This window comes from Pseudomonas sp. HOU2, from assembly GCF_040729435.1.
In the GTDB taxonomy this organism is placed as follows: Bacteria; Pseudomonadota; Gammaproteobacteria; order Pseudomonadales; family Pseudomonadaceae; genus Aquipseudomonas.
Map to the genome: position 1 here is coordinate 3,384,390 of NZ_CP160398.1, position 461,373 is coordinate 3,845,762.

General features: G+C 60.6%; 416 protein-coding genes, 5 tRNA genes, 4 rRNA genes and 2 pseudogenes (2 of these 427 running past the window's edge). 232 read left to right on the plus strand and 195 right to left on the minus strand.

Annotated elements, in window-relative coordinates; translation table 11 throughout:
* Positions 1-943 carry the 5' portion of a PA0069 family radical SAM protein gene (locus ABV589_RS15290; protein ID WP_007962795.1) on the minus strand. The gene continues 116 nt to the left of window position 1, outside the view, so the window shows 943 of its 1,059 coding nt (coding positions 1-943); the start codon lies at positions 941-943; its stop codon lies off the left edge, out of view.
* 222 nt (positions 944-1,165) lie between these two features.
* On the opposite strand from ABV589_RS15290, the gene ABV589_RS15295 reads away from it, so the two are divergent.
* Together ABV589_RS15295 and ABV589_RS15300 are read left to right on the plus strand one after the other, a co-directional pair.
* A complete protein-coding gene (locus tag ABV589_RS15295) occupies positions 1,166-1,468 on the plus strand; it encodes a hypothetical protein (protein ID WP_367082286.1) in 303 nt (100 codons plus the stop codon).
* A gap of 462 nt (positions 1,469-1,930) precedes the next feature.
* A complete protein-coding gene (locus ABV589_RS15300) occupies positions 1,931-2,206 on the plus strand; it encodes a hypothetical protein (RefSeq protein WP_367082288.1) in 276 nt (91 codons plus the stop codon).
* Between the two features lie 54 nt (positions 2,207-2,260).
* Here ABV589_RS15300 and ABV589_RS15305 read toward each other — a convergent pair whose 3' ends face one another.
* Genes ABV589_RS15305 through ABV589_RS15315 form a run of 3 tightly spaced genes read right to left on the minus strand, consistent with a single transcriptional unit; the run spans position 2,261 to position 6,105 of the window.
* Positions 2,261-3,559 carry a cytochrome c gene (locus ABV589_RS15305; protein WP_367082290.1) on the minus strand — a complete coding sequence of 433 codons (1,299 nt, stop codon included), beginning with the start codon at positions 3,557-3,559 and terminating at the stop codon, positions 2,261-2,263.
* Positions 3,560-3,571: 12 nt separating this feature from the next.
* Positions 3,572-5,356 carry a GMC family oxidoreductase gene (locus ABV589_RS15310; RefSeq protein WP_086794117.1) on the minus strand — a complete coding sequence of 595 codons (1,785 nt, stop codon included), beginning with the start codon at positions 5,354-5,356 and terminating at the stop codon, positions 3,572-3,574.
* Between the two features lie 2 nt (positions 5,357-5,358).
* Positions 5,359-6,105, minus strand: a complete 747-nt coding sequence (locus ABV589_RS15315) for a gluconate 2-dehydrogenase subunit 3 family protein (RefSeq protein ID WP_367082291.1) — start codon at positions 6,103-6,105, stop codon at positions 5,359-5,361.
* Between the two features lie 310 nt (positions 6,106-6,415).
* On the opposite strand from ABV589_RS15315, the gene ABV589_RS15320 reads away from it, so the two are divergent.
* Positions 6,416-7,060: a dual specificity protein phosphatase family protein gene (locus ABV589_RS15320; protein ID WP_367082292.1), complete on the plus strand. Its 645-nt coding sequence runs from the start codon at positions 6,416-6,418 to the stop codon at positions 7,058-7,060.
* 45 nt (positions 7,061-7,105) lie between these two features.
* Here the strand turns inward: ABV589_RS15320 and ABV589_RS15325 are convergent, their stop codons facing one another.
* Complete coding sequence (locus ABV589_RS15325; protein WP_007962808.1) at positions 7,106-7,390, minus strand: YheV family putative zinc ribbon protein; 285 nt, start codon at positions 7,388-7,390, stop codon at positions 7,106-7,108.
* A complete protein-coding gene (gene prlC, locus ABV589_RS15330; RefSeq protein ID WP_367082293.1) occupies positions 7,387-9,465 on the minus strand; it encodes an oligopeptidase A in 2,079 nt (692 codons plus the stop codon). The genes ABV589_RS15325 and prlC overlap by 4 nt, the downstream gene beginning before the upstream one ends.
* Before the next feature lie 62 nt (positions 9,466-9,527).
* Between prlC and ABV589_RS15335 the strand changes: the two genes are divergently transcribed.
* Positions 9,528-10,073, plus strand: a complete 546-nt coding sequence (locus tag ABV589_RS15335) for a gamma carbonic anhydrase family protein (protein WP_367082295.1) — start codon at positions 9,528-9,530, stop codon at positions 10,071-10,073.
* Between the two features lie 28 nt (positions 10,074-10,101).
* Positions 10,102-10,752, plus strand: coding sequence for an HAD family hydrolase (locus ABV589_RS15340; protein ID WP_367082297.1), 651 nt, complete (start codon positions 10,102-10,104; stop codon positions 10,750-10,752).
* Positions 10,753-10,867: 115 nt separating this feature from the next.
* Here ABV589_RS15340 and ABV589_RS15345 read toward each other — a convergent pair whose 3' ends face one another.
* Positions 10,868-11,944 carry an aminopeptidase gene (locus ABV589_RS15345; protein ID WP_367082298.1) on the minus strand — a complete coding sequence of 359 codons (1,077 nt, stop codon included), beginning with the start codon at positions 11,942-11,944 and terminating at the stop codon, positions 10,868-10,870.
* Between the two features lie 58 nt (positions 11,945-12,002).
* Between ABV589_RS15345 and ABV589_RS15350 the strand changes: the two genes are divergently transcribed.
* Entirely contained in the window at positions 12,003-12,425 is a 423-nt protein-coding gene (locus ABV589_RS15350) for a hypothetical protein (RefSeq protein WP_367082300.1), read from the plus strand.
* A 40-nt stretch (positions 12,426-12,465) separates the two neighbouring features.
* Positions 12,466-12,885 (plus strand): hypothetical protein, encoded by a 420-nt coding sequence (locus tag ABV589_RS15355; RefSeq protein ID WP_007962816.1) that lies wholly within the window; start codon positions 12,466-12,468, stop codon positions 12,883-12,885.
* Between the two features lie 6 nt (positions 12,886-12,891).
* Here ABV589_RS15355 and ABV589_RS15360 read toward each other — a convergent pair whose 3' ends face one another.
* Positions 12,892-13,131 (minus strand): DUF1161 domain-containing protein, encoded by a 240-nt coding sequence (locus ABV589_RS15360; protein WP_367082301.1) that lies wholly within the window; start codon positions 13,129-13,131, stop codon positions 12,892-12,894.
* A 249-nt stretch (positions 13,132-13,380) separates the two neighbouring features.
* Entirely contained in the window at positions 13,381-13,812 is a 432-nt protein-coding gene (locus tag ABV589_RS15365) for an OsmC family protein (protein WP_007962818.1), read from the minus strand.
* A 240-nt stretch (positions 13,813-14,052) separates the two neighbouring features.
* On the opposite strand from ABV589_RS15365, the gene ABV589_RS15370 reads away from it, so the two are divergent.
* On the plus strand, positions 14,053-15,054 hold the full coding sequence (locus ABV589_RS15370) for an LLM class flavin-dependent oxidoreductase (protein ID WP_007962819.1): 1,002 nt from the start codon (positions 14,053-14,055) through the stop codon (positions 15,052-15,054).
* A 165-nt stretch (positions 15,055-15,219) separates the two neighbouring features.
* On the opposite strand, the gene ABV589_RS15375 is transcribed toward ABV589_RS15370, so the two are convergent.
* Positions 15,220-15,444 carry a DUF1161 domain-containing protein gene (locus tag ABV589_RS15375; protein WP_258677659.1) on the minus strand — a complete coding sequence of 75 codons (225 nt, stop codon included), beginning with the start codon at positions 15,442-15,444 and terminating at the stop codon, positions 15,220-15,222.
* Between the two features lie 124 nt (positions 15,445-15,568).
* Positions 15,569-15,784 (minus strand): dodecin, encoded by a 216-nt coding sequence (locus ABV589_RS15380; RefSeq protein ID WP_003220389.1) that lies wholly within the window; start codon positions 15,782-15,784, stop codon positions 15,569-15,571.
* Between the two features lie 170 nt (positions 15,785-15,954).
* Between ABV589_RS15380 and ABV589_RS15385 the strand changes: the two genes are divergently transcribed.
* A complete protein-coding gene (locus ABV589_RS15385) occupies positions 15,955-16,281 on the plus strand; it encodes a YqjD family protein (protein WP_003220391.1) in 327 nt (108 codons plus the stop codon).
* Here ABV589_RS15385 and ABV589_RS15390 read toward each other — a convergent pair.
* Positions 16,254-17,171 carry a LysR family transcriptional regulator gene (locus ABV589_RS15390; protein WP_367082303.1) on the minus strand — a complete coding sequence of 306 codons (918 nt, stop codon included), beginning with the start codon at positions 17,169-17,171 and terminating at the stop codon, positions 16,254-16,256. The genes ABV589_RS15385 and ABV589_RS15390 overlap by 28 nt on opposite strands.
* A gap of 114 nt (positions 17,172-17,285) precedes the next feature.
* On the opposite strand from ABV589_RS15390, the gene trpB reads away from it, so the two are divergent.
* The 3 genes from trpB to ABV589_RS15405 all read left to right on the plus strand — a co-directional run bounded on the left by trpB (position 17,286) and on the right by ABV589_RS15405 (position 19,905).
* Positions 17,286-18,518, plus strand: a complete 1,233-nt coding sequence (gene trpB, locus ABV589_RS15395) for a tryptophan synthase subunit beta (RefSeq protein ID WP_115986503.1) — start codon at positions 17,286-17,288, stop codon at positions 18,516-18,518.
* Positions 18,518-19,330, plus strand: coding sequence for a tryptophan synthase subunit alpha (gene trpA / locus ABV589_RS15400; protein WP_367082305.1), 813 nt, complete (start codon positions 18,518-18,520; stop codon positions 19,328-19,330). Before trpB ends, trpA begins: the two co-directional genes overlap by 1 nt.
* 122 nt (positions 19,331-19,452) lie before the next feature.
* Positions 19,453-19,905 carry an anti-virulence regulator CigR family protein gene (locus ABV589_RS15405; protein WP_367082306.1) on the plus strand — a complete coding sequence of 151 codons (453 nt, stop codon included), beginning with the start codon at positions 19,453-19,455 and terminating at the stop codon, positions 19,903-19,905.
* Between the two features lie 133 nt (positions 19,906-20,038).
* Here the strand turns inward: ABV589_RS15405 and ABV589_RS15410 are convergent, their stop codons facing one another.
* From ABV589_RS15410 to ABV589_RS15460, 11 genes are all read right to left on the minus strand, one after another.
* Entirely contained in the window at positions 20,039-22,000 is a 1,962-nt protein-coding gene (locus ABV589_RS15410) for a DUF4105 domain-containing protein (RefSeq protein ID WP_367082308.1), read from the minus strand.
* On the minus strand, positions 21,997-22,317 hold the full coding sequence (locus ABV589_RS15415; RefSeq protein ID WP_007911662.1) for a DUF2388 domain-containing protein: 321 nt from the start codon (positions 22,315-22,317) through the stop codon (positions 21,997-21,999). The genes ABV589_RS15410 and ABV589_RS15415 overlap by 4 nt, the downstream gene beginning before the upstream one ends.
* Positions 22,318-22,359: 42 nt before the next feature.
* A complete protein-coding gene (locus tag ABV589_RS15420; RefSeq protein ID WP_367082309.1) occupies positions 22,360-22,665 on the minus strand; it encodes a DUF2388 domain-containing protein in 306 nt (101 codons plus the stop codon).
* Between the two features lie 107 nt (positions 22,666-22,772).
* Positions 22,773-23,090 (minus strand): DUF2388 domain-containing protein, encoded by a 318-nt coding sequence (locus tag ABV589_RS15425; RefSeq protein WP_007962831.1) that lies wholly within the window; start codon positions 23,088-23,090, stop codon positions 22,773-22,775.
* Positions 23,091-23,224: 134 nt separating this feature from the next.
* Positions 23,225-23,434: a DUF1127 domain-containing protein gene (locus ABV589_RS15430; RefSeq protein WP_367082311.1), complete on the minus strand. Its 210-nt coding sequence runs from the start codon at positions 23,432-23,434 to the stop codon at positions 23,225-23,227.
* 256 nt (positions 23,435-23,690) lie between these two features.
* Positions 23,691-23,906 (minus strand): DUF1127 domain-containing protein, encoded by a 216-nt coding sequence (locus tag ABV589_RS15435; protein ID WP_007962833.1) that lies wholly within the window; start codon positions 23,904-23,906, stop codon positions 23,691-23,693.
* Between the two features lie 320 nt (positions 23,907-24,226).
* Positions 24,227-25,720 (minus strand): acetyl-CoA hydrolase/transferase family protein, encoded by a 1,494-nt coding sequence (locus ABV589_RS15440; RefSeq protein WP_367082312.1) that lies wholly within the window; start codon positions 25,718-25,720, stop codon positions 24,227-24,229.
* Between the two features lie 214 nt (positions 25,721-25,934).
* Positions 25,935-27,368 (minus strand): NAD(P)(+) transhydrogenase (Re/Si-specific) subunit beta, encoded by a 1,434-nt coding sequence (locus ABV589_RS15445; protein ID WP_007962843.1) that lies wholly within the window; start codon positions 27,366-27,368, stop codon positions 25,935-25,937.
* Positions 27,368-27,688: an NAD(P) transhydrogenase subunit alpha gene (locus ABV589_RS15450; RefSeq protein ID WP_003220416.1), complete on the minus strand. Its 321-nt coding sequence runs from the start codon at positions 27,686-27,688 to the stop codon at positions 27,368-27,370. The genes ABV589_RS15445 and ABV589_RS15450 overlap by 1 nt, the downstream gene beginning before the upstream one ends.
* A 15-nt stretch (positions 27,689-27,703) precedes the next feature.
* Positions 27,704-28,825, minus strand: coding sequence for a Re/Si-specific NAD(P)(+) transhydrogenase subunit alpha (locus tag ABV589_RS15455; protein WP_367082315.1), 1,122 nt, complete (start codon positions 28,823-28,825; stop codon positions 27,704-27,706).
* A 434-nt stretch (positions 28,826-29,259) separates the two neighbouring features.
* Positions 29,260-30,159 carry a LysR family transcriptional regulator gene (locus ABV589_RS15460; RefSeq protein WP_367082316.1) on the minus strand — a complete coding sequence of 300 codons (900 nt, stop codon included), beginning with the start codon at positions 30,157-30,159 and terminating at the stop codon, positions 29,260-29,262.
* A 157-nt stretch (positions 30,160-30,316) separates the two neighbouring features.
* On the opposite strand from ABV589_RS15460, the gene ABV589_RS15465 reads away from it, so the two are divergent.
* The 8 genes from ABV589_RS15465 to rrf (ABV589_RS15500) all read left to right on the plus strand — a co-directional run bounded on the left by ABV589_RS15465 (position 30,317) and on the right by rrf (ABV589_RS15500) (position 38,806).
* Positions 30,317-31,498, plus strand: coding sequence for an acyl-CoA dehydrogenase (locus tag ABV589_RS15465; RefSeq protein ID WP_003220420.1), 1,182 nt, complete (start codon positions 30,317-30,319; stop codon positions 31,496-31,498).
* Between the two features lie 13 nt (positions 31,499-31,511).
* Positions 31,512-32,732 (plus strand): CaiB/BaiF CoA-transferase family protein, encoded by a 1,221-nt coding sequence (locus tag ABV589_RS15470; protein ID WP_367082318.1) that lies wholly within the window; start codon positions 31,512-31,514, stop codon positions 32,730-32,732.
* A gap of 643 nt (positions 32,733-33,375) precedes the next feature.
* Positions 33,376-34,912: ribosomal RNA gene (locus ABV589_RS15475) — 16S ribosomal RNA — on the plus strand.
* Positions 34,913-34,993: 81 nt separating this feature from the next.
* Positions 34,994-35,070, plus strand: a tRNA-Ile gene (locus ABV589_RS15480).
* A gap of 29 nt (positions 35,071-35,099) precedes the next feature.
* Positions 35,100-35,175, plus strand: a tRNA-Ala gene (locus tag ABV589_RS15485).
* 247 nt (positions 35,176-35,422) lie between these two features.
* Positions 35,423-38,314, plus strand: a 23S ribosomal RNA gene (locus tag ABV589_RS15490).
* Between the two features lie 154 nt (positions 38,315-38,468).
* Positions 38,469-38,584 (plus strand): 5S ribosomal RNA (gene rrf / locus ABV589_RS15495).
* A 106-nt stretch (positions 38,585-38,690) separates the two neighbouring features.
* A 5S ribosomal RNA gene (gene rrf / locus ABV589_RS15500) occupies positions 38,691-38,806 on the plus strand.
* The 16S, 23S and 5S rRNA genes sit together here with 2 tRNA genes alongside, the layout of an rRNA operon.
* 65 nt (positions 38,807-38,871) lie before the next feature.
* Here the strand turns inward: rrf (ABV589_RS15500) and ABV589_RS15505 are convergent.
* The 4 genes from ABV589_RS15505 to ABV589_RS15520 all read right to left on the minus strand — a co-directional run bounded on the left by ABV589_RS15505 (position 38,872) and on the right by ABV589_RS15520 (position 44,214).
* Positions 38,872-40,050: a PepSY domain-containing protein gene (locus tag ABV589_RS15505; protein WP_367082320.1), complete on the minus strand. Its 1,179-nt coding sequence runs from the start codon at positions 40,048-40,050 to the stop codon at positions 38,872-38,874.
* Between the two features lie 75 nt (positions 40,051-40,125).
* A complete protein-coding gene (locus tag ABV589_RS15510) occupies positions 40,126-42,627 on the minus strand; it encodes a TonB-dependent siderophore receptor (protein ID WP_367082321.1) in 2,502 nt (833 codons plus the stop codon).
* 85 nt (positions 42,628-42,712) lie between these two features.
* A complete protein-coding gene (locus ABV589_RS15515; protein WP_367082323.1) occupies positions 42,713-43,714 on the minus strand; it encodes a FecR family protein in 1,002 nt (333 codons plus the stop codon).
* On the minus strand, positions 43,714-44,214 hold the full coding sequence (locus ABV589_RS15520; RefSeq protein WP_367082325.1) for a sigma-70 family RNA polymerase sigma factor: 501 nt from the start codon (positions 44,212-44,214) through the stop codon (positions 43,714-43,716). The genes ABV589_RS15515 and ABV589_RS15520 overlap by 1 nt, the downstream gene beginning before the upstream one ends.
* Before the next feature lie 311 nt (positions 44,215-44,525).
* Between ABV589_RS15520 and ABV589_RS15525 the strand changes: the two genes are divergently transcribed.
* Positions 44,526-46,406, plus strand: coding sequence for a methyl-accepting chemotaxis protein (locus ABV589_RS15525; protein ID WP_367082326.1), 1,881 nt, complete (start codon positions 44,526-44,528; stop codon positions 46,404-46,406).
* Between the two features lie 146 nt (positions 46,407-46,552).
* Here ABV589_RS15525 and ABV589_RS15530 read toward each other — a convergent pair whose 3' ends face one another.
* The 5 genes from ABV589_RS15530 to ABV589_RS15550 form a co-directional block, all read right to left on the minus strand.
* Positions 46,553-47,020: an SRPBCC family protein gene (locus tag ABV589_RS15530; protein WP_367082328.1), complete on the minus strand. Its 468-nt coding sequence runs from the start codon at positions 47,018-47,020 to the stop codon at positions 46,553-46,555.
* Between the two features lie 22 nt (positions 47,021-47,042).
* A complete protein-coding gene (locus ABV589_RS15535; protein WP_367082330.1) occupies positions 47,043-50,435 on the minus strand; it encodes a non-ribosomal peptide synthetase in 3,393 nt (1,130 codons plus the stop codon).
* Positions 50,436-50,448: 13 nt separating this feature from the next.
* Complete coding sequence (locus ABV589_RS15540) at positions 50,449-51,378, minus strand: diiron oxygenase (protein WP_367082332.1); 930 nt, start codon at positions 51,376-51,378, stop codon at positions 50,449-50,451.
* Positions 51,375-52,151, minus strand: coding sequence for a DUF3050 domain-containing protein (locus ABV589_RS15545; protein WP_367082334.1), 777 nt, complete (start codon positions 52,149-52,151; stop codon positions 51,375-51,377). The genes ABV589_RS15540 and ABV589_RS15545 overlap by 4 nt, the downstream gene beginning before the upstream one ends.
* A 769-nt stretch (positions 52,152-52,920) precedes the next feature.
* Positions 52,921-53,631, minus strand: coding sequence for a GntR family transcriptional regulator (locus tag ABV589_RS15550; protein WP_367082336.1), 711 nt, complete (start codon positions 53,629-53,631; stop codon positions 52,921-52,923).
* 196 nt (positions 53,632-53,827) lie between these two features.
* Here ABV589_RS15550 and lapG point away from each other — a divergent pair, with 196 nt between their 5' ends.
* Together lapG and lapD are read left to right on the plus strand one after the other, a co-directional pair.
* Positions 53,828-54,520 carry a cysteine protease LapG gene (gene lapG / locus ABV589_RS15555; RefSeq protein ID WP_367082338.1) on the plus strand — a complete coding sequence of 231 codons (693 nt, stop codon included), beginning with the start codon at positions 53,828-53,830 and terminating at the stop codon, positions 54,518-54,520.
* 14 nt (positions 54,521-54,534) lie between these two features.
* Positions 54,535-56,481, plus strand: coding sequence for a cyclic di-GMP receptor LapD (gene lapD / locus ABV589_RS15560; protein WP_367082340.1), 1,947 nt, complete (start codon positions 54,535-54,537; stop codon positions 56,479-56,481).
* Positions 56,482-56,631: 150 nt separating this feature from the next.
* Here the strand turns inward: lapD and ABV589_RS15565 are convergent, their stop codons facing one another.
* Both ABV589_RS15565 and ABV589_RS15570 read right to left on the minus strand, forming a co-directional pair.
* Positions 56,632-56,970, minus strand: a complete 339-nt coding sequence (locus ABV589_RS15565; RefSeq protein ID WP_007962018.1) for a hypothetical protein — start codon at positions 56,968-56,970, stop codon at positions 56,632-56,634.
* A gap of 148 nt (positions 56,971-57,118) precedes the next feature.
* Positions 57,119-73,354, minus strand: coding sequence for a LapA family giant adhesin (locus ABV589_RS15570; RefSeq protein ID WP_367082342.1), 16,236 nt, complete (start codon positions 73,352-73,354; stop codon positions 57,119-57,121).
* Between the two features lie 357 nt (positions 73,355-73,711).
* Here ABV589_RS15570 and ABV589_RS15575 point away from each other — a divergent pair, with 357 nt between their 5' ends.
* From ABV589_RS15575 to ABV589_RS15625, 11 genes are all read left to right on the plus strand, one after another.
* On the plus strand, positions 73,712-75,064 hold the full coding sequence (locus tag ABV589_RS15575) for a TolC family outer membrane protein (protein WP_007961502.1): 1,353 nt from the start codon (positions 73,712-73,714) through the stop codon (positions 75,062-75,064).
* A gap of 42 nt (positions 75,065-75,106) precedes the next feature.
* Positions 75,107-77,263, plus strand: coding sequence for a type I secretion system permease/ATPase (locus tag ABV589_RS15580; protein ID WP_027611114.1), 2,157 nt, complete (start codon positions 75,107-75,109; stop codon positions 77,261-77,263).
* On the plus strand, positions 77,253-78,620 hold the full coding sequence (locus tag ABV589_RS15585) for an HlyD family type I secretion periplasmic adaptor subunit (protein WP_007961500.1): 1,368 nt from the start codon (positions 77,253-77,255) through the stop codon (positions 78,618-78,620). Before ABV589_RS15580 ends, ABV589_RS15585 begins: the two co-directional genes overlap by 11 nt.
* Positions 78,621-78,990: 370 nt before the next feature.
* Positions 78,991-79,887, plus strand: coding sequence for a TauD/TfdA family dioxygenase (locus tag ABV589_RS15590; protein ID WP_041070923.1), 897 nt, complete (start codon positions 78,991-78,993; stop codon positions 79,885-79,887).
* A gap of 18 nt (positions 79,888-79,905) precedes the next feature.
* Positions 79,906-80,931, plus strand: coding sequence for an ABC transporter substrate-binding protein (locus ABV589_RS15595; protein ID WP_367082344.1), 1,026 nt, complete (start codon positions 79,906-79,908; stop codon positions 80,929-80,931).
* A gap of 5 nt (positions 80,932-80,936) precedes the next feature.
* On the plus strand, positions 80,937-81,797 hold the full coding sequence (locus tag ABV589_RS15600; RefSeq protein WP_367082346.1) for an ABC transporter ATP-binding protein: 861 nt from the start codon (positions 80,937-80,939) through the stop codon (positions 81,795-81,797).
* A gap of 20 nt (positions 81,798-81,817) precedes the next feature.
* Positions 81,818-82,684 (plus strand): ABC transporter permease, encoded by an 867-nt coding sequence (locus ABV589_RS15605; RefSeq protein ID WP_003220459.1) that lies wholly within the window; start codon positions 81,818-81,820, stop codon positions 82,682-82,684.
* Positions 82,685-82,886: 202 nt separating this feature from the next.
* Positions 82,887-83,804, plus strand: a complete 918-nt coding sequence (locus ABV589_RS15610) for a LysR family transcriptional regulator (protein WP_367082348.1) — start codon at positions 82,887-82,889, stop codon at positions 83,802-83,804.
* 220 nt (positions 83,805-84,024) lie between these two features.
* Positions 84,025-85,563 carry an MFS transporter gene (locus ABV589_RS15615; RefSeq protein WP_367082350.1) on the plus strand — a complete coding sequence of 513 codons (1,539 nt, stop codon included), beginning with the start codon at positions 84,025-84,027 and terminating at the stop codon, positions 85,561-85,563.
* 26 nt (positions 85,564-85,589) lie between these two features.
* Positions 85,590-86,660, plus strand: a complete 1,071-nt coding sequence (locus ABV589_RS15620; RefSeq protein WP_367082352.1) for an HlyD family secretion protein — start codon at positions 85,590-85,592, stop codon at positions 86,658-86,660.
* Positions 86,657-88,231 (plus strand): efflux transporter outer membrane subunit, encoded by a 1,575-nt coding sequence (locus ABV589_RS15625; protein ID WP_367082354.1) that lies wholly within the window; start codon positions 86,657-86,659, stop codon positions 88,229-88,231. The genes ABV589_RS15620 and ABV589_RS15625 overlap by 4 nt, the downstream gene beginning before the upstream one ends.
* Positions 88,232-88,328: 97 nt before the next feature.
* Here the strand turns inward: ABV589_RS15625 and ABV589_RS15630 are convergent, their stop codons facing one another.
* Together ABV589_RS15630 and ABV589_RS15635 are read right to left on the minus strand one after the other, a co-directional pair.
* Complete coding sequence (locus ABV589_RS15630; RefSeq protein ID WP_098966556.1) at positions 88,329-88,634, minus strand: XRE family transcriptional regulator; 306 nt, start codon at positions 88,632-88,634, stop codon at positions 88,329-88,331.
* Complete coding sequence (locus tag ABV589_RS15635; protein WP_367082356.1) at positions 88,627-88,992, minus strand: type II toxin-antitoxin system RelE/ParE family toxin; 366 nt, start codon at positions 88,990-88,992, stop codon at positions 88,627-88,629. The genes ABV589_RS15630 and ABV589_RS15635 overlap by 8 nt, the downstream gene beginning before the upstream one ends.
* A gap of 168 nt (positions 88,993-89,160) precedes the next feature.
* Here ABV589_RS15635 and ABV589_RS15640 point away from each other — a divergent pair, with 168 nt between their 5' ends.
* From ABV589_RS15640 to ABV589_RS15655, 4 genes are read left to right on the plus strand one after another with little or no spacing between them, the layout of a single operon-like run.
* Positions 89,161-89,940 (plus strand): efflux RND transporter periplasmic adaptor subunit, encoded by a 780-nt coding sequence (locus ABV589_RS15640; protein WP_367082358.1) that lies wholly within the window; start codon positions 89,161-89,163, stop codon positions 89,938-89,940.
* Positions 89,937-91,256 (plus strand): HlyD family efflux transporter periplasmic adaptor subunit, encoded by a 1,320-nt coding sequence (locus ABV589_RS15645; protein WP_367082360.1) that lies wholly within the window; start codon positions 89,937-89,939, stop codon positions 91,254-91,256. The genes ABV589_RS15640 and ABV589_RS15645 overlap by 4 nt, the downstream gene beginning before the upstream one ends.
* Entirely contained in the window at positions 91,257-93,353 is a 2,097-nt protein-coding gene (locus tag ABV589_RS15650; RefSeq protein ID WP_367082362.1) for a biotin/lipoyl-binding protein, read from the plus strand.
* Between the two features lie 11 nt (positions 93,354-93,364).
* Positions 93,365-93,859: a GNAT family N-acetyltransferase gene (locus ABV589_RS15655; protein ID WP_367082364.1), complete on the plus strand. Its 495-nt coding sequence runs from the start codon at positions 93,365-93,367 to the stop codon at positions 93,857-93,859.
* A gap of 9 nt (positions 93,860-93,868) precedes the next feature.
* On the opposite strand, the gene ABV589_RS15660 is transcribed toward ABV589_RS15655, so the two are convergent.
* Together ABV589_RS15660 and ABV589_RS15665 are read right to left on the minus strand one after the other, a co-directional pair.
* Positions 93,869-94,180 (minus strand): hypothetical protein, encoded by a 312-nt coding sequence (locus ABV589_RS15660; protein ID WP_329699101.1) that lies wholly within the window; start codon positions 94,178-94,180, stop codon positions 93,869-93,871.
* Positions 94,181-94,236: 56 nt separating this feature from the next.
* Complete coding sequence (locus tag ABV589_RS15665) at positions 94,237-94,824, minus strand: tail fiber protein (RefSeq protein WP_367082366.1); 588 nt, start codon at positions 94,822-94,824, stop codon at positions 94,237-94,239.
* Between the two features lie 239 nt (positions 94,825-95,063).
* Between ABV589_RS15665 and ABV589_RS15670 the strand changes: the two genes are divergently transcribed.
* The 7 genes from ABV589_RS15670 (at position 95,064) to ABV589_RS15700 (ending at position 108,876) form a co-directional block, all read left to right on the plus strand.
* Positions 95,064-96,659 (plus strand): glycosyltransferase family 39 protein, encoded by a 1,596-nt coding sequence (locus ABV589_RS15670; protein ID WP_367082368.1) that lies wholly within the window; start codon positions 95,064-95,066, stop codon positions 96,657-96,659.
* Positions 96,660-96,797: 138 nt separating this feature from the next.
* Positions 96,798-97,643 carry a sulfotransferase gene (locus ABV589_RS15675; protein WP_367082370.1) on the plus strand — a complete coding sequence of 282 codons (846 nt, stop codon included), beginning with the start codon at positions 96,798-96,800 and terminating at the stop codon, positions 97,641-97,643.
* Between the two features lie 55 nt (positions 97,644-97,698).
* Positions 97,699-105,009, plus strand: coding sequence for an Ig-like domain-containing protein (locus ABV589_RS15680; RefSeq protein WP_367082371.1), 7,311 nt, complete (start codon positions 97,699-97,701; stop codon positions 105,007-105,009).
* Between the two features lie 46 nt (positions 105,010-105,055).
* On the plus strand, positions 105,056-106,573 hold the full coding sequence (locus ABV589_RS15685) for a TolC family protein (RefSeq protein WP_139053652.1): 1,518 nt from the start codon (positions 105,056-105,058) through the stop codon (positions 106,571-106,573).
* A complete protein-coding gene (cysC, locus tag ABV589_RS15690) occupies positions 106,557-107,162 on the plus strand; it encodes an adenylyl-sulfate kinase (RefSeq protein WP_367082373.1) in 606 nt (201 codons plus the stop codon). Before ABV589_RS15685 ends, cysC begins: the two co-directional genes overlap by 17 nt.
* Positions 107,159-107,944 (plus strand): aspartyl/asparaginyl beta-hydroxylase domain-containing protein, encoded by a 786-nt coding sequence (locus tag ABV589_RS15695; protein ID WP_367086205.1) that lies wholly within the window; start codon positions 107,159-107,161, stop codon positions 107,942-107,944. The genes cysC and ABV589_RS15695 overlap by 4 nt, the downstream gene beginning before the upstream one ends.
* On the plus strand, positions 107,932-108,876 hold the full coding sequence (locus tag ABV589_RS15700) for a sulfotransferase family protein (RefSeq protein ID WP_367082375.1): 945 nt from the start codon (positions 107,932-107,934) through the stop codon (positions 108,874-108,876). The genes ABV589_RS15695 and ABV589_RS15700 overlap by 13 nt, the downstream gene beginning before the upstream one ends.
* Positions 108,877-108,956: 80 nt before the next feature.
* Here the strand turns inward: ABV589_RS15700 and ABV589_RS15705 are convergent, their stop codons facing one another.
* A complete protein-coding gene (locus tag ABV589_RS15705; protein WP_003220464.1) occupies positions 108,957-109,715 on the minus strand; it encodes a slipin family protein in 759 nt (252 codons plus the stop codon).
* Positions 109,716-109,717: 2 nt separating this feature from the next.
* Complete coding sequence (locus ABV589_RS15710; protein ID WP_367082377.1) at positions 109,718-110,248, minus strand: NfeD family protein; 531 nt, start codon at positions 110,246-110,248, stop codon at positions 109,718-109,720.
* 174 nt (positions 110,249-110,422) lie between these two features.
* Here ABV589_RS15710 and ABV589_RS15715 point away from each other — a divergent pair, with 174 nt between their 5' ends.
* The 14 genes from ABV589_RS15715 to pgaD all read left to right on the plus strand — a co-directional run bounded on the left by ABV589_RS15715 (position 110,423) and on the right by pgaD (position 125,923).
* The gene (locus tag ABV589_RS15715) at positions 110,423-110,884 is read left to right on the plus strand and encodes a YbaK/EbsC family protein (RefSeq protein WP_367082379.1); all 462 of its coding nucleotides are present in this window, start codon (positions 110,423-110,425) and stop codon (positions 110,882-110,884) included.
* A gap of 127 nt (positions 110,885-111,011) precedes the next feature.
* Complete coding sequence (locus ABV589_RS15720) at positions 111,012-111,263, plus strand: DUF2789 domain-containing protein (protein WP_367082381.1); 252 nt, start codon at positions 111,012-111,014, stop codon at positions 111,261-111,263.
* A gap of 81 nt (positions 111,264-111,344) precedes the next feature.
* On the plus strand, positions 111,345-111,590 hold the full coding sequence (locus ABV589_RS15725) for a hypothetical protein (RefSeq protein ID WP_367082383.1): 246 nt from the start codon (positions 111,345-111,347) through the stop codon (positions 111,588-111,590).
* Positions 111,591-111,712: 122 nt separating this feature from the next.
* Complete coding sequence (locus ABV589_RS15730) at positions 111,713-112,141, plus strand: MarR family transcriptional regulator (RefSeq protein WP_047290742.1); 429 nt, start codon at positions 111,713-111,715, stop codon at positions 112,139-112,141.
* Complete coding sequence (locus tag ABV589_RS15735) at positions 112,138-114,201, plus strand: FUSC family protein (RefSeq protein ID WP_367082385.1); 2,064 nt, start codon at positions 112,138-112,140, stop codon at positions 114,199-114,201. The genes ABV589_RS15730 and ABV589_RS15735 overlap by 4 nt, the downstream gene beginning before the upstream one ends.
* Complete coding sequence (locus ABV589_RS15740; RefSeq protein WP_007957657.1) at positions 114,198-114,407, plus strand: DUF1656 domain-containing protein; 210 nt, start codon at positions 114,198-114,200, stop codon at positions 114,405-114,407. Before ABV589_RS15735 ends, ABV589_RS15740 begins: the two co-directional genes overlap by 4 nt.
* Positions 114,404-115,306, plus strand: a complete 903-nt coding sequence (locus tag ABV589_RS15745; RefSeq protein WP_367082386.1) for an HlyD family secretion protein — start codon at positions 114,404-114,406, stop codon at positions 115,304-115,306. The genes ABV589_RS15740 and ABV589_RS15745 overlap by 4 nt, the downstream gene beginning before the upstream one ends.
* Complete coding sequence (locus tag ABV589_RS15750) at positions 115,303-116,745, plus strand: efflux transporter outer membrane subunit (RefSeq protein WP_367082388.1); 1,443 nt, start codon at positions 115,303-115,305, stop codon at positions 116,743-116,745. Before ABV589_RS15745 ends, ABV589_RS15750 begins: the two co-directional genes overlap by 4 nt.
* A gap of 93 nt (positions 116,746-116,838) precedes the next feature.
* Positions 116,839-117,474: a hypothetical protein gene (locus ABV589_RS15755; protein WP_025113416.1), complete on the plus strand. Its 636-nt coding sequence runs from the start codon at positions 116,839-116,841 to the stop codon at positions 117,472-117,474.
* Positions 117,475-117,789: 315 nt separating this feature from the next.
* On the plus strand, positions 117,790-119,295 hold the full coding sequence (locus ABV589_RS15760) for a YdgA family protein (RefSeq protein WP_367082389.1): 1,506 nt from the start codon (positions 117,790-117,792) through the stop codon (positions 119,293-119,295).
* A 247-nt stretch (positions 119,296-119,542) separates the two neighbouring features.
* Complete coding sequence (gene pgaA, locus ABV589_RS15765; protein ID WP_367082391.1) at positions 119,543-122,026, plus strand: poly-beta-1,6 N-acetyl-D-glucosamine export porin PgaA; 2,484 nt, start codon at positions 119,543-119,545, stop codon at positions 122,024-122,026.
* Between the two features lie 12 nt (positions 122,027-122,038).
* Positions 122,039-124,036: a poly-beta-1,6-N-acetyl-D-glucosamine N-deacetylase PgaB gene (gene pgaB / locus ABV589_RS15770; RefSeq protein ID WP_367082393.1), complete on the plus strand. Its 1,998-nt coding sequence runs from the start codon at positions 122,039-122,041 to the stop codon at positions 124,034-124,036.
* 1 nt (position 124,037) lies between these two features.
* On the plus strand, positions 124,038-125,393 hold the full coding sequence (gene pgaC, locus ABV589_RS15775; protein WP_007961454.1) for a poly-beta-1,6-N-acetyl-D-glucosamine synthase: 1,356 nt from the start codon (positions 124,038-124,040) through the stop codon (positions 125,391-125,393).
* Positions 125,390-125,923 carry a poly-beta-1,6-N-acetyl-D-glucosamine biosynthesis protein PgaD gene (pgaD, locus tag ABV589_RS15780; protein ID WP_367082394.1) on the plus strand — a complete coding sequence of 178 codons (534 nt, stop codon included), beginning with the start codon at positions 125,390-125,392 and terminating at the stop codon, positions 125,921-125,923. Before pgaC ends, pgaD begins: the two co-directional genes overlap by 4 nt.
* 124 nt (positions 125,924-126,047) lie before the next feature.
* Here pgaD and ABV589_RS15785 read toward each other — a convergent pair whose 3' ends face one another.
* The gene (locus ABV589_RS15785; protein WP_367082395.1) at positions 126,048-127,571 is read right to left on the minus strand and encodes an FAD-dependent oxidoreductase; all 1,524 of its coding nucleotides are present in this window, start codon (positions 127,569-127,571) and stop codon (positions 126,048-126,050) included.
* A 139-nt stretch (positions 127,572-127,710) separates the two neighbouring features.
* Between ABV589_RS15785 and ABV589_RS15790 the strand changes: the two genes are divergently transcribed.
* From ABV589_RS15790 to ABV589_RS15810, 5 genes are all read left to right on the plus strand, one after another.
* Complete coding sequence (locus tag ABV589_RS15790) at positions 127,711-128,271, plus strand: YbhB/YbcL family Raf kinase inhibitor-like protein (protein WP_103367783.1); 561 nt, start codon at positions 127,711-127,713, stop codon at positions 128,269-128,271.
* Positions 128,272-128,360: 89 nt separating this feature from the next.
* Positions 128,361-130,046, plus strand: coding sequence for a VWA domain-containing protein (locus ABV589_RS15795; protein ID WP_367082396.1), 1,686 nt, complete (start codon positions 128,361-128,363; stop codon positions 130,044-130,046).
* A 29-nt stretch (positions 130,047-130,075) separates the two neighbouring features.
* Positions 130,076-130,657 carry an RNA polymerase sigma factor gene (locus tag ABV589_RS15800; RefSeq protein WP_367086206.1) on the plus strand — a complete coding sequence of 194 codons (582 nt, stop codon included), beginning with the start codon at positions 130,076-130,078 and terminating at the stop codon, positions 130,655-130,657.
* Entirely contained in the window at positions 130,654-131,253 is a 600-nt protein-coding gene (locus tag ABV589_RS15805) for a hypothetical protein (RefSeq protein WP_367082398.1), read from the plus strand. Before ABV589_RS15800 ends, ABV589_RS15805 begins: the two co-directional genes overlap by 4 nt.
* Before the next feature lie 56 nt (positions 131,254-131,309).
* Positions 131,310-131,540 carry a hypothetical protein gene (locus tag ABV589_RS15810; RefSeq protein ID WP_367082399.1) on the plus strand — a complete coding sequence of 77 codons (231 nt, stop codon included), beginning with the start codon at positions 131,310-131,312 and terminating at the stop codon, positions 131,538-131,540.
* 76 nt (positions 131,541-131,616) lie between these two features.
* Here the strand turns inward: ABV589_RS15810 and ABV589_RS15815 are convergent.
* A tRNA-Arg gene (locus ABV589_RS15815) sits at positions 131,617-131,693 on the minus strand.
* A 198-nt stretch (positions 131,694-131,891) separates the two neighbouring features.
* Here ABV589_RS15815 and ABV589_RS15820 point away from each other — a divergent pair.
* The 6 genes from ABV589_RS15820 to ABV589_RS15845 all read left to right on the plus strand — a co-directional run bounded on the left by ABV589_RS15820 (position 131,892) and on the right by ABV589_RS15845 (position 137,563).
* Entirely contained in the window at positions 131,892-132,119 is a 228-nt protein-coding gene (locus ABV589_RS15820; RefSeq protein ID WP_145595719.1) for a RebB family R body protein, read from the plus strand.
* Entirely contained in the window at positions 132,116-132,658 is a 543-nt protein-coding gene (locus tag ABV589_RS15825) for a hypothetical protein (RefSeq protein WP_367082401.1), read from the plus strand. Before ABV589_RS15820 ends, ABV589_RS15825 begins: the two co-directional genes overlap by 4 nt.
* Positions 132,659-132,701: 43 nt before the next feature.
* Positions 132,702-132,986: a RebB family R body protein gene (locus tag ABV589_RS15830; RefSeq protein ID WP_367082402.1), complete on the plus strand. Its 285-nt coding sequence runs from the start codon at positions 132,702-132,704 to the stop codon at positions 132,984-132,986.
* A gap of 317 nt (positions 132,987-133,303) precedes the next feature.
* A complete protein-coding gene (gabD, locus tag ABV589_RS15835; RefSeq protein ID WP_007963502.1) occupies positions 133,304-134,746 on the plus strand; it encodes an NADP-dependent succinate-semialdehyde dehydrogenase in 1,443 nt (480 codons plus the stop codon).
* 186 nt (positions 134,747-134,932) lie between these two features.
* Positions 134,933-136,210 carry a 4-aminobutyrate--2-oxoglutarate transaminase gene (gabT, locus tag ABV589_RS15840; protein ID WP_367082403.1) on the plus strand — a complete coding sequence of 426 codons (1,278 nt, stop codon included), beginning with the start codon at positions 134,933-134,935 and terminating at the stop codon, positions 136,208-136,210.
* A gap of 141 nt (positions 136,211-136,351) precedes the next feature.
* Positions 136,352-137,563, plus strand: coding sequence for a response regulator (locus ABV589_RS15845; RefSeq protein ID WP_007963497.1), 1,212 nt, complete (start codon positions 136,352-136,354; stop codon positions 137,561-137,563).
* Positions 137,564-137,693: 130 nt separating this feature from the next.
* Here the strand turns inward: ABV589_RS15845 and ABV589_RS15850 are convergent, their stop codons facing one another.
* Together ABV589_RS15850 and desA are read right to left on the minus strand one after the other, a co-directional pair.
* On the minus strand, positions 137,694-138,683 hold the full coding sequence (locus tag ABV589_RS15850) for a sensor domain-containing diguanylate cyclase (protein WP_367086207.1): 990 nt from the start codon (positions 138,681-138,683) through the stop codon (positions 137,694-137,696).
* A 246-nt stretch (positions 138,684-138,929) separates the two neighbouring features.
* A complete protein-coding gene (desA, locus tag ABV589_RS15855) occupies positions 138,930-140,114 on the minus strand; it encodes a delta-9 fatty acid desaturase DesA (RefSeq protein WP_367082404.1) in 1,185 nt (394 codons plus the stop codon).
* A 147-nt stretch (positions 140,115-140,261) separates the two neighbouring features.
* Here desA and dibA point away from each other — a divergent pair, with 147 nt between their 5' ends.
* The 6 genes from dibA to ABV589_RS15885 all read left to right on the plus strand — a co-directional run bounded on the left by dibA (position 140,262) and on the right by ABV589_RS15885 (position 146,644).
* Positions 140,262-142,181 carry a phosphodiesterase DibA gene (gene dibA / locus ABV589_RS15860; protein WP_367082405.1) on the plus strand — a complete coding sequence of 640 codons (1,920 nt, stop codon included), beginning with the start codon at positions 140,262-140,264 and terminating at the stop codon, positions 142,179-142,181.
* Between the two features lie 290 nt (positions 142,182-142,471).
* Positions 142,472-142,654: a sulfur starvation response protein OscA gene (gene oscA / locus ABV589_RS15865; RefSeq protein WP_003220508.1), complete on the plus strand. Its 183-nt coding sequence runs from the start codon at positions 142,472-142,474 to the stop codon at positions 142,652-142,654.
* Positions 142,655-142,802: 148 nt separating this feature from the next.
* Positions 142,803-143,816 carry a sulfate ABC transporter substrate-binding protein gene (locus tag ABV589_RS15870; RefSeq protein WP_027611146.1) on the plus strand — a complete coding sequence of 338 codons (1,014 nt, stop codon included), beginning with the start codon at positions 142,803-142,805 and terminating at the stop codon, positions 143,814-143,816.
* 131 nt (positions 143,817-143,947) lie between these two features.
* On the plus strand, positions 143,948-144,766 hold the full coding sequence (cysT, locus tag ABV589_RS15875; RefSeq protein WP_027611147.1) for a sulfate ABC transporter permease subunit CysT: 819 nt from the start codon (positions 143,948-143,950) through the stop codon (positions 144,764-144,766).
* Between the two features lie 12 nt (positions 144,767-144,778).
* Positions 144,779-145,651, plus strand: coding sequence for a sulfate ABC transporter permease subunit CysW (cysW, locus tag ABV589_RS15880; protein WP_007952817.1), 873 nt, complete (start codon positions 144,779-144,781; stop codon positions 145,649-145,651).
* 3 nt (positions 145,652-145,654) lie between these two features.
* Positions 145,655-146,644, plus strand: a complete 990-nt coding sequence (locus ABV589_RS15885) for a sulfate ABC transporter ATP-binding protein (protein WP_367082408.1) — start codon at positions 145,655-145,657, stop codon at positions 146,642-146,644.
* An 86-nt stretch (positions 146,645-146,730) separates the two neighbouring features.
* Here the strand turns inward: ABV589_RS15885 and ABV589_RS15890 are convergent, their stop codons facing one another.
* Positions 146,731-147,258: an Mpo1-like protein gene (locus ABV589_RS15890; RefSeq protein ID WP_367082410.1), complete on the minus strand. Its 528-nt coding sequence runs from the start codon at positions 147,256-147,258 to the stop codon at positions 146,731-146,733.
* A gap of 82 nt (positions 147,259-147,340) precedes the next feature.
* Between ABV589_RS15890 and ABV589_RS15895 the strand changes: the two genes are divergently transcribed.
* Positions 147,341-148,018, plus strand: coding sequence for a Crp/Fnr family transcriptional regulator (locus tag ABV589_RS15895; RefSeq protein ID WP_367082412.1), 678 nt, complete (start codon positions 147,341-147,343; stop codon positions 148,016-148,018).
* A 171-nt stretch (positions 148,019-148,189) separates the two neighbouring features.
* Here the strand turns inward: ABV589_RS15895 and uraH are convergent, their stop codons facing one another.
* Positions 148,190-148,600, minus strand: coding sequence for a hydroxyisourate hydrolase (uraH, locus tag ABV589_RS15900; protein WP_367082413.1), 411 nt, complete (start codon positions 148,598-148,600; stop codon positions 148,190-148,192).
* 11 nt (positions 148,601-148,611) lie between these two features.
* Positions 148,612-149,097 (minus strand): heme-binding protein, encoded by a 486-nt coding sequence (locus ABV589_RS15905; RefSeq protein WP_367082415.1) that lies wholly within the window; start codon positions 149,095-149,097, stop codon positions 148,612-148,614.
* A gap of 136 nt (positions 149,098-149,233) precedes the next feature.
* Here ABV589_RS15905 and ABV589_RS15910 point away from each other — a divergent pair, with 136 nt between their 5' ends.
* From ABV589_RS15910 to ABV589_RS15925, 4 genes are all read left to right on the plus strand, one after another.
* A complete protein-coding gene (locus tag ABV589_RS15910; RefSeq protein ID WP_367082417.1) occupies positions 149,234-149,914 on the plus strand; it encodes a heavy metal response regulator transcription factor in 681 nt (226 codons plus the stop codon).
* On the plus strand, positions 149,904-151,292 hold the full coding sequence (locus tag ABV589_RS15915) for a heavy metal sensor histidine kinase (protein ID WP_367082419.1): 1,389 nt from the start codon (positions 149,904-149,906) through the stop codon (positions 151,290-151,292). The genes ABV589_RS15910 and ABV589_RS15915 overlap by 11 nt, the downstream gene beginning before the upstream one ends.
* Positions 151,293-151,405: 113 nt before the next feature.
* Positions 151,406-151,654: a helix-turn-helix transcriptional regulator gene (locus ABV589_RS15920; RefSeq protein WP_007963482.1), complete on the plus strand. Its 249-nt coding sequence runs from the start codon at positions 151,406-151,408 to the stop codon at positions 151,652-151,654.
* Positions 151,647-152,870 (plus strand): type II toxin-antitoxin system HipA family toxin, encoded by a 1,224-nt coding sequence (locus ABV589_RS15925; protein WP_367082421.1) that lies wholly within the window; start codon positions 151,647-151,649, stop codon positions 152,868-152,870. Before ABV589_RS15920 ends, ABV589_RS15925 begins: the two co-directional genes overlap by 8 nt.
* 3 nt (positions 152,871-152,873) lie before the next feature.
* On the opposite strand, the gene ABV589_RS15930 is transcribed toward ABV589_RS15925, so the two are convergent.
* Positions 152,874-153,878 (minus strand): AraC family transcriptional regulator, encoded by a 1,005-nt coding sequence (locus tag ABV589_RS15930; RefSeq protein ID WP_115988474.1) that lies wholly within the window; start codon positions 153,876-153,878, stop codon positions 152,874-152,876.
* 100 nt (positions 153,879-153,978) lie between these two features.
* On the opposite strand from ABV589_RS15930, the gene ABV589_RS15935 reads away from it, so the two are divergent.
* Positions 153,979-155,052, plus strand: a complete 1,074-nt coding sequence (locus ABV589_RS15935) for a fatty acid desaturase (protein ID WP_367082423.1) — start codon at positions 153,979-153,981, stop codon at positions 155,050-155,052.
* 130 nt (positions 155,053-155,182) lie between these two features.
* Here the strand turns inward: ABV589_RS15935 and ABV589_RS15940 are convergent, their stop codons facing one another.
* Genes ABV589_RS15940 through ABV589_RS15950 form a run of 3 tightly spaced genes read right to left on the minus strand, consistent with a single transcriptional unit; the run spans position 155,183 to position 159,218 of the window.
* Entirely contained in the window at positions 155,183-156,793 is a 1,611-nt protein-coding gene (locus tag ABV589_RS15940) for an arylsulfatase (protein ID WP_367082425.1), read from the minus strand.
* Between the two features lie 14 nt (positions 156,794-156,807).
* The gene (locus ABV589_RS15945; RefSeq protein ID WP_007963466.1) at positions 156,808-157,623 is read right to left on the minus strand and encodes an ABC transporter ATP-binding protein; all 816 of its coding nucleotides are present in this window, start codon (positions 157,621-157,623) and stop codon (positions 156,808-156,810) included.
* Entirely contained in the window at positions 157,620-159,218 is a 1,599-nt protein-coding gene (locus tag ABV589_RS15950) for an ABC transporter permease (RefSeq protein WP_367082427.1), read from the minus strand. Before ABV589_RS15950 ends, ABV589_RS15945 begins: the two co-directional genes overlap by 4 nt.
* 397 nt (positions 159,219-159,615) lie before the next feature.
* Between ABV589_RS15950 and ABV589_RS15955 the strand changes: the two genes are divergently transcribed.
* Positions 159,616-160,629, plus strand: a complete 1,014-nt coding sequence (locus ABV589_RS15955) for an ABC transporter substrate-binding protein (protein ID WP_367082429.1) — start codon at positions 159,616-159,618, stop codon at positions 160,627-160,629.
* Positions 160,630-160,714: 85 nt separating this feature from the next.
* On the opposite strand, the gene ABV589_RS15960 is transcribed toward ABV589_RS15955, so the two are convergent.
* On the minus strand, positions 160,715-161,635 hold the full coding sequence (locus ABV589_RS15960) for a LysR family transcriptional regulator (RefSeq protein WP_367082431.1): 921 nt from the start codon (positions 161,633-161,635) through the stop codon (positions 160,715-160,717).
* A gap of 181 nt (positions 161,636-161,816) precedes the next feature.
* Here ABV589_RS15960 and ABV589_RS15965 point away from each other — a divergent pair, with 181 nt between their 5' ends.
* Positions 161,817-162,737: a TauD/TfdA family dioxygenase gene (locus ABV589_RS15965; protein ID WP_367082433.1), complete on the plus strand. Its 921-nt coding sequence runs from the start codon at positions 161,817-161,819 to the stop codon at positions 162,735-162,737.
* Positions 162,738-162,844: 107 nt separating this feature from the next.
* Here ABV589_RS15965 and ABV589_RS15970 read toward each other — a convergent pair whose 3' ends face one another.
* Positions 162,845-164,461 carry an alkaline phosphatase family protein gene (locus ABV589_RS15970; protein ID WP_367082435.1) on the minus strand — a complete coding sequence of 539 codons (1,617 nt, stop codon included), beginning with the start codon at positions 164,459-164,461 and terminating at the stop codon, positions 162,845-162,847.
* A gap of 213 nt (positions 164,462-164,674) precedes the next feature.
* Positions 164,675-165,619: a LysR family transcriptional regulator gene (locus tag ABV589_RS15975; protein ID WP_367082437.1), complete on the minus strand. Its 945-nt coding sequence runs from the start codon at positions 165,617-165,619 to the stop codon at positions 164,675-164,677.
* A 165-nt stretch (positions 165,620-165,784) separates the two neighbouring features.
* Between ABV589_RS15975 and ABV589_RS15980 the strand changes: the two genes are divergently transcribed.
* From ABV589_RS15980 to ABV589_RS16050, 15 genes are all read left to right on the plus strand, one after another.
* Complete coding sequence (locus tag ABV589_RS15980; RefSeq protein ID WP_367082439.1) at positions 165,785-168,145, plus strand: TonB-dependent receptor; 2,361 nt, start codon at positions 165,785-165,787, stop codon at positions 168,143-168,145.
* 23 nt (positions 168,146-168,168) lie between these two features.
* Entirely contained in the window at positions 168,169-169,512 is a 1,344-nt protein-coding gene (locus ABV589_RS15985; protein ID WP_367082441.1) for an aryl-sulfate sulfotransferase, read from the plus strand.
* A 189-nt stretch (positions 169,513-169,701) separates the two neighbouring features.
* Positions 169,702-170,028, plus strand: a complete 327-nt coding sequence (locus tag ABV589_RS15990) for a hypothetical protein (RefSeq protein ID WP_007952780.1) — start codon at positions 169,702-169,704, stop codon at positions 170,026-170,028.
* 162 nt (positions 170,029-170,190) lie between these two features.
* A complete protein-coding gene (locus tag ABV589_RS15995; RefSeq protein ID WP_007963450.1) occupies positions 170,191-170,514 on the plus strand; it encodes a hypothetical protein in 324 nt (107 codons plus the stop codon).
* 53 nt (positions 170,515-170,567) lie between these two features.
* Complete coding sequence (locus ABV589_RS16000) at positions 170,568-170,903, plus strand: hypothetical protein (protein WP_007963449.1); 336 nt, start codon at positions 170,568-170,570, stop codon at positions 170,901-170,903.
* A 274-nt stretch (positions 170,904-171,177) separates the two neighbouring features.
* The gene (locus ABV589_RS16005) at positions 171,178-171,993 is read left to right on the plus strand and encodes an energy transducer TonB (protein WP_367082443.1); all 816 of its coding nucleotides are present in this window, start codon (positions 171,178-171,180) and stop codon (positions 171,991-171,993) included.
* 44 nt (positions 171,994-172,037) lie between these two features.
* Positions 172,038-172,763, plus strand: a complete 726-nt coding sequence (locus ABV589_RS16010; RefSeq protein ID WP_166221402.1) for a MotA/TolQ/ExbB proton channel family protein — start codon at positions 172,038-172,040, stop codon at positions 172,761-172,763.
* Position 172,764: 1 nt separating this feature from the next.
* Entirely contained in the window at positions 172,765-173,166 is a 402-nt protein-coding gene (locus tag ABV589_RS16015; protein ID WP_096797443.1) for a biopolymer transporter ExbD, read from the plus strand.
* A gap of 273 nt (positions 173,167-173,439) precedes the next feature.
* Positions 173,440-174,021, plus strand: coding sequence for an alpha/beta hydrolase (locus ABV589_RS16020; RefSeq protein WP_367082445.1), 582 nt, complete (start codon positions 173,440-173,442; stop codon positions 174,019-174,021).
* A gap of 56 nt (positions 174,022-174,077) precedes the next feature.
* Positions 174,078-174,998 carry a sigma 54-interacting transcriptional regulator gene (locus tag ABV589_RS16025; RefSeq protein WP_367082447.1) on the plus strand — a complete coding sequence of 307 codons (921 nt, stop codon included), beginning with the start codon at positions 174,078-174,080 and terminating at the stop codon, positions 174,996-174,998.
* A 261-nt stretch (positions 174,999-175,259) separates the two neighbouring features.
* The gene (locus ABV589_RS16030; protein ID WP_367082449.1) at positions 175,260-176,057 is read left to right on the plus strand and encodes a MetQ/NlpA family ABC transporter substrate-binding protein; all 798 of its coding nucleotides are present in this window, start codon (positions 175,260-175,262) and stop codon (positions 176,055-176,057) included.
* 687 nt (positions 176,058-176,744) lie between these two features.
* Complete coding sequence (locus ABV589_RS16035) at positions 176,745-177,410, plus strand: amino acid ABC transporter permease (RefSeq protein ID WP_367082451.1); 666 nt, start codon at positions 176,745-176,747, stop codon at positions 177,408-177,410.
* The gene (locus ABV589_RS16040) at positions 177,391-178,050 is read left to right on the plus strand and encodes an amino acid ABC transporter permease (protein ID WP_367082453.1); all 660 of its coding nucleotides are present in this window, start codon (positions 177,391-177,393) and stop codon (positions 178,048-178,050) included. Before ABV589_RS16035 ends, ABV589_RS16040 begins: the two co-directional genes overlap by 20 nt.
* Complete coding sequence (locus ABV589_RS16045; protein ID WP_367082455.1) at positions 178,047-178,829, plus strand: amino acid ABC transporter ATP-binding protein; 783 nt, start codon at positions 178,047-178,049, stop codon at positions 178,827-178,829. Before ABV589_RS16040 ends, ABV589_RS16045 begins: the two co-directional genes overlap by 4 nt.
* Positions 178,826-179,698, plus strand: coding sequence for a transporter substrate-binding domain-containing protein (locus ABV589_RS16050; protein WP_367082457.1), 873 nt, complete (start codon positions 178,826-178,828; stop codon positions 179,696-179,698). Before ABV589_RS16045 ends, ABV589_RS16050 begins: the two co-directional genes overlap by 4 nt.
* A gap of 120 nt (positions 179,699-179,818) precedes the next feature.
* Here the strand turns inward: ABV589_RS16050 and ABV589_RS16055 are convergent, their stop codons facing one another.
* Entirely contained in the window at positions 179,819-181,015 is a 1,197-nt protein-coding gene (locus ABV589_RS16055; RefSeq protein ID WP_367082459.1) for an AAA family ATPase, read from the minus strand.
* Positions 181,016-181,274: 259 nt separating this feature from the next.
* Between ABV589_RS16055 and ABV589_RS16060 the strand changes: the two genes are divergently transcribed.
* From ABV589_RS16060 to ABV589_RS16070, 3 genes are read left to right on the plus strand one after another with little or no spacing between them, the layout of a single operon-like run.
* Complete coding sequence (locus tag ABV589_RS16060) at positions 181,275-182,378, plus strand: efflux RND transporter periplasmic adaptor subunit (protein WP_367082461.1); 1,104 nt, start codon at positions 181,275-181,277, stop codon at positions 182,376-182,378.
* On the plus strand, positions 182,375-183,439 hold the full coding sequence (locus tag ABV589_RS16065) for an efflux RND transporter periplasmic adaptor subunit (protein WP_367082463.1): 1,065 nt from the start codon (positions 182,375-182,377) through the stop codon (positions 183,437-183,439). The genes ABV589_RS16060 and ABV589_RS16065 overlap by 4 nt, the downstream gene beginning before the upstream one ends.
* A complete protein-coding gene (locus tag ABV589_RS16070; RefSeq protein WP_367082465.1) occupies positions 183,436-186,489 on the plus strand; it encodes an efflux RND transporter permease subunit in 3,054 nt (1,017 codons plus the stop codon). Before ABV589_RS16065 ends, ABV589_RS16070 begins: the two co-directional genes overlap by 4 nt.
* Positions 186,490-186,573: 84 nt before the next feature.
* Here ABV589_RS16070 and ABV589_RS16075 read toward each other — a convergent pair whose 3' ends face one another.
* The 12 genes from ABV589_RS16075 to ABV589_RS16130 all read right to left on the minus strand — a co-directional run bounded on the left by ABV589_RS16075 (position 186,574) and on the right by ABV589_RS16130 (position 199,087).
* On the minus strand, positions 186,574-187,203 hold the full coding sequence (locus tag ABV589_RS16075) for a methyltransferase domain-containing protein (protein WP_367082467.1): 630 nt from the start codon (positions 187,201-187,203) through the stop codon (positions 186,574-186,576).
* A 158-nt stretch (positions 187,204-187,361) separates the two neighbouring features.
* On the minus strand, positions 187,362-188,006 hold the full coding sequence (locus ABV589_RS16080; RefSeq protein ID WP_027611182.1) for a methionine ABC transporter permease: 645 nt from the start codon (positions 188,004-188,006) through the stop codon (positions 187,362-187,364).
* On the minus strand, positions 187,996-189,117 hold the full coding sequence (locus ABV589_RS16085; RefSeq protein WP_367082469.1) for an ATP-binding cassette domain-containing protein: 1,122 nt from the start codon (positions 189,115-189,117) through the stop codon (positions 187,996-187,998). The genes ABV589_RS16080 and ABV589_RS16085 overlap by 11 nt, the downstream gene beginning before the upstream one ends.
* Positions 189,118-189,119: 2 nt before the next feature.
* A complete protein-coding gene (locus tag ABV589_RS16090; RefSeq protein WP_367082471.1) occupies positions 189,120-189,929 on the minus strand; it encodes a MetQ/NlpA family ABC transporter substrate-binding protein in 810 nt (269 codons plus the stop codon).
* 125 nt (positions 189,930-190,054) lie between these two features.
* The gene (locus tag ABV589_RS16095) at positions 190,055-191,413 is read right to left on the minus strand and encodes an LLM class flavin-dependent oxidoreductase (RefSeq protein WP_367082473.1); all 1,359 of its coding nucleotides are present in this window, start codon (positions 191,411-191,413) and stop codon (positions 190,055-190,057) included.
* On the minus strand, positions 191,413-192,606 hold the full coding sequence (locus ABV589_RS16100) for an SfnB family sulfur acquisition oxidoreductase (RefSeq protein WP_367082475.1): 1,194 nt from the start codon (positions 192,604-192,606) through the stop codon (positions 191,413-191,415). Before ABV589_RS16100 ends, ABV589_RS16095 begins: the two co-directional genes overlap by 1 nt.
* 36 nt (positions 192,607-192,642) lie before the next feature.
* Positions 192,643-193,884: an SfnB family sulfur acquisition oxidoreductase gene (locus ABV589_RS16105; RefSeq protein ID WP_367082477.1), complete on the minus strand. Its 1,242-nt coding sequence runs from the start codon at positions 193,882-193,884 to the stop codon at positions 192,643-192,645.
* Positions 193,885-194,284: 400 nt separating this feature from the next.
* Positions 194,285-195,055, minus strand: coding sequence for a hypothetical protein (locus ABV589_RS16110; RefSeq protein ID WP_367082479.1), 771 nt, complete (start codon positions 195,053-195,055; stop codon positions 194,285-194,287).
* Between the two features lie 470 nt (positions 195,056-195,525).
* Positions 195,526-196,275, minus strand: a complete 750-nt coding sequence (tcyN, locus tag ABV589_RS16115; RefSeq protein WP_003220606.1) for an L-cystine ABC transporter ATP-binding protein TcyN — start codon at positions 196,273-196,275, stop codon at positions 195,526-195,528.
* Between the two features lie 4 nt (positions 196,276-196,279).
* A complete protein-coding gene (tcyL, locus tag ABV589_RS16120; protein WP_003220607.1) occupies positions 196,280-196,945 on the minus strand; it encodes a cystine ABC transporter permease in 666 nt (221 codons plus the stop codon).
* Entirely contained in the window at positions 196,945-197,745 is an 801-nt protein-coding gene (gene tcyJ, locus ABV589_RS16125) for a cystine ABC transporter substrate-binding protein (RefSeq protein ID WP_202370864.1), read from the minus strand. The genes tcyL and tcyJ overlap by 1 nt, the downstream gene beginning before the upstream one ends.
* A 343-nt stretch (positions 197,746-198,088) precedes the next feature.
* Positions 198,089-199,087, minus strand: a complete 999-nt coding sequence (locus ABV589_RS16130) for a D-cysteine desulfhydrase (RefSeq protein ID WP_367082482.1) — start codon at positions 199,085-199,087, stop codon at positions 198,089-198,091.
* 190 nt (positions 199,088-199,277) lie between these two features.
* On the opposite strand from ABV589_RS16130, the gene epsC reads away from it, so the two are divergent.
* Both epsC and betT read left to right on the plus strand, forming a co-directional pair.
* Positions 199,278-200,204 carry a serine O-acetyltransferase EpsC gene (gene epsC / locus ABV589_RS16135; RefSeq protein ID WP_095137901.1) on the plus strand — a complete coding sequence of 309 codons (927 nt, stop codon included), beginning with the start codon at positions 199,278-199,280 and terminating at the stop codon, positions 200,202-200,204.
* A gap of 423 nt (positions 200,205-200,627) precedes the next feature.
* Positions 200,628-202,589, plus strand: a complete 1,962-nt coding sequence (gene betT, locus ABV589_RS16140) for a choline transporter BetT (protein ID WP_167734187.1) — start codon at positions 200,628-200,630, stop codon at positions 202,587-202,589.
* Between the two features lie 24 nt (positions 202,590-202,613).
* Here betT and ABV589_RS16145 read toward each other — a convergent pair whose 3' ends face one another.
* Positions 202,614-202,874, minus strand: coding sequence for a hypothetical protein (locus ABV589_RS16145; RefSeq protein ID WP_003220613.1), 261 nt, complete (start codon positions 202,872-202,874; stop codon positions 202,614-202,616).
* Between the two features lie 341 nt (positions 202,875-203,215).
* Here ABV589_RS16145 and ABV589_RS16150 point away from each other — a divergent pair, with 341 nt between their 5' ends.
* The gene (locus ABV589_RS16150; protein WP_367082484.1) at positions 203,216-203,617 is read left to right on the plus strand and encodes a type II toxin-antitoxin system HicB family antitoxin; all 402 of its coding nucleotides are present in this window, start codon (positions 203,216-203,218) and stop codon (positions 203,615-203,617) included.
* 93 nt (positions 203,618-203,710) lie between these two features.
* On the opposite strand, the gene ABV589_RS16155 is transcribed toward ABV589_RS16150, so the two are convergent.
* Positions 203,711-204,748 carry a LacI family DNA-binding transcriptional regulator gene (locus ABV589_RS16155; RefSeq protein WP_367082486.1) on the minus strand — a complete coding sequence of 346 codons (1,038 nt, stop codon included), beginning with the start codon at positions 204,746-204,748 and terminating at the stop codon, positions 203,711-203,713.
* A gap of 205 nt (positions 204,749-204,953) precedes the next feature.
* Between ABV589_RS16155 and ABV589_RS16160 the strand changes: the two genes are divergently transcribed.
* The 3 genes from ABV589_RS16160 to mgrA all read left to right on the plus strand — a co-directional run bounded on the left by ABV589_RS16160 (position 204,954) and on the right by mgrA (position 209,709).
* The gene (locus ABV589_RS16160; RefSeq protein ID WP_367082488.1) at positions 204,954-207,179 is read left to right on the plus strand and encodes a TonB-dependent receptor; all 2,226 of its coding nucleotides are present in this window, start codon (positions 204,954-204,956) and stop codon (positions 207,177-207,179) included.
* Position 207,180: 1 nt separating this feature from the next.
* Positions 207,181-208,500, plus strand: coding sequence for an LLM class flavin-dependent oxidoreductase (locus ABV589_RS16165; protein ID WP_367082490.1), 1,320 nt, complete (start codon positions 207,181-207,183; stop codon positions 208,498-208,500).
* Between the two features lie 171 nt (positions 208,501-208,671).
* The gene (gene mgrA / locus ABV589_RS16170) at positions 208,672-209,709 is read left to right on the plus strand and encodes an L-glyceraldehyde 3-phosphate reductase (protein ID WP_367082492.1); all 1,038 of its coding nucleotides are present in this window, start codon (positions 208,672-208,674) and stop codon (positions 209,707-209,709) included.
* A gap of 160 nt (positions 209,710-209,869) precedes the next feature.
* On the opposite strand, the gene tauD is transcribed toward mgrA, so the two are convergent.
* From tauD to ABV589_RS16205, 7 genes are all read right to left on the minus strand, one after another.
* A complete protein-coding gene (gene tauD / locus ABV589_RS16175; RefSeq protein ID WP_367082494.1) occupies positions 209,870-210,712 on the minus strand; it encodes a taurine dioxygenase in 843 nt (280 codons plus the stop codon).
* 135 nt (positions 210,713-210,847) lie between these two features.
* Positions 210,848-211,681: a taurine ABC transporter permease TauC gene (tauC, locus tag ABV589_RS16180; protein WP_367082496.1), complete on the minus strand. Its 834-nt coding sequence runs from the start codon at positions 211,679-211,681 to the stop codon at positions 210,848-210,850.
* Positions 211,678-212,472: a taurine ABC transporter ATP-binding subunit gene (gene tauB, locus ABV589_RS16185; RefSeq protein ID WP_367082498.1), complete on the minus strand. Its 795-nt coding sequence runs from the start codon at positions 212,470-212,472 to the stop codon at positions 211,678-211,680. Before tauB ends, tauC begins: the two co-directional genes overlap by 4 nt.
* A gap of 16 nt (positions 212,473-212,488) precedes the next feature.
* Entirely contained in the window at positions 212,489-213,466 is a 978-nt protein-coding gene (gene tauA, locus ABV589_RS16190; RefSeq protein ID WP_329699012.1) for a taurine ABC transporter substrate-binding protein, read from the minus strand.
* Positions 213,467-213,749: 283 nt separating this feature from the next.
* A complete protein-coding gene (gene gshA / locus ABV589_RS16195) occupies positions 213,750-215,333 on the minus strand; it encodes a glutamate--cysteine ligase (RefSeq protein WP_367082500.1) in 1,584 nt (527 codons plus the stop codon).
* A 245-nt stretch (positions 215,334-215,578) separates the two neighbouring features.
* A complete protein-coding gene (locus ABV589_RS16200) occupies positions 215,579-215,962 on the minus strand; it encodes a PaaI family thioesterase (RefSeq protein WP_135294745.1) in 384 nt (127 codons plus the stop codon).
* Entirely contained in the window at positions 215,962-218,286 is a 2,325-nt protein-coding gene (locus tag ABV589_RS16205) for a Tex family protein (protein WP_367082502.1), read from the minus strand. The genes ABV589_RS16200 and ABV589_RS16205 overlap by 1 nt, the downstream gene beginning before the upstream one ends.
* Before the next feature lie 358 nt (positions 218,287-218,644).
* Between ABV589_RS16205 and ompR the strand changes: the two genes are divergently transcribed.
* A complete protein-coding gene (gene ompR, locus ABV589_RS16210) occupies positions 218,645-219,385 on the plus strand; it encodes a two-component system response regulator OmpR (RefSeq protein ID WP_003220637.1) in 741 nt (246 codons plus the stop codon).
* A gap of 112 nt (positions 219,386-219,497) precedes the next feature.
* Positions 219,498-220,811: an ATP-binding protein gene (locus ABV589_RS16215; RefSeq protein ID WP_003220639.1), complete on the plus strand. Its 1,314-nt coding sequence runs from the start codon at positions 219,498-219,500 to the stop codon at positions 220,809-220,811.
* Positions 220,812-221,012: 201 nt separating this feature from the next.
* Here ABV589_RS16215 and rimK read toward each other — a convergent pair whose 3' ends face one another.
* Both rimK and ABV589_RS16225 read right to left on the minus strand, forming a co-directional pair.
* On the minus strand, positions 221,013-221,918 hold the full coding sequence (gene rimK, locus ABV589_RS16220) for a 30S ribosomal protein S6--L-glutamate ligase (protein ID WP_007949201.1): 906 nt from the start codon (positions 221,916-221,918) through the stop codon (positions 221,013-221,015).
* Entirely contained in the window at positions 221,915-222,376 is a 462-nt protein-coding gene (locus ABV589_RS16225) for an ATP-dependent zinc protease (RefSeq protein ID WP_007964698.1), read from the minus strand. Before ABV589_RS16225 ends, rimK begins: the two co-directional genes overlap by 4 nt.
* Positions 222,377-222,609: 233 nt before the next feature.
* Between ABV589_RS16225 and ABV589_RS16230 the strand changes: the two genes are divergently transcribed.
* Positions 222,610-223,017, plus strand: a complete 408-nt coding sequence (locus ABV589_RS16230) for an RNA-binding S4 domain-containing protein (RefSeq protein ID WP_007964694.1) — start codon at positions 222,610-222,612, stop codon at positions 223,015-223,017.
* A 166-nt stretch (positions 223,018-223,183) separates the two neighbouring features.
* On the opposite strand, the gene ABV589_RS16235 is transcribed toward ABV589_RS16230, so the two are convergent.
* Positions 223,184-223,987 (minus strand): phosphatase PAP2 family protein, encoded by an 804-nt coding sequence (locus ABV589_RS16235; RefSeq protein ID WP_367082506.1) that lies wholly within the window; start codon positions 223,985-223,987, stop codon positions 223,184-223,186.
* Positions 223,988-224,091: 104 nt separating this feature from the next.
* Between ABV589_RS16235 and hslO the strand changes: the two genes are divergently transcribed.
* Both hslO and ABV589_RS16245 read left to right on the plus strand, forming a co-directional pair.
* Entirely contained in the window at positions 224,092-224,994 is a 903-nt protein-coding gene (gene hslO / locus ABV589_RS16240) for an Hsp33 family molecular chaperone HslO (RefSeq protein WP_367082508.1), read from the plus strand.
* Between the two features lie 181 nt (positions 224,995-225,175).
* Positions 225,176-226,717, plus strand: coding sequence for a phosphoenolpyruvate carboxykinase (locus ABV589_RS16245; protein ID WP_007964688.1), 1,542 nt, complete (start codon positions 225,176-225,178; stop codon positions 226,715-226,717).
* Positions 226,718-226,882: 165 nt separating this feature from the next.
* Here ABV589_RS16245 and ABV589_RS16250 read toward each other — a convergent pair whose 3' ends face one another.
* The 5 genes and pseudogenes from ABV589_RS16250 to ABV589_RS16270 all read right to left on the minus strand — a co-directional run bounded on the left by ABV589_RS16250 (position 226,883) and on the right by ABV589_RS16270 (position 229,911).
* Positions 226,883-227,155 (minus strand): type II toxin-antitoxin system RelE/ParE family toxin, encoded by a 273-nt coding sequence (locus tag ABV589_RS16250; protein WP_367082510.1) that lies wholly within the window; start codon positions 227,153-227,155, stop codon positions 226,883-226,885.
* On the minus strand, positions 227,155-227,598 hold the full coding sequence (locus tag ABV589_RS16255; RefSeq protein ID WP_367082512.1) for a hypothetical protein: 444 nt from the start codon (positions 227,596-227,598) through the stop codon (positions 227,155-227,157). The genes ABV589_RS16250 and ABV589_RS16255 overlap by 1 nt, the downstream gene beginning before the upstream one ends.
* A gap of 155 nt (positions 227,599-227,753) precedes the next feature.
* Positions 227,754-228,053, minus strand: a pseudogene (locus tag ABV589_RS16260) (hypothetical protein).
* A gap of 347 nt (positions 228,054-228,400) precedes the next feature.
* A complete protein-coding gene (locus tag ABV589_RS16265) occupies positions 228,401-229,543 on the minus strand; it encodes a hypothetical protein (protein ID WP_367082514.1) in 1,143 nt (380 codons plus the stop codon).
* Between the two features lie 92 nt (positions 229,544-229,635).
* A complete protein-coding gene (locus ABV589_RS16270; RefSeq protein WP_003220660.1) occupies positions 229,636-229,911 on the minus strand; it encodes a hypothetical protein in 276 nt (91 codons plus the stop codon).
* A 302-nt stretch (positions 229,912-230,213) separates the two neighbouring features.
* On the opposite strand from ABV589_RS16270, the gene ABV589_RS16275 reads away from it, so the two are divergent.
* The 4 genes from ABV589_RS16275 (at position 230,214) to ABV589_RS16290 (ending at position 234,721) form a co-directional block, all read left to right on the plus strand.
* Positions 230,214-230,717: a polysaccharide deacetylase gene (locus ABV589_RS16275; RefSeq protein ID WP_367082515.1), complete on the plus strand. Its 504-nt coding sequence runs from the start codon at positions 230,214-230,216 to the stop codon at positions 230,715-230,717.
* A gap of 182 nt (positions 230,718-230,899) precedes the next feature.
* The gene (locus tag ABV589_RS16280; RefSeq protein ID WP_367082517.1) at positions 230,900-232,828 is read left to right on the plus strand and encodes an ATP-dependent DNA helicase RecQ; all 1,929 of its coding nucleotides are present in this window, start codon (positions 230,900-230,902) and stop codon (positions 232,826-232,828) included.
* A gap of 207 nt (positions 232,829-233,035) precedes the next feature.
* Entirely contained in the window at positions 233,036-234,259 is a 1,224-nt protein-coding gene (locus ABV589_RS16285) for a 3-hydroxyacyl-CoA dehydrogenase NAD-binding domain-containing protein (RefSeq protein WP_367082518.1), read from the plus strand.
* Between the two features lie 30 nt (positions 234,260-234,289).
* On the plus strand, positions 234,290-234,721 hold the full coding sequence (locus ABV589_RS16290; RefSeq protein ID WP_367082520.1) for a thioesterase family protein: 432 nt from the start codon (positions 234,290-234,292) through the stop codon (positions 234,719-234,721).
* A 103-nt stretch (positions 234,722-234,824) separates the two neighbouring features.
* Here the strand turns inward: ABV589_RS16290 and ABV589_RS16295 are convergent, their stop codons facing one another.
* From ABV589_RS16295 to fdhD, 3 genes are all read right to left on the minus strand, one after another.
* The gene (locus ABV589_RS16295; protein ID WP_367082522.1) at positions 234,825-235,307 is read right to left on the minus strand and encodes a glycine zipper domain-containing protein; all 483 of its coding nucleotides are present in this window, start codon (positions 235,305-235,307) and stop codon (positions 234,825-234,827) included.
* A gap of 346 nt (positions 235,308-235,653) precedes the next feature.
* Positions 235,654-238,002 carry an FdhF/YdeP family oxidoreductase gene (locus ABV589_RS16300; RefSeq protein ID WP_367082523.1) on the minus strand — a complete coding sequence of 783 codons (2,349 nt, stop codon included), beginning with the start codon at positions 238,000-238,002 and terminating at the stop codon, positions 235,654-235,656.
* Complete coding sequence (fdhD, locus tag ABV589_RS16305) at positions 237,999-238,838, minus strand: formate dehydrogenase accessory sulfurtransferase FdhD (protein WP_027611220.1); 840 nt, start codon at positions 238,836-238,838, stop codon at positions 237,999-238,001. The genes ABV589_RS16300 and fdhD overlap by 4 nt, the downstream gene beginning before the upstream one ends.
* Positions 238,839-239,026: 188 nt before the next feature.
* Between fdhD and lysM the strand changes: the two genes are divergently transcribed.
* The gene (gene lysM, locus ABV589_RS16310) at positions 239,027-239,467 is read left to right on the plus strand and encodes a peptidoglycan-binding protein LysM (RefSeq protein WP_027611221.1); all 441 of its coding nucleotides are present in this window, start codon (positions 239,027-239,029) and stop codon (positions 239,465-239,467) included.
* Positions 239,468-239,569: 102 nt separating this feature from the next.
* Here the strand turns inward: lysM and yrfG are convergent, their stop codons facing one another.
* Positions 239,570-240,232, minus strand: coding sequence for a GMP/IMP nucleotidase (gene yrfG, locus ABV589_RS16315; RefSeq protein ID WP_367082524.1), 663 nt, complete (start codon positions 240,230-240,232; stop codon positions 239,570-239,572).
* 88 nt (positions 240,233-240,320) lie between these two features.
* On the opposite strand from yrfG, the gene nudE reads away from it, so the two are divergent.
* Both nudE and cysQ read left to right on the plus strand, forming a co-directional pair.
* Complete coding sequence (gene nudE / locus ABV589_RS16320; RefSeq protein ID WP_367082526.1) at positions 240,321-240,887, plus strand: ADP compounds hydrolase NudE; 567 nt, start codon at positions 240,321-240,323, stop codon at positions 240,885-240,887.
* An 11-nt stretch (positions 240,888-240,898) separates the two neighbouring features.
* Entirely contained in the window at positions 240,899-241,726 is an 828-nt protein-coding gene (gene cysQ / locus ABV589_RS16325) for a 3'(2'),5'-bisphosphate nucleotidase CysQ (RefSeq protein WP_367082527.1), read from the plus strand.
* 84 nt (positions 241,727-241,810) lie between these two features.
* On the opposite strand, the gene ABV589_RS16330 is transcribed toward cysQ, so the two are convergent.
* The 4 genes from ABV589_RS16330 to rfbC are packed head-to-tail and all read right to left on the minus strand — an operon-like array spanning position 241,811 to position 246,041.
* A complete protein-coding gene (locus ABV589_RS16330; protein ID WP_367082528.1) occupies positions 241,811-242,266 on the minus strand; it encodes a YiiD C-terminal domain-containing protein in 456 nt (151 codons plus the stop codon).
* The gene (locus ABV589_RS16335; RefSeq protein WP_367082529.1) at positions 242,263-243,648 is read right to left on the minus strand and encodes a sigma-54 dependent transcriptional regulator; all 1,386 of its coding nucleotides are present in this window, start codon (positions 243,646-243,648) and stop codon (positions 242,263-242,265) included. Before ABV589_RS16335 ends, ABV589_RS16330 begins: the two co-directional genes overlap by 4 nt.
* On the minus strand, positions 243,645-245,453 hold the full coding sequence (locus tag ABV589_RS16340; RefSeq protein ID WP_285373146.1) for an ATP-binding protein: 1,809 nt from the start codon (positions 245,451-245,453) through the stop codon (positions 243,645-243,647). Before ABV589_RS16340 ends, ABV589_RS16335 begins: the two co-directional genes overlap by 4 nt.
* Positions 245,454-245,495: 42 nt before the next feature.
* Positions 245,496-246,041, minus strand: a complete 546-nt coding sequence (rfbC, locus tag ABV589_RS16345; protein WP_007961846.1) for a dTDP-4-dehydrorhamnose 3,5-epimerase — start codon at positions 246,039-246,041, stop codon at positions 245,496-245,498.
* A 147-nt stretch (positions 246,042-246,188) separates the two neighbouring features.
* Here rfbC and ABV589_RS16350 point away from each other — a divergent pair, with 147 nt between their 5' ends.
* The 5 genes from ABV589_RS16350 to ABV589_RS16370 all read left to right on the plus strand — a co-directional run bounded on the left by ABV589_RS16350 (position 246,189) and on the right by ABV589_RS16370 (position 252,209).
* Positions 246,189-249,101 (plus strand): aminotransferase, encoded by a 2,913-nt coding sequence (locus tag ABV589_RS16350; RefSeq protein ID WP_367082530.1) that lies wholly within the window; start codon positions 246,189-246,191, stop codon positions 249,099-249,101.
* Positions 249,102-249,336: 235 nt separating this feature from the next.
* Positions 249,337-250,443, plus strand: a complete 1,107-nt coding sequence (gene aguA, locus ABV589_RS16355) for an agmatine deiminase (protein ID WP_367082531.1) — start codon at positions 249,337-249,339, stop codon at positions 250,441-250,443.
* Between the two features lie 245 nt (positions 250,444-250,688).
* Complete coding sequence (locus ABV589_RS16360) at positions 250,689-250,901, plus strand: hypothetical protein (protein WP_367082532.1); 213 nt, start codon at positions 250,689-250,691, stop codon at positions 250,899-250,901.
* A 181-nt stretch (positions 250,902-251,082) separates the two neighbouring features.
* Positions 251,083-251,379, plus strand: a complete 297-nt coding sequence (locus ABV589_RS16365) for a transposase (protein WP_367082534.1) — start codon at positions 251,083-251,085, stop codon at positions 251,377-251,379.
* Positions 251,380-251,399: 20 nt separating this feature from the next.
* Positions 251,400-252,209, plus strand: a complete 810-nt coding sequence (locus tag ABV589_RS16370) for an IS3 family transposase (RefSeq protein ID WP_367082536.1) — start codon at positions 251,400-251,402, stop codon at positions 252,207-252,209.
* Between the two features lie 68 nt (positions 252,210-252,277).
* On the opposite strand, the gene ABV589_RS16375 is transcribed toward ABV589_RS16370, so the two are convergent.
* The gene (locus tag ABV589_RS16375; protein WP_367082537.1) at positions 252,278-254,371 is read right to left on the minus strand and encodes a TonB-dependent siderophore receptor; all 2,094 of its coding nucleotides are present in this window, start codon (positions 254,369-254,371) and stop codon (positions 252,278-252,280) included.
* Positions 254,372-254,627: 256 nt separating this feature from the next.
* Between ABV589_RS16375 and ABV589_RS16380 the strand changes: the two genes are divergently transcribed.
* The 6 genes from ABV589_RS16380 (at position 254,628) to ABV589_RS16405 (ending at position 259,324) form a co-directional block, all read left to right on the plus strand.
* Entirely contained in the window at positions 254,628-255,296 is a 669-nt protein-coding gene (locus ABV589_RS16380) for a DsbA family protein (RefSeq protein WP_367082539.1), read from the plus strand.
* A 296-nt stretch (positions 255,297-255,592) separates the two neighbouring features.
* Entirely contained in the window at positions 255,593-256,879 is a 1,287-nt protein-coding gene (locus ABV589_RS16385; RefSeq protein ID WP_108590810.1) for an OprD family porin, read from the plus strand.
* A 232-nt stretch (positions 256,880-257,111) separates the two neighbouring features.
* Positions 257,112-257,858 carry a 2OG-Fe dioxygenase family protein gene (locus ABV589_RS16390; RefSeq protein WP_007961854.1) on the plus strand — a complete coding sequence of 249 codons (747 nt, stop codon included), beginning with the start codon at positions 257,112-257,114 and terminating at the stop codon, positions 257,856-257,858.
* 79 nt (positions 257,859-257,937) lie between these two features.
* Entirely contained in the window at positions 257,938-258,315 is a 378-nt protein-coding gene (locus ABV589_RS16395) for a GNAT family N-acetyltransferase (protein WP_003220700.1), read from the plus strand.
* Positions 258,312-259,028, plus strand: coding sequence for an AzlC family ABC transporter permease (locus ABV589_RS16400; RefSeq protein ID WP_003220701.1), 717 nt, complete (start codon positions 258,312-258,314; stop codon positions 259,026-259,028). The genes ABV589_RS16395 and ABV589_RS16400 overlap by 4 nt, the downstream gene beginning before the upstream one ends.
* A complete protein-coding gene (locus ABV589_RS16405; RefSeq protein WP_007952614.1) occupies positions 259,007-259,324 on the plus strand; it encodes an AzlD domain-containing protein in 318 nt (105 codons plus the stop codon). The genes ABV589_RS16400 and ABV589_RS16405 overlap by 22 nt, the downstream gene beginning before the upstream one ends.
* Here the strand turns inward: ABV589_RS16405 and ABV589_RS16410 are convergent.
* Complete coding sequence (locus ABV589_RS16410; protein ID WP_007961685.1) at positions 259,241-260,167, minus strand: LysR family transcriptional regulator; 927 nt, start codon at positions 260,165-260,167, stop codon at positions 259,241-259,243. The two genes, ABV589_RS16405 and ABV589_RS16410, sit on opposite strands and share 84 nt — an antisense overlap.
* Positions 260,168-260,636: 469 nt before the next feature.
* Here ABV589_RS16410 and ABV589_RS16415 point away from each other — a divergent pair, with 469 nt between their 5' ends.
* The 4 genes from ABV589_RS16415 (at position 260,637) to ABV589_RS16430 (ending at position 262,431) form a co-directional block, all read left to right on the plus strand.
* Positions 260,637-260,927, plus strand: coding sequence for a type II toxin-antitoxin system RelB/DinJ family antitoxin (locus ABV589_RS16415; RefSeq protein ID WP_003220704.1), 291 nt, complete (start codon positions 260,637-260,639; stop codon positions 260,925-260,927).
* Entirely contained in the window at positions 260,893-261,207 is a 315-nt protein-coding gene (locus ABV589_RS16420; RefSeq protein ID WP_003220705.1) for a type II toxin-antitoxin system YafQ family toxin, read from the plus strand. Before ABV589_RS16415 ends, ABV589_RS16420 begins: the two co-directional genes overlap by 35 nt.
* A 136-nt stretch (positions 261,208-261,343) precedes the next feature.
* Positions 261,344-261,754: an MbcA/ParS/Xre antitoxin family protein gene (locus ABV589_RS16425; RefSeq protein WP_007961687.1), complete on the plus strand. Its 411-nt coding sequence runs from the start codon at positions 261,344-261,346 to the stop codon at positions 261,752-261,754.
* Positions 261,751-262,431 carry an RES family NAD+ phosphorylase gene (locus tag ABV589_RS16430; protein ID WP_367082542.1) on the plus strand — a complete coding sequence of 227 codons (681 nt, stop codon included), beginning with the start codon at positions 261,751-261,753 and terminating at the stop codon, positions 262,429-262,431. Before ABV589_RS16425 ends, ABV589_RS16430 begins: the two co-directional genes overlap by 4 nt.
* A 51-nt stretch (positions 262,432-262,482) precedes the next feature.
* Here the strand turns inward: ABV589_RS16430 and ABV589_RS16435 are convergent, their stop codons facing one another.
* Complete coding sequence (locus ABV589_RS16435; protein ID WP_367086208.1) at positions 262,483-262,758, minus strand: DUF3077 domain-containing protein; 276 nt, start codon at positions 262,756-262,758, stop codon at positions 262,483-262,485.
* Positions 262,759-263,227: 469 nt separating this feature from the next.
* On the opposite strand from ABV589_RS16435, the gene ABV589_RS16440 reads away from it, so the two are divergent.
* The 3 genes and pseudogenes from ABV589_RS16440 to ABV589_RS16450 all read left to right on the plus strand — a co-directional run.
* On the plus strand, positions 263,228-263,410 hold the full coding sequence (locus ABV589_RS16440) for a type II toxin-antitoxin system HicA family toxin (RefSeq protein WP_367082544.1): 183 nt from the start codon (positions 263,228-263,230) through the stop codon (positions 263,408-263,410).
* A gap of 31 nt (positions 263,411-263,441) precedes the next feature.
* Positions 263,442-263,867: a type II toxin-antitoxin system HicB family antitoxin gene (locus ABV589_RS16445; RefSeq protein WP_367082545.1), complete on the plus strand. Its 426-nt coding sequence runs from the start codon at positions 263,442-263,444 to the stop codon at positions 263,865-263,867.
* A 48-nt stretch (positions 263,868-263,915) separates the two neighbouring features.
* Positions 263,916-264,071: pseudogene (locus tag ABV589_RS16450) on the plus strand (transcriptional regulator); the annotation flags it as partial.
* Positions 264,072-264,236: 165 nt separating this feature from the next.
* Here the strand turns inward: ABV589_RS16450 and ABV589_RS16455 are convergent.
* The 11 genes from ABV589_RS16455 to ABV589_RS16505 form a co-directional block, all read right to left on the minus strand.
* A complete protein-coding gene (locus ABV589_RS16455) occupies positions 264,237-265,046 on the minus strand; it encodes a hypothetical protein (RefSeq protein WP_367082547.1) in 810 nt (269 codons plus the stop codon).
* 282 nt (positions 265,047-265,328) lie between these two features.
* Positions 265,329-266,081: an MltR family transcriptional regulator gene (locus ABV589_RS16460; RefSeq protein ID WP_367082548.1), complete on the minus strand. Its 753-nt coding sequence runs from the start codon at positions 266,079-266,081 to the stop codon at positions 265,329-265,331.
* Between the two features lie 69 nt (positions 266,082-266,150).
* Positions 266,151-267,299 (minus strand): integrase, encoded by a 1,149-nt coding sequence (locus ABV589_RS16465; RefSeq protein WP_367082550.1) that lies wholly within the window; start codon positions 267,297-267,299, stop codon positions 266,151-266,153.
* Complete coding sequence (locus tag ABV589_RS16470; protein WP_367082552.1) at positions 267,296-267,508, minus strand: hypothetical protein; 213 nt, start codon at positions 267,506-267,508, stop codon at positions 267,296-267,298. The genes ABV589_RS16465 and ABV589_RS16470 overlap by 4 nt, the downstream gene beginning before the upstream one ends.
* A gap of 120 nt (positions 267,509-267,628) precedes the next feature.
* A complete protein-coding gene (locus ABV589_RS16475; RefSeq protein WP_367082553.1) occupies positions 267,629-267,841 on the minus strand; it encodes a hypothetical protein in 213 nt (70 codons plus the stop codon).
* Positions 267,838-268,101 carry a hypothetical protein gene (locus ABV589_RS16480; protein ID WP_367082555.1) on the minus strand — a complete coding sequence of 88 codons (264 nt, stop codon included), beginning with the start codon at positions 268,099-268,101 and terminating at the stop codon, positions 267,838-267,840. The genes ABV589_RS16475 and ABV589_RS16480 overlap by 4 nt, the downstream gene beginning before the upstream one ends.
* A 58-nt stretch (positions 268,102-268,159) precedes the next feature.
* On the minus strand, positions 268,160-270,853 hold the full coding sequence (locus tag ABV589_RS16485; protein ID WP_367082557.1) for a toprim domain-containing protein: 2,694 nt from the start codon (positions 270,851-270,853) through the stop codon (positions 268,160-268,162).
* Entirely contained in the window at positions 270,850-271,101 is a 252-nt protein-coding gene (locus ABV589_RS16490) for a hypothetical protein (protein WP_367082559.1), read from the minus strand. The genes ABV589_RS16485 and ABV589_RS16490 overlap by 4 nt, the downstream gene beginning before the upstream one ends.
* A 75-nt stretch (positions 271,102-271,176) precedes the next feature.
* On the minus strand, positions 271,177-271,542 hold the full coding sequence (locus tag ABV589_RS16495) for a hypothetical protein (protein WP_367082561.1): 366 nt from the start codon (positions 271,540-271,542) through the stop codon (positions 271,177-271,179).
* On the minus strand, positions 271,539-272,012 hold the full coding sequence (locus ABV589_RS16500) for a YmfL family putative regulatory protein (protein ID WP_197869389.1): 474 nt from the start codon (positions 272,010-272,012) through the stop codon (positions 271,539-271,541). The genes ABV589_RS16495 and ABV589_RS16500 overlap by 4 nt, the downstream gene beginning before the upstream one ends.
* A gap of 29 nt (positions 272,013-272,041) precedes the next feature.
* Entirely contained in the window at positions 272,042-272,254 is a 213-nt protein-coding gene (locus ABV589_RS16505; protein ID WP_197869388.1) for a DNA-binding protein, read from the minus strand.
* 141 nt (positions 272,255-272,395) lie between these two features.
* On the opposite strand from ABV589_RS16505, the gene ABV589_RS16510 reads away from it, so the two are divergent.
* Together ABV589_RS16510 and ABV589_RS16515 are read left to right on the plus strand one after the other, a co-directional pair.
* Positions 272,396-272,689, plus strand: a complete 294-nt coding sequence (locus ABV589_RS16510; protein WP_367086209.1) for a helix-turn-helix transcriptional regulator — start codon at positions 272,396-272,398, stop codon at positions 272,687-272,689.
* A gap of 102 nt (positions 272,690-272,791) precedes the next feature.
* Positions 272,792-272,977: a hypothetical protein gene (locus ABV589_RS16515; protein ID WP_121183161.1), complete on the plus strand. Its 186-nt coding sequence runs from the start codon at positions 272,792-272,794 to the stop codon at positions 272,975-272,977.
* A 55-nt stretch (positions 272,978-273,032) separates the two neighbouring features.
* Here the strand turns inward: ABV589_RS16515 and ABV589_RS16520 are convergent, their stop codons facing one another.
* From ABV589_RS16520 to ABV589_RS16530, 3 genes are all read right to left on the minus strand, one after another.
* On the minus strand, positions 273,033-273,290 hold the full coding sequence (locus ABV589_RS16520; RefSeq protein ID WP_047293252.1) for an ogr/Delta-like zinc finger family protein: 258 nt from the start codon (positions 273,288-273,290) through the stop codon (positions 273,033-273,035).
* Between the two features lie 75 nt (positions 273,291-273,365).
* Positions 273,366-274,235, minus strand: coding sequence for a phage portal protein (locus ABV589_RS16525; RefSeq protein WP_367086210.1), 870 nt, complete (start codon positions 274,233-274,235; stop codon positions 273,366-273,368).
* Entirely contained in the window at positions 274,147-276,189 is a 2,043-nt protein-coding gene (locus tag ABV589_RS16530; protein ID WP_367086211.1) for a terminase family protein, read from the minus strand. The genes ABV589_RS16525 and ABV589_RS16530 overlap by 89 nt, the downstream gene beginning before the upstream one ends.
* A 162-nt stretch (positions 276,190-276,351) precedes the next feature.
* Here ABV589_RS16530 and ABV589_RS16535 point away from each other — a divergent pair, with 162 nt between their 5' ends.
* The 25 genes from ABV589_RS16535 to ABV589_RS16655 all read left to right on the plus strand — a co-directional run bounded on the left by ABV589_RS16535 (position 276,352) and on the right by ABV589_RS16655 (position 294,913).
* Complete coding sequence (locus ABV589_RS16535; protein WP_367082564.1) at positions 276,352-277,275, plus strand: GPO family capsid scaffolding protein; 924 nt, start codon at positions 276,352-276,354, stop codon at positions 277,273-277,275.
* Position 277,276: 1 nt separating this feature from the next.
* Positions 277,277-278,296 carry a phage major capsid protein, P2 family gene (locus ABV589_RS16540; RefSeq protein WP_085649268.1) on the plus strand — a complete coding sequence of 340 codons (1,020 nt, stop codon included), beginning with the start codon at positions 277,277-277,279 and terminating at the stop codon, positions 278,294-278,296.
* On the plus strand, positions 278,293-279,012 hold the full coding sequence (gene gpM / locus ABV589_RS16545; protein WP_367082566.1) for a phage terminase small subunit: 720 nt from the start codon (positions 278,293-278,295) through the stop codon (positions 279,010-279,012). The genes ABV589_RS16540 and gpM overlap by 4 nt, the downstream gene beginning before the upstream one ends.
* A gap of 98 nt (positions 279,013-279,110) precedes the next feature.
* Positions 279,111-279,572, plus strand: a complete 462-nt coding sequence (locus tag ABV589_RS16550; RefSeq protein WP_221397784.1) for a head completion/stabilization protein — start codon at positions 279,111-279,113, stop codon at positions 279,570-279,572.
* The gene (locus ABV589_RS16555) at positions 279,569-280,021 is read left to right on the plus strand and encodes a phage tail protein (RefSeq protein ID WP_367082568.1); all 453 of its coding nucleotides are present in this window, start codon (positions 279,569-279,571) and stop codon (positions 280,019-280,021) included. The genes ABV589_RS16550 and ABV589_RS16555 overlap by 4 nt, the downstream gene beginning before the upstream one ends.
* Complete coding sequence (locus ABV589_RS16560) at positions 280,008-280,691, plus strand: virion morphogenesis protein (protein ID WP_367082569.1); 684 nt, start codon at positions 280,008-280,010, stop codon at positions 280,689-280,691. Before ABV589_RS16555 ends, ABV589_RS16560 begins: the two co-directional genes overlap by 14 nt.
* A gap of 11 nt (positions 280,692-280,702) precedes the next feature.
* Positions 280,703-281,818 (plus strand): DUF2586 domain-containing protein, encoded by a 1,116-nt coding sequence (locus tag ABV589_RS16565; protein WP_367082570.1) that lies wholly within the window; start codon positions 280,703-280,705, stop codon positions 281,816-281,818.
* A 6-nt stretch (positions 281,819-281,824) separates the two neighbouring features.
* Entirely contained in the window at positions 281,825-282,277 is a 453-nt protein-coding gene (locus tag ABV589_RS16570) for a phage protein (RefSeq protein ID WP_085649262.1), read from the plus strand.
* Positions 282,277-282,489, plus strand: a complete 213-nt coding sequence (locus ABV589_RS16575; protein WP_085649261.1) for a TraR/DksA C4-type zinc finger protein — start codon at positions 282,277-282,279, stop codon at positions 282,487-282,489. Before ABV589_RS16570 ends, ABV589_RS16575 begins: the two co-directional genes overlap by 1 nt.
* Positions 282,486-282,782: a hypothetical protein gene (locus ABV589_RS16580; protein WP_367082571.1), complete on the plus strand. Its 297-nt coding sequence runs from the start codon at positions 282,486-282,488 to the stop codon at positions 282,780-282,782. The genes ABV589_RS16575 and ABV589_RS16580 overlap by 4 nt, the downstream gene beginning before the upstream one ends.
* Positions 282,779-283,312, plus strand: a complete 534-nt coding sequence (locus ABV589_RS16585; RefSeq protein WP_367082572.1) for a lysozyme — start codon at positions 282,779-282,781, stop codon at positions 283,310-283,312. Before ABV589_RS16580 ends, ABV589_RS16585 begins: the two co-directional genes overlap by 4 nt.
* The gene (locus tag ABV589_RS16590; RefSeq protein WP_367082573.1) at positions 283,312-283,827 is read left to right on the plus strand and encodes a lysis system i-spanin subunit Rz; all 516 of its coding nucleotides are present in this window, start codon (positions 283,312-283,314) and stop codon (positions 283,825-283,827) included. The genes ABV589_RS16585 and ABV589_RS16590 overlap by 1 nt, the downstream gene beginning before the upstream one ends.
* The gene (locus ABV589_RS16595; protein ID WP_221397778.1) at positions 283,824-284,114 is read left to right on the plus strand and encodes a putative phage tail assembly chaperone; all 291 of its coding nucleotides are present in this window, start codon (positions 283,824-283,826) and stop codon (positions 284,112-284,114) included. Before ABV589_RS16590 ends, ABV589_RS16595 begins: the two co-directional genes overlap by 4 nt.
* A gap of 169 nt (positions 284,115-284,283) precedes the next feature.
* Entirely contained in the window at positions 284,284-286,269 is a 1,986-nt protein-coding gene (locus tag ABV589_RS16600; protein WP_367082574.1) for a phage tail tape measure protein, read from the plus strand.
* Positions 286,266-286,583, plus strand: coding sequence for a DUF2590 family protein (locus tag ABV589_RS16605; protein ID WP_367082575.1), 318 nt, complete (start codon positions 286,266-286,268; stop codon positions 286,581-286,583). The genes ABV589_RS16600 and ABV589_RS16605 overlap by 4 nt, the downstream gene beginning before the upstream one ends.
* Positions 286,580-287,752, plus strand: coding sequence for a baseplate J/gp47 family protein (locus ABV589_RS16610; protein WP_367082576.1), 1,173 nt, complete (start codon positions 286,580-286,582; stop codon positions 287,750-287,752). The genes ABV589_RS16605 and ABV589_RS16610 overlap by 4 nt, the downstream gene beginning before the upstream one ends.
* Entirely contained in the window at positions 287,749-288,273 is a 525-nt protein-coding gene (locus ABV589_RS16615) for a phage tail protein (protein ID WP_085649253.1), read from the plus strand. The genes ABV589_RS16610 and ABV589_RS16615 overlap by 4 nt, the downstream gene beginning before the upstream one ends.
* A gap of 9 nt (positions 288,274-288,282) precedes the next feature.
* Positions 288,283-289,941, plus strand: a complete 1,659-nt coding sequence (locus tag ABV589_RS16620) for a phage tail protein (protein WP_367082577.1) — start codon at positions 288,283-288,285, stop codon at positions 289,939-289,941.
* Between the two features lie 8 nt (positions 289,942-289,949).
* A complete protein-coding gene (locus tag ABV589_RS16625) occupies positions 289,950-290,657 on the plus strand; it encodes a hypothetical protein (RefSeq protein ID WP_367082579.1) in 708 nt (235 codons plus the stop codon).
* On the plus strand, positions 290,654-291,577 hold the full coding sequence (locus ABV589_RS16630; protein ID WP_197869369.1) for a hypothetical protein: 924 nt from the start codon (positions 290,654-290,656) through the stop codon (positions 291,575-291,577). The genes ABV589_RS16625 and ABV589_RS16630 overlap by 4 nt, the downstream gene beginning before the upstream one ends.
* A complete protein-coding gene (locus ABV589_RS16635; RefSeq protein WP_367082580.1) occupies positions 291,574-292,119 on the plus strand; it encodes a DNA-binding protein in 546 nt (181 codons plus the stop codon). Before ABV589_RS16630 ends, ABV589_RS16635 begins: the two co-directional genes overlap by 4 nt.
* Entirely contained in the window at positions 292,116-292,820 is a 705-nt protein-coding gene (locus ABV589_RS16640; protein WP_367082582.1) for a hypothetical protein, read from the plus strand. The genes ABV589_RS16635 and ABV589_RS16640 overlap by 4 nt, the downstream gene beginning before the upstream one ends.
* Positions 292,793-293,764, plus strand: a complete 972-nt coding sequence (locus tag ABV589_RS16645) for a hypothetical protein (protein WP_367082583.1) — start codon at positions 292,793-292,795, stop codon at positions 293,762-293,764. Before ABV589_RS16640 ends, ABV589_RS16645 begins: the two co-directional genes overlap by 28 nt.
* Positions 293,765-294,047: 283 nt before the next feature.
* Entirely contained in the window at positions 294,048-294,545 is a 498-nt protein-coding gene (locus ABV589_RS16650; RefSeq protein WP_367082585.1) for a type II toxin-antitoxin system antitoxin SocA domain-containing protein, read from the plus strand.
* Complete coding sequence (locus ABV589_RS16655) at positions 294,542-294,913, plus strand: hypothetical protein (RefSeq protein WP_367082587.1); 372 nt, start codon at positions 294,542-294,544, stop codon at positions 294,911-294,913. The genes ABV589_RS16650 and ABV589_RS16655 overlap by 4 nt, the downstream gene beginning before the upstream one ends.
* Positions 294,914-294,967: 54 nt before the next feature.
* Here ABV589_RS16655 and ABV589_RS16660 read toward each other — a convergent pair whose 3' ends face one another.
* Both ABV589_RS16660 and ABV589_RS16665 read right to left on the minus strand, forming a co-directional pair.
* Positions 294,968-295,264: a hypothetical protein gene (locus tag ABV589_RS16660; protein ID WP_367082588.1), complete on the minus strand. Its 297-nt coding sequence runs from the start codon at positions 295,262-295,264 to the stop codon at positions 294,968-294,970.
* Between the two features lie 9 nt (positions 295,265-295,273).
* Positions 295,274-295,462, minus strand: coding sequence for a hypothetical protein (locus ABV589_RS16665; RefSeq protein WP_367082590.1), 189 nt, complete (start codon positions 295,460-295,462; stop codon positions 295,274-295,276).
* Positions 295,463-295,578: 116 nt separating this feature from the next.
* Here ABV589_RS16665 and ABV589_RS16670 point away from each other — a divergent pair, with 116 nt between their 5' ends.
* Positions 295,579-295,821: a hypothetical protein gene (locus ABV589_RS16670; RefSeq protein WP_367082591.1), complete on the plus strand. Its 243-nt coding sequence runs from the start codon at positions 295,579-295,581 to the stop codon at positions 295,819-295,821.
* 333 nt (positions 295,822-296,154) lie between these two features.
* Here ABV589_RS16670 and ABV589_RS16675 read toward each other — a convergent pair whose 3' ends face one another.
* The 8 genes from ABV589_RS16675 to ABV589_RS16710 form a co-directional block, all read right to left on the minus strand.
* Positions 296,155-296,577, minus strand: coding sequence for a response regulator (locus ABV589_RS16675; RefSeq protein ID WP_367082593.1), 423 nt, complete (start codon positions 296,575-296,577; stop codon positions 296,155-296,157).
* A gap of 47 nt (positions 296,578-296,624) precedes the next feature.
* Entirely contained in the window at positions 296,625-297,029 is a 405-nt protein-coding gene (locus tag ABV589_RS16680) for a hypothetical protein (protein WP_367082594.1), read from the minus strand.
* Positions 297,030-297,622: 593 nt separating this feature from the next.
* Positions 297,623-297,698 (minus strand) — tRNA-Thr (locus ABV589_RS16685).
* A gap of 419 nt (positions 297,699-298,117) precedes the next feature.
* Entirely contained in the window at positions 298,118-299,353 is a 1,236-nt protein-coding gene (locus ABV589_RS16690; protein WP_367082596.1) for a methyltransferase, read from the minus strand.
* Positions 299,334-300,023, minus strand: coding sequence for an ABC transporter permease (locus ABV589_RS16695; protein ID WP_007961692.1), 690 nt, complete (start codon positions 300,021-300,023; stop codon positions 299,334-299,336). The genes ABV589_RS16690 and ABV589_RS16695 overlap by 20 nt, the downstream gene beginning before the upstream one ends.
* Positions 300,020-300,715 carry an ABC transporter permease gene (locus tag ABV589_RS16700; RefSeq protein WP_007961693.1) on the minus strand — a complete coding sequence of 232 codons (696 nt, stop codon included), beginning with the start codon at positions 300,713-300,715 and terminating at the stop codon, positions 300,020-300,022. The genes ABV589_RS16695 and ABV589_RS16700 overlap by 4 nt, the downstream gene beginning before the upstream one ends.
* 77 nt (positions 300,716-300,792) lie before the next feature.
* Positions 300,793-301,542, minus strand: a complete 750-nt coding sequence (locus ABV589_RS16705; protein WP_007961694.1) for an ABC transporter substrate-binding protein — start codon at positions 301,540-301,542, stop codon at positions 300,793-300,795.
* Between the two features lie 13 nt (positions 301,543-301,555).
* A complete protein-coding gene (locus ABV589_RS16710; RefSeq protein ID WP_007961695.1) occupies positions 301,556-302,329 on the minus strand; it encodes an ABC transporter ATP-binding protein in 774 nt (257 codons plus the stop codon).
* Between the two features lie 552 nt (positions 302,330-302,881).
* Between ABV589_RS16710 and gabP the strand changes: the two genes are divergently transcribed.
* Positions 302,882-304,273 (plus strand): GABA permease, encoded by a 1,392-nt coding sequence (gene gabP, locus ABV589_RS16715; protein WP_007961696.1) that lies wholly within the window; start codon positions 302,882-302,884, stop codon positions 304,271-304,273.
* A 96-nt stretch (positions 304,274-304,369) separates the two neighbouring features.
* Here gabP and ABV589_RS16720 read toward each other — a convergent pair whose 3' ends face one another.
* From ABV589_RS16720 to ABV589_RS16740, 5 genes are all read right to left on the minus strand, one after another.
* Positions 304,370-304,537 (minus strand): hypothetical protein, encoded by a 168-nt coding sequence (locus ABV589_RS16720; RefSeq protein WP_179294949.1) that lies wholly within the window; start codon positions 304,535-304,537, stop codon positions 304,370-304,372.
* Positions 304,538-304,581: 44 nt separating this feature from the next.
* A complete protein-coding gene (locus ABV589_RS16725; protein ID WP_003220723.1) occupies positions 304,582-305,034 on the minus strand; it encodes a hypothetical protein in 453 nt (150 codons plus the stop codon).
* A gap of 6 nt (positions 305,035-305,040) precedes the next feature.
* Positions 305,041-305,454 (minus strand): hypothetical protein, encoded by a 414-nt coding sequence (locus ABV589_RS16730; protein WP_367082598.1) that lies wholly within the window; start codon positions 305,452-305,454, stop codon positions 305,041-305,043.
* Positions 305,455-305,482: 28 nt separating this feature from the next.
* Positions 305,483-306,457, minus strand: coding sequence for an alpha/beta fold hydrolase (locus ABV589_RS16735; protein ID WP_367082600.1), 975 nt, complete (start codon positions 306,455-306,457; stop codon positions 305,483-305,485).
* Between the two features lie 67 nt (positions 306,458-306,524).
* The gene (locus ABV589_RS16740) at positions 306,525-307,583 is read right to left on the minus strand and encodes a PDDEXK nuclease domain-containing protein (protein WP_367082602.1); all 1,059 of its coding nucleotides are present in this window, start codon (positions 307,581-307,583) and stop codon (positions 306,525-306,527) included.
* A gap of 258 nt (positions 307,584-307,841) precedes the next feature.
* On the opposite strand from ABV589_RS16740, the gene ABV589_RS16745 reads away from it, so the two are divergent.
* Positions 307,842-308,291: a carboxypeptidase regulatory-like domain-containing protein gene (locus ABV589_RS16745; RefSeq protein ID WP_367082604.1), complete on the plus strand. Its 450-nt coding sequence runs from the start codon at positions 307,842-307,844 to the stop codon at positions 308,289-308,291.
* Positions 308,292-308,340: 49 nt separating this feature from the next.
* On the opposite strand, the gene ABV589_RS16750 is transcribed toward ABV589_RS16745, so the two are convergent.
* From ABV589_RS16750 to ABV589_RS16775, 6 genes are all read right to left on the minus strand, one after another.
* Positions 308,341-308,691, minus strand: a complete 351-nt coding sequence (locus ABV589_RS16750) for a hypothetical protein (protein WP_007961703.1) — start codon at positions 308,689-308,691, stop codon at positions 308,341-308,343.
* Positions 308,692-308,857: 166 nt separating this feature from the next.
* A tRNA-Phe gene (locus tag ABV589_RS16755) sits at positions 308,858-308,933 on the minus strand.
* 103 nt (positions 308,934-309,036) lie between these two features.
* The gene (locus tag ABV589_RS16760; protein ID WP_007961706.1) at positions 309,037-309,309 is read right to left on the minus strand and encodes an oxidative damage protection protein; all 273 of its coding nucleotides are present in this window, start codon (positions 309,307-309,309) and stop codon (positions 309,037-309,039) included.
* Positions 309,306-310,373 carry an A/G-specific adenine glycosylase gene (gene mutY / locus ABV589_RS16765; protein ID WP_367082605.1) on the minus strand — a complete coding sequence of 356 codons (1,068 nt, stop codon included), beginning with the start codon at positions 310,371-310,373 and terminating at the stop codon, positions 309,306-309,308. Before mutY ends, ABV589_RS16760 begins: the two co-directional genes overlap by 4 nt.
* Complete coding sequence (locus ABV589_RS16770) at positions 310,370-312,592, minus strand: AsmA family protein (RefSeq protein ID WP_367082606.1); 2,223 nt, start codon at positions 312,590-312,592, stop codon at positions 310,370-310,372. The genes mutY and ABV589_RS16770 overlap by 4 nt, the downstream gene beginning before the upstream one ends.
* Positions 312,593-312,670: 78 nt before the next feature.
* On the minus strand, positions 312,671-313,075 hold the full coding sequence (locus tag ABV589_RS16775) for an acetyl-CoA sensor PanZ family protein (protein ID WP_367082607.1): 405 nt from the start codon (positions 313,073-313,075) through the stop codon (positions 312,671-312,673).
* Positions 313,076-313,298: 223 nt separating this feature from the next.
* Here ABV589_RS16775 and ABV589_RS16780 point away from each other — a divergent pair, with 223 nt between their 5' ends.
* The 7 genes from ABV589_RS16780 (at position 313,299) to ABV589_RS16810 (ending at position 319,119) form a co-directional block, all read left to right on the plus strand.
* A complete protein-coding gene (locus tag ABV589_RS16780; protein ID WP_007961711.1) occupies positions 313,299-314,963 on the plus strand; it encodes an OFA family MFS transporter in 1,665 nt (554 codons plus the stop codon).
* Between the two features lie 274 nt (positions 314,964-315,237).
* The gene (gene hisB / locus ABV589_RS16785) at positions 315,238-315,831 is read left to right on the plus strand and encodes an imidazoleglycerol-phosphate dehydratase HisB (RefSeq protein ID WP_007909204.1); all 594 of its coding nucleotides are present in this window, start codon (positions 315,238-315,240) and stop codon (positions 315,829-315,831) included.
* A complete protein-coding gene (hisH, locus tag ABV589_RS16790) occupies positions 315,831-316,469 on the plus strand; it encodes an imidazole glycerol phosphate synthase subunit HisH (protein WP_367082608.1) in 639 nt (212 codons plus the stop codon). The genes hisB and hisH overlap by 1 nt, the downstream gene beginning before the upstream one ends.
* A complete protein-coding gene (locus tag ABV589_RS16795) occupies positions 316,470-316,730 on the plus strand; it encodes a DUF2164 domain-containing protein (protein WP_007952545.1) in 261 nt (86 codons plus the stop codon).
* 42 nt (positions 316,731-316,772) lie between these two features.
* Entirely contained in the window at positions 316,773-317,510 is a 738-nt protein-coding gene (gene hisA, locus ABV589_RS16800; RefSeq protein WP_329698980.1) for a 1-(5-phosphoribosyl)-5-[(5-phosphoribosylamino)methylideneamino]imidazole-4-carboxamide isomerase, read from the plus strand.
* Positions 317,511-317,519: 9 nt separating this feature from the next.
* Complete coding sequence (gene hisF / locus ABV589_RS16805; protein ID WP_007909211.1) at positions 317,520-318,290, plus strand: imidazole glycerol phosphate synthase subunit HisF; 771 nt, start codon at positions 317,520-317,522, stop codon at positions 318,288-318,290.
* Positions 318,291-318,363: 73 nt separating this feature from the next.
* The gene (locus ABV589_RS16810; RefSeq protein ID WP_346650711.1) at positions 318,364-319,119 is read left to right on the plus strand and encodes an ABC transporter substrate-binding protein; all 756 of its coding nucleotides are present in this window, start codon (positions 318,364-318,366) and stop codon (positions 319,117-319,119) included.
* On the opposite strand, the gene ABV589_RS16815 is transcribed toward ABV589_RS16810, so the two are convergent.
* From ABV589_RS16815 to gpmI, 6 genes are all read right to left on the minus strand, one after another.
* On the minus strand, positions 319,100-320,404 hold the full coding sequence (locus ABV589_RS16815; RefSeq protein ID WP_367082609.1) for a Vps62-related protein: 1,305 nt from the start codon (positions 320,402-320,404) through the stop codon (positions 319,100-319,102). The two genes, ABV589_RS16810 and ABV589_RS16815, sit on opposite strands and share 20 nt — an antisense overlap.
* 207 nt (positions 320,405-320,611) lie before the next feature.
* Complete coding sequence (locus ABV589_RS16820; RefSeq protein WP_367082610.1) at positions 320,612-322,090, minus strand: serine protease; 1,479 nt, start codon at positions 322,088-322,090, stop codon at positions 320,612-320,614.
* Positions 322,091-322,218: 128 nt separating this feature from the next.
* Positions 322,219-322,995: a divergent polysaccharide deacetylase family protein gene (locus ABV589_RS16825; protein ID WP_367082612.1), complete on the minus strand. Its 777-nt coding sequence runs from the start codon at positions 322,993-322,995 to the stop codon at positions 322,219-322,221.
* Positions 322,996-322,997: 2 nt separating this feature from the next.
* Positions 322,998-324,317 carry a S41 family peptidase gene (locus tag ABV589_RS16830; RefSeq protein ID WP_041071409.1) on the minus strand — a complete coding sequence of 440 codons (1,320 nt, stop codon included), beginning with the start codon at positions 324,315-324,317 and terminating at the stop codon, positions 322,998-323,000.
* Positions 324,318-324,348: 31 nt separating this feature from the next.
* Positions 324,349-325,635 carry a murein hydrolase activator EnvC gene (locus tag ABV589_RS16835; RefSeq protein ID WP_367082613.1) on the minus strand — a complete coding sequence of 429 codons (1,287 nt, stop codon included), beginning with the start codon at positions 325,633-325,635 and terminating at the stop codon, positions 324,349-324,351.
* 252 nt (positions 325,636-325,887) lie between these two features.
* Positions 325,888-327,414 (minus strand): 2,3-bisphosphoglycerate-independent phosphoglycerate mutase, encoded by a 1,527-nt coding sequence (gpmI, locus tag ABV589_RS16840; RefSeq protein WP_367082615.1) that lies wholly within the window; start codon positions 327,412-327,414, stop codon positions 325,888-325,890.
* A gap of 154 nt (positions 327,415-327,568) precedes the next feature.
* Here gpmI and ABV589_RS16845 point away from each other — a divergent pair, with 154 nt between their 5' ends.
* Genes ABV589_RS16845 through secB form a run of 3 tightly spaced genes read left to right on the plus strand, consistent with a single transcriptional unit; the run spans position 327,569 to position 328,781 of the window.
* Complete coding sequence (locus ABV589_RS16845) at positions 327,569-327,982, plus strand: rhodanese-like domain-containing protein (protein WP_007961724.1); 414 nt, start codon at positions 327,569-327,571, stop codon at positions 327,980-327,982.
* Between the two features lies 1 nt (position 327,983).
* Positions 327,984-328,238: a glutaredoxin 3 gene (gene grxC, locus ABV589_RS16850; protein ID WP_003220774.1), complete on the plus strand. Its 255-nt coding sequence runs from the start codon at positions 327,984-327,986 to the stop codon at positions 328,236-328,238.
* A gap of 57 nt (positions 328,239-328,295) precedes the next feature.
* On the plus strand, positions 328,296-328,781 hold the full coding sequence (secB, locus tag ABV589_RS16855; protein WP_027611264.1) for a protein-export chaperone SecB: 486 nt from the start codon (positions 328,296-328,298) through the stop codon (positions 328,779-328,781).
* 175 nt (positions 328,782-328,956) lie between these two features.
* Here the strand turns inward: secB and ABV589_RS16860 are convergent, their stop codons facing one another.
* Positions 328,957-329,412 carry a tRNA (cytidine(34)-2'-O)-methyltransferase gene (locus ABV589_RS16860; protein WP_003220777.1) on the minus strand — a complete coding sequence of 152 codons (456 nt, stop codon included), beginning with the start codon at positions 329,410-329,412 and terminating at the stop codon, positions 328,957-328,959.
* Here ABV589_RS16860 and ABV589_RS16865 point away from each other — a divergent pair.
* Positions 329,411-329,851 carry a hypothetical protein gene (locus ABV589_RS16865; RefSeq protein WP_367082617.1) on the plus strand — a complete coding sequence of 147 codons (441 nt, stop codon included), beginning with the start codon at positions 329,411-329,413 and terminating at the stop codon, positions 329,849-329,851. The genes ABV589_RS16860 and ABV589_RS16865 overlap by 2 nt on opposite strands.
* A 613-nt stretch (positions 329,852-330,464) precedes the next feature.
* Here the strand turns inward: ABV589_RS16865 and ntrC are convergent.
* The 6 genes from ntrC to glnA form a co-directional block, all read right to left on the minus strand.
* Positions 330,465-331,901, minus strand: a complete 1,437-nt coding sequence (ntrC, locus tag ABV589_RS16870) for a nitrogen regulation protein NR(I) (RefSeq protein WP_007961729.1) — start codon at positions 331,899-331,901, stop codon at positions 330,465-330,467.
* Complete coding sequence (gene glnL, locus ABV589_RS16875) at positions 331,898-332,983, minus strand: nitrogen regulation protein NR(II) (protein ID WP_007961730.1); 1,086 nt, start codon at positions 332,981-332,983, stop codon at positions 331,898-331,900. Before glnL ends, ntrC begins: the two co-directional genes overlap by 4 nt.
* A gap of 231 nt (positions 332,984-333,214) precedes the next feature.
* Positions 333,215-333,832 (minus strand): DUF4124 domain-containing protein, encoded by a 618-nt coding sequence (locus tag ABV589_RS16880; protein ID WP_367082619.1) that lies wholly within the window; start codon positions 333,830-333,832, stop codon positions 333,215-333,217.
* A complete protein-coding gene (locus ABV589_RS16885) occupies positions 333,829-334,338 on the minus strand; it encodes a DUF4124 domain-containing protein (protein ID WP_367082621.1) in 510 nt (169 codons plus the stop codon). The genes ABV589_RS16880 and ABV589_RS16885 overlap by 4 nt, the downstream gene beginning before the upstream one ends.
* A 25-nt stretch (positions 334,339-334,363) precedes the next feature.
* Complete coding sequence (locus ABV589_RS16890; RefSeq protein WP_367082623.1) at positions 334,364-334,786, minus strand: cupin domain-containing protein; 423 nt, start codon at positions 334,784-334,786, stop codon at positions 334,364-334,366.
* 181 nt (positions 334,787-334,967) lie between these two features.
* On the minus strand, positions 334,968-336,374 hold the full coding sequence (gene glnA / locus ABV589_RS16895) for a glutamate--ammonia ligase (protein ID WP_003220788.1): 1,407 nt from the start codon (positions 336,372-336,374) through the stop codon (positions 334,968-334,970).
* Between the two features lie 328 nt (positions 336,375-336,702).
* Here glnA and thiI point away from each other — a divergent pair, with 328 nt between their 5' ends.
* Both thiI and typA read left to right on the plus strand, forming a co-directional pair.
* The gene (gene thiI / locus ABV589_RS16900; protein ID WP_007961738.1) at positions 336,703-338,157 is read left to right on the plus strand and encodes a tRNA uracil 4-sulfurtransferase ThiI; all 1,455 of its coding nucleotides are present in this window, start codon (positions 336,703-336,705) and stop codon (positions 338,155-338,157) included.
* 139 nt (positions 338,158-338,296) lie between these two features.
* Complete coding sequence (gene typA, locus ABV589_RS16905) at positions 338,297-340,117, plus strand: translational GTPase TypA (RefSeq protein WP_007961739.1); 1,821 nt, start codon at positions 338,297-338,299, stop codon at positions 340,115-340,117.
* Between the two features lie 218 nt (positions 340,118-340,335).
* On the opposite strand, the gene ABV589_RS16910 is transcribed toward typA, so the two are convergent.
* Complete coding sequence (locus ABV589_RS16910) at positions 340,336-340,773, minus strand: YkgJ family cysteine cluster protein (RefSeq protein ID WP_007961740.1); 438 nt, start codon at positions 340,771-340,773, stop codon at positions 340,336-340,338.
* A gap of 259 nt (positions 340,774-341,032) precedes the next feature.
* Between ABV589_RS16910 and ABV589_RS16915 the strand changes: the two genes are divergently transcribed.
* From ABV589_RS16915 to ABV589_RS16935, 5 genes are all read left to right on the plus strand, one after another.
* Positions 341,033-343,483 (plus strand): glycogen/starch/alpha-glucan phosphorylase, encoded by a 2,451-nt coding sequence (locus ABV589_RS16915; protein ID WP_367082625.1) that lies wholly within the window; start codon positions 341,033-341,035, stop codon positions 343,481-343,483.
* A 168-nt stretch (positions 343,484-343,651) separates the two neighbouring features.
* Positions 343,652-347,239 (plus strand): DUF2339 domain-containing protein, encoded by a 3,588-nt coding sequence (locus tag ABV589_RS16920; RefSeq protein ID WP_367082627.1) that lies wholly within the window; start codon positions 343,652-343,654, stop codon positions 347,237-347,239.
* Positions 347,236-348,600: a DUF3999 domain-containing protein gene (locus tag ABV589_RS16925; protein ID WP_367082629.1), complete on the plus strand. Its 1,365-nt coding sequence runs from the start codon at positions 347,236-347,238 to the stop codon at positions 348,598-348,600. Before ABV589_RS16920 ends, ABV589_RS16925 begins: the two co-directional genes overlap by 4 nt.
* Before the next feature lie 340 nt (positions 348,601-348,940).
* Positions 348,941-349,951, plus strand: a complete 1,011-nt coding sequence (locus ABV589_RS16930) for a class 1 fructose-bisphosphatase (protein WP_007961744.1) — start codon at positions 348,941-348,943, stop codon at positions 349,949-349,951.
* A 3-nt stretch (positions 349,952-349,954) separates the two neighbouring features.
* Complete coding sequence (locus ABV589_RS16935; RefSeq protein ID WP_367082632.1) at positions 349,955-350,557, plus strand: DUF924 family protein; 603 nt, start codon at positions 349,955-349,957, stop codon at positions 350,555-350,557.
* A 199-nt stretch (positions 350,558-350,756) separates the two neighbouring features.
* On the opposite strand, the gene ABV589_RS16940 is transcribed toward ABV589_RS16935, so the two are convergent.
* Positions 350,757-352,649 carry a methyl-accepting chemotaxis protein gene (locus ABV589_RS16940; RefSeq protein WP_202369891.1) on the minus strand — a complete coding sequence of 631 codons (1,893 nt, stop codon included), beginning with the start codon at positions 352,647-352,649 and terminating at the stop codon, positions 350,757-350,759.
* A gap of 281 nt (positions 352,650-352,930) precedes the next feature.
* Between ABV589_RS16940 and ABV589_RS16945 the strand changes: the two genes are divergently transcribed.
* Positions 352,931-353,185, plus strand: a complete 255-nt coding sequence (locus ABV589_RS16945) for a hypothetical protein (protein ID WP_367082634.1) — start codon at positions 352,931-352,933, stop codon at positions 353,183-353,185.
* Positions 353,186-353,216: 31 nt separating this feature from the next.
* Positions 353,217-353,786, plus strand: coding sequence for a lipocalin family protein (locus ABV589_RS16950; protein ID WP_367082635.1), 570 nt, complete (start codon positions 353,217-353,219; stop codon positions 353,784-353,786).
* 90 nt (positions 353,787-353,876) lie between these two features.
* Here ABV589_RS16950 and ABV589_RS16955 read toward each other — a convergent pair whose 3' ends face one another.
* On the minus strand, positions 353,877-355,241 hold the full coding sequence (locus ABV589_RS16955; RefSeq protein ID WP_367082636.1) for a formimidoylglutamate deiminase: 1,365 nt from the start codon (positions 355,239-355,241) through the stop codon (positions 353,877-353,879).
* 146 nt (positions 355,242-355,387) lie between these two features.
* On the opposite strand from ABV589_RS16955, the gene hutC reads away from it, so the two are divergent.
* From hutC to ABV589_RS17050, 19 genes are all read left to right on the plus strand, one after another.
* Entirely contained in the window at positions 355,388-356,098 is a 711-nt protein-coding gene (gene hutC / locus ABV589_RS16960) for a histidine utilization repressor (protein ID WP_162803449.1), read from the plus strand.
* The gene (locus ABV589_RS16965) at positions 356,095-356,664 is read left to right on the plus strand and encodes a HutD family protein (protein WP_367082638.1); all 570 of its coding nucleotides are present in this window, start codon (positions 356,095-356,097) and stop codon (positions 356,662-356,664) included. Before hutC ends, ABV589_RS16965 begins: the two co-directional genes overlap by 4 nt.
* 479 nt (positions 356,665-357,143) lie before the next feature.
* Positions 357,144-358,844, plus strand: coding sequence for a urocanate hydratase (gene hutU / locus ABV589_RS16970; RefSeq protein ID WP_367082639.1), 1,701 nt, complete (start codon positions 357,144-357,146; stop codon positions 358,842-358,844).
* A gap of 153 nt (positions 358,845-358,997) precedes the next feature.
* Positions 358,998-360,470 (plus strand): cytosine permease, encoded by a 1,473-nt coding sequence (locus ABV589_RS16975; RefSeq protein WP_367082641.1) that lies wholly within the window; start codon positions 358,998-359,000, stop codon positions 360,468-360,470.
* A 69-nt stretch (positions 360,471-360,539) separates the two neighbouring features.
* Complete coding sequence (locus ABV589_RS16980; RefSeq protein WP_027611283.1) at positions 360,540-361,508, plus strand: ABC transporter substrate-binding protein; 969 nt, start codon at positions 360,540-360,542, stop codon at positions 361,506-361,508.
* 84 nt (positions 361,509-361,592) lie between these two features.
* Positions 361,593-362,444, plus strand: coding sequence for a proline/glycine betaine ABC transporter permease (locus ABV589_RS16985; RefSeq protein ID WP_027611284.1), 852 nt, complete (start codon positions 361,593-361,595; stop codon positions 362,442-362,444).
* Positions 362,441-363,271 carry a glycine betaine/L-proline ABC transporter ATP-binding protein gene (locus ABV589_RS16990; protein ID WP_047601084.1) on the plus strand — a complete coding sequence of 277 codons (831 nt, stop codon included), beginning with the start codon at positions 362,441-362,443 and terminating at the stop codon, positions 363,269-363,271. Before ABV589_RS16985 ends, ABV589_RS16990 begins: the two co-directional genes overlap by 4 nt.
* A 154-nt stretch (positions 363,272-363,425) precedes the next feature.
* On the plus strand, positions 363,426-364,949 hold the full coding sequence (gene hutH / locus ABV589_RS16995; protein WP_367082643.1) for a histidine ammonia-lyase: 1,524 nt from the start codon (positions 363,426-363,428) through the stop codon (positions 364,947-364,949).
* Between the two features lie 116 nt (positions 364,950-365,065).
* Positions 365,066-366,598 (plus strand): histidine ammonia-lyase, encoded by a 1,533-nt coding sequence (hutH, locus tag ABV589_RS17000; protein WP_367082644.1) that lies wholly within the window; start codon positions 365,066-365,068, stop codon positions 366,596-366,598.
* A 245-nt stretch (positions 366,599-366,843) separates the two neighbouring features.
* On the plus strand, positions 366,844-368,049 hold the full coding sequence (gene hutI / locus ABV589_RS17005) for an imidazolonepropionase (protein ID WP_367082646.1): 1,206 nt from the start codon (positions 366,844-366,846) through the stop codon (positions 368,047-368,049).
* Between the two features lie 10 nt (positions 368,050-368,059).
* Positions 368,060-368,863: an N-formylglutamate deformylase gene (hutG, locus tag ABV589_RS17010; protein WP_367082648.1), complete on the plus strand. Its 804-nt coding sequence runs from the start codon at positions 368,060-368,062 to the stop codon at positions 368,861-368,863.
* Positions 368,864-369,124: 261 nt separating this feature from the next.
* Positions 369,125-370,096, plus strand: a complete 972-nt coding sequence (gene pip, locus ABV589_RS17015) for a prolyl aminopeptidase (protein WP_367082649.1) — start codon at positions 369,125-369,127, stop codon at positions 370,094-370,096.
* Positions 370,093-370,530, plus strand: a complete 438-nt coding sequence (dtd, locus tag ABV589_RS17020) for a D-aminoacyl-tRNA deacylase (RefSeq protein ID WP_108590854.1) — start codon at positions 370,093-370,095, stop codon at positions 370,528-370,530. The genes pip and dtd overlap by 4 nt, the downstream gene beginning before the upstream one ends.
* Before the next feature lie 352 nt (positions 370,531-370,882).
* The gene (locus ABV589_RS17025; protein WP_167734086.1) at positions 370,883-372,667 is read left to right on the plus strand and encodes a glucan biosynthesis protein G; all 1,785 of its coding nucleotides are present in this window, start codon (positions 370,883-370,885) and stop codon (positions 372,665-372,667) included.
* Positions 372,660-375,230, plus strand: a complete 2,571-nt coding sequence (gene mdoH, locus ABV589_RS17030) for a glucans biosynthesis glucosyltransferase MdoH (protein ID WP_247269357.1) — start codon at positions 372,660-372,662, stop codon at positions 375,228-375,230. Before ABV589_RS17025 ends, mdoH begins: the two co-directional genes overlap by 8 nt.
* Before the next feature lie 358 nt (positions 375,231-375,588).
* Positions 375,589-376,386, plus strand: a complete 798-nt coding sequence (locus ABV589_RS17035; RefSeq protein ID WP_367082651.1) for a transporter substrate-binding domain-containing protein — start codon at positions 375,589-375,591, stop codon at positions 376,384-376,386.
* A gap of 180 nt (positions 376,387-376,566) precedes the next feature.
* The gene (locus tag ABV589_RS17040; protein WP_367082653.1) at positions 376,567-377,526 is read left to right on the plus strand and encodes an amino acid ABC transporter permease; all 960 of its coding nucleotides are present in this window, start codon (positions 376,567-376,569) and stop codon (positions 377,524-377,526) included.
* Positions 377,519-378,253, plus strand: coding sequence for an amino acid ABC transporter ATP-binding protein (locus ABV589_RS17045; protein WP_367082654.1), 735 nt, complete (start codon positions 377,519-377,521; stop codon positions 378,251-378,253). The genes ABV589_RS17040 and ABV589_RS17045 overlap by 8 nt, the downstream gene beginning before the upstream one ends.
* A gap of 244 nt (positions 378,254-378,497) precedes the next feature.
* Positions 378,498-379,445, plus strand: a complete 948-nt coding sequence (locus tag ABV589_RS17050) for an IS110 family transposase (RefSeq protein WP_367082655.1) — start codon at positions 378,498-378,500, stop codon at positions 379,443-379,445.
* A 139-nt stretch (positions 379,446-379,584) separates the two neighbouring features.
* Here the strand turns inward: ABV589_RS17050 and ABV589_RS17055 are convergent, their stop codons facing one another.
* The 10 genes from ABV589_RS17055 to ubiE form a co-directional block, all read right to left on the minus strand.
* Positions 379,585-381,501 (minus strand): methyl-accepting chemotaxis protein, encoded by a 1,917-nt coding sequence (locus ABV589_RS17055; RefSeq protein WP_367082657.1) that lies wholly within the window; start codon positions 381,499-381,501, stop codon positions 379,585-379,587.
* Between the two features lie 193 nt (positions 381,502-381,694).
* A complete protein-coding gene (locus ABV589_RS17060) occupies positions 381,695-382,402 on the minus strand; it encodes a 16S rRNA (uracil(1498)-N(3))-methyltransferase (RefSeq protein ID WP_367082659.1) in 708 nt (235 codons plus the stop codon).
* Positions 382,399-383,208 carry a twin-arginine translocase subunit TatC gene (tatC, locus tag ABV589_RS17065; protein WP_177325611.1) on the minus strand — a complete coding sequence of 270 codons (810 nt, stop codon included), beginning with the start codon at positions 383,206-383,208 and terminating at the stop codon, positions 382,399-382,401. The genes ABV589_RS17060 and tatC overlap by 4 nt, the downstream gene beginning before the upstream one ends.
* The gene (gene tatB, locus ABV589_RS17070; RefSeq protein WP_367082660.1) at positions 383,187-383,642 is read right to left on the minus strand and encodes a Sec-independent protein translocase protein TatB; all 456 of its coding nucleotides are present in this window, start codon (positions 383,640-383,642) and stop codon (positions 383,187-383,189) included. Before tatB ends, tatC begins: the two co-directional genes overlap by 22 nt.
* Before the next feature lie 10 nt (positions 383,643-383,652).
* Complete coding sequence (locus ABV589_RS17075; protein WP_003220847.1) at positions 383,653-383,934, minus strand: twin-arginine translocase TatA/TatE family subunit; 282 nt, start codon at positions 383,932-383,934, stop codon at positions 383,653-383,655.
* Between the two features lie 25 nt (positions 383,935-383,959).
* Positions 383,960-384,292: a phosphoribosyl-ATP diphosphatase gene (locus ABV589_RS17080; protein WP_003220849.1), complete on the minus strand. Its 333-nt coding sequence runs from the start codon at positions 384,290-384,292 to the stop codon at positions 383,960-383,962.
* 269 nt (positions 384,293-384,561) lie between these two features.
* Positions 384,562-384,954 (minus strand): phosphoribosyl-AMP cyclohydrolase, encoded by a 393-nt coding sequence (gene hisI, locus ABV589_RS17085; protein ID WP_095667753.1) that lies wholly within the window; start codon positions 384,952-384,954, stop codon positions 384,562-384,564.
* A gap of 80 nt (positions 384,955-385,034) precedes the next feature.
* Entirely contained in the window at positions 385,035-386,639 is a 1,605-nt protein-coding gene (gene ubiB / locus ABV589_RS17090) for a ubiquinone biosynthesis regulatory protein kinase UbiB (RefSeq protein WP_007961777.1), read from the minus strand.
* Complete coding sequence (locus ABV589_RS17095; RefSeq protein ID WP_367082662.1) at positions 386,636-387,259, minus strand: SCP2 domain-containing protein; 624 nt, start codon at positions 387,257-387,259, stop codon at positions 386,636-386,638. Before ABV589_RS17095 ends, ubiB begins: the two co-directional genes overlap by 4 nt.
* The gene (gene ubiE / locus ABV589_RS17100; protein ID WP_007961779.1) at positions 387,259-388,029 is read right to left on the minus strand and encodes a bifunctional demethylmenaquinone methyltransferase/2-methoxy-6-polyprenyl-1,4-benzoquinol methylase UbiE; all 771 of its coding nucleotides are present in this window, start codon (positions 388,027-388,029) and stop codon (positions 387,259-387,261) included. The genes ABV589_RS17095 and ubiE overlap by 1 nt, the downstream gene beginning before the upstream one ends.
* A 154-nt stretch (positions 388,030-388,183) precedes the next feature.
* Between ubiE and ABV589_RS17105 the strand changes: the two genes are divergently transcribed.
* The 3 genes from ABV589_RS17105 (at position 388,184) to ABV589_RS17115 (ending at position 390,061) form a co-directional block, all read left to right on the plus strand.
* Positions 388,184-388,459 carry a polyhydroxyalkanoic acid system family protein gene (locus ABV589_RS17105; RefSeq protein WP_003220859.1) on the plus strand — a complete coding sequence of 92 codons (276 nt, stop codon included), beginning with the start codon at positions 388,184-388,186 and terminating at the stop codon, positions 388,457-388,459.
* A gap of 248 nt (positions 388,460-388,707) precedes the next feature.
* Positions 388,708-389,130 (plus strand): phasin family protein, encoded by a 423-nt coding sequence (locus tag ABV589_RS17110; RefSeq protein ID WP_367082664.1) that lies wholly within the window; start codon positions 388,708-388,710, stop codon positions 389,128-389,130.
* A gap of 10 nt (positions 389,131-389,140) precedes the next feature.
* A complete protein-coding gene (locus ABV589_RS17115) occupies positions 389,141-390,061 on the plus strand; it encodes a phasin family protein (RefSeq protein ID WP_367082666.1) in 921 nt (306 codons plus the stop codon).
* A gap of 256 nt (positions 390,062-390,317) precedes the next feature.
* Here the strand turns inward: ABV589_RS17115 and ABV589_RS17120 are convergent, their stop codons facing one another.
* The 10 genes from ABV589_RS17120 to ABV589_RS17165 form a co-directional block, all read right to left on the minus strand.
* Positions 390,318-390,938: a TetR/AcrR family transcriptional regulator gene (locus tag ABV589_RS17120; RefSeq protein WP_007961782.1), complete on the minus strand. Its 621-nt coding sequence runs from the start codon at positions 390,936-390,938 to the stop codon at positions 390,318-390,320.
* A 30-nt stretch (positions 390,939-390,968) separates the two neighbouring features.
* On the minus strand, positions 390,969-392,651 hold the full coding sequence (gene phaC, locus ABV589_RS17125; RefSeq protein ID WP_367082668.1) for a class II poly(R)-hydroxyalkanoic acid synthase: 1,683 nt from the start codon (positions 392,649-392,651) through the stop codon (positions 390,969-390,971).
* A 139-nt stretch (positions 392,652-392,790) separates the two neighbouring features.
* Positions 392,791-393,645, minus strand: a complete 855-nt coding sequence (gene phaZ / locus ABV589_RS17130; RefSeq protein ID WP_102359147.1) for a poly(3-hydroxyalkanoate) depolymerase — start codon at positions 393,643-393,645, stop codon at positions 392,791-392,793.
* Between the two features lie 221 nt (positions 393,646-393,866).
* On the minus strand, positions 393,867-395,546 hold the full coding sequence (gene phaC, locus ABV589_RS17135; RefSeq protein ID WP_367082669.1) for a class II poly(R)-hydroxyalkanoic acid synthase: 1,680 nt from the start codon (positions 395,544-395,546) through the stop codon (positions 393,867-393,869).
* Between the two features lie 257 nt (positions 395,547-395,803).
* The gene (locus tag ABV589_RS17140; protein ID WP_367082670.1) at positions 395,804-396,181 is read right to left on the minus strand and encodes a DUF971 domain-containing protein; all 378 of its coding nucleotides are present in this window, start codon (positions 396,179-396,181) and stop codon (positions 395,804-395,806) included.
* 125 nt (positions 396,182-396,306) lie between these two features.
* Entirely contained in the window at positions 396,307-397,644 is a 1,338-nt protein-coding gene (gene hslU / locus ABV589_RS17145; RefSeq protein WP_007968354.1) for an ATP-dependent protease ATPase subunit HslU, read from the minus strand.
* 55 nt (positions 397,645-397,699) lie between these two features.
* A complete protein-coding gene (gene hslV, locus ABV589_RS17150) occupies positions 397,700-398,230 on the minus strand; it encodes an ATP-dependent protease subunit HslV (protein ID WP_007968352.1) in 531 nt (176 codons plus the stop codon).
* A gap of 305 nt (positions 398,231-398,535) precedes the next feature.
* Positions 398,536-399,243, minus strand: coding sequence for an SPOR domain-containing protein (locus ABV589_RS17155; RefSeq protein ID WP_007968349.1), 708 nt, complete (start codon positions 399,241-399,243; stop codon positions 398,536-398,538).
* 1 nt (position 399,244) lies between these two features.
* Positions 399,245-400,981, minus strand: a complete 1,737-nt coding sequence (gene argS, locus ABV589_RS17160) for an arginine--tRNA ligase (RefSeq protein WP_367082672.1) — start codon at positions 400,979-400,981, stop codon at positions 399,245-399,247.
* Positions 400,982-401,242: 261 nt separating this feature from the next.
* Positions 401,243-403,462 carry a primosomal protein N' gene (locus ABV589_RS17165; RefSeq protein ID WP_367082674.1) on the minus strand — a complete coding sequence of 740 codons (2,220 nt, stop codon included), beginning with the start codon at positions 403,460-403,462 and terminating at the stop codon, positions 401,243-401,245.
* Between the two features lie 284 nt (positions 403,463-403,746).
* Between ABV589_RS17165 and rpmE the strand changes: the two genes are divergently transcribed.
* From rpmE to ABV589_RS17180, 3 genes are all read left to right on the plus strand, one after another.
* Positions 403,747-403,962, plus strand: coding sequence for a 50S ribosomal protein L31 (rpmE, locus tag ABV589_RS17170; protein WP_007968345.1), 216 nt, complete (start codon positions 403,747-403,749; stop codon positions 403,960-403,962).
* 41 nt (positions 403,963-404,003) lie between these two features.
* Complete coding sequence (locus ABV589_RS17175; protein ID WP_367082676.1) at positions 404,004-404,786, plus strand: thermonuclease family protein; 783 nt, start codon at positions 404,004-404,006, stop codon at positions 404,784-404,786.
* A 183-nt stretch (positions 404,787-404,969) separates the two neighbouring features.
* Positions 404,970-406,238 (plus strand): malic enzyme-like NAD(P)-binding protein, encoded by a 1,269-nt coding sequence (locus tag ABV589_RS17180; RefSeq protein ID WP_007968342.1) that lies wholly within the window; start codon positions 404,970-404,972, stop codon positions 406,236-406,238.
* Positions 406,239-406,500: 262 nt separating this feature from the next.
* On the opposite strand, the gene ABV589_RS17185 is transcribed toward ABV589_RS17180, so the two are convergent.
* A complete protein-coding gene (locus tag ABV589_RS17185) occupies positions 406,501-408,948 on the minus strand; it encodes a penicillin-binding protein 1A (protein ID WP_367082678.1) in 2,448 nt (815 codons plus the stop codon).
* 216 nt (positions 408,949-409,164) lie between these two features.
* Here ABV589_RS17185 and ABV589_RS17190 point away from each other — a divergent pair, with 216 nt between their 5' ends.
* From ABV589_RS17190 to hemE, 11 genes are all read left to right on the plus strand, one after another.
* The gene (locus tag ABV589_RS17190) at positions 409,165-410,229 is read left to right on the plus strand and encodes a pilus assembly protein PilM (RefSeq protein WP_108590281.1); all 1,065 of its coding nucleotides are present in this window, start codon (positions 409,165-409,167) and stop codon (positions 410,227-410,229) included.
* The gene (locus tag ABV589_RS17195; RefSeq protein ID WP_367082680.1) at positions 410,229-410,795 is read left to right on the plus strand and encodes a PilN domain-containing protein; all 567 of its coding nucleotides are present in this window, start codon (positions 410,229-410,231) and stop codon (positions 410,793-410,795) included. Before ABV589_RS17190 ends, ABV589_RS17195 begins: the two co-directional genes overlap by 1 nt.
* Positions 410,792-411,415, plus strand: a complete 624-nt coding sequence (gene pilO / locus ABV589_RS17200; RefSeq protein WP_027611313.1) for a type 4a pilus biogenesis protein PilO — start codon at positions 410,792-410,794, stop codon at positions 411,413-411,415. The genes ABV589_RS17195 and pilO overlap by 4 nt, the downstream gene beginning before the upstream one ends.
* Positions 411,412-411,939, plus strand: a complete 528-nt coding sequence (locus tag ABV589_RS17205; RefSeq protein WP_367082682.1) for a pilus assembly protein PilP — start codon at positions 411,412-411,414, stop codon at positions 411,937-411,939. The genes pilO and ABV589_RS17205 overlap by 4 nt, the downstream gene beginning before the upstream one ends.
* A 13-nt stretch (positions 411,940-411,952) precedes the next feature.
* Complete coding sequence (pilQ, locus tag ABV589_RS17210) at positions 411,953-414,025, plus strand: type IV pilus secretin PilQ (protein WP_367082683.1); 2,073 nt, start codon at positions 411,953-411,955, stop codon at positions 414,023-414,025.
* Between the two features lie 4 nt (positions 414,026-414,029).
* Complete coding sequence (gene aroK, locus ABV589_RS17215) at positions 414,030-414,548, plus strand: shikimate kinase AroK (RefSeq protein WP_027611316.1); 519 nt, start codon at positions 414,030-414,032, stop codon at positions 414,546-414,548.
* Positions 414,549-414,699: 151 nt separating this feature from the next.
* Positions 414,700-415,800: a 3-dehydroquinate synthase gene (gene aroB / locus ABV589_RS17220; RefSeq protein WP_367082684.1), complete on the plus strand. Its 1,101-nt coding sequence runs from the start codon at positions 414,700-414,702 to the stop codon at positions 415,798-415,800.
* Between the two features lie 10 nt (positions 415,801-415,810).
* The gene (locus ABV589_RS17225) at positions 415,811-417,400 is read left to right on the plus strand and encodes an AAA family ATPase (RefSeq protein WP_367082686.1); all 1,590 of its coding nucleotides are present in this window, start codon (positions 415,811-415,813) and stop codon (positions 417,398-417,400) included.
* A 349-nt stretch (positions 417,401-417,749) separates the two neighbouring features.
* Complete coding sequence (gltB, locus tag ABV589_RS17230; RefSeq protein ID WP_367082687.1) at positions 417,750-422,195, plus strand: glutamate synthase large subunit; 4,446 nt, start codon at positions 417,750-417,752, stop codon at positions 422,193-422,195.
* 33 nt (positions 422,196-422,228) lie between these two features.
* Positions 422,229-423,647, plus strand: a complete 1,419-nt coding sequence (locus tag ABV589_RS17235) for an FAD-dependent oxidoreductase (protein ID WP_007909438.1) — start codon at positions 422,229-422,231, stop codon at positions 423,645-423,647.
* Positions 423,648-423,894: 247 nt separating this feature from the next.
* Positions 423,895-424,962 carry a uroporphyrinogen decarboxylase gene (gene hemE, locus ABV589_RS17240; protein WP_007968321.1) on the plus strand — a complete coding sequence of 356 codons (1,068 nt, stop codon included), beginning with the start codon at positions 423,895-423,897 and terminating at the stop codon, positions 424,960-424,962.
* 176 nt (positions 424,963-425,138) lie between these two features.
* On the opposite strand, the gene ABV589_RS17245 is transcribed toward hemE, so the two are convergent.
* Positions 425,139-426,413, minus strand: a complete 1,275-nt coding sequence (locus ABV589_RS17245) for an MFS transporter (protein ID WP_367082689.1) — start codon at positions 426,411-426,413, stop codon at positions 425,139-425,141.
* Between the two features lie 118 nt (positions 426,414-426,531).
* Between ABV589_RS17245 and ABV589_RS17250 the strand changes: the two genes are divergently transcribed.
* Positions 426,532-427,428 carry a LysR substrate-binding domain-containing protein gene (locus ABV589_RS17250; RefSeq protein ID WP_367082690.1) on the plus strand — a complete coding sequence of 299 codons (897 nt, stop codon included), beginning with the start codon at positions 426,532-426,534 and terminating at the stop codon, positions 427,426-427,428.
* An 82-nt stretch (positions 427,429-427,510) separates the two neighbouring features.
* Here the strand turns inward: ABV589_RS17250 and ABV589_RS17255 are convergent, their stop codons facing one another.
* Complete coding sequence (locus tag ABV589_RS17255; RefSeq protein WP_367082692.1) at positions 427,511-427,948, minus strand: excinuclease; 438 nt, start codon at positions 427,946-427,948, stop codon at positions 427,511-427,513.
* 297 nt (positions 427,949-428,245) lie between these two features.
* Here ABV589_RS17255 and ABV589_RS17260 point away from each other — a divergent pair, with 297 nt between their 5' ends.
* Positions 428,246-428,449, plus strand: coding sequence for a transcriptional regulator (locus ABV589_RS17260; protein WP_367082694.1), 204 nt, complete (start codon positions 428,246-428,248; stop codon positions 428,447-428,449).
* Positions 428,450-428,558: 109 nt separating this feature from the next.
* On the opposite strand, the gene ABV589_RS17265 is transcribed toward ABV589_RS17260, so the two are convergent.
* The 21 genes from ABV589_RS17265 to ABV589_RS17365 form a co-directional block, all read right to left on the minus strand.
* Positions 428,559-429,362, minus strand: coding sequence for a hypothetical protein (locus ABV589_RS17265; RefSeq protein WP_367082695.1), 804 nt, complete (start codon positions 429,360-429,362; stop codon positions 428,559-428,561).
* Between the two features lie 25 nt (positions 429,363-429,387).
* Positions 429,388-430,614 (minus strand): beta-ketoacyl-ACP synthase, encoded by a 1,227-nt coding sequence (locus ABV589_RS17270; RefSeq protein WP_150369486.1) that lies wholly within the window; start codon positions 430,612-430,614, stop codon positions 429,388-429,390.
* Complete coding sequence (gene fabG, locus ABV589_RS17275; protein ID WP_367082697.1) at positions 430,614-431,342, minus strand: 3-oxoacyl-ACP reductase FabG; 729 nt, start codon at positions 431,340-431,342, stop codon at positions 430,614-430,616. The genes ABV589_RS17270 and fabG overlap by 1 nt, the downstream gene beginning before the upstream one ends.
* Positions 431,335-431,799, minus strand: a complete 465-nt coding sequence (locus ABV589_RS17280) for a hotdog family protein (RefSeq protein ID WP_367082699.1) — start codon at positions 431,797-431,799, stop codon at positions 431,335-431,337. Before ABV589_RS17280 ends, fabG begins: the two co-directional genes overlap by 8 nt.
* Positions 431,796-432,992 (minus strand): beta-ketoacyl-[acyl-carrier-protein] synthase family protein, encoded by a 1,197-nt coding sequence (locus tag ABV589_RS17285; RefSeq protein WP_367082701.1) that lies wholly within the window; start codon positions 432,990-432,992, stop codon positions 431,796-431,798. Before ABV589_RS17285 ends, ABV589_RS17280 begins: the two co-directional genes overlap by 4 nt.
* A complete protein-coding gene (locus tag ABV589_RS17290) occupies positions 432,989-433,474 on the minus strand; it encodes a hypothetical protein (RefSeq protein WP_367086212.1) in 486 nt (161 codons plus the stop codon). The genes ABV589_RS17285 and ABV589_RS17290 overlap by 4 nt, the downstream gene beginning before the upstream one ends.
* Positions 433,475-433,599: 125 nt before the next feature.
* Positions 433,600-434,325, minus strand: a complete 726-nt coding sequence (locus tag ABV589_RS17295; RefSeq protein ID WP_367082702.1) for a methyltransferase domain-containing protein — start codon at positions 434,323-434,325, stop codon at positions 433,600-433,602.
* Positions 434,322-435,569 (minus strand): NAD(P)/FAD-dependent oxidoreductase, encoded by a 1,248-nt coding sequence (locus ABV589_RS17300; protein ID WP_367082703.1) that lies wholly within the window; start codon positions 435,567-435,569, stop codon positions 434,322-434,324. Before ABV589_RS17300 ends, ABV589_RS17295 begins: the two co-directional genes overlap by 4 nt.
* A complete protein-coding gene (locus ABV589_RS17305) occupies positions 435,556-436,719 on the minus strand; it encodes a sodium:proton antiporter (protein ID WP_367082704.1) in 1,164 nt (387 codons plus the stop codon). The genes ABV589_RS17300 and ABV589_RS17305 overlap by 14 nt, the downstream gene beginning before the upstream one ends.
* A complete protein-coding gene (locus ABV589_RS17310; protein WP_367082706.1) occupies positions 436,716-439,055 on the minus strand; it encodes a hypothetical protein in 2,340 nt (779 codons plus the stop codon). The genes ABV589_RS17305 and ABV589_RS17310 overlap by 4 nt, the downstream gene beginning before the upstream one ends.
* Entirely contained in the window at positions 439,039-439,641 is a 603-nt protein-coding gene (locus ABV589_RS17315; protein ID WP_367082708.1) for an outer membrane lipoprotein carrier protein LolA, read from the minus strand. The genes ABV589_RS17310 and ABV589_RS17315 overlap by 17 nt, the downstream gene beginning before the upstream one ends.
* Positions 439,638-440,063, minus strand: coding sequence for a thioesterase family protein (locus ABV589_RS17320; protein WP_003220936.1), 426 nt, complete (start codon positions 440,061-440,063; stop codon positions 439,638-439,640). Before ABV589_RS17320 ends, ABV589_RS17315 begins: the two co-directional genes overlap by 4 nt.
* Complete coding sequence (locus ABV589_RS17325) at positions 440,056-441,600, minus strand: aromatic amino acid ammonia-lyase (RefSeq protein ID WP_367082709.1); 1,545 nt, start codon at positions 441,598-441,600, stop codon at positions 440,056-440,058. The genes ABV589_RS17320 and ABV589_RS17325 overlap by 8 nt, the downstream gene beginning before the upstream one ends.
* Positions 441,581-442,528, minus strand: a complete 948-nt coding sequence (locus tag ABV589_RS17330) for a glycosyl transferase (RefSeq protein WP_367082711.1) — start codon at positions 442,526-442,528, stop codon at positions 441,581-441,583. Before ABV589_RS17330 ends, ABV589_RS17325 begins: the two co-directional genes overlap by 20 nt.
* Positions 442,525-443,259, minus strand: a complete 735-nt coding sequence (locus tag ABV589_RS17335) for a glycosyltransferase family 2 protein (protein WP_367082713.1) — start codon at positions 443,257-443,259, stop codon at positions 442,525-442,527. Before ABV589_RS17335 ends, ABV589_RS17330 begins: the two co-directional genes overlap by 4 nt.
* Positions 443,260-443,387: 128 nt before the next feature.
* Positions 443,388-445,067, minus strand: coding sequence for an AMP-binding protein (locus ABV589_RS17340; RefSeq protein WP_367082714.1), 1,680 nt, complete (start codon positions 445,065-445,067; stop codon positions 443,388-443,390).
* Positions 445,064-445,609: a hypothetical protein gene (locus ABV589_RS17345; RefSeq protein WP_367082715.1), complete on the minus strand. Its 546-nt coding sequence runs from the start codon at positions 445,607-445,609 to the stop codon at positions 445,064-445,066. Before ABV589_RS17345 ends, ABV589_RS17340 begins: the two co-directional genes overlap by 4 nt.
* Positions 445,606-445,860 carry an acyl carrier protein gene (locus ABV589_RS17350; protein ID WP_003220947.1) on the minus strand — a complete coding sequence of 85 codons (255 nt, stop codon included), beginning with the start codon at positions 445,858-445,860 and terminating at the stop codon, positions 445,606-445,608. The genes ABV589_RS17345 and ABV589_RS17350 overlap by 4 nt, the downstream gene beginning before the upstream one ends.
* A gap of 9 nt (positions 445,861-445,869) precedes the next feature.
* Complete coding sequence (locus ABV589_RS17355; protein WP_007967290.1) at positions 445,870-446,130, minus strand: phosphopantetheine-binding protein; 261 nt, start codon at positions 446,128-446,130, stop codon at positions 445,870-445,872.
* Entirely contained in the window at positions 446,111-446,920 is an 810-nt protein-coding gene (locus ABV589_RS17360; RefSeq protein ID WP_367082716.1) for a lysophospholipid acyltransferase family protein, read from the minus strand. The genes ABV589_RS17355 and ABV589_RS17360 overlap by 20 nt, the downstream gene beginning before the upstream one ends.
* Complete coding sequence (locus ABV589_RS17365) at positions 446,896-447,615, minus strand: beta-ketoacyl synthase chain length factor (RefSeq protein ID WP_367082717.1); 720 nt, start codon at positions 447,613-447,615, stop codon at positions 446,896-446,898. Before ABV589_RS17365 ends, ABV589_RS17360 begins: the two co-directional genes overlap by 25 nt.
* Positions 447,616-447,976: 361 nt before the next feature.
* Between ABV589_RS17365 and ABV589_RS17370 the strand changes: the two genes are divergently transcribed.
* Positions 447,977-448,747, plus strand: a complete 771-nt coding sequence (locus ABV589_RS17370; RefSeq protein ID WP_367082718.1) for a ParA family protein — start codon at positions 447,977-447,979, stop codon at positions 448,745-448,747.
* A 129-nt stretch (positions 448,748-448,876) separates the two neighbouring features.
* Here the strand turns inward: ABV589_RS17370 and trxC are convergent, their stop codons facing one another.
* The gene (gene trxC / locus ABV589_RS17375; RefSeq protein ID WP_367082720.1) at positions 448,877-449,311 is read right to left on the minus strand and encodes a thioredoxin TrxC; all 435 of its coding nucleotides are present in this window, start codon (positions 449,309-449,311) and stop codon (positions 448,877-448,879) included.
* Positions 449,312-449,504: 193 nt separating this feature from the next.
* Between trxC and ABV589_RS17380 the strand changes: the two genes are divergently transcribed.
* Positions 449,505-449,801: a type II toxin-antitoxin system HigB family toxin gene (locus tag ABV589_RS17380; protein WP_367082721.1), complete on the plus strand. Its 297-nt coding sequence runs from the start codon at positions 449,505-449,507 to the stop codon at positions 449,799-449,801.
* Complete coding sequence (locus ABV589_RS17385; RefSeq protein ID WP_108592757.1) at positions 449,798-450,199, plus strand: type II toxin-antitoxin system HigA family antitoxin; 402 nt, start codon at positions 449,798-449,800, stop codon at positions 450,197-450,199. The genes ABV589_RS17380 and ABV589_RS17385 overlap by 4 nt, the downstream gene beginning before the upstream one ends.
* A gap of 6 nt (positions 450,200-450,205) precedes the next feature.
* On the opposite strand, the gene selO is transcribed toward ABV589_RS17385, so the two are convergent.
* The 4 genes from selO to ABV589_RS17405 form a co-directional block, all read right to left on the minus strand.
* The gene (gene selO / locus ABV589_RS17390; RefSeq protein ID WP_367082723.1) at positions 450,206-451,669 is read right to left on the minus strand and encodes a protein adenylyltransferase SelO; all 1,464 of its coding nucleotides are present in this window, start codon (positions 451,667-451,669) and stop codon (positions 450,206-450,208) included.
* 48 nt (positions 451,670-451,717) lie between these two features.
* Positions 451,718-455,071, minus strand: coding sequence for a mechanosensitive channel MscK (gene mscK / locus ABV589_RS17395; RefSeq protein WP_367082725.1), 3,354 nt, complete (start codon positions 455,069-455,071; stop codon positions 451,718-451,720).
* 34 nt (positions 455,072-455,105) lie between these two features.
* Positions 455,106-456,848 (minus strand): potassium/proton antiporter, encoded by a 1,743-nt coding sequence (locus ABV589_RS17400; RefSeq protein WP_367082727.1) that lies wholly within the window; start codon positions 456,846-456,848, stop codon positions 455,106-455,108.
* A 318-nt stretch (positions 456,849-457,166) separates the two neighbouring features.
* Positions 457,167-458,792: a methyl-accepting chemotaxis protein gene (locus tag ABV589_RS17405; RefSeq protein ID WP_367082729.1), complete on the minus strand. Its 1,626-nt coding sequence runs from the start codon at positions 458,790-458,792 to the stop codon at positions 457,167-457,169.
* Positions 458,793-459,070: 278 nt separating this feature from the next.
* Here ABV589_RS17405 and ABV589_RS17410 point away from each other — a divergent pair, with 278 nt between their 5' ends.
* From ABV589_RS17410 to ABV589_RS17420, 3 genes are all read left to right on the plus strand, one after another.
* Positions 459,071-459,301 carry a hypothetical protein gene (locus ABV589_RS17410; protein ID WP_007967306.1) on the plus strand — a complete coding sequence of 77 codons (231 nt, stop codon included), beginning with the start codon at positions 459,071-459,073 and terminating at the stop codon, positions 459,299-459,301.
* On the plus strand, positions 459,298-459,600 hold the full coding sequence (locus tag ABV589_RS17415; protein ID WP_095138056.1) for a cell division protein ZapA: 303 nt from the start codon (positions 459,298-459,300) through the stop codon (positions 459,598-459,600). The genes ABV589_RS17410 and ABV589_RS17415 overlap by 4 nt, the downstream gene beginning before the upstream one ends.
* A 99-nt stretch (positions 459,601-459,699) precedes the next feature.
* Positions 459,700-461,373, plus strand: partial view of a methyl-accepting chemotaxis protein gene (locus ABV589_RS17420; protein ID WP_367082731.1) — the 5' portion only. Its footprint extends 264 nt past the window's final position; 1,674 of the gene's 1,938 nt are visible here — the first part of the coding sequence; it begins with the start codon at positions 459,700-459,702; the stop codon falls past the right edge of the window.

The window sequence follows — 461,373 nt, forward strand, 5'->3', positions numbered from 1 at the left end:
GGTCGGCGAATGGCCCTTCGCCGCGCATCCGCGCACCGAAACGGCTGTCGTAAAGCTCGCCGCCACGGCTCTGGCGGATCAGGCTCAGGACATGGGCCGCGCGCTGCGGATAGTGCGCTTGCAGCCACTCTTCGAACAGCGGCGCCACCTCCAGTGGCAGGCGCAGCATCATGTACGCGGCACTCTGTGCTCCAGCCGCGTGGGCCTCGTTCAGCAGGCTCTCGATTTCACTGTCGTTGATCATCGGAATCATCGGCGAACACAGCACCCCCACGGGAATGCCTGCTTCGCGCATCACCCGGATCGCCCGCAGCCGTGCTTTCGGGGCAGCGGCTCGCGGTTCGAGGATGCGTTTGAGTTCATCGTCCAGCGTGGTCAGGCTGATCATCACCGCCACCAGCCGTTGCTGTGCCAGTTCGGTGAGCAGGTCAAGGTCGCGCAAAATCAGCGAGCCTTTCGTGACGATGGTCACCGGGTGCCGATAGCGCAGCAATACTTCAAGGGTCTGGCGGGTGATCCGGTGTTCACGTTCGATGGGCTGGTACGGGTCAGTGTTGGAGCCAAGGTTGATCGGCGCGCACTGATAACCTTTTTTCCCAAGCTGTTCTTCCAGTACCTGGGCGGCGTTGGTCTTGGCGATCAGCCGGGTTTCGAAATCCAGCCCCGGCGACATGTCCCAATAAGCGTGGCTCGGTCGCGCATAGCAATAGATGCAGCCGTGCTCGCAGCCGCGATAGGGATTGATCGAGCGATCGAAGGGCAGATCCGGCGAGGTGTTGCGGGTGATGATGGTTTTTGCGGTCTCGATCATCACTTCAGTGTTCTGCGTCTCGGGCACTTCCTGATACCAGCCGTCGTCCTCGGCCACCGAACGGTTCGGCGCGAAACGGTTGTGCGGGTTGGTCGCAGTGCCGCGACCGCGAGGAGGCAAGGGCGTGTGCATCGCAAAGGTCCTGATGACTGTATGTGCGTACAGTATCGCTGGCGCGAGCAAACAGCCAGTGCCGTTCGGCGATTCGGGATATGTGAAAAGGGTATCCGGTTTATTGACTACTCCTTTTATTGCAACCCGGAGACACATGTTTCAAGTAGCAGTACAACTTGCAATGTCGCTAGTATTCGCCGTGTTGCACTTCTGCTAATCAATGTTTAAAAGGAATTAAATGTGTCTAACTTTAACCATCGCGGCATCTTTCTACAGAAACTTGGTCCGACTCCGGTTGACCCGGATGAAGTACTGGTGTCCATGCAGTTCGCGCTGAAGCAATCCGGATGGGATGCAGAGAACGCTGTGCCTACCGACTCCCTGCTGGATTCGCGGATTATCATTGCGTCGTCCTATGACGGGGGCAAAACCTTCGACGTGCGCAATGACAATGATGTCGATGGTGACGGTGATATCGATGCAGATGACAAGGCCAAGTTGCTGGCGCTGGCCAAGGCTTATGTAAGTATCGTTAATCCATAAGCTTACGACTATAAATGCAAAAAGCCCTGCATGATTCACGCATGCAGGGTTTTTTTCGGACAGTGTTTCGTCGATACCGTAGTCAGCATGTCAGCATGTCAGCATGTCAGCATTTAACTCAGAATTTAAAATCTCTCATTAAGGCAATGTTGACGTCGGCAAGTTTGCTCCCTGGCGCGTTGTCTGCAAACGATAAAAGTATGCATCTGTAAAGACGGCCGGCACCGACGGTACTCAAACCGACCAAAGCAGAGGCGAGGTCGTCTGCCTGGGTGTAATAGGAGCGAGCGACTACTGTCAGAGTTGACAGGTATATGCATTTACAGCGCTCAAGTTTACTGCTGGATGGTTGTACACCCTGTCAGGTCTGACAGTAGACCGGATTTCCCCCACTCGTTAACTTCCGGAAAACTGCGACAGATTGCCGATTGGCGCAGTGCAATCAACTGAAGGATTGACTGCATGACTATCAGGATATTGCTGGAAATTGCGGATATGGACCAAGACGGAAATCCGGAAGTCGCGATTTATCACTTCAATGAAGACGCCACCGAAATGATGGATTACGATTACTCGTTGTTCGCTTCTTCGTCGGAAGCTAACGGTCGTTATGACTTGATTTCCGAAGAGGTCCTCGATGGTGATGGCGATGGCGACGTCGATAAATACGACAAGAAGCTGTACTTGCAGTTGGCCGACGCTTTTGCGCAGTTCAAGGGCTTTCAGTCCAGGCGTTGAATTGCCCGCTGACACAACAAAGCATTAATGCCATGTCAGCGGTATCCAATCTCGTTAATGCGAAGTGACTTGCCCCAGATCATCCCCGGAAGTGGTCTGCATATCATTCTTGCGCAGGCTTTCGACGTCGGCAGCGTTCACCGGCGCCCCTTTGTTGCCCCAACTGCCACGGATAAAGCTCACCACATCCGCCACTTCCTGATCCGACAAGCGCCAGGCGAAACCCGGCATGGTAAAGGTCGATGGTGCCGTGTGCGTGGCCGGCAGGGTGCCGCCCTTGAGTACGATGTGGATCAGCGAGGTCGGGTCCTCCGATTGCAGCACCGGATTGCCCGCCAGCGCCGGGAACACCCGAGTGTAGCCATGGCCGTCTGTACGGTGGCAGGCCGCGCAGTTATCGATGTACACCGCCGCGCCGCGCTGGCTGTCGTCGCCGTTCCACAGGGCTTTGGCCGCTTTCTCGTCGTACTGGTGCGGCTGATCGGCAGGGTCATTGGCCGGCAGCGACTTGAGGTAACGGGCAATCGCGGTCAGGTCGGCGTCGGTCATGTACTGCATGCTGTGGGTGACCACATCGCTCATGCCACCGAACACTGCGCTGCGGTCGCTGCGCCCGGTCTTGAGGAATTGCACCAGCTGCGCTTCGCTCCAACTGCCCAGACCATCCTTGTGATCACCGCGCAGGCTCTTGGCGATCCAGCCTTCCAGCGGTGCACTGCCGGCAAGAAAATTCTTGCCGTCTGCCGCGCTCAGGGATTTTTCTTGCATGGTCAGGGCTCGTGGGGTATGGCAGGCGCCGCAGTGGCCGAGGCCCTCGACCAGATAGGCGCCGCGATCGATCACCGGATCATCCGAGGTGGCCTTGTAGTCCTCGACCTTCGGCGCAAACAGCCAGCGCCAGCCCATCAATGGCCAGCGCATGCTCAGCGGCCATGGAATGTCGCTGGCCTTGTTCTCCTGCGCTACCGGCTCGACGCCGTGCATGAAGTAGGCGTACAGCGCTTTCATGTCGCTTTCGCTGACACGGGCGTAGGACGGATACGGCATTGCCGGGTACAACGTACTACCGTTTTTGGCGACGCCGTGACGTACTGCCTGGTCGAAGTCCTCGAAGCTGTAATCACCAACGCCGGCTTTGTCCGGGGTGATGTTGGTCGAGTAGATCGTGCCGATCGGCGTTTCCATTGGCAGGCCGCCGGCGAACGGTTTGCCGCCCTTGGCGGTGTGGCAGGCCACGCAGTCACCCGCGCGGGCGAGGTATTCGCCTTGTTTGATCAACGCTTGATCGACGTCGGCGGCTTGTACAGCCGTGCTGCCGAGCAGGGCCAAAGTGGCGATAACGAGATTTTTCATGGTCATCGCTCCTTATGCCTGAACCAGCGGGCCGGGGTTTTTCAGGTACTGCTCGCGGATCGCCTTGGCCGACCAGTAGGTCAGAGCGGCAACCAGTCCGGTCGGGTTGTAACCCAGGCCCTGCGGGAACGCCGACGCGCCCGGTACGAACACGTTGTGCACATCCCAGCTCTGCAGATAGCGGTTCAGCGCGCTCTTCTTCGGATCGGTGCCCATGATCGCGCCACCGTTGAGGTGGGTGGTCTGGTAGGCCGCCGTGTTGAAGTGATCACCAACCTGCTTGCCGATCACCGCGATGGCTTTCGGACCCATGGCCTGGGCGACCTTGCCCATTTTCTCGACCATGAAACGGTTCATCTTGATGTCGTTTTCCTGCCAGTCGAAGGTCATCCGCAGCAGCGGCAAACCGTAGGCATCGCGGTACACCGGATCCAGATCGAGGTAGTTGCCACGGTAGGACTGATGCGCGCCGTGGGCGTCCATCGACACCTGATGGGTGTAGTAATCGGCGGTCGCGCGCTTCCACTGGCTGCCCCAGGCCGGGGTGCCGGGCGGGTTCGAAGTGCCGGCAATCGGACGGCTGCCCGCCTGGTTGACCCACATTGGCGAGCCGCCGACGAAGCCATGCGGGCCGTGGTCGAAGTTGTCGGCGTTGAAATCGTCCAGCGCTACGCCGTTGCCGCCGGCGCCGATGAAATTGTTGGTGTGGGTGTCCTTGTCGAAGAACGCCTTGATGGTCGCCATGTTCTGGTAGGCGAAGTTACGCCCGACCACGCCTTCGCCACTGATCGGGTCGTAAGGCTTGCCGATGCCCGATAGCAGCATCAACCGCACGTTGTGCAGCTGGAAGGCGCCGAGGATCACCAGATCCGCCGGTTGCTCGATCTCGCGGCCCTGGCCGTCGATGTAAGTCACGCCGGTGGCCTTGGACTTGGTGCTGTCGAGATTGACCCGCAGCACATGGGAGTTGGGCCGCAGTTCGAAATTCGGCAACGGCTTGAGCGCTGGCAGAATGTTCACGTTCGGCGACGCCTTGGAATACATGTAGCACACGTAACCGCTGCAGAACCCGCAGAAGTTGCATGGGCCCATCTGTGCGCCGTAGGGATTGGTGTACGGCCCCGAGGTATTAGCGGACGGCAGGTTGTAGGGTTTGTAACCGACCTCTGCCGCCGCTTTGCCGAACAGTTGTGCGGAAACCGTATTCTTCTGCGCTTCCAGCGGGAACGGGTTGGAGCGATCCGGTGCGTAAGGGTTGCCGCCCTTGCCTTGCCCGACCAGCTGGCCCTTCACGGTCCAGGCCTGGCCGGAGGTGCCGAAGACTTTTTCGGCGAAATCGAAAAACGGCTCCAGCTCTTCATAGCTGACGCCGAAATCCTGGATGGTCATGTCCTTGGGGATGAAGCTTTTGCCGTAGCGCTCTTCGTAATGGCTGCGCATACGCAGTTCGATCGGATCGACGCGAAAATGTACGCCCGACCAGTGCAGGCCCGCGCCGCCGACGCCATTGCCCGGCAGGAACGCACCCAACTGGCGGTTCGGCAGGGCGATGTCGTTGACGCTGTGGCGGATGGTGACGGTCTCTTTCGAGATGTCCTGAAAGAGTTTTTTGCGCACGCTGTAGGTGAGTTCGTCGATCACCTGCGGATAGTTGCCGTCGGGGTAAGTGTCCTGCATCGGCCCGCGCTCCAGCGCCAGCACATTGAGCCCGGCTTCGGTCAGCTCCTTGGCCATGATCGCGCCAGTCCAGCCGAAACCGACGATCACTGCGTCGACCTTCTTCATTACGGTTGCCATGCTCAAGCCCTCTCGCCGCGAATCGAAACTGCCGGGAAGGGGTATTGCTCGTTGCGTTCCACCCAATCCATGAAATCGGCGCGGGCGCCGGGGAAGCCGATCATGGTCCAGCCGACCATGCCTTTATTGCCACCGTGGATCGGGTCGCAGAAGAACCCTTCCTTGGTGTTTTGCAGCAACAGGCTGAAGAAAATCTTCGCGGGGACTGCAGCGAACTGCGGTTTTCCGGCTTCGAGTTGCTTGAGCAAATCTTCTCGGGTAGCGCTGTCTTGCTCGGCAAATGTTTTACCGTTGAGCGATTTTGCCCACTGATCCGTGGCAGCGATGCCCAGGCGATAGATCTCTTTGGGCACCAGCTTGCTCTGCCAGCCCATCTCCGGCGCAGCGTCGGCGTTGAACGGACCTTGCATGTACCACAGGGCACCGGCGGCGTACGGGGTGTTCATCTGGCGGTCGATGTATTCCGGCACGCCGGCTTCCAGGGCACCCGGGCCTTGCTCGTCGTTGGGGATCAGGTGCGCCACGGCGGCGTTGATGAAGGCCCATTCCTCGGCGGTGAAATAGCTCGGCTGGTAAGCGCTGGCGTCAGCCTTGGCCGGTGTGGCTGCGGGCGCCGCCGGGGCCGCTTCAGGCGCAGCTTGCAAGACGCTGCTGCCCAGACCGCTACCGGCGAGGGTGACCACGGGAATCAGGGTCAGGGATTTGCGCAAGAACTCACGCCGCGGGTTGTCTCGATCTGCATCAGACATGGGGGTGCACCTCATCAGGCATTGATGGTTTTCCGCCGTTTCTGCGAACGGCGTGAGCATTTTTTCGTTGCGGCGTGGCCCGGTGATTGACCGGGAAAAGGGGGACGCCTGCAACATCGTGTGACAAATGGTAGCAGGCTACACATCGGGATGAACCGATTCAGCGGAAAAAGCTGCGGTTTTTTTAGCGGGCGCTCAATGAAATCGCCCGGATTCACGATTCTTTGACAAGTGCCTCACAGGGCTTTGACCGGCAGACGTGGAAGCTGCGAGGCCTTTCATTGATGAATTCCGATACGGTCAGCCCAGCATGTCTCGAGTGCGCCTTTTTCCTGCTTTGTGTTTGTCGCTTGTTGCCCTGTTGCACTTGATGCCGGCCCAGGCTGACGCCGCTGTCACATCGCGCCCGCCGGAGTGGGCGCAACCGGTTGAAGTGCAATACAACCTGTTCCAGATGTCACCAACGCTTTACCGCAGCGCCTTGCCCGACGGTGGCGTGGTTCCATTGCTGAAGAATCTCAAAGTGGCGACGGTGATCAACTTCTTGCCGGAAGCTGACAGCAGTTGGCTGTCCGAGCCGGGCATCAATCAAGTGCAACTGCCCTATCGCACCAACCACGTCGATGACGCCGATGTGCTCAAGACCTTGCGCGCGATTCAGGCTGCCGAAGCCAATGGCCCGGTGCTGATGCACTGCAAACACGGTTCCGACCGCACCGGCCTGATGGCGGCGATGTATCGGATTGTGGTGCAAGGCTGGAGCAAGGAAGACGCGCTGAATGAAATGACGCAGGGCGGTTTTGGTGAAAGCGGCCATTTCAAGGATGGCGTGCGTTACGTGATGCAAGCCGATGTCGACAAACTGCGCACCGCGTTGGCCAACGGCGATTGCAGCACCAGTGCCTTTGCCACCTGCTCGATGAAGAGCTGGTTCCAGTCGGTCAACCTCAAGTAAGCCGCACCCTCCACGGCATTGCACCGTGGAGGGTCATTCGCCGGCTCAGTCCTCGGACTTTTTCTTCAGCTTCGGATTCGGAAAGAACTGCACGGCCTGGACGGTTTTGTCCGGCGCTGGCTTGAGCGCGCTGGTATTGACCCGCGTGCCCAGTTCCTTGGGAACCGACAGCCCCTGCTCGTTCAGCGTATCCGAGTAACCGCAGGCCACGCACTCACGGTGCGGCACGCTGTCCTCGTTCCACATCATCAGTTTATCCGGCTCGCTGCACGCCGGGCAGACAGCCCCGGCGATAAAGCGCTTCTTGGTAATCACAGGTGCCTCACTCATGCTGCCGCGTCCTCACTCAGGCCGCTATGGCGCAAGAGTGCGTCAATCGAAGGCTCGCGACCACGGAAGTCGACGAACAGCACCATCGGTGCCTGCGAGCCGCCACGGGCCAGAATCGCTTCGCGGAAGGCGCGACCGGTTTCGGCGTTGAGCACGCCGTCTTCTTCGAACCTGGAGAAGGCATCTGCCGACAGCACTTCCGCCCACTTGTAGCTGTAGTAGCCCGCCGCGTAACCGCCGGCGAAGATGTGCGCGAAGCTGTTGGGAAAGCGGTTGTACACCGGTGGGCGCATTACCGACACCTCGTCGCGCACGCCTTCCAGCACTTGCGCCACGCTGCGGCCGTCACCGTGAGTGGCGTGCAGTTCGAAGTCGAACAGCGAGAATTCCAGCTGACGGACCATCATCAACCCGGACTGGAAGTTTTTCGCCGCGAGCATTTTTTCCAGCAGGTCTTGCGGCAGCGGCTCGCCGGTTTCGTAGTGACCGGAGATCAGCGCCAGGCCTTCCGGCTCCCAGCACCAGTTTTCCATGAACTGGCTCGGCAGCTCGACCGCATCCCACGCCACGCCGTTGATCCCCGAGACACCGGCGTGATCAACGCGGGTCAGCAGGTGATGCAGGCCGTGACCGAATTCGTGGAACAGGGTGGTCACTTCATCGTGGGTCAGCAGGGCAGGCTTGCCGCTGTCCGCCGGGGTGAAGTTGCACACCAGGTTGGCGACCGGACTTTGCAACACGCCGTCAACGGTGCGGCGACGGTCGCGGGCGCCGTCCATCCACGCCCCGCCACGCTTGTTGGCGCGGGCGTAGAGGTCGAAGAAGAAGCGGCCGACGTGCTGGCCGTTCTCCTTGATTTCGAACAGACGCACGTCCGGGTGCCAGGTGTCGAAGCCTTTCAGTTCGGCGATTTCGATGCCGTACAGGCGCTGGACGATAGCGAACAGACCGCTGAGGACTTTATCGATCGGGAAGTACGCGCGCAGGGTTTCCTGAGCGACGCTGTAGCGCTGCTCGCGGAGTTTTTCTCCGTAGAAACCGCTGTCCCAGCTTTGCAGATCGGCGCAGCCCTGTTCGGCGGCGTAAGCGCGCAGCTGCTGCAGATCCTGCGCGGCGAACGGTTTGCTGCGCTTGGCCAAGTCGCGCAGGAAGCTCAGCACCTGATCGCTGGACTCGGCCATTTTGGTTGCCAGGCTCAGCTCGGAGAAGCTGGCGAAACCCAAGAGTTTTGCCAGTTCCTGACGCAGGTCGAGGATATCTTCCATGACCGGACCGTTATCGTTCTGCCCGGCGTTCGGGCCTTGGTCCGAGGCACGGGTGCAGTAGGCGGCGTAGACTTCTTCACGCAGCTTGCGGTCCTGGGCGTAGGTCATCACCGCGTAGTAGCTCGGGAATTCCAGGGTGATCAGCCAGCCGTCGAGGCCTTTGGCCTGCGCAGCGGCGGCCATTTGCGCCTTGGCCGAATCGGTCAGGCCGGCGAGGGCGGCTTCGTCGGTGACGTGCTTGGTCCAGGCTTGCGTGGCATCGAGCAACTGGTTGGAGAAGCGGCTGCCCAGCTCGGACAGTTTGCTTTGCACTTCGGCGTAGCGTTTCTGTTCCGCTTCCGGCAGGTCGATACCCGACAGACGGAAATCGCGCAGGGCGTGTTCCAGAATGGTTTTTTGCGCCACGTCGAAACCGGCGGCTTCCGGGCTGTTGGCCAGCGCCTCATAGGCCTGGAACAGCTCGCGGTTCTGGCCCATCTCGGTGGAGTAGGCGCTGAGGGCCGGCAGGCACGACTCGTACGCTTCGCGCAGTTCGGCGCTGTTGCACACGGCGTTGAGGTGGCTGACCGGGCTCCAGGCAGCGCCGAGGCGATCGTTGAGTTCGTCCATCGCCAGTACCAGGCCGGCCCACGTAGGGTTCTGACCCTGGGTCTTGAGAATTTCGGCGATGGCGGCGCGGTTGTCGGCCAGAATGGTTTCGATGGCTGGCAGCACGTGTTCGGCACGGATCGTGGAGAACGGCGGCAGGTCGTAGGACTGCAGAAGAGGGTTGTTCACGCTCACGGTTGGCACCTTGGCTGGAAGAAACATGTGCCCATCTTAATTACAATCGACACTCACCGCAGCTATCGGCGACAGAGAGAGAACTTATCGTGCCCGTTCGCAAGTACCAGAATCACACCCCGCAACTCGGTCAAGGCGCGTTTGTCGACGCCTCCGCGGTGGTGATCGGCGACGTCGAAATCGGCGAAGACAGCTCCGTGTGGCCGCTGACCGTGATCCGTGGCGACATGCACCGCATCCGCATCGGTGCGCGCACCAGCGTGCAGGACGGCTGCGTGCTGCACATCACCCACGCCGGGCCGTTCAACCCGGAGGGCTTTCCGCTGCTGATCGGCGATGACGTGACCATCGCCCACAAGGTCATGCTGCATGGCTGCAGCGTCGGCAGTCGCGTGTTGATCGGTATGGGCAGCATCGTCATGGACGGCACGGTGGTCGAGGACGATGTGATCATCGGCGCCGGCAGCCTGGTACCGCCGGGCAAGCGCCTGGAAAGCGGTTTTCTGTACGTGGGCAGCCCGGTGAAACAGATCCGTCCGTTGACCGACAAGGAACGCGCCTTCTTCACCTACAGCGCCGCCAACTACGTGAAGCTCAAGGACCTGCATCTGGCCGAGGGCTACGATCAGCGCTGAATCGCCTTACACCTGCACAGGATTTCTCATGCATTACCAGACTGTACTTTTCGACCTCGATGGCACCCTGACCGACCCGCGTGAGGGCATTACCCGTTCCATACAGTTCGCCCTCGGCAAGCTCGGCATCGATGAGCCGGACCTGACTAGACTCGAACACTTCATCGGCCCGCCGCTGTTGCAGGCGTTCATGCAGTTTTATGGCTTCGATGAGGCCAAGGCCTGGGAGGCGGTGAATTTCTATCGCGAGCGCTTCAAGGTCACCGGCCTGTACGAGAACCGTGTGTTCGACGGCGTCACACCGTTGCTCGAGACCCTGAGTGGCCAAGGGCGACAGCTGTATATCGCGACGTCCAAGCCGTGGGAGTTCGCCCGGGAGATCGCCCGGCACTTCGACTTCGCCAAGCATTTCAAGGTTATCTATGGCAGTGAACTGGATGGCACGCGAACCAACAAGGTCGAGCTGATCGCGCACCTGATCGCCGAAGAAGGGCTGGACCCGGCTAATACGCTGATGATCGGTGATCGCAAGCATGATTTGATCGGCGCGCGCAGCAACGGTGTGGATGCGGCGGCGGTGGGATATGGGTTTGGCAGTTTTGAAGAGCTGAATGCCGAGGCGCCGGCTTATCATTTTGAGACTTTGGCTGAGTTGCATCAGGCGTTTCTGCGGCGCTGATGAGTCGGCCATCGCTGGCAAGCCAGCTCCCACAGGTGAGCAGTGGGCGCACTTTCACCTGAATCCATGTGGGAGCTGGCTTGCCAGCGATGAAGCCGGATCAGCCGACATCAATTCAAGATCCGGCCAAAGCTTTCAAGGCCGCTTTACGCTCCGCGACAGCTAAACCACCCAACTTCTCGACCTCAGCATAAAACCGCACCCAATCCCCCCCAACCTGCCTGAACAGTGCCGCAAACGCCGGCACCCACTGGTCATACAGCCCGAACGGCAACAGCCGCGCATTGTTCAGCGGCATATTCACCCACGCGTCATAGCGCTTGTCCCCGGCCCACTGACTGTCACGCATCACCCGGTAATCGCGCCGAAACCGCTCGAATTGCGCCGCCTTTCGCTCGCGCATCTGCTCGGCCGGCAGCGGCTGTGCGTAAAGCGCTTCAAGCCGCGACCGCGTTTCCAGTACCAGCTCGATGAACTGATCCCGCTGCTTGAGCCGCGAGTCGGTATCCGCAGGCAGACCACGAAACGCCCGCCACTGCCGGGTACCTTCCTGCTCGACAAACGTGGCGAAGGACTCGTTGAACTCGGTGTCGTCCTTCACATAAAAGCGCTGATGCGCCAGTTCATGAAAGATCAGCGTGGCCAGACGCTCATCGCCCCAGCCCATCATCGAATTGAGGATCGGGTCATTGAACCAGCCGAGGGTCGAATAGGCCTCGACGCCGCCAATCGACACGTCCATGCCTTGCAGACGCTGGATCGCCGCTTCGCCGCGCGCGGCGCTCTGGCTGTAGTAGCCGCGATAGGCCACGCAACCGGCGATCGGGAAACAATGGTTCTGCGGGGTCAGGGAAAACTCCGGGGTGGCGAACACGTTCCACACCACATACGGCCGGCCGATGTCGGCGTACAGCCGATAGCTCTGGTTGTCGGGCAGGTGCAGGTGTTCGCTGGCGAATGCGCGGGCTTTCTGCGACTGGATCAGGTGCGTGCGCAGCTTGGCGTCGCGGCTTGGGTCGGCGATCACCATGGCTACCGGCTCGCGCGCCCGCAGCAACTGCAACTGACCGCTGGCCAATTGGCTGTAATAGCTGACGCTGGAACAACCGTTGAGCAACAAAAACATCACACCCGGAAACAAAATCCGAAAAACGCGATCAAGTACCCCATGGCTTGGAAGCGGCCTGCTCAAAATAAAAATCCTTTGGAAAGTCTGCCCGCAAGACTATCCCGCCATCTGGAGCTTCGCTATGCGCATGTTGTTGCTGACTGGAGGCCTGCTGACGCTGGCCGGTTGTGCCGGATTCGGAATGCCCGATCCTGACCCCTCGCAAGCCTGGATCGATCTCGATGCCCGGCAACAGGACACAGCGCTGCAAGCGCTGAAGGTCGATGACAAGACGACCGTCGACAAACGTTATTTTGAAGTCGAGCCCGGCAGTCACCAATTGCAGGTGCGTTATCAGTTCCCGGTCGAAGCCACCAACATCGGCCCCGATGCCGAACCGCTGTGGCGCGACTGCCAGTTGAAGGTGAAATTCAAGGACTTCAATGCCGGCCAGCGTTATCAGCTGCAAGCTGGCAGCATCGGTTTCCGGCCATGGGCCAAGCTCTATGACGAGCAGCACAATGTGGTCGGTCAGGGCACGCCCGCAGGCTGTCAGCGCACCTGATCAGCGCTATGCTGGAGGTCTGAATCCCTGGACATCCATCATGCGCAAGTTGATGTTGTTGCTCGCGGTCGGCGCTGTCGCTGGCTGTCAGACCCCATTGCCGCCGATTGATCCGCAAATGGCCTGGGTCGATTTCTCGACCCCGACCCCCGGCGGAAAACTGCTCATGGCCGAGCGCCTGGATAATCAGCGCCTGAGCGACGGGCGTTTCTTCCAGGTCACCCCCGGTAGCCATGAGCTGCGGGTGCGATTTGATTTCGAGGTGTTTGGTGGCGGCGGCAGTCTGATGACCGGTCCCGTGGAGCGACTGTGCTATTTGTATATTCGCTACGACCATTTCGAGGCCGGGCAGCGTTATCTGCTGGAGGGGCGTTCGCTAGGGTTCACGCCGAGCGCCCGTCTGTACAACGCCAAGCGTGAGATCGTTGCCGAGGATCACGACATGGATTGCCTCAGCTGAGACGGTTCAGTTGTCGTTCTTCTGGTAAATGATTGCCTTGGTGCCGTTTTCACAGGTGCCGACGACCATGGCTACGTCGTGTTTGTCGGCCTCTTCCTTGCTGACGATTTCCAGCGTGTAGGACGGCACGGCGTTCGCCTGGATCTTTACTTCGATTTCTTTCCTGAGTTCTTCACAGTCTTTCGGTGCGGCCAGAACCGTTGTGGCCAATGCACTGCAGAGGATCGCCAAGCCAATACGTTTCATAATCTTGAAGCTCCATGGGGCAGCGCGCACGGGCGTGCGCTGAAGCTGCTGTCACTTATTCGACCATATTTTTGCAGCGCGGGTTCTGACTTCGCTCACATCTTCAGGCTCTACGGTGCTTTTAGGATCGCCATCGCGAGCAGGCTCACTCCTACATTCGATCTCCAGCGGACACTACAATTGTGAACAACCGAGATTCCTGTAGGAGTGAGCCTGCTCGCGATGGCATCAGATCCTGTCAGCGATGACTCAACTGACTAATGATGCCTCAAGGGTAATCTTCGCATTCAATACCTTGGACACCGGGCACCCTTCCTTGGCCTTGTTGCTCAGTTCTTCAAACTGCGCCTGAGTAGCGCCAGGGATTTTCGCCTTGAGGATCAACTTGATCGCAGTGATGGCAAAGCCACCCTCGACCTGATCCAGCGTAACCTCTGCCTGAGTGTCGATGCTCTCGGCCTTCAGGCCCGCATCGCCCAAAATCATCGAAAACGCCATGGAAAAACAGCCGGCATGTGCGGCGCCGATCAGTTCTTCCGGGTTGGTGCCCTTGCCGCCTTCGAAGCGGGCCTTGAAGCCGTAAGGCGCTTCTCTGAGGACGCCGGTCTCGGTAGAGATCGAGCCGATGCCGGTTTTCAGATCGCCTGCCCAATGCGCGGATGCTTTCTTCACGATAGCCATATCTGCCTCCTCAAGATCTGGCGCGGAACGCCGCGCCGTCGTGGTTTTTGCTTGCAAGGCTTCTGAGGATAGACGCCGGAACAAAGTTCAGCCCGAGTGAATCGTTGACTTTTTTAGTAGGATTTTTCTCTCAGCTATTGAAACTCGGGTATATGCCCTCATTGCACAGAACACGCTTATGAATTCGGCAGGTTTTCGTTCGCAAGAAAAAACCTGCAGACCACTCGGAGACGCAGGTTTATGAAGCAACTGTCCGATGTAAAATTTTCCACCCTCGATCTGGTGCCGGTGCGCGAGAACGGCAGCCCGGCACAATCGCTGCGCAATTCGCTGGATCTGGCGCAGCACGTCGAGAAATTCGGCTACACCCGCTTCTGGGTCGCCGAACACCACAACATGGACGGCATCGCCAGTTCCGCCACCTCGGTGCTGCTGGGATATCTGGCCGGCGGCACCTCGACGATTCGTGTCGGCTCCGGCGGGGTGATGTTGCCCAACCACGCGCCGCTGGTGATCGCCGAGCAGTTCGGCACTCTCGAAAGCCTCTATCCGGGGCGCATCGACCTCGGTTTGGGCCGCGCGCCGGGTTCCGACCAGATGACCGCCCGCGCTCTGCGCCGCGAACGCTCCGGCAGCGCCGATGATTTCCCGGAAGACGTCGCCGAGCTGGTGCGTTTTCTCGGCCCGCGCACCCCGGACCAACGGGTGATCGCCATGCCCGGCACCGGTACCAACGTGCCGATCTGGTTGCTTGGTTCCAGCCTGTTCAGCGCGCAACTGGCCGGTGAGCGCGGTTTGCCTTACGCCTTCGCCTCGCACTTCGCTCCGCGCTTCATGCACGAGGCGATCCGCGTCTATCGCAACCACTTCAAGCCATCGGCGGTGCTCGACAAGCCGTACGTGATGCTCGGTGTGCCGCTGGTGGCGGCGGATACCGATGAGCAGGCCGATTACCTGGCGACTTCGGTGTACCAGCGCATTCTTGCGCTGATGCGTGGGCAGAGCCTGGTGCAGCGTCCACCGGTGAAAACCATGGACGGCCTGTGGCTGCCCCATGAGCGCGAGGCGGTTGGAGATTTCCTCGGTCTGGCGATGGTCGGCAGCCCACAGAAAATCCGCGCGAAGCTGGAGGTGCTGGTCGAGCAGACCCAGGCCGACGAGCTGATTTTCACCTGCGACCTGTATGAACACGCCGATCGCGTGCATTCCTACGAACTGCTGGCGCAGGTCATGAAAGGATAACGCGGCCCCCGTGTAGGAGCTGTCGAGTGAAACGAGGCTGCGATCTTTTGATCTGATTCTTTTAACCAAGATCAAAAGATCGCAGCGTGCTGCAGCGCCTACAGGTAAATCATCGCCCACAAAAAAGCCGACGCCTTCGCGTCGGCTTTTGCATTTCAGGCGCGATCAACCACGTTTGTAGACGATTTCCTTGGTGCCACCTTCGCAACTGCCAACGACCTTGCCGCCAGCGGCTGCACCCTTGTCGACAATCTCCAGCGAATAACTGGAGGCACCCTTGGCATCAATCTTCGCCGCAATCTCGCTTTTCAACTCTTCACAAGGCTTGCCAGCAGCCAACGCGCCACCCGCAAGGCTCAACAAACCTACTGCCAATATGAACTTCTTCATCGGTCGCACTCCCTGGTCGGATTAAAAGAGGTGGGCATCAGGTCTCCCGATGCACTCACCTTGTAGCGCTTTGCCATTCCTATGGCACTCGGCCAGCGCGCAAGTTCAGAAGCGTAGCCCAAAGTCAGCTGCTGGCAATGCGAAAGCCCACTTTGAGTGTTACCTGAAAATGCGCAGCCTTGCCGTCCTTGATGTGGCCACGGGTATCGACCACTTCAAACCATTCCAGATGCTTGATGCTCTTGTTCGCTTCAGCCAGCGCGTTGTTGATGGCGTCTTCGATGCTGCTGGTGGACGAGCCGACCAGCTCGACTTTCTTGTACGTGTGATGGTCACTCATGGCGATCTCCTTGGCGTTTGGAATTGATGTGTGGATTTGAGACTAGCAGTGAATCTGCACTGTTGATTTCGGCGGCCCGGCGCAAGCGAAGTTCAGATTTTCTGCACTTTCTCAAACCGCTGAAGTCCCAACCAACACACGCCACTCATCACCAATGCAGGAGAGCCACCATGGCCAACACCTCTTTACGTAAAGCCTCGTTGCAAAGCATGGAAGCCGAGATCGAGAGTCTGCTCAAATCGTTGGAAAGCTTGAAAGACGACGCTTCGGACGAGTCGCGCAAGACCCTCAAGGCGCTCAAAAGCAACGCCGAAAGCGCACTGAAGCACTCGCGCAGCCTGCTCAGCGATGCCTATGAAGAAGTCAAAGTGAAAACCCGCGAGACCGGCATCGCCACCCGCGATTACGCTCAGGAACACCCTTGGACCACCGCCGGTGTGGCGGTCGGTGCAATCGGTCTGCTCGCCGCTTATTTGCTGTTCAAGCGCGGCGAGTGATCGCTCTGGCGCAGCTCGTTCTTGAGCCATTGCGCCAGTTGCCGGGCGCGCCCGTCTGCGGCGCGCTTGGGTAGCCACAACGCCAGTTGCGCCGGGGTTTCGCAGAAGCCCCATGGCGCAACCAGGCGACCGGCCTTCAAATCCTCTGTCACCAACGGCTCCGGCGCGATTGCCACGCCAAGCCCGGCCACTGCGGCTTCCAGTAGATAATACAAATGCTCAAAACCTTGCCCGAGCTTCAGCGCCTTGGCGTCGAGGTGGTTTTGCTGTGCCCAGCTCGGCCACGCTTGTGGGCGGGAAGTGGTGTGCAGCAGCGGTTCACTGAGCAAGGCTGCGGCCGGCGCGGATTGCAGGCGTTGATAACCGCTGAACAGCGGACTCATCACCGGGCCGATGCGTTCTGCGGCCAGTTCGTAGACCTGCATGTCGGCCGGCCATGGCGGCTCGGCGAACAGCAACAAGGCATCGAGACCTGGGCGCCGTGGATCGAGATCACCTTCACCCGCTGACAAGTGCAGACGCAAGTCCGGCAGATCGGCGTTGAGCCGCCCCAGGCGTGGGATGAACCATCGCGCCAACAGACTGCCGGAGCAGCCAAGAACGAACGGCGCATCAGCGGTGCTTTGCGTCAGCTCGGCACACACACTGCGCAACCGATCAAAGGCTTCACCGCTGGCATCTCGCAGTCGAACACCGGCATCTGTGAGTTTCAAGCCGCGACCATCCTTGACGAACAGGCTCACGCCCAGATGCTCTTCGAGCACCTTGAGCTGACGGCTAACCGCGCCATGCGTGACGTGCAACTGTTCGGCCGCCTGGCTGACGCTGTTCAGCCGGGCGGTGGCTTCAAATGCGCGCAAGGCGTTCAGCGGGGGAAGGTCGTGGCTCATGGTATCTGTGAGATTTCCTGACAGGTTGTGGCGATCTTATCGGTTTTCAGCCTGGAAGGTCAGGGGTAGAGTGAACGCCATTGTCTTCTCTCCCGAATTCACCTGGAGCACATCATGACCCAGACTTCGAACACCTCCAATCTGCGCAACGGCCCGGACGATAACGGCCTGTTCGGTGCGTTCGGTGGCCGTTACGTGGCGGAAACCCTGATGCCGCTGATCCTCGATCTGGCCCGCGAATACGAAGCGGCCAAGGAAGATCCTGCATTCAAGGAAGAACTGGCCTACTTCCAGCGTGACTATGTCGGACGTCCAAGCCCGCTGTATTTCGCCGAGCGTCTGACCGAGTTTTGCGGTGGCGCGAAGATCTACCTCAAGCGCGAAGAGCTGAACCACACTGGCGCGCACAAGATCAACAATTGCATCGGCCAGATCCTGCTGGCGCGGCGCATGGGCAAGAAACGCATCATCGCCGAAACCGGCGCCGGCATGCACGGCGTGGCAACGGCCACCGTGGCCGCGCGTTTTGGTCTGGACTGCGTGATCTACATGGGCACCACTGACATCGAGCGTCAGCAGGCCAACGTGTTCCGCATGAAGCTGCTGGGCGCCGAAGTGATTCCGGTGGTGGCCGGCACCGGCACCCTGAAAGACGCGATGAACGAAGCGCTGCGTGACTGGGTAACCAACGTCGACAGCACCTTCTACCTGATCGGCACCGTGGCCGGCCCGCACCCTTACCCGGCAATGGTGCGCGACTTCCAGGCGGTGATCGGCAAGGAAACCCGTGAGCAGCTGCAAGCCCAGGAAGGTCGTCTGCCGGACAGTCTGGTGGCGTGCATCGGTGGCGGTTCCAATGCCATGGGCCTGTTCCACCCGTTCCTCGATGATCAGAGCGTCGAAATCATCGGCGTCGAAGCGGCCGGTTACGGCATCGAAACCGGCAAGCACGCCGCCAGCCTCAACGGTGGCGTACCCGGTGTGCTGCACGGCAACCGTACTTTCCTGCTGCAGGACGACGACGGCCAGATCATCGACGCTCACTCGATTTCCGCCGGCCTCGACTATCCGGGCATCGGCCCTGAGCACGCCTGGTTGCATGACATCGGCCGCGTCCAGTACACCTCGGTGACCGACGACGAAGCCCTCGCTGCGTTCCACCAGTGCTGCCGCCTCGAAGGCATCATCCCGGCACTGGAAAGCGCTCATGCGTTGGCTGAAGTGTTCAAACGTGCGCCGAAACTGCCGAAGGATCACCTGATGGTGGTCAACCTGTCGGGCCGTGGCGACAAAGACATGCAGACCGTCATGCACCATATGGAACAGTCGAAGCAGGAGAAACACTGATGAGCCGCCTGCAAACCCGTTTTGCCGACCTCAAGCAACAGAACCGCGCTGCGTTGGTCACGTTCGTCACCGCCGGTGACCCGGACTACGACACCTCGCTGGCAATCCTCAAAGGTCTGCCGGGCGCTGGCGCCGATGTGATCGAGTTGGGTATGCCGTTCACCGATCCGATGGCCGATGGTCCGGCGATTCAACTGGCGAATATCCGTGCCTTGGGCGCCAGGCAGAATCTGGCGAAAACCCTGCAGATGGTTCGCGAGTTCCGCGAAGGCAACAGCGACACGCCGCTGGTGCTGATGGGCTACTTCAACCCGATCCACATGTACGGCGTTGAGCGTTTCATCGCTGATGCCAAAGCGGCGGGCGTTGATGGTCTGATCGTGGTCGACATGCCGCCGGAGCACAACGCCGAGCTGTGCGACCCGGCACAGGCTGCCGGTCTGGACTTCATCCGCCTGACCACCCCGACCACTGACGATGCGCGCCTGCCGAAAGTGCTCAATGGCAGTTCGGGCTTCGTTTACTACGTGTCGGTGGCCGGGGTGACCGGCGCCGGTGCGGCGACGCTGGAGCACGTCGAAGAGGCGGTGACCCGTCTGCGTCGCCACACTGATCTGCCGATCAGCATCGGTTTCGGCATCCGAACTCCGGAGCAGGCGGCGTCCATCGCTCGTTTGGCGGACGGGGTGGTGGTGGGTTCGGCGCTGATCGACCATATCGCCAATGCGACCACGCCAGCCCAGGCTGTCGATGGCGTGCTGGGTCTGTGCAAGGCACTGTCCGAAGGCGTGCGTCAGGCCCGCGTCAACTGAAGGTAAAATTCCTGATACAGAGGAATTAGCGCCTCACAACGCAGCCTAATCCAGCAAGACCGAGGGATTCAGAACCACGTTCTGAATCCCTTTTTGCTGTTGGTGCAGTGAGGAAAGACCCGATGAAAATGCCGAAACGTCTGATTGCCGGACTGGGTGTGCTGATGCTCAGCGCGACGCCGCTGCTGGCCAGCGCCGATCCACGCGATGATCATGACCACGGCGGCCCGCAGCAGGGCCAGTACAACAACCATGGCAACGACCATCGCGACGATCACCGTGGCCCGCAGAACGACCACCGTGGCGGCCCGCCGCGCGACTTCGGGCCGATCCGTCAGACCATTCGCGACAATCACGGCTACTTCGTGCGCGGCGCACCGCCACCTCCGGGTATCCATCTGGAACGCGGCCGGCCGTTGCCGCACGGGTATTACGGCGAGCGACTGGATGGTCGGGCGCTGAGTCGTCTGCCGGTGTATCCGGGCTATGAGTGGCGCCGCGCCGGTGGTGACATTGTGTTGATCGCAGTGGGTACCGGGATCGTTTACGAAATTCTGGATGGTGTTTTGTACTGATTTGGCACGATCATCTGTGGCGAGGGAGCTTGCTCCCGCCGGGGCGCGGAGCAGCCCTGAAAATTCGGCATTCAACCGATTTACGACTGCTGCGCAGCCGAGCGGGAGCAAGATTCAGTTCCAGTCTTCTGTCTCAGGGTAGCTCCAGTCCGCCGGACGCCTTGTGCAGTCTGCGCAGATGCTCGCCGATCTGCTTCACGTTGGCTTCGCTGGCGGCAATTTCGGCCGCTCGCTTGGGTTCCAGCAACTTGCGCACTTCCTTGTCCAGATCGCCGCTCAGCGCCAGCAGTTGTTTCTGGCGTTGGGCGCTTTCGTCCTGCAGGCGCTTGAACTCACTTGGTTGCGGCAGCCCGTAGCCACGGCTGTCGAGCAGTTCTGCCGGACGACTGAGGAAGCCGCTGTTGGCGAGAATTTCCTGCAGGGTCGCGTTGGCCTTGTCCATGCCGCCGTTTTCCAGCTCCCGGGCGCCGAGGTAGCGCTGCTTGACCTCGTCCTGGGCCAGCAACAACTGGCGGCGATAACTCGCCTGTTCCAGCAGGAGCAATGCGGCGCTGGTACGCAGGTCTGCACGTTCGAACCACTGGCGACGCTCTTCGGCGGAAAGTGAGAGCCAATCTTCGACGCTGGTCTGTTTGATCGGCAACTGCTTCTTCAACACATCGAACATCGCCTGATAGCGATCGCGGAACGAATCGAAGCGATAGCCCAGGCGCAGCGCTTCCTTGGGATTGTCGAGCACGCTGGTGTCGGCCAGGCCACGGCCTTTGAGTACTTCAAGCAAACCGTTGGGCATGATGCTGTCGAGGCCGACGAGTTGCTTGTTGTTACTGCCGCTGCGCAGCAGTTTCAGGCCTTCCACCGCGCAGTTGTTGGAGAGGAAGAAGTAGTTGCCGTCATAGCTCCAGTGCATCTCGGCGGCGTGTTCGACCACGCCTTCGATCTCGTCGCGCGACAGGTTCAGCGGCACTGAAGCGAGGCTGCGCAGTTCGGTCTTGGTGTATTCGTCGATCACCTGCGCCAGCGGCAGCACGAATAGTCGTGACGGGTATTTGCCGACCAGACCGTCCCAGCTCGACAACTGCACGTCACCGACAAAGGCGCGGTACGACAGCACAAGATGCTGGTCGAGGTCGAGCCGGCAATCCGGGCCCCGTGGTCGACCCGGCGCGCAGATCACCAGGCGCAGCATGCTGTGGCCCCAGCGGCTGACCCAGTTCTGGTTAGCTTCGGCCAGCAGATAATCGACGGCATACACCCGCTCCGGGTCGACCTGGCCCAAGGGCTGTTTGGCGAAGTCGTTGCCGGCGTTGAGAAAGGCGAAGGTATTGCTGCAGGTGTCCTTGGCCGGTGGTGCCCAGCCGAAGCGCTCCTTGTAGTAGCGATAGAGTGCCGGGCGGCGGCAGGCGTAGCTCGGGTCGAGGAGGAAATACTCCATGTTGACCGCGACAAACTCTTTCGGGCTGGAGATCTCGTACAGGTCCGGGCTGCGGGCCACCTGACGGTTGTGTTGTTCACGCTCGCCGCGGCGCCCGACGTACTGTTGCCAACCGGCGAGGTCGAGCAGGCGCGGGTCATCGCTGAGGGTGAAGCGTCGTTCAGTCTGGCCGCGACACTCATCGGGAATGCCGACCAGTCCGGCGCTGTTGCTGCGGCGGGTGCAGCGCTGAATCAGCGTGCGCTCGGCGGCGGGCCACAGGCGCGCGCGGTCATAAATGTGGGTGAGTTCGTGCAGCACCGTTGCCAGCAGTTCCTGGCGCACGGTGCCGTGGGGGCGATTGGTTTTTTCCTTGGCCGCGCTGCCGTCGGTGAGGCCGGCGAGCAGTTTGCGATTCAGGTCGAGTTCGGCAACCAGGGTCGCCTCGCCATAGGCATTGCCGGGCATGTTGTCGGTCCAGCCGACATCGATGCGCCGGTCCAGCTGTTCGACGAAGCTGGGTGGCAATTTCTGCATCGCTTCATCGAGCAGCGCCTGGCTGGCCTGCTGCTGGGCAGGGCTCAGGCCGTCGGTCTTGAGCCGCAATTGCAGGCTGGCGTGGGCGCTGTTGCCAAGCAGCAACACCGCCCCGGCCAGTAGCCAGGCGCCGAGTGACTTCACAGGGCGAGGATGGCTTCGGCGAGCACCTGATCACTGGCGTCGCGGGCTTCGGGTACACGCGTGCGCAAGGTATTGAGGGCGGCCTCCAGGTGCGCACCACGGATATCGCCGTTGGTGGCAACGAAGCTGGCCGCATCGTCATGGGCTTCGCGGATGATTTTCGAGTCGCGAATCGACGTAGTGGTATCGGAGGTGAAATCGATGGTGCGCTGGGAGGCACGAACGATGATGTTACTGGTGGCTACCAGGGTGTGCGCCTGGGCCACGTCGGCCAACAAAAACAGGCCAAGGGCGGCAGCAATCAGCGGGCTACGCATGGAACGACTCCGGAGGGCAATGATAACGAGGGATCAGGATAACTATTGGACGAGAATTGCCTGTGCCAGTTCAAGGTCGCTGACATGAAGTTTTGGTCGTGATTTGCGCAGGTAATGCAGTGCGGATTCGAGCTGCGCGCCGCGCAATTCACCGTCACTGGCAACAAACGCCGCCGCGTCATCGTGAGCGGCGATGATCAGTTTACGGTCGAATGGCGCCGAAGACACCATTCCGGTCGCCCAAACGCTGACCACGGTGTTTTGTGTGGAGACATCAAAGGCATCGACCGAGGTTGCCCAGAAGGCGCTGATCAACACAGAAGGGAAAAGCAGTTTGAATAAACGCATGAGACTCGGTAACGGTTAACGAGCCTCAAGGCTAGCGCAAATGCCCGAGCCAGAGCCAGCGGCGAAACATCGGGACACGACTGGCGTGTCCCTTCGGCAACGGCGAATCAGATCGCCAGAATGGCTTGCGCCAGTTGGAAGTCGGTCGCGTTCAATTGCGGTGCTTGATGGCGGATCAGGTCCAGCGCGCTTTCCAGCTTCACGCCGCGAATCTGGCCTTCGCTGGCGACGAAGCTGGCGGCGTCGTCGCGGGCGGCGATCACGACTTTGTTGTCACGCAGCGAAGAGCTGACATCGGAAGTGGCGTCTGACGAGGACTTCAGCGCGCCAACCACGGCGTCTGTGGTGACGATGAAACTGGAGGCACTGGCGTTGGCAGCCACGGCGAGCAAGGCGGCAGCGCTGAGCAGGCGAAGACGGGACATGGTGGATCTCCTGAAAGTAAACCGTATTGAGAGGTGGCTTGTGTCTGATGAGTCAGACGCGGGTTACAGAAGATTCGCCACGTTCTGGCGTGGATATTAGGCCTGCGCGCGGGGTTCGGACAGTGGGCAGAATGCTAGCGCCAGATGGGCTTTTCCAGTTCATTGAGCCGATCGGCTTGGCTTAAGCCCAGATCCGCGAGATCGCGTTGATCAAGCTGAGCCAGCAAGCGCCGCGTTCTAGCGCGCTCCAGCCCTTGGCACAAACTTCGAAACAGACGCCGCAGCGGGTGCGCGTGAACGAGGGGTTGAATCGAAAGCGTCGAAACATCCTGTAAGTCTTTCATGGCGTTTTCCTTAAACCGAAGAGGGGTTAAGGACATGCTGCGCCCGATGCAGTTTGGCGAGCAGATACACTCATGAAAAATTGTACTTGTTCAGATTTTTGTTATTGAGAACTGTACCTGTGCTTTGAATATTCTCCTGTACGGGCATTTTCAAACCCTGAAACGACAAAACCCGTCGCGGTTTCCCGCGACGGGTTTTGTGTGTTCAATTCGGGTTGCTGGCGGTGGGTCTAACGACCAGAGCCAGCGACGCTACTTAGCGCCAGAACGGCTTGCTCAGCTCTTCGTAGCGTTGTGCTTCGCTGATACCGGCGTCAGCCAGCAGACGCGAATCCAGACGAGCCAGTTGGTGGCGGCTGGAGATGCGGCGCTGCCACAACATCAGGTTGGCGATAACGCGCAGAGGCAGGGAAGCCTGGTTTTTTGCAGCTTTGTCTTCGAAGAACAGTTCGGAACTGAGTGTACGTTCCATGGTTGACATCCTTCCGCTTGTGGCGGGATCAGGTAGTGGTTTAACTGGTGCCCATGATCCTCTCGTTTGCCTAGTCTCTCTAGATACAGTTCAACTGTATTGTGAGTGACCAGTTAACTGTTTATAGGGGGTGTACGGGTCAAAATCGAGCAAACTGTACCTGTCTGCACTTAAGTGGTGCGTTTTTGCACAATCTTGGGGTTGGAGTAGGCAAAAGCTGTAGGAAATCACCGGTACAGCAGTACAGTTTTTGCCAGATAGGGGCAATGAAAAAACCGCTGACACAAACAGTGTTTGCATCAGCGGTTCGATTGTGCGGATTACACCGCGAGCATGCGACCGGTTTCTTCCAGGTTCATGTGCCAGCTCAGGGCTTCGCGCAGGATGTGCGGGGTGTGCCCGCCGATGGCGCAGGCGGCGGTGAAGTAGTCATTCAACGCCTGGCGGTAAGCGGGGTGTACGCAGTTGTCGATGATCGCCCGGGCGCGCTCGCGCGGGGCCAGGCCGCGCAGGTCGGCCAGACCGATTTCGGTGACCAGGATGTCGACGTCATGCTCGGTGTGGTCAACGTGGCTGACCATCGGCACCACGCTGGAAATCGCCCCGCCCTTGGCAATCGACTTGGTCACGAACACCGCGAGGTGTGCGTTGCGCGCGAAGTCGCCCGAGCCACCGATGCCGTTCATCATCCGCGTGCCGCAGACGTGGGTGGAGTTGACGTTGCCGTAGATGTCGAACTCCAGCGCAGTGTTGATGCCGATGATGCCCAGACGACGCACCACTTCCGGGTGGTTGGAAATCTCTTGCGGGCGCAGCACCAGTTTGTCCTTGTACTTCTCCAGGTTGCCGAACACATCGCTGTTGCGCCGCTCCGACAATGTGATCGAGCTGCCCGAAGCGAAGCTCAGCTTGCCGGCGTCGATCAGGTCGAAGGTCGAATCCTGCAGCACTTCGGAGTACATGGTCAGGTCTTCGAACGGCGAATCGATCAGACCGCACATCACCGCGTTGGCGATGTTGCCGATTCCGGCCTGCAACGGGCCGAGCTTGTTGGTCATGCGCCCGGCGTCGACTTCCTGCTTGAAGAAGGTGATCAGGTGCTCGGCGATGGCATTGGTGTCGACATCCGGGGTAGACACCGTGGACGGCGAATCCGCCTGCTGGGTGATGACGATGGCGACAATCTTTTCCGGTGGGATCGGGATCGCGGTGCTGCCGATGCGATCGTCGACCTTCACCAACGGGATCGGCGTGCGCGTCGGGCGATAGGTCGGGATATAGATGTCATGCAGGCCTTCGAGGTTGGCGTTGTGCGCCAGGTTGATCTCGACGATCACCTGTTTGGCGAAAATCGCGAAGCTTGCCGAGTTGCCCACCGAGGTGGTCGGCACGATGTGGCCTTGCTCGGTGATGGCCACGGCTTCGATCACTGCGATGTCCGGCAGCTTCAATTGCTGGTTGCGCAATTGCTCGACGGTTTCCGACAAGTGCTGGTCGATGAACATCACTTCGCCGGCGTTGATCGCCTTGCGCAAGGTGCTGTCGACCTGAAACGGCATGCGCCGCGACAGCACACCGGCCTCGGTCAGTTGCTTGTCGAGGTCGTTGCCCAGGCTGGCGCCGGTCATCAGGCTGATCTTCAGCGGCGTGACCTTGGCTCGCTCGGCCAGTGCGTGAGGGACGGCTTTGGCTTCGCCGGCGCGGGTGAAGCCGCTCATTCCGACGGTCATGCCGTCTTCAATCAGCGCGGAGGCGTCGGCGGCGCTCATCACTTTATCCAACAACGAAGGCAGGCGAATACGGTCACGGTACATGGATTATTTTCTCGGGAAGCGAGTAGCAGGATGCGCAGTCTAGTGAATTTCGCGGGCGCCTGTCCCGCTACCAAGGTCGCAAACGAGGCGTCTATTTAGCGGGTTTGAAGTAAAACACCGTTACTGGATCTGCAACAACGTGGCAAATTGTCCGACGCTTTGCGCAAGCAAAAACGCCCCGACAAGTCGGGGCGTCCGGTGCAGCAGCGAGGGATTACTCGACCGCTTTGACCATGTCTTCGATGACTTTTTTCGCGTCGCCGAACACCATCATGGTCTTGTCCAGGTAGAACAGTTCGTTGTCCAGACCGGCATAACCGCTGGCCATCGAGCGCTTGTTGACGATGATGGTCTTGGCCTTGAACGCTTCAAGAATCGGCATGCCGGCAATCGGCGATTTCGGATCGTTCTTGGCGGCCGGGTTGACCACGTCGTTGGCGCCGAGTACCAGCACCACGTCGGCCTGGCCGAACTCGGAGTTGATGTCTTCCATCTCGAACACCTGGTCGTAAGGCACTTCGGCCTCGGCCAGCAGCACGTTCATGTGCCCCGGCATACGACCGGCCACGGGGTGGATCGCGTACTTCACGGTCACGCCACGGTGGGTCAGCTTCTCGGTCAGCTCTTTCAAGGCATGCTGTGCGCGGGCCACCGCCAGGCCGTAACCCGGGACGATGATCACGGTGTCGGCGTTGGTCAGCAGGAAGGTTGCGTCGTCAGCCGAACCGGATTTCACCGGACGGGCTTCTTTCGCACCGGCAGGTCCTGCGTCGGCCGTGTTGCCGAAACCGCCAAGCAGTACATTAAAGAAGGAACGGTTCATCGCCTTGCACATGATGTACGAGAGGATCGCGCCGCTCGAACCCACCAGTGAGCCGGCGATGATCAGCATCGAGTTGTTCAGCGAGAAGCCGATACCTGCTGCCGCCCAACCCGAATAGCTGTTGAGCATCGACACCACCACCGGCATGTCGGCGCCGCCGATCGGGATGATGATCAGCACACCCATCACAAATGCCAGAGCCAGCATCAGCGCGAACGCGGCGAGGTTGCCGGTGAGCATGAAGGTCACGCCCAGCACCAGTGTCGCCAGACCAAGTACCGCGTTCAGCTTGTGCTGACCGGCAAACTGTACCGGCGCGCCCTGGAACAGGCGGAACTTGTACTTGCCCGACAGCTTGCCGAAGGCAATCACCGAACCGGAGAAGGTGATTGCACCAATCGCCGCGCCGAGGAACAGCTCCAGACGATTGCCCGCCGGGATCGAGTCGCCCAGTTGCTTGACGATACCCAGCGATTGCGGCTCGACCACCGCAGCAATGGCGATGAACACGGCGGCCAGACCGATCATGCTGTGCATGAACGCGACCAGCTCTGGCATCTTGGTCATTTCGACGCGCTTGGCCATGATCGAACCGGCGGTGCCGCCGATCAGCAGGCCGACGATCACGTAACCGATACCGGCAGTCGCCAGTTCCGCACCGAGCTTATAGATGAGGCCGATGGTGGTGAGGATGGCCAGCGCCATGCCGAGCATGCCGAACAGGTTGCCGCGCCGCGACGTGGTCGGGTGCGACAGGCCTTTAAGGGCCTGGATAAAGCAGATCGACGCGATCAGGTAGAGCGTCGTGACGAGATTCATGCTCATTACTTCGGCGCCTCTTCTTTTGCTTTCGGGGCTTTCTTCTTGAACATCTCAAGCATGCGGCGGGTGACCAGGAAGCCACCAAACACGTTGACCGCAGCCAGTGCCACGGCGAGGGTGCCCATGGTCTTGCCCAGCGGCGTGACGGTCAGCGCAGCAGCGAGCATGGCGCCGACGATCACGATTGCCGAAATGGCATTGGTCACCGCCATCAACGGCGTGTGCAGCGCAGGTGTAACGTTCCAGACCACGTGGTAACCGACATAAATCGCCAGCACGAAGATGATCAGGTTGTAGATACCGGGGGAGATAAGCTCTTCCATCGTCTGAATCCCTGCTTAGGCGTTTTTGCGGATGACTTGGCCGTCGCGGCACATCAGGCACGCGGCGACGATGTCGTCTTCGAGGTTGACGTCGAACTGGCCTTCTTTGGTGAACACCAGCTTGAGGAAGCCCAGCAGGTTGCGGGCGTACAGCGCCGAAGCATCTGCGGCGACTTCACCGGCGAGGTTGGTCGGGCCGACGATGGTCACACCGTTCTCGACCACCACCTGATCGGCCACGGTCAACGGACAGTTGCCGCCCTGAGCTGCCGCGAGGTCGATGACCACCGAGCCTGGCTTCATCTGCGCCACGGTGTCCGCGCTCAACAGTGTCGGCGCCTTGCGGCCCGGGATCAGCGCAGTGGTGATGACGATGTCGGCCTGCCTGGCGCGTTCGTGCACGGCCTGGGCCTGACGCTGCATCCAGCTCGCCGGCATCGGGCGCGCGTAACCGCCGACACCGACCGCGCATTCACGCTCTTCGTCAGTTTCGTACGGCACGTCGACGAACTTCGCGCCGAGGGATTCGATCTGTTCCTTCACCGCCGGACGCACGTCAGACGCTTCGATCACCGCACCCAGACGTTTCGCCGTGGCAATCGCCTGCAACCCGGCCACACCGGCGCCGAGAATCAGCACGCGCGCCGCTTTCACGGTGCCCGCAGCGGTCATCAGCATCGGCATGAAGCGCGGATAGTAGTGCGCAGCCAGCAACACCGCCTTGTAGCCGGCGATGTTCGCCTGCGACGACAACACATCGAGACTCTGCGCCCGAGAGGTGCGCGGCGCCGCTTCCAGGGCGAACGCGGTAATCCCGCACTCGGCCATTTTGGCGATGGTGTCGTTATTGAAGGGGTTGAGCATGCCCACCAGCACCGTGCCGCGCTTGATCAGCGCCAGTTCGGCATCGCTGGGAGCGACCACTTTGAGAATCAGCTCGGCACCGAACGCATCGTTGGCACTGCCAATGGTTGCGCCCGCCGCTTCATAGGCACTGTCAACAACACTGGCTTTGACGCCGGCGCCGGTTTGCACAGTGACCTTATGACCTTGGCTGATCAGCTTTTTAATGGTTTCCGGGGTTGCAGCAACCCGTGTTTCACCGGTCTGGGTTTCGAGAGGAACACCAATGTGCACGTCAAATCTCCTGCGTGATCTTATTGAGTAAACCCAGGCACTGCGGATGGTGCGACTGGGGCGGCCGATCAGCACGATCCCGCCAAATCAGGGCGGGGCGCGGCATTTTGCAGGCGAACTTTATGCCCTTCAAGGGATTATGACGGGTGACGGAAAATTAACTACAAGTCATCCCGTGACCGAATGTCGCAGATGGCCAGTTGAATCCCTTGCAGGCCGTGCCTTGTAAGGATTCTGGCTGAATTTGAAAAAATTTCTCATCGGCGGCGTGAATAGGCCGCAATGAGTCGCGGATGGAGGCTCAAAGCCACGTCGGCAGGCGCTTGTGGGACGTCTGTACGACTTTCGGATACAGTCTGTGATTTTGCGACAAATACTTATATCTGTAGGGCTTTTATTTTCCTGACTACCGAGTTAGTAATCGCTGTAAGCCTTTATCCTTCTAGGCTGTAGCTGTTTGCTTGGTTGACCAGCCAATCGCGAAAAGCCTTGAGTGAGGCCGATTCGACCTTTCGCTCCGGAATCATCAGGTAATAGGCCTTGATGCTGGAGAGTGCATTCGGGTTGGCGATCACCAGCCGTTGCTCGGCCAGTTCACGCTGGATCAGGAACGGTGGAATCAGTGCAATCCCCATGTCATGCATGGCCGCCTGGGCCAGCATGGAGAATAGCTCGTAGCGTGGGCCTGTCATGTCGCGGGGGATGTTTAGGTGCCGGGCGTTGAACCACTGGCGCCAGGCGTAGGGGCGGGTGGTTTGCTGCAGCAGAGGCAGCTCGGCGATTTCGTCGGGCGTCAGCTGAGTTCTGTTGCCGAGCAGGGCAGGGCTGCATACCGGCATCGGATTTTCGCCCATCAACCTGTGGGATTCGGTACCCGACCAATCGGCATCGCCAAAGTAGATCGCCGCGTCGAAATCAGTGTCGGCAAACAGAAACGGGCGGGTGCGGTTGGTCAGGTTGACCGTCACTTCCGGGTGTTTGAGCTGAAAGTCCTTGAGGCGTGGCAGCAGCCATTGAGTACCGAAGGTGGGTACCACCGCCAGTTCGATCACGTTGGTGCCCTGTTGGCCCATGACCGAGAGTGTGTCGCGCTCGACGGCGTCCAGTTGCGTAGCCACCCGACGGCTGTAGGAAAGGCCGGCTTCGGTCAGCTTAACTCCACGTCGCGAGCGTCGGAACAACTCCACACTGAGGAACTCCTCAAGGCTGGCGATCTGTCGGCAAATGGCACCCTGAGTGAGGGAAAGTTCTTCGGCGGCCTTGGTAAAGCTCTCATGACGAGCGGCGGCCTCGAAGCTGATCAGGGCCGTGGTGCTGGGTATCTTCCTGCGCATGTACGTCAACCTCACTAATGCGCCGCGTAAAAGGCATTCAGCGACGTTTCGGAGTGAGAAATTAGCACAACAGGATGCGAAATCCTCGTTTGCCGCGCTGGCGAACCGGGCCTAGGATCAATGCCACGTTAATTCACCGATTTGCGAGGACATACTCATGGGCGGTAAAGCTAGCTTCAACTGGATCGATCCCCTGCTGCTGGATCAACAGCTCACCGAAGAGGAGCGCATGATCCGCGACACCGCGGCCCAGTTCGCTCAGCAGAGCCTGGCGCCACGTGTTCTCGAAGCTTTCCGCCATGAGAAAACCGATCCGGCGATCTTCCGCGAAATGGGCGAAGTCGGCCTGCTCGGTGCGACCATCCCTGAGCAGTACGGCGGCAGCGGCCTGAACTACGTCAGCTACGGGCTGATTGCTCGCGAAGTCGAGCGTGTCGACTCCGGTTATCGCTCGATGATGAGCGTGCAGTCGTCGCTGGTGATGGTGCCGATCAACGAATTCGGTACTGAAGCCCAGAAACAGAAATATCTGCCGAAACTGGCATCTGGCGAATGGATCGGCTGCTTCGGTCTGACCGAGCCAAACCACGGCTCCGACCCGGGCGCGATGATCACCCGTGCGCGCAAAGTCGACGGCGGCTACAGCCTGACCGGCGCCAAGATGTGGATCACCAACAGCCCGATCGCCGATGTGTTCGTGGTCTGGGCCAAGGACGATGCGGGCGACATCCGTGGCTTCGTACTGGAAAAAGGCTGGAAGGGCCTGAGCGCTCCGGCGATTCACGGCAAGGTCGGCCTGCGCGCATCGATCACCGGCGAAATTGTCATGGACAACGTGTTTGTGCCGGAAGAGAACATCTTCCCTGATGTGCGCGGTCTGAAAGGCCCGTTCACCTGCCTTAACTCCGCACGCTACGGCATCTCCTGGGGTGCGTTGGGCGCTGCCGAGTTCTGCTGGCACACCGCTCGCCAGTACACCCTTGATCGTCAGCAGTTCGGGCGTCCATTGGCCGCTACCCAACTGATCCAGAAGAAACTGGCCGACATGCAGACCGAGATCACCCTGGCGCTGCAAGGCTGCCTGCGCCTGGGTCGCATGAAGGACGAAGGCACTGCAGCGGTCGAAATCACCTCGATCATGAAGCGCAATTCCTGTGGCAAGTCGCTGGATATCGCCCGTATGGCCCGTGACATGTTGGGTGGCAACGGTATCTCTGACGAGTTCGGCGTGGCTCGTCACCTGGTCAATCTGGAAGTGGTGAATACCTATGAAGGTACTCACGACGTTCATGCGCTGATCCTTGGTCGCGCGCAAACCGGTCTGCAGGCGTTCTATTAACAGGAGAGCGACCATGGGCGCGCTGTCGCATCTGCGGGTACTGGATTTATCGCGAGTATTGGCCGGGCCGTGGGCCGGGCAGATACTTGCCGACCTTGGCGCCGAAGTGATCAAGGTCGAGCGCCCGGGCAATGGCGATGACACGCGTGCCTGGGGGCCGCCGTTCCTTAAGGACGCTTACGGGGAAAACACCAGCGAGGCGGCTTACTATTTGTCGGCCAACCGCAACAAGCAATCGGTGACCATCGACTTCACTCGGCCTGAAGGTCAGAACCTCGTGCGGGAGCTGGCGGCGAAGTCGGACATTCTCATCGAGAACTTCAAGGTCGGTGGGCTGGCTGCCTATGGGCTGGACTACGAATCGCTGAAGGCGATCAATCCGGATCTGATCTATTGCTCGATCACCGGCTTCGGTCAAACCGGGCCGTATGCCAAGCGCGCGGGTTATGACTTCATGATCCAGGGGCTCGGCGGGCTGATGAGCCTGACCGGTCGCCCCGAAGGTGATGAAGGTGCCGGGCCGGTGAAGGTGGGGGTGGCGCTGACGGACATCCTTACCGGGCTCTATTCGACTGTGGCGATTCTGGCGGCGCTGGCGCATCGTGATCACGACGGTGGTGGACAGCATATTGATATGGCGTTGCTGGATGTGCAGGTTGCGTGTCTGGCAAACCAGGCGATGAACTATCTGACTACTGGCAATGCGCCGAAGCGTCTGGGTAATGCACATCCGAACATCGTGCCCTATCAGGACTTCCCGACGGCCGATGGTGATTTCATTCTTACCGTTGGTAATGACGGGCAGTTCCGCAAGTTTGCCGAGGTGGCGGGCCAGCCGCAGTGGGCGGACGATCCGCGTTTCTCGACTAACAAGCTGCGGGTCGCGAATCGCGCGGTACTGATTCCTCTGATCCGTCAGGCGACTGTGTTCAAAACCACCGCCGAATGGGTGGCGCAGTTGGAGCAGGCGGGCGTGCCGTGTGGGCCGATCAATGATCTGTCCCAGGTGTTTGACGATCCGCAGGTGAAAGCACGTGGGTTAGCGATAGAGCTTCCGCATGCACTGGCCGGGATGGTGCCGCAGGTAGCGAGTCCGATCCGACTGTCACAGACGCCGGTCGAGTACCGTCGTGCGCCTCCTTTATTGGGCGAGCATACGTTGGAGGTGTTGCAGCGGGTGCTGGGTCTGGGCGCTGGTACGGTGGATGCGCTCAGGGCTGATGGAGTGCTTTGAGTAGCGCTTCTATATAGAAGGAGTCGTTTTCCTCCCTCTATATAGAGAGGTTTGTATGTTTTTTAATCGATCTGTAAGTTGTTGAAAGAAAAGTGAAAAAAGCGGTTGACGGCAGATTCAGGAAGTCTATAATTCGCCCCACTTCCGGCGCAGTCGAAACGGAAAACTCCTTGAGATTCAATGAGTTATGCGGTTTTCGACAGCGGCTTGCTTCAGTTCATCGAGGCCTGGAAGGAGTTGAAAGGGCGGTGATGTTTGGCTCTTTTGACGGTTCGATCTTCTCGGTCGAAAGCGGAGAAAAAGAGGTGTTGACAGCAGCGTGTAACGCTGTAGAATTCGCCTCCCGCTAACGAGAGATCGTAAGCGCAAGTGGTTGAAGTTGTTGAAGAAATCTTCGAAAACTTCTGAAAATAATCACTTGACAGCGAATGAGGCTGCTGTAGAATGCGCGCCTCGGTTGAGACGAAAGATCTTAACCAACCGCTCTTTAACAACTGAATCAAGCAATTCGTGTGGGTGCTTGTGGAGTCAGACTGATAGTCAACAAGATTATCAGCATCACAAGTTACTCCGCGAGAAATCAAAGATGTAACCAACGATTGCTGAGCCAAGTTTAGGGTTTCTTAAAAACCCAAAGATGTTTGAACTGAAGAGTTTGATCATGGCTCAGATTGAACGCTGGCGGCAGGCCTAACACATGCAAGTCGAGCGGATGAAAGGAGCTTGCTCCTGGATTCAGCGGCGGACGGGTGAGTAATGCCTAGGAATCTGCCTGGTAGTGGGGGACAACGTTTCGAAAGGAACGCTAATACCGCATACGTCCTACGGGAGAAAGCAGGGGACCTTCGGGCCTTGCGCTATCAGATGAGCCTAGGTCGGATTAGCTAGTTGGTGAGGTAATGGCTCACCAAGGCGACGATCCGTAACTGGTCTGAGAGGATGATCAGTCACACTGGAACTGAGACACGGTCCAGACTCCTACGGGAGGCAGCAGTGGGGAATATTGGACAATGGGCGAAAGCCTGATCCAGCCATGCCGCGTGTGTGAAGAAGGTCTTCGGATTGTAAAGCACTTTAAGTTGGGAGGAAGGGTTGTAGATTAATACTCTGCAATTTTGACGTTACCGACAGAATAAGCACCGGCTAACTCTGTGCCAGCAGCCGCGGTAATACAGAGGGTGCAAGCGTTAATCGGAATTACTGGGCGTAAAGCGCGCGTAGGTGGTTTGTTAAGTTGGATGTGAAATCCCCGGGCTCAACCTGGGAACTGCATCCAAAACTGGCAAGCTAGAGTATGGTAGAGGGTGGTGGAATTTCCTGTGTAGCGGTGAAATGCGTAGATATAGGAAGGAACACCAGTGGCGAAGGCGACCACCTGGACTGATACTGACACTGAGGTGCGAAAGCGTGGGGAGCAAACAGGATTAGATACCCTGGTAGTCCACGCCGTAAACGATGTCAACTAGCCGTTGGGAGCCTTGAGCTCTTAGTGGCGCAGCTAACGCATTAAGTTGACCGCCTGGGGAGTACGGCCGCAAGGTTAAAACTCAAATGAATTGACGGGGGCCCGCACAAGCGGTGGAGCATGTGGTTTAATTCGAAGCAACGCGAAGAACCTTACCAGGCCTTGACATCCAATGAACTTTCCAGAGATGGATTGGTGCCTTCGGGAACATTGAGACAGGTGCTGCATGGCTGTCGTCAGCTCGTGTCGTGAGATGTTGGGTTAAGTCCCGTAACGAGCGCAACCCTTGTCCTTAGTTACCAGCACGTAATGGTGGGCACTCTAAGGAGACTGCCGGTGACAAACCGGAGGAAGGTGGGGATGACGTCAAGTCATCATGGCCCTTACGGCCTGGGCTACACACGTGCTACAATGGTCGGTACAGAGGGTTGCCAAGCCGCGAGGTGGAGCTAATCCCACAAAACCGATCGTAGTCCGGATCGCAGTCTGCAACTCGACTGCGTGAAGTCGGAATCGCTAGTAATCGCGAATCAGAATGTCGCGGTGAATACGTTCCCGGGCCTTGTACACACCGCCCGTCACACCATGGGAGTGGGTTGCACCAGAAGTAGCTAGTCTAACCTTCGGGAGGACGGTTACCACGGTGTGATTCATGACTGGGGTGAAGTCGTAACAAGGTAGCCGTAGGGGAACCTGCGGCTGGATCACCTCCTTAATCGACGACATCAGCTGCTCCATAAGTTCCCACACGAATTGCTTGATTCATTGAAGAAGACGATAGAAGCAGCCCGAAATTGGGTCTGTAGCTCAGTTGGTTAGAGCGCACCCCTGATAAGGGTGAGGTCGGCAGTTCGAATCTGCCCAGACCCACCAATTTTTGTGTGGGAAACCTGTAGAAATACGGGGCCATAGCTCAGCTGGGAGAGCGCCTGCCTTGCACGCAGGAGGTCAGCGGTTCGATCCCGCTTGGCTCCACCACCACTGCTTCTGAAGTTTGAAAGCTTAGAAATGAGCATTCCATCGCTGTGATGGTGAATGCTGATTTCTAGTCTTTTGATTAGATCGTTCTTTAAAAATTTGGGTATGTGATAGAAAGATAGACTGAACGTTACTTTCACTGGTAACGGATCAGGCTAAGGTAAAATTTGTGAGTGACTCTTAAGAGTTTTGCGAATTTTCGGCGAATGTCGTCTTCACAGTATAACCAGATTGCTTGGGGTTATATGGTCAAGTGAAGAAGCGCATACGGTGGATGCCTTGGCAGTCAGAGGCGATGAAAGACGTGGTAGCCTGCGAAAAGCTTCGGGGAGTCGGCAAACAGACTTTGATCCGGAGATGTCTGAATGGGGGAACCCAGCCATCATAAGATGGTTATCTTGTACTGAATACATAGGTGCAAGAGGCGAACCAGGGGAACTGAAACATCTAAGTACCCTGAGGAAAAGAAATCAACCGAGATTCCCTTAGTAGTGGCGAGCGAACGGGGACTAGCCCTTAAGTGGCTTTGAGATTAGCGGAACGCTCTGGAAAGTGCGGCCATAGTGGGTGATAGCCCTGTACGCGAAAGTCTCTTAGTCATGAAATCGAGTAGGACGGAGCACGAGAAACTTTGTCTGAATATGGGGGGACCATCCTCCAAGGCTAAATACTACTGACTGACCGATAGTGAACTAGTACCGTGAGGGAAAGGCGAAAAGAACCCCGGAGAGGGGAGTGAAATAGATCCTGAAACCGTATGCGTACAAGCAGTGGGAGCCCACTTTGTTGGGTGACTGCGTACCTTTTGTATAATGGGTCAGCGACTTATTTTCAGTGGCGAGCTTAACCGAATAGGGGAGGCGTAGCGAAAGCGAGTCTTAATAGGGCGTCTAGTCGCTGGGAATAGACCCGAAACCGGGCGATCTATCCATGGGCAGGTTGAAGGTTAGGTAACACTGACTGGAGGACCGAACCGACTACCGTTGAAAAGTTAGCGGATGACCTGTGGATCGGAGTGAAAGGCTAATCAAGCTCGGAGATAGCTGGTTCTCCTCGAAAGCTATTTAGGTAGCGCCTCATGTATCACTGTAGGGGGTAGAGCACTGTTTCGGCTAGGGGGTCATCCCGACTTACCAAACCGATGCAAACTCCGAATACCTACAAGTGCCGAGCATGGGAGACACACGGCGGGTGCTAACGTCCGTCGTGAAAAGGGAAACAACCCAGACCGTCAGCTAAGGTCCCAAAGTTATGGTTAAGTGGGAAACGATGTGGGAAGGCTTAGACAGCTAGGAGGTTGGCTTAGAAGCAGCCACCCTTTAAAGAAAGCGTAATAGCTCACTAGTCGAGTCGGCCTGCGCGGAAGATGTAACGGGGCTCAAACCATACACCGAAGCTACGGGTATCACGCAAGTGATGCGGTAGAGGAGCGTTCTGTAAGCCTGTGAAGGTGAGTTGAGAAGCTTGCTGGAGGTATCAGAAGTGCGAATGCTGACATGAGTAACGACAATGGGTGTGAAAAACACCCACGCCGAAAGACCAAGGTTTCCTGCGCAACGTTAATCGACGCAGGGTTAGTCGGTCCCTAAGGCGAGGCTGAAAAGCGTAGTCGATGGAAAACAGGTTAATATTCCTGTACTTCTGGTTATTGCGATGGAGGGACGGAGAAGGCTAGGCCAGCTTGGCGTTGGTTGTCCAAGTTTAAGGTGGTAGGCTGAGATCTTAGGTAAATCCGGGATCTTAAGGCCGAGAGCTGATGACGAGTTACCCTTTGGGTGACGAAGTGGTTGATGCCATGCTTCCAAGAAAAGCTTCTAAGCTTCAGATAACCAGGAACCGTACCCCAAACCGACACAGGTGGTTGGGTAGAGAATACCAAGGCGCTTGAGAGAACTCGGGTGAAGGAACTAGGCAAAATGGCACCGTAACTTCGGGAGAAGGTGCGCCGGTGAGGGTGAAGGACTTGCTCCGTAAGCTCATGCCGGTCGAAGATACCAGGCCGCTGCGACTGTTTATTAAAAACACAGCACTCTGCAAACACGAAAGTGGACGTATAGGGTGTGACGCCTGCCCGGTGCCGGAAGGTTAATTGATGGGGTTAGCTAACGCGAAGCTCTTGATCGAAGCCCCGGTAAACGGCGGCCGTAACTATAACGGTCCTAAGGTAGCGAAATTCCTTGTCGGGTAAGTTCCGACCTGCACGAATGGCGTAACGATGGCGGCGCTGTCTCCACCCGAGACTCAGTGAAATTGAAATCGCTGTGAAGATGCAGTGTATCCGCGGCTAGACGGAAAGACCCCGTGAACCTTTACTATAGCTTTGCACTGGACTTTGAATTTGCTTGTGTAGGATAGGTGGGAGGCTTTGAAGCGTGGACGCCAGTTCGCGTGGAGCCATCCTTGAAATACCACCCTGGCAACTTTGAGGTTCTAACTCAGGTCCGTTATCCGGATCGAGGACAGTGTATGGTGGGTAGTTTGACTGGGGCGGTCTCCTCCTAAAGAGTAACGGAGGAGTACGAAGGTGCGCTCAGACCGGTCGGAAATCGGTCGTAGAGTATAAAGGCAAAAGCGCGCTTGACTGCGAGACAGACACGTCGAGCAGGTACGAAAGTAGGTCTTAGTGATCCGGTGGTTCTGTATGGAAGGGCCATCGCTCAACGGATAAAAGGTACTCCGGGGATAACAGGCTGATACCGCCCAAGAGTTCATATCGACGGCGGTGTTTGGCACCTCGATGTCGGCTCATCACATCCTGGGGCTGAAGCCGGTCCCAAGGGTATGGCTGTTCGCCATTTAAAGTGGTACGCGAGCTGGGTTTAGAACGTCGTGAGACAGTTCGGTCCCTATCTGCCGTGGACGTTTGAGATTTGAGAGGGGCTGCTCCTAGTACGAGAGGACCGGAGTGGACGAACCTCTGGTGTTCCGGTTGTCACGCCAGTGGCATTGCCGGGTAGCTATGTTCGGGAAAGATAACCGCTGAAAGCATCTAAGCGGGAAACTTGCCTCAAGATGAGATCTCACTGGAACCTTGAGTTCCCTGAAGGGCCGTCGAAGACTACGACGTTGATAGGTTGGGTGTGTAAGCGCTGTGAGGCGTTGAGCTAACCAATACTAATTGCCCGTGAGGCTTGACCATATAACACCCAAGCAATCTGACTACTCGAGAGAGCATCAGATTGCGGTGTGTGAAGACGCAATGAACCGAAAGTTCGCGATGCTCACAAACACCTGTATCACATACCCGATTTGCTGAAGCGAGGCCAGCCGGTCACGAGTCAGTACCCGAATTTCTTGACGACCATAGAGCGTTGGAACCACCTGATCCCATCCCGAACTCAGAAGTGAAACGATGCATCGCCGATGGTAGTGTGGGGTTTCCCCATGTGAGAGTAGGTCATCGTCAAGATTAAATTCCGAAACCCCAATTGCGAAAGCAGTTGGGGTTTTGTTTTTAGTAGAAGTCACCGATTTTGCTGGCACGTTACCGTGTTGACGGGCCAGATACAGAATTTCTTGACGACCATAGAGCGTTGGAACCACCTGATCCCATCCCGAACTCAGAAGTGAAACGATGCATCGCCGATGGTAGTGTGGGGTTTCCCCATGTGAGAGTAGGTCATCGTCAAGATTAAATTCCAGAACCCCTGTCTGCTAACGCAGACAGGGGTTTTGTCGTTTCAGGACTCCCAAAACTCAGACCGCTTTGCGAGTCCTGCTGATGCGCCGGGCTTGCCATTTACGCCACCAGATATACACGCCAGTCCCTGACAGGCCCGCGATCATTACACCTAACACCGCGATGATCACTTGCCCGGTGAAGCCGATGATCCGGCCGCCATGTATCGGTAACTGCAATCGGTAAAACCGCTCCCCCAATGTCCCTTGTCCGGCAATTTCCTGACCTAATAATCGCCCGTCAGTGCCGTGGAAGAACAACCAGGATTTGCCATGCGCTTGAGTGTCGTGTTGCCCGAATCCTGCACCGTAAAAGTTGTACTCAAAGCTGTAATACAACTCCCCGATCGCCGCCGTCAGCCCCAACCTCTTTCCCTCCTGCAATGCCCTTTCGTACGCCTGTTGATAACTCAATTGCGTCACCCCCAACTCGGAAGGAGGCATTCGTCCTCGGGCTTCATAAACGCTCGGCTCAATCGGCGAAAACAGCGACACTGTTGGTTTGAATACCTGACTTGGCAGGTTCATCGCGATACTGCTGACCGCAATCGGTAGCAACAACAACCACAGCCACAATCCCCCGGCTCGATGCAGATCGAAGTTGAGTCGATAAGCGTGCCCACCCTTGATTTTCCAGGCCGTCGACCATTTCTTCCAGAACGGCTTGCCACGAGGAAACGTCAGCCACAGCGCGATGAAGCAATCGATCACCCAAGCGATGGCAACCAAACCCATCAACCACAATCCCCAATTTCCGGGCAACGTCAGGTTGTAGTGAAACTCGAGAATGAACGGAATGAAGTTCTCCCGCGCAAAGCAGCACTCGCCCCAGTAACGTTGGCCTTTCTGCTCGGCATTGACCGGATCCAGATAGAACACCTGATTGCGCTCATCAAACGGTTTGCCTGTCGCCGGGTCGTTACGCGGAACAGCTGCCAATAGCGCGGTATGCCCCAACTCGTCCGGGTACTCCATGTACCAGACCTGCAGCCTCGGATGCGTGGTTTGCACAGCCTCGACCAACGCCCCGGGAGGCAATCGCTGCCCCTCTGCGGAGGCTGCATAAAACTGCGGATTCAGCCACTCATCCAACTCATGATTGAACGCCAGAATGCTCCCGGTGATCCCGGCCAGCAGCAAAAACACCGCCGTCGCCAGCCCGATATAGCGGTGCAACAACACCAATAATACGCGCATGAAATTCCCCACAAAGACGACAAAGCCAGCCCCTGAACAATCAGGGGCTGGCTTTTTTATGCACAAGGCAAAGGCTTAGAACTGGTAGCTGACCGTGGCGGCGACGTTGCGCTCTTCGCCCATGTAGCAGAAGTTCAGACTCGCGCAGGAGGCGACGTAGGATTCATTGGTCAGGTTGTTTGCGTTCAGGCGCACGTCGACACCCTTCAAACCAACCTTGCCCAGGTCATAACCGATGGATGCGTCGAACAAGGTGTAGGCCGGCACCTTCAGCGTGTTTTCCGCATCCGCCCAACTGTAGCCGACATAGCGCACACCACCGCCCAGACGCAGGCCATCGAGTGCCGCGCTGTCGAATTTGTAGTCCGCCCACAGCGACGCCATGTGCCGCGGTGCCTGAGTCGGCGAATTGCCTTTGTTCTCGATCACATCGGTCGGTGTGCTCAAGGTGCTGACCATCGATTTCGAATACTCGATATCGGTGAAGGTGTAGCTGCCGAGTACTTTCAGGTTGTCGGTCACCTGCATGTGCGCTTCCAGTTCCAGGCCTTGCGAACGGACAGCGCCTACAGCGCGATAGAAGTTTTCCTGCGGCAGTTTGGTCGCCAGGTTTTCCTGATCGATGCGGAACAGCGAGGCGGTGAACAGGTTGTCGGTGCCCGGCGGCTGGTACTTCAGGCCGACTTCCCATTGCGTACCATCGGTCGGCGGCAGCGGATTGCCGGCGCTGTCGGCATACGAGTTCGGGTTAAACGACTCGGAATAGCTGATGTACGGCGCCAGGCCGTTATCGAAAAGGTACAGCGCACCAGCGCGGCCGGTCAGTTTGGTGCGGCGATCGTTGATTTCCGTGCCGACCGGACGGCCCGCTTCGGCGATACGGTTCTCATCCGAGGTCTCGACCCAGTCCTGCCGCAAACCCAGCGAGAAGCGCCATTGGTCCAGCTCGATCAGATCCTGCAGGTACACGCCGGTTTGCTCCAGGCGTCGCAGGTAACTGGTCTCGCCGTACAGGTCGATCGCCGAGTTGCCGTAGACCGGATTGAACGCATTGATCGGCGCCAGACCGCCGCTGGTCCAGTCAACCACCGTTTTGCGCCGCTGATAGTCCGCACCCATCAATACGGTGTGCTTGGTAGCCCCGGTGAAGAATTCGGCCTGCAGCATGTTGTCGACGATGAACGCATGCAGACGTTCATCGCCGCCGGTGTAGTAGCGGTTAAGTTCGTTGCTGGTTGGCGTCGTCCAGCCATAGGCGTAAACCTGATCCATGTTCACTTTGGAGTCGAGGTAACGGAAATTCTGCCTAGCCGTGAAGACATCGTTGAAGCGATGTTCGAACTGATAGCCGAACGACTGCTGATCCCGCGAGTAACCATCAACCCCCGGCTCGCCCTCGAAGAAGTGCGGCGAGATACGATTGCCGTTGCGCTGATGAATCGTCCCGTCTGCCGGCACGCCGCCGTGGTAGCCGCCATCCGGATCATGTTGCAGATACGCCTGCAGCGTCAGCGAGGTGTCTTCAGTGAAATCGATGCTCAGGGTCGGGGCGAGGGCGAAGCGTTTTTCCTTGTTGTGGTCGAATTGCGTGTCGGACTGATCGGTCAAACCGGTCAGACGATAGGCAATGCGCTTGTCGTCATCGACCGGACCGCTGAAGTCAAAACCGATCCCGCGTTGACCTTGTGTACCGACCGTGGCCTGAACCTGATGATAGGCCTCGTACAACGGCTTTTTGCTGGTCAGCGCCACCAGCCCACCGGGCGAACTGCGGCCGTACAACACCGACGAGGGGCCTTTGAGAATATCCACGCGCTCAAGGAAATACGGATCGACCTGCATCGTGCTGTAGGTCCCGCTGTCGCCCATCGACTTGAGGCCGTCGAGATAGATGTTGTCCACCGAGCCGTCGTTGAAACCGCGCATCGCCACATAGTCGTAACGATGGGTCGCGCCGTAAGGGTTGGTCAGCACGCCGGGGGTATAACGCATCGCCTGGGAGACAGTCTGTGAGCCCTGATCGTCCATTTGCTCGCGAGTGACCACGGACACGCTTTGCGAAGTTTCCAGCAGCGCGGTGCTGGTCTTGGTGGCGATCTGGCTGTGGGTGGCGTTGTAGCCTTCCATGCTGCCCAGCGCGTTGCCGAGGGCGAAGCCTTTGATGTCGGTGGTCGGCAGCGCCAGTGCGGCGCTATCGCTGACTGAGTGCAGGATGTAGCTGCTGCCGTCCTGGCTGAGCGCTTCCAGCCCCGAGCCGCTGAGCAAATGGCTCAGCGCCTGATCGGTTGAGTATTCGCCCTTTACGCCCGGAGACTGCCGCCCCTGCGTTTGCTGCGGGGTCATCGACAAGGTGATGCCCGCCTGGCGCGCAAACTGGTTCAGCGCTTCGCCCAGCGGGCCGGCGGCGATGTTGTAGCGATGACTGCTCGCTTCACTGGTGTTGGCGGCGAGGCTAATGCCGGGCAATGCACCGGCACCCAGAACGGTGGAGAGCAGGGCGGCGCGAATGGCGTGGCGCAGCAGGCCCGATTCGGCAGCGAAATTCAGAGAGTTCTTACAGGTGATGCGGACAGTCATTGTAGGTTTCCGTGGCAAGTCGCAAAGGCTGTTGAAGTGCTTACTGACCAAGCCGGACTCGTTGCGAAAACCCGCCAAAATAAATTCAGGCCACTGCTTCCAGCGTGACCCACCAACGGGTGCGATAACGCAATTGCACCGGCAACGTCTGCGGCAGGATGGCCAGCAACTTGTCGGTGTCCTCCAGGCGGAACACTCCGGACAGGCGCAAGTCCGCCACCTGCGGCGCGCACGTCACAAAACCCTGACGATAACGCCCGACTTCATTGAGGAAATCGCCCAGGCGCATGTTGCGAGTGACGATCAAACCGTCGACCCACGCACCCGCCTCCATATTCAGTGAAAGTGCCGGGCGCACCTGATGGTGATCGATCAGATAGGTCTGCCCGGCGAGTGCCTCGACCGAGGTTGCGCCGCTGCGGATGGCGACGCTCCCGGAGCTGACGGTGAGTCGCGTGCAATCGTTGTCCTGACGCAGGATGAAGCGGGCTTTTATCGGCTCATAACTTCCGTGACGACTTTGCACGCGAAGTGGCCGGTTGAACGCCGCGCCTTCATCGTTACCGCCGCATGTGACGATGATTTCACCACGGGTGAGTTTGATCAGCCGCTGCTGCGCGGTGTAATCCAGATCCACTGCGCTGGCAGTGTTCAGCTCGATCCGCGTGCCATCGGGCAACTGGAAGCTGCGGCGCTCGCCGGTCGCCGTCGCGTAATCAGCGCGCCACTGCTGCCAGACGGAGGAGTCCTTGGCCAGCCATGCCGCGGAGCTCATCAGCACCGCGCCAGACAGCAGCTTCAAGGCTTGTCGCCGGCCCAGCCCTTGCGCACTGTTTTCCAGCGTATTGAACGCCACCTGGGCGCCGGGCACGGCGCGCAGGTTATGGCTCAATTCCGCCTGCAGCGACTGCACGCGCTGCCAGGCCAGTTCATGCTCATGATGTTCGGCGCGCCACGCGTCGCATTGATGAGTCAGGCGCGCATTGCCATGGTTGTTGCGCAGCCGCAGCAGCCAGTGAATGGCTTGTTTGACCACCTGTTGCGGCGGTTCGGCGCGTCGCCCGGTCGAGAGGTTATCCACAGGCATCAGCTGTCGTACCGCAACACGTAGCAGTGATACAGCGCATCGGCGACGTAACGTTCGACTGAGCGCAGCGACAAGCCCATCTGCGCGGCGATCTGCTTGTGGGTCAAACCTTCGCACTGCGCCAGCAGAAACGCCTGACGCACTTTCGGCCGCAAGCCTTCAAGCATGCGCGCGATGCTCTCGAGCAACTCGATTACCAAGGCGCGGGTTTCGGCGCTCGGGGTTTCGGCTTCGGGCAAATGCGCGATGGTTTCGAGATAGGCGCGTTCGATTTCTTCACGACGCCAATGATCGATCACCAAGCCACGGGCGATGGTGCGTAAAAATGCGCGAGGCGCCTTGAGTTCCAGGCGTTCGCTGCGCTGCAACAGGCGCACGAAAGTGTCCTGGGCCAGATCTGCGGCATCCGCGGCATTGCCCAGCCGCGCCCGCAGCCAGGCGTTGAGCCAGCCGTGATGACTCCTGTAAAGCGCCTGCACTGCAAACTCAGGTGAGGACATGAACGCGACAGCCCGAACGTCACAAATGATAATTAGTCGCATTTTTATCAGGGGCTGCGAATTTTGCAACCTCTGCTCGGAGATCCAGCAAAAAAACTTCGTGGCGGACGCTCTGGCACGCCGTTCGGCGGGAATCTGACAGAAATGCAGGCCATTTCCCACGCAGCCCTAAGATTTCCGCGAACGGTGCCGACAGACTGGTGAGACATGCGTGCACCAAAGTAGAGCGGCCGTCAGAACGCCGCCTGCGCTGTACATGGAATGTTGCATCCCGGAACGCATCCCCACTTTTGCATAAGAAGTCCCATGAAATGAATCTCAAGTTCAGCCATAAAATCCTGTTGGCCGCCTCGGGCGTCGTGGTCCTGGCTTTCGCTTTGTTCACCCTCTACAACGACTATCTGCAACGCAACACCATTCGCCAGAACCTTCAGTCGTCCGTGCAGCAGGCTGGCGATCTGACCGCCAGCAGCGTGCAGAACTGGATGAGCGGGCGGATTCTGGTGCTGGAAAACCTCGCGCAGAACGTTGCCCATCAGGGCAAGGACGCCGACTTCCCGGGGCTGGTCGATCAACCGGCTTTCACCTCGAACTTCCAGTTCACCTACGTCGGTCAGGCCAACGGGGTGTTCACCCAGCGCCCTGACGCAAAGATGCCCGACGGCTACGACCCGCGTCAGCGCCCTTGGTACAAGCAAGCAGTCGTTGCTGACAAAACCATGCTGACCCCGCCGTACATGGCGGCGGTCGGTGGTCTGGTGGTGACCATCGCCATGCCGGTAAAAAAGAATGGCGAACTGCTGGGTGTGGTCGGTGGCGACCTGAGCCTGGAAACCCTGGTGAAGATCATCAATTCGGTGGACTTCGGTGGCCTCGGCCACGCGTTCCTGGTCAGCGGCGACGGTCAGGTGATCGTCAGCCCGGACAAAGACCAGGTGATGAAGAACCTCAAGGACATCTACCCGAACGCCGGCGTGCGCATCGAGAAAGGCAACCAGAACGTGGTGCTCAACGGCCAGGAACGCATCCTGTCGTTCACCCCGGTCAGCGACTTGCCGAATGCCGACTGGTACATCGGTCTGTCGATCGATCGCGACAAGGCCTACGCCGCCCTCAGCCAGTTCCGTACTTCGGCGCTGATCGCGATGTTCGTCGCGGTCGCTGCGATTGCGCTGCTGCTGAGCCTGCTGATCAACGTGCTGATGCGTCCGCTGACCACCATGGGCCGCGCGATGCAGGACATCGCTCAAGGCGAAGGCGACCTGACCCGGCGTCTGGTGGTGGAAGGCAAGGATGAGTTCGCCGAACTGGGCAGCGCGTTCAACCAGTTCGTCGAGCGCATTCATGCGTCGATTTCCGAAGTGTCGTCGGCCACCCGTCACGTGCACGACCTGTCGCAACGCGTGATGGCCTCGTCCAACGCCTCGATCGTCGGTTCCGACGAGCAAAGCGCGCGCACCAACAGTGTCGCCGCAGCGATCAACCAATTGGGCGCCGCCACCCAGGAAATCGCCCGCAACGCCGCCGATGCCTCGCAGCACGCCAGCGGCGCGAGCGAGCAGGCCGATGACGGTCGTCAGGTGGTCGAGCAGACCATTCAGGCGATGACCGAGCTGTCGCAGAAGATCAGCCTGTCGTGCACCCAGATCGAAACCCTGAATGCCAGCACCGACAACATCGGCCACATCCTCGATGTGATCAAAGGCATTTCGCAGCAGACCAACCTGCTGGCACTCAACGCGGCGATTGAAGCGGCCCGTGCCGGTGAAGCCGGACGCGGTTTTGCGGTGGTGGCGGACGAAGTGCGCAACCTCGCCCACCGCACCCAGGAATCGGCGGAAGAGATCCACAAAATGATCACCTCCTTGCAGGTCGGCTCCCGTGAAGCGGTGACCACCATGAACGCCAGTCAGGCGTCCAGCGAAGAGAGCGTGGAAGTAGCCAATCAGGCCGGTCTGCGCCTGGTCAGCGTGACCCAGCGCATCGGCGAAATCGACGGCATGAACCAGTCGGTGGCCGCTGCAACCGAAGAGCAGACCGCGGTGGTGGAAACCCTCAACGTCGACGTCAACCAGATCAACCTGCTGAACCAGCAGAGCGTGGCCAACCTCAATGAAACATTGAAGGATTGTGATGCGTTGTCGCAGCAGGCCAATCGCCTGAAGCAGTTGGTGGACAGCTTCAAGATCTGACGTCTAGCAGACCGCGTTATCGTTCATCGCGGGCAAGCCCGCTCCCACAGGATTTCTGGCGAACACAACATCTGTGACCGACCTGGAACCTGTGGGAGCTGGCTTGCCAGCGATAGCGGCGGTGCAATCACCGCAAATCCGAAGCCTTAGACAAACAGCTTCAGCACATTCCCCATCGCATCATCGGCAAACCCCTGCACGAAATCCTTGAATCCCGGCAGCGCCTCGGCACCTCCGTTGGCCGGCTCGGCAATGATCGTCCAGGTCGCCCGCGACTTACCCGCCCCCAGCGATTCCACGTTCATCGCCGCCCACAAATTCGCCACGCCCAGCGTGTTGTAGATCGTGGTCCAGGTCATCGCGCGCGCCTGCTCATCGCGGGAGTTGAGTTGTTCGACCACCACGTTGCCGTCCTTGAAGAATTTCTTGCGCAGCGAAGACACGCCGTCGCCGGTCATCTCGATGTGTGACAGCGCCGGAATGAAGCGGTCGAAGCCTGCGAAATTGCCGACCACCGCCCAGACCTGCGCTGCGTCCGCCGGCACTTCCACCGACGACACAACGTGGCAGCCGTGCGGGTTTTTGATCAGGGTGTCGGGTTGCAGATTGCTCATGGTGTTGCTCCTTCTTGATGAGTTAGATGAAGTTGATCTGTTTCAGGTAATCGCAGCCGCGACGCAGCAGCGCCGGAGATTTTTCCGGATACCGCGCGCCCATCTGCTGCACACCGGCTTCGGCGTTGGCGTGGCCGATCAGGGAGATGTCGCCGATGTCCTCCTCGAAGCCGTTGAGGTAGAAACCGAGCACGCCGAACAGCGCGTTGTCGGCATCGACCCGGCCCAGTTGCTGTTGCCAGTCGGCGACGCTGACCAGCGAGAACTCGCTGCCGGTTTCGCGGAACGAGGCGACGTAGGCATCCCAACTCAGCGGCTCGGGGTTGTGCAGGTTGAACACCGCTCTTTCGCTCGAGTAACGGCTGGCGTGGAAGGCGATGAAGCGGGCGAGAAAGTCCACCGGCATCAGGTCGAAATTCAGCGCGAAGGCCGGCACCTGTCCGAGCTGGATTGAACCCTTGAGCATCAGCATCAAACGGTTTTTGTGCGGCTGGCAGACGCCGCTCAGGCTGTTGAAACTGATGTTGCCGGGGCGATACAGGTTGACCCACACCCCGCGCTCGCGGGCCCGTTCGAGGATGCGTTCGCCGACCCATTTCGACAGGTTGTAGCCGTTGCGGATGTAGATCGGCGGGGTCGGCGCGGCGGGCAATTCGAGCACGCGGCCTTCGTCATCGACAGTGCTGGAAGCGGACAGCGTCGAGACAAAGTTGAAGACTTTTTTGCTGCGCCCTTCACACAGGCGCAGCAGCTCGAAAATCGGCTCGACGTTATCCGCAGCCAGCGACTCGTAATCGAGCACGTGATTGACGTTGGCGGCGTTGTGCACCAGCGCGCCGAACTCGCGATCGAGGCGCTGATAATCGTCATCGGCCAGACCCAGTTGCGGACGGGTGAGGTCTGCCGAATAGATCCGCACCCGACTCAAATCCAGATGCTCCAGACGGTTCTCGCGCAACGCTTGGGCAAAGCGCTGCGCCGCGGTTTGCCCGCTCCCGTCACGCACCAGACACGCCACCTCGCTGGCGCCCCATCCAAGCAGCGCTTCGACGATGTGCACGCCGACAAAGCTGTTGGCGCCAGTGACGATCACCTTGTGCACATCGCCCAGGCGACTGATCGGCAGCGGCTCGATGTTCAGCGCACGCTCGGCGTCGGCCATGGCCTGGGCGCTGAGCACCGCGCTGTCATCGGTACCGCGCACCAGCGTCGCGAGCTTGATGATGGTCGGCAGTTCGATGAAGCGGTTGATCGAGATGCTGCGCCCGAATTCCTCACGCAAGCGCAGTAACATCCGCGACAGCAGAATCGAATGCCCACCGAGATTGAAGAAGCTTTCGTCGGTGGAAATATCGCTGCTCGGCAGCTCCAGCAGTTCCGCCCAGATCTCCAGCAGCAACGCCTCGTCAGCGTTTGCCGGCAGGCATTTCGGACCGCTGTCCTGCACGCTCACCGGCAGCTCCAGCAACGCCTTGCGGTCGACCTTGCCGTTGCTGGCGAACGGCATCTGCGCCAGTTCAGTCCACGCCACCGGTTGCATGTAGTCCGGCAGAAACTGCTGGGCATGCGCCTTCAATGCATCGCGAGCGGCGTCCGATTGCGGCTGCGCAAGGAACGCCAGAATTCGCCGCTGACTGTCGATCACCACCGACACCTGACGGTACAACTGGCTCTCGCGCAGGCAGCGCTCAATCTCTTCCGGCTCGACCCGGAAACCACGGATCTTTACCTGATTATCGCGCCGTCCACACAGCTCGATGCCGAGTTCGCCCCACTTGGCCATGTCGCCACTGCGGTAGGCGCGCAAGCTCTCACCGTGCGGCAGTTGCAGGGTCAGATAACGCTCTGCGGTCTGCTGCGGATTGTTCAAGTAACCGAGGCAGACGCCGGGACCGACGATGAACAATTCGCCGACGTTGTTCTCCGTCACCGGTTGCAAGTCGTCATCGAGAATCAGCACCTGACTGTTGGCAATCGGTGCGCCAAGAGTGCGGTTGCTGTCACCCGGTTTGAGCTGGCGAGCGGTAATCAGCACCGTCGCTTCGGTGGGGCCGTAGAGGTTGTGCAGCTTGCCCTGACGGGTCAGTTGCTCGATGACGAAGGGCTCGCAGACGTCGCCGCCGGTCATCACCTCCACGCCTTGCAGTTGCTCCAATGGCAAGATGCTCAGCAGCGCTGGCGGCAGGAACGCGTGGGTCAGTTGCCGGCGGCGGATCAGCGCCACCAGTTGCAATGGATCGCGGCGTTGCGTGTCATCCGGCACCACCAGTTCCGCGCCTTGCAGCAGACTCGGAAAGATATCGATCAGCGAAGAATCGAAACTCAGCGAAGAGAACTGCAACACCCGGCTCTCGGCGCGCAGCTGCACGTAATCGGCGTACCACGCGGTGAAGTGCGCAAGGTTCGCCTGGCTCAAGAGCACGCACTTCGGATGCCCGGTGGTGCCGGAGGTGTAGAGCGCCATGCACGGTGCGTCGAGCGACGGCCGCTGACGCATCAACGGTTGGCTGAGATCCGCGTCCGCGCTGTCGATACGACTGACATCCAGCCCGGGCATCGACTCACCGAGCGGATGCTCGCCGTCGTGTAGCAACAACACCGCGCCGGCGTTTTGCAGGATGTATTGCTGGCGCTGCAACGGATGGCTCGGCTCCAGCGGCAGATACACGGCGCCACTGCCGAGCACCGCCAGAATCGAGGCGAACAGCGCCGGGCTTTTCGGCTGGCAAATGCCCACGATCCACGGCTGCGGATGTTGTTCGAGCAACGGTTGCAGACGTTGCTGGATCGCCCGGCTGTGAGCATGTAACTGACGATAGCTGAGCGACTGCTCGGCCAGGTGCAGCGCCGGCCGTTCGGCGTGTTCGATCAGACTCTCTTGCAGGCGCTTGATCAGCGGGATCTGCGCCTGCTTCAGCAGCACCGAGCTGGCCGTGTCGTTGAGGCGATGGACGTAGGCCAGGCTGTCGAGAAACCGCAGGTCCTCCACCTGTTCGAAGTCCGGTGCCGTGGCGGGCATCGCCTGCTGGAAATACTCCGCATCGCGGGAGAAGCGGCTGACCAGCAGCGCGACTTCGTCGATCACCTGCGTCAGCACCCGTTGACGCAGAGCCTGACCATTGCCGGACGGCTCATCGCCAATCGGCACACGGCTGATCAGTGATGAGCCGAGGAAGCACAGCAGGTCGAGTGTCGGCAAACCGCCAAGGCCCGGCGCCCCGATACCCAGACGCAGATGCAAGTGCGGGATGGCGCAGAAATCGCCAGCGCCGATGAAGCCATCGTCGATGATCAGATCCACCGGCGATTGCGCCGTACCGCTGCGTCGTAAGGAATGACCGTGCTGTTCGAGTTCCTGCGCCAGGTCGGTCATGGCTTGGCTGGCGCCAATCAATAAAATGTCGAGACGTCTCATGTCGGCCTCCTCATCAAACCAGATAGTCACGCAGGGCGTGCTGCACGCAGGGCGTTTCGAGCAGCGAGCTGCTGTGGAAAAAGCGCACGATGTTGCCCACCAGCGGATGGTGGCGATTGATCGGAAACGCCAGCCCGGCCATTTCGTCCTTGAGCGAGCGGCGCACTGCCTCGCTGACCGGCAAGGCGTCGATCAGGCGCAGATCGAAGGACTTCTGGATGTCGTTGGTCAGGTAATGGCCGATGAACACCGGCAGGATCTGCGCGATGGTTTCCCGATCCGCGTCATTGGCGGTGTGCCAATAGATGCGCACCATCCGGGCCCAGAAGCTGGAATGCCGGCCCTCGTCGAGCAAGTGATCGGCCATCAACCCTTTGATCGATGGCTTGACCGTATCGTCCCGGGCGAACGCGGCGACGTCGCCGGTCACGGTGTTCTCGGCGATGGCCACGCAGATCAGTTCCACCGCGCTGCGCAGGTGCTCGGGCGCCAACGCCACAGCGGCAGGAATTGCCCGGCTCAGTTCGATTTCTGCGGGCAATTCGATCGGCTCGATGCCGGTCATGGCCACGGTCTGCTGCATGAAATCCATCGCCACCAGTGCGTGGTAATCCTCGTCCACCACCACGGTCATCGCGTCGTAGCGACAGGCGAACGGGAACGGCACGGCGAAGCGATTCTTGGCGATGGCGCGGGCGGTCTGGTCGACGATCTCGGTCTCGAAAATCACTACGTCGTTGATGAACTTGTACAGCGTCTGCACCAGGGCGAAATCACGCTGCTGCGGGCACTCACGCAGGAAGGTTTCGCTGAGCACCAGCGGCTGGCGGCTCAGCGGATAGATCAGGCGCTCATCGTCTTCGAGCTCGCGCCGTGGCCGGGTGCGGATGGTGGCGCGGGTTTCCCAGGCGTCGGCGAAGGATTGATAGTCGGCGGCGTTCATTGGGCCACCTCCGCCAAAGGTTCACGCATGCTCAGACGCAGGCCGTCCCACAGGGCGATGCGGCTATCCACCGCCGCGATGGCGCTGGCATAGACCTCGGCTTCGCGCTGCGGATCGCCATCGATCAGACGCTCAAGCAGTTGCTCCGCCGCCGGGCCGTGATCTTCCGAGTCGACCTCGATGTGGCGCTCCAGGTAATAGCGAAAGGTCGGCGCCTGTTCGATGCCGATCCCCCAGTCATCGAGGATGCGCTGGAACATCGTCGGGATCACGCTCTCGCGACCATGCAGGAACGCGGCAGCAACGCTGTGGCCTGGCGCATGCAGTGCGGTGTTCAGCGTCTCGCGAACAAATTTTGCTGCTGCCGGATCCACTTCGACGCTTTGCAAGGCGACGTCGTAACTCACGCCCTCCTGTTGCAGCGCAACAAACCGTTCGACCGCCGTGGTGCTCGCCCCGACTTCGCGCATCGCGTCCAGGTACAGTTCGAAATGGCTGTAATGCCCATGGGCGGGACGGTCGTCGGACTCTTCGCCAAGCACGATCTCGTTGATCAGCCGCGCAGCATGCGGATCGCGTGGCGGCAGCCATGGCAGGCGGGTGCAGGTCAGCTCCTGCTGCAGGCGTTTGGTCAGCGACATGAAGTCCCACACGGCGAAGACGTGGGATTCCATGAACCTGCGCAGTACCGATAACGAATCGATTTCGGTAAAGATCGGGTGAACGCTCAATTGCGCTTTTTTCAGGGCGAGTTGTTCTTTAGTTGGCATCATGGCGAACCTCGGTGTTATTGGAATAGAGGGAGTTGCTCGTTCAGTGCATCAACGCGGACTTTATAAGTTTGAAATATTTTCTATTGGCGAACGCGGCCCTCATTCGGATTAATGAAAGTTTGCAAAGTGCATGAAAGGCTCTCGGCCATGCGTTGGCGACTATTTGCCAAAGCTGTTGGCTGGCTGCAGAGCTGCGCCGTATTTGCGGGGCGAACCTGCTCGGCGAGGAAAAGCTAATACATCGTCAAATAACTTAACAAGTTTATTTTTAATTATTTTTAGTTGTGCCTTTTTCAAGTGTGAGTCGGCCCGGTAAAACTTTTAGTTTAAGTTTTACTTGGGCGTAGTTGCTCCTTTCGGCAAATAATGGCCAAAATTGAATACAAGAGTGAATGCCTCACTCAAAGCAACTTTAAGAAGCGAAAAATTGATGTGATGTATAGGAATGAAAGTGGGCCGGAAACGGCGCCGTAACTTCCTTTTATCCCGTGGCAAGGCTCCTTCCGTAGGTTCCTGGTGCGGGGACTGCGCCGGCGGTGCGGTGCGTCGCCCGTTCTTCATGGGTTGGCCGTTTAAGAGTGCGGGTAAATTGGCGGGACGGCTATGACCGATTCGTCCGCAGCGAACTGCAATGCCAGGCTTATGGGCGCAGGGAGGTTAGAGCGAACAGGCGGATCCGCCACCGGGGTTTGCGGCAGACCGTAGAGGGGATTTGTAAGCGGGTTATTCGCCGGTCAGCTGCGAGGGCCTGAGACCGGCGTGGAGAACATCAGCGAGCGGCCTTGCGGTTTTGTCCGGCAGGGCTGGCGAGAAAGCGGGTAATGACCTCGACGCCACGGTTGAGGTGATGCGTGAGCAACTTCACCGACAGCTCGACGTCGCGCGCAATCACGGCCTGGAGCATCGCGCGGTGATCTTCCTGGGACAGTTTGCCCAGGCCCATGGCTTCGAGGTTGAAACGCAGAAAGCGCTCCTCCTCGTTGAGGCCGTCTTCGACCAGCCGCAGCAGACGCTTATTCGGTGCCTTGCTGTACAGGGCCATGTGGAACAGGCGATTGAGCCGACCGATTTCGCTGTAGTCGTGCTGGGTTTCGAGTTCTTCGATATAGCCGGCGGCGTGTGCATGATCGGCGCTGGTCAGCAACGGGATCGACTGGCGCATGGCCTCGGATTCGAGGAGGATCCGCAACTCGTAGGTTTCGGTGGCGTCGCCCTGAATCAGCGGCGCTACAACGGCGCCCTTGTGGGTGGTGACGCTCAGCAGTTCCTGCGCTTCGAGCTGGCGCAGAGCCTCGCGCACCGGCATGCGGCTGACCCCGAACAGGTCGGCCAGGTCCTGCTGGCGCAGGGCGGTGCCGCACGGCAAGCGACCGTCAAGGATCGCCGAGCGCAGGGTTTCTTCGATGATCGAGCGGGCAAGGTGTGCGGGAATCGGCCCATCGACTTTGATGCTGTGCAGCGGTTTGGGCTTCTGTGTCACAACTACTCACCCTGAATGACCACGGAATTTGGATCCAAAGACACTAGTGATTGCTCTACAGGTTGTCAAACCATGTAAAGGATTGCGGTCCTGAATGAAGTTTAGCGCGATGGCGATGATCTCATGGTGCCATTGTTTTTTGCCGGGCTAAGCTTCACCATCAAACGCTTTCCTTCCTGCCCCCTGGAAACCTGCTGTGGCGGTACGTTTCGCGATCCCCCGGACTCTGCGCTGGCTAGGCTGCGCACTGTTGCTGGCCGGCTTCATGCTGGGCGGCCTGCATGCCGATTGGGATTTTTCCGCGATCAGCCGCAAGGCTACGGCGCTCTACGGCCCGTTGGGTGCCGGACAGCAGCGGATCGATGCCTGGCAGAACCTGCTGGCCACGCAGAAACAGGTCAGCGAGATGGAAAAGCTCAAAGTGGTGAACCTGTTTTTCAATAAGCAGGTGCGTTATGTAGAAGATATCGATCTGTGGGGGCAGGTCGATTATTGGGAGACGCCCATCGAAGCGTTGTGGAAAGGCGCCGGCGATTGCGAAGACTATGCGATCGCCAAGTATTTCAGCCTGCGTCATCTCGGGGTCTCCAGTGACAAGCTGCGCATCACCTACGTCAAGGCACTGCGCCAGAATCGCGCACACATGGTACTGACTTACTACGCCACCCCCGATGCCATGCCGCTGGTGCTCGACAGCCTGATCGATCCGATTCAGCCTGCGTCCCAGCGAACCGACTTGCTGCCCGTCTACTCTTTCAATGCTGAAGGTCTGTACCTGCCGGGAGCCAAGGGCAACAAGAAGGTCGGTGACACCAAACGCCTGTCGCGCTGGCAGGATGTGCTGAAGAAAATGCAGGCCGAAGGTTTTCCGGTCGAAACGACTAACTAGGAGCACGCGCTCAGATGTCTTTGTTCAAACAGCTGTTGATCGCTATCTGTCTGTTCCTGGTGGTCGCCTTCACCGGCAGCTTCATGGTCAGTCTGGAGAGCTCGCGCACCCAGTACGTCAACCAGCTGCGCTCCCATGCCCAGGACGCCGCCACGGCGCTGGCGTTGTCGCTGACGCCGAATATCGACGACCCGGCGATGGTCGAGCTGCTGGTCAGCTCGATTTTCGACAGCGGCTATTACGCGAGCATTCGCGTGGTCGATCTCAAGACTGACAAGACCATTGTCGAGCGCAGCGGGATTCCGGCGGTGAGCAATGTGCCCGACTGGTTCGTCAACCTGATCGGCCTGGAACCGGCCGGTGGCGATGCGCTGGTCAGCCGTGGCTGGGAGCAGGCGGCGCGGGTCGAGGTGGTCAGCCACCCGATGTTTGCCGTGGCCAAACTGTGGCAGAGCGCGTTGGGCAGCCTCGGCTGGCTGCTGCTGTGCGGCGCGGTCAGTGCAGTGCTCGGCGCGCTGCTGCTGCGCCGACAATTGCGCCCGCTGGATTACATGGTCAAACAGTCCCACGCCATCGCCCGCCGCGAATTCCTCAGCCTGCCGGAGTTGCCGCGTACCCCTGAACTGCGGCGCGTGGTGCAGGCGATGAACCAGATGGTGGAGAAGCTCAAGGCGTTGTTCCAGGAGCAGGCCGAGCGCAGCGAAAAACTGCGCGCCGAGTCTTATCAGGACAACCTCACCGGGCTGGCCAACCGGCGCTATTTCGAGATGCAACTGCACAACCGCGTGAGCAATCCGGAGCAGGCCAGTTCCGGTTACCTGCTGCTGTTGCGGGTCAAGGATCTGGCCGGGCTCAACCAGCGCCTGGGCGGGCAGCGCACCGATGAACTGCTCAAAGCCGTGGGCCAGCAGTTGTCCCGCGAGTGCGCCAAATACCCGGAAACCCAGAACCTCGTCACCCGGATTCGCGGCGGTGAGTTCGCCGTGCTGGCGCCAGGGCTGGTGCGCGAAGAAGCGCTGCAACTCGCGCAGAGCCTCGACAGCGCATTGAGCAGCCTGCACGCCACCGGCGCCACCGATGTGCCGGCCGTGGCCTCCATCGGCCTCGCCCCGTTTGCCCACGGTGATTCGCCGCAAACGGTCCTCACGTTGGGCGATCAGGCGCTGGCGCAGGCCGAGGGGCAGGGCGAGCAGAACTGGGCGTGCATCGATCAGAGCCTGGTGGCGGACGTCGGTGACGATCACCACGCCTGGCATCGCTTGCTCGATCAGGCGCTCAATCAACAACGTTTCGAGCTGTACTTCCAACCGGTGGTGGCCGCCCAGGACACGCAACTGGTGCTGCATTACAAAGTGCTCTCGCGCTTGCTCGATGATCAAGGCCAGACCATCCCGGCCGGGCGTTTCCTGCCGTGGCTCGAGCGTTTTGGCTGGACCGCGCGGCTGGACCGTCTGATGCTCGAGCGCGTGCTGGAGCAAATGAAGGCGCATGAAGATTCGCTGGCGCTGAACCTGTCGTCGGCGACCCTGGCCGATCCACAGGCGTTGAACAAAGTGTTCGAGATTCTGCGAGCGCACTCCGACCTCGGCGAGCGCCTGACGCTGGAGATCGGCGAGGAGCAATTGCCGGAGCAAGCGGTGCTGGAGCAGTTGACCCGGCGTCTGCGTGAACTCGGTTTCTCCCTGAGCCTGCAGCGCTTTGGTGGACGCTTCAGCATGATCGGCAACCTGGCACGGCTGGGGCTGGCATATCTGAAGATCGATGGTAGTTACATTCGCGCCATCGATCAGGAGAGCGACAAGCGCCTGTTCATCGAGGCGATCCAGCGTGCGGCGCACAGCATCGACCTGCCATTGATTGCCGAGCGGGTGGAGACCGAAGGCGAGTTGTCGGTGATTCGCGAGATGGGTCTGTATGGGGTGCAGGGGCAGTTGTTTGGTGAGCCCAAGCCCTGGAGCTAAGACTTTATCCTTGTGGCGTCAGTGATGCCGCCATCGCGGGCAAGCCCGCTCCCACAGGATTTGTGTCGTTCACATAACTGCGGTGACCCACCCCATTGTGGGAGCGGGCTTGCCCGCGATGAGGCCAGCTCAGTCAACGAAGATTCGGGATTAGATCAACCCGGTCTCTTCATCGTCGATCAACTGGCTCAACCCGCCCAGCGCTTCCCGTGCCTGTGTCCGATCCATCAACTTGGCCTGCGCCGCCGGCGGCAGGTCGGTGACGCGGATCACGCCCTTCTGGGTCAGCACCTGAATCAGGTCGTCGAGTACCCGAATCATTTCCAGGTCGCTCTGCTTGAGCTGTTTCAGGCTGGTTTCCACCACTTCATTGGCGAACCAGGCCTGGATTTCATGGCTGTCGGCCGGCAGCGTTTCCGTGGCCTCGGCGTAGGCCGCGGCTTCCACGCGAATCAACAGACCTTGCGCATCGCGTTGCACGTAAAACATTGAGCATCCCTCAGAAAGAAACCAGCGTCATGCTGTCAGCAGCATAGGCCAACTGCGCGCGAGTATGCGGGGTGGCGACGAAATCGTCACCGCCGAGTTAGCCGCAAACGTGACGGCCGCCCCAAGGGGCGGCCGTTTGGTTTACGTATCAGCTGTTGTTGTGGTCGACCTTGATGGTCGGGTCGCTGCCGGCAATCAGGTTGTGAATGTTGGCGGTTGACCAGTTGTTGCCTTCCAGTTTGATCGTCACGTCCGGCGTGGCGGCTGCCGCATCGCCGGAGTTGAACTTGCCCGCCGAGCTGACTTGCAGCGACGACGTGCCATCAACCGTGGTGATCTTCAGGAAGTTGTCGATGGTGCTGCCGGTTTCACCCTGCAACAGATCGCGCAGGTCGATGCGGTCGCCTTCGTTGGCATTGAAATCCTTGATCACGTCGTTGCCGGTGTCGCCTGCTTTCCAGACGAAAGTGTCGGCACCGGAACCACCGATCAGGATGTCGTTGCCCTGGCCGCCGATCAGCGTGTCGTTGCCGGTACCGCCGAGCAGGATGTCATTGCCCTTGCCGCCGTCGAGCAGGTCGTTGCCGCCCGAGCCGAACAGGATGTCATTGCCCGCGCCACCCAGCAGCGTGTCGTTGCCGTCATGTGCGCCGGACACATCGAACGCCTGATAGTGCTCGGTGATGTACTGGTGCACATTGCTGGTGGTGACTTTGCTGACGTCGACGCCGGTCTGCTGGGCCACGAACGCCTGCATCGCCTGATAACCCTCGCCGGCAATGCCGTTGAAGCTCACCAGATCGCCGAACAGGATGTCGTTGCCGTCGCCACCGCTGACGGTGTCGTTGCCCGGCATCGTCGCTTCGGTATGGCCGATGATCGAGTTGGCCAGATCCTTCGGATCGATGTTGGTCTGTGGCGAGTGATCCGAGTCATACGGTTTCAGGTCGTTGAGGCTGACACCGCTGTTGATACCGATGGCTTCGACATTCGACAGGCCGCTGAGCAAGGCGAAGCTGCTGGTCGAGTTGTCTGTGGTGGCCGAGCTGGTGCTGCTGCCGCTGCCCGCCAGGCTCGACAGCTCATAAGTGCCGTCGCCCTGGGCGTGAACGGTGCCCAGGTCGCTCCATTTCCAGCTGCCGTTTTTATACGTTTGCAGAACAGCAGCACCGGCGGCACTGATGCTCAGGTAATGCGTGCTGTCGATGTAAGTGCTGAAGGTATCGCCCAGCTTGTAGTTGCTGGTCGTCACCACACTGTCGAACTTCACGCTGCCATACAGCGTCGGGTTGGTCTGCTCGCCGCTCTGGTAGTAGGTCGGCTGGCCGTCGGTAATGAAGTACGTGAGGTTCTTCGCCCCGGTGTTGGCCAGCGCTTCCGTGCTCTGGAAGAAGTTGGCCGTGGTCTTGAACACGTCCTCGTAGTTGGTGCCGCCGCCAGAGGTCATCGAGTCGAGCACGGCTTTGAGCTTGGTCAGCGCGTTCGAGTCGTTGAGGTTCACCGACACCGACTTGTTGACCTGGGTATCGAAGTCCACCAGGAAGATGTTCACCGTGCCCGAGTTGCTGCCGCCCAGGCTCTGCTTGAGGGTGTTGAACACCGAGGTCAGCGAGTCCTTGGCCGCGTTGATCGACGAGGTGCTCATGCTGCCCGAGCTGTCGACCATGAACGCGATGTTGTAGTTGGTGCCCGGCACCACGGTCAGACCGCCGATGTCGGCGACCATGATGTCGTTGCCATCGGTGCCGTTGAAGGTGTCATCGCCCGAGGTACCGACCACCGCGTTGTACACCGCCGGCACCACGGTGACCGGAATCGTCGCGGTGCTGCTGGCCGAGCCGCCGACCATCTCGGTGGAGGTCGAGGTCACGGTCAGGTTGAACTGGCCGTTGTAGTAGGTCGGCGGGGTCACGGTCAGGCTGCCGAGGTTCCAGCCGGTGACGTTGGCTTCGCCGTTGCTTGCGGTGACTGTGAAGGTGTGGCCATGGCCGTCGGAGAGAACCGAGCCGACCGGCGCACCGCTGATCTTCACGCTCAGGGTTTCCGAACCGTCGGTGTCGGTCAGCGCAGTGTTGATCGCCGACAGTTTCACCGTGGTGCCTTCGGCGCCGGTGTTGAGTTTGTAGCCGTCGTAATAGCCTTCGCCGTTAGTGCCGTGCAGATCGGAGACGGTCACACCGGCGTTCACCAGATCCTGCACGCCGGTGTAGATCGGCACGCCGGCGCTGCTCAGGTCGATCGGCGTGCTGCCGTTGACCGACAGGTTGACGTCGTAGCTGCCCGGGCCGCTCTGATTGTGGTGGTAGATGTCCAGGGTGTAGTAACCGCTGGTGGTCGGGGTGAACGAACCACTGATCGCACCGCCCGCGCCCCAGGTACCCGACGCCACGCTCTTGCCGCCAATGGTGATCAGCAGGCTGTCGTCAGCCACGCCGCTGAAGCTGTAGGTCTTGCCGGCTTCCAGATAGATCAGGCCCGAGGTTTTCGACGCGGTGCCGGCGGTCACACTGCCGTCGGACTGCACGTTGGTCACGTTGGTGCTGGAGTTCGGGGTGCCGGCGCCGTCGATCACGTTTTTCAACGTAGTCGAGTCAGCGCCGTTGCCGCTGGTGCCCAGGCCCGACAGGCCGGTCCAGACTTCCTTGACCAGTCCGGTGGACTTCACGCTGTTATCGGCCACGCTCACGGTCGGTGCATCCGCCACTGGCGTGATGTCGATCTTCACGGTGCCGGTGTTGCCCAGCAATTGGCCGTCGGTTGGCTGGAACTTGATCTGCGCGTAATCGGCCTGGTTGTTGCCCATGCCGGTGCCGCCGTAACCGTTGACGCCCGACTCGTTGGCATCCGGCATGAAGCGCAGCTTGCCGGCGTCGATGTCAGCCTTGCTGAAGGTCTGGTTGTTGGCGACGTCTTTCCAGGTCGAACCGTCCAGATACTGCAGTTTGCCTTCGCCCGGCAGCTGGGTGATTTTGATCCCCAGGCTGCTGGCCGGGCTGTCGACGTCGGTCACACCGAAGGTCGACCAGCCGAGGATCAGCGGGGTGTCTTCGGTGCCGGTGACGTTGACTGGCGCTGCAACCGGCGCATCGTTGACCGCCACCACGTTGACCGTGGTGGTCGCGGTGTTGGAGTAGTTGCCGCCATCGGTCACGGTCACGGTGATGATCCGCGGCACGGTGCTCGGGTCTTCACTGCTGTTGGTGAAGGTGATGTTTTTGATGGCCTGCATGTAGTCGGCCAGCGTCGCGTTGCCCGACAGGGTCAGGGTCACGGTGCCGTTGGTGCTGTTGGCATTGATGGTGATGCCGTTGACGCTGTTGCCGAGGTTCAGCGCATCGCCGTCCTGACGGTTGGTCAGGACGATGGTCGCGCCGGTCAGCATGGTGCTATCCGGATCGGTGATCGTCAGGTCAGTGTCGGCAATCGACACGCCGGCGCCCGGGGTGTTTTCGGTGAACGTCACCTTGTAGTCGGCACCGGTGGCGCCGCTGGAGTTGTTGGCATCCAGGTCGATGACCGGTGGCGCATCGTTGTCGATGATCGAGGTGCTGACGCTGCCGTTGGTGCTGCTGACGGCCAGATTCTCGAAGTTGCCGCCGGTCGCCGAGTCGATCTTGACCACGAAGTTCTCGGTACCTTCGGTGATCTTGTCATCGATGGTCGCGACGTTGAACTGCGCGCTGCTGGCGCCCGCCGGGATCTTCACGGTGTACACGCCAGTGAAGTCCGAACCGTCGGCGGCGGTGCCGCTGTAGACGATTTTCAGGGTCACGTCGGTTTGTGCCGGGTGGGTCAGGCTGACGGTGTAGCTGGCGGTCTGGCCTTCGGTCACCGAGGTGCTGCCGGTGATGCTGACGGTGGTGGTGTCGATGGTATCGGCGACGTTGGTCACGGCCGGTGTCGTGCTCGGTACCAAGTTCTCGAAGTTGCCACCGCTGGCGTTGGTAATGGTCGCCTGCACGCTGCCGGCGTCTTTGTAGACGTCGTCAGCTGGCGCTGGAACGGTCACGGTGCCGGTGGTTTTGCCGGCGTCGATGGTGATCACCGAACCGTTGCTCAGGGTCACGGTCACCGGCGAGCCGGCGGCGTTGCTCAGGGTTGCGGTGTAAGTGATCTGGCCACCCTCGTTCACCGCCGGGGTCGCGGACAGCGACAGGTTGGTGGTGTCGATGGTGTCGGTCACGGTGGTGCTGACCGGGGTTTTGTCGGCCACGAGGTTTTCGTAATTGCCGCCAGTCACGTTGCTGATCGAGTTGGTCAGCGGTGCGTGGCCGGTCAGTGCATCGTTCGGGGCGATGCTGGTCACGGTGCCGGTGGTTTTACCGATGTCGATGGTGATGGTCTGGCCGTTGGCCAGAGTCACCACGACTGGCGAACCAGTGACCGGTGCGCCGACGGTGGCGGTGTAGGTGACGGTGCCACCCTCGGCGACAGTACCCGTGGCGGTGAGTTTCACGCCAGTGGTGTCGATGGTGTCGGTGACGCTGGTCACGGCTGGCGTGGTGCTTGGCACCAGATTTTCGAAGTTGCCACCGGTGGCGGACTTGATCGTTGCCTGCACGGTGCCGGCGTCCTTATAGACGTCGTCGGCTGGGGCAGGGACGGTCACGGTACCGGTGGTTTTACCGGCGTCGATGGTGATCACGGCGCCGTTCGACAGAGTCACGGTGACTGGCGAACCAGCGGCGTTGGTCAGCGTTGCGGTGTAAACGATCGATCCACCTTCGGCCACGGTGCCGGTCGCGGACAGCGACAGGTTGGTGGTGTCGATGGTGTCGGTGACCGTGGTGCTGACCGGGGTCTTGTCGGCCACCAGGTTTTCGTAATTGCCGCCGCTGACGTTGGTGATGGCGTTGGTCAACGGTGCATGGCCGGTCAGTGCATCGTTCGGTGCGGTGGTGGTTACCGTGCCGGTGGTTTTGCCGATGTCGATGGTGATGGTCTGACCGTTGGCCAGAGTTACTACGACTGGCGAACCTGTGACTGGCGCACCGACGGTGGCGGTGTAGACGACGTTGCCGCCTTCAGCCGCTGTACCGGTGGCAGACAACTTCACGGTAGTGGTGTCGATGGTGTCGGTGACACTGGTCACGGCCGGCACGGTACTCGGCACCAGATTTTCGAAGTTGCCACCGCTGGCGTTGGTGATCGTAGCCTGCACGGTGCCGGCGTCCTTGTAGACGTCATCAGCCGGAGCAGGGACGGTCACCGTGCCAGTGGTTTTGCCGGCTTCGATAGTGATCACCGCGCCGTTCGACAGGGTCACGGTCACTGGCGAGCCAGCCGCGTTGGTCAAGGTCGCGGTGTAGATGATCGAACCGCCCTCGGCGACCGTGTTGGTGGCGCTCAGGGTCAGGTTGGTGGTGTCGACGGTATCGGTCACGGTGGTGCTGACCGGAGTCTTGTCGGCCACCAGATTTTCGTAGTTGCCGCCGGTCACGTTAGTGATCGAGTTAGTCAGCGGCGCGTGGCCGGTCAGCGCATCGTTCGGCGCGATGCTGGTCACGGTGCCGGTGGTTTTACCGATGTCGATGGTGATGGTCTGGCCGTTGGCCAGGGTCACGACGACAGGCGAGCCGGTCACAGGTGCACCGACAGTCGCGGTGTAGGTGACGGTGCCACCTTCGGCCACGGTGCCCGTGGCGGTGAGTTTCACGCCAGTGGTGTCGATGGTGTCGGTGACGCTGGTCACGGCTGGTGTGGTGCTTGGCACAAGGTTTTCGAAACTGCCACCGGTTGCGGACTTGATCGTTGCCTGTACGGTGCCGGCGTCTTTGTAGACGTCGTCAGCCGGAGCCGGAACGGTCACGGTGCCGGTGGTTTTACCGGCGTCGATGGTGATGACTGCACCGTTGCTCAGCGTCACGGTCACTGGCGAGCCAGCGGCGTTGGTCAGCGTTGCGGTGTAAATAATCGAGCCACCTTCGGCCACGGTGCCGGTCGCGGACAGCGACAGGTTGGTGGTGTCGATGGTGTCAGTAACAGTGGTCGAAACCGGGGTCTTGTCGGCCACCAGGTTTTCGTAGTTGCCGCCGCTGACGTTGGTGATGGCGTTGGTCAGTGGCGCATGACCGGTCAACACGTCGTTCGGTGCGGTGGTGGTCACGGTGCCGGTGTTTTTGCCCACTTCGATGGTGATGTTCTGGCCGTTGGCCAGAGTCACGGTCACTGGCGAACCGGTTACCGGAGCACCAACGGTCGCGGTGTAGGTGACGGTACCGCCTTCAGCAGCAGACTCGGTCGCGGTCAGTTTGACCGTGGTGGTGTCGATGGTGTCGGTGACGCTGGTCACGGCTGGCGTGGTGCTTGGCACCAGATTTTCGAAGTTGCCACCGGTGGCGGATTTGATCGTGGCCTGCACGGTGCCGGCGTCTTTGTAAACGTCATCAGCCGGTGCCGGAACGGTCACGGTGCCGGTGGTTTTACCGGCGTCGATGGTGATCACGGCGCCGTTGCTCAACGTCACGGTAACCGGCGAGCCGGCAGCGTTGGTCAGCGTCGCGGTGTAAACGATCGAGCCGCCTTCAGCCACAGTACCGGTCGCGGACAGCGACAGGTTGGTGGTGTCGACGGTATCGGTGACCGTGGTATTGACCGGGGTCTTGTCGGCAACGAGGTTTTCGTAGTTGCCACCGCTGACGTTGGTGATGGCGTTGGTCAAAGGCGCATGACCGGTCAGCGCATCGTTCGGTGCGGTGGTAGTGACGGTGCCGGTGGTTTTGCCGACTTCGATGGTGATGTTCTGACCATTAGCCAGAGTTACCACGACTGGCGAGCCAGTCACTGGCGCACCAACGGTCGCGGTGTAGGTGACGGTGCCACCTTCGGCAGCAGACTCGGTCGCGGTCAGCTTGACCGTGGTGGTATCGATGGTGTCGGTGACCTGAGTCACAGCCGGCACGGTGCTCGGTACCAGGTTTTCGAAGTTGCCACCGGTAGCGTTGGTGATCGTTGCCTGAACGGTGCCGGCGTCTTTGTACACGTCATCGGCAGGTGCCGGAACGGTCACCGTGCCAGTGGTTTTGCCCGCTTCGATGGTGATCACGGCGCCGTTGCTCAACGTCACGGTAACTGGCGAGCCAGCGGCGTTGGTCAAGGTCGCGGTGTAGATGATCGAACCACCCTCGGCGACCGAGTTGGTAGCGCTAAGGGACAGGTTGGTGGTGTCGACTGTATCGGTAACGGTGGTCGAAACCGGGGTTTTGTCGGCAACGAGGTTTTCGTAGTTGCCACCGCTGACGTTGGTGATCGCGTTGGTCAACGGCGCATGGCCGGTCAGCGCATCGTTCGGTGCGGTGGTGGTCACGGTACCGGTGGTTTTACCCACTTCGATGGTGATGTTCTGACCATTGGCCAGAGTCACGGTCACTGACGAACCGGTTACCGGTGCACCGACGGTTGCGGTGTAGGTGACGGAGCCACCTTCAGCAGCAGACTCGGTCGCGGTCAGTTTGACCGTGGTGGTGTCGATGGTGTCGGTGACGTTGGTGACGGCCGGAACGGTACTCGGCACCAGGTTTTCGAAGTTGCCACCAGTAGCGGTGGAAATGGTTGCTTCGACTTTACCGGCGTCTTTGTAAACGTCGTCCGCCGGCGCAGGAACGGTTACGGTGCCAGTGGTTTTACCGGCTTCGATGGTGATCACTGCGCCGTTCGAAAGAGTCACGGTGACTGGCGAGCCAGCGGCATTGGTCAAGGTCGCGGTGTAAACGATCGAGCCACCCTCCGCCACGGTGCCGGTCGCACTGAGCGACAGGTTGGTGGTGTCGACGGTGTCAGTAACGGTGGTCGAAACCGGCGTTTTGTCGGCGACCAGATTCTCGTAATTGCCACCGGTCACGCCGGTAATCGAGTTGGTCAGTGGTGCATGCCCGGTCAGCGCATCGTTCGGTGCTGTGGTGGTCACGGTGCCAGTGGTCTTGCCGACTTCGATGGTGATGTTCTGCCCGTTGGCCAAGGTCACGACAACCGGCGAACCGGTGACCGGCGCACCGACAGTCGCGGTGTAAGTCACGGTGCCGCCTTCAGCCACCGAAGTATCGGCGCTGAGCTTCACGGTGGAGGTGTCGATGGTGTCGGTGACTTCGGTCGCTGCAGGAACAGTGCTTGGGACGAGGTTCTCGAAGTTGCCACCGGTGGCGCTGGAAATGGTTGCTTCGACTTTGCCAGCGTCCTTGTACACGTCATCGGCAGGCGCCGGAACGGTCACGGTGCCGGTGGTTTTACCGGCGTCGATGGTGATCACTGCGCCGTTGCTCAACGTCACGGTAACCGGCGAGCCGGCAGCGTTGGTCAGCGTCGCGGTGTAGACGATCGAGCCACCCTCGGCCACGGTGCCGGTCGCACTCAGCGACAGATTGGTGGTGTCGACGGTGTCGGTGACATTGGTCGAAACCGGCGTTTTATCCGCGACCAGATTCTCGTAATTGCCACCAGTCACGTTAGTGATCGCGTTGGTCAGAGGAGCATGACCGGTCAACGCATCGTTCGGCGCAGTGGTAGTCACGGTGCCGCTGGTCTTACCCACCTCGATGGTGATGTTCTGACCGTTGGCCAAGGTCACGACTACAGGCGAACCGGTTACCGGAGCACCGACAGTCGCGGTGTAAGTGACGGTGCCACCTTCCGCAGCGGATTCAGTCGCCGTCAGTTTGACCGTGGTGGTGTCGATGGTATCGGTGACGTTGGTGACGGCCGGCACAGTGCTCGGTACCAGATTTTCGAAGTTGCCACCGGTAGCGCTGGAAATGGTCGCTTCGACTTTGCCGGCATCTTTGTACACGTCATCGGCTGGCGCCGGCACGGTCACGGTGCCAGTGGTTTTACCCGCTTCAATAGTGATCACCGCGCCGTTGGACAGGGTCACGGTGACGGGTGAGCCTGCAGCGTTGGTCAGGGTTGCGGTGTAAACGATCGAGCCACCCTCGGCCACGGTGCCGGTCGCGCTCAGCGACAGGTTGGTGGTGTCGACGGTATCGGTGACATTGGTCGAAACCGGCGTTTTATCCGCCACGAGGTTTTCGTAGTTGCCGCCAGTGACACCGGTGATCGCGTTGGTCAGCGGAGCATGGCCGGTCAGCGCATCGTTTGGTGCAGTGGTGGTCACGGTGCCAGTGGTTTTACCCACTTCGATGGTGATGTTCTGACCGTTCGCCAAAGTCACTACGACCGGCGAACCGGTCACTGGCGCGCCGACAGTTGCGGTGTAGGTGACGGTGCCACCTTCAGCAGCAGACTCGGTCGCGGTCAGTTTCACCGTGGTGGTGTCGATGGTGTCGGTCACGTTGGTGACGGCCGGAACAGTGCTCGGCACCAGGTTTTCGAAGTTGCCACCGGTAGCGGTGGAAATGGTCGCTTCGACTTTACCGGCGTCTTTGTACACGTCGTCAGCCGGAGCTGGAACGGTCACGGTGCCCGAGGTTTTACCGGCTTCGATGGTGATCACCGCGCCGTTGGACAGAGTCACGGTTACCGGAGTGCCGGCCGGGTTGGTCAGGGTCGCGGTGTAAACAATCGAACCACCTTCCGCCACCGAGTCGCTGGCGGTCAGGTTCAGGTTGGTAGTGTCGACAGTGTCCGACACCGAGGTGTTCGCCGGTGTCTTGTCGGCCACCAGGTTTTCATAATTGCCGCCGGCAACCTTGTCGATGGCGACGCTCAGCGAGCTGCCGCCCGCCAATGGGCTGTTCGGCGCAACGAAATTCACGCTGCCGGTGGTCTCACCGACGGCGATGGTGATGGTCTGGCCGTTGGACAGGGTGACCACAACAGGCGAGCCGGTTACTGGCGCGGTCACGCTTGCGGTGTAAACCACGGTTTCGCCTTCGGCGACGTTGGCGGTGGCGGTCAGCGACACGGTGGAGGTGTCGATGGTGTCGTTGACGGTGGTCACCGCCGGAGTGTTGCTGGTCACCAGGTTTTCGAAGTCGCCACCGGTCGCGCCCTTGATGGTCGCTTCAACGGTGCCGGCGTCCTTGTAGACGTCATCCTTCGGCGCATCGACGGTCACGGTGCCGGTGGTCTTGCCGGCGTCGATGGTGATCACCGCGCCATTGCTCAACGTCACGGTCACCGGAGTGCCGGCGGCGTTGGTCAGGGAGGCGGTGTAGGTGATCTGGCCACCTTCGTTTACCGCCGGCGTCGCGCTCAGCGACAGGTTGGTGGTGTCGACAGTATCGGTCACGGTGGTGCTGACCGGCGTCTTGTCGGCGACGAGGTTTTCGTAGTTGCCGCCGCTGACATTGGTGATCGAGTTGTTCAGCGGCTCGTGACCGTTCAACGCATCGTTCGGTGCGGTGGTCGTCACGGTGCCGGTGGTCTTGCCGATGTCGATGGTGATGGTCTGGCCGTTCGCCAGAGTCACGACCACAGGCGAACCGGTTACCGGAGCGCCGACGGTGGCGGTGTAAGTGACGGTGCCGCCCTCGGCGACCGAAGTATCGGCGCTCAATTTGACGGTCGAGGTGTCGATAGTGTCAGTCACTTCAGTGACCGCAGGAACAGTGCTCGGAACGAGGTTCTCGAAGTTGCCGCCCGCTGCGTCCTTGATCGTGACTTCGACTTTTCCGGCGTCTTTGTAGACGTCATCGGCAGGGGCCGGAACGGTCACCGTGCCAGTGGTCTTGCCCGCTTCGATGGTGATCACCGAACCGTTGGACAGGGTCACGGTGACTGGCGAGCCAGCAGCATTGGTCAGTGTCGCGGTGTAGGTGATCGAACCGCCCTCGGCCACAGTGCCAGTGGCGCTCAGCGACAGGTTGGTGGTGTCGACGGTATCGGTCACGGTGGTGCTGACCGGGGTTTTGTCGGCAACCAGATTCTCGTAATTGCCGCCGCTCACGTCGGTGATGGCGTTAGTCAACGGCGCATGACCGTTCAACGCGTCGTTCGGAGCGGTGGTGGTCACGGTGCCGGTGGTCTTGCCGACTTCGATGGTGATGTTCTGACCGTTAGCCAGGGTCACGACCACAGGCGAACCGGTCACTGGTGCACCGACAGTGGCGGTGTAGGTAACGGTGCCACCTTCAGCAGCAGACTCGGTTGCGGTCAGTTTCACCGACGTGGTGTCGATGGTGTCGGTGACTTCAGTCACTGCCGGAACAGTGCTCGGAACGAGGTTCTCGAAGTTGCCGCCGGTTGCACCGTTGATGGTGACTTCAACCTTGCCGGCGTCTTTGTAGACGTCATCGGCAGGCGCTGGAACAGTCACGGTGCCGGTGGTCTTGCCCGCTTCGATGGTAATCACCGAACCGTTGGACAGAGTCACGGTGACTGGCGAGCCAGCGGCATTGGTGAGGGTCGCGGTGTAGGTGATCGAACCACCCTCGGCGACCGAATTGGTGGCGCTGAGCGACAGATTCGTCGTGTCCACGGTGTCAGTGACGGTGGTGCTGACCGGGGTTTTGTCAGCGACCAGATTTTCGTAGTTGCCACCGGTGACGCCGGTAATCGAGTTGGTCAGCGGTTCGTGACCGTTCAGCGCATCGTTTGGCGCAGTGGTGGTCACGGTGCCGGTGGTTTTGCTGACTTCGATGGTGATGTTCTGACCATTGGCCAGGGTCACCACGACTGGCGAACCGGTAACAGGTGCGCCAACGGTGGCGGTGTAGGTGACCGTGCCACCTTCAGCAGCGGACTCGGTCGCGGTCAGTTTCACCGACGTTGTGTCGATGGTGTCGGTGACTTCGGTCACGGCTGGAACGGTGCTCGGCACCAGGTTCTCGAAGTTGCCACCGGTGGTTCCGGTAATGCTGACTTCAACCTTGCCGGCATCTTTGTAGACGTCATCGGCTGGCGCAGGAACGGTCACGGTGCCGGTGGTTTTGCCCGCTTCGATGGTGATGACGGAGCCGTTGCTCAACGTCACGGTCACCGGGGTGCCGGCCGGGTTGGTCAGAGTCGCGGTGTAGACGATCGAACCACCCTCGGCCACGGTACCGGTGGCGCTCAGGGTCAGGTTGGTGATGTCGACGGTATCGGTGACGGTGGTCGAAACCGGGGTATTGTCGGCGACGAGGTTTTCGTAGTTGCCGCCCGTTACGCCGGTAATCGAGTTGCTCAGCGGCTCGTGACCATTCAGCGCATCGTTCGGTGCGGTGGTGGAGACGGTGCCGGTGGTCTTGCCGACTTCGATAGTGATGGTCTGGCCGTTCGCCAGGGTCACAACAACCGGCGAGCCGGTGACCGGTGCACCGACGGTGGCGGTGTAAGTGACAGTCCCGCCTTCAGCGACCGAGGTATCGGCCGTGAGTTTCACGGTCGACGTGTCGATGGTGTCGGTCACTTCGGTGACGGCTGGAATGGTGCTTGGCACCAGGTTCTCGAAATTGCCGCCTGCGGCGTCTTTGATCGTGACTTCAACCTTGCCAGCGTCTTTGTAAACGTCATCGGCTGGTGCTGGAACGGTCACGGTGCCGGTAGTTTTACCAGCTTCGATAGTGATCACCGAGCCGTTGCTCAGGGTCACGGTGACTGGTGTACCCGCTGGATTGGTCAAGGTCGCGGTATAGACGATCGAACCACCTTCAGCGACGGAACCGGTGGCGCTCAACGTCAGGTTGGTGGTGTCGACGGTGTCGGTGACGGTGGTCGAAACCGGGGTTTTGTCGGCCACGAGGTTTTCGTAGTTGCCGCCCGTTACGCCGGTAATCGCGTTGCTCAACGGCTCGTGACCGTTCAACGCATCGTTTGGCGCGGTGGTGGTCACGGTACCGGTGGTTTTACCCACTTCGATGGTGATGGTCTGGCCGTTCGCCAAAGTGACAGTCACTGGCGAGCCGGTGACAGGCGCGCCGACGGTGGCGGTGTAAGTAACAGTGCCGCCTTCAGCCACCGAAGTATCGGCCGTGAGTTTCACGGTCGAGGTGTCGATGGTGTCAGTGACTTCGGTGACGGCTGGAACGGTACTTGGTACCAGATTTTCGAAGTTGCCGCCGGACGCATCCTTGATCGTGACTTCGACCTTGCCGGCGTCTTTGTAGACGTCATCGGCAGGCGCCGGAACGGTCACGGTGCCGGTGGTTTTACCGGCTTCGATGGTGATGACGGAGCCGTTGCTCAGGGTCACGGTCACCGGGGTGCCGGCAGGATTGGTCAGGGTCGCGGTGTAGACGATCGAACCGCCTTCCGCCACGGTGCCGGTCGCAGTCAGCGACAGGTTGGTGGTGTCGACGGTGTCGGTGACGTTGGTCGAAACCGGGGTTTTGTCGGCAACCAGATTCTCGTAATTGCCACCGCTCACGTCGGTGATGGCGTTAGTCAACGGCGCATGACCATTCAATGCATCGTTCGGTGCGGTGGTGGTCACGGTGCCGGTGGTTTTACCCACTTCGATGGTGATGGTCTGGCCGTTGGCCAGGGTCACAACAACCGGCGAGCCAGTCACCGGCGCACCGACGGTGGCGGTGTAAGTGACGGTGCCACCTTCAGCCACCGAGGTATCGGCGGTCAGTTTGACGGTCGAGGTGTCGATGGTGTCAGTCACTTCAGTGACCGCAGGAACGGTGCTCGGCACCAGGTTCTCGAAATTGCCACCCGTGGTGCCGGTAATGCTGACTTCCACTTTGCCGGCGTCTTTATAGACGTCATCGGCAGGCGCCGGAACGGTCACGGTACCGGTGGTCTTACCGGCTTCGATGGTGATAACGGAGCCATTGCTCAGGGTCACAGTCACCGGGGTGCCGGCCGGGTTGGTCAGGGTCGCGGTGTAGACGATCGAACCGCCCTCGGCCACGGTACCGGTCGCGCTCAGCGACAGGTTGGTGGTGTCGACGGTGTCGGTCACGGTGGTGCTGACCGGCGTCTTGTCGGCGACCAGATTTTCGTAATTGCCACCGCTCACGCCAGTGATCGAGTTGCTCAGCGGCGCCTGGCCGTTCAGCACGTCGTTCGGTGCGGTGGTGGTCACGGTGCCAGTGGTCTTGCCGACTTCGATGGTGATGGTCTGGCCGTTGGCCAGAGTCACGACAACCGGCGAGCCAGTCACAGGCGCACCAACGGTCGCGGTGTAAGTGACGGTGCCGCCCTCGGCGACCGAGGTGTCAGCGGACAGTTTGACTGTCGAGGTGTCGATGGTATCGGTGACTTGGGTAACTGCAGGAACAGTACTTGGCACCAGATTTTCGAAATTGCCGCCGGTTGCACCGTTGATGGTGACTTCGACTTTGCCGGCGTCCTTGTAGACGTCATCGGCAGGCGCTGGAACCGTCACGGTACCGGTGGTTTTACCGGCCTCGATGGTGATCACTGCGCCGTTGCTCAGGGTCACAGTCACCGGCGTGCCGGCCGGGTTGGTCAGGGTCGCGGTGTAGACGATCGAGCCGCCCTCGGCCACGGTGCCGGTCGCAGTCAGCGACAGGTTGGTGGTGTCGACGGTATCGGTGACGGTGGTCGAAACCGGGGTTTTGTCGGCGACGAGGTTCTCGTAGTTACCGCCACTGACGTTGGTGATGGCGTTGGTCAGCGGTGGGTTGCCGGTCAACGCATCGTTCGGCGCGGTGGTGGTCACGGTGCCGGTGGTTTTGCCGACTTCGATGGTGATGGACTGACCGTTGGCCAGAGTCACGACAACTGGCGAACCGGTCACAGGTGCGCCGACGGTGGCGGTGTAAGTGACGGTGCCGCCCTCAGCGACCGAAGTATCAGCGGTCAGTTTGACGGTCGAGGTATCGATGGTGTCGGTGACTTCAGTGACCGCCGGAACGGTGCTCGGAACGAGGTTCTCGAAATTGCCACCGCTGGTCCCGGTAATGCTGACTTCGACTTTGCCGGCATCTTTGTAGACGTCATCCGCAGGCGCTGGAACGGTCACAGTGCCGGTGGTTTTGCCAGCCTCGATGGTGATGACCGAGCCATTGCTCAACGTCACGGTCACCGGGGTACCGGCCGGGTTGGTCAGGGTTGCGGTGTAAACGATCGAGCCGCCTTCAGCGACGGTACCGGTGGCACTCAGCGACAGGTTGGTGGTGTCGATGGAGTCGGTAACGGTGGTGGTCGCCGGCGTCGTGTTCGGCACCAGATTCTCGAAGTTGCCGCCGGTCGCGCCGGTAATTGTGGTGCTGACGGTGCCGCCGTTGTTGTAGACGTCGTTCGGCGCAGTTGGCACGTTGACCGTGCCAGTGGTCTGGCCGGCTTCGATGGTGATGGTCGAGCCGTTGGACAGAGTGACGGTGACCGGCGTCTGTGCCGGGTTGGTCAGGGTCGCGGTGTAGGTGATCTGGCCACCTTCGACCACGGTGCCGGTGGCGGTCAGGGTCAGGCCGGTTGTGTCGCGGGAATCGACGATGTTCGTTACGGCTGGCGTCGTGTTCGGCACCAGGTTCTCGAAGTTGCCACCGCTGGCGCCGGTAATCGTAGTGGTGACGGTGCTGCCGTTGTTGTAGACGTCATTCGGCGCGGTCGGCACGTTGACGGTGCCGGTGGTCTGGCCGGCTTCGATGGTGATGGTCGAGCCGTTGGACAGGGTGACGGTGACCGGCGTCTGCGCCGGGTTGGTCAGGGTCGCGGTGTAGGTGATCTGGCCACCTTCGGTGACGCTGTTGCCAGCGGTCAGGGTGACGGTTGTGGTGTCGATGGTGTCGGTGACCTGGGTCGTGGCCGGGGTGGTCGGCGGGGTCACGGTAATGCCGTTGCCGCCGGTGGTACCGGTGACGGTCACATCGATCTGGGTCGGGTCGTTGTAGACGGTGTCGTTCGGTGCCAGCGGCACGTTGACGGTGCCGGTGGTGGAGCCGGCCGGAATCACGATCACCGAGCCGTTGGACAGGGTGATGGTCAGGTCGGTCAACGGCGCCTGGGTCAGGGTCGCGGTGTACACCAGCACGCCGCCGGCTTCGGTGATGGTCGGCGTGGCGCTGAGGCTCAGGGTCGATTCACGCAGGGCGTTGGTGGTGGTGTCGGTGGTCTGGCCACCGGTGATGTTCTGTGCCGCTTGCGCACCGGAGTTGATGCCTGCGGTCGGGAAACCGATGGTCGGGTCGACGCGGCCGGCGGTGGCGTCGAGCATCACGAAACTATGACCGCCGCCTGCCGCGCCGCCAGTCCCTGCGGCGGTAGCGCCGGCAGCGGTGGCTTCAAGGGCGGTGGTCGGGTCGGCACCGGCGGCGATGGCCTGCTGCAGCTCGGCTACAGAAGGCGCGGCCTGCGCGGTGGCTTCGGCCAGGTCAGTGCTGGAGTCGGGCGCGTTGGCGCTCCACTGGGTTTCGCGGCCCAGGTCCAGGGTGCGGCCATCCGCCAGTTCCAGCGACACGGCGCCGGAGAGGCCGGTGTCGATCTGATCGCCGACATACAGGCGATCGCCTTCAACGAGCACGCGGCGTACACCCTCGGGGGAGACCACGAATACCTGACCGACAATGCTTTTGACGATGGCAACAACACTGCTCATTGAAGACTCTCCGGGTGTCACGTTCAGTTGACTTCCATAGCCTGATGGCTTCGGCGCCGATTCAGTCTGGACGTACTTTTAAAATTTGCGAATCAAGATTGACGCTGTTCTTCGTCAATAATTTGGCTAGATTCTTTCGCTATTAACTTTATGCCAAACTATTGACCTTCTGGGTGCCATCCTAAACAATCGCCCCACTAATGTCACATTGATATTTCCGCGGCGACCTGTCCCTCAGCGTGTGATCCAGTTCCTAATTTGAACTTTCCGACATACGGTCATTCCGGTTGCCAATCATCCGACGCAGCAGCACGTTTTGCTGTGATTCAAGACAAGAAGTCCTGGGAAATCTTTACCATGCGTTTGCACTTGTTCAAGGCTCTACCGTTCGCCCTCGCCGCCTCTTTCGTCCAAGCACAATCCTTACCAGAAGCCATGCAGCAGGCACTGGATGTCCATCCGGAAATCCAGGCGGGGGTCAACAGTCGTTTGGCCGCGGATTATCAATTAAAGGCAGCCAAAGGTGGATACCTGCCCAAGGTCGATCTGCTAGGCGGTTATGGCCGTGAGGGCACCGACAGCGTGACCACTCGCGCCAACGGTGGTGGCAACCACTGGGAAACTTTGAACCGTAGCGAGTCAAGTTTACGTCTCTCGCAAATGGTTTTTGACGGTTTTGCCACGTCCAGCGAAGTCGGGCGTCAACAAGCCACCGTCAACTCCCGCGCCTATTCGCTGCTCGGCACTTCCGAGCGCACCGCACTGACCGTCGCCCAGGTCTATCTGGACGTTCTGACCCGCCGCGAATTCGTGCGTCTGGCCGAAGAGAACCTCAAGAGTCACCAACGCATTTACGATCAGATCCAGCTACGCACCCAGCGTGGCGTTGGTAGCGGCGCTGACCTTGATCAGGCTGAAGCGCGGATGGCTCAGGCCCGCAACAACCTGATCACCGAACAGACCAACCTCGCCGACTCCGAGACCAACTTCCTCAGTGCCGTCGGCCAGATGCCTGACCAGTTGGAGCGCCCGGCGCCGTTCATGGCGATGATGCCGGCCAACCTCAATGAAGCCCGTACGCAGATGCTGGAAAACAGCCCGATCCTGCGCTCGGCCGAGTCCGATATCGCCGCTGCCGAAAAGCAGTACGAAACCGCCAAGTCGACCTTTTACCCACGTTTCGACGCCGAGCTGGGTCGCACTGCCGACAACGATCTCGACGGTCAGAACGGCCACAACAACGAATGGCAGGCCATGCTGCGCATGCGCTTCAACCTGTACTCCGGTGGCAGCAACAAGGCTGATCTGGAATCCAAGTCGTACCTGTCGAACCAGGCGCTGGACATCCGCAACAACGCCCTGCGTCAGTTGAACGAAGAGCTTGGTCTGGCCTGGAACGCCCTGAACAACGCCAATGCGCAGGTGCCGATTGCTCAGCAGTACGTTGATCACAGCACCGCCGTGCGTACCGCCTACCAGCGTCAGTTCAGCCTCGGCGAGCGCACCCTGCTCGATTTGCTCGACAGCGAAAACGAGTTGTTCACCGCTTCGCGCCGTTTGGCCGAGATCAAGAACATTCAGTTATTTACTCAATACCGAATCAAGGCGACCATGGGCGAATTGCTCAAAAGCCAGGGAGTGGTCGCACCGTTGGCATCCGTCGTGCAGAACGATGTGAAGCCGAAGGTCCAACTGCCGGGTATGAATTGAGCAGAACCTTCATTGTTCAATTGTTAGCCAAGAGTGCCGAGCGTGGAATCAGAAGTCAGTCGAGTTCAACTCATTCATGATCCGCGCGCGATGCACGACGATCCGTTACTGGATGGTCTGCTCGCTCTATGCATGTTGCACCAGAAGCCGGCCAGTGCCGCGATGTTGACCACTGGCCTGCCGCTGCCCAAGCAGCGCCTGAGTGTCGAGTTGCTGCCCCGCGCAGCGGCTCGCGCCGGGCTGCAGGGCCGGGTGCTGCAACGCAAGCTGGAAGAGATTCCGGCGATTGCCATGCCGGCGCTGTTGCTGCTCAAGGATGGCCGCAGTGCTGTTCTGCTCGGCTGGCAAGGTGACAACGAAGCCCGGGTGCTGCTCAGCGAAAGCGATGGCGGCGAATCGGTGGTCAGCCGCGAACTGTTGGCCGACGACTACACCGGCAAAGTGTTCTTCGCTCAGCCGCAGCACAAATTCGACGTCAACCACGGCACGCTGATCCCGCGCGCTCGCTCGTGGTTCCGCGATACCCTCAAGCGTTCGCGCTGGCTGTATGCCGATGCGATCGCCGCGAGTTTCCTGATCAACATCATCGCCATGGCCGCGCCGCTGTTCGTAATGAACGTCTACGACCGCGTGGTGCCGAACCAGGCCGAAGCGACCCTGTGGGTGCTGGCGCTGGGCATCACCGGTGCCTATATCTTCGACCTGATCCTCAAAAGCCTGCGCAGCCTGTGCCTGGATCTGGCCGGCAAGAAAACCGACCTGATCATCTCCGCGACGCTGTTCGAGCGCATCGTCGGCATGGCCATGAAGTACCGCCCGGCGCGGGTCGGCAGCTTCGCGCAGAACATCCATGAGTTTCAGAGCCTGCGCGACTTCCTCGCCTCGTTGACCCTGACCAGCCTGATCGACCTGCCGTTCACCATTCTGATCTTCATCGTCATCGCGATTCTCGGCGGGCATCTGGTGTGGATTCCGGTGCTGGCGTTCCCGATTGCGCTGTTGATCGGCTACGCGTTGCAGAAGCCGTTGGTCGCGACCATGGAACGCACCATGGCCCTCGGCGCCGAGCGGCAGTCGAGCCTGATCGAAACCCTTGCCGGCCTCGATGCGGTCAAGGTCAACAACGCCGAAAGCGAACGTCAGTACCAGTGGGAACAGACCATCGGCACCCTCAGCCGCCTCGAACTGCGGGTGAAAATGCTCTCCGGTCTGGCGATGAACATCACCTTGCTGATCCAGCAACTGGCCGGGGTGATCATGATCGTCTTCGGCGTGTACCAGATCATCGCCGGCAACCTGAGCATGGGCGGCCTGATCGCCTGCTACATGCTCAGCGGTCGTGCGCTGAGTCCGCTGGCGTCGCTGTCCGGGCTGCTGACCCGCTACCAGCAGGCGCGGGTGACCATGACGTCGGTCGATCAGATGATGGAACTGCCGCAGGAGCGCAATTTCGAAGAGCGTCCGCTGAGCCGCAAGGTGTTGCAGGGCGCGATCGAGTGCCGTCAGTTGAACTTCACCTACCCGGAACAGCAGAACCCGGCGCTGAAGAACATTAATCTGGTGATCCGTCCCGGCGAGAAGATCGGCATCATCGGTCGCAGTGGTTCGGGCAAGAGTTCGCTGGCGAAACTGTTGGTGGGCCTGTATCAGCCGGACGACGGCGCGTTGCTGGTGGACGGTGTGGATATCCGCCAGATCGACGTCAGCGAGCTGCGCTACAACATCGGCTACGTGCCGCAGGACATCCAGCTGCTGGCCGGTACCCTGCGTGACAATCTGGTCTCCGGCGCGCGCTATGTCGAAGACGAGCTGGTACTGCAAGCTGCCGAACTGGCCGGCGTCCACGAATTCGCCCGCCTTCACCCGCAAGGTTATGAACTGCAAGTCGGCGAGCGTGGACAGAACCTGTCCGGTGGCCAACGACAGAACGTTGCACTGGCGCGGGCGCTGCTGCTCAATCCGCCGATCCTGCTGCTCGACGAACCGACCAGCGCCATGGACAACACCGGCGAAGAACGCCTCAAGCAACGCCTGGCCGCCGTGGTTGAAAACAAGACCGTGGTGCTGGTGACGCACCGGGCCTCGCTGCTGTCGTTGGTCGACCGCCTGCTGGTGGTCGACCGTGGACAGATTCTCGCCGATGGCCCGAAAGCCGCCGTGATGGAAGCGTTGAAGAAGGGGCAGATCAGTGTTGCTTAAGTCGGGTGTCAAAGAGTCGATCCGTCGCTACTTCAAGGGTTCTGCCTCGCTGCAGGGCCAGCCGCTGCCGGAGGTCAACAAGGCGCTGATCGAGGACGCCCCGCGCGTCGTGCGCCTGACCATCTGGGCAATCATCGGCTTCTTCCTGTTCCTGCTGCTGTGGGCCAACTTCGCCGTGATCGACGAAGTGACCAAGGGTGACGGCAAGGCGATTCCGTCGTCGAAAATCCAGAAAATCCAGAACCTTGAGGGCGGGATCGTCTCGGAAATGTTCGTCAAGGAAGGACAGATCGTCGAGGCCGGTGCACCGCTGATTCGTCTGGACGACACGCGATTTGCCTCCAACGTCGGCGAAACCGAGGCCGATCGGCTGTCGATGCTGTTGCGTGTCGAACGCCTGAGCGCCGAGGTCGATGACCGTCCGCTGAACTTCCCGGAAGACGTGCTCAAAGCCGTGCCGGGTCAGGCGAAAAGCGAAGAATCGTTGTACATCAGCCGGCGTCAGCAACTGCACGACGAGATCGGTGGTTTGCAGGAGCAGTTGATCCAGCGTCAGCAAGAGCTGCGCGAGTTCAGCTCCAAGCAGGCGCAATACCGCCAGCAACTGGGCCTGCAACGCCAGGAAATCAACATGTCCGAGCCGCTGGTGGCGCAGGGCGCGGTATCGCCGGTAGAAGTGCTGCGGCTCAAGCGTGCCGAGGTGGAAACCCGTGGTCAGCTCGACGCAACCACGCTGGCAATCCCGCGCGCTGAATCAGCGATCAAGGAAGTCCAGCGCAAGATCGACGAGACGCGCGGCAAATTCCGTAGCGAAGCGCTGACTCAGCTCAATGAAGCCCGTACCGACCTGAACAAGGCCCAGGCCACTGGCAAGGCGTTGGAAGATCGGGTCAGCCGGACGCTGGTCACCTCGCCGGTACGCGGCATCGTCAACAAGTTGCTGGTCAACACCATCGGTGGGGTGATCCAGCCGGGCAGCGACATGGTGGAAATCGTGCCGCTGGATGACACCTTACTGGTCGAAGCCAAGATCCGTCCGCAGGACATTGCCTTCCTGCATCCGGGGCAGGAAGCGATCGTCAAATTCACCGCGTACGACTACACCATTTACGGCGGGCTGAAGGCCAAACTGGAGCAGATCGGTGCCGACACCATCACCGACGAAGACAAGAAAACCACCTACTACATCATCAAGGTGCGCACCGAGCGCAGCCACCTGGGCACAGATGACAAGCCGTTGCTGATCATCCCGGGGATGGTCGCGTCGGTGGATATCATCACCGGCAAGAAATCGGTGTTGAGTTACCTGCTCAAACCGATCATCCGGGCGCGGGCCGAGGCGTTGCACGAGCGTTGATTCTCTAGCGGTCATCAGGGCCTCATCGCTGGCAAGCCAGCTCCCACAGAGTTTCCGGTTGGAACACGATTGTGTGCTCGACATCGGAAACTGTGGGAGCTGGCTTGCCAGCGAAGGCGCCAGTGAAGTTGCCACATTACGCATAGAAGTGACACAAATCGTCACTCACCATCCAGTCCATTCCTCACCATCCGCCATATCGTTATTCATTAACGGTATTTAATTTCCTTTTCTTATAGCTTTAAAGTCATCCCCCTGCGTACCTGCCGACCAATCGGCGCGCCGCACGACCTGAACCGACACGCAATCCAGCGTGAGTGTCTGATCGACGTGCGCGCCCGTGAGCGCGCCGTGCGTGGGAGATTGAGAGATGTCCGCAGCTACTGCCACCCCAAGCGCCGCGACTGCCGCGCCGCAAAGCTTTGAAATTCGCCCGTTCAGCGGTGCCGTCGGTGCCGAGATCATCGGCCTGGACCTGACCCGGCCGGTCAACGATCAGGACTTCGCGCGCATACATCGTGCGCACCTGGATCACCACGTCGTGGTCTTCCGCGATCAGCGCATCACTCCGCAACAGCAAATCGATTTCAGCCGCCGTTTCGGCGTGTTGCAGATCCACGTGCTCAAGCAGTTCCTGCTGGCCAATCACCCGGAAATCCTCATCGTTTCCAACATCGTCGAGAACGGCCAGAACATCGGCCTCGGCGATGCCGGCAAGTTCTGGCACTCCGACCTTTCCTATAAGGAGCTGCCGAGCCTTGGCTCGATGCTGCATGCCCAGGAGTTGCCGTCCGAGGGCGGCGACACCTTGTTTGCCGACATGCACAAAGCCTGGGACAACCTGCCTGAGGCGCTGCGTAAAGCCGTGGAAGGCCGCTCGGCCGCGCATTCCTACACCGCGCGTTACAGCGAGACCAAATTCGAAGGCAACTGGCGCCCGACCCTGACCCCGGAGCAACTGGCGCAGGTCGCCGAAGTGGTGCACCCGATCGTCCGCACTCATCCAGAAAACGGCCGCAAGGCGTTGTTCGTCAGCGAAGGTTTCACCACGCGCATCGTCGGCCTGCCGGAAGACGAGAGCAAACAACTGCTCGCCGAACTCTATGCCCACAGCGTGCTGCCGCAAAACATCTACCGCCATCAGTGGCAGCCCCACGACATGGTGTTCTGGGACAACCGTTCGCTGATCCACCTAGCCGCCGGCTGCCCTGCGCACCTGCGCCGCAAGCTGTATCGCACGACCATTCAGGGCGACGCGCCTTTCTGATTTGCCGGAGATCCGATCATGTCCAAACGTCTTCCATTTGCACCGCTGGCGGCGGCCATCGGCCTGGGTTTCAGCCTGCTTGCCGGCAGCCTGGTGGCGCCAACCGTGGCCCACGCCGAAGGTGAAATCCGCATCGCCGAACAGTTCGGGATCGTCTATTTATTGCTCAATGTGGTGCGCGATCAGGGCCTGATCGAGAAGTACGGCAAGCAGCAAGGCCTCGACATCAAGGTCGACTGGACGCAGCTCTCGGGCGGCGCGGCGGTCAACGATGCGCTGTTGTCCGGTTCCATCGACATTGCCGGCGCCGGGGTCGGCCCGTTGCTGACCATCTGGGATCGCACCCACGGCAAGCAGAACGTCAAGGCCGTGGCCTCGCTCGGCAATTTCCCTTACTACCTGGTGAGCAATAATCCCAAGGTCAAAACCATTGCCGATTTCACCGAGAAGGACCGCATTGCGGTGCCGGCGGTGGGCGTGTCGGTGCAGTCGCGCTTCCTCCAATACGCGGCGGCCAAGCAGTGGGGTGACAAGGAATTCAATCGCCTCGACAAGTACACCATCGCCGTGCCGCACCCGGATGCGACCGCTGCGCTGATTGCCGGCGGCACCGAGCTGACCGGGCATTTCTCCAACCCGCCGTTCCAGGATCAGGCGCTGCAGAACCCGAACGTGCACGTGGTGCTCAACTCCTACGACATCCTCGGCCCGAACTCGCCAACCGTGCTGTTCGCCACCGAGAAATTCCGTAACGAGAATCCGAAAACCTACAAAGCCTTCGTCGAAGCGCTGACCGAGGCCGCGCAATTTGCCCAGAACGATAAGGGCGCGGCGGCGGACACCTACATCCGCATGACCAAGGCCAAGATCGACCGCGCCGAGCTGCTGAAAATCATCGACAACCCGCAATTCGAATTCAGCGTCACGCCGAAAAATACCTACCCACTGGCCGAATTCCTCTACCGCGTCGGTGCGATCAAGAACAAACCGGAATCGTGGAAGGACTATTTCTTCCAGGACGCCAAACCGCTGCAGGGGAGCTGATCGAGATGAACGCCCCTTTGCAAGGCCACGCGGCCAGCAACCCGATCGCCAGTACGCAAGCGCTGCTGGCGGTGGATAACGTCAGCCTCGAATACCGCACCCCGCAACGGGTGGTGCGCGCCACGCATCAGGTCAGTTTCGAAATCGATCCGGCGGATCGCTTCGTGCTGCTCGGCCCGTCTGGCTGCGGCAAGTCGACTTTGCTCAAGGCGGCCGCTGGTTTCATTGCACCGAGTGAAGGCGAGATTCGCCTGCAAGGTCAGCGGGTCGATGGACCCGGTCCGGACCGGATCGTGGTGTTCCAGGAATTCGATCAACTGCCGCCGTGGAAAACCGTGAAACAGAACGTGATGTTTCCGCTGCTGGCCTCGCGAACCTTGAACAAAAAAGACGCCGAAGCACGTGCACTGCACTATCTGGACAAGGTCGGTCTGGCGGCGTTCGCCGATGCTTATCCCCACACTTTGTCCGGCGGCATGAAGGCGCGGGTGGCGATTGCCCGCGCGCTGGCGATGCAGCCGAAAATCCTCTTGATGGACGAGCCGTTCGCCGCACTGGACGCACTGACCCGGCGCAAGATGCAGGAAGAGTTGCTGCTGCTTTGGGAAGAGGTGCGCTTTACCTTGCTGTTCGTCACCCACTCGATCGAAGAGGCGCTGGTGGTCGGCAACCGCATCCTGCTGCTGTCGCCACATCCGGGGCGGGTGCGTGCTGAAGTGCACAGCCATCAATACGATCTGCAAAGCCTCGGCGGCGTGGCGTTTCAGGAATCGGCGCGGCGCATTCACCGTTTGCTGTTCGATGAAGGGCAGTCGCCGGAAACCGAGCGTGACCATGACTTCAACGACATTCGTATCGCTTATTGAGCGTTCTGGAGGATTGCCCGATGAGCCAGCCATCGTCTGTACGTCAAGAGTTTGAAACCGTCCTTGAACCACTGACCAGCGTGCCGCTTGAGCGCGAACTGCCGCTGGGCCAACGCCTGTGGCAACAGGGCTGGTTGCGTAAGAGTGTGATCCTGATTCTGCTGGCGATTCTCTGGGAAGTGATCGCCCGGGTGCAGAACAACGACCTGCTGCTGCCAAGTTTTCTGCAGACGAGTCATGCGCTGTACGACGGTCTGCTCAGTGGTGAGTTGCTGGGCAAGGTGTGGATATCGTTGGTGGTGCTGATCAAGGGTTACCTGATCGGCATCGTGCTGGCGTTCGCCCTGACCACGCTGGCGGTGTCGACGCAGTTTGGCCGGGATCTGCTGAGTACCCTGACCTCGATGTTCAACCCGCTGCCGGCGATTGCCTTGCTGCCGCTGGCCTTGCTCTGGTTCGGGCTGGGGCAGAACAGCCTGATTTTCGTGCTGGTGCATTCGGTGCTGTGGGCGCTGGCGTTGAACACCTACGCCGGTTTTCTCGGTGTCTCGGAAACCCTGCGCATGGCCGGGCGTAACTATGGGCTGAAGGGCATGCGTTTTGTGCTGTTCATCCTGATCCCGGCAGCGCTGCCGTCGATCCTCGCCGGGCTGAAAATCGGCTGGGCGTTTGCCTGGCGCACGCTGATCGCCGCCGAACTGGTGTTCGGTGCGACCAGTGGCAAGGGTGGGTTGGGCTGGTACATCTTCCAGAACCGCAATGAGCTGTACACCGACAAGGTGTTTGCCGGGTTGGCGGTGGTGATCCTGATTGGATTGCTGGTGGAGAATCTGGTGTTCGATACGCTGGAGCGGGTGACGGTGAAGCGTTGGGGCATGCAGCGGTAATTTGTGCTGTTCCCACCGGCACCATCGCGAGCAGGCTCGCTCCTACAAGGGGTCTGCGTCGAACACAAAATTTGTGATCACCGAAGATCAAATGTAGGAGTGAGCCTGCTCGCGATAGCGTCTCTAATTGGCGCCGCTTAACTTGAGAGATGTTTGCTAGCATTGCACCTGGATCAATCCATATCAGCCACGAGTGCTCTGCATGCAACTCCCGGACATGAACCTCCTGGTCGCCCTCGACGCCCTGCTCGACGAAGGCAGTGTGGTCGGCGCCGCGCGGCGGATGAACCTCAGCCCCGCCGCCATGAGCCGCACCCTGACGCGCATTCGCGAAGCCATCGGCGACCCGATCCTGGTGCGCGCTGGCCGTGGCCTGGTACCAACCCCCAAAGCCCTCGAATTGCGCGAGCAGGTGCGCGATGTGGTCGAGCAGGCGGCGCTGCTGTTTCGCTCGGCCGACAGTGTGGAACTCGGCACCCTGCGCCGGCGCTTCAGCATCCGCGCCAACGACTTTTTCATCGGCGTGTACGGCGGCAAGCTGTTCGATACCCTCGACCAGCAGGCGCCACACTGCGAGTTGCGCTTCGTCCCCGAGGGCGATGGCGACGACGAAGCGCTGCGCGAAGGACGGATCGATCTGAGTGTCAGCAACACCCGTCCGGTAACCCCGGAAGTCAAAGTGCAGAACCTGTTCTCCACGCATTTCGTCGGTCTGGTGCGTGAGGATCATCCACTGCTCGACGGCGAAATCACTGCCGAGCGCTATGCCGGTTTCTCCCATATCAGCATGTCGCGCCGTGGTATTGCTCGTGGCCCCATCGACACTGCGCTGAATGCACTGGGCCTGGAGCGGCGGGTGGCGGTGATCGCCCCGAGTTTCCACGCGGCGATGTTTGCCTTGCCGGATTCCGACCTGATCCTGCCGGTGCCCAAGGAAGCGTTGCTCAGCGTGCGCCGACTGGGCCTGAAGCTGCGCTCGTTCAATCTGCCGATCCCGTTGCCGACACTGATGCTGACCCAGGCCTGGCACCCGCGCTTCGACAAAGACCCGGCGCACCGCTGGCTGCGCGAAACGCTCAAGGCCTGTTGTGACGAGACGTGGCTGGCCGCGCAACCCTGATCCCACAAACCACGCAAAACTCTGTAGGAGTGAGCCTGCTCGCGATAGCGGTGTATCAGTCGCCAAAAGTATCGACTGAAATGGCGCCATCGCGAGCAGGCTCACTCCTACAGGAAAATCGTTGTGTCTGACGCACTTATAACCTGCCAATAAGTCAATTTTCGTCAGCAGTAAGCCTTACTAAAATGCTCCGGTATTTTTCCTTCCGGAGTGTGTATCCATGACATCCCTGACGGCCTCGGCGCCCATCGCTGCGGCCAGTCCGGCGACGGCGGCCACGCCACCGGTGTTCGGCGCGCGGATCATCACCGGCCTGGTTGGCGTACTGCTGGCGGTGCTGGTCTCGGGCCTCAACGAAATGGTGACCAAAGTTGCGCTGGCCGACATTCGTGGCGCGCTGAACATCGGTTACGACGAAGGCACCTGGCTGGTGTCCTGCTACGCCGCGACTTCGGTGGCGGCGATGGCGTTTGCACCGTGGTGCTCGGTGACCTTTTCGCTGCGCCGTTTCACCCTCTGCGCGATCAGCCTGTTTACCCTGCTCGGCGTGTTGTGCCCGTTCGCCCCGAATTACGAAAGCCTGCTGCTGATGCGCACCCTGCAAGGGCTGGCGGGCGGTGCGTTGCCGCCGATGCTGATGACGGTCGCCCTGCGCTTTCTGCCAGCCAATTTCAAACTCTATGGCCTGGCCGGTTACGCGTTGACGGCGACGTTCGGCCCCGGGCTCGGCACGCCACTGGCGGGTTTGTGGAGTGAATACGTCGGTTGGCAATGGACGTTCTGGCAAATCATCGTGCCGTGCCTGATCGCCATGGCGATGGTCGCCTGGGGCATTCCGCAGGATCCGCTGCGCCTGGAACGTCTAAAGACATTCAACTGGAAAGGCCTGCTGCTGGGTTTTCCGGCGATCTGCATGCTGGTGATCGGCTTGCTCCAGGGCAATCGGCTGGACTGGTTCGAATCGAACCTGATCTGCGCATTGCTTGGTGCCGGCTCGCTGCTGCTGGTGGCGTTTCTGATCAATGAATGGTCGCAGCCGATTCCGTTTTTCAAGTTGCAGATGCTCGGCATCCGCAACCTGTCGTTTGCCCTGATGACCCTGGCCGGGGTGCTGGTGGTATTGCAGGCGGTGGTGCTGATTCCGTCGAGCTATCTGGCGCAGGTGCAGGGTTATCGCCCGGTGCAGACCGCGCCGATCATGCTGATCGCCGCGCTGCCGCAGTTGATTGCACTGCCGCTGGTGGCGGCGTTGTGCAACCTGCGCTGGGTCGATTGCCGCTGGGTGCTCGGCATCGGTTTGAGCATGTTGACCCTGTCCTGCCTGGGCGGCTCGCTGCTGACCTCGGAGTGGATTCGCGACAATTTCTACGTCCTGCAATGGCTGCAGATTTTCGGTCAGCCGATGTCGGTGCTGCCGTTGTTGATGCTCTCGACCGGCAGCATCCAGCCGCAGGACGGGCCGTTCGCCTCCGCTTGGTTCAACACGGTGAAAGGCCTGGCGGCGGTGATCGCCACCGGCGTCATCGAAGCGCTGACCACCGCGCGCCTGCATTTCCACTCGACCATGTTGATCGACAACCTCGGCAATTCACCGCTGGCCGATCGCAGCGATCCGGGCCTCGCCCATCGCCTGCACGAACAGGCGGTGGTGCTGACTTCTTCTGATCTCTATGTGTGCATGGCTGGCGTCGCAGTGGCGCTGATCCTGCTGATTTTCTGGCTGCCGACGCGGATCTTTCCGCCGCGCGCGCCGACCTGATGGCTGTACTGAAACAGAAGGTTTTTATGACGACTCAAGCAAAGCAAAAACTCGCGGTGGCCGTGGCCGCCGCACTGGCGGTCGGCGTGCTGGTGTACCTGGCGATGCCCGGTCTGTTCGGCAAGCGTACTCAGCAAAACACCAACGATGCGTTCGTTTCCGCCGATTACACCTTGGTGGTGCCGCGCGTGGCCGGGTTCATCAAGGAAGTGCTGGTGGAAGACAACCAGCAAGTCAAGGCCGGGCAATTGCTGGCGTTGATCGATGATCGCGATTTGCGCGCCGCCGCTGAAGCGGCCGATGCGCAAACCCTGGTCGCCCGTGCCCAGCTGCAAAACGCCCGTGCCACGCTGGAACGGCAGACCTCGGTGATCGCTCAGGCGCAGGCCTCGGTGGTCTCGGCCAAGGCGGAAATGGCCTTCGCCCAGCAGGAACTCAATCGCTACAACCACCTCGCTGGCGTCGGCGCCGGCACGGTGCAGAACGCGCAACAGGCCCGCACGCGCATCGATCAGGCGAGCGCTCGGCTCGATACCGCCAGCGCGAAACTGGCGGCCGAGCGCAAGCAGGTGGAGATTCTCACGGCGCAGCGCGATGCTGCCGAAGGCAATCTGAAGCACGCGCAGGCGGCGCTGGAAATCGCCAGTTTCGAGCTGTCCTACACGCGCATCACCGCGCCGCAGGACGGCATGGTCGGCGAGCGCGCAGTGCGTGTCGGCGCTTATGTCACGCCGGGCAGCAAGCTGCTGGCGGTGGTGCCGTTGCGTCAGGCGTATGTGGTCGCCAACTTTCAGGAAACCCAACTCACCGACGTGCAGGCGGGGCAAGACGTGCAGGTACGCGTCGACAGTCTCGGCGGCGAAGCGTTGAGCGGCCGCGTCGAGAGTATCGCCCCGGCGACCGGCGTGACCTTCGCCGCTGTGAAGCCGGACAACGCCACCGGTAATTTCACCAAGGTCGTGCAGCGGATTCCGGTGAAGATCCTGCTCGAACCGGGTCAGCCGTTGGCCGAGCGATTGCGTGTGGGCATGTCGGTGGAGGCGAGCATCGATACCCGCAGTCCGGCGGCGTCGGAGCGTGAGGTAACTCAGCGATGATTCTGCATAAAAACCTGTGGCGAGGGAGCGTGCTCCCGCTGGGTTGCGAAGCGACCGCAAAAATCGCGAGTGCTACGCACTCGAGCGGGACGGTGCGACGATTCGACAAGCTCCCTCGCCACAAAAGTCTGTTTCAGTCACTTGTTGTGGTGAGCTTGTTTGGCCTCAGCGCCTGCACCGTCGGCCCGGACTTCCACAAGCCCGAAGCCACACAGATCGCCGACTGGGCCAAACCCGTGAAGGCCGCCGCTAGTCGGGTGGTCAGCGAACCGCTGAACGAACGCTGGTGGGAAGTGTTCCATGATGCGCAACTCTCGGCCCTCACTCAGCGGGCGATGAGCAGCAACCTCGACCTGCAATTGGCCAGCAGCCGTTTGCAACAAAGCCGTGCCGCGCGCCAGGTGATCACCGCTGATCGTTATCCATCGACGGCAGCCACCGGCAGTTATGCACGCGAACGCAACAGCGGCAAAGGCTTGAGCGACCCGTCCGGGCACAATGGGGATTCCGCCTTCAACCTGTGGGACGCAGGTTTCTCCGCCTCCTGGGAACTGGATTTCTGGGGCCGTGTTCGCCGCGAAACCGAAGCCGCCGACGCCAACCTCGAAGTCGCCGAAAATGATCGTCGCGGCGTGCTGCTCGCGGTCCTCGCCGACACCGCGCAGAACTACATCCAGCTCCGCGGTGTGCAGAACACCCGCGCGGTCACCGAGCAGAACCTCGACGTCGCCCGGCACAGCCTCAAGCTGTCGCAACTGCGCCTCAACGACGGTGTAGCGACCGATCTCGACGTCGCCGAAGCCGCCGCGCAGGTCGCGGCCATCGAATCGCGCCTGCCGGCCCTTGAGCAGCGTCAGTCGCAACTGATCAACGCGATCAGCCTGTTGATGGGCGAAGCGCCCCAAGCGCTGGCCAAGGAGTTATCCACAGACGGTGCGGTGCCGCAGTCACCGTTGCAAGTCGCCATCGGCCTGCCGTCGCAACTGGCCGAACGCCGTCCGGACATCCGTCAGGCCGAGGCGCGCCTGCACGCCGCCACCGCCAACATCGGCGTGGCCAAGGGCGATTTCTATCCGCGCATCACCCTGTCTGGCAACCTCGGCTCGCAAGCAATGCAACTGAGCGATTTCGGCTCCTGGGGTTCGCGCGCTTTCGGTATCGGCCCGCAATTGAGCCTGCCGCTGTTCGACGGCGGACGTCTGCGCGGCATGCTGCAACTGCGTGAAGCTCAGCAACAGGAAGCGGCCATCGCCTACCAGCAGACCGTGCTGCGCGCCTGGCATGAAATCGACGACCAGTTGACGGCCTACAACGCCAGCCAACGCCGCCGCGACAGCCTCGCCGAAGCCGTACGCCAGAACCAGATCGCCCTGCGCACCGCGCAACAGCAATACGTCGAAGGCGTGGTCGATTTCGTCAACGTGCTCACCGTGCAAGGCGCGTTGCTGGCAACTCAGGAGCAGTGGGTGGAGAGTTCGACCGGGGTGTCGCTGGCGATGGTCGGGTTGTACAAGGCGTTGGGTGGGGGATGGGAGGCGGTTTACCCGGCGGGGGGTATGGCTCAGCGCTGAGATTGCACCAGAGGGAGCAAATCGGCGAATTCGATTTGCTGCGGTACGGCTATTCGCACAGTTGGACGATTCACAGGTTGAAACAGGTTACGGATGCTCAGCCTGCGAAGTTTTCGATTTTGATTTGTCCGTCAGGAAAGGTTGCGATGATTTCAAGTTCGCCACCCATTGCCCGGATGTAGTTGCGCAACGTGCTGATGTACATATCGGTACGGCGCTCCATTTTTGAGATCGCCGCTTGATTGACGTGCAGCATTTCAGCCAGCGTGGCCTGGCTCAGGGCCTTGGCTTGTCGCAGTTCGTTAAGCGGCATTTCCTTGATGTGTTGTTCGTAGATCGAATCGGCAAGCGCCCGGGCTTCGGGTGTCATGCGTGCTTCGAGGTCGGCGAATTTCTTAGCCATTGTTGCAACCCTCTTTGCGCAATGTTTCGAGATGCTCATCGTACAGTCGATCGGCGAGCGGGACGTTGAGTTCATACCAGCGATCCTGACCGGTTTTATCTCCACCGATCAAAAGCAGCGCGCAGCGTCTTGGATCAAACGCGTAGAGCACGCGATACGGTCGCCCGCCATGCTGGACGCGCAATTCCCGTAAATGACCATGCCGCGCTCCATTGATTGCACTGCTATGCGGAAAACGCAGGCCTGGGCCGAATTGCCCAAGCAGTTTGACGCTTGCCGCCACAGAGCTCTGCTCGCTCTCAGACAGTTCTTCCCACCAGTTGCCGAACTCGTCGGTGTATTCGATATCCCAATTCATGGGCACTAATATGATCGTTATGGAATATTCCATCAAAGTCATATTTTCGATGGGTGACCATAGCGCTTCGCTCGGATTACAGCAAGCGTAACGGCACAGTGATGGCCTTTCGCTTGACGCTATTCCCCGCTGTCGTAGACTCCGCTCATCCGTCAGGGAGTAGCGGTTATGCAGCGTTTGCGCGGTTGGGTTATCGGATTGACCTTTGTCACGTGTGCAGTTCAGGCGCAAACGCCCGGGCCAGACGATCCGCTGCTGGATAACGCAGCGCCTGCGGCAACCACGGCGAGCAGTGAGGCGCGGGGGGTGTTGCGCGCTCGGGATCAGGCGGTGCTGGCCAGCGAGCTGTCGGGGCGGATTGTCGAGTTGCCGTTCAGCGAGGGCGAGTCGTTCAAGAAAGGCGATGTGCTGGCGCGCTTCGACTGCTCGGCGTATCAGGCTCAGCTCAATGCTGCGCAGGCGGCCAATCGCGGTGCCGGTGAAGAGCTGGCGCACAACAGGCAGTTGGCCGCGCTCAATTCCGTCGGGCGTTTCGAAGTGGCGCGGGCCGAGGCCAAGGTCAGCGAAACCCAGGCGCAATCTCAGGTTTATCAGGTTCAGGTCAAACGCTGCAGCGTGGTCGCGCCATTCGACGGGCAAGTGGTGGAGCGCAAGGTCCAGCGTTTCGAAAGCGTGGCGGCCGGCGCGCCGCTGCTGGACGTGGTGGATAACCGCACCCTGGAGATCCACCTGCTGGTGCCGTCGCGCTGGATGGCCAGACTCAAACCCGGCCAGACCTTCAGCTTTATCCCCGACGAAACCGGCCAGTCGATCGATGCCACGGTCAAACGCCTCGGCGCGCGCATCGACGAAGGCAGCCAGACACTGTTGCTGGTCGCCACGCTTCCCGAAGCCAAGGGCTTGCTTGCCGGCATGAGCGGCACGGCGCACTTTGCGGAGCTTAAATGAACGCCCCGGTCGCCGGCGGTGCCGAGCAGGTATTCGCGCGATTCCTTGACCTCGAACGCCAGACCCGCGCCGCCCGCGATGCCTCGCAACTGGCCTACAGTCTGGTCAATGACGGCCAGTCGCTGTTCGGCTTTCGTCATGCAGCGTTGCTGATTGCTGGCAAGGTGCAGGCGGTGACCGGCGTCAGCGCGGTGGAGCCGAATGCGCCGTTCGTGGCGTTTGTCGAGCAGGCCGTGGCGCAGTTGTTCCAGCAGGATGTGCTGAAGCAGGCACGGGTGATTGCGCCGCAACTGCTTGCCGAGTCGATTCAGGCCGACTGGCGCTCGCTGTCGGCGGCGCAGGTGTTCTGGCTGCCCTTGATCGACCGCCAGGGCGAAGTGTTCGGCGGTCTGTGGCTGGCCCGCGATGTGCCGTGGAACCCTTCCGAACAAGTGCTGCTGTCGCAACTGGGCGACACCTACAGTCACGCCTGGCTGGCGCTGCAGCCGCGCAAACCGTGGCGTCTGCGCTGGACGCGCAAGCGTCAGGTGGCGCTGGTGGCGGTGCTGTTGCTCGGGTTGCTGATCCCGGTGCGCCAGTCGGTATTGGCTCCGGCGGAAGTGGTGCCGCAGGGCGGGCGCGTGGTCGCGGCGCCGCTGGACGGGGTGATCGCCGAGTTTCTGGTCAAGCCCAATCAACCGGTGAAAACCGGCGACCTGCTGCTGCGGTTTGAAAGCACCACCCTCAAGGCCCAGGCCGATGTCGCCGAGCGTGCCTTAGGCGTCGCGGAAGCAGAGCTGAAATCCAACTCGCAACGTTCGTTTGCCGATGCCGAATCCAGTGCCAGGGTCGATTTGCTCGCCGCCCGCGCCGAGCAAAAACGCGCCGAGCGCGATTACGCCCGCGAACTGCTGGCGCGCAGCGAAGTGCGCGCGGAGCGTGACGGAATCGCAGTGTTCGCCGATGCCGAGCGCCTGACCGGCAAACCGGTGCAGACCGGCGAGCGGTTGATGGAAATCGCTGACCCGAATCAGGCCGAACTGCGCATCGAACTGGCGGTGGGCGACGCGATTGCGCTGGCGCCGGGTGCCGAAGTCGCGCTGTTTCTCGACAGCGATCCGTTGCAGCGCCACCTCGCCACGCTTGAGCGCTCGGCCTACGAGGCGCAACCGACGGCGGGCGGGCAGCTTGCATATCGCCTCGATGCCAATTTTGCTGATGCGCCACCGCGTATCGGCCTGCGCGGCACGGCAAAAATTTTCGGTGATCGCGCCCCGCTGGCCTTGTACCTGCTGCGTCGGCCACTGGCCGGTCTGCGCCAGAGCGTGGGCCTGTAAATGAATCTGCCGAGCCTGCGTGCCGACCTGCAACTGTCGCCCGCGGCGCCGGCACTGGACGGTTCACCGCGCTGGACCCTGGCCGATCCGGTGCGCGGTCGCTATTTCAAACTCGGCACGGCGGCGATGCGTCTGTTGCGGCACTGGTCGCTGGGTGATGCCGAACAGGTGTTGCGCGCCGCCAATCGTGAACCGGGCCTGCCGCTGGACGGCGTCGAGTTGGAGCAACTGCTGACGTTTCTACGCGGGCATGACCTGATCAGCGCCCTCGACGATCAGCAGCGTGCCAGTTACTCGCTCAAGGCCCTCGCGCAACGGCAGAGCCTGTGGAAAATCCTGCTGCATCAATACCTGTTTTTCCGCATTCCGTTGTGGCGCCCGGACGCCTTTCTCAACCGCGCTTGGCCCTGGCTGGAGCGCTTCGGCCCGCGCGTGCTGCGTTACGGTTTACCGCTGACGCTGGGGCTGGGGGTGTTTCTGGTGTCGCGGGACTGGCAACGATTTGTCGGCACGTTCCCGCACCTGTTCAGCCTCGGTGGCGCGTTGGCGTTCGGCGTTGCGTTGTTCTTTGCCAAGCTGTGCCACGAGTTCGGCCATGCGTTCATGGCCAAGCGCGCCGGGTGTCGGGTGCAGAGCATGGGCGTGGCGTTCATGGTCTTGCTGCCGATGTTCTACACCGATGTCAGCGATGCCTGGCGGGTCAATGATCGGCGCGCGCGATTGCTGATCGGTGCGGGTGGGGTGCTCGCGGAACTGCTGCTGGCGTGCATCGCGCTGCTGGCCTGGTCGCTGTTGCCCGATGGTCCAGGGCGCACGGCGGCGTTCATGCTCGCCAGCGCCACGTGGATCACCACGCTGGTGGTCAATCTCAACCCGTTCATGCGTTTTGATGGCTATTTTCTGCTCAGTGACCTGTGGGAGGTCGACAACCTTCAGGGGCGAGCCTTTGCCCTGTGTCGCTGGCGGTTGCGCGAGTTTTTGTTCGGCTATGGCGCTGCGGCGCCGGAGCCTTGGTCGCCGAAGATGCAACGGCGTTTGCTGATCTGGGGGTATGGCTCGTGGTTGTGGCGTGCGGCATTGTTTTTCGGGATCGCGCTGGCGGTCTATCACCTGTTTTTCAAGGTGTTGGGGATTTTCCTGATGCTGGTGGAACTGGTGTGGTTCATCTTTCTGCCGATCATGAATGAGTGGCGCCAGTGGTGGAGCCGCCGCGAACAGGCCCACGGTGCGCGCGTGCTGCTGAGCAGTCTCGCTGTGCTTGGTCTGCTGCTGGTGCTGAGCGTGCCGTGGCGCAGCGCGGTGGAACTGCCGACGATGCTTGAGGGCGGTCGGGCCAGTGCGTTGCATGCGCCGGTGGCGGCGCGGGTCAAAACAGTCAAGGTCACGGACGGGCAGACAGTCGCTCAGGGTGATGTGTTGATCGAACTGGAGTCACCGGATCTCGATTCGCAGCAGGCCATCGTCCGCCGGGAAATCCAGATCCAGCAATTGCTGATGCGCCGACAGGCCGGTCGCAGTGAAACCGCGGCCGACGCCAGTATCATCGAGCAACGCCTCGCCGAAGCCGTGGCGCAATACCGTGGTCTGAGCGCTCGACGCGAGCGCCTGCTGTTGCGCGCGCCCCATGCCGGCACTGTGCGTGACGTGCTGCCAAACCTGACGCCGGGGCGCTGGCTGTCGAGCAAGGATGCGCTGGCGCGGGTGGTCGAGGACGGTTCGCGCCTGCGCGGCTATATCGCTGAAGCCGAGTTGTGGCGGGTCAAACCGGGTGCGACCGGGCGGTTCATCGCCGATGATCCGATGCACCCGGCGATCAGCGTAAAACTGGATGAAATCGATACCAATGGCGTGGCCTATGTCGATCAGGAAGCGCTGACCTCCGATCATCACGGGCCGATAGCCGTGCGCCGCGATCAACAGCAACGAGCCGAACCTGTACAGGCGCAATATGGCGCGCGATTGACTACGCTGGATCAGCCACCTGCCCCGGTTCAGCCGTTGCGCGGTGTGGTGGTGCTGCAGGGCAGCGGCGAGTCGGTACTCGGCGTGGCCTGGCGCCGGTTGGCGGCGCTGGGGGTCAGGGAAAGCGGTTTCTAGGGAGCGTGAACATGGCGAGCAACGCGGATGTGACGGCAGACGGATTGGTGGTGCGACCTGCGCGGGCCACCGACGAGCCGTTTTTGCACCGCCTCTATCAGTCGGCGCGCCCGGATCTGCAATGGATCGACGGCGAGCAGGAAGTGGTGCAGCAAGTGCTCGCCCAGCAATTTCAGGTGCAGGAACAGGGCGTGGGTGAAAACCATCCCAACGCCATGCACTACGTCGTGGAAAAACTCGGCACGGCCATCGGAGCGCTCAGCACCGACTTCGGCCCCAATGAAATCCGCGTGCTGTACATCGCCTTCATCCCGCAGGCGCGGGGCCAGGGTTACGGACGCGCGGTTTTGCAAGGCGTGCAAAAGGCCGCGCAGCAGGTCCGTTGCCCGGTGGCAACGGTGGTCTGGGCCAACAACCCCCACGCGCGGCAACACTACCTGGCGTTGGGCTTTGCGGTGGAGGAGCGTAATCCGGCGGCGGAGCGGCTGGTGTGGTATCCGCAATGAGGCGGGATTTCAGTTGAAGGAAATACAGAAATAACCCAGTTGCGGATCCCGCCCCATCGCCGGCACTCGTGACACGAAGATATCCTCCACTCGCCCGAGTTCCGGCAGTTCCAGTGCGCACAGGCCGTCGACGAACCCGGTCGGCACCAGGCTGTTGAATTCGAGGCAGAAGGGCATGCGCTCGCTGTAGCGCGTCTTCGCGGCGGGGACTTCGTCGAGGTACTCGATGTGGATCGGCAGCGCTGTGCCATCCGGCAGGTACAGCGTGTGTTGCTGGCCCAGCAATGCCTGGACGTGTTGGATCTGAACCGCTTGCAACATGGTCTGACTCCAGTGAAGAGAGAAACGGCCGGGGGCCGGAAGCCCCCGGCAGTGGTTCAATTGCGCGAAGGGAACAGCCCGTTCAGGGCAATGCTGAAGTTGACGACCAGAGAGGGGTTGACGATGGATAACGGCTGACTGCCGCCCGTGGAGGAAATGTCTCCGGTGACAGTCGTGGTCAGGCCTTTGATGGGAACCGGCGTGGCACCCTGGGCATCTGAATAGATGTTTGCCGAGCCAGGGCCGCCGCCGGACGCGCCGATGTACGAGTTGGTGGCGGTCGGTACGGTCGCCGGATTGCTTGCCGGTACCGCCAGTTGCAGGGCGGTGTTGGCGGAAAGGCCGGTCATCGCGTGGGTGTGGTTAGGCATGTTGGCGATCGTGGCCGTGACGTTTTCCGTGCCATACACCTGACCGATGAGACGCGGCGTCAGTCCCTGTCCGCTGCCCTGTGCCACGGGTACGCGACCTTGCAGGTTAGGCAACTGAAAATTGGTCGTGCCATTGCCGCCATAGTAGGTGCCAAGCAAGGCGAACAATGCCTGGTATTGCGAGAGACTCAGGATTTGTCCGTTGCACAAGGCCCAGCCACTGGGGGCGAAGTTGAAGGCGAACGGTTGAATCGTACCCATAAAGACTTCCATGGTTCCTCATCCTTCTGTTATGTGGTCGGCGCGCCGCGCGTTAGCCTTGGCAGGGTAGGCACAGATGCTGTGCTGACGTCTTGCGTTTGCGCGGGCAGGTCACGCCAAGCCGTAGCGTAGACCCGGATCGGCGGACTTGCCGGACGTCGTCGTGGCCGCGCATCGACTTCGACTCTGGCCTACAGTGTGCGCAACGAGTGGCGCTGGTTTTTACTCGGTAAATCTGTAAGGGAAGGTTGATGGAAGCGCGTCGCGAGACTCCGCTGGGGGATACCCAGGACCCGTTTGCCGCACCGAATGCCGGTGTCCGGCGTTTATGGCGCTGGGCTCGCCAGCAGTGGCTGATCCCCATTCTGTTGTTGGCGACGGTGGTGCGTTTTTATGACCTGACCGCCGCCGCGATCTGGGGCGACGAAGGCTCAAGCCTGTTGCTGGCGAACTATTCGCTCAGTGGTATCTGGGAGCACGCGGCGTTCGACGTGCATCCGCCGTTTTACTTTATGTTGCTGCACGGCTGGATCGGGTTGTTCGGTGACACGATTCTGTCGATCCGCAGCCTCAGCGCGCTGGCCGGCATTGCCACGGTCGGGCTGGGGGTGTGCCTGGTCGATCGGCTGGCCACCCGCCGCGCCGCGATCATTGCCGGGGTGCTGCTGGCGTTGCTGCCGACGGCGGTGCGCTACAGCCAGGAAGTGCGCATGTATTCGCTGCTCGGCCTGCTCCTGATCGGTACGACACTGGCGCTGATCTGTTGGGTCAGGCGCCCGCAGCGCCGCCGGTATCTGCTGATCTATGCATTGCTGATGAGCGCCGCGTTGTACACCCACTACTTCGCCGTGCTGGCGGCGCTGAGCCATTGGCTGTACCTGGGACTGATTCGCCTGCTGCCGGGCTATCGCCTGCGGCATATCCAGCGCAAGGACTGGTGGCTGGCCAATCTGGCCATCGTCGTGCTCTACCTGCCGTGGTTGCCGAATCTGCTTGATCTGACGCAACACATGGAAGAACTCAAGGTCGGTGGCGATGTGGGCTGGGAAGATCCGGTGACCCTGTCCTCGCTGCCGTCGATGATCTGGCTCTGGCTGATCCAGGACGAAGGCGAGCATCTGCCGTTGCTGCTGTTCTGCGGCGTACCGCTGGCCCTGCTGGCGCTGGCGGGCGTGGCCGTGGCCCGCGACCGCAGCGTGAACCATGGCAGCGTCCTGCTGGCGCTTTACACCGGTATGCCATTGTTGCTGGTGTTCGCGGTGTCCTTCATCAGCCCGGTGTTCATCGAGCGTTACCTGACAGCCTACGCGCTGGGATTGCCGATGCTGGCAGCGCTGGCCATCGACCGCTTGTACCACCGCGCTCGTGTGCTGGCAGTGGCGATCCTGGTGTCATTGGTCGGGGTTGAACTGGTGGGCGTAAACACCAACGCCACGGTCGATCCGCACGATCAGTTCAACGTCATGGTCGATTACATCAACCGGCATTTCGTCAGCGGTGACCGCATCGTCACCAGCGACATGCTCTGGTATCTCAGTTATGTCTACTACAACCGCACTGACGCTCAGGTGCGGCTGTTTACCCCGCCCGCCGCCGATGGCCGTTCGACGCGTCCCAATCACTACGGTTTCGGCACCCTGGTGTCCGAGGAGGTCTATCTGGATCGACTCGATGACCTGCCCAAGGGCAGTGCTCGCGTCTGGTTGATCGGCGATCTGGACGTGGACGTGCCCGATCCGTTCCGACCCTTGCCGACCACCTGGCAGTTGCGTGATCAGACCCACGCCGGCGGCGCGAATGCGCGACTTTTTTCGTTGACGACGGCTAACGGGACGGCGGCGAAATGACTAAAACGGTTCACCTGTTATTTCGCGATTAAAAATGGTTTTAATAGTCCGTTTTGCTCTATTTTGATATCAAAACACTACTAGTCGAAAGGGTATTGTTGGACTACGCTCGTCGGACAAAAGGACTTACAAAGTAGGGTGAAGGGATTGCAGCAGTTCCACTTTATCTCCGGCTTGCCGCGCTCAGGTTCTACCCTTCTTTCTGCGATTCTTCTGCAGAACCCGCGCTTTCATGCCGGCATGACCAGCCCGGTCGGCGCGCTGTTCTCCGGTGTCCTTGAACAATGCAGCGCCGGCAGCGAATTCGGCGCGGTGATCGACACCGACATGCGCCGGCGTCTGCTGCGCGGGCTGTTCGATGCCTACTACGCCGACAAGGCTGACAAACCGGTGGTGTTCGACACCAACCGGCAGTGGAGTTCGCGCCTGCCGGCGATCAGCGATCTGTTTCCCAAAGCCAAAGTCATTGCCTGCGTGCGCAATGTCGCCTGGGTGATGGACAGCCTGGAACGGTTGTACCGCGCCAATCCTTACGAAAACACCAAGCTGTTCGGCGATGCCGTCGAGCGCAACACCGTCTACAGCCGTTGCGAAACCCTGGCCCAGCGCAATCGTCTGGTGGGTTTTGCCTGGGCGGCGCTCAAGGAAGCCTATTACGGCGAACACGCCGATTCGCTGCTGATCGTCGATTACGACTTGTTGACCCAGGCCCCGGAGCGCGTGCTGCGGCTGGTCTACGATTTCATTGGCGAGTCCTGGTTCGAGCACGATTTCGAACACCTGGCCTATGACGCGCCGGAGTTCGACCAGGCCTTGGGCGTGGCCGGCCTGCACAAGGTCAAACCCAAGGTCGCCCTGCAGTCCCGGCGCACGATTCTGCCGCCGGATCTGTTCAAGCAATACGCCGATCTGTCCTTTTGGCTCGATGGCTCAGCCAGTGCTGCCAATGTGATTCGTATGAAGTCCGACGCCGCGATCAGTTGATCGCGGCGTTTTTCATTGATGCGTCAACAACTGTGTTCGAGTCCGGGTGAGCAGCATGTGGTGGAACAAGCAAAAGTCGCGGGTAACCGAGGGCCAACGGACGCTGGCTGCGCCGCTGATCATGTCGCTGGAACCGCGCATGCTGTTCGACGGCGCCGTCGCGGCGACTGTCGCTGACACCGCCGCCCAGGCCGACAGCCATCCCGCTGCCGATGCGGCCAAGGCACCTGCGGCCGATCATCCGTCGGTCAGCAAGGACACCCACGGCCAGGCCGATGCCACGCCGGCTGCCAGCCCTGTCGCCGTACCGGGCCAGAGCGTGGTGTTCGTCGATTCCCGGGTCAAGGATGCCGACAGCCTGCTCAAAGGCGTTGCTCCCGGCGCGCAAGTGGTCAAGCTCGATGCAAGCAAGGACGGCTTGCAGCAGATCGCCGATTATCTCGACCAGCACTCGGGTGTCAGCTCGGTGCAGATCATCGCTCACGGCAACGCCGGTGACCTGTGGCTCGGCAACAGCTATCTGTCGGCGGACAACGTCGCGCAACGCAGTGCAGTGCTGGCGGACATCGGCAAGGACATGAACGTCGGCGGCGACATCCTCATTTACGGCTGCTACACCGCCGAGGGCGACCGCGGCCTGAGTTTCGTCGACTCGCTGGCACAACTGACCGGCCGCGATGTGGCTGCCTCGAACAATCGCACTGGCGTGGGCGGCGACTGGGATCTGGAGATCGCCACCGGCAAAATCGAGAGCGCCAACGTGCTGTCGACCCTGTCGATGAGCGAATACCAGTGGGGCCTCGCCACCTGGACCGCCACCAACAACGCAAACACCGGGGTCGGCTCGTTGCGCGCAGCGCTGGCGTCGGCGCAGAACGGCGACATCGTGACCTTCAGCAGCGGCATGACGGTGCAGCTCACCTCGGAACTGCTGATCAACAAGAACATCACTGTCGATGGCGACCTGAACAACGACGGGGTGGCGGACGTCACCCTCGATGGCCAGTACCGGACGCGGGTGGTGGAAATCACCTCCAGCAGCACGGTGACTCTCGATGGTCTGGTGATTACCCGGGGCCTGGTCTCTGGCAACGGCGGCAATGGTGGCTATGGCGCGACCGGGGCCATGGGCGGCGGGATTTTCAACGCCGGCATCCTCACGCTGAACAACGTTTCGGTCACCGGTAACGCGGCGGCCGGCGGTGGTGGGGGTGGCGGTGTCACGGGCGCCAACTACGGCGGCGGTGGTGGCGGCGGCGGTGGTATTGGTGGTCAGGGCGGCGGCCATGGCGGTACGGCCGGGCCGGGCACCGGAACGTTGGGCGGCCAGGCCGGCAGCGGTGGCGTCGGTGGCTACGGCGGTGGCTACGACGCCACGCACATGGGTGGACGCGGCGGTTCCACGGTCGGCGGCGCCGGCGGTGTGGGCGTGTCCTATTACAGCAACGGCGGCAATGGCGGCACGGCCAACAACGGCACGATTTCCATTGGTGGCGGCGGTGGCGGCTCCGGCTGGGACAAGGTTGGCGGCGTCGGCGGCAATGCGGCCGGCGGCATTTACAACGCCTCGACTGGTACTTTGAAAATCGTCGGCACCTCGGTCATCAGCAACAACATCGGTGCGGGCGGCGGTGGCGGTGGCGGCAGCGGCCAGGGCAGCAACAACCTCAATGGCGGCGACGGCGGACGAGGTGTCGGTGCGATCTGGAACCAGGGCGGCACGGTGCTGATCACGGCCTCCAACTTCAGCGCCATCAGCGGTAACGCAGCGGGCAGCGGCGCCGGCGGCGCAGAACTGGGCGGCGGCGTGTCGGGCTCTGTACCGTTGGCCTTCGCGGCAATCTACAACAATGGCGGCACACTCAATACTGCTTATGTGGAACCGCCCACCGCAACCATCGTGATGTCGGACACGGCCCTGAAAATCGGCGAAACCTCGCTGGTGACCATCACCTTCAGCCGCGCGGTCACCGGGTTTACCAACGCCGACCTGACCATCGCCAACGGCACGCTGACTGCGGTCAGCAGCAGCGACGGCGGCCTGACCTGGACCGCGACGTTCACCCCGACCAACAACCTCACCGACGCCACCAACCTGATCACCCTCGACAACACCGGGGTGACCGCGATCAGCGACGGCGTAGCGGGCGTCGGCACGACCAGCTCCGTCAACTATGCGATCGACACCGCGCGGCCGACCGTGACCATCGTCATGGCCGACACGGCGTTGAAGATCGGCGACACGTCGCTGGTGACCTTTACCTTCAGCGAAGCGGTGAGCGGTTTCACCAACGCCGACCTGACCATCGCCAACGGCACATTGTCGGCAGTCAGCAGCAGCGACGGTGGCATCACCTGGACCGGAACGTTCACCCCGACCGCCAGCATCTCCGACACCACCAACCTGATCACTCTGGACAACACCGGGATCGCCGACCTGGCCGGCAACGCCGGCAGCGGCACGACGGATTCGGCCAACTACGTGATCGATACCGTGCGGCCAACCGCGACCATTGTCGTCGCCGACAGCAATCTGGCAGCGGGTGAAACCTCGCTGGTGACCATTACCTTCAGCGAAGCGGTCAGCGGCTTCACCACCGCCGACCTGACAGTGGCCAACGGCACTCTGAGCGGTCTGAGCAGCAGCGACGGCGGCATCACCTGGACCGCCACGCTCACGCCGACCAACAGCATCACCGACACCACCAACCTGGTCACCCTGGACAACACCGGGGTCGTCGATCTGGCCGGCAACGCCGGCAGCGGCACCACCAACTCCAACAACTACGCGATCGACACCGCGCGGCCGACCGCGACCATCGTGGTGGCCGACAACAACCTGCGGATCGGCGAAACCTCGCTGGTGACCATCACCTTCAGCGAAGCCGTGACCGGCTTCACCAACGCTGACCTGACCATCGCCAGCGGCACGCTGAGCGCGGTCAGCAGCAGCGACGGCGGCATTACCTGGACGGCGACCTTTACACCGACCGCCAGCATCACCGACGCAACCAACCTGATCACGCTGAACAATACCGGTATCGCTGATCTGAACGGCAACGCCGGCAGCGGCACCACCGACTCCAACAACTACGCCATCGATACCGTGCGCCCGACCGCAACCATCGTGGTGGCTGACAACGCTCTGAAAATCGGCGAAACCTCGCTGGTGACCATCACCTTCAGCGAAGCGGTGACCGGTTTCACCAACGCCGATCTGACCATTGCCAACGGCACGCTGAGCGCAGTCAGCAGCAGCGACGGCGGTATCACCTGGACCGCGACGTTCACCCCGAGCGCCAGCGTCACCGATACCACCAACCTGATTACCCTGGACAACACCGGCATCGCCGACCTGGCGGGCAATGCCGGCAGCGGCACCACCGATTCCAACAACTACGCCATCGACACCCAGCGCCCGACCGCGACCATCGTGGTAGCCGACAGCACCCTCACGGCCGGTGAAACGACGCTGGTGACTTTCACCTTCAGTGAAGCGGTGACCGGCTTCAACAATGCGGACATCGTGGTTGCCAACGGCACCCTCACGGCGGTGAGCAGCAGCGACGGCGGCATCACCTGGACCGCGACCTTCACGCCGAACGTGGGCGTCAACGACGCGAGCAACCTGATCACGCTGGCCAATACCGGCATCGCCGACCTCGCGGGCAACGCCGGCAGCGGCACGACCAACTCCAACAACTACACCATCGACACCGTGGTGCCGACTGCAACCATTATCGTGTCCGACCCCAGCCTGAAAATCGGCGAGTCCTCGCTGGTGACCATCACCTTCAGCGAAGCGGTCACCGGTTTCACCAACGCCGACCTGACCATCGCCAACGGCACGTTGAGCGCGGTCAGCAGCAGCGATGGCGGCATCACCTGGACGGCCACGTTCACCCCGACCAGCAACATTACCGACGCGACTAACCTGATCACCCTGGACAATTCCGGTGTTCAAAACCTGTCGGGCAACGCCGGCAGCGGCACCACTGACTCGAACAATTATTCGATCGATACTCAGCGCCCGACCGCCACCATCGTGGTGGCTGACACCGCGCTCGGCGTCGGCCAGACCAGCCTGGTGACCATCACCTTCAGCGAAGCGGTGACTGGTTTCACCAACGCCGATCTGACCATCGCCAACGGCACGCTGAGTGCGGTGAGCAGCAGCGACGGCGGCCTCACCTGGACAGCGACGTTCACGCCGGCGGCGGGGATCACCGACACCACGAACATCATCACCCTGGACAACACCGGCATCGCTGACCTCGCGGGCAACGCCGGTAGCGGCACCACCGATTCCAACAACTATGCGGTCGACAGCCAGCGCCCGACGGCGACCATCGTGCTCTCCGACAGCACTCTCAGTGCTGGCGAAACCTCGCTGGTCACCATCACTTTCAGCGAGGCGGTGACCGGCTTCACCAACGCCGACCTGAGCGTCGCCAACGGAACGCTGAGCAACGTCTCATCGAGTGACGGCGGCATCACCTGGACGGCCACGTTCACGCCGAACGTGGGCGTCAACGATGCGACCAACCTGATTGTCCTGAACAACACCGGCATCGCCGACCTGGCCGGCAACAGCGGGACCGGCACCACCAGCTCGCCGAACTACACCATCGACACCGTGCTGCCGACTGCGACCATCATCATTGCCGACAACGCGCTGAAAGTCGGTGATACCTCGCTGGTGACTATCACCTTCAGCGAAGCGGTGAGCGGTTTCACCAACGCCGACCTGACGATTGCCAACGGCACGTTGTCGGCAGTCAGCAGCAGCGACGGCGGCATCACCTGGACGGCCACGTTCACGCCGACCAGCAACATCACCGACGCGACCAACCTGATCACCCTGGACAATTCCGGTGTTCAAAATCTGTCGGGCAACGCCGGCAGCGGCACCACCGATTCCAACAATTACTCGATTGACACTCAGCGCCCGACCGCCACCATCGTGGTGGCTGACACCGCACTCGGCGTCGGCCAGACCAGCCTGGTGACCATCACCTTCAGCGAAGCGGTGAGCGGTTTTACCAACGCCGACCTGACCATCGCCAACGGCACGTTGTCGGCAGTCAGCAGCAGCGACGGCGGCATCACCTGGACAGCGACCTTCACCCCGGCGGCAGGGATTACCGACACCAGCAATGTGATCACCCTGGACAACACCGGTATCGCCGATCTGGCGGGCAACGCCGGCAGCGGTACCACCGACTCCAACAACTATGCGGTCGACAGTCAGCGCCCGACGGCGACCATCATCCTTTCCGACACGGATCTGCGCCCCGGAGAAACTGCGCAGGTGACCATCACCTTCAGCGAGGCAGTAACCGGATTCGACAATGCCGACCTGAGCGTCGCCAACGGCACCTTGAGCAATGTTTCGTCGAGCGACGGTGGCGTTACCTGGACGGCCACGTTCACGCCGACCCTCGGCGTCAGTGACGCCACCAACCTGATCGTGCTGAACAACAGTGGAGTGAGCGATCTGGCCGGCAACGCCGGCACCGGCATCACCAATTCGGCCAACTATGCGGTGCAGACCGAAGTGCCGACGGCGACCATTGTGGTCGCCGATAACGCGCTCAAGGCTGGTGAAACCTCGGCGGTGACCATCACCTTCAGCGAGGCCGTCAGCGGTTTCAGCAACGCTGACCTGAGCATCGCCAACGGCACGTTGAGCAACGTGACATCCAGCGACGGTGGCATCACCTGGACGGCGACATTTACCCCGACCGCCAACATCACCGACACCAGCAACCTGATCACCCTCGACAACAGCGGTGTGGTCAACGCGTCGGGCAACAGCGGCGTCGGTACTACCGATTCGAACAACTTCGCCATCGACACCGCGCTGCCAACTGCAAGCATCGTGGTCGCCGACAATCGCCTGGGCATCGGTGAAACCACCACGGTGACTATTACCTTCAGCGAAGCGGTGAGCGGTTTTGACCTGTCGGACATCAGCGTCGCCAACGGTGCGCTGTCGAACCTGAGCAGCAGCGACGGTGGCGTGACCTGGACCGCGACTTTCACCCCGACAGCCGGCGTCAACGACGCGACCAACCTGATTCTGATCGATACCGCCGGCGTTCAGGATCTGGCCGGCAACCTTGGCGCGAGTATCGCCATCTCCAACAACTACATCCTTGATGCAACCCGGCCGACGGTGGACATCGTGGTTGCCAACCCGCACCTGGGCATCGGCCAGACCACCACGGTGACCTTCACCTTCAGCGAGGCGGTGAGCAATTTCGACCTGTCCGACCTGAGCGTGACCAATGGCGACCTGAGCAATCTGACCAGCGGCGATGGCGGCAAGACCTGGACCGCAAGCTTCACGCCGACCGCCAACGTTACCGACCCGAGCAACTTCATCGCGCTGGACACCAGCAACGTCACTGATCTGGCGGGCAACGCCGGCAGCACCGTGGCGGTGTCGAACAACTACGCCCTCGACAGCGAACGGCCGACCGCCACGGTGGTGGTTGCCAATCCGAATCTGGGCGTGGGCCAGACTTCACAGGTGACCATCAGCTTCAATGAGGCGGTGACCGGGTTTGATCTCGGTGACATCAATGTCGGCAATGGCACCTTGTCGAACCTGAGCAGCAGCGACGGCGGCAAGACCTGGACCGCGACGTTGACCCCGGGCGCCAACATCAACAGCACCAGTAATGCGATCAGCGTCAACAGCGCTGGGGTCAGTGATTTGTCCGGCAACAGCGGCAGTGGTGTCAGCAGCTCCAATAACTACGTGATCAATACCGTGCCACCGGTTATTCCGCCAACGGTGCCGACCACGCCGACCAATGGGGTGATTCCCGACCCGCTGTTCCGCAGCAGCGATCCGGTCGCACCGCCGCCGGCCCCGGACGTGCCGTTGCAACCGTTCGTGTTCACGCCACCGACCGGCAATCTCGGCTCGCCGCTGACTTTCCCGCCGCTGTTCGAGCAGCGTGTACTGGGCGACGGCATCCGGCCGCTGGGGGACATATTCATCAACCACGGTGCCTTGAGCCCGAGCTTCATCGCCCAGGTGTTCAGCAGCAGCGACGGAAGCGGTGACGGCAGCGGGCACGGCTTCCTCGGTTTCGGCGGCGGTGACGGCGGAGTCTTCGCCAGCAGTACGCTGTCGAGCCTGTTCCACCAGAACGACGGCGCCGAGCGGGAGGCGCTGAACGCCTTCGGCAGTCACTCGCTCAAGGCCGGTGACATTTCCCAGGGGCTGCGCGGGGTATTTGGCGCGCCGACCCTCGGGCAGCAATTGCAGCAACTCAAGGACAGCGAGCAGCACCGGGTCGACGACCTGGCAGCGGCATTGCGCCAGGTCGGCATCAGCGAAATGCAGGCCTGAACACACAACTACTCAACACGGTGCGGCACCTAGGGGCGATCCAGGGATGAAGAAAAGTCAGAAGTTGTTCGGCGCCAGCCTGCTGGCGCTGGCGATCAGCGGATGTGCAGTGACCAGTGAACCGATCGAACGCAGCGTCAGTGAGCAGCGGGCCAAAACCGACCTGCAGAGCATGTACAAGGATCAGGAGCCGCTGCGTGGCCCGCTGACCCTGCATCAGGCCATGGCCCGCGCGGTGAAATACAACCTCGAAGGCCGTTTGAAGATCATGGAGGAAGCGCTGGCCAAGCGGCAGCTCGACCTCGCCAGTTTCGACATGCTGCCGCGCATGGCGCTGGACGCCGGTTACGTCGGGCGCAACAACGTCAACGCCTCCAGCAGCCAGAGCGTGCGCACCGGCACCCAGTCCCTGGAACCCTCGACCTCGCAGGACCGTGACCGCGATGTCGCCGACCTGACCATGGTCTGGAACGTCCTCGACTTCGGCGTCAGCTACATCAGCGCCAAGCAGCAGGGCGACCAGCGCCTGATCGTGCAGGAGCGCCGGCGCAAGGTGATCAACACCATCGTGCAGGACGTACGCTCGGCCTATTGGCGCGCGATGGCTGCAGAACGTCTGCTCAAGCAGATCGACAGCCTGATGGCCCGCGTCGACACCGCCCGGCGTGACAGCCAGAGCCTGAGCGATCAACGCATCGGCGACCCGGTACAGGCACTCGGTTACCAGCGCTCGCTGATCGAAGCCACGCGACAACTGGAAGAACAGCGCCGCGCCTTGTCGCTGGCGAAAACCGAATTGGCAACGCTGATCAACCTGCCGCTGGGGACCAACCTGACGCTGGCGACCGATGACGGTTATCAGATTCCCGAACTCAAGGTCGCCATGGCCAAGCTTGAGCAGGAAGCCCTGACCAGCCGCCCGGAACTGCGCGAACAGGATTACCAGAGCCGCATCAGCGCCGCCGAAACCCGCAAGGCGATGTTGCGCCTGCTGCCGGGCCTGGAGTTCTCCGCCGGCGGGCATTACGACAGCAACTCGTTCCTCGTCGAACAGGGTTGGGCCGACTACGGGGTGAAAGTCACCTGGAACCTGTTCAACGTAATTTCCGCCCCGGCGGCCATCGATGTGGCCAAGGCCGGCGAAGAAGTCGCCACCGCCCGGCGGCAGGCGATGTCGATCGCGGTACTGGCGCAGCTGTATGTGGCGAACGCCAACTATCAGGAGGCGCTGCGCCAGTTCAAGACCAATCAGCAGTTGTCGGACATCGACGGGCAGATCGTCGGCCAGTTGCGCAATCGGCATCAGGCCGCCGGCATCGGTGAACTTGAACTGATTCAGGGTGAACTGAACAACCTGCAAGCCGACCTGCGCCGTGACTTGTCGTATGCCGATCTGCGTAACGCCTACGGGCAGATCTTCGCCAGCGCCGGCCTCGATCCGCTGCCGGATCAGGTGCAGTCCACCGAAGTGCAGTCGATCGCTACGGCGTTGGCCAACCGCGAATCGGCGTGGGCGTCGGGGGATATTTCGGTGCCTGTGGTGGCGCATGCCGCTGCCCGATAATCTGCTGGCGCCCGTCGCCAGCATCAGCCGCTCGCAACGCGAGGCCCGCAACGGCCATCGCGGTGCGGTGATTTTGCTTACCGGTCTGCCGGCGGCGGGCAAATCGACGCTGGCCCAGGCGCTGCACGCCGAGCTATTCGCCCGTGGATTGCACAGCGTGGTGCTCGATGGCGACGGCTTGCGGGTCGGGCTCAACCGCGATCTGGGGTTCAGCGACGCCGATCGCCTGGAGAACATCCGCCGTGCCAGCGAGCTGGCAGCGCTGCTGGTGGAAAACGGCCAGATCGTGATTCTGGCGATGATCGCGCCGTTGCTGGAGCTGCGCGAGGTGTTCGCCCAGCGTTTGGGTGAGGACTATCGCGAAGTCTGGTGCAGCGCATCGCTGGCGGTGTGCGAGCAGCGCGATCCGAAGGGTCATTACGCCCGCGCACGGCGTGGCGAAATGGCCGGTTTCACCGGGGTTTCGGCACCGTACGAGCCGCCCGCTCACGCCTCGCTGGTGCTCGACACCGGCGTACAGACCGTGGAGGCCTGTCTGGATCGGCTGCTGACCTGGCTTGGCGAATGCGCGGTGTTGCCCAAGGCATGAGCCGCCCGACCTGCTCGCGTCTTCCTGTGACGGTGGACTTGCCGCTGCTGTTGCAGGCGCTGCAGACGATTGCCGAAGAGGCATGGCGCGGCCATTTCAACACGGATTACTTCACCGGCGACTGGAGCGGCGTGGCACTGATTTCCGCCGCCGATGCGCTGACCGAGTTATCGCCCGGGCGCGGCGAAACGCTGCAGCGCACGCCTTGGCTGCGCGATGAACGCTGGCGGTTGGGGCTGCGCGCACTGACGCTGGATATCGTCAGTGCGCGCCTGTTGCGTCTGGGGCCGGGCGGGCGCATTCACGAGCATCGTGATTACGACCTGGATGGGCCGGATGCCGATCTGCGTCTGCATATTCCGTTGCTCAGCCCACCTGCGGTGGATTTCTGGCTCGAGGGTCAACGCGTGCCGATGGCGGCGGGGGAGTGCTGGTTTCTCGATCTTGCTCGTGCGCATCGGGTGGATAACTTCGATACCTGCGCGCGGATTCATCTGGTGCTCGATTGCCGGCCCGGGGCGTGGCTCACGCAGAAGATCGCCGAAGGTTTGCGCGACACTCCTGCAACGCAACCGGCCGATTCGGCGTTACAGCAATTCCAGCGACGGGTTGCAGGTGATGCAGGGTTGGCGGCGACTCTGCAGCACATGACGGACCCCGAAATATTCATCGAGCGCACTCTGGAGCTGGCCGCCGGACACGGCTTGCCATTCTCCCGGGAAGAACTGCGCGCTGCGATGCGCAACGGTCGTCGGCAATGGAACGAACAATGGAAAGGCTGAACTTCGACGGCTGGCTGCCGATCCGGATCTGGTCGGTGGCGGGGCAGTGGCAAGTGGACTGGTGCTGGTTTGCTGACACGCCGCTGCATCAGCCTTTTTTTCGTGACGCCGTCGAAGAGGCGCTGCGGTTGCCGTTCAATCAGGCTTTTCGCCGGCAGACACCGCTGTCGGTGCTGACCGAGTGGCAAGCGCAAAGTCCGGGGTTGGCCCCGAGTGCCTTTATCCTGCACGCCTCGCGTTGCGGTTCGACATTGATCAGCCAGATGCTCGCGCGGCTCGATGACCACATCGTAGTCTCGGAGCCTCCGCCGCTTGATGCACTTTTGCGCGGTGAGCTGCCCGAAGCGGAGCGGCGGGCAGCGATCAGTGGACTGCTCTCGGCCTACGGTCAACGACGACGCGGTGTCGAGCAGCGACTGGTGATCAAGCTCGATGCCTGGAACATCGGCGAATGGCCGCTGTTGCAGGCATGCTTTCCCGGTACGCCGTGGTTGTTCGTGTATCGCGATCCGCTGGAAATTGCCGTGTCGCACGTGCGCCGTCCGGGGGTGCACATGGTGCCGGGGCTGCTTGGTGACTGTGTGCTCGACGATGGGTTGCCGTTTACCGGCAGTGAAGACTTCATCGCACGACGGTTGGGACGTTTGCTGGCGTCGGCTTATCTGCATTGCCGTGAGGGTGATGGACAGCTGGTGAACTACAGCGAATTGCCCGAGGCCATGGCCGGGCGATTGGCGAAGTTTTTCCGCTTGAATACCGAGCAGCGGCAGCAGGTGCTGACGGCGACGATGCAGCATGCCAAGCAGCCGTCCCAGCGTTTTGTCGCCGATGGCGAAGACAAGCGTCGCGAGGCTTCGCCTTGGTTGCGCGAACGGGTTCGGCAATGTGCCCAGGATGCCTTTGTGAATCTTGAGTTGCTGCGCAACGCATGAAAGATCGCAGCCTTCGGCAGCTCCTACAGGGTGTACGCATAACCGATGCAGGAGCTGCCGCAGGCTGCGATCTTTTGCTGTCAGGATTTTCCCGACAGATCCGCCATCCCCTTGAGCAATTCGATGGGCAACGGAAAGACAATCGTCGAGCTCTTGTCCCCGGCAATCGAACTCAGCGTCTGCATGTAGCGCAACTGCATCGCACCGGGCTGACGGCCAAGCATTTCGGCGGCCTGCATGAGTTTTTCCGAGGCCTGCAGTTCGCCTTCGGCGTGAATCACCTTGGCCCGCCGCTCGCGTTCGGCTTCGGCCTGTTTGGCGATGGCGCGCACCATCGACTCGTTGAGATCGACGTGCTTGATCTCGACGTTGGCCACCTTGATGCCCCAGGCGTCGGTCTGGGCGTCGAGCACCTGCTGGATGTCGATGTTCAATTGCTCGCGCTCGGCCAGCAGTTCATCCAGCTCATGTTTGCCGAGCACCGCGCGCAGGGTGGTCTGCGCCAGTTGGCTGGTGGCCGAGAGAAAGTCTTCGACCTGAATGATCGCCTTCTGCGGGTCGAGCACGCGGAAGTACAGCACCGCGTTGACCTTCACCGAGACGTTGTCGCGGGTGATCACATCCTGCGGCGGCACATCGAGGACCACGGTGCGCAGGTCGACCCGAACCATCTGCTGCACCACCGGAATCAGCAGGATCAGCCCCGGCCCCTTGACCTGCCAGAAGCGTCCGAGCTGGAACACCACGCCGCGCTCGTATTCACGCAGGATGCGGAACGTCGACCCGGCGAGGGCGATCACCAACAGCAGCAGTGCAACAAAACCGATTTGCAGACCCATGATCACTCTCCGTGTCGCACCGCGTCAGTCGCGGCGACTTTCAGCAATAAGCCATTTCGCCCGACCACGCGCACCGATTGCCCGGTGTGCAGCGGTGTCGCACTGTGCACTTGCCACTGTTCACCCTGCAATTGCACAAAGCCGCTGTGGGCGTTTTGCGCTTGCACGGTGGTCACCGCCGTCACGCTGCCGACCAGCCCGGCATCGCCGCTGACGGCGTGGCGCGGGCGGGTTTTCAGGGCGCGGACGATCAGCGCGATCAGCAGCAGGGCGCTGATCAGGCCAAGGCCGATGATCATCGGCACAGGCAATTCGGCGTTGCCCAGGATCAGCGCGCCAATGACGAACATGATGATCCCGCCCAGGCCAATCACGCCGTAGTTGGGCAGCGCGGCTTCGGCGATCAGAAAGGCAATGCCGAGGGTGATCAGCCACAGGCCGATCGGATTGACCGCCGTCAGCGGGACGTCAGCCGCAAGGACCGAGGCGCTGGCCAGCAGTATCAGGAAAAACAAACAACATCGGCTGTTCACGTGACCCTCCGGGAGAGTCATGGGTTGGTTCATTAAGTCTAGTTGAGCCTGACGCTGGATGAATTTTGATCAATGAGCGGATGTGTCCAGTGAGCGGATTTCCCTTCGCCAGCGGCTTGCCGAACTAGACTCAGCAGAACAGGCACAACGTTCCGCGTAACACCGAGGTGCAGCATGCGTATGGCAAAAAAAGTGCAGAGCAGCCTGAGTCGGGCGCACTGCGAATATGACGTCGTGGCCCACCGACATTCGGCCAGCAGCCTGGAAACCGCTCGGGTTAGCGGGGTGCCCGCCGAGCGCGTGGCCAAATCGGTGATTCTCGACGACCATCACGGGCATTACCTGATGGCCGTGCTGCCGGCCAGCCGGCACCTGGACTTGAGCAAGGTGCGCAACAGCGGCGAATGGCAGATCACCCGGGAAAGCAACCTGGCGCATATTTTCGATGACTGCGAACGTGGCGCGGTGCCGCCGCTGGGTGGTTCCTACGGGCTGGACATGGTCATCGATCCGTTGCTGACCCGGCAGAAAGACATTTACCTGGAAGCCGGCAACCACAACTACCTGCTGCACATGAGCATGCCCGAGTTTCTGAAAATGGTGCCGCATGCCGAGGTGCGGGAGTTGAGTCATTAGGTTTTGTAGCGCTTTCGCGGACGCCTTCGCGAGCAAGCTCGCTCCCACAGGTTGAACGCGTTCCCCTGTGGGAGCGAGCCTGCTCGCGAATAATCTCTCACCCACCGAATTCTTGAAGGAGTCCTCCATGGAGCAGCCAACCCACAGCCTGCCGTCCCTGTTCAAACAACTGGGAATGGACAACGACCCGACCAGCATCGACCAATTCATCGCCACCCATTCACCACTCAAACCCGAGTTGCACCTGGCGGACGCGTTTTTCTGGAGTAAAAGTCAGGCGGATTTCTTGCGTGGTGAAATTCTTGATGATGCGGATTGGGCGGAGGTGGTGGATCAGTTGAATGTGTTGTTGCGCAAGGGGCGGGTTTTGGAGGACTGAAGTAAAACCTTATTACAGAATGTCCACAGGATCCCTATCGATGTTGGAGTAGCTTGCCAATTCAACAATCCGGAGCCGTCGATGCAATCATTTTTGCCAGTCAGAACTATTGATGTTGACGCGCTTGGAGACTGTATTGAGGCAGTGATCGAAAGCATCTCCAACGGGCCTGTCGAGTTTCGGGAGCACGACACAACAGTGGCTGTGCTGATTTCGCCAGAAATTTATGAAGCGATCCTGAATAGGCTGGATGATTTCGATTTGGTGTCAATCACACATTCGCGCAGGAACGAAGTAGGGGTAGCCATCGAGCTGGATGAACTATAGAAATTCTCTGCCGAGAAGATTTGTTTCAAAACTTGACTGAAATTCCCCGCCAATGCGATATTGATAGTTAGCAAACTAACAGTGTGCATTTTCCCGTGCCCGATTCCCTCGACGCTCTCCAGATGAACATCAGCAGTGCCATGGTGGTGGCCGCCAGGCATTGGCGGAAGATCTGCCAGACCACGCTGGTCAACTACGGCATCTCCGAAGCCTGCGCCGTGCCGTTGTTGATGATCGGGCGGCTGGGCGAGGGTGTGCGTCAGGTGCAAGTGGCGCAGGCGGCGGGGATGGAGAGTCCGTCGCTGGTGCGTCTGCTCGATCAGTTGTGCCACGCCGGCTACGTCTGCCGCACCGAAGATGCGCAGGATCGCCGGGCCAAGTGCCTGAGCCTGACCGACACCGGCCGTGAACTGGTGCAAGCGGTGGAAAGTGAACTGGTACGTCTGCGTCATGAAGTGCTCGAAGGCATCGACCAGAGTGATCTGGAAGCTACGCTTCGGGTACTGCGAGCTTTTGAGGCGGCCAATCCGCCTGTGGTGATCAATTCTTGAACGGTTTTTTCTCCGGCATTCCTCCGGCCCGGGACTGGTTCTACGGGGTCCGTACCTTTGCAGCGTCGATGATCGCGCTGTACATCGCCTTGCTCATGCAAATGCCGCGTCCGTATTGGGCGATGGCCACGGTGTATATCGTCTCCAGTCCGTTTCTCGGCCCGACCAGTTCCAAGGCTTTGTACCGCGCCATCGGCACCTTCCTCGGCGCGGCGGCGGCGGTGCTGTTCGTGCCGATGTTCGTGCAGAGTCCGTATGTGTTGGTGGTGGTGATTGCCTTGTGGACGGGGATTCTGCTGTTCCTGTCGCTGCACCTGCGCACCGCCAATAATTACGCGCTGATGCTGGCCGGCTACACATTGCCGCTGATTGCCTTGCCGACCGTGGATAATCCGCTGGCGGTGTGGGACGTGGCGGAGGCGCGTACCGAAGAGATTTTTCTCGGTATCGCCGTGGCGGCGGTGATCGGTGCGATGTTCTGGCCACGGCGTCTGGCGCCGGTGTTCAACGACGCGGTGGGCAAGTGGTTCGCTGACGCCACCACCTACAGCCTGAAGTTTCTCAGTCGCGACGTGCAGCCTGAACAGATCACCGCGCTGCGCATGGCCATGGTCGCCAATTTCAACAGCCTTGAATTGATGATCGGCCAGTTGCCCCACGAAGGCGCCCGGCCGCAAACCGTGCGCAACACCAAGGAGCTGCGCGGGCGGATGATCCACCTGTTGCCGGTGATCGACGCTCTGGAAGACTCGCTCTACGCCCTTGAGCGACGCACGCCGGAACTGGTGGAAAAGTTTGCCCCGCTGCTGACCGCGACCCAGCAATGGCTCGGCCATAACGACGCCGATCTTGATCGGTGGCAGGCGCTCAAGGATCAACTACAGGCCTTGCAGCCGAGCTGCGAGGCGCTGGAAGATCGCAAGCAATTGCTGTTCTCCAACGCGATTTATCGCCTCGGTGAATTCATCGATTTGTGGCAGGACTGCCGCAGCCTGCAGGACGCGATTCTCTGCGAGCGTCAGGACAGCTGGCGCGCGGTGTACCGGCACTGGCGCCTCGGGCGGCTGACGCCATTCCTTGATCGCGGGATGATGCTGTATTCGGTGGCCTCGACCATTCTGGCGATCATCGTCGCTTCGGTGCTGTGGATTCTGCTCGGCTGGCCGGACGGCGGCAGCGCGGTGATTCTGGCGGCGGTAGCGTGCAGTTTCTTCGCCTCGATGGACGACCCGGCGCCGCAGATCTACCGGTTCTTTTTCTGGACCGGAATGTCGGTGCTGTTCGCCAGTCTCTACCTGTTTCTGATTCTGCCGAACCTGCACGATTTTCCGATGCTGGTGCTGGCCTTTGCGATACCGTTCATCTGCGTCGGCACCCTGACGGTACAGCCGCGATTCTACCTCGGCATGCTCCTGACGCTGGTCAACACCTCGTCGTTCATCAGCATTCAGGGCGCCTACGACGCGGACTTCTTCGCCTTTGTGAACTCCAACCTGGCCGGCCCGATGGGTTTGCTGTTCGCGTTCATCTGGACCCTGATCGCCCGCCCGTTCGGCGTCGAGCTGGCGGCCAAGCGCCTGACCCGCTTCAGCTGGAAAGACATCGTGCGCATGACCGAGCCGGCCAACCTCGCCGAGCACCGGCAACTGGGCGTGCAATTGCTTGACCGTCTGATGCAGCACCTGCCGCGTCTGGCTATGACCGGCCAGGACACCGGCATTGCCATGCGTGAAGTGCGTGTCGGCCTCAACCTGCTCGATCTGCTGGCCTACACCCCGCGGGTGGAAGGCGCGCCGAATGCCCTGCTGCAGCAGGTGGTGGCTGAGGTCGGCGAGTATTTCCGCGCCTGCCTCAAGGCCGGCGAACGCTTGCCGGCACCGAGCCCGCTACTGATGACCATGGACCGTGCGCGCCGCGCCCTCAAAGGCCACGGCGACGATGAAACCCGGCTAAACCTGTTGCATGCCCTGAGCGGCTTGCGTCTGGCGCTGTTGCCCGGCGTGGAATTTGTCAGCACGGGCGATGCCGAAGAACCGCTGCCCGATGGAGCGCCCCTATGATCGGTGATCTGGATATCAGCGGCATTTTCCTGCCGACCCTGCTGGTGTTGATGGGCATCACCTATGTGTTGTTTGTGCTGGTGCACGGCGTGCTCACGCGCCTGCACTTTTACCGTCTGGTCTGGCACCGGGCATTGTTCAACGTGGCCCTCTACGCCGTGATGCTGTACGGCGTGGACTCACTCAGTCGATACCTGATGACATGAAAAAACCGTTTCTGACCATCGGTCGCGTGGTCCTGACCCTGCTGATCGTGACTTTTGCCGTCGTCCTCGTCTGGCGCATGGTGATGTATTACATGTTTGCGCCGTGGACCCGCGACGGCCACATTCGCGCCGACATCATCCAGATCGCTCCGGATGTGTCCGGGCTGATCCAGCAGGTCGAGGTCAAGGACAACCAGTTGATCAAACGCGGTCAGGTGCTGTTCAGCATCGATCAGGATCGCTTCAAACTGGCCCTGCGTCAGGCTAAAGCGGCGGTTGCCGATCGCGAGGAAACCCTGGCTCAAGCCCAGCGCGAAGCCAAGCGTAACCGTGGCCTGGGCAATCTGGTGCCGGCCGAACAACTGGAAGAAAGCCAATCGAAAGTCGCCCGGGCGCAATCGGCGCTGGCCGAAGCGCTGGTGACGGTGGACAGCGCCCAGCTCAACCTGGATCGTTCGGTGATCCGCAGCCCGGTGGACGGCTACGTCAACGACCGCGCGCCGCGTGTGCAGGAATTCGTCACCGCCGGGCGGCCGGTGCTGTCGGTGGTGGACAGCAACTCGTTCCACATCGACGGTTATTTCGAAGAAACCAAACTCGACGGCATTCATGTCGGTCAGTCGGTGGATATCCGCGTGATCGGCGATAAAGCCAAACTGCGCGGACATGTCGAGAGCATCGTCGCCGGTATCGAAGACCGCGACCGCACCAGCGGCAATAACCTGCTGCCCAACGTCAACCCGGCGTTCAGTTGGGTGCGCCTGGCGCAGCGGATCCCGGTGCGCATCGCCTTTGACGAGGTGCCGGAAGATTTCCGCATGATCGCCGGGCGGACCGCGACCGTGTCGATCATCGACGATCAGCCCCGCGACGACCGCAAACAGGAGCCCGCGCAATGAACAGGCTCCTGATGATCGCCGGGTTGGGCATGATGCTCTCGGCGTGTCAGATGGTCGGGCCGGACTATCACCTGCCCGCTGACGCGGCGGTGCAGCGCAAGGATTTTCAGGGCGAGCTGGCGGTAGAGGGCAAACCGGTGGTGTCGGCGCCGGTGCCGGCTGACTGGTGGCGGCTGTATCAAGACCCGCGTCTGGACCAACTGGTGCAGCAGGCCATGGCTTCCAATACGGATTTGCGCGTGGCGGCGGCGAACCTTCAACGGGCGCGCGCGCAAGTCGATGAGGCCGAAGCGGCGGGTGGCTGGAGCGCAGGCGTGAAGATGGGCGCGCAGCGTTTGCAGGAATCCGGGCAGGCGTTCTTGCTGCCGGAAAAAGTCCCGGTCGACAACGTCGGCGATATTGGCATCAGCGCGTCTTATCAGTTCGATCTGTGGGGCACCCTGCAACGCGGTATCGAAGGCGCGAAGGCTAACGCCGATGCGACTCAAGCAGCGGCTGACACCGCACGCATCACTTTGGTGGCCGATGTGGTTCGCGCGTACACCCAAGTGTGCGCGGCCAACGAAGAGCGGGAAATTGCCCAGCACTCCCTCGACCTGCAATCGCAGAGCACTACGCTGATCCAGCGCCTGCGCGATGCCGGGCGTGGTGATGAAACCCAGGTCACCCGCTCGCAAACCCAATTCAAGTCGTTGCGCGCCGACCTGCCGCGCTATGAGGCAGCGCGTCAGGCCGGGTTGTTCCGCCTGTCGATGCTGCTGGCGAAACCGGTCGAGCAATTGCCGGCCGGTACCGCCACTTGTGCCGAACTGCCGAAAATTGCCCAACTGGTGCCGGTGGGCGACGGTGCGGCGCTGCTCAAGCGTCGTCCCGATATCCGTCAGGCGGAACGTCGCTTGGCGGCCTCGACAGCGGGCATCGGCGTCGCTACGGGCGAGCTGTACCCGGACATCAGCATCGGCGCGACCATCGGCACCGTCGGTCTTATTGACGACTTGGGCGATCCGTCGACCAATCGCTGGGGCTTCGGCCCGTCGTTGAGCTGGAAGGTGCCGACCAACGGCGCCCGCGCACGTATCCGCGAAGCCGAAGCCAACACCCAGGCCGCACTGGCACATTTCGACGGCGTGGTGCTCAACGCCATCCGCGAAACCCAGACCGGCCTGGCCCAGTACAGCGCGCTGCTGCAACGCCGCGACGCCCTGGCCGATGCCGAGCAGTCGGCGAAACTGGCGGCGGACCAGACTCACCGCTTCTTCCAGGCCGGGCGCGAGTCGTTCCTCGCCGACCTGCAGGCGACCCGCACCTACACCGACGTCACCGCGCAACTGGCCGCCGCCAACACCCAGGTCGCCATGAGCCAGATCGATTTGTTCCTCGCCCTCGGTGGCGGTTGGGAAAGCGGACGAACGCACGCTCCAACCGCCAGCAAACCCTGAGGCCGTTGCTATGCTTTGAAGTGTTGGAAGGGCGCCCCGAGCAAGGCGCCCTTTCAACGCACATTGCTAGCGCTGGTCTAGGGGAAACCAATAATGAAAAACCCTTACGCTCTCGGCTTCTGGTGCGCCCTGGTAGCGCTGGTGCTGCTATCGGCCACCTATTTCTACGGCATCATGCTGGCCCATCAGATCGACAAGGCCATGGTCTTCCTCGACAGCGCCACGGCGTTGATCGCGGTGATGGCAATCGTCGTCGTGGCCTGGGCGTCGATCCAGGTGCAGCGAGTCAAGAAGAGACAACTTGAACAAGGCAAGACCCTGGTGCTGATCTGGGACACCAAAGTCGCTCTGCGTCGGGTCGAAACCGTGTTCGATCGCTACTTCTGGGGCAGCTACTGGCAACCGGGACGGACCTTCGCCGAAGTCATGGGCGAACTGACCGGCACGCCGCTGGAAAAAAGCCTCGAAGCCTTGAAAAAACAGTGTCTGGAACTCGACAAGCAGATTGCCGATGAAGGCTGGCACTGGCTCAACAATGCCCGCGAACTGTCGGATGTCGCCACGGCCATGGCCCGCGAACGCTATCAGCTGGATTTCTGCGACCCCCGGGCGGATGGGCCGGGCGGGGCGGTGATCGACCGCGACTTTGAAGTGCTGGTGTATACCTGGACGGCGCGGTTGAAGAGCTTCGATCATCAACTCGATGAGATCGAGGTTCAGTATTCCTGATCTTCTGGGAGTCCTCTGGCCCCATCGCTGGCAAGCCAGCTCCCACAGTTTTTGTGGTGTTCTCGGATTTTGTGAACACAACCAATCCTGTGGGAGCTGGCTTGCCAGCGATAGCGTCTTCAAAAACACTGCAACTCTCCCGGCCTGTCAGCTGTCCACACTCCCCATAGACACTCTTTAACCTTTAAACATTGGGCCGCCTCGTGCTGCCAGTGCTAATCTCCACCGCTAATTTCAGCGGAGTCGAGCCGCGACCCGGTCACGGGTTCAGGGAAGACGACCACCTTTCAGCCACGGACATTGATCGGGTCATTCATGAATAAATCAGCAGGCGTGCTTCTCGGGATTGTTGTTGCCATCGGTGCGATCAGCGCCGGCGGGGCCTGGTACACCGGGACCAAGATCGAAGGCGTGCTGAACAACGCCGTCAGCAACGCCAACAAAGAGCTGCAGACCGCGATGGCCGGCTCCAATGGCACCGCGTCGCTGGAGCTGGTGTCGCTGGAGCGTCACACCTTCACCAGCACCGCGCACTACCGTCTCAAGGGTGAGGGCGAGATGTTCGGCGACCAGCCGGTCGAGCTGCTGTTTGTCGACCACATCGAGCACGGCCCGCTGCCGTTCTCGCGTCTGGTGTCGCTGAAGTGGCTGCCGGTCATGGCCACCAGTAATTACGAGCTGGAAAAGAGCCCGGCCACCGAAAAATGGTTTGCCGCCACCAAGGGCGCCGCGCCGCTCAAGGGCGTGACCAACATCGGCTACGACGAATCCACCACCAGCAGCCTCGAGTTGCTGCCGCTGGAAACCGCGCTGGACGAGCAGTCGAGCCTGAAATTCTCCGGCCTGACCATGAACATCTCCGCCAGTGCCCAGGCGCAGAAGGTCAAGGCTGACGGCTACATGGACAGCCTGAAACTGGTCACCGTGTCGCAGGATCAGGCGCCGGTGCAGGTCGAACTCAACGGTCTGACCCTGGCCAGCAACCTCGCCAAGAGCAGCTACGGCTACTACACCGGGGAAAACACCCTGGAGCTGACCAACAGCAAAACCACCTTCGGTCCCAAGCAGTCGGTGCTCGGCGTGAAGAACTTCGAAATGAAGAACCTCACCGAAGAGAGCGGCAGCAATGCCTCGGGCCGCGCTGACTACAAGGTCGGCGAGGTCACCCTCAACGACAAGAAAATCGGTTCGGCCAGCATGGCGATGAGCCTGAAGAACCTCGACATCCCGTCGACAATGTCGCTGATGCAGATCTACCAGACCAAATTGCAGCCGTACGAGAAAGAAGCTGCCGCCGCTGCCGAAGCCGGCCTGCCGGCACCGGAGCTGAACCTGACCGAAGCCGAGTCGGCACAGGTCAAGGCTGACCTGCAGAAACTGCTGGCCGCCAGTCCACAGATCGCCTTGGAAAACCTGTCGCTGAAAACCGCCAACGGTGAAAGCCGCGCCAGCCTGGTGATTGATCTGACCAAGCCACAGTCGATGGATCTGCCGCCGGATCAACTGGGTAAACAGTTGGTCGCGCTGCTGGACCTGAACATTCAAGTGTCCAAGCCGATGCTGATCGATCTGCTCAGCGTGCAGGCGCAGCTTGACGGCCAGACCGACGCCAAAGCCATCGTCGACCAGGCCAGCGCCGGTGCCGACATGTTCTCCGGCATGGCCGTCGGTTCGCAGTTGGCGACCGTCGATGGCACCAATGTCGTGACCAAGCTGCATTACGCCGCCAATCAGGTGGAGTTCAACGGCCAGAAGATGACCGTCGAGCAGTTCGTCGGCTTCCTGATGAGCAAGTTCGCTGGCGTCACGCAAGTGCAGTAATCCTGCGCTCTTAATAGCAACGCCCGGCCTCTGATCCACAGACGCCGGGCGTTTTGCTGTCTGGTGTGCGGGTTTTCCACTGAGCCGGCGCCACGATTCTGAACAATTATTGCGTTCTGAATATTCGACTACGCTTGCATGCAAGACTGCCTGACTAAGCTTGGCTGAGTCTCTTTTGACTCGGTCTCCGTTACGAATGGGCAAGGGGGGCATTGCGACCCGGCTGGCCATGTAAGGATGCTGACGAATGCCGCGTATTGATGTTCCAGTTTTACATCGTGGTTTACGCCCGTTGTTTCGTGTAGCGCTGTGCAGCCAGTTGCTCTGGCCGGCACTGGCGTTTGCCGATACGCCCTATGATCAGATGGTGCGTGATGCCCGGGCCGGGCAGACCACGCCGGCGCTGAACGTGCTGCGCCAGGTGCCGCCCGGGCAGTCCACCACCGGGCAGATCAGCGATCACCTGCAAATCGCCAGTTGGGCGGGCCTCGACGCCGAGGTGGTGCAGGTCTATGAGACCCAGGGCCGTGACCGGGTGCTGCCGGTGCAGGCACTGACAGCCACCGCACGCGCCTATCGCAACCTCAAGCGTTGGGATCAGGCGATCCAGGTCTACAACAAGGCCCTGGCGCTGGAGCCGGACAACGCCGACCTGCAACTGGGCCTGGCCCTGACCCAGGCGGACTCGGGCAAACCCGACGAAGCCGTGACCCGCGCCAAGGCACTGGTCGCCGCCAAACCCGATGACCCTTCGCGCCGCCTCGCACTGGGCTACGCCCTGACCCGTGCCGGCAAGCAGTACGACGCGCTGTTCGAATACGATCAGGCGTTCATCCGTGCCGGCAGCAAGCCGGATGTCGCCCGTGAATACGTGGTCGCCTTGCAAAAGGCGCGGCTGCCGGAACCGGCACTGCGTCTGGCGAACCAACGTCCCGGGCTGATCGACCCGGTCACCCTGCGCCGCCTCGAAGGCGATCTGGCTGCCGAGCGTGTGCGTCTCGCCGAATTTGCCACCCGCAGTGAAAAAGAACGCTACGTGATCGCCGACCGCGCGTTGGCCGATTACGACAAACTGCTCGCCACCTGGACCCCCGACGCCAGCGCCCACGATGACGTGGTGCGCTGGCGCATCGACCGCATGGGCGCGCTCAAGGCCCGGGCGCGTACTGCCGAGGTCATCAGCGAATATCAAAAGCTGCAGGCTGAAGGGGTGAAGATTCCGACCTACGCCCTGCGCTGGGTGGCGGCGTCCTACCTGGATCAGCGCCAGCCGGAAATCTCCACCGATCTGTATCGCCAGGTGCTGTCGGCACCGGATGCCGATGCCGGTGATCGTCTCGAAGACACCACCGCGTTGTATTACTCGCTGCTGGAAAGCGACCGCGCCGATGAAGCGCGCAAAGTCGCCGAGGATCTGGCCAAGAGTCAGAAGCCGCGGATTGAACTCAAGGGCCTGCCCATCGGCAACCCCAACGACGAATGGATGGACGCCCAGCAGCTCGCGGCGCAGGCCGGCACCTACGGCTCCGACTTGCCGCATGGCGAGGAGCGCCTGCAGGCCCTGGTCGATCAGGCGCCGGGCAACGTCGGCCTGCGTCTGGCCCAGGCTGATCTGTACCTGGCCCGCCAATGGCCACGCCGCGCCGAAAACCAGCTCAAGGAAACCGAGAGCATGGTGCCCCGCGACATGGGTCTGGAACTGGCTCAGGCGCGCACCGCGATGACCCTGCAGGAGTGGCGACAGATGGATGCGCTGACCGATGACGTGGTCGAGCGTTTCCCGGATAACCGTCAGGTTCAGCGCGCGGCCCGTGAGCGCGAAGTACATGACATGTCCGAGCTGCGCGTCGAAGCCTACGGCGGCAAGGCCAACGGAGGCGGCGGCAGCGGTGGTGCGGGCGCGGTCAGTGGCAGCCGCGATTTCGGCATCCAGAGCACCTTGTACAGCCCGCCGATCGATGAGGACTGGCGGGTGTTCGTCGGCGTCGGTTATGCCACCGGCGATTTCGCCGAAGGCACCGGCACCGACCGCTTCCAGCGCGTCGGCCTGGAACGGCGTACTCGCGACATGAGCCTGGAAGCCGAAGTTTCCAATCACGATTACGGTTACGGCGCCAAACAGGGCGCACGCATCGCGATCGCCCGGGACATCAACGACAACTGGCAGTACGGCGGCAGCTTCGCCTATCTGTCGGCCGAGACGCCATTGCGCGCCCTCAACAGCGACATCAAGGCCAACGGTGGCAACGCGTTCATCCGCTGGCGCGCCAACGAAAGTCGCGAGTGGAAACTGTCGGTCAGCCCGTCGCACTTCAGCGACGGCAACAACCGTGTCGAAGCCTTGCTCACCGGACGCGAGGGCGTCTACAGCGCGCCGAACGTGCAGGTCGATGCCGGTCTGGAGGTCGGCACCAGCCACAACTCCAATTCCGAGGATGTGCCGTACTTCAACCCGAAGTCGGACTTCAGCGTGATGCCGACGGTCAACGTCAACCATGTGCTCTACCACCGCTACGAAACCTCCTGGAGCCAGCAATTCCAGGCCGGTGCGGGGACCTACAGCCAGCGTGACCACGGCACCGGCGGCATGGCGATGCTCGGTTATGGCCAACGTTATGCCTGGAACGACGTGTTCGAGGTGGGCGGTTTGTTCAGTGTGATCAACCGGCCCTACGACGGTGATCGGGAGACCGATCTGCGTCTGCTCGTCGACCTCACTTTCCGCTTCTAGAAGAGTTTGAAGATGCCTTTGATGACGCGTTTCATCCTTCTGCTGGGAGTGCTGCTGATCAGCGCCTGCGCCCAGCAAGCCCCGGCCTTCGCGCCGCCGTCGCAACGTCCGCTGGCGGCCAGTGAAAAACCGTGGCCGAAAAACCACGTGCTGGGCATCGCCTATCACGATATCGAAGACCGCGACCCCGATCAGGCCGTGGTAGCGGTGCGCACCGAGCGCATGATCGAACAGTTGGCCTGGTTACGGGAGAACGGCTACCAGCCGGTCACCGTCGATCAGATCATGGCCGCGCGCAAGGGCGGCCCGGAATTGCCGGCCAAAGCGATCCTGCTCAGCTTCGACGACGGTTACTCAAGCTTCTATACCCGCGTGCTGCCGGTGCTGCGCGCCTACAACTGGCACGCGTTGCTGGCACCGGTCGGCGTGTGGATCGATACGCCGCTCAATCAACCGGTGGATTTTGCCGGTGCACCCCGCGCACGCTCCGACTTCCTCACCTGGGACCAGGTGCGGGAGATCTCGCAATCGGGGCTGGTGGAAATCGCCGCCCACACCGACGCCAGCCACAAAGGCATTCTCGCCAACCCGCAGGGCAACATGCAGCCGGCGGCGGCCACGCGGCGTTACGACCCGGTGACCAAACGCTACGAATCCGAGGCCGATTTCCAGGCGCGGATCCGCAACGACGTCGCCACCATTTCGGAGAAGATCCGCAAGGTCACCGGCAAGAAGCCGCGAGTCTGGGTCTGGCCCTACGGCACGGCGGACGGTACTTCGCTGACCGTGGTCGGCGAGCAGGGCTACGAGATGGCCCTGACCCTGGATGACGGTCTGGACGCCCTCGACAACCTGATGAGCAGCCCACGCTTTCTGGTCGCCTCCGATCCTGATGGCGAGCATTTCGCCAACAGCATCGTCGCGGCGCAGTCGGATTTCACCATGCGTGTGGTCCACGTCGATCTGGACAACGTCTACGACCCGGATCCGGCGCAGCAGGAAATCAATCTTGGCAAGCTGATCCAGCGCATGGCCGACATGGGCGCCAATACCGTGTTCCTGCAGGCCTTCGCTGATCCGAAGGGCGACGGACTGGTGCACTCGCTGTACTTCCCTAACCGCCATCTGCCGGTGCGCGCCGACATCTTCGACCGCGTTGCCTGGCAGTTGCGTACTCGGGCGCACGTGAAGGTGTTCGCGTGGATGCCGGTGCTCAGTTTCGGTCTCGATGCGAAGCTGCCGCGGGTGACGCGCTGGGATCCGAAGACTGGCACCACTGCGGTCGATCCGGATCAGTATCAGCGCCTGTCGCCGTTCGATCCGCAAGTACGGCAGATCATCGGTGAAATCTACGAAGACGTGGCGCGCCTGACCTCGGTCGACGGCATTCTCTATCACGACGACGCGGTGCTGTCGGACTTCGAGGACGCCAGCCCCGAGGCCCTGAAGGCCTATGCTGCGCACGGCTTGCCGGGGTCCATTGCGGCGCTTCGCGATGATCCGGCAGCCATGCAGCGCTGGACGCGGTTCAAGAGCAAATACCTGATCGACTTCACCAATGAGCTGACCGCCAAGGTCCGCGCGATCCGTGGCCCGCAGGTGCTGACCGCACGCAACATCTTCGCCGAGCCGGTGCTCAATCCTGAGAGCGAAACCTGGTTTGCGCAGAACCTCGACGACTTCCTCGTGACCTACGACTGGACCGCGCCGATGGCCATGCCGCTGATGGAAAAACAGACCCAGGCGCAATCCGGCCCGTGGCTCGAAGAACTGGTGGCGAAGATCAAGCAGCGCCCCGGCGCGCTGGATCGCACGGTGTTCGAGCTGCAGGCCCGCGACTGGACGAAAAAGGATCAGGCCGACATCGACGGCGCCCAACTGGCCGACTGGATGGGCCGGCTCAAGCGTCAGGGTGCGACCAGTTTCGGTTACTACCCGGACAACTTCCTCGACAACCTGCCGGACCTGAAAACCGTAAGGCCTGCGCTCTCCAACAAATGGAACCCATGACATGCTGGATAGACTGTTAGCCCTGCTTGTTCTGGCGCTCGTCCTCGGCGTGCCGCTGGGGTTGATCTTCCTGGTCACCGGGCAGTTCCTGATGGACTTCGTGTTCTTCTACCCGTTGTTCATGTCCGGGCTGTGGATCGCCGGTGGCCTGTATTTCTGGCTGCACTGGGAACGCCACTGGCCGTGGAAGGACGACACCCTGCCGCCGCCACTGGAAGGCGAGCCACTGATCTCGATCCTGATCCCTTGCTACAACGAAGGCGAAAACGCCGCCGACACGATTCACGCAGCGCTGGCCCAGCACTACCCGAACATCGAAGTCATCGCGATCAACGACGGCTCCAAGGACAACACCGCCGAAGTGCTCGACCGGCTCGCCCAGGAAGACCCGCGCCTGCGCGTGCTGCATCTGGCGGAAAACCAGGGCAAGGCCGTGGCCCTGCGCATGGGCGCGATTGCCGCGCGCAGCGAGTATCTGGTGTGCATCGACGGCGACGCGCTGCTGGCGCCGAACACGGCGGCCTATCTGGTGGCGCCGATGCTCGATAACGCGCGGCTGGGCGCAGTGACCGGCAACCCGCGCATCCGCACACGTTCGACCCTGGTCGGGCGGGTGCAGGTCGGTGAGTTCTCGTCGATCATCGGTTTGATCAAGCGCACGCAGCGGGTGTTCGGGCGGATCTTTACCGTGTCCGGGGTGATCGTCGCGTTCCGCCGCACTGCATTGAACCGGGTCGGCTACTGGAGCCCGGACATGATCACCGAAGACATCGACATCAGCTGGAAACTGCAACTCGATCACTGGAGCATCTTCTACGAGCCGCGCGCGCTGTGCTGGATCCTGATGCCGGAAACCCTGCGCGGCCTGTGGAAGCAGCGCCTGCGCTGGGCCCAGGGCGGTGCCGAGGTGCTGTTCAAGAACATTCGCGGCATCTGGCAGTACCGCCATCGTTACCTGTGGCCACTGCTGTTCGAATATTGCCTGTCGACCGGGTGGGCCTTCACGTTCCTGCTGTCGGTGATCTTCTGGGGCGTCGGCAAGTTCGTGGTCATGCCGGAATCGATTGCCGTGCATCACCTGATGCCTCCGGCGTTCACCGGCTTGTTGCTGGCGTTCGTCTGCCTGGTGCAATTCGCGGTCAGCATCATTATCGACCGGCGCTACGAACCGGGCTTGGGCCGAACCATGTTCTGGGTGGTCTGGTACCCGATCGCGTTCTGGCTGGTAAGCCTGCTCACCACATTGGTCAGTTTCCCCAAAGTGCTGTTTGGTCAGCATCAGAAGCGTGCGCGCTGGGTCAGCCCTGATCGGGGCATCAAACCGGTTGGCGACGACGAAGAGGAGGTCATCAAATGAAAATCATCCGGACCCGCCAGCGGCCCTTCCTGGTGGTGATCGATGTGATCCTCACCGTATTGGCCTGGGTCGGCCTGCTGTTTCTGCTGATTCGCGGACTGTGGCCATTGATCGAGACCCACGCCGGTGGGCCACGCATCGACAATTCGGCGTTTGAAGCCCTTGGAACGTTGCAGATCTACCTGTGGGTGGCATTGGTCAACGCGGTGATTCTGATTGGTTGGGCGCGTTATCAGCAGCGTAAAAGCAGAAGTTTCGCCCAGCGCCGATTGCCGGCACCGGTGGTCGATGATGAAGGGCTGAGCAAGAGCTTCCGCCTGTGCGATGACCGCCTGGAGAAGCTGCGCACACCCGGGGTGATGACCATCCACAACGATCAGGAAGGTGATATCAGCCACGTGGTGCTGAACTTTCGTCCACTGGCACCGACGGAATTGCCGCCACCGCTGGCGCCGCTGGAACATCCCCGGGTGATCTTCCTGCACGCCGAGGACGACGATAATCGCGACCCGATAAATCGCCCCACCTGAACGACGACTCCCCTGTAGGAGCTGCCGAAGGCTGCGATCTTTTGATTCTGATTTTAAAGATCAAAAGATCGCAGCCTTCGGCAGCTCCTGCATTATTCAGCATTCAGCATTCAGCATTCAGCATTCAGCCGCGTATCAGCTTCCACGCGTCTTCCATCGTCAGCGGCTGTTTCATCCGCTCGGCGAGCATCGCCATGGCCCGTTCTTCCTCGCATGCCACAGCGGCAACCACCACGCCGTTTTGTCCGAACAGGCCGATGAAGGGTGGATGCCCGGGTTCGCCCTTGAACTCGATTTCATCCCACTGACTCGCGTGACCCAGATAGTCATAGTTCCTGCCGAAGTGCCAGGTCCAGAAAAACGGCACATCCAGATAATGCTCGTCAGCGCCGAGCATGTTGGCAGCAGCGATTCGGGCATGCTGCTGGGCCAGGCGCCAGTGTTCGATGCGTTGTGGCTGGCCGTTCAGGGGGAAGGTGGCGATATCGCCGATTGCCCAGAGTCCATCGCAAACACGCAGGCCGGCATCGACTCGCAGTGACTGGTCCTTCTCCTTCGGTAGCGACGCAAAAGCCTCGGTGGCCGGGTGCACACCAACCCCCGCCAGGACCAGATCCGCCGACAGGCGCAAGCCGTTGTCCAGCAACACCGCCTCGACCTTGCCATCACCGGTGATTTCCCGGGCCTCGTGATCGGTGATGAATTTCACCCCGTGTTGTTCGTGAAGCGCACGGATCGCCTTGCCCACGGCTTCGCCGAACTGCGCGGCGAACGGAATGGAGTGGCGGGCGATGACCGTGACGTCGAGGCCGTACTGACGCAGGGCCGAGGCGCATTCGAGGGCGATGAAGCTGTCGCCGATGATCACGGCGCGCTGGTCAGGTTTGGCCTCGCGCATGATCTGTTCGGCCTGGGCTTTCGAGCGCAGGACAAACACCTGCGGCAGGTCGGCGCCGGGCAGTTGCAGCGGATTGGGCTCGCCGCCGGTGGCGAGCACTGCGGCGTCGTAGGACAGGGATTGGCCGTCGCTCAGATGCAGGGTTTTCGCTGAAGCGTCGAGGGCAGTGATTGCGCCTTGCCGACGTTCGATGCGTTGCTCTCTATAAAAATCTTCGTCACGCAGAGGCGGAGTTTCCTGCGCCGACATCTCGCCCGCGAGGACGAATTTGCTCAGCACCGTGCGGTCGTAACCGGCCTCCGCTTCGCGGTCGAGCATGATGATCCGGCCACCGAAACCTTTCTCCCGCAGAGCCGCCGCACATGCCGTGCCTGCTGCACCTGCGCCGACAATCACAAAGATGCGCGGATCATCGGCCGGAGGCGTGTGCGCATCCGGCAGCGGTTGATCATCGACCCAGACATCCTCGCCCCGTACCTCCAGTGGATAACGCTTGAGGCTGTCGAGGGCCGGCGGCTCGCACAACGCGCCGTCTTCGGCGCGAAACGCGGCCTTGTGCCAAGGGCAAATCAGACGTCCGTGACACAACGCACCGTCAGCCAAGGGCGCGCCGGCATGTGGGCATTCTCCCTGAAATGCCCGGAGCTGGCCGTTTGCGCGTAGCAGGACAATCTTGCAGTCGCCGATTTCGACTTGCAGTCCACGGTCTTCGGGGACATCGGCGACAAGGGCGACGCGGTGCAGGCTCATGTTCGTGCTCCTGACAGGCATTTCTCTTACGAGTTTGCGTCGCAGTGCGAGGTTCAGCCAATTGCCACTGCCAAGGTACGAACGGTACAGCTATAGTTTGCAGGCCGACGAAGGCCCAACTGCACAAGGTACTCCCGGAATGACCCGATTGACCTCTCTCAACCCTTGGCTGGCGGCCGTCGCCGTCGCCCTTTGCGTGCAGTTTCCGGCGCAGGCGGCCGAGCGCTTTACTCTCGACATCCCCGGTGTCTCGGACAACCGCCTGTTCACCTCGGCTGCAGCCAGCGATGCGGCCGGTTGCGGTGGCAAGAACCAGTCGCCGGCGCTGGCCTGGAATGCGGGCCCTGCCGGCACTCTGAGCTACGCGATCGTCATGCACGACCCGGACGGCCAGAAAGGTGCGGGCGTCGATCACTGGATTCACTACGGCATCAAGGCCACCACCCGGCAGATCCCGGCCGGGGTCGGCGCAAAATCCACTCTCGAAGGCGTGGGCGGTACCAACAGCAAAGGCACCACCCATTACATCGGGCCATGCCCGCCGGTTGGCGACAGCGCGCACCACTACATCATTCAGATCTACGCCCTGGATCTGGCCCCGGACGCCTTGCCCGCCGGCCTGACCCGCGCCGAGCTGATGGACAAGATCAAAGGCCACGTACTGCGTAACAGCAGCGTGGTGCGTCGTTATCACCGCTGAAAATAATTTCAGCGGCGTTTAACCCGATCTGAAGGGGCTGTCCGTCTCAGTGGATGAATGGATCATTTTTCATCCCGAGGTCAGCCCCCATGTCCCGCTCCCTGCCTTTTCTGCGACCCGTTGCCGTCGGTGTGTTGTTGACCGTCGCCGGTTGCGGCGTGTCTTCCCATCCCGAATCGGCTGCCGTCCCGGCGCCGGCCCAGCCGCAGACGTCGATTCAGCATGAAGCGCTCGCCGCCGACAGTGTGATGGTCAAGCGCAGCGCACGTGCGATGCCGATTGCCAGTTTCGCGGCGATGCCGGCCCTGGAAAGTTATCCACAAGGCTATCGAGACGAGCAGCGCGAGCAGTATCAGGCGTTGGCCGACAACCCGATTCACAGCGTCGCCGAGGCCCCGGTCTCGACCTTCAGCGCTGACGTCGATACCGGTGCTTACGCCAACGTACGGCGTCTGCTCAATCAGGGACGTCTGCCGCCGGAAGGCGCGGTGCGGCTTGAGGAGATGGTCAATTATTTTCCCTATGACTACGCGCTGCCGACCGATGGTTCGCCCTTTGGCGTGACCACCGAACTGGCCGCCACCCCGTGGAATCCGCACACCCGCCTGCTGCGTATCGGCATCAAGGCCTCCGACCGGGCCGTGGCGGAGCTGGCCCCGGCGAATCTGGTGTTTCTGGTGGATGTGTCCGGCTCGATGGATCGCCGCGAAGGGCTGCCGCTGGTCAAAAGCACACTGAAACTGTTGGTCGATCAGTTGCGCGAGCAGGACCGGGTGTCGCTGGTGGTGTACGCCGGCGAGTCCCGCGTTGTGTTGGAGCCGACTTCCGGACGCGAGAAAGCGAAAATTCGCACAGCCATCGAGCAATTGACCGCAGGTGGTTCAACCGCTGGCGCGTCAGGCATCGAACTGGCCTATCAAATGGCTCAGCAGGCATTCATTCCCAAGGGGATCAACCGCATCCTGTTGGCCACTGACGGTGACTTCAACGTCGGCGTCAGCGACTTCGACAGCCTCAAGCAATTGGCTGTGGATAAACGCAAAACCGGGATTTCCCTGACCACCCTGGGTTTCGGTGTGGATAACTACAATGAACACTTGATGGAACAACTGGCCGACGCCGGCGACGGCAACTACGCCTACATCGACAACCTGCGCGAGGCGCGCAAAGTGCTCGTGGATCAACTCGGTTCGACCCTGGCGGTGGTGGCGAAAAACGTCAAATTGCAGGTGGAGTTCAACCCGGCGCAGGTCAGTGAATATCGCCTGCTCGGCTACGAAAACCGCGCTTTGAAGCGTGAGGATTTCAGCAACGACAAAGTCGATGCCGGTGAAGTCGGTGCAGGACACACGGTGACCGCACTGTATGAAATTGTCCCGGCAGGCGAGCAGGGCTGGCTGGAACCGTTGCGATACGGTAAATCGCAGGCGCCTGTGGCGACGAACAACGGGGAATTGGCGATGCTGCGTGTGCGTTATCAACAGCCTGAAGGTGGGAAAAGTCTGCTGATCGAGCGGCCGATTACCAATCAGGTCGCGCCGGCCAGTGAGGACCTGCGCTTCGCGGCAGCGGTGGCGGCGTTTTCCCAGCAGCTCAAGGACGCTCGCTACACCGGCGATTTCAGCCTGAAAGACACCGAGGCACTGGCCCGTGGCGCTCGCGGCGACGACCGCTTCGGCTTGCGCAACGAGTTCGTGCAACTGGTGGAACTGGCGCAAAGCCTGCGCACCTCAACCGCATCGAATGCGATGCCCACTGAGCGACGGATCGAATAGTGAGCCGATTCAAAGGCTTCATCAGTCAGCTGTTCGCTGCGCCAGACAGCCCGGCCGCCAGCAGCGATGAAACGTTGCTGGCGCGTTATCGCCAGGGCGACGGTGCGGCGTTCGAGATTCTGTACGCGCGCCATCGCCAGGGTTTGTATCGGTTCCTGCTCGGGTTGAGTGGCAAGCCGGAACTGGCTGACGAGGTGTTTCAGGACACCTGGCTGAGCCTGATCCGCAGCTCCAGCCAGCCACAAGGACGGGCGACGTTTCGTACATGGCTGTTCCAGATTGCCCGTAATCGCCTGATCGATCACTGGCGCAAACACGGCGCACATCAGCCGTTGCACGACAGCTACGACGAACAGCTTCACGCAGTTGGCGACGAGACCCACGATCCCGAACAACTGCTGAACCTCAGTCGCGACAGCCAGCGCCTGGAAAGCGCCCTGCAAACCCTGCCCGCCGACCAGCGCGAAGTGTTCCTGCTGCGCGCCCACGGCGACCTCGACCTGGCGAAAATCGCCAGCCTCACCGAAACACCGCTGGAAACCGTCAAGAGCCGCTTGCGCTACGCCCAGCAAAAACTGCGTCGGCTGCTGGCCGAGGAGGTACTGACATGACTGACGCCCGCCAGACACCCGAAGACCCTGTGATCAACCATGTGCGCGAACAGCACAATGCTGAACCGCCGGCGTACCTTGATGCGTTCATCCTCAATGCTGCTCACCGCGAAACCCCGGTGCCCAAGCCAGGCCTGTGGCAGCGTTGGCTGCGAGCCTGTCAGAAACCGCGCTGGCAGGTCGCTTTCGCCAGCCTGGTCGGTGTGGCGCTGATGTTGTCGCTGGTGCAACGTGCGCCCGAGTCACAACGACAATTCGACTTCGCCCCGGCGGCCAAACCGGCCGCGCCACTGGCGCGCAAGCAAGCACTGGAAGCGCAGTCACTGGCCGCTCCGCCGGCTGCCGCCCTGTCCGCGCCGGCGCCGATGATGGAAATGGCCGTACCGATGCAAAGCGACGCGATCAGCGCCGACCAAACCAAACTCGGCAAACGCGCCGCCGCCCCGACCAACGGCCTCGACACGCAACTGCGCGAAGTCCTGCGCCTGCGCGACTCCGGCCAGTCGCAAGCCGCGGACGCGCTGTACAACAACCTGCACAAACGCTACCCCGGCGTGGACCTCGACCTGCGCCTCGAAAAAATCCGCCAGAACTGACCGCTTGTTCATCCGGCCATTTGGCATTGCCCGGCAAAAACGCGCACTATCGGGCCATGGCTGAAACGCTGGAGAACAAAGTGGCAGCAAAAATCGACCGCATCGCCCAACTCCTCAACTGCCCGCAAAAGGGCGAGGAGATGCGGCGCGCGATTACCGAGGCGCGCAAGGAGTTTCTGCTGAACCAGTCGGAAGAAGACGTCGTGGAAGAAGATGAGGGTTTTGAGGAAACTGGGGAGGAAGAGGAGGATGAGGATTACGATGAGTTTGACTGGACGACGGAGTGACCGCTGTCTCATGAAAAGCAGCGCCCACAAAAAAGCCCCGGACCATCACAGTCCGGGGCTTTCTCGTTTCAATTCATGGCGCACCAGGCGGGATTCGAACCCACGACCCCTGCCTTCGGAGGGCAGTACTCTATCCAGCTGAGCTACTGGTGCAGCGTGCGACATCATACCTAGGTCGGCTCGGGGCGTCCATGCCGGTTTTTGGCGCTTGTGTCAGCGTCCGTGTCCACGCAAAGCAGCATTCCTCAAGGCGGTAACGTCCTGAAAAACGATCTTTTGGCGCTTTGGCAGGGCTGATCTATCGTTTTCCTGCGGCGGGTACTTTGATCGCTATCCCTTCAGGAGAAATGCATGGCTACCGTCAATCCACAAATCACCGATTCAGTCACCCAATCGAATGTTCAGGTTGTTGGCTCTGCGCCCGCGACGGCGATCGCCACGCTCACTCAGGTCACCAGCCACGCAGTCAGCCTGGCACTGCAGAACGCGGTCAGTCAGCAGCAGGCGCTGAACATTATCGGTAATGCCACGGTGGCGGCTGCGGTGCAGCAGATTCTGGCGGTTGGAGGGCGGTCATGATGGCGGAGGAACAGGCACAAACGGCGGGGCAGGAGCCGCCGACGGCAGATCCCGCGACTACCACTGCGTCGTTGCTGGAAGCGCTGAACGAGCATTTGCTCAAGCAGGCCGCCGATGGCATCGGCAGCGAGGCATTGAATGCGCAACTGGTCGAGTCGGTGAATTTCCTCAATAGCCAGTTGGCAGCTCAAGCCCCCGCGCTGGCAGCGCTGGGGTCGGAACTCCTGATCCGCCAGGCCAGCGGCCTGGTGGCGCAGTCAGCGGCGAGTTATTTCGATGGGGTGACCAAACTGGCGCTGGCCTCGCAGGGTGTGCTGCTGCGGCAGATGACCGAGAACATTGTCAACGACGATCTCGCTGCCGCGAACGAAAGCGCGTTGGGTGCCCTGCACACGCACTTGCTGGTAGGTGGCGCTGCTGCGGTGGCGGCGGCGAGCGGGGTATTGGATGCGGAAAACGTCGATCAGGCCCTTGAGCGAATCAACCAGAGTATCGCCCGGTTCAGTGGCAGTCTGGCTGAGCGCAAGCCGACGGTATGAACAACATTTGCAACACTCATCGTTCAGCGAAAGGAGTCAGGCAATGGCAACTGTAAATGACCAGATCACCGACGCAGTCACTCAAACCAGCGTAAAGGTTTTAGCTGAAGCGCCGGCCATGGCAATGGGCACCATTTATCAAACAATGGCGCACTCCACCGGCATCCTGTTCGAAAACGCCGTCAGCGCCCAGCAACAGCAAAATACGTTGTCTCAGGCGGCGACCAACCAAGGCGTCATGCAGATATACAGCGTCGATACCACGGCCAGTGCGGCGGCCAGCGAGAAGATTCTGCAGGACCCGGCCAGCAAAACGCCAAAAGGTTGAAATGACGCTCGCAAAAGCCTCCATTGTCGATATCGGTCATGGAAGGCTTTTGCGCGTTGATCTGAAAAATCCAGCAAACACGGGGTTTTTGTTCTTTTTTTCGAACGACCTATTGTCCTTTAACCCCTTTGCTCCTACGATCCGTTTGAGATTTCAAACGCTCTTTGATCGGGTGTTGAAGCGCAGGTGCTGAGAATAACGCACGATCACTGCGCCTCACCCGGTCGATGATTTCCCTGACGGCAGCCTTGCGAGGCGCCTTTCTACAATCATAATTTTGCTCCGCGCAGGCCGCGGTGCTGTTAAGGAAAGCCGACATGCAGCTTAAAGACACCCAGTTGTTCCGCCAGCAAGCCTTCATTGATGGCGCTTGGGTCGATGCGGACAACGGTCAGACGATCAAGGTCAACAACCCGGCTACCGGCGAAATTCTCGGCACCGTGCCGAAGATGGGCGCTGCCGAAACCCGCCGTGCCATTGAAGCCGCCGACAAGGCGTTGCCGGCCTGGCGTGCACTGACCGCCAAAGAGCGTGCCGGCAAGCTGCGTCGCTGGTTCGAACTGATGATCGAGAACCAGGACGACCTCGCGCGCCTGATGACCCTCGAGCAGGGCAAGCCGCTGGCCGAAGCCAAGGGCGAAATCGTTTACGCCGCTTCGTTCATCGAGTGGTTCGCCGAAGAAGCCAAACGCATCTACGGTGACGTGATTCCTGGCCACCAGCCGGACAAACGCCTGATCGTGATCAAGCAGCCGATCGGCGTTACTGCTGCCATCACTCCGTGGAACTTCCCGGCGGCGATGATCACCCGTAAAGCCGGCCCTGCGCTGGCCGCCGGTTGCACCATGGTGCTCAAGCCGGCTTCGCAAACCCCATTCTCCGCGTTCGCCCTGGCGGAACTGGCCCAGCGCGCCGGCATCCCTAAAGGTGTGTTCAGTGTGGTCTCCGGCAGCGCCGGCGACATCGGCAGCGAGCTGACCAGCAACCCGATCGTGCGCAAACTGTCCTTCACCGGTTCGACCGAGATCGGTCGTCAGCTGATGTCGGAATGCGCCAAGGACATCAAGAAAGTCTCGCTGGAACTGGGCGGCAACGCGCCGTTCATCGTGTTCGACGACGCGGACCTGGATAAGGCCGTCGAAGGCGCGATCATTTCCAAGTACCGCAACAACGGCCAGACCTGCGTCTGCGCCAACCGTCTGTACATTCAGGATTCGGTCTACGACGCGTTCGCCGAGAAGCTGAAAGTGGCGGTGGCCAAGCTGAAGATCGGCAACGGTCTGGAAGAAGGCACCACCACTGGCCCGCTGATCGACGAAAAAGCCGTGGCCAAGGTGCAAGAGCACATCGCTGACGCCGTGGCCAAAGGCGCCACCGTACTGGCCGGTGGCAAGCCGATGGAAGGCAACTTCTTCGAGCCGACCATCCTGACCAACGTGCCTAAAGACGCTGCCGTCGCCAAGGAAGAAACCTTCGGCCCGCTGGCGCCGCTGTTCCGCTTCAAAGACGAAGCCGAAGTGATCGCGATGTCCAACGACACCGAGTTCGGTCTGGCCTCCTACTTCTACGCTCGTGATCTGGGCCGTGTGTTCCGTGTGGCTGAAGCCCTGGAATACGGCATGGTCGGCGTCAACACCGGGTTGATCTCCAACGAAGTCGCGCCATTCGGCGGCATCAAGGCGTCGGGTCTGGGCCGTGAAGGCTCCAAGTACGGCATCGAGGATTACCTGGAAATCAAATACCTCTGCCTGGGCATCTAAGCCGGGAAAGGGATCGCTGCAAACACAAAAGGCACGAGAGCGCTGTCCCTTTGCGTCGTTTCAAAACCGGAATTTTCTCTGCGGCCAGGAACGCCGTGGCAGTCGATCATCGCATGCTGCCACCGCCGATTTCTCCCGCTTAATCCTTGAACTACGCCGCCCGATGAGCGGTGAATGAGGACTGTAATGAGCAAGACTAACGCTGATCTGATGGCCCGCCGTACCGCTGCTGTTCCACGTGGTGTTGGCCAGATTCACCCGATCTTCGCCGAATCGGCAAAGAACGCTACCGTGACTGACGTTGAAGGTCGTGAGTTCATCGACTTCGCCGGCGGTATCGCCGTGCTGAACACCGGCCACGTGCACCCGAAAATCATCGCCGCCGTGACCGAACAGTTGAACAAGCTGACCCACACCTGCTTCCAGGTACTGGCCTACGAGCCGTACGTTGAGCTGTGCGAAAAGATCAACGCCAAGGTGCCAGGTGATTTCGCCAAGAAAACCCTGCTGGTGACCACCGGTTCCGAAGCCGTGGAAAACGCCGTGAAAATCGCCCGCGCCGCCACTGGCCGTGCCGGCGTGATCGCCTTCACCGGCGCCTATCACGGTCGCACCATGATGACCCTCGGCCTGACCGGTAAGGTCGTGCCTTACTCGGCCGGCATGGGCCTGATGCCAGGCGGCATCTTCCGCGCGCTGTACCCGAACGAACTGCACGGTGTGAGCATCGACGATTCGATCGCGTCCATCGAACGCATCTTCAAGAACGACGCCGAGCCGAAAGACATCGCCGCGATCATCATCGAGCCTGTGCAGGGCGAAGGTGGTTTCTACGTCGCGCCGAAAGAATTCATGAAGCGTCTGCGTGCCCTGTGCGACCAGCACGGCATCCTGCTGATCGCTGACGAAGTGCAGACCGGCGCTGGCCGTACCGGCACCTTCTTCGCCATGGAACAGATGGGCGTCGCTGCCGACCTGACCACCTTCGCCAAATCCATCGCTGGCGGCTTCCCGCTGGCCGGCGTCTGCGGCAAGGCCGAATACATGGACGCCATCGCTCCAGGCGGCCTGGGCGGCACCTACGCCGGTAGCCCGATCGCTTGCGCTGCGGCTCTGGCCGTGATGGAAGTGTTCGAAGAAGAGCAACTGCTTGATCGCTGCAAGGCTGTCGGCGAGCGTCTGGTAACCGGTTTGAAGGCCATCCAGGCCAAGTACCCGGTGATCGGTGAAGTGCGTGCGCTGGGCGCGATGATCGCGGTCGAGCTGTTCGAAAACGGCGACAGCCACAAGCCAAACCCGACTGCCGTTGCGGCTGTCGTGGCCAAGGCGCGCGACAAGGGCCTGATCCTGCTGTCCTGCGGCACCTACGGCAACGTGCTGCGCGTTCTCGTACCGCTGACCTCGCCGGACGAGCAACTGGACAAAGGTCTGGCGATCATCGAAGAGTGCTTCTCGGAGCTGTAAGCCCCGACTCCGTGTGATCGGTTCGACAAAAAACCCGCTTCGGCGGGTTTTTTTACGCCCCTTGAAACACATCCGGCGCTTTTGCGCTGTATCGAAAGGCCAGCATTGGCTAAGGTTCAGGCATTGCAAGGGAGAGCGCGCATGACTGCCGTTGATTTACCCGCCGTACCCCGAGTGCTGATTGCCGAGGCTGATCCATGGTCCCGGGACCTGCTTAAACAAGTGTTGCTCAATGTGCGCTGCGATGCGCGGCTGGACCTGTGTGCCGACGGCCAGCAAGCCCTGTCTTTACTCAGCGAAGTGCCCTATGACCTGGCCATTGTCGATTGGGAGTTGCCGGGCATCGACGGCTTGAGCGTGCTGCGCAGCGTGCGGCAGCGCAAACGCAATCCGCCGCTGCCGTTCATCCTGATGAGCAGCCGCAACGACAGCGCCAGCGTGCGTGAAGCCATTCCGTTGGCGCCCACGGCCTACCTGACCAAACCGCTGAACATGGAAAACCTGACCGAGCGCTTGCAGGGGTTGCTGCTGGATGCAGGCGAAGAGGTTTTCTGTGAAGTGCCGACGCTGGCGCCGGGCATGACCTTGTCGGTGTTCCTTGAGCGGCGTCGCGAGCAGGCGGATGGCGCGCCGTTGATGACCGATGTGCAAGTGGCGGTCAAACGCAGTCTCAACCCCAATGGCCTCGACCTGAAACTGCTGGAAGAAGAAATCCGCACCGATCCGCAGATCACCGCCGTGCTGATCGCCGCCGCCAACAGCGCGGCGCAGCATCATGGCGCGGCGGTGCAGACCCTGGGTCAGGCGCTGCATCGCCTCGGCACCGGGCAGAGCATGAACCTGATTCTCGGCTTGGCGCTCAAGCGCAGCGCCAAACTCAGCGATCCATGCCTGGCGGACTACGCCGAGCGCTATTGGGGGTTGTCGCTGCACACGGCCGAATATGCCCGCACGCTGGCGCGCCTGCTCGATCTGGATCAGGAGCGCTGCTACTGCGCCGGTATGTTGCATCGTCTCGGTGACCTGGCGTTGCTGCGTTGTTTGCAGGAGTGGAAGCAGGCCGGCGGCGAGCTGGATGAGCTGGAGGAAGTCGGCGACGCGCTGGCGGAGTTCGGCGCGGCTTACGGTTCGGCGTTGCGTACACGCTGGCGCTTGCCGCTGGAGCTGCGTGAGTTGATTGCGTCGGTCTACCAGCTCGGAGGCGGGGTTTACTCCCGTGAGGCGCTGGTGATGAACATGGCGGCGCAAATGGCCCGTCTGACCGAGCATGAGGGCGTCGAAGAGCTGGCGAAGAGTCGCACGGCGCGGTTGCTGAAGATCGGGCTGCCGGAATTGATGCGGATGCGCAAGTAACCGGACTCACGAGCATCCCCCTGCAGGAGCTGCGGCACGCTGCGATCTTTTGATCTTGTCTTTTAAAGCAAAATCAAAAGATCGCAGCGTGCCGCAGCTCCTACAGGGGAGGTGAATCAGATGGTGGGTTTCAGCTTGAGATAATCCGGTTCTTGCCCTGACGCTTGGCCTCGTACATCGCCGCGTCCGCCCGGGCGAACAGGCTGTCGAGGTTTTCGTCGTCATCGTGAAGGCTGGTCAATCCCTGGCTGACGGTGATGCCGAACGTCTGGCCGTCCACGTTGAAGCTCAACCGCTGAATCTCCTGCTGGAGCCGCTCGGCCACTTGCATCGCCATGTCCGGCGCGCAACCCGGGAACACGGCGGCGAATTCCTCGCCACCAATGCGTCCGAACAGATCGCCACGGCGCAAGGAGCCGCGCCCGCATTCGGCGATCCGCTGCAGCACGTTGTCACCCTCCGGGTGGCCGTAGCTATCGTTGATCTGCTTGAAGTCATCGATGTCCAACAGCAGAAAGGCTAGAGGTGCACCTTGCAGGCGCGCCTCTTCGAACTCGCGGTTGGCGCATTCGAAGAAATGTCGGCGGTTGCTGCTCTGGGTCAGCACGTCAGTGGTCGCCAGGCGTTGCAGCTCGGTTTCCATGTGCTTCTTGTCGGTGATGTCTTCGGCGATGCCGACAATGATCACCGGTTGCCCGGGCTCGTCCTGACGGTTGATGAAGCATTTGTCGCTGAGCCAGCGAACCTGTCCGTCAGCGGCGATGATCCGGTATTCGCGGTCTTCCACTGCGCCTGTGTGCAGGACTTCGGCAAGGCTGCGTTCGGCGTAATCCAGATCATCGGGGTAGATGCTGTCGCGCCACTGGTTGTAATCGGCGAGCAAGAGCCCTGCCGAGCGCCCGAAAATCCGCTCATACGCAGGGCTGACGTACAGCACCTGACGGGTTTCCCAGTTGAACGCCCAAAGCACCGCGTTGACGCTCACCAGCAGTGAGCTGAACAGCTGTTCGCGCTCGCTCAGCCGGGCGACTTCGCCTTGGGCGTGCATCAGCGCCATCAGGGTTTGCGCGGCCTCGGGCCACTGCGCAAGGGATGAGTCTTTTTGATTGTTGTTGACCATCGGCACATATCTCAAAGGGCGTGCCGCCATTCGACAACCGCCACAGTACAGCCCGCCGGGGTGGCGAAGTGTCTTTGAGATAGGGCTTTCGGTGCTAAGTTCCGCGCTTTTGTGGCGAGGGAGCTTGCTCCCGCCGGGCGGTAGATATGACGCGTTTCAGCAATGAGAACGCGTCGACAAATTTGCGGTAGCTGCGCTACCGATCGGGGATGAATCCCCTCGCCACAGGGGATTCGTTCATGGCGGTCAGGCTGCGGCGGGGCGCAGCGAGTAGGTTTTCAGCTGGTCGGCGAATTCACGCAGGGACTGGATGCCGCTGGCTTCGGCCTCGTGCACCCATTCCTTGATGGCGGCGAGCATGTCGTGGCCATTGGCGCTGGTCTTGACCCAGATCTGCTGCAGGGCCAGGCGTTTTTCGTAAATTACCTTTAGCGCCTGGCTGTGCTCGAGCATGTTCTGGATGCGCAAGTGATGACGGTCCTCCAGCAGGCTGGTTTCCCGCGAGAGCAGGCGTTTGGCCCGATGGAATTGATGGCGTACCGAATGATCGACCTTGTCCAGCTCCTGCTTGACCAGCGGGCCGATGACCAACTTGCGGTACTGGGCCATGATCTGGAAGCGGTTGTTGAGGATCGCCATGGCGGTGTCCATGTCCAGACTGCCCTTGCCTTCGACGCGGTGGGCGATCGGTGCTACACGCTGCACCTTGGCCAGCCTGAAGAAGCTGAAGACTTTGATCCACGCCCAGCCGAGGTCGAACTCCCACTTTTTCACCGACAGCTTGGCCGAGTTGGGGTAGGTGTGATGGTTGTTGTGCAGTTCTTCGCCGCCGATCAGGATGCCCCACGGCACCAGATTGGTCGCGGCGTCGCGGCATTCGAAGTTGCGGTAGCCGATGGCGTGACCCAGACCGTTGACCACGCCGGCAGCCCAGACCGGGATCCACATCATCTGGATCGCCCAGATGGTGATACCGATGGTGCCGAACAGCAGCAGGTCGATGACGCCCATGATCGCCACGCCCAGCAACGGGTAGCGGCTGTAGAGGTTGCGCTCGATCCAGTCTTCCGGGCAGTTCTTGCCGTAGATGCGCAGGGTTTCCGGGTTCTCGGCTTCGGCGCGATACAGCTCGGCGCCTTTGCGCAGCACGGTGGACAGGCCCTTGATGACCGGGCTGTGCGGGTCATCTTCGGTTTCGCATTTGGCGTGGTGTTTGCGGTGGATGGCAGTCCACTCGCGGGTGTTCTGCGCCGTGGTCAGCCACAGCCAGAAGCGGAAAAAGTGTTTCAGACCGGCGTTCAGCTCAAGCGAACGGTGGGCCGAATAACGGTGCAGATAGACCGTGACGGCGACAATTGTCACGTGGGTCATCAGCAGGGTGACCGCGACCAGTGACCAGGCCGACAAGCCAAGAAAACCTTCGTACCACATAGGCTATAGGGCCCTCGATAAAGATAAAAACAGCCGTTGCATTATCACCAAGCACACAGATAAAACCAGTCGCCCTTTCAGATAAGAGTCGCTGGATGTTTCTTGACCTATAATTCCAACCTTTTTTGTAGGGACATGGACAGCCGAATGCCTGCCACTTACCGCGATGCCTTGCGTGCAGCGCTGCTTTACCTGTTGCTTGCTGTGGTCTGGCTGCAGGGAACTGGTTACTTATTGAACAGTTTCTTTGATGAATCTGTCGATCTGCAGCGATGGCAACTGATCAACGGTTACGTCTGGGCTGCCGTCAGTGCTGGCCTGATTTTCCTGGCACGGGCCAGATTGTGCGAATTTCTCGGCATCGGTGCGCGGTTACGCGAGCGTCAGTCCGACCGCGAACGCCTGCGTCAGGCGGCAGCGGTGTTCGATTGCACCCGCGAAGGTGTGCTGGTCACCAATCGTCAGGGCCTGATCGTGCACGTCAACCGCGCGTTCATGGCGATCACCGGCTATCAGCGCGAAGAAGTCCTCGGGCATCAGCCAAGCCTGTTCAAGTCCGGCCACCATCCGCCGGGCTTCTATCAGGCAATGTTTGCCACGCTGGAGAGCGAGGGCGAGTGGAGCGGGGAGATCTGGAACCGGCGCAAGAGCGGCGAGATTTATCCACAGTGGCAGACCATCCGCGTGATTCACGACGATCAGGGCCGCCTCAGCCATTATGTGGCGGTGTTTTCCGACATCAGTGCGATCAAGGATTCCGAACACGAACTCAAGCACCTCGCGCACCACGATCCACTGACCGATCTGCCCAATCGCCTGCTGTTCAGCGACCGCGCCGAGCAGGCGCTGGCGTCGGCGCAGATCCACAAGCGCGGCTGCGCGTTGCTGATGATCGATCTGGATCACTTCAAGATGATCAACGACAGCCTCGGGCACAACATCGGCGATCGCCTGCTAAAAGCGGTGGCGTCGCGTTTGCAGGAATTGTTCGGTCCCGGGATTACCTTGGCGCGACTCGGCGGTGACGAATTCGCGGTGCTGGCGGAAAGTTGTCCACAGCTGGTCCAGGCGGCGGCCCTGGCTCAGCGCATTCTCGATGCGCTGAAGGAGCCATTCTGCATCGATGCGCATGAGTTGTTCATCAACGCCAGCATCGGTATCAGCCTGTTCCCCAGTGATGCGTTGAGTGCCGATCAGTTGTTGCGCAATGCCGACGCCGCGTTGTTCAAGGCCAAGAGCAGCGGTCGCAACGGTTATGCGTTGTACACCGAAGAGCTGACCGCCCACGCGCAGCAACGGGTCGAGATCGCCTTCGAACTGCGCCGCGCGCTGGAGCAACAGGAACTGCGGGTCTACTACCAGCCGGTGCACGATTTGCACAGCAGCCGCCTGATCGGCGTCGAAGCGCTGGTGCGCTGGCAGCATCCGCAGCGCGGTCTGGTGTCGCCGGCGGAGTTCATCCCGATTGCCGAGCGCACTGGCCTGATCGCCGAAATCGATGCGTGGGTGATGCGCCAGGCGTGTTCGCAGATGTGTCAGTGGCAGCAGGCCGGGATTGTGCTGTCGTTTGTCGCGGTGAACGTGTCGTCGCGCCTGTTTGCCCGGCGTGAGCTGTATCAGCAGGTGGCGCAGGTGCTGCACGAGACCGGGCTGGATCCGGCATATCTGGAGCTGGAAGTCACCGAAAGTGCGGTGATGGATGATCCGGAAGTGGCGCTGGAACAAATGCACCGGTTGCGCGAGCTGGGTATTCGCCTGGCCATCGACGATTTCGGCACCGGCTATTCGTCGCTGCTGCGACTCAAGCGCCTGCCGGTGCAGAAGCTCAAGATCGATCAGGGTTTTGTCGCCGGCCTGCCGTGGGACGAAGACGACGCGGCGATTGTCCGGGTGATCATCGCACTGGCCCGCAGCATGGGCATGCAGGTGCATGCCGAAGGGATCGAGCAGGCCGAGCAGGCGGCGTTTCTGCTGGAGCAGGAGTGCGACCTGGGGCAGGGCTACTGGTTTGGGCGGCCAGTGCCGGCGGGGGAGATTGATTGGGCGCGCGCACCGTTTATCGGTTGAATCCGATTTTGTGGCGAGGGAGCTTGCTCCCGCTGGACTGCGTAGCAGGCCAAAAAAAACGGCGAGCGCTTCGCACTCGAGCGGGAGCAAGCTCCCTCGCCACAGGGGTTGCGGTGTTCTTTCGTCGCGGGAACACCGCGCAAACCCTTGCCCCGCCACATAATGTTTTCCAGTTATATAAACATTCTTAAATAGTCTTTTTAAGAATATCTGCGCCTCTCTTATATTGCTCCCACGCCGAACGCAGTGCCGCCCACTGCCAGGCATATCCCATTCAAAGGAGCAGCACCATGAGCGCATCCCTTCGCAGCGTTGACGGTCAGGACGAAACCACGATCTTGCGTGAAATCCAGAGCGCCCTGCGCGATCTGCGTTTTGGCGCAGTGGAGATCACTGTGCACAACGCCCAGGTCGTACAGATCGAACGCAAAGAGAAATTCCGTTTGCAGCAGCCGGGTAACAAGCCGAGCTGATTTGAAGATCAAAGGATCGCTGCCTGCGGCAGCTCCTGCTGGGGGCTATGCGCAGGAGCTGCCGCAGGCGGCGATCTTTGAAACGGCACACCCGATTTGCGCAATACATAAGAAAAAGCCACCACCAAGAATTCCAGGAGCTTTCACCATGTCGTCGATTCGCCGTTACGCTTTGGCCGCGCTGGCCAGCGCTGTGTTTGCCGGTTCCGCGGTTGCCAAGGATTACGAACTGCTCAACGTGTCGTATGACCCGACGCGCGAGCTGTATCAGGACTACAACGCCGAATTCATCAAGTTCTGGCAGAAAGATCACGCCGGCGACACTGTGAAAATCCAGCAATCCCACGGCGGTTCGGGCAAGCAGGGCCGGGCGGTGATCGACGGTCTGCGCGCCGACGTCGTGACCCTGGCACTGGCCGGCGACATTGACGAAATCGCCAAGCTCGGCAAGACCCTGCCGGCCGACTGGCAGAAGCGTCTGCCGGACGCCAGCACTCCGTACACCTCGACCATCGTGTTCCTGGTGCGCAAGGGCAACCCGAAAGGCATCAAGGACTGGGGCGACCTGGTCAAGAACGACGTTTCGGTGATCACCCCGAACCCGAAAACCTCCGGCGGTGCACGCTGGAACTTCCTCGCCGCGTGGGCCTACGGCCTGAAAGCCAACGGCGGCAGCGAAGAAAAAGCCAAGGAGTACGTGCAGACCCTGTTCAAGCACGTTCCGGTACTGGACACCGGCGCTCGCGGTTCGACCATCACCTTCGTCAACAACGGTCAGGGTGACGTGTTGCTGGCCTGGGAAAACGAAGCGTTCCTTGCGCTGAAAGAAGATGGCGGCGCCGACAAGTTCGACATCGTCGTGCCGTCGCTGTCGATCCTCGCCGAACCTCCGGTGGCGGTGGTCGACAAGAACGCCGAGAAAAAGGGCAACGAGCAGATCGCCGAAGCCTATCTCAAGCATCTGTACAGCCCGGCCGGTCAAGAGATCGCCGCGAAGAACTTCTACCGTCCACGCGACAAGGACGTGGCGGCGAAGTACGCCCAGCAGTTCCCGAAACTGGAACTGGTGACCATCGACAAGGACTTCGGTGGCTGGAAATCCGCGCAGCCGAAATTCTTCAACGACGGTGGCGTGTTCGACCAGATCTATCAGGCGCAGTAATCTGAGCAGAACCCGGACTCATTGTGGCGAGGGAGCTTGCTCCCGCCTGAGTGCGCAGCGCTCATAAGAGGTAGGGACTGCTGCGCAGTCCAGCGGGAGCAAGCTCCCTCGCCACACAACCAAGGACTTTTATGTCGCGTCGTATCTCCCCCGTCATACCCGGCTTCGGGCTGACGCTGGGTTACACCTTGGTGTACCTCAGCCTGATTGTGCTTATCCCGCTGGCGGCGATGTTCGTCCACGCCGCCCAACTCACCTGGGATCAGTTCTGGACGATCATCACCGCACCACGCGTGCTGGCAGCCTTGAAGCTGAGCTTCGGCACCGCACTGTGTGCCGCGATCATCAACGGCATCATCGGCACGCTGCTGGCCTGGGTGCTGGTGCGCTACACCTTCCCGGGACGCAAGGTGATCGACGCGATGATCGATTTGCCGTTCGCCCTGCCGACGGCGGTGGCCGGTATCGCCCTGACCGCGCTGTACACCCCGACCGGTCTGGTCGGCCAGTTCGCCGCCGACCTCGGTTTCAAGATCGCCTACACCCCGTTGGGCATCACCCTCGCGCTGACTTTCGTCACCCTGCCGTTCGTGGTGCGCACGGTGCAGCCGGTACTGGCTGACATCCCGCGTGAAGTCGAAGAAGCCGCCGCCTGCCTCGGCGCGAAACCGTTGCAGGTGTTCCGCCATATCCTCCTGCCAGCGCTGTTGCCGGCCTGGCTGACCGGTTTTGCCCTGGCGTTCGCCCGCGGCGTCGGCGAGTACGGCTCGGTGATTTTCATCGCCGGCAACATGCCGATGAAAACCGAGATCCTGCCGCTGCTGATCATGGTCAAACTCGACCAGTACGATTACACCGGCGCCACTTCCATCGGCGTGCTGATGCTGGTGGTTTCCTTCGTCCTGTTGCTGCTGATCAACCTGTTGCAGCGGCGCATCGAAACCCCATAAGGAGGCGCGAACATGTCCCAATCGTCTATTGCGGCCGCGTCCTCGGCCAACGCTGCGCGGCGTGGCAGTGCTACTTCGCGCAGAATCCTGATCGGTCTCGGCTGGCTGATCTTTTTCCTGTTTCTGGTGTTGCCGTTGTTCATCGTGGTGTCGCAGGGGCTGAAAAATGGCCTCGGTGCATTCTTCACGGCGATCTTTGAACCGGACGCCTTGTCGGCACTAAAACTTACGGTGATCGCCGTGCTGATTTCGGTGCCGTTGAACCTGGTGTTCGGCGTCAGCGCCGCATGGTGCGTGAGCAAATATTCGTTCCGTGGCAAGAGCATGCTGGTGACGCTGATCGACCTGCCGTTCTCGGTGTCGCCGGTGATCGCCGGTCTGGTCTACGTGCTGATGTTCGGCGCTCAGGGCCTGTTCGGCCCGTGGCTGCAGGATCACGACATCCAGATCGTCTTCGCCCTGCCGGGCATCGTGCTGGCGACGATCTTCGTCACCGTGCCGTTCGTGGCCCGCGAGCTGATTCCGCTGATGCAGGAACAAGGCACGCAGGAAGAGGAAGCCGCGCGCCTGCTCGGCGCCAATGGCTGGCAGATGTTCTGGCATGTCACCGTGCCCAACATCAAATGGGGCCTGATCTATGGCGTGGTGCTGTGTACTGCGCGGGCCATGGGTGAGTTCGGTGCGGTGTCGGTGGTTTCCGGGCACATTCGCGGGGTGACCAACACCTTGCCGCTGCACGTCGAGATCCTCTACAACGAATACAACCACGTGGCCGCGTTCGCCGTGGCGAGCCTGTTGCTGATCCTGGCGCTCTTCATCCTGCTGCTCAAGCAGTGGAGCGAAAACCGTATCAACCGCCTGCGCGCCAGCGCCGCGGAGGAATAATTCATGTCGATCGAAGTGCGTAACGTCAGCAAGAATTTCAATGCGTTCAAGGCGCTGGACAACATCAGCCTGGACATCCACAGCGGTGAACTGGTGGCGCTGCTCGGCCCGTCCGGCTGCGGCAAGACCACCTTGCTGCGCATTATTGCCGGTCTGGAAACCCCGGATAACGGCAATATCGTGTTCCACGGCGAAGACGTGTCCGGCCACGACGTGCGTGATCGCAACGTCGGTTTCGTGTTTCAGCACTACGCCTTGTTCCGGCACATGACGGTATTCGACAACGTCGCGTTCGGCCTGCGCATGAAGCCGAAAAACCAGCGCCCGAGCGAAAGCCAGATCGCGACCAAGGTCCACGAACTGCTGAACATGGTGCAGCTGGACTGGTTGTCGGATCGCTACCCGGAGCAGCTGTCCGGTGGTCAGCGTCAGCGGATCGCCCTCGCGCGCGCGTTGGCGGTTGAGCCGAAGGTGCTGCTGCTCGACGAACCGTTCGGCGCCCTCGACGCCAAGGTGCGTAAAGAGCTGCGCCGCTGGCTCGCACGCCTGCACGAAGACATCAACCTGACCTCGGTGTTCGTGACCCACGACCAGGAAGAAGCGATGGAAGTCGCCGACCGCATCGTGGTGATGAACAAGGGCGTGATCGAGCAGATCGGCTCGCCGGGCGACGTCTACGAAAACCCGGCCAGTGATTTCGTTTATCACTTCCTCGGCGACTCGAACCGCTTGCTGCTCAGCGACGACAACCACGTGCTGTTCCGTCCGCACGAAGTGTCGCTGTCCAAACATGAGCTGGAAGATCACCACGCCGCTGAAGTGCGCGATATCCGCCCGTTGGGCGCGACCACGCGAGTGACGTTGAAGGTCGAAGGGCAGACGGATCTGATCGAGGCGGAAGTGGTGAAGGATCACGACAGCCTGATCGGACTGGCCAAGGGCGAAACCCTGTTCTTCAAACCGAAGGTCTGGCAGAAAGTCGCCGGCCTCTAAAAGCACAAGATCGCAGCCTGCGGCAGCTCCTACAGAAAATGCATTCCAATGTAGGAGCTGCCGCAGGCTGCGATCTTTCAAACGGCCTAAGCCGCTGCTTTGCGATTCGGATTGACCCGCACCACCCCCGCCCGCGCCTCGATCTGCGCTTTCAACTCATGCCGCATGCCGAGCATGAACGCCACTTCGGCCACCACAAACAACGGCCCGACGATCAACCCGCTGACATCATCGACAAACGCCGGTTTGCGCCCCTCGTAGTGGTGCCCGACAAACTGGATCACCCAGCCGATCACGAACATCGCCAGCCCGCTGCCGAGCCAGACCATGGTGCTCTGCTGCGCCAGCGCATGCCCGGCCCAGACCGACAGGCCCATCAGCACCGTCATCAGCACGCCGAGCCTCAGTTCCAGGCGCAGGTAGAACCACGCCGAGGCCAGCGCCAGCAGCACCGCCGGCGATAGCCACACGCCGCCCAGCGTCCATTCTGGCCGCGACAACAAAACCGCCACCGCCACCACAATCAGCGGAATGCCGATAAAGTGGCTGGCGATGTTGCGCGGGTCGCGGTGGTAGGCGGCGTATTGACTCAAATGATCGACGAGGCTTTTCATTGTTGTTCCTCCTGTAGGGTGAGAGCAGCATGCCCCGGGTTCGGCGTTCGCTCTGTCAGGCAGGCGACAATTGGGAGTGATCATGGATAAGCGTTCACGGCTGCTGACCGGGCAATGGTTCAGTCATCTGCCGGCATCCTTTCAGGATAGTCTGCTGGCGGCGGCTCGGGAGCGGCGGCTGACGGCGGGGCAGCGGTTGTTTCAGCGTGGCGATGCGCCGTGCGGGTTGTACGCGGTGCTCGACGGGGCGATCCGGATCGGGGCGGTGAGCGAGCAGGGCAAGGAGGCGCTGCTGAGCCTGGTGGAGGCGCCGCACTGGTTCGGCGAAATCTGCCTGTTCGACGGCCAGCCACGCACTCACGATGCTTATGCGGTCGGGCCGTGCACCCTGCTGAATATCCCGCAGGCCACGCTGCTGAAAATCCTCGATGAGCAGCCGGTGTACTGGCGGCATCTGGCATTGCTGATGAGCCAGAAATTGCGCCTGACCTTCATCAACCTCGAACAGCTCAGTCTGCTACCGGCCCCGGCGCGTCTGGCCCATCGTTTGTTGATGATCGCCGAAGGCTACGGCGAACTCGACCCGCCGCGCCGTGTGCTGCAACTGCCGCAAGAGCAGTTGGCGTCGATGCTGTCGCTGTCACGCCAGACCACCAACCAGATCCTCAAGGATCTGCAAGGTCAGGGGATTATCGGGCTGGGGTATGGCGAAATCGAGATTCTCGATGCCGAGCGGCTGCGTGCCCTTGCCACGCTCTGAAAACTCACACTGATCCATTGTAGGAGTGAGCCTCTGTGGTGAGGGGATTTATCCCCGATGGGTGGCGCAGCCGCCCCAAACCTGTGATGAAGTCCGGCGACTGCTGCGCAGTCGGTCGGGGATAAATCCCCTCACCACAGAGTTCATTCCTACAGGGTATTTGTGCGGTAGTCAGGAGCCGCGATAGGTCGAGAAGCCGTAAGGGCTGAGCAGCAACGGGATGTGGTAGTGCTGGTCCGTCTGCTTCACTTGGAAAATCACCGGAATCTCCGGGAAAAACGTGTCGCGCTTGTTCTTCTCGAAATACTCGCCGGTCTTGAACACCACCCGGTATTCACCTGCCTCGAAAGGCTGTTTGGCCGGGAACAGTTCGGCGATGCGCCCCTGTTCGTTGGTGGTGCCCTGGGCCAGTAGCTGCCAGTTCTGGCCGACGTGTTTTTCCAGGGTCACGTTGATTCCGGGTGACGGCAGGCCGTTTTCCAGGTTGAGCACATGCACGCTCAGCGGGTTGCCGGCGGCCAGTGCCAGGCTGGAGAGGGCACTCAGGCCGAGTGTGGTGAGGGTCATGCGCAGGCTAGGCATAGTGAGTCTCCTTACTGGGAACGGGTGAGGGTCAGGCCGGCCTTTTCGGCGGCTTTGATGGCACAGTTTTCGTCCTGCTCGCCGCCGCCGGATCCGGCCACGCCCATGGCGCCGACCAGTTCATCAGCGGCGAACAACGGAATCCCGCCGCCGAGCAACAGCAACTCATCGAGGGTGTTGAGGTTGGCGGTTTCCGGGTTGCTGCGGGCGCGCTCGGCGAACAGCCGGGTCGGGGTTTTCGTCGACAGCGCGGTGTAGGCCTTGCGCTGGCTGGCAGCGGTGTTGTGCGGGCCGATGCCATCGCCGCGCAGGGTCACCAGCAGATTACCGCCACGGTCGAGCACCGACACCGTGGCGGTGCAATTGCTCAACGCGGTGTCGGCCAGCAGGCGTGCGGTTTTCAGATCGAGGTCAGCGTGGCGTGGCAGCTCGGCGCTGGCGAAAGCGCTGGCGCTGAGGCCGAGGGCAAGGCTGGCTGCAAGGCATTTGACGGTCATGAACAGGCTCCGAAAGCGAAGGACATCACCTTAGCCGCCGCTCTTCGTCAGAACCCCGTCAGTCCGATTACAAGTTTGTAATGGGCAACGCCGCCGAAGGCGCCTAGCCTGTGTGCCTGATCAATCGAGGTGTGCCATGCGTTTGCTGGTCGTAGAAGATGAAGCCAAAACCGCGAATTTCCTGGCCAAGGGCCTGGGCGAGTCGGGTTTTGCCGTGGACGTGGCGCTCAATGGCCTCGATGGGCGCTATTTCATCGAGCAGCAGGAATACGACCTGATCATCCTTGATGTGATGCTGCCGGGCCTCAATGGCTGGCAACTGCTGCAATTGATCCGCCAGCGCGGCGCTACGCCGGTGCTGTTCCTGACCGCCAAGGATGCCATCGAAGACCGCGTGCGCGGCCTCGAACTGGGCGCCGATGATTACTTGCTCAAACCCTTCGCCTTTGCCGAATTGCTCGCGCGGGTGCGCACGCTGTTGCGGCGTGGGCCGCTGCGCGAGGCCGAGTCCTACAGCATCGCCGACCTCGAGATTGACGTGCTGCGGCGTCGGGTCAGTCGCGGCGGTCAGCGCATTGCCCTGACCAACAAGGAATTTGCCCTGCTGCAATTGCTCGCCAGCCGTCAGGGCGAAGTGCTGTCGCGCACGCTGATCGCCTCGCAGGTGTGGAACCTCAATTTCGACAGCGATACCAACATGGTCGAAGTCGCGGTGCGTCGCCTGCGGGCCAAGGTCGATGATCCGTACATGCCGAAACTGATCCACACCGTGCGCGGGGTCGGTTATCAACTGGAGGCGCCCGACAATGCGGTCTAGGTCGATCGCCTGGCGTCTGGCGCTGGCGTTCGCCGTGGTCTGCGCGTTGGTGCTCAGTGCGATTGGCGTGTTCCTTTATCGGTCGCTGGCATCGGAGATCGCTTACCGCGATGACCTGGCCCTGCTCGGTCGACTCGAGCAGGTGCGCGCGTTACTTGCTGACAGCGACAGCCTCGACGCCTTGCAGGCGCGTCCACGCCTGTACCAGAACATGCTCGGCAATCTCGACAGCCTGCTGCTGGTGCGCCGCGCCGATGGCTCGAATGTGATCGCGATCAATCCGCATCAGCGTGAGCTGCCGCCTTTGAAAGCCATCGCGCGCGAGCAAATGCCACAGCGCCGCGATGTACTGACCTGGCAGGCGCCGGACGGTGCCGAGCTGGCGCTGCTGTCCGGTGACGCCCAAGGGCCGAACGGCGAACCGCTGACGGTGATCGCCGGCAAGGTGCTGACCGAACGTGATCAGATGCTCGCCAGTTATCGCTTGCGCCTGTATCTGGCGGTCGGGCTTGGAGCGTTGCTAGCGTTCGCGCTGGGCCTGGTTCTGCTGCGCCGGGGGCTGCAACCGTTGCGGCAATTGAGCGAAGCGGTGCGCGGTATTGATCTGCGCAGCCTTGATCAACGTCTGCCCGCCAGCGGCACCCCGGCAGAGCTGCTCGAACCGGTGCAAGCGCTGAACGGCATGCTCGCGCGGCTGGACGACAGCGTGCAGCGGCTGTCGCAGTTTTCTGCCGATCTGGCTCACGAGATCCGCACCCCGCTGCACACCTTGCTCGCCAGCAACGGCCAGGCGCTGAATCACCCGCGCAGCACGGTGGAGTATCAGGAATTGCTGGCCTCGAACATGGAAGAGTTCGAACGCCTCAAACGCATGGCCGAGAACCTGATGTTCCTCGCCCGCGCCGAACAGGCCGAGCGGGCACTCGACTTGCGCACGCTGGAATTGCACGAGGTCGGCAATGAATTGTGCGATTACTTCGAAGCGCTGGCGGACGACCGCAATATCCGTCTGGGAAATGCGCTGCACGGCGAACTGCTGGCCGACCAGCAACTGCTGCAGCGCGCCCTCGGTAATCTGCTGGCCAACGCGGTGCGCCACGCCGATGAAGGCACGCTGATCAGCCTGCGCCGCCACGATGAGCCGGGCGTGTGCTGGCTGCAGGTACACAACCACGGCCCGGTGATCGCGCCAGAGCATCTGGGCAAACTGTTCGACCGCTTCTATCGCGTCGACCCTTCACGGGCACAGCCTGGAGATTCCGGTGGGCTGGGGCTGGCGATTGTGCAGTCGATCCTGCTGTTGCATGGCGGGCAGGTCAGGGTGAGCAGTAATGCGAGTGGCACAGTGTTTGAGTTGGGTTTTGTCCTGAGCCAATGATGCGCCGTGCAAGTATTCTGAAACTCAGCTAGAGTTTGGTGACTAGTGCATCGCATGTGATGCATTTCATTTACTTATCTATAAATGCATCGTAAACAGTGCAGGTTTGCGCAATGGAACAGATCGGCGAAGTGATCAGAAGCTTGCGCAAGGCGCGCAAACTCTCTCAGCAGGCACTGGCTCAACAATACGGCATGAGCCGCGCGACCATCTCGGGCATCGAAAACAACACGGTCTCTGAAATCGGCCTGCGCAAGGTTGAGGCGATACTCAACGGCTTCGGTTACGAGCTGGTTGCCGTTCCCCGCAAGTCCAATCGCCCAACCCTCGACACTCTGCAAAAAGTGAATTTCCATGACTGAAACGCCGGACAGGTTGCACATCCGTGTGGGTGAACAGGTGGTCGGGACGCTGGGGCGCGGGCAGGTTCGCGACGACAGTGTGTTCAGTTATCGCGAAGATGCCAGCGCCGACAACGCGGTATCGCTGACGATGCCCACTCGCCTGGACAGCTATGGCTGGGTGCATGGCATTCACCCCGTCTTCGAGATGAACCTGCCCGAAGGCGCGCTGCGTGAGGAGTTGATGCGACGCTTCAGTAAAGCCGTGCGTGGCTTCGATGATTTTGCTTTGTTGGCTATCGTCGGGCCTCATCAGCTCGGCCGTCTGGCAATTGCCAGTGCACCGGCGACTGATCAGCCTCCGGCAACATCCCTCAGCGATCTGCTGGTGCACGATGGTGCTCAGGGGCTGTTCGAAGATCTGCTACAGACCTACGGTCAGTATTCCGGAGTGTCTGGCGTGCAGCCCAAAGTGCTGGTGCGTGACAGCGCTGCCGCGATTGATCGCCTGACTCATCGGGGCGCGACTCATCTGGTCAAGGCCTTTCGAGCCGAAGAGTATCCGCAGCTGGCAACCAATGAATATTTCTGTATGCGGGCGGCGCAGCACTGCGGTCTTGAAGTGCCAACATTCGAGCTCAGCGAGCGCGGCAAATTTCTGGTGGTCGAGCGTTTTGACCTGAGCGATTCGGGGTACCTCGGTTTCGAAGATTTTTGTGTACTGAACGGGTGGCCGTCGAAGGCCAAATACGACGGTTCCTATGAAGGTGCCGCGCGGCAGATCAAGGCATTCGTTTCGCCGCAGTTGCTGGGCTCTGCCCTGGAAGCGTTTTTCAAGATTGTCGCGTTGTCCGCGGGGCTGAAAAACGGTGATGCGCATCTGAAGAACTTCGGCGTGCTTTACGAAGATTGTGCAGAGCAGTCATCCGTCAGGCTCGCGCCGGCGTACGACATCATCACAACGTCGGTTTATATCAAGAGCGACAGCATGGCGCTGCTGCTGGGCGGTTCAAAAGCCTGGCCCAAGTACAAGATGCTGGTGCGGTTCGGTCGTACGGCATGCAACCTGACCGAGGCGCGTTGCAACGAATTACTGCAACAAGTGGCTCACGGCATGCAGATGGCGATGAAGGAAATGGCCGAATACAGTCGCAAGCGTCCCGAGTTTGCCGAAATGGGCGAGGCGATGATCGAACAGTGGACTTCCGGCCTGCAACGCAGCTTGATCAAGGGCTGATGTTCAGCGCAGCTGATCGCGAAACTGCCCCGGCGTCATCCCGGTCCAGCGCTTGAACGCGCGGCTGAAGCTGCTGGTGTCGGCAAATCCCAGCAGGTAACTGACCTCGCTCAACGAACACTGTGGATCGCGCAGGTGCAGCAGCGCGAGGTTTTCGCGGCTCTCGTTGAGCAGCGTGTCGAAGCGACAGCCCTCATCCGCCAGATGCCGTTGCAGGCTGCGCAGGCTCAGGTGCAAGGCCTGGGCGATGCGTTCGGCGCTGGGTTCGCCTTCGGGCAGTTGTTCTTCGATGGCGTCGCGCACCTTGCGCTCCCAGGTCAGCGGTTGGAGCTGGGCCAGGGTGCGCTTGAGCACCGCTTCGTTGTGTTCGGCCAGTTCCGGGTTGGCGTCGTCGAGGTGGCTGTCGAAGTCGGCGAGGGCGAATTCCAGGCGATCTTCGGCGCAGGAGAAATGCACCGGAGCGCGGAATACCTTGTGCCACTGATGTGCATCGGACGGTTCCGGGCGGCGCAGGTACACCGCCAGCGGCGCGTAATCGCGACCCAGGCGATTGCGGCAGGTGCGTACGTAGATCGCGGCAAACGCGTCGATGGCTTCGAAGGCCGGCGCCGGATTGCCTGACGGAATTTTCAGACGAAACAGATAGCGGTCATCGCTGCGGCTCAGCTCCAGTTCCAGCGCATCGCTGACCACCGGGTGATAACGCACGATGCGTTCGAACACCTCGCGCAGGCTGCCGCTGGCCACCAGCGCGTAACCGAGCGCATGGAACGTGGTCGGGCTGACGAAGCGCGAGACCCGCAGGCCGATCGCCGGATCGCCGCTGAACTGCACCGCCAGTTGCCACAGGCGCGTGGTGCCGGACAACGGATACCGCGCGTTCGGGTCGTCCATCAACTGCGGATCAAGCCCGGCCTGTTGGCACAGGCCGAGACTGTCCAGCCCCAGCGCATCGAGTTGCTTGCGCAAGGCACGGGTCCAGCTGGCGAGCGAGGTCGGTTCCTTCATGCTGATTGGCGCTTCCGGTCAACAGGTTGGCGTTCACGGCTACCATCAATAAAGCTTTCGCAAGGCAGGATGCGAACATCAATAACCAGAGGATGGAAGCATGGACCGTACTTCTGCAAGTCCCCAGCGACACAATGCTGCCCAGCGATCAGCGCATATTCGCGAAGTGGTGCTGGCCAAAGGCGTCGAACTGCGTGAGCGTTACCCGATCCTGCAGCATCAGGATGCCCTCGGTGCGGGCATTCTGACCGTTGCTCTGGCCGGGATGATCGGTTCGGCGACGTTGTACATCACGGGCCATATGGCGTGGTGGGTGTGCCTGTTGCTCAACGCGTTTTTCGCTTCCCTGACCCATGAGCTGGAGCACGACCTGATCCACAGCATGTATTTCCGCAAACAACGCGTGCCGCACAACCTGATGATGGGCCTGGTGTGGCTGGCGCGGCCAAGCACGATCAACCCGTGGATTCGCCGTCATCTGCACCTCAATCACCACAAGGTCTCCGGCACCGAAACCGACATGGAAGAACGCGCGATCACCAACGGCGAGCCTTGGGGTTTTGCGCGCTTGCTGATGGTCGGCGACAACGTGATGTCGGCGTTCATCCGCATGCTGCGGGCCAAGACCTGGGCGCACAAGTTCAGCATCATCAAGCGCACGCTGAAGGTCTATGCGCCGCTGGCGCTGGTACATTGGGGCGCGTGGTATGTGTTTCTCGGTTTTCATGCGGCGAATGGCATCGCCTACCTCATGGGTTCGCCGATTGAATGGTCGGCGACCACGCTGTCGGTGATGCAGGTGATCGATATCGCGGCGGTGGTGATCATTGGCCCGAACGTGCTGCGCACCTTTTGCCTGCACTTCATCAGCTCGAACATGCATTACTACGGCGACATCGAGGCGGGCAACGTGCTGCAGCAATGCCAAGTGCTCAATCCGTGGTGGTTGTGGCCGCTGCAGGCGTTCTGCTTCAACTTCGGCAGCAGTCACGGGATTCATCATTTTGTGGTGAAGGAACCGTTTTACATTCGCCAGCTGACCGTGCCGGTGGCGCACAAGGTGATGCGCGAGATGGGCGTGCGGTTCAATGATTTCGGCACGTTTGGGCGGGCGAACCGGTTTGTTCGCAAGGATGAATTGGTGCAGGAAGAGGTGCGCACTGCCCGGGCGTGATAGCTGAGTTTGAGGGCCTCATCGCTGGCAAGCCAGCTCCCACAGGTTTCAGTGTCATTCAAAGGATTTGTGAACGACATCGAACCTTGTGGGAGCTGGCTTGCCAGCGATAGCGGTGGTTCTGGCAGTATCAATCCGGCTGAAATGGCGAAGCACTCAAAATCACCCCGGTCTCCTCCACATATTTCTGCCAATGCCCGATCAACGTGCTGAGCTTGTCCGGCTGACTCAAGGCCAGATCATGAATTTCCCCCGGATCACTGCTCAAGTCATAAAGCTGCCAGGTCGCCGGCCCCACCGGCCCGGGGATCCACACCGCTTTCCACGACCCCTGACGAATTGCCCGGCGCCCGAATAATTCCCAGCCAGTAATGGTGTGCTCGTCATGCACCTGCGCCGTCTCGCCGGACAAAAAGCCCAACCAGGATTTGCCACGCAGCGGCGCCACCGGTTTGCCGTGCCATTGCTTGCCCGGATGGCGCACGCCGGCCAGATCGAGAATCGTCGGAGTGATGTCCATCACCGTGCCAAAGCCGTGGCTGATCTGCCCTTTGATCGGCAGTTGCGGATAGTGCAGCAGCGCCGGTACGCGAATCCCGCCTTCGGTGGTGAACGCCTTGAACAGCCGTGACGGCGCCGTCGCCACCTGCGCCCAGCTCGGCCCGTACCAGACGTAGGAATTGGCACGGCCGATGTTGTCGAGGCTGTTGTCGTAATGCTGATTTAGGTAGGTCAGCAGTTCCGGGCCGAACTTGGGGAACGCTTCCAGCAGCGCGCCCTCGGCGCCGTTATCGGACATGAACAGGATGAAGGTGTTATCGAGCTGCCCCTGCTGGCGCAGGTAATCGACCACCCGGCCGATGTTCCAGTCCATGCGCTCGACCATCGCCGCGTAGACCTCCATGGCCCGCGCGGAAATCTGCCGTTGCTCAGCGCTCAGCGCAGTCCATTGCGCATTCAGTTGAATCAGTGGATGCGGCTCGATATCCGGCTCGATCAGGCCCAGCGTCTTGAGTTTCTCCAGGCGTTCGAGACGCAAGACTTCGGGACCGGCGTCGTAACGGCCACGGTATTTTTCGACGATGTCGGCCGGTGCCTGCAACGGCCAATGCGGTGCGGAGAACGGCAGATAAGCGAAGAATGGCCGGCTCTGATCGCGCTCCTTGAGAAACTGCAGCAGCTTGTCGCCGAAGGCATCCGACGAGTAGAAATCCTTGGGCAGCTCATCGATAAAGGTGTCGTCTTCGATGTACAGCGCCGGAGTCGATTTCAGCAGGCCAGGGGTGTGTTCATCGTAAGTCGGCTCGAAACCATAGTGGTTGGCCGCACCCGGCAGCAACGAGAACGAACGCTCGAAACCGCGGGCCTGCGGCGCCAGTTCAGCCGTCAGGCCGAGGTGCCATTTGCCGCTCATCAACGTCTGGTAACCGGCCTCGCGCAGCAGCTCGGGCAGGGCCACAACGCGGTCGTTGAGATAACCCTCGTAACCCGGTTTGCCAATCAGTTCCGGAGTCAGCGCTTCGGCCATGGTGCCGATGCCGGCGATGTGGTGATCGGTGCCGGTCAGCAGCATCGAACGGGTTGGCGAGCAGGTCGGTGCGGTGTGGAAATCGGTCAGGCGCAGGCCGTTGCTGGCCAGAGCATCCAGGTTCGGTGTGGCAATTTCGCCACCGAAGGCGCCGAGGTCGGAGAAGCCGAGATCGTCGGCCAGAATCACCAGAAAGTTGGGGCGTTGCGGCATCGATAAAGCTCCTCTCAATAGGCAATGAACGACAGCGGCAGATCGCGGATCTGCACCGGCAGGCTCGGTTGATAATGGTCGTCACTGGTCAGTTCGTGCAGCAGCTCTTCGCGCAGTTGATGGAAGTCGAAACTGCTGCGCTGACGCGGGTGTGGCAAGGCGATGTCTACCACTTGCTTGATCCGTCCCGGACGCGGCTCCATCACCACCACGCGATCGGCGAGGAAGATCGCTTCTTCGACGTCATGGGTGACGAGGATCGTGGTGATTTTTGCCCGGTCACGGATCGCCAGCAGCTCGTCCTGCATCTGCTGGCGGGTCAGTGCATCGAGCGCGCCGAACGGTTCGTCGAGCAGCAGAATCCGTGGACTGGCGACCAGTCCGCGAGCAATCGCCACGCGCTGGGCCATGCCACCGGAGAGCTGATGCGGATAGGCGCGGGTGAAATCGCGCAGGCCGACCAGATCGATGAAATCGTTGATGCGCTGCTGCTTTTCGGCATTGCTCAGCGGCTCGTTGACCAGGCCCAGACCGATGTTGTCGGCCACGGTCAGCCACGGAAACAGACGGTGCTCCTGAAACACGATGCCACGCTCGCCGCCGATGCCGCTGACGGCTTTGCCATCGACGCTGATCTGCCCGCGAAACTGCGTATCCAGACCCACCAGCAAACGCAGCAAGGTGGATTTGCCGCAACCGCTAGACCCGACGATGGCGACAAATTCGCCCTCGGCGATGTCGAGGTTGAATTCGCGAATCGCCTCCAGTTCGAAACCGTCGACGTCGAAGGATTTGCCTACGTGGGTGAAGCTGACAATCGGTGCGTTCATGCGTGTCTCCAGCGAGTGGCGCGAATTTCCAGGCGTTGGCCGATGAGGTTGAGCAGGGCGCCGGTGAGGCCGACCAGCAGCATCCCGGCCATGATCAGGTCCATGCGCAGCAGTTGTTGGGCGCCGATCATCTGACTGCCGATGCCGCCGTTGGACGGCATGAAATATTCGGCGCCGATGGTGCCGAGCCAGGCGTAGATCAGGCTCAGCCTGAGCCCGGCGAAAATCCCCGGCGCCGCACCCGGCAGCACCAGACGGCGCAGGCGCTGACCGAGGCTCAGGCGCAGCACCTGCGCGGCTTCGTTGAGTTGTGGCGAGAGGTTGGCGACGCTGCGCTGAGTGGCGATGAACAACGGAAAGAACGCGGCGAGGGCGACGAATACCCACTTCGATAATTCACCCAGACCGAACCACGCGGTGAGCAGTGGCACCCAGGCGAAAATCGCAATCTGGCGAATGGCGGCGAGGGTCGGGCCGAGCAGCCGTTCGCTGATCTTCGACAGACCCAGCAGCAAGCCAAGGGTGAAACCGAGGCCGCCACCCAGTAACAGACCGCCAAGGGTACGACCGAGGCTCAGGGCCATGCCGCTGATCAGCGTGCCATCGAGCAGACCGTTTTTTGCCGTTTGCAAGACTGCCAGCGGGCTGACCAGGATATTAGCGTCGATCCATTGCTGATCGCTCGCCACCTGCCACAAACCGATCATGCCCAGTGGCACCAGCCACGGTTGCACTCGCTGCCAGCCTTCATAACGCGGACCACGGCGAATTTCTGCGGTGGCGGGGTGCGGCCAGTGCACCAGTTTGCGGTCGAGCCAACCGATACCGCGATCCATCGCCACGCCGAGCAGACCGATGACAGCGATGCACACGAACACGATGTCGAGCATGAACAGTTGCCGTGCCCAGACCATCAGGTAGCCGATGCCTTCGCTGGACGCCAGCAGCTCCACCGCCAGCAATGAAGTCCAGCCAGCGGCCAGGGCCAGACGCACGCCGGCCATGAACGCCGGCAGCGCGGCCGGCAACACCAGACGCCGGATCAGCAGGTAGGGAGGCAGGCGCAACACGGAGGCGGCTTCGCGCAGTTTCGGCTGCGCATCACGCACACCGACCAGGGTGTGCAGCGTCACCGGCACCACGATGGCCTTGATCAGCACCACCAGTTTCAACACTTCGCCGATGCCGAAAAACACCATGAACAGCGGAATCCACGCCAGTGTCGGCACCTGTGCCAAACCGGCGAACGTCGGGAAAATCAAACGTTCCAGACGCCGACTGAATCCCAGAGCCGCGCCGAGCACCGCCCCCGCCGAAATCCCGGCGAGCAGGCCCCAGAGCAAGCGTTGCAAGCTGATCCACAAATGACTCCACAGTTCGCCATGGGCCAGTTCGATGGCGCTGTTCCACACCAGCGATGGCGCCGGCAGAATCTGTTCGCTCATCCACTGATTGCGCGCGGCCAGCCACCACAGGGCGAACAGACTGATCGGCAGCAGCCAGGGCAGCAGACGTTGATTCAGGCTGGGCCACTGCCGCCGACTTTTCAGTGGCGGCGCGGGCAGCGGCAGGCTGAGCAGGGAATCACGGGCCATGGGTGACCTCCGTTGTCGGGTTGGATCGGGAGCAGGATCAAAAGATCGCAGCCTTCGGCAGCTCCTACAGGGGGACGCGTCCGTGAATTCGCCCCTGTAGGAGCTGCCGAAGGCTGCGATCTCTAGCGGTATTAGCTATAAACAAATTGTTATAAGCGATATCTAAAATATTGAATTTGGAGATAAGCAGCGCCATTTAAGGCTTCCAGCGCATCGCGCATCCAATGCATTCGAAGAATATTTTCGATGCTGTTAATGCATACGCCGCTGCAAGCCACGTGGCTTCTCGCTTAGCGTAAAAAGCTATAAAAATGTGCATTTATAGTATTTAAGCGAAGGTCGTGCTTCGGCCTACTTTCGGTTCCTCAACGCCCGTCGTGATCAAGGAGCCGCACCCATGAACCTTCCCTTCAAACGAGTCTTCAACCTGTTTGCCATCCCGGCGCTGGCGGGCCTGCTGGCGTTCAACGCGCAGGCTGACGAACTCAAGGAAATCAGGATCGCCGTGCCTGACCTGAGCGCTGGCACCCAGCACAGTGGCGGCGGTGTGGTGGACGTGCTGCGTGACCAGCAGATCTTCGAAAAAGCCTTCGCCGATCAGGGCATCAAGATTCAGTGGAGCTTCTTCAAGGGCGCCGGGCCGGTGATCAACGAGGCGTTTGCCAACGGTCAGGTCGATCTGGCGTATCTGGGCGACCTCGCGGCGATCATTGGTAAATCCAACGGTCTCGACACACGTTTGCTCAGCGCCAGTGCGCGTGGGGTGAAGCAATATCTGGGCGTGGTGCCGGGCTCGGGGATCAAGACCCTGCAGGATCTGAAAGGCAAGCGCGTGGCGATCTTCCGTGGCACCGCCACGCAGTTGTCGTTTGATGCGGCGTTGGCCAGTCAAGGCTTGAGCGAGAAGGATCTGAAAGTGATCAATCTCGATTTTAGCGGGGCGGTTGCGGCCTTGGCGGCGAAACAGATCGACGCGTCGTGGGGCAGCTCAGGGCTGACGGCACTGCAAGCCAAGGGGCTGGCTGAATTGCCGCTCAATACCAAGGATCTGGGCGGCGCCGGCAGTGTGCAATCGGTGCTGGTCGGCACCGGCAAGTTTGTCGACGGGCACCCGGAGGTCGTGGCAAAACTGCTCAAGGCGCAGCAGCAGGCCGTGGAATGGCTGACCCAGGACAGCAACAAGGACGCTTACGTGCAACTGGTGTCCGGGCTGGCGAGTTATCCACCGGTGATCCTGACCCAGGACCTGCAGGATCAGAAACTCAGCGAAGTGTTCCCATCGACGCTGGACCCGGTGTTCCTCGGCAAATTGCAGGACTCGGTGGATCTGGCGGCGCAGCAGAAGCTGATTCGCAAGCCGTTCAAGGTCAGCGATTGGGTGGCGCCTGAACTGGCGGCGGCCAAGCTTTAACAGAAAAAGATCGCAGCCTTCGGCAGCTCCTGCAGGGGAATGCGTTCTCCTGCAGGAGCTGCCGAAGGCTGCGATCCTTTGATCTTCAAACCGCGACGCTGATCGCCTGCTTATCCACCGCCACCAACGTCTCGATCATCGCTCGTGCTGCCGGCGACAAACGAAACCCGGTGCGGCTGACGATCCCGCAGCGCGCATTCATGCTCTCCAGATTCTGCGGCAGGTTGCGCCAGTGCAGCAGCGCCAGCGAACCCTGGGCGATGTCCTCGACGAATGCCTCCTCCGTGCCCACGCCAATCGCATTGGATTGCAGCACCACCTTCACCAGCGCCGGGAAATGCTCGGTCTCGATGGTCGGCGAAAAGTCGATCCGGCCGCTGAGGTTCGCCAACAATTTGCGAATCCCCGGCGGGATCAGCGTGGTCGCCAGCGGGTAGTCGAACATGTCATTGGTCGACAGACTTTCCTTGGCCAGCAACGGATGCCCGGGGCGGCAGAAAAACACCCCGCGCTTGGGTGTCAGGGCCTGGGTCTGGAAGTTCGGATCGGCCTCAAAATGGCGGATGTCGGCGATGAAGAATTCGATCTCTTCACGGCTCAGCGCGCGGCTGAGTTTTTCCCAGTTATCCACCTGAAAACAGGTACGCACTTTCGGGTGCGCGTTGATGAATTGCGCCACCGCATCCGGCACCAGTTTCACCGCCGGGGCCGGGCCGCAGCCGAAGTGCAGTTCACCGGCATCGAGCTTGGTCATCTGCGTCACTTCCGCGCTGAGCAACGCTGCGCCCTGCACCAGGGTCAGCGCGTGTTGCAGCACCACCTGGCCTTCGGGCGTGGGGCGCAGATCCTTGTTGCCGCGATCCACCAGCACGCAGCCGAACTCCTGCTCCAGCCCTTGAATGCTGCGGCTGAATGCCGGTTGGGTGATGCCCATGGCGTCCGCCGCACGGACAAAACTGCGGTGTTCGTTGAGGGCGATGAAGTAGCGCAACTGGCGAAGATCCATATGCTTTTCCGGCATCCTAAAAATAGCTCGAAGGCATTTGCGACGAGGGTTGCTTGAGGTTTTAAATGCAAGCTCTTATTCCGTCAACGAAGCATGTGAATATCTATTAGATGTAAATGGAATATAGATAGAGCGATGCTTCGCTGCCGCCCAACCGCAAGCAGTCGATGAGGGTCTACCCATGAGCAATGCCGCACTCGCTGTAAAACCCGCTGTCCACGCGCTGGAAATTCACCCGGTGGCCGGCCGTATCGGCGCCGAGATCCGTGGTGTGCACCTGTCCGGTGAGCTGGATGCCGCCACGGTCGAAGCCATCCAGCAGGCGCTGATTCAGTACAAGGTGGTGTTCTTCCGCGAGCAGACCCAGCTCGACGATCAGCGCCAGGAAGCCTTCGCCCATCTGCTCGGCGAACCTGTGGCGCATCCCACCGTGCCGGTGCGCGAGGGCACGCGTTATCTGCTGGAACTGGACGGTGCCGAGGGCCAGCGCGCCAACTCCTGGCACACCGACGTGACCTTCGTCGACGCCTACCCGAAAGCCTCGATCCTGCGCTCGGTGGTGGCCCCGGCCTTTGGTGGCGACACCCTGTGGGCCAACACGGCGACTGCCTACAACGAACTGCCAACGGAGCTGCGTGAGCTGGCGGACAAACTGGTCGCCGTGCACAGCAACGAGTACGACTACGCTGGGGCCAAGCCGGACGTCTCGGCAGAGAAGCTTGAACGCTATCGCAAGATCTTCACTTCGACTGTTTACGAGACCGAGCACCCGGTGGTCCGCGTGCACCCGATCAGCGGCGAGAAGAGCTTGTTGCTGGGGCACTTCGTCAAACGTATCAAGGGTTATTCGCAAGCCGATTCGGCGCACTTGTTCGGCCTGTTGCAGAGCCATGTGATCCGTCAGGAAAACACCGTGCGCTGGCGCTGGAAGGCGGGCGATGTGGCGATCTGGGATAACCGTTCGACCCAGCATTATGCGATTGATGATTACGGCACTCAGGATCGCATCGTGCGGCGGGTGACGCTCAAGGGGGAGGTGCCGGTTGGGGTGAACGGGCAGCGTAGTCAAACCATTAAAGGCGCGGATATCGTCGGCGTTTGATAAGGCCCCATCGCTGGCAAGCCAGCTCCCACAGAGATTTGTGTCGGACACAAAGGATGTGAACAACGCAAAACCTGTGGGAGCTGGCTTGCCAGCGATGCTTTTAACTACCACACACCGATTTGCACGACCTTCTCGGTCTCCGGCTCGCCATAGCGGAACCGCTGTCCACGCACATCAATCTCCTGATGACTGATCGTGGTCCGCCGCTTCAATCCGCGCACCCATTCAAACAGATACCCCGCATGCTCCTCGCGCACCGCCGCGTACGCCGGATCCTCACCCAGATCGCGCAACTCCTGCGGATCATTCAACAGGTCAAACAGTTGCGGCTGGAAACCGTCGTACGCCAGGTATTTCCAGCGCTCGCTGCGCACCATGGTCATGCGGCAACGGTCGATCGGCTGACCGAGTCGCTCACGCGCAGGCGCCTGGAAGGCGTAGTCGTATTCGCTGATGGCGTAGCGGCGCCAATCGGGATTTTCGCCGTGCAACAGCGGGATCAGCGAGCGTCCTTCCAGCCGATGCTCGGCGCCCGGCAAGCCCAGTGCCTGGAGAAACGTCGGCAACGCATCAATGGTTTCCGCCAACCGCTCATCCACCGTACCCCGGGTGATGTCCGCCGCGGCGCGCGGGTCGCGCACGATCAATGGCACGCCAACCGCTTGCTCCAGCAAAAACTCCTTTTCGCCCAGCCAGTGGTCGCCAAGAAAGTCGCCGTGATCGCTGGTGAACACGATCAACGTGTCATCCCAACGTCCGTTGCTCTGCAGAAAATCGAACAGCCGCCCGAGTTGATCATCCACCTGCTTGATCAGGCCCATGTAGGTGGGGATTACATTCAATCGTACTGAATCACGAGAGAAGTTGAGGCTTTCCTCATGTTGACGAAACGCCGTATATACGGGGTGTTTGCTGGCTTCGGAGGGCGTCGCGCGGACCGCTTCGAGAATCGATTTCGTACTGTACAAGGCGTGGTATGGCGCCGGTACGATATAGGGCCAGTGCGGTTTGATATAAGAGAGGTGTAAACACCACGATTTCTCACCTTGCTCGGTGATGAAGTCGATGGCTCGATTTGTAGTGTAGACAGTCTCTGAGAACTGCTCGGGAATTCGCGCTGGTAAATGGGCATGACGCATGTGCCAGCCGCTGAGGATTTCGCCGTTCTCGCCTTCGGCGGCGTTGGCCCAGTCGTGCCAGGGATTGCGCCCGTCGAAACCCTGCTCGCGCAGGTAATGGGTGTAGGGTGCGGACTCGCGTTTGTCGTCGAACAACGGGTCGTCGGGGAAGATTCCGTCGTGGCGGAAGTACGGTTCGAAACCGACCTCGTTGAGCACCTCGGCCTGCGCGCTGTCCGGGTTGATCGCCAGACGCTGCAAGGCATCGACGTTGGCCGTGGCGTGGGTCTTGCCGACCAGCGCGGTGCGGATGCCGTGGGGGCGCAGGTAGTCGCCGATCGTCAGTTCTTCCAGCGGCAACGGCACGGCGTTCCACGCCACCTGATGGCTGCTGACGTAGCGCCCGGTGTAGGCCGACATCCGCGACGGCCCGCAAATCGTGCCCTGGGTGTAGGCACGGCTGAAGCGCACGCCGGCGGCGGCCAGGCGATCGATGTTCGGCGTGTGCAGATGCGGATGGCCATAGCAGGACAGGTAATCGCGGCGCAGCTGATCGCACATGATGTACAGCACATTGCGCACGGGGTTTTGCGGGTTGGACATGGGGTTCACCGGTCAGAAAGACAGGTGGGGGTTGTCGCTTTCGGCGGGGGTGTTCGGCAAGTGCATTTGGGGAATGGGTTTTATGCAGGGGATGCATCGGTGCCTTTGGCGACGCCTTCGCTGGCAAGCCAGCTCCCACAGGATTTGCGCCGGGCACAAATGATGTGAACACCCGGACTTTGTGGGAGCTGGCTTGCCAGCGATCGCGGCAGCTCAGACAGCTAAATTTTCGAGTGAACAAACCTCCTCACCCACCGCATCAATCGCCTTGATCTGCTCGATCATCGCCTCGGCCAGCGGCGACAACCGATACCCCGCCCGACTGACAATCCCGTAGCGGGTGTACAGCTCTTCCAGATCATCGGCCAACCCTTCGATCCGCAAACATACCAGCTCACCCTTGGCCTGATGCAGCGCATCGGAGTAGGCGCCAACGATCCCGATCGCCTCCGAACGCAGCACCACGCTGAGCAGGCTTGAGCTGTTTTCGCATTCCACATTCGGCGTGAAATCCGGGCGACCGCTGAGGTCGACGATGACCTTGCGCAGGTTCGGCGGGCGAATGCTCACCGCCAGTGGATAACTCATCAGTTGCTCGGCCGAGACGCGTTCAAATGCCGTTAAGGGATGCCCGGCGCGGCAGCAGAAATGCCATTTGCGCGGGCGCAATCGATGGGTCAGGTAATCCGGATCGGCCTCGAAGTGTCGAGTGTCGGCGACGAAGAATTCGAACTCCTCACTGAGCAGGCGTTTGCTCAGGCTCTGCCAGTCATCGACCTGAAATTGCACCCGCGCTTTCGGGTAGCGCCCGATGAACGCGCCGATCGCGCGCGGGATCAATCCGGCTGCCGGCGCCGGGCCGCAACCGAAGCGCAATTCGCCGGCCTCCAGGCCATTGAACTGGCTGATCTCGTTGGCCATCTGCTGCGCGCCGCTGACCAGTCGCCGGGCATGTTCGAGCAGCACCTGGCCTTGCTTGGTCGGTGGCAGTTCCTTGCGCCCGCGATCGATCAACTGGCAGCCAACGCTGTGTTCCAGCGCCTGAATGCTGCGGCTGAACGCCGACTGCGACAGGTTCACCGCCTGCGCGCCAGCGACGAAACTGCGTTGTTCGGCGAGGGCGATGAAGTGTCGAAGTTGGCGCAAGTCGATATGCATTTTTCACATAAAAAATATCCGGGAAATGCATTGGATATGCATTAGGTCGACTCCTTATAAAGGCAATCTCTTATGCAGTAAATATTTGTAAATCCATAAATAAATAACTTAAAAGAATATGCAGCGCTAAAGATGTCTGTGTGTTTTTTGACCAGGAGCCGCGCCATGAGTCCGTTGAACCTTGCGTCACCCTTAACGCCACGACGGCTCAAACGCCTGCCTCTGGCCCTGTTGCTGGCGGGTAGTGCCAGCTGGACTCACAGCTACGCCGCCGACGCCGACACCCCGCCACCAGCGCCCGCCGGCAAACCCGCGGCCAACGGCTCGCAGCTGGAAACCGTGACCGTCACCACCCGCCGTCGCGAAGAAAGTTCGCAAGATGTGCCGACGCCGATGAGCGTGGTCAGCGGCCAGACGCTGGAGACCCAGCGGGTCTACCGGATTCAGGATTTGCAGCAACTGGTGCCGAGCGTCAACGTCGCCTACATGCACGCGCGCCAGTCCAGCGTGTCGATTCGCGGCCTGGGCAACAACCCGGCCAGTGACGGTCTGGAAGGCAGTGTCGGCCTGTACATCGATAACGTGTACCTGGGCCGTCCGGGGATGGCGGTGTTCGACCTGATGGACATCGAACAGCTCGAAGTCCTGCGCGGGCCGCAGGGCACGTTGTTCGGCAAGAACACCACCGCCGGGGTGATCAACATCAGCACCCGCGCACCGACGTTCACCCCTGAACGCAGCATCGAAACCTCGTTCGGCGAGGATGGTTATTTCCAGACCAAGGGCACGATTTCCGGGCCGCTCAACGATCAACTGGCCGGACGCTTTTCGGCCTATCGCACCCGCAGCGACGGCGACATCAAAAACGAATACAACGGCCATGACCTGAACGGTGGCTCGCGCGATGGCTTCCGTGCGCAGTTGCTGTTCAAGCCCAACGAAGACTTCAACCTGCGCTGGATCGGCGACTACAACGAAGAGGATTCCAGCGCCGGCACCCGCGTGCTGTACAACACCGGGCCGACCATCAATGGTGTCAACCTCTACCAATCGCGGGCCAGTGCCGCCGGTGCGACGCTGGTCAATGGCTCGCACCGCAAGGTCAATCTGGACAACGATCAGCACGTTACCGTGCATCAGGGCGGCACGTCGGTGGAGGCCAACTGGACGCTGCCGAGCGATTTCACCCTGACCTCGATCAGCTCCTATCGCTTCTGGAATTTCACCCCGGCCAACGACGACGGTCTCAACGTTGCGGCGACCTACAACGCCGGGGTCTCAGTGGAAGACAAACAGTACTCGCAGGAATTTCGTCTGGCCTCGCCCAAGGGCGAGTTCTTCGATTACGTGGTGGGCGCGTACTACTTCGGCTCGGATCTGGATAACAAATCCTTCGCCTATTACGGCCCGCAGGCCGACATCTGGAACGGCACGCCACGCGGTGCCCTGGCCAACGTCGGCAGCGTCGGCAACGGCCACATCAAGACCGACAGTTTCGCCCTGTTCGCCCAAGGCACCTGGCACCTTACCGAACGCCTGGATTTCACCGCCGGCGTGCGCGGCACCTATGAAGAGAAGAATGCCTGGGTCACCCGCGATGCGCCGGTCGGTGGCGCCACTGTCACCGGCGCAGCGGCCACGGCACGACGCGGACGCACTGGCGCCTACGATTCCGGCGATCTCAACCAGTACAGCTCCAGCCCCTCCGGATTGCTCAACCTCAGCTATCGCATCACCGATGATCTGCTCGGCTATGCCACGCTGTCCCACGGGGAAAAATCCGGTGGGGTGAACCTTGCGGTGGGGTCTGCTCCAACCGCTGGCGCTGACTCGCTGCTGATTGGCACCGAACGTGCGAACAACGCCGAACTCGGTTTCAAAAGCACCCTGTGGGACCGGCGTCTGCGGCTCAATGCCAACGTGTTCTGGACCCAGGTCAACGCCTACCAGACCAACGCTTACGACGACGTCAACCGCGTGCAATACCTGACCAACGCCGGTTCGGTGCGCTCGCGTGGCGTCGAATTTGAAAGCACGGTAATCCCGTTGCGCGGCCTGACCCTGAACTTCAACGGCTCGTACAACGACGTCAGCTACCTCTCGTACAAGGATGCGCCATGCCCACCGGAAATCAGCCAGGCACCGGGCGCGCCGGCCTCTTGCGACCTCAGCGGGCACCAGGTGGTCGGCGCGTCGAAATGGATCGGCAACGCCAACGGCGAATACAAATGGAATCTGGCCAACGGCTTCGAACCCTACGTCACCGCCAGCTACGCGTTCCGCTCGAAAGCGGTGGGCACGGTCGAGGATTCCGACTACGGGCAGATCCCGAGTTATGCGGTGGTCAACCTGTCCACCGGTCTGCGCGGCGATTTCAATCAGGGCCAGTGGGACGTTTCGCTGTGGCTGAAAAACGCCTTCGACAAGACCTATTACACGACCCTGTGGACCGGCGGCAACGGCGGTTATGAAGGCCTGCTCGGTACGCCGCGCACCCTCGGCGTTACCGGTCGCTACGACTTCTGATCTGTCATTCAAGGAGCTGCATCATGTTGCCAGGCAAAACCGCTTTAGCGCTGTTGTTGTCCAGCGTGGTACTCAGTAGCACGGCGTTCGCCGCGCCCAGCGTGTACCCCACCGGCGTTACCCGCTATGACCCGAACAAGGCCTTTAACCAGTACGTGATCTTCAGTGGCGCCGACAAGCAGACGCACCTGATCGACATGAATGGCAATGCAGTGAAGACCTGGCCGCAGGCGGGTTTCCCGTCGGCGATCATCGACCCGCAACTGGTCGGTGGTGAGCGCGGGCATGTGCTGCTGCAACTCAGTGACAAGGAACCGGGCAAGCTCGGCTCGGCCGGCAACGGTCTGGGCAACCAGAGCGTCGGCGAACTGGACTGGAACGGCAAAGTGGTCTGGCAGTGGGGCGACAAGGCGCCCGGCGGTGCGGCGCAACAGCATCATGATCAGCGCCGGTTGAGCAACGGCAACACCGTGGTGCTGGCGAACAAGGTGCACCAGGTCAAAGGCTTCAAAGTGCCCGAGGTGATCGACGATGCGATCTATGAAGTCAGCCCCGACGGGCAGGTGAAATGGCAGTGGCTGGCCTCGGAACACCTGAACGAATTCGGCTTCACCCCGGAGCAATTGAAACTGGTGCGCGCCAGCGACAACCCGGATTACCTGCACATCAACAACCTCAGCGTGGTAGGGCCGAACAAGTGGTTCGACGCCGGTGACAAGCGCTTCAATCCGGACAACCTGCTGCTCGATTCCCGCAACGCCAACTTCATCGCGATCATCGACAAACACAGCGGCAAGGTGGTCTGGCGCCTCGGTCCGAACCTGCCGCTGATCAATCCGAAAACCGCGCAGAAACTGCCGCGACCGGTGGATCAATTCGTCGGCCAGCATGACGCGCACATCATCCCGGCTGGGTTGCCCGGCGCAGGCAACCTGCTGGTATTCGATAACCAGGGTTCGGCGGGGTATCCGAACGTCACCCTCGGGCTGATTTCCGGTTCGCGGGTGCTGGAAATCGACCCGGTTAAAAATGAGATCGTCTGGCAATACAGCGCGGCGAATTCGAAGCAGCCGGGGTGGGCGTTCTACAGCTCGTTCATCAGCAGCGCGCGACGTTTGCCCAACGGCAATACGCTGATCGACGAAGGCATGAACGGACGGTTTTTCCAGGTCACGGCCAGCGGTGAAAACGTCTGGGAATACGTCAGCCCGTATCTGGGCAAGGCGCCGGGCAGCGATGCAATCAGCAACTGGGTCTATCGCGCGTTGCCTGTGAGTTACGATTGGGTGCCGGCGGGTACGCCGCGTTCCGAGACCGCCGTGATTGCCCCGACATCGGCAGTGCAGCAGACCAGCGCCAGTCGTTAGTTAAAAAGGAATTAACGCTCGAATGAATAGCGATAAGTTATGTGCGAGATGAATAGTGCTTATTGCAATTTCGTTGAAAAGTTGCGTGGACAATAAGTGAATGTCCAACCATTCTGAGTGTCGTGAGTTTCCAGGAGGAAACTTGCGATCATCGGAAGACACTTATCCAACGATAAAGGAAATCTCGTTATGTCGAGCATTAATGGCAATTATGTAAACGCTAACGCTGGCGCCAAACTGACGATTACCGATGGCAACGACTCCAACGGCACCTTCAGCGGCAAGTTCAGTCAGAACGGCGTAAACTACGACATCGCTTACGGGCATTACCATTTCCAGAACAGCACCGGGCAGCCTACGATCATCACCTTCGCGGCTCTGAATGACGGCACCGGTTATCAGTCCTGGACGCTGTTCTCGCCGGATCACAACTACTCAAAAGTTCGTGCGGTGGGTTCGCGAACCAACTTTGATGGTGATGTTGTTGGCCTGGCTGGAGAGTTTGTTAAACAGTAATTTTGTGTGACAAAAAAGCCGTTATGCTATTGAGCCTGGCGGCTTTTTTCTTACATGAAATAAGTCATTTTCATGTTGTTTGTGCTTCCTGTGGATGACAGCGCTTGCTGGTGTTTGATTCTAAGCTCGCGGTGGAATTAATCATTCGATCAGGACGCTTACATGCAAAACGCACTTTATTCCAACACACTCGACGGCCCTTCTCTGACCATTGTCGATTCCGATGACCGCACCGGGGTCTTCGGCGGCACGTTGCATCACCAAGGCATCAACTACGGCATCGTCAGTGGCCGTTACGCCAGCCTCAACGGCTACCAGCCGCCAACCGTGGTCACGCTGATTGCCAATAACCAGGATCACGGTTATTTCGCCCTGACCCTGTTCTCGCCAAGTCGCGGCACTCATGAACTGCAGGGGCACTGCGTGCGCGTTACCTATGACGGCGTGGTCAGCAGCCTGCCGGGCGACTTCGTTCGCCATGCATGAGGCGCAGCCAGCGCCGGATTTTTCTCACAAAACATCAAGCAAGGATGCTGCACATGTCCACGATCAACGGCGTTTATCGTCATGAACCTTCAGATACAACCTTGACCCTCGTCGAGGGCGATGACCGCACCGGCAGTTTCACCGGCACGTTGTCCGAGTCCGGCACCGATTATCCGATCGCATTTGGCAATTTTCACTTCAGGCATGGTTTTTCAACAGGCCCGGTCGCCATCTCTTTCAATACGCTGACGGCAGATGGCACGGCGCAAGCCTGGGTGATGTTCTCACCCGATCAGGCTTACACACGCTTGCGGGCACTGGGCAGCGCTGCCGATCTGAGCGGCGATGTCGCGCTGACAGGCCTTGAATTCATCCGACAAAAACCCTGAAAAAGCCCGGATTGAAGGCTTTTCGCATGCCTTCGCCGAATATTTTTCATGCTTGAAAAGCATTGTAAATTTTGACCTCGGCGCCAGCCCTTGCAGGGCGTGGCTTCGGACAGATCATCAAAAATTTTTATTCATAAAAAATCTAAGCACATCGATAAAAGTTACTTTCGGAGATAAGCCATTACTCCAATGATTCACCCAACGACCGGTCGCCCGGGGGATGTTTGCGGCGACCCGTCGGGTACTTCGCAAAGAGACCGCAGGGAGTGAATCAATGGGCAATGTCCAGACCGCCGCCAGTGCACAGGAGGTGCTGTGGCGCCAGGCACCGAGTGGCGAATTGGTCGATCTCGGCCGGCCCCATCGTGTGCCGCTGGGGCAGCTGCGGTTGCAGCGTGTGCCCAAGGGCATTCTGAGCCGCCGTGAAACCATTCTGCTCGGTGTGCTGGCGCTGCTGGTGCACGGCGCGGTGATCTACTGGATCAACCAGCATCCGACGCCGGCATTGCCGATCGTGCCGCCGGAAATTCCACCGATGACCATCGAGTTTTCGCGGCCGGCGCCACCCGCGCCACTAGTGGTCGAACCGCCGCCACCGGCACCGGTCGTTGAGCCACCGCCGCCGGTTGAAGACGAGTTGGCGGTGAAGCCGCCGCCACCCAAACCGATTCCCAAGCCCAAGCCGAAACCGGTGGCCAAACCGGTGCCGAAACCGGCACCCAAAGCCGTTGAACAACCACCTGCGCCGCCGCAACCGGCAGCCCCAGTCGCAGCGCCAGCGCCACCTGCACCACCGGCTCCGGCTCCGGTAACGCCGGCCTCGGCCAACGCCGCGTATTTGAAGAATCCGGCGCCGGAATATCCATCGCTGGCCCAGCGTCGCGGCTGGGAAGGCACGGTGATGCTAAGGGTGCACGTATTGGCCAATGGCAAGCCCGGTGAAATTCAGATTCAGAAAAGCAGTGGTCGGCAGCAACTCGACGATGCAGCACTCAATGCCGTCAAGCAGTGGAGCTTCGTGCCGGCCAAGCAGGGTGATGTCGCCCAGGACGGCTGGGTCAGCGTGCCCATCGATTTCAAGATTCATTAAACCGAAACCTATTCGCGCTAAATGTTTACACGAGGGAACACATCATGACGTTACTGGCCTCTCCACTGGAATCCATCGAAAGTGCGGTGATCTGGCTGCTGGTGGTTTTTTCCGTTGCCACCTGGGGACTGGCGCTGCTCAAGGCTGTGCAGTTCGGTCGTCTGAAGGCGCAGGATCGCAAGTTTCATAAACGTTTCTGGGCGGCGTCGAGTCTGGATTCAGCCGCGGAATTGAGTGAAACCCAGCCCGGCGCTGCCGCCCGGGTAGCACAGGCCGGTTACGCGGCGATCCAGGTGGGTGAGGCGCCGCAGGCCAATGACCTGAGCCAGGCGATCAACCATCAGGATCGATTGGAGCGTGCCTTGCGTCAGCAGATCGTTCGCGAACGCCGTTCGCTGGAAACCGGTCTGGCAGTGGTTGCGAGTATTGGCAGCACCTCGCCGTTCATTGGCCTGTTCGGCACGGTGTGGGGAATCATGGAAGCGCTCAAAGGCATCAGCGCGGCAGGCTCGGCGAGCCTGGAAACAGTCGCCGGTCCGATTGGCGCGGCACTGGTCGCCACCGGTGTGGGGATCGCCGTCGCGGTGCCGGCGGTGCTGGTTTACAACTACTTTTTGCGTCGTCTGAAACTGACGGCGGCGGACCTGGATGACTTCGCCCACGACTTCTACAGCCTGGCGCAAAAGAGCTCGTTCCGCGTGCTGATCCATCCGACGGCGCACAAGGTCGCAGCACCGGGCAACGCGGCAAAAGTGAAGGAGGCGTCCTGATATGGCCTTCTCCACGCAAGACAGCGACGAGGTGCTGAGCGAGATCAACGTGACGCCGCTGGTGGACGTGATGCTGGTGCTGCTGGTGGTGTTTATCGTCACCGCGCCGCTGCTGACCAACGCGATCCCGATCAACCTGCCGAAGACCGAAGCGGTAGCACCGGTCGAGCAGAAAGATCCGCTGGTGGTGAGCATCGACGGCACCGGCAAACTGTTTATCAACAAGGATGAAATCCAGCCGGACTTGCTGGAATTCAACCTCAAGTCGGCCAAGGCCAAGGACCCGGAAGTGCGCGTGCAATTGCAGGCCGACGACGGGGTGAACTACGGCGAGGTGGCGCGGGCCATGGCTTCGATCGAGCGGGCGGGGATTACCAAGTTGTCGGTGATCACTGCGCGGTAACAGGATTTACGTTTTTCCAGGGCCGTCTCCTTGGCAGGGTGCGGCCCTTTTTTTTATCCCGCAAAAACTACCCCCTGTAGGAGCTGCCGAAGGCTGCGATCTTTTGATTTTGATTTTAAGAACAAGAGCAAAAGATCGCAGCCTTCGGCAGCTCCTACACAAAGCCAATCATATTTCTTTTGGGTCTTAATAAATAGCTTCTTATTCCTTAACGAATATAAATCCCGTACCTATACTCGATCAGGAACAGACACGACGCAGGAGAGCTCCCCCATGCGCAACGAATCAATCCGCTATCTGATTGTGCCGGGCTGGCAAGGATCGCCAGAAGATCATTGGCAAACCCACTGGCAAAACAGCCTGCCCAACAGCGCCCGGGTGGAGCAGGCCGACTGGCTGACGCCGCGCCGTGAAGACTGGGTCGCGGCGCTGGCCGAGGCGATTGCTGTCGACAGCACGCCAGTGATCCTGATTGCTCACAGCCTGGGTTGCATCACCGTTGCGCATTGGGCTGCCACCGCGCCCGTGCAGTACCTGCGTCAGGTGCGCGGCGCGTTGCTGGTCGCACCTGCCGATGTCGAGCGTCCGGCCTGCGCGCCGGCACTGCGCAATTTCGCGCCGATCCCGACCGACCTGCTGCCGTTCCCGAGCCAGGTGGTCAGTTCCGACAACGACGCCGCCGTCAGCGCCCCGCGCGCCCTGGAGCTGGCGCGCAACTGGGGCGCCGAAGCGGGAATTCTTGCCGGAGCCGGGCACATCAACGTCAAGTCCGGGCATCAGCGCTGGGAGCAGGGTTTCGCTTATCTGTATCGCCTGCAGAACCGCATGGAACACCACGCCCGGCGTCGCGCTTGAACCTTTTTCTTTTCTGAACGCCCCCGTCTGCCGGCGGTTGTGGGCGGGAGTCTGCCATGAGTTTCGAAACGTTCGGTCAGCCGTTGCTGACCTTTCCCGATGCGGAAAAAAGTCCCCTGAGCATTCGCGCCAAGGCGCTGGTGTTCGTCGATCCCCGTTCCCGCCAGTTGCGCGAGGAACTGGAGCACCTGGCACCGCGTTCGATCTCGGTGTTGATCCGCGGCGAGACCGGCACCGGTAAAGAATTGCTCGCGCGCCACATTCACCGAGCCAGTGACCGCAGCGGTCTGTTCGTCTCGGTCAATTGCGGCGCGATCAGCCCTACCTACGCCGATGCCGAGCTGTTCGGTTATGCCGCCGGCAGTTACACCGGTTCGGCGAGCAGTCGTGCCGGCTGGTTCGGTTCGGCCAATGGCGGCACTTTGTATCTCGACGAAATCGGCGATCTGCCGTTGCCGATCCAGATCAAACTGCTCGCCGCCCTGGAAAACCACGAAGTCACCCGCGTCGGCGCGCATCAGCCAAGCCCGGTGGATGTGCGGCTGGTGGCGGCGACCAGCATCGACCTGGCGCAAGCGGTGGACGCGGGGAAGTTTCACGAACGGCTCTATCATTACCTCAGCGAAGGGCAGCTGGAACTGCCGGCGCTGCGCGAGCGGATCGGCGACATCCTGTCGCTGGCGGAATATTTTCTCGGCATCTACAGCCAGCGCCTCGACCTGCCGGTGCCGTTGATCAGCGAAGCGGCGCAACACCTTCTGGAGCGCCACAGCTGGCCGGGCAACACCCGTGAGCTGGAAAACGTCATTCACTTCGCGCTGCTGGTCAGCACCGGCGACGAAATCCTCCCGGAACACCTGAACCTGCCTCCGACACTGGTGCAGATCGAAAGCCAGATTAAACACATCCTGGAAAATGGCACCGCCACCGATCAGCAGGCGCTAAAGCAGCTACTAAAAAACGCAGGCCTCGTGTAGGAGCTGCCGCAGGCTGCGATCTTTTGATCTTGCTTCCAGACACATTCAACCCGTTGAAAATTAAAAGATCGCAGCCTGCGGCAGCGCCTGCACGTCTATCTCGCGTGTATGAACAAAATGGAATATCAACGTGAATAAACGTTATTGTCCGGGAATAAAAAATCCCGGTATTGTCCGCTTCACGCCAGAGATAGCACTTCACTGGCACTCGTATTAATAGCCGTCGCCATTCGCGACCGTGATTCTCGATAAGGACACTGCATGAAAAAGGTTCTGTTGTTTACCGCATTGGCGGCTGCTCTGACTGCTTCCCTGGCCCAGGCCGGCGAGAAGCTGGTGGTGGCGGCGACTCCGGTACCGCACGCGGAAATTCTTGAGCTGATCAAACCGACCCTGGCCAAAGAGGGCGTGGATCTGGAAATCAAGGTCTTCACCGATTACGTGCAGCCGAACGTGCAAGTGGGCGAGAGGCGCCTGGATGCCAACTACTTCCAGACCAAACCTTACCTGGACAGCTTCAACGCCGGTAAATACAAGGACGACAAGGCCAAGTACCTGGTGACCGTGCAAGGCGTGCACGTTGAACCGTTCGGTGGCTACTCGAGCAAGTACAAGAAACTGGCTGATCTGCCGGACGGCGCGACCATCGCCATTCCGAACGAAGGCAGCAACAGCGGTCGCGCACTGATCCTGCTGCAGAAGGCGGGCCTGATCGAACTGAAAGATCCGAAAAACGCCCTGGCGACCCCGAAAGACATCGCCAAGAACCCGCACAACTTCAAGTTCAAGGAACTGGAATCGGCCCTGCTGCCACGCGTTCTGAAAGAAGTTGATCTGGACATGATCAACACCAACTACGCGCTGGAAGCCAAGCTGAACCCGACCAAGGATGCGCTGGTGATCGAAGGTGCCGATTCGCCTTACGTGAACTTCCTGGTGGCGCGTGAGGACAACAAGAACAGCGACGCCATCCAGAAACTGGCCAAAGCCCTGACCAGCCCGGAAGTCAAAGCGTTCATCGAGAAGAAGTACAACGGCGCGGTATTGCCGGCGTTCTGATCCGACGCGTGAACCACCCCTTCAAGGTATGAAAACGCCGATGGCCAGTGATGGTCATTGGCGTTTTTTTTGTGCTCGATTGGTGGGATCGACATGCCTGTGGCGAGGGAGCTTGCTCCCGCTGGAGGCCGAAGGGCTCCCAATGGCGTGCCCGGTTTACGACTGCTGCGCAGTCGAGCGGGAGCAAGCTCCCTCGCCACAAGATCTAAAGCCAGAAGCAAAAGATCGCAGCCTGCGGCAGCTCCTGCAGGGGAATGCAATTTCCTGTAGGAGCTGCCGCAGGCTGCGATCTTTTGATTTTGATGTGTATAGCTCAGGCCACCTGAGCCTTCAACGCCCGGCGCAACGCCACGAGCAATTTCACGATGTCCTGCGGATCCAGTCGCTGCGGCACTTTTACGTCCATGTTGTCTTCCTTGTAATGGTTTGGCCGGGGGAGTCTGGCCAAAAGCTGTTCGTCCTTGGAGGGCTTTCACGCAAAAAAGATCCTTCCTACAGCGCAAGGGAAAATAGCCTTCTTATTCCTTCCCGGCAAACCCACAAGATAGTTTTTTGGGTGATATCAATATGCTTTAACGGTATTTAAATTCTTGTTTTTATACCTATAAAGTCAGTGCCTGCCGGACAGTTACCCGCTGTCCATGGACTGCATGACCGCCGCTTACCGAGCGACGTCCAGGATGCTTCATGACTTTCGATTACGCATTTATCCTCAGTACCCTGCCGGCCTTTCTCAAGGCCGTGGGCGTGACGCTGCAAGTCGGGTTCATCGCCATCGGCACATCGCTGCTGGTGGCGCTGTTCAACGCAACGATTCTGGTGTTCCGCACGCCTTACCTGCAACGCGCGGTCGGCCTGTATGTCGAGTTGGCGCGCAACACGCCGCTGCTGATCCAGTTGTTCTTCGTCTACTTCGCCTTGCCGGCCATCGGCATCCAGGTGTCCGGCTTCACCGCGGCGATCATCACCATGACTTTTCTCGGCGGCGCCTACCTCACCGAAGTGCTGCGCGCCGGTGTCGACGCCGTGCCACAGGCGCAACTGGAATCGGGGCGCTCCATTGGCCTGTCCCACGGCCAGTTGCTGCGCTACGTGATCCTGCCGCAAGCGGGGATTCTCAGCCTGCCCTCGCTGTTCGCCAATTTCATTTTCCTGCTCAAGGAAACCACCGTGGTCTCGGCGGTGGCGGTGCCGGAAATCCTCTACACCACCAAGAGCTACATCGCGCTCTACTACAAAACCTACGAAATGCTCGCCGTGCTGACGCTGATCTGCGTGCTGCTGTTCTTGCCGCTGTCGTTGCTGCTCAGCCGTCTGGAAAGGAGGCTCCAGCATGGCCAGTTCGGGTCTTGAGCTGCTCTGGGTGTCGTTGCCGCAACTGGCAAAAGGCGCCGGACAAACCCTGTCGATCTCGTTCCTGAGCATCGCCATCAGCACCGTTGGCGGCGTGCTCTACGGCGTGTTGCGCACGCTCAACGTGACGTGGCTGAACGTCATCCTGCGGGTTTATCTGGAACTGTTCCGGGCGATCCCGGTGCTGGTCTGGTTGTACCTGCTGTTTTTCGGCCTGCCGATTTTCTTCGGCCTGAGCATTCCGAGTTTCTGGTGCGCGGTGCTGGTGCTGTCGCTGTGGGGCGCCAGCGAGGTGGGCGAAGTGGCGCGCGGTGCGCTGCATTCGTTGCCGCGCGGGCAGCGTGAGGCGGGGCTGTCGATCGGCCTCAACGCGGCGCAACTCTACGGCTACGTATTGCTGCCGCAGGCGCTGAAACGCATGACGCCGCCGACCATCAACGTCTACACGCGGATCATCAAGACCAGTTCGCTGGCGGTGCTGATCGGCGTGGTCGATGTGATCAAGGTCGGCCAGCAGATCATCGAGCGCACTTACGAATCGGTGCTGATCTACGGCGCGCTGTTCCTGTTTTTCTTTTTCATCTGCTACCCGCTGTCGGCCGCCTCGCGCGTGCTGGAGCGGCGCTGGACGCAAGCATGAGCGCATTGATCGAGTTTCAGGGTTTCAACAAATTCTATGGCGAGCAGCAGGTGCTCAAGGGCATCGACCTGCAAGTGCGCAGCGGCGAAGTGATCGTCATCCTCGGCCCCAGTGGTTGTGGCAAAAGCACGTTGCTGCGTTGCCTCAACGGCCTGGAAAGCGCCCATGGCGGCAGCCTGAAATTTGCCGGGCGCGAGCTGCTGGACAAGGCCACCGACTGGCGCGAAGTGCGTCAGCAGATCGGCATGGTGTTCCAGAGTTATCACCTGTTCCCGCACATGAGCGTGCTCGACAATTTGTTGCTCGGCCCGCTCAAGGTGCAAAAGCGCCAGCGCCGTGAAGCGCAGCAGCAGGCCGAAGCCTTGCTCGAACGGGTGGGCCTGGCGGACAAGCGCGATGCGTTTCCACGCCAGCTCTCCGGCGGCCAGCAGCAACGCATCGCCATCGTCCGCTCGTTGTGCATGAACCCGAGGGTCATGCTCTTCGATGAAGTCACCGCCGCCCTCGACCCGGAGATGGTCAAGGAAGTGCTGCAAGTGATTCAGGGCCTGGCCCGCGAGGGCATGACCCTGCTGATTGTCACTCACGAAATGGCCTTCGCCCGCGCGGTGGCCGACCGCATCGTGTTCATGGACGCCGGGCGCATCCTTGAGCAGAACCCGCCCGAGATTTTCTTTACGAACCCGCAAACCGCACGCGCGCAGCAGTTTCTGGAGAAGTTCTCCTTCGTTGCAACACTGCCTGAAACGAATCCGACAAAGGAACTGGAACCGCTATGAAAACTGCCGCTTTTTTATTGCCTCTGCTCAGCCTTGCCTTGCTTGCCGGTTGCAGCAAAACCGAAGAACCGCCGAAGCCGAAAGTCGCCAGCGCAAGCACCGCGCCAGCCGGTTACCTGGACAAGATCAAGGCCCGCGACAAACTGATTGTCGGCGTGTTCACCGACAAGCCACCGTTCGGTTTCGTCGATGAGGCCGGACGCTACGTCGGTTTCGACACCGACATCGGCCGGCGCTTCGCCAAGGATCTGCTGGGCGACGAGAACAAGGTCGAGTTCGTGGCCGTGGAGCCGGCGAGCCGCATTCCGTTCCTGCAGAGCGACAAGGTCGACCTGATCCTCGCCAACATGACCGTGACCCCGGAGCGCAAGGAAGCGGTGGAATTCACCAACCCGAACCTCAAGGTCGCGGTGCAGGCTCTGGTGCCGCAAAGCAGCGCGGTGAAAAGCCTCGATGACCTGGCCAGCCGCACCACTATCGTTACCACCGGCACCACCGCCGACATCTGGCTGACCAAGAATCATCCGGACTGGAAACTGCTGAAGTTCGAGAAAAACTCCGAGTCGTTGCAAGCTTTGGCCAATGGTCGCGGCGACGCCTACGCGCAGGATAATCTGGTGCTGTTCAGCTGGGCCAAGCAGAACCCGGGCTACCGCGTGCTGGACGAAAAACTCGGCGCCGAAGCACCGATTGCCCCGGCGGTGAAGAAGGGCAACGTCGAGCTGCGTGACTGGGTGAATACCGAGTTGGCCAAGCTGGGTGAAGAGAAGTACCTGCTCAAGCTGTACGACCAATATGTGCGTAAAGAGCTGAGCGATGACACCCAGCCTGAGAGTGTGATTGTCGAGGGTGGCAAGTGGCAGGGGTGATTGGCCGTTAAATCTGCGCTGACCTGAAGGCCCTCTTCGCGAGCAAGCTCGCTCCCACAGGGAGACGCATTCCAACTGTGGGAGCGAGCTTGCTCGCGAAAGAGCTCGTTCAGGTGCCGCTCAATCCGGCCAGTTCCACGCCGGCTCATCGAGCACCCGCTGGCCGACAATCCCGGTCTGTCCCAGCGTCTTCTCCAGCACGATGCAATTGCACTCCGAGTCTTCCTGCAATGCCGAAATCAACCTTCGCGCATGCGACACCACCCACACCTGACACCCCTGCGAAGCGCGAATGATCAAGCGCGCCAGCGCCGGCAACAGATCCGGATGCAGACTGGTTTCCGGTTCGTTGAGCACCATCAATGACGGCGGGCGTGGCGTCAGCAGCGCGGCGATCAGCAACAGATAACGCAGGGTGCCGTCCGATAGCTCCGCCGCCGACAATGGCCGCAGCAACCCCTCCTGAAAGAACTCGATGGCAAAGCGTCCGCCGGCCAGCGGGGCGATGTTCAGCCGTGCGCCGGGAAAGGCATCGCTGATCGCCGCCTGCAATGCCTCGGGGTCACCGATTTCATTGATGGTCTGCAGGGCTGCGGCGAGGTCGCGACCGTCGTGATGCAGCACCGGCGTGCGCGTACCCAATTGCGGCTGGCGCACCGGGGCGTCGGCGTCGCTGCGAAAGTGATCGTAGAAGCGCCAGCGGCGAATGAACTCGCGCATCTGGAACACTTCCGGCGAACTGCGCAGGCTGCCGACCTGATCGAACAGGCTGTCGAAGTTCGGCGTGTGCTGCGCCAGCACGTCCCAACTGCGGCCTTCGCGGGCGCGAATCATCGGGCCGTTGCGATCTACCAGCAGGCTCGCCGGACGATAGAGTGGTCCGGCCCAGATACATTCGCGTTTGATCTGCGGATCGAGGCTGAAGCGCGAGGGGCTGGGATGAGTGTCCCCCGGCAACATGAAGTGTCCGTTGGAATCGGGCAGGCCGAGACTGATGGAGTAGCTGAAATCTTCCCCGGCAAACCCCAGGCGCAGCCTTTTGACGCCCTGACGCACCGTCGGCTCGACCGCCACTTCGCCGTTGCGCATGCGCCGACTGATGGTTTCCGGCCCGGCCCAGAACGTCGAGTCCAGCCCACCCTCGCGGGCCAGCGCGTTGACCACGCCGCCCTGCGCGGTCTCCGCCAGCAGGCGCAAGGCCCGATAGAGGTTGGACTTGCCGCTGCCGTTGGGGCCGGTGATCAGGTTCAGCCGGCCCAGCGGAATCACCAATTTATTGATCGAGCGGTAATTGGCCACCGCGAGGGTCTTGAGCATGGGCGTTTCCTTTGCCGGAGCCGATAGTGTGCCGTGCCCGTACCCCTGTGGCGAGGGAGCTTGCTCCCGCTGGGCTGCGAAGCGGCCCCAAACCCCGATTCGAGAGGTTTGCGCCTGCTTCGCAGTCGAGCGGGAGCAAGCTCCCTCGCCACAGAAATCAATGTGGAAAATGCGTTATTCCCGCGAGCGAAGGTTGAACCCTGTTCTAAGCTCACAGTCGTATCGTCACTTGCACGTTCGTACACAGGAAGGAGTCTGCATGGCGAGTCCCGGATTGAAAACAGTTGTCGTGCTGAGCCTGCTCACGGCGCTGACCGCTTGCGGCAAGAAAGAGGCCCCGGCGGAGTACCTGCCACGAGTCTTCGTGCAAGAGGTCAAACCGGCCGATTACGCCGCTGCCGTGACCCTCACCGGTGACGTTCAGGCCCGGGTGCAGACCGAACTGTCGTTCCGTGTCGGCGGCAAGATCATCCAGCGCATGGTCGATGTCGGCGACCGGGTGAGCGCCAAGCAGGTACTGGCCAAACTCGATCCCAAGGATTTGCAGACCAATGTCGATTCCGCCCAGGCGCAGGTGGTCGCCGAGCAGGCGCGAGTCAAACAGAGCGCCGCGGCGTTCGTGCGGCAGCAGAAACTGTTGCCCAAGGGTTACACCAGTCAGAGCGAATTCGACTCCGCTCAAGCCGCCTTGCGCAGCAGTCAGAGCGCACTGAGCGCGGCTCAGGCGCAGCTGGCCAATGCCAAGGATCAACTCAGTTACACCGCGCTGATCGCTGATGCTCCCGGCATCATTACCGAGCGCCAGGCTGAGGTCGGTCAAGTGGTCCAGGCGACCGCGCCGATTTTCAAACTGGCCCGCGATGGCGAGCGCGATGCGGTGTTCAACGTCTACGAATCGCTGCTCTCGGAACGGCCTGCGGATCGCTCGATCGTGGTCAGCCTGCTCGACAACCCCAACATCAAGACCACCGGCACCGTTCGCGAAATCACCCCGGCGGTGTCGGCGCAGTCCGGCACGGTGCAGGTCAAGGTCACCCTCGACAGCCTGCCGCAGGGCATGCAGCTGGGCTCGGTGGTCAGTGCCAGCGCCAAAGGCTCGGGCAAGTCGGCAGTGCAATTGCCGTGGTCGGCGCTGACCAAAAACATCAGCGACCCCGCCGTGTGGATCGTCGATGACAAGGGCGAGGCGCAACTGCACAACGTCACGGTCGGTCGCTACCTGACCGGCAACGTGATCATCAGTGAAGGACTCACCGGCGGCGAGAAGGTGATCGTGGCCGGTGGGCAATTGCTGCACCCGGGGATAAAAGTCGAGGTGGCAGAAAACACCTACAAGGATCTGCAACCGGGAGCGCAGCCATGAAGCGTCTGGGGCTGTTGTCCATCGGCGTGTTGCTGGCCGCCTGCTCGAAAAGCGAGCCACCGCCGGAGCCGGTGCGACCGGTATTGTCGATCAAGGTGCAGGCGCTGAACGAGGAAACCCTCGGGCGTTTTGCCGGGAGCATTCAAGCGCGTTACGAGAGCAATACCGGGTTTCGCGTCGGCGGCCGTATCGCCAGTCGCAACGTCGATGTTGGCGCGGAAGTCGACAAGGGCACGCTGCTCGCCACCCTCGATCCGAGCGATCAGCAGAACCAGTTACGTTCGGCCCAGGGCGATCTGGCCAAGGTCCAGGCGCAACTGATCAACGCCCAGGCCAACGCCCGGCGGCAGCAGGCACTGTTCGATCGCGGAGTGGGCGCCCAGGCGCAACTGGACATCGCCACCACCGACCTGAAAACCACCCAGGCTTCGCTTGATCAGGCGCGCGCGGCGGTCAATCAGAGCCAGGATCAACTCGGCTACACCGAATTGCGTGCCGACCACAAAGCCGTGGTCACCGCATGGAATGCCGAGGCCGGCCAGGTGGTGACCGCCGGCCAGCAAGTGGTGACCCTGGCGCAACCGGACATCAAGGAAGCGGTGATCGACCTGCCGGACACGCTGGTCGATCAGATCCCGTCCGACGTGGTATTTCTGGTGGCCGCGCAGCTCGACCCGAGCATTCACACCACGGCGATCATTCGTGAAATCGAACCCCAGGCGCAGAGTGCCACGCGTACCCGTCGCGCCCGCCTGACCCTGAGCGAAACACCCACCGGGTTTCGTCTCGGCACGGCGATCAGCGTGACCCTCAGCTCGCCGATCAAACCGCGCATCGAACTGCCCGCCACGGCGTTGCAGGAAGTCGACGGCAAGACCCGCATCTGGGTCATCGACACCCAGAGCAAAACCGTGTCACCGCGCGATGTCAGCGTCACCAGCCGCACCGACAGCACCGTGGTGCTCGCCGGCGGGGTCAAGAGTGGTGAGCAGGTGGTCAGCGCAGGCGTCAACAGTCTCAAACCCGGACAAGCCGTGAAACTCGACGAGGACAGTCAATGAAAGGCTCTTTCAATCTCTCCGAATGGGCCCTCAAGCATCAGTCGTTCGTCTGGTACCTGATGTTCGTCGCGCTGCTGATGGGAGTGTTTTCCTACTTCAATCTGGGGCGCGAAGAAGACCCGTCGTTCACCATCAAGACCATGGTCATCCAGACCAAGTGGCCGGGTGCGACCCAGGAGGAAACCCTCAAGCAGGTTACCGACCGCATCGAGAAAAAACTCGAGGAGCTCGATTCTCTCGACTACGTGAAAAGCTATACGCGGCCCGGCGAATCGACGGTCTACGTGTACCTGCGCGACACCACCAGCGCCAAGGACATTCCGGAAATCTGGTACCAGGTGCGCAAGAAGATCGATGACATTCGCGGGCAGTTTCCCCAAGGGATTCAGGGCCCCGGATTCAACGATGAGTTCGGCGATGTGTACGGCTCGGTCTACGCCTTTACCGCCGACGGCCTGACCATGCGCCAGTTGCGCGACTACGTGGAACAGGCCCGCGCCGAGATCCGCAACGTGCCGGGGCTGGGCAAGATCGAAATGATCGGCCAGCAGGACGAAGTGATCTACCTGAACTTCTCCACCCGCAAACTCGCGGCACTGGGCATCGATCAGCGCCAGGTGGTGCAGAGCCTGCAATCGCAGAACGCGGTGACCCCGGCGGGGGTGATCGAGGCCGGGCCGGAGCGGATTTCCGTGCGCACTTCGGGGCAGTTCGCTTCGGAGAAGGATCTGGCCGAGGTCAATCTCAAGCTCAACGACCGTTTCTATCGGCTGGCCGACGTCGCCGACATCAGCCGTGGTTACGTCGACCCGGCCACGCCGGAATTCCGCTTCGACGGCAAACCGGCCATCGGCCTGGCGATCGCCATGCAGAAGGGCGGCAACGTGCAGGAGTTCGGTAAAGCGCTGCACGCGCGCATCGACCAACTGACGGCCGACTTGCCGGTGGGCGTCGGCGTACACACCGTGTCCGATCAGGCGGTGGTCGTGGAAGAGGCCGTCGGCGGCTTCACCAGCGCGCTGTTCGAAGCGGTGATCATCGTGCTGGTGGTCAGCTTCATCAGTCTTGGCGTGCGCGCCGGACTGGTGGTGGCGTGCTCGATTCCGCTGGTGCTGGCGATGGTCTTCGTGTTCATGGAATACAGCGGCATCACCATGCAGCGGATTTCTCTCGGCGCACTGATCATCGCCCTCGGCCTGCTGGTGGATGACGCGATGATCACCGTGGAGATGATGGTCACGCGCCTCGAAATGGGCGAGACCAAGGAGCAGGCGGCGACGTTCGCCTACACCTCGACGGCATTCCCGATGCTCACCGGTACGCTGGTGACGGTCGCCGGTTTCGTGCCGATCGGCCTCAACGCCAGCTCCGCCGGTGAGTACACCTTCACCCTGTTTGCGGTGATCGCGGTGGCGATGCTGGTGTCGTGGATCGTCGCGGTGCTGTTCGCACCGGTGATTGGCGTGCACATCCTCAGCACCAATGTGAAACCCCACGAAGGTGAGCCGGGGCGCATTGGCCGTGCGTTCAACCACGGTTTGCTGTGGTCGATGCGCAACCGCTGGTGGGCGATCGGCATCACCGTGTTGTGCTTCGTGCTGGCGGTGTTCTGCATGCGCTTTGTGCAGAATCAGTTCTTCCCGTCCTCCGACCGCCCGGAAATCCTCGTCGATCTGAACCTGCCGCAAAACGCCTCGATCGACGAAACCCGCAAGGCTGTGGACAAGCTCGAAGCCACGCTCAAGGGCGACCCGGACATCGTGCGCTGGAGCACTTACATCGGTCAGGGCGCAATCCGTTTCTACCTGCCGCTCGACCAGCAATTACAGAACCCTTACTACGCGCAACTGGTGATCGTCAGCAAAGACTTCGAGGCCCGCGAAGCCCTCAGCCAACGCTTGCGCGAGCGTCTGCACAAGGACTTCGTCGGCATCGGCAGTTACGTCCAGGCGCTGGAAATGGGCCCGCCAGTGGGGCGGCCGATCCAGTACCGGGTCAGCGGCAAGGACATCGATCAGGTGCGCAAGCACGCCATCGACCTGGCGACCGAGCTGGACAAGAACGAGCACATCGGCGAGATCATTTACGACTGGAACGAGCCGGGCAAAGTCCTGCGCATCGACATCGCCCAGGACAAGGCGCGTCAGCTCGGGCTGTCGTCGGAAGACGTGGCGAAGCTGATGAACAGCATCGTCAGCGGCTCGCCATTGACCCAGGTCGATGACGATATCTACCTGATCAACGTTGTTGGCCGGGCGGTGGATTCCGAGCGCGGCACCCCGGAAACTTTGCAGAACCTGCAGATCGTCACACCCAACGGCACCTCGATTCCGCTGCTGGCCTTCGCCACTGTGCGGTATGAGCTGGAGCAGCCGTTGGTGTGGCGTCGCGACCGTTTGCCGACCATCACCATCAAGGCCTCGGTGCGCGACGAGATCCAGCCGACCGACCTGGTGAAACTGCTCAAGCCGTCAATTGATGCCTTCGCTGAAAAACTGCCGGTCGGCTACAAAGTCGCCACCGGCGGTACGGTCGAGGAAAGCGGCAAGGCCCAGGGACCGATTGCCAAGGTGCTGCCGTTGATGCTGTTTCTGATGGCGACCTTCCTGATGATCCAGCTGCACAGCGTGCAGAAGATGTTCCTGGTGGCGAGCGTCGCGCCACTCGGGCTGATCGGCGTGGTGCTGGCGCTGGTGCCGACCGGGACACCGATGGGCTTCGTGGCGATTCTCGGGATCCTGGCGCTGATCGGCATCATCATCCGCAACTCGGTGATTCTGGTGACGCAGATCGATGAGTTCGAGCAGAAGGGCTACGCGCCGTGGGATGCGGTGGTGGAAGCGACCGAGCACCGTCGCCGGCCGATCCTGCTGACCGCAGCGGCGGCGAGCATGGGCATGATCCCGATCGCCCGCGAAGTGTTCTGGGGGCCGATGGCCTACGCGATGATTGGCGGGATCGTGGTCGCGACGTTGCTGACCCTGCTGTTTCTGCCGGCGCTGTATGTGGCCTGGTACAAGATTCGCGAGCCGCAGAAAGAGTCCGCTTGAGGCAAAAGCAAAAGATCGCAGCCTGCGGCAGCTCCTACAGATAATCCCCTGTAGGAGCTGCCGCAGGCTGCGATCTTTTGATCTTCAACCCACCCGCCGCCAGACGCTGGCCAGCCAAGGCTGCTGCTCGCGCGGCAACCCTGCCGGCCGGTAGTAGTGCTCAAGCTCGACGAACCCCGCCGCCGTCAGCAACCCGCGCCACGCCTCAAGGTCGTGATACGCGCCATACTTCGGCCCGTTCCAGCCCTCACGGTTATCCCCGCGCGGATTGGAACTGAACAACACCCCGCCCGGTTTCAGCGTGCCATGCAACTGCTTGAGCACTCGCGGCAACTCCTGCGACGGCACATGAAACAGCACCGCATTGGCGAAGATGCCGTCGAAGCGCTCAGCCGGCAGGTCGAGTTTCAGAAAGTCCTGCTGCCAGACCACGCAACCACTGTCCTCGCGGGCCATGCGCGCAAATTCCGGCGTGCCATCGAGGCCGACCGCGACGTGGCCCATGCGGGTGAACGTCTGCAAGTCACGCCCCGGGCCGCAGCCGAAATCGAGAAGGGTGAACGGCGCAGTGCCGTGGATATGCCGTAGCAGCGCGTCGATGTTCTGGCTGACATCGTGATCGCGGGTGCCTTCGCGAAAGTCTTCGGCCACCGAGTTGTAGTGGCCGAGGGTGGTGGCGGTGATCTGTTCCAGATCGGTGGGCGTTTGCTTCATGGTCAGGTGCTGCGCGGCAGTTGGTGTGTGTCGAATATACGCCAACCAGCGGGGCCGCTGCGCAGCCCATCGCGAGCAGGCTCACTCCTACATTTGAAATGCGATCCCATGTAGGAGTGAGCCTGCTCGCGATAGCGGTTTCAGAGGCGCGGCATGCCTTAACGCTTGTTCAGCCCCCGCGCCAGACGATCCCCACCCAACTGAATCACCGCCACCAACGCCACCAGCAACACAATCACCGTCAGCATGATCTGGCTGTCGAAACGCTGATAACCGTAGCGGTAAGCAATGTCGCCGAGGCCGCCGGCACCAATCGCCCCGGCCATGGCTGACGAGTTGATCATTGTCACCAGCGTAATCGTGAACCCGCCGACGATCCCCGGCAGCGCTTCAGGCAACAGCACATGCCAGACGATGTGCCAGCGTCGGCAGCCCATGGCCTGCGCCGCCTCGATCAAGCCGTGATCGACCTCACGCAGACTCACTTCGGCAATCCGCGCAAAGAACGGCGTCGCGGCGATGGTCAGCGGCACCACCGCCGCCCACACACCGTACGTGGTGCCGACAATCAGCCGGGTGAATGGAATCAGCGCGACCATCAGAATCAGAAACGGGATCGAGCGGAACAGATTCACGAACGCGCCCAGCGCCCGGTTGAGCAGCGGCGCCTGATAGATCCCGCCCTTGTCGCTGGTGACCAGAATCACCGCCATCGGGATCCCCACCAGCAAGGCGATCAGCGACGACACGCCGACCATCAGGAAGGTGTCGATAAAGCCCTGCAGCAAGCGATCAAACCACATAACCCGATACCTCCACTCGTTGCGCCCACTGCCCGGCGCGCTCACGCAATTGTTCGGCGCTCAGGGCCGAGCCGCTGACCGCCAGCAACAGTTGTCCTAGCGCGTGGCCCTGAATCCGTTCGACGCCGCCCTGCAGCAACTTCACCCGACCACCGAGGGCGGTAAATAACGCGGCCAGATCCGGCTCGTCGCCGGCACTGCCAGTGAACTGCAAACGCAATACCACCGCCGAGCCCGGGGAGGGTGGCTGATCATGCAGACGGCTTTGTAGTTCTTCCGGCAGTGCGTGTTGCAGCGGCGCGAGCAAGGTCTGGCTGACCTCGTGCTGCGGATTGCCGAACACTTCCCAGACCGGGCCTTGCTCAACGATCCGCCCGTGTTCCAGGACCACCACGCGGTCGCAGATTTCGCGGATCACCGCCATTTCGTGCGTGATCAAAACAATCGTCAGGCCCAGGCGCTGATTGATCTCGCGCAGCAGGCCGAGGATCGATTGGGTGGTCTCCGGATCGAGCGCCGAAGTGGCTTCGTCGCAGAGCAGAATGTCCGGGTCATGCACCAATGCGCGTGCGATGCCGACGCGCTGCTTCTGCCCGCCGGAAAGCTGCGCCGGGTAGGCCGTGTGCTTGGCTTGCAGGCCGACCAGTTCGAGCAGTTCGCGGACTTTCTGCTCGCGTTGTGCCTTCGGCACGCCGGCGACTTTCAACGGCAGTTCGACGTTCTGCCACACGGTCTTGGCCGACATCAGGTTGAAGTGCTGGAAGATCATGCCGATGCGTCGGCGCAGGGCCACCAGACGGTCTTCATCGAACTCGCCGATATCGACCTGATCGATCAGCACCCGCCCTGCAGTGGGTTGTTCCAAACGATTGATCGTGCGGATCAGCGACGACTTGCCGGCGCCGCTGCGACCGATGATGCCGAACACCTCACCGCGCTGGATCGCCAGATCGATGCCTTGCAGGGCCGCGACCGGGCCTTGCCGACCCTCGTAGGTTTTACCCAGACCGATGAAGCGCACATGGGCACGATTGAGCTCGGGATGCAGTTCGGTTTTCTCAGCATTTTTGGGCTCTGGAATCTCCAGTCGCCGTTGGATCGCGGCCGTCATGCTCAGCTTTCCCAACCGGCCTGATACAGCTTGCCGTGGGCTTTATCCAGGGCGGCGCGAACGGCCGGCGAGTGCTGGTAGATGTCGACGAATTTGATCAGGCGCGGATCGTCCTTGCTCTTTGGCTGGATCACGAACTGGATCACGTATTCCTTGTGGTCGAGACCGTCGAACAGCAGCGCCGAGCCGGCGTCGAAGGTCTTCGCCAGACGAATGTAGGCCGGGTAGCCCTGGACCAGATCGGCGTCATCGTAGGCGCGCACCAGTTGCACGGCTTCGACTTGCAGGATCTGGATCTTCTTCGGGTTGGCGATGATGTCGTCTTCGGTGGCCTTGTAGCCGACCCCCGGTTTCAGGGTGATCAGACCGGCCTTGGCCAACAGTTGCAGACCGCGACCGCTGTTGATCGGGTCGTTGGCGATGGCGACGCTGGCGCCCTCAGGCAACTCGTCGAAGCTTTTGTATTTCTTCGAGTAGAGGCCGACGTTGTTGATGATGCCCGGGGCGAATGGCACCAGGTCAAAACCGGAAGCGGCCTTGGCGTTTTCGAGGAACGGGATGTGCTGGAAGTAGTTCACGTCGATGTCGCCAGCGGCGAGGCTGACGTTCGGCGCGATCCAGTCGGTGAACTCCACCAGTTCGACTTTCAGGCCTTGTTTGGAGGCCTCTTCGACGGCGGCTTCCAGCGGAATCGCGAAGGCGGCGGTGGTGCCGATTTTAAGGGGTGCATCGGCGGCGAACACTGCCGAGCTGAACAGGCCGAGGGCCAGGGCCAGTGCTTTGACTGGGTGGGAGAGAAGTTTCTTGGTCATGGTGATTTTTCCAGTCAGTGCATGAATTTTGTGTGTCTGCTCGGGCCTCATCGCTGGCAAGCCAGCTCCCACAGGTTTTGTGAACGCCACAGACCCTTGTGGGAGCTGGCTTGCCAGCGAAGCTTTTAATGTCGGTATGAAGAGCCGGTGTGTTGCTCGGGCAAATGTGCCTCTCCGTGAAACAGCTTCTCGCGCAAGCTGCCACTCTCATACGCAGTCTTGTACGACCCGCGCCGCTGCAACTCCGGAATCACCAGCTCGATGAAATCGACATAGCTTTCCGGGGTGACGATGCGCGTCAGGTTGAAGCCGTCGAGTCCCGTTTCGGCGATCCACGCTTCCAGTTCATCCGCCACTTGCTCAGGCGAGCCGACCACGGTGATATAGCGGCCACCGAGGGCGTGCTGCTCGAGCAACTTGCGTCGGGTCCAGTCGTTGTTCTGCAGATTTTTGGTGGCGGACTGGATGGCATTGCTCTTGACGTACTGGATCGGTTCGTCGATGTCGTACTGGGAAAAGTCGATGCCGGTGGACGCCGAGAAATGCGCGACGCCGGCCTCGGCGCTGGCATAGCTCAGGTACTCGGCGTGCTTGGCCCACGCGGCTGCTTCGGTGGCACCGACGATCACGTTGAGGCCCATGAACACCTTGATATCCTCGGGATTGCGCCCGGCCTCGACCGCGCTGGCGCGGACCTTGTCCACCTGCACTTTGGTCGACGGCTTGTTCTGGCCGCTGATGAACACGCACTCGGCGTGGCGCCCGGCGAACAGCAAACCGCGATCCGAACTGCCGGCCTGGAACAGCACCGGCGTGCGCTGCGGCGACGGCTCGCAGAGGTGATAACCCTCGACCTGATAGAACTCGCCGTGGTGTTCGACCTTGTGCACTTTCTCCGGCTGCGCGTAGATGCGTTGCTCGCGGTCATTGAGCACCGCGCCGTTTTCCCAACTGCCTTCCCAGAGTTTGTAGAGCACTTCAAGGTACTCGTCGGCCTGATCGTAGCGACGGTCATGCTCGACCTGTTCGCGCAGGCCCATGGCCTTGGCGGCGCTGTCCAGGTAACCGGTGACGATATTCCAGCCGACCCGACCGCGGCTCAGGTGATCGAGCGACGACATGCGGCGGGCGAACAGATACGGCGGCTCGTAAGTGAGATTGGCGGTCAGGCCGAAACCAAGGTTTTTTGTCACCGCAGCCATGGCCGAGACCAGCAGCAGCGGGTCGTTGACCGGCAGCTGGATCGACTCTTTGAGCGTGACGTTCACCGAGTTCTGGTAGACGTCGTACACCCCGACGATGTCGGCGATGAACAGGCCGTCAAACAGCCCGCGCTCCAGCAACTGCGCCAGCTCGGTCCAGTATTCAATGGTGTTGTAGCGGGTCGAGGTGTCGCGCGGATGCGTCCACAGGCCATGGTTGATGTGGCCGATGCAATTCATGTTGAACGCGTTGAGCAGGATCTTCTTTTTCGCGGCGCTCATCAGATCGTCCCTCGCAGCGGAGGGTTTTCAGCGTTGAGGTAGTAATTGCCCACCGCGTGATATTTCCAGCGCACCGGGTCGTGCAGGGTGTGTACCCGGGCGTTGCGCCAGTGACGGTCGAGGCCGTGCTCAATCAGGGTCGCTTGACTGCCGGCCAGTTCGAACAGCGTGCTGCCAGCAGCGAGCGAGATTTCAGTGCTGATCGCCCGTGCTTCGGCGACTGCAATCGACGCCGCAGCGACTGTTTCTGCATTGGTCTCGGCCTGGGCCTTGTCGAGGAATTCGCCGGAGCGCTCAAGCAGTGCTTCGGTGGCGTGCAGGCGGATGCTCAAATGGCCAAAGCTCTTCAGGGTCAGCGGGTCTTCGGTGGCCTTGTCGTTACCGGAGTCGATCCATGGCCGGGTCTTGCTGCGCACGAAGTGCAGGGCATCTTCATAAGCGGCGCGAGCGATGCCAGTGTCGATGGCGGCGTGAAGGATCTGCGCCAGCGGGCCGACCGTGGTCGGACGCTCGAAGGCACTCTGGAACGGGATCACGTCCTCGGCGGCAACGTAGACGTCTTCGAACACCACGGATCCGCTGCCGGTGGTGCGCTGACCGAAACCACTCCAGTCGTCGATCACCGTCAGGCCCTTGCTGTCACGCGGGACGAAGGCCAGTTGCTGCACGCCATTTTCATCGACCACGGAGGTCGGGATACGCTGCGCGTAGATCGCGCCGGTCGCGTAAAACTTGCGCCCGTTGATGCGATAGCCGTCGCCGTCACGCTTGAGACTGGTGACGCGGTCGTGGGCGGTTTTGGTGCCCAGTTCCGCCAGGGCGTTGCCAAAACGTTGACCGGCCAGCACCTCGGCGTACAGCCGCTGTTTCTGCTCGTGGCTGCCGTTAACCCGCAGCACTTCGAGGGCGTAAAAATGGTTCTGCGGAATCTGTCCGAGGGAGCCGTCGGCCTGAGCGATCAGGGCGATGACTTTGGCCAGGGTCACGTTGGACACGCCGGCGCCGCCATACTCCTTGGGCACGCTGATGCCCCACAGGCCGGAGCGGGAAAACACGTCGAGCTCCGGCAGTGGCAGGCGGCGTTCGCGGTCACGCACGGCACTGTCGCGTTTGAAATCTTCGGCCAGGTCGCTGGCGACGATCAGGGCTTGCTCATCGCTGGTGATGACCGCGACGGGATGGGAAAAAGTCATGGTTCTCTCCAATGCCTTTGAGAAAGTGTGCGGTCGTCAGATCCAGGAATGGCGGGCCGGCAAAGTACCGTTCAGGCGATAGGCGCCGACCGCGTGATATTTCCAGCGCACCGGGTCGTGCAGGGTGTGCACCCGGGCGTTGCGCCAGTGACGGTCGAGGTTGAATTCGGCGAGGGTCGCGCGGCTGCCGGCCAGTTCGAAAAGCTTCTCGCTGGCGAGCAAGGAAATCTCGGTAGTCAGCACTTTCGCTTCGGCCACCGCAATTGAAGCGCGGGCGGCGGATTCGGCGGTCAGCGGCGCGGTGTGTACCTGATCCAGCACTTGCCCGGCCTTGCGCAGCAGTGCTTCAGCCGCGTGCAGTTCGATTTTCAGCTTGCCGATGTCGGCGATCACGTAGAGGTCATCACTGGCGCGCTCGACCTTGGCGTCGATCCAGGGCCGCGCGCGGGTTTTGACGAATTCGATGGCATCGTCGATGGCGCCACGGGCGATGCCGGCGTCGATGGCTGCCTGAATCAGCTGCGACACCGCGCCTTGAGTGTTGGGCTTCTCGTTGATTTTCCAGTTATCGACGACCAGGCTCGACTCGACGCGCACGTTGTTCAGCAGAATCGTGCCGCTGGCGGTGGTGCGCTGACCGAAGCCCGACCAGTCATCGACGATGCGCAGGCCCGGGGTGCCACGGCGGACGAAGGCCAGCACCTGCTTGCCGTCGTCGTTGAGCGCCTTGACCGCCACCCAGTGCGCGAACAGCGCGCCGGTGGAGTAGAACTTCTGGCCGTTGATCACGTAATCATCACCATCGGCGGTGATACGCGCTTTCAATTCAAGAGTATTTTTGGTGCCGCGCTCAGGGCCGGCATTGCCGATGCGCCAGCCTTCCAGAACGCTCTGGAACAGCTGCTTTTTCTGTTCTTCAGTGGCGCTGCCAAGCACCAGATTGATAATGCCGAACTGGTTCTGCGGGATCTGTCCCAGTGCCGGGTCGGCTGCGGAAATGATCGCGAACACTTCGGCCAACGTGACAAACGAAACCTGCGGGCCGCCGTACTCACGCGGGATGGCAATGCTGCCCAGACCGCTGCGGGTGAACTGTTCGATTTCCGACCACGGCAGCTTGCGCTGACGATCACGTTTGGCGGCCTGCACGCGGGCAACTTGCGCCAGTTCGTGGGCAGCCTTGATGGCTTGGGCGTCGTTGCGCAAGACCTGCGCGGGCAACAACAACGGGGCGATGTCCAGATCCGACTGGACGTTTGCATCGGCCAGACTGGACATCAGTGCCGCTCCTTGGCTGCACGCAATGCCCTGGCGATCTGCACTGGGGTGATTGTGTTCCGGACCATACTACCTACCTCACATCTCATGAAAAACGCCGCAAAAGTGCGGCGAACGAAAGAATGTCCGGTGGTCCGGTTCATATACCCTAAGCGTGTATAAATATTAAATAAACTAACTTTTAGGAATATGTATAGAAGGGGTGGTGGTCGGGTTGGTTAACAACTTTGTTTCGGTGACTGGAGTCTGTGGCAAGGAGCTCGTCGAATCGTCGCACCGTCCCGTTCGACTGCGCAGCAGTCGCGAAACCTGATCTCCACGTTTCAATTGAAAGAACGCGTTCTGCAGGTTCTGGGGGCGCTTCGCACCCCAACGGGAGCGAGCTCCCTCGCCACAAAGTTCAGCGTTCTTCTTGGCGCGATTCAGCGGCCTTCAGATCCTGGCGCAACGGTACCTTCAGATAAGGATTCACACAGCCGATCTTCAGCGTCCGTGGCGGTGCCCAGCGTGAGTTGTTGCCCACCCAGTCGATGATGCAGTAGGTCACGTCCAGACGCAGATCCTCACCGCCTTCGACGATCACCGCCGGTGGTACCCAGACCTGAATCGGCAGGCCGACATCGGCTGCAGTGATTCGGGCCAGGTCCATGCGCACGTCGCCCCAGCGCAAGGTAATGGCGTCGTCCTCGGCCATGTTCAGGTAGGGTTCGATGGTCAGTGGTACACCGCGTTTGATCTGATAGGGATTCACGCCCTGGCGCCGAATGGTGTCGGGCAGCGAGACGGGCGCCAGTTGCTGATTCTCGTCACCGCAGAGCGGCGAAGGCTGGCCGCCGGGGCAGTCGAGCTTGACCTGCACCCGGGTTGCCGCCGACAGCGCCGGCCCCTGGCCGATCTGCATCACCCGATAGTGAATCCGTGCGGTGCCACTGGCGATAAAACTCTCCGGTACCCGCAGGCTGATCGAGGCGCCGACGTCTTCGCTGGTCAAGACCCGCGATGCAACGTAGCAGTTGTTCCAGAACAGTTCGATCAGATCACCGGCGTCCATGCCGGAATAGGGCAGCACATCAATCAGCAAATGCGCGGCAGCCGCCAGGTTGATCGCGTTGTTGTGTGCGGATGCGAGGTTCGGCGCTGCCAGTTCGGCAATATGCGAAGTGCGGGTCATCAGGTTCTCTCCTTGAAGTCTTGCGGCGAATTCCATGTCTTGAAAAAACAAAAGGCGTGATGAATCGGTAATGCAACCGTGAACTTTTGTTCGGGCTGAGTACGGATTTATTCAACTACTGGGTGCCGGTTGCCGACTAGATAAGAGCGTGCGGGAAAGAGTGTCAATAGAGCATGTTAGTTAATCAATGAATTACGGATTAATCAGAAGCTTCCTACGCTGATCAGGCATGCTGCCTAGCGGTTATGGCGAATGGAACTACGATTCTTCCGGAGTTTCTGCGGTTTCTGTGTAGACCGGTTTAAGTGGTTTTATAGGCGCAATAGCGCGCCGCAGATTATTTTTATCTGTTGCAGAGGATAAATGTATTGTTTTGACAGGTTTTTAAACTGGAGGGATTCAAATGTTTTTCAGGCGGGGGAAGTATAACTTCCATCCGTGGAAGTTAATGATTCAAAACAATAATGTTCTCAGGCGTGATTCAGGAACTTGCTGAGAAACTGTTGGGTGCGTTCTTCTTTCGGATTGGCAAACAACGCCTTGGCTTCGCCTTGTTCGACGATCACGCCCTTGTCGAAAAACACCACACGGTTGGCCACGTCGCGGGCAAAACCCATTTCGTGGGTGACGATGACCATGGTGCGTTTTTCTTCAGCGAGACCGCGAATGGTCGCCAGCACCTCGCCCACCAGCTCCGGGTCGAGGGCCGAGGTCGGCTCGTCGAACAGGATCACTTCCGGCTCCATCGCCAGCGCCCGGGCAATCGCCACGCGCTGCTGCTGACCGCCGGACAGACGACGCGGATAAGCATCTTCCTTGCCGGCCAGACCGACCTTGGCCAGCAGCTTCATGCCCAGGGCAACGGCTTGCTCGCGCGGCATCTTCTTGACCACGATCGGCCCTTCGATGACGTTTTCCAGCGCCGTGCGGTGGGGGAACAGGTTGAAGTTCTGGAACACGAAGCCCACGTGCTGACGCAGGTTGCGCACCAGGCTCTGTTGCTGGCTCAGCGGGCGGCTGGTATCGATCTCGATATCGCCGACCTTGATCCGGCCGCTGGTGGGTTGTTCAAGGAAATTCAGGCAGCGCAGGAACGTGGTCTTGCCCGAACCGCTGGGGCCGATGATGGCCACGACCTCACCTTCCTTCACCTCAAGATCGATGCCTTTGAGCACCTCTTGACCCTTGAACTGCTTGGTCAGTTTTTCCACGACAATCATGGGCTCAGGACTCCTGGTCATGCCGATTGGCCCGCTCTTCCAACTTGTTCTGCAGGTGCGACAGCACCGTGGCCAGAATCCAGTAGATCAGCGCGGCGGCAAGATACATGGTGAAGACTTCAAAAGTCCGGGCGGTAATCAGTTGCGCCTGGCGGAACAGTTCCGGCACCTGAATGGTGGCGGCCAGTGCCGTGTCCTTGACCAGCGAAATGAAGCTGTTGCCCAGCGGCGGCAGCGCCGTGCGCATGGCCTGCGGCAGGATGGCCCGGCGCAGGGTTTGCGCACGGGTCATGCCGATGCTCGCAGCGGCTTCCCACTGGCCGCGCTCGATCGAACCGATCGCCGCACGCAGGATTTCACAGGCGTAGGCAGCCATGTTCAGCGAGAAGCCGATCAGCGCCGCCGGCAGCGGATCCAGTTCCAGACCCAATTGCGGCAAGCCGTAATAGATCACGAACAGTTGCACCAGCAACGGCGTGCCGCGAAAGAACGACACATAGATGCGGGCAATCCAGCTCACCAGTTTGAAGCGCGACAGGCGCATCAAGGCCAGGCCGAAGCCCAGCAGCAAGCCGAAGAACATGCCGCCCAGACTGAGGATGACCGTGTAATACGCGCCCTTGAGCAGAAAGGGCGCGGAGTCCAGTGCGAGTTGGAAAGCTTCTTCCATTATTTGGTGACGTCAGCGTTGAAGTATTTCTTCGACAGCTTCTCAAGGGTACCGTCGGCACGCAGTTCGTCGAGCGCCTTGTTCACCGCCGCCAGCAGCTCAGGCTCGCCTTTGCGCAGGGCGATACCGGATTCCTGACGGGAGAACGCTTCACCGGCAGCCACGGTTTTCGGGGCTTTCTTGGCGTATTCAAGTGCAGCCAGACGGTCGATCAGGATCGCGTCAGTGCGACCGTTGTTCAGGTCGGCGAACTTGGTCGGATCATCGTCGTAGGTACGCACGTCAGCGCCCGGCACGTTGGCGCGGACCCATTGCTCGTAGTTGGTGCCCAGGCCGACACCGACTTTCTTGCCGGACAGATCGGCGGCAGTCTTGATGTTCAACTTGGCTTCCTTGTCCTTCAGCACCAGCGCCTGAATCCCGGAAACGGTGTACGGCTCGGAGAAGTCATACTTCTTCTTGCGCTCGTCGGAGATGGTCACTTGGTTGACCACGACGTCGAGACGTTTGGATTCCAGTGCAGCGAGGATACCGTCCCACTTGGTCGGCTGAATCTTGGCTTTTACGCCGAGTTTCTGCGCCAGGGCTTCGGAGAGTTCGACTTCGAAACCGGACAGCTTGCCGTCGGCATCAACGAAACTGAACGGTGGGTAAGTGCCTTCCAGGCCGACGTTGATAACGCCCTTGTCCTTGATCTGTTGCAGCTGCTCACCGGCGGATGCCTGGCCGATCAGGCCTGCGCTCAGTGCAAGGCCCAGCGAACCTACCAGCAGATTGCGACGTAGTGCGGAAAAATTCATGACAAGCCCCTGTGTTTTCTTATGGAAGACGCTTAAGGAAAGTTGGCGAATCCGGGAATTCAACGACTACGTTATCGTGCCCTAAAGCAGCTTATGCGTCTTGCCCGAAATTCGCCTGCGGCGAGACTATAAGATGTCTGCTTTAGACTTGAAAATACTTAATATCTGATTTGATATTCATATATGGAATATGAGGCATTTGCCTGGGGCGAGGGAGCTTGCTCCCGCCCGACTGCGCAGCAGTCGCAATACCTGCCGCCAGTGTTCAATTGAAAAACGCGGAAGCAGGTTTGCGGGCGCTGCGCGCCCCAGCGGGAGCAAGCTCCCTCGCCACAAAAGCACTTCAACCGCTCAAAGCATCCTTGTAGGCAAACAACGCCGGCGCCCCACCCGTGTGCAGGAAGATGATCGGACCCTCGTTGAAACGCTGACGGCCGATCCCGTCGAGCAACCCGGCCATGGCCTTGCCGGTATACACCGGGTCGAGCAGCACCGCGTCCTGACTGGCCAACAGTTTCACCGCCGCCAGTGTCCCGGCATTTGGCTCGCCGTAACGCGGGCCGAAGTATTCGTCCCACAACTCGACCTTGAAGTGCTCCGGCAATTTCACGCCCAGCAGCTCCGCCGTGCGCTCGGCCAGCCCCTGTACTTTCGGGCGCTGATCTTCTTCGCTGCGCGAGACCGTCACGCCGATCACCGGCAATTGCGGCAGCGCTTCGCTCAACGCCAGCGCCAGACCGCTGTGGGTCCCGGCGCTGCCCGAGGCCAGCACCACGGCGGCGAAATTCAGCCCGGTGTCCTTGATCTGCTCGGCCAGTTCCAGGCCGGCACGCACGTAGCCCAACGCACCGAGGGCATTCGAGCCGCCGATCGGCACCAGATAGGGTTTCTTGCCATTGCTGCGCAGGCGCACGGCGAGGGCGGCCAGTAATTCGTCGGCGTTGTCGAGGTTGTCCACCAGCTCGACCTTGGTGTCGAACAAGTCCAGCAGCAGACGGTTGCCGTTGCCGGTGTAGTTGCTGTCGTCGGTGCCCAGCGGATTTTCCAGCAGCGCCGCGCAACCCAGGCCGAGTTTGGCCGCCAATGCGGCGGTCTGGCGTACGTGGTTCGATTGCAGGGCGCCGGCGGTGATCAGCGTGTCGGCGCCTTGGGCGAGGGCGTCGGCGGCGAGGTATTCGAGTTTGCGCAGCTTGTTGCCACCCATGGCCAACGGCGTCAGGTCATCGCGTTTGATGTACACATCGCGGCCCAGCCAGGCGGACAGGCGTTCGAGTTTTTCCAGTGGCGTGGGTTGGCCGAGCAGGTTGAGACGGTTAAAGCGATCCAGCTGTTGTTTGATCATGAGCCCGTACTGGCGGAGGAAGATGACAGGACTATAGGCAGGCGGTTTTACCGGGGCAACCGTGAATTGCTTATAGCCAAATGTGCTTAGGCCAGCACTATCGGTTCTTGATGCGCCCTTATGGGCATGTCGTAAAGTAGTCGCCGTTGACGCGGCCCGACCGTCCGGCCGCCCGTGAGGAGTCTTTACCGTGAGCGAGCGTTCCAGCCATTGGCAATTGCAGACCATCGTCAGCCAACTGCGTACCGCGCGGGATCAGTGGCGTACCCAGAATGGCCGCGCGAGCGGCGAGCAGGGTGGTCGCGAGTTGCCGTCCCGCGCGGCTATGGCCGAGATTCTCGAGGCGCTGTGTGGCGCGTTGTTTCCGATGCGGCTGGGGCCGGTGGATCTGCGTGAGGAGAGTGAGGACTTCTATGTCGGGCATACCCTCGATACCTCGTTGAATGCCTTGCTGGCGCAGGCGCGGCTGGAGTTGCGTTATGTCGCCCGGCACAGCGCTCAAGGCGATGCTGACGTCGAAGCTCAGGCGATCCGCATCATTCAGGATTTTGCCCTGGCCTTGCCGGGTTTGCGCAGTTTGCTCGACACCGATGTGCTGGCGGCCTATCACGGCGATCCAGCGGCACGCAGTGTCGATGAAGTGTTGCTGTGCTATCCGGGAATACTGGCGGTGATTCACCATCGTCTGGCGCACCATCTGTATCGCGCCGGGTTGCCATTGCTGGCGCGAATCAGCGCGGAGATTGCGCACTCGGCCACCGGCATCGACATCCACCCGGGCGCGCAGATCGGCCGCAGCTTTTTCATTGACCACGGCACGGGTGTGGTGATCGGCGAGACCGCGATCATCGGCGAGCGGGTGCGGATCTATCAGGCCGTGACCTTGGGCGCCAAGCGCTTCCCGGCGGATGAAGACGGGCAGTTGCAGAAGGGCCATCCGCGGCATCCGATTGTCGAGGATGACGTGGTGATTTACGCCGGGGCGACGATTCTGGGGCGGATCACTATCGGTCAGGGGTCGACCATTGGTGGCAATGTCTGGCTGACGCGGAGTGTGCCGGCGGGGAGCAACCTGACTCAGGCCAATCTGCAGCATGATGACGGGACGCAGAAGTAAAACATCCAATTCGTTTGTGGCGAGGGAGCTTGCTCCCGCTGGAGGCCGCAGGACTCCCAATTGCGACTGACGCCGGATTGGGACTGCTGCGCAGTCCAGCGGGAGCAAGCTCCCTCGCCACAATTTCCGCATCGAATCAGGTTGATGGCATTCAGCCAATTCTCCATTGAACGAATCCCCCCAAACCCGCGTCATACCCCTCCTTGGGCTTTGTAGGAAAACTACCGCCTGGCCCTGCGATTAGTCCTTACCACCCTATCCATGTTTAACTTGAACGTTCATTCAAGTTAAACCGGTGGTTCGCTGCCCGCTCACAACAGGAGGCTTGCCTTTGCTGAGTCCGATCATTTCAGCCACGTTTCAACCCCTCGAGGTGCACGTTTCATGAGTGCATCGTCTACCCCCGCCAGCGGTCTGGTTCGCATGAATCCGCCGGTGTTCTACTTCGCCGCGACGGTCATTCTGCTGTTTGGTCTGGTTGTCATCGCCATGCCGGAACAGGCCGGCGCCTGGTTGCTGGCTGCGCAAAACTGGGCGGCCAATACGGTCGGCTGGTACTACATGCTCGCGATGACGCTGTATCTGGTCTTCGTGGTGGTCACCGCGTTATCGGGCTACGGCAAGATAAAACTCGGTGCCGACCACGACGAACCCGAGTTCAGTTACCTGTCCTGGGCCGGCATGCTGTTCGCCGCCGGGATCAGCATCACGCTGTTTTTCTTTTGCGTATCCGAGCCACTGACGCACTTGGCCCAACCGCCGCAAGGCGAGGCCGGCACCGCCGATGCGGCGCGGCAGGCGATGCAGATTCTGTTTCTGCACTGGGGCCTGCACGGCTGGGGCGTGTTCGCCTTTGTCGGCATGGCGCTGGCCTATTTCGCCTACCGGCATAACCTGCCGCTGGCCTTGCGTTCGGCGCTGTATCCGCTGATCGGCAAGCGCATCAACGGCCCCATCGGTTATGCGGTGGACGGCTTCGGCATCATCGCCACGGTGTTCGGTCTGGGTGCCGACATGGGCTTCGGCGTGCTGCACCTCAACTCCGGTCTGGACTACCTGTTTGGCATCGCGCACACCCAATGGATTCAGGTCGGCCTGATCACGCTGATGATGGGTGCGGCGATCATCGTCGCCGTGTCGGGTGTGGACAAGGGCGTGCGGGTGATGTCCGACATCAACATGCTGCTGGCCTGTGCGCTGCTGCTGTTCGTGTTGTTCGCCGGGCCTACCCAGCACCTGCTCAACACCCTGATCCAGAACCTCGGCGATTACCTCGGCGCGTTGCCGATGAAGAGTTTCGACCTCTACGCCTACGACAAACCGAGCGACTGGCTCGGTGGCTGGACGGTGTTCTACTGGGCCTGGTGGATCGCATGGTCGCCGTTCGTGGGCCTGTTCATCGCACGGATTTCCCGTGGTCGGACCATCCGTGAATTCGTCTTCGGCGTGCTGCTGATTCCGCTGGGTTTCACCCTGGCGTGGATGTCGATCTTCGGCAACAGCGCCATCGATCAGGTGCTCAATCACGGCATGTCGGCACTGGGCATGTCGGCCCTCGACAATCCGTCGATGAGCCTTTATCTGCTGCTGGAAACCTACCCGTGGAGCAAGACTGTCATCGCGGTGACGGTGTTCATCAGCTTCGTGTTCTTCGTCACCTCGGCCGACTCCGGCACCGTGGTGCTCTCGACCCTGTCGGCCAAGGGCGGCAACCCCGACGAAGACGGGCCGAAATGGCTGCGAGTGTTCTGGGGCGCGATGACCGCGCTGGTGACCAGTGCACTCCTGTTCTCCGGCAGCATCGATGCGTTGAAGTCGGCGGTGGTGCTGACCTCGCTGCCGTTTTCGATGATCCTGTTGCTGATGATGTGGGGCCTGCACAAGGCGTTCTATCTGGAATCGCAGAAGCAGATCGCGCAATTGCATTCGCTGGCACCAGTGTCCGGTTCGCGGCGTGGCACGGGTGGCTGGCGCCAACGTCTGAGTCAGGCGGTGCACTTCCCCTCACGCGACGAGGTGTACCGCTTCATGGACACCACGGTGCGCCCGGCGATTGAAGAAGTGACGGCGGTATTCGTCGAGAAGGGCTTGAACGTGGTCACGCAGCCGGATCCGGCGCACGACAACATCAGCCTGGAAATCGGCCACGGTGAGCAGCATCCGTTCATCTATCAGGTGCAGATGCGCGGCTACTTCACGCCGTCGTTCGCCCGCGGCGGCATGGGTTCCAAGCAACTCAACAACCGCCGCTACTACCGCGCTGAAGTGCACTTGAGCGAGGGCAGTCAGGACTACGATCTGGTCGGCTATACCAAAGAGCAGATCATCAACGACATCCTCGACCAGTACGAACGTCACATGCAGTTCCTGCATCTGGTGCGTTGATCGGCAACTGAGCGCCGGGACGTCTCACGACTCGGCGCTCAGCACCATGAACAACACCATCGCCGCCATCGGCACCCCGAACACCGCACTGCCCACCGCGATCTCCGATCCCAGCGGCTGCCCGGCATGCACCACCCCCACCGCACCATTGATCACCGTCAACGCCAGCCACAGCGCGGCGAAGCTGTAGGCCAGCGTCTGCCGGCTGAAACCGACGCGCTCGCCGATGTAGAGCATCAGGGCCAGCAGGACCAGGCCGAAGAAGATGATGATGGCGGTGTGCATGGATGTGCCTTTTGGGTTTTGCGGTGCCTGATCGGACGCCTTCGCGGGCAAGCCCGCTCCCACAGTGATCTCGGTCATTCACAGATTCTGCTACAACCAAAATCCTGTGTGAGCGGGCTTGCCCGCGAAAGGGCCACCTCGGTGTTACTTCGAGCATAGACAACTCTGCCTTCCATTCGCCTTATTCCGTTGATTAGCTTTAGTTTCGCGCAGTGGCATTGATGCGAAAACTGAGTCCACCCTCAGGTAATGATCAATTTCAAGATGTGTATTTTGACTTCTTGTCTGGGGGGTTGAACCTATAGTGGCCAGCATCAACTGATGTATGGAAAGGATTGCAGATGAAATTCCCGGTCGTTCTGCACAAGGATGCCGACTCGGACTACGGAGTGATTGTCCCGGATGTACCGGGGTGCTTCTCCGCAGGTACCACGGTAGCCGAAGCCTTCGAAAACACTCAGGAGGCTCTGGCCCTGCACTATGAGGGGCTGGTGGCTGATGGCGCGCCATTGCCTCGTGTTCAGGATATTGATGCGCATATCGAAAACCCGGATTACGCGGGTGGAATCTGGGGTGTTGTCGACTTTGATATCACACCCTATTTCGGCAAGTCGGTACGCTTCAATGCCACGCTGCCCGAGCAACTGCTGGAGCGTATTGATCAAACAGTCCGGCGTGATCAGCGCTACAGTTCTCGCTCCGGGTTTCTGGCCGCCGCTGCGTTACGCGAATTGTCGACATAACCTGTAGGAGCTGCCGCAGGCTGCGATCTTTCGCTTTTAAAAGCCAGAATCAAAAGATCGCAGCCTGCGGCAGCTCCTACTGAAGCATGTGCGTCAGGTGCTCTCGCGCTCGATCATTTGGCACTGCAACAGGTTCAACCGCTGCACCTCATCGCTCGGCAACACCCCGAGACTTTCCAATACCCGTGTCGCCGCCAGCACGCCAATCTCCAGTGCCGGCGGTTCGATCGTGCTCAGGCTCGGCAACAGCATCTCGGCGAACGGGTAATCGCCGAAGCCGAGCACGGCGCAGTCTTCGGGGATTTTGATGCCTGCGCGTTGCCCGGCGAGCAGGCCGCCGGCGGCGAGGTTGTCGTTGGCGAAGATGATCGCGTCGGGGCGGGGCGCGGCGTTCATCAGCGCCTCCATTGCCTGCTTGCCGGCCTCGAATGGCGCGCGCTCGGCGTCGGGGGCGAACACCCACGGCTCCAGCCCAAAGTCGCGCACGGTGGCGGCGTAACCGTCGCGACGTTCGAGGGCACTGAGGTCGCCGGGAGCGCTGTTCTGTACGAAGGCGATGCGGCGATAGCCTTTGTCATGCAGATAACGGGCAGCGGTCACGCCGACTTCATAGTGCGAAAAGCCGATCTGCATCGGCTCGCGATCCGGCTGGTAATCCCAGGTTTCGATCACCGGAATATCCGCTTCGGCGATCATCTTTTCCGTACCCGAACTGTGGAAGTGGCTGGTCAGTACCAGCGCCGCCGGCGACCAGCCGAGAAATGCGCGCACGGCGTTTTCTTCCTGCTCAGTACTGAAGTAACTCGACGCCAGCAGCAGCTGATAACCGTGGCGGCTGAGGGTGTCGCTGAAGCCCTGAATGGTGTTGGCAAAGATCGGCCCGGAGATGTTCGGAATCACCATGCCGACGATTTTGCCCCGCGCCGACGCCAGTCCGCCGGCCACCAGATTCGGCACGTAACCCAGCTCGGCCACCACCGCCGCGATCCGCTCGCGGCGCTCCGGCGAGACGGTTTCCGGCTGATTGAAATAGCGCGACACGGTAATCGCCGAAACACCCGCCTGGCGTGCCACCGCATTCAGGGTCACGCGTCCGGCGCCACGGCGTTTTCGGGGCTTTTCCTGGTTCAAGGCTCGATCCTTCTTAAAAACCAAAATGCATATAAAAGTAATTTTTCAGTATTGGACGCTCTATGCAAAGCTTGCCAATACTGGCGATGTTAGCGCTAACAATGCGCATTGTCTGCTACTCGCTCGAGCGAATGCCCAAGACACCGATTCAGGCGCTGTCGTCGCAGAACGGCAGCGGTTCAGGGCCAATTTCGAGCGGGCAACCATGCACAACATTCCTGGGGCGACACACAAATTGGCGCAATCGATTCGCGCCGCTGGCTGGATTTTTACCGGGCTGGCGGCGTTACCGCTGGCCGATGCGCTGGCGGCTGACAGCAGCGATCAGGAGCCAACCCTCAAGTCCGTCACGGTCACCGCCACCCGCCGCGAAGAGTCGCTGCAGAAGGTGCCGGTGGCAGTGTCGGTGATCGACGGCGAACAACTGGAGCGCGACAACCGCAACGGCGTGGCGAGCATCGTCCAGCAAGTGCCGTCGCTGAATTTCCGTACCGGTGCGTCGAACAAGGACACCTCGTTGTTTGTGCGAGGCGTCGGCACGATTTCCACCTCGCCCGGCGTCGAGCCAACAGTGGCCACGGTGATCGATGGCGTGGTCTATGCGCGTCCCGGTCAATCGACCCTTGATCTGCTGGATCTGGAGCGCGTCGAAGTGCTGCGTGGCCCGCAAGGCACGCTGTTCGGCAAGAACGCCTCGGCCGGTGTGCTCAACATCACCAGCAAGGCGCCGACCAACGAGACCCACGGTTACATCGACCAGTCGTACTACAGCGGCAACGAAAGCCGCACCCGTTTCGGCATCGGCGGCAGCCTGATTCCGGACACGCTCAAGGGTTCGATCAGCACCCTGTTCGGCACATACGACGGCAACGTCGACAACAAAAACAACGGCCAGGAGGTCAACGGTTACAACCATCGCGGCGTGCGCGGCAAACTCGAATTCACGCCCAATGACGACATCACCTTCACCCTGATCGCCGACTACATGCAATCCCACGACGACGGTCCCAACGGCGTCGTCAGCAAGTCGCTGACCCCGGCTTTCGCCAACGCGTTGAGCCCGGTCTACGCCAGCGGCCACAACCGCGACATCAACACCGACACCCGCAGCCATGTCGAGGACACCAACAAAGGCCTGTCCGGCCAGCTCGACTGGCAACTGGGCGATTACACCCTGACCTCGATCACCGCATGGCGCGGCTGGGACAACACTCAGTATCAGGATGGTGATCGGCTGAGCACGATCACCCCGGCGTTCCCCGGCACCGCCGACAAGGGCGATCTGGCCTTCGATCAGTACTCGCAGGAGCTGCGTCTGGCCTCGCCGAAAGGTGAGTTCCTCGAATACGTTGGCGGCCTGTTCTACATGCACGGCAAGGATGACGAGACCTATCAGCGCACCTTGACCGCCACCACGCGCACCGACCGTGGCGTCGCCGATTACAGCACCACCAGCGACAGCTACGCAGCGTTCGGTGAGACCACGCTGAACTTCACTTCGGACTTCCGTGGCATCGCCGGCCTGCGCTATACCCACGATGAGCTGGAATACGATCACCGTCGCGTCTCGACCTCGGCGACCACGGTCAGCGGCATTCAACCGGCCACCAGCAGTTCCGGCTCGGTGGACGAAGACGGCTGGTCCGGTCGGCTCGGCGTGCAGTACGACCTCAGTGATGCAGTCACCACGTACCTGACCTATTCGCGCGGCTACAAAGGCCCGGCGTACAACGTGTTCTTCAACATGCAGCCGCGCGACACCGAGGCGCTGAAACCAGAGACCTCGAACACCTGGGAAGCGGGGATCAAGGCCACGAGCTGGAACAACCGGCTGACCACCAACCTCGCGGTGTTCCACAGCGATTACGACAACTACCAGGCGAACTTTTTCGACACGGTCGCCGGGCAAGTGGTGACGCGTCTGATCAACGCCGGCAGCGTCAGCACTGAAGGCGTCGAACTCGATTACGCCTTGCAGGCGACCCAGCAACTCAAGTTCTCCGGGGCGCTGGCTTACACCCGCGCGCGTATCGATCAATTCAGCTGCCCGGCAGGTGCGGCGGCGTCGTGCAACGTCAACGGCAAGCCATTGCCGTTCAGCCCGGACTGGAAAAGCTACGTGCGCGCCGACTACAGCATCCCGCTGGACAACGGCCTCGATATCGAACTCGGCACCGACTACAGCTGGCAGAGCGAAGTGCAGTACGACATCAGCCAGAACGCCGACACCAAACAAGGCGCCTACGGCATCTGGAACGCCAGCGTCGCTCTCGCCGATTACAGCAACGGCTGGCGCGTGGCGCTGCTGGGCAAGAACCTCGCCGACAAGTCCTACTCGCCGTTGCTGGCCAGCGGCGGCAGCTACATCTACCGCGCTGTGCCACGGGATGACGAGCGCTACTTCGGCGTGCAACTGCGCAAGGATTTCTGAGATGAGCAGACAACTGAAACTCGGCGCGTTTCTCATGGCCACCGGGCACCACATCGCCGCGTGGCGGCACCCGCAGGTGCCGGCCAATGCCGGTCTGGATTTCGCCCACTACAAGCGTCTGGCGCAGATTGCCGAGGCAGCGAAATTCGACACGCTGTTCGTCGCCGACAGTGTTGCCGCGCCGACTCAGGACATCGCCAGCCGCATGGCGCGCTCCGATCACTTCGAACCGCTGACCTTGCTCTCTGCGTTGAGCGCAGTCACCGAACAGATCGGCCTGATCGCCACGGCGACCACCAGCTACAACGAGCCGTACCACGTGGCGCGCAAATTCGCTTCGCTCGATCATTTGTCCGGCGGGCGTGCGGGGTGGAATCTGGTGACCTCGGACAACGCCGCCGAGGCGCTGAATTTCGGTCGCGACGAGCACATCGGTCACGCCGAACGCTACAGCCGCGCTCGCGAGTTTCATCGAGTGGTCACCGGGCTGTGGGACAGTTGGGAGGACGATGCCTTTGTCCGCGACAAGGCCAGCGGCGCCTATTACGACCCAGCGAAGCTGCACGTGCTGGATCATGTCGGCGAACACTTTCGGGTAAAAGGCCCGCTGAACGTGGCGCGCTCGCCACAGGGACAACCGGTGATCGTGCAGGCCGGTTCATCCGACACCGGGCGTGAACTGGCGGCACAAACCGCTGAGGTAGTGTTCACCGCGCAGACTTCGCTGGCCGGCGCGCAGGCGTTCTACGCCGATCTCAAGGGGCGCCTGCCCAAGTACGGACGCAGTGCCGATTCGCTGAAAATCATGCCGGGGGTGTTTGTCGTCGTCGGGCAGACAGAAGCCGAAGCGCAGGAAAAATGTGAAACGTTTCAGCAATTGGTCGAACCGGAGGTTGGCGTGGCGTTGCTTGGGCGTATGCTGGGCAACTTCGACTTGTCGAAGTACCCGCTGGACGGCCCGCTACCGGAGTTGCCTCTGACCGACAGCGGCCAGCAGAGCCGGCAGAAATTGCTGACTGAATTGGCGGGGCGGGAGAACCTGACCCTCGCCGAATTGGGCCGGAGGATTGCCGGTGGGCGTGGGCATTACAGTCTGGTCGGCACACCGGCGCAGATCGCCGATCGCTTGCAGGAATGGTTCGAGCAGGGCGCGGCGGATGGTTTCAACGTGTTGGTACCGCACCTTCCGGGCGGGCTGGAAGATTTCGCCCAGGGCGTGGTCCCGGAACTGCAACGGCGTGGGTTGTTCAGAACCGAGTATGAGGGCCGGACGTTGCGCGAGAACCTGGGCCTTGCCCGACCGCAAAACAGATTTGTGTGAACACCCTGTGGTGAGGGGATTTATCCCCGATGGGTGGCGAAAGCCACCCCCAAATCTGCATTCAAATTCGCGATTTTTTTGGGACGGCTACGCCGTCCATCGGGGATAAATCCCCTCACCAAAGTTGGGATTCACCCTCAATTTGCTGTTAATCAAACAAGAGAGGACTCGATGACTTACACCGCTGCCGAAAACCGCTACGACTCCATCCCTTACCGCCGCGTCGGCCGCAGCGGTCTGGTGCTGCCGGCGCTGTCGCTGGGCCTGTGGCACAACTTCGGCGACAGCACGCCGATCGACACCCAGCGTGCCCTGCTGCGTACCGCGTTCGACCTGGGCATCAACCACTTTGACCTGGCCAACAATTACGGCCCGCCGTACGGCAGCGCCGAGATCAATTTCGGTCGTTTGCTGCGTGAAGACTTCAAGCAGTACCGCGATGAACTGATCATCTCCAGCAAGGCCGGTTGGGACATGTGGCCTGGCCCGTACGGTCAGGGCGGCGGTTCGCGCAAATACGTGCTGGCCAGCCTCGACCAAAGCCTGCAGCGCCTCGGTCTGGACTATGTGGATATCTTCTATTCGCACCGCTTCGACCCGGACACCCCGCTGGAAGAAACCGCCAGCGCCCTCGCCACCGCCGTACAACAGGGCAAGGCGCTGTACATCGGCATCTCGTCGTACTCCGGGGTGAAAACCCGCGAGATCGCCGCGCTGCTCAAGGAATGGAAAGTGCCGCTGCTGATTCATCAGCCGGCGTACAACCTGCTCAATCGCTGGGTGGAAAAAGACCTGCTCGACACCACCGCTGAGCTCGGCACTGGCGTCATCGCCTTCACCCCGCTGGCGCAAGGTCTGCTGACCGACAAGTACCTCAACGGCGTGCCGGCGGATGCGCGGGTCAATCGTCCGGGCGGTGGTTCGCTGCAGGCTTCGCACTTGTCCGATGCCAACATTGCCCACGTGCGGGCGTTGAACGAGATCGCCAAACGTCGCGGCCAGAGCCTCGCGCAACTGGCGCTGGCCTGGACCCTGCGTGATCCACGGGTGACCTCGGCACTGATCGGTGCGAGCCGGCCGGAGCAGATCATCGAGAACGTCGGGGCGTTGAAGAATCTGAGTTTCAGTGCTGAGGAACTGGCGGAGATCGACCGGTTTGCCCAGGAGGGCGGGATTAATCTGTGGGAGAAGCCGTCGACCGCTGAATAAATGACTGGCGCCGAATTATTCGGCGCCTGCTCTGACGCTTTCGCGGGCAAGCCGACTCCCACAGGGTTCCAGTCGTACACAAAGTCTGTGAACGGTGCTTTACCTGTGGGAGCGGGCTTGCCCGCGAAGGGGCCAGTTCAGACAACGAGGAAATCGGGTCTTATCTGAAGAACGGCACATCCCCCAACACCGTCGCCCGCTGCATCACCCGTCGTGCCGGGCGGTAATCATCCACCGCGTAATGTTGCGTCACGCGGTTGTCCCAGAACGCAATGTCGTCCTGCTGCCAGCGCCAGCGAATGGTGAACTCCGGCCGGGTTGCGTGGGCGAACAGGAATTTCAGAATCGCCTCGCTCTCAGTGTCCGACAGCTCGTTGATCTTCGAGGTGAAGCCTTCGTTGACGAACAACGAACGGCGTCCGCTCACCGGGTGAGTGCGGATCACCGGGTGCGACAGCGGCGGATTCTTGCGCCTTGCTTCTTCCCACTGCGCCAGGGCTTGCGGCGTATTGCCGTAACGTTCCAGCGGAAACGAACGAGTGAAATCGTGAGTGGCAGTCAGGCCTTCGAGCAGGGTTTTCATCGGTGCTGACAGCGCTTCATAGGCGGCAATTCCGCTGGCCCACAGGGTGTCGCCGCCAAATTCCGGCAACAGCTTGGCGCTGAGCACCGCCCCCAGCGCCGGGGTCGGCAGGAAGGTCACGTCGGTGTGCCAGATCGCGTTGTCGCGCACGTCGGTGACGGCCGTGTCGAGGATCAGCACTTCGGGCTGTTCCGGCACGTTCGGATAGATCGGGTGAATGTGCAGGTCGCCAAAATACGCCGCGAAACGCGCCTGTTGCGATGGCTCGATCGGCTGGTTGCGAAAGAACAGCACCTGATACTTGAGCAGCGCCTGCTCGATGGCATCGCGCTGTTCCAGGTTCAACGGCTGGCTGACGTCGACGCCGCTGATTTGCGCGCCGAGGGCCGAGCTTAATGGGGTGATGGTCAGGCTGCTCATGGTGGTTCTCTTCAATTCCGGGTACCCCTTGTAGGAGCTGCCGCAGGCTGCGATCTTTTGATCCTGATCTTTTAAAAACAAGATCAAAAGATCGCAGCCTGCGGCAGCTCCTACAGGGGAGGTTTCACAAATGCTTTAGTGAGTTTGGCCGTGCCACGGCACCAGTTTGCGCTGCAGGGCACGCAGGCCCATTTCCATGGCGAAGGCGATCAGGGCGATCACCAGAATCCCCAGCACCACCACATCGGTGACCAGAAATTGCGCAGCCGACTGCACCATGAAGCCCAAACCGCTGGTGGCGGCGATCAGTTCGGCGGCGACCAGGGTCGACCAGCCAACGCCCAGACCAATGCGCACACCGGTGAGAATGTCCGGCAGGGCGCTGGGCAAAATCACATGGCGGATCAGTTGTGCGCGAGTGGCACCGAGCGACTGCGCAGCGCGTAATTTCGCCGGGTCTACAGTGCGCACACCGGTCGCGGTAGCGATGGCGATCGGTGCAAAAATCGCCAGGTAGATCAGCAGCACTTTCGACAACTCGCCGATGCCGCACCAGATCACGATCAGCGGCAGATACGCCAGCGGCGGAATCGGCCGGTAGAACTCGATCAGCGGATCAAGCACCCCACGGGCAATACGATTGGCACCGATGGCAATGCCCACTGGCACTGCGGTCAGAATCGCGAAGCCGAGGCCCAGACCGATGCGGCTCAGGCTAGCGCCCAGGTGCTGCCACAGGGTCGAATCCATGTAACCGGTGGTCGCCAGCAACCAGCCTTTTTGCAGCACGGCGGACGGTGGTGGCAGGAACAGCGGTTCGATCAAACCGGTGGCGGTTACGGCCCACCAGATCACCAGCAAGGCGAACAGGGTCAGCAGGCTGATCCAGCGGGTGCTGAGGCTGCGCCGCACGGGAATTGCCACCGATGGGCTTTTCACGGCGGGGGCGGAAACGTCGTAACTGCTCATGCGCGCTCCTGCCGTTGCACGGCGCTGCGTTGCGAGAACACTTTGCTCAGCACGTGCTCGCGGGTTTCGATAAAACGCGGGTCGGACTTGATCGCTCGCGCCGATTCACCAGCGGCATAGCGCTGGCCGAAATCCAGATGCAGACGCTCGACGATCTGCCCCGGATTCGGCGCCAGCAGAATCAGGTCAGTGGCGAGGAATACCGCTTCTTCGATGTCGTGGGTAATCAGGAACACCGGTTTGGCAGTGCGCTGCCAGACTTGCAGCAATAGCTCCTGCATCTGCTCGCGGGTGAAGGCGTCGAGGGCGCCGAAAGGTTCGTCCATCAGCAGCACGCGCGGGTCGGCGGCGAGTGCGCGGGCCAGGCCGACGCGCTGTTTCTGGCCACCGGAGAGTTGCCAGATGCGGCGGCTTTCGAACCCCGAGAGATCAACCAGTGCGAGCATTTCCCGGGCGATCTTTTCGCGTTTGTCTTTGGCGACACCCGCCAGCTCCAGACCGAAAGCCACGTTGGCCAACACATCCTGCCAGGGCAGCAAAGCGTCATCCTGGAACACCACGCCGCGCTCGGCGTTCGGGCCTTTGACCGGCACGCCGTCGAGGGTGATGCGCCCGGCGCTGGGTTCGACGAAGCCGGCAATCAGGTTCAACAGCGAAGTCTTGCCACTGCCGGACGGGCCGAGGGCGACCAGCAATTGCTGAGGCCCGAGGGTCAGGGAAATGTCCGCCAGCACCGGTTCCGGGCTGCCGGGATACTGTGCGCTGATGCGCTCCAGCTGTAGCAAGGCCATCGCAGTGAACTCCCGATCAGTTGGTGATGTATTTGGCACTGACGTACGGCGCGTAGTCCGGCAGTACGGCTTCGACCTTGCCTTGCTCCTTGAGGAACGCGGCGGTGTCGGTAATGGCTTTGGTGGTCGGCGCGCCGAGGGTGATCACCTGATCAGCCGCCAGCGGGTAGACGTTGCCTTGCAGCAGCAGCGGAATGTCGCTGGCCTTGGCGCCGGAGAGCTTCACCAGTTTGTCGACGTGGGACTGATCGGCGAGCCAGGCTTTGGGATCCTTGCGGTATTCGGCGTAGGCGTCGAGAGTGACCTTGGCGAACGCGGTGACGATTTCCGGGTGCTTCTCGGCAAAATCCTTGCGCACGATCCAGGCATCGAAGGTCGGCGCGCCGAACTTGGCCAGTTCGCCGGAGGTGATCAGCACTTTGCCGTTTTCCTTGGCGACACCGAGGGCCGGATCCCACACGTAAGTCGCGTCGATGTCACCGCGTTTCCACGCGGCGATGATCGCTGGCGGGGCAAGGTTGAGCACGGTGACTTTCGACGGATCGATGTTCCAGTGCTTCAACGCCGCGAGCAGGCTGTAGTGACCGGTGGACACGAACGGCACGGCGATTTTCTTGCCGACCAGATCCTGCGGGGTCTTGATCCCGGAACCGTCGCGGGCGACCAGCGCTTCGGCGGCGCCGATCTGGGTGGCGATGAGGAAAGTTTCCACCGGAACCTTGCGGGTGATGGCGGCGGTCAGCGGGCTGGAACCGAGATAGCCGATCTGCACGTCACCGGAAGCGATGGCAGCGATGATGTCGGCGCCGTTGTCGAACTTGCGCCAGCTGATGTCGGCCTTGGTGGCTTTCTCGTAAGCGCCATCGGCCTGGGCGACTTTCGCCGGGTCAACGGTGGTCTGGTAAGCGACGGTAAGGTCGGCAGCCTGCGCCAGAAAGCTCGCAGCAGCCAACGAGGCCACGGCCAGCAGGCGAAGCGGGAAATTCAGTTTCATGGGGGAGTGCTCCAAATCAGGCGACCGACGATCGGCGTGAAAGGAGACTAAATGATCTAAGAATCTAAAAATAAATAACTTTTTAGACTTAGCTTATGAGCGGAAAAATCTAAGGCGTGAGGGATTGTGGGTGAGGTCATTGTGGCGAGGGAGCTTGCTCCCGCTGGAGGCCGGAGGACTCCCATATCAATTCATCACGGTGCTGCTGATGCACCGGGGGACTGAGATTGCGACTGCTGCGCAGCCGAGCGGGAGCAAGCTCCCTCGCCACAGGGAATAGTGGTTAGTTACTGATCGCCAGAATGCTCGCCTGATACGACCCGACAAACACGTCGAAATCGCCCACCTCGTTCTGCTCAAGCTCCGCCTGTTGCGCCAGCGACGAGCGCGCCAGCTCCTCGAACTTCGTCTGTTCATCAGCAGCCAACGGCTCGCTGCGGAAGAACTCGGCATGCGCCTGGCTCTGACGCAGGGAGAATTGCGCGAAGCTTTCCTTGTGCTCGGCCATTGCCGCCAGTACCTGGGCCGACGGGGTCAGGGACGAATCCTTGACCTTGGCCAGTTGCGCGTCCAGCGCCTTGCTGTGTGCGTCGCTGCCATGGCTCTGATCGAGCAATGCCGCCAGCGGTGCGATTTTTTCCAGCAGCTCGGCTGCCCAAACCTTCAACTCGACCGCTTCACCGTCGCGCTGCAATTGCAGGCCCGGACGCCGACCTTCCTTGACCACGCTGAGGAAGTTCGAAGTGGCATTGCCGCACGAAGTGTTGGTCAGCAGCGGACTGTCGTTCAGCGCGCAATACAGCAGGAACGCGTCGAGGAAGCGGGATTCGGTGACGTCGATGCCCATCGGCAGGAACGGGTTGATATCCAGGCAACGCACTTCGACGTACTGAATGCCCCGGGCCATCAGCGCCTGGATCGGCCGCTCGCCGGTGTAGGTCACGCGTTTCGGGCGGATGTTGGAGTAATACTCGTTTTCGATCTGCAGGATGTTGGTGTTGAGCTGTACCCACTCGCCATCCTGGTGCGTGCCGACTTCCACATACGGCGGATACGGCGTGGCCACAGCCTTGCGCAGGCTGTCGGTGTAGCTCGCCAGATCGTTGTAGCACGGCGTCAGGCCGGCCTGAGCGTTGCTCTGGTAACCGAGGTCGCTCATGCGCAGGCTGGTGGCGTACGGCAGGTACAGGGTGTCCGGATCCAGTTGTTCCAACTGGTGCGAACGGCCGCGCAGGAAGCCTGCGTCCAGCGCTGGCGAAGCACCGAACAGGTACATCAGCAGCCAGCTGTAGCGGCGGAAGTTACGGATCAGCGCGATGTACGACGACGACTGGAAATCGCGGTCGGTGCCGACGTAACCCTCGGCTTCGCGCAGCAGCGGCCAGAGCTTTTCCGGCAGGGAAAAGTTGTAGTGAATCCCGGCGATGCACTGCATGGTCTTGCCGTACCGCAGGGCCAGGCCCTTGCGGTAGACGTACTTGAGCTGACCGATGTTGGAGGTGCCGTAATAGGCGATCGGGATGTCTTCCTCGGCCGGCAACGGGCACGGCATCGATGGACTCCACAGGTACTCGTTGCCGAGCTTGCTGTAGGCAAAGCGATGAATCTTGTCCAGGCTCGCCAGCGTATCGGCCGGATCGGGCAGGGCGGGGGTGATGAATTCCAGCAGCGACTCGGAGTAGTCGGTGGTGATCTGTTCATTGGTCAGCGCGGAACCCAAGGCTTCCGGGTGCGGCGTTTGCGCCAGACGACCTTCACTGGTCACGCGCAGGCATTCACGTTCGATACCGTGGAGGCACTGTTCGAGCAGAGAGAGGTTGGCGCGCTCGCCGAGCAGAGCCAGGCGGCGGTTGAGAAGTTCGCTCAATTTGGATTCCTTCACGCGTCAGTCGCCCCAATATGGGGGTGGGCAGGACGGTCTACAAGGGTGAAGTTGAAACTGGCGTTATCGCCTGGTTTTCTAGCCGGTCAGCCACACACATAAACTGTAGGAGCTGCCGCAGGCTGCGATCTTTTGATCTTGCTATTGAAAAACAAAGTCAAAAGATCGCAGCCTGCGGCAGCTCCTACAGGATCATTGCGCCGAAATTAACTCAAAATGATGAACAACATCTACAGGACAGCGAACGTGCCTTGCGCTTTTGCGACCAGTTTGTCGCCCTGCATCACGTCGGCCTCGACCACCAGCGTGCGACGGCCCGGGTGGATCACCCGCGCCGTGCACAGCACCTCGCCGTCAGCGACGGCGCGGATGTAGTTGATCTTGCACTCGATGGTCGCGCTCTGCTGATCGAAGCCATGGGTGCTGGAACAGGCCAGCCCCATGGCGATATCGACCAGACTGAACAGCGCGCCACCGTGCAATTTGCCGCCGCGATTGCGCAGTTGCGGTTCCAGCACCAGGGCGACTTGCGCCACCCCGGTTTCCAGGCTGTGCAGGCGGCAGCCCAACAGCTTGAAAAACGCGCTCTCGACGAGCCCGGCCGGAATCTCCATCAGCGTTTCTTCAACTGCTTGGCGTTAGCGAACAGCGAAGCCATGGCGTTGTTCACCGGAGCGGCTGTGGCCGTTTCCTTGCGTGGCGCGTTGTTTGATGACTGGCGCGGTGCCGAGCCCGGACGCGAACCACGGGCGCCATCGATTTTCTCGCCCGGGGTGTCGCTCATGCGCATCGACAGACCGACGCGTTTGCGCGGGATATCGACTTCCATGACCTTCACTTTCACCACGTCACCGGCCTTCACCGCTTCGCGTGGGTCCTTGATGAACTTCTCCGACAGCGCCGAGATGTGCACCAGACCGTCCTGATGCACACCGATGTCGACGAACGCGCCGAACGCGGTCACGTTGGTCACGACGCCTTCGAGGATCATCCCCAGCTGCAGGTCTTTGAGGTCTTCGACACCTTCCTGGAACTCGGCGGTCTTGAACTCCGGACGCGGGTCGCGACCCGGTTTTTCCAGTTCTTGCAGGATGTCGGTGACGGTGGGCAGACCGAAGGTTTCGTCGGTGAATTTCTTCGGATCCAGACGCTTGAGGAACGCGGCGTCGCCGATCAGCGAGCGAATGTCGCGGTCGGTTTCAGCGGCGATGCGCTGTACCAGCGGATAGGCTTCCGGGTGAACAGCGGAAGAGTCCAGGGGGTTGTCGCCGTTCATCACGCGCAGGAAGCCTGCGGCCTGTTCGAAGGTTTTTTCGCCCAGACGCGCGACTTTCTTCAGCGCCGCACGGGTCTTGAACGCACCGTGTTCGTCACGGTGGGCGACGATGTTCTGCGCCAGAGTCGCGTTGAGGCCGGAGATCCGCGCCAGCAAGGCCACCGAAGCGGTGTTCACATCGACGCCGACGGCGTTCACACAGTCCTCGACCACCGCATCCAGACCACGCGCCAGTTTCAGCTGCGACACGTCGTGCTGGTACTGGCCGACACCGATGGATTTCGGATCGATCTTCACCAGCTCGGCCAGTGGATCCTGCAGACGACGGGCGATGGAAACGGCGCCACGGATCGACACGTCCAGATCCGGGAATTCCTTGGCCGCCAGTTCCGATGCCGAGTACACCGAGGCGCCGGCCTCGGACACCATGACCTTGGTCATCTTCATCGCTGGGTATTTTTTGATCAGCTCGATCGCCAGTTTGTCGGTTTCGCGGCTGGCGGTGCCGTTGCCGATGGCGATCAGGTCAACCGAGTGCTTGGCGCACAGGGCGGCCAGAATCGCGATGGTCTGATCCCACTTGTTGTGCGGCACGTGCGGGTAAACCGTGGCGTGATCGAGCAGCTTGCCAGTGGAGTCGACCACCGCGACTTTGCAGCCGGTACGCAGGCCCGGGTCGAGGCCCAGGGTGGCACGCGGGCCGGCCGGCGCGGCCAGCAGCAGGTCGTGCAGGTTGTGGGCGAAGACGTTGATCGCCTCGGTTTCGGCACCGTCGCGCAGCTCGCCGAGCAGGTCGGTTTCCAAGTGGGTGTAGAGCTTGACCTTCCAGGTCCAGCGCACCACTTCACCGAGCCATTTGTCGGCCGGGCGGTTCTGGTTCTGGATGCCGAATTGCTGGCCGATCATGCCTTCGCACGGGTGCATGGTGCCCGGCAGCTCGTCGCCGACTTTCAGCGCGGAGCTGAGGATGCCTTCGTTGCGGCCACGGAAAATCGCGAGTGCGCGGTGCGACGGCATGCTTTTCAGCGGCTCGTCGTGTTCAAAGTAGTCGCGGAACTTCGCGCCTTCTTCTTCCTTGCCGGCGATCACGCGGGCGCTGATGGTCGCTTCCTGCTTGAGGAAGGTACGCAGCTTTTCCAGCAGGCTGGCGTCTTCGGCGAAGCGCTCCATCAGGATGTACTTGGCGCCTTCCAGCGCAGCTTTCACGTCGGCTACGCCTTTCTCGGCGTCGACGAAACGTGCGGCTTCGGTTTCCGGCGTCAGATTCGGATCGTTGAACAGGCCGTCGGCCAACTCGCCGAGGCCGGCTTCCAGGGCAATCTGGCCCTTGGTGCGGCGCTTCTGCTTGTACGGCAGGTACAAGTCTTCGAGGCGGGTCTTGGTGTCGGCGAGCTTGATGTCGCGCTCAAGGGCGGGGGTGAGTTTGCCCTGCTCCTGGATGCTGGCGAGGATGCTGATGCGCCGTTCGTCGAGTTCTCGCAGGTAGCGCAGACGCTCTTCCAGATGACGCAGCTGGGTGTCATCGAGGCTGCCGGTGACTTCTTTCCGGTAACGGGCGATGAAGGGAACGGTAGAGCCTTCATCGAGTAGCGCGACGGCCGCTTCGACCTGTTGCGGGCGTACGCCGAGTTCCTCGGCGATGCGGCTGTTGATGCTGTCCATAAAACCACCTGACATATTGTGAAAGCAGGCTCGCAGGCACGGAAATAAAGGCCCGGAGTCTGGTTGAGCGGCTAGAAAATTGCCGCTGCCTGGGTCAAAAGGCACCCCATTGACCCGTGAAATCGAACAATTACTGCGGCCACCGGTAAAAAAGCCCGGCCACCTGCGGTAACGATTCAGACGTTGCCTGGCACAAAACGCCGCGCATTATAACCAGCGTTCTGTCATTCGGGGGTGTAGCAGTCTGTAGGTAGAAACCCCGGTTTTCTGGCAGTGAAGGAAAAATCTGCTAACAATGCACACGGTGCGTATAACGGCAGCTACGCCATAATGCGCGCCGAGCTAAAAGGAGCATCCAATGAGCAGCACTGCAAACAATGCTGAAGGCGAAAAAATTCTTATTGTTGACGACGATCCGGGGCTGAGCAGCCTGCTGGAACGTTTCTTCGTCAGCAAGGGCTACCGTGCCCGTGCCGTACCGAACACCGAGCAAATGGACCGTCTGCTGTCGCGTGAAGTGTTCAATCTGGTCGTCCTCGACCTGATGCTGCCGGGCGAAGACGGCCTCACCGCATGCCGTCGCCTGCGGGCGGCGAACAATCAGATTCCGATCATCATGCTCACCGCCAAAGGCGATGAGATGAGCCGCATCAAGGGCTTGGAACTGGGCGCCGATGACTATCTGGCCAAGCCGTTCAACCCGGACGAGCTGATGGCACGGGTCAAAGCGGTTCTGCGGCGTCAGGCCGCACCGGTGCCGGGCGCGCCGGGCAGCGAAGACGAAAACGTCACCTTCGGTGATTACGTGCTGTCGCTGGCGACCCGCGAGCTGAAACGTGGCGAAGAAGTGCACATGCTCACCACCGGTGAGTTTGCGGTACTCAAGGCGCTGGTGATGAACGCGCGTCAGCCGCTGACCCGCGACAAACTGATGAACCTGGCCCGTGGCCGCGAGTGGGATGCCCTGGAGCGTTCCATCGACGTGCAGATTTCCCGTCTGCGCCGGATGATCGAGCCGGATCCGTCCAAACCACGCTATATCCAGACGGTCTGGGGTGTGGGCTACGTGTTCGTACCGGACGGCGCCGCCACCAAGTGATCGGCGATTTGTAGGAGCGGGTCTGCGCATCGGGTTGATCAACCCTCTACGCAGACTCGCAATCCGCAATATGCGAGCATGGCTCGCTCCTGCAAGTGTGTAACGGTTATCGATGAAAACCCCCGTCTGGTTCCCCCAAAGTTTTTTCTCCCGCACCCTGTGGCTGGTGCTCATCGTCGTGCTGTTTTCCAAGGCGCTGACCCTGGTTTATCTGTTGATGAACGAGGACGTCCTGGTGGATCGCCAATACAGCCACGGCGTCGCCCTGACGTTGCGCGCCTATTGGGCGGCCGATGAAGAAAATCGCGCAAAGATTGCCGATGCCGCAACCCTGATCCGGGTAGTCGGCGCCGGTGTACCGGAGGGCGAACAACACTGGCCTTACAGTGAAATCTATCAGCGGCAGATGCAGGCGGAGCTGGGCGCCGATACCGAAGTGCGCTTGCGCATGCACTCGCCGCCGGCGCTGTGGGTGCGTGCGCCAAGCCTCGGTGACGGCTGGCTGAAAGTGCCGTTGTACCCGCATCCATTGCGCGGCCAGAAAATCTGGAACGTGCTCGGCTGGTTCCTCGCCATCGGCTTGCTGTCCACCGCCTCGGCGTGGATTTTCGTCAGCCAGCTCAACCAGCCATTGAAGCGCCTGGTGTACGCCGCCCGACAACTCGGTCAGGGCCGCAGCGTCCGTCTGCCGATCAGCGACACACCGAGCGAGATGACCGAGGTGTATCGCGCCTTCAACCAGATGGCCGAAGACGTCGAACAGGCCGGTCGCGAGCGTGAGTTGATGCTGGCGGGGGTCTCCCATGATTTGCGTACACCGCTGACGCGCCTGCGTCTGTCGCTGGAGCTGATGGGCGATCGCAACGATTTGACCGACGACATGGTGCGCGACATCGAAGACATGGACGCGATTCTCGACCAGTTCCTCGCGTTCATTCGCGACGGTCGTGACGAGTCGGTGGAGGAAGTCGATCTGAGCGATCTGGTGCGTGAAGTGGCCGCGCCGTACAACCAGAACGAAGAGAAGGTGCGGTTGCGTCTGGAACCGATCCAGCCGTTTCCACTGCGCCGGGTGTCAATGAAGCGCCTGCTGAACAACCTGATCGGCAACGCCCTGAACCATGCCGGCAGTGGCGTCGAAGTCGCGGCTTATGTGTCCGGTGACACCAGCGCGCCGTACGTGGTGTTGAGCGTGATGGACCGGGGGGCGGGGATCGATCCGTCGGAGCTTGAGGCGATCTTCAACCCGTTCACCCGTGGCGACCGTGCCCGGGGCGGGAAAGGTACCGGGCTGGGGTTGGCGATCGTGAAGCGGATTGCTTCGATGCATGGCGGCAATGTTGAATTACGTAACCGCTCCGGGGGTGGATTGGAAGCGCGAGTCAGGTTGCCGCTGGGGTTGATGTTGCCTCGAGATGCCGTTTAATCCATTAAACCCTCACCCCAGCCCTCTCCCAGAGGGAGAGGGAGCTGACCGAGGTGTCTGGCGTCATACATCGACTTGAAAGACTGGGGGCGATTGTGGATTCGGCACTGCAGTATCAGGTCGGCGTATCTTTTAAGCATCCCCCAATCAGTCCCCTCTCCCTTTGGGAGAGGGTTAGGGTGAGGGCTCTTGCTCCTCGCTTTAGCCTTTGCCTTTGGTGCGGGTCATGTTCGGCCCGCCATTCTTCTCAAGATGCTCGATGATGATCCCCGCCACGTTCTTGCCAGTGGTGGTCTCGATCCCTTCCAGGCCCGGCGACGAGTTCACCTCCATCACCAGCGGCCCGTGGTTCGAGCGCAAAATATCCACACCCGCCACCGCCAGCCCCATGACCTTGGCCGCACGCAACGCGGTCATGCGTTCTTCCGGGGTGATCTTGATCAGGCTGGCGCTGCCGCCACGGTGCAGGTTGGAGCGAAACTCGCCCGGCTTGGCCTGACGCTTCATGGCGGCGATCACCTTGTCGCCGACCACGAAGCAGCGGATGTCCGCACCGCCCGCCTCCTTGATGTATTCCTGGACCATGATGTTCTGCTTCAGGCCCATGAACGCCTCGATCACCGATTCAGCTGCGGTCGCGGTTTCGCACAGCACCACGCCGATACCCTGAGTGCCTTCCAATACCTTGATCACCAGCGGCGCTCCGTTGACCATGTCGATCAGGTCGGGAATGTCATCCGGCGAGTGAGCGAAACCGGTGACCGGCAGGCCGATGCCACGCCGCGACAGCAGTTGCAGCGAACGCAGTTTGTCCCGCGAGCGGGCGATGGCCACCGATTCGTTGAGCGGAAACACCCCCATCATTTCGAACTGGCGCAACACCGCGCAGCCATAGAACGTCACCGACGCACCGATCCGCGGGATCACCGCATCGAAGCCTTCCAGCGGCTTGCCGCGATAGTGGATCTGCGGCTTGTGGCTGGCGATGTTCATGTAGGCGCGCAAAGTGTCGATCACCACCATTTCATGCCCGCGCTCGGTGCCGGCCTCGACCAGACGACGGGTGGAATACAGACGCGGATTCCGCGACAGCACAGCGATCTTCATGCAACACCTGTGGAGGAGGTAGATACCGGGAACACCGGCTTGTCTTGTACATATTTGATGCCCGGATTGACCACCAGTTGGCCATCGATCAGGGCTTTGGAACCGAGCAACAGGCGATAGCGCATGGACTTGCGGCAGGCGAGGGTGAACTCGACTGCCCAGACCCGATCACCGAGGGCCAGGGTGGTGCTGATCACATAGCGCACCTGCGCCTGGCCGTTGGAGCTTTTAATGGTTTTGCGCGTCACCAGCGGCGCTTCGCAGCGCCGGTGACGCAACTGCACCACGGTGCCCAGGTGCGCGGTGAAGCGCACCCACTTCTCGCCGTCGCGTTCGAACGGCTCGATGTCGGTGGCATGCAGGCTGGAGGTGCTGGCGCCGGTATCGATTTTCGCCCGCAGGCCGGCGACTCCCAGATCGGGGAGCGCCACCCACTCGCGCAGACCGACAACGGTCAAATGGTCAAATGTCTTCAAAGGTAATCAACCGGCAGAAACCGCTCGGGCCGCGTACGGCCGAATCGCGGTATTCACGCAGAATAAGGGTTAAAAGGCGACAGATTTCTACGGCCCGGATCGCCGACGCTTCAAGCAGGTATCGGCTGGTGCGCATTGTAATCCGGGACCGGGTAATTCATGGCACGACAGAAACGGTAGTACAGTTCATCAATATTTCAGAATGAGGAAATTCCATGGCACAAAAAAGCGAAGAGGACGACAAGGTCCGTCTCGATAAATGGTTGTGGGCGGCGCGTTTTTATAAGACCCGGGCTCTGGCCAAAGCGGCCATCGAGAGTGGCAAGGTGCATTGCCGGGGAGAGCGCTGCAAGCCTGGCAAAGAGCCACGCATTGGCGATGAGTTCGAAATCCGGACCGGTTTTGAAGAACGCACGGTGAGGGTTGAAGCCTTGTCGATCGTGCGTCGCGGCGCACCCGAAGCGCAGACGCTGTATACCGAGACCGAGGCGAGTATTGCCAAACGTGAAGCGGCTGCGGCGATGCGCAAGGCCGGGGCGTTGGGCGTGAGTACCGACGGCAAGCCTAGCAAGAAGCAGCGGCGGGATCTGTTCAAGTTTCGTGGCAACAGCAATAGCGATTGACCGGCACGGCACACCATTGTGGCGAGGGAGCTTGCTCCCGCTGGAGGCCGAAGGACTCCCAATCCAGTCGATCATGTATTTCAAAATACAACCAAGTCGACTGGTCCAGTGACTGCTGCGCAGTCAAGCGGGAGCAAGCTCCCTCGCCACAGGTGTGTGCAAACTGTCAGTGCGCGGCAGACACCACACTCATCCGCGAGATCAGCGGCAGCTTGCCCAGCAGATTGAAAACCGGCGCAGTCACCTTCAGCCAGAAGTTGGCAGCGTGATAGGCAAACGGCGTGTAGTAACCCCAACCCAACGCCCACACCGCCAGCAGCATGCCGCCGATGTAATCGTCCTGACCCCAATGCGCGCCGGCCACCAGACGTGGCAGCATGAACAGCAATGCCAGACCCCAGATCGTCAGGAACTGGCCGACCGAGCGACTGAACACCCCCATGAACAGCGCCCAGATCAACAACACCGAAGCGTGGTCACCGGGGAAGCTCTGGCTCGAGCGATCCTTCAGCTCCCAGGCTTTTTCCAGATGCGGGAAGTAGTCACTCAGGTGCACCGCGCCTTCCAGCACCATCGATGGGCTGCTGTGCTGCCAGTCCATGTAGTCGGCGAATTTGGAAAACAGCGCGCGAATCACCACCATCAACAGCAGAATCGAGAAAAAACCGAAAAAGGCGCGACGTACATCAATCGCCTTGAACACCCAGTCACCCTTGATCAGCAGCGTCAGCAGGATCAGACCGACGACGATGTCGAACGGACGCAGACTTGCAATTGCCCAGATGTGGAGCCATATGGGGTTGCTGGCCAGTGGTGCATTGAGTGAGCGGAACAGCCACTCGTCGAAAATCACACACAGCATCTGGCCTGTAGGCCATAACCAGAAAGCCAGTAGCGCCAATGGCACTACGTTACATAGAACCAGCCGGCCGAGGTTCCACCTTGATTGGAACAAACCCGGATTGTTCATAAAATGCCTCCCGTGGCTGAACATTTCGCACCAAATGGGTGCGGATAAGTGCGGGATTTTCAACTTTTGTAACCATTTTGTCATCAATTCAGATACCCAGACCTATGACCGACCTACCGGATACCGACTACACCCAACGCTTCATCTTCGATGACAGCGACACTCGCGGCGAACTGGTGGCGCTGGAACGCAGCTACGCCGAAGTCCTCGCCAAGCACCCGTACCCGGAGCCTGTCGCGCAATTGCTGGGCGAATTGATGGCGGCCGCCTCGTTGCTGGTGGGCACGCTGAAATTCGATGGCTTGCTGATTTTGCAGGCGCGCTCCGAAGGCCCGATTCCACTGCTGATGATCGAGTGCTCCAGTGAGCGCGAGATCCGTGGTCTGGCGCGCTACAACGCCGACCAGATCGCTGCGGATGCCACCCTTGCCGACCTGATGCCGGGCGGTGATCTGACCCTGACCGTCGACCCGACGATCGGCCAGCGTTACCAGGGCATTGTCGACCTCGATGGTGAAACCCTGTCGGAATGCTTCACCAATTATTTCGTCATGTCGCAACAGGTCGGCACGCGCTTCAAGCTGTTCGCCGACGGCCGTCGTGCCCGCGGCATGCTGCTGCAACAACTGCCGGCCGACCGTCTGAAAGACGAAGAAGAGCGCGCCGCCAGCTGGCAGCACGTCACCGCACTGGCCAGCACCCTGACTGCCGACGAATTGCTCAGCCTGGACAACGAAACCGTCCTGCACCGTCTCTACCACGAGGAGCAGGTGCGCCTGTTCGATGTGCAGACCTTGCGCTTCCGTTGCAGCTGCTCGCGGGAACGCTCGGGCAATGCGCTGGTCAGTCTGGGTCTGGAAGATGCGCAGGCACTGGTGGCCGAAAGGGGTGGCGAAGTCGAGATCGATTGCCAGTTCTGCAACCAGCGTTACCTGTTCGACGCGGCCGATATTGCTCAATTGTTTGCTGGCGCAGGCGTCGACACGCCGTCAGATACCCGGCACTAAAACGGTTCAGCGCAGGTAAATTCACTGCGTAACGACGGAATTTCGCCGTTACGACGGGAGGACCCTACTCTTTTTGGGCTTTTCTGGCATAATCCGGCCCACTTTTTTCGCGGTAGTAGTGCACGACTTTCTACTACAAAACGTTTGGAGCACACTCGGCCACTGGCCGACGGGGAACCTCATGACGCAAGCCAATAACGCCGTGTACACCGATCTGAGTGTTGATGATCTGGTAAAAGAAGCCCTGCAACGCGGTGAGGGCGAGCTTGCCGATACCGGCGCTCTGGTCGTTCGCACCGGTCACCGTACCGGTCGTTCGCCAGTCGATCGTTTCATCGTTGAAGAGCCTTCCACCCAGGCCGCTATTGCCTGGGGCCCGATCAACCGCAAGTTCCCGGCCGACAAGTTCGACGCGCTGTGGGCTCGTGTCGAGGCGTTCAACAACGCGCAAGAGCACTTTGTTTCCCACGTGCATGTAGGTGCGGCTGAAGATCACTACCTGGCCGTGAAAATGACCACTCAGACTGCCTGGCAGAACCTGTTCGGTCGTTGCCTGTTCATCAACCCGGCCCAGTACAACCCGGCCGGTCGTGAAGAGTGGCAAGTGCTCAACGTGGCCAACTTCGAGTGCGTGCCTGAGCGTGACGGCACCAACTCCGACGGTTGCGTGATCATCAACTTCGCGCAGAAGAAAGTGCTGATCGCCGGCATGCGTTACGCCGGTGAAATGAAGAAAGCCATGTTCTCCGTGCAGAACTTCCTGCTGCCGGCCGCTGACGTGCTGCCAATGCACTGCGCTGCCAACATCGGCGAAGAAGGCGACGTGACCCTGTTCTTCGGTCTGTCGGGCACCGGTAAAACCACCCTGTCGGCCGATGAAAGCCGTTACCTGATCGGTGACGACGAACACGGCTGGGGCGAAGGCGTGGTGTTCAACATCGAAGGCGGTTGCTATGCCAAGTGCATCGACCTGTCCGAGAAGAACGAGCCGGTTATCTGGAAAGCCATCAAGCACGGCGCAGTCCTGGAAAACGTGGTCATCGACGACGCCAAGCATGCTGACTACGCCGATGTCAGCCTGACCCAGAACAGCCGCGCGGCCTACCCGCTGGAGCACGTTGCCAAGCGTTCCGAGAAGAACCTGGGCGGCGAGCCAAACGCGGTGATCTTCCTGACCTGCGACCTGACCGGCGTGCTGCCGCCAGTGTCGATCCTCAACGAAGAACAAGCGGCCTACCACTTCCTGTCCGGCTACACCGCGCTGGTGGGCTCGACTGAAATGGGTTCGGGCAGCGGCATCAAGTCGACCTTCTCCACCTGCTTCGGCGCACCGTTCTTCCCGCGTCCGGCTGGCGAATACGCTGAACTGCTGATCAAGCGCATCCGCGGCTTCGGCTCCAAGGTCTACCTGGTCAACACCGGCTGGACCGGCGGTGGCTACGGCGTCGGCAAACGCTTCAACATCCCGACCACCCGTGCGGTGATCGCAGCGATCCAGAGCGGCGCGCTGATCGGTGCCGCCACCGAGCACCTGGACACCATCAACCTCGACGTGCCACTGGCCGTACCGGGCGTTGAAACCAACCTGCTCAACCCACGCAACACCTGGGCTGACAAGGCTGCCTACGACGAAGCTGCCAAGGCGCTGGCCGGTCTGTTCATCGAGAACTTCAAGAAGTTCGAAGTGAGCGACGCGATCAAGGCGGCGGGTCCGAAGTTGTAAGATTGGTTTGTAGTAACGAGAAAGCCGCCTCTAGAGGCGGCTTTTTTGTGGGTGCTGGTTTAGCTGCCGTTATCGGCTTGACTGCCATTATTCCCGCAGAAGTTGGGGTAAGCGGCCAGAATAATGCCACCTGGGAGCAAGACGCTCCCAGAATCTACTTCTTCTTTATGGCCATCGCCGCTTGGTATGCACCACTCGCAAAATCTCTACAAAATCGTCTTTGATCGTGTAAATGATCATGTAGTTTGGAGTTGCAACTATTTCACGGGTGCCTCCTGCAATCCCCCTTCTATATAAAAACGGACGCTGGCGGGCTCTCTCTCCTTTCAACTCGAAGATCTCATCGAGATCAACTGCTGCATCAGGATTGTCCAGACTGATGTGCTGTAGGATTTCCTCTCGGTCATCAAGCGCCTCTTGGCGCCAGACGAGCCTCATCAACGCACTCGTTGACGAAGTGCTTCACGTTTGGCGGCAAATATTCGACGGGCCTCTTCATCGCTGACACTTGGTCTCGGGTCATCAATGCTGATCTGCACCTGCTTCTTGACCCACTCTTCATAGGCTGCCGCTTCGTGGGCCAGCTTCATTGCGTCGGCACGGTCAGGCCGGGTGTAGGTTCTTATTTGAAGGGGGTCGTAGTCAGAGGTATCCACATCAAAATGCTCGATTCCCAGCTCTCGCAAATAGGCCACCAATGTTTCCAGGCGCTTGAACAGGCGCACTTGGCGACTGCGCTGAGCAGTCAGCACGCTTTCATTACCTCCATGTCGAATCTGTATGGACCATCCACCCGGCTTGGCGGCGATATGAGTGCTGCTTACCGAACCGCTTTCTAAAAGTCGCGACAAAGTGCTGTGGTCGATGGTTTCGGTAGTCATGAAGTCAAGCTCCTGATTGAACAGTGGCTGATATCGTACGCAATCAATAATAGTTTGCAAATTTCAACTCCTAGCTGGATGCCGGATGCCCAGCGTCAATGATGTTTGGTCAGGCAGGTTATTCTCGGTGTCAGTGCGCCTGCTTCAGTGCATTGTCAGGCCGGTGCTTTCCAGCCGAGCATCTGCTGCTGCGCGACCTGCAGCAGGTCACAGCCATCCTGCGTCAGCAGATAGAGGGCGTGGGTGATATGGGGGATGTCTTCGACGTCGGCTTGTTTGAAGCTGAGGCAGTAGAGGGTTTTCAGCAGGTCGCTGGAGGCGCGCAGGCGTTGGACGGCGCATTCGAGGATGTCTTGCGGGTTGGCCGCTGTGTCGATGATCAGGGGCTAGGTGTCGGTGAGGTTGGATTCGAGTGAGCGGTAGCGATCAGCGGGTAATTGATTCCATGTTTTCATTTTGTTGATCCTCAAATGCTTCAAGTGAAGCCACCACATCGTGACCAAGCGACAGGAGGCGACTGTGTTCGGGTTGGTCAACCGGTGAGGATCGTGCGCAGACCCGGCACACCCGAAGGTGTCCCAAACACAGCCACCATAAAACTGCAGGCAATTGAGTGCCGGCAGCATACAGCGGACGCGTATGCACGATCCATTCAGGTGACCAAGCCCGAGCCGCTGATTTGCCAGCGACATTCTCGACTATAGATCTGTGCCCTCAAGCCGCGATAGGCGACAAAGAGTCGTGGCGTGTAGGAACGGGATGAAGATTTCATCGGATGTTCCTACCGGTCTTTCATCATTTTTCAACGCAAATGCTGATACGCCGAAATATCCAGCAAGCTGGTTGCCAAACCGGTCGCCGGCTTGTAGATCTCGCCCTTCACGCTGGTGAACGGTACACCTTTGCTGCCCAGCGAAACGTAGCGCTCGCCTTGGTCCAGCTCGGTGAAGTAGGTGTAGGAATGTTTGTGCATCAGTGTGTATTTGGCTTTATCGCGTGCGATGCCGTTGGTGAGGTTTTCCAGATCGGCCTGGGTCAGATTCAACGTTTTTTGCAGTTGCACGCCCCAGCGTTTGAGACAGGTTTCGGCGAGGTGGCGCACGATGCGTCCGGGCTCGGACAGCGCTTTCAGATCATTGGCGCCGGTCGGGACGCCGCCGCTGCTGGTGGCATTGCCGGCCATGGTGGCGTGGCGGCCAGCCATAGGATAGATGTAGGTTTTAGTGCCGGTAGCGGTCTGCGGGATGACGCAGCTGAAACCTTTGGAGCGTTCGTCACGAGCATAGAACGCTACATACTCTTTGACGTTGGCCGCGAGTTTGACCCGCTCTTCCTGAAAGTTACCAATGCCTGGCACGGGATCAAGAGCAAAGATATTGACCGGGATGTTTTTCAGCAGACTGTCCTTGAACATTGCATTGGCCAACATATGGCAACTGATGCCGCCTCGGCTCCAACCGACGAGATTGACTTGAGTAGGAATAACACCATCCTTGCGGTGGGTTTTGATAATTCCTTCCTGTAATTGCTGCTGGGTAATGCTGCGATTACCATAATTATATTTGCGCCAGAACCAGGAACCCTCGGCTTTTACATCTTCGATCGGAATGCCGGCCGCTTTCAGCCGATTGTATTCGGCTTCAGTCAGTTGCTCGCGTTGCCAGTCGCACTTGCCCTTGATGATATTGAGCGCATGCAACACGTTTTCTTCCCAGCCCTTGCCGAACAAGGTGCCGCTCATGCCGTATTCCTTGGTCTTGGTGAATAGATCGTCGGCCTGCATGTTGCCGCTGCCGGGGCCATCGACCACGATCCATTCGGCGAACTCGTAACCCGTATGATTGGCAGCCAAGGTGGAAATCAGTTCGCCGTCCCAGAAGTTTTCGTGGGTAACGTCGAATTTATTGGAACCAGTGCCGCAAAAAAATATAGTTAAAACAGTCATTGTGTTGCTCTCGGTTGAAGTAAGAGTCAACAACTTAGGTCTTCTTGGATTGTTTATTAAAGCATTCTGTTGTTTCTGGATTTTAGTTGTTTTCAGTGTGGGTCTGGTTGTTGCGGTTTATGTTTTGCTACTTCGAGCAAATCACAACCGTCCTGCACTAATAAATAAAGAGCATTAACGATGTTAGGTATATCTTTAACATCAGCCTGTTTGAAACATAAACAGTAAAGGGTTTCCAGCAGATCGCTGGCGGCACGCAGTCGCTGGTCAGCGGCATCAAGCAGATCGCGATGGCTGGAGTGAGTATCGATGACCAATACGGGATTTTCGTTGTAGCAAGTCTTCAAGGGGCGATAGCGGGTAATCATGGTGAGGCTTGTCCTTTACAAAGGCACTCGGGCGGGGCTGATTCAGTGGTCAGTCGCGCCGGCCACTATAGAAGTGCGTGGCGAGCACTCACAAGAGCGCCGCAATGGACGGCGTTCGTAGGGGATTTTCCGAGGGCCGGGCATATGCCCTACAAGGTTTTGCGGCTTTTTTGCGGTGAAACCCCTAGCGCAGAAATTTCCCACTGGATTCACAGGCGTTTCTTGGCAAATCTATGTATGGTGCGCGCCAGAATTTGTAGGACGTTTCCAAGCGTCCGATACGCGCTTAAAGGGAATTGAGTATGCAGTGGCTACGTATGGCCTCGATTTTATTGCTGTGGGCCAGTGGTTGCCGTTTGGCCATGGCGTCTGATGCCGGCAACGGCTGGATGTTTGCCGACCTTGAACGCACCGGTTGGCCCGATGCGCTCTCCAGCCAGACCGGCATCGATACCGCCTCGCGCGCCGAGGTGTTGATGTTCGGCAGGGCCTTGCTCGCCAGTGAAGCGCTGGACGAGGTGGGGCTGGAGCAGCGACTGGGTGTGCCGCATGTGCAGCTCAAGTCAATCAGGCAGGTGCGTGACGGTCTGTGGGATCGTTTGTTGAGCACCTATCGCAACGCCAGTCTGGACTGTGACGGACAACCGTTCTGCCCGCGCGTGCGCAGTGTCGCGGAACTGCGGCAGTTGGCGGCAGCTTTCACCGGTGACATCAGCCCGGCCCATGCAACGTGGGCGAGCAAGAGCCAGGGCGTGCATGAGCTGGTGTTGAACGAGCAGTTGCGAGTGGCGGTTTTAAAGCCGTGAATTGTTTGTTTTTGTTTTGTTCTACGGGGCCTCTTCGCGAGCAGGCTCGCTCCTGCAGTGGACCGAGTTGTCTGCGCCATTGGCTGTATCATCCCGAATTGAATTGACCCCGGCCTTTTCTCGACTCGCTGCGATCGCCCGCTAGGCTGTTGGCATCACAGCGGTCAACGGAGTGACAGCGCATGCACAACACCCTGGAACAGGTTTTCGGTTATCCACAGTTTCGACCCGGGCAGGAAGCCGCGATCAGCGCGGTACTGGCGGGACGTTCGGCGGCAGCGATTTTCCCCACCGGGTCCGGCAAGTCGCTGTGCTATCAAGTGCCGGCGCTGTTGCTGCCGCATCTGACCCTGGTGGTCTCACCACTGTTGGCGTTGATGCAGGATCAACTGGCATTCCTCAAGCATCACGGCATCAGTGCCGGCAGCATCGATTCGGCACAAAGCCGCGATGACGCCAATGATGTGATGGCGCGCGCCCGTTCGGGTGAATTGAAGATTCTGATGATCTCGGTGGAGCGCCTGAAGAACGAGCGGTTCCGCAATTTTTTGCAGCAGGTGCCGATCTCGCTGCTGGTGATTGACGAAGCGCACTGCATCTCGGAGTGGGGCCACAACTTCCGCCCTGACTATCTGAAACTGCCGGACTATCAACGCCAGTTCAATATCCCGCAAACCCTGCTGCTGACGGCCACGGCGACGCCGAAAGTCATCGCCGACATGCAAGCCAAATTCGCCATCGCCGCCGAAGATGTGGTGACCACCGGTTTCTATCGCCCCAACCTCAATCTGCTGGTGGAACCGGTGCGTGGCCAGGACAAGCGCCGGCGGCTGGTGGAGTGGATGAGCGAGCGTCCGGGCCAGCCGAGCATCGTCTATGTCACGTTGCAGAAAACCGCCGAGCACATCGCCGAGCATCTGGGGCGCAACGGCATACAAGCCGAGGCTTATCATGCCGGGTTGCCCAACGATCAGCGCGAGGCGATCCAGAAGCGCTTCATGGCCGGGCAGTCCAATTGCATTGTCGCGACCATTGCCTTCGGTATGGGTATCGACAAGAGCGACATCCGCAACGTGGTGCATTTCGACCTGCCGAAATCCATCGAGAACTACAGCCAGGAGATTGGTCGCGCCGGACGGGACGGACAGCCGTCGGATTGCCTGGTGCTGGCCAACCGCGACAGCCTCAACGTGCTGGAAAACTTCGTCTACGGCGATACCCCGGAGCGCGAAGGGATTCGTTGTGTGCTGGAAGAAATGCAGGCTGCCGCAGCCGAAGGGCAGTGGGAGTTTCTGCTCGGGCCACTGGCTGATCAGAGCAACATTCGCATGCTGCCGCTGAAGACTTTGCTGGTGCAAATGGAGTTGCGTGGTTTCATCGCGCCGCGCTATGCCTATTACGCCGAATACCGTTTCAAATACCTGCTGGAACCGGAAGCGTTGCTTGAGCGTTTTGAAGGTGAGCGCAGGGATTTTGTCGCAGCGATCATCCAGACTTCCAGCCGCGCACGTACCTGGGCCACGGTGAATTTCGAGGCGATGTACACGCAGTATTCGGCTGAGCGCAATCGGGTGGTGACGGCGCTGGACTACTTCCAGGAAAAGGGCTGGGTCGAGCTTGAGAGCAAGCAGATGACCGAGGTCTACAACGTGCTGCACAGCGATTTCGACAGCGCTGTGCTGAGCGCCGAGTTGCACGAGTACTTCACCCGGCATGAACAGACTGAAGTCGCGCGGATTCACGCCATGCTCGAACTGTTCGCCACTGAGCGCTGCCTGGGTTATCGCCTGGCCGAGTACTTTGGCGACCACAATGCGCCCGAGCTCTGCGGGCACTGTTCGGTGTGCCACGGTAATGTCGCGCGGCTGCCGGCACCTCCCGAGTTGCCAGCGCTTGTGGATAAAAATTTCGCGGCGCTGTGCGGTGATTTTATCCACAAGCACCAGCAGCACACCGGCAGTGTGCCAACGGCCGAGCGCCTGACGCGGTTCCTGTGCGGAATCAGTGTGCCGTTGTTTACAAGGCTCAAGGCGCGGACGGTTGGCGGGTATGCGGCGCTGGAGGAGTATCCGTACGCGCAAGTCCGCAGTTGGACTCAAGAGCATCTCTGATCTGTCTGCAGGAGCTGCCAAAAGCTGCGATCTTTCAAAATCAAGATCAAAAGATCGCAGCCTTCGGCAGCTCCTACAGGGAGCGGTCTCAGGGCGATCAGGGCTTATCCATGCGCTGAATGCCGATCATCACGGTAATAAACTTCAAAAACGTCCAGTGCCTGACTATGGTGAAGGCTGTCTTCGGATCGCCAACAAGAGAACAACATGAGCCAGACAACTTTCGATATTCAGCGAGCTGCCGTGATTGGTGCGGGCACCATGGGTCGTGGCATTGTCATGTGCCTGGCCAATGCCGGCATCGCCGTGCAATGGGTCGATAACAATCCACAGATGCTTGAACAGGCGCTGGGCACGGTGGCCGACACGTATGCACACAACGTGCGCCAGGGCCGGATCGATCAGGCCGAGGCGGACGCGCGTGTCACGCGGGTCACCGTGGCGGCGGATTACGCAGCGATCCGCAATGTCGATCTGGTGATCGAAGCGGTGTACGAAAACCTTGAGCTCAAGCAGAAGATCTTTCGCGAGCTGGATGGCCTGCTCAAGCCTGAGGCGTTGTTGGCAAGCAATACGTCGGCGCTGGACATCGACGCGATTGCCGCCGCAACCAGACGTCCATCGCAAGTGCTCGGCCTGCATTTCTTCAGCCCGGCGCACATCATGAAACTGCTGGAAATCGTCCGTGGCGCGCAGACTTCACCGGCGGCGCTGGAAGCAGCCCTGGCGCTGGGCAATCGCATGGGCAAGGTCAGTGTGGTGTCGGGCAACTGCCACGGTTTTATCGGCAATCGCATGTTGCATCCGTATGTGCTGGAGGCGCGCAAGATGTTGCTCGAAGGCGCTTATCCACAGCAGGTCGATGCGGCCTTGCAGGGCTTCGGTTTCGCCATGGGGCCGTTTCGCATGTACGACGTGGTCGGCATCGATCTGGAATGGCGAACCCGTGAGCTGGCCGGCAAGGGGCAGGATGCGCCAGAGGTTCAAGTCGACAACCGGTTATGCGAGTTGGGGCGTTTCGGGCAGAAGTCCGGCAACGGTTACTACCACTACGAGCCGGGCAGTCGCCAGGCCGAGCATGATCCCGAGGTCGATGCGCTGATATTGCGCGTCAGCGAAGGCCTCGGCTTTCAGCGCCGGGAGATTGGGTCCGAGGAAATCCTCGAACGGTGCCTTCTGGCGCTGGTCAACGAGGGCGCGAAAATTCTGCAGGAAGGCATTGCCGATTCGGCGCATGACATCGATCAGGTTTACCTCAATGGCTACGGCTTCCCGGCGGACAGGGGCGGCCCGATGGCCTGGGCGGACGATCAGGGGCTGGCAGCCATTCACCAGCGCTTGCTGGCGCTGGAGACGCGACAGGGCGATCAATGGCGGCCGGCGCCACTGATTGGCGAGCTGGCGGCGCGAGGCAAAGGTTTTTACCTTTAGACTGGGCAGAAACTCAAGGAATCGACACCGATGTCCAGCACCATGGCGCAACGCACCGACTACCCGCATTTCCAGCCGATCACCACCCGCTGGCACGACAACGATGCTTATGGGCACATCAACAACGTTACCTACTACAGCTTTTTCGATACCGCGGTGAACATTTACCTGATTCAGGTCGGTGGCCTGGATATCCACGACGGCGAGGTGGTGGGTTTCGTCGTGAGTTCATCTTGCGATTATTTCGCCTCGATCGCGTTCCCGGACCTGATCGAGATCGGTCTGCGGGTCGGCAAGCTGGGTAACAGTTCGGTGCAATATGAACTGGCGGTGTTCAAGGTCGGTGAAAGCGAGGCGTGTGCGGCGGGGCGTTTTGTTCATGTGTTTGTGGATCGGACGAGCAATCAGCCGGTACCGATTCCTGGCCGGTTGCGTCAGGCTCTTGAGCGTTTGCTGGTGTGATAACGCAAAAAAGATCGCAGCCTGCGGCAATTCCTACAGGGTTCGACTGTAGGAGCTGCCGCAGGCTGCGATCTTTTGATCCGTTGCCCGCCAGGCTCAGCAATCAGCGGTGGTTGTAATACCGGTGATGCTTGCGATGGCCGTAGGCATGGCCGCGACCACGGTGGTCGTCGCGGTAGTAGCGACGGTGATCACGATCGCGATCGTAATGACGGTCGTCGTCGTTGCTCTTGTTGCCCATGTAGTTGCCCAGCGCGCCACCGGCGCCGCCACCTGCTGCGGCGCCGATCAGGCTGCCGGTGGTGCCGCCCATGCTGCGGCCGACCACGTTACCGCCGGCTGCGCCCAACGCACCGCCAATGGCCGCTTCGCCACGGCTGTGTTTGTTGGCGCCGACCGCGCTACCACCCGCGCCGCCCAGGGCTGCGCCAATGGTTGAACCTGTGCTGCCGCCTAAAGACTGACCGACGACCGAGCCAAGAACCCCGCCCAATGCGCCGCCCACACCTGCTTCGGTGGTGCCTCCGGCAGAAGCGAAGCCACTGACCAGGCCAAGGGACAACAAGAGAATCGAGGAGAACTTCATAGAGGAGCCTCAAAGGGATGACGGCGCGATCCTGAGGCTGTGTAACAAGGCTGACAATCGAAATCCGACGAATAACACGACTTGTATACAATTATGCAAGTTACTGTTTTGTATGCGGAACTTAAGCGATTTTCGCCGGTCTTCAGCTACTTCGGACAGGCCGCTTTTGTTAAAAAGCGGCCTTTTTTGTGGGCGTTTGAAAGTTTCAGGAAACAGAGACTCAACACAAATTCTGTGGCGAGGGAGCTTGCTCCCGCCGGGCCGCGAAGCGGCCCCAAAAAATGCAAACGGAGGCAGTCCTGCGGCCTCCAGCGGGAGCAAGCTCCCACGCCACAGGGCAGCGTCTTTAAGCGGACTTGGCCATGATCAACCCGGTCTCACTCGCCGCCTCAAGGCGGATCGCAATGAACTTCGATGTCGGCGTATGACTGCCATCCCCGGTGCTTTCCAGCGGCACCAGCGGATTCACCTCAGGGTAATAAGCCGCGGCCTGCCCCGCCGGGATATCAAACGCGAGCAAGGTAAAGCCCTTCACCCGACGCTCACGACCATCGTCCCAGATCGACACGATGTCGGCCTTCTGTCCCGGGCGGAAGCCCAGGCGAATGATGTCGGCCTCGTTGGCGAACAGCACATCGCGCTGACCCTTGACCCCACGATAACGGTCGTCGAGACCATAGATCGTGGTGTTGTACTGATCGTGGGAGCGCATCGATTGCAGGATCAGATCCGGCAGTTGCCCGGTGGCGCGGGTGCGTTCATGCACCAGATCCTTGGGCAGCAGGTTCGCGCGGAAGTTGGCCCGGCCTGAAGGGGTGTTCCACTTGCGCGCACCAGCGCTGTTACCGAGGTAGAAACCGCCCGGGTTCTTGACCTTTTCGTTGAAGTCCTTGAAGCCGGGAATGGTGTCGGCGATCAGGTCGCGGATGCGCCCGTAGTCGGCCACCAGCCAGTTCCAGTCCACCGGTTTGCTGCCCAGCGTGGCGGCGGCGATGCCGGCGATGATCGCCGGTTCCGAGCGCATCTGGTTCGACAGCGGCTGCAGCTGGCCATTGGAGGCATGGACCATGCTGAACGAGTCTTCCACGGTGACCGCCTGCGGGCCTTCGGTCTGGATATCGATGTCGGTACGGCCCAGGCACGGCAGGATCAGCGCGTCTTTTCCGTGGGCCAGATGGCTGCGGTTGAGCTTGGTGCTGATCTGCACAGTCAGGTCGCAATTGCTCAGCGCCGCGAAGGTGCGCGGGCTGTCCGGCGTGGCCTGGGCGAAGTTGCCACCCAGACCGATGAAGACCTTGGCGCGGCCCTCGGCCATGGCGTGAATCGCCTCGACCACGTTGTGCCCGTTGTCACGCGGCACCTTGAACTGGAAGCGCCGCTCGAGAGAATCGAGGAACGCCACCGGCGGACGCTCGTTGATGCCCATGGTGCGGTCGCCCTGCACGTTACTGTGACCGCGCACCGGGCACAGGCCGGCGCCAGGTTTGCCGACGTTGCCGCGCAGCAGCATCAGGTTGGCGATTTCCTGGATGGTCGGCACCGAGTGGCGATGCTGGGTGATGCCCATCGCCCAGCACATGATCACATTCTTGCCTTTGGCGTACATGCGCGCCGCTTGCTCGATCTCGACCAGAGTCAGGCCGGACTGCGCGACGATCTGCTCCCAAGGCGTGTCATCGACCACGCCGAGATACTCCAGCACGTTGGTGCTGTGGGCGTTAAGGAAATCATGATCGAACACCGCAGGATCACCTGCTTTCTGCGCATCGCGCTCCCACTGCAAGAGGAACTTGGCCATGCCGCGCAGGACCGCCATGTCGCCGCCCAGTGCCGGACGGAAGTACGCGGTGTTGGTCGGCTTGTCGCCGTTGGTGAGCATCTCGATCGGGTGCTGCGGGTGCTGGAAGCGTTCCAGGCCGCGCTCTTTCAGCGGGTTGATGCACACCACTTGCGCGCCGCGCTTCACCGCTTCACGCAGCGGTTCGAGCATCCGCGGATGGTTGGTGCCGGGGTTCTGGCCCCAGACGAAAATCGCGTCGGCGTGTTCGAAATCGTCGAAGGTTACGGTGCCTTTGCCGACGCCAACGCTCTGCGCCAACGCCACACCACTGGCCTCGTGGCACATGTTCGAGCAGTCCGGGAAGTTGTTGGTGCCGTAGGCGCGCACAAACAGCTGATACAGGTACGCCGCTTCGTTGCTGGCACGGCCCGAGGTGTAGAACTCGGCTTGATCCGGACTCGACAGCGCTTGCAGGTGTTTGCCGATCAGGGCGAAGGCATCGTCCCAGGCGATGGGTTTGTAGCGGTCGGTCTCGGCGTCGTAGACCATCGGCTCGGTCAGGCGGCCCTGGTATTCAAGCCAGTAGTCGCTCTGCTCCAGCAACGAAGTGACGCTGTGTTTGGCGAAGAACTTGCCGTCCACCCGACGCTTGGTCGCTTCCCAGTTCACTGCTTTGGCGCCGTTCTCGCAGAACTTGACCATGCCGCTTTCCGGCGAATCGCCCCAGGCGCAGCCCGGACAGTCGAAGCCGCCGTTCTGGTTAGTCTTGAGCATCATGCGCAGGTTTTTCAGCGCGTTGTCGCTGGTCAACCAGGCCTGGGCCACACTGATCAGGGCACCCCAGCCGCCGGCTGCACCTTTGTAAGGTTTGTAGCGCGGGACAGGTTTCTGGTCGGCTTGATGATGTTGGCTCACGCTTGATTCTCCATCGCTGGGCTGTAGACCCGCGGCGCATTCTTCTGCGGCAGGTGGATGAGATTGAGGTTGTGACGACGGGCCCATTGCACGGCAAGGCCCGTGGGCGCGGACAGGCTGACCAGAGTCTGGATGCCGGCGCGTAAAACTTTCTGGATCAATTCGAGACTGCAGCGGCTGGTGACAATCGCCAGGCCGCCTTCTGTGGAAATCTTCTGGCGGATCAGCCCGCCAATCAGTTTGTCGAGGGCGTTGTGCCGGCCAATGTCTTCACGGCCCAGCAGCAATTCACCGCTGGCGTTCATGAACACCGCCGCGTGGACCGCGCCGCAGTGCTGACCAAGCGGCTGGAACGCGCCGATGCGCTGGCGCAGGCCGTCGAGCCATGCGGCGGGCGGTAACGGTGCTCCGGGCAGGACGTTCAGATCGGGCAACGCTTGCTCGACGGCTTCAACGCCGCACAATCCGCAGCCGCTGGTGCCGGCCAGTTGTCGGCGCTGCTGCTTGAGGTTCCAGAACGCGCGGTTGGCGATAGTCACTTGCGCGTATTGCGCGGAGCCTGCGCCGGTCAGTTGCAGGTCATAGATGTCGCTGGCGTCTTCGATGATGCCGCTGCCGAGGCTGAAACCGACGATGAAGTCTTCCAGATCCGTCGGCGTTACCAGCATCACCGCCTGACTGATGCCGTTGTAGGCGATCGCCAGCGCGACTTCCTCGGCGAGCGCGGTGCTGGCCGATTCCACGAGGGGCAGATCGCTGTAGCTGTAGGTCTGGCTGGCGGCGGGCGCGGGCGTTTCGAGTGCAGGCGCCGCGCAAGTTGGGCGCTTGGCGTTCATGGCATCACCGACGGATTGATCAACGCTAAGACTAGGCGCGGCAACTTGTCGCGTCTAATCGGTACTGTCGATCTATTGATAGATGGCGTCGATCAAGCGGCTGCCGGGTCATTGGTCGGCCCGGAACCGGGTTGCTCTGGTGTGGTCTAGGCTTGGACGTCTGGAACCCAAATCAAGGAGTGTGCGCTATGAGTCTGTTGAGCTTTGTGAAAGAAGCCGGTGAAAAGCTGATCGACCTGCTGACCCCGGGCAATGCCAATGCCAGTGAGCAGTTGAAGGAACATATCAGCAAGGTCGGGTTGGGCAACCCGAATGTTCAGGCCACCGTGGACGGCGACAAGGTGACGGTCACCGGTGAAGTCGCCAGCCAGGAGGAGAAGGAAAAGATTTTGCTGGCGGTGGGTAATATCGAAGGCGTGGGCAGCGTTGATGATCAGATCACCGTGACCGGGCCGGTGGTGGCCGCCGCGCGTTTTGTCGTGGTGAAAAAGGGCGACACCCTCAGCGCGATTTCCCTGGCGGTGTATGGCAACGCCAACCAGTACAACAAGATCTTTGAGGCCAACAAGCCAATGCTCAAGGATGTAAACAAAATCTACCCGGGCCAGACCCTGCGTATCCCCGAGTAACACATAACCCGTGTAGGAGCTGCCGCAGACTGCGATCTTTTGATCTTGTTTTTTTAAAATCAAAGTCAAAAGATCGCAGCCTGCGGCAGCTCCTACAGGGGGTCAGAGGCCGACAATCAAATCGCGGTAGTCTTCAACCGCCACAAACTCGGCCGTGTCCTTCGGCCCCTTGCGACTGTCCGGCTCCTTCACCGCCAACAGATGCGCCACGCCGAAATCCCGGGCGCTGCGCAGGATCGGCAAGGTGTCATCGATAAACAGGCTGCGCGCCGGATCAAAGTCGATGTCCGCCTGCAGGGCATCCCAGAACTGCGGATTTTCCTTGGGAAACCCGTAATCGTGCGAGCTGATCAGCCGCTCGAAATAGGGCGCCAGTTCAATTCGTTCCAGTTTCAGCGACAGCGAATCGCGGTGTGCATTGGTGATCATGATCACCCGTTTGCCGGCGTTTTTAATCGCTTGCAGAAACGTGTCGGCATCCGTACGCAGGGCGATCAAGTGTGCGGTTTCCAGTTTCAGTTCACGCACCGAGAGCTTCAACTCGGTACTCCAGAAATCCAGGCAGTACCACTGCAGTTGTCCGGCATGACGCTCAAACAGCGGCTGCAATTCCATGTCGGCCATGGCCCGGCTCACCCCGTGCAGTTCGGCGTAGCGCTGCGGCAGGTGTTCCAGCCAGAAATGGTTGTCGAAGTGCAGGTCCAGCAGCGTACCGTCCATGTCCAGCAGGACGGTATCGATGTCAGACCACGGTAAAGAAGGCATGGCAACGTCTCGAGCGGTAGAAAGATATCCGACACAAACAATCGGGAAAGCCGCGTTATAGTAGCGCGTTCACGCCAAGGAGCTTTGCATGCGCCAGAAACCCACTGTACTCGCCCGCGAGATCGTCGCCACCAGTCGTCTGTTTTGCGTCGAAGAACTGAAGCTGCGTTTTTCCAATGGCGTGGAACGCACTTACGAGCGTCTGGTCGGCAAAGGCGCGGGTTATGGCGCGGTGATGATCGTGGCGATGCTCGACAGCGAACACGCGGTGCTGGTCGAGGAATACTGCGGCGGCACTGACGAGTACGAACTGTCCCTGCCCAAAGGCCTGATTGAGCCGGGCGAAGATGTGCTGGCAGCGGCCGAGCGCGAACTCAAGGAAGAGGCCGGTTTCGGTGCGCGCCAACTGGAACATCTGACTGAGTTGTCGCTGTCGCCCGGTTACATGAGTCAGAAGATCCAGGTGGTGTTGGCCTCCGACCTCTACGAGGAGCGTCTGGAGGGCGACGAGCCCGAGCCGATGCGCGTTGACAAGGTCAACCTGGGGGAGCTGGCGGCGCTGGCGCAAAACCCGCAATTTACCGAAGGCCGTGCCCTGGCGGCGCTGTATCTGGCGCGTGATCTGCTGACGCAGCGCGGGTTCTTTCGGTCGTGAGTGAGATATCGATGAAGTTTCCGCATCCGTTGATGGCGCCAGTGGTTGAGCTGGCATTGCAGGCTGGCGAGGCGATTCTGCCGTTCTGGCGCTCTGGCGTGGAGGTCACCGCCAAGTCCGATGATTCACCGGTGACCGCAGCGGACATGGCCGCGCACCATGTCATCGTCGCCGGGCTGACCGCGCTGGACTCCAGTATTCCGATTCTGTCCGAGGAAGACGCCAACATTCCGCAGAGCGTGCGCGCCGGGTGGCAGCGCTGGTGGCTGGTGGATCCGCTGGATGGCACCAAGGAGTTCATCAGCGGCAGTGAAGAATTTACCGTGAACATCGCGCTGATCGAAAACGGGCGGGTGGTGTTTGGCGTGGTGACGATGCCGACCAATGGCCGGTTCTATGTCGGCGGAGCCGGTCTCGGCGCGTGGCGTGGGGACAAAGGTGGTTCGCCGGTGGCGATTGAGGTGCGTGAGGTGCTCGCGCCCGGTGAAGCGTTCACCGTGGTGGCGAGCCGTCGGCACTCGAGTCCGGAGCAAGAGCGGCTGCTTGCCGGTCTGAGCGCCAGTTTGGGCGAGTTGCAACTGGCGAACATCGGCAGTTCGCTGAAGTTTTGTCTGTTGGCTGAAGGGGCGGCGGATTGTTATCCGCGATTGGCGCCGACGTCGCAGTGGGACACCGCAGCGGCGCAGGGCGTGCTCGAAGGTGCCGGCGGCGAGGTGCTGGATCTGCAGGGCGAAGCGTTCTGTTATCCGGCGCGGGAATCGCTGCTCAATGAGTTCTTTCTGGCGTTGCCGGCGAAGGCGGCGTGGCGTTCAAGATTGCTGGAACTGGCGCGCTCATAAGATCAAAAGATCGCAGCCTGCGGCAGCTCCTACAGGGAAATGCGAATCCCGTGTAGGAGCTGCCGAAGGCTGCGATCTTTTGCTTCAGCGGTGCAAAACGTACTGCCCGCTGAACGTCACCGCATCCTCATCACTTCCGGCATTGACGATCCGCGTGTTGAGCGTCAATCGCGCCCGCCCATAACGCTGATACATCGCCAGAAACTTCTTCCAGACCGCCGCTTCCGGTGCCGGGCAAAGCGCCGTGGCATCACCGGTCACGGGCAGCGGATAGCTGATCTGGCCTTCCTGAATCACGATGTGCCCGTCTTCGATGCCTTCTTCCTTCAGGCGCAGATGCAGCCAGCCCCAACCCGCCAGCACCGCGCCGCAGTAGAGACTGCCGCCGAACATGGTGCTTTTGTGATTGACGTTCGGCTCCAGCGGCAAGTGCAGGCTTAACTGTTGTTCGTGCCAGGCGAGGACCTTGAGGCCCATCTCGCGGGTCAGGGGAATGTCGTGATGCAGCACCGATTCCAGATAGTGACTGTCGCGGCTCATTCGGCTTCGTCTCCATGGGCGCTACTGTCGGCGAAATTCAAGCCGTGCTTGCGCAGTTTGTCGTGCAGGGTCTTGCGCGGAATACCCAGGGCTTCGGCGAGGCTGCGCACCGAACTGTGCGAGCGCGCCAGCTCAGCGGCAATCAACGACTTCTCGAAGTTTTCCACTTGCTCGCTGAGGCCGCCACTGATGACTTCCACGCTGGTGCCGCCGCTTTCGCTTCCACTGTTATCCAGCGCCAGTTCCAGACCGAGGGCGAAACGCTCGGCAGCGTTCTGCAGTTCGCGCACGTTGCCCGGCCAGGTGTGGCGCAGCAGCAAGGCGCGTTGCGCCGGTTGCAGTTCGTGAGGCGGCAAACCGTGGCGGGCGCTGGCTTCATCGGCGTAATGCTGGAACAGTACCAGCGCATCCTCGCCGCGTTCGCGCAGTGGCGGAATGCGCAGCGGTGCAACGTTCAGGCGGTAATACAAGTCGGCGCGGAATCGTCCCTGATCAGCGGCCTGACGCAAGTCTTCCTTGGTCGCGGCGATGACGCGGATGTCCAGCGGGATCAACTGATTGCCACCCAGACGTTCGACCACACGCTCTTGCAGCATGCGCAGCAGTTTCACCTGCACGTCCATGCTCATGCTTTCGATTTCGTCGAGGAACAGCGTGCCGCCGTTGGCGAACTCGAACTTACCGATCCGGCGTTTCTGCGCGCCGGTGAACGCGCCCGGCTCATGCCCGAACAGCTCGCTTTCGACCACCGATTCGGCCAGTGCCCCGGCGTTGATCGCCACGAACGGGCCGTTTCGCCGGCTCGACAAATCGTGAAGCGCACGGGCCACGACCTCTTTACCGGCGCCGGTTTCACCGAGGATCAGCACGTCGGCCTTGGTCGCCGCCAGCGCGCCAATCTGCTCGCGCAGGCGCAACATCGGCGCCGAGTGGCCGACCAGTCGTGCGCTCAGTTCGTTGCGATCGCTCAAGGCCAGGCGCAGGCTGCGGTTGTCCAGCACCAGCCGGCGCAGGGCCAGGGCGCGGCGCACGCTGTCGAGCAGCGCATCACTGGCGAACGGTTTCTCCAGAAAGTCATACGCGCCGGCACGCATCGCCTGCACCGCCAGCGGCACGTCGCCGTGGCCGGTGATCAGCAGCACCGGCAGCTCCGGGTCCTGAGCGTGCAATTCGCTCAACAGCTCGAGGCCGTCCATGCCCGGCATGCGGATGTCGCTGACCACCACGCCGGGCCAGTCACGCTCCAGTTGCCCGGCCAGACCTTTGGCTTCGGACAGCGGGAGGATTTTCAGCCCGGCCAGATCCAGAGTCTGGCCGAGGGCCTGACGCAGGTGCGGATCGTCGTCGATCAACACCACCTGAATGCGATTGTCGATGGTCATGCACTTCGATCCTCGGACGGTTGCAGGCTGACCCCGGGCGCGCCGGCGCGCAGCCGCAGGGTGATCAAGGCGCCACCTTGCTTGTGGTTGGCAAACGACAGTTCACCGCCGAAGGCGCGCATCAGGGTTTCACAGATCGCCAGCCCCAGGCCAAGGCCCTGAGTACGAGTCTTGGTGGTGTAGAAGGGCTCGCTGGCGCGGCCGAGGGCTTCCATGCAAAAGCCCGGGCCGTTGTCGCGAATGTACAGATTGACGCCCTCGGCCGTGGATTCGGCACTCAGCCACAGTTTGCGCGGCGGGCCTTTTTCGGTCAGCGCATCGAGGGCGTTGGCCAGCAGGTTGCCGAGCACCTGACGCAGACGGGTTTCCCCGGCCTCGACCCACAGCGTGGCGGCGGGCAGGTCGCGGATCAGCTCGACTTCCATACTGCGGCGCCGTTTGGCCAGCAACGCCAGCGCATCGTCCAGCGCCGGTTGCAGGGCGACGCTTTCCGGGGCATGGCGGTCGCGGCGGGCGAAGGCCCGCAGGTGGGCAATGATCGAGGCCATGCGCCCGGTCAGTTCGCTGATCAGTTTGAGGTTGCCACGGGCGTCGTCGGTGCGTTGATGATCGAGCAGCACTTCGGCGTTTTCCGCGTAACTGCGAATCGCCGCCAGCGGCTGGTTGAGTTCATGGCTGATGCTCGCCGACATCGTGCCCAGTGCCGAGAGTTTGCCGGCCTGGACCAGATCGTCCTGGGCACGCACCAGTTCCTGCTGAGCCTGTTCGCGCTCCAGCACTTCCTGCTTGAGGCGGCGGTTGAGGCCTTCCAGATCGCTGGTCCGCTCGGCCACCCGACCTTCCAGTTCACGACGGGCCTTGGCCTCGAAGGCGATGCGTTCCAGGTAATGCCGACGGCGCTGCATCATCAGCCCCAGCAACAACATCACCACCAACAGTGTGGCACCGCCGATCGCCACCACGGTGCGCACCGGGCGGTCGATCAGCGTGCGCGGGGCAAGAATACTGACGCTCCAGCCGGTTTCGGCGATATCGACGGTTTGGGTCAGCCAGGCGCTGTCGCTGAGGTTCAGCGGGCGCGGCTCGCGGGTCGGATAGGGCAGGATGGCGGTGATCGCCGAGCGCTCGGTGTCGGTCAGGATACGGGTCGAGCGAAAGCGCCACTCCGGGCGCGAGGTGAGAATCACCACGCCGTTGTGGTCGGTCACCAACAGTTGTTCCGGGGTTTTGCCCCACAGGCTTTCGGTGTGGTCGAGATCGACTTTGATCACCAGCACGCCGATGATTTTTTCGCCGTTGCGCACCGCCGCGGCGAAGAAATAACCGCGTTTGGCCGAAGTAGTGCCGAGGCCGAAGAAACGGCCCAGACGCCCGGCCATGGCTTCGCTGAAATACGGACGGAAAGCGAAATTGCGCCCGACGAAACTGTCATGTTTGTCCCAGTTTGACGCCGCGAGAGTCTGGCCGCTGGTGTCCATCAGGTACATGACTTCGGCGCCGGTCTGTGCGGCGATGTTTTTCAGCAGGCGGTTGGCGTTGCCTTGGGTGACGCCGTCGTCTGGTGCCCCGAGCACGGCGCGCAGGGCCGGCAGGTCGCCGAGGATCTGCGGCAATACTTCATAACGGTGCAGGGTGCCCAGCAGGTTGGCGACGTAAAGATCGAGGGTCTGGCGGTTTTGCCCGGCCAGTTCACTGCGGTAATAGCGCTCGGCCAGATGCTCCAGCGGCCACAGCAGCGGTGCCAGGCACAGCGCCAGCAGGGCGAGGCTGCGCCAGCGGGGTCTGCGGGGTAGAGATGGTTTCATGAGCCGGATGCGCCTGAGTGAACAGGCGCATTATGCCTAGGCTCAGGCGAAGACGTCAGCGTCCTTGAGCAGCGCACCGGCCTGATCCTTGGCCGACAGTTTCGGCGCTTCGTCCAGTTGCCAGTCGATGCCCAAGGCAGGGTCGTCCCAGCGAATGCTGCGCTCGGACGATGGATCGTAGTAGTTGGTGGTCTTGTAGAGGAATTCGGCGAACTCGCTCAGCACCACGAAACCATGGGCAAAGCCTTCCGGAACCCACAGTTGACGGTGGTTCTCGGCCGACAGGCGTACAGCAACCCACTTGCCGAAGTGCGGCGAGCTGCGACGGATGTCCACGGCTACATCAAGCACTTCGCCGGCGGTCACCCGAACCAGTTTGCCCTGGGTATTTTGCAGCTGGTAATGCAGGCCGCGCAGCACGCCTTTCTGCGAGCGCGAATGGTTGTCCTGAACGAATTGAGTGTCCAGACCGGTCGCTTCCTGAAAGGCCTTGGCGTTGAAACTCTCGTAGAAGAAACCGCGCTCGTCACCAAATACCTTGGGTTCGATGATCAGAACACCGGGCAGATCGGTGGTGATTACATTCATGAGTTTTTTCCGGATAGATGTGAGTGGCCGACATTCTTGCGCAAAGTGCTGATGGATGCGAGCGCTCGAATAACGGCAGTCAGGGGGTTGCACAACCATCGGTGCAATGGCGATATAGGCGCCTAATAAAATTTCAGGGGTCGTTCCATGCCGCTCGCCACGTTGATTCATCGCGCCAGTTTGCCCAGCCCGCAGGTCTCTGAGGCACTGGCCCGGCAGTGGCTGGCGGAGCATTACGGCCTCAGCGGCACGTTGCAGGCGCTGGGCAGTCAGCAGGACCTCAATTACCGGGTAGACAGTGAGCGTGGGCGCTTTGTCCTGAAAATCTGCCGGGGTGATTACGCGCTGGTGGAGTTGCAGGCCCAACATGCGGGCCTCAAGTACCTCGCCGAGCATTCGTCGGTGCACGTACCCAAGGTGATCTCGGCCAATAACGGCGAGGACCTGTTATCGCTGCAGGCCAACGGCGAGCCGGTGCACGTGCGGCTGCTGGAGTACATCGAAGGTCAGTCGCTGACCCAGCTCGAGCATTTGGGGCATGACGTGGTGGCCAGATTCGGTCAGTTATGTGGCGAGATGGATCTGGCGCTGGCCGGCTTCGACCATCCGGGTCTTGAGCGCGCGCTGCAATGGGATGCGCGCCATGCCAGTGCGCTGATCAACCACCTGCTGCCGGTGATCAAGGATGAACGCCAGCGCGCACTGATCGCTGCCGCCGCCGAACAGGCCGAACGTCGCTTGCAACCGTTGCAGGACAAGCTCCCGGTGCAAGCGATCCACATGGACATCACCGACGATAACGCTGTCTGGCAACGCGATGCCAAGCGTCATTGGCAATTGCAGGGCGTGATCGACTTCGGTGACTTGGTGCGCACTTGGCGTATCACCGATCTGTCGGTGACCTGCGCGGCGCTGCTGCACCATGCCGGTGGTGATCCGTTCGTGATTCTGCCGGCGGTGCAGGCCTATCACGCGGTCAATCCGCTTCAGCACGAAGAGTTGCAGGCACTGTGGCCGTTGATCGTGGCGCGGGCGGCGGTGCTGGTACTCAGTGGCGAGCAGCAGGTCAGCATCGACCCGGGCAACACCTACAGCCGCGACAATCTTGGTCACGAGTGGGAAATTTTCCACGTGGCGACTTCGGTGCCATTGGCGCTGATGGAAGCGGCGATCCTCACGGCGGTCGGCCAGCAACTGCCGGCCATTGGCAGTGAAGGGTTCGCGCCGCTGCTGCCGGAACTGGTCGGGCGGGAATTTGCGCTGATCGATCTTGGCGTTCTGAGTCCGCATTTCGAGGCGGGCAACTGGGAGCAGGCGGGCATCGATCAGCAGCTGCTGACTGAAGCCGCCGCCGCGCATGGCCTGGCGGCGAGTCGTTACGGGCAATACCGCTTGTCGCAGACGCGAGTGGACAGCGCGGTCGAACCGGAGACCTTCCCGCTGCTTGTTGAACTGCGCGTGCCACGAGGCACGATCGTGGAAGCGCCGTTTGCCGGTGTGCTGCATCACAAGGCGGATGGGGCGCTGCAGCTCGACGGGCCGCAGCTCAGCGTGCGCCTGTGGGGCGTGAACGCCTCGCTGCACAGTGGCGCGGCGCTGGTCAAAGGTCAGGTGCTGGGTGCGGTCAATGGGCCGCTGCTTGTGCAGTTGAGCCGCATCGCGTCGCTGGATGCGCCGCTGTTCTGCAGTCCTGCGCGCGCGGCTGCGTGGCAGGCGTTGTGTCCGTCACCGGCGGCGCTGTTGGGCCTGGCCTGCGATGCCGAGCCGGAGCTGGACGCGAAAACCTTGCTTGAGCGGCGCGACGTCAGTTTCGCCCGCACGCAAAAACACTATTACGTCGACCCGCCGCGCATCGAGCGCGGCTGGCGCAATCACCTGATCGATATGCAGGGCCGCTCCTACCTCGACATGCTCAACAACGTCGCGGTGCTCGGCCATGGTCATCCGCGTATGGCCCAAGTGGCGGCGCGACAGTGGTCGCTGCTCAACACCAACTCGCGATTCAACTATGCAGCCGTGGCGGAGTTTTCCGAGCGCCTGCTGAAACTGGCGCCGGAAGGCATGGACCGGGTGTTTCTGGTCAACAGCGGCAGCGAGGCCAACGATCTGGCGATCCGTCTGGCGTGGGCCTACAGCGGCGGCCGCGACATGCTCAGCGTGCTGGAGGCCTATCACGGCTGGACGGTGGGCGCCGATGCGGTGTCGACGTCGATCGCCGACAACCCGCGTGCACTTGAAAGCCGCCCGGACTGGGTGCACCCGGTGACCGCGCCGAACATCTATCGCGGTGAATTCCGTGGCCTCGATTCTGCGGCGGATTATGTGCGCAGCGTCGAGGCGCAACTAGCGCATATCGCCGCGCAGGAGCGCCAACTGGCCGGGTTCATCTGCGAGCCGGTGTATGGCAATGCCGGCGGTATCGCCCTGCCGCCCAATTACCTGAAGCAGGTGTATGCGTTGGTACGTGCCCAAGGCGGGGTGTGCATCGCCGATGAAGTACAGGTTGGTTACGGACGCATGGGCCATTTTTTCTGGGGTTTCGAAGAGCAGGGCGTGGTACCGGACATCATCTGCATGGCCAAGGGCATGGGCAACGGTCAGCCGCTCGGCGCCGTCATTACGCGTCGGGAAATCGCCGAAGCGCTGGAGGCCGAAGGCTACTTCTTCTCATCCGCTGGCGGCAGCCCGGTGAGTTGCCAGATCGGCATGGCGGTGCTGGATGTGATGGAAGAAGAAAAACTCTGGGAAAACGCCCAAGTGGTTGGCGGGCATTTCAAGGCGCGGCTGGAAGCCTTGATCGATAAACATCCGCTGGTGGGTGCGGTGCACGGTTCCGGGTTTTATCTGGGCGTGGAGTTGATCCGCAATCGCGAAACCCTGGAGCCGGCCACCGAGGAGACCACGTTGTTGTGCGATCGCCTGCGCGAGCTGGGGATCTTCATGCAGCCGACCGGAGATGACCTGAACATTCTCAAGATCAAACCGCCGATGGTTACCTCGCGGCGCAGTGTGGACTTCTTTGTCGACATGCTGGATCGAGTGCTCAAAGAAGGCCTCTAAACCAGACCCCTGTAGGAGCTGCCGCAGGCTGCGATCTTTTGACTTTTGCCTTTGAAAAGCCAGATCAAAAGATCGCAGCCTGCGGCAGCTCCTACAGGGATTCAGATTTATATCGATAATTGTTGTGAAATTTTAGATGCTCGGTTGGTTGTCAGCTTTTAATGCCGATATTTATCGGTTATAAAGTTGCCATTGCTTTGCAACCCTTCGACGGTTCCCCAGGAGTCCTGTGCCGATGACCACTTTGAAAAGTACCCCGCGTGACGATGGCTTCTACATGCCGGCCGAGTGGGCGCCGCAGACCCAGACCTGGATGATCTGGCCTGAGCGTCCGGACAACTGGCGCCTGGGTGGCAAGCCGGCGCAGGCCGCGCACGTTGCAGTGGCCAAGGCCATCGCCCGTTTTGAACCTGTAACCGTTGCCGTTTCGGCCGGCCAGTACGAAAACGCCCGTGCGCGCCTCGACGTGCCGAATATCCGTGTGGTCGAGATGTCCAGCGATGACGCCTGGGTGCGTGATACCGGCCCGACGTTCGTCATCAACAACAGTGGCGAAGTGCGCGGTGTGAACTGGGACTTCAACTCTTGGGGCGGTTTCGAAGGCGGTCTGTATTCGCCGTGGAACCGTGATTCGCAGGTCGGCGGCAAGATCCTCGAAATCGAGCGCAGCTCGCGTTATCGCACCGAAGGTTTTGTGCTTGAAGGCGGTTCGATTCACGTCGACGGCGAAGGCACGCTGATCACTACTGAAGAGTGCCTGCTCAATCACAACCGCAATCCACATCTGGGCCGCGAAGAGATCGAAGCGGTGCTGCGCGACAATCTGTCTGTGGACAAGATCATCTGGCTGCCGGATGGCCTGTTCAACGACGAAACCGACGGCCATGTGGATAACTTCTGCTGCTACGTGCGCCCGGGCGAAGTGCTGCTGGCGTGGACCGACGATCCGCAGGACCCGAACTACCCGCGCTGCCAGGCCGCGATGAACGTGCTGCAAAGCAGCACCGACGCCAAGGGTCGCCCGTTCACGGTGCACAAGATGCCGATCCCGGGGCCGCTGTATGCGACCGAAGAAGAGTGCGCCGGTGTCGATCCGGTGGACGGTACGCAGGAGCGCAACCCTTCCGTGCGTCTGGCCGGCTCCTACGTGAACTTCCTGATCGTCAACGGCGGCATCATCGCGCCGAGCTTCGACGATCCAATGGACGCGCCTGCGCGGGAAATCCTGCAGAAGCTGTTCCCGCAGCACGAAGTGGTGATGGTGCCGGGCCGCGAACTGTTACTGGGCGGCGGCAATATCCACTGCCTTACCCAACAACAGCCAGCCCCGCACAAAGAATGAGTTGAGACGTAACAGCTTGAGTTGATTCAAAAATCGGCCAGGCAACAATTAGCTCGCTATGCATTCAAACAAGCCCGCGGCCCGGTTGGACCGCGGGCTTGTTTGTATCCGCCTGTCGACAAATCGGAAACCTTGGCATAGCTCTTGTATCGGACAAAGTGCACTAGGGAGAGGGGGGAACTTCAACAGTTCTGTCATATACCTTGGATAACTTAGCCGCTCACGAACGGGGAGAGAGCGCTGAAATGAACGCCGAAGTGAACGTAGTCAGCGAGCGGACTTTGCATCCCATGGTCGTCAACGGCGAATCGCTCCAGATTGTCGCGCACTTTTTGAAGTCCAATGGAACGCGTCAGATCAGGGAACCTGATCCGCGCCGGATGATGATCGAGCGCTATCCCGCTGGCCTGTTCAGCGAGGCCGAACTGGAAGCGTTATGGGCTGTGATGCAAGGATAAGAAAAACAACAAGGATTGGTAAAAGCGCTGCCGGGATGGCGGCGCTTTTTTATGGAACACCGAAAAGATCGCAGCCTTCGGCAGCTCCTACATGGGGTGGTGTGTTTCTCTGTAGGAGCTGCCGTGTTGTGGTCGAATTTTTTTAGACCATGATGTAGGAGCGTCGATTTAAGGAAGCATCATGGGATATCGGGTTGTCACGTCAGAGGAAAAAGCAGAAGCCATTCGCTTGGTCGTGGAGATGAATTACTCCACCCCTAAAGCCTGTGAAGCTACTGGTGTGGGCCCTACGGCCCTGCGTCGCTGGGTTTCGCGCTGGCGTCGAGAGCAGGAAGGCATGTCGCAGCCACCGCGATTGCAGGATCAGGAACTGATCGAATCGCTCCAGGCAAAGCTGGCACTGCTTGAAGCCGAGAACCAAGTACTAAAAAAGCAATTGCCCTCTCATCTAAAGGTTCTGTTCGGTCGAACCAAGTGATTGATGGCGTTCGAGGTGCAATGTCGATTCGGCGCATGTGCTCAGTGCTTGGCGTTGCTCGAAGCAGCTATTACACCAAGCGTAAACCCAAGCGCCTGAAGCCTGAACTGCGCTTGCTGAGGCGTAAACTTCGTGCGATGCATAAAGAACATCGTGAGGCGTTAGGTACTCGTGGGTTTTCCAGAGAGCTAAGAAAAGAGGGGATTTTTATTGGGCGCTGTCGAATGCGCACGCTGATCAACACCTTTGGTCTACACCGACGCAGACCGCGTTATGCCCACTATCGACGCGCTACGAAACCAGCGATTGTTGCACCGAACATACTTGATCGGCGTTTTAATCCGACCCAGCCAGACACACTTTGGGCCGGTGACATTACCTACATCCGAGTCGGAAATAGCTGGCTTTATCTGGCGGTGGTGATGGATCTGTTTTCACGCAGAATTGTGGGTTGGGCCTGTTCCCGAACTGCCGATGCTGAACTGTCTGCAAGGGCGCTAAGGTTAGCAGTGTCACTACGCCGTCCGATGCCTGCGTTGCTATTTCACTCAGACCAGGGCTGCCAGTACACCGCTGATCGATTTGTTGGCTGCTTGGCAGAAAACCGGATCGTTCAGAGCATGAGTCGTCGAGGAAACTGCTGGGATAACGCAGTGGTTGAGCGCTATTTCAGGACGTTGAAACACGATTGGATGCCGGAAAACGGCTACCAAAACCATTTCGAAGCGGAGAAGGATGTGATGAATTTTGTTCATCACTACAACCATCGTCGTTGCCACTCTGCCTCGAACCACTTGCCGCCTGCGCTGTTTGAGCAGCAGGCGGCCTAATACTCCTACGGAGTGGTTTAAAAAAACTGAACCACTACACCGAAGGCTGCGATCTTTTGATCCTGCTTTTAAAAACTATAGGTACCGGTCATCACCACGCTGCGCGGTGCGCCTGGCTGGATCTGATACTGGCTGGTGGCCGAGGCGTAATACTCGCGGTCGGTGATGTTGTTCAGTGCCGTGCGCAAGTCCCAGTCCTTGAAGCGATAACCGACCAGCGCATCCCAGCGGCCATAACCCGGCAGCACGGTGGTATTGGCATTGTCGGCATAGCGCTGACCAACCAGGGTCAGGCCGGTTTCGCCGTACCAGCCCATCTCCGGTTTCCAGGTCAGGAACAGGCTGCCGTTGTGTTTGGCCACGTTGTTGACGCGTTTGCCTTCCAGACCGTTGTTGTCCTTCTCGATGGTGGTGTCCTGCACGCCGACGCCACCGCGCATGTACCAGTTGCCAACGAGTTTGCCGGTGGCGGTCAGCTCGATGCCGCGCGAGCGCTGCAAACCGGTCATGACGGTCAGGGTCGGATCGTTCGGATCGCTGGTGCGACGGTTGTAGAGTTCCAGGTCGTAGACCGCCAGCGTGGTGCTCAAGCGATCATCGAGCCAGTCGCTTTTCACGCCGATTTCTTTCTGTTTGGTCAGCTCCGGGCTCAAGTCGTTGGTGTTGCCGGCAGCGCCCGGAGTGATGCCGATCAGGCCGCCACCCACTGGCGAGAAAGTCTTGGACCAGGAGGCGTAGAACGAATGGTTCTGCAGCGGCGTCCAGACAATCCCGAAGCGCGGGCTGGTGCTGTGGCTGTCGCGATCCTCAGTGATGTTCTTGAGCTTGTTGGTCGACTCGATATCGAAGGTGTCGTAGCGCAGGCCGGCCAGCAGTTGCCATTGATCATTCAGGCGCAGTTGATCCTGGACGTAGACCGCGCGGCTTTCGACTTCGGTGTGGCTGTCGCTGAACGTTTGCATGCTGCCGGTGTGGCGCAGCTCGCGGTTGGGGTTGAACAGGTCGAGCGACGGCACCGGTTGTGCGCCGGGTGTCTTGCCGGTGGCGGCGTTGTACAACTTCGGATCGCGGCGCTGGCTGCCGATCTCGACGCCGGTCAACAGGCGATGCTCAAGGCCAAAGGTATCGAAACCGCCTTCCAGTTCGAGGTTGTTGTAGACGTTGCGGGTGGTCAGATCCTGCTGCCAGTGCTGGCGCGCGACCTTGTTGGTTTTCGGGTCGAAGCCGGTCAGATAGGTGTTGTCGAAATCGCTGTCGAGCTTGAACACACCGAGGGTCTGGCGCAGTTGCCAGGCGTCGTTGATCTCGTAGGTGAATTTCGAGCGCAGGGATTGCGCCTTGTCGTCGATGAAATCGTGATCGTTGCCGTAGGTGGTGTCACGACCTACGTCTGCGGGACGGCCATTCACCCCCGGAATGCCGCGATCCGGCGTGCGGTTGTAGCGACTGTATTCGTATTGCACCAGCCAGTTCAGGTCCGGAGTCAGCTGCCAGCTCATCGACGGCGCGAACAACTGCCGGTTGCCGCTGACGCCGTCGCGAAAGCTGTTTTCATCCATGTTGCCCATGTTCAGGCGCAGGCTGAGGTTTTCGCTGGGGTCGGTGCTGAGGTCGGCGTACAGGCTGCGCAGGTCTTCGCTGCCGCCCTGGGCCTCGATGGTCGAGCGACGGCCGAACTCGGGCAGCTTGCTCACGCGGTTGACGATCCCGCCCTGGCTGCCTCGGCCATAAAGTACCGCCGCCGGACCTTTGAGCACTTCGACCCGCTCGATGTTGTGCAGGTCGCGCTTGTACTGGCTGTCGTCGCGAATGCCGTCCAGATAGAAGTCGTTGCTGGCGTCGAAGCCGCGGATGCGCAGACTGTCGAAGCGCGTGTCGGCGCTGCTGCTGACGTTGGGAATCCCGCTCAGGGCGTCACCGATGTCATTGGTGCCGTAGTCGGCGACGTTCGAGGTCTTGATCGAGTCGATGGCCTGCGGCACGTAACGCACCGGGGTCGAAGTGCGAGTCGCAGTGGTGCTGATCTTGACGCGCGGGTCCTCGGCTTGTTCTTCGGCGCTGATCGCCGTGGCGGGCAGTTCAGTGGCGGAATAAGCAAAACCGCTGGACAGAACGGCAGACAATCCAAGGGTGACGGGCGTGAGGCGGAACGGGGCAGGCATGGAAAAGCGCATCCGAAAGGGTAAGGAAATTCAAACGCGCGAATGGTAATGCTTTGCATTTGCTGCCGTTATTTATTCCTGAGAAGTTCCCCTGTCAGATTGTTTCAATTTATGTCGATTTTGATACAACCTGATCAGGTAATCCATTCGACCGATTCTCGGAACAGTCTGAAAGCCATTCCGGCGTTTTTCCCCAACACGCGTAGGCATAGTCTGCCGCCATCGATTTTTCCTGATTGCCTGCCGGAGTTCTCCCATGATCCTTCACTACATCTACGATCCATTGTGCGGCTGGTGCTACGGCGCCAAACCGTTGGTGCAAGCGGCGCAGCAAGTGCTGCCGGTCGCGGCGCATGGGGGCGGAATGATGAGCGGCGCGAGCCGTCAGCGCGTTTCGCCGCAACTGCGTGATTACGTCATGCCCCACGACCGGCGCATCGCCGAATACACCGGGCAACCCTTTGGCGAGGCGTATTTCGAAGGTCTGCTGCGTGATCAATCGGCGGTTTTCGATTCGACGCCGCCGATCGCAGCGGTGATGGCGGCAGAGTCCATCGACGGCCGTGGCCTGCAATTGCTTGGGCGTTTGCAAACGGCGCATTACGTTGAGGGACGGCGGATTGCCGATGAGTCCGTACTGTTCGAACTCGCCAGTGAGTTGGGCTACGCCGAGAACACCTTTGCGGTTGCGTTCAAATCCGTTGATACGACAGCGCATGTGAAAGCCAGCCGCGCACTCTTGGCGCAACTGGGCGGCCAGGGTTTCCCGACATTGGCGCTGGAGCAGGACGGGCAATTCACGCTGATCGACATCAGCCCATGGCTTGGCAAGCCGCAGGCTTTCGCCGCCTGGTTGAGGCAAGCGGTGGTCGCGGTTGAGCCGGGGCAATCCGCCGTGCAATGCGGTCTCGACGGCTGCGCGTAATCGCACTGGATTCACTGGCTGAGCGCATTTCCGAGCAATGCGCTATCGCAAAATTTACGATTCTTAGACGATTTTTACCTATTTAAAGACGATTCTTGAAATTGACACATTATTGAAGGCGCGGCTACGATTCGGCCCAACGCCTGTGGCCAACCGCCATGACTCAAGAATAATGAGCAGGCCCGCCATGACTCAGTCGTGGGCGGGTCTTTTTGTTTCGGGGTGAAAAAAGAGTGCAATAGCGCCGTTTCAGCCGTTCGACACAGCGCGTTTCAACCCGTAATAAGGAAAACAAAATGTTGAACAAGCGAATCAGTCTGATCGCACTGGGGATGTTGAGTGCTACACAGGCCATGGCTGACGGCCAGGCCGAGTCCAAGGGTTTTGTAGAAGACAGCAGTCTGAAAGTGCTGCTGCGCAATGCCTACATCAATCGTGATTACAAAGACGGCAACGCGGACAAATCCGAGTGGGGCCAGGCGGCCATCGGTACGTTCTCGTCCGGCTTCACCCAAGGCACCATCGGTGTCGGTGTCGATGCTTTCGGTCTGTACGCCCTGAACCTGGAACGCAGCGAAGATCGCAGCGGTGCCGGCGGCATCGACTTCTTCAAACGTGGCGACAGCGGCAAACCGGCCAACGACCTGTCCAAAGGCGGCGCTGCGGTCAAATTCCGTCTGTCCAACACCGTGCTGACCTACGGTGACCAGATGCCGGCGCTGCCGGTGCTGAACTACGACAATTCGCGTCTGCTGCCGGAAAGCTATACCGGTACCTTGATCACTTCCAAAGAGATCAAAGGCTTGCAACTGGACGCCGGTCGTTTCACCGCCGAGTCGCGCAAAAGCGCTGAAGGCCGTGACAGCGGTGGTCTGAAGGCGATCAACGTGTTGGGCGGTAGCTACCAGTTCACCGAACGATTCAAGGCGGCGCTGTACGCTTCCGACGTCGAGGACGTGCTGAAGAAGCAATACGTGAACGCCAACTACGTGTTCCCGATCGACAAGGATCAGTCCCTGACCCTGGACTTCAACGGCTACCGCACCAAGCTGGACGACTCCTACGTCCGCGAAAGTGGCGCTACCGGCGATGACAACAAGATCTGGAGCCTGGCAGCGACGTTCGCCACCGGCCCTCACTCCTTCACCGTGGCGCACCAGCGCTCCACTGGCGACAGCAACCTGGGCTACGCCTACGGCGGCTATCAGAAAGAGCAAGGTCGTGTCGGTGACGGTGGCAACACTATCTACCTGGCCAACTCCTACTGGTCGGACTTCAACGCTGAAGACGAGCGCAGCTGGCAGTTGGGCTACGGCCTGGACTTCGGCGCATTTGGCGTACCGGGTCTGAGCTACAACTTCGCTTACGTGCGTGGCGACAACATCACCACATCCACCAGCGAAGGCGGCACCGAGCGCGAGATCTTCAACCAGGTCAAATACGTCGTACAAAGCGGTCCGGCTAAAGATCTGAGCGTGAAATTGCGCAGCTCGATCCTGCGTGTGTCGCAGAAATCCAGCGAGTACAACGTCAGCGGCAACGAGCTGCGGGTATTCGTGGACTACCCGATCAACATCTTCTGATGAACGATCCGGTGTAAGAAACATGAGAAAACCCCGACTGACCTCGGGGTTTTTTTTCGAGGTCTTTTGTGCAAAAACCGTAAAAAACCCGTGTTTTTGTCATGTAAAAGTTGTTTTAACGCGTCTTCAACTACCGTTTCAAACAGGGCTTTAAATGCCTGAAATTCTTTCTCATGGACGCAAATTCTCCACCTAATAGATTAGGCCGCTCAACGCAGCGGAGAATTTGGTAATGATCGTTTTGAACAGAGAAGTGGGCGAATCGCTACGGCGCGACAAATATGTCAACGTCCAGGGTGGTGACTTCAATCTCTACGGTCATTTTGCCGACTTCGTCAGACTGACCAAAAGTTGGGAAAACATGGAGCCTGACAGTTACTACGGTCAGGCCGAAGCCGGCATGCGTTACCGTCGTTACAGCGACTTTGAGTACAACCCGAAAACACGTGAATTGAAGCAACTCGAGCATCGCGCGTACGTGCAGTCGAAAGAGAACAACGCCTACGTGGGCGGTGTTGTGCGGCACTTTCAGGACTTCTCTGATGAAGTGATCACTTCGCCGGTGATGCGCAGCCTGATCGACACCGATTTTGAAGTGTACAAAAGCGTGCTGCCGGAAGAATTGCACGATGAAATCTGGCAATGCCAGATTCATCAGATCCGCATCGAGATCAAACCCGGCAAGCAGCTGGAAATCACTCCGGAAGGGATTCACTGCGACGGTTATCCGTTCAGCGGCGTGCACTTCTGGGGGCGCAATAATGTCGAGGGTGCGGAGAGTCGTCTTTACGATATCCACGAGCATCAATTGGCGTCGACCACCTACCAGGAAATTCTCGACACCACCTACTTCCTTGATCGCGATATGCGCCACTACGTAACCCCGGCCCGCAATACGCACACTCATGCGATGGCGTACCGGCAGATTCTGGCGATTTCCTTCTCGCGGCCCGGGACCGCTTTCGACATTGTTCGCTAATCAGATCACCCCAATCGATGGCGTCGAGTGCTCGACGCCGGTGGTGCTGCGACGCGCCACCGCCAAGGACGCGCAGCGCATGGAGCGCTTCTTCCGGCAGTTCGACGAAGTGTCGTTCTGTGAGTGGCAGGACGCCAAATGCCTGCGCGGTGTATTGATCCAGAAGACCACCACGGCCTATCTGGCCTTCGACGTCGAAGGCGAAATCGTCGGTGCGGTGCTCGGCGGCATGCTAGGCAGCCGCGGCACCATCAACCACTTGGCGGTCAGCCCGCGCTATCGCAGCCAGGGCGTCGGTCAGCGGCTGGTGGAAGCGGCGTCGTCCGACATGAAGCGGGTCGGTGTATTACGGATGTTTCTGTTCGTCGACGATGCTAACCTCGCGGGCAAGCGATTCTGGACTGCCCAGGGTTTTTGCGAACCCCACGGCGAGCGGACATTTGAGAGGGATCTATGAATGAAACGTCCGGCAGTGCGCCGCTGATGGCTGCCCATCAGCCATCGCGCACGTTTGCCGAAGCCAGCCCGGTGGTGGCCGGTTATTTCACGGTGTCGTTCGTGTTCGGGCTGATGGCGGTCAACGCCGGGCTGCCGATGTGGCTGCCGGTGGCGATGTGTCTGTTCGTCTACGCCGGTGCTTCGCAATTCGCTGCGCTGGCGCTGATCTCCAGCGGCGCTTCGCTGACCACCATCGTGCTGACCACGTTTCTGATCAACGCGCGGCACATGCTGATGTCGGTGTACATGGCCAAAGCCCTGCGCGCACTGGGGCTGAGCCGCATGGAGCGCTGGGCTTACGCGGGTGGGCTGACCGACGAATCCTTCGCGTTTCACAGCGTCAAACTGGGCACCGGCGCGCCGGTCAACATCCGTTACCTGATCGGCTTCAACCTGTTCTGCCACACCTCGTGGGTGCTGGGCGGATTGCTGGGCGCTGTCTGCGCGCAATATGCATCGCACCTGATCAAATATCAGCTCGACTACGCACTGACCGCGATGATGCTCTACGTGCTGGTGTCGCTGTGCAACACCCGCAACAAACTCATCGCCGCTGCGGCAGCCGTGGCCTGCATGGGCGCGCTGAGCCTGGTCGGCACTTCGCCCTTCAACGTATTCATCGCCACGTTTGTGGGCTGCGGAGTGGGTGTATGCCTGACCAAACGTTCCTGATTCTGGTGGTGGCGCTGATGATGGCCGTGACCTTCCTGCCACGCGCGTTGCCGCTGCAAGTCAATACCGAGCACTGGCCGCCGTTCGTTGCGCGGGCGCTGGAGTACCTGCCGGTGGCGATCGTCGCTGCGATCAGCCTGACACCCTTGTTGATCAAGGATCAGCACATACAGCTCGATCGCCCGGAATTTTATGCAGCCATTCCGACGTTGCTATGTGCGTATTTCAGCAAAAACCTCTTTCTCAGTGTGGCGGTTGGGACGGCTGCGTACATTGCGCTCGGCTCGTTCATGTAGCGGCAGGTCGACCACGTCATTCAGGGCCTGGCCCGACAAGTTCGGATTGTTCACCGCCAGACGCACTTCGAGGAAATCCTCGAATCCGGGGAAAATCGTCAGGCCGTTCTTTTGCGCGGCCTCACGAGAAACCATACCCACTGCGTCCATCTGCGTGATCAACGACAGCGTCAGGGTTTCGCTGCAGGAATAGACCATGCGTTGACCGTTCTCGTGATTGCCCAGTCCGGCGTCGAGAAAACGCAGGAAGCTGTGGGAATACGGACAATCTTCCGCAGGACGCACCTGAAACTTGTTGCCCAGCAACGTCAGTGGATCGTTTTCCTGCCCGCAATGGGCACCGACCACCTGCACCTGCACATCCGGCAGGACGATACTCGGCAAACCCGGCCGCTGCGGGCCGATCAGCACCGCGAGGTCAAAGTCTTCGTTCTTCAGCTTGCTGAGGTTCTCCATCGACTCGGCATAGCTGAATTCCATCTGGTAATCGGGAAACACCTCGATCAGGCGTCCGATCATTCGCCGGTTGAAGTCAGACGACAACGTGTTGTTCAACGCGACCTTCAACGTGCGCTGGCCCGGCACCTTGAGCGCCTCGACCTTTTCTTCCATCTGTCGCGTGGCAATCAGCACTTTGTCCATGTAAGGCGTCAGCTCCGTGCCTTGCGGCGTCAGCGTCAGCCCTTTGTTGGAACGTCGAAACAAGCGGAAACCGAACTGCTCTTCGACCTTGTTCAACTGCGCGGCCAGGGCCTGCACAGTCAGGCACGAATGCTCGGCTGCGGCCGACAACGAGCCGGTCTGCACGATGCGCATGAGGTTGCGTAAGGTTCTGCTATCCATGGGTAATGCCCTCTGAAGTGGGCTGGGTATTGTTGTTTACGAGACGGCCGATCCGGCGTCATATGCCGGCTATATTCCAGCACCTGAGCATAGTTGTCGCGGGTTTAGTAGCGAATTGATGTCCCCGCCGATGGCTGGAAGCTGACACAGGATCGGGATTTTTGATGACGTGGGGGTGATTGGGGTCAAGAAAAGTGCGTGGTTTTGATGCGTGGGGCAATTTTTTTCGAAGAGAAACAGCTTACATCTTCCGGGGTTTATGCCTTCGTTATGCGCAGATAGGTCTCAGGCAAAGTAACGATTCAGCTGATAGCCCTACCTTGTAAAAGGAGTTGAAATGGCTGCCTGGCATGCGAGTCATGGCGGTAGAGAACCACCTATCAACTTCGCGTTGACCGACGAAGATCCCTCCGACCACAATGCAGAGGTAGCGCTTATGTAGCTACAAAATCACGATGAGGTAATTGAAATGGCTGCACTACTGAAAACTACCGATGTGCGCTGCCGAATTGATGAGGATTTGAAAGCGCGTGCCACTGAAGTCTTGAACGCTTGCGGGCTGAGCATTAGCGACGCCATGCGACTTTTCCTGCGGCAGGTTGTTGCCACTCAGGGGCTTCCCTTCGAGGTGCGGGTTCCATCAGAGAAAACGGCCCGCGCAATGATGGAAGCACGAGAAATCCGTCAGCGTTTCGACTCGATAGACGACATGCTGAGGACTGCTGATGGCGAGACCGGAGAAAACACAAAAACGCGCTGATCGGCCTAAACAGTGTGCGCAGACTTCTGAATTCAAGAAGTCTTGGGATCGTTATAACCGCGCCGGAAGGCGAGACATGAACGACGTCCGGAAGGTGATGGCGATGTTGTTCTTGGGGCAGCAATTACCGGCAGAATATCTGGATCATGCGCTGACTGGAGATTGGTCTGGATTCCGCGAGTGTCATATCGGTGGCGATTTTCTGATGATTTACGAGAACACGCGCCCAGACCTGATCACATTTGTGGATCTAGGGAGCCATTCAGAATTGTTCAAATAGCGCAGAAATACATAAGCGGGCTTAACTCCGGCTTCTGTGCTTTTGGTCGTTACGATTGTTCGTTTGTGTATAAAAACTCTAAAAAAATACAGTTATGTACTAGTCTTCAGTTAAGACAAAATATCAGGAGGCGTCTATGCCTACCTCATCCCCAGCCCTCACCCCGCGTGAACAACTCGACGTCCCCGAAGCCGGGCGCGTCGCGCTGAAGTTCTTCTTCAACCTCATGGAGCGCTGGGGTTGCAACGCCGAGCAGCAGCGCACGCTGTTGGGTGGCGTCGGCAACACCACGTTTTACAAATACAAACACCTGCCGCCGAACATTCGCTTGCCACACGACACGCTAGAGCGAATCTCGTATCTGATGGGTATTCACAAGGCCTTGAGCATCATCTTCAGCAACAGCCGCGAGCGCGCTTATACGTGGGTCAGCAGCCCCAACACGGCTGCGCCATTCAATGGTCGAACGGCGCTGGATTACATGCTGGCGGGGAGGGTGGTCGACATCGCCGATGTGCGCCGCTACCTCGACGGGGTGCGCGGTTGAAGGCCCCTCCGCTGGCTGAGCCGCAATGGCCGAAGGCCTACCGGATCGTCAACAGCAGCTTCCCGCCGATTTCGCTGTTCGAAGACGTGCTCGACCCCGAAGACCTGGAAATCGCCTACGCGCTGGAGGCGCTGACCAACGATCGCCTGATCGAACAGGCCGGTTTCCTCGCCCGCGTGCGCCCCGAAGACCGACTCTCCGGCCCTGGTTCAACCCCGGTGATGGCGGCGTTTACCCACATCGGCAAAAGCAGTCGCTTCACCGATGGCACCTTCGGCGTCTACTACGCCGCCAGCAGCCAGGCCGCGGCCATCGCCGAAACCTGCTATCACCAGGAGCGTTTCCTCGCGGCCACCAACGAGGCGGATCTTGAGTTGACCATGCGTACTTACGTCAATCGCGTGCTGCAACCGTTGCATGATGTGCGTCACGGCTTTCCCGACTTGCATCAACCCGATCCAGACGCCTACGGTCCTTCCCAGACGTTTGCCCGACAACTGCGTGAGTTTCAATCCTGGGGCTTGCTGTACAACAGCGTCCGTTTGCCGGGCCACGAATGTGTTGCCGCATTCAGGCCCCCGGCAGTGTCGATTCCAAAGCAGGGCAAGCATTTGCGGTATGTGTGGAGTGCGAGCCAGCGCAGGATTTCGTTTGTGTTCGAGATCAGCCAGGTTTGAAACGCAAAAAGCCCTCGCAGTACCGCGAGGGCTTTTTATTGGCGATTTACGTCAATGGCTTGCTGTTGGCGCATTCAGCACTTTCACCACATCGTCGATCAGCGCCTTGCTTAAATCCTGCAAATACCGGGGGGCATAAGCGTGAAGGTCAGGATCGCGAGAAACTGTAGAGTCGGCGGTCAGCAGCTTGGAGATGTGAAGCAAGTGCGAGGCGTGCGAGAGGGCGGCGATGACTGGAACGCCACGATTGGTGCGGAACAGCGCTTGATTGGCCTGGAAGGAAAAGTGCGTAAGGCCTGGGGTTTTCAAATCGAGGTAGTCGGTCAGTTCGCTTCACCTGCCCTACGTAAGGCGTGGCGTGAGGTGACCGGTGTGGCAGAGCGGCGGATTACGGATGGATCGATGGCATTCATTTGTGAACTCCCTGTATCAAATGAGAGCTGCCATTTTCGTTCTCAGGCGAAAGGGTGGCAGCTATGCGCAGGCTGAGAAACCGGAGATACAGGAACCCGGCAGACACGAAGGTCTCCCACGCACAGTCGCCATTACACGTGAATGCGGACACAAAAAAGCGCCGGCAATCGTGATTTTGGGCGCTGGTGCGCCTGTATCTTACGCGGGTTCTCAGGCCCGGTCGCTGAATTGGCAGCGACGGGTTTGACGGTAGCTTGCGAAGGACGGATGCGCAATCGTGGCCGGGTGGTGGCCGTTGCCATCTCTGTGTAGTGCAACACTTATGTTGCGCGCGCAGCAAATATGTTGCACATTCGCTTTACCGAAACGGCGAGTGATGCACATGAAGTACAGCGAGTTTCGGCGATGGTTGAAAGCCCAAGGCGTTGAGTTTCAAACCGGCAAGGGCAGTCACTTCAAGGTTTCCTTGAATGGCAAATCAACTGTGTTTCCCGACCATGGAGCCAAGGAAATGGGCGAAGGGTTGAGAAAATCGATAATCAAACAGCTGGGCCTCAGGGATTGAGGCTCAGCTGTACCCCATGAGAGGAATCGTGATGTTCGAATATGCGTTGGAAGTTCACGAAGAGCCTGACAGTGTCTGGTTGTCCTGCGCAGAAATTCCTGAGATGCACGCCGCTGGCGACACCCTCGAGCAAGCGTTGGACACCGCCATTGATGCAATCGAGACGGCGCTCTCAATATACGTTGATGATCGCCGGTTGATTCCGACCGGGCAGGCAGGAGAACAGGCAAGTGACGTTGTATTGCGTCTGCCTGCGCTGACTGCAGCAAAGGTTGCTCTGTGGAATACACTTTTGGAATCAGGTTTAAGCAAGGCCGAGTTGGCACGTCGTCTCGGCGTACAACGGCCCCAGGTCGATCGCCTGGTAGATTTCCTGCATCACTCCAAAATCGAGAATGTTGAGCGTGCGTTGCAGCAACTTGGAAGGCGGATTTCGCTTTCGGTTCAAGCGGCATAAGTTCAGCAAGCGAGCGTTGGAGAAAATAGCTGAAGGCGAAGAAAAGGCCTGGCAAATGAACTAGGGCGATTTCAGACGGACTTGATGGAATCTGTACGTCAGATGAAGTCTGGAAAGGCCTCGCGCGTAACGCTGCTGCCGCTCTCGGCGGCCACTGAAGAGCAAAGGAAGGCCGGGGTTTCTCAAAGCGTTTTCGCCAACCTAAGCTCCGTGGTGACACGAGCAAAATAAGGTGGGGAAAAATAGAGTCAGACCACAGTCTCAGCTGAAAACGTGGTCTGACCCTTATTTCACCTACGGGATGGCATTTCTAGGCCCACGCAAACAATCCAAATCAGCGCTGCTTAGAGCTCTGCTTACCTAATGAACTTACTCAAGCGCTTCCAAGTGGAGACTCTTTGGGTAACGACGTCTAGCCGAGAAGGTATTGACCGCCCAGACGCCAAACACAGCACCCATAACGCCACTGAAGCCAACGTAGGCCGACTCGTTCTTTGCTATGTCAACAAGGAGTTCCGGCCGAGGGAGATAGACTGCGGCCGCGAACCCGGCGCAGGCCAAGACTGGGGGAGAAAACACAACTGCAGCGACAATAGACAGCGCCCCGCTTCGCTTTTTCTTTTGCGGTTTAGGGCGGGTGAACTGCCCCAGATTTCGGAGCCCCTTTGGAAGCCCTCGCAGTGTGCCTTTAGCAGATGGACTACGATTGGTACTGGTGTGAAGGATTTCCACCACCGCCCCATCACTCGCATCTAAGAAGTCGAAAGTGAACACCGCTTCATTTGACTCTTGGCCTGGCATTGACACAACGCGAAACTCATTGACTTCTCTACTCACCTTCAAGACAGAGGTAGACAAAATCTTTCCGTCCCTCCCGACATGAAATCGAAGTGGGTCTTTTTCGACTATGTCGGAACCTGAAACGGTGTTTTCACCGTTATTCCAAATGATGATGATGGATTTGGTCAGGCGAGGAACGCTAATTCCTTCGTATTGAACGTCAATCCCTGCTGGCAAGGCATCGGACGCACTACCTAATAAATGCTCACCCAGGTGGACATACCCCACCCTGGTGCGTTGGCGACTCTTTAAATAAGCAATGATCGCGATGACGACACCCACGAAGAGGCCGACCCGCCCTTGGTCCAAGAAATTCAACGCGGTGTCAATCGACGACATGGCCAAATCCCTGCTGGTGATGGCGAGGTATTGCGTTCTTGTTACGTCGCTTATTACGTCTAGCAGACAAACAAAAGCCCCGCATCGCTGCGAGGCTTTGTTTTGTATGGTGCCGGCACCAGGAGTCGAACCCGGGACCTACTGATTACAAGGAGGGTGCTTTAAACATAAAAATCAATGGGTTAGCTTGATTCGTGTTACGTGCGTACTGCCCTAAAGCTGTGCGTTTTTGACGCTGCGCTAACTTTTGTTACGTGGGTGGAAACCCTCACCGTATTGCCTCTAGAGACATTCCAGCTTCTTGATGATCCGCAGCATAAGTGACGTAGTGGCTATGTGCTGCGCTTCGGTTGTTGCCCCTTGGATATAGTGCACTCTATCTCGCAGGCGAGTAAGCAACTGGAGGTAGAAGGCACGCTTTTCACCAAGGCTGCCTTCTAAATTTTCCGATATTTCCTTGAAGGTCGATTCGGCTTGCTCGAGTTGCTCTTCGAATTCGCCATGGAACCCGATGATCAGTTCGTAACCGGTTAACTGTGCTTGCCCGACTCCGGTCTTGGTACGCCCGGTCATAGAGTTTAGGGCAACCAGCACTGAATAGATGGACGTCCTTAGTTTGTCCTTAGGAGTTGCAGGCCACCTTTGTTCAAGTGAACCAAATCGTAGCGAACGGATGTGTCCGGCCACTCTCTGATCATCGAAACCCAATGGCTGCCATGTGTGTGCAAAGAGATTTCGGATTTTTCGAAGCTGCTCGAGATCATCAAATTGCTCTTTTCTGATTAGTCCCAGCGAGTAAGCAGCCTTGATACGGGAGGAGAAGTTCCCCAACGGTGCGTTGAAGCCATCGATTAGCTGTGCTGTTGTACTGGTGGGTAGCATGAAAGCTCTCAACAGTGAACCAAGCGCATCCTCTGCGAATGCTGCTAGTGAGAGAACTAATCCGCGTTCGTCCATTTCATCTAACATTTTAGTCAGATCGTTTATGTCCCCAAAGACTTCGTCTTTAGGAACGGTATCGCTCTCATTTTCCATGGCCTAATCCTTTCCAAGATTCCTAAACCGATTTAGCGGAGCAGTGGGCGCAATCTGCCACTACTCCCGTTAATCCGCTGAGGGAGACACTGTTGGTACGCTTAGGTCATAGACATCCATCATTTTCGCGTCACGGTGACCACTGGCTTCTTGTTTATCCGCCCTAGTGCCAGCCGTGTCAGTGATGCCACGTCGCTTTAAATCGTGCAAGGCGAAGCGCTCCTCGGAGTCAATTTCTCCGTCTGTGATCGCAAGGGTAATGAATCTCTGCCACGCGGTGTCCAGACTTGTTTTAAGAAGTGGGCCACCGTGGCTGGCCACGATGATAAAGCGCTTTGAGGCCGCGATCGGGATAGGCGTTTTACGGCGCTCCCACACCCTCGCGCGCAATGCTTTCGCGCCTTCCCAAACGTTACGCAATCGGGGTGTCCAACGGACAATGTTGTCCCGACTGCCCTTGCGTCGATTGGTCAGTATCCCCTCCTGCAGCTCGTTCGCGTCCGTGAGCGTCACGACCTCGATGCCACGCAGGCGGCAAAGGTAGGCCAGCTCCATTACGCTGGCTAGATATTCGGGACAACCGCCGGGCTCGTTACGTGCCAGACGTCCACGCGCCGTTGCGCGATCGATGAGTACGTCCATAACGTTCAACTGTGGCAACCGGCGTTGTTTACGTTCTATCGGCGCTTCGGTGCCCAAAGCAGGGTTCAACTCAAGGAAACCCCGATTGCGTCCCCACTGCAGCACGCGGCGCAGGTATCGCAGTGCGTGCGCCGCTTTTGAGGGTGTGCCCTCGTCTGCGATTCGATCGACAATGCGTTGCACCAGGGCGGCGGTGAACTTCTTCACGGCGAGATCGCCCAGCGGCTTGCCCAATTTGGTGGGGATGTTCAGCAGAACATCGCGGGAGTAGCAGTAGTCAGCGTGGGTTTTGGGAGCGAGCTTTTTGTAACGGTCGCTCAGGTGGAACTGTTCGCACACATAGCGGAGCGTTCCTCGATCGACGTTGGACGCCTCGTCCATGATTTGATGAAGTTCTACCAGCGACATGTCTGCGGGCGCCACATTTTTGCGGCGCTGCTTTCCGGTCTCGTCCCGATGAAGGGTATACCAGACACCACTGCCGCGATGGTCGAAATAAACGGCCGCCGGGAGGGCGGCCTGATCGACATGGGCAGGGATATGGGGGTTGTGCTTACGCTTCCTCGCTCGCCTCATAATATGTCGGTGTCGTACCTTTCAGAGCTGGCCGACGCGACGCCGCCGGCGTTATTAATCAGGTCAAGCGTTGTCCACGGGCCAGTTCGGCCACGGAACAAGCGCACACCCTGGGCGATCAGCGAGCGCTCAACATCGGATCGACGCTGATAACCGGTGATGTGCTGCAGGTCTTGAAAGGTCAAAACACCTGATGTTGCTCGGCTCACGGTACAACCCTCGAACCTGTGTGTTCCCGTGCCTGATGACAGACCAGTGTAGAGGCGGGTTCTGCTGAAAGCGTAGTAGAAACCACTGTGTTTGATTCTGGTGCAGGTTGCTCACGGCGTTTAAACATAACGGCGTTCCTTTGCTTTTCTAATTGCAGCCTTTTCGGCCATTACAGCGGCCCATTCCTCGGTCTTTCGATGTTGGCGAATACGGCTGCATTTTTGATGTTTTCGGGTCGATCTAGCCTTGCCGCAGATGTCGCAGATGCTTGGCAGATCCAATCGCTTGCTGGCCATCGCCGGCCGCTCCCGAATGGTTTTGCCATCGTTCATAAAATCGCCCTCGGCGATGCATGGCTGGCCAGAAGTTGGGCGACTATGGCCGCTTCGGCCGCATCAATATCGCCCTGCTGTTTGGCGAAGGTGGCCAAACACTCAAGCCGGATCCGCGCTTCGTCCGTTTTGGTTATCTGGTAATCAAACAACGCTGTGCCGACTATCCGAATCGCCATTAAGTGCCGGGCGGACTGAGTGTCGACTTCGCCCTGTGTGTTAGCCTTTGAATCGCTGCCGCTGTAGTGCTGTGCCTTCATCGTGTTGCCCTCAGTGGTGGTCGGTGTCGGGGGGCTGCAACCCCCCGACACCACCTCGTTAAGCGCTCTGGAAAATCCAGCAACGCACAGTTTTTGGTTTGTTTGCAGCGTCCAACTCCCAGGCAGAGCAAACGGTTCTGTTTGTCTCCACGAACTTCGGGCACTTGCTGGTTTTTAGGTGGCGTTTCAGCTCGGTCATGTCCGGTACTTTCTGGCGTTTCTCTGCGGCTTCTTTGGCGAAGTCGTTGAGGTTCACTGCAATCAAACTGTCATTGCGTGAGTGGTTGAGTCCGCCTGCAGCGCTGTTTAGGTATTCGTACAGTTCCCAAAACTCGACGACGACCGGGTGATCAGCATTGATGGCCAGCTGGCGATCCTTGGCCATGTTCTGGATCTCGGCGTGTGTGGCTTCCAGCTGGTGTTTTTTCAGGGGCACGATGTGCACCAATGCGTCTACGAGCGCGTGCAACTGGGCATGATTCTTTGCGATCCGGACGGTGCGAATCTCAGGGAGGGCCAGCAATGTCTGTTCGTAGGTCGGAACCTTCGAGCGGATGGTCTCCATCACGGCGGACTCCGACGTGGTTGCCTTGAGCAGAAACCCGCTCACACGGTCGACGGGCATACGCTCAAGTTTTTCAACCAGCAGCTTGGTTTGCGGTGTCTGCCCGTCTTTCGTCATGGCGATGTGCACCAGGCGTTGCAGTATCGGTTCAGAGGCGTTCACCGCGTGGTTCTGCCCGATGACCACTGCACCACGGAAGGGCGGTTCTCGTGTGTCGTTACCGTTGTTCTTTACACCGGTTGAGCGAACGCTGCGGCCGTTGTAGGCGGTCTTCAATTCGTCCCAGTCATATTGGCGGGTCTGGCTTCCATCTGATTTTTCACGCTCAGATTCAATCAACACCACCGGCAGATTCCCGACCTGGGCAAAGTTTCGTGCCCGAGCAACGGGGGTGCCCTTAGTGGGGTCGAAACCTTCGTAGTCGAGGCGCCCGCACAACTTCCAGAGGAATTCGATCAGGGTAGATTTACCGGCGCCTGGCTCGCCGATAATTTCCATGAAGGGGTAACTCTTTTGGTGCTGCCGGATCTGCTCAGCGAACAAAGAGCCGAACCAGAAAGCGAGGGCGACCAGTCCTTTAGCACCGAAGCATTGCCAAATGATGTCGAGCCATTCGGTGTCGAACTTCTCCAGGTCAGTGTTCAGGTTCAAGGTTACGGACTGGCTGAGCGTTTTAATGCTCAATCGATCCATGTCGAAGAAATCCTCTTCGTTCAGTTTGAAGATTTTCCCGTCGCGTACCGCCACGTCGCCGTACACGTAAGCGCCGTGTTCGCGGGTGTAGCCCGTGAAGTCGATGGTTTGAACGGTCTTGAGGGCGTCGGTTTGCTCCTCAATGAAAGCGTCCAGCTGTTGAGTTGTGCCGGTGAACATTCCGCCCGGAGCAATGCCCAGTAGACGCTTTTTGAACTCGGCTGATGACGCGATCTGAGCGCTGGTGAACGTGTTTTTGATCGGCGCGGCGTCGTGCGCAAAGGTGATCCGGAAGTAATACCAGGACTCGTCGGTAAGTTTGTTTTCCTGGTAGTACAGGGCTTTCGGATTGCAGGTAGCGATGCGCTGCAGCGCACCGCACTGCTGCATGGCTTTCGCCCGCATCTGTTTATTGTTCAGCTGCTGATCGTCGTGGTGCTCACTGTCCTCCAGTTCCTGAATGGCCTTGTTGTATTTCTCCAGATCAAGCTTGAACCAATACAGGCGGTTGCCGAACTCCAGATGGAATTCGCTCCGACGCTTCCAATCGAACATCACCAATGCTTTTTCGGTGGCGTTCTCAGCGATCAGCAGGGCGCCGTGATGCCGCGCAATGGTCATGTCTTTTTCAAACTGGACGTCGCGCTTGTCGCCTTCGTCCAGGAACTGCCATCGCTGGTGAAGGTCGTTCCAGTCCACCTTCCGGTTGTCCCGCTGAGGGATCTGCGCGGCCTCACAGGTAAACCCCAACTCACGGGCCATGCGAACCCAACGCTTGGTGTAGGCGTGTGCGCCTGGTTCGTTGTCCAGCGCCCAGACGAGCTTTGGCAGATTGCCCGGGCGCGCAGTGACCAACGCCTGCAGAGAGTCAGCCGGGAATGCATTTGATGACATGGCAGATACGGCGGAAATCCCGTGGTGCACCAGGGCAATGGCGTCGAAGATGCCTTCCACGATCCAGAGTTCTTTTGCTTCAAGCAGATCAACACAGGGCGGACACCACCACACACCCTTGTAGCTATCACCTGGGGCGAAGCGAGCTTTCATCTTGCCGAAGCGCGCCGGCTTATCGATCAGGCGTTCCCAGTAGCCGCCTTTCTCCAAAGCGAAACGCACCGTGGCACTGCCGGCGTTGTGCTGGGACGAGTAGTAGGTTTCTTGTGTGAACCAGCCCGCGACCAACTCAATGTTGAAGCCTCGACCAAATTCCAAATACGCCCGAGCTGTGGCTGTGGGAGCGTTGTCCGTCGCCGGCGCTCGCTTGCTCCAGTCTTCGAACAAATCGTCGTAGATTTCTTTGACGTGCATGGTGTGGCCGCACTTTTCAGGCCGGCCGCAAATGACGAGCCATGGCGTGTCGTGGCGCGAATACAACTCTTTCTTTCTGCACTTCGGACACTCACCGCCGCGCATGTAAACGGTTCCCGAGCGGTGTTTCAGACCGTAATCGAATTCCAGGCGCTTCAGGACGTCGTCGCGGAGATCATCTCTCATGGTTTTTTCACTGTTTTGAGGCTTTGAGTCAGGGCACCGGCGAGGGCGCCGATCAGATGTTTTCGAGCGGCCATCACGGGATCGTTCGTGAGAATCGACCCATGGCGCAGGCCTTCGGGAATGAAGCGGTATTGGTCTGCGTACCAAAGTTCATTGAGGCTGAGACGGTAATGTTCACGCAGGTTGACCAGGAGCGCTTGAGCCTGATCCGGCGGCAGTTTTGCGTTGATGTTGAGAGCGTTTTCCATCGTCAAACCTCAATTTCGGGCGCAGCTCACCCAAACCCACGGGAATGGGGGGATCGGGGATTTGTTGGTCGGGTGTTACGGAGTGGTGATGCGGAAACGCCCGTTGTCCGGTGCGTTCAGGATTCGCTCAAAGATCAGGCTGGCGGGGATGGCCCACACCTCACCGGTGGCTGTGTCCGTGATAACGGTGTGTGTAGGTGTGCTGATCAGAACATCCAGACGCTGCCGATCGCTCACTGCAGAAAGATCGCTGTAAGCCAGGTGAACCATTTTTTCGGCGGTAGGAGTCAGTACGTCAAAGTCGGCAACCAAGTGTCGGACTGCGCGTTTCAGCAGCAGCTGGTCGTCGCTCAGGTGTTCGCATTGGTGACGCTCAAGAAAGACCAGCGCTGCGGCTTTGAGCATGTCCTGATATTCCTGTACTGCAGGCAGATTGTTCATTGGGATTTTCCTGCGCGGTATAGAGCGATGGCTGCAAGTACTTCGGCGTGCCGTGCTGCAACGTGGAGGTTGTGAGCGTCCATAATCAGGTCGGCTTCTTCTTCGCTGATTGAACCGTCCTCCAGTGCTTTGGCGATCGCTTGGTCGACGCAGCCGCGCTTTGCCGCTACCTGCACAGAGCGAGCGTAAAGCTCGACGTTGTCCAAGGTTTCAGGATCAGCCATCGGCACGAACAGCCCGCCGTACATTGAGGCGACGTAGTTGGGGAAGTGGTGTGTTCCACAGTCCTGCTCGAGCAAGAAAACCTGAGAGTCACTGAGAGGGCTGCAGCCGGCGTTTTCGTAGGCGTGGTTGTCGAACTTTTTGAGCTTCAGGCCCAAGCGTGCGGCCGCAGCTTCGCGCCCGCCGGTATAGCTACGGATAATCTCGCTCATGACTTCTTTGCGAGTGTCTAGGATCGGGCTTTTCATCTTCTACTTTTCCCTGTTGAGCGCTGGCACTACTGTTCAACGACACCTTTTTTAACGCCGAGCAATACTGCGGCGCGGTGTGCCTCCCCACGGCGACATTTGCTTTGTCCACTCAACACCGCGTAAACGGTGCTGGGACTCAGGTTGTGTAAAAGTGCAAAGTCCTTCGCGGATTGTCCGCGCTTCTCCAATGCTTCCCGCGCTTGTTCGCGGGCTTGCTCGCTGATGCTTGTCTTCGGCATAGTGCAAATCCATGCAATTTCATGTGGTGTGAAATGCAGAATGATGCACTTTGATGCATTTGTAAATATTTGGGATGAATGATTTTGCATCTTTCTGAAGATATTGGTTCCCGCCTGCAGGAAGAGCGCAAGCGCTGCGGTATGACTCAGGCCGAGCTTGCAGACGCGATTGGCGTAGTGAAAAGAACACAGGCCAATTACGAGGCAGGGACAAGCGATGCGCCTGCGCCATACCTGAGCAAGGTCGCAGAGAAGTTTGGCTTTGACATCCCTTACATCCTGTCCGGGACTCGAACAAACTTGGCTGAAAGCGCTTTGGACGATGTCGAAAACCGACTGATAGTTCAGTTTCGAAGCATTCCGGAAGACGACCAAAAGGCTATTCGCCGCATCCTCGAAGCCATGGCCGACGACGCTGCCCGGCACCGGTCTTAAATCGCAACAAAGCCTTTCATCCATTGGGAAAACTCCCATTTCAATGCCTTTTGCTACCCCCCATAAAGCCAGTTCAGCAATGCACTTTATGGAGTAGTAAGCATGTTGGATCGCAAGATGAACGATCGCACCGCGTTCGAGAAAACCGAGTTCGATACGTCCGGACTTACAAATATCGAGCGACGTTTGATCGATCTCTATCGACGGTTGAGCCAAGTGGAGCAGCAGCAAGTCCGTCGAGTTGCCGAGATACTGGCCGTAAACCCAAAGGAGCCAGTAGAGGGCTGAATCTCATTCTTTGAGTGATCCCGATCGCCGACGCTTCTGCGTTGGCGGTTTGCAGCTACGCCACCGCCTGCGATCCCAACTGCTCGAAAAGCTCCCGCTGCTTTGCCCTGGGCAACTCGCGAAACCGATCGATCAACATGCGTTCGAAAGTCTGCGATGACGGACTGAGCGTGTGTGAGAACGTCAGGTTCGACACCCACGTATGCCCGCACCGTGCGTCGAGGCATTGGCAATACAGCTTCACGAACTCCGTTGTTACCTCTTCCCGTGAAGCAATTCGGCCCTTGTGGCCGCACTTGCATACAACTCTCATTGTGTCCCTCCCCAGGGGCAGCTGATCGCCACCATATTGCCACATTTTGTAGTGGTATTCGCTTAGAAAGGTGTTTCATGCAGTGGCATCCACTGCCAATGGCGCAGGTTTCCAGCTAAAGCGCCTGTCTTCGCGTAACCGGTCATTGAGTTGATCGAACAGCTGGCAAATCGGTCGAATTTCGTTGCTGGTGTACACGCGATCGATCTTTTCAATGTCGCCAAACCCGCCGGTGTTTTCCGGGATGATGCCGGCCAGCGCTGGGTTCATCCGCCAGGCTGCAATGACATCGTTTCGAGTGATGTTCTTCACCTTCTCCAGCTCGTCTTTCGCCTGGAAGTCGCCCACCGGGATGATCTGGATCGCGTTCTCTTTGCCGTTGGGGATGTTGACGAACATCGAGCGGAAGTTGCCCACGCCCTTGCTCGCGCTGATCTGTGCGCGCAGCTCGTCCTCGTCCTCTTCGGTCAGGTCGGGGTCGTTGGTGTAGAAGATGTAACCGGCGTGCGCGCCGTTGCTGTAGTACCGGCGGCGGAAGAGGGTCGCGGCCTCGTTCAGCAGCAACGCCTGCAGGCCGCCCAGGTAGTCCGGAATTCCGTAAATGTTCTGTTCCACGTCGTAGTCCAGGACGTGGGAAATTTCGTGCGCCTCAAACTCCATTTCCTTGTTGTCGGGCAGCAGCATCACGAAACCGCCGTCGACCTTCACGCGCATGTTGATCGCCGGCAGGTGCTGCAGCTCCAGCACCTGGCCGAACGCGTTGGTGTCGTTGTAGAAGTACGCTTCGCCGAACACCATGTAGTCCAGTCCGGCGCGTCCCATCGTCTCTGTGCTGCAGCCCGCCGAGGCGATGAACTCACGCAGCAACAGGTTGCGCTTGAATTTCGGAATGGCGCCGTGGTGCGCGTTGGCGCGCAGCAGCTTGGCCAGCCCAGCCCGCGACACCGGCGGCTTGTAGATCTTGCCGTCGTCGCTGGGGAACACGCCCACGTACTCGCCGATGTTGCCGGACAGCACTTGTTCCGGCTCCCCGAACGTAAACGAGCGCATTGGCTGTTGCTGTGGTTGGGCTACGTGGTGCTTTCTGCGTTTGCGGTTGGCCATGGCTGTTCTGGTTACTCGTGACGTAGCGGCTACGGCGCCGCTTGTTGGTGTTCAAAGGTTCGTTGGACAGGGCGTGCATCACCGCCCAGGCAATGTCGGCGTGACCGGTGGCCTCGGTACGGGATGCGCTGTAAGTGATCTGGCCGCTGTTGGTGGCGCCGCGCTTGATGGTCAGGAACGCCTGGGCGATGTCCGTCCAGCCCGCGTCCCACTCGATGCGACTGCCTTGAATCGTGTCCTGGGCCTTCAACACCAGGGCGTTTTTCGCCTCCAGGCTGTAGTGAATCGGCGTTGCCTTGGCGTAGAAGTCGCGCACCAGGTCGAACACGCCGTAACCCACGCCGGTGACATCGATGCCGATGTGCTGCACGTTGAAGCGCTCGGTCAGCTTCTTGACCTGCGCTGCCTGGTAGGTGAACGAGTGGCCACGCCAGCTGTGCTTTTCCAAAATCCGGAACTTCGCCCCGGGTTCAAGTGGCGGCGCGATGACCACGCAGGTGGCGTCGTCGCGTGTGCGGCTCGGGTCGTAGCCCAGCCAGACCGGGCTGTTGCCAAACGGGCGATCCAGATCCGGGTTGTAGTCCTCCCACAACGACAGATCCGAATAGCAGCGCTCCAGATCCTTGAGGCTGAATGCGCTTTGGGTGCTGTCGATGAACTTGCAGTAGAACAGCTGCTGGAATTTGTCTTCGTCGTACTCCAGCTGCAGCTGTTCCAGGTCGAACAGATCGCAGCCGCCGGCGATCGCATCGTCCAGGGTGATCGTCTTGCGCCACTGACCGTCCGGACACAGCGCGCCCTGCGTATAAGCCGCTTCACTCGGCCATTCGCCGCCTGCCTTTTTGCCGCGCTTGCTGTTGCGGAATTCGTCGCCCGACCAGAACGGATACGCCTGGTGCGACACGGCGCTGGGCGTCGAGAAATAGGTTTTGCGCCATTTCTTGTGGGTGCCCATGGCGCTGGCGACGGTGCTGAGCTTTTCAAAGTCGCGAATCCAGAAGTATTCGTCGACGTAGACGTGCCCGTGGTAGCCCTGGGCGGTGCTGCTGTTGGTGCTGAGAAAGCGCAGCTCGGCGCCGTTGCTTAGGGTGATCGGGTTACCGGTCAGCTCGATGCCGAACCACTGCTGGGCAAACTGGATGATGTAGCTGCGGAAGATCTCCGACTGTGATCGGCTGGCCGACAGGAACACCTGGTTATCACCGCTCAACACGGCGTCCATGAACGCTTCGCCGGCGAAGTAGTACGTCAGACCGACCTGACGGCTTTTGAGGATGTTCCGGACACGGCGGGTCAGCGGGTTCTGTTTCGCCTCGAACAGCTCTTTCTGGTAGCCGTACATTTTCGAGATGAACTTATCCAGGAAGTCCACTTCGGTCAGGCCGCTGATGTCGTTCTTCGCCTTCTTTTCGCGCTTCTTGCCGCCGCCCTCGCGCCGCTCACGGCGTTGGCTTGGCTGGCGTTCGTCAGACTCGTCCGGACGGTCGGCAGGCGCTGCCGGCGCAGGTTTCGCCGCGAGTTTTTTTAGGCGCTCCAGCAGGCTTGTCAGCCGCTCCAACTCTTTCAGCTCGGCATCCGTCAGCGGATCGATCTTTTCCAGAATCAGGGTGATTCGTCGGTTGACGGCGCTCAACGGTTCTTCATCCGTCAGCATCTCGTCCCAGCCGCCTTGGCGAATCCAGTAGTAGACGATGCGGATGTTAGGCAGCTTCAAATGCGCCTGGATTTCCTTTACCGAACAGCGGCGCAGGTAGAGGCGTTTTGCGGCTTCTTTGACTTCGGTCGGGTAGTTCATGGGCCGCAGTCTATGCGGCGAAAACGCTGGAAACGCGGGGTTAAATCCCGGCATTCGCCTATATCCGGAAAATAGGAGAACGCCGAAAACCAACCGTTTGTTTGGGGCAAAACGGCTCCCTATCGTGGCGGCTCATTCAACGATTGAGCGCAGTTACCGACCATGCCCCGTTCCCTTGTCTCCTACTGGAAACGTGTTGCCACCAGCGGCCCGACCGTCGATGGCCGCGAGATCCTGCCCCAGGAACTGCGCGACATCGCCGAGACCTACACACCGACCCTGTACACCGCCGTTATCTGGTGTGAGCACGAACGTTGGTTCGGTTCATTTGGCACCGTCTTCGCTGTGCGTCTCGTCGAGGACGCGGAAGACCTGGAGCCTGGCCAAGTTGCCCTTGAGGCGCAGTTGAAGCCCAACGACAAGTTGCTGCGCCTCAACGACGCCGGCGAAAAGCTGTTCACCAGCATTGAGATCAGGCCGAATTTCCGGGGCCGTGGCAAAGCCTACATGACCGGCATCGCGGTCACTGACGAACCCGCCAGTGTCGGAACCCAAGAACTCTACTTTTCCAGCCGCACCAGCCGCGATTCGTACTACGCCGCTTCCCACGAGCTGGGCTCTTTGAGCGAAACCGAGCCGCAGGGCGAGATCGGGCGCCTTGCCGCCATGTTCACCCGCCTGTTCAAGCGTTTCGGCATTGAAGACACGCCCACCGAAACCACCCCGCAAACCCCAACCGAGAGCAAACCCCCAATGGATGAAGCTACCGCAACGGCCTTGAAAACCCTGCTGGCCCAGCTGCTGGTCGTCGCTGCCGGCATTCAGGCCGTGATCGAGCCTGCAGCCGAAGACGCACCGGAACCCGATCAGGCCCCGATCGATGATGTCAGCGCTGCAGTAGACGAAATCGTCACCACTGCCGAGGAAGAACGCGAGTTCAAGCGCAGCGGTGCCGGCAACAAAGCTGTCCTGGCCGCGCTGGGTCGCCTGGAGAAGCAGTTCACCGCACTGAAAAACACCCCTGCCGGTCGGCAATTGCCGCGCACCACCGGCGCCGCCGACAAATCCAAAGTGCGGGTGCTCTGACATGGCCCGTTCACTGAGCGCCTACGGCGCCAAGATGTACGCCGAAATGCAGCTGGCGATCGCCGAGACCTACGGTGTCGAGCTGGCCAGCAAGATGTTCTCTGTTGAACCGTCGATCGCCCAGGAACTAAACGAGGCTATCACCGCCAAGTCGGACTTCCTGCAACGCATCAACGTCATTCCGGTGACCGAGATCAAGGGCGAGAAGGTGTTTATTGGCGTGTCTGGCCCGGTGACAGGCCGCACCAACACCAAGACCACCGACCGCGTGGCGAAGGACGCTTCGGCGCTGGATAACAGCACCTACGAACTGTCGTCGACCGAATCGGATGTGGGCCTGCCCTACGCGAAGATCGATGCCTGGGCCAAGTTCCCGGACTTCCATCAGAAGTATTCGGCTGCTGTGCAGAAACAGATCGCCCTGGATCGCATCATGGTCGGTTTCCACGGTGTGAAAGCGGCTGCGCAGACCGATATCGAAACCTATCCGATGCTGCAGGACGTGAACAAAGGCTGGCTGCAGCAACTGCGCGAGCAGGCGCCCCAGCAGGTTCTCAAGGAGGGCAATACACCTGGCAAGGTCACCATGGGGCCGGGTGGCGATTACGAGAACCTGGACGCCCTGGTGCATGACACCAAGCAAATGGTGGACGAGCGTCTGCGCGACAGCGGCGACCTGGTAGCGATCATCGGCACCGACCTGCTGGCCGCTGACAAGGCCAAGCTGTACGCCAAGCAGGGCGACACCCCGACCGAGAAAGAGCGTATCGAGGACGCCCAGGTGATCGCCACCTACGGCGGTCTGCCGAGCTTTAGCGTGCCGTTCTTCCCGGTCAACGGCGTGCTGGTCACCAGTTGGGACAACCTGTCGATTTACTTCCAGGACTCCAGCTGGCGCAAGCAAACCGTGGACAACCCGAAACGTTCCCGCGTCGAGGATTACAACAGCCGCAACGAGGGCTACGTGATCGAGCAGCTGGAAAAGATCGCGCTGACCGAAAACGTGGAGCTGGTGAAGTGAGCCTGGCCCTTGCCCACAAGCGCCGCATTTTGGCTCAGGGAACTGCTGCAGTGATCGCTGCTGCAGCGGCACCGCTGGCGTATTCGCCGGCGGAAGCCCTGAGCAGCCCAGCCAACGCGAAAAAACACCTGCTGCTGATGCAGGCCTCGCTGGATGAAGACCTGAAGCGCTTGAGCGATTTAAAGAACTTGGCGAGCAAGCAAACGCTTAAGCGAAATGAGTTGCTGCCCAAGTACCAGGACTTCATCCAGCGCTACATGGATTCGGGCCTGGTGATGCAGAACCCCGTCCTGGTGCAGGTGATGGTCTGGCTGTTCGACACCGAGCAGTTCGAAGACGGTCTGGAACTGGCGGACTTCGCGATCGAGCAGGGGCAGGAAATGCCGGAGCGCTTCAAGCGCAACGTGCAGACGTTCGTCGCTGACGCGGTGATCGAATGGGCTTTTCGTGAATACAACGCCCAGCGCAGCCCGGAACCGTACCTGTCCGACCTGCTGCCGCGTGTCGACGGCGAATGGGATCTGCCCGAACAGATCCCGAGCAAGTACCACAAGTTGATCGGTATGCGCGCCATGGAGGCCGAGCAATGGGAAACGGCGCTCAAGCACCTGGAGCGATCCACCGAGTTGCACGCCAAGGCCGGCAACGAGACACGAATTGCGAAGTGCCGTAAGGCGATCGCCAAACAAACACCCGCCGTCACCGGCGCCCAATAACCGACTACCCCCCCAGCGGGGAACTGTGGACGTGTGTCTGCCATTTATGGACAGCCCCACGAAAAACAGTCTCCCCGCCCTAATTCGAGCGGTCAGCAATGAGCTTTTCCGGGAAACCCACCACTGTTGTGGAACAGGCGATCGAGAACGACGGCTTTTGGCCGAACCTCTCCGTGGCCGAGTTCCAGAAGGGCTATCGCCTGCCGGCGGAGTTCCTGGGCGACCTGCTGACCGACGCCTTGTTTATCGCGATGGCCGAGGTCAATACCGACCTGGCCAAGCTCAAAACCAGCTGGCTTGCAGCAGGCATCGTCGCCGTGGAAACAGCCGATCCGATGCTGCTGCCTGAGCGTGCATTCAAAGCCAAGCTGTACAAGCGCGCCGTGTATTGCCGCGCCAAGGCCAGCGCCCTGCAGCAGTTCGCGACCGTGACCCGCCGCGAGAGCGCCGAGAACACCGGCAAGGAAGCGCCGGAGCGTGAAGACACGTTCCTGGCATTCAGTCAGCAGGCTGTGCGCGCCCTGCAGGGCCGTGGCCGCATCACGGCGAAGTTGCTATGACCAAGCTGCAGGCGTTGACCGCCTACCTGCTGGAACGCCGCCTGGTCGAGCCTGAACAGCTCGACAGCTGGACGGAGCAGGTCAAGCTGTCGCTGATCTGGAAACCCGACGTCGACGGCATGCACTTTGCCGACATGCACTACCGCGCCGTGATTGTCCTGGAGCGTTTCGCCGCCAATCCGGCCCGCATGATGGCCCTGGTGGGCAGTTGGCTGGAGACTCACGACGCCGACCGCGACCGCCACGAACTGCCGGCGCCGGAATTTGCCGTGGAGCCCTTGGACAGCGATCTGTTCGACGTGGAAGTCACGCTGGAATTCGTCGAGCCGCAGTATCTCTCCGAAGATCCGGGCGGAGAGATCCAGGCCTTCGGCAAGACCTGGGCGTTCGTTCCATTTGATCTGTGGATCGCCGAGCGCGGCGAGGTGGCCACCAATGGCGGGGCGTAGCACGTTCGAACTCGACGTGCGCGGACGCTTGGGCGTGCGCGAGCAACTGGCGTTGCTGAGCCTGCCGCCGCAGTTGCGCCGGCGTTTGCTGAACCAGGTGACCAAGCGCGTGCGGACGATGAGCCGCAAGCGTCAGCGTGCCCAGCAGAACCTGGACGGTTCGGCGTTCGCCCCGCGCCAGGGCGAGAGCAAGGGCAAAAAGAAGATGGAAGCCGGCCTGGCCAAGCTGATGGTGGTCACCCGCGTGACCGCTGATGAAGCGGAATTGGGCTGGAAAAACGCTCTGACCCGATGGGTCGCCGCGCAGCAGCACTACGGCGTCAGCGAGCGCCGCACCGCCGCGCAGATGCGCCGCTGGAACAAAACCCCGCCGGGTCTAGCCGCAACCGAGAAACAAGCCAAGCGCTTGCGTCGGTTGGGTTTCCGCGTGCGCCAGGCCGGCAAAAAGAGCCTGACCAGGCCGTCTGTGGCGTGGATTCAAGAACATGTGAATTACGCCAAGGCGGGTCTGTTGATCCGCATCCTGGACGACCAGCGCAGCGAGTCGTCGGGCGCGCAGAGCTGGGAAATCACGCTCCCGAAACGCCAGTTCATCGGCGCCGAAACCGAACGCGACACCGACCTGCTGATTAGCCAGGTGTTGCAACAAATCCTAACTTCACCCCGCTAACGAGGCACTGCATGGCACTCGGTCAAGTCACCGTCGACAATCTCAACCTGGGCCAGGGGCCTGTGAGCGAGATTGAGCGTTACTTTCTATTCATCGGCCCCGCCGGCAAGAACGTCGGCCAGATCCTGCCGCTGAACACGGACAGCGATCTGGACGCCGAACTGGGCGTTCCGGCCAGCGACCTGAAAACCCAAATCACCGCTGCCCGTCTCAACGGTGGCCAGCGCTGGGCATGTGTTGCGGCTCCGATCGGCGCCGAGGGCAAATGGGACGAGGCGTTGGAAAAGGCCCAGCAGCAGGGCTATTCCGTGGAAGCCGTGGTGATTACCAAGCCGGTGACCGCTGCCGCCGAGCTGTCGGCGATGCATGACGCGGCGATCGCGCTGAACAACACCTACGGGCGTCGCGTGTTCGTCATGGCGTCCGCGCCTGGCGTCACCGCCGAACAGACCTGGGCGCAGTACGTCAGCGAGCGCAAAGCGCTGTTGGCCAACCTCGCCGCGCCGCGTGTGTTGGTCGTACCGCAGCTGCACGGCAATGACCTTGGCGTGCTGGCCGGTCGCTTGGCCAATGCTTCCGTGAGCATCGCTGACAGCCCGATGCGCGTGGCTACCGGTGCCGTGCTGGGCCTCGGCCCTGTTCCGATCGATGGCGAAAAAGTCCCGCTGACCTCGGCGGTGCGCAGCGAGCTGGATCGGGCGCGCTACTCGGTTTCGCAGACCTATCCCGACTACCCGGGCGTGTACTGGGGCGACGGCAACATGCTGGACACCGCCGGCAGTGACTTTCAGGTCGTGGAATACCTGCGCATCACCGACAAGGCCGCTCGGCAGATCCGCCCGCTGCTGATTCGCCGCGTGGCCGATCGCCGACTGAACAACACCCCCAACAGCATGGCCGTCAACACCAACCAGCTGATGGCGCCGCTGCGCGCCATGGCCAAGTCCGTCACGTTCGCGGGCCAGGTGTTCCCTGGCGACATCGAGCCGCCAAAGGACGGCGACCTGGTGCTGACCTGGCTGACGAAAACCAAGGTCGCGGCCTACATCAAGCTCAAACCCCACAACTGCCCGAAAGACCTGACCGCGAACATCGCCTTGGATCTTTCCACTGAGAAAACGGAGTAACGCCCCATGGCGAAGATTGGCGGCAAGAACTTTGACGTAAACCTGGGCGACATCGCGCTGCACGTCGAAAGCTGCACCCTGGACATTACCGACAATTCGGCAGTGGCCCAAACCCGTGGCGTGCCGGACGGCTACGTGGACGGCGATGTCGCCGCCGCCGGCGAGCTGGAACTGGACAGCACCAATTTCAACTTGCTGGTGGACGCGGCGCGCTCGGCGGGCAGTTTCCGCGAGCTGAAACCCTTCGACTCGGTGTTCTTCGCGAAGGCCGGCGAGGATGAAGAAATGCGCGTGGAAGCGTTCGGTTGCCGGGTGAAGGTCTCCAGCCTGCTGTCGATCGATCCCAAGGGCGGCGAGAAGAGCAAATACAAGGTTCCGTTCGACGTCACCAGCCCGGATTTCATCCGCATCAACGGCGTTCCGTACCTGGCCGCTGCTGAAACCGAGGGGCTGCGCTGATGGTGGACTGGTTCGACCGCGCCCAGGAGCTGGAGCAACGCCAACGTGACCAGGCGATCAAGGCCCAGCTGAGCAAGGCTGTGCCGGTCGGGCCGAGCCTGACCCATTGCCAGGACTGCGACAAACCAATTCCGCCGGCGCGCCAGGCGCACGGCGGCATAACCCGGTGCGTCCCGTGCCAGACGGACGTCGAGAAGAGTAAACGCCGATGACCACTGACGCCGTGCGCCTTGCCGCGCTGGAACAGAGATTTGCCGTCTTTGAACACCGGCTGGGCGAGCTGGAAGACCGCCACGAAACCGTCCCGACCCGTGTCACGAAGCTGGAGCAGGGTTTCGAACACATGGCGGGCCAGCTGTCGGAACTCAACGCCGGCCAGCAGACGCTGACCGTTGCGGTGAATGACATCGGCGCCAAAGTTGGCCGCTTGCTGACCATCCTGACGCTGGTTGGCGCCGTGCTGCAGATGGTCGTGCCGGCACTGCTGCGCGTGTGGTTCCCATGAGCCTGCGCGGGCGGATAGCCGCCGGTTTGATCGCGCTGGCCAGCACGCCGCTGGTGATCTTCCTGGGCACCTGGGAAGGCAACGGCCAGAACACCGTTTATGCGGACAAGCTCGCCGGCGGACTGCCCACGGTTTGCAAAGGCATCACCCGGTTTACCAGCCCGTACCCGGTCGTCGTCGGCGACTACTGGTCGCCGGCCAAGTGCGCCGAGGTGGAGCAACTGGTGATCCGCAAAGCGCAGCTGCAGCTTGCCGAGTGCATCACGAACCCGAACGTGGGCCAGAACACATTCGACGCCCTCACCAGTCATGGCCACAACTTCGGCGTGACCAGCACCTGCGCCAGTCGATCGGTCGCGCTTATCAACGCCGGTCGCATTGCCGAGGGCTGCAAAGCCCTGGCATGGGCACCGGACGGCAAGACGCCGGTATGGGCCTTTGTGACTGACGCCAAGGGCCAGAAGCGCTTTGTGCCGGGCCTGCACAACCGCCGGCTGGCCGAATCCCGGCTGTGTGCGGAGGGCTTGTGATGCTGCGCGAAGCCTTGTTCCTGATCGTGCTGTGCCTGGTTGCCTGGATCGGTTTCGACGTACTCGAAGGCCAGCGCGACGAAGCCAGACGCGAGCGCGACAGCGCGAAATGGGAGGCCAGCGGCCTGCGGGAAGCGGCACGCATCAGCGGTGAAATGCTCGCCGAGCGGGACGCGATCGACCAACGAAACACCAAGGAATTGACCGATGCACGCATTGAAAACGAACGCCTGCGCCGCGCTGTTGGCGATGGTACTGGCCGGCTGTACGTCAGCGCCACCTGTCCCTCCGCCGGATCTTTGTCCGCCACCGCCGGCACCGCCCGCGTGGCTGATGCAGGACGCGCCGAACTCGCTGCAGACGCTCGACCGGATTATTTCACCCTCCGAGATCAACTCGCCAAAAGCCGGCAAATGATCGTCGGACTGCAGCAATACGCCCTTGGCGTTTGCCGGCGATCGTCGGCGCCCCAGGGCACCACTTTTCCCAACCTCAAAAAGAGCGATACCCCATGAGCCAGCAAAACACCGAAATCACCCTGGAAGTCGGCGAACAGGAATTCACTTTCAACCTGTCCCCGGCGGACGTGACCAAGTACTTCAACGCCCTGACCCAAACCAACAAGGTCGCCCCGGGCAACAACCTGTTGATGACCACCGTCAAGCAAGAGGAAAAGGCCACGCTGAAACCGCTGCTGGCCAACCCGGTGATGGTGATGCAGTTGGCCGGCGCGTTGTTGGAGGAATACGCGCCCAACGTTGAGGTGATCGTAAAAAAGCGCTCGAGCACGCTGAGCGCCTGAGCGAAAACGGCCTGGGCCAGCTGATGGCCCTGACGAACCGCTGGCTACCTGGTGTCGAACCCACGCCCGAGGCGATGGGGACGGCCAAGTGGCTGGAGGACGAACACTGGAGACGCATGGAATTTGCCGTGGCTAGCGGCATCGCCCTTGCGCTGAACGGGTAACGACATTGGCAGACCGTAGCGCCAGCCTGGCTTTCATTCTCAGCTTGCAGGACAAGGTCACCGCGCCCCTGGGCAAGGTGAAAATGGGTTTTGCCGAGCTTTCCGATCAAAGCGAAAAGCACATCAAGACGATCGGCCTGGGCTTGGGCGGTCTGACGGCGGGCGTGGTCGCCATTCGCGAATCCATGGAACCGGCGCTGGAGGTCAATCGTGCCCTGGGCGATGTCCGATCGCTGGGCGTAGCCGAGGACGCGCTGTCGGCGCTCAACGCCAAATCACTGGAGTTCGCGGTGAACTACGGCGAGAACGCCAGGGACTTTGTGGCATCGGCGTACCTGATCGAGGGCGCCATTAAGGGTCTTGCCGGCAACCAGCTGGCGACCTTCACCAACACCAGCAACCTGCTGGCCAAGGCCACCAAGACCGACGCCGAAACCATGGGCGAATACGTCGGCACGCTCTACAACCTGCAGAAATCCCAAGCCGATGCGATGGGGAAGGGCGCGTGGGTCGAAAAGCTCGGCGGCCAGACGGCGCTGGCGGTGCAGCTGTTCCGCACCAGCGGCGCAGCCATGAAAGACGCCTTCAAGGAAGCCGGGGCGATCGCCACGACTTCCGGCGTCGACCTGGCTGAACAGATGGCGGTGATCGGCACGCTGAGCAGCACCATGGAAGGCGGCGACGCCGGCGGACGGTACAAGGCGTTTTTCGAAAACATCGGCGCCGCCTCCGAAAAGCTCGGCATGAAGTTCACCGACCAGCAGGGCAAGTTGCTGCCGATGATGACCATCCTGGACAAGCTTCAAGGCAAGTTCGGCGACCTCACCAGCGCGTCGGCCGGGGCCAAGCTGATGGAAGCCTTCGGCGGCGAAGGTGCCCAGGTGATCGGTGCGCTGGCCAAGGACACCGATCGGCTGCGCAACGGCATCGAGCAACTGGGCAAGGTGCGCGGGCTGGAGAACGCCGAGCAGATGGCGCGGGCGATGGTTGACCCGTGGCAACAGTGGGCGTCCCTGGTTGAAGTCATGCGAGTAGTTTTCGGCCAGGTGCTGATCCCGGTGCTGTCGCCGTTTATGGCCAAGATGGTGGACATCGGCAAAACGCTGGTGCGCTGGTCGCAGCTGTTCCCGAACATCACCCGGGTGATCGGCATCACCGCGCTGACGATCATGGGCATCGTCGCCGCGATGTCGGCGCTGACCATGGTAGTGGGCATTGCCCGCATGACCTGGTTGGGAATGCTGACGGTCTGGAAAGTCTTCCAACTGATGGGGCTGCGCACCGTCGCGGTGTTCATCCTGCAGAAGCTGGCCATCCTGGCTTACGTCGCCGTGATCTACACGCTGAGCGCCGGCCTGGCGCTGATTCGCGGCGCCATGATGCTGTGGCAGGGCGCGATCTGGCTGGTCAACGCGGCTCTGTTGGCCAACCCGGTGGTGTGGGTCGTGGTCGGGATCGTCGCCCTGGTGGCGGTCATTGCGGCGGCGGTCTACTTCTGGAAGGAGTGGACGAGCGCCCTGATGAACACGGCCGCGTTCCAGTTCGTCGCCGACAAGCTCCAGAAACTGTCCGACTGGTTTAACTCCATGGGCGGCTGGTCGGGCATGGCCAAGGCCGCGTGGGACAGCATCGTCGGCATTTTTACCAAGGCCGTTAACGGCGTGATCGAGCTGCTGAACAGCATCCCGGGCGTGAACATCGAAACGCGCTTCGGCGGTATGCCCGAGGTGCCAGGCGTCGACGCCGCTGCCAGCGCTTCCGACACCGCCAACGCTGCGCAGAAAGCCCAACAAACCATCAACGCGGCCATTCCAAGCCTGTCGCCGGCGCGCCCGTCGGCGGTGCCGCCGGGTGGCCTGCTAACCAGCATCCAGAACAACAACAGCAGCCAGAACAAGGGCACGCATGTGGAGAACGTGAACATTCACACCGGCAAGCAGATGACGCCGCTGGAGATGGAAAACATGGTTGCGATGGCGGTAGGCGGATGAGCGAGTACGTGGATCTGCTCATCGTCGACAACGACCTGGCGCTGGATCTGTCGCACCAGCCGCTGCTGGTCGACGACCGTGCCTGTATTGCCCAGGACATCGCCCACATGATCCGCGACAGCGGGCTGTTGGTGACGCTGGTGGCCGAACGCGATCGCCTGCGTCAACGCGATTGCATCCAGCAGATGGAACTGCTGGTTGAAGAAGACGTGCGCCTGGTGCCGGGAACGGCGCGTATCACCGAGCAGGCGGCAGGTGTGTATCTGGTGACCGCCAAAACCATCAAATTCGGATCGATTGAGGTAAGTCTGTGAGCGTCGATTTCAAAAAGGTGATCGCCGATACCGGCATTCCGACCACCGAGGCGGGGCTAAAGGCCGCATGGGAAAAAGAGGTTGAAGCCCAGGGCGCGAAAGTCGCCAACACCAGCAGCTATTCCCCATTCTGGCGAGTGATGACCGCACTGGTGACCAAGCCGGTTTTGTGGCTTCTGGATTTCCTGTGCCTGACCGTGCTGCCCAACTTCTTTGTGAAAACGGCGGTCGACGCCTGGCTGGACACGCTGGCATGGGCGGTCAACGTCGAGCGCAAGGGCGCGACCAAGGCAAAGGGCAAATTGCTGTTCACCCGGGCCATTCCGGACGGCGTGCTGCAGTTGGAAAAGGGGATCGTGGTGCAGTCTGCCGCGATCAATGGCAACGTCTACAAACTGGTTACCACGGCGTCGGCGACGTTCCAGCAGGGCCAGCTGCAGTTGGACGTTCCCGTGGAGGCAGTCGAGGCCGGCAGTGGCTTCAACCTGGCGCCGGGGTACTACGCGATCCTGCCGGTGCCGATCCCTGGCATAGTCCAGGTGGTGAACAAAGACGGTTGGCTGGAATCCCCAGGTGCAGATCCGGAACCCAACGACCAGTTGCGTCTGCGCGTGCGTAACCAGTTCTCGGCGGTCAACCAGTGGCACACCGACGCGGTGTATCGCGCCATGATTTCCGCCTTCCCGGGCGTGCGGCCGGATGGTGTGTATTTCGAACACGGCGCGCCCCGTGGCCCGGGCAGTGCCAATGCCTACATCCTGTTCGATGCGGGTGTGCCGGCGGACGCCTACCTGCAGCAGATCAATGCGCACATCCGCGACCAAGGCAACCATGGCCACGGCGACGATCTGATGGCCATGGTCATGCCCGAAGTCCCGGCGACCGTGACGCTGTGGCTGTGGCCCAAGCCCAACTTAGGCGCCGAGCGGATCGCTGCCCTGGTGAAAGAGGTGGAATTGTTCGTGCGCGCAGCTTTTCGAGAAAGCACCGCGACGGACTACCAGCCGACGCTGACCTATCCGCAATCACGTTTCAGCTACAGCCGGCTCAGTGAAGAGATTCACCAGCAGTTCGAGGACATCGCGTCCCTGCGGTTTCTACCCGGTCAGGACATCATCAGCGGGCTGAACATTCCACGCCTGGGCCAGTTGAAGGTGACGGCGCAATGACCAAGCTCAAGTTGCCTTTCTGGCTCGGCGGCACCGAGCTGTCGAAGTTATTGGCCGCTGCACAGTCCTGGTGGGAAACCGTCACCAGCTGGCTGCGCTGGCCCTACCTGCAGATCGATCCCGACACCTGCCACCTGGCCATTCTGGAACTGTGGGCCTGGCAGCGTGACGTGACGCGCTTCACCGGTGAACCGGAAGCCCTGTTCCGCCTGCGCGTGAAATTCGCCTTCATCAACTCAGTGGACGCCGGCAGCACTGCCGGCATGAAGCGCATTTTCGAGCGCCTGGGCGTCGGCTATGTGGAGATCGAGGAACGCCAGCCCGGGCGTGACTGGGACGTGGTGCTGCTCAAGTTCAGCAACGCGCAGCTGTCCCTCAATCCGGAGTTGTTGCGTGTGCTGATCCAGCAGTACGGCCGCACCTGCCGGCGCTATGACTTCGTGACCATTACCCCCGTGGGCCTGCAAATCGGCCTGATCGACTTCAACGACGACCAGCAAACGCTGGTCGCCAGCCTGTAGGAGCGCACCGTGAGCGCCAGTATCACTTTGGCCGGCGAAAGCCAGATCGCCCTGAAACAAAGCCAGAAAAAGCCCCTGGTTGTGACGAAATTCATCTTCGCCAACGTGCCCGGGCTTGATCCCGAAACGCCGGTGGATCGCGCCGCTGGCAAACCGCCGGCGGGCCAGATTGTCCAGGTCTACGACATCCCCGAGGAAAACCGGGGATTTGTGAATCCGAACCAAGTTGTCTACAGCGCCCAGCTCGGTTCCGACATCGGCGACTGGGACTTCAACTGGGTCGGCCTCGAGGACGCGGACGGCCTGCTGTTTGCCGTCTCCTACGTCCCGCTGCAGCAGAAGCGCAAGAACATCCCGCCGCTGCAGATCGGCAACAACGTCACGCGCAACTTTCTGGTGGCGTTCGACGGCGCCCAGGCGCTGACCGGCATCACCATCGATGCCAGTACCTGGCAGCATGACTTTACTGTGCGCCTGGCCGGGATCGATGAGCGCGAGCGCCTGAGCAATCGTGAAATGTACGGTCGTGCCTGTTTTTTCGGCAATGCACTGGCGTTTGGAAAGAGCGAAAACGGGTTTCAGTTGGGAGCCGGTACGGCGTACATCGAAGGCATTCGGGTGTCGATGACAACCCCATGGCCGTTCACCGGTGTCATTCCTGCCGGGACAATCACCCTCGACGTCTGCCTGGAGCGACAGCTGAACGATCGGGTGGCAACGTGGAAAGTCGTCTACGGCGAGAAGTCCGATTACACCGACTCGGCCGGCGTTCGCCATTACTGCGTGCCGATCGCCTTTTACACATCGCCAACGGCTTTCTGGGACGCCCGTCAGCCTGAATCAATCGCCGGGCCGCTGATTCAACACTTCGCGGCGCGTGATGGTGATTACGCGAACCTGCGCGCCCGGGGTACGACCAAAGAAGACGTGGATCTGGGCAACCTGCCCAACGCCAAGAGCGATGACCCGACCACCAACAGCAGCGAAATCCTTGCCACCACGGCCGCGTTGAACAAGCTGCAGAAGCAGGTCGACGACTCGATGACCGGCATGGTGGCAGCGTTTGCAATGACTGCTGCCCCGCCGGGATGGCTGAAATGCAACGGTGCGGCGGTTTCGCGCACGGCCTATCCGCGGCTGTTTGGATGGTTAGGTACGCACTACGGCGCCGGCGACGGAACAACCACGTTCAACTTGCCCGATATGCGCGGCCTGTTCCCTCGCGGCTGGGACGACGGGCGCGGCCTCGACCCGGGCCGTGCGTTCGGCGTCTATCAGGACATGATGATCCATTCCCACGCGCACACCGCGTCTGCTGCAGCGGTGGGTGACCACCTTCACGCTGCTTGGACAGACGCCCAGGGCAACCACGTTCACCGAACCTGGACAGACGCCCAGGGCGCACACAACCACTCCGCGCCGAGTTCGCCAGGTATCGGCCAGGGCGCAGGCGGCCTCAACTCGGTACAGCAATCAGGTGGCGCTCACGAAACGTCCTGGGCTGGCGCGCACGCGCACAACATCGGTATGGACGCTGCCGGCCACCACGCCCACAACGTCGGCGTGGGTGGAGGTGGTGCGCACACCCACGGCATCACCGTCGCCGCCGCCGGCGGCACTGAAACCCGGCCTAGGAACTTGGCCCTTTTCTACTGCATCAAGTATTGAGATCGAGCATGACCGAGAAAGTCGTCTATCAGACCAACCACCTGGGAATCCTGGTGGGCACAGTGACCGCTGACGAATCGCCGCTGGAGCCTGGCGTGTACATGATCCCGGGCGGCTGCGTAGAAACAGCGCCGCCGGCTATCCCTGAACATAAAGCCGCCTGGTGGAATGGCAAAGCATGGCAGCTGGTGGACTACTTCGGCGGCGTGGTGGTGTACAGCACCGCGACCGGCGAGCCGCGCACGCTCGAAGGCTTCGAACCGGTGCCGGCAGGCTTCACCATGAAAAAGCCCGGGCCGAACCAGATCTGGAAGGGCAGCGAATGGGTTGATGACATCGATGCCGTGCTGACCGCACTTCGGGACAAAAAACTGCAGGCGATCGCCACCGACTGCGCGGCGTACATCGCCGGCGGATTCAACTCCAGCGCCTTGGGCGAGGTGTACCGCTACAGCAGCGCGATTGATGACCAGGTAAACCTGAACGGTCAGGTGTTGTTGGGGATGGACGACACCTACCCATGCTACGACGCCGACCAGGTGCTGGCCTTCAGACCGCACACGATCGCCCAACTGCAGAAGGTCAGTCATGACCTGGTGCGGTTTCGGCAGGCGGCGCAGCAACAGGCCGAGACGCTGCGTCAGGCGGTGGCCAGCGCGCTGAAAGACAAAGACCTCAAGGCGATGAAAGCCATCACCTGGACGCCGCCGGCATGACCTGGGCACCGGTGACGATGCGCTGGCCGGAGCAGGCCACGCAGTGGATGGGTGGACTGTCCGCCGCCAAGGATCTGGCCACGGGCGAGTTGGTCAGCACCGCCCAGCGGGTGGCAGGTCTGGAAGGTTTGGCCAGCACCAACCCGGGGCCGGTCGGCGATGCCGCGAAAGGCGCCATTGAAGCCGGTCGGGCGGCGCTGGCTGAACAGTTGGGCCAGGTGCCGGCGTGCCTGGTGGTGACGCCATTCCAGAGTGGTATCGGCCAGGGCACGGGCTACCAGCGTTTCCTGTCGGCGCCGAACGTTTTGGAACACCTGGCCAGAAAGTTGGAAGACGCGACCGACTCCGGGCGTCCGGCGGGGCCGCAATACGCGCTGTCGATTCTGTTCCTGGGCACGCGCCTGGAACAGTTGGCCAGTGGCCTGTCCCGATTCAACGCATTACTGCCGATTCCCGACCTGGTGCGCACGGAGCGGCGCGCCCAGCACCTGATGAAACTTGAGAGCGACAAGTGGGAGATCCCCGGCGCCGGCCCACTCCCGCGCTGGCAGACCCTGCCGCTGGAGCGCTGCACGGTGGTCAAGGCCGCGAAACAGTCCATGGCCGGCCAGTTGGCCGTGCTGGAGGGCTACGCCGCCGACAGTTCGCCGCTGGGCGATCTGGCAGCGCTGGCCGCTCGCAAGGTCGCCCAGCAACAGGGCCGAGATCAACAACTAGCCGACCTGAAAAACCTACTGGCCGAGGGCAATCCGGATGTCAGCATCCGCGCACGTCTGATCGGCCCCGGCAACTCCAGCGAGCTGCGCCAGGAGCTGCTGAGCGGCGACGCACCGGGGCATGAGTGGGTGCAGTGCGCGGGAATGCTGCTGGTCGGCACCAAGGAAGGTCTGAGTTTTGTACAGGAATTGGTGGGGCTATGACGCTGTTACTCGACGGGCAAAAAGTCCAAGGGAAAAACCTCAAGGTCACCGGCAATCTGCGCATCGAAAGCGGCGACATGTCGGGGCAGACCAGCAACACCGACAAGGCCCACAAGGGCTTCAAGCCCAAGACGCTGGCCGTTTCGCTGATGATTCCCTTTGTTGATCGGGTGCAACTGACTGACTTGATGCGCCTGGCCGAAGCCACGGCGAGCGGCGGGGAGTTGCATCTGTACCGCGTCGTGAACGATACCGCCGAGGCCTTCGGCGTGCGCCAGGTGGAGTTCTCCGAAGGCGTCAGCGCCCGGGAGGCGGACAACCTGAAAGCCTGGCTGGTGCAATTCACCCTCAGCGAGCGCGAATCGAACCCGGAAAAGGTCGAGGGTCGACGCGCTGGCAACAAGGTCGACGCCCAGAGCGCCCCGGGCAACGCGGTGGGCGAAGGTGGGGGCGGCTCAGGTTCGAGCGACAACCCGGAACTGAGCGGCTTTGAAAAGGTGCTGGGCCGCGTGGATAAGTGGCTGGGGAGTGAGCAGACGTGAAACTGCACAAGGTTCTGTCGATCAATGGCGCGCCTGTTTGCCTGGTCAAGGAAGACGTTCGGCTGGACGCCACCAGTCCAGGGCGGGCGAACTTCACCGTTCAGTCTGCTGAGCCGCTGAAAGGCTTGGTGACGCTGGATATCGGCTACAACGACCGCACGCTGCAGCGCCACTTCATCGGCTACGTCGAGCGTTGCACCGCCGCCAATGCCAAAGAGCAGGTGCTGTTCTGCCGTGAGCTGGCTGCTGTGCTGGCCAACCCGTTGCCGTTGAACCTGCGTCATGTCGATCTACGCGCTGTGCTGGCTGCCATCAGCGAGCAGACGGGCCTGCGATTTCGCGTTCCCGATCGGCCTTACGCCGGCGTGAAGGCACCGTACTTCTACAGCCTTGCTGCCGGATACCAGGCCATGGATAGCCTGGCCCGAGTATTCAGTATTCCCGACTTCACCTGGCACCAGCTGGGCAACGGCGAAGTGTTCGCGGGCAGCTGGGCCGACAGTTTTTTTGGCGCCCGGGCGGCGCTGCAGATCCCCACGGAGCTGTTCGACGGCTACCAGGGCAACCAGAGCGCAATGGTGGCGGCCCTTCCTGGCCTGCGACCGGGTGCAACGATCAACGCCGGCGAACGTGTCACCAGTGTGGCACTCGCCAATGACCAGATGGCAATCCGATGGAAGACGCAATCCGCCGCGCTGTAGAGCGCCAATTTCCCGAACTCACCGGTGGTTACCACCTGCCACGCTTCGCCCGCGTCATCGCCGTGGCCGATGCCCCGGCGGATGCCGGGATCTGCGACGACTTCCGTCCGCGCTACGCGGTCGACATTGAAGTCCTGGGCGCCGATGACGCGCCAGATCCGGGCATGCCGCCGTTGACCGGCGTGCCGTTGCCACTGCCCACCGGCGGCGAGGAAATGGGCATTTACGCCTTTCCGGAGGAAGGCACGCGGGTGGTGGTGTGTTTCGCATACGGTCTGCCGAACAAGCCCTACATTCAATCGATCTTGCCGCACGGCCTGAGCATGCCCAAGGTGCCGAAAGGCGACCAGGTATGGCAGCACAGCGGCGCCGCCCAACAGCGTGTCGACGCTGACGGTAACTGGCTACGCCAGACAGACGGAAAGATCCGGGATCAGGCGATCGAGCGTGAGGTTGAAGCCCTGGACAATCGCGAGCAGTTCCAGAGCCACACACGGGCGGTTGATGATCACTCAACCGAATCTGTCGGTGGTGTGAAGACGATCGAGGCGCTGGGCGCGCTCAAGCTGCTGTCAGGAGGATCCGCGAGCCTGGCGGCGGTGGATGATCTGCACCAGGCGACCGGCCGGGATCTGAACCTGATAGTGGGGCAGAAGCACAACGCCACGGTAGGCGGTGATATGCAGGAGCGGATCGAGGGTTTGCGCCAAAGCATTTCCAGCAAAGGGCAGCGTCTGCAGGCGCCGAAAAACTGGATCGGCTCGGAAAGTGTGAATTTGTTTCAAGTGGTCAGCGAAGTGCTCGATCTGTTGGAACAGATGAATGCGCAGATTGCAGCGCACAAGCACGGTGCAACGCCGGCTCCCGATAACGCAGGAGCATTCACTGCAAACGCGGCTAGCGCGAAGGGACGCTCAGCACAGCTGAAACCGATCATCGGGTAGGTCTCTGCATACATCTGGATATATATACAGAATTTAACCCTTTTTTAGCGCTGACAATGTTGCGTGATACGCAGTGCTAAGCAATACTGCACTCGCACCCGAAAGGGGGTTATCGGCGCTGGAACGAGTGTTCACGACGATAAGCTCAAGGCCTGGCTGGGTAGGTTTGACATCATTCAGTCAAGGTATGAGTAGGGCGCCTCCGGGGCGCTTTTGTTGTTTTTTGGGTGAGAGTCACTATCTGTAGAAGAGTGCCCCATCCTTGTACATGGAGGAAGACGACGTGTTCAGTGCTAAATCGATTGCTAATTACTTCCTGGAACTGGCCAAAGCCAGCGGGCAGCCTATTAGCCCGATGAAGCTGCAGAAGCTGGTCTATTACGCGCATGGATGGTACGCGGGATACACCGATCGTCCACTAATCAACGAGGCGGTGGAGGCTTGGCAGTATGGCCCCGTGATTCCATCCCTTTACCACGAATTTAAGCGTTTCGGATCGGGGACGATCGAGGGTAAGGCTTTCGAATATGACGCTTTAGGTGTCCGTGAAGCATCGCCGCCTGCGGATCCGGATATCCGAACTTTTCTCCAGAACGTGTTTAACAGCTACGGCCAGTACTCGGGTATTCGTTTGTCTGAAATGACCCACGCTACTGGTACACCGTGGGACACCACCTGGAGTGAATGCAAGGGTATGCGGGGCGTCGATATACCGTTCCCTAAAATTGCCTCGTACTTCAAGGAAGCGGTGCAAAAAACACAACAGGCGGCTCAAGCTTGAATTCGGATGAAGCGACGCCGGATACGCGGAAGCTTGGATCCCTTCAAATTGATCCGAATGCTGAACCCGCTTCGCGACAGACTACCGGTTCGGGGAATGACGAAAACGCTTTTTTTGCCAACGGTAAAGAGCACTTTCAGCTTCAGCACAACCAGCAGAATCTGGGGTGGTTGGGTAAGTTTTGGGGAGCAACCAATACAGCAGCCCCAACGAACATTGCGGGTTTTGTTATCGGTATTTCCGCTTTGTTGATCGTGGGGAGTTTTGGTATCACAGAATCACCCGAGCTAAGCGAAGCAAGAAAATGGCTGTACGGGCTAACCACCTCGGCGCTGGGGTTCGTGTTTGGTTCCGCGACTAAAAAGTAATGACGTACGAACTAAAAGGCCCACGTTGTGGGCTTTTTTTTGCCTAGGCTTGGCCTACCCCTCTCGGCACCACCAAGACTGTGCATAAGCACAGCCGTCGATGTATTCGATTCCACTCAATACGAAACCAGTTACAGCCATCCCCGCCAGTGTTGCGTCAAGCAAAGGAGGCAGAGGGTCGGGGTCTAGCGGCATTCCCACGTCAACACGGGCAACGTTGGCCGCCCGGCCTAATTCGTGGCAAACAGTAGAGTTGACCATGACATTGCCGCGGATCGCCGGATAGCGGCGCCGCTCCTGTGGTTCGAGCGCGATACCACGCAAACGCATAGGAGTGACCAGTACACGCATACTGCCCCCCTACTCTTCAGCTTTGAGATCGAGTAGTGATTCGACCGCGTAGGCCAGCGCCGAATCAGCCAACTCCAGAAAGTCACTTAGGCCGTCAGCATCAATCACTCGGCCTTGATGTAGCGCGTGGGCTTGTCGGAGCAATGCTTTGTGATGGGCACCGGGCATTGCAAGCAACGCCACTTCATCGCGCAACATGACCTGCCATTGCGCTATAGCAGAGGAATTCGCGTTTACGGCTCCCACAGACTCTCTTTTCATCGGATGTGCCCACCCTCTCAATTACTGTATATCCGAACAGTATATCGACGGACTTGTACCCCTACATCACCAAGGCGACTGACGGCATCAGCACCCTGATGCCCATCGCTGTGCTGCCTTGGGAAAATCTCGGCGCCGCGAAAAAAACAGATGAAAAAGCACTTATCCCCCTCCCGCCGACGGGCCTTGCGTCATTTTTTTGTGCAAAACCTGAAGCGGTGCAAACGAGCCTGCAAGACAAGCCGCCTGGGGGCTGTGGGGGGCGGGTGTTATTTGCACGCGATGCAAACTTTTGAAAAAAAATGAAGCTGAGTTGCAAACCCTGGCGAGGTGAGCGGGATGGGTAGGCGATCCTGAAAACCCCGGCCTGTAAGGGGGACGGTCAGAAAAATAGCCGCTTGAGCAATTTTCAAATTCTTTACGCATCGAATTTGAGGGGTGTGCGAACTCAGTGTTCGACGGTGAGAATCAGGCGTCAGCCCAAGGGCGCTAAGGGTTTAAGACCAAGTCGAGTTTTTCACAACCTTTCAGCTACCAATACAACGACATAATCCAAGCGACTAATGCGGCCCACGTGATGGTCATCGCGATGGCAAAGGCAACGATCTGATAGTTACTCACGGTTGAACCTACGATTCCGCGGTCGTGCATGTCGAACCATGACCAGGCTGCAGTAGGGCACTTACGGAGTTCACAAAGTCGTCCATCGACCATGGCTTGTGAAGATAAATAGTCCCCGATGGCACGGTTGCTGGTTCGATCAAATATCCCGACGTCAGGATTGTGGCGATCGCGGGCCAACGGGTCTTGGCTAGCTCGATAAACTCCGCGCCTTGAATTTGCCCAGGCAACCCGTGATCAACTATTGCGAGGGAGCATTCCCCTCGGTGCTCGAGTAGGTAGGTCAGCGCGTCGTCGGCTGTCCCAAACTCTATAACGTCGGCGGCGATATCGGCCAAGATGTCCGCCATAAGTCCGCGAAGGGTAGGGTCATCCTCAACAACGATGACCAGCCCCTCGATCGGCAGCAAACCCTCCCAATTCACATTCACCAGGCGCTTCCTTAATCGTCAGAATTTCACTGTATCGAAAGGACAGCTTAGGACGTTTGTCGTTCGAGGGTCATACCTATTTTGTGATCTGTACCGCCTTCCATTTTGCCCCCGCTCATCATGTCCTCGACTTCCGCTGCATTCAGCAGGCGACGGTGTTCTGCTTTAACGTGCGAGTGCAGCAAGTCTGTGAGTAACTTGCTCAGGTGCTGAGCCGTTTCTTCGCTCAATTTCTTGACTGTCCCTGTGCGAGCTGAGGGGCGGCAGATTCCACCTGCTGAAACTCCTACTGAGTCAAGCAGGCCGCAAACGTACCCGTCTAGAAACTCTCTTTTGGTGAGTAACACTTTGCTTTCGGGTGCTTCCTGATAATCCCAGTCTAGCCGCCAGTAACGGCCTTCCTTCACTACATCGATCTTTGGTAGGGCTGGCTCTTTGGTGAGGCGAATCATATGGAATTCCCGGCATTTTGAGATATCAAGACGCGAGTCTAAACGGCGCACAGGAGTACGTCTGTAGATGAGATTTGTTCTCGGGAATGGGGAGGGCTTTTCAAAAAGAGTAATAAAGGTAATACGGCGGGAAAAACGCGCTGGACGCCCCGGTTTTACTGGGGTTCCGATATCACATGGAAAAGTAATATGAAGTGATATGAAAAGTGATATTTCGGCCAAACCCCCGGTTTCATTGGGTTTGGTGATTTTGAAATATCACCTTATAAAAGAGTAATACGATTACTTCTATATCACTCAAATATCACCTTTTTAGAAACCGCTGAGGGCCTTACAGGACGTGGCTTGCAGCGAATTTTCGGAAGGCATATCACCTTTATTACTCTTTTTTCGCGGGGTCACAAATTTTAGGCGCGACCTTCAGAAACGGCCGGGCGCTGGACTCGCTGAATGTGTGAGTCGAAGACCATCTGCATGCCTGGCTGCGTACTCGAAAGATCCGCGTAGGGAATCGATCAGGACGCTTGTTACGTGGCTTGTTACGTGTAGCGCAAAAACAAAGGGCCTGCATCGCTGCAAGCCCTTGTTTTGTATGGTGCCGGCACCAGGAATCGAACCCGGGACCTACTGATTACAAGTCAGTTGCTCTACCAACTGAGCTATACCGGCGTGTGGGCGACGATTATAGCGATTGGGTTGGTTCTGTAAACCCCTGAATTCAGACTATTTTTACGCAGGCGCTGGATCAGGTGCGGTGTGGGCTGTGTCATTGGGTCTCAAGCCGCAAAATCGGGCTGTTCGACGTCAATCCAGCATGCGAGTGTTGGCAGGATTTCCGCACCGTTCAAGCACCTATTTCAGCCGTTTATGTCCTTTTGATTGGAAGCTTATGCACAACGGACCGGCGCTATGGCGGCGTTGCAGGGGATTTTGTGGACACGTTCTCATTTTGTGCGCAAAGCCCTGTTTTACAGGTTTTTTATTCATGTGAATAAAAAATGACCAGTTCTGTTGCAGGCGTTTAACAACCGTGAATATTGGATCCACGGGAAAACCATCAACAGAGTTATCCACAGGCTGTAAAGATTTCAAGCGCGCTCGGCCAGCAGCAGAAAATTACGCGGCGTCAGCGGTGCGTCGCAGAAGGTGCCGAGGCGTACGACGTATCCCCGTTCGGCGAGGAAAATGGCTCGATCAAGATTCAGCCAAAGCTCCAGCGGTCGTCGGAACAGTCCGCGCAGTAATTCCAGGTTGCGAACTTCGGCCAACCGCTGCCAACCAGCGGCTTCCAGTGCCTGCCAATCTGGCGTGCCGATTGTGGATAACTCCTTCAATGCAGCCAGATCGCGGCAGTAATCGGCGAAAGGTTTGTCCAGCCAGGCGCTGGGCAGGGACGGGGTGGGCAGGTATTCATCTACTTCACGTACCTGCCGTTGCAGCAAATCGAAAGCCAGGCGTCGGGCCATGGAGGTGTCGCGCTGACGTCGGACTCTTGCACCGGCGGTGACGGTTTCGCTCATGGGCAGCGCCAGATCTTCGAGCGAGAGCTGTAGGGCGGATCGCAAACCCGCTGAGGACAAGGCCTGGTACTCGTTGCGATTGATCCGGTTGTAGCAGCACGGGGCGATGGCCATCTGCTGACATCCGGCAGCGCTTGCCAGTTGCATCAGGCGCACATGCAGATCGCCGCAGGCGTGCAGGGCGACGGGGGTGTGATGAGCGCTCAACACTGTGGCCGCATCTGCGGACAGCACATCCTGCTCGACATGCAGGGCGTGCAAATGATGACGCTGACTCAGGGCCTGACCACTGGCGACCAACGCCGGATCGTATTCGACACAAGTCAGTTGTTGTCCCGCGCCCAACAGACGCCGACCTAAATGTCCTTTGCCGGAACACCAGTCCAGCCAATGCGCCGGCGGCGAGGCGAAAGACAAGCGACTGGCGAAGGCTTCGATCTGCAGCCACTTGCGCCCCGGCACATCGACGTTCAATCGATGTCCTGGGGTTTCCAGCGTATGTCCCGGCAATTCACCGACCGCGCTCAGCTCAGTCGACAGCGCCGCCAATGCAGCGAACGGCTCCGGGGCATCGATGAGGTCGGCAGGGTGGTTATGCGCCCGCTCTGCATCTTCCAGCGATCGTCCGCGTAGCCAGGAAGCCAATTCGGGGTAGGCGGTTTCCCATGGAAGCGAACGATGAGTGAATGGACGAGGTTTCCACAGCGCCTGATGCTCAAGCAAAAAAGCATCCAGCGCGGTGAAGCGGGCGAGTAGGGCCTCGCCCGTCAGCACGTGGGAAGTTTCAACGCCCTTGGCAGGCATCGACGCGCAGCCAGCGCTCCAGCAGCTTGAAGCCGCGCACCAGCACGTAGGACATCAGCAGATAGAACACGCCGGCGGCGAAGAAGATTTCCACCGGCAGGTAGGTGCGCGCGATGATCGTGCGGGCCATGCCGGTCAGTTCCAGCAAGGTCACGGTGCTCGCCAGTGCGCTGGCCTTGAGCATCAGGATCACTTCGTTGCTGTAGGCCGGCAGGCCGATGCGCGCCGCTCGCGGCAGCATGATGTAGAACATCGCCTTGGGCTTGGACATGCCCAGCGCTCGTGCCGCTTCGATTTCGCCGGGCGGAATCGCCTGGATCGCGCCGCGCAGAATTTCGGCGATGTACGCCGCCGTGTGCAGGGTCATGGTCGCGGTGGTACACCAGAACGGATCGCGCAGGTACGGCCACAGTGCGCTGTTGCGCACCGCATCGAACTGCGCCAGGCCGTAATAGACCAGAAACAGTTGCACCAGCAACGGCGTGCCACGGAAAAAGAAGATGTAGGCGTAGGGCAATGCGCGCACGTACCACAGCTTCGAAGAGCGGGCGATGCCCAGCGGAATGGCCAGCAACAGGCCGGCAATCACGGCAATCGCCACCAGTTCCAGGGTCAGGGTCGCGCCCTGCGCCAGTTTCGGTAGCCACTTGATGATCACTTCCCAGTTCATGAAGCGCTCCTCGCAAAGCCGCGAGCGGCGCGTTTTTCCAGGAAGTGCATGCCGGTCATCGCCAGCACGGTGAGGCCCAGATACATGACTGCCGCCACCAGATAGAAGGTGAATGGCTGTTTCGACACGGTCACGCCGATCTGCGCGTGACGCATGATTTCTTCCAGGCCGATCACCGACACCAGCGCGGTGTCTTTCATCAGAATCATAAACAGGTTGCCCAGGCCGGGCAGGGCGATGCGCCACATCTGCGGCATGATCAGCTTGGTGAAGATCCGCCATTTCGACAGGCCCAGCGCCACACCCGCTTCGCGATGGCCCTTGGGAATGGCGAGGATCGCGCCGCGAAACACTTCCGTGGCGTAGGCGCCGAAGCACAGGCCCAGCGCAATCACGCCGGCAGCGAAGGCGCTGAGTTGCAGGTCGGGGTTGCCGAAGAACTCACCGAGGCTGCGCATCAGGTTGACCGTACCGAAGTAGATCAACAGCACCCAGAGCAATTCCGGGACGCCACGCACCAAGGTCGAATAAGTACCGCCAAGCCATTGCAGCGGCTTGTACGGGGAAGTCTTGGCCAAGGCGCCGAGCAGACCGAGCACCAGTCCCAGGCACAGGGCCGTCAGCGCCAGTTTGACGGTCATCAGCGCACCGGCGGCGAGGGCCGGGCCGAATCCGTAGAGGTCGATAATCATGGATTTCTATTCAAATCGCGGCAGGCAAGGCCGGGAGCCGGCGCCGTCGGATCACGGCGCCGGTCCCGCAGGTCAGATCAATAGATGCTGAACGGGAAATACTTGTCGTTGATCTTCTTGTAGGTACCGTCGGCGACGATTTCCTTCAGGGCGGCGTTCAGCTTCTCACGCAGCGGATCGCCTTTGCGCACGGCGATGCCGATCTTGTCGCTTTCCACGACAGGGTCGCCCTTGAACTCGTAGTTCTTGCCGGCGTCGCTTTTCAGCCAGTCATAGTTGGCGTACTTGTCGGCGAGGATGGCATCGACACGACCGGAGGTCAGGTCCAGGTAGGCGTTTTCCTGGGTGTCGTAAAGGCTGACCTTGATATCGTCACCATAGGTGTCCTCCAGCCAGGTACCGGCCAGCGTCGCACGCTGCGTACCGATGGTTTTGCCCTTGAGCGAATCCTTGTCGGTTTTGAAGTCGACGTTTTTCGGCGCGATGAACTGCAGCTTGTTCGAGTAGTACGGGTCAGTGAAGTCCACCGCGCCCTTGCGCTCTTCGGTGATCGACAGCGAGGAGACCAGGAAGTCGAACTTCTTGGCGTTCAGTGCCGGGATGATGCCGTCCCAGTCGGAGGTGACAACGCTGCACTCGACCTTCATCTTGGCGCACAGGGCGTCGCCGATGTCTTTGTCAAAGCCGACCACGTTGCCGCTGGCGTCTTTGTTGTTGAACGGCGGGTAAGCCGCTTCGATGCCCATCTTCAGAGTCTCGGCCATGGCACCGGCGCTGAAGGCGAGGGTGACGGCGGCGGCCAGGAAGACCTTTTTAAAATTCTGCATGCATGTTGCTCCGTTAGCGGTTGCTGGACATGAATTGTTTGCAGCGCGCCGAAAGCGGGTTTTCGAACACCTGCTGAGGCGATCCTTGCTCTTCCACCAGCCCTTGGTGGAGGAACACCACTTCGCTGGAGACCTGACGGGCAAAGCCCATTTCGTGGGTCACCAACAGCATGGTACGGCCTTCTTCGGCCAGTGCGCGGATGACACTAAGTACTTCCTGAACCATTTCCGGGTCAAGGGCGGAGGTGGGCTCGTCGAACAGAATCACCTTCGGCTGCATCGCCAGCGTGCGGGCAATCGCCGCGCGTTGTTGCTGACCACCGGACAATTGCGCCGGGTAGGCATGGCGCTTGTCGGCGATGCCGACCTTGGCCAGCAGCGCTTCGGCGACTTCGATGGCCTCGGCTTTGCTCTGGCCGAGCACGCGGCGCGGGGCTTCGATGATGTTGTCGAGCACGCTCATGTGCGGCCACAGATTAAAGTTTTGAAATACAAAACCAATCTCGGAGCGCAGGCGGTTGATCTGTTTGCCATCAGCGGCAACCAGTTCGCCATTCTTGGCGGGCTTGAGCTTGAGTTCTTCACCAGCCACCAGAATCTGACCCTGGTGCGGGTTTTCCAACAGGTTGATGCAACGCAGGAACGTGGACTTGCCGGAACCGGAGGAACCGAGGATCGAGATCACATCGCCGTCGCGGGCGGTCAGCGAGATGCCTTTGAGCACCTCAAGCTGTCCGTAGCGTTTGTGCAAGTTGCGGATTTCAAGCGCGGGCGTGGCCTCAGCCATGTGCGTTCCTCATATATGTTGCGCTCCTGCTGTTGGCGGGCCTTCCTGGCGAGGCGGCCAAGCTAGCATAGCGTTTCAATGGCAGCCAACAGCGCTACGGGCGGTAAGCGGATGGCGTGTGGCAGGTTGTCGCATCGGCACAGCAGACTGTCGCCCCATCAACAACCGAACGGGTGTTTGATCGTGAAAACCCGAGGGCGTTGCGTAAAAAAAGGCGCGATGTTGCCAGCTTTGGCGGGGTGTTGGAAGCGCTATCCGGCTGAACGTACACGATTCGCCCTTTAATTGTGCATCCCACACTTTTTCAGTGTGTTTCTGGTGCGCTGATTCGTCTGAAAAGTGAGTCGCAGGGTAACGCTCTGGCGAATAGCCATTAATCTCAAGGACTTGCGATGACTGTCCGGTCGCGCGCAAAGCCGCGGAGCAGAAGAGTTTGAAACATTTTGGCGCATTTATTGCGTGCAGAATCTGGAACGCCCCGTTGGTTTCTTTTTACGAGAAGGAAAACCAGACAGGACGGACGCAATCGCTTTCCTCGCAAAGGTAGTTTCGATGAGCAGTACCCCAAGCTCCAATGGCCTCGAACAGGGGCTCAAACCGCGTCATGTGACCATGTTGTCGATCGCCGGTGTTATCGGCGCCGGTCTGTTCGTTGGCTCCGGCCACGCGATCGCTGCCGCCGGCCCCGCCGTGCTGCTGGCCTACGCCGCCGCCGGTACTCTGGTGGTGCTGGTAATGCGCATGCTCGGTGAGATGGCTGTCGCCTCGCCCGACACCGGCTCGTTTTCGACATACGCCGACCGTGCCATCGGGCACTGGGCCGGTTTCACCATCGGCTGGTTGTACTGGTGGTTCTGGGTATTGGTGATTCCGCTGGAAGCCAACGCCGCTGCGACCATCCTCCATGCCTGGTTCCCGGGGATCGAGATCTGGGCCTTCGCCTTGATCATCACCATGCTGCTGACGGTCACCAACCTGTTCAGCGTAAAAAACTACGGTGAATTCGAGTTCTGGTTCGCCCTGATCAAAGTCCTGGCGATCATCGGCTTCATCATCCTTGGCCTCGCGGCAATCTTCGGTTTCCTGCCGAACAGCCAGGTCAGCGGCGTGTCGCACCTGTTCGACTCCGGCGGTTTCCTGCCAAACGGCATGGGCGCGGTGCTGGGCGCAATCCTGACCACCATGTTCTCGTTCATGGGAACCGAGATCGTGACCATCGCGGCCGCGGAATCGAAGAACCCGGGCAAGCAGATCTCCAAGGCCACCAACTCCGTTATTTGGCGGATCGGCCTGTTCTACCTGGTATCGATCTTCATCGTTGTGGCCCTGGTGCCATGGAACGATCCTACGCTGGCCAACCTCGGTTCCTACCAGACCGTGCTTGAGCGCATGGGCATCCCGAACGCGAAAATGATCGTCGACATCGTGGTGCTGGTCGCGGTCACCAGCTGCCTGAACTCGGCGCTGTACACTTCGTCGCGCATGCTGTTCTCCCTTGGCAAGCGCGGTGATGCACCGGCGATGTCGACCCGGGTCAACAAAAGCGGCACGCCTTACTGGGCCGTCATGCTGTCGACCGGCGCGGCGTTCCTCTGCACCTTCGCCAACTACGTGGCCCCGGCCGCGGTGTTCGAATTCCTGCTGGCCAGTTCCGGCGCCATCGCGCTGCTGGTGTACCTGGTGATCGCGTTCTCGCAACTGCGCATGCGTAAACAACGCATGGCCCGCGGCGAGAAAATCGTCTTCAGCATGTGGCTGTTCCCGGGCCTGACCTACGCGGTGATCATCTTCATCGTCGCGGCGCTGACCATCATGCTTTTTCAGGAAGCCCACCGCGTGGAAATCCTCGCAACCGGCCTGCTGAGCCTCATGGTAGTCGCCGCCGGCCTGCTGGTGGCGCGCCGCCGCAAGCTGGAAAACCGTGGTGCGGTGGTGTTGAACTGATCCGTAACGCGTAATGCAAAACGGCCGCTATCAGTGATGACGAGCGGCCGTTTTTGTTTGTGCTGCAGGTGGCGAAACATCGCCACATATCCGTAATCAGCTTTGTTCTCGCAAGAGCATAAAGTCTGAGCTGCCTTTCTCTTCGTCGAACCATTCATCCCAAGTTGTTTCCTTGGGAGTTTTAACGGTTTTGCTTTGAAGGGTCGCAGCTGAGTCTTCTGATTTCGGCAATTGTCCATCCTTGCATGAAGCTGTCTTCTTCACCTGACCTCCTTTTTTGATCGTGCGTGAATGTCAGGTGCAAAAAGTTACTCGGCTTTGGGGGCGCTGTCCTCCAGCGACTTGCCATAAGTATCCAGCGCAATCCCGAAATCGGTGATGAACTGTGGCTCGGTCAGCCAGGCCTGGGCGGTTTCGATGTCCATGCCGTCGGCCCACATGCGGTAGTCGATCAGCATGTCGGCGGCCAGGTGGGTGGCGGCCATGCCTTCATTCTCGGCGTTTTCCATGTCCAGCAGCTCTGGATGGTCAACGATGATGAACGCCAGTTCGCGCAGCAGGGTCAGCAGCATTTCGTTGCGGCTGACGGCTTCGGCATCGCGCATTTTGCTGAACATTGCGAGGGTGTATTCCGGGATCGGCTCGTCCAGATGCCCGAGGTTGTCGTCCTGATCCAGTGGTTTGCGGCCGACCATGCGGATGTGCTTGGCTTTGGCCTTGGCGCGTTTGGCGCGTTTCTGTTGCTTGTTCAGGGATGCCATGGGAACTCAGTTCTTCTGTTGGGTGTGTGCGGCGATCGCGTCGGACGCCGCCACATAGTCGGCCTGGAAGGCTGGGGATTCGATCCACGCCAGGGCGCCGGCTTCGTCGGTTTCTTGCGACCACTGGCGATACTCGATCAGCGCGGCGAGGATGAAATCCATCGCGCCTTCTTCGCCTTCCTGCTCGTAGACCAGTTCCAGCAGTGGGTCTTCGAGGAACGCGGTGCACATGGCTTGCTGGCTGATCTTCTCGGCGTCGATCATTTTCTTGAACAGCTCGGTCAGGTCCACCGACTCGAAGTCGATACGGTCATCGTTCGGGTCCAGTTCGACCGGCGCCTCGGCGCGTTTGCTGCGGTTTTGCTTGGCCTTGGTCTTTGCCCGGGCGGCGCGTTTTTGCTGCTTGTTGGCGGAGGCCATGGTGTGTTCCGTCGTGCGTTGAAAGGGCTCAGCTGCGTGGCACTGGCCGCCCAGGTGTGTCGGGGGCCAACTCGCCGGTTTGCAGCCAGGTCAGAGCAATGGGCCATAGTGTGGCTTGGTATGCGCTACGAAAAAAGGCGAAATGTCCGACTTGTTGTTCGCCGATGTCCTGCGGCTCGATGCGCAAGTGGGTTTTGTGCGCATGACTGAAGTAGCCGAGCAGGCGTTCGATGGCCGGGATCGTGCCGTACGGGTCGTCGCTGATACTGATCGCCAGGGTGTGTGCGCGGACGTTGGCGAAGGGCAGGCGACCGCTTGCCTTCAGCAGTCGGCGACCGCTCGGACGCTGCTCGTAGCGCGCGGCAGGCGTGCTCCAGTCGCGTACGACGCCCGCTGGCGTGTCCTCCAGCCAGCCGAGGCGCTTGCCCGGGAAGTAGCCACAGAGCCGCGTCAGCAGCGGCATCAACAGGTGCCATTTGCCGAACATGCGCCAGCGCTGTGCTGGTGCGTAGTCGCGCCAGTAAGCGAACTGCGCGCCGACCGTCACCAGCCGACGAATGACCTGCCCGGACTCGCCAAGTCCCGCCGCGCAACCGCCGAAGCTATGGCCGACCACATCGATGGGCTGGCCGGGAAACTCCCGTTGCGCGCGTTTGAGCATCACCTCGAAATCCAGCGCGCCCCAGTCGGTCCATGAGGCTTCAAGATCTTTCAGGGTTGCCGGGCGCGATTCGCCGATGCCGCGGTAGTCGTAGGTGATCACGTCAAAGCCGTTGGCGAACAGATAATCGGCGAAGCGCGTGTAGTGTCGGCAGCGTACCGAGGTGGCAGCGTTGATGATGACCACCGGGCGTTGCGGGTCAGGCAGGGTGTGCTGCCAGGTGAAACCGCCGAGCACAAAGCCATCGGCGGCGACTTCCTTGAAGGCCTCACCTTGTTTGCCTGTCAACGCCGGTGACGGTGACTGCATGTCTTGCATTGCTGGGGCATCCTGACAGCTCATCGCTTTCGACCCTTTCGCGGAGCTGTCAACAATAGCCTTCGCGCCACACGGGAACAATCCGCCGTTTCTATTCAGCGGATTGCAGGAGCAGGCGCGCTTCGATCAGGGCCTGTTCCCGATTGAGTTCGGCGCGCAGTTCTTCCTCACTCGGCAGTATAGTTTTGTAACTGCTGGCGAACAGTTGCTCATTGCCCTTGAGCATCGAGTAACGCGCGACCGAGTCGTTGCTCTCTGCACACAGAATGATCCCGACTGTCGGCTTGTCGCCTTCGCTGCGCTTGAGTTCGTCGTACATGCGCACGTACATGTCCATTTGTCCTACGTCGCGAGCGCTGAGCCTTCCGCTCTTGAGCTCAATGATCACGAAGCATTTGAGCAAATAGTTGTAGAACACCAGGTCGATGTACAGATCTACATCATGAGTACTGAGGCGTTGCTGGCGAGCGACAAAGGAAAATCCCTTGCCGAGTTCAAGAAGGAAGCCTTGCAAGTGTTCGATGAGAGCCTGTTCAAGAGCATCCTCTCTGATCTTGCAGGGCGCAGGCAGCCCGAGAAACTCAAGCAGGACGGGGTCGCGAATGAATTCGCGTGGATTGTTTTTCATCGCCTCAATGTTGATCGAGGCTTCTTCAACCACATCGGCCTTGTCTCGACTCATCAGGAGCCGCTCGTAGTAGAGCGTATTGATCTGGCGATCAAGCGCGCGGCTGGACCAGTTCAGGTTGGCGGATTCTTCCACGTACCATTGACGTGCTTTTGCGTTTTCGACCCGTAACAGCCTGCGATAGTGAGTCCAGCTCAATTCGAGACGCAGTGCGTCTCGAATTGGGAATAACTGATAAAACAGGCGCATCTTGCGAAGATTGGTTTCATCAAACCCCTTCCCGAACTGCGCCGTCAGATCCTTCGCCAACAAGGCCAGCAACCGCTTGCCATACCCCGCCCGCTGCGCCCCTTGCTGTTCAAACTCGACAATATGCTGGCCGATCTGCCAGCAGGTCTGCACCTGGATCGTATCCACCGCACGGAGCACTTTTTGCCGCGCCTGGCGGATCAGTTCGCCCAACTCTCCCAGCAATGAATCGATTTTCGGGTCTTGCGCATCATCAGTTTTTAACGGGTTCATCGGGTCTTCCGCATCATTGGAAACAGACGCAAAAGCATGCCGGGATTCACCGCTCGGCGATGTCGGGCGAGCCTGTGAAGTCAGCCGGAAGGGGGGATGGGTCGTGCAGGACGTTGCCGGCAAAAGGCGTATTGATAGCAATGGTCTGTAGTCCATTTCGTACATGCGCCAAGTACCAATCAATCTAAAACAAGCCTTGCGGTGCCAAATCTAAAAAAGGGTAACGATTGGGTTCTTCAGAACCCGGGAGTCGCCATCATGAAAAACATTCGTTCATTCATGCTGCCGCTCGCTGCTGTCGGTTGGCTGCTGTTGCCTGGCATGTCCCAGGCCGCCAACCTGGAACCGGTCGACAGTGCCGGCGTGCAAGTCCAGCAACAACAGCAAAACGGCATCAACTACCTGTCCGGCGGGATTGGCCTGGACGAGTCAAAAGCCATTCAGCAAACCCCCGGTTACAACCTGCACATGACGTTCGCGGTGGGCGCGCAAGACCAGTACACCGCTGATGTCGATGTGACGATTCAAAAGGCACCGGGGCAAACCGTGCTGACCCTCACTCAAACGGGGCCGCTGGTGTACGTGCAATTGCCACCCGGTAAATACACTGTGCTCGCCACACGCAATGGCGAAACAAGGCGTGACGTGACAGACGTTGGCAGCGGCACTGCGCGCAATCTGGTGTTCCACTGGAATGACGCTGGATAACGCGGGTGTATTGAAGAATCGAGGCGCGGGTACAATCCCGCGCCTTCCTTTACCCCCGCGTACGCTTGGCCTTCTGCTTGTCGCCGGGCTCGCGCGCCATTCGGTGAATCCACAATCCAATCCAGCCGACGGCTATCAGGAACAGGGTGCCAACGCACTGCGACACGATCTCGAACCAGAACATTCGGGGTTGCTGCGCCAGGGTGTAGGTATGCCGGGGGCCGGAGCGGTTCCAGGTGGTAATGGAGCCGCTGATCAGGCTGTGGACGATCAGATAAGTCGACGCGGCGATAAGGAAGGCGATCAGTACGCCGACCAGCACCGTCAGCCAGAATGCAATCCGGCTCTGGCGATAGGGTGGCGGATGGGGCAGGGGCACGCGGGTTCTTTTCTGGTTCATCGAGCGGATGACCCTCTTCCATAAGGTGCGGCCAAAGTAGCGCGGATCGCCTTTGTTCGAAACCCGTCGCGCATTTGCGCAGCCCAGGAAAAAGGCTGGAATGAGCCGTCATCAAATCGCAGGCATAAAAAAACCCTGAATCTTGCGATTCAGGGTTTTCGGTATTTGGTGCCCAGAGACGGAATCGAACCGCCGACACGGGGATTTTCAATCCCCTGCTCTACCGACTGAGCTATCTGGGCAACGGGGCGCATTAAAAGGGTTTTTCGGATTTACGTCAACGACTTTTTTAAAATTTCTTAAATTAATTCCGTCGCTTACGATTCGCCCCCCGATTTTGCGGGTTTACTCCGCAGGCGGAACGTAGCCTTCAGCTTTGGCATAATCCTCGCCGGAGAAGTACTTGTCCATTTCGCCCTGAAGATATTTGCGGTCTTCGGCATTCATCATGTTCAGACGTTTTTCGTTGATCAGCAGGGTCTGGTGCTTCTGCCAGTCGGCCCAGGCCTTGGCCGAGACGTGGTCAAAAATATCCTGACCTTTGGCGCCCGGGAAAGGAGCGCGGTCCAGCGCGGGCAGTTCTTCTTTGTACTTGCGGCACATGATGGTGCGGGTCATGACAACTCTCCTGCGTTCAATACGGCGGCCGCGCGTTCGAGCAAGGTTTTGACCGGGGCGGCAAGGCCCAGGCGCGGCGGGGTGGCGAGGTTATACCAGAGCCAGTCGGCCTCGGCCACGTGATGGCTGGCCTCCTGTACCTGAACCAGCCAGGGTTCGATGGACAACTGGAAATGGCTGAACGTGTGGACGAGGCTTGGCAGCGCCTGCTGCTCGCCCATGGTCAGCGAATGCTGATCGGCCAGATGTTGCAGGTCGTCGAGGTCGTCGAGTTCCGGCAGGCTCCACAAACCGCCCCACAGGCCGCTGGAGGGCCGACGATAAAGCAGAATCGCGCCTTCTTCGTTGGCGAGCATCGGCATCAGCGTGCGTTTCTGCGGGATGGCCTTGCGCGGTTTGGGGATCGGGTAGCGTGTCTCCAGCCCGAGCATGTGCGCCTCGCAACCCTTTTCCAGCGGACACAGCAGGCAGCTGGGTTTGCTGCGGGTGCACAACGTGGCGCCGAGATCCATCATCGCCTGGGTGTAGGCGTTGACCCGATCGTGCGGCGTGAAACGCTCGGCATTGGCCCACAGCTGCTTGGCGACCTTCGGTTCACCCGGGTAGCCCTCTTGCGCGGTAAAACGCGCCAGAACGCGTTTGACGTTGCCGTCGAGGATCGGCGCGCGCAGGCCCATGCTGATGCTGGCGATGGCGCCGGCGGTGGACAGGCCGATCCCCGGCAGATCCGTCAGCTTTTCGACGTCACGGGGAAACTCGCCGCCGTACTGGCTGACGACGATCTTCGCGGTCTTCTGCAAATTGCGCGCGCGGGTGTAGTAACCCAGCCCGGTCCACAGGTGCAGCACTTCGTCCTCCGGCGCTTCGGCCAGCGCTTGCACCGTTGGCAGCGCGGCCATGAAGCGGTCGAAGTAATTGAGCACGGTGCTGACCTGGGTCTGCTGCAACATGATCTCCGACACCCACACCCGATACGGATTGATGTCCTGCTGCCAAGGCAAATCGTGGCGGCCGTGGCGGTCGAACCATTCCAGCACCGCCGTGGAAAACTGCTCCGCTCTCATCGCTTGAACAGCCCCTTCAATGCGTTTTTCAATTCCGGGCTGACCTTGTCGCCGAGTTTTTCATCGATCTTCTCGCTGAGTTTGTCACCTGCGATTTTGGTCGCGACCTGGCCGAGACGTTCGTTGTCCACACGGCAGGCCTTGGCGCCCAGCTCCAGCGGGCCGCGGCAGCGCAGCGGCCACTCGATGCCGACGAATTTCTCGCCGACCTGACAGGCCGGATCCGGCATGGCGCTGGTGTCGCCTTCGACGATGATGCCGACGCGGTAATCCATGCCCAGCACGCGCAGGTCGATGTCACCGTCGCCGTTGACGGTCATGCCGGGAATGCGCACTTTCAGGTCCGGGTTGCTGGCGATACCGTTGCGAAAGCTCAGGTTGCCCTTGAGTTCCTGGAACGGCGTGTCCTTGCCCCGTGGCTCGCCGCTGAGGGTTTTGCGGTTGAGGGTGGCGATGCCTTTGCACAGTTGCTGTTCAAGGTTGGCGTTGAGCAGCACGCCGTTGTTGATCACGAAACTGGCGTTGCCGTTGAGGGTGTCGATCAGCGCCTGCTGGCTGTTGCCGCTGCCAGTGAGGCTGCTGGTCAGCGTGACCAAGCCTTTGACCGGCGGATTCTTGCCTTGGCTTTCGAGGATTTTCTCGGCCGGTACACGGTTGATCCTGGTTTGCAGGTTCAGCACCGGCGCACTCGGGCGCACGTCGAGGGTGCCCTTGGCTTCGAAGTCGCCGTTGTACAGGCCTCCGCGCAGGTTCTCCAGGGTCAGCAGGCCGCCCTGGCCGGTGGCCTTGAGTGCGGCGTTCTGAATCGGCAGTTTGTCCAGGGTCAGCTGGCCGAAGGTCAGGTCGGCATCGATGTCGAGTTTGGCCAGACGCTCGACCGGCAGCAGACGCTCGGTGCTCCAGGCGCTTTTGCTTGGCTTGTCCGGCAGCGGAGTGCTGCCGGCGCCGGCCATGGCATCGGCTTCGGTGCTGGCGACTTCGGCCTGACGCACTTGCGTGGCGTTTTTGGCTTTTTCCGATTTCGGCGGCAGATAGCGGTCGACGTCAAAGGTGTCAGCCTTGAGGATCGCGCGCAGCGACTGCTTGGCGAAATCTTCCACGGCAATGCGTCCGCTGAAGCTGCTGTCGTCGAGTTTCAGGTTGATGTTGTCGAAGGCCACGCTGGTTGGCGTGGCGGCCACGCGGCTGACCAGTTCGACTTTGCTCAGGCTGCCGGGCGCCATGGCTGGTAGCGTCTGGCCGATGCTGTCGACAAATTTCGCCAGATCGAACTGGGCGATCGAGAGACCGCCAGTGATCTGCGGGGTCTTGTCGAGGTCGTTGACCTTCAGCTCACCGAGCGCGCGCAACTGGTTGGCGGAGATCTTGATCCCGGTCCATTCGGCGACATTCGCTGCCTTGTCCAGGGAGATCTGCCCTTGGGCGGAGAAAGTCATGGCTTTGCCCTGCAGCGGATCGCCGGTCAGTTCGCCGGACAGTTTCATGTCTTCGAATTTGTAGCGCTGCAGGGCGCGCTCGATGCGCAGCTCGCCGTTGAGTTCGGTACGCACGCGCAACACAGGCTGATTGGTGCTGAGGAACGCCGTGGCTTTCAGCGGAATGTTGATCGAGTCGTGTACCGCGCCGGTGCTCAGCTGGATGCTTTCGGCACTGTATTGCTTGCCGGTCTGCTCGTCGTTGTATTCAACGCGGGCGTTATTGACGGTCAGGCTGTCGATGTCGAGGCGGATCGGCTGCGGCGGTTTTTCCGGCTGGGCGACCTCTGCAACAGGCGGGCTGGCAGGCGTCGGGCTGCCGGCAGGCGTGGCGGGAGGTGGCAGCTTGCCGATGTCTTCCCAGTTGCCGTGGCCGTTCTTGTCGCGTTTGAGGCGCAGGTTCAGGCCTTCGACGCGCACATCGCTCATCTGCACTTCGCGGCGCAACAGCGGCAGCACGCGCACGGACAGGCCGAGCATCTGCAGGTCGGCATACGGTTCGGTCGGGTTGATCAGGGTGGCGATGCTGGCCTCATGCAGTTCCAGGCCGAGCCACGGGAACAGGCTCCAGCCGATATCGCCATTGAGCGTCAGCTCGATGTGGGCCTTGTCGCGAGCTATCTGGCGAATCTCGTCTTTGTAGTCGTTGGGATCAAACAGGTGGGTCAGGGCGAAGCCCGCCGCCACAATGATCAGCAACAGCCCGAGAAGTACCAGACCCAGGATTTTGCCGAACGCTTTCATGGGCGAGTCCTTGTAGTTAGTCGAATTCGTAATTTAGCCGGGGAGTATAGCGCTGCATCCGCCCGGTTCGGGGCGCTGTCATGTCGCGATGACGTCCAGCGGCAATTGCAATTTGGTAGCCAGCGCCTGAGCTTCAAGGTGTCCGGCCGGTGCCAGCAGGCGCAGTTGGGCTCCCGCTTGCGACGCCATTTTCTGTGCTTGGTTCACCAGCCGCTCGGCTACCCCACGGCGCCGGGTGACTTTTCGTACACACAAATGTGACAAGTACCAAACCCTGTCGTGCCTTGTCAGGCGTGCTGCACCGAGCAGGCGATCGTTGAAACGTCCTGCAATCAAAGAGCCGTCAGCCAGGCTGTTTTCGATCAGTTGAGCGTCCCCGGAAAACGGTGCGAATAGCCATTGCGGAGCGTCACGATAGATTTTTTGCAGGTCCTGTTGATCCTGGTAACTGGCATCGTTCAGCGCTTGGACAGCGATCGGCATGGCTTTTTCCTGTGGGGACGAGATCAGATGACATGAAAAAGGTGATATCAGTTTGGTTTTTCTGTCACGTGCAAATGGTAACCTTCGCCGGTTCGTCCGTCCTTCTGCGACTTAACGTCGCGCCTTCAAGGAGCTTCACCCGAAAAAACGGTCATGCCTGCGTGCATAAAGGCCGAGGGTGAGCAGTGGCTGGCGAACCATACTAATAATTGGGGGATACACAATGAGCACGAGCATCACGGCGGACGGCCTTCGCGCCGACCAGCCTGCGTTCCTGTCCAAGGAACGCATCATCGCCAAGCCCGGTTTCAACCGCTGGCTGGTTCCACCGGCCGCTCTGGCCATCCACCTGTGCATCGGCATGGCCTACGGTTTCTCGGTGTTCTGGTTGCCGCTGTCCAAGGCGCTGGGCGTCACCGCTCCGGTGGCTTGCGCACCGGACATGAGCTTCATCGCTCAGGTCTTCTCTTCGCAATGCGACTGGCCGATCTCCATGCTCGGCTGGATCTACACGCTGTTCTTCATCTTCCTCGGCTGCTCGGCCGCGATCTGGGGTGGCTGGCTGGAACACGCCGGGCCACGCAAGGCTGGTGTGGTTTCGGCACTGTGCTGGTGCGGCGGTCTGCTGATCTCGGCGCTGGGGATTTATACCCACCAGATCTGGCTGATGTGGATCGGCTCCGGCGTGATCGGCGGTATCGGTCTGGGCCTGGGCTACATTTCGCCGGTATCGACCCTGATCAAGTGGTTCCCGGACAAGCGCGGCATGGCGACCGGCATGGCGATCATGGGCTTCGGTGGCGGCGCGATGGTCGGTGCACCGTTGGCGACTGCGCTGATGAGCCACTTCGCTTCGCCTGCCGGTGTCGGTGTGTGGCAGAGCTTCGTGGCCATGGCGGCGATCTACTTCGTGTTCATGATCGGTGGCGCCCTGGCTTACCGCGTGCCGCCAACCGGCTGGAAGCCTGAAGGCTGGACCGCTCCGGCAAAGAAAGCGTCGAACGCGATGATCACCCACCGTCACGTGCACGTGAATGTGGCGTGGAAAACCCCGCAGTTCCGTCTGGTGTGGCTGGTGCTGTGCCTGAACGTATCGGCCGGTATCGGCATCCTCGGCATGGCTTCGCCACTGCTGCAGGAAGTGTTCGGCGGCAAGCTGCTGGGCGTCGACGTGCCGTTCGGTCAACTGGACGCCGGGCAACTGGCTTCGATCGCCGCGATCGCTGCCGGCTTCACCGGTCTGCTGAGCCTGTTCAACATCGGAGGCCGCTTCTTCTGGGCTTCGTTCTCGGACTACCTGGGACGCAAAAACACCTACTTCGTGTTCTTCGCCCTCGGTTTTGCCCTGTACGCGCTGATCCCGAACATGGGCCATCTGGGCAATGTTGCGCTGTTCGTGGCGGCGTTCTGCATCATCCTGTCGATGTACGGTGGTGGTTTCGCGACCGTTCCGGCGTATCTGGCTGACCTGTTCGGCACGCAGATGGTCGGTGCGATCCACGGTCGCCTGCTGACTGCCTGGGCCGCCGCCGGCGTGCTCGGTCCGGTGTTGGTGAACTACCTGCGTGAGTATCAGCTGAGCATCGGCGTTGAACGCGCCGCCGCTTACGACATCACCCTGTACATCCTCGCGGGCCTGCTGGTGCTGGGATTCCTGTGCAACCTGCTGGTGCGTCCGGTGGCCGACAAGTACTTCATGACCGACGCTGAACTGGCCGCCGAACAGGCGCTGGGCCACGATAAAGGTGCTGATGCCAGCACCGTGCTGGAGTGGAAAGCCGCACCGGGCAGCAAGCCGCTGGCGATTGCCGCGTGGCTGGCGGTGGGTATTCCGTTGGCGTGGGGTGTGTGGGTGACCCTGCAGAAGACGGCGGTACTGTTTCACTAAGGTGTTAGCTGGATAAACACCGAACCTGTGGGAGCGAGCTTGCTCGCGAAGGCGCAGTGTCAGTCGACATCAGTGTTGGCTGAACTACCGCATTCGCGAGCAAGCTCGCTCCCACATTTGTTTTCGGGGGTGCCTGTAATGGCTTGTATGGACATGTCTACCCGCGACAGCCGGGGCTTCTGTCCGTCAGGCATCTCACGTCGCGTGTTTCTGTTTCGGCCCCGCGTGCCTATAATGGCTGCCTTTTTCGCCCAATGATTTTGCGGAGCTGGTGATGGCCGAACGTAAGGCGTCTGTCGAGCGCGACACTCTGGAAACCCAGATCAAAGCCTCGATCAACCTTGATGGCACCGGAAAGGCCCGATTCGATATCGGTGTTCCTTTTCTTGAGCACATGCTGGATCAGATCGCCCGTCACGGGTTGATCGACCTGGATATTGAATGCAAGGGCGATCTGCATATCGACGACCACCATACTGTGGAAGACGTCGGTATCACCCTCGGCCAGGCCTTCGCCAAAGCCATCGGCGACAAGAAAGGCATCCGTCGCTACGGCCACGCCTACGTGCCGCTCGATGAAGCGCTGTCGCGCGTGGTGATCGACTTCTCCGGCCGTCCAGGCCTGCAGATGCACGTGCCGTATACCCGTGCCACCGTGGGCGGCTTCGACGTCGACCTGTTCCAGGAATTCTTCCAGGGCTTCGTCAACCACGCCTTGGTCAGCCTGCACATCGACAACCTGCGTGGCACCAACACCCACCACCAGATCGAAACCGTGTTCAAGGCTTTCGGCCGCGCCCTGCGCATGGCCGTCGAGCTGGATGAGCGCATGGCCGGGCAAATGCCATCGACCAAAGGCGTTCTGTAATGCAGACGGTTGCAGTTATCGACTACGGCATGGGCAACCTGCACTCGGTGGCCAAGGCCCTGGAGCACGTCGGCGCCGGCAAGGTGATGATCACCAGCGATGCCGACGTGATCCGCGAAGCCGACCGGGTGGTATTCCCGGGCGTTGGCGCGATTCGCGATTGCATGGCAGAGATCCGTCGCCTCGGTTTCGATTCGCTGGTACGTGAAGTCAGCCAGGATCGTCCGTTTCTCGGCATCTGCGTCGGCATGCAAGCCCTGCTCGACAGCAGCGAAGAGAACGACGGCGTTGACTGCATCGGCCTGTTCCCGGGCGCGGTGAAGTTCTTCGGCAAAGACCTGCATGAAGACGGCGAGCACCTGAAAGTCCCGCACATGGGCTGGAACGAAGTGCAGCAGAAAGTCAGTCACCCGCTGTGGCACGACATTCCGGACATGGCGCGTTTCTACTTCGTGCACAGCTACTACATCGCCGCCGCCAACGCGCGGCAGGTGGTGGGCAGCGGTCATTACGGGGTCGATTTCGCCGCAGCGCTGGCCGAAGGCTCGCGTTTTGCCGTGCAGTTCCACCCGGAGAAGAGCCATACCCATGGCCTGCAATTGCTGCAGAACTTCGCCGCGTGGGACGGTCGCTGGTAAATGGCCGCCAAGAAGTCCAAACCGCCGATCCTGACCCTCACTCCCGAACAGGAGAGCGAGGCCAATCGCAAGATTCAGCGGTTCATGGAAGACCGTTTCGAACTCGACCTGGGTTCGTTCGAAGCGGCGGAAATTCTTGAGCTGTTTACCCGTGAAATTGCTCCGCACTATTACAACAGGGCGATTTTCGATGTGCAGACCCACCTCAAAGAGCGGTTTGAAAGCATCGAAAGCGACCTGTGGGCGCTCGAGAAAAACTGATTTCCGAGCCAAGCTGAACATTCAAATTTGAAGGTTTGCCAGATGCTGATTATTCCCGCTATCGATCTTAAAGACGGTGCCTGCGTACGTCTGCGCCAGGGCCGCATGGAAGATTCCACAGTGTTCTCCGAGGACCCGGTGAGCATGGCTGCCAAGTGGGTGGAGGGCGGTTGCCGCCGTCTGCATCTGGTCGATCTGAACGGCGCATTCGAAGGCCAGCCGGTCAACGGTGAAGTGGTCACCGCGATCGCGAAGCGTTATCCGACCCTGCCGATCCAGATCGGCGGCGGTATCCGCTCGCTGGAAACCATCGAGCACTACGTCAAGGCGGGCGTCAGCTACGTGATCATTGGCACAAAAGCCGTAAAAGATCCGGCGTTCGTCGCTGAAGCCTGCCGCGCGTTCCCGGGCAAGATCATCGTCGGTCTGGATGCCAAGGACGGTTTCGTTGCCACCGATGGCTGGGCTGAAATCAGCACCGTGCAGGTCATCGACCTGGCCAAGCAGTTTGAAGCCGACGGCGTGTCCTCGATCGTTTATACCGACATCGCCAAAGACGGCATGATGCAGGGCTGCAACGTACCGTTCACCGCTGCACTGGCTGCAGCGACGAAGATCCCGGTGATCGCCTCCGGCGGTATCCACAATCTGGGTGACATCAAGTCGCTGCTCGACGCCAAGGCGCCGGGCATCATCGGCGCAATCACCGGCCGGGCGATCTACGAAGGCACCCTCGACGTTGCTGAAGCGCAAGCTTTCTGCGATTCGTACCAAGGCTGAGGACTGACCATGGCGCTGGCCAAACGCATCATCCCTTGCCTGGACGTGGACAACGGCCGGGTCGTCAAAGGTGTGAAGTTCGAAAACATCCGGGATGCCGGTGACCCGGTGGAAATCGCCCGTCGTTATGACGAGCAGGGTGCCGACGAGATTACCTTTCTCGACATCACCGCGAGCGTCGATGGCCGCGACACCACGCTGCATACCGTCGAGCGTATGGCCAGCCAGGTGTTCATCCCGCTGACCGTCGGTGGTGGCGTGCGCACCGTGCAGGACATCCGCAACCTGCTCAATGCCGGTGCGGACAAGGTCTCGATCAACACTGCAGCGGTGTTCAATCCGGAGTTCGTCGGCGAAGCGGCGCAGCATTTCGGCTCGCAGTGCATCGTCGTCGCCATCGACGCGAAGAAGGTCTCCGGCCCGGGTGAAACCCCGCGCTGGGAAATCTTCACCCACGGCGGGCGCAAGCCGACCGGCCTCGACGCGGTCGAGTGGGCGAAGAAGATGGAAGGCCTCGGTGCCGGCGAGATCCTGCTGACCAGCATGGATCAGGACGGCATGAAAAACGGCTTCGACCTCGGTGTGACCCGCGCAATCAGCGATGCGCTGGGCATTCCGGTGATCGCTTCCGGCGGCGTCGGCAACCTGCAGCATCTGGCCGACGGCATCCTTGAAGGCCACGCCAGCGCGGTACTGGCGGCGAGTATTTTCCACTTCGGCGAATACACTGTGCAGGAAGCGAAAGCGTATATGGCCAAACGCGGCATCGTGATGCGCTAAACCGTACAGGCCAGTGGACAGCATGGCGTACCCAAGGCACTCTTGGGCACGCCATGGATTCCGGTAGCCCGACATGATCAAACGCCTGCTTCTCGTTCTCGCCAGTGCCTCTGTGTTGTTAATCAACACGGCGCGGGCCGAAAACAGTCCTGACACCGATCTGGTGCTCCTCACCGAAAACTTTCCGCCCTACAACATGGCGAAAGACGGCAAGAATTTCGCCAAGGGCGAGAACATCAACGGCATTGCCGCCGACATCGTGCGTGAAATGTTCAAGCGTGCCGGGCTCACCTATAGCCTGACGCTGCGCTTCCCATGGGAGCGCGTCTACAAGCTGGCGCTGGAAAACCCCGGCTACGGCGCCTTCGTGATGGCCCGCCTGCCGGACCGCGAAAACCTGTTCAAATGGGTCGGCCCGATCGGTCCGGACGACTGGATCATGTTGGCCAGGGCCGACAGCAAGATCACCCTCGACACCCTCAACGATGCGCGCAAATACAAGATCGGTGCCTACAAGGGCGATGCGATTGCCGAGACGCTGACCAAACAAGGCTTGAAGCCTATGGTCGTGCTGCGCGATCAGGACAACGCGAAAAAACTGGTCAACGGCCAGATCGACCTGTGGGCCACGGGCGATCCTGCCGGGCGTTATCTGGCGCGGCAGGACGGGGTCACCGGCCTCAAGACCGTGCTGCGCTTCAACAGCGCCGAGTTGTACCTGGCGCTGAACAAGGATGTGTCGGATGCAACGGTCGCCAGGCTGCAGGCGGCGTTGGATCAGATGCGCAAGGACGGGGTTGTCGATGAAATCATGGGGCGCTATCTGTAGCCGTCGGTGCCGGCTGTTCCGCTGTATTGTGGGGGCATTCGTGCGGTGGATATTGCAGTAGATGCAGATTTTCGTCGTGGGTGTAGCCGAGATTGATCCCCACTTGCGAACCGTCTGCCCTCAGCAACTCGTAAAAACTCTCCAGTTGATAAACCGCCACGAACCTGCCTTTGCCTGCCATGGCAATTACATGGGTGACAGACGGCGCCTGCCAGCCGCTAATTGAAGTCTCGCTGTGGGTGAACTGACTGTCCAATCTCGCCGAGAACGGTAATGTCGGAAGCATATCTGCATGCCTTGTCCAGGGACCGACGAAATTCACCGTAGTCAGTTGAGTGAATAGTCGCAGCATTTTCGGATTCTGCAGCCGCTGCGTCGTCCATTTGAACGCCCGGCTTCCATCGCCCGTGTTGTGTCCGCTCCCAACCAGATAGTACTGGTCGGTTCTTTCCAGGCGATAAAACGGCGTGGTGCGCAATTGTTCGAGTGGTGACAAGTCATCCTTGACGGCAAACCATGGAAGCTCGACCACTTGAGCGATAGTCGCTGCTCCGTTTTTTTGCGGAGCATCCGCTGCGCTGAGCACCGGCAACTGTGGCGATGATTTGATCAGGGGGGTGATCTGCATCCGTAGCGAATAGACCCCGACATTGTTCTCGGGCCGGTTGAAAGTGTTTGCCGCAAAAAAAGTACCTGGTGCGAAGTGAATCTCTCCCGGGGCTGCACCGGGTGGAGTGACACTCCATGCACTGAGGCTCTGTCGGGCGCCGCTGCCCCTGTCGTTCCAGATCAGTTCGCCGATGTCCGAGGCGATCACCAGATCGGCGCGTACACAGCGAACCGCGTTGAGTGAAGGTTTTTCGTGATCATTGGAACAGACCGCGCCCATGGCCACATAACCTTGCGGGGCAAGCGGTCGCCATACGGCACCGTCTTTCTTCGAGCCTGAGCCGGAATCTTTCCAGATCAGCTCGAAATCCTCCGGACGGCACAGTGCCGGGCCATTCATTGAATCTGCACTGGGGAAATCGGCTTCGCAAACCACGGCGACGACGGTGCTGCCGTTGATGTTGTGTAGTCCGGCGGTGAACACGTCGCCGAGCGGAAAATAGCCCGGCAACACATCTGGCGCCGGAGTCGGGCGCCAGAAGGCCGCGGGTTTAGCCCGTGAGCCGGTGCTGTCCCAGATGCGGTGAAATTCCGAGGTGAAATGGATCAGCAGATTGTCGTGTCGGATCGGCTCGATTTGCCTGGATGGCGCTGCGGCCTGGTCATGAATGGTCATGGTCACTCCTGATAGTTGAACGGCGACTCAAGGGAGTCGCGACCCGTTGCAGGCCTCACTATCGGTGTTCGTCTCCGCTCTCTGGCGGTAACTATGTATGACGTCGTGACCAGTTGTTTCCGAAAAAACCGTTCCGTGCCATCGGCTGCCTTGCGCTCCCGTTTTGCCCATTAATGCGGAAGCACAAGGCCGGCGTCGCTGATCAGCTCAGGGGGCGCTGTTTTTGAGCGCTTCCCATTCCCGGACGTATTCCTTCAATTCTGAGCGCTGATTGTTGGGGTCGACGGCGTAAACGCAGAGCTTGAGGGGGAAGTTGCTTTCCGGACGCAGCCAATTGGAAGTCACACGCCTATAACCCTGCGGGTCTTCGCAGCTGACTTTTCCAGCAAGACCGTCTTTTACCTCGTAGCCATCAAGGCCCTCGTTCTTGCGTTTCGGCCAGAAAATCTGCGCCCTGTTTATTTCTTTGTTAAAGGATATATCTACGGTCGGAACAGGCGTCGGGCCTGCATCAATCAGGTAAGTGGGGACAGTGACGGCATTGCGATAAGTGCCGGCGGGCAATAGGTTCTCGATACTGTTGGTGGCAATGATACAAAGATTGTTAAGCCCGGTTTCAGGTCCCATTGGAACATTTAGCCGAGTGGGGGCGGTGTCAGTATTGATTGGCTGGCTGTAGCCTTGCGGAGTTTCGCAGTCGAGCGGATCAGTAGTTCGTTTGGTCCGGATAAAGCGAGTGCTGGCGGTTACTTCAAAGTTCCAGGCGGGATAAATATAGTTACCGTGCTCGTTTACGCTGATCTTTGCATACATTGGCAGTCGTGGGGGCAGACTCATGGATGCTGCCGGAAATAACTCGCACACTTGCGGGTTGGTATTGAGTTTGCCATCGATAAAGCAGTTGTTGAAAACCGAGGTCGGGCTACCGTAACTGCCGCTTGGCATCTGGCCATATCCGGGCAGTGGCGTCAGATGCTCTGCGAGGGTACCCAGAACGGCATAGACCTCGTTGGTCGCTCGGACAATGACCGGGCTCCCCGAGCTGCCGGAAGCAACATCTTTGCATTGGTTGCTGACAGTATGTCGCCACACCCAGGGCGTTTCGAAAATGGCTGGCGAAGGATCATGGGTGCAAGCGGACAGTCGCAATGGCGTCCCGCCGGGGGCGTGCACAATCAGAATGTCACTTGCGTCAGCCGGCGGTTGCTGTGCCAGTTTCAGAGGCGTGATGCCCTGCGCCCGAAGTTCACCCTGTGATACTTCAAGCTCCAAAAGAGCCAGATCGATGCCCTGAATGCTGCTCCAGGAAACTTTTTTCAGAGGGAAAGTCTTGCTGGCATCCTCCGTATCAAGGAAATGCTTGAAGGTTATGGTGGCTTTAATGGGCTCATCCGTTTGCATGACGCCATTGTCTTTGCCCACACAGTGTGCACTGGTGAGAGCATAGGCGGAGTCTGACGGTCGAGCGCTGTTGGTATCAATAAGAAAGGCAGTGCATACGCCGTGTTCGCGGCTTTGGTATTTGCCGATTCCTGTCCAGTAGTCATGCTCGCCGTTCTTGTTGCTCAGGTATTTCGATGGCGCATGATTCTCGGCGCCTTTGCCATAATCGACAGGGGTTGAGTAAGCGGGGAGCGAAAGGGCCGCAAGTAATAAGAAACTTGGGTGAAGCGTATTTAAGTTCATGGCCAGTCCTTGGCTAATGTGCGGGATATGAGACTGGCGCAGAATAAGGTGGTTTTGCCTTATTGTGGTTTCGGAGGTGTTGCTATTTGTTGGAGTTGCAAAGAGTTATTGGAAACCCGCTGCAAAAACTAACGGTAAATTCCGTTCTTTCCGTGTGCAGCGGTGGCCTTGTTACTGCGCACGCTGATCATCTGCTTGATGTCGATCCACTCGATGCCTTGCGCCTTGAGTTTCGGCATTTCACGTTCCAGCACTGCCAGTGTCTGCGGATAAGGGTGACCGATCATCACCGCCGAACCCTGCTTGTGCGCCAGGCTGATGGCCGTTTGCAGTTGGGTAAAGATGGCGGCTTCCGTGCGCTCGTCATCGAGGAACACATCCCGTGAAACACTGGCCAAGTCGATTTTCTGAGCCTGCTGCGCCGCCACGGTCTGGGCGCTGGTGCGGCTGTCGACGAAGAACTTGTGACGGCGTTGCAACTCGCCCATCAGCCACGCCATTGCCACCGGTTGCGCGGTCATGCGGCTGCCCATGTGGTTATTGATGCCAGCGGTGTAGGGGACCATTTTGAACGCAGCGTTAAGGCGCCTCTCAAGTTCTTCGAGCGGCAGCTCGGGATGCCAGGCATACGGGCCGGTGGCCGGGTCCATGGGCATATGCAGGATCACGATCTTGCCGGCGCGATGGGCTTCGCGGGCGAATTCGGTAGCGTGCGGAGTGTCGGGCATGATCGCTGTGGTCACCGGGCCGGGCAGGGCCAGCACGCGGCGATCCCGGGGCAGGTTCTGTCCCAGGTCGTCGATGATCAGCGTCAGGTAGGCTTTTGGCGGGGGCGTCCTGGCGGGTTCTGCGTGAGCAGCACCCGCCAGACAGCAGAGCAGGACGAAGAAGAAACGCAAAGACATCCTCAACGGCCGGACGTGATGCTCAGCCCTTTGAGCAGGCTCAGGGCCTGGGCCAACTGGTAATCGTCATCCTGCGGCATGGCCTTGGCCTTGGCGCCGGAACCGGTCGGCTTGTCTGCACCGCCGTTGCCGTTGCCCAGGTGACCTTGCAGGTCGGCTTCCTTGAAGTAATCGCCGTCCGCCTCGTTGGTGATCTTGGCCTTGCGCACTTCGATGTCCGGGACGATGCCCTGGGCCTGAATCGAGCGACCGTTCGGCGTGAAATACAGCGCGGTGGTGATCTTCAGTGCGCGGTCGTTGTTCAGCGGCAGCACGGTCTGCACCGAGCCTTTGCCGAAACTGGTGGTGCCCATGACCACGGCGCGTTTCTGATCCTGCAGGGCGCCGGCGACGATTTCCGAAGCCGAGGCGCTGCCACCGTTGATCAGCACGACCATCGGCACCGCTTCGCTTTCGTCCTTGCCGGTGGCGGAGAAGCGCAGCTCGGAGTTGGCGATCCGGCCCTTGGTGTAAACGATCAGGCCTTTCTTGATGAAGTGGTCGACCACTTCCACTGCCGCCTGCAACACGCCGCCCGGGTTGTTGCGCAGGTCGAGGATGATGCCGTTGAGCTTTTTGCCGTTGTCCTTGCGCAGCTTGGCCAGGGCCTTGGAAACCTCTTCGCCGGTCTTGACCTGGAACTGGGTGATGCGGATGTAGCCGTAGCCCGACTCCAGCAGCTGCGCCTTGACGCTCTTCACCTGAATCACGGCGCGGGCCAGGGTCACGTCGAACGGCGTGCCACCGTCGCGCACCAGGGTCAGGGTGATCTTCTGGCCGATCTTGCCGCGCATCTTGTCCACGGCTTCGGTCATGGTCTGGCCGCGAGTTGGCTGGCCGTTGATCTTGACGATGAAGTCACCGGCCTGGATGCCGGCCTTCGACGCCGGGGTGTCGTCGATTGGCGAGACGACCTTGATGAAGCCGTCTTCGGAGCCGACTTCGATGCCCAGGCCGCCGAATTCGCCGCTGGTGCTTTCCTGCAGCTCGGTGAAGTCTTCAGGGCCGAGATAGGCGGAGTGCGGATCGAGGTTGCTGAGCATGCCCTTGATCGCGTTTTCCAGCAGGGTCTTGTCGTCCACCGGTTCGACATACGCTGCCTTGATCCGGTCCATGACCTCGGCAAAGGTGCGCAACTCTTCCAGCGGCAACGGGGCCTTGGCGGTCGCGGCAGTGCCTGCCGGAGCGACGGCCGGGGCCGGTTGAGCGGCGAACGCCAGAGGCGCGCCGATCACCAGGGCGATCGTCAGGGCCAGCGAGGTAAGGCGGGACAAATGCAGCATGTCGAACGAACTCCTGAATTAGGCGACGCGCTTATCCTTGCGCGTGACACCATTGCGCCGGATCACTCGGGTGACCCTGCTGACGAATTGCGAAATACAGCGCTGGCGTGTCCTGACCACCACTGTTACCCACAGTGGAGATCGACTCACCGGCTTTTACCACGTCACCGGCCGACTTGAGCAGCGTCTGGTTGTGACCGTAAAGACTCAGAAAACCATTGCCGTGATCGAGGATCACCAGCAGCCCGGCGCCGCGCAACCAGTCGGCGAACACCACGCGCCCGCCGTGCACGGCATGCACCTGGCTGCCGGCAGCGGCGCTGATCATCACGCCATCCCACTTGGTCCGGGCATCGTCGCCCCGGCTTTCGCCGAAGCGTGCCAGCAATCGACCATCAACCGGCCATGGAAGTTTTCCCCGGGTTGCAGCAAAAGGGCCACCGAAGGTCTCGCCGCTGCTGGATACCAGCGCGCCGGGGGTTGGTCTGGCTGGTTTTCGTGGGGCGTCGCTGTTATCAGCCTGCGCCTCACGCAAACGCTTTTTTTCCGCTTCCTGCTGGGCAATCAGCGCTTTCTGTCGCGCTTCTTCTGCCTCACGGGCCTGGCGGGCCAGGGTTTCTTCAATGGTTTTAAGGACTTTAGACAGGTCTGCCTGATCCTGCTCGCGGGCGGCCAGTTTCTGGTCGCGGGCTTTCACGTCATCGTTGAGTTTGGCGAGGACTTGCTGGCGTTCCTTGCGGACCTTTTCCAGCTCGTCGCGCTGGGTGTCGAGGCTGCTTTTTTGTACCAGCAATTGCGCCTGCTGCATGGCGATGTCTTTTTCGACATTGGCCAGTTGGCGCAGGGTTTCGTTGAAGTTCTTCAACTGCTCCAGGCGGGCCTGGCTCAGGTAATCGTAATAGGTGAGAGTGCGGGCGAATTTCTCGGGATTCTGCTGGTTGAGCAGCAGCTTGAGGTATTCCTGACGGCCGTTCTGATAGGCCGCGCGGGCCTGGATGGCGATCAGTCGCTGTTGTTCAGTGCGCGCGCTCTGGAGTTTTTTTTTCTCCGCATCGAGCCGCTGCAGCTCGGATTCGCTTTTCTTCAGCTCTTTCTGCAGGGCATCGACCTGCTTCTCGAGCTTGCCCATCTCGGTCTCGGTGCCCTTGAGCTCTTTCTGTACACCGGATTTTTCTTCCTGCAGCTTGCCCAGCAGCTTTTTCAGCTCGGCAATGTCCTGACGCGTGGCATCCAACTGCTGTTGGGTTTGCGCGCGCTCGTCAGCGAAGGCCGGTTGGAGCAGGCAAGTCAGAGCGAGGGCGATCAGGACGCGGAGCATAGAGGCGGGCGGCACCAGGGTAATGGACGGCCTAGTATGCCCGCCCGGGGCTGCAAAAAAAACGCCCAATTGGGCTTGTGTGATAACTGGAGCGGCAGACAGGCTCATTTCCATTTCGAAAACCCCATAAACCACTGTGGGAGCTGGCTTGCCAGCGATGGCGTCTGCACATTCAACATAGCTGTTGGCTGTCAGATTGCTATCGCTGGCAAGCCAGCTCCCACAGGGTTTGGCGATGTTTGATCTGGCGAATTACACCAGAATCGAGGTACCAGTCATTTCCGCCGGTTTTTCCAGACCCAACAGCATCAGCATGGTCGGTGCCACGTCCGCCAGTACGCCGCCTTCGCGCACTTTGAGGTCACGCTTGCCGACATAAATGAACGGCACCGGCTCGGTGGTGTGCGCGGTGTGCGCCTGGTGGGTTTCTTCATCGGCCATTTTTTCGACGTTGCCATGGTCAGCGGTGATCAGCGCTTCGCCCCCCACCCTTTCCAGCGCTTCGACGATGCGACCAACGCAGGTGTCCAGGCACTCCACGGCTTTTACCGCAGCGTCGAACACGCCGCTGTGGCCGACCATGTCGCCGTTGGCGTAGTTGACCACGATCACGTCGTAACGCTGGTGTTCGATGGCATCGACGATGCGGTCGGTGACTTCCGGCGCGCTCATTTCCGGTTGCAGGTCGTAGGTGGCGACTTTCGGCGACGGGATCAGGATGCGCTCTTCACCCGGGAACGGTTCTTCACGGCCGCCGGAGAAGAAGAAGGTCACGTGCGCGTATTTTTCGGTTTCGGCGATGCGCAGCTGAGTCTTGCCGTTTTTTGCCAGGTAGTCGCCAAGCACGTTTTCCAGGCTGCCCGGAGCAAAGGCTGCAGGGGCTGGAATGCTGGCGGCGTATTGGGTCAAGCCCACGTACTGCACTTTTGGCTGGCGCGCGCGCTCGAATTCCTTGAAATCGTCTTCGACAAATACTCGGCTCAGCTCGCGGGCACGATCGGCGCGGAAGTTCATGAACACCACGGCGTCGCCGTCTTCGACCTTGACCGGCTCGCCGATGGTGGTGGCTTTGACGAATTCGTCGCTCTCGCCACGGGCGTAGGCGGCGTCGAGGCCTTCCTGCGCGGTGGCCGCATTGAATTCGGCGTTGCCGTCGACGATCAGGTTGTAGGCTTGGGAGACGCGGTCCCAACGGTTGTCACGGTCCATCGCGAAGTAGCGCCCGATGAGGCTGGCGATGCGACCCTTGCCAAGTGCCTGAAAGGTCGCGTCGAGCAGTTCGATCGACGACGCGGCGCTTTTCGGCGGGGTGTCGCGGCCATCGAGGAAGGCGTGCAGGTAGATCTTTTCGGCGCCGCGCTTGAAGGCCAGTTCGGCCATGGCGATCAGGTGATCCTGGTGGCTGTGTACGCCGCCATCGGACAGCAGGCCCATGAAGTGCACGGCTTTGCTGGCGGCCACGGCTTTATCCACGGCGGCGCAGATGGTCGGGTTGTCGAAGAACTCACCGTCGCGGATCGCTTTGGTCACGCGCGTGAAGTCCTGATACACCACGCGCCCGGCGCCGAGGTTCATGTGGCCGACTTCGGAGTTGCCCATCTGGCCGTCAGGCAGGCCGACGTCCATGCCGCTGCCCGAGATCAGGCCGTTCGGCACCGTGGCCCAGAGACGATCGAGCACAGGCTTTTTCGCTGCATAAACGGCATTGGATTCGTGGCTGTCACTGTGACCGAAGCCGTCGAGAATCATCAGGACCAAAGGTTTAGGCGTGGTAGTCATGGAATCCACTCGTGGCTAATAAAGAAGAGGGCGTTGAAAAAGGGAGTGGCGAGTTTAATGCTTAGTTCCGACCACGTCACCGCCGGACGGGGTTTGGCCCACCATAGTGGCTGTGTATACTGGCCGACATTTTAACGCCCTGGAACCTCCTTCGATGGTTGCTCACCTGATTGAATTTGCCACTAACCACTACATTCTTGTCGGTATCTTCGTCGTATTGCTGGCTTTGCTGCTGGCGCACACGATGCAGGGCGGCGGTAAGAGCCTGAGCACCGGCGAACTGACCGCACTGGTCAACAAGGACGCAGGCGTGGTGGTGGACATCCGTCCGGCGAAAGATTACGCCGCCGGCCATATCGTTGGCGCGATCAACATTCCTCAAGACAAACTGGCTGCGCGTACCGGCGAGCTGGAAAAGCACAAGGCCAAGACCATCATTCTGGTGGACGCCCTGGGCCAGACCGCTGGCACCCACGCTCGCGAGCTGATGAAATCCGGCTTCACCGCCGCCAAGCTGTCCGGCGGGATCTCCAGTTGGAAAGGCGACAACCTGCCTCTGGTGAAGTGATATGAGCGAAGTCATCGTCTACTCCAGCGACTACTGCCCTTACTGCATGCGAGCCAAGCAATTGCTCGCGAACAAAGGTGTGGCCTTCGAAGAGATCAAGGTCGATGGCAAGCCGCAGATTCGTGCTGCCATGAGCCAGAAGGCCGGACGCACGTCCGTGCCGCAGATCTGGATCGGCGAAAAGCACATCGGCGGTTGTGATGATTTGTATGCCCTGGAGCGCGCCGGCAAGCTCGACGCGCTGCTCAAGGCCTGAACGGCTGCACCCACGTACAGCAATCCCTAAAAGACCCAAGATCAGAAAGGATCTGAGATGACTGACCAACAGAACACTGCAGCCAGCGAAGAAGAAACCGCACCGCAATTCTCCTTGCAGCGCATCTACGTACGCGATCTGTCCTTCGAAGCCCCGAAAAGCCCGGCGATCTTCCGCCAGCAGTGGGACCCGACCGTCGGTCTGGATCTGAACACTCGCCAGAAAGAGCTGGAAGGCGATTTCTACGAAGTCGTGCTGACCCTGTCCGTGACCGTGAAAAACGGTGACGAAGTGGCCTTCATCGCTGAAGTGCAACAGGCCGGTATCTTCCTGATCAAGAACCTCGACGCGGCTTCGATGAGCCACACTCTGGGTGCGTTCTGCCCGAACATCCTGTTCCCGTACGCTCGCGAAACCCTGGACAGCCTGGTGACCCGCGGTTCGTTCCCGGCCCTGATGCTGGCGCCGGTGAACTTCGACGCGCTGTACGCGCAAGAGCTGCAGCGCATGCAGGAAGCTGGCGAGACGCCGACCGTACAATAAAAGCTTCGTTTGCCCCATGAAAAAAGCGCCGTTTGAAGGCGCTTTTTTCATGGGGTAAACGAAACCTTCATGTAGGAGCTGCCGAAGGCTGCGATCTTTTGATCTTGTTTTTGAAGATCAAAAGATCGCAGCCTGCGGCAGCTCCTACAGGGGTGATGTTTTTGCGGGTGGGTGGTTATTTGAAGTCGTTCTGTCGCCACGCTTCGTACACGGCCACCGCCACGGTGTTGGACAGGTTCAGGCTGCGGCAGCCTTCACGCATCGGCAGGCGCAGGCGCTGTTCGGCGGGCAGGGCGTCGAGCACTTCCGGCGGCAGGCCACGGCTTTCCGGGCCGAAGATGAACGCATCGCCCGGGACGAACGCGGCATCGTGGAACGGCCGTGAGCCTTTGGTGGTGAACGCGAACAACCGTGGGTTGCCGAGACTCTCAAGGCAACTGGCGAGGTCGGCGTGACGCTGCAACGTGGCATATTCGTGGTAGTCGAGACCGGCCCGGCGCAAGCGCTTGTCGTCCATCTCGAAACCCAGCGGTTCGATCAAATGCAGGTGGCAGCCGCTGTTGGCGCACAGCCTGATAACGTTGCCGGTGTTCGGCGGAATTTCTGGTTGAAAAAGGATGACGTGAAACATGCACGGCTCCGAAGGTAAAGATGACGCGCATTCTACGCCGCAAGCCGACCCGCGTTCGAAACTATTCCCGCGGGTGATCGGTTCGCTGGCGATTTTCGGGCTGATGATCGGTTTGATGATCGGCCGCCTGACCACGCCGGACCCCAGCGTGCTGCAGCAGGTCGAGGTGAGCGCTGACGGCCTGGTGGTGTGGTTCGATAACGAACCGAAGCTGCACGGTGAAATCATCGATGGCACTGTGGCCCTGTTGTTTCAGGCAGAGGGCAAGGCGCAAAAGGGTCAGCTCAAGCTCAACGGCAAGGACGTGAACTGGCGAGCGCGCTTGAGTGACGGTGGGCTGTTGCTGACGGTGCTGGCGGCGCGGCCGCTGCAGGGGGACTGGGCCGCCAGCAAGGTCGATGGCCGCTGGAGGCTGGAGATCCATCTCCGGGAGCAATAAAAGCGGGAATCCCCGGCCTGCCTGTACCAGGGTTCCCAAAACGGGGCGGACTTCGCTGAGAGCGTCGGTCCGGTGTAAAGAGGGAACCCCCGGCCTGCCTGTACCAAGGATCCCAAAAGGGTGGGTTCGCCGCGTTGCGGTTTGAACCCGGTGTAAAGAGGGGAATCCCCGGCCTGCCTGTACCAAGGTCCCCGAAAGGTTTGGTGAATCGAATCACCTATAGAAGGTTTTGCAGGATGCGTGCCAGGTTTTCATTTGCTGAAACAGAAAAGCTGATCAGAAACATGAAAGCCCCGGAATTCGGGGCTTTTGTGTTTTTGAAAAAGGGTTTATCAGTGTTTTCAGGGTTGAGTGAGGCGATGCGGCTGTGCGCGATCGCGGGTCATTGTGCATTGATGCGGTGCACGGTGGTCCCTCACCCTAACCCTCTCCCAGTGGGAGAGGGGACTGACCGAGTTGCTGGTTCAAGTTACGCCGACCTGAAACACCCCGTCGAACTCAGGTCTTGAACATCATACAAATCGGCTCCCTTTCCCCCTCTCCCCAATGGGGGAGAGGGCTGGGGTGAGGGGGTGGATCCTGAGTACAAAACTATCCTGAAGCGAATGAGGTTTTAACCCTCATCCCCCTCATCATCATCCCCACCGTCCACTTTCATCCCCAATTCCTTGATCTTGCGCGTCAGGGTATTACGCCCCCAGCCAAGCAATACCGCCGCATCACGACGGCGACCGGCCGTGTGCTTCAGTGCAGTCTCGATCATGATCCGCTCGAACGCCGGCACCGCGCTGTCGAGCAGGCTCGACTGGCCGCGGGCCAAGGCCTGATCGGCCCACTGGCGCAGCGCCTGCTCCCAGTTGGTCACTGGCGCCGAGTCCTGCGGCAGGCTCAGCAGTTCCGGCGGCAAGTCACTGATGTGCACTTCGCGCCCGGAGGCCATCACCGTGATCCAGCGGCAGGTGTTCTCCAGCTGCCGTACGTTGCCCGGCCATGGCAGGTTCTTCAGGTATTCCTCGGTCTCGCTCTTGAGCAGCTTCGGCTCCACCGCCAGTTCTTGGGCGGCGCGGCTGAGGAAGTGCTTGGCCAGGGTCGGGATGTCTTCGCGACGGTCCGACAGGCGTGGGATGTGGATGCGGATCACGTTGAGGCGGTGGAACAAGTCCTCACGGAATTTTCCGGCATGCACCAGGGTTTCCAGATTCTGGTGAGTCGCGGCAATGATCCGCACATCGACCTTGACCGGCACATGGCCGCCAACGCGATAGAACTCGCCATCGGCCAGTACGCGCAGCAAACGGGTCTGAGTGTCGGCCGGCATGTCGCCGATTTCGTCGAGGAACAGCGTGCCGCCGTCCGCCTGTTCGAAACGCCCGCGACGCAGGTTGGCCGCGCCAGTGAATGCGCCTTTCTCGTGGCCGAACAGCTCGGATTCCATCAGGTCCTTGGGGATCGCCGCCATGTTCAGCGCGATGAACGGCGAGGCCGCGCGCGGGCTGTGGCGGTGCAGGGCGTGGGCAACCAATTCTTTACCGGTGCCGGATTCGCCGTTGATCAGCACAGTGATGTTGGAGTGGCTCAAGCGGCCGATGGCGCGAAACACCTCCTGCATCGCTGGCGCTTCGCCGATGATTTCCGGGGTGCGGGTCAGCGCCGGCACTACTTCCAGGCCTTGCTGCTCCTGCGCATGCTGGTTGGCGCGTTTGACCAGCGACACCGCCTCGTCGACGTCGAAGGGCTTGGGCAGGTATTCGAAAGCGCCGCCCTGATACGAGGCCACTGCGCTGTCGAGGTCGGAGTGCGCGGTCATGATGATCACCGGCAACCGTGGGTGTTGCTCGCGGATGCGCGCCAGCAGGTCGAGGCCACTGGCGCCCGGCATGCGGATGTCGGAAATGATCACATCAGGCTGCTGACGGGCCAGACGACTCATCACGCCATCGGCGCTGTCGAAGCTCTGCGTGGTCATGCCTTCCTGCTGCAAGGCTTTTTCCAGAACCCAACGGATAGAACGGTCGTCATCGACGATCCACACGGTTTCACTACGGCTCATGTCGATGTGGCTCCTTGTTCCAGTGGCAGAAAGATCGAGAACGTGGTGTGGCCGGGGTGGCTGTCACACTCGATCAGGCCCTGGTGCTGGCTGATGATGTTCTGGGTGATGGCCAGGCCCAGCCCGGTGCCGTCCGGGCGGCCGCTGACCATGGGAAAGAAGATGGTTTCCTGAAGTTCTGCAGGGATCCCCGGGCCGTTGTCGATGATCTCGATCTTGGTCACCAGGCGATGGCGGACGTGGCCGATGGTGAACTGGCGCATGGTCCGGGTGCGCAGGCTGATGCGACCCAGACGCAGCTCGTTCTGGCTGCTGATCGCCTGCATTGCGTTGCGCACGATGTTCAGTACGGCCTGAATCATTTGTTCGCGGTCGATCAATACGTCGGGAATGCTCGGGTCGTAGTCGCGCACCAGGGTGATGCAGCCCTGGCTTTCCGCTTCGACCAGTTGGCAGACGCGTTCGAGCACTTCGTGGACGTTGCACAGCGCCAGCGACGGCAGTTTGTTCGAGCCGAGCATGCGGTCGACCAGATTGCGCAGACGGTCGGCCTCTTCAATGATCACGTTGGTGTAGTCGCGCAGGCTGTCTTCCGGCAGTTCGCGGGCCAGCAATTGCGCGGCGCCACGGATGCCGCCCAGCGGATTCTTGATCTCGTGAGCGAGGCCGCGCACCAGCATCTTGCTGGTTTCCTGCTTGGACAGTTGCGCCTCTTCCTTGGTGATCCGCAGCAGGCGATCACGCGGGTGCACCTCAAGCAGAAGCATGGTCGCGCCGTTGCTGAGGATCGGTGTCACCGCATAGTCCACGGTCAGGGTCTGGCCGGTGAGGGCGGTGAGCATCGCTTCGCGCTTGGTGAACGGGTGTGCCTGTTCCACCGCCTGACGCAGTGAGTTGAGCGCCTCGGTGGACTCGGTGAACAGCTCGCTGATGAACTGCCCATGGCTGCGCTGGCCGCTGATGGCCAGCAGCATTTCAGCCGCCGGGTTCATGTACTCAAGGCGCAGTTCGGCATCGAGCAGAATGGTGGCGGTGGTCAGGTTGTCGAGCAGCAAACGGTGGATTGCGTCGCTAATAGTCATCGGAGCCTCTTTTGGGGGCGGAGCGTGCGCAAGAAGCAGGCGTCGTTAAACGGAAAATGCAAAAACCAAACCAAGGCTCCGAAAAGAAGCGTTCAACCCCTGAAACAGGCGTTTGACGCTCGTTTGCGTGGCGCTCAATGCACGTGAGCGGGAAGTTTCGAACCAAAATGGGTTGGAATATGGGTACGGTGCAGCCTCATGCACCAATATAGTGCGCAAAGCTGAACGGCGTTAGAAGAAACGCAGGAAGGGGTTTTTTTCTTCGACCGGTTTGTCTTTCAGCGGGCATTCCGGGCGTACGCCGTAGTCTTCGCTGACGCAGGGTTTGACCTGGCGTTTCTGCGCCAGGGAGATGCGCAGCATGTGGAACGGCTGGTTGGCGGTGCGCTCGACGGTGCGACCCTGCTCATCGAGGATTTCCACCGACAGGTTGTGGCTGCCGCGATCAATGTTGCTCAGCGGGAACACCGGACTCAGGCCCGGCTCGCCGGTGGCCTGGCCGTCCAGTAGCAGGCGATAGCGATGGCCCTGCTGCAGGCCCGGTTCGCTGGTGACGCTGACGATCACTTCGCCGGCGCTGCTGCGAAGGGTCGCGTCCGGCTCGGGGATCAGGATGCGCAGCATCTCGTAGTGGAACAATGGTTGTTCCGCGACCTTTTTCGCAGTGCTGATCGGTGCTGCAGCCGTGGGGTTGGCCGACATGCGATTACTGGTCGCGACAGGTACGCGCTTGGCGTTACCGCGTGGCTGGTCGGTGTAGACGCGATTGCCCTGCGCGTCGATATAGGTGAAGACCTCGGCGTGCACGGACTGGGCGCACAGGCACAGGATCAGCCAGAAAATCCTCATGGTTTGTGCACCCGCTGCACGGTGAACACCACCGCTGGACTCTGCTGGATGATCGCTTCGCCGTCGATCACTTGCACCGCGAGACGATGCTCTCCGCGATCGACGTTCACCAGTTGCAGGATCGGCACGTTGCTCGGCTGGCCGTAAGGTGCGTCGTCCAGGACCAGCCTTAACTGGTGCGGCGCCTGCAGGCGCGGCTTGATCAGCACGCTGACGGTGAAGGTGCCGTTGTTGGCGCGCAGGGCCTCTTCGGTGGGCAGGCCGGTCAGCTCCAGCACTTCATAGGCATTGCGCGCTGGCGCACGGCTGGTGGTGTCTGAGGGAGGCGCACTCGGTGTCTGAGGCTGAACGCTGTTGAGCGGCGGCAAATCCACCGGCTGCGCCTGTACGCCGTCCGGCGCATGATCGCTGTACACCGTGTTACCGCTGGCGTCGGTGTACTTGTAGATCTGTGCTGATGCGGTAAAGGTGCAAGCCAGCAACAGAATTAACAGTAATGACCGCATTCGGACGTCCTGTGAGCAGCGGATATCACTCCGACAATGGAATACCCTCGCCGTCAGCATAGAACACAACCAGCTCTACGGGTTCATCCCCGGTGACGCCGCGATGACTGCGGTCGACCATCTCGGCAACGGCCTCGCCCTGCTTGAAACGCTGGCTGCGGCCATCGTCCCGGCTTTCGATCGTCAGTTCGCCGGAGAGAATATAGGCGGCGTTGGGAGTCGGGTGGGTGTGCCATTGGAGCTGGGTATTGGCGGGAATCCTGAGTTTGAGCACCGACAGTTCGGGGGCGGCGTTGGGATAGCGTACGTAGGGCGTTCCATCCCAAGACGTGCCGCTTTCAAGCAAGAGCTTGCGCTCTATCTGCCCGGGTTTGTCGGGAGAGGTGCAACCCAGCAGGGTGAGAGCGGCCAGAGTCGCCAGCAGTGTTTTGAAGGGGCAGTAGTTCATCGCGTTATTCCTCGAATGGTCGTAGGAGGAAAAGGCTACGGGCGGTTCACCAAGATTGATGCCGGACGATGCGCAAGTTGTTCGCGAATTTGTGGATTGAGGTTGTCGGAATTTTCCTCAAAAAAAAGGCCTCCCGAAGGAGGCCTCTTTCTGTCACGCCGCGTAGCGCGGCGCTACCGGATCAGCAGCTGTAGTACAGCTCATATTCCAGTGGGTGTACGAAGGTGCGAACCTTGATTTCTTCTTCGGATTTCAGCGCGATGTAAGCGTCGATGAAGTCGTCGGAGAACACGCCGCCCTTGGTCAGGAACGCACGGCCCTTGTCCAGCTCTTCCAGGGCTTCTTTCAGGCTGCCGCAAACTTGCGGGATCTCTTTCGCCTCTTCAGGCGGCAGGTCGTACAGGTTTTTGTCAGCGGCATCGCCTGGGTGGATCTTGTTCTGGATACCGTCCAGGCCGGCCATCAGCAGTGCTGCGAAAGCCAGGTACGGGTTGGCAGCCGGATCCGGGAAACGTGCTTCGATACGACGGCCGCGCGGGCTGTTGACGTAAGGAATACGGATCGAGGCGGAACGGTTGCGCGCCGAGTAGGCCAGCATTACTGGCGCTTCGAAACCTGGCACCAGACGCTTGTAGGAGTTGGTGGCCGGGTTGGTGAAGCCGTTCAGGGCCTTGCCGTGCTTGATGATACCGCCGATGAAGTACAGGGCGGTTTCGGACAGGCCGGCATAGCCTTCGCCAGCGAAGGTGTTCTTGCCGTCTTTGGCGATGGACATGTGTACGTGCATGCCCGAGCCGTTGTCGCCGTACAGTGGCTTCGGCATGAAGGTCGCGGTGCGGCCATAAGCGTCGGCAACGTTGTGGACAACGTATTTCAGCGTCTGAACTTCGTCAGCTTTTTTCACCAGGGTGTTGAACTTGACACCGATTTCGTTCTGACCGGCGGTCGCCACTTCGTGGTGGTGAACTTCAACGGTCTGGCCCATCTCTTCCAGTGCGTTGCACATGGCAGTACGGATTTCGTGGTCGTGGTCGAACGGCGGAACCGGGAAGTAGCCGCCTTTGATACCAGGACGGTGGCCTTTGTTGCCGCCTTCGATGTCCTGGTCGGACATCCACGAGCCTTGTTCGGAGTAGATCTTGAACATCGAGCCGGAGATGTCGGATTTGAACTTCACTTCGTCGAAGATGAAGAATTCTGGTTCTGGACCGGCGAAGACGGTGTCACCAATACCGGTGGTCTTCAGGTATTCCTCGGCGCGGTGCGCGATGGCACGCGGGTCGCGATCGTAACCTTGCATGGTCGAAGGTTCGATGATGTCGCAGACCAGGATCAGGGTCGCGTCTTCGGTGAACGGGTCGAGAACGGCAGTATCGTCGTCCGGCAGCAGGATCATGTCGGAGGCTTCGATGCCTTTCCAGCCAGCGATGGAGGAACCGTCGAACATCTTGCCGACTTCGAAGAAGTCGTCTTCCAGCGCATCGCGAGCCGGCATGGTCACGTGGTGCTGAGTGCCTTTGGTGTCCGTGAAGCGCAGATCAATCCACTTGACGTCATGATCTTTGATGAGTTGAACCGACTTCGACATAGTGTCCTCCGGGTGGCTTAGGGCTTGGTAGTGGATGCCCTTAATAGGGGTGATGCCGGCGCAGATACTCTGCCAAGGCAACCTGCCTCACAAGGGAGCAAATTGCATGCCAGTGCCCCAGCATGGGTTTTTTGCCCCAAATTCACGCTTGCAGCACTGCAAAGCGTCATAAAGGCGAAAATCTCGCCCCTTAATGTAGCGCCTCAAATCAAAAATGACCCGTTTTGGTGCAAGGAAAACCTTCTGCATATTAACTGGTTAAACCTTGAGCAATTTCCGCTATAATCCGCGCCCCCCTTTTTCGGCTGGCCCTGCGCGCGCTGTTTTCATGAAACTAATCGTAAAAGTCTTCCCCGAGATCACCATCAAAAGCCGCCCTGTCCGGATGCGTTTCATCCGCCAGCTGGCCAAGAACATCCGCGCCGTGCTCCGCGATCTGGACCCGGCCGTGGTGGTGAACGGTGTGTGGGACAATCTCGAGCTGGAAACCCGCGTTACCGACCCCAAAGCCTTGAAAGAGATGGGCGAGCGCCTGGTCTGCACCCCCGGTGTCGCGCACTTTCTGCAGATCGACGAGTACCCGCTGGGCGACTTCGACGACATCACCGAGAAGTGCAAGCAGCACTACGGTAATGAGCTGGCCGGGAAGATTTTCTCGGTGCGCTGCAAGCGTGCCGGCAAGCATCCGTTCAGCTCGATGGACGTCGAAAAATACGTCGGCAGCAAGCTGCGTCGTGAGTGCGGTGCTGCCGGAATCGACCTCAAAGACCCGCAAATCGAAGTTCGCATCGAAGTTCGCGACCAACGGTTGTTTGTGATCCACAGCCAGCACAACGGCATCGGCGGCTACCCGCTCGGCGCCCTGGAGCAGACGCTGGTATTGATGTCCGGCGGCTTTGACTCGACGGTTGCCGCATACCAGATCATGCGTCGCGGCCTGATGGCACATTTCTGCTTCTTCAATCTGGGTGGGCGTGCCCACGAATTGGGCGTGATGGAAGTCGCGCATTTCATCTGGAAGAAGTACGGCAGCTCGCAACGCGTGCTATTTGTCAGTGTTCCGTTCGAAGAGGTTTTGGGCGAAATTCTCGGCAAAGTCGATAACAGTCATATGGGCGTCGTATTGAAGCGTATGATGTTGCGCGCATCCTCGGCCATCGCCGACCGCCTGCACATCGACGCGCTGGTCACCGGCGAAGCGATCTCCCAGGTATCGAGCCAGACGCTGCCGAACCTGTCGGTGATCGACTGCGTGACCGACAAACTGGTCCTGCGCCCACTGATCGTGGCACACAAGCAGGACATCATCGACACGGCCAACGAGATCGGCACCGCCGATTTCGCCCGGCACATGCCGGAATACTGCGGGGTCATCTCGGTCAATCCGAAGACCGCCGCCAAGCGCCACCGTGTTGAGCACGAAGAGAAAGAATTCGACATGGCAGTCCTCGAGCGTGCGCTCGAAAATGCCAAACTGGTGCCGATCGATCGGGTGATCGACGAATTGGGCCAGGACTTGCAGATCGAAGAAGTCGGCGAAGCGCTGGCCGGTCAGATCGTCATCGACATCCGTCACCCGGATGCGGCCGAGGATGACCCGCTGGAACTCGCCGGCATAGAAGTACAGACGATGCCGTTCTACGCAGTGAACGCTCGTTTCAAGGAGCTGGATCCGACTCGCCAGTACCTGCTGTATTGCGACAAAGGCGTGATGAGTCGCCTGCATGCTCACCATTTGCTCAGTGAGGGGCATGCCAATGTGCGCGTTTATCGACCGAGCTAAGTGCCCGGGGCTGTTTGCCTGTGGCCTGCGTCACCGGCCCCCCGACACCGCCGTCAAGCTGTAACGGCCATGCCGGACACTACTGTTAATCGCTGCCAAGACTTGTCAGCAAACCGAATCCTCTGATCGAGATACACAAGTGATCGAAAATCTACGTAACATCGCCATCATTGCCCACGTTGACCATGGTAAGACCACCCTGGTAGACAAACTCCTGCGTCAATCCGGCACCCTGGAGCGCAACGAGCTCAACGACGAGCGCGTGATGGACTCCAACGACCAGGAAAAAGAGCGCGGTATTACCATTCTGGCGAAAAACACCGCCATCAACTGGAACGGCTACCACATCAACATCGTGGACACCCCGGGCCACGCCGACTTCGGCGGCGAAGTAGAACGCGTAATGTCGATGGTTGACTCCGTTCTGCTGCTGGTTGACGCTCAAGACGGCCCTATGCCGCAAACCCGTTTCGTGACCAAGAAGGCGTTCGAAGCCGGCCTGCGTCCAATCGTGGTGATCAACAAGGTTGACCGTCCAGGCGCGCGTCCGGACTGGGTTCTGGACCAGATCTTCGACCTGTTCGACAACCTCGGTGCTACCGAAGAACAACTGGACTTCCAGGTTGTTTACGCTTCGGCTCTGAACGGCATCGCCGGTCTGGATCACACCGCCATGGGCGAAGACATGACTGCGCTGTACCAGGCAGTTGTCGACCACGTTCCGCCTCCGGCCGTTGACCGTGACGGTCCGTTCCAGATGCAGATCTCCGCTCTGGACTACAACAGCTTCCTGGGTGTTATCGGTGTTGGCCGTATCGCTCGTGGTCGCGTCAAGCCGAACACCCCGGTTGTCGCGATCAGCGCCGACGGCAAGCGCCGCAACGGTCGTATCCTGAAGCTGATGGGTCACCACGGTCTGCACCGCATTGACGTTGAAGAAGCAGCAGCCGGCGACATCGTCTGCATCAGCGGCTTCGACGAGCTGTTCATCTCCGACACCCTGTGCGACATCAACACCGTCGAGGCGATGAAGCCGCTGACCGTTGACGAGCCAACCGTTTCGATGACCTTCCAGGTAAACGACTCGCCATTCTGCGGTAAAGAAGGCAAGTTCGTGACCTCCCGTAACATCAAGGATCGTCTGGACAAAGAGCTGCTGTACAACGTTGCACTGCGCGTTGAAGAAGGCGACTCGGCTGACAAGTTCAAGGTATCCGGGCGTGGTGAGCTGCACCTCTCGGTACTGATCGAAACCATGCGTCGCGAAGGCTTCGAGCTGGCCCTGGGCCGTCCTGAAGTGATCATCCGTGAAGTTGACGGCGTGAAGCAGGAACCGTTCGAAAACGTCACCATCGACATCCCTGAAGAATCCCAGGGCAAGGTCATGGAAGAGATGGGTCTGCGTAAGGGCGACCTGAGCAACATGGTGCCGGATGGCAAGGGCCGTGTTCGTCTGGAATACAACATCCCTGCTCGCGGTCTGATCGGTTTCCGTAACCAGTTCCTGACCCTGACCAACGGTGCTGGCATCCTGACCTCGATCTTCGACCGTTACGCTCCAGTGAAGTCGGGCCACATGTCCGGCCGTCAGAACGGCGTTCTGGTTTCGGTTGAAACCGGCAAGGCACTGACCTACTCGCTGGAAACCCTGCAGGCTCGTGGCAAGCTGTTCGTAGAACACGGCCAGGAGATCTACAACGGTCAGATCGTTGGTCAGAACAGCCGCGACAACGACCTGGGTGTGAACCCAACCAAAGGCAAGAAGCTCGACAACATGCGTGCTTCGGGTAAAGACGAAACCATCGCTCTGGTACCACCTGTTCGCTTCACTCTGGAACAGGCTCTGGAATACATCCAGGAAGACGAGCTGTGCGAAGTCACGCCTAAGTCCATCCGTCTTCGCAAGAAGATCCTGGACGAAAGCGAGCGTACCCGCGCTGCCAAGAAAGCCAAGGCATAAGATTTAGCCCAGGCTGAAAAAAAACGCCCCCGGTCGAGAGACCGGGGGCGTTTTTGTTTGTCCTGGATTTGTGCGGTGTTCGTGCTGGCCTCATCGCTGGCAAGCCAGCTCCCACAGGGTTTTGCGTCGCACATGAATCTTGTGTACGACAACAATCAATGTGGGAGCTGGCTTGCCAGCGATGGCGGCCTGACAGGCGCCGAACATTTCAGGAACGATCAGAACTTCTCGATCGACCGCGAATTCTGCACCCGCTCCACTTCTTTCGGCTTGTACGCGCAATACCCCGGCCGCGGGCCGATTTTCGGGTGGTTGCGGCAGGTGTCCGGGCGCTTGTCATAAATGGTGCACAGGCGGCTCTTACGATCCAGGTAGTAGCAATCGTTGTTGCTCATGCGCTGCAGGGTGAAGATCCCCGACTTCTGGTTGAAGCGCTCGACCAGCCCTTCCTTTTGCAGGCGCTTGGCGATGTTCTTTGGCGGATCGCCCAGCTCGAACTCGTCGACCACGCCGATGCGTACCAGGTCCTTGATCTTGACCTCGACCGGCAGGGTGCAGCAGCTGGAGACACAAGAGCCGCACATCGGGGCCGAATATTTGGCCCACGTATCGAGACGGTCGATCTCGGCGGCGGCAATCAGGTTGGGCTTCATCATCGGGGGTTACCAGGCGTGTGTGCATCAGGGCGCGCGATCATACCGGGACTGGTGGATTTTTGAACAACCTTTCGCCAGATTTTTGCAAATGCCGCGCAAGTGCCATTCAGTCCGGCACGGCCCCTGCATTCATTAGCCCACTCGCCAAGCTAATGCCGGGCTATCTCATCGTCTTCGGAAAAACTGCCGAACCTGCGCCTCTACCGTCGGTCAGACCGTCTAGGCTCAGACAATTCCCCGCTCGCTCGAGGTCCTATCGATGACTCAAGAACCACTAGTTCGCGAAGCAGAGGTGGCCGCATTCCGCGATGCCGTCCTGACCAAGCTCACCTATGCAGTGGGTAAAGACCCGGATCACGCCTTCGACCATGACTGGTTCGAAGCCATTGCCCTGGCGGCACGCGACCACATGGTCGAACACTGGATGGACCACACCCGGCAGATCTACCGCAAAGGCCAGAAGCGGGTGTATTACCTCTCGCTGGAATTTCTCATCGGTCGTTTGCTCTACGACAGCCTGAGCAATCTCGGCCTGCTCGACGTCGCCCGTGAGGCGCTGACCGAACTGGGTGTCGATCTGGAACGCATTCGTCTGCTGGAACCCGATGCGGCACTCGGTAACGGCGGCCTCGGACGTCTGGCGGCGTGCTTCATGGAAAGCATGTCGACCCTCGGCATCGCCGGGCACGGCTACGGCATTCGGTACGAACATGGTCTGTTCCGTCAGGCCATCGTCGATGGCTGGCAGCAGGAACAGACCGAGCACTGGCTGGACTTCGGCAACCCGTGGGAATTCGAGCGCCCGGAAGTGGTGTACTCCATTGGCTTCGGCGGCAGCGTCGAAACCGTGACCGATGCCAGCGGCAAGTCCAAGCAGGTCTGGTCGCCAGCAGAAACCGTACGGGCGATTGCCTACGACACCCCGGTGGTCGGCTGGCGCGGGGCGAGCGTCAACACCCTGCGTCTGTGGCGCGCCCGAGCCATGGAAGATCTGCACCTGGAGCGTTTCAACGCCGGTGATCACCTGGGCGCTGTCGCCGAAGTGGCCCGGGCTGAAAGCATTTCGCGCGTGCTTTACCCGGCAGACAGCACTGAGGCCGGGCAGGAGCTGCGCCTGCGTCAGGAATACTTCTTCGTCGCCGCGTCCTTGCAGGACTTGCTGCGTCGCCATCGCAACATGCACACCTCGGTGCTGACTCTGGGCGATCACGCGGCGATCCAGCTCAACGACACCCACCCTTCGATCGCCGTCGCCGAACTGATGCGGCAACTGGTCGACGTCTACGACGTGGCCTGGGATGCGGCGTGGCAAGTCACCGTCGATACCTTGTCGTACACCAACCACACGCTGCTGCCCGAGGCGCTGGAAACCTGGCCGGTCGGTCTGATGGAACGCATGCTGCCGCGGCACATGCAGATCATTTATCTGATCAACGCCCAGCACATCGACTCGCTGCGCGCCAAAGGCATTCACGATTTCGACGTGCTGCGCGCGGTGTCGCTGATCGAAGAGGACAACGGGCGCCGGGTGCGCATGGGCAACCTCGCGTTCCTCGGTTCGCACAGTGTCAACGGCGTGTCGGGGCTGCATACGCAATTGATGCGCAAGACCGTATTCGCCGAACTGCACAAGCTCTACCCGGAGCGGATCAACAATAAAACCAACGGCATCACCTTCCGCCGCTGGCTGTTCCAGGCCAACTCCGAACTGACCTCGATGCTGGTCGACTCCCTCGGCCCGGAGGTGCTGGATAACCCGGAAGAGCGCTTGCTCGATCTGGAACCGTTCGCCGAGCAACCCGCCTTCCGCAAAGCCTTCGCCGAACAGCGCCTGCACAGCAAAAAGGCCTTGGCCTATCTGATTCACGAGCGGTTGGGGATCGCGGTCAACCCGGCGGCGATGTTCGACGTGCAGGTCAAACGGATCCACGAATACAAGCGCCAGTTGCTCAACCTGATGCACACCGTGGCGCTGTATCAGGCGATTCGCGCCGAGCCTGAAGTCGACTGGGTACCTCGGGTGAAAATCTTCGCCGGTAAAGCGGCGGCCAGTTATCACCAGGCCAAACTGATCATCAAGCTGACCAACGACATCGCCCGGGTGGTGAACAACGACCCGACCGTGCGCGGTCTGCTAAAAGTGGTGTTTTTGCCCAACTACAACGTCAGCCTGGCCGAAAGCATCATTCCGGCGGCGGACTTGTCCGAGCAGATTTCCACGGCCGGCTTCGAAGCTTCGGGCACCAGTAACATGAAGTTCGGCCTCAACGGTGCGCTGACCATCGGCACCCTCGACGGCGCCAACGTGGAAATGTGCGAGCGCATCGGCGCCGAGCACATGTTCATCTTCGGCCTCAGCGCGCAGCAGGTTGAAGCGCGCAAGCAGAACCACGAGTTCAGTGCGGTGCCGGATATCGCCGCGTCGCATCGTCTGAACGATGTGTTGCAAGCGATCCGTAGCGGCGTGTTCTCGCCGGACGATACGTCGCGCTATACCGGGCTGATCGATTCGCTGGTGGACTACGACCGCTTCCTGGTCTGCGCCGACTTCGATTCCTACTGGGAAGCGCAAAAACGTGTCGATGCGCACTGGCACGATGCCAACAACTGGTGGCGTTCGGCAGTGCTCAACACGGCGCGGATGGGCTGGTTCTCGTCCGACCGGACGATTCGCGAGTACGCCACGGATATCTGGAAGGCACTGGAGTAACTTTTCGCTCGGCTCGATATAATCAGCGCGCCGGAAAAGATCGCAGCCTTCGGCAGCTCCTACATGGGTGTTCACATAACCCTGTAGGAGCTGCCGAAGGCTGCGATCTTTTTGGATCAGGCTGCGCTAATCTTCCCGGATTGGCCTTTGCGCTTAGGGATATCGACCATGCAATGGATGTTCATGTTGATCGGGCTGCTGCTCGGCTGGCTGCTCGACGAGTCGTTCAGCGCCGCGTTGCTGGGTGCACTGCTCGGGCTTGTGATCGGGCAGACGCTGCGCATCGCCCGGCTTGGCTCGCAGGCTGCAGAGCAACAGCGCCAACTTGAACAGACAAAAGCGGCCTTGCAAGGCGTCGCGCAGCGCCTGTATCTGCTGGAAGGCTCTCCCTCTCACGCGGTGCCAGCGGCAAGTGCGGAACCGGTCAGCGAGCCTGCCATCGTCGCCGAACAAGCACCCGCCGACGCGCCGGATCTGGTCTGGGAACTCCCACCCGAGCTCGAACCGATCTCTGCCGTTGCCAGCGAATCTAGTCAGCCGCTGCCGGCCGATGTCTGGCATCTGGATGCCGTCACCGCCGAGCCAGCACAACCTGCACAACCCGCCGAACCCCGTGGCCCGAACCTGATCGAGCGCGGCATCAGCGCTGCGCGCAACTGGCTGTTCGGTGGCAACACCGTGCTGCGGGTCGGCGTGGTGCTGCTGTTCTTCGGTCTGGCTTTCCTGCTGCGCTATGCCACCGAAGGCATGGTGGTGCCGATCGAATTGCGTTATGCCGGCGTCGCGGCGGCAGCGTTGGCCCTGCTGGCGCTGGGTTGGTGGCTGCGCAAACGCAACAGCAGTTATGCGCTGATTCTGCAGGGCACCGGGATCGCGGTGCTGTACCTGACGGTGTTTGCGGCGATGCGTCTGCATCCGTTGCTCGATCCGTCTGCCGCGTTGGGTTTGCTGGTAGCAGTGACGGTGTTTTCGGCGATTCTCGCCATCACTCAGGATGCGCTGGGGCTGGCAGCGGCTGCAGCATTGGGCGGTTTCGCCGCGCCAATCCTGACCTCGACCGGGGAGGGCAATCATGTCGCGCTGTTCAGCTATTTCGCCTTGCTCAACGCCGGCATTCTCGCCATCGCCTGGTTCAAGGCCTGGCGCCTGCTTAACCTGATCGGGTTCGTCGGCACGTTCGGCATCGGTTTCGCCTGGGGCTTGCGTTCCTACGCGCCTGAATTGCTGTGGAGCACCGAGCCGTTCCTGATCCTGTTCTTCCTGATGTACCTGGGCATCGGCCTGTTGTTTGCCCGGCGCAAGTTGCTCGACATGCCCGATGCGCCAGCGGACGACGATCGCGAGGCGCTGCTGCACTGGTCGGCGCGCAAGGGCGATTACGTCGACGGCACGATGCTGTTCGGCCCGCCGATCGTTGGCTTCGGTCTGCAGTTTGCGCTGGTGCAGCACCTGGAGTTCGCCGCCGCGTTCAGTGCACTGGCACTGGGCGTGATCTACATGGGCCTGGCGCGGGTGTTGATGGGCGGTCGCGCCTTGTTGCTGGGTGAAACCTGTCTGGCGCTGGGGGTGATTTTCGCCAGCCTGGCGATCCCGCTGGGCCTCGATGCGCGCTGGACTTCGGCGGCGTGGGCCGTGGAGGGCGCGGGGATTTTCTGGCTCGGCTTGCGTCAGCAGCGACCGTTCGCCCGAGCGTTTGCCTTGCTGCTGCAACTGGGTTCGGCGCTGGCGTTCCTCAGTCAGTTGCGGGTCGGCGAAAGCAGCCTGCTCGACGGCGCACCGTTGGGCGCATTGATGCTCGGTATCGCGCTGCTGTTCAGTTTCTATCAGTTGCGCAAAGCCACGCCGGAACAGGCATCGCCGTGGGAGCGTCAGGGTTTGCCGGTGCTGGCGGCGCTGGGCCTGACCTTCCTGTACCTGCTGGCACCACTGTTTTTCTTTGTTCAGGCAACAGCGATCAGTTGGGCCTTGGCCGGATTGGTGACCTTGTTTGTCGGCCTGCGCCTGCAATCGCGCACGTTCCTGTTCACCGCGTTCGCTGTGCAGTTGCTCGGCGTTGCGTTGTTCCTGTTGCGCCTGCAAGGTGCAGGCGAGGATTCGGCGGCGGTGTTCAGCGCCGGGTGGAGTGGTTTGCTCAGCGCATCCGTGATTGGTCTGGCGTTGATCGGCGGCATGTTGCTGGCGGCGCGCGACGAGATGGTGCGCGGCGATGTGCGGCTGCTACGCGGGTTGTCGGTGGTGTTGCTGGCGGGGTTGGTGCTGATCAATCTGGCGGTGCTGTTCGTGCTGCCGTGGCAAACCGCGAGTGCGGTGTGGGCGGCGAGCGGTCTGTTGATCATCTGGCTGAGCCTGTACCTCAAACAGCGCGTGAGTTTTGTCTTTGGGCTGTTGTTGCAGTTGATCGGTGGCGCGGCGTTCTTGTTGGCCGGCCCCGAGTTGCTCGGGCCGCTGTCCAGCGAAGGACTGCGGCCGTTGGCCCATGGCGGTTTCTGGACGCCGCTGGTACTGGGGCTGGCCGCGCTGGTCGGTGCCTGGCGTCTGCAACTGGGCAATCACGCCTCGGCCTTCGATGCGCTGAGTTTGCAACGCCTGTCTGAAGTGCTGCTGGTGTGGGGCGCCGGTTGGTGGGCGTTGGCGTGGGTGAGTGAGGTGCTGCGTTTTGCGCCGCTGAATCTGCAGGCGACGCTGTTGCTGCTGATTGCCGCGCTGAGTGTGGCGCTGTGGACGCTGTTGTCGCTGCGTCTGAAATGGCCGGCGCTGGGCTTGCTCTGCACTTTGCTGATTCCGGCGGCGGGGCTGGTGCTGCTGGCGGCGTGGTATGCGCGTTATCACCCGGCGGCGAACTTCGGCTGGCTGGCGTGGGTATTGGTGTTCGTCGTGCACTTCTTCAGCCTGCGGCGTCTGGCGCCGATGCTGCCGGCGCGGGCCTTGAGCACGGCGCACGTGCTGGGTTGCTGGCTGCTGATCGGCGTGTTGGCGCTGGAGTTGCGCTACGGCTTGCTGCTGTTGTCCGAACAATACAACGCGTGGCGCTGGCTGGGCTGGGCGATCCTGCCGAGTCTGTATCTGTTGCTGGCGGCGGCTCCGCGTAAATGGCCATGGCCGGTGGCGGCCTTTGCGCGCGAATACCGTTTGTATGCCGCTGCGCCCTTGGCAGTGCTGATGCTCGCGTGGTTCTGGCTGGCCAACGGCTTCAGCGACGGCAACGCCGAACCGCTGCCGTACGTGCCGCTGATCAACCCGCTGGAACTGGGCCTGCTGTTCGCCCTGTTCGGGGTGTACGTGTGGTCGCGGCATGCGGTGACGCAGTTTGCCCTGCGCAAGGATTACGCCGAGTACGCCACACAACTGGTCGCCGGGGTTTCGCTGTTCGCTTTCTGCACCGCGTTGGTGACCCGTGCTGCGCACCATTGGGCGGGGATTCCGTTCGAGCTGGATCTGCTGCTCGAATCGATGCTGGTGCAGGCCGGGTTGTCCATCGTCTGGACCTTGATGGCGTTGGGGCTGATGATCGGCGGACACCTGCGTCACCGGCGCGAAGTGTGGCTGATCGGCGCGGCGCTGATTGCGCTGGTGGTGGCCAAACTGATTTTTGTCGAATTGAGCAACCGTGGCGGCCTCGCCCGGATCGTCTCGTTTATCGGGGTCGGCGTGTTGCTGCTGGTGGTGGGCTATTTCGCACCACTGCCACCGAAACGCGTCGAAGCCGAACCGGTGGCGGACAAACCCGCACCGGATACCGAAGGAGTTTCATCTTGAGTCGCATGCTGAATCTGGGGTGGTTGGCGTTGGGCGTGGTGATGGCTGCCGGCGCCCAGGAAAAACCGGCGGACTTCGCCACGCAGGTGCCGCTGATGGTGAGCGGCAATGGCCCCTGGTATCGCCTCGACCTGCCGCTGAGCGCGCAATTGCAGGCACGCCAGACTGATCTCAGCGACCTGCGCGTATTCAACGCTGCCGGCGAGCCGCAAGCCTACGCCCTGGCCCGGGAATCGGCGCAGACCCGCGACGACGGTCAGTTGCATGAGGTGAAGTGGTTCCCGCTGTACAACGCCGCCGACGCCAGTGAGCGCGCGCCGAACGTGCGCGTGCAATCGACCACCACCGGCACCCTGGTGGAAGTGCAGCCGTCGACGCAACTGGAGGCCGGCGAAGAAGTGCTGCGTGGCTGGCTGCTCGATGCCAGTGCGATCAAGGCGCCGCTGCAGCAACTGATCCTCGACTGGACCAGCGAACGCGACGGCTTCCAGCGCTTCAGCATCGAGGCCAGTGATGACTTGCAGCATTGGCAGGCGTGGGGTGAGGGGCAGGTGGCACGCCTGACCTTTTCCGACGAGCGCATCGAACAGCATGAGGTGACGCTGCCGGGGCAATCTGCGCGCTATCTGCGCCTGCTGTGGGATGCGCCAACCTCGGCGCCAATCCTCACGTCGGCGCAACTGAAAAGCAGCGATCCGCGTAACGTGCCGCTGCCGTTGGTCTGGTCGCAAGCGCTGGCGGGCAGCAGCACCAAGTCCGGCGAGTACATCTGGCAGTTGCCGATGGGGCTGAATGTCGAGCGGGTGCAGGTCGAGCTGAAGCAGCCGAACAGTCTGGCGCCGGTCACTCTCGCCGGTCGCCGAGAAAGCAGCCTGCCGTGGCAGACGCTGAGCAATGGTTTGCTGTATCGCCTGACCCAGAACGGTCAGGACGTGGTGCAGAACGAATTGCAGGTGTACGGGCAGACTGTGCAGCAGCTGAAACTGAGCGTGGATGAGCGTGGCGGCGGTCTGGGCGAGCAGGCACCGAGTCTGAAATACGCGGTGCGGGCGACGCAGGTGATTTTCCTCGCACGAGGTGACGGGCCTTACAGCCTGGCGCTGGGCAATCCGACGGTGAAAACCGCGAACCTGCCGCTGAGCACGCTGATTCCGGATTTCAAACCGGAGAAACTCGCGGCGCTGGGCAAGGCAACGGTGCAAGGTGAAGTGGTTGCCACACAGGCTGCGCCGGCGACTACGGCGGCAGTGGCCGAGACCAACTGGAAGAAGATCGGCCTGTGGGCGGTGTTGCTGGTGAGTGTGGTTTTTCTCGGAGCGATGGCGTTCAGCTTGTTGCGTAAGCCACCTGCCAATTCCTGAGAATGGCTGGCGCTGCGCGCCAATCGCTGGCAAGCCAGCTCCCACAGGTTATTTGGTGTACGCAAAACAGGTGAGCGACCGAAGTCCTTGTGGGAGCTGGCTTGCCAGCGATGTCGGTCGATCAATCAATAAAAATCCGCAAACTGCCGCTATCAACTCAACCACCACCCGTCCCGAACCGGACTACGCTGATTGCGGTGCATGAACTCTCTCGACCCGATCACGTCTGATACAAGCAATTGCGCCCCAATGCACGTTACCGGGCGTCATCGCTCGCTACGTTTTCAGACTCCCTGTAAACTGCGCGGGTTTTTAGCCCCCCATTCCACCGGAGCCGTCCATGTCCCGCGTTACCCTGAGTCGCTATTTGATTGAGCAGACCCGCAGCAATAACACTCCTGCCGATCTGCGCTTCCTGATCGAAGTGGTGGCGCGTGCCTGCAAAGAGATCAGCCACGCCGTGTCCAAAGGCGCCCTGGGCGGTGTTCTGGGCAGCATGGGCACTGAAAACGTCCAAGGCGAAGTGCAGAAGAAACTCGACGTGCTGTCGAACGAAATCCTGCTCGAAGCCAACGAATGGGGCGGTCACCTGGCCGGCATGGCGTCCGAAGAAATGGACAATGCCTACCAGATCCCGGGCAAATACCCGAAAGGCGCGTACCTGCTGGTGTTCGACCCACTGGACGGCTCGTCGAACATCGACATCAACGCTCCGGTTGGCACCATCTTCTCGGTACTGCGTTGCCCGAACGAATACCTGAGCCAGAATGAGCCACTGAACGAAAAAGCCTTCTTGCAGCCAGGCACCCAGCAGGTGGCTGCCGGTTACGCGATCTACGGCCCGCAGACCATGCTGGTACTGACCCTGGGCGACGGGGTCAAAGGCTTCACCCTGGACCGCGAAATGGGCAGCTTCGTGCTGACCCACGAAGACATCACCATTCCTGAAACCACCCAGGAATTCGCGATCAACATGTCCAACCAGCGCCACTGGGAAGCCCCGGTACAACGCTACGTCAGCGAACTGCTGGCCGGCGAAGAAGGCCCGCTGAAGAAGAACTACAACATGCGCTGGGTCGCGGCGATGGTGGCCGACGTACACCGCATCCTGACCCGTGGCGGACTGTTCATGTACCCACGCGACAGCCGTGAGCCATCCAAGCCCGGCAAACTGCGTCTGATGTACGAAGCCAACCCGATGTCGTTCCTGGTGGAACAGGCCGGCGGCGCGTCAACCGACGGTCACCAGCGCATCCTCGACATTCAGCCGGAAGGCCTGCACCAGCGCGTAGCGGTGTTCCTTGGTTCGAAAGAAGAAGTCGCCCGCGCTACGGCCTACCACAAGGAATAAACCATGACCGCGCCTTGGCAGCCGTTGCTCGATTGGTGGTTCGGACACGCCGAATCACCGGATGAGATATCGGCTGACAAGGGCAAGTTGTGGTTCGGCAAGCGTGACAGCCAAGACCTCGAAGCGCGTGAGCGTTTCGGGGTCTTTGTCGATCAGGCCCTCGCTGGCGAATTGACCGATTGGACGCAACGTCCGGAAGGTTGGCTGGCCGTGGTGCTGCTGCTCGATCAACTGCCGCGCATGATCTTTCGCGATACACCCAAAGCATTCTCTGGCGATCTTCGTGCGCAGAAACTTGTCGCGCAGGGCATTGCCGCGGACTTCGATCGGCAACTGAAGCCGATTCAGCGGGTATTCATTTATCTGGTGTTCGAACACTGCGAAAACCTCGCGGTGCAGAACGAAGCCGTTTCGCGCTTTATCGATCTGCTGGCTGAGCAGCCGGAAAGCGAGCGGGCGGTGTTTGCCGACAATCTGGACTATGCCGAGCGGCATCGGAAAGTGATTGCGCGGTTTGGACGGTTTCCGCATCGCAATGCGGTGTTGGGGAGGGAGTCGACAGCTGAGGAGTTGGCGTTTTTGAAAGAGCCGGGTTCGCGTTTTTAGGACGATTCTCGGCAACCTCAACAACCAGCCCTCACCCTAACCCTCTCCCGGAGGGAGAGGGGACTGACCGAGGTGGTCTGTCGCTATACATCGACCTGAAGCATCCAGTCGAACTCAGGTTTGAAAAGCTTGAAGATCTACTCCCTTCCCCCCTCGCCCCCTTGGGGGAGAGGGCTGGGGTGAGGGGTGGCTCTTGATCTTAGATCCGGAAGCTACCCACCAGTTGCTTCAAGCGCGCCGCCTGCTGCTCCAGATCCGAACAAGCGCGCAAGGTCGCCTGCAGGTTCTCCACACCTTCCTGGTTCAGCGTGTTGATCTCGTTGATGTCGACGTTGATCGACTCGACCACCGCGGTCTGCTCCTCGGTCGCGGTAGCCACCGACTGGTTCATCCCGTCGATCTCGCCGATGCGCTGGGTCACGCTGCCCAGACGTTCGCCGGCCTGGTTGGCGATGCCGACGCTGCTTTCGCTCTCGCGCTGGCTCTCGGTCATGATGCTCACGGCCTGACGCGCGCCGACTTGCAGTTCTTCGATCATCTTTTGCACTTGCTGCGCCGAGTCCTGGGTGCGGTGGGCGAGGTTGCGCACTTCGTCAGCGACCACGGCGAAACCACGGCCAGCCTCACCGGCGCGGGCGGCTTCGATCGCAGCGTTGAGCGCCAGCAAATTGGTCTGCTGCGAGATGCTGGTGATCACTTCCAGAATCTGCCCGATGTTCACCGTGTTGCTGTTGAGGGTTTCGATGTTGCCGCAGGAGTCGCTGATCTTTGCCGACAGCTGCTGCATGGCGTGGATGGTTTTATCCACAACCTGCTGACCATCGACCGCCAGGCTGCGCGCATCGCTGGAGTGCTGCGAGGCGAGGGCGGCGTTCTGGGCGATTTCCTGGGCGGCGGCGCCGAGCTGGTTGATCGCGGCGGCCACGCTGTTGGTGCGGCTGGCCTGCTGGTCGGAGTTGTACATCGACGAGTTCGACGCCGCGACCACGCGCAGGGCGACTTCGTTGACCTGGCCGGTGGCCGAGGACACTTCACGGATCGAGGTGTGAATACGCTCGACGAAGCGGTTGAACGACAGGCCCAGTGCGCCGAACTCATCGTGGCCGTGGATCACCAGACGTTTGGTCAGGTCGCCTTCACCTTCGGCGATGTCATGCATGGCGCGGCCCATGGTCAGCAGCGGTTGCATCAGCACGCGAATCAACATGCCGAGCAGGGCGATGATGATCACCACCGCGATCACCATGGCGATCAGCGCCGAGGTGCGGAACTCGCTGAGCATCGAGAACGCTGTGTCTTTGTCCAGCACCAGCGCCACGTACCAGTCAGCCGAAGGCACGCCGTTGACGCGGGTGAAGGAGATCAGCTGAGTCTTGCCGTCGAACTCGACTTCTTTCAGGCCCGGACTGACTTTCGGTGCGCCGTTCGGGTAGGCCTCGGCGAGGGTTTTGAGCACCAGTTTGCTGTCCGGGTGAATCAGGATCTTGCCGTCGGCGCTGACAATGAACGCATGGCCGTGGCCGCCAAAGTTGAGCGAGTTGATGATCGCGCTGACGCTGGTCAGATCGATGTCGGCACCGGCCACACCGATCATCTGGCCCTGGCGCTGCACCGGGGTGGCGACGGTGATCACCAGTTTGCCCGACGATGCGGCGATGTAGGGTTCGGTGACGATGGTCTGCTGGGCGCTGTTGGCGGCCTTGTACCAGCCACGGGCGCGCGGGTCGTAGTCCGGCGCGCGGTTGCCGGCGGGCACCGAGAACATCACGCCGTCAGCGCCGCCGAAGTAGCTGAGCTGGAAATTACCGGTGTAGGCGGGCAGGTCGATGATGCGTTTCAGGCTGGCCGGGGCGCTGCCGTCGGCGGCGACCTGTTGCGACAACGATTGCAGCAACTGGATACGGCTTTCCAGCCAGGTCTGGATGTTGCTGGTGGTCAGGCTGCCCAGTTCCTGCATCGACGCTTCGGTGCTGCTGCTCAGGGCTTCGCGCTGTCGATAGTCGTTGAACAAAATGAAACAGGCGAACGCAACGGCCACCACGAGGGCGGCAGCCAACAAGATCTTGTGGCTGAATTTCATGTTTCTGGTCATCGAATGAACTACCGCGAAGGGGCTGGTCGAGAAAGGGCGGCAATTTGCCACACTTGGGGGCTTTGCGCTGCTCTTATTTCGACCGCCGCGCGCCAAAGATTAGGCGTCTTTCGGGAAATGCGACGAAATGCTCAAAGGCCCTGCAAAGTGTCTGATTTAAAGGTAAAAGCCAGACGAGCGGGCAAATAAATAGCCCTCGTTGCACGGAACCAGATGAGGGTTTTCTCTTCTAAGCTTCTGGTTGGCACCATGCCATCCCCCCTCGTTCCAGGAGTTACTTCATGTCGCTGCGATCTATCGCCCTTCTGACTTTTTGCGTGCTGCTGACCGCGTGCAGCAAGGTCAATCAGGAAAACTATTCCAAGCTTTCGGCCGGCATGGCCAAGGCCGAAGTGGAGACGCTGCTCGGCAAACCCACCGACTGCTCGGGCGCGCTCGGCATGTCCAGTTGCACCTGGGGCGACCAGAAAAGCTTTATCAGCGTGCAGTACGCCGGTGACAAAGTGTTGATGTTTTCCGGCCAAGGCCTGAAGTAAACCGGGGCCAAGCGCCCACGGGAGAAAAATAATGAAGCGGTTATTGTTTGTTCTTTTTGCCGGCCTGGTACTGGCTGGCTGTGCCACGCATGGTGAAGATCCGCTGGCGCCCAAGACAGTCCACAGCGTCAACCTCAAGCGGTATCAGGGCACCTGGTACGAACTGGCGCGCCTACCGATGTACTTCCAGCGCAACTGCGCGCAGTCCGAAGCGCATTACTCGCTCAAGTCCGATGGTAACGTCGATGTGCTCAATCGCTGCCTGACTGCGGACTGGCAGTGGGAAGAGGTCAAGGGCACGGCTTATCCACAGGTGCCGGGCAAGACCGACAAGTTGTGGGTCGAGTTCGATACCTGGTTCTCGCGCTTGATTCCGGGTGTGGCGAAAGGCGAATACTGGGTGTTGTACGTCAGCGACGACTACAAGACCGCCATCGTCGGCGACCCGAGCCGCAAGTACATGTGGTTGCTGTCGCGCACGCCGACGGTCAATGGCGTAGTGCGCGAGGAGTTGCTGAGCAAGGCGCGTCAGCAGGGTTACGATACTACCCGGTTGATCTGGCGGGCGTCGGATCGGCAGATGGCGAAGACTTCGAATTAACAGCGAAAAGATCGCAGCCTTCGGCAGCTCCTACAGGAACCCTCACATTTCCATGTAGGAGCTGCCGCAGGCTGCGATCTTTTGCTTTTCTTAGCCCAGCAGGTCGCGCAGAACCTGGGTGAACGCCCGAGCGCTTTGCTCTTCGCCCGCATGCCGCCCATCGCGCACCACCCACTGGCCGTTGACCAGCACATCGCGCACCTGACGATCGCCACCGGCGAACAACCAGCGATTCAGAATCCCGTCGCCACTGGCGGTGGCCAGATACGGATCATTGCCATCGAGCACAATCCAGTCCGCCCGCTTGCCGACTTCCAGCGCACCAATCGGCTGTCCCAAAGCCTGGGCGCCGCCGTCCAGCGCTGCGTCATACAATGTGCGCCCGACCATCGGCTGATCCGCGCCATACAAACGGTTACGCCGCTGATCACGCAGACGCTGGCCGTATTCCAGCCAACGCAATTCCTCGACCACACTGAGCGACACATGGCTGTCGGAGCCGATGCCCATGCGCCCGCCCTGAGCGAGGAAATCCACCGCCGGGAAAATCCCGTCGCCCAGATTCGCTTCAGTGGTGAGGCACAGCCCGGCGATGGCGCGACTCTTGGCCATCAGCGTGACTTCTTCCGGGTTGGCGTGGGTCGCGTGGACCAGGCACCAGCGCTGATCGACCTCAATGTTTTCGTAGAGCCATTGCAACGGGCGGCGACCGCTCCAGCTCAGGCAGTCATCGACTTCCTTCTGCTGTTCGGCGATGTGAATGTGCACCGGGCACTGCTTGTCGCTGGCGGCCAGTACTTCGCTGATTTGCTGTGGAGTGACCGCGCGCAACGAGTGGAAGCACAGACCCAGCGATTGCGCTTTTTGCTGAGCCAATAATGGCTGCAAGCGCGATTGCAGGTTCAGGTAATTTTCGGTGCTGTTGATGAAGCGACGCTGACCGTCGTTCGGCGTCTGGCCGCCGAAACCCGAGTGGCTGTAGAGCACCGGCAGCAGGGTCAGACCGATGCCGCTTTCGCTGGCGGCCTGACTGATGCGCAGCGCCAGCTCGGCCGGATCGGCATAAGGCTGGCCGCTGCTGTCGTGGTGCACATAGTGGAATTCAGCGACCGAGGTGTAACCGGCCTTGAGCATCTCGATGTACAGCTGGCGGGCGATAACGCCGAGTTGCTCGGGGCTGATTTTTCCGACGAGCCGATACATCAGGTCGCGCCAGGTCCAGAAACTGTCATTGGGATTGCCGGCTACTTCGGCCAGCCCGGCCATCGCACGCTGGAAGGCGTGGGAGTGCAGATTGGGCATGCCCGGCAGCAGCGGACCGCTCAGCCGTTCGGCGCCGTCTGCGGTGGAATCGGCCAGGATTTGGGTCAGCACGCCATCGGCGCTGACCTCAAGACGTACATTGTTGGCCCATCCGTTAGGCAGCAGCGCGCGTTCGGCAAAGAAAGCGGACATGGTTCAGCACCCCATCGTGTGTTATTTGTATATACATATACAGACGTTTGCCTGCCCGGTAAACTCCGGCAAGCTAGCAACCTTCATCCAATGAACAGGGATCAACCGTGCCGACTCCGCCTCCAGTCTCCCCGTTGGCCGCGAACATGGGCGACAGTCCGGCGCCCTTGTACGCCCGCGTCAAGCAGATGATCACCCAGCAGATCGACAGCGGTAACTGGCCGCCGCACTACCGCGTGCCGTCGGAAAGCGAACTGGTCAGCCAGCTCGGTTTCAGCCGCATGACCATCAACCGTGCCTTGCGCGAGATGACTGCCGACGGCTTGCTGGTGCGCATGCAAGGCGTCGGTACGTTCGTCGCCGAACCGAAAAGCCAGTCCGCGCTGTTCGAAGTGCACAACATCGCTGACGAAATCGCCTCCCGTGGCCATCGCCACACCTGCCAGGTGATCACCCTCGAAGAAGAGGCTGCCGGCTCCGAGCGCGCGCTGGCGCTGGACATGCGCGAAGGGCAGAAGGTCTTCCACTCGCTGATCGTGCATTACGAAAACGACATTCCGGTGCAAATCGAAGACCGCTTCGTCAACGCGCTGGTCGCCCCGGAATACCTCAAGCAGGACTTCACCCTGCAGACGCCTTACGCCTATCTCAACCAGGTTGCGCCACTGACCGAAGGCGAGCACGTGGTCGAAGCGATCCTCGCCGAGCCGTCCGAGTGCAAGTTGCTGCAGATCGAAAAAGGCGAGCCGTGCCTGCTGATCCGTCGCCGCACTTGGTCGGGGCGTCAGCCGGTGACCGCCGCACGTTTGATTCACCCAGGTTCCCGTCATCGTCTGGAAGGACGCTTTCATAAATGAGTCAGGTAAAGGTTTTACGCGCTGAAGGCTACCCGCGCATGCCGTGGAAAAACGGCGGCGGCAGCACCGAGGAAATCACCCGTGACGCCGGTGCAGGTCTGGATGGTTTTGGCTGGCGCCTGTCGATTGCCGACATTGCCGAGTCCGGTGGTTTCTCGACCTTTGCCGGTTACCAGCGGGTGATCACGGTACTGCAGGGCGACGGCATGACCCTGTGCGTCGACGGCGACGACACCCGGCCGCTGTTACCGCTGGACCCGTTTGCCTTCAGCGGTGAGAGTCAGGTGTCCTGCACCTTGCTCGGCGGCGCGATCCGCGATTTCAACCTGATCTACGCGCCGCAGCGTTACAGCGCGCGGCTGCAGTGGCTGGATGGCGAGCAGCGGTTCTTCAGCTCGGCATCGACGGTGCTGGTGTTCAGTGTCAGTAAGCTGCTTGAGGCGACAGTCGCTGACAGCGTCGCGCAACTGGGGCGCCATGATTGCCTGCAACTGGACGGTAACAGCGGTCTGGTTGAAGTGGCGGTGAATGCCGCGTGCTGCGTGATCGAGCTGACAGCGCGCTGATCCTTCTGCTCATATAAAACACATTGTGGCGAGGGAGCTTGCTCCCGCTGGGCTGCGAAGCGGCCCCATTTCGGTAAATGCCGGAATGGGAGCCCTTCGGTCTCCAGCGGGAGCAAGCTCCCTCGCCACAATTGCATGTCAATTCCTGTTTCCCTCGGCGCACCAACTTGTTACCGAACGCCCCAGCGTGGCGCAAAACCACGGGTTCGTAACGATCCTCCGCTACCTCAATTCCTCCCCGCAAAAATTTTTATCCACGCTGCAACCCTTGTCTCAGGCGCTCTGCAGCCCTGTCCGCCATTTTTCCTGAACGCGCCTCCAACAAGTTGGCCGCTTGATTGCATATGCTTGTATGTACAAGTAAAGACGTATGCGTATAAGTCCGCAGCGTCCACTGATTCGCTTGTGCGCATTGAGGCGCACAGGCTGCTTGCCCACTGCCAGGGTTGGTTTGAATTGATCGCTGAGGAGTCTTTTTCGTGACTGACAATAAGCCTACAACTGCCGTTTATACAAAGAGACGTGACGTCGAGATCCGCGCTGCCCGCGGCAACAAGCTGACCGCCAAGAGCTGGCTGACCGAAGCGCCGCTGCGCATGCTGATGAACAACCTCGATCCGGAAGTGGCCGAGAACCCGAAAGAGCTGGTGGTCTACGGTGGCATCGGTCGCGCTGCGCGTAACTGGGAGTGCTACGACAAGATCGTCGAGAGCCTGACCAATCTGAACGACGACGAGACCCTGCTGGTGCAATCCGGCAAGCCGGTCGGCGTGTTCAAGACTCACAGCAACGCTCCGCGCGTACTGATCGCCAACTCCAACCTGGTGCCGCACTGGGCGAGCTGGGAACACTTCAACGAACTCGACGCCAAAGGCCTGGCCATGTACGGCCAGATGACCGCCGGCAGCTGGATCTACATCGGCAGCCAGGGCATCGTTCAGGGCACCTACGAAACTTTCGTCGAAGCCGGTCGCCAGCACTACAACGACAACCTCAAAGGCAAGTGGGTGCTCACCGCAGGTCTGGGGGGCATGGGCGGTGCTCAGCCACTGGCCGCTACCCTGGCCGGTGCCTGCTCGTTGAACATCGAATGCCAGCAGGTGAGCATCGATTTCCGCCTGAAAAGCCGTTATGTCGACGAGCAGGCCAAAGACCTCGACGACGCCCTGGCGCGCATCGCCAAATACACCGCCGAAGGCAAAGCGATCTCCATCGCCCTGCTGGGCAACGCGGCAGAAATCCTCCCGGAACTGGTCAAGCGTGGCGTGCGCCCGGACATGGTCACCGACCAGACCAGCGCCCACGACCCACTGAACGGCTACCTGCCGGCGGGCTGGACCTGGGACGAGTACCGCGCCCGCGCCAAGACCGAGCCGGCTGCCGTGATCAAAGCCGCCAAGCAATCGATGGCGGTCCACGTCAAAGCGATGCTGGCGTTCCAGAAGCAAGGCATCCCGACCTTCGACTACGGCAACAACATCCGTCAGATGGCGCAGGAAGAAGGCGTGGAAAACGCATTCGACTTCCCAGGCTTTGTACCTGCCTACATCCGCCCACTGTTCTGCCGTGGCATCGGCCCGTTCCGCTGGGCTGCGCTGTCCGGTGACCCGCAGGACATCTACAAGACCGACGCCAAAGTCAAAGAACTGATCCCGGACGACGCGCACCTGCACAACTGGCTGGACATGGCCCGCGAGCGCATCAGCTTCCAGGGTCTGCCAGCGCGTATCTGCTGGGTCGGCCTGGGCCAGCGCGCCAAGCTCGGTCTGGCGTTCAACGAAATGGTCCGTAGCGGCGAGCTGTCGGCACCGATCGTGATCGGTCGCGACCACCTCGACTCCGGCTCGGTCGCCAGCCCGAACCGCGAAACCGAATCGATGCAGGACGGTTCCGACGCCGTGTCCGACTGGCCACTGCTCAACGCTCTGCTGAACACCGCGAGCGGTGCGACCTGGGTCTCGCTGCACCACGGTGGTGGCGTGGGCATGGGCTTCTCCCAGCACTCGGGCATGGTGATTGTCTGCGACGGTACTGACGAAGCGGCCGAGCGTATTGCGCGCGTGCTGCACAACGACCCGGCGACCGGTGTCATGCGTCACGCCGATGCCGGTTACCAGATCGCTATCGATTGCGCGAAGGAGCAGGGCCTGAACCTGCCGATGATTACCGGCGGCAAGTAACACAGATTCCTGTGGGAGCTGGCTTGCCAGCGATAGCGGTGGCACTGCCGGAATTGATGTTGAAGGTGCCGACGTCATCGCTGGCAAGCCAGCTCCCACAAGGGTTCGAGTAGGCTCGAGAGAACAATTAAAACAATCCACAGAGGTTGAATCATGGCTGTAACCCCCGATCGTGCAGGCAACAAACCGTTGATCGAAAGGCGTTCGATCGACTACATCCCGGAAGCGGAAAGACACGGTCGTCTGTTCAGCCAGTTCACCCTCTGGATGGGTGCGAATCTGCAAATCACTGCGATTGTCACCGGGGCGCTGGCCGTGGTGCTGGGCGGTGATGTGTTCTGGTCGTTGATCGGTCTGTTGATCGGTCAACTGCTGGGCGGCGGGGTGATGGCGCTGCATGCGGCGCAAGGGCCGAAACTGGGCCTGCCGCAGATGATTTCCAGCCGCGTGCAATTCGGCGTCTACGGCGCGGCGATCCCGATCGTGCTGGTGTGCCTGATGTACCTGGGCTTCACCGCCACCGGTACGGTGCTTTCCGGCCAGGCGCTGGGCCAGTTGTTTGGCGTCAGCGACACCGTCGGCATCCTGCTGTTCGCCAGTGTCATCGTGGTGGTCACCGTGCTCGGTTATCGGGTGATCCACTGGATCGGCCGGGTTGCCAGTGTGATCGGCGTGATTGCCTTCGTGTATCTGTTCAGCCGTTTGCTGAGCCAGGTGGATGTTGGCGCGCTGTTGCAGATCCGTCACTTCAGCTGGAGCAGTTTCCTGCTGGCGGTGTCGCTCGCGGCGTCCTGGCAGATCGCGTTCGGCCCTTATGTGGCGGACTATTCGCGTTACCTGCCGAGCAAGGTTTCCTCGGTGAAAACCTTCTTTGCCGCTGGCGCAGGTTCGGTCATCGGCGCGCAGGTGGCGATGGTCCTCGGCGTGTTCGCGGCAGCTTCGGCCAACGGCCAGTTTGCCGGTCACGAAGTGGCCTACATCGTTGGTCTGGGCGGCACCGGTGCCACCGCCGCGCTGCTGTACTTCAGCATCGCCTTCGGCAAAGTGACCATCTCGACGCTGAACTCGTATGGCAGCTTCATGTGCATCGCCACCATCATCAGCGGCTTCCGTGGGCATCTGACGGTCTCGCGCCTGCAACGGCTGGTGTTCGTGCTGGTGATCGTCGGCGCGGCCACCCTGATCGCCTTGCTCGGTCAGCACTCGTTCCTCGGTGCGTTCAAGTCGTTCATCCTGTTCCTGCTGGCGTTCTTCACGCCATGGAGCGCGATCAACCTGGTCGACTACTACTGCATCACCCGCGAGCGCTACGACGTGCCGGCGCTGGCCGATCCGAACGGTCGCTACGGGCGCTGGAACCTGCTCGGGATCAGCGTCTATGTGTTCGGCGTGCTGGTGCAACTGCCGTTCATCTCCACCAAGTTCTACACCGGCCCGCTGGTGGCTGCCCTCGGTGATGTGGATATCTCCTGGATCATCGGTCTGGTGCTGCCTGCCGCGCTGTATTACCTGTGCGCAAAAAAATGGCACGGCTCGGTGCCTGATCAACTGATTCTGCCGGTCGAGCAGAACAGCGTTGTACCACCTGAAAAAAGTGGGGCCGGGCGCGCTGCGGCGCAGGCCTGATTGGACGTGGACAGGGCTGGATGCCTCTTGACTGCCGTAAGCCAATTCATGATTAGGAGCGTCGCAACAATGAAATCGAACAAGACCCTGCTCACCACACTGTTGTCCATGGGCCTGCTGGCCAGTGCCGGTGCCACTCAGGCAGCCGGTTGGTGCGAGTCCGGTAAACCGGTGAAATTCGCCGGTCTGAACTGGGAAAGCGGCATGCTGCTGACCGACGTGCTGCAAGTGGTGCTGGAAAAAGGTTACGACTGCAAGACCGACAGCCTGCCGGGCAACTCCATCACCATGGAGAACGCCTTGAGCAGCAACGACATTCAAGTGTTCGCCGAAGAGTGGGTTGGCCGCAGCGAGGTCTGGAACAAGGCCGAGAAGGCCGGCAAGGTCGTCGGTGTCGGCGCCCCGATCGTCGGCGCTATCGAAGGCTGGTACGTGCCGCGCTACGTGATCGAAGGCGACGCCAAACGCAAGATCGAGGCAAAAGCCCCGGAGCTGAAAAACATCGCCGACCTGGGCAAGTACGCGGCTGTTTTCAAAGACGCCGAAGAACCGTCCAAGGGCCGTTTCTACAACTGCCCGGCGGGCTGGACCTGCGAGCTGGACAACAGCGAAATGCTCAAGAGCTACGGCCTGGAAAACACCTACACCAACTTCCGCCCGGGCACCGGCCCGGCCCTAGATGCGGCGGTGCTGTCGAGCTACAAGCGTGGCGAGCCGATCCTGTTCTATTACTGGTCGCCAACCCCGCTGATGGGCCAGATCGACGCGGTCAAGCTGGAAGAAAAACCGGGCGTCGACAAGAGCGTGAGCATCAAGGTCGGCCTGTCGAAAACTTTCCACGAACAGGCGCCAGAGCTGGTGGCCGTGCTGGAAAAGGTCAACCTGCCGATCGACCTGCTGAACCAGAACCTGGGACGCATGGCGAAGGAACGTATCGAGTCGCCAAAACTGGCGAAAATCTTCCTCAAGGAACATCCTGAGGTCTGGCACGCGTGGGTCAGTGACGACGCAGCCAAGAAAATCGACGCGGCGCTGTAGGTCGATACCTCCCGGTCAACCGTGAGGCTGGCCGGGAGATATGCCGTAAATCGCTTGATTGAGATTTCTGATTGAGAGCCGCTTATGTTTCCCGAAAGCTTTACCTTTTCCATCGCCGACTGGGTCAACGGTTGGGTCGATTCGCTGGTCACCAACTACGGTGATGTGTTCCGCCACATCTCGGACACCCTGCTGTGGGCCATCGTCAACCTTGAAGGCCTGCTGCGTGCGGCGCCGTGGTGGTTGATGCTGGCGATCGTCGGCGTCGTCGCCTGGCACGCCACGCGTAAAGTGCTGACCACCGCGGTCATCGTTGGTCTGCTGTTCCTGGTGGGCGCTGTCGGCCTGTGGGACAAACTCATGCAGACCCTGGCGCTGATGATGGTCGCGACGATCATTTCGGTGCTGATCGGCATTCCGCTGGGGATTCTCTCGGCGCGCAGCAATCGCCTGCGTTCGGTGCTGATGCCGCTGCTCGACATCATGCAGACCATGCCCAGCTTCGTGTATCTGATCCCGGTGCTGATGCTGTTCGGTCTGGGCAAGGTCCCGGCGATTTTCGCCACGGTGATCTACGCCGCGCCGCCGCTGATCCGCCTGACCGATCTGGGCATCCGCCAGGTTGACGGCGAAGTGATGGAAGCGATCAACGCCTTCGGTGCCAACCGCTGGCAGCAACTGTTCGGCGTACAACTGCCGCTGGCCCTGCCGAGCATCATGGCCGGGATCAACCAGACCACCATGATGGCCCTGTCGATGGTGGTGATCGCCTCGATGATCGGCGCCCGTGGCCTGGGTGAAGACGTGCTGGTGGGGATTCAGACCCTCAACGTCGGACGCGGCCTCGAAGCCGGTCTGGCGATCGTGATTCTCGCAGTGGTCATCGACCGCATTACTCAGGCGTACGGTCGGCCACGGCATGAGGTGAGCAAATGAACAACGCAACCGTGAGCAAGATCGAAGTCAAAAACGTCTTCAAGATTTTCGGCAACCGCGCCAAGGACGCACTGGCGATGGTCGGCCAGGGCAAGACCAAGGATCAGGTGCTGAACGAAACCGGTTGCGTGGTCGGGGTCAACGACCTGTCGCTGAGCATCGGCACCGGTGAGATCTTCGTGATCATGGGCCTTTCCGGCTCCGGCAAATCGACCCTGGTGCGCCACTTCAATCGCCTGATTGACCCCACCAGCGGCGCGATCCTGGTCGACGGCGTGGACATCCTGCAATACGACATGGAAGCACTGCGCGAATTTCGCCGGCACAAGATCAGCATGGTGTTCCAGAGCTTCGGCCTGCTGCCGCACAAGACCGTGATCGAGAACGTCGCCTACGGTCTGAAAGTGCGCGGCGAAAGCAAACAGTTGTGCGCCGAACGTGCGCTGCACTGGATCAACACCGTGGGCCTCAAAGGCTACGAAAACAAATACCCGCACCAGCTCTCTGGCGGCATGCGTCAGCGCGTGGGCCTGGCCCGCGCCTTGGCGGCCGACACCGACATCATCCTGATGGACGAAGCGTTCAGTGCGCTCGACCCGTTGATCCGCGCCGAGATGCAGGACCAGTTGCTGGAGCTGCAAAAGACCCTGCACAAGACCATCGTCTTCATCACCCACGACCTCGACGAGGCCGTGCGCATCGGCAACCGCATCGCGATCCTCAAGGATGGGCGCCTGATTCAGGTCGGCACGCCAAGAGAGATCCTGCATTCGCCGGCGGATGAGTATGTTGACCGGTTCGTGCAGCGGCGGGCGGCGGTGGTTTAGTGGACTAAGGGCGAGACTGCTTTTGTGGCGAGGGAGCTTGCTCCCGCTCGAGCGCGCAGCGGTCGCAAAAATTTTGGGCCTGCTTCGCAGTCCAGCGGGAGCAAGCTCCCTCGCCACAGGTTGGTGTATCAACAGAATTGGCATGAGGTTTTAGATGTCCCAGGCTGAAAAAATCATCATTACCGGCAACCCCCTGCGTTGGCAGGACGTGGTTGCCGTCGCCCGTCACGGCGCAAAACTTGAGCTGTCGAGCGAGACCTGGGCGCGCATCGAAAACGCTCAGGGCATCGTTCAGCGTATCGTCGAAAGCGGCGAGCGTGCCTATGGCGTCAACACCGGTCTGGGCGGTTTGTCCAACGTCTCGCTGAAGGACGAGCAACTCAGCCAGCTCTCGCGCAACACTTTGCTCAGCCACGCCTGTGGCGTTGGTCCGGTGCTGCCCGATGAGCAGACCCGCGCGATCATCTGCGCGGCGATTCACAACTACAGCCACGGCAAATCCGGCATTCATCGCCGCGTGGTCGAAGCGCTGCTGGCGCTGCTCAATCGTGGCATCACCCCACAGGTTCCATCGCAAGGTTCGGTGGGTTATCTGACGCACATGGCACACATCGGCATCGCGCTGATTGGTGTGGGCAATGTCAGCTATCGTGGGCAGATCACCACGGCGCAACAGGCGCTGGCCGAAGAAGGACTGCAACCGGTGCAGCTCGGCGCGAAGGACGGTTTGTGTCTGGTCAACGGTACGCCGTGCATGACCGGCCTCAGCTGCCTGGCGGTTGCCGACGCGACACGCCTGGTGCAATGGGCTGACGTGATCGGCGCCATGAGTTTCGAAGCCCAGCGTGGGCAGATTGCCGCGTTCGACGCCGAGATCATCGCGCTCAAGCCGCACCCGGGCATGCAACAGGTCGGGAGCAATCTGCGCGCCTTGCTCGATGGCAGTGAAGTGATCGCGACCAGCAAAGGCATTCGCACTCAGGATGCGTTGAGCATCCGCTCGATTCCGCAGGTGCACGGCGCGGCGCGCGATCAACTGGACCATGCGATCAAACAGGTGGAAGCCGAGCTCAACGGCTGCACCGATAACCCGTTGCTGTTGGGCACGCCGGAGAATTTCCGGGTGATGTCGCAAGCCAACCCGCACGGCCAGTCGGTGGCGATGGCGGCGGATCTGCTGGCGATTGCCATGGCTGAAATAGGCTCGATTGCCGAGCGCCGCCTCGATCGTCTGGTCAACCCGCACGTCAGCGGTCTGCCGGCGTTTCTGGTGGCCAACCCGGGGGTGAACTCCGGGATGATGATCGTGCAATACGTCGCCGCTTCGCTGTGTGCCGAGAACCGCCAATTGGCGCAACCGGCAGTGCTCGACAACTACGTCACCTCGGGCCTGCAGGAAGACCATCTGAGCATGGGCACCAGCGCCGCGCTGAAGCTGCATCGCGCTCTGGAAAACTGCACGCAGATTCTCGCCATCGAGTACCTGCTGGCGGCACAGGCCTTCGAATTCCTCAAGGAACAAAGCTTTGGCGCGGGCACTGACCGGGCGTGGCGTCTGCTGCGGGAAACTGTCCCGGCCTACGATCAGGATCGCTGGCTGGCGCCGGATATCGCCGCCGCCGCCAGCGTTCTGAAAGCCCCGAATTCGCTGCACAACGTATTACCGAATCTGCACTGACAATTACCTATACCAGCGTGCCAAGGCGCGGATCGTCCACAAGACGAGAAACGACGGATAACGGAATGCTCCGGAGCGACTGGTAGTTAATAACAATGTTCAAAAGGAGCATTTTAATGACTGCGCTGAACCTGATTCCCGGCCAACTGAGCCTGGCCCAACTGCGTGACGTTTATCAGCAACCGGTCAAGCTGACCCTCGACCACAGCGCTGCGGCGCAGATCGAAGCCAGTGTCGCCTGCGTCGAGCAGATCCTCGCCGAGAATCGCACCGCCTACGGCATCAACACCGGTTTCGGCCTGCTGGCCTCGACCCGGATCGCCAGCGAAGACCTGGAAAATCTCCAGCGTTCACTGGTGCTGTCGCACGCCGCCGGCGTCGGCCAGCCGATCAGCGACGAGCTGGTGCGCCTGATCATGGTGCTCAAGGTCAACAGCCTCAGCCGTGGTTTTTCCGGGATCCGCCGCGTGGTGATCGATGCGCTGATCGCGCTGATCAACGCCGAGGTGTATCCGCACATTCCGCTCAAAGGTTCGGTGGGCGCTTCTGGCGATCTGGCACCGCTGGCGCACATGTCGCTGGTGCTGCTGGGTGAAGGCAAGGCGCGCTACAAGGGTGAATGGATGGAGGCGACCGAAGCGCTGAAAGTCGCCGGTCTGACCCCGCTGACCCTGGCGGCGAAAGAAGGTCTGGCGCTGCTCAACGGCACTCAGGTGTCCACTGCATTCGCCCTGCGCGGTCTGTTTGAAGGTGAAGACCTGTTTGCCGGTGCACTGACCGTTGGCGGGCTGACGGTGGAAGCGGTACTCGGTTCGCGCTCGCCGTTTGACGCGCGCATTCACGCCGCCCGTGGTCAGAAAGGCCAGATCGATGCAGCCATGGCTTACCGCGATCTGCTCGGCGAGCGCAGCGAAGTGTCCGATTCGCACCAGAACTGCGAAAAGGTTCAGGACCCGTACTCCTTGCGTTGCCAGCCGCAAGTCATGGGCGCCTGCCTGACCCAGTTCCGTCAGGCCGCTGAAGTGCTGGTGGTCGAAGCCAACGCCGTCTCCGACAACCCGTTGGTGTTCGCCGCTGAAGGCGATGTGATTTCCGGCGGTAACTTCCACGCCGAACCGGTGGCCATGGCCGCCGACAACATGGCCCTGGCCATCGCTGAAATCGGCTCGCTGAGCGAACGCCGTATCTCGCTGATGATGGACAAGCACATGTCGCAACTGCCGCCATTCCTGGTGGCCAATGGCGGTGTGAACTCCGGCTTCATGATCGCTCAGGTGACCGCCGCAGCATTGGCCAGCGAGAACAAAGCGCTGTCCCATCCGCATTCGGTCGACAGCCTGCCGACCTCGGCCAACCAGGAAGACCACGTGTCGATGGCCCCGGCCGCTGGCAAGCGCCTGTGGGAAATGGCCGAGAACACCCGCGGCATTCTCGCGGTGGAATGGCTGGCGGCGGTGCAGGGGCTGGATCTGCGCAACGGTCTGAAGACCTCGGCCAAGCTGGAACAGGCGCGGGCGATTCTGCGCCGCGAAGTGCCGTTCTATGAGAAGGACCGCTTCTTTGCGCCGGACATCAATGCGGCGACCGAGTTGTTGGCTTCGCGGTGTTTGACTGAGCTGGTTCCGGCGAAATTGCTGCCTAGTTTGTAAGTGTTTTTCAGGGGGAGTTTTGTTGTTGCTGAAATCGATCCCCCTCACCCCAGCCCTCTCCCCCAAGGGGGAGAAGGGGAAGGGAGCCGATCTTCATTGTTTTCAGAGCCGGAGTTCGGCTCAAGATTCTCAGGTCGATGTATCTCGACAGAACAACCCGGTCAGTCCCCTCTCCCTCCGGGAGAGGGCTAGGGTGAGGGGCTTTTGAAGGCTCCCCACCAAACCAATTCCAACGGAGGCCAACAGTGAAAACCCTCTGGCAACACTGCCACGTCGCAACCATGGCGCAGGGCGTGTACTCGATCATCGAGGATGCGGCCATCGTGACGTCCGGTGCGCACATCGAGTGGATCGGTCCGCGCAATCTGCTGCCGTCCGGTGAATACCCGGCGGTCAACGATCTGCAAGGCGCGTGGGTGACCCCGGGCCTGATCGACTGCCACACCCACACGGTGTTCGGCGGCAACCGCAGCGGCGAATTCGAAAAGCGTCTGCAAGGCGTCAGCTATGCTGAGATCGCGGCGCAGGGCGGCGGCATCGCCAGCACCGTGCGCGCCACCCGTGAAGCGACTGAAGACGAGCTGTTCGCCAGCGCCGCCAAGCGCCTGAAAAGCCTGATGCGCGACGGCGTGACCACGGTCGAGATGAAGTCTGGCTACGGTCTCGATCTGGCCAGCGAACGCAAGATCCTGCGGGTCATTCGTCGCCTGGAAAAAGAGCTGCCGATCAGCGTGCGCAGCACCTGTCTGGCCGCCCACGCGCTGCCGCCGGAGTACAAGGATCGCGCTGACGACTACATCGAGCACATCTGCGCTGAGATGCTTCCGTCGCTTGCCGCCGAAGGGCTGGTCGACGCGGTGGATGCGTTCTGCGAGTACCTGGCGTTCTCGCCGGAGCAAGTCGAGCGGGTGTTCATCACCGCACAAAAACTTGGTCTGCCGGTAAAGCTGCACGCCGAGCAATTGTCATCGCTGCACGGCTCCAGTCTGGCCGCGCGGTATCACGCGTTGTCCGCCGATCACCTGGAGTTCATGGATGAAGACGACGCCATCGCCATGGCCAAGTCCGACACCGTCGCCGTGCTGCTGCCGGGGGCGTTCTACTTTCTGCGCGAAACCCAGTTACCGCCGATGGACGCCTTGCGCAAGCACAAGGTCAAGATCGCCATCGCCAGTGACCTCAACCCCGGCACCTCACCGGCGCTGTCGTTGCGCCTGATGCTGAACATGGCCTGCACCTGCTTCCGCATGACCCCGGAAGAAGCCCTGGCCGGTGCGACCATCCACGCTGCGCAAGCGCTGGGCATGGCCGACACCCATGGCTCGCTGGAAGTCGGCAAGGTCGCGGATTTCGTCGCCTGGCACATCGATCGTCCGGCGGACCTGGCCTATTGGCTCGGGGGTGATCTGGACAAACGCGTCGTGCGTCACGGCGTCGAATCAAGTCTGTAGGAGAGCGGTTGTGGATAAGGTTCTGAGTTTCAAACAAGGTCGCGTGCCTCTACTGATCAGCATGCCGCATGCCGGTGTGCGCCTGACGCCTGTGGTCGAGGCCGGGCTGATACCGGACGCGAAAAGCCTGCCGGACACCGACTGGCACATTCCGCAGCTCTATGATTTTGCCGAAGAGCTGGGCGCCAGCACCCTGGCGGCCGAGTACTCGCGGTTTGTCATCGACCTCAACCGTCCGTCCGATGACAAGCCGTTGTATGCCGGCGCCACCACCGGGCTGTACCCGGCGACGCTGTTCGATGGCATTCCGCTGTTCCGCGAAGGGCTGGAGCCCACCAAAGCAGAGCGCGCTACTTATCTGGAACAGATCTGGACGCCGTACCACCGCACCCTGCAGCAAGAGCTGGCACGGCTGAAGGCTGAATTCGGTTATGCGCTGCTGTTCGATGCGCATTCGATCCGTTCGATCATCCCGCACCTGTTCGACGGCAAACTGCCGGACTTCAACCTCGGCACCTTCAACGGCGCCAGTTGCGATCCACAGCTGGCGACGCAGCTCGAAGCGATCTGCGCGCGGCATGGCAATTACAGTCACGTGCTCAACGGACGCTTCAAGGGCGGCCACATTACCCGCCACTACGGCAACCCGGCCGAGAAGATCCACGCCGTGCAACTGGAACTGGGCCAGTGCACCTACATGGAAGAATTCGAACCGTTCCGCTACCGCGCCGATCTGGCCGAGCCGACGCGGGTGGTGCTCAAGGAGTTGCTGCAGGGCTTCTTGAACTGGGGCAAATCCCGCCATACCACCTGACTCGCAGAGAAAATTGTGGCGAGGGAGCTTGCTCCCGTTCGGCGGCGCAGCCGTCGCAAACCGGCAATCCGGATTCAACCGGGAACACTCGGTTGACTGTTTTGGGGCTGCTCCGCAGCCCAGCGGGAGCAAGCTCCCTCGCCACAGATTTTGATTCATGGCCTCAGGCATGCTCATTGACGTAAATCGGGTTTATGATGCCGAACGGCAGAATAATAGAAGTCCCCCCAGGGATGACCTCGACCCCTTACGGAGCGCGCAATGCAGACATTGTTTCCGCAGATCAAACCCCACGCCCGGCACGATCTGGCTGTCGATGACAGCCACACGCTGTACGTCGACGAAAGTGGTTCGCCGGAAGGCTTGCCAGTGGTGTTCATCCACGGCGGCCCGGGTGCCGGTTGCGACGCGCAGAGCCGTCGCTATTTCGATCCGAACCTGTATCGCATTGTCACCTTCGACCAGCGCGGCTGCGGACGCTCCACCCCGCACGCCAGCCTGGAAAACAACACCACCTGGGATCTGGTCGCCGACCTCGAGCGTATCCGCAAGCACCTGGGCATCGACAAATGGGTGCTGTTCGGCGGTTCCTGGGGTTCGACCCTGGCGCTGGCCTACGCGCAAACCCACCCGGAGCGCGTACACGGTCTGATCCTGCGCGGCATCTTTCTCTGCCGCCCGCAGGAAATCGAGTGGTTCTATCAGGCCGGTGCCAGCCGTCTGTTCCCCGATTACTGGCAGGATTACATCGCGCCGATCCCGCTGGACGAGCGCGACGATCTGCTCAGCGCTTTCCACAAGCGCCTCGTCGGCAACGACCAGATCGCGCAGATGCATGCGGCCAAGGCCTGGTCGACCTGGGAGGGGCGCACTGCGACCCTGCGCCCGAACCCGCTGGTGGTCGACCGTTTCTCCGAGCCGCAGCGCGCCTTGTCGATTGCGCGGATCGAGTGCCACTACTTCACCAACAACGCGTTCCTTGAGCCGAATCAGCTGATTCGCGACATGGGCAAGATCGCCCACCTGCCGGGGGTGATCATTCACGGTCGCTACGACGTGATCTGCCCGCTGGACAACGCCTGGGAACTGCATCAGGCCTGGCCGAACAGCGAGCTGCAGGTGATTCGCGACGCCGGTCACGCCGCGTCCGAGCCGGGCATCACCGACGCGCTGGTACGCGCCGCGAGCAAAATGGCTCGCCGCCTGCTTGACCTGCCGCCCGAAGAAGCATGAAGGGCCTGTTACAGCGCGTGCGCGGTGCACGGGTCGAAGTGGCGGGCGAGATCGTCGGCGCGGTGGATCAAGGATTGCTGGTACTGGTGGCGGTCGAACCCGACGATACCCGTACCAGCGCCGACAAACTTCTGCATAAGCTGCTTAACTATCGGGTATTCAGTGACGCCGAGGGCAAGATGAATCTGTCCTTGGCGGATGTAGGTGGCGGGTTGCTGCTGGTCTCTCAGTTCACCCTGGCTGCTGACACCAAGAGCGGGTTGCGCCCGAGTTTCTCGACCGCAGCCCCTCCTGCATTGGGCGAGGAATTGTTCGACTATCTATTGGGCAAAGCGAAACAGATGCATGGCACTGTGGCATCAGGTAGATTCGGCGCGGATATGCAGGTGCACCTGGTCAACGATGGCCCGGTCACCTTCCTGTTACAGACATGAAAGCGCTTGAAACATCTTTTCAAGGGCTTTTCGACTGAAAACAGGCGTTTTTCGCGATAAATACTTTGTTACCCCTGATGCGTTGTCACGCGGGCTACTAGATAATCGCGCGCTATGGGGATCAGCGTTCGCTGTTCCATTTTTGACTTAGGTAGAGACTTGTCCGGATCCGATTGGGGAATCATTTTGCCCCAGCGGAGTCGGAACAATGCTCGCCAACTTGGCAAGGGTGCGCTGGGAGGTCGGCTTTTCAAAGTCGAAAACCCCACAGGCACTTAATCTGGCCGTTGGTTTTTTGATCTGTTTTCGGCGAGGGTTGCTCGTGATTGTTAGTCCCTGTAATGCAGCAAAAATGTCTGCCAAACGCATGCGAAGTGCCCTGGTAGCCGGCTCGGCGCTCCTGTGCCTGCTCAGCGCCGGCCAGCTTTGGGCGTTCAATCTTGACGATGTATCAGCCAAGGCTAAAGAGCTGGCCGGGCAGAAGTTCGAAGCCCCGCGCAGCAACCTGCCGAACGAATTCCGTGACATGAAGTTCGCGGATTATCAGAAAATCCGCTTCCTCACCGAAAAGGCTGAGTGGGCCGATCAGAAAACACCGTTCAAGCTGTCCTTCTATCACCAGGGCATGCACTTCGATACGCCGGTGAAAATCAACGAAATCACGGCGAACACCGTCGAAGAGATCAAATACGATCCGACCCGCTTCGATTTCGGCGACCTCAAGTTCGATCCGAAAGCCACTGAGCAACTGGGCTACGCCGGTTTCCGTGTGCTGTACCCGATCAACAAGGCCGACAAACAAGACGAAATCATGACCATGCTCGGCGCGAGCTACTTCCGCGTCGTCGGCAAGGGTCACACTTACGGTCTGTCGGCCCGTGGTCTGGCGATCGACACCGCACTGCCGTCGGGCGAAGAATTCCCGCGTTTCCGCGAGTTCTGGATTCAGCAGCCGAAGCCGGGCGACAAGCATCTGGTGATCTTCGCCCTGCTTGATTCGCCGCGCGCCACCGGTGCCTATCGCCTGATCCTGCGTCCGGGCAGCGACACCATTGTCGACGTCAAGGCGCAGATGTTCCTGCGTGACAAGGTCGGCAAACTGGGCATCGCACCGTTGACCAGCATGTTCCTGTTCGGCGCCAACCAGCCGTCGAAAGTCCTCAACTACCGTCGTGAACTGCACGACTCCAGCGGTCTGTCGATCCATGCCGGCAACGGCGAGTGGATCTGGCGTCCGCTGAACAACCCGAAACACCTGGCCGTGAGCAACTTCAGCGTCGAGAACCCGCGTGGTTTCGGTCTGCTGCAGCGTGGCCGCGACTTCAGCCACTACGAAGACCTCGACGACCGCTACGACAAGCGCCCAAGCGCCTGGATCGAGCCGAAGGGCGAGTGGGGCAAGGGCACCGTTGATCTGGTAGAGATTCCGACTGCCGACGAAACCAACGACAACATCGTTGCGTTCTGGAGCCCGGAAACCATGCCGGAGCCAGGCAAGCCGCTGGACTTCGCCTACCGCCTGCACTGGACCATGGACGAAGCGGCGATTCACGCCCCCGACAGCGCCTGGGTCAAGCAGACCCTGCGTTCGACCGGTGACGTCAAGCAGTCGAACCTGATCCGTCAACCGGATGGCAGCGTTGCCTACCTGGTCGACTTCGAAGGTCCATCGCTGGCGGCTCTGGCCCCGGATGCCGATGTGCGCAGTCAGGTCAGCGTTGGCGATAACGCCGAACTGGTCGAGAACAGCGTGCGTTACAACCCGGAAACCAAGGGCTGGCGCCTGACCCTGCGCATGAAGATCAAGGACGCGAGCAAGTCCACCGAGATGCGGGCCGCCCTGGTACAGCCAGTGGTCACCGCTGATCTGGCCAAGTCTTCGGTGCCGGCGTCGAATTCGTCGGTGGCCAAGGCGGACAAGGTCGCGGCCAAGCAACAAGAGAAAGACGAGAAGGAAGCCAAGGCAGCCGAGGCCAAACAGGCCGACGCCAAGCCAGCCGCAGATGCCAAGGACAAGGCCAACAAAGACGCCAAGCAGCCAGCGGCTGCGAACGCGGCCCCAGCCACACCGGAATCGGCACCGACTGAAGAAGTCCTGACCGAGACCTGGAGCTATCAGTTGCCTGCCGATGAGTAACTCTCAAGTACAGCCAGAGACTCTGTCCGAGTATCTGGCGCATCTGCCGATGACCGACGAGCAGCGCGCGGAACTCGCGGGCTGCCAGTCCTTCAGCGAACTGCACCAGCGTCTGTCGTCGCCGACGTTCGACGCGCCTGCCGAAGCCGCCCAGGCTTCGGTGGGCAAGCGCCTGACCCTGAGCACCGCCGAGGAGCTGGAAGAGGCGGAAATGCTGGTGCTCGACGCCAGCGGTCGGGTCAGCATGAAGGCGACTCCGCCGATCCGTCGGACCAAAGTCGTGCCGGAGCCTTGGCGCACCAATATTCTGGTGCGTGGCTGGCGCCGCCTGACCGGGCGCACCAACCCGCCGCAGCCGCCGAAGGACGAAAACGTCTTGCCGGCGGCGCGCTGGCGCACCGTGGGTTCGATCCGTCGCTACATTCTGTTGCTGCTGATGCTCGGTCAGACCATCGTTGCCGGCTGGTACATGAAAGGCATCATGCCGTACCAGGGCTGGTCGTTCGTCGATCTGGACGAAGTGCTGCACCAGCCGCTGCTGCAAACCGCCACGCAAGTGCTGCCGTATGCGCTGCAAACCAGCATCCTGATCCTGTTCGGGATTTTGTTCTGCTGGGTCTCGGCCGGTTTCTGGACGGCACTGATGGGCTTCCTCGAGTTGCTCACCGGTCACGATAAATACCGTATCTCCGGCAAAAGTGCCGGCAACGAGCCGATTCCGAAAGACGCTCGTACCGCGCTGGTGATGCCGATCTGCAACGAAGACGTGCCCCGGGTATTCGCCGGTCTGCGCGCCACCTTCGAGTCGGTCGCCGCTACCGGTGATCTGGATCGCTTCGACTTCTTCGTCCTCAGCGACAGTAACGACACCGATATCTGCGTCGCCGAGCAGCAAGCCTGGCTGGATGTCTGCCGTGAAGCCAAGGGCTTCGGCAAGATCTTCTATCGCCGCCGTCGCCGCCGTGTGAAACGCAAGAGCGGCAACCTCGACGACTTCTGCCGTCGCTGGGGTGGTGACTACAAGTACATGGTCGTGCTCGACGCCGACTCGGTGATGAGCGGCGAGTGCCTGACCAGTCTGGTGCGCCTGATGGAAGCCACGCCGGACGCCGGGATCATCCAGACCGCGCCGCGAGCGTCGGGCATGGACACCCTGTATGCGCGCATGCAGCAGTTCGCTACCCGCGTGTACGGTCCGCTGTTCACCGCCGGTCTGCACTTCTGGCAGTTGGGTGAATCCCACTACTGGGGTCACAACGCGATCATCCGCATGAAGCCGTTCATCGACCACTGCGCCCTGGCGCCGTTGCCGGGTAAAGGTGCGTTCTCCGGTGCAATCCTGTCTCACGACTTCGTTGAAGCTGCGCTGATGCGCCGTGCCGGCTGGGGCGTGTGGATTGCCTACGATCTGCCGGGCAGCTACGAAGAACTGCCGCCGAACCTGCTCGACGAGCTCAAGCGTGACCGTCGCTGGTGCCACGGCAACCTGATGAACTTCCGCCTGTTCCTGGTCAAAGGTATGCACCCGGTGCACCGCGCAGTGTTCCTCACCGGCGTGATGTCGTACCTGTCGGCGCCGTTGTGGTTCTTCTTCCTGGTGTTGTCGACCGCGCTGCTGGCGGTGAACACGCTGATGGAGCCGCAGTACTTCCTGGAACCGCGTCAGCTCTATCCGCTGTGGCCACAATGGCACCCGGACAAGGCGATCGCGCTGTTCTCGACCACCATCGTGCTGCTGTTCCTGCCGAAACTGCTGAGCATCATCCTGATCTGGGCCAAGGGCGCGAAAGAGTTCGGTGGCAAGTTCAAGGTGACCCTGTCGATGCTGCTGGAGATGTTGTTTTCCATGCTGCTGGCGCCGGTGCGGATGATTTTCCACACCCGTTTCGTCCTCGCCGCGTTCCTCGGCTGGGCTGCGACCTGGAACTCGCCGCAGCGTGACGACGACTCCACGCCATGGAGCGAGGCGGTCAAGCGCCACGGTCCGCAGACCCTGCTGGGCTTCTGCTGGGCGCTGCTGGTGATCTGGCTGAACCCGAGCTTCCTGTGGTGGCTGGTGCCGATCGTCGGTTCGCTGATGCTGTCGATCCCGGTGTCGGTGATTTCCAGCCGTGTCGGTCTGGGCCTGAAGTCCCGTGACGAGAGCCTGTTCCTCATCCCCGAGGAATACAATCCGCCACAGGCGCTGCTGGCGACCGACCAGTACACCCACGAAAACCGCTGGCATGCACTGAACGACGGCTTCATCCGCGCCGTGGTCGATCCGCAGCAGAACGCCCTGGCGTGTTCGCTGGCGACGGCCCGTCACGGTCAGGCCGAGCCGATCGAGTGGCTGCGTCAGGAGCGTGTGCGTCACGCCCTGAAGGCGGGTCCGGCAGCCCTGAGCAACCATGATCGCCTGCAACTGCTGAGTGATCCGGTGGCGCTGGCGCGTCTGCACGAGCTGGTCTGGGCCGAGGGCCACAACGAGTGGCTGGACGCCTGGCGCGCTTCGGTGAAAGCCGATCCGCATGCGCCGCTGTTGCCGCTCAAGCCTGTGAGCTTGCAGGCGCAACCGGCCTGATGAAGAAACCCCGCTAACTAGCGGGGTTTTTTTATGGCGCTGAAAAGCCCCCTCACCCTAACCCTCTCCCGGAGGGAGAGGGGACTGACCGGATTGGATATTCGAGTTGCATCGACCTGAGAAATCGAGTCGAACTTAGCTTTCGAATATTTCCCCGATCGGCTCCCTTTCCCCCTCTCCCCTCTGGGGAGAGGGCTGGGGTGAGGGGTGGCCCTTGATTGTTAAACAAATCGTCCATTAAACCTTGTGCAAAAAATCGAGTGCGTTAGCATCCGTCCCCGAATTGGCGCACCCGGACAATCTTGTCCATTTCTGTCGTTTTTCGCGCCGCAATTGCAATGGTTTTGGGGACTTGAAGATGAAGAAGTATCTGGCGATGCTGCTGGTCGGCGTCACGGCACTGGTTGCAGTCAATGCGGCGCACGCCGGTGCAATCGATGACGCGGTCAAGCGCGGCACGTTGAAAGTCGGTATGGATCCGACCTACATGCCGTTCGAAATGACCAACAAGCGCGGCGAGATCATCGGCTTCGAAGTCGACATCCTCAAAGCCATGTCCAAGGCCATGGGCGTCAAGCTGGAGCTGGTGTCCACCGGTTACGACGGGATCATTCCGGCCCTGATGACCGACAAGTTCGACATGATCGGCAGCGGCATGACCCTGACTCAGGAACGCAACCTGCGCCTGAACTTCAGCGAGCCGTTCATCGTGGTCGGCCAGACTCTGCTGATCCGCAAGGAGCTGGAAGGCACCATCAAGTCCTATAAAGACCTGAACACCGCCGACTACCGCATCACCTCCAAGCTCGGCACTACCGGTGAGATGGTCGCCAAGAAGCTGATCGCCAAGGCCAAGTACCACGGCTACGACAACGAGCAGGAAGCCGTGCTCGACGTGGTTAACGGCAAGGCCGACGCGTTCATCTACGACGCGCCGTACAACGTGGTCGCGGTGAACAAGGTCGGCGCCGGCAAACTGGTGTTCCTCGACAAGCCGTTCACCTACGAGCCGCTGGCCTTCGGTCTGAAGAAGGGTGATTACGACAGCATCAACTTCATCAACAACTTCCTGCACCAGATCCACGAAGACGGCACCTACGATCGCATCCATGACAAGTGGTTCAAGAGCACCGAGTGGCTCAAGGACATGGAATAACGCCGGTCGTTGTGGCGAGGGAGCTTGCTCCCGCTCGGCTGCGAAGCAGTCGTAACTGGTTGACTCGTTCTACCCGACGTTGCGCGGTGGCTGATTTCAGGGCTGCTGCGCACCCTAGCGGGAGCAAGCTCCCTCGCCACAGAGGGAGCGAGCATCCTGATCGATATGGATTTGCTCTAGATGAAACAGAAAAAAGCCCAATGGCCCTGGCACGTCCTGACCGTGCTGGTGCTGGTCGGCCTGGCGGGCGCGTTGTATTACGCCACGTCGCTGATGTCCTACGAATGGCGCTGGAACCGCGTGCCGCAGTACTTCGCCTATCAGGCCGAGGAAACCCAGCGCGCTGCTGACATCTCCACCGTCACCGAACTGGTGCGCAAGGGCGGCAGCGCGCAGGTCACCCTGCGCAACGACGCCGGTGACGAGCAGCACCTGACCGTCGACGAGAACAGCCTGCAATTCGCTCAGGGCGACGATGTGTCTGAAGGTGACGTCGTGGGCGTGACCCGACACTGGGCGGCAGGGCCGCTGCTGTGGGGCCTTTGGACGACGCTGTGGCTTTCGGTAGTGTCCGGTGTACTCGGGCTGTTGATCGGACTGGTCACCGGGCTGTGCCGCCTGTCGAGCAACCCGACTCTGCGCGACCTGTCGAGCATCTATGTCGAACTGGTGCGCGGCACGCCGCTGCTGGTGCAGATTTTCATTTTCTACTTCTTCATCGGCACGGTGATGAACCTGTCCCGGGAGTTCGCCGGGATCGCCGCGCTGTCGCTGTTTACCGGCGCCTACGTGGCGGAGATCATCCGTTCCGGCGTGCAGTCGATTGCTCGCGGGCAGAACGAAGCTGCGCGTTCGCTCGGTCTGAGCGCCGGCCAGTCGATGCGCCACGTGGTGCTGCCGCAAGCGTTCAAACGCGTGCTGCCGCCGCTGGCCGGGCAGTTCATCAGCCTGGTCAAGGACACCTCGCTGGTGTCGGTGATCGCGATTACCGAGCTGCTGAAAAGTGGCCGTGAAGTCATCACCACCTCGTTCTCGCCGTTCGAAATCCTGTTCTGCGTTGCCGGCCTGTACCTGTTGATCAACCTGCCGCTGTCGAAAATCGCCAGCCGGCTTGAGCGGAGGCTCGCGCAAAGTGATTGAAGTCCGCGATCTGGTAAAAGTCTTCGACACCCGGGGCCAGGTAGTCCGGGCGGTGGATAACGTCACCACCTCCGTCGCCAAGGGCGAAGTGTTGGTGGTGATCGGCCCGTCCGGCTCGGGCAAGTCGACCTTCCTGCGTTGCCTCAATGGCCTGGAAGAATTCGACTCGGGCTCGGTGAGCATCGACGGTCTGCAACTGGCTGACCCGAAAACCGACGTCAACGCCTACCGCCGTGAAGTCGGCATGGTGTTCCAGCATTTCAACCTGTTCCCGCACATGACCGTGCTGGAAAACCTCTGCCTGGCGCAGAAGGTCGTGCGCAAGCGCGGGCAAAAGGAAAGCGAGGCCAAGGCCCTGGCGTTGCTGGAGAAGGTCGGTATTGCGCAGAAGGCGCGGGAATACCCGTCACGCCTGTCCGGCGGTCAGCAACAGCGCGTGGCGATTGCCCGGGCGCTGGCGATGGACCCTAAAGTGATGCTGTTCGACGAACCGACGTCGGCCCTCGACCCGGAAATGGTCGGTGAAGTGCTGGACGTGATGAAGAACCTGGCCGTGGAAGGCATGACCATGGTCTGCGTGACCCACGAAATGGGTTTTGCCCGGGAAGTGGCGGATCGGGTGCTGTTCTTCGATCACGGCAAACTGCTGGAAGATGCCGCGCCGGCGCAATTTTTCGATGCGCCGAAGGATCCGCGCGCTCAGGCGTTCCTGCGGCAGGTGTTGTAACGGCGGCGTTCTTTCGGACGCCATCGCTGGCAAGCCAGCTTGTATGCTGAGACTTGAAGGGAGGAGGAGGGACAAAGCCAGATTCTGACTGTTGACGCAGTACAGATCCGTGGGAGATTTCGCCCCTCCTCCTTTCACCCAAGCGCCGATAAAGAATGCATCTGGCTAGACCGACGATAGGAACAAGCCTGCGCCCCTGGGTGATCCCTTCAAGTGTTCAAAACCATATCTCGGGGGGTGTTCAATGGCAATGTCGGTTTCTGTTTCCAAGCCAATCGTGGGCGTGGATGTCGCCAAGAATGAGCTGGTCATCTATCAGGCCGAGCTGGATCTGCTCGAGACTATTTCCAATGACAAGGCAGCGATCGAGAAATGGCTGAAAGCCTTGCCTGCACCGGTTGATCTGGCCATTGAATCGACCAATATCTATCACTTGGCGTTCGCCGATCTGGCCCATGAAGCCGGGTGCACGATTTACATGGTCGGTGGCTACGAGCTGAGTCATTACCGCAAAGGAGTGAATGTTCGCGCTAAAACCGACGCGCTGGACGCCAAACTGCTTGCCCGTTATCTGAAAAATGAATACGAAGAACTGCATCCCTGGATTCCGCCATCGCCGCTGTATCGCCGACTCTTGAGCCTTTTTCGTCGTCGCGCAGCGCTGGTTCAGGCGCGCGTTGGCTTGGTGCAAAGTTGGAAAAATGAGCCGCTGCTTAAAAGCGCGTTTGCCGAGCAAGTGGCTTCAATGCAGAGGCTTGAGACATTGGTCGAGAAGATGATCAACGAGCAGTTGAAAGAAGCCGGTTTGCTTGCCCAACTGAAGCGATGCACGAAAGTCGAAGGCGTTGGTTTTTTGACTGGAGCCCGTTTGATTGTTGCGTTTCAACGGGGTGATTTCAGGAATGCAGATGCATTCATCGCGTTTTTGGGGATGGATTTACGAGTGTCACAGTCGGGGCAGAAGGATGGTCGCCGAAGCCTGACCAAGCGTGGAGATCCGGAAGCTCGTCGACTGCTGCATAACGCAGCCATGTCGGCCAGTCGTACGCCAGCCTGGAAAGGCTTCTACGAGGAGCAAAGAGCCCGAGGCTTCAGCACGACACAGGCACTGGTGATACTGGCTCGAAAGCTTGCGCGGGTGGTATTCGCTCTGCTCAAGGGGCAAAGCGAATATCAACCGAAGGCCGGTTGAGGGCTTTCCCTCAACCATAGAATCTCCCACAGTGAATGGGTTGAACACAAACTTTGTGAACGACTAGAAACCTGTGGGAGCTGGCTTGCCAGCGATAGCATCACCTCGGTCCACAGTGAACCGAGGTCGATGCATCACCTCAGACCTTGAACCGCCCCACCAGCATCTGCAGATGCGTCCCCAGCCGCGCCAGCTCAACACTCGACGCCGCCGTTTCTTCACTCGCCGCCGAGGTCTGATCCGACACATCCCGCACATTCAGCACACTGCGGTTGATTTCTTCAGCCACGGCACTCTGCTGCTCTGCCGCCGCGGCGATCTGCTGGTTCATTGCCTGAATCGCCGACACGGTGCGGGTGATGCTTTCCAGTGAGCCACCGGCACGGCGGGTCAGTTCGACGCTGCTGTCGGTCAGGCTGCGGCTGTTGTCCATGATCGTCGCCACTTGCTGGGTGCCGTTCTGCAGGCCGACGATCAGCTCTTCGATCTCTTCCGTGGACTTCTGCGTGCGCTGGGCGAGGCTGCGGACTTCATCGGCAACCACCGCAAAACCACGCCCGGCCTCACCGGCACGGGCCGCTTCGATCGCGGCGTTGAGCGCCAGCAGGTTGGTTTGCTGGGCCACGGACTTGATCACGTCGAGCACGCTGCCGATCTTGTCGCTTTCGCGCTTGAGTTCGCCCATGGCTTCGGTCGAATGACCGACCTCAACGGCCAGACGCTCAATCTGCGCGATGGCTTCACCCACCACCTTGTCGCCTTCACGGGCTTGCTGGTCGGCGGCCACGGCGGCTTCGGAAGCCTCCTCGGCGTTGCGCGCGACTTCCTGCACGGTGGCGGCCATTTCGTTCATGGCGGTAGCGACCTGGTCGGTCTCGACTTTCTGATTGTTGACCCCGGCGCTGGTCTGCTCGGTCACCGCTGACAATTCCTCGGCAGCGCTGGCGATTTGCGTGACGCCGTCGCTGATGCCACCGATCAACTCGCGCAGGCCTTGGGTCATGCTCTGCATCGAACGTTGCAACTGGCCGAGTTCGTCGCGACGCTGCGACACCAGGTTGTGGGTCAAGTCGCCGGCAGCCACACGCTCGGCGACTTTCAGGGTCTGGTTCAGCGGAATGATGATCTGCCGGGTGATCGCCCATGCGGCCAGCAAACCGAAGGCCACGGCGAGTAGGGTGGCGATGATCAGCATGTTCTTGGCGTGCGCGGCATCGGTATCGCGCACCACGGTTTGTGATTCGGTGAGCTTCTTGCTGAGGTCGAGGAGGATGTCGCCCTGAGCCGTCATGGTTGCCCCGGCCTTGGCATTGTTCACCTGCGAGTCGCGGAACTGAGCGACCGCCGCGCGATAAGCCTTGATCGAGTCGGTGGCCTGTTGCAGGTTGGCGATGTGCTGTTCGGGCAGTTTCGCCGGCAGGCTGTCGAGGTTTTTCAGCGCATTGTCGATGGCGTCCAGCGCGGGCTGCTCCGCCTCGGCCTTGCCGCTGTAGGTGTAGCCACGCACCTGATAGCGCGCTTGCTGCAACAGTTTGCTCAGTTCGATCACGCTGTTGAATTGCGCGACGCTGTCACCCTGCAGCATGGATTTCTCGACTTCCGAGACTTTAGCCACGGCATTGTCGGCACTGGCGCCGAGCTTGCTGCGCGCGTCTTCACGCTGCACGGTGGCCTGTGTCATGTCGGCGAAGGCACGTTTGTACTCGGCGACAGCGGCCAGTTGCTGATCGACCATGGCCGCATCTGCGGGCTGCTCGATCAGGCCGCGCGCGGTTTGCAAGCCGCTGGCGAGTTTGGCCAGCAACTCGTTGACCGCGCCCGGGCCTTGTTCGCCACGACGCGCTTCATAGTCCAGACGCGCCAAGCGCAGGTCCTTGGTCAGCTCGTTGAGGCTGGAAATGAAGCCGAGCTTGTCGCCACGGCTGATGATGCCGCCCATGCCGGTCCAGCCGGTAAAGGTAATCAGCAGGGTGAGCAACAGCACCAGGCCGAAACCGATGCCCAGCTTGCGTTTGACGCTGACGTTCCCAAGATTCTCGGCTAACCAACGGTACATGCGACGACTCCCCTCGGACCACTAATTGGACTTATGGGGACTGTATCGGCGGGGTGATGGCAATCTGTAACCCGATTTGTCCGACACCACCCTTGTGTAGGAGCTGCCGCAGGCTGCGATCTTTTGATCTTGCTGTTAAAAAAACAAGATCAAAAGATCGCAGCCTTCGGCAGCTCCTACAGGGAGAGGTGTGTCAGAACAGGCGGGCGAGCAGGGCGGTGACGGCGGTTTCGACGCGCAGGATGCGCTCGCCCAGTTGCACCGGTTGCAGGCCGGACTTGCCCAGCAGGTCGATTTCGTAGGGGATCCAGCCACCCTCGGGGCCGATCGCCAGGGTCACCGGTTCGCTCAGCGCACGTGGGCACGGCGGGTAATTGCCGGGATGGCCGACCAGACCCAGGGTGCCTTCGCTGATTGCCGGCAGGCGGTCTTCGACGAACGGCTTGAAGCGTTTCTCGATGATGACTTCCGGCAGCACGGTATCGCGGGCCTGTTCGAGGCCGAGGATCAGATTCTCGCGAATCGCTTCCGGCTCCAGAAACGGTGTCTGCCAGAAGCTCTTCTCGACCCGATAGCTGTTGACCAGAATCACCTTCGACACGCCCATGGTCGCCACGGTCTGGAACACTCGACGCAGCATCTTCGGCCGTGGCAGGGCCAGCACCAGGGTCAGCGGCAGCTTGGCCGGCGGTGGTTGATCGAGGATGACGCGCAACTCGGCCTCGCCGGCCTCGAGGCGCAGCAGTTCAGCCGAACCCATCAGTCCGTTGATGCGCCCCACGCGCAGGCTGTCCCCGACTTCCGAGCGATGCACTTCCTGCATGTGGGTCAGGCGCCGGTCACGCAGCACGACGCGGTCGGCCGCGATGAAGTCGGCCTCTTCGAGCAGCAGCAGGTTCATGCCTGGGTCGCTGGCGGCTGGTCGTTGTGATCGTCGGCTGGCGTTTCGTCCGGGCGTTCGCGCTTGCTGATCAGGCCGCCGAACAGAATGCCGATTTCAAACAGCATCCACATCGGTACCGCCAGCAGGGTCTGCGAGAAGATGTCCGGCGGGGTGAGGATCATGCCGACCACGAAGCAGCCGATGATTACGTACGGGCGAATCTTCTTCAGGTATTTGACGTCGACCACGCCGATCCACACCAGCAGCACCACGGCCACCGGGATTTCGAACGCGACACCAAAGGCAAAGAACAGCGTCATCACGAAGTCGAGGTAACTGGTGATGTCGGTCATCATTTCCACGCCAGCCGGGGTGGCGGCGGCGAAGAACTTGAAGATCAGCGGGAACACGAAGTAATAGGCGAACGCCATGCCGGTGTAGAACAGCAGGATGCTGGACACCAGCAGCGGCACGGCGATGCGCTTCTCATGCTTGTACAGGCCCGGCGCGATGAAGCCCCAGATCTGATGCAGGATCACCGGAATCGCGAGGAACAGCGAGACCATCATCGTCAGCTTCAGCGGCGTCAGGAACGGCGACGATACGTCAGTGGCGATCATCGTCGCGCCGACCGGCAGGTACTGGCGCAGCGGCGTCGAGACGAAGGTGTAGATCTGCTGGGTGAACGCGAACAACCCAGCGAAGATAATGAACACCGCCGCCACACAACGCAGCAGGCGGGTGCGCAACTCGGTGAGGTGCGATACCAGCGGCATGTGCTGGTCGTTTTCGGGGAGATCGCTCATGGGGCTCGCGGCGGCAATTTAGGGTCGTGAGGGGCCGTCGCTAAGGGCGCGGCGGCTGGAGCAACGTGTTCAACCGAATTTTCTGCAGCGGCGGGCAAGGGCTCCGTCGCCACAACGGCAGCAGGTGCCGGAGCAGGTGTGCTAGGCGCGGCTGGCGCATGAATCGTCTGCTCACCCACATGCTCAACCGGCGTCGGCTCCTGCTGAACCGGCGTGAAAATCTTCCGCGCCTCCTGCTCCAGCGACAAAATGTGCTCGTTGTGCAGTTGCCGACGGATCTCGTCGGCACCGATTTCACGTTCAACTTCCTGTTTGATCGCGTTGAAGCTGCGCTTCAGCCGGCCGACCCACAGGCCGGCGGTGCGCGCAGCGCCCGGCAGACGCTCGGGGCCCAGCACCAGCAGGGCGACGAGGCCGACGAGCAGCAGTTCAGAGAAGCTGATACCAAACATTAGTCAGTGCTCACACGTCTTTGCGGATCGGCTCTTCGACTTTCTGCGCCTGCACGTCGATGGTGTGCGGCGGGTTGGCCTGAGCGGTGGCTTGCGGCTGCACCGGAGGCACCGGTTGCGCAGGCGTTACGGTCGGATCGGCAGCGGGTTTCTCGTCGTCGTTCATGGCTTTGCGAAAGCCCTTGATCGACTCACCGACGTCGGTGCCGAGGTTTTTCAGTTTCTTGGTGCCGAACACCAGCACCACGACTACCAGAATGACGATCCAGTGTTTCCAGTCAAAAATGCCCATGTTGCTGTTCCTCTCTAAAAATTGTTCAGGCGGACGGACGCGAGGCTTTCTCGACGTGTCCGGACAGACCAAAGCGACGATCCAGTTCATCCAGCACGGCCTGCGGATGCTGCCCCAACTGGGCGAGCATGACCATGCTGTGGAACCACAGGTCGGCGGTCTCGTAGATCACATCGCTGCAGTCACCGCTGATGGCGGCGTCCTTGGCGGCAATGATGGTTTCGACCGACTCTTCGCCGACTTTCTCCAGAATCTTGTTCAGGCCCTTGTGATACAGACTAGCCACATATGAGCTGTCGGCAGCGGCGCCCTTGCGCTCTTCAAGCACCTGAGCGAGGCGGGTCAGGGTGTCACTCATGGGAGGATGTGTCATCAGTCATTTCCTGAGCTGCGCCGGAGCCTGATTTTGTGCAGGGCAAGGCGCGAGGAGTGTAGTTTGGCATTTCAAATAAACGACGAGTAACGCAGCCCTGCACAAAATCAGGCCCGGCCCTTCGGGTTGCCGGCTGAAAGCGCGCCATGCTGCGTTGCAGGCCTTGGCAAGGAAAAGACATTCCCTGCGGCCTGCGCCTTGCCTGGCGCGCTTTCAGCCGGCAACGCAGCTCAGTAAATGACTGATGACACATCCTATTGTCCTGCGGAATAGATAGCGTGCGGGTCTTTCAGAACCGGGTCGACCGTTTTCCAGTCGCCGTTTTCGAAGACGCGGTAAAAGCAGCTTTGACGGCCGGTATGGCAAGCGATGTCGCCGATCTGTTCGACCATCAGGATGATCACGTCGGCGTCACAGTCCAGGCGCATTTCATGCAGGGTCTGTACATGGCCGGACTCTTCGCCCTTGCGCCACAGCTTGCCACGGGAACGTGACCAGTAGATTGCACGGTTTTCCGCAGCGGTCAGTTCCAGCGCTTCGCGGTTCATCCAGGCCATCATCAGCACGCGTCCGGTCTTGTGATCCTGGGCAATCGCCGGCACCAGGCCATCGGCGTCCCACTTGATCTCGTCCAGCCAGTTTTTCATCTTCGACTCCGACAGCGAACCCGTACTTCAATAGTCGGGTTCAGGCGTTGAAACAGTGTGCCAGCCGATCAGCGAACTGGCTATCGGCGAACGACCAGATACAAGCCGACGGCCACCATGATGCCCGCTGGCCAATGCCCCAGTTCGTGCAGCGGGCCACCGGCGGCGAGGATCGTCCCGCCGGCCAGATGTGCGCAACCGAGCAGGCGCAGGAACCAGTCGTCCTTGCGTTTGTGCCACGGTGGTGGCGGGTCGTAGGCGTGCGGTTGCGACATGCGTTCGAGCAGATCGCGGGCCATGTTGGCCAGGTGCGGCAGTTGTTCGAACTGGCTCTGCACGTTGCCGATCAAGGCTTTGGGGCTGACGCGCTCGCGCATCCAGCGCTCGAGGAAAGGCTGCGCGGTGTTCCACAGATCCAGATCCGGGTACAGCTGACGACCCAGACCTTCGATGTTCAGCAGGGTCTTTTGCAGCAGCACCAGTTGCGGCTGGACTTCCATATTGAAGCGGCGCGCGGTCTGGAACAGGCGCATCAGCACCTGGCCAAATGAAATATCTTTTAACGGTTTTTCGAAGATCGGCTCGCACACGGTACGGATCGCCGCTTCGAATTCGTTGAGCTTGGTTTCCGCCGGTACCCAGCCCGAATCGATGTGCAATTGCGCCACGCGGCGGTAGTCGCGCTTGAAGAAGGCGAACAGGTTACGCGCCAGATAGTCCTGGTCTTCCGGGGTCAGACTGCCGACGATGCCGCAGTCGATCGCAATGTACTGCGGGCTCCACGGATTGACGGTGCTGACGAAGATGTTGCCCGGGTGCATGTCGGCGTGGAAGAAACTGTCGCGGAACACCTGGGTGAAGAAGATCTCCACGCCGCGCTCGGCGAGCATTTTCATGTCGGTGCGCTGGTCGGCGAGGGTCGCCAGATCCGTCACCTGAATCCCGTAGATGCGCTCCATCACCAGCACTTTCGGCCGGCACCAGTCCCAATAGACTTGCGGCACGTAGAGCAGAGGCGAGCCTTCGAAGTTGCGCTTCAACTGGCTGGCGTTGGCCGCCTCGCGCAGCAGGTCGAGTTCGTCGTAGATGGTTTTTTCGTAGTCCTGCACCACGTCCACCGGGTGTAGCAGGCGGGCGTCGGCGGAGACTTTCTCGGCGGCGCGGGCGAGGATGAACAGCCACGCCAGATCCTGGGCGATCACCGGTTTCAGGCCCGGACGGATCACCTTGACCACCACTTCTTCGCCGGTCTTCAGCTGCGCAGCATGCACTTGCGCCACCGAGGCCGAGGCCAGCGGTTCGACGTCGAAACGGCTGAACACTTCGCTGATCTTCTTGCCCAGTTGCTCCTCGATCAGCTTGATCGACAGCTGCGAATCGAACGGCGGCACGCGGTCCTGCAGCAGCATCAGCTCATCGGCGATGTCTTCCGGCAGCAGGTCGCGGCGGGTCGAGAGAATCTGCCCGAACTTGATGAAGATCGGCCCCAGATCCTGCAGCGCCAGACGCAGGCGCGCACCACGACTCAGCTCCAGCGGCTTGCGCGGCAACCAGCGCCACGGCAGCACGTAGCGCAGCGCCAGGAGAAACCAGGGCAGCGGCAGATCGAACAGCAGGTCATCGAGGCGGTAGCGGATCACGACGCGCTGGATGCGCAACAGACGGCGGACGGCAAGCAGCTTCATGCGTTATCGCTTGGGTCGAGGGATCGGGAAAGGCGCTCGAAACGCGCCTCGAGACGTTCCAGATCAACTTTGATCCGGTCCAGTTCGCTGAACCGCGCTTCGGCTTCGCGCTGACCGACGAGGGTGCGTGATTCTTCGGCGAGGTATTCGGCGAGGTTCTGGTTGAGGCTGGCAAATCCTTGTTGATACCAGCGTGCGCGGCTGCGCAGATGACCGCCGACCAATTGCGTGGCGACCGGGCCGAGCCAGCGTGAGAGTTCGTACTCCCAGTCCAGCTCGAGGTCCTGCAGCACGCCGGCCAGCTCCAGCAACACGCCGCTGTCACCGTCGAGCTCGACTTCCGGGGCGTGCAGCACCGCGGTCTTGTCTTTGCTCACGGCCAGTTTCACCAGGCTCGACGCCGGGGCGCGCAGGGTGCAGTCGACGCCGGTTTCCCAGTGCGAGGCGAGCATCAGGCCTTCATCGCTGGGCAGGATGAACAGGTGCAGCGCCGGGCTGCGGCAATCGACGGCAATCACCTTGCCGGTCAGATGCGCCAGCCGCGGCAGCGCCGTGCTGTCGAGACGCAGCACCCGGTTGAGGCCGAGTTCGACGCTGGCGAGCAGCCCGGTGAGCAACATCAGGGCTTGATGCCGCGGTGCAGGGCGACGATGCCTGCGGTCATGTTGTGATAGGTCACGCGGTCGAAACCGGCGTCGACCATCATCGACTTCAGGGTTTCCTGATTCGGGTGCATGCGGATCGATTCGGCCAGGTAGCGATAGCTTTCCGAGTCGTTGGTGATCAGCTTGCCCATCAGCGGCATGAAGGCGAACGAGTAAGCGTCGTAAGCCTTGGACATCAGTGCGTTGGTCGGCTTGGAGAACTCCAGCACCAGCAGACGGCCACCGGGCTTGAGCACACGCAGCATCGAGCGCAGGGCGTCTTCCTTGTGCGTCACGTTGCGCAGGCCGAAAGCGATGGTCACGCAGTCGAAGTGATTGTCCGGGAACGGCAGCTTTTCGGCGTCCGCCTGAACGAATTCGACGTTGCCCGACACACCCAGATCCAGCAGGCGGTCACGCCCGACCTTGAGCATGGATTCGTTGATGTCGGCCAATACCACCTGGCCGGTAGGGCCGACCAGATGCGAGAACTTTTTGGTCAGGTCGCCAGTGCCGCCGGCGATATCGAGCACGCGGTTGCCTGCACGCACACCGGACAGTTCGATCGCGAAACGCTTCCACAGACGGTGCATGCCGCCCGACAGAAGGTCGTTCATCAGGTCGTACTTGGCGGCTACGGAGTGGAATACCTCAGCGACTTTTTCCGCTTTCTGGCTTTCCGGAACGTTTTTGAAGCCGAAGTGTGTGGTGGGTTCGGCATCGCTGCCTTTGCGCTGATCAGTCATATCGCTGTCACCAAAAGAGAATGCGCGACATTCTAATCCCCAAGCCATGCTTTGTCTTGGAATGGCTAAAGGTAAGATGGGCAACCTTCGGGACGATTTGCCGCAGACGCGGTCAAGATTTACCGTCACCTATTCATCAAGCAGGAGTCATTCGATGGCCAAAATCAGTGTTGAGCGTGCCCATAGCCTGGGCAAGGAAGCCGCCCGCGAGAAGGCCGACAAGCTGGCGCAGAAACTCTCCGATCAATATGGCCTGGAGCCGCAGTGGTCGGGTGACACCCTGAACCTCAAACGCTCGGGCGTGAAAGGCGCGGTGCATGTGGCTGACGATTCGATTCGCGTCGACGTGGAACTGGGCATCATGATGTCGGCCATGAGCGGCATGATCAAAGCCGAGATCGAGAAGGCGCTGGACAAAGCGCTGGTCTGACGCCTTTTTTCTGAATCCCGAATCCCTGTGGGAGCGGGCTTGCCCGCGATGGCGGTGGGTCAGATTACGAAAATTCTGGATGTGCCGGCCTCATCGCGGGCAAGCCCGCTCCCACAGGGTTCGAGTTTGTCCTGCCGACTGTTTATGTCAGTTGTTAGGGTGCCGTTTCTAATTTTTCTCCCTACTTTGTGCCTGAGCCCGACACATCTGCGGGCAGTTCCTCAAACCTTCTGCGCGTGAGGTGCACCATGGCCAAAGTCATTCTGAAGAAAAAAATCGACGCTTCGACTTCTGCTCTGAGCGACGTCAAATCCTATGCCCGCAAGATCTGGCTGGCAGGCCTGGGTGCCTACACCAAGGTCGGCCAGGAAGGTAGCGACTACTTTCAAGAGTTGATCAAGGCTGGTCAAACTGTTGAAAAGAAAGGCAAAAAAGCCGTCACCGAAAAACTCGAAGCCGCCAACGCCGAGATCGACGAAGCCAAGGATGAAGTCAGCTCGTTCAAAGGTCGCGTCGAAGTTCAGCTCGACAAGGTCGAGAAGGCGTTCGACTCCCGTGTAGCAAGCGCCTTGAATCGTATCGGCATTCCGTCTAAACATGACGTTGAGACACTCTCTGCTAAGCTCGATGAGCTGACGGCATTGCTCGAACGCGTCGCGCGTAAATCTTAAGGAGAACGGGATGGCTGGTAAAAAGAACACCGATAAAGAAGGCAGCTCGTGGATTGGGAAAGTCGAAGACTACTCCCGCAAAATCTGGCTGGCTGGTTTAGGCGTGTACTCGAAGATCGACACTGACGGCAGCAAGCTCTTCGATACATTGGTCAAAGACGGCGAGAAAGCCGAGAAGCTCACCAAGTCTGCAGTCGGCAAAAAAGTCGATGCCGCCAAGGACTCCGCTTCTTCGGCCAAGTCGCGCATCAGCGGCGTGAAAGATCGCGCACTGGGCAAGTGGGACGAGCTTGAAGGCGCTTTCGACAAGCGCCTGAACAGCGCGATTTCGCGCCTGGGTGTGCCTAGCCGCAACGAAGTCAAAGCGCTGCACAGCAAGGTCGAAACCCTGACCAGGCAGATCGAGAAACTCACTGGCGAGAAGGCGCGTCCGGTAGCGGCGAAAACCGCTGCGGCCAAACCAGCCGCTAAAACTGCAGCGGCAAAACCGGCAGCCAAAACTGCTGCCAAGCCATTGGTCAAAGCGGCTGCCAAACCGGTGGCGAAGGCTAAAACAGCCGTTAAATCCGTAGCGAAAACGGCTGCCGCCAAACCTGCTGCGAAAGCAGCGGCCAAGCCGGTTGCAGCCGCCAAGGCCGCTGCGAAGCCTGCCGCTAAAACCGCGGCGAAGCCAGCAGCCAAGCCAGCAGCGAAAACCGCTGCCGCCAAACCGGCTGCCAAGCCAGCGGCCAAACCGGCTGCGGCGAAAAAGCCGGCAGTGAAAAAACCGGCCGCGCCGAAAGCCGCTGCGCCGAAGCCAGCTGCACCCGCAGCAGCCAAGCCTGCTACCCCGGCAACCCCGGCCAGCGCGTCGAACTCCGCCGCTGCACCGACTCCGGTAGCCACCCCGACTGCTGCATCGACCCCGTCGACGCCAACCAGTCAGTCCTGATTTTTCAGGGCAAAACAAAACGCCCGGCCTGTGAAGGTCGGGCGTTTTTGTTTGTGCTTTTAAAAACTTACCCTCACCCCAGCCCTCTCCCCGAGGGAGAGGGGGCCGATTCGGGGATGCTTCAGCCTTACACCGACCTGAAAGTGTCGTATTGAATCCATAATCGACTGGATTTTTCAGGTCGCCGTATCGCGTAAGGCAATAAGGTCAGTCCCCTCTCCCTCTGGGAGAGGGTTAGGGTGAGGGGCTCTTGATTTCATTCGTGATCTTCGAGGTATTGCAGGGCCATCCGCTCCGTCGCCACTTTCACCGGGGGCAGCAGATGCGGCGCCACCAGCATCATGATCTGGTACACCACCAGTTTGACCTCGCCCTCGCGATCGAGAATCCGTTGATAGTCCAGCGAAAACAGCAGGGTCATGGTGATCTGCTCCACCAGTTGCCCCAACGCCTGGGTATCACTGACCAACTGCCCTGCCGCCTTCAACCGCGCCAGCAATGACGCCAGCGTACGCTTGAGCGCATTGAGCAGGTTGCGAATGCCCTTGGCCAGTTTCGGCAGGCGCCCGGCGAGGTTCGACAGGTCCTGGAACAGAAAGCGGTACTGCGCCAGGCGCTCGACGATCAGGTGCAGGAACAGCCAGTAATCCTCCGGCGCCAGCTCGACATCCGACGGCGGGTCGAGCAGTGGCGCCAGTTCATTCTGAAAGCGTTCGAACAGGCCGAGAATCAACGGCTCCTTGCCGTGAAAGTGGTAGTAGAGGTTGCCGGGGCTGATCCCCATTTCGTTGGCAACCTCCATGGTGGAGACGTTGGGCTCACCCTTTTCGTTGAACAGTTGCAGGGCACATTCGAGAATCCGGTCGCGGGTTTTCATCCAGTCTTCTTAGAAAAGTTCGGTTAAGCGTTAGCGCACATGCACGTAGGTGCCGGGTGCTGCCTCCATCGGTGGATAGTTCGGGTTGCCGAGGGTAAACGTGGTTTCGTGCTGCGTGCCGGAGCGCTGCTGTATCCACTCCAGCCACTGCGGCCACCAACTGCCGTCGACGCGTTTGGCGTCGTAGTACCAGGCGCGTGGATCGCTGCTGAGCTTGCCGTTCTCGACGTAATTGGCTTTCGGGTTGCTCGGCGGGTTGAGGATGCTCTGCACGTGCCCGCTGTTGGACAGTACAAAGCGCCGCTCGCCACCGAGCAGCAGGGTCGAGCGGTACACCGCGTCCCACGGCGTGATGTGGTCGTTCATGCCAGCCACGCTGAAGCTGTCGACGGTGACTTTCTGCAGATCGATCGGCGTGCCGCAGACTTCCAGCCCGCCCGGGTGGGTCAGCGGGTTGTGCTTGAAGAAGTCCAGCAGGTCGCCGTGGAAGGCGGCGGGCAGGCGGGTGTTGTCGTTGTTCCAGTAGAGGATGTCGAAGGCCGGCGGCTCCTTGCCGAGCAGGTAGTTATTGACGAAGTAGCTCCAGATCAAATCGTTGGGCCGCATCCAGGCGAACACCTTGGCCATGTCGCGACCGTCGAGCACGCCTCTCTGGTAGGAACGGCGTTTGGCCGCTTCGATGGTTTGTTCGTCGGCGAACAGCGTGGTCGGGGTTTCGATCTCGCTGTCGAGCAGGCTGACCAGATAGGTCGCACTGGAGATCCGCCGCAGTTGCCGTTTGGCCTGCAGATGACCCTGCAGCGCGGCGATGGTCAGGCCGCCGGCGCAGGCGCCCATCAAGTTGACCTCGCGCGCGCCGGTGATCGCCCGGCAGATGTTCATCGCTTCTTCCACCGCCTCGACGTAGGTCGACAGGCCCCATTCGCGGTGACGCACGTCCGGGTTGCGCCAACTGATCATGAAGGTCTGCAGGCCGTTTTTCAGCGCGTACTGGACGAAGCTGTTGTGCGGGCTGAGGTCGAAAATGTAGTACTTGTTGATTTGCGGCGGCACCACCAGCAGCGGCTTGGCGTACTGCTTTTCGCTCATCGGCTTGTACTGGATCAGCTCGAGCATCTCGTTGCGAAACACCACGGCGCCGGTGGTGGTGGCAACGGTCTTGCCGACTTCGAACGCCTGCTTGGTAACCTGACGCGGCAGGCCATCGTTGTGCAGCAGATCATCGAACAGATGGCTCAGGCCGCGCACCAGACTCTGGCCGCCGGAATTGAACAGCTCCTTCACCGCCAGTGGATTGAGCAGGGTATTGGAGGGCGCCACGGCATCGTTGAGCAGGGTGAACGCGAAGTGCGCGCGGGCGCGGTCGTCCTCGCTCATGCTGCTTTCATCGATCCAGCTCTTGACCTGTTTCTGCCAGGCCAGATACGCCTGCAGGCTGCGCCGGTAGAACGGATTGAGGCTCCATGCCGGGTCGGCAAACCGCGCGTCCTGCGGGTTGGTTGGGTGCAGGGTTTCACCGAGCAGCACGCGGCCGAGCTGGCCGCCGAGTTTCAAGGCGTGTTTCGCGCTGTGGAGCGGGTTGCGCAGACCGTGGGCGGCGACACTGCGCAACGTGGAGAGCAAGTCGCGGCCACGCAGGCCGGTCATTGCACTCTGTGCATTGATGAACACGGCGGGACTGGGCACGACGCCCGTCGCAGGTTTGTCGCGCATGACTCAACACTCCTTCGTCTTCAGGTCAAAAACAAACTCACCGAACCAGAACACCATAGTCGCTGTTACGGGTTGCTGCCTGCGCGGCGTCCTGCCGCGCACGTTGTTCAAAACCCTGCATAAAGCCTGCCGCCGTGATTTATCCGCCCAGCGGCGTCGGATGCGGGTGCATCACGGCGCGCTGCCGCTCCTCCTCAAGGAATTTCATGATGATCGGCGCCACGGCTTCGGCGCGGGTGATCAGGAACAAATGACCGTCGTCGATGATGTGCAGCTGAGCATTGGGAATCCGCCAGGCGAGCATGCGCATGTTGATCAGCGGGATCAGCGGATCGTCGTCGCCGGCCAGCACCAGCGTCGGCTGATGGATCTTGTGCAGCCAGTGAATGCTGGTCCAGCCCAGGCCGGCGAACAGTTGCCAGTAGTAACCGAGCTTGCCCGCCGAACGCACTTTCGCCGCATGGCTGGCAGCCAGCGTCGGGTCGCGACGGAACGAGCCGCCGTAGATCAATGGCGCAATGCGGATCACGTGCGATGGCTGAATGTAGCGCCGGGGACTGGCCATCATCCACAGCACTTTCGGTTTTCCCGGCACCATGAAAGCCCCGGCCGCCGTCGCTGCCAGCACCAGTTTCTTGCAGCGCTCGGGGTAGTCATGGGCAAACTGCTGCGCCAGCGCGCCGCCCCACGACACGCCGATCACATTGACCTGACCGTAGTCGAGGTAGTCGAGCATCCGCGAGGTCAGCTTCGCCAATCCGGGAAAGCGATACGGCCGGCTCGGCGTCGACGAGCCGCCGACACCGGGCACGTCGAAGGCGATCACTTCCAGATCCGGGTCCAGCGCCGCGACAAACGGAAACACCAGCTCCAGGTTGGCGCCGATGCCATTGAAAATCAGCAAGGGCGTCAAATGAGGCTTGCCGGGGCGTACCGCGGTGCGAATGGTCTGCCCATCCAGATCGACGGTACGGAAAATGAACGGTTGCGGCATGCTTCAGGCCCTGTGAATTAATTCATCCCCGCTCCCCTGCAGGAGTGAGCCTTGTGGTGAGGGGATTTATCCCCGATCGGCTGCGCAGCAGTCGCAAAATCATTACGCACGGTTTTCAGAACTACCGCGTCAGATGGTTTTGGGGCCGCTTCGCAGCCCATCGGGGATAAATCCCCTCACCACAGTTTCACCCCACAGTTCGGGGAGCCGAGGTGTGTCAGTTACCGCTCATGTACGTAAGTACCCGGCGAGGCCTCGCCTGCCGGATACGCCTTGTTGCCCAGTTTCAGTGGTGCCTTTTTCAGATTGCCCGAGCGCTCGGCCTGCCACGCCTGCCAGTACAGCCACCAGGAATCGGTGTGCTTGGTCGAGTTCTCTTGCCACTCGTCGGCATTGGCGGCCATGCCTTCGCTGGTCATGTAGCGCGATTTCGGGTTGCCCGGCGGATTCAGGATGCTCTGGATGTGCCCGCTGCTCGACAGCACGAACTCGACCTTGCCGCCAAACAGCTGCGCCGACTTGTAGCAGGACTTCCACGGGGTGATGTGGTCGTTGGTGCCGGCCAGCGAGAAGATGTCGGCGGTAACCTGCTTGAGGTCGATCGGCGTGCCGCACACTTCCAGTGCATTGGGGCGAATCAGTGGGTTGTTTTTGAACATCTCGATCAGGTCGCCGTGGAACGCCGCCGGCAGCCGGGTGGTGTCGTTGTTCCAGAACAGGATGTCGAACACCGGCGGCTCGTTGCCGAGCAGGTAGTTGTTGACCCAGTAGTTCCAGATCAGATCGTTGGGGCGCATCCACGCGAAGACCTTGGCCATGTCTTTGCCTTCGAGCACGCCGGCCTGGTACGAGTGGCGCTTGGCGGTCTCCAGGGTCTGCTCGTCGACAAACAGGGCGACGTCGCTGTCCAGGGTGGTGTCGAGCACGCTGACCAGCAGGGTCAGCGCGTTGACCTTGTTCTGGCCGAGGGCGGCGTAGTGGCCGAGCAGGGCGGTACAGGTGATGCCGCCGGAGCAGGCACCGAGCATGTTCACGTCTTTGCTGCCGGTGATCGCGGTGACCACGTCGACTGCTTCTTTCAGTGCATCGATGTAGGTCGACAGGCCCCACTCGCGCTGGGCCTTGGTCGGGTTGCGCCAGCTGACGATGAAAGTCTGCACGTTATTGCGCAGGCAGAAGCGCGCCAGACTCTTGTCCGGGCTCAGGTCGAACACATAGAACTTATTGATCTGTGGCGGCACCACGAGCAGTGGACGCTCGTGCACCTGCTCGGTGATCGGCTTGTACTGGATCAGTTCCAGCACGTCGTTGCGAAACACCACCGCGCCTTCGGTCACGCCGAGGCTCTTGCCGACCTCGAACGCGCCCATGTTGACCTGGCTCGGCATGCCGCCGTTGTGCACCAGATCCTTGGCCAGATGCGAGAGGCCGTCGAGCAGGCTTTTGCCGCCGGTCTCGAAGAAGCGTTTGACCGCTGCCGGGTTGGCGGCGGTATTGGTCGGGGCCATGGCTTCGGTCATCAGGTTGATCACGAAGTGGCCGCGCGCGATGTCCTTGGGTGACAGGCTGCTGTCGTCGATCCAGGAATGGAGCTCCTTGCGCCACGCCAGGTAAGTTTGCAGATAACGTTTGTAGAGCGGGTTCTGACTCCACGCCGGATCAACGAAGCGACGATCATCGCTGGCCGGTTGCAGTTCGGATTTGCCGAACAGCACGTTCTTCAGTTCAAGACCGAAATGGGTCACGTGCTTGACGCTATGGATCGGTTGTTTGATGGCCTGGGTCAGCACCATTCGAGCAGAGGCCAGCAGATCCTTTCCGCGCAGCCCAACGACGGGATTAAGCCCCAGGGTGTTTTCCGAGGCTTGGTACTTCAGGTCATCGTTATTCTTGTTACTCATCTACGACGCTCCATTGTCCTGAGACGAGTACCCGGTGTTGTGCTGTGCAGTTCCACAGCGAATGCCAGGTACTACTGCTCGGGTGACCGTTAATTCTGCATAGCTGCTTTACAGTCGTAGAGCACTGCAGGGAACTTGCCAGCTCCATTGGTTACCCGAGTTTAATTTTTTTCGCAAGCGGCCGATCCTCGACCACTTGGCGCAGCATTCAAACAGATGAATTTAGAAAATGCCCTCTAAAGAGCAAGAGTCTCGGACTAGAGCATCAGCTTGACGATCGACTGGTCCGGATCGCGGGTTTTCCCGGCGGCTTTTAGCTCGGCCAGATAATCGGCCCAGAGTGCGTCATGACGTCGCCCCAGCTCGTAGAGGTATTCCCAGGTGAACAGGCCACTGTCGTGACCGTCGTCGAAGGTCAGTTTCAGTGCGTAGTGACCGGCCGGTTCCAGTGCGGTCAGTCCGACATTGAGCTTGCCGAATTGCAGGATCGGTTTGCCGTGGCCCTGGACCTCGGCGGAGGGGGAATGCACGCGCAGGAATTCTGCGGGCAGGGTGTACTCCTCGCCGGACGCGTATTTGAGCGTCAGGGTTTTCGAGGCTTTGTGCAGTTTGATGTCGGTGGGAATAGTGGTCATTGCAGGTCATCCGACTGTGATGAGCCCCTGTAGGAGCTGCCGCAGGCTGCGATCTTTTGATCTTGTCTTTTAAAAAACAAAATCAAAGATCGCAGCCTGCGGCAGCTCCTACAGGGAAGAGTGACCTACAGGATATAACGGGACAGGTCTTCGTTCTGCGCCAATTCGCCCAGGTGGCTGTTGACGTATGCAGCGTCGATCAGGATCGGCTTGTCGTCATGCGCGCTGGCCAGGTCGCCGGCACTGAAGGACACCTCTTCCAGCAGACGCTCAAGCAGCGTGTGCAGACGACGGGCACCGATGTTCTCGGTCTTCTCGTTGACCTGCCAGGCGATTTCCGCCAGACGCTTGATGCCTTCCGGCTGGAACTGGATGTTCAGGCCTTCGGTTTTCAGCAGTGCGCAGTATTGCTCGGTGAGCGAGGCGTGCGGTTCGCTGAGGATGCGTTCGAAGTCTTCCGGGCTCAGCGCCTTGAGTTCGACGCGGATCGGCAGACGACCCTGCAGCTCAGGCACCAGATCGCTCGGCTTGCTCAGGTGGAACGCGCCGGAGGCGATGAACAGGATGTGGTCGGTCTTGACCATGCCCAGCTTGGTGTTGACGGTGCAGCCTTCGATCAGCGGCAGCAGGTCGCGCTGTACGCCTTCACGGGACACATCGGCCCCGCCGACATTGCCGCGCTTGGCGACCTTGTCGATTTCGTCGATGAACACGATGCCGTGCTGCTCGACCGCTTCCAGCGCCTTGGCCTTCAGTTCTTCTTCGTTGACCAGACGCCCGGCCTCTTCGTCGCGCACCAGTTTCAGCGCTTCCTTGACCTTGAGCTTGCGCGCTTTCTTCTTGCCCTTGCCCATGTTGGCGAACAGGTTCTGCAACTGGCTGGTCATTTCTTCCATGCCAGGCGGCGTGGCGATCTCGATGCCGGCCACTTCGGCGACTTCGATCTCGATTTCCTTGTCGTCCAGCTGACCTTCGCGCAGGCGTTTGCGGAACAGCTGACGGGTGTTGGAGTCGCTGCTCGGCGCTTCTTCATTGCTGAAGCCCATGCGTGCCGGTGGCAGCAGTGCGTCGAGGATACGATCCTCGGCAGCGTCTTCTGCACGGTGACGTACGCGGGTCATTTCCTGCTCGCGGAGCATCTTGATCGCAGCGTCGGCCAGATCACGGATGATCGATTCGACGTCACGGCCAACGTAGCCGACTTCGGTGAATTTGGTCGCTTCGACCTTGATGAACGGCGCGTTGGCCAGTTTCGCCAGGCGACGGGCGATCTCGGTTTTACCGACACCGGTCGGGCCGATCATCAGGATGTTTTTCGGGGTCACTTCAACGCGCAGCTCTTCAGGCAGCTGCATGCGGCGCCAGCGGTTGCGCAGGGCAATCGCGACGGCGCGCTTGGCATCGTCCTGGCCGATGATATGGCGGTTGAGTTCGTGGACGATTTCGCGGGGAGTCATGGACATAATAATTGACGGTCCTCAAGCAGAAACAAGCCGTGGCACTTAGGCCGCGTCAAGCTTATTCAGCGAGATCCTGCTCCTCAATGGTCTGGGTGTGGTTGGTGAATACACAGATGTCGCCGGCGATACCGAGGGCAGTTTCGACGATCTCACGGGCCGACAGGTCGGTCTTTTTCAACAGCGCGCTGGCTGCGGCTTGCGCGTAGGCGCCGCCGGAACCCATGGCGATCAGGCCGTCTTCAGGTTCGACTACGTCACCGTTGCCGGTGATGATCAGCGAGGCGTCCTTGTTGGCAACCGCGAGCATCGCTTCGAGGCGGCTCAGGGAGCGGTCGGTGCGCCATTCTTTGGCGAGTTCTACAGCGGCGCGGATCAGGTGGCCCTGATGTTTCTCGAGCTGGCCTTCGAAGCGTTCGAACAGGGTGAAGGCGTCGGCGGTGGCACCGGCGAAACCGGCGATGACCTGACCGTGGTACAGGCGACGAACTTTCTTCGCGTTGCCTTTCATCACGGTATTGCCGAGAGAAACCTGGCCGTCGCCGCCCATGACGACTTTGCCGTGGCGGCGGACTGAAACGATGGTGGTCAAGGGAAGAGTCTCCACGCAGCGGGGCGAAAATGCCTTATGCCCATTCATATGGGGGTGCTGGAGAGGATTTCAACCGGGGGCGCAGAGAGGAGACGAGCGGTGATGAAGGGTTGGTGCAAATCTCTGTGGCGAGGGAGCTTGTCGAATCGTCGCACCGTCCCGCTCGGCTGCGCAGCAGTCGTAAAACCTGCAATCCCGGTCTGTCTGATGCACTGGATTCACAGGGTTTGGGGGCGCTTCGCACCCCAGCGGGAGCAAGCTCCCTCGCCACAAAGTCCGCCGAACGATTTACGTTCGGCGAGAGATCAGCGGCTCTGGCGTTGTTGTAACAACAGATTGCTGAAGCCGCTGCCGGCCAGTTGTTTCTGCGCCGTGGTCAGCTGTTCGCGGTTGCTGAACGGGCCAACCAGTACGCGATACCAGGTTTCATCCTTCACTGTGCCGGACTCAACCGCCACAGCCTGGCCGAGCAGAATGATCTGCGCCCGCACCTTGTCCGCGTCCGCCTCTTTGCGGAACGAACCGGCCTGGAGGAAGAACTTGGTCACTGGCGCCGCTTTCGCCACCGGTGGCGCTGGCGGTGGGGTAATGCCCGACAGCGCGGCCTGCGCGCGTGCGGTGTCGATCTTCGCCGCTTCCGCCGGGGTAACCGGTGTGGTCGGCACTTGCGGCGTCGGCAGGGTTTTCTCCGGCACGGCATCCGGCGGCACGATCACTTCCGATTCCGGCAGCAGGGTGTAGAAGTCGTACTTCGGCTTCACCGGTTGCGTCGGGCTCGGCGGGGTCTTGTTGGCCTCGGCGATCTTCGACGCTTTCTGCTGCTGCGCCTGCTCGACTTTCTCGCGCTTGACCGTGTCGCTGCCCTTGCCCGGCTCCAGTTTCATCAGGAACACGATGAACGCGCCGACCGTCAGGCCGATGGCCATCCACAGCCAGCCCGGGATCGGTTGCTTTGCAGGAGCTTGGTAACGGCTGGCGCCACGCTTGGGTGCAGGTTTTTTCTTGGCAGCCAACTTACATGCGCTCCAGAGTTTCCAGGCCCAACAGTTCCAGGCCTTGCTTGAGAGTACGACCGGTCAGCGCGGCCAGACGCAGACGGCTCTGCATCTGGACCGGCGTTTCGGCGGCGAGGATCGGGCAGTTCTCGTAGAAGCTGGAGAACAGACCGGCGACGTCATACAGATAAGTGCAGAGAATGTGCGGCGTGCCTTTTTCCGCAACGCTGTTCAGCACTTCGCCGAACTGCGCCAGCTTCGCCGCCAGCTCTTGCTCGTGCGCGGCTTCGAGGACGATCTGGCCGTCGACTTCGCTGAAGTCCTTGCCCAGTTTGCGGAACACACCGGCCACACGGGTATAGGCGTACAGCAGGTACGGCGCGGTGTTGCCTTCGAAATTCAGCATCAGGTCGAAGTTGAAGCTGTAGTCGCTGGTGCGGTGCTTGGACAGGTCGGCGTATTTCACCGCACCGATGCCGACAACCTTGGCGATGTTGCGCAGTTCGTCTTCGGCCAGTGTCGGGTTCTTCTCTTTGACCAGGTTGTAGGCACGTTCCTGGGCTTCGGTCAGCAAATCGATCAGCTTCACGGTGCCGCCATCACGGGTCTTGAACGGACGGCCGTCGGCGCCATTCATGGTGCCGAAGCCCATGTGCTCCATTTCCATCGGATGGGTCACGAAACCGGCTTTGCGCGCCACGGCGAACACTTGCTGGAAGTGCAGGGCCTGACGCTGGTCGACGAAGTACAGCGCGCGGTCGGCCTTCAACTTGCCACTGCGGTAGCGCACGGCTGCCAGGTCAGTGGTGGCGTACAGGTAACCGCCGTCAGCCTTGACGATGATCACTGGTAGCGGATCGCCGTCGGCGTTCTTGAACTCGTCGAGGAACACGCACTGGGCGCCGTTGCTCTCGACCAGCATGCCGGCGGCTTTGAGGTCGTTGACCACGTTGATCAGGTCGTCGTTGTAGGCGCTTTCGCCCATCACGTCGGCCATGGTCAGTTTGACGTTGAGCAGTTCGTAGATCTTCTGGCAGTGCGACAGCGAGATGTCCTTGAACTTGGTCCACAGCGCCAGGCACTCGGCATCGCCGGCCTGCAGCTTGACCACCAGGCCACGGGCGCGGTCGGCGAACTCTTCGGATTCATCGAAACGCTGCTTGGCGGCGCGGTAGAAGTTTTCCAGATCGGACAGCTCGTCGCTGGTGATCGGGTTTTCCTGCAAGTAAGCCATCAGCATGCCGAACTGGGTGCCCCAGTCGCCCACGTGGTTCTGGCGGATCACTTCGTCGCCAAGGAACTCGAGAACACGGGCCACGCCGTCGCCGATGATGGTCGAGCGCAAGTGGCCGACGTGCATCTCTTTGGCCAGGTTCGGCGCCGACAGGTCGACCACGGTGCGTTGCGCCGGGCCGGCCTTGCGCACGCCAACGTGAGCATCGGCCAGGGCGGCGTCGAGGCGCGAGGCGAGGGCCTGGGTGTTCTGGAAGAAATTGATGAAGCCGGGGCCGGCGATTTCGGCCTTGGTGACGTTCTCGTCGGCCGGCAGCGCGGCAATGATTTTCTCCGCCAGATCGCGCGGCTTCATGCCCGCAGGCTTGGCCAGCATCATGGCGATGTTGCTGGCGAAGTCGCCGTGGGTCTTGTCACGGGCGTTCTCCACCTGAATCGCCGGCGACAGGCCTTCAGGCAACACACCTTCGTTGACGAGTTGGGTGAGGGCTTGTTGGATCAGCTGGCGAATGGTGTCTTTCATGGTCTTCTCTTTCGACCGCAAGCGCGGCGGCGCATCGATGCGCGGGTGGAAAAACTGGGCATTATCCGTTGCGAAGACGGGCTTGCCAACCTTAGCAGGCAGGATGTGGATATGTGGTGACAAATTACCCTGTGGCGAGGGAGCTTGCTCCGGCTCGGCTGCGCAACAGTCGTAAAACCGCTGACTCGGTTCGGCTGGCATTTCCGTTTTGGGGCCGCTTCGCGCCCCAGCGGGAGCAAGCTCCCTCGCCACAGGTCAGCGTCAATACAAATCCACCGGATCGACATCCAGCGACCAGCGCACCGCGCGCCCGCTCGGCATCTGCTCCAGCACCAGCAACCAGCTGGCGAGCAGTCGATGCAAGGGTGCCCGCGCCGCCGCCTGCACCAACAGCTGTGCCCGATAGCGCCCCGCACGGCGCTCCATCGGTGCCGGCACCGGTCCGAGCAATTCGATCCCGCCCAGATTCTGTTCAGCCAGCAAGCGCTCGGCGGCGCTGCATGCCTCATCGAGAAAACCTTCCGCCTGCCCCGGTTTGTGCGCTTCGGCGCGTAACAGCGCCAGGTGTGAAAACGGCGGCAGCCCCGCCGCGCGGCGCTCACTCAAGGCCTGCTCGGCAAAGGCGAAGTAGCCCTGCTCGGTGAGTTGCACCAATAGAGGATGGTCGGCCAAATGCGTCTGGATGATCACCTTGCCCGGCTCCTCGGCCCGCCCGGCGCGCCCCGCGACCTGCACGATCAACTGTGCCATGCGCTCGCTGGCGCGGAAGTCGCCGGAAAACAGCCCGCCGTCGGCATCCAGAATCGACACCAGCGTGACCCGCGGGAAGTGGTGCCCCTTGGCCAACATCTGGGTGCCGACCAGAATGCATGGCTGGCCCTTCTGAATCGTTGCGAACAGTTGATTCATCGCGTCCTTGCGCGAAGTGCTGTCGCGGTCGACCCGCAGCACCGGGTAGTCCGGGAACAGAATCGCCAGGCGTTCTTCGGCGCGTTCGGTGCCGGCGCCCACCGGCCGCAGATCGACCTTGTTGCACTTGGGGCACTGGCGCGGCGTGCGTTCGACGTTGCCGCAGTGATGACAGCGCAGCTCACCGTAGCGCTGGTGCACGGTCATCCGCGCGTCGCAGCGTGAGCATTCGGACATCCAGCCGCAATCGTGGCACAGCAATGTCGGCGCAAAGCCGCGCCGGTTGAGGAACACCAGCACCTGTTGGCCCGCTGCGAGGGTCTGGCCGATGGCTTGCTGCATCGGCCCGGAAATGCCGCTGTCCAGCGGGCGGCTTTTCACGTCCAGTCGCAGGAACCGAGGTTGCCTGGCGCCGCCAGCGCGCTCGTTCAGGCGCAGCAGGCCATAACGACCGGTGTAGGCGTTGTGCAGGCTTTCCAGCGACGGCGTGGCGGAGCCGAGGACGATCGGGATGTTTTCCTGGCGCGCACGCACCAGCGCCAGATCCCGGGCGTGGTAGCGCAGGCCTTCCTGCTGTTTATAGGAGCCGTCGTGTTCTTCGTCGATGATGATCAGTCCCGGGTTTTTCATCGGGGTGAACAGCGCCGAGCGGGTGCCGATAATAATGTCGGCCTCGCCGTCGCGGGCAGCGAGCCAGGCGTCGAGGCGCTCACGGTCGTTGACCGCCGAATGCAGCAGGGCGATGCGCGCATTGAAGCGCTGCTCGAAACGCGCCAGAGTCTGCGGGCCGAGGTTGATCTCGGGGATCAGCACCAGCGCCTGCTTGCCGGCTTCGAGGGTTTCGCGGATCAGCTGCAGATAGACTTCGGTCTTGCCGCTGCCGGTGACCCCGGCCAGCAGAAACGCGTGATAACTGTCGAACCCGGCGCGGATCGCTTCGTAAGCGGCGCGTTGTTCGGTGTTGAGCGGCAGTTCCGGTTGCGCCAGCCAGTGTTCATGGCGCACGCCGGGGGCGTGCCGGCGGATCTCCACTTGCACCAGTCCCTTGGCCAGCAGCAGGTCGAGGCTGTCCTTGCTCAGCATCAGCTTGCTCAGCAACTGATGGGCCACGCCGTGGGGGTGCTGCGCCAGCGTCGACAATGCTTCACGCTGGCGCGGGGCGCGGGCGATGCGCGGATCATCGAGGCTGGCACCGGGCGCAACCGACCAAAAGCGCTCCTGACGGGCTTCAGCCAGTTCGCCCTGTCGCAGCAAAACCGGCAGCGCCCAGCTCAGGGTGTCGCCGAGGCTGTGCTGATAATACTGGGATGTCCACAGGCACAGCTTGAACAGCGCGGGCGGCAGCGGCGGCTCGGCATCGAGCAGGGCCAGCGCCGGTTTGAGTTTTTCCAGCGGTACATCGCTGGTGTCGGTGACTTCGACCAGGATCCCGATCATTTCCCGGCGCCCGAACGGCACACGCAGGCGCATGCCCGGCTGCAACTGGGCACGCGATACCCCGGCCGGCGCCCGATAATCGAACAGGCGGCGCAGGGGCGAAGGCAGGGCGAGGCGCAGAATGGCGTCGGGCACGCGGGGGGATCTCTATCAACACAAAAGGAGGCTTGGCGCAGATCAAGTGTGGGAGCGAGCTTGCTCGCGAACGCGGTGTGTCAGGCACGAAGTCATCAACTGGCACAACGCATTCGCGAGCAAGCTCGCTCCCACAGGGGTGCGTTCAAGCCCGGGAGCCTAGCAGACGGTCGGTCTCAGGGACAGCTTGCGCGATTGACATTGTCTGGTAGAATCCGCGGCCTAATTACGTGCGGTATTCAACAATAGTGTTGGGTGGCGGCACGCTAGCTGAGGAAGACATCATGAAAGCTGATATCCACCCGAATTACCCAGAAGTTGCAGTAACCTGCAGCTGCGGCAACAAGTTCGAAACCCGTTCGACCTTCGGCAAAGCCCTGGCGATCGACGTTTGCAACGAGTGCCACCCGTTCTACACCGGTAAGCAGAAGACTCTGGACACCGGTGGTCGCGTTCAGAAGTTCGCCGACCGTTTCGGTGCCTTCGGCGCCAAGAAGTAAGATTGGTCATTCTGGAAAATCGCGACGGTTTCTCCAGGCTGATGAAAAAGGCGTCCCTTGTGGGCGCCTTTTTTGTGTCCGCGATTTGGCTGTCCGGCGCCCAGGCGTTTTGCCCTGCGCCGGCCGGCCTGAGCAGCGTCAGCGTCCAGCGTGTGGTCGATGGCGACACGCTACGCCTGAGCGATGGGCGCAGTGTGCGGATGATCGGTCTCAACACGCCGGAACTGGGCAAGCAGGGCCGCAGTGACGAAGCCTTCGCCGTGGCGGCGCGCAAACGCCTCGAAGCGCTGGTGGCGGACAGTGGCGGGCGGGTCGGGTTGCTCCCCGGCAGGCAGGCCAAAGACCATTACGGCCGGACCCTCGCGCATGTCTACAGCACCAACGGCACCAATCTTGAAGCGCAAATGCTCGCCGACGGCCTCGGTTTTCAGGTCGCGGTGGCGCCGAACGTCGATCTTGTTGCCTGTCAGCAGGCCGCTGAGAGGCGCGCGCGAACCGCTGGACGCGGCGTCTGGCGCCAGTCGCCTGTACTGAAAGCGCAGCAGATCCAGCGTTCGGGTTTCGCCGTGGTCAGCGGGCGTGTGAGCAAGGTTCAGCGCAATCGCGGTGGAATCTGGATCGAGTTGCAGGACGCGCTTGTGTTGCGCGTTGCACCCAATCTGCTCGGACAGTTCGACAATGCCCGCTTGCAGGCATTGAAAGGCAAGCAGGTCGAGGCTCGCGGCTGGGTCGTCGATCGTTCGCGACGCGGCGGGTTGAAACCGGGTCAGCCACGCTGGTTACTTCCGCTGACGGATCCTTCAATGCTGCAAAGCGCTCGCTGAATAAAAATTGTAGACATTTTTTCTGTTGATTGTGAACAGTCCAGCCCTTGTGCGCCGTGGCTCTTGGCCCAAAGTCGTAGGACAGCGCGCTTGACAGGGGTGACCGCTCAGTCTTGTGGGGACTTTGCGAGGCGCGTATCCTCGCTGACCAGTCTGTCCAACAGTAAAAAGCGGAATGCCAAAATGTCTGATCTGAAAACTGCCGCTCTCGAATATCATGCCAATCCTCGTCCAGGGAAGCTGAGTGTCGAGCTCACCAAGGCCACTGCTACCGCCCGCGACCTGTCGCTGGCCTACAGCCCCGGCGTAGCTGAACCAGTGCGTGAGATCGCTCGCGATCCTGAACTGGCCTACAAGTACACCGGCAAGGGCAACCTGGTTGCAGTCATTTCCGATGGCACCGCGATTCTGGGGCTGGGTAACCTCGGCCCACTGGCTTCCAAGCCGGTTATGGAAGGTAAAGGCGTGCTGTTCAAGCGCTTCGCCGGTATCGACGTATTCGACATCGAAGTCGACTCCGAAAGCCCGCAAGCCTTCATCGACACCGTAAAACGCATCTCCATCACCTTCGGTGGCATCAACCTGGAAGACATCAAGGCACCTGAGTGCTTCGAGATCGAACGTGCTCTGATCGAGCAGTGCGACATTCCGGTATTCCACGATGACCAGCACGGCACCGCAATCGTGACCGCGGCCGGCATGATCAACGCCCTGGAAATCGCCGGCAAGACCCTGCCGGAAGCCAAGATCGTCTGCCTCGGCGCCGGCGCTGCGGCCATCTCCTGCATGAAGTTGCTGGTGAGCATGGGCGCAAAAATCGAAAACATCTTCATGGTTGACCGTACCGGTGTGATCCACTCCGGCCGTGACGACCTGAACCAGTACAAAGCCGTGTTCGCTCACGCCACCGACAAGCGCAGCCTGGCTGACGCTCTGCAAGGCGCTGACGTGTTCGTCGGTCTGTCCGGCCCGAACCTGCTGAGCCCTGAAGGTCTGCTGTCGATGGCGGCCAACCCGATCGTCTTCGCCTGCTCGAACCCGGATCCGGAAATCTCCCCGGAACTGGCACACGCCACCCGCAGCGACGTGATCATGGCCACCGGTCGTTCCGACTACCCGAACCAGGTCAACAACGTTCTGGGCTTCCCGTTCATTTTCCGTGGTGCCCTGGACGTTCGCGCCAAGCGCATCAACGAAGAAATGAAAGTGGCTGCGGCCAACGCCCTGCGCGAACTGGCCAAGCTGCCAGTGCCGCAGGACGTGTGCGACGCCTACGGTGGTGCGCCGCTGGAATTCGGCCGTGAGTACATCATTCCGAAGCCAATGGACAAGCGCCTGATCACCCTGATCTCCGACGCCGTGGCCAAAGCTGCGATCGAGACCGGTGTGGCGACCCTGCCGTATCCGAAGAACTACCCGCTGAAAAGCGTGGATGACGTGTTCAACGGCTAAGTCGTTGTAGCGCTTCAACCGAAAGCCCCGGCTCGTCATGAGTCGGGGCTTTTTTATGCCTGATATTTTTGTCGCGACTGGATTGGCGCCATCGCGAGCAGGCTCACTCCTACAGGGTTTGAGTTGTTCACTCTATCTATGCCGCACCTTGGTCCTTGTAGGAGTGAGCCTGCTCGCGATGAGGCCAGTGGTCTCACCACAAAACCAACAGGCAATAAAAAGCCCCGCTCTCTCGAAGGCGGGGCTTTTCAATAACGCTGGATCAGAACAGATCGATCGGTGCCTGCTCATCAGCCGGCAGCGGACTGCCCGGTACGGCACCGTTGCCCAGCTCATTCACCGAAGGCGGCGTGTCTTCCGACTTGAACAGCTCGAAGTAAGCACCTGGCGTGCTTGGCGTTGCCGCGCGACCGCTGACCGGATCCACCCGCAGGCTGAGGATGCCTTCCGGCTCAGGCTGCACATGCGGCGGCTTGTCCTTGAGCGCGGCCGACATGTAGTTCATCCAGATCGGCAGCGCCACGGTACCGCCGAACTCGCGACGACCGAGGCTTTCCGGCTGATCGAAACCGGTCCACACGGTGGTCACGTAATCGGCGTTGTAGCCGGAGAACCACGCATCCTTCGATTCGTTGGTGGTACCGGTCTTGCCCGCGATATCGCTGCGACCCATGGCCAGTGCGCGGCGCCCGGTGCCGAGCTTGATCACGTCCTGCAGCATGCTGTTGAGAATGTACGTGGTGCGGCCATCGACGATTCGCTCGGCGACTGCCGGCGCTTGTGGCGCGGCGGCAGTGCCCGGGGCTTCACCCGGCACCGGCGCGGCGTTGACGGTGATCGGCTGCGACGCTGGCGCGGCGAGGCCATCCGTGGCCGACACGCCCTGAGGCACGGTCGGCGGGTTGGCGACGAACAACGTGTCGCCGTTACGGCTTTCGATCTTGTCGATGATGTACGGGGTGATCTTGAAGCCGCCGTTGGCGAAGGTGCTCCAGCCTGTGGCGATTTCCATCGGTGTCAGGGTTGCGGTGCCCAGTGCCAGCGACAGGTTCGGCGGCAGGTCCTGCTTGTTGAAGCCGAAACGGGTGATGTAGTCGATGGTCTTGCCCACACCCATCGCCTGCAGCAGGCGGATCGACACCAGGTTACGCGACTTGTACAACGCCTCGCGCAGCCGGATCGGGCCGAGGAAGGTGTTGGTGTCGTTCTTCGGCCGCCAGACCTTATCCAGGTACTCGTCGACGAACACGATCGGAGCGTCGTTGACCAGCGTCGCGGCGGTATAACCACTGTCCAGCGCAGCGCTGTAGACGAACGGCTTGAAGCTCGAACCCGGCTGACGCTTGGCCTGCAGGGCACGGTTGTAGTTGCTCTGCTCGAAAGCGAAACCACCGACCAGCGAGCGAATCGCGCCGTTCTGCGGATCCAGCGATACCAGCGCGCCCTGCGCCTGCGGGATCTGGCTGAATTTGAGCGAATTGTTCGGCTGACGCTGCACCCGAATCAGATCGCCGACCTGCGCCACATCCGACGGCTGACGCGGTGCCGCGCCCATGCTGTTGGTATTGAGGAACGGCCGCGCCCATTTCATGGTGTCCCAGGCGACGTGTTCTTCGCCGGTACGGGTCAGCACCTGCAAGCCATTCTTGTCGACCTGGGTGACGATGGCCGGCTCAAGACTGCTGATGGTGCGCTGCTTGGTCAGCTCGCTGGCCCACGCTTCGTGGGTCTTGCCCGGCAGACGCGATTCAGGGCCACGGTAGCCGTGACGCTGGTCGTAGGTCATCAGGCCTTCGTGCAGCGCGGTGTTGGCCATTTCCTGCAGATTGCTCGGTACCGTGGTGGTGACGCGGAAACCTTCGGTGTAGGCGTCGCTGCCATAGCGACCGACCATTTCGGCACGGGCCATTTCGGCGATGTACGGCGCGTTCACTTCCGGCGTCGGTACGTGATAACTGGCGTTCAGCGGCTCGTTGATCGCGGCGGTGTAGTCCGCTTCGGAAATCTTCCCGAGCTTGTACATGCGCCCGAGGATCCAGTCACGGCGCTCCTTGCTGCGCGCCGGGTTGGCCAGCGGGTTGAAGCGCGACGGGGCTTTCGGCAGGCCGGCGATCATCGCCATCTGCGCCAGGCTGACGTCGCGGATCGACTTGCCGTAATACACCTGCGCTGCCGCCTCGATGCCATAGGCGCGGTTACCCAGATAAATCTTGTTCACGTACAGCTCGAGGATCTCGTCCTTGGTCAGCTGCCGCTCGATCTGCAGAGCCAGAAGAATCTCGGTGGTCTTGCGCGAGAAGCTGCGTTCGCTGGTCAGGAAGAAGTTCTTCGCCACCTGCATGGTGATGGTGCTGCCGCCGGACTGAATGTGCCCGCTTTTGACCAGTTGGGTCGCGGCACGCATCAGGCTGCTCGGATCGACGCCATAGTGGTTGGCAAAATTGTCGTCTTCAGCACTTAGTAACGCATTAATGAAATTGGGTGGAATGTCGGCGAAACGGATCGGAGTACGGCGCATTTCGCCAAATTCTGCGATCAACTTGTTGTCGCTGCTGTAGACCCGGAGCGGAATCTGCAACTGAATGCTTCTCAGCGCCTCCACAGACGGCAAACCCGGACTAAGGTAAAGAAACGCGCCGCTGAGACCTAAAAGCAGTCCGCAGAAAACGGCGACGATGGACCAACCGAAAAATTTCAGCAGACGAATCAAGGCTTTTGAACATCCAGGGCAAAGAATGAATTGGGCGACAGGGTTCCGGTAACACACAGAACAACCTGGGCCGGCAGTAAAAAGCGGAAAAAAACGCTGGGCATTATAAGCACTTTTCTGCTGGGGGCGTCATTTGCGCTTCTGTCAAGACGGGGTGAAGGAACGCAATGCGTATTACAGAGTCCGTAACTCACGGAAAGTCATAGGGAATTGGTAGTGCTGGGACTCTTCAATAAAAAGACCAATACGTTACTGGGGATCGACATCAGCTCCACTTCGGTGAAGCTTTTGGAACTGAGCCGTCAGGGTGACCGCTACCGGGTCGAGGCGTACGCGGTTGAGCCGCTGCCGCCCAACGCCGTGGTCGAGAAGAACATCGCCGAGCTCGAAGGCGTAGGTCATGCCTTGTCCCGCGTGCTGGTCAAGGCGCGGACCGGGCTCAAGAGCGTGGCGGTGGCGGTGGCCGGTTCCGCGGTGATCACCAAGATCATCGAGATGGACGCCGGGCTGACCGACGACGAGCTGGAAAACCAGCTCAGGATCGAGGCCGACCAGTACATTCCCTATCCGCTGGACGAAGTCGCCATCGATTTCGAGGTTCAGGGCGTTTCCCCGCGCAACCCGGAGCGGGTCAACGTGCTGCTGGCCGCATGCCGCAAGGAAAACGTCGAAGTGCGCGAGGCGGCACTGGCGCTGGCCGGGCTGACCGCGCGAGTGGTCGATGTCGAAGCCTACGCACTGGAGCGCTCGTTCGGCCTGCTCGCCACGCAACTGGCGGCATCGCAGGAGCGTCTCACGGTGGCGGTGGTGGACATCGGCGCGACCATGACCACCCTCAGTGTTCTGCACAACGGCAAAATCATTTACACCCGCGAGCAACTGTTCGGTGGGCGGCAACTGACCGAGGAAATCCAGCGCCGGTATGGCCTGACCATCGAGCAGGCCGGTCTGGCGAAAAAACAGGGCGGCTTGCCCGATGACTACGTCAGCGAGGTGTTGCAGCCGTTCCGGGAGGCGCTGGTGCAGCAAGTCTCGCGCTCGCTGCAGTTCTTCTTTGCCTCGGGTCAGTACAACGCGGTGGATCACGTTCTGCTGGCGGGTGGTACGGCATCGGTGCCGGGGCTGGATCGCCTGATCGAGCAGCGCCTGGGCACCCCGACCCAGGTCGCCAACCCGTTTTCCGACATGGCCCTGAGCAGCAAGGTCAACGCTGGGGCGCTAGCCAGTGACGCGCCGGCCCTGATGATTGCCTGCGGGCTCGCGCTCAGGAGTTTCGACTGATGGCGCGGATCAACCTTCTCCCCTGGCGTGAGGAACGCCGCGAAGAGCGGCGCAAACGCTTTCTGCTGATCCTGATCGGGGTCTTCGTCGGTTCGGTGGGCGCAGTGTTCATCGCCGATCAGATCTTCAGTACCGCCATCGAGCGGCAGGCAGCACGCAATGCCTACATCGGCAAACAGATCGCCGTGGTCGACGAGCGGATCAAGCAGATCAGCGAACTTAAGGCTCGGCGCCAGCAACTGGTCGAGCGCATGCGCATCATCCAGGACTTGCAGGGCAACCGGCAGATCAGCGGGCGGATCTTCGACCAACTGGCGCGCACGCTGCCGGACGGGGTGTATTTCACCAGCGTGAAATTGCTCGGCAAGACGCTGTCGATCAGCGGCGCGGCGGAATCGAACAATCGCGTCTCGGAGCTGATGCGCAATCTGGACGCTTCCGACTGGTTCGATGCGCCCAGCTTGAACGAGGTGAAAGCGACGACTGCCGGTCAGGTGGATCAGGCCAACGTCTTTCAGCTGACCGTGCGTCAGACCCAGCCAACCGTAACGGAGGGCGACAAATGAAGCCGTCCGAATGGCTGCAAAGTCTGCGCAATATCGACTTCAACGATCTGGACACCAGCAATATCGGCTCCTGGCCGGCCGCGGTGAAAACCATCGCGGGAGCGTTGCTGGCGGTGCTGGTGTTGGCGCTTGGCTATAACTTTTTCATCAGCGACATGGAAAACCAGCTGGAAGCCAAGCGTCAGGAAGAAGACACCTTGAAGGAGCAGTTCGCCAGCAAGGCGCACATGGCCGCCAACCTGGAGCTGTACACCCAGCAGATGAAGGAGATGGAGAACTCCTTCGGTGTGCTCCTGCGTCAATTGCCCAGCGACACCGAAGTTCCGGGATTGCTCGAAGACATCACCCGCACCGGGCTGGGCAGTGGTCTCGAATTCGAAGAGATCAAGCTGCTGCCGGAAGTGACCCAGCCGTTCTACATCGAGTTGCCGATCCAGATCACGGTCACCGGGGCTTACCACGACCTCGCGACCTTTGTCAGTGGCGTCGCCGGGTTGCCACGGATCGTCACCTTGCACGATTTCGAACTGGCGCCTGCCAACCCGGACGGCGGGACGAAGCTGCGCATGAGTATCCTCGCCAAGACCTACCGTTATAACGACAAGGGGTTGGACAAATGACCCCGATCCGTTATTTCGCCCTGTCGGTGCTGTTGCTGGGTCTTGGCGGATGCTTTGGTGGAGATGACTTCAGCGATCTCGACACCTACATGAATGAAGTGCGTCTGCGGCCGGCCGGCCGGATCGAGCCGACGCCGACGTTCCGTTCCTATCCGACGTTTACCTACAGCGCGGCCAACCTGCGCAGCCCGTTCTCGCGTCAGGTGCGCGTCGATCTGGCCGGGCAGCAGCGTGGCTCGCGCAACGTCAAGCCCGACCCCAACCGGGTCAAGCAGTACCTCGAAGGTTTCAACATCGAGCAGTTTGAAATGGTCGGCACGATCTCCAATGCCTCCGGTTCCTTCGCCCTGCTGCGCGGAGCGGGGGCGGTGCATCGACTGAAAGTCGGCGACTACCTGGGGCGCAACGACGGGCGCATCGTCGCCATCAGCGCCACTCAGGTCGATGTGGTCGAAATCGTCCCCGATGGCGAAGGCGCCTGGCTGGAGCGTCCGCGCACCATTCCTTTGAAAGAGCACTCATAGTGGAAGTCGAACAATGAACAGGATTTTCTTTAGCCTCGGTTTTTCGCTATGGATAGCGCTGCTTTCACCGATGGTTCAGGCGGCCAGCCTCAAGACGCTGGATGTCGCGGCGTTACCGGGTGACCGCATCGAGTTGAAGCTGTCGTTCGACGGTCCGCCACCGCAACCCAAGGGCTACACCACTGATTCGCCGGCGCGAATCGCTCTCGATCTGCCGGGTGTCGCCAGCCAACTGGCAAGCAAGACCCGTGATCTGGGCAGCGGCAACGCGCGAACCGCCACGGTAGTCGAGGCTAACGACCGCACGCGCCTGATTATCAACCTGACGCAACTGACGCCCTACACCTCACGGGTAGAGGGCAACAATCTGTTCGTGGTGGTCGGGCAGGGCGCCAAGCCTGCTGCGCCACGGCCAGCCGCTGTTGCGCCGCGACCGGTCGCGGCGCCGGCAAAGGCTTATACCCCCGTTGCCAAAACCATTCGTGGCGTCGACTTCCAGCGTGGCACCGCGGGGGAGGGCAACGTCGTCATCGACCTGTCGGACCCGACCATCGCCCCGGACATCCAGGAACATGACGGCAAGATCATCCTCAGTTTTGCTCGCACGCAGTTGCCCGACAGGCTGCGGGTACGCCTCGACGTCAAGGATTTCGCCACCCCGGTGCAGTTCGTCAACGCTGCCGCCACCGGTGATCGTGCGGTCATCACCGTCGAACCCAGTGGCACGTTCGACTATTCCACCTACCAGACCGACAACAAGCTGACCGTCAGCATTCGCCCGATGACCGTCGATGACCTGCAAAAGCGCAACGCTGACCGCAACAGCTACAGCGGTGAAAAGCTTTCGCTGAATTTCCAGGACATCGACGTGCGTTCGGTGCTGCAACTGATCGCCGACTTCACCAACCTCAATCTGGTGGCCAGCGATACGGTGCAGGGCGGGATCACCCTGCGTTTGCAAAACGTGCCGTGGGATCAGGCGCTGGACCTGGTGCTGAAAACCAAAGGCCTGGACAAGCGCAAGATCGGCAATGTGCTGCTGGTGGCGCCGGCCGACGAAATCGCTGCCCGTGAACGCCAGGAACTGGAGTCGCAAAAACAGATCGCCGAACTGGCACCGCTGCGCCGCGAGCTGTTGCAAGTGAATTACGCCAAGGCCGCGGACATCGCCAAGCTGTTCCAGTCGGTGACCAGCGCCGAGGCGAAAATCGACGAGCGTGGCTCGATTACCGTCGATGAGCGCACCAACAACATCATTGCCTACCAGACCCAGGATCGCCTCGACGAACTGCGGCGGATCGTGGCGCAACTGGATATTCCGGTGCGCCAGGTGATGATCGAGGCGCGGATCGTCGAGGCCAACGTCGATTACGACAAGAGTCTGGGCGTGCGCTGGGGCGGCTCGATCCAGAACAAGGGCAACTGGAACACCTCGGGGGTCAGCAATGGCTCGTCGACCACCATTGGCACGCCGGGCAGTACCAGCACCAACTCGCCGTTCGTCGACATGGGCACGGTCGGTAACACGTCCGGGATCGGCATCGCCTTCATCACCGACAACGTGCTGCTCGATCTTGAGCTGACTGCCATGGAGAAAACCGGCAACGGCGAAATCGTCTCCCAGCCGAAAGTCGTCACCTCCGACAAGGAGACGGCGAAGATCCTCAAGGGCACCGAGATTCCGTATCAGGAAGCCAGTTCCAGCGGTGCGACGTCGGTGTCGTTCAAGGAGGCTTCGCTGTCGCTGGAAGTGACGCCGCAGATCACCCCCGATAACCGCATCATCATGGAGGTCAAGGTCACCAAGGATGAACCGGACTACCTGAACAAGGTGCAGGATGTGCCGCCAATCAAGAAGAACGAGGTCAACGCCAAGGTGCTGGTGAACGACGGCGAGACCATCGTGATTGGCGGTGTTTTCTCAAATACTCAAAGCAAGGTTGTAGATAAGGTGCCATTTCTTGGCGATGTGCCGTATCTTGGCCGCCTTTTCCGGCGTGATGTGGTTTCGGAGAAAAAATCCGAGCTGCTGGTATTTCTCACTCCGCGTATCATGAATAACCAGGCGATTGCTGTGAGTCGTTGATTCTGTGCGAAATTTGATTCTTGTAGGACCGATGGGCGCTGGCAAAAGCACCATCGGCCGGTTGCTGGCCAAAGAGCTGCGCCTGCCGTTCAAAGATTCCGACAAGGAAATTGAACTGCGCACGGGCGCCAATATCCCGTGGATCTTCGACAAGGAAGGCGAGCCCGGCTTTCGTGACCGTGAGCAGGCGATGATCGCCGAGCTGTGCGCGTTCGACGGCGTGGTGCTGGCGACCGGTGGCGGCGCGGTGATGCGTGATGCCAACCGCAAGGCCCTGCACGCGGGCGGACGGGTGGTGTATCTGCACGCCTCCGTCGAGCAGCAGGTCGGGCGTACGTCGCGCGATCGCAATCGGCCTTTGCTGCGCACCGCCGATCCGGCGAAAACCCTGCGAGACCTGCTCGAGATCCGCGATCCGCTTTATCGGGAGATCGCCGATCTGGTGGTGGAAACCGACGAACGGCCACCGCGCATGGTGGTACTCGATATTCTCGACCGTCTGGCACAGCTGCCACCCCGTTAAAGCGCCGCCGGAAATGCGCTATCCTCGGCGTCCTGTCACAGCCGTCGAGGTTGTGGCGGATGGCGTGCGAGCGGCGTCATACCCGCTATAGGCCGCAGACAACCAATAATTCAGGGCAGGACGCCTGCTTCCATCTTCACTGTGGGGACACATGCAGACACTCAAGGTCGATCTAGGCGAGCGCAGCTACCCGATTCATATTGGCGAAGGTTTGTTGGATCAGCCCGAGTTGCTGGCACCGCATATTCATGGGCGGCAAGTGGCAATCATCTCCAACGAGACCGTGGCGCCGCTCTATCTCGAACGTCTGACCCAAAGCCTTGCGCAGTTCTCGGTCATCTCGGTGGTGCTGCCGGACGGCGAAGCCTTCAAGAACTGGGAAACCCTGCAACTGATCTTCGACGGCCTGCTGACGGCCCGTCACGATCGCCGTACCACGATCATCGCCCTCGGAGGCGGGGTCATTGGCGACATGGCCGGTTTTGCCGCCGCCTGCTACCAGCGCGGCGTCGACTTCATCCAGATTCCTACCACGCTGCTGTCCCAGGTCGATTCGTCGGTGGGCGGCAAGACCGGCATCAACCATCCGCTGGGCAAGAACATGGTCGGCGCGTTCTATCAGCCGAACGTCGTGCTGATCGATACCGCGTCCCTGAAAACCCTGCCGGAGCGCGAACTGTCCGCCGGTCTGGCTGAAGTCATCAAGTACGGTCTGATTTGCGACGAGCCGTTCCTCACCTGGCTTGAAGACAACATCGACGCCCTGCGCGCGCTGGACCAGAAGGCCCTGACCTACGCCATCGAGCGCTCCTGCGCAGCCAAGGCTGCGGTGGTCGGCGCCGATGAGAAGGAAACCGGCGTGCGCGCCACGCTCAACCTCGGCCACACCTTCGGCCACGCCATTGAGACCCACATGGGCTATGGTGTCTGGTTGCATGGTGAGGCGGTGGCCGCTGGCACCGTGATGGCGCTGGAAATGTCCGCGCGTCTGGGCTGTATCAGCGAACAGGAGCGTGATCGCGGCATTCGTCTGTTCCAGCGTGCCGGTCTGCCGGTGATTCCGCCGGAAGAAATGACCGAAGCCGATTTTCTCGAACATATGGCAATTGATAAAAAAGTGATCGACGGTCGTCTGCGCCTGGTGCTTTTGCGCCGGATGGGCGAAGCGGTGGTGACCGCCGATTATCCGAAAGAGGTTCTACAGGCCACGCTGGGAGCGGATTACCGCGCTCTGGCTCAGCTTAAAGGTTAATAAGATTCCGATGACTAGTTTGCATGCCGACGAGGCGTTCCTCGGCCATTTCCAGTTAAGTCACGACCCTTTCGCGCCGCGGGTGCCGGGCTTCAAATTTTTCCCGGCCCAGCGCAAGCCGGTGCTGGGGCAACTGCATCACCTGGCGCGTTACAGCCAGTTGCTGCTGGTGGTCACCGGGCCGCAGGGCAGCGGCAAGACCTTGCTGCGTCAGGCGCTGGTGGCCAGCACCAACAAGCAATCGGTGCAAAGCGTTGTCGTGTCGGCCCGTGGCGCCGGCGATGCCGCTGGCGTGCTGCGTCAGGTGGCGCAGGCGCTGGACGTGGCGCAGGCGGAAGTCGGCGCGATTCTGGCGCAAGTGGTGCAGCTGGCACTGACCGGGCAGGAAGTCTATCTGCTGGTGGATGATGCCGAGCAGCTCGACGAATCCGCCCTCGAGGCGCTGATGGCGCTGGGCGCCGGTGCGCCGGAAGGTCGTCCGCACGTGTTCCTGTTCGGTGAGTCGTCGCTGATCGCGCAACTGGAGGCCTTGCACCTCGAGGAAGAGCGCTTCCACGTCATCGAACTGCAGCCGTACACCGAGGAAGAGACCCGCGAATATCTCGACCAACGGCTGGAAGGTGCGGGCCGGGGTGTCGAACTTTTCACCGCGGATCAGATCTCTGAGATTCACGAAAGCGCCGAGGGTTGGCCTGGCAACATCAACCAGGTCGCTCGCGATGCACTGATCGAAGTCATGATTGCCAGCCGCTCTGCGGTCAAGCGTCCAAGTATGGGGTTCAACATGCCGAAGAAACACGTATTGGCGATATCCGCGGTCGTTGTGGTCGCGGTCGCCGCCGCCTGGCTGATGCCGGGTCGCAACAAGGCGCCAACCACTGGCGCTCCCGCCAACGAACAGGCACAACTGCCGTTGGGCCAGGGCGCCAAGGGTGGCGCGCCGAACGTCGAGTTCGCCGGCAATACCCAGCCGATGCCGCTGCCGCTGGTCGGCAACTCGCAACCGGTGATGCGCGGCCCGTTGGCTGAAGCCGCTGGCGGCATCACTGAAGGTGACGACGGCGTGCCGGTTGAAGGCTCCAGCGCAACGCCGCCGACCGTCACCACTTCCGCGCCACCGGCAGGTGTTCCGGCCAGTCCGGCGCCAACCCCGGTTCCGGTGCCCGCCGCCAAGCCGACCCCGGCTCCGACTCAGGTCGCCACCGCCAAGCCTGCTCCGGCAGCGCCAGCGGCCAAACCGGCTCCTGCCCCGGCCAAGCCAGTTGCAGCCGCCAAACCGGCCGAGAAGCCGGTTACCGTCGCCAAAGCCGCCGGTGGCAGCTGGTACGCCGGTCAGCCGACCAGCAACTACGTGGTGCAGATCCTCGGTACCAGCTCCGAAGCGACCGCACAGAACTTCGTCAAGGAGCAGGGCGGCGAGTACCGTTATTTCAAGAAAGTCCTCAACGGCAAGCCGCTTTACGTGATCACCTACGGCAACTTCGCCAATCGTGATGCAGCCGTTTCTGCCATCAAGGCCTTGCCAGCGAAGGTTCAGGCTGGTAAACCTTGGCCTCGCACTGTCGCCAGCGTCCAACAGGAACTGGCAACAACTCGCTGAAGATTCGGCGGCCTTACCCAGGCCGCCTCTCCAAGCACCTCAAAATTTCTACGAGTGCGCGCTTCCTTCCAGGTCGCGTGCCTTGTGGTGTCTGCGTCACAGTAGTCTTTGAGTCGTTGCGGTCAGAATTAAAAAAGTTTTGACTAGCACAGCATATCGCTTTAAACCTTTCACAAATGCGACATAGATTTGCGACATTTCGTCGTCAAATTTGTGAGCGTCTGTGTCGCTGTGTACAATGACCACCCTTTTGCCCCCGCAAAGCCGGCGTACGTTCGGCGCGGCAAGCAAGTGGTTGAATTGAAAAGAAATTTGCCTCGTAAAGAGGCAGCCTGGTGAGAAAGTGTCTATGAAAGCAGGTCTGTACCAACCAGATGAATTCAAGGATAACTGCGGTTTCGGCCTGATAGCCCATATGCAGGGCGAGCCCAGTCATACCCTTTTGCAAACGGCCATCGAGGCCCTGACCTGCATGACCCACCGCGGTGGGATTAATGCCGACGGCAAGACCGGTGACGGTTGCGGTCTGCTGATTCAAAAGCCTGATGCGTTCCTGCGGGCGATGGCCCAGGAAAACTTCAGCGTCGAACTGCCCAAGCAATATGCCGTGGGCATGGTCTTCTTCAACCAGGATCCGGCCAAAGCCGCAGCCGCTCGCGAGAACATGAACCGCGAGATCCTCGCTGAAGGCCTGCAACTGATCGGCTGGCGCAAAGTGCCGATCGACACCAGCGTCCTCGGCCGTTTGGCCCTCGAGCGCCTGCCGCAAATCGAGCAGGTGTACATCGGCGGTGAAGGCCTGAGCGATCAGGACATGGCGGTCAAGCTGTTCAGCGCCCGGCGTCGTTCGTCGGTGGCCAACGCCGCCGACACCGACCACTACATCTGCAGCTTTTCGCACAAGACCATCATCTATAAAGGCCTGATGATGCCGGCCGACCTGGCCGCGTTCTATCCGGACCTCGGTGACCAGCGCCTGCAAACCGCGATCTGCGTGTTCCACCAGCGCTTCTCCACCAACACCCTGCCGAAATGGCCGCTGGCCCAGCCATTCCGCTTCCTCGCCCACAACGGCGAGATCAACACCATCACTGGTAACCGCAACTGGGCGCAGGCCCGTCGGACCAAGTTCACCAACGATCTGATGGATCTGGAAGAGCTCGGCCCGCTGGTCAACCGTGTCGGTTCCGACTCTTCGAGCATGGACAACATGCTCGAACTGATGGTCACCGGTGGCATCGACCTGTTCCGTGGCGTGCGGATGATCATTCCGCCGGCGTGGCAGAACGTTGAAACCATGGACCCGGATCTGCGGGCGTTCTACGAGTACAACTCGATGCACATGGAACCGTGGGACGGCCCGGCCGGCGTGGTGATGACCGATGGTCGTTACGCGGTGTGCCTGCTCGACCGTAACGGTCTGCGCCCGGCGCGCTGGGTCACCACTACCAACGGTTTCATCACCGTTGCGTCGGAAATCGGCGTCTGGAACTACCAGCCGCAAGACGTGATCGCCAAGGGCCGTGTCGGCCCGGGCCAGATTCTCGCCGTGGACACCGAAACCGGGCAAATCCTCGACACCGACGCGATCGACAACCGTCTGAAATCCCGTCATCCGTACAAGCAATGGCTGCGCAAGAATGCCCTGCGCATCCAGGCGACCATGGAAGACAACGACCACGGTTCGGCGTTCTACGACGTGGATCAGCTCAAGCAATACATGAAGATGTATCAGGTCACGTTCGAAGAGCGCGATCAGGTGCTGCGTCCGCTTGGTGAACAAGGCTACGAAGCCGTCGGTTCGATGGGCGACGACACGCCGATGGCCGTGCTGTCGCAGCGTGTGCGCACGCCGTACGACTATTTCCGCCAGCAGTTCGCCCAGGTCACCAACCCGCCGATCGACCCGCTGCGTGAAGCGATCGTGATGTCGCTGGAAATCTGCCTCGGGGCCGAGCGCAACATCTTCCAGGAATCGCCGGAGCACGCCTCGCGCGTGATTCTCAGCTCGCCAGTGATTTCGCCGGCCAAGTGGCGCTCGCTGATGAACCTCGACCGCCCGGGTTTCGAGCGGCAGATCATCGACCTCAATTACGACGAAAGCGTCGGCCTCGAAGCGGCGATCCGCAACGTTGCCGATCAGGCTGAAGAAGCCGTGCGTGCCGGTCGTACCCAGATCGTCCTGAGCGACCGTCATATCGCGCCGGGCAAACTGCCGATCCACGCTTCGCTGGCCACCGGCGCGGTGCACCATCGCCTGACCGAAAAAGGCCTGCGCTGCGACTCCAACATCCTCGTGGAAACCGCCACCGCCCGCGATCCGCACCACTTTGCGGTGCTGATCGGTTTCGGCGCCTCGGCGGTCTATCCGTTCCTGGCCTACGAAGTGCTGGGCGACCTGATCCGTACCGGTGAAGTGCTGGGCGACCTCTACGAGGTGTTCAAGAACTACCGCAAGGGCATCACCAAAGGTCTGCTGAAGATCCTGTCGAAGATGGGCATCTCGACCATCGCCTCGTACCGTGGTGCGCAACTGTTCGAAGCCATCGGCCTGTCCGAAGAAGTGTGCGAACTGAGCTTCCGTGGCGTGCCGAGCCGCATCAAGGGTGCGCGTTTCGTCGACATCGAAGCCGAGCAGAAAGCCTTGGCCGTTGAAGCCTGGAGTCCGCGCAAGCCAATCCAGCAGGGCGGTCTGCTGAAGTTCGTCCACGGTGGCGAATACCACGCGTACAACCCGGACGTGGTCAACACCCTGCAAGCCGCCGTGCAGCAGGGCGACTATGCCAAGTTCAAGGAATACACCTCGCTGGTGGACAACCGTCCGGTGTCGATGATCCGCGACCTGTTCAAGGTCAAGACCCTCGACACGCCGCTGGACATCAGTGAAGTCGAACCGCTGGAATCGGTGCTCAAGCGCTTCGACTCCGCCGGTATCTCGCTGGGCGCCCTGTCGCCGGAAGCCCACGAAGCCCTGGCCGAAGCCATGAACCGCCTCGGTGCGCGTTCCAACTCCGGCGAAGGTGGTGAGGATCCAGCACGTTACGGCACCATCAAGAGCTCGAAAATCAAGCAGGTCGCGACCGGCCGTTTCGGTGTCACCCCGGAATACCTGGTCAACGCCGAAGTGCTGCAGATCAAGGTCGCCCAAGGCGCCAAGCCGGGCGAGGGCGGGCAACTGCCGGGCGGCAAAGTCAACGGGCTGATCGCCAAGCTGCGTTACGCAGTGCCGGGCGTGACCCTGATTTCGCCACCGCCGCACCACGACATCTATTCGATCGAAGACTTGTCGCAGTTGATCTTCGACCTCAAGCAGGTCAACCCGAAGGCGCTGGTCTCGGTGAAACTGGTTGCGGAAGCAGGCGTCGGCACCATCGCCGCCGGTGTGGCCAAGGCCTATGCGGACTTGATCACCATCTCCGGTTACGATGGTGGCACCGGTGCATCGCCGCTGACCTCGATCAAATACGCGGGCGCACCGTGGGAACTCGGCCTGGCTGAAACCCACCAGACCCTGCGCGGCAACGACCTGCGCGGCAAAGTCCGGGTGCAGACCGACGGCGGCCTGAAAACCGGCCTCGACGTGATCAAGGCGGCGATCCTCGGCGCCGAAAGTTTCGGCTTCGGTACGGCACCGATGATCGCCCTGGGCTGCAAATACCTGCGCATCTGCCACCTGAACAACTGCGCCACCGGCGTTGCGACGCAGAACGAGAAGCTGCGCAAGGATCACTACATCGGCACCGTCGACATGGTGGTGAATTTCTTCACCTACGTCGCCGAAGAAACCCGTGAGTGGCTGGCCAAACTCGGCGTGCGCTCCCTCGAAGAACTGATCGGCCGCACCGATCTGCTGGAAGTCCTCGAAGGCCAGACCGCCAAGCAACACCATCTGGATCTGACCCCGCTGCTGGGCAGCGATCACATCCCGGCCGACAAACCGCAATTCTGCGGCGTTGAGCGCAACCCGCCGTTCGACCAGGGCCTGCTGGCCGAAAAAATGGTCGACATGGCGACCTCGGCGATCAACGACCTCAGCGGTGCCGAGTTCGAACTGGACATCTGCAACTGCGACCGTTCGATCGGCGCGCGGATCTCCGGCGAAATCGCACGCAAGCACGGCAATCAGGGCATGGCCAATGCGCCGATCACCTTCCGCTTCAAAGGCACGGCCGGTCAGAGCTTCGGCGTGTGGAACGCCGGCGGTCTGAACATGTACCTGGAAGGCGACGCCAACGACTACGTCGGCAAGGGCATGACCGGCGGCAAACTGGTCATCGTGCCGCCGAAGGGCAGCGTCTATCAGACTCAAAACAGCGCCATCATCGGCAACACCTGCCTGTACGGCGCCACCGGCGGCAAGCTGTTCGCCGCTGGCACCGCGGGCGAGCGTTTCGCTGTGCGCAACTCCGGTGCCCACACCGTTGTGGAAGGCACTGGCGATCACTGCTGCGAGTACATGACCGGTGGTTTCGTCTGCGTCCTGGGCAAGACCGGTTACAACTTCGGCTCTGGCATGACCGGCGGTTTCGCCTACGTGCTCGATCAGGACAACACCTTCGTTGACCGGGTCAACCACGAACTGGTGGAAATCCAGCGGATCAGCGGCGAGGCGATGGAAGCCTACCGCAGCCACCTGCAGAACGTGCTGAACGAGTACGTCAAGGAAACCGAAAGCGAGTGGGGTCGTGAACTCGCCGAAAACCTTGATGACTACCTGCGTCGTTTCTGGCTGGTCAAGCCTAAGGCTGCCAACCTGAAATCGTTGCTTTCCAGCACTCGTGCCAACCCGCAGTGATATGCGCCTGAAGAGTTTGATGAGGTTTTAACAATGGCTGAACGTCTGAATAACGACTTCCAGTTCATCGATGTCGGGCGCAAGGATCCGAAGAAGAAACTGTTGCGTCAACGCAAGAAAGAGTTCGTCGAGATTTACGAACCGTTCAAACCCCAGCAGTCGGCCGATCAGGCCCACCGCTGCCTGGGTTGCGGCAACCCGTATTGCGAATGGAAGTGTCCGGTGCACAACTTCATTCCCAACTGGCTGAAGCTGGTGGCCGAGGGCAACATCCTCCAGGCCGCCGAGCTGTCGCACCAGACCAACACCCTGCCGGAAGTCTGCGGCCGGGTGTGCCCGCAGGATCGTCTGTGCGAGGGTGCCTGCACCCTCAACGACGGCTTCGGCGCGGTGACCATCGGTTCGGTCGAGAAGTACATCACCGACACCGCGTTCGCCATGGGCTGGCGCCCGGACATGTCCAAGGTCAAACCGACCGGCAAGCGCGTCGCGATCATCGGTGCCGGCCCGGCGGGGCTGGGTTGTGCCGACGTGCTGGTGCGTGGCGGCGTGACCCCGGTGGTGTTCGACAAGAACCCGGAAATCGGCGGTCTGCTGACCTTCGGCATTCCCGAGTTCAAGCTTGAGAAGACCGTGCTGAGCAATCGTCGCGAAGTCTTCACCGGCATGGGCATCGAGTTCCGCCTCAACACCGAGGTCGGCAAGGACGTGACCATGGAGCAACTGCTCGCCGAATACGATGCGGTATTCATGGGCATGGGCACCTACACCTACATGAAGGGCGGTTTTGCCGGTGAGGATCTGCCGGGCGTCTATGACGCGCTGGACTTCCTGATCGCCAACGTCAACCGCAACCTGGGTTTTGAAAAGTCGCCGGAAGATTTCGTCGACATGAAAGGCAAGAAGGTCGTGGTACTCGGCGGCGGAGACACGGCGATGGACTGCAACCGCACCTCGATTCGTCAGGGCGCCAAGTCGGTGACCTGCGCCTATCGTCGTGACGAAGCGAACATGCCTGGCTCGCGCAAAGAGGTGAAGAACGCCAAGGAAGAAGGCGTGAAATTCCTCTACAACCGCCAGCCGATCGCGATCGTTGGTGAAGACAAGGTCGAAGGCGTGAAGGTGGTCGAGACCCGTCTCGGCGAACCGGACGCCCGTGGCCGCCGCAGCCCCGAGCCGATCCCGGGCTCCGAAGAGATCATCCCGGCCGACGCCGTGGTCATCGCGTTCGGTTTCCGTCCAAGCCCGGCGCCGTGGTTCGAACAGTTCGAAATCCAGACCGACAGCCAGGGCCGCGTCGTCGCGCCTGAGCAAGGTCAGTACAAGCACCAGACCAGCAACCCGAAAATCTTCGCCGGTGGCGACATGGTGCGCGGGTCCGACCTGGTGGTGACGGCGATCTTCGAAGGGCGCAATGCCGCCGAAGGGATCCTTGATTACCTGGGTGTTTAAACCCGTCTAGCTGACTGCAATGCAATACCTGTGGGAGCTGGCTTGCCAGCGATAGCATCACCTCGGTTAATCTGGCACACCGAGGTGTTCGCATCGCTGGCAAGCCAGCTCCCACAGTGTTTAGCGGTGTTGCAAAATCAGCATTCCAACGCAATAAATTGACCCGATAGACAAAAGGCTGACCTGCATCCGTGCCTTTTGCGTCGCGCTCTGAGAAAATGCCCGCACTTTTTTTCCGGATGCCGACATGACTGCCCTGAAGAACGACCGTTTCCTCCGCGCCCTGCTCAAGCAACCTGTAGACGTCACCCCGGTGTGGATGATGCGCCAGGCCGGCCGCTACCTGCCTGAATACCGCGCCAGCCGTGCCCAGGCCGGTGATTTCATGAGCCTGTGCATGAATCCGGAATTCGCTTGCGAAGTCACGTTGCAACCGCTCGACCGCTACCCGCAACTGGACGCGGCGATCCTGTTCTCCGACATTCTCACCATCCCCGATGCCATGGGCCAGGGCCTGTACTTCGAGACCGGTGAAGGTCCGCGCTTCAAGAAAGTCGTCAGCACCCTGGCCGACATCGAAGCGTTGCCGATTCCTGATCCACACAAAGACCTCGGCTACGTGATGGACGCGGTCAGCACCATCCGCCGCGAGCTGAATGGCCGTGTGCCGCTGATCGGCTTCTCCGGCAGCCCGTGGACCCTCGCCACTTACATGGTTGAAGGCGGCTCGTCGAAAGACTTCCGCAAGACCAAGGCGATGCTCTACGACAACCCGCAGGCCATGCACCTGCTGCTGGATAAACTGGCGCAGTCGGTGACCTCGTACCTCAACGGCCAGATCCAGGCCGGTGCGCAAGCGGTGCAGATCTTCGATACCTGGGGCGGCAACCTGTCGGCGGCGGCGTATCAGGAATTCTCCCTGGCGTACATGAAGAAAATCGTCAGTGGTCTGATCCGCGAGCACGACGGGCGCAAGGTGCCGGTGATCCTCTTCACCAAGAACGGTGGCCTGTGGCTGGAAAGCATCGCCGAGGCCGGCGCCGACGCACTGGGCCTGGACTGGACCTGCGACATCGGCAACGCCCGCGCCCGTGTCGGTGACAAGGTCGCGCTGCAAGGCAACATGGACCCGACCGTGCTCTACGCCAAACCGGAAGCGATCCGCACCGAAGTCGGGCGCATTCTGGCCAGCTACGGCAAGGGCAGCGGCCACGTGTTCAACCTCGGCCACGGCATCACCCCTGAGGTCGATCCGGAGCATGCCGGCGCGTTCCTGCGCGCGGTGCATGAGTTGTCGGCGCAGTACCACGAGTGATCGACGCGCAATAGAAAACGCCCGGCCAATGCCGGGCGTTTTTGTTTCCACAATTCAACGTCGGACGCGGATCAATTGTAGGAGTGAGCCTGCTCGCGATAGCGGTAAGTCAGTCGCCCGATGTGTTGGCTGACACACCGCTATCGCGAGCAGGCTCACTCCTACAGGGTTTTGTATCAGGCTTTGACACCCTGCAACGGCGGCAACTTCGCCAGTTTCAACGCCACCAGCAGCGCCACCAGCAACAGCGCACCAATGAACAACCCAATCCCGTTCCAGCCGCCCATATGCCAGAACACCCCGCCTGCCGTGCCGGCAATACTCGACCCGGCGTAATAGCTGAACAGGTACAACGACGACGCCTGGCCCTTGGCCTTCAGCGCCCGCCGGCCGATCCAGCTGCTCGCCACCGAGTGCGCGCCGAAGAAGCCGAAGGTGAAGATCAGCATGCCGACGATCACCAGCAACAGCGGCGTAAACATGGTGAGCGCAAGGCCGGCGAACATCAGCGCGATGGTTGCCCACAGCACTTTGCGCCGCCCCAGTTTGTCCGCCAGCGAACCGATCTTCGCCGAGCTGTAGATGCCCGACAGGTACACCACCGATAGCAAACCGACGAACACCTGATCGAGGTTGTACGGCGCGGCGAGCAGACGATAGCCGATGTAGTTGAACAGGGTGACGAAGGCGCCCATCAGCACGAACGCTTCAAGAAACAGCAGCGGCAGGCCGGCGTCGCGAAAGTGCATGGTGAAGCCATCAAGCAGGCTGCGTGGGTGCAGCGAGCGTGAGCGGAAGTTGCGCGATTCGGGAAGGATCTTCCAGAACACCGTCGCTGCGACCAGCGCCAGACCGCCAATCACCAGCATCGCCGTGTGCCAGCTGACAAAATCGATCAACACCCCGGTGATCAACCGCCCGCTCATCCCGCCAATCGCGTTGCCGCCGATGTACAGGCCCATCGCCAGACCGATGTGCTGTGGATGGATTTCCTCGCTCAGATACGTCATCGCCACCGCCGCCAGACCACTCAACGACAGCCCGATCAGCGCACGCATGATCAGCACACCGTGCCAGCTCGGCATCATCGAACTGGCGATGGTGCACAGCGCGGCAGCGAACAGCGCGGCGACCATCACCGGTTTGCGCCCGACGCGGTCGGAGATCGGTCCGGTGATCAGCAGACCGAAGGCCAGCATGCCGGTCGCCACCGACAGAATCAGGCTGCTCTGCGCGGCGTTGATCGAATACTCGTGAGACAGCAGCGGCATCATCGGCTGCACGCAATACAGCAAAGCGAAGGTCGCGAAGCCACCGCTGAACAGCGCGAGCACCGTGCGCATGAACATCGGCGTGCCTTTTTCGATGTAGATCTCATGCAGCTCGGCGATGACATCGTCCGTCGCGGCAGGCGGAACTTCATGGGCAAGAGGGGCGGCGGCGGTTTTCACATCAGACCTCGGAGGGCACGGCCAGGCAGGCAATGAAAAAATCATATAGCTGGCTAATGTTTCTATCCAATATATTGTTCGACCTGTTTGATAGCTTTAACGACCTAATGGGGTTTCCATGGAATTGCGTCATCTGCGCTACTTCATCGCCGTCGCCGAAGAACTGCATTTCGGCCGCGCCGCACAGGTGCTGGGGATCTCTCAGCCACCGCTGAGTCAGCAGATTCAGGCGTTGGAGCAAGAGGTCGGCGCGCGGTTGTTCGAGCGCACCAATCGTCGGGTCGAACTGAGTGAGGCCGGCCGATTGTTTCTGCAGGAGGCGCGGCTGGTGCTGGCGCAGGTCGACAAAGCCGCGGATGTCGCCCGGCGTGCGCAACTCGGCGAATTGGGTGAATTGAAGATAGGCTTCACCTCATCGGCGCCGTTCAACTCGACCATTCCCCAGGCGATTTTTGCTTTTCGTCAGCGTTTCCCGGCAGTCCACCTGAACCTGCGGGAGATGAGCAGCACCATGGTCGCGGACGCGCTGGTGGATGAGTCGATCGAAGTCGGCATCATGCGCCCGCTGGGCCTGCCGGATTCGCTGAGTGTGGTGGAGCTGATGCGTGAGCCGCTGGTGGCGGTGCTCGGCTCCAAACATCCGTTGGCGCAGGGCAGCGAGGAAGGCTTGTTCCTCTCGGCGCTGGCGCTGGAGCCGTTCGTGTTCTTTCCACGCAGCTATGGCAGCGGTTTGTATGCGCAACTGCTCAGTCTGGCCCGCGATGCCGGATTCAGTCCGCACTTCGCCCAGGAGGCGGGGGAGGCGATGACCATCATCGGACTGGTCGCAGCGGGGCTGGGAGTTTCGGTGTTGCCGGCGTCGTATCAGCGGATGCGTATTGATGGTGTGGTCTATCGACCACTGCTCGATCCGGAGGCGGTGTCGGCGGTGTGGCTGGTGCAGCGCAAGGATCAGAAATCGCCGATGGCCAAGGCGTTTGTCGAACTGCTGACACGCAAGGTTGAGTCCGCTTAAAAGATCGCAGTCTGCGGCAGCTCCTACAGGTAAGCATTCCAATGTAGGAGCTGCCGCAGGCTGCGATCTTTTGATCTTGCCGTCAGGGCAACCGCACCAGATCCCCCTTCAACGCCACCCGCGTCACAAACACCCCGGCCCGGCACTCGTAGGTATTCAAATCCTTGCGCACATGCTGGTCGTAATAACTGACGATATTGACCACCGCATTCGCCCCGACCCGCTTGGCGTCGGCCTGCAACTTGATCAGGTTCGACTGCAGCACCCATTCGCAGGAGTCGTGATCGCTCTTGTTGAAGCCGTTGGTCTTCAGATCACTGACCACATCCCGACGCAACAACTGCTGCGTGCCCTGCGGCCCGTTGCCGATCAGATAGAACTTCACACTGCCATCCAGCCGCCCGGCGCGAATCGCGTCCGAGAGCACCGTCTCGAACGGCATGTACATCAGGTTGGTGGCGTGGCTGGCGCCGGGCAATAGCCCGAGGAGCGTGGCGGCGATCAGGGCTTTCACTTGCATGGTCATCTCCTTGACGGTGAAAGAGAACCGCGAGTGCAGGGCTGATAGGCTCGCCGTTCAAGCAGGCGCGGTGCGACGGCCTGTCAGGACGAGTGTAGAGCTGAAATGAGCAGGGCGCCGAATAGTGCCCTTATGGCGAGAAAATTTATCCTCGCGTTATCGCGGATTTTAAGGTGATTGCGATCTGGACTACACAAGGTCAGTGCATTCCCTACAAAAACATCAGAAGTGATGTGCCTTGTGTGAATAACCTAAGGACGCTAATTTTCATAACGCCAGAAATCATCAAGAAAAAACATGATCGAAAAATTCACGAACTGGGACTCTATCGATTATTTGAAAAATGAAGAGGACTTGGTGAGCTATCTTGAGGTTTGCTTGGATGAAGCCGGGGGAGATCTTCGGTTCATCGCCAAAGTGCAAGAGACGATTGCCCGTGCCCGCCTCAAGATGTTGGGCGATGCCCAAAAATGTTCCCCCAAGGGGCTTGTGAGACTCTGAGGATCCTGGGCAACCAGCCATCACAGAGCCAGACAGGTGAACGGCGATGACAAGCCAACCTGTTTGTGAAAGGGCGCCGTAAGGCGTCCTTTGTCGTTTCTACAGTCAATCAATCAACGTGTGCCAAATCCCCACGCAACGCCACGCTCGACACTACGAGGCCCGCACGGCACTGGAATTTCTCGGTGTCTTTGTACAGGTCGCGCTGGTCGACGCTGGCGATGTTGATCACGGCGTTGGCGTCGGCTTTTTTCGCGGCGTTCTGCAGGGTCGCGAGGGCCGATTGCAGGGCCCAGAAGCAGGCGTCGGTGTCGGATTTGTTCGAGCCGTTGGTTTTGCGGCTGCTGCTCACGGTGTCGAGTTTGCGCACCTGTTTTGGCAGGGCTTCGCCGGCCAGGTAGAACTTCACGCTGCCGTCCAGCAGGCCGGCGTCGGTGGCGCGTTTGACGCCCTCGCGAAAGCTCAGGTAGGTCGGCTCGTCGGCGCCTTGCTTGACGATGCCCAGGTCGTTGACGAATTCGATGTCCGGGTTGATCGACAGCTCCTTGAGTACGTTATCGCGCAGGCGGTTGACCCAGCGGTTGTAGTTGCCGTGGATCTTGCCGTCCTTGGCGTCGAGGCCGTAGCTGCTGCGGTAGTCGATTTCGAACGAGGTCGGGCTGAACGGGATGTCGACTTCGGCGTGGTGACGGCCGCGCACGGTAATCGCTGCCTTGATCATGCCCGGACGCACCGACTGCACCACCCACTGGCGATCATTGAGCGCGGTGACGATGGCGCGGCTCATCTGTTGCTGGGTGAAGCCGAGGTTGGGCGAGAACTCTTCCTTGGCGTTGTAAACCGGTTTGCTGGTGCAACCGCCGAGCACAAAGGCCAGGGCCAGCAGGGCGGCGATGCGGTGAAACTGAGTCATTCCCTTCACTCCAAACGTATTGCGGTCAGTGCCAGCGGCGGAAAATCAACGAGGTGTTGACGCCACCAAAAGCGAAATTGTTGTTCATCACGTACTCGTGATGCATCTGGCGGAATTCGCCGCGCAGGTAGTCGAGCTTGCCGCAGTGCGGATCGACCTCGTCGAGGTTGAGCGTGTGCACGTACAGATCGCGATTGAGCATTTCGATGCTGAACCACGACTCCAGCGCGCCGCAGGCCCCCAGCGTGTGGCCGAGGAAACTCTTCTGCGAGCTGATCGGCATGTGTTCGCCGAACAGACTGCTGGTTGCCAGTGTTTCGGCAATGTCGCCCTGTTCTGTAGCGGTACCGTGACCATTGACGTAACCGATGGCGTCCGGCGTCAGCCCGGCGTCCTCCAGCGCCAGTTCCATGGCGCGGCGCATGGTTATCTGCTCCGGGCGGGTGGTGTGCTGGCCGTCGGCGTTGCTGCCGAAACCGACAATCTCCGCATGGATGCGCGCACCGCGCGCCAGCGCATGCTCCAGCTCTTCGAGCACCAGCATGCCGCCGCCTTCGCCGATCACCAGACCGTCGCGGCCCTTGTCGTACGGACGTGGGCTGGTCTGTGGCGCGTCGTTTTTCAGGCTGGTGGCGTACAGCGCGTCGAACACCATGGCTTCGGTCGGGCACAGCTCTTCGGCACCGCCGGCGAGCATCAGCGGCAGCCGTCCGAACTTGATCGCTTCATACGCGTAGCCAATGCCCTGACTGCCGCTGGTGCAGGCGCTGGACGTCGGGATCAGGCGTCCGGTGAGGCCGAAAAAAATGCTGATATTGGCCGCGGTGGTGTGCGGCATCATCCGCACATAGGAGTTGGCATTGAGCCCCTCGGCCACCGAGTTGAGCAGCATGTTGCCGAACGCCTTGATCTCGTCGGTGCTGCCGGTGGATGAGCCGCAGGCCACGCCCATGCGCCCGTCCTTGATGGTTTCGTCACCGAGCAGGCCGGCGTCGGCCAGTGCCTGTTCCGCCGCGCCTACGGCCAGCCGCGAGACCCGGCCCATGCTGCGCAGTTGCTTGCGGGTCCAGTGCGGCGGCACGACAAAATCATCGATCGGCCCGGCCAGGCGGGTGTTGAGTTCGCTGAAGCGGTCCCACTCGTCCATCCGGCGGATGCCGCTGCGGTTGGCCGCGAAGTTGCCGGCGATGGTCTGCCAGTCGCTCCCCAGCGAGGTGATGCCGGCCATGCCGGTGACGACGACGCGCTTCATCAGCACAAGCCTCCGTTGACCGCCAGGACCTGGCGGGTGATGTACGAGGCTTCCGCCGACATCAGGAAATTCACCGCAGCGGCAACCTCTTGCGGGGTGCCCATGCGTTGTGCGGGGATCATTTTCATCAGCTCTTCCACCGGCACGTTTTCGTCGAGCATCGCCGTGTCGATCAGGCCCGGCGCGACGCAGTTAACCGTGATTTTGCGCTTGCCCAGTTCAATCGCCAACGCTTTCGCCGCACCGATCACCCCGGCCTTGGAGGCGCTGTAGTTGACCTGGCCACGGTTGCCGATCAAACCCGACACCGAAGTGATGCAGACGATCCGACCGGCGGCGCGACGACGGATCATCGGCATCATCACCGGGTGCAGGACGTTGTAGAAACCGTCGAGATTGGTGCGCAGCACCACGTCCCAATCGTCATCGCTCAGCGCCGGAAAAGCGCCATCGCGGGTCAGGCCGGCGTTGAGCACCACGCCGTAATAGGCACCGTGGGTTTCGACGTCGGCTTCGAGGATGGTTTTGCAGGTTTCGCGGTCGGCGACGTCGAATTGCAGGATGCGCGCGTGGCGCCCCAGCGCTTCGACTTCGGCTTTCACCGCTTGGGCTTCAGCCACGCCGCTGCGGCAGTGCAGGACGATGTCGTGCCCGGCCTGCGCCAGACGCAAGGCAATGGCGCGGCCGATGCCACGGCTGGAGCCGGTGACCAGTACGGATTCAGTCATCGTTCGACTCTCTGGTTTGTTCAAGGTATTGGCTGGGCTGCGGCGGGCGGAACACGTTCAAGCGTGCGCTGGCCTCGATGCCGAGCCCGTGGATGTGGCATTCGAAAACACCCATGCCGTTGTCGTCTTCCAGCGAACGGATGCCGTGGATGGTCAGTTCGCTGCCGGCCGCAAACGCCTCGACGTTGCACTCGAATTTGCGCGTGCCGAGGAGGAAACCCAGCTCCACCGGATTGCCCTTCTGCCGCGCATGGCAACCGGCGAACGCGGCAACGCTTTGCGCCATCAGCTCGACACCGACCCACGCCGGCAGGCTGCCGTCGGGCAGGTTGAACAAACCGTCGGGCTTGACCGTGAGGCGGGTGTGGATCTGTTCCTCGTCGAAACTGAGGATGCGGTCGATCAGAATCATGTCGCCAGCGTGGGGCAGCAGTTCGGCGAGCGGCCAGTCGTTCATGGTGCGTCTCCGATAATCAGGCTGACGTTGTTGCCGCCGAAGGCAAACGAGTTGCTCATCAGGTAGCGCGGTGCAATGGACGACAGGCGTTCGCTCGCGGTCACCCACTTCAACGCCGGCAAATCGGGGTCGGGCTGGGCATCCCAGACGTGTGGCGGCAAGGCGTGTTGCGGGTTGTCGGTGCTCAGGCTCAGCCAGCAGAACGCCGCTTCGAGGGCGCCGGCCGCGCCGAGGGTGTGGCCGGTCATCGGCTTGGTCGACGAGCAGGCCACGCCTTCAGGAAACAGCGTGGCGACCGCCAGACTTTCCATCGCATCGTTGTGCTGGGTCGCGGTGCCGTGCAGGTTCAGGTAGCTGATTTGCGCCGCTTGCAACTGTGCGCGGCTCAAGGCTTTCTGCATCGCTTGCAGGGCGCCGCGGCCGCTCGGTTCCGGCGCGGAAATGTGGTGCGCGTCGGAGCTGGCGCCGCTGCCGAGCAGGGCGATGCCCGCGCCGTCGCCGCGTTGCTTGCTCATCAGAAACAGCACCGCCGCTTCGCCGATATTGATGCCATTGCGGTTGGCCGAGAACGGATTGCAGCGCTCGTCGGACACCGCTTCCAGTGCGCTGAAACCGTTGAGTGTCAGTTTGCACAGGCTGTCGACGCCGCCGCACAGCACCGCATCGCACAGGCCCAGAGCGAGCAGGCGCTGGGCGCTCATCAACGCCCGAGCGCTGGACGTGCAGGCGGTGGAAATCACATAGGCCGGGCCGCTGAGTTGCAGCCAGTCGGCGAGAAAATTCGCCGGGGCGCCGAGTTCCTGTTGCCGATAGTCGTACTCGGTGGGGAACTGCTGCTCGCGAAGGTAATGCGCCAACCCGCGACTGGCTTCGTCGATCCCCGAGGTGCTGGTGCCGAGCACCACGCCAATACGCTCACGACCGTAGGTCTGAATCGCCCGGTCGATGTCCTCGCGAATCTGCAGCGCGGCTTCCAGCAGCAGTTGATTGTTGCGGCTGCTCTGCTCGGCCAGTTCGGCCGGAATCGCCGCCAGCTCACCGTGCACCGCCGCTACCGGCAACTCACGCCCGGCCACCCAGCCAGACTCGCGGCGCATGCCCGAGCAGTCACCGGCAAACAGGTTGTGCGCGACCTGGTGCTTGTCGCGGCCCAGCGCGCAGATCACGCCGAGGGCATTGAGGTAGGCAGTCATGGCGTCGGTTCACCGAGGGGAGAAACCCGATAGTGCGGGCCTTGGGGCAGGTTCAATTCAAAGCTCAACGGTTGTGCATATCGGATCGTCCAGCGCGGCGCCAGCGTGCGTTGCTTGCCCTGCTGCTGCGCGGCGGGGTAATTGCGCACCAGCTCGCCGGACGGGGTCAGGGCGAACAGCAACGCGGCAAACAGCTCCCGGGCTTCCGGGTTGGGCGGCAGCAGCCCGTCGGCCTGCCAGTGCCCATCGATCAGTTGCTGACGGGCCTGGGGAATGCCCAGCGGATCCATCATCGACCAGCGGATGCCAGGGCCTTCGCGCTGGATCACCAACAGCCAGTCCTGACGCTGATCGGCCTGTTGGCGTTCGATGTGCAGTTGCAGCGGCAATGGCAGCGTCGGGCTGCTCGCGGGCAACGGCGCCTGGCTGGCGCAACCACTCAGCAGCAGAGAGCAGAGCGCCAATATCAGCCACCCCAGAATCCCTGTGGGAGCTGGCTTGCCAGCGATGGCTTTGGCACATCCAAAATTGAGTCCGACTGACCCACCGCTATCGCTGGCAAGCCAGCTCCCACAGGGGGACAGGTGTGCAGGTCGATAGCGGTGCATCAGATATCACCTTGCAATGGCTTGCGCGCGACGACATTCACCAACGTTTCCTCACGCTCGCCAAACGGCTTCGGCCGGCGCAACCCGAACCGTTCCAGCAGGCCGAAATCCTTCGACCGGCTCCACCACAGATACGGGTACGAAACGTTGCGCTCACTGAATTGGAAACCCTGCTGGCGAATCATCTCCAGGTACTGCGCGGCGCTCTTCTGCACATGCATCGGATGACGGAACAGCCAACGGATCACCCAGGTATCAATGTAAGCCTCGGTGGACTCGGCGAACAGCAGATAACCGCCCGGTTTGAGCACGCGATAGAACTCGGCGAGGGCTTTTTCCTGTTCGACCAGATGATGAAAGGTCTGGTGGCAGAACAGCAGGTCGACACTGGCATCGGCGATGTTGAGTGTCGCGCAATCGCTGCCGTTCAGCTCCACATCGAAGCCCTGCCGCGCCGCTTCCTCGGCACTCAACTCAAGGCTGTGCGGATCGGCATCGACGCCGATCAAGCGTTGCGGGGCGAAAGTCTGGCGCAGGTGGCGGAACGATTTGCCCTGACCGCAGCCGGCATCCAGCAGCACCGGATCGACCGGCAGCGACTCGCTGAACAGCCCGCGCAAATCGTTGATCGCCACGCGCAACACATGGTGCTGCCAAGTGTGGCTGCGCAGGAACCAGAAACCGAAGCGGGTTTCCTCGACGTAGCTGTCGCTCAAGTAATTCATGGGGCGTCCTTTGCACAGAGTTCGGAAATCATCTTCAACCGGCGGCGCGCTTCGCTGACGAACGGATTGCGTTCATCCCAGGCGTAACCGGCGAGGATCGAGCAGATCATCCGGCGAATCTCCGCCTGACTGTCTTGGTAAAAAATCACGTCCTGAAAGGTGCCGGCGTACCAACCCTCGACGTAGCAGCGGAAGGTATCGACGCCACGCTTGAGCGGGTCGGCGAACTCGCGCTGCCAGTCGACGGTTTCGCCCTGCAACTGTCGGTGCAGGACCGCCGCGGCCATGCTCGCCGAGCGCATGGCGATGGTCACGCCGGAAGAGAACACCGGGTCGAGAAATTCTGCGGCGTTGCCAAGCAGGGCGAAGCCCGGTCCGTGCAGGGTTTTCACATTGGCCGCATAACCGCCGAGGGTGCGCGCCGGGGTGTCCCACACCGCGTTGTTCAATACGCCGGCAAGGCTCGGGGTTTCGCCGATGAAACCGCGCAGGCAGGCATCCAGATCGCTGTCGCGCCCCTTGAAGTGTTCGGCGGCAGCGACCACGCCCACCGAGCAGCGCCCATTGCTGAACGGGATCGTCCAGAACCAGATGTCGCGGTGCTCGGGATGGGTGGTGACGAGGATTTTCTCGCGGTCGAAGGCCGGGTTGTCGATGTGATCTTCAACGTGGGTGAACACCGCCTGGCGCACCGGGAAATTCGATGGCGCTTCCAGCTCGAGCAGGCGCGACAGCACGCGTCCGTAACCGCTGGCATCCAGTACGAAATCCGCTTCGACGCGGTATTCGCTGCCATCCTCGCGCAGTACTTCTAGCAGTGGTTTGGCCCGCTCGAAATCGACGCGGACGATGGCGTCGCCGTAGCGGATTTCGGCACCTTGCAGTGCAGCCTGATCGGCCAGCAGCTTGTCGAAATCGGCGCGCTGCACCTGAAACGTGGTCGGTTTGCCTGCGGTGAAGGTATCGCCGAAATCGAAGGCGCTGTAGCGCTCGCCCCAGGCGAACGCGGCACCGGTCTTGCGCTGGAAGCCGGCGGCGTTGACGGCTTCGAGCATGCCGGCTTCTTCGACGAAGTCCAGGCAATGGCTGAGCAGGCTTTCACCGATGGAAAAACGCGGAAAGTGCTGGCGCTCGAGCACCAGCACATCGTGGCCCTTGCGCGTGAGTAGCGCAGCGGCGATGGCGCCGGACGGGCCGGCACCGATGATCACTACCTGACGACGTTGCATTTCAACGGTTGGCACGTGAACTCCCGGGCGCGGTGGCGGTGGTTTTCATGGGCGCGCGGTGCAGGCCGATCAGGGCCGGCAACAGCGTCGCGATCAGGCCCATCAGCATCAGCGCGAAGTACAGCGCCGGGCTGATCAGCTGTTGTTGCAGCAACAGGTTGAGAAAGACGATTTCGCTCAGCCCGCGAATGTTCAGCAGGACGCTTTCACGCCAGCGGCTGGCGCCTTCGAACGACGCACCGGCCCAGCCCAGGCCGAGCCAGTTGCCGAGCAGTTTACTGGCAATCGGCAACAGCAGCAGCGCCGCCCATTGCACCGCGCCGAGGCTGGCGAGGGCGCTGTGCACGTCGATCTGCACGATGCCGAAGGTGAGGATCAGCGGGATCGCGATCCACGTCTGCAAACGGCTCATCCACCGTGCCGGCAATGGCATTACCAACGGCACTTTCAGCAGCGCCATGCACAGCAGATAACCGATGCCGAAAATCAGTGCGTTGAGTTTGTAGTGCTCGGCCAGCACCAGCAGCGCGAAGAAGCCGAGGCTGTAGGTCAGCGGTCGACGCACGCGCAGCAGATGCAGCAGCAGCGGCACGCAAGCCAGACCCAGCGGCAGCAACAGGCTGCTCAAGTGCAGACTGCCCTGAGCGAGGCCGAACAGCGTCCAGCAGGTCAGGTCGATGAGGATTGCGGTTTGCACCAGACGCCGGGTAGCGGCGGGCGGGTAATCGATGTGGCGCAGGTACAGGTACAGCACCGGGATTGCGGTGATCGCGAACACCAGCCCAATGGCCAGCGAGTTCAGCCACGGCTGCGCCGGCAGCAGCCAGCAGGCGACGGCCAGACCGCAGGCGAACGGCACGGCAAAACTCGGCACGGCGATTTTCACGCTCTGACGATCCAGACGCAGATCGATCACATCGCTGAGGATGTGCCCGAGCAGCAGCGCGAAACTCAGGCTGTAGAGGTCTTTCAGCCACACCGGCGCAATCAGTTGGGCTCCGCTGAGCTGCCAGCCCGGTTCGATCCAGAAATACATCAACAGCGGCAAACCGAAGCTGGCCAGCAGCAACTGGCTGACGATCGGGATCAGGCCGAAATGCCGGCCGATACGGGTCGCCACAGCAAACAGCACCAGGGCCATCAGCCAGAAACCGACGACCATCACGCTGCCGGCTCCACGACGGCGGCGCGGTGGACGTGACGTCCGGCCCACGGCGCCAGAATGAAACTGAACGCCAGCCCCAGGCTTACCGCCAGGCCGAAGTTGCTCACCGCCGGCGTGCTCGACACCGCCAGCAGACCGAACGACAACCAGGTCGTCAGCGCCGCCAGCAAGGTGCCCAGCAGGCTGACCGCCGCACCGCCAACCTGCTCACGCATGAGGATCGCGTAATCGACGCTGATCGCCGTCACCAGCAGCAGGCCGAACAGACTGAACAGGGTCAGCGGCTGACCGAGCCAACCGAGACTGGCCAGGCTGCACAGCGCCGCCAGCAACGGCAGGGCGACGATGCGCAAGGCGCCGCCGAAGCCGAACGGCACGGTCAGCACCAGCACGATCAACACGCAGGAGGCGAGTTTCAGTTCGGCGGCGCTGATCTGGGTTGCGGCGAACACGTTGTTCAATTCGCCGAGACGATCCACCAGCATCACCCCCGGCAAGTCCAGGGCCTGGACCCGCAGCAGTGACGGATTGTTCAGCCCTTGCAGGCTGGTCATTGCCGCCACGCCGTCAGCGGTCGGGCCAAGCCACAGTGTGCGGTAAGGCTCGCCCAAAGGCCCGGCCAGCGCCGCGTCGATGTCTTCGGCAGGCAGGCTCTGCAATTGCTGCAACTCGGTTTGCAGCGCCGCGAGCGGTACGCCGAGGTCGAGCAATGGCTGCCAGTATTGCGGCAGTTTGCTCAGCGCTTCGCGAACCTGCTGTTGCTGGCTCGGCGGGCTGAGCAGTTGATCGAGGGCCAGATAGCCTTGCAGTTTGTCGAGGTTGACCAGTTGCTGCAGGCGTTCGCTCAGTGCGGCCTGACGCTCCAGCAGTTGCTGCTGATTGGCGCCGCGCACGAGGAAGAACTGGCTGGTCGGCTGATAGCCGGTGATGCGTGCGATGGTCTGCGCCTCATCGGTCAGGCGTTGTGGCGCACCGACCCACTGGCGAATGTCGTTCCTGCTTTGCAGCTGCACCAGACCGCCGGCGCAGAAGGCGATCACCAGCGCCAGTAGCACCGGCGTACGCACATGTTCGAGCAGGTTTTCGCGCAGCTTTACCAGACGCTCGGCCAGGCGCAGCGGCCATTGCGCCGGCTGCAGTTCCACGTTTTTCAGCAGGGCCGGCAACAAGCACACCGCCGACAGATACGCACCGAGCAAGCCGGCGGCAGAGAACACCGCGATTTGCGTCAGCGCCGGGAAGGGCGTCCAGGCCAGCGCCAGGTAACCGATGGCGCTGGTAATCAGGCTCAGCGTCAGCCCGGAGAGGGTCAGGCGCAGCGCCGGCCAACTGCGCCACGGCTTGAGGCTCCAGCTTTTCGACAGATAGTGCAGCGGGTAATCCACCGCCACGCCGATCAGGCTGGAGCCGAGTACCAGGGTCATCACGTGCATGTGGCCGAACAGCGCCACGCAGGCCACCGCGCCGAACAGCATGCCCACCAGCACCGGCACGAACGCCAGCAGCACCCGCCAGCGGCGAAACGCCAACAGCAGCAACAACAGAATCCCGAGCGTGGCGCCGCCGCCAACCCAGGTCATTTCGCGGGTAGCTTGTTGTTGACCGTTGGCGGCGTACAGCAGGCCGCTGGCAGCCAGCAGTTGCACGTCAGATTTCGCCGCTTGCTCGCGACTGTGCTGCAGCAGATCGGCGACTTTCAGCGGCAGGTTCATGTCGAAGGCATTGCCGGTGGTGCGTGCGCGCAGCAGCACCCAGCGCTTGCCGTCGGCATCGGCGACCAGTGCGCCGCTGCCGATGTCCAGTTGCACCGCGCCGTGTTTCGGCTGGCTGTTCTGGATGCGTCCGGTCAGGCCCAGCCAGTCGTCCTGGCTCGGCACCAGGGTGAAACCGTTGAACGGGTCGAACAGTGCCTGCACCCGTTGCTGAATGAACGCGTCTGGGTGTTCGATCAACAGCTGCCGATCGTCCTCCGAGAGCATCGCCAGCCGCCCTTGCAGCAATTGCGAGCGCAGCGCTGGCAGATCCGCCTGCAGGTTCCACTGGACCTTTTCGAACAGACCGCTGGCCTGCCATTGCTCGCCGAGGGTCTGCGCCATGGCCACCGCCTGCTGGCGATCGGCGTGGCCGACCAGCACCAGCATTTCCCGATTGAGCGGCTCCTGCATGCGCTGTTCGGCGCGCAGTTCGAGGGCGTCAGGGTTGGTTCCGGGCACCAGTTCCATGAGGTTGGCCGACAGCGGCGCACCGTCGCGCCACTGCCACCCGGCCAGCGCGATGACCGCCAGCAGCAGGATCAGGAACAGCCACGGCAGCCTGCGTTCACTCGGCAAAGTCATGTTGCTCCGCTTCGCTCAACGGCTGGCTTGCAGTGCTGTCCTGCATGCGCAGCACAGTGCTGTCGCCCTGGGTTTCCAGCAGTTCGATGGTCTGCACCAGTTCACCGCCGTCGATTTTGATCTGATTGAACACTTGCTTGAGCAGTACCGAGCGCGGGGTCAGGGTGAGCTTCCACTTCTGTGCATCGCCGCTCAGGGCCAGCTCGAAATCCCGTTGCAAGCCGCTGCTGTCGCCTTGCAGCACAGCGAGGAACAAACGGTTCTGTTCGGCCCCGGCGCTCTTGTTCGGCAGCAGTTGCCAAGCGTTGCCATCGCGTCGCGCGATGCCGTTGGCGGTGATGCGGTAGTCCTGTTGCAGCGGGGTCTTGAGCAACCAGAGCAGGCCGTGGTTTTTCGCCAGGACGAAGCTGCCCTTGCTGATCAACGGCTGGGGCAGAGCGCGCAGGTGTTTTTCCTGGATGAACTGGCCGTGGATAACGTCCGGTTTCGCCAGTTGTTCGCTCAATTGCTGCAGGTCGAAGGCGTTGGCCAGGCCTGATACAGCGAGCAGCGCCAAGGCGCCAAGGCATTTGCGCAACAGGTTCATCGCAGCATCCTTTCCACCGCATCGGTGAACACTTTGGGTGAGGCCAGTTGCATCTCGCGGCTGCTGATCTCGACCGCTACCTGCACCGAGCTGGCACGGGTCAGGCGTTCGCCGGTCTGCAGGTCGGTGATCAGATAATTGATCTTCAAGCGGTTCTCCCACTCCACCAGACTGGCGCGCACGTTCAAGCGCTGGCCGAACACCGCGCCACGCACATAACGCAGTTGCAGGTCGATGATCGGCCACGCGTAACCCGACTCGGACATCTGCGTGTAGTTGTGGCCGATCTGGTCGAGCAGCGCGCAGCGCGCGACTTCCAGGTATTTGACGTAATGCCCGTGCCAGACCACGTGCATAGTGTCGATGTCAAAAAACGGCACGAGGATTTCCGTGTCGGCGTGCAGCACTCCGGCGCTACGCATGCAGCCTCCAGTGTTGCTCGGCGATGCGTTGCAGGCACAGGCGCAGTTCGCCTTCCAGCGCGCGGTCTTCGATGACCGGCGGGAAGTCCTTGCCTAGCTCTTCGTGCATGGCGGCCAGCGAAGGTGGCAGCGCACGCGCGTCTTCATCGCGACCGCGCAACCAGACGCCCTGATTGGCCGCGAGCAACGTGGCGGCGGCGACTTGCTCGGTCAGTTCCAGCACGCGGATCGCGTCACGGGCGGCGATGGTGCCCATGCTCACCTTGTCCTGGTTGTGGCACTCGGTGGAGCGCGAGAACACGCTGGCCGGCATAGTATTTTTCAGCGCTTCGGCGGTCCAGGCACTGGTGCCGATCTGCACGGCCTTGAAGCCGTGATTGATCATTGCGCGATCCGCCGGGGCGCCGGAAAGATTGCTCGGCAAACCATGGTTGTAGCGCTCGTCCACCAGCAGCGCGAGTTGCCGGTCGAGCAGGTCGGCGACGTTGGCCACCAGATTTTTCAGGCTGTCCATGGCGAACGCGATGTGCCCGCCGTAGAAGTGCCCGCCGTGCAACACGCGCTCGGCTTCGGCGTCGATGATCGGGTTGTCGTTGGCGCTGTTGAGTTCGGTCTCGATAAACGAGCGTAGCCAGTTCAGGCTGTCGGCCAGCACCCCGAGCACGTGCGGGGCGCAGCGCAGCGAGTAGCGATCCTGCAGACGATGCAGCGGCGCGGTCGGCGCGTCAATCGCTAGATCCTTGCGCAACCACGCGGCAACCTGCATCTGCCCCGGATGCGGCTTGGCAGCGAAAAGACGCTCGTCGAAGTGTTCCGGATTGCCTTGCAGCGCGACCACGTTGAGCGCGGTGATGCGCGTGGCCAGTTGCAGCAGATAGTCGGCGCGGGCGAAGGCCAGGCAGGCGAGGCCGGTCATCACTGCGGTGCCGTTCATCAGGGCCAGCGCTTCTTTCGGGCGCAGCACCAGCGGCGTCCAGCCGAGTTCGCGATGCACGTCGGCAGCCTGGCGACGCTCGCCACGGAACAGCACTTCGCGCTCGCCGGACAGGGTCGCGGCGACGTAGGACAGCGGCGTCAGATCACCGCTGGCGCCGACCGAACCCTCTTCGGGGATCAGCGGCAGGATGTCGTGTTCGAGGAAGGCGTGCAGGCGCTCCAGCAGTTCGATGCGCACCCCGGACACGCCGTGACACAGCGACTGCAAACGCGCCGCCAGCACGGCGCGGGTGGCTTGCGGGTCGAGCAGTTTGCCGAGTCCGCAACCGTGGAAGGTGTAGAGATGACGCGGCAGTGCCTCGACGTGATGCAGCGGCACCGCGACCACGCAGGAGTCGCCGTAACCGGTGGTCACGCCATAGATCACGCCTTCCTTGTCGAGCAACGAATCGAGAAACCGTGCGCCTTTGGCGATGCGTTCGCGGTAAGCGGCGTCGCTCTGCAACTGCACGGGCGCCTGACGGTTGGCCAGGGTCAGCACGTCTTCGATGCGCAAAGGGCGTTCGCCGAAGGTTACCGGCTCATGGGTTGGCGTCGTCATCGGTCTTCCAGAAAGGGTAAAAGTTGAACCATTGGTGCGGGGCTTCGAGGCAATAGTGACTCAGGCGCTGCGCATAGCGGGTGGCCCACTGATGAATGACCTGCTCGCGCTCGCGGCGCGTCCACGTCACGCTGTCGGCGAACGGCTCGAGGGTCAGGCGATAGTGGCCGTCCGGTTGTTTCAGGCACATCAGCAGATTGACCGGGCATTTGAGCAAACCGGCCAGCAACCACGGCCCCTGCGGGAACGCTGCCGGGTGGCCGAGAAAGTCCACGCTGACGCTGCGCCCGCCATGTAACGGCACGCGGTCGCCGGCAATCGCCAGCCATTCACCGCGCTCCAGGCGTTCGTGCAGTTGCAGCATGATCACCGGGTCCAGCTCGCTGACCTGGATCAGGCGCAGATTGGTCGCCCCGGCCTCGCCCAGCAAGCGGTTGAACTGCTCGGCGTGCTTGGTGTGCACCAACACGTTCATGGTGACCTTTTCGCCGATCTCCGCCAGCGCCCGGCACACTTCCAGGTTGCCCAGGTGCGCGCCGACCAACAGTTGCCCGCGACTGCCGCGCAACTGATTGCGCAGCAATGCCGGGTCGATGATTTCGATCTGCTCGATGCGCAGCTTGCCGTTCCACACGTCGAGCTTGTCGAGCAGCGAATCGGCGAACGCCATGAACTGGCGGAACACGCGCCAGTAACTCGGGCGCAATTCGGTGCGGTTGCTCCAGTCGGCCAGCCGTTGCTGGTATTGCCAGGCACTGTTGCGCGCGGTGCGGCCGAACAGGAAAAAGTACAGGACGATGCCGTACAGCAAGGGACTGAGCAGACGCCGGCCAAGCACCTTGGCGGCGAACGCGGTGAACTTCATCAGCAGGAAGCTGCCGCGTTCTTCGCGGTCGGCCCAATGCTTCTTGTCGGTCTCGACGCTCATGGGCGCCACCGGCGCCAGAGGATGACGGGCAGGCGCAGCAGCATGCCGAAGAACAACCGGGTATGCATGCTGGAAATCAGTGCGTTGTCATGCAACAGACGGAAGTGCGAGACGCCGTCCAGCGGGTAATGCACGCTGGTCTGCAGCCAGCGCATCGGCTGGTTGCGCCACGCCAGACGCACGAGGATGTCCGAGTCGAAATCCATGCGCTTGCCGACCCGCGCCGAGTCGATCACCGCCAGCGTCGGGGCCAGCGGATACACGCGAAAACCGCACATCGAATCGCGGATCTGCAGCGACAGCGTATTTATCCAGACCATCACGTGGGTCAGATAACGTGCGTACAAGCGGCCCTTGGGCACGCTCTCGTCGAACAGCGGATAACCGCAGATCATCGCGTCCGGGTGGGCGCGGGATTCCTCGACGAAACGGGCGACGTCGTGCAGGTCGTGCTGGCCGTCGGCGTCAACCTGCAGGGCATGGGTGAAACCCAGGCGCGCCGCTTCGCGCAGCCCGGTCATCACCGCGCCGCCCTTGCCCTGATTGAGGGTCAGACGCACCAGATGCACGTGGTCGCGTTCGGCCAGCGCATCCAGCACTCGCGCGCAGGACGGGGTGCTGGCGTCGTCCACCAGAATGCACGACAGTCCTTGGGCGAGCAGCGCGTCGACCACGCTGCCGATCGCGGCTTCATGGTTGTAGACCGGAATTACCGCGCAAGGGTTATGCATGATTCACGCACCCATTGTGGCGAGGGAGCTTGCTCCCGCTGGGCTGCGAAGCGGCCCCAAATCCAGTCGACATAAAATTGCTGGCGAGCGCTTCGCACTCGAGCGGGAGCAAGCTCCCTCGCCACAGGTTATGCATCGGCGGCTCCTAGCAGGATTCGCCCGCTGGAGCAGGTCGCGGTGTCGTTACGGTAGGCGAAATACAGTTTGCCGCGCTCGGGATCGAAACGCAGGTGCAGCTGGATTTCATCGCCGGGGCGCACCAGTTGCTGGAATTTCAGCACTTCCATGCCGGCAAATTTGCCGGGCAGGTTCAGCAGTTGTCGGCCGAGGTTCAGTGCCCATTCGACCTGCACTACGCCGGGCAGCACCGGGGCCTTGGGGAAGTGACCGCTGAAATAGGCAAGGTCCGGTGGAACACTCAATTGCAGGCTCCACTCGCCGTCGGTTTCGACTTGCTCCAGCACTTCCGGGGCTTTCGGCCGTGGCGCCAGCAGCAGCGCTTCGATGTCGGCCTGCGGCAGCTTGCCCTGGCTGTTCAGCGGCAGTTGCCGCACCAGACGCCAGCGCCGGGGCAAGGCCAGGGCTTCGCAATGCTCGCTCAGATGTTTGCGCAGCGCTTCGGTCAGGCTGCGGCGGCCGTGTTCGCGCAAGGCGAACAGACCTTGCTCACTGAGCACCAGCAGCGCCCCGAGCATTGCGCGGTTTTCCTGGACCACGCCCAACCGTGCCTCGGCGACCCAGGCGTGGGCGACCAGCGCCTGCTCCAGCATCGGCAGGGAAATGCGCTTCTCTTCGAGTTTGACGATGCGGTCCAGCCGCCCCAGCAATTCAAAGCGGCCGTCGGCGGCGATGCGTGCGGCGTCGGCGGTGTGTTCGACATGCCCGGCCGGCAGATAGGGGGATGCGATCAGCAGGGCGCCGTCGCGGTCCTGACTCAGTTCAACCCCAGCGAAGGGCTGCCACAGGCTGGCGCCCTGACGCCAAGCGATGCCGCCGGTTTCCGAGCTGCCAAGGATTTCCGTCGGCCACTGCTGCAGGCGTTGCTGCAGGCTCTGCGCCGCCTCTGTCGGCAATGCGCCGCCGGAAGAAAACACCCGACGCACGGCGCTCAGGGCCGGCCAGTCGAGGTTGTCGCCCATGCGTTTGAGCAGGGCGGGGCTGCCGACCCAGGCGAAGGCCGGATGTTCGCGGCTGGCGCGTTGCAGATCTTCCGGGAACGCCAGTTGCTTGCGCACGAACGGACGCCCGGCGCACAGCGGCCACAGCACGCGGAACAGCAAACCGTAGATGTGCTGGGTGGCGACGCTGCCGATGATCCAGGCCTCACCAAGATCCGCACCCCACAGTTGCTCCAGGGCTTCGACCTCGTTGGCCAGTTGGCGCAGAGTCTTGTCGATACGCTTGGGCTCGCCGCTGGAGCCGGAGGTGCACAGACTCAGGCGGCACTGCTCGAGATCGAGCTCAGCACCGGACAGGGCCGGCTGCAGCAGATCGCTCAAGTGAGCATCATCGGGGTGATCGCTCAACCACAGATCGACTTCACTCGACCAGCGCTGGCGGGTCTGCGCTTGCAGGTCCGAGGGCAACAGCACACTGACACCGGCACGCCAGGCCCCGAGCAGGGCGATGGCGAGGTCGGCGGCATCTTCCAGATGCACCGCCATGCGCCGCACGCCGCGAGCCTGCAGGCCGGCGGCAACACTCAGCGCCTGCTCACGCAATTGCGTGTGGTCGAGCGCCGGGGCGGCGCTGATCGCGCGCTCCGGCAGGGCCTTGAGCAACAGTTGCTCAAGTTTTATCCAGTTCATTTACGGCCTCTTACCCGTTGTCGTATCAGCCATTCAATGGCAAACATCAGGCCGATCAATCCATAGGAAATCAGGCCGGTGTACAACATCCACCAATGCAGCGGCGCCCACAGGGTCAGGAGCGCGGCGCACAAACCGTTGCAGAAGAAAAACACGCTCCAAGCCACGGTTACCTGGCGGGTGTAGCGGATGGCTTCGGGCGGCAGTTGCGGCTCGCGCAGCCGCGCCAGGCGCTCGACCATCGGCGGTCCGTATTTCAGGCTCAGGCTGAACAGCACCAGCATGAAGCCGCTGATCAGCACCGGATACCAGCGCAGCAACAGCGGACTGTCGAACAGCGCCAGCAGCAGGCAGAACCCGATCGCCACGCAGGCCATCCACAGGCTGCCGGGCTTGCGCTCGCCGGTCAGCGCGCGCGCCAGCCATAACCCGCCCAGCAGCAGTCCGAACTGCCACGGGGCGAAGTGCTCCATGCCGAAATACACCGCAAAGGGGTACAGCAGGCCCGCCAGCAGCAGGCCGAGGCCGATCAATCGGCTCATGCGGCCGGTTGAACCAGGCGGTAGACCGCCTCGACCACGTCACCGACGGTGCGCACCGATTTGAATTCTTCGGCGGCGATTTTCTTGCCGGTCTGGCGTTTGATGTGATCGATCAGGTCGACCGCGTCGATGCTGTCGATCTCCAGATCCTGATACAGGTTGGACTCCAGGCTGATCCGCGCCGGATCCAGTTCGAACAGCTCGACCAAGGCATCGCGCAGGGTGTTGAAAATGTCGTCACGAGTTTGCATGGTCCGGTCTCAAGCTGCCTGTTTTGCCGTGACGAACGCCGCAAGGCTCGCCACATTGGTGAAGTGGTTACGGGTGTCTTTGGCGTCGGCGTCGATCTTGATGCCGTACTTTTTCTGGATCGCCAGACCCAGCTCCAATGCGTCGACGGAGTCCAGGCCCAGGCCTTCGCCAAACAGCGTCTGCTCGTCGCCGATGTCGTCGACGCTGATGTCTTCGAGGCCCAGGGCGTCGATGATCAGCAGTTTTATTTCACGGTGCAGATCGCTCATCTTCGGCGAGCTCCTTGATGTAGTAAGAGTGCAAATAATCGTTGAGCTTGCGCGAGGCCTGCGGGGCCGGGCCTTGCGTGGCGAAAGTCTGTGGATCTATATCGGCCCCGACACGGAAACTGAAGTGCACGCGACGGCGGGGGATGCGATACCAGGGTTCGGCCTTGGTCAGGGTAGTCGGGCTGACCTTGATAACCACTGGTGTAAGGATTTTCGCACCACGCAGGGCAATCGCCGCAGCCCCCCGATGAAAGGCTGGCGCCTGACCGGGTTGAGTGCGCGTGCCCTCGGGAAAGATGATCAGGGTCTGGCCGTTTTGCAGGCACTCGGCGGCGGCATCGAGCATGTCCATGCTGCCGTCGTTGCTGATGTATTCGGTACGGCGCAGCGGGCCACGGGTGAAGGGGTTTTCCCAGAGGGCTTTCTTCACCACGCAATTGGCCTGGCGCACCAGGCCGATCAGGAACACCACGTCGATCAGCGACGGGTGGTTGGCGATGATCATCTGCCCCGGTCGGCCGAGGCGTTCGGCCCCTTGAATGTCGTAAGTCAGCACGCCGGTGCGGGCCATGAATCGCACGAAAAACCAGAACAGCCGACTGACGGTCTGCCGCGCGCGCTGACGATGCCTGAGCGCGTCACCCGGCAGACAGCCGAGCAGCGGAAATACCAGCAAGCGCAGGCACAGCCCGCCGAACCCGAACAGGGTGAAACTGGCGGCGGTGGCCAGCAAGCGCCAGTAATAGGCGTCGCGGTTCTTCTCGGTCACGGGTTGCGTTGCCAGGTCCATACACGATTTTTCCAGGCATGTTGGCAATGGGTTTGCTGACCGAGCAGGGTGCGCAACAGATTCAGCGCGTGCGGCCAGTGCGCTTTGGACACAGCTTTCTGGCCGCTGTTCAGGGTCAGCCGCCAGTCGGTACCGGGGGTGAGCAGCAGACCTAGCGCATAAGGGAACGGCACGTCATCGACCCACTGCGAATAGGCCTCGGGCGGCTGTTCTTCGGTGATGATCAGCAACACCGCCGGCGCGCCTTCGTCGAGCAGGGCGGCGGCTTCGAGGATGCCGTGTTCCAGGCCATCGCCTGCGGCCGCCAGGGCCGTCATTTCGCTGGTTTCGCCGCGCATGATCGACCACAGACCGATGATCGCGTTGTGCACCGACAGGCTGAACTGGGTCGGCGACAACGGCTCGTCCTTGGCCAGATCACTGAGGATCTCGAAGGTGCGCGGGGTTTCGCCGTGTCGTGAAACAAACACCAGCGGCAGGTTCTCCCGTCCGTCGGCCAGCGGCCAGCCGACACTGAACGCCATCCGCGCCAGACGGCTGAGTCGTCGGCGCTGCATGGCTGGCAGAAACGACACATCGGGCGCGGCATCGCTGTCCGGGAGCACGACCGGTTGTCGGCTCCAGGCCTGCCACGCGTCCACGCTGTCGAGCCCCGGGGCCCACGCGCGCCATTGGGCGATGTTGAAGTTGATCACGGATGTTCATCCCGCCCCTGCGGGCTTTTATGACGCTTTGAGTCGCCAAAGCCGCGGCTGACTTGACGTGGCGCTGGGCGCCGGGTGGCGCGCATTATCCCGGTGCGACGAGTGTGTAGCAAATGTTGGTTACGTTTTGCGCAACGAAATGTACTGAGTGGTTCGCGAAAAAACTGTCACTTGGCCATTATCCAGATCGTGCGGGATTCGTCTGTCGGGCATATCAGCGCATCAGGAAGGTTTTTGCTCGCTGTGCCCGCTGATTTTTGCGTCTGACTCTGTAGTCCGCGTCGTTGAAGCTAGCGAAGCGCACGCGCAGGCAACTACACTCGGTCATTCTTTGATACACGGAGGTTTTGTCATGCGGCGCGTGGTGTTCAATCAGAAAGGTGGCGTGGGCAAGTCAAGCATTGCCTGCAATCTGGCGGCGGTCAGCGCCAGCGAAGGCTATCGCACGCTATTGGTCGACCTTGATGCCCAGGCCAACTCCACCCAGTATCTGACGGGGCTCACCGGCAATGACATTCCGATGGGCATTGCCGACTTCTTCAAGCAGACCCTGTCTTCCGGGCCGTTCTCGAAAAAAAACCAGGCCGACATCTACGAAACCCCGTTCGACAACCTGCACATCATCACCGCTACCGCGGAGCTGGCCGATCTGCAGCCCAAGCTTGAGGCCAAACACAAGATCAACAAGCTGCGCAAATTGCTCGATGAACTGGACGGCGAATACGACCGGATTTATCTGGATACGCCGCCAGCGCTGAACTTTTATGCGGTGTCGGCGCTGATTGCCGCCGATCGTGTGCTTATTCCCTTCGATTGCGACAGCTTCTCGCGCCAGGCGCTATACGGGCTACTGGCGGAGATCGAAGAGCTGAAGGAAGACCACAACGATGGTCTGGAAGTTGAAGGCATCGTGGTCAACCAGTTCCAGGCCCGGGCCAGCCTGCCGCAGCAGATTCTCGATGAGCTGATTGCCGAGGGCTTGCCGGTGCTGCCGGTGTATCTGACCAGCTCGGTGCGCATGCGCGAGTCGCACCAGGCCAGCACCCCGCTGATCCACCTCGACCCTCGGCACAAGCTGACGCAGCAGTTCGTTGAGCTGCACAACCTGCTCGAAGATCACTGACCCCTGAGCTATTCAGATCCCCTGTAGGCCTTCGCCTGCTCGCGATGGCATCCTGTCTGCGAGCACCTGAGTTGCCTGAAAAGACGCCATCGCGAGCAGGCGAAGGCCTACAATTGAATTTGTGTTGGGTCAGATGCCCTGGCTACGCAGCCACGCCATCAACTGCGGCAACGGAAACGCCCCGCTCTGGCGCGCCACTTCCCGACCGTCCTTGAACAGAATCAAGCTCGGAATCGAACGAATCCCCAACTGCGCCGACAACTGCTGATTGGCTTCGCTGTCGAGCTTGGCCAGCCGGCACTTACCCGCCAACTGCGCCGCCGCCTGCTCGAACACCGGCGCAAAGGACTTGCACGGCCCACACCAGTCCGCCCACACATCCACCAACAACGGCAGATCGCCTTTGATCTGGCTGGCGTAGTCACCTTGCTTGAGTTCGAACGGCTTGCTCAACAGCACCGCGGATTTGCAGCGCCCGCATTTTGGCTGGTCGGCGAGGCGTTCGGCGGGGATGCGGTTGAGGCCGTTGCAGGCGGGGCAGGGGATCAGCAGTGGAGTGGTCATGAGAGAGGTCCAGGGAAGGGCGATAAACCCTAGTTGGAGACTTTTGCTCATATTTTCAATCATGCGGATTTCAATGTTGGATCTAGGCTGAGTCGTACCGATGCAGACCGTTGGTCTGCATGGGTCTATCGCAAGTTGCGATAATTTTATTTTGTGATTAACTCCCCATAGCAGAATGCGATAAGGATGTTGCATGCATGTGTTCAGTGAAAAACCCATTCGAGAGGCCAAGGAGCAGTGGCCACAGGCAGCAAGCGCGCTAGCGCAATGGTTTCGTCTGGCAAGCAGGAGTTATCCAAAGGACTTTGCGGCAATGAAGTCGATATTTCCTGCCATCGACAAAGTGGGTGATCTCCACGTTTTCGACATTGGTGGCAACAAACTGAGGCTAATCGCTTTTGTCAGTTATCGGTCACAAAGGCTCTACATCAAGCATGTGCTCGACCACCGCGAATACGATCGGGGCAAATGGAAGGAGAGAAAGGTATGAGTAGTTTGATCAAGACAGTTGCCGAGCACTGGGAGTTTGTCTCTCCGTTGTTGCGCAAACCGAAAAATGAAGAGGATTACGACGCCTTGGTTCAGGCCGTCGACGAGATCCTTGAGATAACCGGTGATGATGGCTCGCATCCACTCGCGAGTCTGCTGGACATCATCAGTGACTGGATTGCCGAGTGGGATCGCACACACCATCCGATGGCCGATGCGAGCGGCGAAGAGGTCCTCGGCTACATGATGCGCGAACATGGTCTGACTCAAAGCGATCTGCCGGGTGTGGGTACTCAATCCGTTGTTTCAGAAATTCTGAACGGCAAGCGCAAATTGAACCTGCGGCAGGTTCGCTGGTTGGCCGACTACTTCAAGGTGCCTGTAGAGGTGTTCATCTAGTCTGCTTCAAGACGAACAACTGATCTCCAGATGCTTGCCCCACTCCGGCGGCCGCTCGGCGTAACCTTCCATCCCCGGCTGTTCGTCGAACGGTTTGCTTAGCACCGCATGCAGCCGGCGCACCTCGGAGTAGTCGCCTTGTTCGGCGGCGTCGATGGCTTTTTGCGCCAGGTAGTTGCGCAGGATGTACAGCGGATTGACCGCGTGCATCCGTGTGCGGCGTTGTTCCTGATCGCTGTCACCATCGCGGGCAACCCGCGCCACGTAGCGCTCGCCCCAGGCATCGAAGCCTTTGATGTCGACGAAGTCATCGCGCAAGCGGGCGACAGCCTGTTCTGCTGACTCTTCGCCGAGATGGCGGAAGAACAGCGTGTAGTCGACGCCGCTGTTCTGCATCAGTTGCAGCAGGTCTTCGAGCAGTTTCTGGTCGTCATCTTCGGCGCTGGTGAAACCGAGGCGGCGGCGCATCAGGTCCAGGTAGTGCGCCTGGAACAGCGGCAGGTACAAACCGAGGGTTTCGCGCAGGGCTTCGACGCTGATGAACGGCGTCAGGGCCTGGGCCAGTGCGCTGAGGTTCCACTGGCCGATCGGCACTTGGTTGCTGAACGAGTAACGGCCCTGATCATCCGAGTGGTTGCAGATGAAGTGGGCGTCGAAATCGTCGAGGAAAGCGAACGGGCCGAAGTCGAAGGTGATGCCGAGGATCGACATGTTGTCGGTGTTCATCACCCCGTGACAGAAGCCGTAGGCCTGCCACTTGGCGATCAGTTTGGCATTGCGCTCGACGATCTCGCGGAACATCGCCAGATACGGTTCCGGCTGCTCCAGGCATTCGGGGAAGTGCATCGCCAATACATGTTCGCCGAGCTGCTTCTGCTGCTCGGGACGCTTGGTGTAGTAGAAGTATTCGAAGTGGCCGAAGCGGATGTGGCTCGGCGCCAGACGCAGCACCATCGCCGCGCGTTCCTGCTTTTCACGCCATACCGGAGTGTCGGAGCCAATCACGCAGGTGGCCCGGGAAGACGGGATGTTCAGCGCGTGCAGCGCCTCGGAGGCGAGGAATTCACGGATCGACGAGCGCAATACCGCGCGGCCATCGCCCATGCGCGAAAACGGCGTCTGTCCGGCGCCCTTCAGATGCAGGTCCCAGTGTTCGCCGGCGTTGTTGTAGACCTCGCCGAGCAGCAACCCGCGACCATCGCCCAGTTGCGGGGTGTAGCCGCCAAACTGGTGCCCGGAATAAACCATCGCCCGTGGCTCGGCATCGGCCCACAACTTGTGGCCGCCGAACAGCTCGGCAAATTCTTGAGTGTCAGCCGTTGTCGGGTCGAGATCGAGCAGGGCCAGCGCGGCGGGGCTGGCGACGACCAGACGCGGGTTGTCGATCGGCTCGGGCAGCACGTGGGCGGAGAACGCATCGCCCAGGCGGGCGAAGCGATTGTCGAAGGTCAGTTCGTCGAGGGCTTTCACGGGCCGGCTCCAGCAGAATGTCCGAGCATTCTGCTGGGATCAGACCGGTTAGTCGAGTTTGGCCGGCGGCGGCTCTTGCAGCGGCTTTTGCTCGCCACTGATCGGCACGGTGGTTTTGCTCTCGTCCTCGATCGGCACCAATTTGTATTCCTGGCCATGAAGGTTTTTCAGGTACACCTCCATCTGCCGGAACGAGATGTTGATGTGCTGCTTCTTGAACTCGCGGTTGATGAAGCGGTTCACTTCGTCGATCACCGGGTTACGGTCGCCAAGGTCACGCACGTGCATGCGCAGTTCGTGGTCGAGGGTGCTTTCGCCGAAGTTGAGGAAGTACACGTGCGGCTCGGGCTCTTTGAGCACGCGCGGGTTTTCCCGGGCAGCCTTGAGCAGCAGTTCCTTGACCAGATCGAGGTCGGAGCCGTAGTCCACGCCGAGTTTCAGGGTGACCCGGGTGATGGTGTCGGTCAGCGACCAGTTGATCAGTTGCCCGGTGATGAACGTCTTGTTCGGGACAATGATGTCCTTGCGGTCGAAGTCGGTGATGGTCGTGGCGCGGATGCGGATCTTGCTCACCGTGCCCGACAGGTTGCCGATGGTGATGGTGTCGCCGATCCGCACCGGGCGTTCGAACAGGATCATGATGCCGGAGATGAAGTTGGCGAAGATCTCCTGCATACCGAAACCGAGGCCCACCGACAGCGCCGCCACCAGCCACTGCAGCTTGTCCCAGCTGACGCCGAGGGTCGACAGGGCCGAGACGAAACCGACGCCGGCGATCACGTACGACAGCAGCGTGGTGGTCGCGTAGGCGCTGCCCTGGGCCAGATTGAGTTTCGACAGCACGAACACTTCCAGCAGACCCGGCAGGTTGCGCGCCAGGGCGAACGTGATGCCGATGATGATCAGCGCGCCGAGCATGTCGCCGATGCTGATCGGCACCATGCTCATGTTGGCGCCGGTGCCGCTGGTGTATTCGTAAAGGGTAATGTTGTCGAGGTACGAGAACACCGAAATCAGGTCAGCCCAGACCCAGTACAGCGCGGCGATGAAGCCGCCGAGCAGGGCCAGACGGATCAGGCGCAGGGACTGTTCGTTGACCTTTTCGATATCCAGCGTCGGCTCTTCGATCACCGCTTCGCCGTCGCCGGCCTCTTTGGCCGCCTGACGCTTGGCCAGGGCGCGCTGGTAGGCCAGACGCCGTGCGGCGACCGCCAAGCCACGGACGAAGGTGGCTTCGATCACCAGCCAGAACATCAGCAGGTACAGGGTGTTGATCAACCGGTCGCTGAGTTTCAGCGCGGTGTAGTAGTAGCCGAAGCACACCGCGACGAACAGGGCGATCGGCAGCAGGGTGAACATCACGCCGACGGCCTTGCGGAACAGCGAGGTGTTTTCGTGCGCCGGGCTGCTGATCAGCAGACGGCTGAGCAGCCACGCCATCAGGGCGTAGCAGGTCAATACCACCGGCATGCCGAGCACGTCGTCAGCCAGCGCCGCCGGTTGCAGCTCGGCGACGGCCACCACGGTCACCAGCGCCATCACCACCAGCCCGAGGCGACGGATCCAGCCCTGCAGGAACTCGACCTGCGGCTTGTCCCAGCGGAAATGCAACTCGGCCACGCCGCCCGGCGAGAGAATCCGGTAGGCGGTGTAGAACACCAGCCACGCCTGACCCATTTGCAGCAACGCCGCGCCCATGTTGGCGTTCTGCCCGCGGGCATCGATCTGCAGGGCCAGACCGCACAGGCCCAGACCCAGCGCCACCGGCATCGCCAGCAGAATGTTGATCAGGATCGCCTGCGGCGTGTGCCACTGGCTGTCACGCTTGAAGTGCCCGATGTCCTGGTGAACCTTGTTCAACCGCGCGTACAGCGCCTTGCGCCGCCACAGCAGAGCGCCGATCAGCAGGGCCAGTGGCAGGAACAGCAACGGGCGCTGGGTCAGGCCATCGGTCAGCTCGCTCAGGCTCGAGGCCAGCGGCAGGGTGTCGATCTGGCGCTTGAGGCGCTCCGGCACGCTGCGAATCCATTCAGCGTCCAGTGGCTTGTTGCTGGGAATCCAGAACATCTGCTCGTCGAGGGTCGCGCGCAGGCTTTGCGCAGTGCTCAGCAGTTGCTTCTGGTTGAGCTGCAGGGTGATCGACTCGTTGAGCACCGCACTCAGTTCGCGATTCAGACGCTCCAGCAGGTCGGCGCGGGTGTTGGCCAGATCCAGCAGGCTTTTGCGCAGTTGCGGGGTGACTTGCTCCGGCGGTTGAGTGGAAAGCAGGTTGTCGACGTAGGTCGCCGGGTTGCTCAGCAGTTCGCGTTGCTGGCTGACTTCGAACTGATACAGACGAATATCGGCGATCTGGTCCGCCAGATCGCGGTCGACCTTGAGTCGCGGCAAAGCCTGCTTCTGCTTATAGAGAATCTTCGACAGCAGCAGGCTGCCCTTGAGCACGTTGATCTGCTCGTCGAGGGCGGAGTCGCTCTGGGTCAGGCTGTCGAGTTGCTGTTTGGTCTGCAGGTTCTGCTGGGTGACTTCGTTGAGGCGGTCGGTGCTCTTGAGCAGGTAGTCGGAAAGCTTGAGGTTGGCGGCGCTCTCAGTGGCGAGCAGGCTGCTGCCGCCGGCCTTTTGCGCTTCGATCGATTGCTGGGTGACGGTTTCCTGCGACTGCGCCAGACGCTTCTGGTTGATCAGCGTCTGCAGTTCCTGGATCTCGCGGTCGAGGCGGTCGGCTTTCTCCGAGAGCAGGTCATGCTGGCTGTTGCCCAGATCCTGCAACTGGCTGTTGCCGGCCAGTTCCTGACGGCGCAGCGGGATCAACGCGTTCAGCGCGGCGAGTTCCGCATTCAGCTGGTCGCGCTGTTCGGCACTGACAGTCTTGCCGCTGTCCTTGCCGGACTTGAGGATGTTATTGATCTGCTGGATGCGCGTCTGGCTGGCGGAGATTTCCGCCTGCGCACGCTCGGGGCGGGTCTGCGCGGTGATGATCAGGCTGTTGGCATCGGCCAGGGCTTTTTGCAGATCGCTTTGCTGGGTCGAGCGATCCGTGAGGATCTGCTCCAGCTGCTGGATCGACTCTTTGCTGAAGCGCTGCGCCACCGGCACTACCGCCGTGGCCTTGAGGCGTGCCAGTTCGCGGGTGTTCTCAATGGTCTGCCGAGGGGCAGAGGCCAGTTGCTGCTTGAGGTCGATCAGTTTCTGGTCGTAATCACGCCGGCTGTTGAGCTGATTGAGCGTGTTTTGCAGGACCGTTTGCAGGCTCTTTTTATCGGCATCCGGCAGTTTGCTGTCGGCCAATTTGTCCAGGCTGGCCTGCACGGCTTCGCTGGATGGCGGTTCGGCGGCGTACAGCGGGCCGACGGAAAGACTCAGGCCCAGCAGGGCCGCAAAAAAGAAGGAGCGCAGGGTAGGCATAGAGACCGGTCAAGCAAGTGAGAGTGGACGCAGTTTAGAGGAAGAGCCCGGGGCCCGGGCGACTTCCTTCGGGGAATCTGACGCCCACTTTGCCGATCTTGTTCCCGTCCATGACCGCAACCGTCCAGTGGGTGTTGTTCCATTCCACCTGGTCACCCACGATCGGTGCGCCACCGACTTTGTGCGCAATGAACTCGCCCAGGGTCATGTCCGGATCGATGCCCTCGGCCGGCAACCCGTAAAGCGCTGCAACCGCTTTAAGCTGGGCGTTTCCTTCGAGCACGAAGTCGCCGAAGAAGCGCAGATCCAGACCGCGTTGCGGCGCCTGGCTGAACAGTTTTCCGAGCGCCGGCAAGTTGTGTTCATGGCCGATAACACACAGTAAATCATCGACTTCCAGCACCGTACTACCCGACGGATGGAGCAGTTGCTGACCACGAAACAGCGCGGCGATACGGGTGCCTTCGGGCATTTTCAGCTCGCGCAGGGGCGAACCGATGCACCATTTCTCCGCGCCGAGCTTGTAGACGAACAGCTCCCACTCACTGGTGATGTGCACTTCCAGCGCCGAACGGGAGATCGGCGCAGGCTCCGGCGGCACCGTCACCTTGAGCAGTTTGGCGACCCACGGCAGGCTTGTGCCCTGCACCAGCAGCGACACCAGCACGATGAAGAACGCGAGGTTGAAGTACAGCTGCGCATTCGGCAGCCCGGCCATCAACGGAAACACTGCGAGAATGATCGGTACCGCGCCGCGCAGGCCGACCCAGGAAATAAAGGCTTTCTCGCGGCCGTGGAACGCCTTGAACGGCAGCAGGCCGACCAGCACCGACAGCGGCCGGGCGAACAGAATCATCCATAACGCCAGACCGAGAGCGGGCAGGGCAATCGGCAGCAAATCATGCGGGGTGACCAGCAGTCCCAGCACGAGGAACATGCCGATCTGCGCCAGCCACGCCATGCCGTCGAGCATGTGCAGAATGCCGTGACGGCTGCGCACCGGGCGGTTGCCGATCACCAGACCGCACAGGTACACCGCGAGGAAGCCGCTGCCGTGCAGGGCGTTGGTCAAAGCGAACACCACCAGGCCGCCGGCGATCACCAGAATCGGGTACAGGCCGGTGGCGAGGTTGATCCGGTTGACCAGTTGCAGCATCAGCCAGCCGCCACCCAGACCGATCACGCCGCCGATGCCGAACTCGCGGATCAGGTGAGTCAGCAGGCTCCAGTGCAGGCCGGTCTGGCCGCTGGCGAGCATGTCGATCAGGGTTACGGTGAGGAACACCGCCATCGGGTCGTTACTGCCGGATTCGATTTCCAGGCTGGCGGTCACCCGTTCGTTGAGGCCCTTGCCGCCGAGCAGCGAGAACACCGCGGCGGCGTCCGTGGAACCGACAATCGCGCCGATCAGCAGGCCCTGAATCAGGTTCAGGTCGAACAGCCAGGCGGCGGCCATGCCGGTCAGCCCCGTGGTGATCAGCACCCCGACCGTCGCCAGCGACAGTGCCGGCCACAGGGCCACGCGGAAACTCGAAACGCGAGTGCGCAAGCCACCGTCGAGGAGGATCACCGCCAGTGCGAGGTTGCCGACCAGATAGGCCGTCGGGTAGTTATCGAAAATGATCCCGCCGCCATCGACCCCGGCGGTCATGCCGACCGCGAGAATGATCACCAGAATGGGGATGCCGAGACGGGAGGAAAGTGAGCTGACAAGAATGCTCGCACCTACCAGCAACGCGCCGATCAAGAACAGGCTGTTGATGGTCGTCGCATTCAAAGGCAGTACTCCAGAAGCGTAAAGACGGGCACAAACTGACCATGCAGTCTGCGTGCCAGCGATTCTAACCTGTTGAAATGTGATGCTGTCAAAAAGCTTTTTACCGCGTGATCACACAGAAGGTGCGGCATGTGATGACTGTGGCGAAGGAGCTTGCTCCCGCTGGGGTGCGCAGCGCCCCAAAAAATCAGGCGCTACGGTTTTTTCAGAGCAGACGCGATGGCTGGATTGCGACTGCTGCGCAGCCGAGCGGGACGGTGCGACGACTCGACAAGCTCCCTCGCCACAGAAAGTTCATTTACTTCAAGGTATATGTCGTTACAGGCTGAAGCGCCCGACCATATTGTTCAGATCCAGTGCCAGGCGCGACAGCTCGTTGCTCGCCGCACTGGTCTGATTCGCGCCGGTGGCCGATTGCACCGACAGGTCGCGGATGTTCACCAGGTTGCGATCCACTTCGCGGGCCACTTGCGCCTGCTCTTCGGCGGCGCTGGCGATCACCAGGTTGCGCTCGTTGATTTCGACAATCGCGGTGTTGATGGTGTCCAGCGACATCCCGGCGCCACGGGCGATGTTCAGGGTCGATTCGGCGCGCTCGGTGCTGTTGCGCATCGAATCCACGGCGTGTTCGGTGCCGCTCTGGATGCTGCCGATCATCCGTTCGATTTCGCTGGTCGACTGCTGGGTACGATGCGCCAGGGCACGAACCTCATCGGCCACCACGGCAAAACCACGGCCGGCTTCACCGGCACGCGCCGCTTCAATCGCTGCGTTCAGGGCCAGCAGGTTGGTCTGATCGGCCAGGCCACGAATCACGTCCAGCACCTTGCCGATGTCGCGGGATTCATTCGCCAGATCACCGATCAGGCTCGCCGTGCTCTGCACATCGGCGCTCATGCGTTCGATGGCGCTGACGGTTTCCTGCACCAGATCGCGGCCATCGCCCGCCGAGGTGGTGGCGTTCTTCGAGGCTTCCGAAGTGCTGACCGCGTTGCGGGCGACTTCTTCCACGGCGCTGGTCATTTCATTGACGGCGGTGGCGGCCTGTTCGATTTCGTTGTTCTGCTGGGTCAGGCCACGGGCGCTTTCGTCGGTGACGCTGTTCAGTTCTTCCGCCGCAGACGCAAGCTGGGTGGCCGAGCCGGAGATGCGCTGCAAGGTGTCGCGCAGCTTCGATTGCATCTTGGCCATGGCCGCCAGCAGACGCCCGGCTTCGTCGCTGCCGTCGACGTGGATCGGCTGGGTCAGGTTGCCTTCGGCAATGGTTTCCGCCGCGTCCAGTGCTTTGGAGATCGGCTTGGTGATGCTGATGGTCAGCAGCCAGGCGAACAGGAAGGTCAGGCCGGTGGCGATCAGCAGAAGCGTCACGACCAGATTGAAGGACATCGAGTACTGGTTGGCTGCACCTTGATTCGTCTCGGCGATTTGCTGGGTGTTGATTTCAAGCAGGCGCGCCAGGGCGGTGTTCACCGCTTCCGAGTTACTCAGCAGGTCCGAGTTGAGCATCTGCCGCAGCTCATCGATCTGATTGTTGCGCGACAGGGTTTTCATCCGCTCTTCGAGTTGACGGTACTGAGCCAGGAGCTGCACGTACTGGTCGTAGGCCGCGCGCTCCTGCGGGCCATCGATCAATGGCTCATAGGCACGCTGAGCGTCGGCGATCTGCCGGTTGCGCAACTCGAACAGCTCGATGGTTTTCTGCTGCACGTCCGGTTCGCGGTTGATCAGCAACCGATACGACAGCACCCGTAGGCGCAGCGTCAGTTGAGTGAATTCATCAACGGCCTTGACCGATGGCACGCTGGCAGTGGCGATGTCTTCGCCAGCTGCACGGATTTTGCTCATCTGGTTCAGGGCGAACACACCGAGAATCAGCATCAGGCCGCCGATCAGGGCGAAACCGGTGAACGCCCGGGGGGCGATATTCATATTGCGAAGGGACATGGCGCGGATACCAGAAAGGGCCGCATCCATGCGGGCTGAGACGGCTGAATGGATGACTTATCGGTCATACGACTAAAGTCTTGAGGCGCTGTGCGTATTTGTCGCATGGGGCCCGGGGCGACGAAGTGCAGGAACCAGATCGGCAGATCACAGTCTTTTAAACTCGCGAGAACGGTCGGCCGCCAGGAAAATCAAGGCCTTGCGCCGGTATAACCCTGGCATCCGCAGTGACTTTTCTTTATCGTACGCGCCCTTTGAAAAACGCTTGGAAGATCAAAATGTTGGAAGCATCCCTCAGCCAATTGGAACAGCTCGTCAGCGACCTGGTGCAACAGAACCAGACCCTTGCGCAAACCAACCAGACCCTGTCCACGGAACTGGCCCAGGCCAAGGATGAAAACGAAAGCCTGCAACTGAGCCTGATGGAACAGGAAGAGAAGCACGGCGCCACCGCAGCGCGCATCCAGGCTCTGGTTGATCGCGTCAACGCAGGTCCTGTCAGCGCATGAACCATGGCACCGCAGGGGTAAAAGTCATCTCCATTCTCGGGGAGGACTATTCGATCAAGGCACCGGCCGGGGAAGAACAGACCCTGCTGGACGCCGCACTGATGCTCAAGGCCGCACTGGCCGACACCAAACGCAAATACCCGACGCTGATCGGTGACCGCTTGCTGGTGCTGGCTGCGATGAACCTGTGCTCGCAGCAGATCGAAATGAAGAAGCAGCATCAGGAAGAACTCGACCGTTACCAAGAGCAAGTCAGCGCCACGGTCGACACCATCGCCAAGACCATCAATCAGGGCTGATGGGGTTGCGCACAACCAAAGAATAGATTGTCGATCAGGTTGTATACAATCGGCACGGCTGTTGCATTGTTTCGGCCACTTATTCTTTGGGGGTGCTCCATGCAGTTGTGGCGACGCAGTATTCAATGGCAGCTGATTCTCAGCATGGGCACCGCCCTGCTGGTCAGCATCCTGATCGTGGTTGGCATTTATACCCTGGTGGTCAACCGCCTCGCCCAGAGCTATCTGGTCGAACAAGCGCTGCCGTCGAGCATCGAAGCGACGCGCAACGACATCGAACGCATCCTCGTCCAGCCGCTGACCGCCGCCAAAGACATCGCCAGCAACAGCATGGTGCGCGACTGGCTGGCCTCGGGTGAAGACAGCAGCAAAACAGCGGCCTTCGCGCAGTATCTGGAAGGCATCCGCGCCGAACATAAAGCTTTCACCGCGCTGATCATCGGCACCGAATCCAATCACTACATCACCGAAAAAGGCCTCGACCGCACCCTCAGTCGGGCCAAACCGGCGGATGCCTGGTTCTATTCCTTCCTCGACAGCCATCAGCCGCGCACCCTGAATATCGACAACGATGGCGCCACCGGAGAATTGGCGCTGTTCATCGACTTGAAGGTCGAACAGGCCGGCAAAGTGGTCGGCGTGGCCGGGCTGGGCCTGAGCATGAACGAGCTGTCGGAGCTGATCCACAATTTCAGCTTTGGCGAGCGCGGCAAGGTCTATCTCGTGCGTTCCGACGGTTTGATCCAGGTCCATCCCGAGGCGCAGTTCAGTGGCAAGCGCACCCTCACGGAGCAGATCGGTGCGTCAGCGGCGCAAGCGGTCATGGGTCAAAAAGTTGCCACCAGCAGTTCCTTCCAGCGCGATGGCGAAGACTTCCTCGCCTTCAGCCTGCCGCTGCGCGATCTGGGCTGGACGCTGGTGGCCGAAGTGCCGCAGTCGCAAATCTACGCCGAAGCCCGCAAGGCGATGTGGATGAGCGGTGGCATCGGTCTGGCGGTGGCGCTTGTCTGCCTGGCGCTGGTGGTGTGGCTGGCCCAGGGGCTGGTGCGCCCGATTCGTCAGGTAACAGCCGCGCTGGTAGCAATCGGTAGCGGCGGTGGAGATTTGACCCATCGGTTAGATTCCAGCCGCGCCGATGAACTGGGCGATCTGGCCCGGGGATTCAACCGTTTCCTCGACAGCCAGCGCGGGCTGATTGGCGAAGTGCTGACCACCAGCGAGCGTCTGCGCACAGCAGTCGGCCAAGTGGCGAAAGTGGTGGAAAACACCGCCGAACGCTCCGGGCGCCAGCAGGAAATGACCGACATGGTCGCCACGGCGGTGCATGAGATGGGCCTGACCGTGCAGGAAATTGCGCAGAACGCCGGCAACGCCGCGCTGGCTTCGCAAACCGCGCGGGATGAAGCGCTGCAGGCACGGGAAGTGGTCGGCGGCTCGATCCGTCATATAGAAAGCATGTCCGATGAGATTGGCGTGGCGGCCGGCGCGGTCGGTGAGCTGGCGCATCAGGTGGCGTCGATCGATTCGGTGCTGGCGGTGATTCGCGGGGTATCCGAGCAGACCAACTTGCTGGCGCTCAACGCGGCGATTGAAGCGGCGCGCGCCGGAGATATGGGGCGCGGGTTTGCCGTGGTGGCGGATGAAGTGCGCACTTTGGCGCGCAGGACTCAGGCGTCTACCGATGAAATCCAGCAAATGATCGGCAGCCTCAAACAAGGCGCCGAGAATGCCGTGTCATCGATGCGCACCGGGCAGGCGGCGACCGGCACCGGG

Bases quoted from the DNA above. Each gene is read 5' to 3' on its own strand.
- ABV589_RS15300 (WP_367082288.1), top strand. From the start codon at position 1,931: ATGACTATCAGGATATTGCTGGAAATTGCGGATATGGACCAAGACGGA.
- ABV589_RS15305 (WP_367082290.1), bottom strand. From the start codon at position 3,559: ATGAAAAATCTCGTTATCGCCACTTTGGCCCTGCTCGGCAGCACGGCT.
- ABV589_RS15310 (WP_086794117.1), bottom strand. From the start codon at position 5,356: ATGGCAACCGTAATGAAGAAGGTCGACGCAGTGATCGTCGGTTTCGGC.
- ABV589_RS15315 (WP_367082291.1), bottom strand. From the start codon at position 6,105: ATGTCTGATGCAGATCGAGACAACCCGCGGCGTGAGTTCTTGCGCAAA.
- ABV589_RS15320 (WP_367082292.1), top strand. From the start codon at position 6,416: ATGTCTCGAGTGCGCCTTTTTCCTGCTTTGTGTTTGTCGCTTGTTGCC.
- ABV589_RS15325 (WP_007962808.1), bottom strand. From the start codon at position 7,390: ATGAGTGAGGCACCTGTGATTACCAAGAAGCGCTTTATCGCCGGGGCT.
- prlC (WP_367082293.1), bottom strand. From the start codon at position 9,465: ATGTTTCTTCCAGCCAAGGTGCCAACCGTGAGCGTGAACAACCCTCTT.
- ABV589_RS15340 (WP_367082297.1), top strand. From the start codon at position 10,102: ATGCATTACCAGACTGTACTTTTCGACCTCGATGGCACCCTGACCGAC.
- ABV589_RS15350 (WP_367082300.1), top strand. From the start codon at position 12,003: ATGCGCATGTTGTTGCTGACTGGAGGCCTGCTGACGCTGGCCGGTTGT.
- ABV589_RS15355 (WP_007962816.1), top strand. From the start codon at position 12,466: ATGCGCAAGTTGATGTTGTTGCTCGCGGTCGGCGCTGTCGCTGGCTGT.
- ABV589_RS15360 (WP_367082301.1), bottom strand. From the start codon at position 13,131: ATGAAACGTATTGGCTTGGCGATCCTCTGCAGTGCATTGGCCACAACG.
- ABV589_RS15365 (WP_007962818.1), bottom strand. From the start codon at position 13,812: ATGGCTATCGTGAAGAAAGCATCCGCGCATTGGGCAGGCGATCTGAAA.
- ABV589_RS15370 (WP_007962819.1), top strand. From the start codon at position 14,053: ATGAAGCAACTGTCCGATGTAAAATTTTCCACCCTCGATCTGGTGCCG.
- ABV589_RS15375 (WP_258677659.1), bottom strand. From the start codon at position 15,444: ATGAAGAAGTTCATATTGGCAGTAGGTTTGTTGAGCCTTGCGGGTGGC.
- ABV589_RS15380 (WP_003220389.1), bottom strand. From the start codon at position 15,784: ATGAGTGACCATCACACGTACAAGAAAGTCGAGCTGGTCGGCTCGTCC.
- ABV589_RS15385 (WP_003220391.1), top strand. From the start codon at position 15,955: ATGGCCAACACCTCTTTACGTAAAGCCTCGTTGCAAAGCATGGAAGCC.
- ABV589_RS15390 (WP_367082303.1), bottom strand. From the start codon at position 17,171: ATGAGCCACGACCTTCCCCCGCTGAACGCCTTGCGCGCATTTGAAGCC.
- trpB (WP_115986503.1), top strand. From the start codon at position 17,286: ATGACCCAGACTTCGAACACCTCCAATCTGCGCAACGGCCCGGACGAT.
- trpA (WP_367082305.1), top strand. From the start codon at position 18,518: ATGAGCCGCCTGCAAACCCGTTTTGCCGACCTCAAGCAACAGAACCGC.
- ABV589_RS15405 (WP_367082306.1), top strand. From the start codon at position 19,453: ATGAAAATGCCGAAACGTCTGATTGCCGGACTGGGTGTGCTGATGCTC.
- ABV589_RS15415 (WP_007911662.1), bottom strand. From the start codon at position 22,317: ATGCGTAGCCCGCTGATTGCTGCCGCCCTTGGCCTGTTTTTGTTGGCC.
- ABV589_RS15420 (WP_367082309.1), bottom strand. From the start codon at position 22,665: ATGCGTTTATTCAAACTGCTTTTCCCTTCTGTGTTGATCAGCGCCTTC.
- ABV589_RS15425 (WP_007962831.1), bottom strand. From the start codon at position 23,090: ATGTCCCGTCTTCGCCTGCTCAGCGCTGCCGCCTTGCTCGCCGTGGCT.
- ABV589_RS15430 (WP_367082311.1), bottom strand. From the start codon at position 23,434: ATGAAAGACTTACAGGATGTTTCGACGCTTTCGATTCAACCCCTCGTT.
- ABV589_RS15435 (WP_007962833.1), bottom strand. From the start codon at position 23,906: ATGGAACGTACACTCAGTTCCGAACTGTTCTTCGAAGACAAAGCTGCA.
- ABV589_RS15440 (WP_367082312.1), bottom strand. From the start codon at position 25,720: ATGTACCGTGACCGTATTCGCCTGCCTTCGTTGTTGGATAAAGTGATG.
- ABV589_RS15445 (WP_007962843.1), bottom strand. From the start codon at position 27,368: ATGAGCATGAATCTCGTCACGACGCTCTACCTGATCGCGTCGATCTGC.
- ABV589_RS15450 (WP_003220416.1), bottom strand. From the start codon at position 27,688: ATGGAAGAGCTTATCTCCCCCGGTATCTACAACCTGATCATCTTCGTG.
- ABV589_RS15460 (WP_367082316.1), bottom strand. From the start codon at position 30,159: ATGCGCAGGAAGATACCCAGCACCACGGCCCTGATCAGCTTCGAGGCC.
- ABV589_RS15465 (WP_003220420.1), top strand. From the start codon at position 30,317: ATGGGCGGTAAAGCTAGCTTCAACTGGATCGATCCCCTGCTGCTGGAT.
- ABV589_RS15470 (WP_367082318.1), top strand. From the start codon at position 31,512: ATGGGCGCGCTGTCGCATCTGCGGGTACTGGATTTATCGCGAGTATTG.
- ABV589_RS15505 (WP_367082320.1), bottom strand. From the start codon at position 40,050: ATGCGCGTATTATTGGTGTTGTTGCACCGCTATATCGGGCTGGCGACG.
- ABV589_RS15510 (WP_367082321.1), bottom strand. From the start codon at position 42,627: ATGACTGTCCGCATCACCTGTAAGAACTCTCTGAATTTCGCTGCCGAA.
- ABV589_RS15515 (WP_367082323.1), bottom strand. From the start codon at position 43,714: ATGCCTGTGGATAACCTCTCGACCGGGCGACGCGCCGAACCGCCGCAA.
- ABV589_RS15520 (WP_367082325.1), bottom strand. From the start codon at position 44,214: ATGTCCTCACCTGAGTTTGCAGTGCAGGCGCTTTACAGGAGTCATCAC.
- ABV589_RS15525 (WP_367082326.1), top strand. From the start codon at position 44,526: ATGAATCTCAAGTTCAGCCATAAAATCCTGTTGGCCGCCTCGGGCGTC.
- ABV589_RS15530 (WP_367082328.1), bottom strand. From the start codon at position 47,020: ATGAGCAATCTGCAACCCGACACCCTGATCAAAAACCCGCACGGCTGC.
- ABV589_RS15535 (WP_367082330.1), bottom strand. From the start codon at position 50,435: ATGAGACGTCTCGACATTTTATTGATTGGCGCCAGCCAAGCCATGACC.
- ABV589_RS15540 (WP_367082332.1), bottom strand. From the start codon at position 51,378: ATGAACGCCGCCGACTATCAATCCTTCGCCGACGCCTGGGAAACCCGC.
- ABV589_RS15545 (WP_367082334.1), bottom strand. From the start codon at position 52,151: ATGATGCCAACTAAAGAACAACTCGCCCTGAAAAAAGCGCAATTGAGC.
- lapD (WP_367082340.1), top strand. From the start codon at position 54,535: ATGTCTTTGTTCAAACAGCTGTTGATCGCTATCTGTCTGTTCCTGGTG.
- ABV589_RS15565 (WP_007962018.1), bottom strand. From the start codon at position 56,970: ATGTTTTACGTGCAACGCGATGCGCAAGGTCTGTTGATTCGCGTGGAA.
- ABV589_RS15570 (WP_367082342.1), bottom strand. From the start codon at position 73,354: ATGAGCAGTGTTGTTGCCATCGTCAAAAGCATTGTCGGTCAGGTATTC.
- ABV589_RS15575 (WP_007961502.1), top strand. From the start codon at position 73,712: ATGCGTTTGCACTTGTTCAAGGCTCTACCGTTCGCCCTCGCCGCCTCT.
- ABV589_RS15590 (WP_041070923.1), top strand. From the start codon at position 78,991: ATGTCCGCAGCTACTGCCACCCCAAGCGCCGCGACTGCCGCGCCGCAA.
- ABV589_RS15595 (WP_367082344.1), top strand. From the start codon at position 79,906: ATGTCCAAACGTCTTCCATTTGCACCGCTGGCGGCGGCCATCGGCCTG.
- ABV589_RS15600 (WP_367082346.1), top strand. From the start codon at position 80,937: ATGAACGCCCCTTTGCAAGGCCACGCGGCCAGCAACCCGATCGCCAGT.
- ABV589_RS15605 (WP_003220459.1), top strand. From the start codon at position 81,818: ATGAGCCAGCCATCGTCTGTACGTCAAGAGTTTGAAACCGTCCTTGAA.
- ABV589_RS15610 (WP_367082348.1), top strand. From the start codon at position 82,887: ATGCAACTCCCGGACATGAACCTCCTGGTCGCCCTCGACGCCCTGCTC.
- ABV589_RS15615 (WP_367082350.1), top strand. From the start codon at position 84,025: ATGACATCCCTGACGGCCTCGGCGCCCATCGCTGCGGCCAGTCCGGCG.
- ABV589_RS15620 (WP_367082352.1), top strand. From the start codon at position 85,590: ATGACGACTCAAGCAAAGCAAAAACTCGCGGTGGCCGTGGCCGCCGCA.
- ABV589_RS15625 (WP_367082354.1), top strand. From the start codon at position 86,657: ATGATTCTGCATAAAAACCTGTGGCGAGGGAGCGTGCTCCCGCTGGGT.
- ABV589_RS15630 (WP_098966556.1), bottom strand. From the start codon at position 88,634: ATGGCTAAGAAATTCGCCGACCTCGAAGCACGCATGACACCCGAAGCC.
- ABV589_RS15635 (WP_367082356.1), bottom strand. From the start codon at position 88,992: ATGAATTGGGATATCGAATACACCGACGAGTTCGGCAACTGGTGGGAA.
- ABV589_RS15640 (WP_367082358.1), top strand. From the start codon at position 89,161: ATGCAGCGTTTGCGCGGTTGGGTTATCGGATTGACCTTTGTCACGTGT.
- ABV589_RS15645 (WP_367082360.1), top strand. From the start codon at position 89,937: ATGAACGCCCCGGTCGCCGGCGGTGCCGAGCAGGTATTCGCGCGATTC.
- ABV589_RS15650 (WP_367082362.1), top strand. From the start codon at position 91,257: ATGAATCTGCCGAGCCTGCGTGCCGACCTGCAACTGTCGCCCGCGGCG.
- ABV589_RS15655 (WP_367082364.1), top strand. From the start codon at position 93,365: ATGGCGAGCAACGCGGATGTGACGGCAGACGGATTGGTGGTGCGACCT.
- ABV589_RS15660 (WP_329699101.1), bottom strand. From the start codon at position 94,180: ATGTTGCAAGCGGTTCAGATCCAACACGTCCAGGCATTGCTGGGCCAG.
- ABV589_RS15665 (WP_367082366.1), bottom strand. From the start codon at position 94,824: ATGGAAGTCTTTATGGGTACGATTCAACCGTTCGCCTTCAACTTCGCC.
- ABV589_RS15670 (WP_367082368.1), top strand. From the start codon at position 95,064: ATGGAAGCGCGTCGCGAGACTCCGCTGGGGGATACCCAGGACCCGTTT.
- ABV589_RS15680 (WP_367082371.1), top strand. From the start codon at position 97,699: ATGTGGTGGAACAAGCAAAAGTCGCGGGTAACCGAGGGCCAACGGACG.
- ABV589_RS15685 (WP_139053652.1), top strand. From the start codon at position 105,056: ATGAAGAAAAGTCAGAAGTTGTTCGGCGCCAGCCTGCTGGCGCTGGCG.
- cysC (WP_367082373.1), top strand. From the start codon at position 106,557: ATGCCGCTGCCCGATAATCTGCTGGCGCCCGTCGCCAGCATCAGCCGC.
- ABV589_RS15695 (WP_367086205.1), top strand. From the start codon at position 107,159: ATGAGCCGCCCGACCTGCTCGCGTCTTCCTGTGACGGTGGACTTGCCG.
- ABV589_RS15700 (WP_367082375.1), top strand. From the start codon at position 107,932: ATGGAAAGGCTGAACTTCGACGGCTGGCTGCCGATCCGGATCTGGTCG.
- ABV589_RS15705 (WP_003220464.1), bottom strand. From the start codon at position 109,715: ATGGGTCTGCAAATCGGTTTTGTTGCACTGCTGCTGTTGGTGATCGCC.
- ABV589_RS15715 (WP_367082379.1), top strand. From the start codon at position 110,423: ATGCGTATGGCAAAAAAAGTGCAGAGCAGCCTGAGTCGGGCGCACTGC.
- ABV589_RS15720 (WP_367082381.1), top strand. From the start codon at position 111,012: ATGGAGCAGCCAACCCACAGCCTGCCGTCCCTGTTCAAACAACTGGGA.
- ABV589_RS15725 (WP_367082383.1), top strand. From the start codon at position 111,345: ATGCAATCATTTTTGCCAGTCAGAACTATTGATGTTGACGCGCTTGGA.
- ABV589_RS15730 (WP_047290742.1), top strand. From the start codon at position 111,713: ATGAACATCAGCAGTGCCATGGTGGTGGCCGCCAGGCATTGGCGGAAG.
- ABV589_RS15740 (WP_007957657.1), top strand. From the start codon at position 114,198: ATGATCGGTGATCTGGATATCAGCGGCATTTTCCTGCCGACCCTGCTG.
- ABV589_RS15745 (WP_367082386.1), top strand. From the start codon at position 114,404: ATGAAAAAACCGTTTCTGACCATCGGTCGCGTGGTCCTGACCCTGCTG.
- ABV589_RS15750 (WP_367082388.1), top strand. From the start codon at position 115,303: ATGAACAGGCTCCTGATGATCGCCGGGTTGGGCATGATGCTCTCGGCG.
- ABV589_RS15755 (WP_025113416.1), top strand. From the start codon at position 116,839: ATGAAAAACCCTTACGCTCTCGGCTTCTGGTGCGCCCTGGTAGCGCTG.
- ABV589_RS15760 (WP_367082389.1), top strand. From the start codon at position 117,790: ATGAATAAATCAGCAGGCGTGCTTCTCGGGATTGTTGTTGCCATCGGT.
- pgaA (WP_367082391.1), top strand. From the start codon at position 119,543: ATGCCGCGTATTGATGTTCCAGTTTTACATCGTGGTTTACGCCCGTTG.
- pgaB (WP_367082393.1), top strand. From the start codon at position 122,039: ATGCCTTTGATGACGCGTTTCATCCTTCTGCTGGGAGTGCTGCTGATC.
- pgaC (WP_007961454.1), top strand. From the start codon at position 124,038: ATGCTGGATAGACTGTTAGCCCTGCTTGTTCTGGCGCTCGTCCTCGGC.
- pgaD (WP_367082394.1), top strand. From the start codon at position 125,390: ATGAAAATCATCCGGACCCGCCAGCGGCCCTTCCTGGTGGTGATCGAT.
- ABV589_RS15785 (WP_367082395.1), bottom strand. From the start codon at position 127,571: ATGAGCCTGCACCGCGTCGCCCTTGTCGCCGATGTCCCCGAAGACCGT.
- ABV589_RS15790 (WP_103367783.1), top strand. From the start codon at position 127,711: ATGACCCGATTGACCTCTCTCAACCCTTGGCTGGCGGCCGTCGCCGTC.
- ABV589_RS15795 (WP_367082396.1), top strand. From the start codon at position 128,361: ATGTCCCGCTCCCTGCCTTTTCTGCGACCCGTTGCCGTCGGTGTGTTG.
- ABV589_RS15805 (WP_367082398.1), top strand. From the start codon at position 130,654: ATGACTGACGCCCGCCAGACACCCGAAGACCCTGTGATCAACCATGTG.
- ABV589_RS15810 (WP_367082399.1), top strand. From the start codon at position 131,310: ATGGCTGAAACGCTGGAGAACAAAGTGGCAGCAAAAATCGACCGCATC.
- ABV589_RS15820 (WP_145595719.1), top strand. From the start codon at position 131,892: ATGGCTACCGTCAATCCACAAATCACCGATTCAGTCACCCAATCGAAT.
- ABV589_RS15825 (WP_367082401.1), top strand. From the start codon at position 132,116: ATGATGGCGGAGGAACAGGCACAAACGGCGGGGCAGGAGCCGCCGACG.
- ABV589_RS15830 (WP_367082402.1), top strand. From the start codon at position 132,702: ATGGCAACTGTAAATGACCAGATCACCGACGCAGTCACTCAAACCAGC.
- gabD (WP_007963502.1), top strand. From the start codon at position 133,304: ATGCAGCTTAAAGACACCCAGTTGTTCCGCCAGCAAGCCTTCATTGAT.
- gabT (WP_367082403.1), top strand. From the start codon at position 134,933: ATGAGCAAGACTAACGCTGATCTGATGGCCCGCCGTACCGCTGCTGTT.
- ABV589_RS15845 (WP_007963497.1), top strand. From the start codon at position 136,352: ATGACTGCCGTTGATTTACCCGCCGTACCCCGAGTGCTGATTGCCGAG.
- ABV589_RS15850 (WP_367086207.1), bottom strand. From the start codon at position 138,683: ATGGTCAACAACAATCAAAAAGACTCATCCCTTGCGCAGTGGCCCGAG.
- desA (WP_367082404.1), bottom strand. From the start codon at position 140,114: ATGTGGTACGAAGGTTTTCTTGGCTTGTCGGCCTGGTCACTGGTCGCG.
- dibA (WP_367082405.1), top strand. From the start codon at position 140,262: ATGCCTGCCACTTACCGCGATGCCTTGCGTGCAGCGCTGCTTTACCTG.
- oscA (WP_003220508.1), top strand. From the start codon at position 142,472: ATGAGCGCATCCCTTCGCAGCGTTGACGGTCAGGACGAAACCACGATC.
- ABV589_RS15870 (WP_027611146.1), top strand. From the start codon at position 142,803: ATGTCGTCGATTCGCCGTTACGCTTTGGCCGCGCTGGCCAGCGCTGTG.
- cysT (WP_027611147.1), top strand. From the start codon at position 143,948: ATGTCGCGTCGTATCTCCCCCGTCATACCCGGCTTCGGGCTGACGCTG.
- cysW (WP_007952817.1), top strand. From the start codon at position 144,779: ATGTCCCAATCGTCTATTGCGGCCGCGTCCTCGGCCAACGCTGCGCGG.
- ABV589_RS15885 (WP_367082408.1), top strand. From the start codon at position 145,655: ATGTCGATCGAAGTGCGTAACGTCAGCAAGAATTTCAATGCGTTCAAG.
- ABV589_RS15890 (WP_367082410.1), bottom strand. From the start codon at position 147,258: ATGAAAAGCCTCGTCGATCATTTGAGTCAATACGCCGCCTACCACCGC.
- ABV589_RS15895 (WP_367082412.1), top strand. From the start codon at position 147,341: ATGGATAAGCGTTCACGGCTGCTGACCGGGCAATGGTTCAGTCATCTG.
- uraH (WP_367082413.1), bottom strand. From the start codon at position 148,600: ATGCCTAGCCTGCGCATGACCCTCACCACACTCGGCCTGAGTGCCCTC.
- ABV589_RS15905 (WP_367082415.1), bottom strand. From the start codon at position 149,097: ATGACCGTCAAATGCCTTGCAGCCAGCCTTGCCCTCGGCCTCAGCGCC.
- ABV589_RS15910 (WP_367082417.1), top strand. From the start codon at position 149,234: ATGCGTTTGCTGGTCGTAGAAGATGAAGCCAAAACCGCGAATTTCCTG.
- ABV589_RS15915 (WP_367082419.1), top strand. From the start codon at position 149,904: ATGCGGTCTAGGTCGATCGCCTGGCGTCTGGCGCTGGCGTTCGCCGTG.
- ABV589_RS15920 (WP_007963482.1), top strand. From the start codon at position 151,406: ATGGAACAGATCGGCGAAGTGATCAGAAGCTTGCGCAAGGCGCGCAAA.
- ABV589_RS15925 (WP_367082421.1), top strand. From the start codon at position 151,647: ATGACTGAAACGCCGGACAGGTTGCACATCCGTGTGGGTGAACAGGTG.
- ABV589_RS15930 (WP_115988474.1), bottom strand. From the start codon at position 153,878: ATGAAGGAACCGACCTCGCTCGCCAGCTGGACCCGTGCCTTGCGCAAG.
- ABV589_RS15935 (WP_367082423.1), top strand. From the start codon at position 153,979: ATGGACCGTACTTCTGCAAGTCCCCAGCGACACAATGCTGCCCAGCGA.
- ABV589_RS15940 (WP_367082425.1), bottom strand. From the start codon at position 156,793: ATGCCGCAACGCCCCAACTTTCTGGTGATTCTGGCCGACGATCTCGGC.
- ABV589_RS15945 (WP_007963466.1), bottom strand. From the start codon at position 157,623: ATGAACGCACCGATTGTCAGCTTCACCCACGTAGGCAAATCCTTCGAC.
- ABV589_RS15950 (WP_367082427.1), bottom strand. From the start codon at position 159,218: ATGGCCCGTGATTCCCTGCTCAGCCTGCCGCTGCCCGCGCCGCCACTG.
- ABV589_RS15955 (WP_367082429.1), top strand. From the start codon at position 159,616: ATGAACCTTCCCTTCAAACGAGTCTTCAACCTGTTTGCCATCCCGGCG.
- ABV589_RS15960 (WP_367082431.1), bottom strand. From the start codon at position 161,635: ATGGATCTTCGCCAGTTGCGCTACTTCATCGCCCTCAACGAACACCGC.
- ABV589_RS15965 (WP_367082433.1), top strand. From the start codon at position 161,817: ATGAGCAATGCCGCACTCGCTGTAAAACCCGCTGTCCACGCGCTGGAA.
- ABV589_RS15970 (WP_367082435.1), bottom strand. From the start codon at position 164,461: ATGTCCAACCCGCAAAACCCCGTGCGCAATGTGCTGTACATCATGTGC.
- ABV589_RS15975 (WP_367082437.1), bottom strand. From the start codon at position 165,619: ATGCATATCGACTTGCGCCAACTTCGACACTTCATCGCCCTCGCCGAA.
- ABV589_RS15980 (WP_367082439.1), top strand. From the start codon at position 165,785: ATGAGTCCGTTGAACCTTGCGTCACCCTTAACGCCACGACGGCTCAAA.
- ABV589_RS15985 (WP_367082441.1), top strand. From the start codon at position 168,169: ATGTTGCCAGGCAAAACCGCTTTAGCGCTGTTGTTGTCCAGCGTGGTA.
- ABV589_RS15990 (WP_007952780.1), top strand. From the start codon at position 169,702: ATGTCGAGCATTAATGGCAATTATGTAAACGCTAACGCTGGCGCCAAA.
- ABV589_RS15995 (WP_007963450.1), top strand. From the start codon at position 170,191: ATGCAAAACGCACTTTATTCCAACACACTCGACGGCCCTTCTCTGACC.
- ABV589_RS16000 (WP_007963449.1), top strand. From the start codon at position 170,568: ATGTCCACGATCAACGGCGTTTATCGTCATGAACCTTCAGATACAACC.
- ABV589_RS16005 (WP_367082443.1), top strand. From the start codon at position 171,178: ATGGGCAATGTCCAGACCGCCGCCAGTGCACAGGAGGTGCTGTGGCGC.
- ABV589_RS16010 (WP_166221402.1), top strand. From the start codon at position 172,038: ATGACGTTACTGGCCTCTCCACTGGAATCCATCGAAAGTGCGGTGATC.
- ABV589_RS16015 (WP_096797443.1), top strand. From the start codon at position 172,765: ATGGCCTTCTCCACGCAAGACAGCGACGAGGTGCTGAGCGAGATCAAC.
- ABV589_RS16020 (WP_367082445.1), top strand. From the start codon at position 173,440: ATGCGCAACGAATCAATCCGCTATCTGATTGTGCCGGGCTGGCAAGGA.
- ABV589_RS16025 (WP_367082447.1), top strand. From the start codon at position 174,078: ATGAGTTTCGAAACGTTCGGTCAGCCGTTGCTGACCTTTCCCGATGCG.
- ABV589_RS16030 (WP_367082449.1), top strand. From the start codon at position 175,260: ATGAAAAAGGTTCTGTTGTTTACCGCATTGGCGGCTGCTCTGACTGCT.
- ABV589_RS16035 (WP_367082451.1), top strand. From the start codon at position 176,745: ATGACTTTCGATTACGCATTTATCCTCAGTACCCTGCCGGCCTTTCTC.
- ABV589_RS16040 (WP_367082453.1), top strand. From the start codon at position 177,391: ATGGCCAGTTCGGGTCTTGAGCTGCTCTGGGTGTCGTTGCCGCAACTG.
- ABV589_RS16045 (WP_367082455.1), top strand. From the start codon at position 178,047: ATGAGCGCATTGATCGAGTTTCAGGGTTTCAACAAATTCTATGGCGAG.
- ABV589_RS16050 (WP_367082457.1), top strand. From the start codon at position 178,826: ATGAAAACTGCCGCTTTTTTATTGCCTCTGCTCAGCCTTGCCTTGCTT.
- ABV589_RS16055 (WP_367082459.1), bottom strand. From the start codon at position 181,015: ATGCTCAAGACCCTCGCGGTGGCCAATTACCGCTCGATCAATAAATTG.
- ABV589_RS16060 (WP_367082461.1), top strand. From the start codon at position 181,275: ATGGCGAGTCCCGGATTGAAAACAGTTGTCGTGCTGAGCCTGCTCACG.
- ABV589_RS16065 (WP_367082463.1), top strand. From the start codon at position 182,375: ATGAAGCGTCTGGGGCTGTTGTCCATCGGCGTGTTGCTGGCCGCCTGC.
- ABV589_RS16070 (WP_367082465.1), top strand. From the start codon at position 183,436: ATGAAAGGCTCTTTCAATCTCTCCGAATGGGCCCTCAAGCATCAGTCG.
- ABV589_RS16075 (WP_367082467.1), bottom strand. From the start codon at position 187,203: ATGAAGCAAACGCCCACCGATCTGGAACAGATCACCGCCACCACCCTC.
- ABV589_RS16080 (WP_027611182.1), bottom strand. From the start codon at position 188,006: ATGTGGTTTGATCGCTTGCTGCAGGGCTTTATCGACACCTTCCTGATG.
- ABV589_RS16085 (WP_367082469.1), bottom strand. From the start codon at position 189,117: ATGACGGCCGCGATCCAACGGCGACTGGAGATTCCAGAGCCCAAAAAT.
- ABV589_RS16090 (WP_367082471.1), bottom strand. From the start codon at position 189,929: ATGACCAAGAAACTTCTCTCCCACCCAGTCAAAGCACTGGCCCTGGCC.
- ABV589_RS16095 (WP_367082473.1), bottom strand. From the start codon at position 191,413: ATGAGCGCCGCGAAAAAGAAGATCCTGCTCAACGCGTTCAACATGAAT.
- ABV589_RS16100 (WP_367082475.1), bottom strand. From the start codon at position 192,606: ATGACTTTTTCCCATCCCGTCGCGGTCATCACCAGCGATGAGCAAGCC.
- ABV589_RS16105 (WP_367082477.1), bottom strand. From the start codon at position 193,884: ATGTCCAGTCTGGCCGATGCAAACGTCCAGTCGGATCTGGACATCGCC.
- ABV589_RS16110 (WP_367082479.1), bottom strand. From the start codon at position 195,055: ATGACCCGCACTTCGCATATTGCCGAACTGGCAGCGCCGAACCTCGCA.
- tcyN (WP_003220606.1), bottom strand. From the start codon at position 196,275: ATGATTGTCGTGGAAAAACTGACCAAGCAGTTCAAGGGTCAAGAGGTG.
- tcyL (WP_003220607.1), bottom strand. From the start codon at position 196,945: ATGGAAGAAGCTTTCCAACTCGCACTGGACTCCGCGCCCTTTCTGCTC.
- tcyJ (WP_202370864.1), bottom strand. From the start codon at position 197,745: ATGAATTTTTCCGCACTACGTCGCAATCTGCTGGTAGGTTCGCTGGGC.
- ABV589_RS16130 (WP_367082482.1), bottom strand. From the start codon at position 199,087: ATGATCAAACAACAGCTGGATCGCTTTAACCGTCTCAACCTGCTCGGC.
- betT (WP_167734187.1), top strand. From the start codon at position 200,628: ATGAATCCGCCGGTGTTCTACTTCGCCGCGACGGTCATTCTGCTGTTT.
- ABV589_RS16145 (WP_003220613.1), bottom strand. From the start codon at position 202,874: ATGCACACCGCCATCATCATCTTCTTCGGCCTGGTCCTGCTGGCCCTG.
- ABV589_RS16150 (WP_367082484.1), top strand. From the start codon at position 203,216: ATGAAATTCCCGGTCGTTCTGCACAAGGATGCCGACTCGGACTACGGA.
- ABV589_RS16160 (WP_367082488.1), top strand. From the start codon at position 204,954: ATGCACAACATTCCTGGGGCGACACACAAATTGGCGCAATCGATTCGC.
- ABV589_RS16165 (WP_367082490.1), top strand. From the start codon at position 207,181: ATGAGCAGACAACTGAAACTCGGCGCGTTTCTCATGGCCACCGGGCAC.
- mgrA (WP_367082492.1), top strand. From the start codon at position 208,672: ATGACTTACACCGCTGCCGAAAACCGCTACGACTCCATCCCTTACCGC.
- tauD (WP_367082494.1), bottom strand. From the start codon at position 210,712: ATGAGCAGCCTGACCATCACCCCATTAAGCTCGGCCCTCGGCGCGCAA.
- tauC (WP_367082496.1), bottom strand. From the start codon at position 211,681: ATGAGCAGTTACGACGTTTCCGCCCCCGCCGTGAAAAGCCCATCGGTG.
- tauB (WP_367082498.1), bottom strand. From the start codon at position 212,472: ATGGCCTTGCTACAGCTGGAGCGCATCAGCGCACAGTATCCCGGCAGC.
- tauA (WP_329699012.1), bottom strand. From the start codon at position 213,466: ATGAAACTGAATTTCCCGCTTCGCCTGCTGGCCGTGGCCTCGTTGGCT.
- ABV589_RS16200 (WP_135294745.1), bottom strand. From the start codon at position 215,962: ATGGAGATTCCGGCCGGGCTCGTCGAGAGCGCGTTTTTCAAGCTGTTG.
- ABV589_RS16205 (WP_367082502.1), bottom strand. From the start codon at position 218,286: ATGGACAGCATCAACAGCCGCATCGCCGAGGAACTCGGCGTACGCCCG.
- ompR (WP_003220637.1), top strand. From the start codon at position 218,645: ATGAGCAGCACTGCAAACAATGCTGAAGGCGAAAAAATTCTTATTGTT.
- ABV589_RS16215 (WP_003220639.1), top strand. From the start codon at position 219,498: ATGAAAACCCCCGTCTGGTTCCCCCAAAGTTTTTTCTCCCGCACCCTG.
- rimK (WP_007949201.1), bottom strand. From the start codon at position 221,918: ATGAAGATCGCTGTGCTGTCGCGGAATCCGCGTCTGTATTCCACCCGT.
- ABV589_RS16230 (WP_007964694.1), top strand. From the start codon at position 222,610: ATGGCACAAAAAAGCGAAGAGGACGACAAGGTCCGTCTCGATAAATGG.
- ABV589_RS16235 (WP_367082506.1), bottom strand. From the start codon at position 223,987: ATGAACAATCCGGGTTTGTTCCAATCAAGGTGGAACCTCGGCCGGCTG.
- hslO (WP_367082508.1), top strand. From the start codon at position 224,092: ATGACCGACCTACCGGATACCGACTACACCCAACGCTTCATCTTCGAT.
- ABV589_RS16245 (WP_007964688.1), top strand. From the start codon at position 225,176: ATGACGCAAGCCAATAACGCCGTGTACACCGATCTGAGTGTTGATGAT.
- ABV589_RS16250 (WP_367082510.1), bottom strand. From the start codon at position 227,155: ATGAGGCTCGTCTGGCGCCAAGAGGCGCTTGATGACCGAGAGGAAATC.
- ABV589_RS16255 (WP_367082512.1), bottom strand. From the start codon at position 227,598: ATGACTACCGAAACCATCGACCACAGCACTTTGTCGCGACTTTTAGAA.
- ABV589_RS16265 (WP_367082514.1), bottom strand. From the start codon at position 229,543: ATGACTGTTTTAACTATATTTTTTTGCGGCACTGGTTCCAATAAATTC.
- ABV589_RS16270 (WP_003220660.1), bottom strand. From the start codon at position 229,911: ATGATTACCCGCTATCGCCCCTTGAAGACTTGCTACAACGAAAATCCC.
- ABV589_RS16275 (WP_367082515.1), top strand. From the start codon at position 230,214: ATGCAGTGGCTACGTATGGCCTCGATTTTATTGCTGTGGGCCAGTGGT.
- ABV589_RS16280 (WP_367082517.1), top strand. From the start codon at position 230,900: ATGCACAACACCCTGGAACAGGTTTTCGGTTATCCACAGTTTCGACCC.
- ABV589_RS16285 (WP_367082518.1), top strand. From the start codon at position 233,036: ATGAGCCAGACAACTTTCGATATTCAGCGAGCTGCCGTGATTGGTGCG.
- ABV589_RS16290 (WP_367082520.1), top strand. From the start codon at position 234,290: ATGTCCAGCACCATGGCGCAACGCACCGACTACCCGCATTTCCAGCCG.
- ABV589_RS16295 (WP_367082522.1), bottom strand. From the start codon at position 235,307: ATGAAGTTCTCCTCGATTCTCTTGTTGTCCCTTGGCCTGGTCAGTGGC.
- fdhD (WP_027611220.1), bottom strand. From the start codon at position 238,838: ATGAACGCCAAGCGCCCAACTTGCGCGGCGCCTGCACTCGAAACGCCC.
- lysM (WP_027611221.1), top strand. From the start codon at position 239,027: ATGAGTCTGTTGAGCTTTGTGAAAGAAGCCGGTGAAAAGCTGATCGAC.
- yrfG (WP_367082524.1), bottom strand. From the start codon at position 240,232: ATGCCTTCTTTACCGTGGTCTGACATCGATACCGTCCTGCTGGACATG.
- nudE (WP_367082526.1), top strand. From the start codon at position 240,321: ATGCGCCAGAAACCCACTGTACTCGCCCGCGAGATCGTCGCCACCAGT.
- cysQ (WP_367082527.1), top strand. From the start codon at position 240,899: ATGAAGTTTCCGCATCCGTTGATGGCGCCAGTGGTTGAGCTGGCATTG.
- ABV589_RS16330 (WP_367082528.1), bottom strand. From the start codon at position 242,266: ATGAGCCGCGACAGTCACTATCTGGAATCGGTGCTGCATCACGACATT.
- ABV589_RS16335 (WP_367082529.1), bottom strand. From the start codon at position 243,648: ATGACCATCGACAATCGCATTCAGGTGGTGTTGATCGACGACGATCCG.
- ABV589_RS16340 (WP_285373146.1), bottom strand. From the start codon at position 245,453: ATGAAACCATCTCTACCCCGCAGACCCCGCTGGCGCAGCCTCGCCCTG.
- rfbC (WP_007961846.1), bottom strand. From the start codon at position 246,041: ATGAATGTAATCACCACCGATCTGCCCGGTGTTCTGATCATCGAACCC.
- ABV589_RS16350 (WP_367082530.1), top strand. From the start codon at position 246,189: ATGCCGCTCGCCACGTTGATTCATCGCGCCAGTTTGCCCAGCCCGCAG.
- aguA (WP_367082531.1), top strand. From the start codon at position 249,337: ATGACCACTTTGAAAAGTACCCCGCGTGACGATGGCTTCTACATGCCG.
- ABV589_RS16360 (WP_367082532.1), top strand. From the start codon at position 250,689: ATGAACGCCGAAGTGAACGTAGTCAGCGAGCGGACTTTGCATCCCATG.
- ABV589_RS16365 (WP_367082534.1), top strand. From the start codon at position 251,083: ATGGGATATCGGGTTGTCACGTCAGAGGAAAAAGCAGAAGCCATTCGC.
- ABV589_RS16370 (WP_367082536.1), top strand. From the start codon at position 251,400: ATGTCGATTCGGCGCATGTGCTCAGTGCTTGGCGTTGCTCGAAGCAGC.
- ABV589_RS16375 (WP_367082537.1), bottom strand. From the start codon at position 254,371: ATGCCTGCCCCGTTCCGCCTCACGCCCGTCACCCTTGGATTGTCTGCC.
- ABV589_RS16380 (WP_367082539.1), top strand. From the start codon at position 254,628: ATGATCCTTCACTACATCTACGATCCATTGTGCGGCTGGTGCTACGGC.
- ABV589_RS16385 (WP_108590810.1), top strand. From the start codon at position 255,593: ATGTTGAACAAGCGAATCAGTCTGATCGCACTGGGGATGTTGAGTGCT.
- ABV589_RS16390 (WP_007961854.1), top strand. From the start codon at position 257,112: ATGATCGTTTTGAACAGAGAAGTGGGCGAATCGCTACGGCGCGACAAA.
- ABV589_RS16395 (WP_003220700.1), top strand. From the start codon at position 257,938: ATGGAGCGCTTCTTCCGGCAGTTCGACGAAGTGTCGTTCTGTGAGTGG.
- ABV589_RS16400 (WP_003220701.1), top strand. From the start codon at position 258,312: ATGAATGAAACGTCCGGCAGTGCGCCGCTGATGGCTGCCCATCAGCCA.
- ABV589_RS16405 (WP_007952614.1), top strand. From the start codon at position 259,007: ATGCCTGACCAAACGTTCCTGATTCTGGTGGTGGCGCTGATGATGGCC.
- ABV589_RS16410 (WP_007961685.1), bottom strand. From the start codon at position 260,167: ATGGATAGCAGAACCTTACGCAACCTCATGCGCATCGTGCAGACCGGC.
- ABV589_RS16415 (WP_003220704.1), top strand. From the start codon at position 260,637: ATGGCTGCACTACTGAAAACTACCGATGTGCGCTGCCGAATTGATGAG.
- ABV589_RS16420 (WP_003220705.1), top strand. From the start codon at position 260,893: ATGGCGAGACCGGAGAAAACACAAAAACGCGCTGATCGGCCTAAACAG.
- ABV589_RS16425 (WP_007961687.1), top strand. From the start codon at position 261,344: ATGCCTACCTCATCCCCAGCCCTCACCCCGCGTGAACAACTCGACGTC.
- ABV589_RS16440 (WP_367082544.1), top strand. From the start codon at position 263,228: ATGAAGTACAGCGAGTTTCGGCGATGGTTGAAAGCCCAAGGCGTTGAG.
- ABV589_RS16445 (WP_367082545.1), top strand. From the start codon at position 263,442: ATGTTCGAATATGCGTTGGAAGTTCACGAAGAGCCTGACAGTGTCTGG.
- ABV589_RS16455 (WP_367082547.1), bottom strand. From the start codon at position 265,046: ATGTCGTCGATTGACACCGCGTTGAATTTCTTGGACCAAGGGCGGGTC.
- ABV589_RS16460 (WP_367082548.1), bottom strand. From the start codon at position 266,081: ATGGAAAATGAGAGCGATACCGTTCCTAAAGACGAAGTCTTTGGGGAC.
- ABV589_RS16465 (WP_367082550.1), bottom strand. From the start codon at position 267,299: ATGAGGCGAGCGAGGAAGCGTAAGCACAACCCCCATATCCCTGCCCAT.
- ABV589_RS16475 (WP_367082553.1), bottom strand. From the start codon at position 267,841: ATGAACGATGGCAAAACCATTCGGGAGCGGCCGGCGATGGCCAGCAAG.
- ABV589_RS16480 (WP_367082555.1), bottom strand. From the start codon at position 268,101: ATGAAGGCACAGCACTACAGCGGCAGCGATTCAAAGGCTAACACACAG.
- ABV589_RS16485 (WP_367082557.1), bottom strand. From the start codon at position 270,853: ATGAGAGATGATCTCCGCGACGACGTCCTGAAGCGCCTGGAATTCGAT.
- ABV589_RS16490 (WP_367082559.1), bottom strand. From the start codon at position 271,101: ATGGAAAACGCTCTCAACATCAACGCAAAACTGCCGCCGGATCAGGCT.
- ABV589_RS16495 (WP_367082561.1), bottom strand. From the start codon at position 271,542: ATGAACAATCTGCCTGCAGTACAGGAATATCAGGACATGCTCAAAGCC.
- ABV589_RS16500 (WP_197869389.1), bottom strand. From the start codon at position 272,012: ATGAAAAGCCCGATCCTAGACACTCGCAAAGAAGTCATGAGCGAGATT.
- ABV589_RS16505 (WP_197869388.1), bottom strand. From the start codon at position 272,254: ATGCCGAAGACAAGCATCAGCGAGCAAGCCCGCGAACAAGCGCGGGAA.
- ABV589_RS16510 (WP_367086209.1), top strand. From the start codon at position 272,396: ATGACTCAGGCCGAGCTTGCAGACGCGATTGGCGTAGTGAAAAGAACA.
- ABV589_RS16515 (WP_121183161.1), top strand. From the start codon at position 272,792: ATGTTGGATCGCAAGATGAACGATCGCACCGCGTTCGAGAAAACCGAG.
- ABV589_RS16520 (WP_047293252.1), bottom strand. From the start codon at position 273,290: ATGAGAGTTGTATGCAAGTGCGGCCACAAGGGCCGAATTGCTTCACGG.
- ABV589_RS16530 (WP_367086211.1), bottom strand. From the start codon at position 276,189: ATGAACTACCCGACCGAAGTCAAAGAAGCCGCAAAACGCCTCTACCTG.
- ABV589_RS16535 (WP_367082564.1), top strand. From the start codon at position 276,352: ATGCCCCGTTCCCTTGTCTCCTACTGGAAACGTGTTGCCACCAGCGGC.
- ABV589_RS16540 (WP_085649268.1), top strand. From the start codon at position 277,277: ATGGCCCGTTCACTGAGCGCCTACGGCGCCAAGATGTACGCCGAAATG.
- ABV589_RS16550 (WP_221397784.1), top strand. From the start codon at position 279,111: ATGAGCTTTTCCGGGAAACCCACCACTGTTGTGGAACAGGCGATCGAG.
- ABV589_RS16555 (WP_367082568.1), top strand. From the start codon at position 279,569: ATGACCAAGCTGCAGGCGTTGACCGCCTACCTGCTGGAACGCCGCCTG.
- ABV589_RS16560 (WP_367082569.1), top strand. From the start codon at position 280,008: ATGGCGGGGCGTAGCACGTTCGAACTCGACGTGCGCGGACGCTTGGGC.
- ABV589_RS16565 (WP_367082570.1), top strand. From the start codon at position 280,703: ATGGCACTCGGTCAAGTCACCGTCGACAATCTCAACCTGGGCCAGGGG.
- ABV589_RS16570 (WP_085649262.1), top strand. From the start codon at position 281,825: ATGGCGAAGATTGGCGGCAAGAACTTTGACGTAAACCTGGGCGACATC.
- ABV589_RS16575 (WP_085649261.1), top strand. From the start codon at position 282,277: ATGGTGGACTGGTTCGACCGCGCCCAGGAGCTGGAGCAACGCCAACGT.
- ABV589_RS16580 (WP_367082571.1), top strand. From the start codon at position 282,486: ATGACCACTGACGCCGTGCGCCTTGCCGCGCTGGAACAGAGATTTGCC.
- ABV589_RS16585 (WP_367082572.1), top strand. From the start codon at position 282,779: ATGAGCCTGCGCGGGCGGATAGCCGCCGGTTTGATCGCGCTGGCCAGC.
- ABV589_RS16590 (WP_367082573.1), top strand. From the start codon at position 283,312: ATGCTGCGCGAAGCCTTGTTCCTGATCGTGCTGTGCCTGGTTGCCTGG.
- ABV589_RS16595 (WP_221397778.1), top strand. From the start codon at position 283,824: ATGAGCCAGCAAAACACCGAAATCACCCTGGAAGTCGGCGAACAGGAA.
- ABV589_RS16605 (WP_367082575.1), top strand. From the start codon at position 286,266: ATGAGCGAGTACGTGGATCTGCTCATCGTCGACAACGACCTGGCGCTG.
- ABV589_RS16615 (WP_085649253.1), top strand. From the start codon at position 287,749: ATGACCAAGCTCAAGTTGCCTTTCTGGCTCGGCGGCACCGAGCTGTCG.
- ABV589_RS16625 (WP_367082579.1), top strand. From the start codon at position 289,950: ATGACCGAGAAAGTCGTCTATCAGACCAACCACCTGGGAATCCTGGTG.
- ABV589_RS16630 (WP_197869369.1), top strand. From the start codon at position 290,654: ATGACCTGGGCACCGGTGACGATGCGCTGGCCGGAGCAGGCCACGCAG.
- ABV589_RS16635 (WP_367082580.1), top strand. From the start codon at position 291,574: ATGACGCTGTTACTCGACGGGCAAAAAGTCCAAGGGAAAAACCTCAAG.
- ABV589_RS16645 (WP_367082583.1), top strand. From the start codon at position 292,793: ATGGAAGACGCAATCCGCCGCGCTGTAGAGCGCCAATTTCCCGAACTC.
- ABV589_RS16660 (WP_367082588.1), bottom strand. From the start codon at position 295,264: ATGCGTGTACTGGTCACTCCTATGCGTTTGCGTGGTATCGCGCTCGAA.
- ABV589_RS16665 (WP_367082590.1), bottom strand. From the start codon at position 295,462: ATGTTGCGCGATGAAGTGGCGTTGCTTGCAATGCCCGGTGCCCATCAC.
- ABV589_RS16680 (WP_367082594.1), bottom strand. From the start codon at position 297,029: ATGATTCGCCTCACCAAAGAGCCAGCCCTACCAAAGATCGATGTAGTG.
- ABV589_RS16690 (WP_367082596.1), bottom strand. From the start codon at position 299,353: ATGCCTGCCAAGGGCGTTGAAACTTCCCACGTGCTGACGGGCGAGGCC.
- ABV589_RS16695 (WP_007961692.1), bottom strand. From the start codon at position 300,023: ATGAACTGGGAAGTGATCATCAAGTGGCTACCGAAACTGGCGCAGGGC.
- ABV589_RS16700 (WP_007961693.1), bottom strand. From the start codon at position 300,715: ATGATTATCGACCTCTACGGATTCGGCCCGGCCCTCGCCGCCGGTGCG.
- ABV589_RS16705 (WP_007961694.1), bottom strand. From the start codon at position 301,542: ATGCAGAATTTTAAAAAGGTCTTCCTGGCCGCCGCCGTCACCCTCGCC.
- ABV589_RS16710 (WP_007961695.1), bottom strand. From the start codon at position 302,329: ATGGCTGAGGCCACGCCCGCGCTTGAAATCCGCAACTTGCACAAACGC.
- gabP (WP_007961696.1), top strand. From the start codon at position 302,882: ATGAGCAGTACCCCAAGCTCCAATGGCCTCGAACAGGGGCTCAAACCG.
- ABV589_RS16725 (WP_003220723.1), bottom strand. From the start codon at position 305,034: ATGGCATCCCTGAACAAGCAACAGAAACGCGCCAAACGCGCCAAGGCC.
- ABV589_RS16730 (WP_367082598.1), bottom strand. From the start codon at position 305,454: ATGGCCTCCGCCAACAAGCAGCAAAAACGCGCCGCCCGGGCAAAGACC.
- ABV589_RS16735 (WP_367082600.1), bottom strand. From the start codon at position 306,457: ATGAGCTGTCAGGATGCCCCAGCAATGCAAGACATGCAGTCACCGTCA.
- ABV589_RS16740 (WP_367082602.1), bottom strand. From the start codon at position 307,583: ATGAACCCGTTAAAAACTGATGATGCGCAAGACCCGAAAATCGATTCA.
- ABV589_RS16745 (WP_367082604.1), top strand. From the start codon at position 307,842: ATGAAAAACATTCGTTCATTCATGCTGCCGCTCGCTGCTGTCGGTTGG.
- ABV589_RS16750 (WP_007961703.1), bottom strand. From the start codon at position 308,691: ATGAACCAGAAAAGAACCCGCGTGCCCCTGCCCCATCCGCCACCCTAT.
- ABV589_RS16760 (WP_007961706.1), bottom strand. From the start codon at position 309,309: ATGACCCGCACCATCATGTGCCGCAAGTACAAAGAAGAACTGCCCGCG.
- mutY (WP_367082605.1), bottom strand. From the start codon at position 310,373: ATGAGAGCGGAGCAGTTTTCCACGGCGGTGCTGGAATGGTTCGACCGC.
- ABV589_RS16770 (WP_367082606.1), bottom strand. From the start codon at position 312,592: ATGAAAGCGTTCGGCAAAATCCTGGGTCTGGTACTTCTCGGGCTGTTG.
- ABV589_RS16775 (WP_367082607.1), bottom strand. From the start codon at position 313,075: ATGCCGATCGCTGTCCAAGCGCTGAACGATGCCAGTTACCAGGATCAA.
- ABV589_RS16780 (WP_007961711.1), top strand. From the start codon at position 313,299: ATGAGCACGAGCATCACGGCGGACGGCCTTCGCGCCGACCAGCCTGCG.
- hisB (WP_007909204.1), top strand. From the start codon at position 315,238: ATGGCCGAACGTAAGGCGTCTGTCGAGCGCGACACTCTGGAAACCCAG.
- hisH (WP_367082608.1), top strand. From the start codon at position 315,831: ATGCAGACGGTTGCAGTTATCGACTACGGCATGGGCAACCTGCACTCG.
- ABV589_RS16795 (WP_007952545.1), top strand. From the start codon at position 316,470: ATGGCCGCCAAGAAGTCCAAACCGCCGATCCTGACCCTCACTCCCGAA.
- hisA (WP_329698980.1), top strand. From the start codon at position 316,773: ATGCTGATTATTCCCGCTATCGATCTTAAAGACGGTGCCTGCGTACGT.
- hisF (WP_007909211.1), top strand. From the start codon at position 317,520: ATGGCGCTGGCCAAACGCATCATCCCTTGCCTGGACGTGGACAACGGC.
- ABV589_RS16810 (WP_346650711.1), top strand. From the start codon at position 318,364: ATGATCAAACGCCTGCTTCTCGTTCTCGCCAGTGCCTCTGTGTTGTTA.
- ABV589_RS16815 (WP_367082609.1), bottom strand. From the start codon at position 320,404: ATGACCATTCATGACCAGGCCGCAGCGCCATCCAGGCAAATCGAGCCG.
- ABV589_RS16820 (WP_367082610.1), bottom strand. From the start codon at position 322,090: ATGAACTTAAATACGCTTCACCCAAGTTTCTTATTACTTGCGGCCCTT.
- ABV589_RS16825 (WP_367082612.1), bottom strand. From the start codon at position 322,995: ATGTCTTTGCGTTTCTTCTTCGTCCTGCTCTGCTGTCTGGCGGGTGCT.
- ABV589_RS16830 (WP_041071409.1), bottom strand. From the start codon at position 324,317: ATGCTGCATTTGTCCCGCCTTACCTCGCTGGCCCTGACGATCGCCCTG.
- ABV589_RS16835 (WP_367082613.1), bottom strand. From the start codon at position 325,635: ATGCTCCGCGTCCTGATCGCCCTCGCTCTGACTTGCCTGCTCCAACCG.
- gpmI (WP_367082615.1), bottom strand. From the start codon at position 327,414: ATGACTACCACGCCTAAACCTTTGGTCCTGATGATTCTCGACGGCTTC.
- ABV589_RS16845 (WP_007961724.1), top strand. From the start codon at position 327,569: ATGGTTGCTCACCTGATTGAATTTGCCACTAACCACTACATTCTTGTC.
- grxC (WP_003220774.1), top strand. From the start codon at position 327,984: ATGAGCGAAGTCATCGTCTACTCCAGCGACTACTGCCCTTACTGCATG.
- secB (WP_027611264.1), top strand. From the start codon at position 328,296: ATGACTGACCAACAGAACACTGCAGCCAGCGAAGAAGAAACCGCACCG.
- ABV589_RS16865 (WP_367082617.1), top strand. From the start codon at position 329,411: ATGCACGGCTCCGAAGGTAAAGATGACGCGCATTCTACGCCGCAAGCC.
- ABV589_RS16860 (WP_003220777.1), bottom strand. From the start codon at position 329,412: ATGTTTCACGTCATCCTTTTTCAACCAGAAATTCCGCCGAACACCGGC.
- ntrC (WP_007961729.1), bottom strand. From the start codon at position 331,901: ATGAGCCGTAGTGAAACCGTGTGGATCGTCGATGACGACCGTTCTATC.
- glnL (WP_007961730.1), bottom strand. From the start codon at position 332,983: ATGACTATTAGCGACGCAATCCACCGTTTGCTGCTCGACAACCTGACC.
- ABV589_RS16880 (WP_367082619.1), bottom strand. From the start codon at position 333,832: ATGAGGATTTTCTGGCTGATCCTGTGCCTGTGCGCCCAGTCCGTGCAC.
- ABV589_RS16885 (WP_367082621.1), bottom strand. From the start codon at position 334,338: ATGCGGTCATTACTGTTAATTCTGTTGCTGGCTTGCACCTTTACCGCA.
- ABV589_RS16890 (WP_367082623.1), bottom strand. From the start codon at position 334,786: ATGAACTACTGCCCCTTCAAAACACTGCTGGCGACTCTGGCCGCTCTC.
- glnA (WP_003220788.1), bottom strand. From the start codon at position 336,374: ATGTCGAAGTCGGTTCAACTCATCAAAGATCATGACGTCAAGTGGATT.
- thiI (WP_007961738.1), top strand. From the start codon at position 336,703: ATGAAACTAATCGTAAAAGTCTTCCCCGAGATCACCATCAAAAGCCGC.
- ABV589_RS16910 (WP_007961740.1), bottom strand. From the start codon at position 340,773: ATGATGAAGCCCAACCTGATTGCCGCCGCCGAGATCGACCGTCTCGAT.
- ABV589_RS16915 (WP_367082625.1), top strand. From the start codon at position 341,033: ATGACTCAAGAACCACTAGTTCGCGAAGCAGAGGTGGCCGCATTCCGC.
- ABV589_RS16920 (WP_367082627.1), top strand. From the start codon at position 343,652: ATGCAATGGATGTTCATGTTGATCGGGCTGCTGCTCGGCTGGCTGCTC.
- ABV589_RS16930 (WP_007961744.1), top strand. From the start codon at position 348,941: ATGTCCCGCGTTACCCTGAGTCGCTATTTGATTGAGCAGACCCGCAGC.
- ABV589_RS16935 (WP_367082632.1), top strand. From the start codon at position 349,955: ATGACCGCGCCTTGGCAGCCGTTGCTCGATTGGTGGTTCGGACACGCC.
- ABV589_RS16940 (WP_202369891.1), bottom strand. From the start codon at position 352,649: ATGACCAGAAACATGAAATTCAGCCACAAGATCTTGTTGGCTGCCGCC.
- ABV589_RS16945 (WP_367082634.1), top strand. From the start codon at position 352,931: ATGTCGCTGCGATCTATCGCCCTTCTGACTTTTTGCGTGCTGCTGACC.
- ABV589_RS16950 (WP_367082635.1), top strand. From the start codon at position 353,217: ATGAAGCGGTTATTGTTTGTTCTTTTTGCCGGCCTGGTACTGGCTGGC.
- ABV589_RS16955 (WP_367082636.1), bottom strand. From the start codon at position 355,241: ATGTCCGCTTTCTTTGCCGAACGCGCGCTGCTGCCTAACGGATGGGCC.
- hutC (WP_162803449.1), top strand. From the start codon at position 355,388: ATGGGCGACAGTCCGGCGCCCTTGTACGCCCGCGTCAAGCAGATGATC.
- ABV589_RS16965 (WP_367082638.1), top strand. From the start codon at position 356,095: ATGAGTCAGGTAAAGGTTTTACGCGCTGAAGGCTACCCGCGCATGCCG.
- ABV589_RS16975 (WP_367082641.1), top strand. From the start codon at position 358,998: ATGGCTGTAACCCCCGATCGTGCAGGCAACAAACCGTTGATCGAAAGG.
- ABV589_RS16980 (WP_027611283.1), top strand. From the start codon at position 360,540: ATGAAATCGAACAAGACCCTGCTCACCACACTGTTGTCCATGGGCCTG.
- ABV589_RS16985 (WP_027611284.1), top strand. From the start codon at position 361,593: ATGTTTCCCGAAAGCTTTACCTTTTCCATCGCCGACTGGGTCAACGGT.
- ABV589_RS16990 (WP_047601084.1), top strand. From the start codon at position 362,441: ATGAACAACGCAACCGTGAGCAAGATCGAAGTCAAAAACGTCTTCAAG.
- hutH (WP_367082643.1), top strand. From the start codon at position 363,426: ATGTCCCAGGCTGAAAAAATCATCATTACCGGCAACCCCCTGCGTTGG.
- hutH (WP_367082644.1), top strand. From the start codon at position 365,066: ATGACTGCGCTGAACCTGATTCCCGGCCAACTGAGCCTGGCCCAACTG.
- pip (WP_367082649.1), top strand. From the start codon at position 369,125: ATGCAGACATTGTTTCCGCAGATCAAACCCCACGCCCGGCACGATCTG.
- dtd (WP_108590854.1), top strand. From the start codon at position 370,093: ATGAAGGGCCTGTTACAGCGCGTGCGCGGTGCACGGGTCGAAGTGGCG.
- ABV589_RS17025 (WP_167734086.1), top strand. From the start codon at position 370,883: ATGTCTGCCAAACGCATGCGAAGTGCCCTGGTAGCCGGCTCGGCGCTC.
- mdoH (WP_247269357.1), top strand. From the start codon at position 372,660: ATGAGTAACTCTCAAGTACAGCCAGAGACTCTGTCCGAGTATCTGGCG.
- ABV589_RS17035 (WP_367082651.1), top strand. From the start codon at position 375,589: ATGAAGAAGTATCTGGCGATGCTGCTGGTCGGCGTCACGGCACTGGTT.
- ABV589_RS17040 (WP_367082653.1), top strand. From the start codon at position 376,567: ATGAAACAGAAAAAAGCCCAATGGCCCTGGCACGTCCTGACCGTGCTG.
- ABV589_RS17050 (WP_367082655.1), top strand. From the start codon at position 378,498: ATGGCAATGTCGGTTTCTGTTTCCAAGCCAATCGTGGGCGTGGATGTC.
- ABV589_RS17055 (WP_367082657.1), bottom strand. From the start codon at position 381,501: ATGTACCGTTGGTTAGCCGAGAATCTTGGGAACGTCAGCGTCAAACGC.
- ABV589_RS17060 (WP_367082659.1), bottom strand. From the start codon at position 382,402: ATGAACCTGCTGCTGCTCGAAGAGGCCGACTTCATCGCGGCCGACCGC.
- tatB (WP_367082660.1), bottom strand. From the start codon at position 383,642: ATGTTTGGTATCAGCTTCTCTGAACTGCTGCTCGTCGGCCTCGTCGCC.
- ABV589_RS17075 (WP_003220847.1), bottom strand. From the start codon at position 383,934: ATGGGCATTTTTGACTGGAAACACTGGATCGTCATTCTGGTAGTCGTG.
- ABV589_RS17080 (WP_003220849.1), bottom strand. From the start codon at position 384,292: ATGAGTGACACCCTGACCCGCCTCGCTCAGGTGCTTGAAGAGCGCAAG.
- hisI (WP_095667753.1), bottom strand. From the start codon at position 384,954: ATGAAAAACTGGCTGGACGAGATCAAGTGGGACGCCGATGGCCTGGTG.
- ubiB (WP_007961777.1), bottom strand. From the start codon at position 386,639: ATGAAGCTGCTTGCCGTCCGCCGTCTGTTGCGCATCCAGCGCGTCGTG.
- ABV589_RS17095 (WP_367082662.1), bottom strand. From the start codon at position 387,259: ATGTTGCTCACCGGGCTGCTCGCCAGCGTCGAACTCGGCCTCAACCGG.
- ubiE (WP_007961779.1), bottom strand. From the start codon at position 388,029: ATGACTGATCAGCGCAAAGGCAGCGATGCCGAACCCACCACACACTTC.
- ABV589_RS17105 (WP_003220859.1), top strand. From the start codon at position 388,184: ATGGCCAAAATCAGTGTTGAGCGTGCCCATAGCCTGGGCAAGGAAGCC.
- ABV589_RS17110 (WP_367082664.1), top strand. From the start codon at position 388,708: ATGGCCAAAGTCATTCTGAAGAAAAAAATCGACGCTTCGACTTCTGCT.
- ABV589_RS17115 (WP_367082666.1), top strand. From the start codon at position 389,141: ATGGCTGGTAAAAAGAACACCGATAAAGAAGGCAGCTCGTGGATTGGG.
- ABV589_RS17120 (WP_007961782.1), bottom strand. From the start codon at position 390,938: ATGAAAACCCGCGACCGGATTCTCGAATGTGCCCTGCAACTGTTCAAC.
- phaC (WP_367082668.1), bottom strand. From the start codon at position 392,651: ATGCGCGACAAACCTGCGACGGGCGTCGTGCCCAGTCCCGCCGTGTTC.
- phaZ (WP_102359147.1), bottom strand. From the start codon at position 393,645: ATGCCGCAACCGTTCATTTTCCGTACCGTCGATCTGGATGGGCAGACC.
- phaC (WP_367082669.1), bottom strand. From the start codon at position 395,546: ATGAGTAACAAGAATAACGATGACCTGAAGTACCAAGCCTCGGAAAAC.
- ABV589_RS17140 (WP_367082670.1), bottom strand. From the start codon at position 396,181: ATGACCACTATTCCCACCGACATCAAACTGCACAAAGCCTCGAAAACC.
- hslU (WP_007968354.1), bottom strand. From the start codon at position 397,644: ATGTCCATGACTCCCCGCGAAATCGTCCACGAACTCAACCGCCATATC.
- argS (WP_367082672.1), bottom strand. From the start codon at position 400,981: ATGAAAGACACCATTCGCCAGCTGATCCAACAAGCCCTCACCCAACTC.
- rpmE (WP_007968345.1), top strand. From the start codon at position 403,747: ATGAAAGCTGATATCCACCCGAATTACCCAGAAGTTGCAGTAACCTGC.
- ABV589_RS17175 (WP_367082676.1), top strand. From the start codon at position 404,004: ATGAAAAAGGCGTCCCTTGTGGGCGCCTTTTTTGTGTCCGCGATTTGG.
- ABV589_RS17180 (WP_007968342.1), top strand. From the start codon at position 404,970: ATGTCTGATCTGAAAACTGCCGCTCTCGAATATCATGCCAATCCTCGT.
- ABV589_RS17195 (WP_367082680.1), top strand. From the start codon at position 410,229: ATGGCGCGGATCAACCTTCTCCCCTGGCGTGAGGAACGCCGCGAAGAG.
- pilO (WP_027611313.1), top strand. From the start codon at position 410,792: ATGAAGCCGTCCGAATGGCTGCAAAGTCTGCGCAATATCGACTTCAAC.
- ABV589_RS17205 (WP_367082682.1), top strand. From the start codon at position 411,412: ATGACCCCGATCCGTTATTTCGCCCTGTCGGTGCTGTTGCTGGGTCTT.
- pilQ (WP_367082683.1), top strand. From the start codon at position 411,953: ATGAACAGGATTTTCTTTAGCCTCGGTTTTTCGCTATGGATAGCGCTG.
- aroB (WP_367082684.1), top strand. From the start codon at position 414,700: ATGCAGACACTCAAGGTCGATCTAGGCGAGCGCAGCTACCCGATTCAT.
- ABV589_RS17225 (WP_367082686.1), top strand. From the start codon at position 415,811: ATGACTAGTTTGCATGCCGACGAGGCGTTCCTCGGCCATTTCCAGTTA.
- gltB (WP_367082687.1), top strand. From the start codon at position 417,750: ATGAAAGCAGGTCTGTACCAACCAGATGAATTCAAGGATAACTGCGGT.
- ABV589_RS17235 (WP_007909438.1), top strand. From the start codon at position 422,229: ATGGCTGAACGTCTGAATAACGACTTCCAGTTCATCGATGTCGGGCGC.
- hemE (WP_007968321.1), top strand. From the start codon at position 423,895: ATGACTGCCCTGAAGAACGACCGTTTCCTCCGCGCCCTGCTCAAGCAA.
- ABV589_RS17250 (WP_367082690.1), top strand. From the start codon at position 426,532: ATGGAATTGCGTCATCTGCGCTACTTCATCGCCGTCGCCGAAGAACTG.
- ABV589_RS17255 (WP_367082692.1), bottom strand. From the start codon at position 427,948: ATGCAAGTGAAAGCCCTGATCGCCGCCACGCTCCTCGGGCTATTGCCC.
- ABV589_RS17260 (WP_367082694.1), top strand. From the start codon at position 428,246: ATGATCGAAAAATTCACGAACTGGGACTCTATCGATTATTTGAAAAAT.
- ABV589_RS17265 (WP_367082695.1), bottom strand. From the start codon at position 429,362: ATGACTCAGTTTCACCGCATCGCCGCCCTGCTGGCCCTGGCCTTTGTG.
- ABV589_RS17270 (WP_150369486.1), bottom strand. From the start codon at position 430,614: ATGAAGCGCGTCGTCGTCACCGGCATGGCCGGCATCACCTCGCTGGGG.
- fabG (WP_367082697.1), bottom strand. From the start codon at position 431,342: ATGACTGAATCCGTACTGGTCACCGGCTCCAGCCGTGGCATCGGCCGC.
- ABV589_RS17280 (WP_367082699.1), bottom strand. From the start codon at position 431,799: ATGAACGACTGGCCGCTCGCCGAACTGCTGCCCCACGCTGGCGACATG.
- ABV589_RS17285 (WP_367082701.1), bottom strand. From the start codon at position 432,992: ATGACTGCCTACCTCAATGCCCTCGGCGTGATCTGCGCGCTGGGCCGC.
- ABV589_RS17295 (WP_367082702.1), bottom strand. From the start codon at position 434,325: ATGAATTACTTGAGCGACAGCTACGTCGAGGAAACCCGCTTCGGTTTC.
- ABV589_RS17310 (WP_367082706.1), bottom strand. From the start codon at position 439,055: ATGACTTTGCCGAGTGAACGCAGGCTGCCGTGGCTGTTCCTGATCCTG.
- ABV589_RS17315 (WP_367082708.1), bottom strand. From the start codon at position 439,641: ATGAACCTGTTGCGCAAATGCCTTGGCGCCTTGGCGCTGCTCGCTGTA.
- ABV589_RS17320 (WP_003220936.1), bottom strand. From the start codon at position 440,063: ATGCGTAGCGCCGGAGTGCTGCACGCCGACACGGAAATCCTCGTGCCG.
- ABV589_RS17325 (WP_367082709.1), bottom strand. From the start codon at position 441,600: ATGACGACGCCAACCCATGAGCCGGTAACCTTCGGCGAACGCCCTTTG.
- ABV589_RS17330 (WP_367082711.1), bottom strand. From the start codon at position 442,528: ATGAGCGTCGAGACCGACAAGAAGCATTGGGCCGACCGCGAAGAACGC.
- ABV589_RS17335 (WP_367082713.1), bottom strand. From the start codon at position 443,259: ATGCATAACCCTTGCGCGGTAATTCCGGTCTACAACCATGAAGCCGCG.
- ABV589_RS17340 (WP_367082714.1), bottom strand. From the start codon at position 445,067: ATGAACTGGATAAAACTTGAGCAACTGTTGCTCAAGGCCCTGCCGGAG.
- ABV589_RS17345 (WP_367082715.1), bottom strand. From the start codon at position 445,609: ATGAGCCGATTGATCGGCCTCGGCCTGCTGCTGGCGGGCCTGCTGTAC.
- ABV589_RS17350 (WP_003220947.1), bottom strand. From the start codon at position 445,860: ATGCAAACTCGTGACGACATTTTCAACACCCTGCGCGATGCCTTGGTC.
- ABV589_RS17355 (WP_007967290.1), bottom strand. From the start codon at position 446,130: ATGAGCGATCTGCACCGTGAAATAAAACTGCTGATCATCGACGCCCTG.
- ABV589_RS17360 (WP_367082716.1), bottom strand. From the start codon at position 446,920: ATGGACCTGGCAACGCAACCCGTGACCGAGAAGAACCGCGACGCCTAT.
- ABV589_RS17370 (WP_367082718.1), top strand. From the start codon at position 447,977: ATGCGGCGCGTGGTGTTCAATCAGAAAGGTGGCGTGGGCAAGTCAAGC.
- trxC (WP_367082720.1), bottom strand. From the start codon at position 449,311: ATGACCACTCCACTGCTGATCCCCTGCCCCGCCTGCAACGGCCTCAAC.
- ABV589_RS17380 (WP_367082721.1), top strand. From the start codon at position 449,505: ATGCATGTGTTCAGTGAAAAACCCATTCGAGAGGCCAAGGAGCAGTGG.
- ABV589_RS17385 (WP_108592757.1), top strand. From the start codon at position 449,798: ATGAGTAGTTTGATCAAGACAGTTGCCGAGCACTGGGAGTTTGTCTCT.
- mscK (WP_367082725.1), bottom strand. From the start codon at position 455,071: ATGCCTACCCTGCGCTCCTTCTTTTTTGCGGCCCTGCTGGGCCTGAGT.
- ABV589_RS17405 (WP_367082729.1), bottom strand. From the start codon at position 458,792: ATGTCCCTTCGCAATATGAATATCGCCCCCCGGGCGTTCACCGGTTTC.
- ABV589_RS17410 (WP_007967306.1), top strand. From the start codon at position 459,071: ATGTTGGAAGCATCCCTCAGCCAATTGGAACAGCTCGTCAGCGACCTG.
- ABV589_RS17415 (WP_095138056.1), top strand. From the start codon at position 459,298: ATGAACCATGGCACCGCAGGGGTAAAAGTCATCTCCATTCTCGGGGAG.